Consider the following 453246-nt stretch of genomic DNA (forward strand, 5'->3'; position numbering starts at 1 on the left):
GGCCTCGACCTGCGCCTCGTTCTCGTCATGCAGCAGGGAGCAGGTGGCGTAGATCAGCCGCCCGCCCGGCTTCACCAGACGCGCGGCACTGTCCAGGATATTGGCCTGAAGCGGCAGCAGCTGCTCCAGACCCGGCCCGAGCTGGCGCCAGCGGGCATCCGGGTTGCGGCGCCAGGTACCGGTGCCGGAACAGGGGGCGTCGACCAGAACGCGGTCGAACTTGCGCTTGTGGCGCTTCACCCAGGGGTCGCGCTCGCTGGTCAGCGGGTGGGCCTCGATGTTGTGCAGGCCGGCGCGGCGGAAGCGCTCGGCGGCGCGCTTCAGCCGCTTGTCCAGCACGTCGCAGGCGACGACGCGGCCCTTGTTCTTCATCAGGGCGGCGACCGCCAGCGTCTTGCCGCCGGCGCCGGCGCAGAAATCGACCACCTGATGGCCGGGCTTCGGCGCGACGGCCAGCGCCACCATCTGCGAGCCCTCATCCTGGATCTCGACCAGACCGTCCTTGAAGGCATCGACGCTGCCCAGCGGCGGGCGGCCCTTCACCCGCAGACCCAGCGGCGACCAGCGCGTCACCTCCGCCGTGATCTGCGCCTTGGCCAGCGCCTTGATCGCGCTCTGCTGGTTGGCCTTCAGCGGGTTGATGCGCAGGTCGAGCGGCGCCGCCTCCAGCAGCTTCTCCATCTCCACCCCGAAACGGTCGCCGAGCGAGGCGCGCATCGGCGCCTCGGCCCAGTCCGGGCATTCCACCCGCACCGTCTCCGGCATCTCGGGATGGTCCATGGTGTGGCTTTCCAGCGCGCGGACCAGCGCCAGCTCGTCGTCGGTCAGGCGGGCCGGGGCGAACTTGCCGCCGCTGAACATCTCCAGCACCACGCCGGCGTTGCGGTTCTCCTCCAGCAGCAGATAGGCCAGGACGCGGGCGCGCGGGGTGGCACGCTCGTAGCCGCCGCGCTCGATCCACCAGCCGAGCCGGGCATGGCGGCGCAGGATCGCATAGGCCATCTGGGCGATGGCGGTGCGGTCCTTCGAGCCGATGTAGCGGCGGTTGCGGAAATAGGCGCTCATCACCGCGTCGGCGGGGCGAGGGGTCTCGTCGATCTCGGTCAGCAGATCGATGACCGCCTGGAGGCGGGCGGCGGGTGTCATGGCGTCTGGTCCCTTGGGGTGTCTCATGGCGGCGAACGGGACCGGACGCCCGCCGGTTCCACGGGGCGGGATGCGGGCTTTCGGCGGTCCTTCGCGTATCGGCTGTCGATACAGCGTTTGCCGCCCGCTGTCACGCCTTGCCGCCGCGCGGCTGCCGCGCTCGCGGCCGAGCCATGCCGCGTCCGCCGTGACAAGCGGCCGCGACCCGGTCGAAAGTGCAGGTTGGGGATTGACGACTCGAGGTAACCACCGGCACAAACGATGGGGTGTTGTGACCTTATCGTGACCGGACCGCCAGCGCGGCCGGACGACCTGTGGGTCTTAGACGGACATTCGAATGCTGGTGGCGGAGTGCGCGATGGCGGCTGCGGCGGGGAAGACGTGTGCGCGTGACGGGGCCTGGGTCAAGGGCCTGCGGCTTTCGATGATGGGCGGCCTGCTGGCGACGCTTGCGGCCTGCGCCGGCACCGCGCCGACGGTGGACGGGCAACGCCGGACCGCCCAGCGCCCGACCTGGGATCAGGTGGCGCCCGATTTCCGCCGGCTCGCCGGCTGGATCGACGACGATCATGCCCAGGCGGTCCCGGCGGTGCAGCGCACCTGCGGCTGGGTGGGCAACCAGCCGCCGGGCAAGCCGCTGGGGCCGCTGCGCACCGCCGGCACCACCGACGACTGGCGCGCCATCTGCGCCGCCGCCCGCGACCTGCCCCCCGGCGACAGCGAGGCGGCCCGCCGCTTCTTCGAGACCTTCTTCACCCCGCGCGACGTCGGCAACGGCGAGACCGGCCTGTTCACCGGCTATTACGAGATCGAGCTGCATGGCAGCTGGACGCCGAGCGCGCGCTACACCGTCCCGCTCTATCGCATGCCGCAGCGCGGCAAGAACGGCCTGCCCAGCCGCGCCCGGATCGAAGCCGGCGCGCTGAAGGGCAAGGGGCTGGAACTGATGTGGGTCGATGACCCGATCGACGCCTTCTTCCTGGAGATCCAGGGTTCCGGCCGGGCGATCATGGCCGACGGATCGGTCGTCGGCATCCATTATTCCGGCCAGAACGGTCACAGCTATTACCCGATCGGCCGCCATATCATCGACATCGGCGACGCCACGCCGGAACAGATGTCCTTGCAGACGATCCGGCGCTGGCTGAAGGACCATCCGGCCGAGGCCCAGCGGGTGATGAACCTCAACCCCTCCTACGTCTTCTTCAAGGTCAAGCCCGAGGTCGGCGCGCGCGGCGCCCGCAACATGGAGCTGACGCCCGGCCGCAGCCTAGCGGTCGATGCCGAGCATATCCCGCTGGGTGTGCCGCTGTGGCTGGAGGTGCGCGACGCCCCGGTTCCCGGCGGCGCCATCAACCGGCTGGTGGTGGCGCAGGACACCGGCGGCGCCATCAAGGGGCCGGTACGCGGCGACCTGTTCTGGGGCCATGGCCCGCAGGCGGAGGAAGGGGCCGGCGTGATGAAGGCGCGCGGCCATTACACCATGCTGGCGCCCCGCACCCTGTCGGTCGAGACCGCGCAACGGAAATGACGGCGGACGGCTTACGGCTGGAACGGCTGACCGCGCTGCCGGACCATGGGGCGGCCGATGCCGCCCTGCCCAATAATAACCGGGCGGCCGATGCCGCCCTGCCCGGCCGCGCGGCGGCGCTGGCGGCGCTGGCGGAGATCTTCTTCGCCTCCACCACCCGGACGGAGTTCGCGTCGGCAGCCGACCGCGCCGGCTTCCTCGCCACCTGGACCGGCTGGTTCGTGGCGGAGGCGCCGCGGGACATCTGGCTGGCGCTGGCGGCGGACGGGCAGGTCATCGGCTATCTCACCGGCTGCAAGGACAGTGCCGGATCGGTGGAACTGGCGCGGCGCATCCCGAAATACGAGGTCTTCGCCGATCATTTCGCCGCCTATCCCGCCCATTTCCATGTGAATGTCCGGCCGGGCTGGCGGGAGCATAGGGTGGGGCGGCGGCTGGTCGAGCGCTTCGCCGGGGATTGCCGGGCCGACGGCCTGCCCGGCGTCCATCTGGTGACCGCCGTCTTCGCCCGCAATGTCGCGTTCTACCAGCGCGCCGGCTTCACCGACGCTTGCCAGCGCGGACCGCTGCTGTTCCTCGGCCGGCGCCTGAACACCTGACTTTCGGGATGCCGCTGTGCTAGGCAGGGTCATCCCCTTGCCGGAAAGCCCGCCGCCATGACCCGCCCGCCCCTGCTGATCGAAAGCCCGCAGAACCCGCAGTTCAAGCTGTGGGAATCGGCGCTGGAAAGCCGGGGGCTGAAAAAGAACGGCAAGTTCCTGCTGGCCGGGCTGAAGACGGTGCCGGAGGCCCTGCGCCATCATCCCGAGCGGTTCGAGCGTATCCTGTTCGCCGACCCGGCCCAGGTCGCGGGCTGGCGCCTGCCACCGGGGGTCGAGCCGGTCCAACTCGCCCCCGCCCTGTTCCGCGCGCTCGACCTGTCGGGCACCGGCTTTCCGTTGCTGGTCGGCGCGGTGCCGAAGATGCCGGCCATCGACCTCTCGCGGCCGCCCCAGGGGCTGGAACTGCTCTGCGCGCTGGGCGATCCCAGCAACCTCGGCGCCCTGCTGCGCAGCGCCGCCAGCTTCGGCGTGTCGCGCATCGTGCTGCTGGAGGGGGCGGCGCATCCCTTCCACCCCAAATGCCTGCGGGCGGCGTCGAACGCCCAGTTCGCGCTGACCCTGCTGCGCGGGCCGCGCTGGGCGGCGGTGAATGACGCGGCGGGACCGCTCTATGCGCTGGACGGCGGCGGCGCGGATCTGACGCGCTTCGACTGGCCGGCGGACATGCGGCTGATCCTGGGCGAGGAGGGCCAGGGCGTGCCGGCGGACTGCCCGGCGGCGCGGCTGTCGGTGCCGACCACCGGTGCCGTGGAGTCGCTCAACGCCACGGTGGCGGTCAGCGTGGCGCTGTTCGCGCGCTATGCGGCCGCGCGACGGTAGAGCCGCCCCCCTACCCCATCACCGACGCCAGCACCCGCGCCACCTGATCCGACCCGTAGGGCTTCCTCAGCACCGGCACGTCGGCGAACCGCTCCGGCATCGCGGCGGATTCGTCATAGCCGGTGGCGAACACGAAGGGGATCCCCAGCTCGCGCAGCCGCTCGGCCACCGGGGCCGAGGTTTCGCTGCCGAGATTGACTCCAGCACACCGACGACCGGCGGATCCTCGTCGATCAGGCGCAGGGCCTGGCGGACGCCGGCGGCGGTGTTGACCCGGCTGGCGTCGAGGCTCAGCAGCACATCCTCAGTCGCCATGGCGATGATCATGTTGTCCTCCAGCAACAGCACCGGGCCGCCGATGGAGAAGTCGGTCACGGACGGCGATGCGCCACGCCGGCCGCCGTCCGGCAGGCTGGCGGCGGCGGTGACGTAGCGGGCCGGGATCATGAAGCGCGCCCGCAGACCCGACGGCGCATAGCTCACCTCCGCCTCGCCCTGAAGATCATGGGGGAGCGAACGCTCGATCACCGTGGTGCCGAACCCGATGCGCGACGGCGCCTGGACCGGCGGGCCGCCATTCTCCCGCCAGTCGATCACCAGCCGCCCGTCCCCGTCGATCGACCAGCCGGCCTCGACCCAGCCGCCGCCGTCGCTGAGCGCGCCATATTTGGCCGAGTTGGTGGTCAGCTCATGCACCACCAGCGCGAAGACGGAAAAGGCCTGGGGCGCCAGCAGCACCTCCGGCCCGGACAGCCGTACCCGCTCACCGCCGGCGGACACGCCGCCGGCCGACAGATAGGCGCCGGTCTCCGCCGCGATCAGGGTGCGCAGCGACGCCGGCCCCCAGTTGTCGGCGGTGATCTGGTCATGGGCGCGGGCCAGCGCCTCGATGCGGCCGGCGACGATGGCGGCGAACTGCTGCAACGTCTCCGCCCCGCTCTCGCTCTGCCGCACCAGGGCGCGGACGAGGCCAAGGATGTTGCGGACGCGGTGGTTCAGTTCGGCGATCAGCAGCTCCTGCCGCTCGGTCGCCTCCCGGCGGGTGCGGCCGGCGACGTCGGCCAGCCGAAGCACCACCTCCAGCAGGGTCACCCGCAGGGATTCGGCGTTGCGCTCGTCCAGGTCGGTCCAGGGCTTGGACCGGCCGCGCACCGTCTCCTTCCAGGCCTCGAAGCTCTTGCGCGGAGCCAGGCGCGCGCCGTTGGGACCGGGCCGCGCCGGCTTGGTCGGATCGCCGCCCCAGGTGACGGTGCGGACCAGCTCCTTGCGGAAGAAGACCAGATAATCGCGCGGCGTGCGCGACACCGGAATCGCCAGCAGGCCGCAGGCCCGGTCGGCGAAGGCGCGGGCCGGCGGATGGACGGCCCCCAGCTCGTCGGTCAGATAGACCGTGCTGGGCGGCGTCCGTTGCAGGAAACGCATGATGCCGCGCGTCTCCTCCTCCGTCGGGGTCTCGCCCTCCAGATGCAGCTCGTCGTCGATGCGGCAGGCGAAACCGTCGCAACCGATCAGCGTCCGCAGCTCGGTCGCGACGGTGACCAGGCTGTCCAGCGGAGAATCACTGTCGGCCAGCATCGACATGATGCGGACATGGGTGCGGCGGGCTTGGGCCTCCTGCCGGCTTTCCTGCTCGCGCTCGCGTCCTTCCAGCATCAGGGAGACCATCTGGGCGAACAGCTCGGCGGTGGTCCGCCGCTCGAAGGACAGCGAGCGCGCCTGACGGTGGTGGCAGGCGAACAGGCCCCACAGCTTGCCGTGGCGCAGGATCGACACCGACAGCGAGGCGCCGACCCCCATGTTGCGCAGATATTCGACATGGATCGGCGACACGCTGCGCAGCAGGCTGAGCGACAGGTCCAGCGGCTGCCCGAGGGGATCCAGCGCCGGAATCACCGGAACCGGCGGCGCGTCCACATCGGCGATGCAGCGCAGCCAGTTGCGCTCATACAGGCGCCGGGCCTGCTGCGGAATGTCCGACGCCGGATAGCGCTGGCCGAGAAAGCTGCCGATGCCATGGACCGCCGATTCCGCGATCACCTCCCCCGCCCCGTCGGCGGCGAAGCGGTAGACCATCACCCGGTCGAACCCGGTCAGCACCCGCATCTGGCGCGCCGCCTCGCGGCAGAAGGCGTCGAAGCCGGACGCGCTCTGAACCCGGGCAATCATCGAGCGCAGCAGCGCCCCCGAATCCGCCGATCCCTGGTCCTCGCAGGGCTCCGCCTCGATCACGATGCTCGAACCGGACAGATACACCGCCACATCGCAGACAGGCGCGGCATCGGACAGCCGCAGGCCGAAGGCGCGCTCGACGCCGCCATTGATGTGGGCGACTTGCAGACGGCCCCGGATCAGGTGCAACGCCTCGTCGCGGAACAGGCGGGACAGCGGATGGCCGAGCAGCCCGTCCGGTTCCTGTCCCAGCCAGCCGCCGCTGTTGGCGGAGACATGGACGATGATCCAATCGGCCGTCACGGCGATCAGGAAACCGGTCGGCTGGATATGACCCAGCTGGTGAAGGGGCTCACGGTCGCAATCGGTGAGGTCGACTGACCCCGAAGGAACCGGACCCGTCATCGGGTGAAGACTTCGGACAAACGCGACCTCAAGCGCAAGCTGAACCGGCGGCGTTTTCCACGCTCTGCCAATGAATTTCGACAGAAATTTAGTGAGAGGATCCGATCATCGCAACGCTCCAAAATGGCTATTACTATACTCTTATTAAGGCAGGTTAACTTAACTTAGGATAAGATCGCACCATTTTTGCACATGTTTTGAACATCCAGCCTGTGATTCCACGAAAAATTCTGTGTTTTCCCATCAATCTCCCACAATCCGAAATAAGCGGCTGGACACGGGAATGGCGGCGGTCCTCCAAATCCGCAAGGCGCCCTTTCAATTCCGATGGGCTGCCCCGGACGACGCGATGACGGAGGATGCCGGCCGTTCCATCCACACAAGCGGGTTCCGCCATGACGCCCCCCTCCACCGCCGCCGTCGCCAGCGCTGACGACGCCCCCATCCGCATCCGCGAGGTCACGCTGCTGTCCGACGACTGGTATGTACTGAAGAAGACCGTCTTCGATTATCGCCGCCGCGACGGCAGCTGGCAGACCTTGAGCCGGGAGACCTATGACCGCGGCAATGGCGCCGCCCTGCTGCTGTATGATCCGACCCGCAACACCGTGCTGCTGACCCGGCAGTTCCGGTTTCCCGCCTATGTCAACGGCCATGCCGAACCGCTGCTGGAGGTGTGCGCCGGCCTGCTCGACGACCGCAGCCCGGAGGAGGCGATCCGGGCCGAGGCGGCCGAGGAACTGGGCGTGACCGTGGAGGCGCCGCGCCGGGTGTTCGACGCCTTCATGAGCCCCGGTTCGGTGACGGAGCGGCTGGCCTTCTTCGTCGCCGAATACCGCGCCGCCGACCGCAAGGAGGGTGGCGGCGTCGCCGAGGAGGGCGAGGATATCGAGGTGGTCGAGTTGACCTTCGCCGATGCCCTTGCCATGGTCGCCAGCGGGGCGATCCTGGACGGCAAGACCATCATGCTGTTGCAGCATGCCGCTCTCCACGGGTTGCTGGAGCGGTGACGGCGGCCGCCCGCCCCGCCGCAACGGAGCTGTCGGACGGGGCCTGGATGATCGATGACGGGGATCTGGACTGGGAGGACATCCGCGCCTTCCTGGCCACGGCGCGGAGCGGTAGCCTGACCGCCGCCGCCCAGCGCCTGCGGCTGAGCCCGGCCACCCTGGGCCGCCGGCTGAAACGGCTGGAGGATGCGCTGGGCGGCCCGCTGTTCGACAGGCTGCCCAACCGGCTGGAACCGACGGCGCTGGGCCGCGCCGTCCTGGACAACGCCGCCGCCATGGGCGACGCCGCCGCCGCCTTCGCCCGTTGCGCCGACCGGCTGGCCGCCACGGCGCAGCCGGTGCGGGTGACGGCGACAACCTCCGTCTCCGCCTTCCTCACCCTGCATCTGTCCGATCTGCTGGCGGAGACGGGGGCCGACCTGACCATTCTCAGCACCCGCAGCGCCCTGAACCTCGCCCAACGGGAGGCCGACATCGCCCTGCGGATGGACCGGGTGCCGGACGAGGGCGATCTGGTCACCCGCCGTCTCGGGCGATTCGGCTTCACCCTCTATGCGGCACGGGGGATGGGCGGCGACTGGTCGGGCCGCTGGAACGGCGCCCCCGTGGTCGGGCTGCCCGAGACCAGGCGGCGGCCATCGCAATCGGGATGGGTGGACGACACGGCAAGGGAGCGCGGCGCCCGGATCGTCGCCCGTCTCAGCGAATTGCCGATGCGGCTTGACGCCGTCCGCCGCGGCATCGGGCTGACCCTGCTGCCCTGCGTGCTCGGCGATGCCGACCCGGCCCTGGTCCGCGTCATCGATCCGCCGGCCGCCCTATGTGAGGATGTCCATCTGCTGGTCCACCGCGACCGGCGCGATGCGCCGGCCGTGGCCGCGGTGGTCGATGCCCTGGTGCGGTTGTTCCGCCGCCATGCCGAGGCGCTGGCGGGGGAGTGACCCTCAGCCCCGGCCGGCGATCAGGCTGTCGGCGGCGGCGCGGGCCTCGGCGGTGACGGTGGCGCCGGAGAGCATGCGGGCGATCTCCTCGCGCCGCTCATCGCCGTCCAGTTCGGCGACGCCGGTGGTGACCTGCTCGCCCGTCTGGGATTTCTGCACCTTCAGATGGACGGCGCCGCGCGCCGCCACCTGCGGGCTGTGGGTGACGACCAGCACCTGCAAGCCGTGCCCGAGCGTCTCCAGCCGCTCGCCCACCGCCGCGGCGACGGCGCCGCCGATGCCGGTGTCCACCTCGTCGAACACCAGCGTGCCGACTGTGGAGGTCTGGGCCAGCACCACCTTCAACGCCAGCATGAAGCGCGCCAACTCGCCGCCGGACGCGATCTTGTTCAGGGCGCCGGGCGGGGAGCCGGGGTTGGTCGCCACCTGGAAGGCGACGCGGTCGATGCCGGACGCGGTCCAGCCCGTCTCGTCGAGCGGTTCGACCAGCGTGCGGAACTTCGCCTTTTCCATCTTCAACGGCGCCAGTTCGGCGGCGACCGCCACGTCCAGCCGGCCGGCGGCCTCGCGGCGGGCGGCGCCCAGCGCCTCGGCGGCCTTGTGGAAGGCGGCGCGGGCCTGGTCGGCCTCCTTCGCCAGCTTGGCCAGCAGATCGCCCTGATCCTCGATCAACAGCAGGCGCCCGGCCATCTCCTCGCGCAGACCGGCCAGCGCATCGACGGCGACACCATGCTTGCGGGCTGCGGCGCGGAGCGCGAACAGCCGCTCCTCCAGCTTCTCCAGCGCGCGGGGATCCATGTCGACGCCGCTGGAGGCGGCCTGAAGGGCGGCGATCGCTTCCCCCGCCTCGGTCGCGGCACGGTCGAGGGCGGCGATCACCGGATCCAGCGTGCCGCCGGCCCGGTCGGCGATGCGGCTCAGCGTGCGGATGGCCGACGACAGGGCGCGCTCGACGCCGCGGTCGCCCGACAGTTCGGCATAGGCGGCGTTCATGCCGTCGACCAGCTTCTCCCGGTGCATCAGCACCGCGCGGGTCTCCGACAGTTCCTCCTCCTCGCCGGGCTTGGGGGCGAGCGCGTCCAGCTCGGCCACGGCGTGACGGAGATATTCCTCTTCGGAGCGGGCGCGGGCGATGTCGGCGGCGGCGGAATGGCGCGCATCCTCGACCTGCCTCCAGGCGCGATGGGCGGCGGCGACCTGCGCCGCCTGCGCCGCAAGCCCGGCATAGGCGTCGAGCACGCCGCGATGGGTCTGCGGGTTCAGCAGGCCATGGGTGTCGAACTGGCCATGCACCTCGACCAGTTCGGCGCCCAGACTCTTCAGCAGGCCGACGCCGACCGGTTGGTCGTTCACCCAGGCGCGGCTGCGTCCGTCGGTGTTGACGGTGCGGCGGATGACCAGGGCGCCGTCGCCGGAATCGGCGTCGAGCCCCTGCTCCTTGAGGATGGCGAAGGCCGGATGGTCGCCCGACAGCTCGAATTCCGCAGTGACGGCGGCCTGATCGGCACCATGGCGCACCAGACCGGACTCGGCGCGCGCGCCAAGGGCGAGACCGAGCGCGTCGAGCAGGATCGACTTGCCGGCGCCGGTCTCGCCGGTCAGGGCGCACAGGCCCTTGCGGAAGGACAGGCTCAGCCGCTCGATCAGGACGACGTCCCGGATCGTCAGCGACACGAGCATGGAGCGTCCTAGAACAGGGAGTTCCAGGCTCGGTTGAGCCACGACTTCTCGTTTCGCTCGGGACGCAGATTGGCGTCCACCAGCAGGGCGTAGCTGTCCGTGTACCATTCGCTGCCGGGGAAGTTGTGGCCGAGCACAGCCGCGGCGGCCTTCGCCTCGTCGGTCACGCCCAGCGCCAGATAGCACTCCACCAGCCGGTGCAGCGCCTCAGGCACATGGGACGTGGTCTGGTAATTTTCAACGACGACGCGGAAGCGGTTGATCGCGGCGGTATACTGACGCTGACGCAGGTAGAAGCGCCCGACCTCCATCTCCTTGCCGGCGAGATGGTCGTTGGTCAGGTCGATCTTCAGCTTGGCGTCGCGGGCGTATTTGCTGTCGGGGAAGCGGCGGACCACCTCCTGCAGGGCGTCGAGCGCCTGACGCGTCATCTTCTGATCGCGGCGCACGTCGGTGATCTGCTCATAATAGCTCAGCGCCCGCATATAGTAGGCGTAGTCGACATCCGGGCTGCCCGGATGAAGCTGGATGAAACGGTCGAGCGCCAGGATGGCGTCGTCGTATTTCAGATCCTGGTAATGGGCATAGGCGGCGAGAAGCTGCGCCTTGCTGGCCGAATCCGAATAGGGATGCTGGCGCTCCACCTCGTCGTAGAGCTTGGCGGCCTTCTTGAAAGCCTCATCCCGCATCGCCGCATCGGCTTCCGACAGGAGTTGGTCGGCCGGTCGTTCGACATACGCATCCTCCTTGGTGGAGGAGCAGGCGGACAGGGCGGCGGACAGGAGGATGGCCGTCAGCGGCAGGCGGTACGGGCGAGGAAGCATCGTCGTCTTGGGCGCTTTCGAAGTTGCCCCTGTATAGCACGCCGGGGTAAGGGCGCCGCAAGCGGTAACGCGGGGGTGGGCATGGTGATCGGCCAAGCCCCCTCCCCGGAGCGGGAGAGGGGGCCGACGGCGGAGGCACCCTTACCCGAACAGCGCGTCGATGTCGGCCTGGCTGATGTTGCCGCTCTCGGGGGTGGCTTCGGCCGGACCATGCAGGTCGAGGTTCTCGTCCTTCTTGGTGACGGACGGCGGCAGCGGCATCGCCTCGAACTCGCGCTTGTTCCACAGGCCCATCATCGCGTCGACGCGCTCCTCGATGAAGGACATGGCACGGACGACCTTGGTGATGCGCTGTCCGGTCAGATCCTGGAAGTTGCAGGCCTCGTAGATGCGGACGATGACGTCGACCATGTCGTTGACGCGGTCGTTGTGATAGCCCTCGGGCAGCGAGGACTTCAGCTCCGACACCACCTCTTCCAGTTCCTCGGCGCAGGCCATGATGGTGTTGGTGGCCGCCTCCGTCGCGGCGACGACGGCGCTCAGCTCCTGGCTGGCCTGTTCGAACTTGTCGTCGCCGGCCAGCGGGTGGCGGATGGCCGCCATCTCCACCTTGGTCGCCTTGATGCGACCGGAGATGTCGGCGATCTCCACCTGGATCTGGTCGATCTGCGCCGCGTCCATGGCCAGGAAACGGTCCAGCTTGGAACCGAGTTCGCTGACCGCCCGCAGCACCTCGGTATTGTCGGCCTGGACCACCTGGGTCGGCACCGGAAGGACGGCGGCGGCGGCGGCGGCGGCCCCGTCCTCGATCAGGGATTGAAACGGGTGCCCGGACTTACGGGCCTTCTGAAGCTCGGCCATGAAGGGCTTGGTCATCTGCTTCATCCTCGGTCCCGCCTCTCGGAAACGGCCGGCTCTGGCCTTGTGGTGGTGAGTGTCTGGTCTTGCGCGTGGTCTGTGGCGTCTGATGTGCTGTTGGACCGGCTGACCGCGCCCCATCCCGCCATCGGCGGGCAGGGCGGGTCAATCCGGGGAAACCGTAGCCCTGATCCCTTGGCGCCCCCAATCCTCGGGCGTCCCCGATCCCTGAGCGGTTCGGGCACGGCCGCGGACGGCCGCCTAGCCGAACAGGGCGTCGATGGCGGCCTGATCCAGCGGTGTCGGGGGCTCGGCCGCCGCGGGCGGCGGCGGGGGCGGTGCGGCAGGCTTGGCGGCGGCCTTGGCCTTGGGTGCGGCACCCGGCGGTTTCGGCACCGGCTTTTTGGCCGGCGGCGGCGCGGGCGCGGGGGCATCGAACATGCTGTCGATGTCGGACTGGCTGGCCTGAACCGGCGCGGCCGCCGGTGCCGGACTATCGAACATGCTGTCGATATCCGACTGGCTGGCCGTGACGGGCGCCGCGGGCGCGGGGGCATCGAACATGCTGTCGATGTCGGACTGGCTGGCCTGGACAGGCGCGGCCGGTGGGGGCGGGGGCGGCGGAGGAGGAGCGACCGGAGCCGGGGCCGGGCTGCTGAACATGCTGTCGACATCGGCCTGGCTGACACCGAGACCGTCCAGCTGCGGACCGTTCAGGAGATGGGCGTCGGGACGCTTGTCCGTCTGCTCCTCCTTCACGACGATGCCGGACAGCCCGTCCTCGCCCCAGATGCTGATCATCGCCATCACGCGCTGCTCGATGTAGCGGAGCGCGTTGACCACCTTGCTGGTGCGCTGGCCGGTCAGATCCTGGAAGGAGCAGGCGGTGAAGATGTCGTTCACCTGATTGTCGATGTCGCCGCAGATCGACGGATCGGCACCGCCGGCCCGCAGCTTGCCCGACAGCTCCATCAGCCGCTCGGCGGCGTTCAGGATCTCGAAGGACGCGCGCTCGGTCGAGATGACGATGGCGTCCAGCTCGTTGGTGGCGGACAGGATCTTGTCCCCGCCGCCATCGGGTGGCCGCAACGCCGCCACCTCCCGCCTCGCCTGTTCGATCGAGGCGGCCATCTCCATCAGCTCGCGGCGCAGGACGCCGACATGCTTGCCGGCCTCCACCGCCTCGTTCTGCCGGCTCCAGGAGTCGCGGAACTCCTGGAGCATGGCGCGCACCTCTTCCGTCGCGGCCCCGAGGGACCGCCGGTGTAGCCGCCGCAGGAACGCCCTGCCCTTCGCCGATCGGGCGATGGCGTCCTCGATCTGCTCGAATTCCTCATCGGACAGCTGCGGAAGCTGCTCCAAACCGGTCCACTCCCCAAACTGGATTCGCCAGCCGGCCCCAGAATCCGAACGATTTATCCGAACGCCCTATCCGAACGCCGGGCGGCCACCGCCGCCCTGCCGCCCGGTCCGGTCACCCGGACCCGATCGCCTGGACCGGATCAGCCGCCCCCACCATCAGCCATCCGGAAGATCAGCCGCCGATGACGGCCTGGATCTTCTGCTTCAGCGTGTCGGCGTTGAAGGGCTTGACGATGTAGTTGTTAACGCCGGCCTGCTTGGCGGCGATGACGTTCTCGGTCTTGCTCTCGGCGGTGACCATGATGAAGGGGGTCGCCGCCAGCTTCGCGTCGGCGCGGATTTCCTTCAGGAGCTGCAAGCCGGTCATCGGCTCCATGTTCCAGTCGGAGATGATGAGGCCGAACTTGCTCTCACGCAGCTTCGCCAGCGCCGAAACGCCGTCACCGGCCTCGTCGATGTCGGTGTAGCCGATCTGGGTCAACAGGTTCCGCACGATGCGCCGCATGGTGGCGTAATCATCGACGACGAGGATCTTCATCTAGACGTCTCCGCAATAATCCGTTGCCGGTGTCTGTCCGGCCGTTACGCCCACCCGGCGCGGGGGCTGCGCCGTAATCCGGGAAGTGATGTCGACTGTAGTGCCCTAACTGCCGCCAAAAGTCATCCCCTTGGGTCACATTGCGGCAGCCTGGTAAAGAACGTGTTACTACAATGGCAACATCTTATGAAATCAGGGGCGCTCCCCACCTCCGCCCCCGATCTGATGCGGGCGCCCCCGATCACAGGGAGGCCGTCGCCTTTTCCAGCCAGCGGCGGGCCGGCTCGTCAAGCAGCGGCGCCAGCGACTCGCGTACCCGCGCATGATAGGCGTCGACCCAGGCGGCCTCCGCCTCGCTCAGCAGCGCCCGCTCGATCAGGGAGCGGTCGATCGGAACCAGGGTCAGCGGCTCGAATTCCAGCATCGGGCGTTCGGCGCCGGCCAGTTCGCCCTCCGGCTCCACCGGCTGGACGACGACCAGATTCTCGATGCGGATGCCGTAGGCGCCGGTCTTGTAATAGCCGGGCTCGTTGGACAGGATCATGCCCGGTTGCAGGGCGACGGTGTTGCCGACCTTGGACACCCGCTGCGGCCCCTCATGCACCGACAGGAAGCTGCCGACGCCGTGGCCGGTGCCATGGTCATAGTCCAGCCCCGCCCGCCACAGCGGCAGCCGCGCCAGCGCGTCCAGCTGCGAGCCCGTCGTGCCGCGCGGAAAGCGGACGGTGGACAGCGCGATGTGGCCCTTCAGGACGCGGGTGAAGCGGTCGCGCCTCTCCGCCGCCGTCGCCGGGTCGAGCTCGCCGACCGCCAGCGTGCGGGTGACGTCGGTGGTGCCGTCCAGATACTGGGCGCCGCTGTCGAGCAGGAACAGGCTGCCCGGCTCCAGCCGGCGGTCGGTCTCCGGCGTGACCCGGTAATGGACGATGGCGCCGTTCGGCCCCGCCCCGGCGATGGTGTCGAAGCTGACGCCACGGAACCGCTCATTCTCCCGCCGGAAGGCCAGCAGCCGTTCCACCACCGCCAGCTCGGTCAGGGCGCCCGTCGGCGCCTCCCGCGAGAACCAGTGGAGGAAGCGGACCAGGGCCGCCCCGTCGCGGACATGGGCGGCGCGGGTGCCGGCCAGCTCCGCCGGGTTCTTGCAGGCCTTCGGCAAGGCGCAGGGGTCGCCGTCGCGCTCCACCCGGGCCCCGGCCAGATGCAGCCGGTCGGCGATCCAGGCCGAGGTGCAGGACGGATCGATGAGCACGCGGGCGGAGCCGCGGGCGACGGCGTCCAGCGCCGGGCCGAACTCGGCCACCGGCCGCACCCGCACCCGATCGCCGAGATGGGCGCGGGTCGGCGGCGCCAGCTTGCGCGGGTCGAGGAACAGCTCGACCGAGGCGTCGGCGGACAGGATGGCGAAGGACAGCGGCAGCGGCGTGCAGGGAACGTCGGCGCCACGGATGTTCAGCAGCCAGGCTATGCTGTCGGGCTGGGTCAGCACGGCGGCGGCGATGCCCTTCCTCCCCAGCTCGCCGGCCAGACGGGCCCGCTTGTCGGCGGAGCTTTCGCCGGCGAAGGCCTCGTCCTGCGGCAGCACCGGGGTGAGCGGAGCCGGCGGCTGGCCCCGCCACACCGAATCGAGCGGGTTGTCCTCGCAGGGCACCAGCAGGATGCCGGCGCGTTCCAGCGTGGCGCGGGTCTTCTCCACCCAGCCGATGGTGTGCAGCCAGGGATCGAAGCCGAAGCGCCCGCCTTCGGGCAGCGCCGCGACGATCCAGTCGGTCAGGGGATCCTCGACCAGATGCTTGTAGTCATAGAGGTCGGCCGGCACCTCGGCCCGCACCTGGAGGGTGTAGCGGCCGTCGACGAAGATCACGGCGCGGTCGGATGTCACCACCGCATTGCCGGCGGAGCCGGTGAAACCGGTCAGCCAGCCCAGCCGCTGCGCCCGCGGCGGCACATATTCGCCCTGATGCTCGTCGCCGCGCGGCACGATGAAGCCGTCGAGGTCGCGGCGCTTCAGGGCGGCGCGCAGATCGGCCAGCCGCTGCGCCGGGCCGGGCCGGGCCGGCGGCGCCTCGGCGGCCAGCAGCGCCTTCAGCGCCTGGAGCTGTTCGACAAGGGCGGACGGCAGCGCCTCCCCCACCAGCTCCGTCCAGGCCGCCGGCTCCTCCCCCTCGGGCGCGGCCAGCACGCCGGCCAGCAGGGCACGCACATCGGCGGGGGAGCGGCCGGTTCCGGCCTCGCTCAGCAGGGTCGCAAGGGCATCGTCGCCGCGATAGGCGGCGGTTGGAATCGCGCTGGGCACGGAGCCTGATCCTCGGAAGAGTAGAGCCTGTGGCCCCAGGCTAGGCACCCCGCCGGCTCCGCGCAAGCGGCACGGCGGCGGTTATGCCGGTTGGGGTGGGAGGAGCTTCCTCAAACCGGCAATCCCGCGTCATCCGGCAGCCCGAGCCGGGCCAAAACCCGCTTGCGGGCGGCGCCGCGATCGACATCGGAGATGTGCAGCAAACCGCCGATCCGCCGCAGCAGGCTGGCCTCCAGGTCGTTCAGCACGCCGTCGGCGTAGGCGACCTCCCACAGCATCTCGATGATCCAGAGGCGCTGGCCGGGCGGGCAGCGTTCCAGAATGACGCTGACATAGCGGTGATAGGGCGAGACGTCCTCGGTATCGAAGACGGCGGCGGACAGCAGGTCCTGCGCCTCCTCCTCGCTGAGGCCGAAATGGCGGCGGGCGACGGCCAGGATGCGGTCGCGCTCCGCCTCGGAAATGCTGTCGTCGGTGCGGGCGGCCTCGACCATCAGCGCGGCGGCGGCGGCTTGCAGGGCGTCCTCGCCCGGCTCGGCATCATCGTCGCCAGCCGTGAACAAGGACCGGATGCGGTTCAGCATGGTTGCTCCCCAGGACCGTGTCGGGACATCGTCCCCAGGGGAAGTCGCGATCCGATCCTCCGGTTTCAACGCTTCACCACGAGAGTGGTCCATTCGCCGACCGGAATGCGCGCCACCAGACGCAGGCCCTGGTTGCGGTGGGCCTGGATGACATGGCGCTCCTGGCGGTTCAGCAGCCCGGCCAGCACGGCATAGCCGCCCTTCTTCAGATGGCGGCGCAACTGCGGCGCCATGCGCGACAGCGGACGGGCCAGGATGTTGGCGGTGATCAGGGTGTAGGGCTTGTGCCGGCCGACGATGCGGGTGTGATAGCCGTCGCCGCCCTGGGCGCGGATCATGCCCTTCTGGCCGTTCAGCGCCGCGTTGATGCGGGTGACGCGCACCGCCTCCGGGTCGATGTCGACGGCGGTCACCGGCACGCGCCAGCGCTTGGCCATCGCCAGCGCCAGGATGCCCGAGCCGCAGCCCATGTCGAGCGCGCCGCGCCGGCCGCCGCGCGGCAGCTTCAGATGGCGCGACAACCGGTCGAGCGCCTGGAGGCAGCCGTTGGTCGAGCCATGCTCCCCCGTGCCGAAGGCGGTGGCGGCGTCCACCAGCAGCGGAATGCTGCCGGCCGGCACGATGCCCTCATGGTGGGAGCCATGGACGAAGAAGCGCCCGGCGCGGATCGGCGGAAAGCCCTGATAGCTGTGCGACACCCAATCGATCGGCGGCAGATTCTCGATCGCCAGCCTCGGCTCCTCGATGCCCAGCGCCTTGGCCAGCACGGCGACGCGGGATTGCAGCCGCGCCTCGTCCGGGGCGCCATAAAGGGTCGCCTCCACCAGCCAGTTGCCGCCTTCCTCCAGTTCGAAGGTCGACACCGCATCGGCATGGTCGCCGACCGCCTCGGCGAAGGCCGGCGCGTGGGCTTCGGGAACGACAAGCGCGATGCGCCAGAGCGGGGTTTGCGACATGACAGGGGCTTTCCGACGACGACGCGAGAACAGAAGCCGCGTTTCTAGCATCAAGCCGGAGAGAGACCAAGAGGTCCGGAGAGCGCGAAAACCCCTATCCGCCATCCCCCCGCGTCCGGTCTATCGCCCCGACAGCCGGTCGGCGATGTCGTACATGCCCTGGGCGCGCAGCACCGACTGGCGGTGGCGCAGCAGACGGCGCTCCAGCGCCTTGCCCATCGCCGCCCCGCCGAGAACCGCACCGTCCGCCGCCGTCAGCCGGTCGGCGAGATCGCGGGTCAGCACCGCTTCCGCCTTCACGTCGCGGCGGTCGAGCGGCTGTTCCCCGGCGATGCTCTGGCGCAGCCGCTCCAAGAGGACGGCGCGGCTCTGCGGCGCGCGGCCCTGGCGGGCGAGGCGGCAGACCTGTCGCAGCGACCCGGCCATCGGCGCGTGCAGCGGGTCGGGGTCGCGGTCGAACAGGTGATCGATCAGCACGCAAAGGCCGGCATGCAGGCTGGGCTGCGCGCCCAGCAGCTCCTTCACCGTGTCGGCCGACCCCATGATGTCGGCGACCACCCCGTCCAGCAGGGCCAGATGCCGCGGCTCGGCATCTTCGTGCATCATCTCCAGCAGAAGATCCAGCTTGCCGGCCAGCGGTCCACCCACCTCCAGATGCTGGCACAGCAGGGTCAGGAACAGCGCGTCATGACCGCCCGGCCCGACCGCCTCCCCGACCGCCCCGTCGATGGCGCGACTGGTGCCGGGCAGGTCGGCGGCGTCGAATCGCGGCAGGCGCCGGCGCTCGGCCAGCGCGTCGCGGGCGGCCCCGGTGACCGCCTCGACCAGTTGGCGCAGTTCACGGGCGCGGGCGGAGTGGGACACGCCATGGATATCGGCATGGTGGCGCGCGGCGGCATGGATGGCCGCCCCCAGCAGCCCGCCCTGTTCCTCGAACCGGCGGAACAGCGGCCAGGAATGCAGCAGTTCGGTCGGGGTGATGCGCTGGGCGTCGAGATAGGGCCGCAGCAGCCGGCCGATCACCACCCGGCTTTCGAAGCCGCGCAGGTCGTCGGGCGTGTGGCAGAGCGGCGCCCCCTCGGCCGAGCCGCCCAGGGTCAGGCCCTTGCGCGGGGTCTGGGGAGCGGTCTTGTGCAGGATCACCGTTTCCAGCGACAGGCCGGCGACGGTGCGGAACCTCATCACCTTCGCCTCCTCCACGCCGGAGGCGGCCAGTTGCGAGCGGGCGGCCGACAGGGCCGCCTCCTGGTCGGTGTAGGCCCCCTCGATGCGCCAGCGGCCATCGCGGCGGCTCTGCACCTCGTAACTGACGTTGCCCGTTCCGAACACGGCGGATGGCCCCCGGCTCCATTGCGCTGCCACAACAATGGACCGCCGCCGCCACCGGGGCTGTGACGGCCATCACAGTGCGGCAACCCGTCCGGTTCCGCCCGTCACCCCAGCCCGCCGCGTCGGCGGCCCCCCTGCTTCAGCCGGCCTTGTCGGCGGGCACCCCCTGTTTCAGCCCGCCTTGTCGGCGGGCACGACGAAGCTGTCCATCACCTTCTTGCTGCCGGAATGGTCGAACTCGATCTCCAGCTTGTCCTCGGCCACGGCGACGACGGTGCCATAGCCGAACTTCTGGTGGAAGACGCGCGCGCCCTTGGCGAAGGGCGCGTCGGGCCGGGGCCGCGGCGCCACCGCGTAGGCGCCCTGGTCGAGCGTGATGGTCTTGGGCGCAGGCGCCTGCCGGGTGGAGCCGCGGAACTGGAAGCCGCCGGCCCCGCCCGCGCCGTAGGCCCCGAAGCCGCCGCCAAACCCGCCGGCGCGCCCGCCGCTGCCGGCGAACAGCCCGTTGGCGGCCTCCGCCTCGACATTGGCCTGGGGGATCTCCTCGACGAAGCGCGACGGCACGGCGCTGACCCAGTTGCCGTAGAGCCGGCGGTTGGCGGCATGGCTGACATAGGCGCGGCGGCGCGCCCGGGTCAGCCCGACATAGGCCAGCCGCCGCTCCTCCTCCAGCCCGGCGATGCCGGTCTCGTCCAGCGCGCGCTGGTTGGGGAACACGCCCTCCTCCCAGCCCGGCAGGAAGACATGGTCGAACTCCAGCCCCTTGGCGCCATGCAGGGTCATGACCGTCACCTGCTCGATCCCGGCGGCCTCGGCATTCTCCATCACCAGCGCGACATGCTCCAGGAAGCCCGGCAGATTCTCGAACTCCGCCATGGCGGTGATCAGTTCCTTCAGGTTCTCCAGCCGGCCGGGGGCCTCGGGCGTCTTGTCCTCCTGCCACATGCGGGTGTAGCCGGATTCGTCGAGGATGCTGCGGGCGAGCTCGGTGTGCGGCACCGTCGCCATCAGCGTGCGCCAGCGGAAGAAATCCTGCAACAGCCCGCGCAGGGTGGAGCGCAGCTTCGGCTTCAGCTCGTCCGTCTCGGTCAGCGCCCAACCGGCCTCGGTCAGCGATATGCCGCGGGCGCGGGCGGCGGTGTAGAGGGTCTGCATGGCCGCCGGGCCGACGCCGCGCTTGGGCAGATTGACGATGCGCTCGAAGGCGAGGTCATCGTCGCCGGAATTGACCACGCGGAAATAGGCCAGCGCGTCGCGGATTTCCTGCCGCTCGTAGAAGCGCGGACCGCCCAGCACCTTGTAAGGCAGGCCGAGCGTGATGAAGCGCTCCTCGAACTCGCGGGTCTGGAAGCCGGCGCGGACCAGGACGGCGATCTGCGACAAGGGCGTGCCCTTGCGCTGAAGCCCCTCGATCTCCTCGCCGACCCAGCGCGCCTCCTCCTCGCCGTCCCACACCGCCTTGACCTTGACCGGCTCCCCGCCGTCGGCCTCGGTCCACAGCGTCTTGCCGAGCCGGCCCTGGTTGTTGGCGATCAGCCCGGAGGCCGCCGCCAGGATATGGCCGGTGGAGCGATAGTTCTGCTCCAGCTTGATGATGGTGGCGCCGGGAAAATCGGTCTCGAAGCGCAGGATGTTGCCGATCTCGGCGCCACGCCAAGCATAGATCGACTGGTCCTCATCGCCGACACAACAGATATTCTTGTGTGCTTGAGACAATATTCTAAGCCACAAATATTGTGCGACGTTCGTGTCCTGATACTCGTCCACCAGAATATATTTGAACTTCCGGTGATAGTCCGCCAGCACGTCCGGATTGTTCTGAAGGATGGTCAGGTTGTGCAGCAGAAGGTCGCCGAAATCGCAGGCGTTCAGGCTGCGCAGGCGTTCCTGATAGGCGCGGTAGATCGCCACCACCCGGCCGCCGGCCACATCGCCGCCATCGGCGTCGGCAAGGCGGTCGGGCGTCAGGCCGCGATCCTTCCAGCGTTCGATGGCGCCCAGAATCTGACGGGCCGGCCATTTCTTGGAATCGATGTTCTCGGCTTCCAGAAGCTGCTTGATCAGGCGGACCTGATCATCGGTGTCGAGGATGGTGAAGTTCGACTTCAGCCCGACCAGTTCGGCATGGCGGCGCAGGATGCGGGCGGCCAGCGCGTGGAAGGTGCCGAGCCACCAGCCCTCCGGCTCGATCCCCACCAGATGGGCGACCCGCTCGCGCATCTCGCGGGCCGCCTTGTTGGTGAAGGTCACCGCCAGGATCTGGAAGGCGGCGGCCCGGCGGGTCATCAGCAGATGGGCCAGCCGGGTGGTCAGCACCCGCGTCTTGCCGGTGCCGGCGCCGGCCAGCACCAGGACCGGTCCGTCCAAAGCCTCCACCGCCGCCCGCTGGGTCGGGTTCAGCCCGTCCAGATAGGCGAAGCGTTGCGCCGCGGCGGGAACGCCCGCGGCGGGAGCGGCATGGCTCAACGGATCATCATCGTAAGCGTCTGACATGGGGCCCGGCCTGGGATGGACGAAAGATCGGATGGACGGAAGATCGGCTCAAGCATGCGGATGCTGTCTTGCGGTCGGAACATATACAGCACAGGGCGCGCCGGCACGACCCCCCGTGATTGACGCGCCAGCCCGCCGGAAACCGCATCCCGAAACGGCCGTGCTTATGCCGAAGGGTGGAACGGCACGGCATAGGCCCTCGCCCGACGGGCGGTAATATAGTTCTGCCAGGCCATAACCGGAAACATGGGAAGTCTCTCCGAACTTCATCCCCGCCCATCGGCGGCATCACAGGCCATCGGTTAACGCTTTCCCCTTTTCTGTCACAGACAGTTACTCCGACCGACCAATGCAAGCCTCATTATGTCCGCATCTTGTCTTATGCGGTCTTACGGCATATGCCCATCGCTCGACACGAAATTTACCTAAGCGAAATTTTGCGCGGCGCAAATCGGGGGTATCTATGGGTCACAACGAGGCACCCCCGAGCCCCGAGGGGGGAGCGGACCGGACGCGGCAGCGGATGGTCGGGGATGCCTCCGAAGCGCCATCCGGCGCCCCATCGATCGGAACGGAACAAAGGGCGGGCTGAGACCATGGATGCCATCAACGTTTTCCTCATCGACGCCAACAAGCTTTTCCGCGAGGGCATGAAGCGCCTGTTCGAAGGCACATCCTTCTCCGTCATCGGCGAAGCCGGCAGCCTGCGCGAGGGCCTGTCGACGCTTGGTGCCGGCACGACCCCGGACCTGATCCTGATCGACCTGCCGAGCGGCGCCGATGAAGAGGTCGAGGCGATGCGCAGGCTGCGCGAGGATCATCCGGCGATCCGCGTCGTCATCCTGACCAACGACCTGGAAACCCGCCGCCTGTCGGCCGCTCTCGGCGCCGGGGCCGGCGGCTACCTGCTGAAGGACATCGCCTGCGAGGCGCTGATGCAGTCGCTGAAGCTGGTGATGATGGGCGAGAAGGTGTTCCCGACCCATCTCGCCGAACTGCTGGTCAGCGGCCGGACCGAGGATGTCAGCGCCGAGCTGCCGACCCGCCGCAAGGGTCTGTCCCAGCGCGAGGTGCAGATCCTACGCTGCCTGCTGAGCGGCAACAGCAACAAGATGATCGCCAACCATCTGAACATCACGGAAGCCACCGTGAAGGTTCATCTGAAGAGCCTGCTGCGCAAGATCAACGCCTCCAACCGCACCCAGGCCGCCATCTGGGCGCTCAACAACGGCATCGGCGACCAGGCTGCCGAAACCGGCGTCGCCGCCACCGTCTGACCCCATCCGTCCCGCCCGTCCGCCCTTCCCCCAGCCCGTTCCGGACCGCCCGTCCCCGCCATCCGGGACCGGCGGCCGGCGGGGGGCAGGTGGAACGTCGGCAAACCGGATGGGCGCATGAAGACCGGCGGGCATAGAGGAAGCGGTCTAAGACCAAAAGCCCACTACAGCGACGGAACCGGCGTTCCCATGTGAACTCGCGGCCCGATGACGCCATCCTGGCGTGGGTTCGCCGCAACCTTCTGGAAACGCCCCGCGATGAACGTGCTGATCGCCGACGATCACCTGCTGTTCCGAGACGGTCTGCGCCGCCTGCTGGCGCAATTCGACGCCGACATGACGTTCTTCGAGGCCAGCACCTATGACGAGGTGCGGGCGCTCTGCGATGGCACCAGACCCTTCGACCTGATCCTGCTCGATTTGGGAATGCCGGGCTGGTCCGGCTTCTCGGCGCTCGGCGACATCCACGCCAGCCTGCCGAAGGCGTTGCTGGTGGTGGTGTCGGGGTCTGAGAAGCGGTCCGACCTGCTGGCGGCACTCGAGAATGGCGCCGCCGGCTATATCCCGAAATCGTCGAGCGCCAAGGTGCTGCTGGGCGCCCTGCAACTGGTGCTTGCCGGCGGCATCTATCTCCCGGAACAGGCGATCCGCGGCGGCGACCGTCTTGAACAGACGCACGGCGGCTACGGCTCCAGCGGCTCCGGCGATGCGATGGAGGACTCCGCCGCGTCGGGAGGCGGCAACGGCGACCAGTTGACCCCCCGCCAGCGCGATGTGCTGGTCCGCCTGCGCGACGGCAAATCCAACAAGCAGATCGCCCATGAGCTGGGGCTGACGGAAGGCACCGTGAAGGTCCACGTCACCGCCATCCTGCGCCATCTGGGCGTGCGCAACCGCACCCAGGCCGCCTTGACCGCGCAAAGCCTGTGAGCCGTTAGCCAAGCGCCCTTTCCCCCTTACCGTTGCGCCCGCTCCACGGCGGAGATCAGTGCCAGGAGCGCGCCGCGCAATTCCGCCGCATGGGTGCGCGGACGGATGGCGGCGGCGTCGGGAACCGCGACGACGGTCAGGGTACGGCAGCCGGTCAGGCCGCTTTCAAGCCGTGCGAACATGCCCGCCGGATCGCTGCCCTGCATCAGGGTCACCGGCAGTCGCACCGCCGGCAGGTCGAAGGCGAGACGTCCGAGATCACCGGACAGCATCGCGGGCAGCCGCCAGCCGAAACGGATGGCCAGCGCGTTCCAGTGCCGCCGCAGGGTTGATTCGGCGCCGACGTCATCGATGATCATCACGCCGCCGACCCGCTCCGGAAAATCCAGCACCGTGGCGATGGCGAGCGGCGCGCCGACCGCCCCCGCCACCAGAACCGGCCGGCGCCCGCCACGCTCCACCAGAAGCGGCGAAAGGGCAGCCGCCCCTTCGGCCGCCGGGACGGTCAACCATTCCTGGCCCGCCGGCACATGGTTCAGAAGACGCCACCACGCCCCCTTGCCGGGATGGAGAAAGATCACCCGCCGGCCCGATGGATCGCCGGCCCGGTCGCCGGCCCGATCGGAGACCCGGCCACCCGTCCGCTCTCCGGCCCAGCCTCCCAACCCGTCCGTGGCGACGCCGATGACCGGAAAGCCGGCGGTATCTGCCCGCCCGGCACGGACGGTCGAAGGCTGGGAGTGGAAGAACACGGTCGAAAGCCCCCGGTCTGGCGATCCGCGATGGGACCGTCCCATCGCCGATGCCAACCCTAACGAAGCAGGGACGGCATCGTCCCGTTCGATAAATCGGGCAGAGCCCACAAAACGATCCGAAAGGCGGCCCCGTCCGCAAAAGGTTTCAGACCCCGTCGAAACACGACAAAAGCAAAGAAAATTCCGCGACTTGCCAGGCAGGCGAAGCGAAGGGCCGCGCGCCACCGCCGGGCCAGGCCGCTTGGTCAGGGCGTCCCGATCAATGCAGCGTCACCTCCAAGCCCTCGCCATCCGGCGCCACCGCCAGCGGGCGCCGCAGTTCGCCGGACAGGCTGCGCCACTCGGGCGCTCCACCCAACTGTTGCAGCAACTGCGCGGTGAAGGCGAAGACGGCGCTTTCCAGCGGCCCGTTGTCCTCGGCATGGGCGTTGACGGTCAGGCAGGATTCCGCGGCGCTCTCGAAAATGGCGGCGGCGGCGCTGGCGCCCGGTCCGGGATCCGGCAGCGGCACGGCCGACGGCGTCTCGCCGCTCACCCGCAGGCGGGACAGGTTGTCGGCCAGCAGACGGGTGCGGATGGCATTGTCGACCGCGGCGGCCATGCTATAGCCGGCCTCCTCCTCGACGGTGGCGCGCAGGATGCGCAGGCCGGCGATCAGGCCGCGCACCACGTCGCCGCTGCCGCCCCGCTTGGCCGCCGCCGCGACGGCGGTACCGAGGATGGCGGCGACCACCGGGGACAGCGATTCGCCCCCGCCCGGCCCGTTCGGCGCGTCGGCGCCGGTGTTCAAAGCCTCGTTCATGCCGCCTCCGATCCGTGTGATCCGGAAACGGGCGGCCTGCCGGCGATGCTGCCGGCGACGGGCCCGTCCGGAGTCGTCGTCATGATGCCTGTCCCGGATTTGTGACTCGGGCGGATCCGGTTCAAGCCGTGGATGGGCATGACCTCCTTCTCTTTCGCACCCCTCTTTCGCGCCCCTCTCTCTCGACGCCGGACGGGGTGCTCCGGATGCCGTCGCCGGCGCTTCGAGCGCCCGATCCGCGCTGGCCGATCGGTAATGGCCAATCGGCCATCATCGGTCCGGCCGACCTCTAGCCAGGCGGCGCGGGCATCCCCACATCTGCGTCGAAAGGGAGGGTTCCGCGTCATGCCTCTGCTCAGTCTTCTCCTCAATGTGTTGTGGCTGTTCACCGGCGGCATCTGGATGGCGCTCGGCTGGCTGCTGGCGGCGGTCCTGATGGCCTTGTCCATCATCGGCCTGCCCTGGGCCCGCTCCGCCCTGACCATCGCCCGCTACACCCTGCTGCCCTTTGGACAAACCGCCGTGCGCCGGGATGAGTTCCGCGGACGTGAGGACATGGGCACCGGCTTCCTGGGCTTCATCGGCAATATCATATGGTTCGTGCTGGCCGGCTGGTGGCTGGCGCTCGGCCATCTGCTCTCGGCGGTGGGTCTGGCCGTCACCATCATCGGCCTGCCCTTCGCCTGGGCGCATCTGAAGCTCGCCCTGCTGGCGCTCTGGCCGGTCGGGACCGAGATCGTCTCATCGGACGATTTCGACCGGCGCATGGTCCGCCGCTACTGATGGCTGACCTGTCATCGGCCCGACAGCCTGGCGCGCCTTCATCGCCTTCAGCATGACCGAGGCGCGCCAGAAGCCCAGCCCGGCGCCATCGACGAAATGGACATGGCGGTCGGCGGTCACGTCGCCGACCAGACAGGTCACCGTGGTGGCGTCGGCCCGCGCCGTGCCATAGCGGATGGTGCCGGCCTCCGCCGTCCGCGCCAGCTGAGCCTCGATCGCGTCGGCCTCCTGCTCCGTCACATCCAGCACCAGCCGCGGCCCGCCGGCCGATTTGCGGAAATCGGTGCGCTCGGCCATGTGTCGGCGGTAGCGCCGCGGGTCGAAGCCGCCCAGCCGGGCGCCCAGCGTCAGCAGCAGCGCCAGCAGCCCCGATCCCGCCAGCGCCCGCCCCACCCGCCGGATGCGGGTCGGCCAGCCGGCGCCGTCCCGCCCGCCGCGCGCCTCCATCAGCAGCGAGCGCCAGGACGGCGGCCAGCGCACGTCCAGCCGGTCGCCGTCGCCCAGCGGAGCGGCGCCGGCGGTGGGGACGATGGCCTCGATGGCGCGCTGGACACGGGCCAGCTCAAGCAGCCCCGCCGCCCCCGGATCGACGGCGTCGACAATCACGCACAGCACGGTGCCGCGGCGCGGCGGCACCGGGTTCCAGCGGCAGGACACCGACTCAAGCCCCGGCAACGGCCCCGGCAGCGGCGGCAGACGCCAGCGCGCCTCCTCCTTCACCCAGGCGTCGGCGGCCACCACGCCGGCCCCCAGGAAAAGCCCGAAGCTGTTGCCGTTGCCGACATCATGCAGGGCGGCCATCACCTCCAGCCCCTGGTCGAGCAGGGCCCGCACCGGCACCAGCCCGACGCGCAGCGGCACCTCCATCACCTCCGCCGACCAGTGGGCGAGGGCCGAGAGCGCCGCCCTCGCCCCCTCCTCCCGCCCCGGCGGCACCGCGGCGATGGCGCCGTCGCCGCCGAACTGGCAGGCCACCGGCTCCCCGCCGACCCGCAGCGCATCGGACAGCACGGCGACCACCCCGGCGGCGACGAAATTGACGTCACGGTGGCGGCCTTCCCCAGCCAGCCGCGTGCTGCCGGTCACGTCGGCCACCGCCAGCGACCAGCCGCCGTCGAGCGCCGCATAGAAGCGGGGATCGGACGCCTCCGCGGCGAAATCACGGATGATGGGCAAAAGCGCCATGACAAACCTTTCCCCGACGGCCAGCCGATGGGTGATGAGCAAATGCTAACATGGCAGCGACCTGGACAGATCACCATTCGGAGTCTTCCCCCGCAAGCGTGGGCATGGAAATTACTGCGCCGCAACAGAAGCTTGCGTCATTAACCATTACTAAAGGATATGCGCGGGACTATGGCGGCTCTGTTTCAGGCCTCCGTCCCGAGGAGACATCGCGTTTCATGTCTTGGCTGTCGAAATTTTCCGGAGGCAACAAGGACCAGGCCGCCGCCAAGGCGGCACCGGAGGCGCGGCGGGAACGCCCGTCCACCCCGCCCAAGATCGTGATCGACCATCACGACTATGTGCCGGAGGAGTTCGTGCTCGGCTCCTTCCGCATCCGCCCCTATGAGGGCGACCTGATCGCCAAGCAGAAATTCGATTTCCGCCTGCAATTCGACATCGGCGGCGACCCGGTGGACGTCGCCTGTCTGGGCGTGGTGGTGAAGCTGACCGAGGAGGCCGGCCTCGTCGCCCGCTACCAGCCGCCGCAGCCCTTCTACGAGCGCAAGCTGATCGACTACATGAAGGCGCTGCGCGGCCTGTAAACAGCCGAAGCGGCCCGAAGATGGTGGTGCTTGGCGCCGGCTGACACTATATCTATGGGCATGCCGATCCGTCTCCTGCCCGAAACCCTGGTCAACCGCATCGCCGCCGGCGAGGTGGTCGAACGTCCCGCCGCCGCCGTGAAGGAGCTGGTGGAGAACGCCATCGACGCCGGCGCCACCCGCATCGACGTGGTGGCGCGCGACGGCGGCAAATCGCTGATCGCCGTCACCGACGACGGTTGCGGCATGACCGCCGACGAATTGGTTCTGGCGGTCGAACGCCACGCCACCTCCAAGCTGCCGGGCGACGACCTGCTCGACATCCGCTCGCTGGGATTCCGGGGGGAGGCGCTGCCCTCCATCGGCGCGGTGAGCTGCCTGACCATCACCAGCCGCGCCCGCGGCGCCGACAGCGCCTGGAGCCTGACGGTCGACGCCGGCGCCAAGGGATCGCCGCAGCCGGCGGCGCTGGCCCAGGGCACGCGGATCGAGGTGCGCGACCTGTTCGCCGCCGTGCCGGCCCGGCTGAAATTCCTGAAGGCGTCGCGCACCGAATACGACCACATCGCCGATTGCCTGGAACGGCTGGCGATGGCCCATCCCGCCGTCGCCTTCACCCTGTCCGACGGCGGGCGCGGCGGCTTGCGGCTGAGTGCCGCGCAGGGCGAGCTGCTGGACGCCCGGCTGACCCGGCTGGGCGCCCTGATGGGCCGCGATTTCCAGGAGAACGCCGTTCCGGTGACGGCGGCGCGCGAGGGGGTGACGCTGGCCGGCTGGATCGGCCTGCCGACCCTGCACCGCCCGACCGCCAAGCACCAGCATCTGTTCGTCAACGGCCGCCCGGTGCGCGACAAGCTGATGGTGGGGGCGGTGCGCGCCGCCTATGCCGATTTCCTGCCGCGCGACCGCCACCCGATGCTGGCCCTGTTCCTCGACATCGACCCGCAGGAGGTCGACGTCAACGTCCATCCGGCCAAGGCCGAGGTGCGCTTCCGCGACCAGGGTCTGGTGCGCGGCCTGATCGTCGGCTCGCTGAAACATGCGCTGGCCGAGGCCGGGCACCGCGCCTCCACCACCGTCGGCCTCGCCACGCTGGGCGCCCTGCGGCCCGAGCCGGGCGGCGGGAGCGTTGGCGAAAGCGGCGGCGAAAGCGGCGGCTTCACCCCGTCGCCCCTGCCCTATGGCCGGTCCGGCGGTGGATCGGGAAGCGGTTGGGGCGGGTCCTACGCGCCGGCCGCCCTGCCGCGCGGTCTGGCCGAGCGCTCCGCCGCCTTCCAGGCGCCGGCGCAGGGATTGCCGCCGTTGCAGGGCCGCCTCGGCGGCTTCGGCAACGGCTTCGCCCCGGCGGCCCGCCCGCCGGAATACCGCGCCCCCGATCCCGCCGCGCCGACGCCGGAGCCGCCGCCCGACAGCCACCCGCTGGGGGCGGCGCGGGCGCAGCTCCACACCACCTACATCGTGGCGCAGACCCGCGAGGGCATCGTCATCGTCGACCAGCACGCCGCCCATGAACGGCTGGTCTATGAGCGGATGAAGACCGCCCTGCTGGAGGGCGGGGTGAAGCGTCAGGCCCTGCTGATCCCCGAACTGATCGAGCTGGACGAGCCGTCGGCCAACCGCCTGCTGGCCCGTGGCGCCGAACTGGCCGAGCTTGGTCTGGTGATCGAGGGCTTCGGCCATGGCTGCGTCATGGTGCGCGAGGTTCCGGCCCTGCTCGGCCAATCCGACGTGAAGAACCTGATCCGCGACCTTGCCGAGGAGCTGTCCGAACTGGGCGACGCCCTGTCGCTGAAGGAGCGGCTGGAAGAGGTCTGCGCGACGATGGCCTGTCATGGCAGCGTCCGCGCCGGCCGCACATTGAGCGTGGACGAGATGAACGCCCTGCTGCGCCAGATGGAGGCGACCCCGCACAGCGGCCAATGCAACCACGGACGGCCGACGTACGTGGAGCTGAAGCTGGCGGATATCGAGCGGTTGTTTGGGCGGAGGTAAGTTGCTCCAGCAGGTGCTCGCCAAACTGGCGCCCCTGCTGTCGCTCCGCCTCTGACAGCGGCCACCGCGCGGCAGTTTTAATAAATGGCAAGCCTTGCCACCAAGCCGGGAGCGCCGTAACCTTCAACCAATCAGATTATTTTTACGCTAAACTCTGCGGGAGCGTTGAAAAAAGCCCAGCCTGGGCATTAGCGGGGCGCCGTTGACGAGCTGTTCACCATCCTCCGCACCGTCGATTGACCGGATGCCGCCGCCGTCAAGGCTCGGCTCCAATCGGCCGGCGTCGTGGGCGACCCGGTGGTCTGCCCAAACCCTATGATGACAACGCCGCGACCGAACGAAGGAGCCCTGATCAACGACAGATCGGTGCACAGCCTGGCGCTGATTGCGTCCTTGCTGTTGCATGTGGCGTTGATCGAGCGGCTGCGCTTCGTATCCGTCGCGGATGGTCCGGAGCCGAACTCCGCCCTGCCACCGGTGGTGGAGGTGGTATTTCCCTCCCTTCCCGACTCCATTGCCGAACCAGCCATTCCCCCCTCTCCCGCCGCTGAGCGACCATCCGAGTCCGATATGCTCCCTCGGCCTTCGCCCTCCACAGCGGCGCAAGCGGAGCCCTCGGCCACTCCCGCAACGGCGGAGCCACTGGCGGCGACCCAACCGGCTTCCGACGATGCGAGCCCGGTTCCAGCAGTGCCAGTGCCAGGAGTGAAGCCGAACCCTCCCGCACCGCCTTCGCCTTGCGTGGCGGACAGGCGCTCATCATCAGCAAGGAATGGCATGGTCGATGTACGATGCGGAACCGCGCCAGCCGCCGCCATGCCTCCGATCGATCCGCCATCCGACCCAACGCCGCACATACAGCTGCCGGATGGCTTCAGCCTCGATTATGGCGGTCGGCGGGATCGCACAACGATGCCTCCCTCCCGCCAAGCCGCGCCCACCCCGGCCCAGGAGGCGATCAGCCGTTATGCCGAGGAGCGGGAAAGGGCCGCGAGATGGGGGCGGCCGGATCCCGGACCGCCGCCCCGCGACAGTGGCCCGATCACCGGTCAGCCGACCACCGTGGTGCCAAACGTCATTCCTGACGAGCGCCCACCGGGCATCGATGCCCTTTTCGGAGGCCGCAAATGATGGCCGAACGGGTGGAAGGAACTCCGCTATCCGGTCTAGTACTACAGCCGGTCGCGAAAGACGGAATATGCGGCCGGGCGGCCTGTTGAGCTTGGAACCGACTGGAGGGTCCGAGCATGACCGAGATGACGGAAGCGGCGGAATGGTCCGATGCCCTGGAAGGGCTGGTCGGCGGATTGAGGTCCTTCTACAGCGCGGCCGGTCGCCAACGGGCTCTGCGTTACGTGAGAGGTCTTTTGGCGCCGCTGGATCGCAAGAATGGCTGGCAGTTGGCCGAAGCCGCCGGGGATTGCTCGCCGGCGGCGATGCAGGATTTCCTGGCCCGGACCCGTTGGGATGCCGACGCCGTCCGCGACGACCTCCAGGCCTATGTCATCGAACGGTTGAGCGACGATGAGGCCGTGCTGGTCCTCGATGAAACCGGCTTCGTCAAGAAGGGCACCCGCTCGGTCGGGGTGAAGCGGCAGTATTCCGGCACCGCCGGACGTATCGAAAACTGCCAGATCGGCGTCTTCCTCGGCTACGCCAGCCGACGCGGCCGGGTGCTGGTCGACCGCGCTCTCTATCTGCCCGAGGACTGGGCTGGCAACGACGAACGCCGACGGATGGCCGGCGTCCCCAACGCCGTCGGCTTCGCCACCAAGCCGAAACTGGGGCGGGCGATGCTGGAGCGCGCCGTGGCAGCCGGCCTGCCCTGCCGCTGGGTGACCGCCGACTCCGTCTACGGCGGGGACTACGCGCTGCGGCTATGGCTGGAGCGCCAACCGCTGGGCTACGTGCTGGCGATCACCAGCAAACAGCGCGCGCCCATGGGCTTCGATACGGTCAAGGAGCGGACGACCGGCTTCACCGCCACCGACTGGCAGCGGTTGAGTGCTGGCGACGGAGCCAAGGGGCCACGCCTCTACGACTGGGCGCACAAAACCTACGCTTCCCTGCGCGAGGGCTGGTGCCGCGGTCTGCTGGTGCGCCGCTCCATCGCCGAGCCGGACAAACTCACCTACTATCTGACCTTCGCCCCGGAAGGCACGCCGGTCGCCACATTGGTCCGGGTCGCCGGGTCGCGCTGGACCATCGAGTCCTGCTTCGAGGCGGCGAAGGGCGAGGTCGGGCTCGACCAGTACGAGGTGCGCTCGTGGACCGGCTGGCACCGCCACGTCACCTTGGCCATGCTGGCCCTGGCCTTTCTCACCGTCGTGCGCACGGCGGCCATCGGGGGGAGAGGATCAACTCGACCTGTCCGCCGATCTTCTGCCCTTGACCGTGCCCGAGATCCGCGCCCTCCTGGTCGCCTTGATCGGCCGGCCCCCCGCGCCACCCACCGCCATTATCGATTGGTCCATCTGGCGAAGACGCCACCAACAGCGAGCACGGCGCTCCCATTGGAAACGACGCACCCAAACCGATAAGGACCGGCTGTAGTAATAGCCGGCGGCGCTCTTTCCGAACGCCGCCCGCCCCGCCTCAGTACCCCACCGTGAAGCGCTTGCGCTCATGCGCCGGAGTCTCGATCTCGTCGACCAGCGCCACGGCGAAATCCTCGTAGCTGATCCAGCTGCGGCCATTCGCGTCCGCCAGCAGCCCATCGGCGCCCAGCCGGAAGATGCCGGTGCGCTCGCCCAGCACGAACTCGGCGGACGGCGACAGGAAGGTCCAGTTCAGCGCCGGCTCGGCCTTCAGACGGTCGAGGAACTCGGCGCCCTTGGTGGCTTCCGCCTTGTAGATCTCGGGGAATTCCGGCAGGTCGATCAGACGCACGCCCGGCGCCACCTCCAGGCTGCCGGCGCCGCCGACCACCAGATAGCGCGGCACGCCCGCCGCCTTCGCCGCACTGATCAGGCTGTCGGCGTCGCTGTCCAGGAACATCACGGCGCTGACCACCGCGTCATGACCGGCCAGCAGCGGCGCCAGCGTCTCGGCGTTGTTGGCGTCGCCGGTCTTCACCGTCAGCCCCGGAGCGGCGGCGACCTTGGCCGGGTTGCGGACGATGGCGGTGACGCTGTGGCCGCGGCGGAGCAGTTCGGCCTGGATGCGGCTGCCGGCGCGGCCGGCGGCGCCGATGATGGCGACGTTCATGGCGGGGTCCTCTCCCACTGGGTTTCCAATGGTGACTTGATGCCTTTTTGGAAATCTGGTGTAAAGAAGGCACCTTCGCGTGACATGGTCACCCGCGCGTAACCGCCGGGATTGATCCGACTAGAACCTGGGAGTGGATGCGGATGGACAGGACCCTGCTGGGGCTGGGCGGGAAACGCCTCTCGGAGATGGAGCATCTCCCCGACGCCTATGTGTCCGCCTGCCCGACCCGTCAGGCGCTGGACCGCATCGCCGACAAATGGACGGTGCTGATCCTGGGATTGCTGGAAAGCGGGCCGATGCGCTTCAACCAGTTGCGCCGGGAGATCGAGGGCATCTCGCAGAAAATGCTGTCGCAGACCCTGAAAAGCCTGGAGCGCGACGGGCTGGTCAGCCGCAAGGTGTTCGCCACCGTGCCGGTCACCGTCGAATACGCCATCACCCCGCTGGGCGCCACGCTGGCCGAAACGCTGGTACCGCTGCGGGTGTGGGCCGAAACCCACATCACGCGGGTTCTGGAGGCGCGGGCCGCCTATGACCGCGACGAGGCCGACGGCCCGGCCCGGCTCGACGTCGCCTGAGCCGGGGCCCGACCGGCCGCCGCACCTGCGGCAAAGTCGCAGGTCAGGTATCGGGCATCTGGCATACGAAAATTTTTGCGGTAGCATGCCGTCCTGCTTATGTTGCGGCACAGCATGACCGACTCTTCACCGTGGGGATCCGCCGCCCACGGGAGGTGCCGTTCGCCGTCCCGCGCTGTTGATCCTGTCGAAGCCCTCCCCTCCCGATAAGGACGCCCCTTGAGATGATCGAGACCCAGGCCCTTCTGTTCCTCGCCCTGACCGGCATGATCGGCCATGCCGTCTATCTGGCCAGCGGCCGCGGCGGCTTCACCGTGATCGAGCCGGAGAAGGACGAGGCGGAGGAGGAGCCGGGCATCCTGTTCTCCTCCGACCGCTTCCAGCAGGCGGCCCGGACGGACGGCACATCCAAGGGCAAGGCGAAGGACCGCCCCTTCTGGATCGAATGACCGAAGCGGACCGGGGCGCTTCGCGCATCCCCGGCCCGCATCCGTCAGCCGGCCTTGCGAAAGCCCCCCGGCCGAAGCTCCACACGTTACCCGTTGGCCGTCACCCGCTGGCGGTGCCGGCGGCGACCCCGACCGGAACGCTCCGCGCCGCCTCGCCCTGTTCGGAACGCCGCGCCAGCTCCTCGTTGCGGGCATGGTGGCGGGCCAGCATCGGCTTCAGCACCAGGAGAGCGCAGGCGGCGGCGGTCAGGTCCATGGTGGCGGTGACATACAGCACGGTCGCCCAGGTGCCGGTGGCCTCCATCAGCAGGTTGCCCAGCGGGACCAGCAGGGCGGCGACACCCTTGGCGCAATAGAGGACGCCGTAGATCTTGCCGGCATGCTTGGTGCCGAAGGTGTCGGCCGAGGTGGCGCTGAACAGGCTGTACACTTCGCCCCAGGCCAGGAAGACCATGCCGCTGAGGATCAGGAACATCATCGGGTCGTGGCCGAACTTGCTGAGCATGATGATACCCAGCCCTTCCAGCGTGAAGGCGACGAACATGGTCGCCTCGCGGCCGATATGGTCGGAGATGAAGCCGAACAGCGGGCGCGAGATGCCGTTCATCACGCGGTCCAGCATCAGGGCGAAGGGCAGGGCCGCCATGGTCAGGCCGAAGACGCTGACCGGGGCCTCCTTCACGCCCAGGTCATGGGCGATGACGCCGAGCTGGGCCACCGCCATCAGGCCGCCGGTGACAGTGCCGATGAACATCGCCCACATCACCCAGAACACCGGGGTGCGGATCGCCTCGCCCAGCGTGTAGTCGCGGCGGGTCTGCGCGACCTTGGTCGAGGCCTTGACCTGCTCCTTCTGCGGCATGCGCAGGAACAGCGCGGCGCAGATGATGATGGCGCCCTGAACCAGGCCGAACCAGAAGAAGGCCGCCTGATAGCCGCTGCCATGGATCATCGCAGAGATCGGCAGGATGGTCAGGGCCGAGCCGGCGCCATAGCCGCCCGCCGTCAGGCCGACCGCCAGACCACGCTTCTCCGGGAACCATTTCAGCGCGTTGTTGACGCAGGTGGCATAGACGCAGCCGACGCCGATGCCGCCGACGGCCGAACCGACATACAGCATGCCGAGCGAGCCGGCATAGCTGTCGATGATCCAGGACAGGCCGGTGAAGAAGCCGCCGGCGGCGACGATCACGCGGGGACCGTATTTGTCGATGAAATAACCCTCGATCGGCGTCAGCCAGGTCTGCACGACGACGAAGATGGTGAAGGCGGTCTGGATCGACGCGCGCGTCCAGCCATGGGTCGCCTGGATTTCCGGGACGAACAGCGTCCAGGCATATTGGATGTTGGCCGCCGCCACCATGCAGACGATGCCGACGACGATCTGCGTCCAGCGGACCGCATCGGACACCGGCGCGGCCGATTCCGCCGCCGGTTGTGAATTCATATGAGCCATCGTGCCTCCCGTTCTACTTGCCTGAGCCGGCGGCGCGGCCCCTCTCCCGGAAGCCGGCTCGCCAATCACGATTGCGGAATGACCCGGACGGACCGATCTTCCCGACGGTTCCTTTCCGGAACTCGGCGCGGATGCCGACAATCGCTCGGAGTTCGATTGTCCCGATTTTGGAATGCCAGATATGAAATCTGGTATGCCAAAATCGGGGACAAAAAGACACCGACGGACGGATCGACGCCGTAGGCATACAGACAAGCCAAATAAAACTTGGCGCTTACACCATGTCCGATGACCGGTCCGTTCCGGTTCCTTCATCGGTTCACCCAAACGCTCGCGCATTCTGTAAAAAGAAGCCGTGCCGGTACCTGCACGGCCCCCTCGAACGAGGGTGTGCAGTCTTAGGAGATAGGTGGATGCCGCCGTTTCCATAGAGGAACCGCATCGGCGACACACAATCTTTTGCTCGGATTGTTTTGGAACTCAACAATCAGTTTGGTCTTTCCGCATGATGGAAAAACACAGGCCGCGGCCTTGGAACGCAAGGGTTGCGTCCCCATCGGCCAGCGGACGGCCCCGGAAAAAAATGAAACTCGGGTGATTGAAAGGACGGACCGGCGCCCCAAGGGGGTGGGGTGGAACCGGTCTGCCACCCGGTCCGCCGATCCGGTCAGGCCGGGTGGCGGACCGTCAGGAAGGCGACGCGGGTGTCGCCATAGCGGCGCTCGTCGAGCGCCGAGACGCCATCCGGCAGGGGCAGCGGGTCGCGGTCGGCGACCTCGACCACCGCGAGCGCACCGTCGGCCAGCCAGCCGGCGCGCAGCAGACCCTCCAGCGCGCGCGGCGCCAGCCCCTGGCCATAGGGCGGGTCGAGGAAGGCCAGTTGGCAGGCACGCGGTGCCGGCGGCGGCCTGGTCGCGTCGGCGCGCAGGATCTGGGCGTTCGTCGTCTCGCGCAGCGCCTCGACATTGGCGCGCACCGCGTCCAGCGCCGGCCGCCCCATGTCGAGGAAGCCGCACCAGGATGCCCCGCGCGACAGGGCCTCCAGCCCCAGCGCGCCGGTGCCGCAAAAGGCGTCGACGACGGCAACGCCCTCGAATTCGGGCGCCCAGTCGGCATGGGCCAGGATGTTGAAGATGGCTTGCCGGGTGCGGTCGGTGGTAGGACGGGTGTCGCGCCCGTCCGGCGCCACCAGAGCGCGGCCGCGGTGCTTACCGCCGACGATCCGCACGCGGGCGCTCCGTCCGTCCGCCGGCCCCGCCGTCCGGCTTGGAACCGGCCGGCTTGGAACCGCCCCGCGATGCCGGGCCATCGCCCTTCGGACCAGCCGGCTTGCCGGAACGGACCGGCTTGGCCGACGCGCCGCCCAGCGTCAGGGTGGCACGGCCGGACGCCCCGCCACGCCGGGCCGGCTTGGCCTCCTCGGTACGGGCGGCCTCGGCCTCGTGCCGCTTGGTGGCGGAACGCGGCACGCGCTTCGGCCCGGCCTTCGCCTCGGCGGCCTCCGTCTTGCCGGCCGAACGGGGGCCGGTGGACGCCTTGGCCCCCGGCGCCTTCGCCGGAGCCGTCTTCACCGCCGCCTCGGCCCGCGCCTTGGCGCGCTGCTTGGTGCCGGACTCGGCCGGCTCCGCCCCTTCGGGCGTGCCGAAGAAGGGGGCGATCTGTTCGCGGACGACGCGCTTCGGCACCTCCTCGACGGCGCCCTCCTCCAGCTTGCCGAGCTGGAAGGGGCCATAGGCGACGCGGATCAACCGGTTCACCTGGAGCCCCAGCGACTCCATCACCTTGCGGATCTCGCGGTTCTTGCCTTCCTTCAGGCTGACCGTCAGCCAGGCGTTGCGGCCCTGGATGCGGTCGAGCACCGCCTCGATCGGGCCGTACTTCACGCCCTCGATGGTCGGGCCCTTCTCCAGCGCCGCCAGTTGCTTCTCGTCGACCTCGCCGAACACGCGCACGCGGTAGCGGCGGGTCCAGCCGGTGGCCGGCAGCTCCAGGAAGCGGGCCAGCTCGCCGTCATTGGTCAGCAGCAGCAACCCTTCGGTCGTCAGGTCGAGGCGGCCGATGGAGACCACGCGCGGCAGATCATCCGGCAGACGGTCGAAGACGGTCTCGCGCCCCTTCTCGTCGCGGGCGGTGGTGACCAGCCCGGACGGCTTGTGATAGCGCCACAGGCGGGCCGGCTCCGGCTCCGGAATCACCTTGCCGTCGACCTGGACGATGTCGCCGGGGCGGACCACGCAGGCGGGGCTGCCGAGCACGCGGCTGTTGACCGCGACGCGGCCCTCGGCGATCCAGCGTTCGGCGTCGCGGCGCGAGCAGAGCCCGGCGCGCGCCAGTCGCTTGGCGATGCGTTCGCCGCCACCAGCAGCAGCGGAGGCGGCGGAATCGGATTTCTTGACGATATCGGAGCGGTCCATGGCCGGACCATAGGGCCTGGACGCGCCGCCCGCAACAGCAGTCCGGCGGAACGGGACCGAATCCGGCGGCGGAATTGGGTTGACGGGCCACGTCGGCGGTTGGCACCCTGCCCGGCCATGCCATCCCCCCGCCCTATGGACCTCGCCTTCGCCGCCGCCGAGGCCGCCGCGGCGCGCGGCGAGGTGCCGGTCGGCGCCGTCATCGTCGATGCGGCGACCGGCACCGTGCTCGCCAGCGCCGGCAACCGCACCGAGGAGCTGTGCGACCCCTCGGCCCATGCCGAGTTGCTGGCGATCCGCGCCGCCTGCGCGGAGCGCCGCCAGCCCCGCCTGCCCGGTTGCGACCTGTATGTGACGCTGGAACCCTGCGCGCTCTGCGCCGCCGCGATCAGCTTCGCCCGGATCCGGCGGGTCTATTACGGCGCCTATGACCCCAAGGGCGGCGCCGTTGATCACGGCCCGCGCTTCTTCACGCAGGCCACCTGCCACCATGCGCCCGAAGTCTACAGCGGCATCGGTGAAACACGCGCCAGCTTGCTGCTGCGGGACTTCTTCCGAAAGCGCCGCTGAGGAAATAATAATGTGTCGTCAATTGAGCAATAATATTATCTCGATACCGGAATGAAATATCTCCGCCATCAATTTCCTGGCGAAGATCAAGCTCATCGCTCACTTCCGAGAAAATGCGTTCACGCAAGTAACCATGCGTATATCGGGTGCAACCTCATCATACCCCGTTAATCATTTGTTTATATCAACTGATTGTATGATACGCTGACAATTGCAAGCCGTCAGGAGTTATGAATGTTCTCGTTCCGCAAGCCGCAGGACAATCAGGCCGTCGAAGAGCTGGCTCTGCTGGGGCGCCATGCGGGCGTCGGGCTGTGGGATGCGATGTTCCACAACGGCGATCCGATGCATGCGCAAAGCCGTTGGCACTGGTCGCCGGAATTCCGCCGTCTGCTCGGCTTCGACCGCGACGACAAGACCGGCTTCCCGGATGTTGTGGGTTCCTGGGCCGACCGGCTGCACCCGGACGACGCCAAGCCGACCTTCGACGCCTTCATGGCCTGCCTCAACGACCGCAGCGGCCGCACCGGCTATGACGTGAATTACCGGCTGAAGGTGAAGGATGGCGGTTACCGCTGGTTCCGCGCCATCGGCGGCGTCGCCCGCGACAACAGCGGCCTTGCCCTGCGCGCCTGCGGATCGCTGATCGACATCGATGCCGAGCGCCGGGAGTTGGAGCGCGCCAAGCTGCTCGACCGTCATGCCGGCGTCGGGTTGTGGGACGCCGTGTTCCACAACGGCGATCCGATGCATGCGCAAAGCCGCTGGCACTGGTCGCCGGAATTCCGCCGTCTGCTCGGCTTCGACCGTGACGACAAGACCGGCTTCCCGGATGTGGTGGGCTCCTGGGCCGACCGGCTGCACCGGGACGATGCCCAGCGCACCTTCGACGCCTTCATGGCCTGCCTGAACGACCGCAGTGGCCGCACCGGCTATGATGTCGATTACCGGCTGAAGATGAAGGACGGCGGTTACCGCTGGTTCCGCGCCATCGGCGGCGTCGCCCGCGACAATACCGGGCTGGCGATGCGCGCCTGCGGATCGCTGATCGACATCGACGGGCAGAAAGTCGCCGAACTGCGGCAGGTGGAGATGGACGGCGAGCGCCGCCGGACCGTCGTCACCCTCGCCCAGACCCTGGACAGCGAAGTCGGCACCGCCGCCGACCGCGCCACCGCCAACGCCCAGACCGTCGCCGCCGCGACGGAGGAGCTGTCGGCCTCGATCTCCGACATCAGCACCCGCGCCAACGAGGCGTCCGGCGCCTCGCTGAAGGCGTCGGAGGAGGCGAGCCGCACCAACGCCGCGGTGGAGGCCCTGGTCAGCTCGGCCGAACGCATCGGCGCCATCACCAAGCTGATCAACTCCATCGCCAGCCAGACCAACCTGCTGGCCCTGAACGCGACCATCGAGGCCGCCCGCGCCGGCGAGGCGGGCCGCGGCTTCGCCGTGGTGGCGAACGAGGTGAAGTCGCTGGCCCAGCAGAGCGGCAGCGCCGCCGACGACATCGCGGCCCAGATCGCCTCGGTGCAGCAGGAGGCCCTGCACGCGGTCGACGCCATCCGCCGGATCGGCGCCATCGTGACCAACGTCCAGCAGATCTCCACCACCATCGCCGCCGCAGTGTCGCAGCAGGAATCGGCGACCAAGGAGATCGCCCACAGCGTCGCCCGCGTGGTCCGTGACATCGAGATGGTGTCGCGGAACATCACGACCGCGTCGGAACGGCTGCGGGCCTGACGTCGCCCCTGGCGCAAACTGAAACGCACGGAGACGATCCACCGTCTCCGTGCGCTCTGGATTGCGTGCGGCGTCTCAGGCCGCCTGGATTTTGGCGATGAAGCCTTCGATCTCCTCGCGCAGGGTCTGGGCCTGACGCGACAGCGCCTCCGACGCCCCCAGCACCTGGGTGGCGGCGGCGCCGGTCTCCGACGCCGCCCGCGTCACATGCGCCACCGAATCGCCGACCTCCTCCGTCCCCTGGACGGCCTGCTGGGCATTGCGCGAAATCTCGCCTGTCGTCGCGGTCTGTTCCTCGATGGCGGCGGCGATGATGGAGGCGCCCTCGTTGATGCTGCCGATGGTCCGGCCGATCTCGTCGATGGCGCCGACCGTTCCCTGGGTCGCCCCCTGGATGCCGGCGATCTGGCCGGCGATCTCCTCCGTCGCCTTGGCGGTCTGGTTGGCGAGAGTCTTCACCTCGCCGGCGACGACGGCGAAGCCCTTGCCGGCCTCGCCGGCACGGGCGGCCTCGATGGTGGCGTTCAAGGCCAGCAGATTGGTCTGGCTGGCGATGTCCTGGATCAGCCGGACCACGTCGCCGATCCGCCCCGCCGCTTCGGCCAGGCTGCGCACCGAAACCGTCGTGTCCTCCGCCTGCCGCGCCGCAGTCGATGCGATCCGGTTGGACGAGGCGACCTGCCGGCTGATCTCGCCGATGGAGGCCACCATCTGCTCGGTCGCGACCGCCACCGACTGCACATTGCCCAGGGTCCGCTCGGCCGCCGACGACGAGGCCGATGCCTGGCCCCTGGTCTGCTCCGCCAGCGCCACCATGCCCTTGGCCGTGCGGCCGAACTCCGTCGACGCCCGACCGACATCGGCGAGCAGGTCCGACACGCCGCGCTTGAAATCGGCGACATGCCGCTCGATCAGCCGGCGCCGCCCCTCCCTGTGTTCCGCCTCGGCCAGCTTCTCCGCCTCCAGCCCCCGCTTGGCGATGGCGGCGTCCTTCAAGATCTGCAACGCCTGGGCCATTCGGCCGATCTCGTCGCGCCGGCCATACCCGACGATCTCGACGCCGGTGTCGTCCTTCGCCAGTCGCTGCATGGCGTCGCACAACCGCGCCATCGGCGACGAGACCCCGGTCCTCATCAGGAACAGGGCGATCGCGAAGCAGAACAGCAGCCCGGCGCCGCCGGCCACCACGCTCCACCACCAGGCCGAGGCATAGCGATCCGCCGCATGGTTGACGGCGTCCCTCATCGCCTCGTCCCCCTTGGCGATCAGCGCCCGCACCTGTTCGCGGACATCGGCATAGGCCGGCTCGAAGCGCCGGCGCATCAGGTCGGTGGAGCGCGCGTCGTCATTGGCCTTCGCCGCCTGCATGATCTCCGGCAAAACCTCGCGGATCGCCTGGAACGTCTGACGGACCCGTTGCAGCTCGGGGGCCAGCGCCGGCAGCGCCGCCTCGGTCCGCCCGACACGGTCGAGATAGTTGCGCTCCTCCTCCACGACCGCCTCGGCGATCTTGGCGATCTGCGCCGGATCATTCTCCGTGATCGCCCGGTAGGTGACGCGGCCCAGCGCGTTGAGCGAGGAGTTGGTGCGCGACAGCCATTTCACCGCCTCCGCCTCGTGCATGACGATGCCGCGGTAATGGGTGTCCAGCCCGCCCATCGAGGTGACGGCGTTCATCGTCAACCCGACCGCCAGCAGCCCCATCAGCAACAGAACCAGCAGGACCTTCGATGTGATGGCGAGATCGTCGAAATGCTTCATGCATGCCTCCCCAGTCGCGCCGCCGGAGCCGGCGGCCGGCGGATAGCCTGTCCCCCGAAAGCCGCTCCATTTCCCAAGAATGCGCACATTCAAAAAAACAACACGCAATCATTCCTGAAGAATGATGACATCGTCATTTCAACGCTTCAATCAGGGGCGCCCCCCGTGTCCCCACGATATCACGCGCATCTTGGAAGGTTGTTTTCACACGGCCTTTCGGAACAATAACGCTGGCCGACTCCAATTCCATCACCGCCCCCACGACAAGGAGCATTCATGAAGGTCGCGGGATGGCGGGCAAAAAGAAAGGGCCGCCGGCTTTCGCCGGCGGCCCCCGCAAGATGAGGGCCGGTCCCGCAGGGCCGGCCATTCGAACAATGTCCTGACCTATCGAGCCGTCGCTCAGCGCCCCACCGCCCGCCAGCCGATATCGCGGCGGCAGAAGCCGTCCGGCCAGTCCAGCGCGTCCACCGCCTTGTAGGCCGCCGCCTGAGCCTCGGCCACCGTCGGCGCCAGCGCGGTGACGCCCAGCACCCGGCCGCCGACCGACAGCACCCGGCCATCCTCGGCCCGTTTGGTCCCGGCATGGAACACGGTCACGCCGTCGACGGCGCCGGCCGTGTCCAGCCCGCGGATCTCGGTGTTTTTCGCGTAATCCCCCGGATAGCCGTTGGCCGCCATCACCACGCACAGCGCGGTCTGGTCGTGCCAGCGCAGGTCGATGCCGTCCAGCACGCCATCGGCCGCCGCGACCAGCGCCGCCAGCGCGTCGGACTTCAGCCGCATCATCAGCGTCTGGCATTCCGGGTCGCCGAAGCGGACGTTGAATTCCAGCGTCTTCGGCACCGGGCCGTCCGGCGTCGCCATGATCATCAGGCCGGCGAACAGCACGCCCTTGAACGGCTTGCCTTCCGCCGCCATGCCCTTGACCGTCGGCAGGATGATCTCGCGCATCACGCGCTCTTGCAGATCCGGCGTCAGCACCGGGGCCGGGGAATAGGCGCCCATGCCGCCGGTGTTGGGGCCGGTGTCGCCATCGCCCACCGCCTTGTGGTCCTGGGCCGATGCCAGCGGCAGCGCGTTCTCACCGTCGCACAGCGCGAAGAAGCTGACCTCCTCGCCGTCCAGGAACTCCTCGACCACCACCTCGGCCCCGGCGGCGCCGAAACGGCCGCCGACCAGCGCGTCGTCGATGGCCTCGAACGCCTCCCGCTCGCTGCGGGCGACGGTGACGCCCTTGCCGGCGGCCAGCCCGTCGGTCTTCACCACGATGGGGGCGCCATGCTTGCGGACATAGGCCTTGGCGGCGTCCGGATCCTTGAAGCGCTCGTAGAAGGCGGTGGGCACCCCGTATTTCGCCAGGATGTCCTTCATGAAGCCCTTGGAGCCCTCCAGCTCGGCCGCCGCCGCGTTCGGCCCGAAGGCCTTGACGCCCAGCGCCGTCAGCCGGTCGACCAGCCCCAGCACCAGCGCGCCTTCCGGACCGACCACGACGAAGTCGATGGCGGTTTCCTGGACGAAGCGCACCAGCGCCTCGACATCCTCCGACCCGATGGGGACCAGGGTGGCGACGTCGGCAATGCCGGCGTTGCCGGGCGCGCAATAGAGCGCATCGCACAGCGGCGACCGGGAAATGGCCCAGCAGAGCGCATGCTCACGTCCGCCCGATCCGACGACGAGGACTTTCATGGGATGGCGCTCCTTCCGCCTTGTTGCGATCCGCGCGCCTTGTATCATGGCGGCGCCCCAACTCAAGAGCGCCATGACGTCCGACACCGCACATCTGATCGCCCCGGAACCGCGCCCCGGCTCCAATCTTCCGGAATTCACCGTCGGCGATCTCGCCCGCCGGCTGAAGCGCAGCATCGAGGAGGAATTCGGCTTCGTCCGCGTCCGCGGCGAGATCAGCCAGCCGAAGAAGCACAGCTCCGGCCACTGCTACATGCGCCTGAAGGACGACACCGCGGTGATCGAGGCGGTGTGCTGGCGCGGCACCATGGCGAAGCTGGCCATCCGGCCGGAGGAAGGGCTGGAGGTCATCGTCACCGGGCGGATGACGACCTATCCAGGCCGCTCGCAATACCAGCTGATCGTCGAATCGATGGAGCTGGCCGGCGAAGGCGCCCTGCTGAAGATGCTGGAGGAGCGCAAGCGCCGGCTGACGGCGGAAGGGTTGTTCGATCCCGCCCGCAAGAAGCCCATCCCCTTCCTGCCCGACGTGATCGGCGTCGTCACCTCCCCCACCGGGGCGGTGATCCGCGACATCCTGCACCGGCTGAACGACCGTTTCCCCCGCCATGTCCTGCTGTGGCCGGTCGCGGTGCAGGGCGAGCGGGCGGCGGCCGAGGTGACGGCGGCCATCGAGGGCTTCAACCGCATCCAGCCGGGCGGTCCGCAGGGAAGCCGGGTGCCGCGCCCCGACCTGATCATCGTGGCGCGCGGCGGCGGCTCGCTGGAGGACCTGATGGCCTTCAACGAGGAGAGCGTCGTCCGCGCCGCCGCCGCCAGCGCCATCCCGCTGATCTCCGCCGTCGGGCACGAGACCGACACCACGCTGATCGACTTCGCGTCGGACCTGCGCGCCCCCACTCCGACCGCCGCCGCCGAGATGGCGGTGCCGGTGCGCGGCGAATTGCTGGCCCAGATCCTGGATGACGAGCGCCGCCTCATCGCCTGCGCGTCGCGCGCGGTGGCCGACCGCCGCAACCGGGTGGAGGGGCTGGCGCGCGGCCTCGGCGATCCCCGCGCCCTGCTGGAGGGTCATGCCCAGCGCCTCGACGACCGGGCGGAGCGGTTGAATCTCGCCGCCTCGGCCCTGCTGGAGCGGCGGCGCACCCGCGTCGGCGAGCTGGCCGCCAAACTGCGCCACCCGCGCGAGAAGCTGGCCCAGGCCGGTCAGAGGCTGGCGTCGGAAAGCCGCGCCCTCGACTCAGCGCTGCGCCATGCGGTGACCACCGCCGGCGGCCGGTTCGAGCGTGTCGCCGGCCGGCTGTCGCCGACCCCGGCGCGGGCGATGCTGGCCGAGGGCGAACGCCGCGTCGCCGATCTGGCGCCGCGCCTCGACCGCAGCCATGCCAAGGGAGTCGCCGACAAGGCGGCGGCGCTGGCATCGCTCGGCCAACTGCTGGAGAGCTACAGCTACAAGGGCGTGCTGGCCCGTGGCTTCGCCCTGATCGAGGACCGCGACGGCCGCCCGGTGACCGGCGCCGATCAGGCGACGCCGGGTCTGGCGGTCACCATCGTCTTCGCCGACGACGCCAAGGTCGCGGCAACCATCGACGGCGGGGCGCCGAAGCCGGAGAGCAAGCCCGAGAAGAAGGCGGAACCGAGGAAGCCGCGGCCGATTCCGGTGCAGGGCAGCCTGTTCTGACCGGCCCCGGCGCGGCCGGCTCTATCCGCCCACCGGCCCGCCGACCAGACCGCCCGCCAGCCGGTCGAGCCGTTGCCGCGCCAACCGCAGCGGCTCGCTCCAATCCTTCGGCGCCGGTTGGCGGCACAAGGTGACGGTCGGATACCAGGGGGTATCCGGGCGCTCGCGCAGCCAGCGCCATTCGGCGGCGTGGGGCAGCAGCGCGCAGGTCGGACGCCCCAGCGCCCCGGCCAGATGAACGGTGACATTGTCGATGGTGACGACGAGATCGGTGGCCGCCGCCGCCGCCGCCAGACCGTCGAGATCGTTCCAGCGATCGAGGCCGGGCGGCACGCCGATGTCGACGCCCTCCGCCGCCAGGGCGGCGATCTCCCGGTCCCAGTCGCCATATTGCAGGACGACGAGGCGGACGCCGGGCCGGTGGAGCGCATGCGCCAGCTCGCGCAACGGGATGTTGCGGCTGCGCCCGTATTTGGGATTGCCCGTGTGCCAGGCGATGCCGACGGCCAGGGCGCCGGGCGGGATCGCCGCGCGGAACCCCGCGACCCTGGCCGGATCGGGGACAAGATAAGGGGCGGCGGAGCGCGGGACGCCATCGGCGCCCGCCAGCAGGCGCGGCAGGCTCCCCGCCGGTATTTGCGCCGCGATCGGCGCCGGCGCCGGCGCCAGGGCCGGGTCGACACGCCGGGGCGCGATGTCCGGCTGTGTCAGGCGCGGGTCCGGGGGCCAGTCCCGCGCGACCACCTCCACCTCCGGCAGCGAGCGCGCGAACAGCGGAACCAGCCTCGGTTCGCATTCCAACAGACAACGCACGCCCGCCCGGACCAGCAGCGGCAGCAGAGCGGCGAAATGAATCTCGTCACCCACCCCCTGCTCACCCCAGACGAGCAGCCGGTCCCCGCCGAGCGGCTGGCCCGTCCACAGCGGTTGCGGGAAGCGGCCGGCGGCGAGCGACCAGGGCGGCACCGTCCAGCGCTCCTCCCAGGCCGCCCACCCCTCCGCGAAGCGGCCCAGGCTCAGCAGAGCCAGGGCGCGGATCATCCGGGCATCCCCCAGACCGGGATCGAGCGCCAGCGCCGCCCGCGCATGGCCCAGGGCATCGTCCGACCGGTCCATGAGCAGCAGCGTATCGGCCAGATTGTTGTGGATGCCGGCCTCGTCCGGCTTCAGCGCCGCCGCCCGGTGCTGGCTGGTCAGCGCGGCGTCCAGCTCGCCCAGCCCCTTCAGGACATTCGAGCGGTTGTTCCACAGCTCGGCCACCGCCGGATCGACGGCAAGGCCGGCCTCGTAGGCCCGGCGGGCCTCCACCAGCCGCCCGGCCTCATTGTGCAGTCTGCCGGCCCCATTCCAGACGCCATGATGCAGCGGGTCGAGACGCAGGGCGCGACGGAGCATCCGCCCCGCCTCCTCCCGCGCCGCCCCCTCCCGCCGCGACAGCCATTCCCCCAGCAGCCGCGGCAACTCGGCGTCGCCGGGGTTCAGCAACAGGGCGATGCGACGCTCGGCCTCGGCCTCCGCAAGGCGGCCGTCGGCGCTCAACGCCACCGCCAGATTGCAGCGCAGCGCGATGGCGAGCGGCTGGAACCCGACGGCGAGCCGGAGCGCCCGAACCGCCTCGCCGGGCCAACCCGCCTCCAGGCACCGCGTCGCGAAGCCGTTGAGCTGGACGACGCGGTCGGGATCGAGGCCGACGGCGCGGACCATCGCGTCCAGCGCCTCGCCGCGCCTGCCCAGCGCCTCCAGCAGGCTGGCGAGGTTGACGTGGAAATCGGGCTGCGTCCCATCCCCGGCGATCGCCTGCCGGATCAGCGCGCAGCCCTCCTCCAGCCTGCCGCTCTGCCCCAGCAGGACGCCGCGCAGGTGGAGCGCCATGGCATGACCGGGAACCGCGTCCAGAATCCGGCGATAGATGCCGTCCGCCTCGTCGAGACGCCCATCCTGGTGAAGGTCGAAGGCGATGAGCAGAGCTTCCTGAACCGTCGCCACGACCGTCTCCGTCCCAAATCCGTCCGCCCGCCGCCGCCGGCCGGGTCACACCGACCCGGCGAAGCTCCAGCGCAGGGTCTCCCCGCCGCGGAACGGTAGCACGGCGTCGCCCTCGCTCACCAGGATCAGGTCGGGGGCGACCGCCGGGCGGCGCTCCAGCGCCACCTGCTCCTCGCTGACCGGCAGGTTGTAGAAACGCGGGCCGTTGAGGCTGGCGAAGGCCTCCAGCCTGTCGAGAGCGCCGGCTTCCTCGAAGGCTTCAGCATAGAGTTCCAGCGCGTTGGCGGCGGTGAAGCAGCCGGCGCAGCCGCAGGCCGATTCCTTGGCCGTCACCGTGTGCGGGGCGGTATCGGTGCCGAGGAAGAACGGCCCCTCGCCGCTGGTCGCCGCCTCGAGCAGCGCCAGCCGGTGGGTCTCGCGCTTGGCGATCGGCAGGCAATAGAGATGCGGGCGGATGCCGCCCTGGAAGATGTGGCTGCGGTTGATCAGCAGATGGTGCGCGGTGATGGTGGCGCCGATCCGACCGCTGGCGGCGTGGGCGCGGACGAACCGCACGGCCTCGGCGGTCGTCACATGCTCCAGCACCACGCGCAGGGTGGGATGGCGCTCCAGCAGCGGGGCCAGGACGCGGTCGATGAACACCGCCTCGCGGTCGAAGATGTCGACCGACTGGTCGGTCACCTCGCCATGGATCAGCAGCGGCATGCCGATCTCCGCCATGCGCTCCAGCACCGGGGCGAGGCGGGCGATGTCGGTGACGCCATGGGCGCTGTTGGTGGTGGCGTTGGCGGGATAGAGCTTGGCGGCGGCGAACACCCCGTCCCTGAAGCCCTGGGCCAGATCGGCGGCGTCGGTGCCGTCGGTCAGATAGGCCACCATCAGCGGGGTGAAGGCCACACCGTCCGGCAGGGCGTCCAGGATGCGCCGGCGATAGGCGACGGCATCGGCGGAAGTGGCCACCGGCGGCTTCAGGTTGGGCATGACGATGGCGCGGCCGAACTGGCGGGCGGTGAAGGGCAGGACCGCCTTCAGCATGGCGCCGTCGCGCAGATGGACATGCCAGTCGTCGGGACGGCGGATGACAAGGCGTTCGTTCGGCATGGATCGGGTCCGGCGCTGCTGTCGAGGGGGCGGTGGGCTTGGACGACGTTCTATCGCCATCGCCGCGCCATCTCAACAGAGGCGGTCCCCAAGGATCGAAGGAGCAGGGCGGAACCGGCCGCCCCACCCGCCGGCCGGCGTTGGCGGGCGGGGTGGCCGTTCCGGAGCCGCGTTACTGGATGGTGGTCGAGGTCTTCAGGCCAAGGATGCCATCGATCTTCGCGGCCTGCTCCGCCGTCACCGGCTTGCCGCCGATGCTGGCGAGCTGCTGGCGGGCCTCGGCGACGGCCTTGTCGCGGGCGGCGCCGTCCTTCAGGGCGTGGGCGGCCAGCATCTGCTCGTGATACTTGCCGAGCTGGGCCGACAGCTGCTCCGACGGCTTGGCGCCCAGCTCCTTGGCGACGGCCTCGGCCTGGGTCTTGGTCACTTCGACCTTGGCGGTCGACGCGACCTGCTCATGCTTGGTCTTGCCGGCCTCGGCCTTCACGGCGTCGGGCTTGGCTGCTTCGGTCTTGGTGGCCTCGCTCTTGGTGACGGCCTTCTGGTCGAGCTTCGGGGCCGTGGTGGCGGAGTCGGTCGTCGCGGCGGGGGCCGGCGTGGCCGGGGCGGCCGGAGCGACCGTCGCCGCACCCGCGCTCAGCACGGGGGCCGTCGCCATCAGGGCGACAAACGCAAAGGTCGAAACGGACGAACGGATACGCGACCCAAAGACGGTGCCGGACATTTGTGTTCTCCATTTTGATGAGCGATCCTCGCTGCGGGATCGTGCTTAGATAAACGTGGCTGGCGGCGCTTCATTCCACGCCCTTCCGAAAAAATTCGCGGGGCATCGAAAATTTTTCCGCCGGCTTTTTTGGGCGCAGGTGACGGGGCCGGCGAAAGGGGCTAGAAAACCCACGCTTTTCCTATCCAAGCGCGGACCTTCTCCGATGAGCCTGATCACCCCCCGCACCCCGCCCGGAACGATGGAGCTGCTGCCGCGCCAGCAGGTGGCCTTCCAGCGCATGCTGGACACCATCCGCCGCGGCTATGAGCGGTTCGGCTTCGTCCCCGTCGAAACCCCGGTGTTCGAGACGGTGGACACGCTGCTGACCAAGTCGGGCGGCGAGACGGAGAAGCAGGTCTATTTCGTCCAGTCGACCGGCGCCATCCAGCAGGGCAACAAGCCGGAGCTGGCCCTGCGCTTCGACCTGACCGTGCCGCTGGCCCGCTATGTGGCGGAGCATGAGCGCGACCTCGCCTTCCCCTTCCGCCGCTACCAGATCCAGCGGGTCTATCGCGGCGAGCGGGCGCAGCGCGGGCGCTTCCGCGAATTCTACCAGTGCGACATCGACGTCATCGGCAAGGACGGCCTGTCCGCCCATTACGACGCCGAGATCCCGGCGGTGATCCACCATGTCTTCAGCGAGCTGGATTTCGGCGGCTTCACCATCAACGTGAACAACCGCAAGATCCTGCTGGGCCTGCTCGACGGGCTGGGCGTCGCCGACGCCGACACCCGCGTGCTGGTGCTGCGCGAGATCGACAAGCTGGACAAGATCGGCCAGGACAAGGTGCGCGCCAGCCTGCTCGGCCTCGGCGTGACCGGGCAGGCCGCCGATACCATCCTGTCACTGATCGACATGAAGGGCACCAATGCCGAGACGCTGGCGGCACTCGGCGCGCTCGACATCGAGAACGCGCTCTTCCGCGAGGGTGTCGGCGAGCTGACCACCGTCATCGAGGGGCTGAACGCCTTCCAGGTGCCGGAGGGGACGGTGCGCATCAACCTCGCCATCGCGCGCGGCCTCGACTACTACACCGGCACCGTCTACGAGACCTTCCTGAACGACCATCCCGGCATCGGCTCGGTCTGCTCGGGCGGGCGCTACGAGAATCTCGCCAGCCACTACACCAAGTCGAAGCTGCCGGGTGTGGGCATCTCGATCGGCGCCACCCGCCTGTTCTACCAGTTGATGGAGGCCGGCCTGATCAAGGACGCCGCCCCCACCGCCCAGATTCTGGTGACGCAGATGGACCCGGCCCTGTCCGCCGATTATTTCCGCATGGCCAGCGAGCTGCGCGCCGCCGGCATCAACACGGAAATCCAGCTCGACGGCGGCAAGATCGCCAAGCAGATGAAATACGCCGACCGCGCCGGCATTCCGGTGGTGCTGCTGATGGGCTCCGACGAGAAGGCGCGCGGCACCGCGACGCTGAAGCATCTGGTCAAGGGCGAGCAGGTCGAGGTCCCGCTGGCCGAGCTGGCGGCGCGGGCGAAGGCGCTGCTGGAGGGGTGACGACCGCATGAACGCCTACCCCGCCGCGTCGGACAAGACGGCCGACCTGCTGCGCCATCTCGCCGGCCGCCCCGGCCATGACGAGGTGAAGGCCGGTTTCCGCCAGCTCCTGGTCGAGGAGTTCGGGACGGAGATCGACGCCGTCCGGTTCGAACACCGGGTGCAGGAGGTGCGCGGGCGGCTGGACGCGCTGGTCGGCCATACGATCTTCGAAGCCAAGCGCGACCTCGACGCCGAATGGCGCGATGTCGAACGGCGCATGCCCGAATATCTCGCCGACCGCGAGAGGGCGGAGGGCGAGCGTTTCGTCGGCATCGCCTCCGACGGGCGGCTCTGGGTGGTGACGGAGCTTCAGGACGGCAAGCTGGCGGTGGTCAAGCGCACCATCCTGGACCCGGACAAGGGCGAGCGGTTCCTCGCCTGGCTGGACGGCGCGCTGGCCCTGAAATCGTCGCTGCCGCCCGATCCGCTGACCATCCGGGCGGAGCTGGGCCAGGATTCCCTGGCCTTCCACCGGGTGGACGGCGAGATGCGGGCGCTGTGGGGCCGGCTGAAATCCGACCCGGCGGTGGCGCTGAAGCGCGACCTGTGGGCAGAGCTGCTGAAGCAGGTCTATGGCCGCGAGGTCGAGGGCGACGACCTGTGGTTCCAGCACAGCTTCCTGGTGGTGGTCGCCAAATGCATCGCGCTGGCGGTGATGGGCCTGCCGGAGGACGATCCCACCCGCCTGCTGTCGGGCGAGGCCTTCAAATCCGCCGGCATCCATGGCGCGGTGGAAAGCGATTTCTTCGACTGGGTGGTCGCCGATGCCGACGGCCAGGCGCTGGTCCGCCGCATCATGGCCCATGTCCGCCGCTTCCGCCTGTCGGAGGTGGAAAGCGACGTCCTGAAGATCCTGTATGAATCGCTGATCGACCGCGACGAGCGCCACGGGCTGGGCGAATATTACACGCCCGACTGGCTGGCCGCCAAGGTGGTCCGCCATGCGGTGGACCGGCCGCTTGAACAGCGGGTGATGGATCCGGCCTGCGGGTCGGGCACCTTCCTGTTCCACGCCATCCGCCATTTCCTGGCGGAGGCGGAGGAGGCCGGGCTGGAACCGGACCGCCGGGCGCTGGAGGCCTGCGGCTATGTCGCCGGCACCGACATCCATCCGGTGGCGGTCATCATCGCCCGCGTCACCTATCTGCTGGCGTTGGCCCCGGCGCTGTCGGCGCGCACCGGAGAGCTGTCGATCCCGGTCTATCTCGGCGACGCCATGCAGCTGTCGATCTCCGAATTCATGGCGGGCAAGGAGCTGACCATCCGCGTGCCGCCGCCGCCGGCCGGCGAGGGGCGGAGCGGCGCGCCGCGCGCCGACGGGCGCGAGCAGCTCGATTTCCCCGATACCTTCTGCCGCGATCCCGCCCTGTTCGACAAGGCGATCGAACGGATGCGCACCGGGTCGGAACAGGGGATGACGCGGGCGCAGATCGAAAAGGCGCTGTACCGCATCACCGAACAGCATTACCGCGCCGACGTGACCCGCGAACAGGAGCTGGCGATCCAGGATCTGGGCAAGACCTATGTCACCTTCGACAGGCTGCGGCGCGAGGGGCGCGACACGGTGTGGGCCTATGTCGCCCGCAACCTGTCGCGGCCGCTGGCCTATTCGGCCGGCGGCGGCTGGGCCCAGGTGGTGGTCGGCAACCCGCCCTGGGTCGCCTTCCGCCATATGAATCCGGTTCTGCAAAAGCGCTTCAAAGAACTATCGAAAGGTGAAAAGCTCTATTCTTCCCGGTCTCCATCCCATAATGACCTTTGCGCGTTGTTCAGTGTCAGGGCTGCCCATCTGTATTTGCGCTCAGGTGGGAAATTGGCCTTTGTTCTTCCTATGGCCGCGCTGACCCGAAGTCAGTTTGATACATTCCGTAAAGGGTCTTTTCACTCGGTTCGCATTGCATGGGAAGAGGTCTGGAGTATGGATGAATCCGTCCATCCCCTATTCCCTGTGCCCTCCTGCGTGCTTTTTGGAAGAAAGCGAGCTGTTGGGCAGAAGATTCCGGAGTCCATCAAAGCATTCAAGGGAGCACTCCCCCTACGCGATGCCTCGGAAGAGATTGCGGACCGGTTTCTGCGCGTATCGGTGAACTCAAAAGGACTTTCCGTAGCTCAGGCAACGGGTGGATCCGTATACAGGGAAATGTTCCGGCAAGGCGCTATTCTCGTCCCAAGAATGCTTTGTTTTGTTGAGAGAAAGCAATCCGGTCGCCTCGGCAGCAACCCTTCCGCGCCATTGGTGGTAAGCCGCAGAAGCAACCAGGAGAAAATGCCTTGGAAGGAAGCCGCCGCAATTGAAAACAGGGTGGAACGGGATTTTCTGAGACCAATTCTCCTTGGGGAATCCATCACTCCGTTCAGAGTGATGAGCAAACTTGAAGCTGTTGTTCCCGCGACAGAGTCCGGGATAATTCTCGATTCGGAGGGCGCTGCGAACAGAGGTTTCAGCGATCTTTTCGCATGGCTGAAGAAAGCTGAATACGTCTGGGACACGCATAACAAATCCGAGAGGACACTGACAGATCAACTTAACTATATTGGTCAGTTGTCATCACAATTCCCGGTAAATGCCCTCAGAGTCATTTACGCAAAGGCAGGAAAAAATCCGGCTTGCGCCATAATTCGCGATGATCGGGCCATTATCGACCACAAGCTATATTGGTATGCTCCCGCAAACGAATTAGAGGCCTTTTACCTCACCGCAATCCTCAACAGTGAAGCCTTGCGGCAAAAGGTTGAACACTACCAGTCCCGTGGCCAATGGGGTGCGCGCGATTTCGACAAGGTCGCCTTCAACCTGCCGATTCCGCGTTTCGACCCCGACAGCGCCCTGCATCTCGATCTCGCCGACGCGGCGAAGCGGGCGGAGGATCTGGCGGCGCTGGTGGAGTTGCCCGACGGCATCCCCTTCCAGCGCGCCCGCGCGCAGGTCCGCCGCGCCCTGACCGACGCCGGCATCGCCACCGAGATCGACGGGCTGGTGGAACGGCTGCTCGACGACACGGCTTAAAGTCGCGTTAACCATAACCCCGCTATCCTTCCCGCCGACACCGGCCGGGTGGGCCGGGCGGCAGGGGATGCGCATCCGGTATGGCCAAGGGGTGGAGGCAGGTCGGGCGGTGGGGGCTGCGGACGGCGATCGGCGTCACGCTGGCCATCACGCTCGCCGCCGCCGGCTATGCCGGCTGGCGGGAGATGCGGACCTCCCGCCTCCAGGCCCGGCTGCTGTCCGGCATCGCCCAGTCGATGACCGTCAGCTTGCGCGAAGGCCCCAACCCGCAGGCGCGCTATCCCAGGCAGGGACCGTACAATGAACGGCTCGGCTACATCGCCCTGCCCGGCCAGCTCGACGCGCTGACCCGCGACCTCTATGCGGTGGAACGACAGGCGGTGCTGTCGCCGGCGCTCGACCGCTTCATGGCCGGCGGCGGCTTCCCGATCTACCGCGAGAAGACCCAGGCCGGGCTGACCCTGCTCGACCGCAACGGCGCGGTGATGTATTCGGCGCGCTATCCCGAACGGGTGTTCGACGGTTTCGACGATGTTCCGAAGCTGGTCGCCGACACGCTGCTGTTCATCGAGAACCGCGAGTTGCTGAGAGAGGACGAGCCGCGCCGCAACCCGGCGGTGGAATGGGACCGCTTCGGCGCCGCCGTCGCCATGCTGCCCTTGCAGTTCCTGCGGCCGGGCCAGCGCTCCCCCGGCGGCTCGACGCTGGCGACCCAGATCGAGAAATACCGCCATTCGCCCGACGGCCAGACCACCGGCGGGGTGGAGAAGCTGCGCCAGATGGCCTCGGCCAGCATCCGCGCCTACAGCGACGGCGAGGACACCACCCAGGCCCGCCGCCGCATCCTGGTCGATTACCTCAACTCCACCCCGCTGACCGCCAGGGCCGGCTTCGGCGAGGTGAACGGGCTGGGCGACGGGCTGTGGGCCTGGTTCGGCACCGACCTGTCGATCGCCAAGCGGGTGCTGGCCGAACCGGCACCCGACGGCCTGACGGATCCCCGCGCCCAGCGGCTGAAGGCGCTGGCCTACAAGCAGGTGCTGGCCCTGCTGCTGGCCCAGCGCCGGCCCTCCCATTACCTGATCCAGGACCGCGCCGCGCTCGACCGGCTGGCCGACGCCCATCTGCGGGCGCTCGCCCAGGCTGGCGTCATCGACGCGGGCCTGCGCGACGCGGCGCTGGCCACCCCGCTGGTCTTCCGCGAGGAGGCGCCGGCCACCCCCGCCACCTCCTTCGTCGAGCAGAAGGCGACCAACGCCATCCGCGCCCGGCTGCTCGCCATGCTGGGGGTGCAGAGCCTCTACCAGCTCGACCGCATCGACCTGACCGCGCAATCGACGCTGGACGCCGAAACCCAGGCCCGCGTCGTCGAGGTGCTGGGCAAGCTGAACGACCCCGACTATGCCCGCTCGCTCGGGCTGACCGGCGAACGGCTGCTCGACGCCCGCAACAACGACCTGTCCAAGCTGGTCTATTCGATCACGCTCTACGAACGCGGCCCCGACGCCAATTACCTGCGGGTCCAGGCCGACAATCTCGACCAGCCGCTCGACATCAATGACGGGGCCAAGCTCGACCTGGGCTCCACCGCCAAGCTGCGGACCTTGGCGACCTATCTGGAGATCGTCGCCGAACTGCACAGCCGCTACGCCCATCTGCCCAAGGAGATGCTGGCCGATGTCGAGGACGAGGCGTCGGACAACCTGACCCGCTGGGCCACCTCCTGGCTGGCCTCGGCCCCCGACCGCCGGCTGCCGGCCATGCTGGAGGCGGCGATGGAGCGGCGCTATTCCGCCAATCCCGGCGAGGTCTTCTTCACCGGCGGCGGCCAGCATGCCTTCGTCAACTTCAACAAGGACGACAACGGCCGCATCCTGACCGTGCAGGAGGCGCTGCGGAACAGCGTCAACCTGCCCTTCATCCGGCTGATGCGCGACATCGTCCAGTTCTACACGGACGAGGGGGCGGACGACGGCGCCGACATCCTGCGCACCCCCGACCATCCCGCCCGGCAGGCCTATCTGTCCCGCTTCGCCGACCGCGAGGGGACGGATTTCCTCAACCGCTTCTACAACGACTACCGCAAGCGCACGCCGGACGAGGCGCTGGCCCGGTTGGCGACCCGCTCGCGCCCGGTGCCCTACCGGCTGGCGGTGATCTTCCGCACCGTGCGGCCCCAGGCCGGGCTGGCGGAGTTCTCCGCCTTCCTGCGCGCCCGGCTGCCGGAGATGACGCTGTCCGACGGCGAGCTGTCGGCGCTCTACGGCAAATACGGGCCGGGCCGCTTCCCGCTGAACGACCTGGGCTATCTCGCCCGCGTCCATCCGCTGGAGCTGTGGCTGGTCGCCTATCTCCAGCGCCATCCCGACGCCAAGCGGGCCGAGGTGCTGGCCGCCAGCGCCGACGAGCGTCAGGAAAGCTATCGCTGGCTGTTCAAGAAGGGCATGGCCGCCCAGAACAGCCGAATCCGCATCGCCCTGGAGGAGGAGGCGTTCCAGCGCATCACCGCCCAATGGCGCAGCCTGGGCTATCCGTTCGAAACGCTGGTGCCGTCGCTGGCGACCGCCATCGGCAGTTCGGCCGACCGCCCGGCGGCGCTGGCGGAGTTGATGGGGCTGATCCTGAACGACGGGTTGCGTCAACCGACGGTCAAGATCCGCTCTCTGCATTTCGCCGCCGGCACGCCTTACGAGGCCAGGCTCGGGCTCGGGCCGCTGAAGGCCGAGCGGGTGCTGCGGCCGGAGGTCTGCGCCACCCTGCGCCGCGCCCTGATGGATGTGGCGCGGAACGGCACCGCCAAGCGGGTCTGGGGCTCCTTCAAGGACACGTCCGGGGCGCCGATCCCGATGGGCGGCAAGACCGGCACCGGCGACCACCGGCTGGACCGCTGGGGACCGGGCGGCGTCCTGCTCGAATCGAAGGCGGTCAACCGCACCGCCACCTTCGTCTTCTACATCGGCGACCGCTTCTTCGGCACGATGACCGCCTTCGTCCATGGGCCGGAGGCCGACAATTACCGCTTCACCAGCGCCCTGCCCGCCCAACTGCTGAAAAGCCTGGCCCCGGCGTTGCAGCCGCTCATCGACCAGGGCGCCACCCACACCGCCGACACCCGGACGACGCCGGCCGGGCTGTGAATTTTCCCAGGACGCTCAGGACAGCACCGGAACCATGATAGGATGAGCGCGCTCCGCCTTGCCGGACGGAGTGAACGGTGAACAGGGGCGCGAACCATGTTCCAAACGTTCCAAATGTTCCATTCGCCGCCGGCTCCGCCGATCGCTCCCGCGGAATTCCGCCGTAGCCCTTGACGCATCCCTTGACGCGGCCCCCCGTTTGCCGTAAGCACGCCGCGCACGCGTCGGCACCCCTGGAGGCCGGCGCCCTTTTTGTTTTGGAGCATCGTCATGACCAAGATCATTCCGCTCGGCGCTCAGACGCGCGAACGGGCCGGCAAGGGGACCGCCCGCCAGACCCGCCGTGATGGCCGTATTCCGGCCGTCATCTATGGTGGTAAGCAGGCTCCCGTCACCATTTCGCTCGAGAAGTTCGAGTTCACCCGCGTCCTGCATCAGCCGGGCTTCTTCACCCACCTGTTCGACGTCACCGTCGACGGCACCGCCCATCGCGTCCTGCCGCGCGACGTGCAGTTCCACCCGGTGAGCGACATCCCGCTGCATGTCGACTTCCTGCGCGTCTCCTCCGACACCCGCATCAACGTGCAGGTTCCGGTCGAGTTCGCCGACCAGGAGAAGTCGGCCGGTCTGAAGCGCGGCGGCGTGCTGAACATCGTCCGTCACGAGCTGGAGCTGAGCTGCCCGGCCGACAACATCCCCGAGCACATCACCATCTCGTGCGAGGGCTTCGACGTCGGCGACTCGATCCACATCTCCGCGGTCAAGCTGCCGGAAGGTGTGAGCTCGGCGATCACCGACCGCGATTTCACCATCGCGACCATCGTCGCCCCGTCGGGCCTGAAGTCGGAAGAGGGCGCCGCCTCCTGATCGGGAGCGTCCGGCCTTTGAAGATGGGTACAGTGGGGGGCTTCGGCCCCCCGCTTCGTTTGTGGAGAGTGGTTTCCAAGGGGTGAGGGACATGCTGCTTCTGGTCGGATTGGGCAACCCCGGCAACGAGTATGCCCGCAACCGCCACAATATCGGCTTCATGGCGGTGGAGACCATCGCCCGACGCCACCGCTTCACCCCATGGAAGAAGCGGTTCCAGGGCCAGACCGCCGAAGGCGCCGTCGCCGGCGACAAGGTTCTGGCGCTCGAACCCGCCACCTTCATGAACCTGTCCGGCCAGTCGGTGGTGGCGGCCCTGCAATTCTACAAGCTGAAGCCCGAGAACGTCGTCGTCATCCATGACGAGCTGGACCTGCCGCCCGGCAAGATCCGGGTGAAGAAGGGCGGCGGCCATGGCGGGCATAACGGCCTGCGCTCCATCGACGCCCATATCGGCAAGGAGTACTGGCGCATCCGGCTCGGCATCGGCCATCCCGGCAACAAGGATCTGGTCAGCGGCTATGTCCTGCACGACTTCGCCAAGGCCGACCAGGGCTGGATCGACCCGCTGCTCGACGCCGTCTCGGACAATCTGCCCCTGATCGTCGATGGACAGCCGGAGCTGTTCATGAACAAGGTGACGGTGGCGACCCAAGGCAAGTGAGGCCCCCATGCTCGGTCTGGTGATCATCGATGTCCAGAACGCCATCCTCGCCGGCTGCGGCACGGCGGAGCGGCAGCCGGAGATCGACCGGGCGCTCGACGCCACCGTCGCCCGGCTGGCGGCGGTTAAGCAGCGGGCGCGCGACGCCGGGATCCCCGTCATCCTGGTCCAGCATGACGGAAATTCCGGCCACCGGCTGGCCACCGGAACGGCGGGTTGGGCCCTCCGCCCGGAGATCGCCCCGCAGGAGGGCGACATGGTCGTCCACAAGACGGAGTGCGACAGCTTCTTCGCCACCGACCTGGAGGCGCGGCTGAGGGCCCGCGGCGTCGACCGCATCGTCGTCGGCGGCTGCATGACGCAGTTCTGCGTCGACACCACCGTCCGCCGCGCGGTCTCGCTCGGCTATGACGTGACGCTGATCGCCGACGGGCACGGCACCGCCGACCGCGGCGGCCTGCGCTTCGACCAGATCGTCGCCCATCACAACGCGACGCTGGACGGGTTCGGGGCCGGGAATTGCCGCGTGACCTTGCGGAGGGCGGACGCGACCACCTTCTGACCCGCCCGAACGCTCATGAACAGGCTGGCGATGGCGACGCGGCTGCGGTGAACGGCGCGCTCCTCACTCCGGCGGCGGCCCCTGTGGTCGCAGCCCGTCCGGTCCCGGCTGCGCCGGGGGCCAATTGGCGTCGGGGACATTCTGGAGACGGCGCTCCACCCGCTCCTCGATGACCAGATCCGGGCGTTCCCGATCGATCAGGGCCTGGAAACGGGCGAAATCTGGCAGCGACGGGGCAAACACATAGACAACCTCGCCGAAGCCCTGGCTGATGTAGGGCAACAGCCCGTCGCCGAAAGAATCGCGGATCACCATCAGCTTGCGCGAGGCGGTCGGGCAGTGGCTGCGGTGCAGCCAGGTGCCCTTGCCGAGCCACGTGGGCGACTCCTCGCGGGCGACGGTGAAGGCGCAGAGGACGGAGCCGGATTTGGGCCGCACATCCTCGTCACGCGCGCCATATTGCAGCATTTCGGCAAGGTCGCCCCCACCGATGGCTACCTGGGCGAAATCCTCCATCCCCAAGGTCACGCGCGGCAGGCCGCCGGGCACCCGCCCGGCGAGAGCGTCCATGATCGCCCGATAGCCGACATAGGAACCGTACATGTTCCAATGGGTGTCGGTGCGCAAATAGACCGGCGCCCCCCCGGCCTTCGCCTCCAGCAAGGGGGCGCGGAGGTCGAGGAAGCCGACCTCCGGCGCTTGGCGCATCGCCTCGGCCAGCTGGTCCAACTGCGATCGCGGACGCAGCTTGGTCAGTTCCGGCGGCATCAGGTCGGGATAGATGCTGTGCTTGTCGGGCGCCACCACGAACAGATAGGGGATGCCGCGCTCCGCCGCCCAAGCCTGCCGGCGTTTCAGCGTATCGCGCCAGCGCGCCAGATCCTCCTCGGCGAAGGGCCGGTCGTTACGGTAGAGCGGTACCGACTGGTCACCGCCGAAGAACAGCCAGCCCTCGCGCCCGATCACCACCGTCTGGGTGTTCGATTTCCCGAACAGCCGGCCCATGATGTGTGACTGAAGGCGGATCAGACCACGGCGCAGGCCGAAATGGTCGCTGATATAGGCATCGAGCCGCTCCGGCAGGTTCTGAAGCTCGGCCAGGCTCGCAGGCGGCGGGGGAAGCGGGGCGAGCCGGCGCTTTTCCTTGCCGGGATCATCGCCCCCCACCAGCAGGCCGGCGAGCGGCACCAGGATGGCCGCCACGAAGACAGCGGAGAGCAGCGCGCCATAGCTGGAGACGGCACTCGCCGACCGCCGCCCAGCCTGTTTCACGGTCGCTGAGGTCATGGTCTCTGTTTCCATGGTCGGTGATCTCGAACCGCGCCGGAGTCGGGGTCAGAAACGGAAATAGATGAAGGGGTTGTAGGTCCCGGCCGCGATCGCCGCCGCGGCCATCACCAGCCCGCCCAACAGCACGGTGAGGCGGAGGGCCAGCAGCCAGCCCGCATCCTTGGCGAAGGAAAGCGTCTCGAACGGCGGTTCGATGCGGCCCTGGCTTTGGCGGGCGCGGGCGGCCCAATCGGCGGTCAGCCGCGACAGCAGCGGCGTCGCTCCGATGGCGGCGGCGACCAGCAACACCTGCGCCTGGGTGTCGAGGAACATCGCCACAGGCCAGTGCCCATTGTCGACCGACAACCCCGCCATGGCGCCAAGATAGGACAGCGCGTGATCAAGGCTGGCCGACCGGAAGAACACCCAGGCCACCATCACCACCGCCATCACATAAAGGTGGCGCGCCCAGGCCGGCAGGCCATGGACGACACGGCCGAAGGGACCGCGCTCCAGCGCCAGGAAAGTGCCGTGGATCATCCCCCAGATCACGAAGTTCCAGCTGGCTCCATGCCACAGGCCACAGACGAAGAAGACGAAGATCAGGTTGGCATAGGTCCGCAGCCGCGAGACGCGGTTGCCGCCGAGCGGGATATAGAGATAGTCCCGGAACCAGTTGGACAGCGAGATGTGCCAGCGCCGCCAGAAATCCTGCATCGACCGCGCAATGTAGGGATAGTTGAAATTCTCCAGGAAGCTGAAGCCGAACATGCGGGCCAGCCCGATCGCCATGTCGGAATAGCCGGAGAAATCGAAATAGATCTGCGCCGTATAGCACAGGATGCCAAGCCATGCGGTCGGCGCGCCGATCTGGTCGGTCGGCAGGTTGAAGATGGTGTCGGCGACCGCTCCCAGCGGGTTGGCGATCACCATCTTCTTCGCCAACCCCACGGTGAAGCGCTCGCACCCCATGGCGAAGCCGTTCAGCGTCACCCGGCGCGAGGAGAGCTGGGTGTCGATGTCATGATAGCGGACGATCGGACCGGCGATCAGCTGCGGAAAGAAGGCGATATAGAGCGCGAAATCGACCGGGTTGCGCTGCGCCCGCGCCGTCCGGCGGTAAATGTCGATCACATAGGACAGCGCGTGGAAGGTGAAGAAGGAGATGCCGAGCGGCAGATGCATCGGCTCGAACCTCACCGGCGGCAGCGCCATGCCGGCCAGCAGGATGTTCAGGTTCTCCACCAGGAAGCCGGCATATTTGCAGAAGCCAAGCAGTCCGATGTTCGCGACCACCGCGACCGCCACCACCGATGCGCGGTATCCCTCCTCCCGGCAGCGTTCCAGCGCCAGCCCGAGCAGCCAGTTGACCAGGACCGACAGAAGCATCACCCCGGCGAACAGCTTCTCGCCCCAGGCATAGAAGGCGATGCTGGCGACCAGAAGCCAGCCATTCCGCAGCGGCTTGGGCAAGACGAAGGCAAGCGCGAGCACCAACGGCAGGAAAGCGAACAGAAATGCTGGCGAGGTGAAAACCATCCCGATCCCGGCGTGACGATTGCGGCGGAGAGTTGCGGTTCATAACACGAGCCCGCGCAGGATGTACACGAATTGAACGTGGACAACCCGGCCAAGGGCGGCCCGCGACCGGCCGGCCTCGGCCCGCATACCCTCTACCTCCCACTTCGCGTTTGCGCTTTGTCCCCCGGCGTAGGATAAAGCGCCCCAACTCCAGCTAATTTCCGACGGCGAGCACCCAACCCATGGGCTTCAATTGCGGCATCGTCGGCCTGCCGAACGTCGGCAAGTCGACCCTGTTCAACGCGCTGACCGCCACCCAGGCGGCCGAGGCGGCGAATTTCCCCTTCTGCACCAAGGAGCCGAACGTCGGCCGCGTCGGCGTCCCCGACCCCCGGCAGGACAAGCTGGCCGAGATCGCCAAGTCGCAGAAGGTCGTCCCGACCCAGCTGGAGTTCGTCGACATCGCCGGCCTGATCCGCGGCGCCTCGAAGGGGGAAGGTCTGGGCAACCAGTTCCTCGCCAACATCCGCGAGGTCGATGCCATCGTCCATGTGCTGCGCTGCTTCGAGGATGACGACATCACCCATGTCGAAGGCAATGTCGATCCGCTGCGCGACGCCGAGGTCGTCGAGACCGAGCTGATGCTCGCCGACATGGAAAGCCTGGAACGCCAGTTGACCAGCCTGCAAAAGAAGGCCAAGGGCGGCGACAAGGACAGCAAGATCAAGGCCGACCTGATGGAGCGCGCCCTCAAGGTGCTCCAGGACGGCAAGCCCGCCCGCGTGGTCGAGGTTTCCGACGAGGAGAGGCCGGTGTTCAAGCAGTTCATGCTGCTGACCGCCAAGCCGGTGCTCTATGTCTGCAACGTCGAGGAGGCGTCCGCCGCCACCGGCAACGGCTTCTCCGCCAAGGTGGCCGAGAAGGCCAAGGCGGAGAATGCCGAGATCGTCGTCATCTCCGCCGCCATCGAGTCCGAGGTCGCCCAGCTCTCCGACCCCGCCGAGAAGGCCGAGTTCCTGGAATCGATGGGGCTGGAGGAGACCGGCCTGAACAAGCTGATCCGCGCCGGCTTCAAGCTCTTGGACCTGATCACCTTCTTCACCGTCGGCCCGAAGGAGACGCGGGCCTGGACCGTGCGCCGCAACGCCAAGGCGCCGGAAGCCGCCGGCGTCATCCACACCGATTTCGAACGCGGCTTCATCCGCGCCGAGACCATCGACTACACCAGCTACATCACGCTGGGCGGCGAGCAGGGGGCGAAGGACGCCGGCAAGATGCGCCAGGAAGGCAAGGAATATGTCGTCCAGGACGGCGACATCTTCCATTTCCGCTTCAACGTCTGAGTGTTCCTGGGGGCGGCACCGCCGCCCCTTACCACTCCCGATCGGAAAAAGGCGGGGCCATCCTCCGACTTTTTCTTGTCACCGGCGCAGCATCGTTAACGCTTTTGTAGCCATATAAAATTCGCCAAGCTCTTTCGCGGCATGGTTAACAAATCGCTCCTGTGGTTGTTATGGCAGTGAAGGCCAAGGAACGGTTGCGAGCCAGGGAATGGTTGCCGAGAGGGAGCGGAGGGTGGCGAAGATGCAGGCGACGTCGCACGACCCCGATGCGCCGGAGATATCCGACAACGGCTTCGCCGGTCACGGATTCGCCGGTCACGGATTCGCCGAGCGTGTGCGCGACGCCATCGACCGGCGGGAACTGTCCCTGGTCTTCCAGCCGCAGGCGGACGTCGTCACCAACCGCCTGACCGGCTTCGAAGCGCTCTCGCGCTGGCGCCTGTCCGACGGCACGATGCTGCCGCCGGATGTCTTCGTGCCGATGGCCGAACAGGGCACGGCCATTCATCTCCTCGGCGACTGGACCCTACGGTCGGCCTGCGCCGCCGCGGCCGGCTGGCTGCGCGCCGGCTATCCCGACCTTCCGGTTTCGGTCAACCTGTCGGCCCGGCAGCTCGACGATCCGGAGTTGGTGCGAAGCGTGCTGGGGATCCTGGCCGACACCGGCCTGCCCGCCGCCAACCTGAAGCTGGAATTGACCGAGACCTGCCTGTTCAACCAATCCGCCGACACGCGCGAGACGCTGCTGCAACTGCGTGGTGCCGGCATCAGGCTGGTGCTGGACGATTTCGGCACCGGCTGGTCGTCGCTGGCGACCCTGCGCCGGGTCCCGGTGGAGGCGCTGAAGATCGACAAGCAATTCGTCCAGGCGATGGTCGACGACCGCGGCGCCGCGATCATCGTCCAGGCGGTGGTGGCGCTGGCCCACGCGCTGGAGCTGGGCGTGGTGGCGGAGGGGGTGGAGACGGCGGAACAGCGGCTCTACCTCCAGGCCTACCGCTGCGACACCCTCCAGGGCTATTGGCTGTCGCATCCGGTGAGCGCCGATGGCGTGGCCGAATTCCTGGCGGAGCGCGGCCTGACCGGCGGCCCGCGTCCGGTCATGACCGCCGGCGGCCCTATGGCGTCCGGCGCTGGGCCGCGGACATCAGGATGACCCGTCGGGTCTCGTCCCATTCCGTCAGCTCACCGGCCTCGTCGGCGGTCGCCCAGCGAGCCTCCAGCGCGTCGTCGGCGCCGAGCGGCTCACCCTCCGCGCTCTCCGCCGCCACCTCGACCAGCGTGTAATGGTAATGGACGCGGCCCTGGCCATCGGGGGTGATGGCGTCGACAACGGTGACGATGCCGGTGGGCACCACCTCCAGCCCGGTCTCCTCCCGCACCTCGCGCACCGCGGTTTCGAACACCGTCTCGCCGACCGACTGCGCCCCGCCCGGCAGGCTCCACTGCCCCATCCGCGGCGCCTTGCCCCGGCGGATCAGCAGCACATGCTCCCCCCGCCAGACGACGACCCCGACACCGACCCAGGGGCGATCGGGATATTCACGGCTGGAGCGGTCTGGCTGGATGGCGGACATGAACGGCTCCCTCATCGATGGCTTGACCCCACGTTAACGCGGTCCGACACTGTGACACCAGATGCGAAGACGCCGTGCCGCGTCCTGTCGGCGCGCACTCCCGACCCGACGGCCAGCCATGAAGCTCAACGAGATCCGCACATTCATCGCCGTGGCCGATGCGCAATCGGTGCAGGAGGCCGGCAACCGGCTGGGGCTGACGCAATCGGCGGTGTCCCGGCTGATCCAGCGGCTGGAGGCGGAGCTCGGGGTCACTCTGTTCGACCGGCAGACGAAGCCGCTGGCGCTGACCCGCGACGGGGAGCTGGCGCTCGCCCATGCCCGGCGCACCTTGGCGGCGGCGAGCGATTTCGCCGACGCCTTCGCCGGCTCGGCCGAACCGCGCGGGCTGCTGCGGCTGGGGACGGCGCATGTCCTCACCGCGCTCACCGCCGGACGGCCATTGGACGAATTGCGGGCGGGCTTTCCCGGCCTGACCCTGAGGCTGCATGCGGACTGGAGCAACCCGCTGATCGAACAGGTCCGGGCCGGCACCCTGGACGGCGCGGTGATCCTGCTGTGCGAGGATCAGCCGCCGCCCGACGATCTGCCCGTCCGCCGGATCAGGACCGAACCGGTCAGCGTCATCGCCGCGCCGAACGACGCCACCGCCGACCTGGCCGCCATGAACCGGCGCGGATGGGTTCTGCAACCGAATGGCTGCCGCTATCGCGAGGCGCTTCATCAGGCCCTGTCGCCGCTCGGCCTTCAGCCGAACGTCACCGTCGAGGCCTATGACCAGAGCCTGCTGGTGTCGCTGGTGGCGCGCGGCGTCGGCTTCGGCCTGGCGCCGATGGGGTTGATCGCGCCGATCCCGCAGGCGGCGACGGTGCGGCCGCTCGATCTGCCGGATTTGCGGATGGCGGTGACGATCTGGCTGATCCAGTCGCGGACGACCGGCCGCGTCGCGCCGGCCTTCGACCGGCTGGAAGACTCGCTGCGGCGCGAACTCGTAAACGGGGGGATGCCGGGCCGCGCGCAAGAGGCGCTTCCCCTCCTACATTCCGCAGCGGAATAACCTGATTGCCGATTATGAATTTGCCGAACCACTGACGCCCGCCTATCGTTGGACTCCCAAAGCAGTTCCACAACACCGGCGCGCTCAGCCGCCCGGATTCGGGAGGAAGCCTTGTCCACCGCCCCCCCTGCGCCGGCCTCCTCCTGGAGGACGCCAGCCCTCGTCGTCGTCTGCGGCTGCCTGATCTCGATGCTGGCCTTCGGACCAAGGTCGAGCATGGGCCTGTTCATCGGCCCGCTGTCGGAAACCCGCGGCTGGGGCCGCGACGTCTTCGCTCTGGCGATGGCGATCCAGAACATCCTGTGGGGGGCCGGCGGCCCCTTCGCCGGGGCGCTGACCGATCGCTACGGCCCCGCCCCGGTGCTGGCCGGCGGCGGGCTGCTCTATGCCGCCGGACTGGCGCTGATGCCCTATGCCACCAGCAGCGCCGAGCTGTATCTGACCGCCGGCGTGCTGATCGGGCTGGGCCTGTCCGGCGCCTCCTTCGGCATCATCATCGCCGGCTTCACCCGGCTGCTGCCGCCGGAACAGCGCAGCTGGTCGGTCGGCATCGCCACCGCCGCGGGGTCGATGGGCCAATTCCTGTTCGCGCCGATGGGCCAGGCGTTCATCGCCGGCTTCGGCTGGCAGACCGCCCTGCTGCTGCTGGCCGCCTCGATGATCACGGTGCCGCTGCTGGCCAGCGTCTTCCCCGGTCCGAAGGGCATGACGGCGAGCGGCACCCCGGCGGTGACCGGCGCCAACATCGGCTACATCGCCGCGGTGCGTCAGGCGTTCCAACACCGCAGCTATGTGCTGCTGGTCGCCGGCTTCTTCGTCTGCGGCTTCCAGCTGGCCTTCATCACCACCCATCTGCCGCCCTATCTGACCGCCGCCGGCATCAGCCCGACGCTGGCCGCCTGGGCGCTGGCGCTGATCGGCCTGTTCAACGTGATCGGCTCCTACGCGTCCGGCGTGCTGGCGGGCAAGGTCAGCAAGCGCTACCTGCTGTGCGCCAACTATTTCTCGCGCGGCATCGCGACGGCGGTCTTCATCCTGCTGCCGATCTCCCCGGTGACGGTGATCGCCTATGCCGCGGTGATGGGGCTGCTGTGGCTGTCCACCGTGCCGCCGACCTCCGGCCTCGTAGCATTGATGTTCGGCACCCGCTATATGGGCACACTCTACGGCTTCGCCTTCTTCAGCCATCAGGTCGGCGGCTTCCTGGGCGTCTGGCTCGGCGGGGTGCTCTATGAGCGCACCGGGTCCTATGATGTCGTCTGGTGGCTGGGCGTGGCGCTCGCCATGTTCGCGACCATCGTCCATTGGCCGATCGCCGAGAAGCCCGCCCCGTCGCTGGCGGCGGCCGAGGCGAAGGCGTAGGATCACTGACCATGAGCGACACTCCCTCACCCTGCCCGCCCGCGCTTCCGATCAGCCACGGCCTCGCCGCGGCCCTGCTGGGCGGCATCCTGCTGGTGTGGGCCGGTCTGATGGGGCTGTCGCTGCAACGGGCCGCCTTGCCGGACGCGACCGGCGGCATGATGCTGGCCGTCTTCTCCCCCGGCACCAGCGATGCCGAGGCGATGACGGCGATGGTGCGGGCGGGGGGCGAGCCGGTGCGTTCCACCTGGCTCGGATTCGCCTGGGTCGCCCGCGGGATCGAGCCGGGATTCGTCGGCCGGCTGAAGGCGGAGGGCGCGCTGGCCGCCTTCGGCGAGCTTCCGGTCGGCCCGACGCTGGGTGGCTGCACCGCCACCCCGGTCGATGCGGCGAAGATCGCCGCGACCCGTCTGCAATAGACGCCGCCTTTCCACCCTGCGGACAGCTTGGGCCTCAGCAAAGGTGGACGCGCGTCCCTCGCGGTGTCATAGTGCGGCCCGCATTCGACCGGCCCCGTTTCGGGGCCAGACTCCGGAATTCGTGAGCGACGATGAGCGAGCCGATCTCCCTGTTCACCAAACTGGCGAACATCCACATCCGTTACGTCACGTGGCGTCGGGGCGCCAAGGTCGGCAGCGACCGCTTCGGCAACGTCTATTACCGCAGCAAGGACACCAAGCCCGGCACGCGCGAGCGCCGTTGGGTCCTGTATGCCGGTGAGCCCGACGCCTCGAAGATCCCGCCGGAATGGCATGGGTGGCTGCACCACACCACCAAGGATCCGCTGCCGGAAGGGTCGAGCGCCTTCCACAAGCCGTGGCAGAAGGAGCATCTGCCCAACCTGTCGGGTTCCGTCCAGGCCTATCGCCCGCCCGGCCATGTGCTGGCGGGTGGCCAGCGCGTGCCGGCCACCGGCGATTACGAACCCTGGACTCCGACCTGAGCCCTGCCGGGACCGACCATCGGGTCGGAACGGAAAGCGGAACGGAAAGCCCGGCCCCCCTTCGGGCCGGGTTTCGATTCGGGAACTCGCAGCAGGATAGCTCTATGCGCCGGAATGTGATCGAAACCGTGCTGGGCGGCGTCGTGCTCGCCGTGGCCGCCGTCTTCCTCGCCTTCGCCTACAAAAGCGCGGATCTGCGCAAGGTGCAGGGCTATGACGTCACCGCCAATTTCAACAGCATCACCGGCCTGCAAAGCGGCGCCGATGTGCGCATCAGCGGCGTGAAGGTCGGCACGGTCACCGGGCTGACGCTCGACCCCACCAGCTTCCAGGCGGTCGTCCATCTGTCGGTCGACAATTCGGTGAAGCTGCCCAAGGACACCGCCGCCGTCATCGCGTCGGAAAGCCTGCTGGGCGGCAAGTTCCTGTCGCTGGAGCCGGGCGGCGATCCCGACACCATCAAGCCGAATGGCAAGATCGAATTCACCCAGAGCACGCCGGGCCTGGAACAGCTGCTGGGTCAGGTCATCTTCTCGCTGCAAAGCATGAGCAAGTCGGGTGAGCAGGCCAACGGCCAGCAGGGGCAGGCGCCGGCGCAACCGCCGAAGCTGTAAAGCCCGCCGCCAGTGGCCAAGACGGTGATTTCCACAAGGCACCCCGGCGTCCCCGCCACTGGACGCTGACCCCGCTTCCGGGCTAGAAGGCCCAAGCGCCCCGACGGAGCACCTGCCCGACAGGCCGGTTCTCCCGGCGGGGCGCCGTCCGCAATTACGGAAGCGATCCGACGTGACGAAACCTTGGAAATTGCTTCGGCCGGTGGCCGGTCTGCTGGGTGCGGCCACCTTGCTGGCATCCCTGGCCGGTCAGGCCGCCCCGGTCCCAACCCAGATGATCGAGCGGCCGGCGGCCAAGTTGCAATGGCTGGACAAGGTGACCGCCCGCACCTCCACCTTCACCATGCGGGTCGGAGAGACCAAGGCGATGAGCAGCCTGCGCATCACCCTGCGCGCCTGCCGTGAGAACCCGCCCATCGAGACGCCGGAATCCGCCGCCTTCCTGGAAGTGACGGAGATCAAGCCGGGCGAGCAGGCGGAACAGGTGTTCAGCGGCTGGATGTTCTCCTCCAGCCCCGCCCTGTCGGCGATGGAGAACCCGATCTACGACGTGTGGGTTCTCGGCTGCGACCAGTAAGGGGGACGAGGTAACCGCCCCCTCCCCAACCCTCTCCCGCCATTGGCGGGGAGGGTTGGGGAGGGAGGCACCCGCCGCGGAACTTGTCGCTTACCCCGCCACCGCGGCGATCGGGTTGCCGAGCGCCTTGTCCAAATAATCGTCCACCTGCGTCGCCAGATCGTCGGTACGGTTGACGAAGAAATGGCTGGCGCCGGGGACGACGCGGTGATCGATGCGGATGTCCTTCTGGTGCGACAGCTTGGTCACCAGCTTGGTCACCGCGGCCTGGGGCACCACCTCGTCCTTGTCGCCATGGATGATCAGGCCCGAGGACGGGCACGGCGCCAGGAAGGAGAAGTCGAACAGGTTGGCCGGTGGCGAAACCGAGACGAAACCGTCGATCTCGGGACGGCGCATCAGCAACTGCATGCCGATCCAGGCGCCGAAGGATACCCCGCCGATCCAGCAGAGCGGCGCGTTGGGATTGTAGGTCTGCAACCAGTCCAGCGCCGCCGCCGCGTCGGCCAGCTCCCCTTCCCCCTTGTCATAGGTGCCCTGGCTGCGCCCGACACCGCGGAAGTTGAAGCGGAGCGCCGAGTAGCCGCGCTTGGTGAAGGACTGGAACAGGGTGAAGACCACCTTGTTGTTCATCGTCCCATTGTGCTGCGGGTGCGGGTGCAACAGCAGCGCGACCGGGGCGTTCGGCTGCTTGCCGTGGGTGTAACGGCCTTCCAGGCGACCGGCGGGACCGTTGAAGAGCACTTCAGGCATGGGAACGACGTTCCTGACGCGAACAAAGGGTTGTTGGAACCACCACGGCGACCGGCCGGACTTCATCCGGCAAACCACCCCGGCGCATGGGCCTGCGGACCCGTCACGGATTTTCCCGGCTTGGAGTGGGGTTTTCCGCATACAATTCTTGACCGTTTTGCTTGGTCATCATATATGCGTCGTAACGTCCTCCGGGACAACCCGCCCGACCCGCCCGATCGGCCCCAGCGTTAGCGGAGCCGGCCGGAAGTCCGGGTCCCTGCCGGGCGGATTCGCAAGGGTCCGAACCGGAAGGTCCTGAACCGCATGGGTCCGACAGGCCGAAAACCGGGCGCGGGCGGCCGATGAGAGCGGCGGACTATACCACGGCGGGTGATGGCGTGTTCAAGCATCTTCGCGAAGAGATCGATGGGATCATGGCGCGCGACCCCGCCGCGCGGTCCCGGCTGGAGGTGGCGCTCTGCTATCCCGGCCTGCACGCGATCCTGTTCCACCGCATCGCCCGCCGCGCCCGCGACGCCGGCTGGCACCTGACCGCCCGCCTCGTCTCGCAGATCGCCCGCTCGCTGACCGGCATCGAAATCCACCCCGGCGCCACCATCGGCCGCCGCTTCTTCATCGATCACGGCATGGGGGTGGTGATCGGCGAGACGGCCGAGATCGGCGATGACGTCATGCTCTATCACGGGGTGACGCTGGGCGGCACCTCGCTCAGTCCCGGCAAGCGCCATCCGACGCTGGGCGACGGCGTGATCGTCGGCGCCGGCGCCAAGATCCTGGGCGCCATCACCATCGGCCGCGGCGCCCGCATCGGCGCGAACGCGGTGGTGGTGGCCGACGTGCCGGCCGATACCGCCGTCGTCGGCATCCCGGCCAGACCGGTGGTGCCGCGCGATGGCGCGGAAACCCGGAAATTCATGCCCTACGGCACTCCCCGCGGCGAAATCCCCGACCCGGTGGCGCATGCGCTGAGCGGCCTGCTCGACCAGATGTCGGCGCTGCGGGCCCGCGTCGACGCGTTGGAGGTCACAGGGCCCGCCGGCCGACCCCGCTCAACCCCGACACCGTTCGACGCCTCACCATCATTCGGAACGGTGGCATCCCACACCGTCGGGATGCACGAAACACAAGGAGAAACGCGATGAGACTCAGCACCAAGGGACGCTATGCCGTGATGGCGATGGTCGATCTGGCCGCCACCAGCCAGGGCAGCCCGGTCGCGCTGGCCGACATCGCGGAGCGGCAGGAGATCTCGCTCTCCTACCTGGAACAGCTGTTCGCCAAGCTGCGCAAGGGCGGTCTGGTCAAGAGCGTGCGCGGCCCCGGCGGCGGCTATCTGCTGGCTCATCCGGCCGACGCCACCCGCGTGTCCGACATCATCCTGGCGGTGGACGAACCGATCCGCACCACCCGCTGCGCCAACGGCACGCCGCAGGGCTGCCGCACCAACCGCTCGCGCTGCCTGACCCATGACCTGTGGGAGGAGCTGGGCAACCAGATCCACATGTATCTCAGCTCGGTCACCGTGGCCGACGTGGTGGAACGGCGGATCATCGGCACCAGCGGCCTGGCCCTGCTGCGCCCCGCCCCGGCCGCCGAGACCGTCGCCGCCGAATGAGCATGGCCTTCGCACATGAGCGTGCCTGAAAAGTGACCATCCCCCCCGTCACCCCGTTCCAACGGACCGGCGTCTATCTGGACCACAACGCCACCACTCCCTTGAGGCCGGAAGTCAGGGCGGCGATGGGTCAGGCGATGGATCTGGTCGGCAACCCGTCCTCCGTTCACGCCTTCGGCCGCAGCACCCGCCGGGCGGTGGAGGAGGCGCGCGCCGCCGTCGCGGCCCTGGTGGGCGTCAAACCGGCGCAGGTGCTGTTCACCGGCAGCGGAACCGAGGCCAACAACTTCGCCCTGCGCGGTTTCCCCGGACGCCGCGTGCTGACCTCCGCCATCGAGCATGAGTCGGTGCTGGCCGCCTGTCGGGACGCGGCGCGCTTCGGCGTCAACCGCGACGGTATGGTCGATCTGGACGAGTTGAAACGCCGGCTTGGCGGGCCCGCTTCGGCCCTGGTCTCGCTGATGCTCGTCAACAACGAGACCGGGGTGATCCAGCCGGTGGCGGACGCCGCGCGGATCGCCCACGCCCACGGCGCGCTGATTCATTGCGACGCCGTGCAGGCCGCCGGACGGTTGCCGCTGTCCTTGCGGGACCTCGGCGTCGACCTGATGACGCTGTCGGCCCACAAGCTCGGCGGCCCGACCGGCGTCGGCGCCCTGATCCTGGCGGAAGGGCTGGAGCCGGAGGCGCTGATCCGCGGCGGCGGGCAGGAGCGGCGCAAGCGGGCCGGCACCGAGAATCTGCTGGGCATCGTCGGCTTCGGCGCCGCCGCGCGGCTGGCTCTGGACGGGTTGGCGGAGGCGATGGAGGCCGCCAACCTCGCCTCGCTGCGCAACCGGCTGGAGCGGGAGGCGCTGGCCGCCATGCCGCGCGCCCGGGTGATGGGGGCCGGCGCGCCCCGTGTCGCCAACACCAGCTGCCTGATGCTTCCCGGCCTGCCCGGCGAGACCCAGGTGATGACGCTGGACCTTGCCGGGGTGGCGGTCAGCGCCGGATCGGCCTGTTCCAGCGGCAAGGTCAAGCCCTCCCATGTGCTGGCGGCGATGGGCGAGGACGACGGCTGCGCCGCCAGCGCGATCCGGATCAGCCTGGGCTGGACCAGCGACGACGAGGCGGTCGACCGCTTCCTGACGGCCTGGACCGCGATGGCCCGGCGAAGCACGCCCGCGCATGGCTGAGGTCCCTCCCCACGTCTCAAGGCCGCGCGACCATCTGTCCCCCTATCCGGAAAGCGGGCATTCGCGCATTGCGCCGGATGTGGCTTCTGGGTATGACCCGGCGGAAGGCCCGCCGGCTGGCGGCCCGACGGACATTCCGGATGGGCGCCCCCGATGGCAATGGGAGCATCCTTTCGGGTAAATGCTATCATCGGCCAACCCTTTCGGCGTTTTGACGGACTGCGCGCATGACCCGTTCCACCTCAGGCCCGCCCGGCAACAGCGGCGGCGGCATTTCCGGCGCCATCGCCGGCGATCTGGAGCCTTGCGGCACCTGCGGCCGCTCGGTGGCGCCGCGGGCCCTGTTCTGCCATGCCTGCGGCGCGGCGCAGCCGCCGCGACCGCTCGACCCCTTCACCCGGCTGGGGCTGGAACGCCGCTTCGACATCGATCTGGAGCAGTTGGCCAAGCAGCATGCTGGCTTCACCCGGGCGATGGATCCGGAGCGCTTCGCCGCCCGCGGCCCGCGCCAGCAGGCCAACGCCAAGGCCCAGACCGACGCCCTGCAAAAGGCGTATGAGGTGCTGCGCGACCCCATCCGCCGCGCCCATGCCTTGCTGACCCTGTTGGGCGGGACGCCCGCAGCCGGCGGCGTGGCCGAAAATGGCGACGAGGAGATCGCCGACCTCGCCACCCGGCTGGTCCGCGCCGACGACGCGCTGGAGCTGGACCGCATCGGGCTGGACCTCGGCCAGCGGATCGAGTCCTGCATCAAATATCTCGCCCCCGCCTTCCGTAAGGCGCAGACGGCCTCCGCCCCGGACAGCCCGTCGGCATTCGACGGCGCCGCCCGCATCCTGGCGCGGCTGGAGCGGCTGGAATCCCTGGCCGCCGAGGTCCGCGACCGCCGCGCCGCCCGGACGCCGCCGCGCGCCTGAAGCGGGCGCCGGCCTTGCACCTCCCTTGAAACCGCTAGGCAACCTTAGAAGAACGAGGACCCCATGCCCAAGATGACCTTCATCGAGACCGACGGCACCCGCCGCGAGGTGGACGCTCCGCTCGGCCTGTCCGTGCTGGAGATCGCGCACAAGAACAGCCTGGACCTGGAAGGCGCCTGCGAGGGCTCGCTGGCCTGCTCCACCTGCCATGTCGTGATCGAGCCGGAATGGTTCGACGTCCTGCCGGAAGCGCAGGAGGACGAGGAGGACATGCTGGACCTCGCCTTCGGCCTGACCAAGACCTCGCGCCTGGGCTGCCAGATCATCATGACCGAGGAGCTGGACGGTCTGGTCGTCCGCCTGCCGGGTGGCAGCAACAACGCGATGAAGTGACGGTCCAGGGGAGCCCTGTTCCGGCCGCCGGATGCCGCGTCATGCGATGCGGTTCCGGCGGCTTTCTTGTGACCGCCCCGCTCCCACCGTTGCCCCCCGCGCTGATTTCCTCCTTTCCCGGGCGCCTGCCCGTACCATATAGGGCGCCATGAACTCCCTCGGCCTTTCCAAGCGCCCCCAGGACACCCGCGTCGTCGTCGCGATGTCCGGCGGGGTGGATTCCTCCGTCACCGCCGCCGTGCTGCGGGAGGAGGGCTATGACGTCGTCGGCATCACGCTGCAACTCTATGACCACGGCCTCGCCTTGCAGAAGCCGGGAGCCTGTTGTGCCGGCCAGGACATCTACGACGCCCGTCAGGTCGCCGACCGCATCGGCATTCCGCATTACGTCCTGGATTACGAGGGCCGCTTCAGCCAGGACGTGATGGATGATTTCGCCGACAGCTATCTGCGCGGCGAGACGCCGATCCCCTGCGTGCGCTGCAACCAGCGGGTCAAATTCCGCGACCTGCTGAATACCGCCCGTGACCTCGGCGCCGACGCGCTGGCCACCGGCCATTACGTCCGCCGCATCGCCGGGCCGCGGGGCGCCGAGTTGCACCGCGCCGTCGATCCGGCCAAGGACCAGAGCTATTTCCTGTTCGCCACCACGCGCGAACAGTTGGAGTTCCTACGCTTCCCGCTCGGCGGCCTGACCAAGCCGGAGACCCGGGCGCTGGCCGGGCGCCACGGGCTGGAAGTGGCGGCCAAGCCCGACAGCCAGGACATCTGCTTCGTCCCCAACGGCAATTATGCCGAGGTGGTGGCGAAGCTGCGCCCCGGTTCGGTCGAGCCCGGCGACATCGTCCATGTCGACGGCCGGGTGCTGGGCCGGCACAAGGGCGTCGTCCATTACACGGTTGGCCAGCGCAAGGGGCTGGGCATCGGCGGCATCCGCGGCCAGGAGGAGGAGGCGCTCTATGTCGTCCGCCTGGAACCCGCCCGCCGCCGCGTCGTCGTCGGTCCGCGCCGCGACCTCGCCCGGTCGCTGGTGATGGTGCGCGACGTGAACTGGCTGGGCTCCGATCCGGCCCCCGATCAGGCGGACGGCGCCGGCCTCGAAGTGTCGGTGAAGCTGCGCTCGGCCCAGCCCGCCGCCCCCGCCCTGTGGCATGCCGGCCCGGACGGCACCGCGCGGGTGGAGTTGCGGGAGCCCCAGCACGGCATCGCCCCCGGCCAGGCCTGCGTCGTCTATCAGGGCGACCGGGTGCTGGGCGGCGGCTGGATTTCCGGCACCGCCGGGACTGTGGCCGAAGGGGTGGAGAGCGGCGAAACGGCGTCCTGAATCAGAGGGTTATGCGGCTTCCCGGCGGCCGGCCGGAAAAAAACGCATCCCCCGAAAATTCCGCGTTGACAGGCCAAGTCGCCCTATCCTATATAGCGGCTCCCGGCGGCGACGACGGGACAGGATGGTAGCCGACGGCGGCGGAAACGTCGACAAAGGCGCTCTCGATGGCAGCGTAGCTCAGTGGTAGAGCAGGGGAATCATAATCCCTTGGTCGGGGGTTCAAATCCCTCCGCTGCTACCATCTGGACAGTAATATGTCCCTGCAAAACCTCTCCAGGCTTGCGCCTGGGGAGGTTTAGCATTTCTGCGATCAGCCCGACCAGACGCAGCTCGTATTTCCCCCGCCCGTTTAGCGGGTGCACCTCTACCCGGTCGACGATCCGGCGCAGCAGCGTGATCGCCTCCATGCGCTCCGACTCCACCCCGCCCAGCGCCCGCTCCAAGATCTCGACTTCCTGCCGATAGCCGTTCGCGGCCGACGGATGGAGGGTGACAACCGTGTCCTCCTGCTCGCACTGCGCAATGTCGCGTTCGAGCCGAACGCGCTCCGACTCCAGCTCGGCCAGTCGCGTCTTGAGCTTCGGCGTCACCAGGCCCTCGGTGATGGCGTCGACGATCCGCTCTATCTGCTTGGTCACGTCCGCAAGGCGCGTGGTCGCCTCCGTGCGCTTCCGGCGGCTGGCCGCCTCCAGCTGCTGGCGCTCGGCGTGGTAGAGGCGCACGAACTCCGCGATGGAGGCGGGCGACATCAGCTTCTCCTTGATGCCCGCCAGCACGCGCTGCTCCAGCGCCTCGATCTTGACGGTGCGGTTGTTCGAGCAGGCGCCGGCTCCCGACTCGCGATGTGTGCTGCATCCCATATAGTCCTGGGTCTTCACCACATAGGAGCCGCCACAGACGGCGCAGCGCACCAGACCCGACAGCAGATGCTTTGCCCGCGGCCGGGCGGTCAGAGGAAGCCGGGCGTGCTCCTCCTTCACGGCCTGGACGGCGTGCCACACCTCGTCCGTGACGATGCGCAGATCCGGCACCTCCACCACCGTCCATTTTTCCGGCGGGTTCAGGCGCGGGACGCGCTTACCTGTCTCCGGGTCCTTGACGAACGTCTGCCGGTTATAGACCAGCCTCCCGATATACAGGGCGTTCCAGAGGATGCCGTTCCCCCGTGCCTTGTTCCCGTTGATGGCGCTGGCGAGCCACGCCTTGCCGGTCGGCGACGGTATGCCCTCGCGGTTGAGGTCGGACACGATGGACCGCGGCCCCCTGCCGGCGGCGTACTCCCGGAAGATGCGGCGCACCACCTCCGCCTGTGCCTCGTTGATGACGCGCTTCCCGCGGATCGGCTCGCCCTTCGCGTCGAACTCGCGCACGACCTCGTAGCCGTAGGAGAGGCCGCCGGCCATCTCCCCCTGTAGCGCCCTTCCCTGCTGGCCGCGTCGCACCTTCTGCGCCAGATCGCGGAGGAAGAGGGCGTTCATCGTGCCCTTGAGGCCGACGTGCAACTCGCTGATGGCGCCTTCCGAGACGGTGATAAGCTGGACGCCAGCGAACGACAGGCGCTTGTGAATGCCGGCGATGTCTTCTTGGTCGCGCGACAGGCGGTCCAGGGCTTCCGCCACGATGGCGTCGCACAGCCCGGCGCGGGCGTCTTCAAGCAGCCGCATCGCGTTGGGGCGGGATTTCAGGTGCGCGCCACTGATGGCGTAATCGGCGTAGACCTCCACCACCGAGCCGCCGAGTCGGGCGGCATGCTCCCGGCACAGCCGGATCTGATCGTCGATGCTCCGCTCGTGCTGGTTCTCGCTGCTGTACCGAGCGTAGATCGCGATCCGCATGTCTAACTCCGTTGCGCCTGTGCGCGAGCCTGCTGGGCTGCCTCGTGGTCACGGCGCGCCAGCTTGCGCGCCAATATCCGGATGAGGCCGTTGATCGTTTCTTGCACCACCGCCTCCGGATCGGTTGCGGCGCTGGTCGAAGTGGGGATGTGGGCCATGCTTTGCGCTCCCGTGATGATGCTCACGGGGGCGACGATAAGTTTTGCTTAGCGCTGCGTCAACACTGCTTAGCAACGCTTAGCGATCCGCTTAGCGTTGATCGCGTCGATCACGCGCCGCCAAGGAGCTCCGGGTGCCGGCGGTAAACCCGGAGCACCGTCTCCATATTCGTCAGCTTTTCATGGCCCGTCCGCGCGCCCGTGGCAGCGTCGGTATAGACGGCCCTGACCACCTCCGTGATGGTCCAAGTGGGGGCGATCCCCATCTCGCGGCACAGATCGGTCACGGCGCGCTGGCATTCCATCAAAAAATTTGTGTCCAGCGCTTCGTCTTCGCCGCTGCCCACCAAAGTAACGCCAACACCTTCAGGGATGCTGTATTCGGGTTCATCAACGACTCGCACGCCTTCCATAAGCCACCGCAAAGACACGCCTCCCAGCCGCGCAATATCACGCATCAGCGCAGGCTTTGGGTGTGTGCGGTTTGCTTCCCATTGGGCAACGGAAGGCCCAGTAACACCAAGAGACTTCCCAAAAGCTACTTGGGAAAGTTCCATCTTTTCGCGAAGTTGCTTGATGCGAGAACCGACAGTCATTTGAGCCACCACTAAGAAACGCTTAGTTAAGCTAAGTCGTGGAGGGCTTGACGTCAATGCTAAGTTTCGCTTAGCGTGGCGTGCATGAAAGACGAAGCACTTAGTATGGCAATAAGCAAAGCGGGCGGCGTGACGCGGCTCGCGGAAGCTCTCGGGATCACCACCGAGGCCGTCTACCAATGGGAGCGGTGCCCACAGCGGCGAGTGCTCGCTGTGGTCGCTGCGACCGGTGGAAAGGTGAAAGCCTACCAACTGCGGCCGGACCTGTACCCGGCCCCGGCCCCGCGCAAGCGCCGGGCGCCGCTCGACACCCCCAAACAGCAAAGCGCCCAGCCGTAGCAGCGGCCGGGCGCTTCCCCTGAATGCAGCGGTAGCAGCCGCTGGCATCAACTAACGCATGGGACGGAAATCCATGGTGTCTAAACACTCTACCACAGCAGGGACGGAGGGCAAGCCGCTCGTCCAGCCCTGTGGGGGCACCCCGACGGGGGCACCCGAGGGGTTGGCGGCAATGTGCGACGAGTTCGCCGCCGCCAACCTGACCGACTCGCCGCGGATCACCACCGCGGCCACGCTCGCCACCATGGCGCGCATTCTGACCGAGCGGGGCTGGATCGCCCCGTCGACCACCGAATATGAACCGGGCTGCGCCCCCTGGTGGACACCTGGGTCTGTGGTGCCGGTCAGCATCCACGGGGCCTATGAGCTGGCCTTGCGCGAGTTGCACGGCGCCGACGCTCTGCCGCTGGCTGCCTACGGCCAGCAGGCGGCGCTCCACTGCATCTCCTGCGCCGCCGGCGAGCCGATCATCATGTGGGAGTGCGTGCCGAAGCGCGCCGCCTATGAGCTGACGAAGCTGATGGGCCAAGCCCAGCAGGTGGCGGCCGGCGAGCCGATGGACGGCATGAAGCCTCTGTCCCACGGACTGCATCTGCGCTCGGTCAAGCGGCGCCTGGACCTTGATATCTGGAACAAGGTGGTCAGCCTCGACGGCCAGCCCATCGGCACGGTGTCCATGGAGGTGGGGCAGACCCGCAAGCGCGGCTTCAATACCGCGATGCGCTACTACGGCGTCACCGTCGAGGTGGAAGGCGAGAAGCTGGAGGTGGAGGGGACGGATTACACCTCCACGCGCCACTGGCTCGGGGTGAAGGTTCTGGGCGCGATCCGTGCCGCCCTGCATCGGAAGGGGCGCTAACCATGGCCCCTCAACGACGTTACCCCCTCAACGACGTTACCCCGTTCGACCTGACCGAGTTCGACGCCGCCGCCGCTCGCATTCTCGGCGCTGGCGGGGTGACCCCGGACATTGCCGGCCCGGTTGCCGCGCTGATGGAGGTCACCGAACGCTGCGGCGACATCAAGCCCGAGCGGATCATCAACGTGGTTCTGCTGACGGCCTATGTGCTGGGCATGTCCGCGCTGGAGAACGCCCACCGGCTGGAGGCGCTGCAACTCACGCAGAAGATCGCCGATGGCATGGGCAAGGTGCTCGCCGAGCTGAACCGGGCCGCCTCCGGCAACATGGGGGGCGGCAGAGCATGAGCCTCCCGGCCCAGATCATGGCGGAGTTTGCCGCCGCCGAGGCCCGTACGCTGGCCGCCCGCTTCATGACCACCACGCCCCGCACCGTCGGTGACGTGGCGGCCGAGATGATGCGGCTGCTCGGGCACAAGCCCCGGAAGTGTGCGTCCGGCCTGATCTGGTCCGACGTGCTCGCGCTGGTGGCTACGCTTGCCGCCGAGTCGCCCACCTATGCCGCCGCACTGCGCCGCGCTGTAGCCGCCGCAGAACAGGCCGCCCTCCCCCCCGAAGAAACCGCGCCCGCCGCGCTGGCCGCAAACAGCGGGCGCCGCTGACCCTGGAGACCGACTCCATGTCGACCATGATGCTGCCCCTCCCCGAGGGGCTGACCCCCGAAGACGTTACCGCGCTGCAATCCGTGGCCGCCGAAGTGGCTCGCCAGCGGAAGGCCGAGCAGTTCTGCGCCTCCCATGACGATCACCACATCGACGGCTCTCTGGCCGCCGCCGGTGGCTGCTACCTGCTCCACGCGGGCGCCACCAAGGAAGGGCGCGACCTCTACCCGGTCGGCACGCCGTGCAACCTGTGGCCCTGGGCTGACCCGTGGTGGAAGCCGCGGACCCCGCAGCGTGACGCGGTGCGTGGCGCGGCGCTCGGAGTCGCCGAAATCTCCCGCCGCCTCCGGGCCGGCGAGAAGGTGGAGGGCTGACCCGATGATTGTTGAAGGAAATTGCTCCTGCTGCGGCGAGGCCGCCCTGCTCGATCCGCGCATCGGCGTCTGCGACGACTGCCAGGGCCGCGAGGCGGAAGAGGCGTCGACCTCGTTCATGCTCGCCGAACTGGCGGCCACCTCCCCCGCCCTGTCCATGGCGCTCGGCGCCTCGCGGGAGGGCTGATCGTGAGCATGGATTTTCGCGAGATCCGGCATTTTCATGTCTGCTGCGGCATCGGCGGCGGTGTGAAGGGGTTCAACCGGGGCGGTGCCCGCGTGGGCAACATGGTGGCCGCGCCGCGGTGCATCGGCGGTGTCGATGTCGATCCGGTGGCCCTTGCCAGCCTGGAAATGGTGACCGGCACCAAGGGCACGCTGCTCGATCTGTTCGACCGAGGGCAGTACGTCGCCTTCCATGGCCAGGAGCCGCCGGCCGGCTGGCGTGAGGCGACCGGCGAGGACTTCCGCCGGGCTGCCGGCGGCGAGCGCCCACACGTCGTCTTCATGTCGACGCCGTGCAAGGGCAACAGCGGCCTGATCAGCACGAAGACCAGCGAGGCGCCCAAGTACGTGGCTCTCAACGAGCTGGCTCTCCGCGCGGTCTTCCTGACCATGGAGGCTTGGGCGGACGATCCGCCCGAGATACTGCTGTTCGAGAACGTGCCGCGCATCGCGCAGCGGTCCCGCCGGCTGCTGGACCGGATCGGCGGGATGCTCCGGGCCTATGGCTATGCCATTGCGGAGACCGCGCACGACTGCGGAGAAATTGGCGGGTTGGCCCAGAGCCGCAAGCGCTTCCTCATGGTCGCCCGGCACATCGCCAAGGTACCGCCCTTCCTCTATGAACCACCGAAGCGCCCGCTCCGCAGCGTGGGCGAGGTGTTGGAGCGCCTGCCGCTGCCGGGCGATCAGCTGGGCGGGCCGATGCACCGCGTCCCACGCCTCCAGATGAAGACCTGGATACGGCTGGCGTTCGTGGAGGCCGGGTCCGACTGGCGCTCGCTGAACAAGCTGAACGTCGCAAATGGGGTGCTGACCGATTACGGCCTCGTGCCGGAACACCCGCTTCGCGGTGGCGCCCTCGGCGTCTGCCAGTGGGGTGAGGCGACGGGAACGGTGGCTGGTGAGTCTCTGCCCTCCAACGGCAAGTTCACCGTGGCGGACGTCCGGACGTTCAGCGCCTGCCACAACGGCATCCTCGGCGTGAACGCCTGGGGCGATACCCCTGGCACCGTCACCGGCAATGCGCGCCCGATGACCGGCTCCTTCAGCGTCGCCGATCCTCGCATGCGCCAGGGGCATGCCGATTACCAGCAGTATGGCGTCCGCCGGTGGGGTCAGTCGACCGGTTCCGTCATCAATGTCAAGGCGCCGGGCCAGGGCGGGTTCTCGATTGCCGACCCCCGCTATGGGGACAAGCCTCGGTTCGCGAATGTCTACCGGGTGGTCAGCACGCGCGAGGCTGCTCCCACCATATCCGCCGGCCAAGGTCCGACCTCTGGCGGGTTGGCTGTGGCCGACCCGCGCTGCTCCTGGAATCCGCGCGCTCATACCAGCAAGCTGCGGGTGATTGGGTACGACCAGACCTCTCTGACCATCACCGGTAGTTCGTCCTCCAGCCACGGCTTTACCTCGGGCGCTTTGGCGGTCGCCGACCCGCGACCGGAGGCTTTCCGCGACGGTCGCGAAAGCTATGTGACGGGCGGTCACTATGGCGTGCTGAACATGCGGGATACCGCTGGCGCCGTGACCGGCTCCGGCCAGCACGACAACGGGCGCTGGTCCGTCGCCGATCCCCGGCCGGCCACGGGTGACGAGGCGGAGGAACTGCCCGCCCCGAACCAGCAGCTCGTCGCCGTGATCCGCGCCATGGATGGGACGTGGCATCGCCCCTTCACGACCTTGGAACTGGCGGCCCTCCAGTCGCTGGTCGACTTCGACCGGCCGGGCCTGGAGTTGGCTGGCGCCTCGGACAGCCTGTGGCGCGAGCACATCGGCAACATGGTCCCTCCCGACGCCGCACAGGCGATGATGGGCGTGATCGCCCGGACCCTGCTGTTGGCCTGGGCCGGCGAGAGCTTCCTGCTCAGTTCCGATCCGATCTGGGTCCAGCCCGTCACCGTGGCGCTGGCCGTCGACACCTCTTGCCAGCTTCCCACCCCCCAGGCCGCGGAGTGATTCCCATGACGAGCAAGAGCACCCTGCCGGTCATCACCGACGAAATGTGCCGTACCGCCATCCAGGCCGGCAAGACCGACCGCATCCAGGGCTTCAGCTACGGCCCGGATTTCACGGCTCCGCACGTCCTCCGCGACGTCACCCGTCACCCGGAGGAGCAGGTGCTGTGGAGCGGCGCCAGCCACGACGAAATGATGGAGCGGCACGCCATCGAGCGGATGCGCCTGCAACTGGCCGCCGCGCTCGCCGCCCTTCCCTCGAACGAGGGAGCGGGGGTGGCCCATGGCTGAACGCTCCGTCATTGAATGGACCGATCACACCTGGACGCCCATCGTCGGGTGTACGGCGAAGTCCCCCGCGTGCGCCAACTGCTACGCCGCGCCCATGGCCGCCCGGTTGGAGGCTATGGGGATGGCGAAGTATGCCGGTCTCGCCACCCGCTCGGGCGGCAGGGGGAAGTGGACCGGCAAGGTGAACCTGTCGGAGGCCGATGTTCTGGCCCCGCTCAACAAGCGGCGCCCGGCGCGCTGGTTCTTGACCAGCATGGGCGATGTCTTCCACGAGGCCGTGCCCGACGAGTTCCTTGATCGCCTGTTCGCCGTGATGGCGCTGGGCAGCCGCCACACCTTCCAAGTGCTGACCAAGAGGCCAGAACGGGCAGCGCAGTACCTCAACACGCCTGACCGGGTGTGGAAGCTGTTCGGCTCCGTCCGCAAGCACATTGACGATGAATACCGTGAGGGATCGCGCTGGGAGGAGGATGAAACGCCCTTCCCCTGGCCGCTTCCGAACGTGCTGATCGGCTGCACCGCCGAAGACCAAGCACGCGCGAACGAGCGCCACCCGCACATGCTCCGGATCGCCGCCGCCGGCTGGAACACCTTCGTCAGCTACGAACCCGCTTTGGGGCTGGTGGACTGGACCGGTTGGCAGTTCCTGAAGTGGCTGATTTCTGGTGGTGAGAGCGGGCACGGTGCGCGGCCGAGCCATCCAGATTGGCACCGGGCCGCCCGCGATTTCTGCGCCGCCCATGGCATCCCGTACATGTTCAAGCAGTGGGGGGAGTGGGCGCCGCGCCGGCAAGCCGAGCGGGATGATCTGCTTGATGCGCGCCGGTCGGTCATCGTGAAACCGGATGGCGGGATCACGTCAGGGCTTATGGCCTATGGCTCCGATGCTTGGGTGCTGGATCGCCTCGGTAAGAAGGCCGCCGGCCGGCTGCTGGACGGCCAGCTTTGGGACGGGGTTCCGGTTCTGAAGGGGGGCGCGTGATGGCCTCCATTCAGCAACTGGAGGCCGAGAATGCCCGCCTCATGCGGACCTTCGGCGACGAACTCCGGACCATGCCGAAGCTGTGGCGCACCTACACCAACAACGCCCTGACGATCAAAACGCTCCAGGCGGCCGAGTCCGCGCGTCGCCGCGCGCCGGCCAATGAACAGGAGGGCTGACTGTGGCCCGGAAGAAGAAAATCCAGAAGGTGGACGAGCTGATGGAGCCGCCGGTTGTCGGCCGGTTCTACCTCGTCCCGACCATCGAATACCCGCTTTCCGGCAAGGTCGGGCACTGGCCGGTGCTCGGCCCCAAGCACACGGACGCAGAACACTTCGGGTTCCCGTGGGAGCACTACCACATCGACACGCGCTTCTGGTCGGGCGCGATGCAGCGGACTTTCGGAGCGAAGAAGACCGAGATCCGTCCGGGCATGGCGACGAACTATCCGCTTTGCACCATCGACTTCGGGCTGACGCGGCGCGCGGTGCCACACCCGCCCATCGAGTACCGCCGCCTCCGGTGCGTGGCGGCAACGATCACCTACCAGTTCGCGGGGCTGGAGCCGGTGCTGTCCTTGCGCCGGCACATGGGAGAGGCCGCGATGGTCGACACCGACCACGGCCCGATCTGCCCGCACCGCGGGTTCCGCCTGGGTTCCGTGCCGGCCGACGGGATCATCACCTGCCCCCTGCACGGCCTTCGCTTCTGCGCCAAGAGCCGCAAAGCGGTCCCCCCGGCCACAACCGAGGTGCCCCATGCCGCGTGACATTCCCATCATTTTCAGCGCGCCGATGATCCAGGCGCTGCTCGCCGGCCGAAAGACGCAGACGAGGAGGATCATCACCAAGCCCGCGGCACTGGACGCCTTGGGCGTATTCGGGCCGTCATTTCTCCTGAAGCCCGGCAACATCGACCTGATCCGCTATGCGGTCGGCGACCGGCTGTGGGTGCGGGAAAACTGGCAGACGGGCATGACCGGCGACGGCCCGCAGATCGCCTATGCCGCCACTCCCGATTTTGTCGAGATCAATGCATGGGACGGGCCTGATGAGGGGCGGGGGCCGTCCTTCAACTATGACCGGTGCCCAGGGGCAACGTGGCATCACTGGCTCGGTGACGTGCTCGGCGCAGATGGCCCCTGGCGGCCTTCGATCCACATGCCCAGGTGGGCAAGTCGTCTGACCCTGGTGGTGGAGGATGTGCGGGTTCAGCGCCTCCAGGACATCAGCGAGGAGGACGCGCTCGCCGAAGGGTGCCCGGCGCAGACTTACGAGGAACTTTCCGGCATGGACCCGCGCGGCTGGTTCCGCGACCTATGGAACAGCATCAACGGCGCAACTGCCTGGGATGCAAACCCGTTCGTCGTCGCGCTGACCTGCAAGGTCCACCACTGCAACATTGACCGGCTGCCCGCCGAGGGGGCGCGGTCATGATCGAGGCGAAGGGAACCGAGCTGATCCGCAAGGGATCGGCCGACGAAATCGTGGCGAAGCGCAACCGGGCGCTCGACCTCTATACCCGTGGCGTCCAGATGCTGGCCGAAGCTGTGCGAGTTCACAAGGAGGTGGGCGGCACCGATTACCCCTGCCTCAGAAGCGCGCTGAATAATGGCGGCTACGATATTGAGCAGGGCCGAACCGACAAGGTGGTCGAAGAAATACGCCGAAACCTCGACGGCGCGGTTTGGAACCACATCATGGGAGCGCTGGGCCTACTGAACCTTATGGACGCCAAGGAGGTTGCGGCGTTCAGGGACCAGAACCGCACCGATCCGGCGGAAGTGACGCGCGACAACCTCGTCGCCACCTTCGCCCGCCTGACGGCTGAGTCGGATGCCATCTTCAAGCGCGGCGTCATCAACCTGTTCATGCGCCTGGACCGGAAGTTCGCCAGCAACCCGGCCTATCGCCTGGGCGACAAGCTGATTTTCAACCGCGCCCTGTCCGAGTATGGCGGCTGGAACCACCATGGTGGCAGCCGTGAGGAAATGCGGGACCTGGACCGCATCTTCCACATCGTGGACGAGAAGCCACCCAAGGATCACTGCGGCGACGCTGCGGCGATGGTGTCGGAGGTGTCCCGCCAGCAGCTCGGCGGCACCGTCGAAACCGAATACTTCCTGATCCGCACCTTCAAGAACTGCAACGTCCATGTGCTGTTCCGCCGGCCGGACCTCGTGGTGAAGGTTAACCAGATCATCGCCGACCACTTCGGCGCTGCGCTGGCGCACGAGACCCGGGTGCGCGGCGCTGGCCGGCGGAGGGCGGCATGATCCAGCCCCCGTACAATGTGGATCCGGCTTTGCCGCCGCCCGAGTGGAAGCCGCCTCAGGCGCCCGTCTGGTGCGATGTCAACGGGCCGAATGAAGATCCAACGCTCCGCTTGGTCAAAGCAATCGGCCCGGTACGGCTGCGCCATGCTGGTCCGCGGAACCTGGATGGAGACGCTGGAGCGCTTCAACCTGTTCCAGCAGCACCCGCCCGCCCTGATCGCACAGTTCGCCGAGCGCCTGCCGATGGTTGCCGGCTATGTGGCGCAAGAAGCATCCACCGCGACCTCCTATGCGTGGGTGGTGTTCATCCGCGGCTTCTCGGATACCCGCTGGCGCCACATTCCCCCGTGCCGCCGCGCCCTGGAGCAGCCCGGCGATTACCCAGCTTGGGAAGACCAGGCACGGCTGATGTCCGACATGCAGCTCCTCCGGCTGCTCGATCGGTACGAGACCGATGGCGCCCGCCCGCCCATGCCGGAGGCGACGATCCGCGCGGCGCTGGCCGCTCGTGCCCAGCAGGCCGAAGAGGTGCCGGCATGATCCGCCCGATGCGCCAAGATGAGGCGTCGACACTGGCGCCGCAATTCGCTCCGCTTCTGCCGTGGCTACCGCAAGGCACGCTCTACGCCATGATGCGGTTTCGCTACGAGCGGCGCTGGTTTTTCGTTGCTGAACGGGACGGCGAAGTTGTCGGGATCGGCGCCTATGGGCCGTTGGGGGACTCCCGCCGACATTGGTTGCTCGGGCCGGCTGCGACGTTGCCGACGCACCGCGGTAAAGGCGTCGGGACCGAACTGATCAAAGCCCGGATGGACGTCATTCGGGTGGCTGTGGCCGCGCTCGGAATGGTCGCGGACGGAATGCCTGATGCTTTGATCTACGTCTCCAGCAAGCGCCCGCTTACGTGGGTTCGGTTCGGCTTCGCCGTCGTCGCAGAGAGGGACGGTTCCTCCATTCTGCGCCGCGACCTCTCGCTTGCCTTGGAGGTCGGACGATGACCGGAACCCGCCGCACCATAGAGACGCCGTGGGGCACGGACGTGGAGGTGGATGTCGTCCCCGACGGTGCTGGCGGCGAGCGGCTGGTGTGGAGCCATGCCGCAACCGCGCTCCACCATGGCATCTACGGGGCGGAGAAGCGCGCGGCGTTCGTGCTGGACGCCGAAGACGCCGAACGGGCCGGCGGCACGCCTTCCATTGGCGAGCTGCTGGTGCGCTACCACTGGATCCCGAATACCCCCCGGCCGCTGCCGGCTGCCCTACCGCCGGTTTACCCGGCGCTGGTGGCCCGCCTGCCGAAGCCTGACTCCCAGGCGCTGGATAGCTGGTGCGCCCGCGTGTCGGGCCTCCCTGGCTGGCGCCAGCGGGCACCCGCGCTGCTGTCCATGATCGACGGGGTTATTCGTGCTGGCAGTCGGCCGGGGCCGGGCTACTGCGACGAACCGTCGGAAATGGGCGCCCGCATCACGCGGACCCTGACGGCGGTGCTGGAGCACCTCAACGACCCGGCCGTCGACCGGATCGAGGTGGCCGCCTTCTACGCGCTGTCGGAACACCCGGAATGGCGCCGTCCAGCGCTGCACTGGATCATGGACTGCCGCCAATCTTGGTGGCGTGACTGGATCCGCGAGCGGCCGGACTATCGGCTCGCGGCCAAGCTGGCGGCGCTGCACATGCCGTTCCTCCCGACTTACCTCTGGAGGTGGTGATGGCCCGCCGCGGTGGTCGCAGCAAGGGGCAGGGCGTGCATGTGCCGTCGCATGTGCCGTCGCTCGGCCCGTCGGCGCAACGGCAGATCGAGGCGTTCTTGATCGCCCAGCGCGAGCAGCGGCTTCTGCGGGCCGCAGGCGTCGGCCAGCAGCCGGCGGAGCCGAAAAGCAAGTATCGCGCCCGCCGCACGGTGGTCGACGGGATCAGCTTCGCGAGCGCGTTGGAGGCCAACCGCTGGTCTGTGCTTCGCCAGCGGGAGCGGCTTGGGCTGATCCGGGAACTGGTGCGACAGCCAAAGTTTCCGCTCCACGTCAACGGCGTGTTGGTCTGCACATACATCGGCGATTTCAGTTACCGCACAAGTCAAGGCGTTTTCGTCCTTGAGGATGCCAAAGGCTACTTGACGGACGTCTACAAGCTGAAGAAGCGCCTCTTGGAGGCGCTGCATCCCAACCTGAGAATTACTGAGGTGAAGTCATGTCAGACGTAGGGGGGACTGCGGCCGAGCGGCTGCGGGCTTTGGTTACCCGCATTAGAAATCTGCGGGCCGAAATCAAGGCTATTCAGGAAGACATCAAGGCCATTTTCGCCGAGGCAAAGGCGGTCGGCTTCAGCACGAAGGTGATGCGAAAGATCATCACTTGGATGGACGAGCGCGAGAGAGACGCGGCCAGTCAACAGGAAGCGGAAGCGATCTTCGATCTTTACAAGGAAGCGTTGGGGTACGGCGAAGGCTCCAACCGCGATATCCCGCTCAACCCGAAACCGCCCAAAGGGAAGAAGAAGGACGAGGCGGAAGCCGATCCCGATCAAACGGACCTGGAGGACCATCTGGACCAGTCGAAGCCGGATGACGACGGTTCGAGCGACGATGCCGGATCGGACCAGGGCGGCGCTGCCCAGCCGGCGGCGATGACCCCGGAAGAGGCGAAAGCGAAGGGGCACGAGGACGGACTGGCCGGCGTGCCGATGACGGCCAATCCCTTCGCTGCATCGGACCCGAACCGCGCCCATTGGGAGTTGGGATGGTGCGAAGCCACCGGCTCCGACGGGATGGACATTCCGCCCGAGCTTCAGCCACCCGCGCCCGAACCCACGCCCGCCCCCAACAAGAAGGGCAAGGGCGGCCGGAAGGGGGCCGGATCGCGCAAGCCGCCCGAGCCGCAGGCCGATGACGCCGAGCCGGCCGAAGAAGACTGGCAGCACTTAGACGACGACTTCTCGAAGCGGGGTTGATGATGTCCAAAGCCTTTGTTCCGAACACCGCCATCCGCCGCTTTGCGGAGGTGTTGATGCCCAGCGAGGCCGAGGCGCCCATCCTCAGCCGGCCGATCCGGGCCGCTGTTCACCAGTGGCGCGTCGAGTTGGGGTCCGTGAAGGAGTTGCAGGCGGTGGGCCTCAAGCCCAGGCGTTCCGCCTTGCTGTTCGGCCCGCCCGGCTGCGGGAAAACCACGCTGGCGCACCACCTCGCCGCCCGCCTCGGCCTGCCGCTGGTGGTTGTCAATATGGCCTCGCTGACGAGTTGCTACCTCGGTGAGACGGGGAAGAACATCAATGCGCTGTTCGACGCCGTGATTGAGCAGGCGGATAGCTGTGTGCTGTTCCTGGACGAGTTCGACTCGGTTTGCTCCAAGCGCCGCGCCGCCGAAAGCAGCGCTGGACAGGAACGCAACGCCATCGTGATCGCGCTGCTTCAGAAGATCGACCAGTTCCCAGGCACCATGTTGGCGGCAACGAACCGGGCCGACGATGTGGATCCGGCGATCTGGCGCCGCTTCGGCCTTCATCTCGACATCGTGGAGCCGGATGACGAATGCCGGCAGGCGATCCTCGTTCGATACCTCCAGCCCTATTCGCTGTCACCGGCGGGGCTGAAGGAGCTTTGCAACGCCACGGCTGGAGCTTCCCCCGCGCTGCTGCGGCAGCTCATGGAGGGGCTGAAGCGGGACATGGTGATAAGCCCGAAGCTCTCCTCTCAGAAGCAGCCGATGGACCTGAGCGCGGCCGGCGTCTTCGCTCGCGTGCTCGCCTCCGTCAGACCCCATTCCGATACCCAGCAGCCGCCCCTCTGGACAGTGGATGATGCGCTGAAGCGCGTGGAGTCCATCACATGGCCGCCCACGCTTCCCAGCGCTGGCGGGGAGGGCTGACGCCATGGAACAGCACCGCACGCGCTGGCAGCGCCTGACAGCGGCGTTGCGCCGGCTGTGGGCGCGGGGCCGTACCGCCCTTGGGTGGGGCTTCGTCTTGGTGTGCATGTGGGGCTGGCAGGGCCTGCCGCCCGCCCAGCAGATCAGCTGCGCCATCATCGTGGGTTGCTTCGTCATCGCCATGTCGATCCCCGAGAAGGTGGAGATCGTGCATCGCGTGAAGCTGGAGCAGCGGCCCGGCAAGGGCGGGGAGGTGTAGATGCCCGTCCCGCTGGACATAGCGCAGGGCGTGACATTCAGCGTGGAGTTCCTTCAGCGCCTCTCTCGGGAGGCGCTGGTGGAGTCCCCCACCTGCCGGGCGCGTTCTCTCTGCCTGTCCGATGCGGCCGAGCGGCTGCAACGGGAGGCGAAAGTGAGCGCCCCATCCCGCCCGCGGCGTGCGCCGGTGAAAGCCCCGGCTCCCCCGCCTGCCCCGCAGCTCCTTTTCGCCCTTCACGGCGAAACGTGGATCGAGGTGAAGGACGGCGATCCGGCCGGCCTTGCCCTCTTCCAACGCCACTATTCCCGTTATGTCTACGCCGATGGCAGAGATCCGAAGCTCTACGTCGGGCCGGGCTACAAGATGGTGTTGCTGACGCCGTGCGCCCGCGCCCTGTTCGCTTGGCGGAAGTTCGAGAGCCGCGACGGGCAACAGGGCGTGAATTGCGCGATCTTCCGCAACGAAGGGGCTGGGGTGGCAAGCGAATTGATTCTCGCCGCTGAAGAACTGGCCTGGAAGCGCTGGCCGGGAGAACGCCTCTACACCTATGTCAACCCGCGCAAGGTGAAGGGCAATCCCCCCGGCAACTGCTTCCTCCGTGCCGGCTGGCGCCCGTGCGGGATCACGAAGCGCCGGAGCCTCACCATCCTGGAGAAACTGCCGGTTTCCTCCGCCGCCTCCCTGGACCCGCACGGCGATGCATAGAGCCGAGCGGCCGACACACAGGAGCGATCCATGAGCCAACCAGTCGAAGATATGGTCTGGGCGGCCGACATCAGAAGCACGCCGAAATTCGTCTTGCTGCGGCTGGCACGCTACGCCGCCGACGATGGCACCCGCGTGTATCCGAGCATCGGATCCGTGGCCGCCGCCGTCGGTATGTCCGAGGTGGCGACGCGGAAGGCCGTTCAGGAACTGGTCACGCTCGGCGTGCTGTCGTTGGTTGCGCTGGAGGACCAGAGCACCCACCGGCCGCGCGAATACCGGATCATGCTCGACGCCCTCTCCGCACGCCGCGCGCCCGGCACCCCCCTAACGACGTTACCCCCTACCCCCTCAACGACGTTGGGGGGAGGGAGCAACGTCATACCCCTACCCCCTAAACCACGTTTACCCCCTACCCCCTCAACGACGTTGGGGGGAGGGCCAAACGCCGTTACCCCCTCCCCTCAACGTGGTTGCCCTGTCCCCTCAACGTCGTTGCCCCCTCCCCTCAACGTCGTTGCCCCGAATATAGCTGCTATAGCTGCTGCTTCTGCTGCTACAGCAGACGCGGGAAATGGAGATAGGACGGTTCTCAGCCCGACAGCGATCATCGACGCTTTCGACGCTGCCCTGGTGGAGGCATTCGGCCCGCAGCACGCCCGCCGCCGGCCGGCCGAGACCGATCAGGAAATGGCCGCCGCCTGGATCGACCAGGGTGTGGATCTGGCGCTATGCGAGGGCCTGTTCATCAGCGTCCAAGCCCGCCGCAAGAAGCTGAAGCAAGAGCCGGTCGGCTCCCTTGCGTGGTTCAACAGCCGGATTGCAGCCCAGCTTGACGCCCGCTCGGCGCCATTCCCCGAACTGACCGCCTCCCGCAGCGGCCTTGCGCTGTCCGAACCAACGGCTCCGGCCGGCCAGCGGGAGCCGATGTTCGGCCGGTCCTCGCCGGCTACCCGTCCGGTCTGGCGGCTGCGGCTGACCGAATGGCGCGACAAATCGGTCTGGCTGCCCGCCTGGGGCGCAAAGCCCGACGAACGCGGCTGCGAAGCGCCGACCGACCTGATCGCAGAGATTTTCCCCCAACGCGAGTTGCTGTGACCGGTGGCCCCGCCCAGCCCCTCCAGTAGCCCCTGATTACCAAGGTGCCCCCATGAAGCCCGCCACGAAGACCCCCGCCCCTGCCGACGACGCCCCCGCCAGCCTGCCCGTCGTCCTCACGCTGACCGCGCCGGCCCAGCGCCGGACGGACCTCCCCGACGTCTACACGGCCGAGGTGGAGCAGCGCGGCCGGGTGCTCCTCCGCCGCCATTACCGCCGGGCTGAAGGCGGCGTGGAAGACGTGACCGAACTGGTCACCGAGATCCTGCTGGCGAAAGCCAAGGGCGTGAAGGACGCCGAGCAGGTGGTGCAGGCCGAGCAGGTGGCGCGCGTCGGCTCCACCACGCCGAACCAGCACCGCGCGGCACGCGGCCGGGTGGTGGAGCAGACGGCGGTCGCCGGCAAGACGCGCGCCCGCGCCCTGTCCGCGCTCGGTGTGATCCGGCAGCGCGATCTGTTGACCACCCGCCAGTGGGAGGCAGGGGACCGCATGGCGCAGGACGCCAAGGTGGTAGCCGGCGCCCGCGAGCCGAAGGACGAGGCGGTGGTGGTCGACGATAGCGCGGGCCGCTCATGGGAAGACTTCGCCATCGACGCGGGTAGCCGGCTGAACCTTGCCCGCGAAACCTGCCAAGCCATGCCCTCCTACGAGGGGACCAGCCCGTGGACCATGGTGGAGGGGGTGGTGCTGCTGGACCGGGCGATCACCGATATTGTCGCCAGCACGAACCAGAACATCCTCCGCCGCGCGAAGATCGCTCTGCGGATCGGGCTGGACGCCGTGGGTGATGTCTACCGGCTGCCCAGCGCGGTCACCCGCACCCATGTGCTGGGTGCAGACGGGATCCCGGTGCCTATGACCGTGACCGAAGACCTTGACGGGCTGGATCGGCAGGAGCAGCAGCGGCGCATGTGGCGCTCGATCAAGCTGGGCGACCGGCTATATGTAGCCGTTGGGGATACGATGTCAGACCTATATGCGGTAGCCAAAACGGAGCTAAAGCGCCGCGCCAACCCGAAATAGTTGACGCGGATACGACTTCGTGCTTCTTTCGATATGCCCCCGAAAGGGGGGCGTGAAAATCAGCCCTGCAACTCGGATACGAGATGCGGGGCTTTTTCATGCCCAGCCGGTGGAGACCGGAGACGGGGGTTACACGGGTGGTGACGCACCCTTTCACCGCGAGCGCTAGACCCGCACGTCCGACCAGAGCCGGTTGATCGTCCATCCCGTCATCGCTCGCGAGGCGACGGGGCGCATACGGACGCAGTAACCCGTTCAGGTCAAGACCGACTCGGACACCGCAACTGCTTTTCACCGGGCGATGGAGTCGCGCCGGTCTTTTTCGCGTGTCCGCGTCTTGGCGCGGAGTTCACTGTGAAGCCTGGGATCAGGATTGATTACCTTCCGCTCGAAGGGCTGAAGCCCTACGACCGGAACCCGAAGACGCATTCCCCCGAACAGATCGAACGGCTGGTCGCCAGCCTGACCGAGTTCGGGTGGACCCGGCCGCTGCTGATCGGCGACGATGGCACGCTGGTGGCCGGGCATGGCACCTGGACGGCGGCCAAGCTGGTGCGAGACCGCGGCCTGTCCATCCCGAACCATCCCGACGCCGCGACCGCCCCCACGGTGGCGCTGGCCCACCTTTCGGCAGAACAGCGACGCGCCTACGTCATCGCCGACAACCGCCTGTCCGAACTCGGCCGGTGGGACGACGCGCTGCTGGGCGCAGAACTGGCAGACCTACAGGGCCTCGGTGTCGACATGGACGCCATCGGCTTCGACGCGGCGGACCTTGAAGCGCTCTGCGCCGATGGGGCCGGCGCTGACACGAAGGCGGGGGCGAGCGGCAAGTCGCTGGTGGAGCGGTTCGGCGTGCCGCCCTTCACCGTTCTGGACGCCAAGCAAGGCTACTGGCGCGACCGCAAGGCCGCCTGGACCGCGCTTGGCGTGCATGCGGAGGAAGGGCGGGAACACCTCCCCGACACCAACGTCGCCACCGACTGGATGCGGCGTGGAAGCGCCGTGGGCGGCTCAGCCTTCGACCCGGTGCTGGCCGAGCTGGTGTTCCGGTGGTTCACCCCCGGCGCTGGTGCGGCCATCCTGGATCCGTTCGGTGGGGAGGCCACCAAGGGCGTCATCGCCGCGACGCTGGGCTATGCCTATACCGGCGTGGAACTGCGCGGCGAACAGGTGCAGGCGAACCGGGCGCAGTGGCTGAAGGTTCGCGACAGGCTGCCGCCCGAACGGCTGGCGCAGGTTCGGCATGAGCCGGTGTGGATCGAAGGCGACAGCGCCAAGATCGACAGCCTGTTGCCCGCCGGCCGCCTCTACGATCTGGTGTTCACCAGCCCGCCCTATTACGATCTGGAGATTTACTCCAAGGGCGAGAAGGACGGCTCGGCGTTCGAAAGTTACGACCGCTTCATCAGCTGGTATCGGGACATCTTCCGACAGGCGTGCGGCCGGCTGAAGCCCAACCGCTTCGCCGTGGTGAAGATCGGCGATGTCCGGGACGAGCGGGGCTTCTACCGCAACTTCCTCGGCGACAACATCGCCTGTTTCCTCGACGCCGGCCTCGGCTTCTACAACGAGGCTGTGCTGGCGACACCGATCGGTAGCCTGGCGCTCCGAGCCGGCCGGCAGTTCACCGCCTCCCGAAAGCTCGGACGCGGTCACCAGAACGTGTTGTGCTTCTTCGGTGGAGACCCGGGGCGGATCAAGGCGGAGTTCCCGCAGGAGATTGAGGTGGGCGATGTCGCCCCTGACGATCCCGCACCGTAAGGCGCTCCGCGCCGCGGTGATCGCCCAGCATGTCCGCGAGGCGGGCCTGCCGGGTGTCGTGTGCTTCTCCTGCGGCAACGCCAGCCGGGCGCTGAAGGAGGCGGGCCTCTTCGTGGTCGAGATCGCGCCCGGCGGTGATCTGTCGGCCGGGCGCTGGTGGACGGCGCCGGAGATCGCGCGGGCGTGGCCGCACCTGTTCGACGCGACAAGCGGTCATCTGGCCTTCCCGGTCATGGCCTCGGTGGCGGAGGCGCTGCGGGCCGACCTGGGCGATCTGCCGGCCGGCACCTTCGATGTTCCGACCGGATCCGGCGAAACGCTGGTGTGCCTCTCCATGGCCTATCCCGCCTGCCGGTTCCGGCCGGTCTACGGAGTCGGCCGTGGGACGGAGTTCGAGCCGCGCGCCCCGCTGAACGGTCTGGTCCAGGCGCTGGCCGCCGGTGGGGATGCCGCGAAGGTTTCGTAGACCTACGGGAGGGGTCCGGGGGTCTGATTTTCGTTTCGTAGACCTACGGGGGCCTCTTGCGCGAACGAACGAGAGCCCCCGTCCTCAAGGGAGGTTATGCGCATGAAGAACGAGAAGATCGAGGCGGCCATTGAAGACCGCGCCTCCCGCGATGGGGCATTTGCGGTCGCCTATGCGATCACCCGGCTCGCAGACGCGCAACTCGAAACCGCGCAAGCTCTGCGCAAGCTCGGATTGAACGACGCGACCACCCGCATGGGTGCTGTGGAATTGCTGGCGCGGGAAGCCTCGCGCATTGCCGATGCTCTCGGTTCCGCCCCTTGGCCTCAAGACTGACAATTCCCACGCATCAGGGAAGCGCAGACGCCGAAAGGCCGCGTCCCCGGAGGAACGCGGCTCGGTGCGGCAACCCGACGAAATCGGGTTGCTCGGTGATGCGGGTGGGCTATGCCGCCTTGCGCGGCCTCCCTCGCTTCGGGGTGGGCTTATAGTGCGCCTCGAACAGAACCGGGTCCTTCGCAATCGCTCGGCAGGCGATCTTGATGGACGGCGGGATCGTGGTGGAGCCGTTCTTGTAGGTGTGGAAGGTGCTGACCCCCACGCCCAGCAGAGCGGCCGCGCCTTGGTTGGACAGGTTCAAGCTCGACTGCCACACCGAAAGCTCTGACGGGCCGAAGGGCTTTTGCTCTGCGGCGATAAGCCGGAGGTGGTGGTGGTCGATGCCGACATCCCCGGACTCGTCCCACGCCACCACGGTTCCCCAATGGGCGACGTGCGGGTTCGCCAGCACGGCAGGATCGTTCAGGATGTCGGCCTCCGGCGGAGCCGGGGTTGCAAGCCAACCGGCGATGTCGATGTCATCGACGGTGCCGTCCTGCCATCCGACGGTTAGGACGGTGCCCTTCATGGACACCGTTTCGATCCGGGGCGGGTTATTCATTGGGTTCCTCCTTCGTCTTGAGGGTGTAGTGGCGCGCCGGGTTGCACTTGTTCCATTCGGCGACGACCGTTTGGCGGTTCTCCTCAGCCCATTTCCGAACCTCCTTCGCCACGGCGCGGGGCATGGTGCCGACGATGGGTTCCAAGGTCTCGACGTCGATCTGCGCCTCGAAGTCCTTGCCGATCACATGGAAGTGGCAGGGGAAATGCTCCCGAATGCGCACCTCCAGAAACCAGTTTGAACCCGTCAGCAGCTTGCCCATCGTCGCCCCCGTTGTGAATGAAGAATTTATATCCAGTTTTTGGATACAGCGCAACAGAAAAAGCGTCCTGTTTCTGGACGGAATATCAGGACAGCAGAAAGGGGCGGGAAAGCCCGCCCCTTCGCGTGGTGCCGTGGGTGTGGCGTCAAGCGGCAGCCTGTTCCGGTTCAGCGCTGGCCGGGGCGTAGGCCGCCGGGAAGGTGCCGTAATAGCGACCTTCCTTGCCCTTCTTCCGGTATTCGAGTTCGAGGCCGAAGGTCTCATCCAACTCGTTGAGGGTGCCGCTGCACTTTTTCCAACCGACAGCATCCTCCAGTTCCTTCATGGTCGTGCCACCCTCGCGGCACACCATGTCGATCAGGATTCGCTTTTTCGTTCCGGGGGCGGGAAAGGCGGGACCGGAGCCCGCCGCGCGCGGGGCGGAGCCGGCGGCCTCGTATTTCTCCCCCTCCGCCAAGGGGCGGAACAGGAACCCGCCCAGCACCGGCTCCACCTTGATGCGGTTCTTCGCGAACCCGTCGCACTTCGCCCAGGCGATGGCGTGGTCCACCGTGGGGAAGGCCGAGCCGGTGAAGGTCACCTTGGGCGCCGCCTTCAGCGCGTCACCCTGCGGCGCGGGGGTGGGCTGCTCGTCGGCCTGCCCGCCGGTCGCGGTGTCGTCCTGCGGCGGCTGCTCGGTGCCCTGCTCGCCAGCGGGCGGCACCAGCGCCAGCGTGGGGGGAGTCTCGGTGCCCTGGTAGGTCCAACCGCCCTCGGTCTGGACCGTGGTGAAGGTGCCATCCTCGAAACCGGCAGCACGGGCGGCCTTGGAAGCGGCGGTCTTGCTGGTGAACGTGGCGGTCATGGCTTTCTCCTTGGTTCGCTATCAGGGGTTCAATTCGTGGCGGCTTGTTCGCTCGCCTTGGTTGCACCCTACGGAGAGCGCGGCGGAGGAGCGAGAGGGAAAATCGCTACCTCGGAGAGATTTTCCGGCCAACCGCCGCATGTGTCGCTGACGCGCGACACACCCGGTCACAACCCCTGACACAGGGCATGCCGCAACGGCTGTCGCAATGTCTGTCACAGACTTTGTGACTGCATCCAAGAGAGAGGGAGAGGGAGAGAGAGATCTAACCCCTACCCCTTTCACCCCACAGAACCCGCCCCGAAGGACGCCGCCCATGGAAAACATCCCCCTGCCCGATGTCGGCTCCACGCTGACCCACATTGCCGGGCTTTCCCCAACCGCCCAGCTTGCCGCCATCGCCGCCCTGACCGTGGTGTTCGGGCTGCTGGTCTGGACCCGCCGACCGATCCCCGGCCCGGATGCGGGGACCGTGGTGAAGGCGCTGGAACTCACGGCGCAATCCCAGGCGGAGACGGCGGCCTCGATGGCGACCATCGCCCGCACCGTGGAAGGCGTGGCCGAAGACGTGCGGGCTGTGGCCGAAGACCTCCGCAGCCTCACCCACGCCGTCCTCACCGAGCGCAAGGAAGTGGCGTGATCATGAGAGGCAAGCCCCTTTCCCAGAGCATCGCCGATGTGGCGGACGCGGTGGAGCGGCAAGCCGTCGCCGAAGGGTACGCCGACGCCTCCCGGTTCGTTCGGCCCCTGTTGCGGGGCGTTACCGACGGGTGCCTTGCCGTGGGTGCCGTGGGCGGTTTCGCTGCGCCGGCGCCAGCCCCCACCACCACGGCTGAACGGGAAGGCCGCGTCGGCGCGACAGAAGCCCGGACAGCGGCCTGAAGCGCTTGGCCGGCTACAGCGGGGGCGGAACCATGGCGAAACGCACCACAGGGAAAACCACGGGCGCGGCAGTGGCGCAGGTTGCCCATCCCATTCCGGCCAGCGTCGCAGCGAACAGCCGGGCAAGCGCCGTGTGGCAGGAGATGGCCGCAGCTCTGGGTCAGCGGCTCACGCCGTTCAACCTGCCGATCCTTGCCACCTACTGCCTCGCAGTGGCGCGGAAGGAGGACGCGGAGACCAAGCTCGGCACCGTCGGCCCGCTGGTGAAGCGGAAGGATCAGGCGGACGTGAACCCGCTGCTGGAGGTGGTGGAGCGCGAGCTGCGGATCATCCAGAACGCCGCGAAGGAACTGGATGCGGCGACATCGCCTTGGAGGAGGAAGTAACCGCATGCCCACACGCCCCCCGATGTTCCGCTCCCCCGGTTGGAAGACACCGCAGCAGAAGCGCAAGGCTCACGATCAGGCGCGAGGCTCCGCCTCCAGCCGTGGCTATGACAGCGATTGGCGGAAGCTCAGGGCGCGGTTCCTGAAGGCGCACCCCTTGTGCTGCGTCACCGGATGCGGGGAGCGAGCCACGGACGTGGACCACATCCAGGGCGTCAGGGAACGCCCGGACCTGCGGCTGGAATGGTCGAACCTCCGCTCCATGTGCCACCCCCACCACAGCAAACGGACGGCTCGGGATCAGGCTTTCGGGCGGGTTCGCGGCTGATCCGCAGGGGGTAGGGGGGAGGGGGTGAAATCTCCACCAGGGCGGGGCCGGGGAACCGGTGGGGGGCCAAATTTCTGCGCATGCGATTTAAATTTCCGGCCCCCTGGAAAATTCGAGGCCGCCGATGAAGCGTGGACCCAAGCCCGAGCTGCCGTCGACGAAGGCGGCCCGCGGGACCATCCAGCCATGCCGCGACGCGGGCAAGGTGGAGGTGATCGAACCCGACGTCTTGCCGTCGAAGCCGGACTGGCTGACCGCGGCCGGCGAGGAAGTTTGGATCGACGACATCGGCCGGGTAACGACCGGCCGGCTGGCGACCGAGCGCGACAGCACGATGTTCGCGCAATACTGCAACCTCCAGGGCGCCATCGTGGAGGCGTGGCGCTCGGGCGGCGTCCCGCCTGCCGCGCACCTGATGGAGGCCCGGAAGATGGCCGAACAGTTCGGGATCTTCGGTGCGAAGAGCCGGCTGAAGGTGGGTGGCGATGGCGGCAAAACGACAAACCCGTTCGCGCGCAACGGCATCGGAACCCGTCGATAAGGAGTCCAGCACCGGCCACGCCCGCGACTATGCCGGCATCGCCGACCGTTACGCCCGCGATGTGGTGGCCCGGCGGATCGTCGCCTGCCGGTGGGTGCGGCTGGCATGCAAGCGGCACCTGGACGACAAGAAGCGGAAGGGTTGGCCCTATCGCTGGGATGTCTGGCACGCCAACGACGTGTGCGACTTCATCGAGAAGCTGCCGCACGTCGAAGGCACATGGCACAGCAGCACGATCACCCTGGAGCCGCCGCAGATTTTCATCCTGGCGGCGATCTTCGGGTGGCGGCGGAAGGCTGACGGCTACCGGCGCTTTTCGAGCGTCTACATCGAGATGGCCCGCAAGGGTGCGAAGTCGACGCTGACCGCCGGGGTGGCGCTGTACTGCCTGTGCTGCGAGGGGGAGGTCGGGCCGCAGATCATCATCGGCGCCACGACCGGCGAACAGGCCCGCAAGGTCTTCAACCCGGCCAAGAAGATGGTGGAGCGGACGCCGGCCCTGCAGGAAGCCTATGGGGTGACGCCCTGGGCACGGTCGGTCACTTGCTCGGAGAACGACGGGTATATCCAGACGATCAACGCCAAGGGGTCGACGCAGGACGGACATAACCCGCACGTCGGCATTCTGGACGAGCTTCACGCCCACAAGGACCGGGCGCTTTACGATGTGGTGCGGTCTGCGGACGGCGCCCGCAAGAACCCGATGATCTGGGCGATCACCACCGCCGGCTACAACATGGCCGGCGTCTGCTACGAGCAGCGGACCTTCGTCTGCAAGGTGCTGGAGGGGGTGTTTGAAGCCGACCACTACTTCGGCATCATCTTCACCCTGGACGAGGGGGACGACCCCTTCGACGAGCGGGTGTGGATCAAGGCGAACCCGATGCTGGGCGTCACGCCGACGCTGGACAGCATGCGGCGCTACTCGAAGGAGGCGAAGGCCAGCCCCGCCAGCGAGGGCGAGTTCAAGACCAAGCGCCTGAACGTCTGGCTCAACGCCGCCTCGGCCTGGCTGAACATGGCGCAGTGGTCGGCATGCGGCGACGACTCGCTCGATTGGAAGGACTTCGACGGGCTGGAGTGCTGGATCGGCGGCGACCTCGCCGACAAGGACGACATCACCGCCCTGGCGCTGATCGCATTCGACAAGGCCGGGCGGCTGCTCATCAAGACGCGGTTCTGGTTGCCGGAGGCGGTGCTTCTGCATCCCGACCATGCCGAGGGCAAGGGGCCGGCTCCATACCGGACCTGGGCGAAGCAGGGCCACCTGATCCTGACGCCCGGCGATTGGGTCGACCACGCCGAGGTGGAGAAGACGGTTCGCGAGTGGCGCAGCCGCTACGGTGCCCGCAAGGCGATCTTCGACCAGTTCGCGGCGGCGCTGATGATGGCAAGCCGGCTGAACGACGGCGGCGAGGCTTTCGCCGAGGTGCTGCACAAGAACGCCACCAACGTCACCGATCCGGCGAAGGAACTGGAGGCGCGGGTGAAGGCTGGGCCGTCGAAGCTGCGGCACGACAACAACCCGGTGATGAACTGGATGGCCTCCAACGCCGTGGTCAGCCGGCGGGTGGACGGAACGATCCTGCCGAAGAAGGAAGCCGAGATGTCGCCGAACAAAATCGACGGCGTCGACGCGGTGGTGAATGCGCTCAAGCCGAGCACGGTCGGCCAGCCGGCCAAACCTCGCTCCGTGTGGGACACGGACGAGTTCGACGATGCGGACGAGGAATAGGGGTGGCGCATGGGCATGATGAACTGGATCACCGCGCACCTCCGCCCCCAGCCGAAGGCGGCTTCGGCCGAAGAGGTTTCCCAGCGGAACGCGGCGGCGTTCGCGGAAGAGTTCTGGCGCGATTTGGTCGGGGGTGGCCCGACGTCGGCCGGCGTCCATGTGAACTGGCAGACGGCGCTGGAGACCCCGACCTCGCTGCGCTGCGGCCTGTTGATCGCGGACGGCGTGTCCACGGTCCCCTGCAAGCTGATGCGGAAGGACCCCGTTACCGGCAATCGGGCGGAGGCCGTCGACCATCCCCTCTACGACCTGATGCAGTTCAAGCCGTGTAGCTGGATGAACACGCAGCAGTTCCGCGAGACGCTGATGCTGCATGCCGCCTTCCAGGGCGGCGGGTTCGGCTTCATCAACAGGGTCGGCCGCGGTCGCATCCACGAAATGTTCCCCTTCGAGGCCGGCGAGGTGTCCGTCGAGAAGCGCTCCGATCCATACGATCGATCACCGCTCTACCGGGTGAACGGCGAGGAGGTGCCGAACGACCGGATCCTGCATATCCGCGGGCCGAGCTGGGACGGGCGGAACGGCCTCAACATGGTGAAACTGGCCCGCGAGGTGATCGGGCTGGCCGATGCGGCGCAGGATGCCCACGCCAAGCGGTTCGGCCAAGGCGTCCAGACGACGGGGGTCTACAGCGTTACCGACGATCTGGACGAGACGAAACACAACCGCCTGACGAATTGGATCAAGACCCATTACGCCGGTGGGAAGAACAGCGGCAAGCCGCTGGTTTTAGGGAGCAACGGCAAGTTCATTCCTATGGATATGACGGGGGTGGACGCGGAGCACCTTGCGACCCGGCTGTATCAAGACATGCTGATCTGCCGACAGTGGGGTGTTCTGCCGATCATGGTCGGGATCGCCGACAAGACGGCGACCTATGCCTCTTCGGAGCAGATGTTCCTGGCCCACAACGTCCACACCGTCCGTCCATGGCACCGCCGAGTCGGGACGACGCTGACGTGCGATCTGCTGACCCCCGAGGAGCGGCGGCAGGGCCTGTATTTCAAGTTCTTCGACACGGAGCTGCTGCGCGGCGCGGCGAAGGACCGGGCGGATTTCTACGCCAAGATGTTCGGGGTTGCCGGCCTGACCGCGAACCAGATCCTCGGAATGGAGGACATGGACGGGTTCAAGGGGGGCGACGCCCACTATGTGCCCAGCAACTACGCGCGGGTGCGCGACGACGGATCGCTGGAGGCCGCCAGCAAGCCGGACGAAGGCGGCGCCGCGCCTCCACCACCGCCCGGCCCACCGCCCCGGCAGAACGCCGGCCGGGTGCTGTCCGGCGAGAACGAGAGCCTGATCCGGGGCGCCTCCGACAACCTGAACACCGTCCTGTCCAAGCTGGACGGCCAGCCCGAGGACTGACCATGCCGAAACCGCTGATCGACACCGCCCTGCTGACTGCCGGGCAAGCGATGAACCGCGCGCCGATGGCGCTTGGACCGGGGCACGCCCGCGTTTCCGCCACTGCCGACGCCACCGAGGCCGACATCTACGTCTATGGGGACATCGGCGGCTGGTGGGACGGCATTCAGGCCGAGGAGTTCGCCAAGGAGATCGACGCCCTGTCGGTCGACACGATCAACGTCCGGCTCAACAGCCCCGGCGGCGTCGTCTTCGACGGGGTGGCGATCTATCAGGCGCTCGCCCGCCACAAGGCGAACATCGTGATCCACATCGACGGGATCGCGGCCAGCATCGCCAGCGTGATCGCCATGGCCGGCGACGAGATCCGCATCGCCGAAGGCGCTCACGTCATGATCCACAAGCCGTGGAGCTTCGCCATCGGCGACGCCGAGGTGATGCGCAAGGAAGCGGACATCCTGGATCAGCTGGAGTCCGGCATCGTCGACATCTATGCCGCGCGCACCGGCCAGGAGCGGAAGGCCCTGGTCGATTGGGTGGCGGCCGAGACGTGGTTCGGCGCCCAGGCGGCGAAGGATGCCGGGTTCGCCGATACGGTGGTGCCGGCCAAGGGCAAGAAGGACGCGAAGGCCGCACACGCCCGGTCGGCGATGCTGCCCCTGTTCCAGCGCACCCCGAAAGACCTCATGCCGAACGCCGCTGAGGGCGGCCCGGCGATCCGTGAGTTCGAGCGCCTTCTCCGCGACGGGGAAGGCTTCTCGCATGCCCAGGCCAAGCGCGTTGCCGCGATGGCTCGGGCCTTCTCCGCCGGTCATCGCGACGATGACCAGCACCAGCCCCCGCCGGCCCCTCGCGACGAGGACGGACAGGCTGCCGCGGTCGCGGCGCTCACGCGGGCGACCAACACCCTGAAAACTCTTTCACGCTGAGGATTGCCATCATGGCCGACAACGCCGTCGAAAAGGTCGTCAACGACCTGATGAACGCCTGGACCGAGTTCAAGGACACGAGCGAGGAGAACGAAAAGCGGCGCGACACGCTGCTGGAAGACAAGATGACCCGCCTGAATGCGGCAATGGACAGGGCCGAGGGGCTCAACCAGAAGCTGACCCTGTCCGAGCAGACCGCCAAGGCGCAGCAGGAGCAGCTGGACCGCATCGAGGCGGCGATGAACCGCGCCAGCCTTGGCAGCCCCAAGGGCGACAAGGAGGCGACCGAGCACCGCGAGGCGTTCGACCGGGTGATGCGCACCCATGTGAACGACCGCCGCCGCGACGACATGGATCTGCTGAACAAGCGCAAGGCTGCGCTGGTGAAGTCCGACGACACCGGCGCCGGCTACCTGCTGGCGCCGCCTGACCTCCAGGCGGACATCCTGAAGGACGTGGTGGAGCAGACGCCCGCCCGCGTCCTGTCCACCGTCCGCACCATCGGCGTCGAGGCATGGAAGCAGCCGAAGCGCACCGGCACCGCCGGGGCAACGCGCGTCGGGGAGAAGGGCGGTCGAGGCAACACGGGCGACCCCGAGTACGGCATGATCGAGATCCTGGCGCCCGAGATGATCGCCCGGTTCGAAATCTCCCAGCAGATGCTGGAGGACAGCGGGTATGACCTGCTGGCCGAGCTGCGGTCTGAGTCGTCCGAGCAGTTCTCGGTCAAGCAGGGGCAGGAGTGGGTCGGCGGGGCCGGCTCGAACAACCAGGCGGAAGGCATCCTCGTCAACCCGGATGTCGCCTTCACCGTGTCGGGCAACGCCACCGGCCTGACCGGCGACGGCCTGATCGACCTGTACCACGACCTGAAGACGGCCTATGCCCGCAACGGCATCTGGACGCTGAACCGCCGGACGCTGGGCAAGGTGCGCAAGCTGAAGGACGGCGAGGGCAACTTTCTCTGGCTGCCCGGTCTGGCGAACGGGGTGCCGAACACGATCCTCGGCGCCACCTATGCCGAATGCCCGGACATGCCCGACGTCGCGGCCGGCTCCTTCCCCATCGCCTTCGGCGACTACAAGCGCGGCTACATCATCGTGGACCGCATCGCCGTCAGCTTCATGACCGACTACACGACCGGCGCCGACGACGGGTTGGTGGTGTTCCGCGGCCGGATGCGCACCGGCGGCGGTGTCCGTCAGCCCGAGGCGATCCGCAAGCTGAAGATCGCCGCGTAACGATCCACAAAATCCCCGACACCGCGAGAAGGGCGCCCGCTGGGCGCCTTTCGCGCATCTGAACCCGGAGATCATCGCCATGCGCGACCTTCACAACAACCTCGCCCCCCTGGTGGCGCTGAACATCGGCGCCATCGCCTCCAACACCACCACGAACGGCGCGATCATCGACACGAGGGGCTTCAACAGCCTGGAGTTCGTGATCCAGTCCGGCACCCTGACCGACGGCACCTATACCCCGGCTCTGATCGAGGGGAACGCTTCCGACCTGTCCGACGGCTCCCCCGTCGCGGCCGACGATCTGCTGGGCACCGTTGCGGCCGCCACCTTCGCGGCGACCGACGACAACAAGGTCAAGAAGCTCGGCTATCGCGGCAACAAGCGGTTCGTACGCCTCTCTCTGGTCTCGGCCGGCGCCTCCACCGGCGGGACCATCGGCGCTACCGCGATCCTCGGCCATCCGCGCAACGCGCCGGTCGCCTGATATCCGGGGCGGCATCTGCCGCCCCGCCACTCCTGAACAAGGACACGAGCATGCACAAGGTTCTGAAGCCCTTCCCCTACTCCCACGACGGCATCAAGACCGAGCAACTGGCGGAAGGCGTCCAGCGCGACTTTCGCCCCGATCTGGTGGAGGGGCTGGAAAAGGCCGGCCTGATCGGTCCGCCCGATGCCAAGGGCGCTGCGAAGGGCAGCAAGCCGGCCGGCGAAGGCTGATCCATGCCGCCCGCGCCTCCGCCCATCAGCTTGACCGGCTCCGCCCCACGGTTCTGCTGGGTTTGGCCCATTGCCCTGCTGATGGTCGCGGTGATCGGGGCGGTCACCGTCAAGGAGGCCCGCAAATGCCCATCGTCACTGTCACCACCCCCGCGGCAGACCGCCGCCTGTGCTCCACAGGAGCCCTGAAGACCGAACTCGGCATCGACGCTGACGACACCCTGTTCGACGCATGGTTGGAGGCAGAGGCGCTGTCTGCCTCCGACCTCGTGGCCGCCGCCTGCGGGGTGCGGGGTGACGATGCCGGCGATGCACCGCCGACCTTCCGCGAGGAAATAGCGATCGTCACCTTCAGCGTCGACGAAGCAGGTGGCGCCGAGGCTCTGTTCCTGCCGTGGCGCCGCCCCGCCCGGGTCTCCGTGGTTTCGGTCAGCGGTTCCACGCTGGACCCCGCCAGCTATCGCGCGATGAGCAAGGCCGGACTGATCGAGCGATTGAGTGCCGCCGGCTGCGTCGTCCCCTGGCGCCGATCTGCCGCCGCTGTGACCATCTCGTCCGGCTGGGCCTTGGGCAAGGTGCCCACCGAGCTTCAGGACGCCGTGAAGCGGCTGGTCCGCCTGCGCTGGGAGTCCAGGGACCGGGATCTGGCGGTGAAGGCCGAAGAGACCGACGGCACCGGCCGCACGGAATATTGGGTCGGCAGCATGGGGGCCGGCGGCTCCGCGCTTCCGGCCGATGTGCTGGCGGCGCTCCGGGCCGGCGGCTTCGTCGACTGCATCCGTTGAGGCGCCCATGGCCCGCTCCCGTGAAGCCCGCATGATCGGCAAGCGCGGCAAGCCGGTTGTGCTGCGCCGCCTGCAACCCGTCTTCACCGAAGTGATCGTACAAGCGTTCTGGCGGGAGACCGGCAGCGACACCCTGAACGGCAGCGCCGCGCAACGGACCTTCTCGGTCATCGTCGCGGCCGACGCCCTGGCGGAAACCGCTTTCCCGGCCGGCGGGCCGCAGAAGGGCGATCTGGTCATTATCAAGCCCACCATCGCGAACGGCGCCTGGACCGGCGGCGGCCAGACGCTGACGGTCTCCACCCCCGGCGAGCGCATCGGCGGCTGGTGGATGGAAGCGAAGGGTTGACCCCATGGCGACGATCCAAGCCTTCAACGCGATCCGCGCGTTCATCCGGGCCAATTGGCCGGACGTCGCGCCGCGCGACTGCCCTCTGGAATGGGACAACGAGCCGATCACGCCGCCGCAGCCCTACGGCCCGATAGACCCCAGCACCAACCAGCCGGTGGTCAACGCCTGGGGGCGGGTGCTGATCGACGGCGACCTGTGGGGGCAGGCCAGCATCGGCACCGGCAGCCCGGACACCGATCGGTGGGAGGAAACCGGCTCGCTGATGCTGTTCGTGTTCGCGCCGGTCGGCACCGGCTCCGAGCTGACCCGCGAGCTGCTGACCGCCTTCGCCGAAATGTGCCGGGGGCAGGACATCGGCGCCGTCGAGTTTCAGGACATCCGTTTCGACCCCATCGGCGTCAAGGACGACACCGGCAGCTGGTGGGGCATGCACATCGTCATCGACTGGAAGAGAGGATAGCCACCATGGCCCGATACATCGTCACCAAGCCCTTCAACACCGCAACCCGCCGGTTCGCCGTCGGCCAGGAGGTCACCGATGCCGACCTGGGCGACGTGCTGACCCTGGGGGACCGCGTCAATCTCGGCCAGATCGCCGAGACGGAGGAGCCCGAGGACAGCCACCACACGGAGCCGCCGGCCACGGAAGAAGACGCGGCCGGCGAAGAACCCGATCACTTCACCGCCTGACGCGCCCCCAATCCACCTGACGATCACCCCGCCGCCGGCACCGCCCGAGCGGCTTTTTTCATGCCCGGCTGAAAGGAGCCGCCCATGTCCAGTTCCAACCGTGTCCGCCTTGCCGGCGTCGCCGAGACGACGTACGGCACCACCCCCACCACCCCGCGCATGCGCAAGCAGCGCGTGACCTCCATCGGCCTGTCGAACAAGACGGTCACCATCGACTCCGGCGACATCCGCGACGACCGGATGAACTCCGACCCGACGCTGGTCGGGCAGACCAACGACGGGCAGATCGGCATCGAATGGCACTACCCGGTCGATGGCTGCCTCCTGTCGAGTGAGATGGAGAGCGCCTTCGGCAATTACTGGGTCAACACGCCCAGCCGCGACAACGACGGCGTCGCCGGGAGCGTGATCCAGAGCGTCACGAACTCATCCCAGGTGGTGGCGGTCGCCGCCGGCCCCGCCTTCGTTGCGGGCCATCTGGTCTACTTCTCGGGCTTCGGCGTCGCTGGTAACCGCGGCAAGCTGGCGAAGGTCACCACCGGCAGCACCACCGCCCCAGCCTTCGCCGCCGCCGGCCTCGTGGATGAAAACACTGCGGCAGCCACGGCGCGCATGAAGGTCTGCGGCTTCGAGGGGGCTGCCGGCGACATTCAGGCGGTCGCCGACGGCCTCCAGAGCACCGCCCTGGATTTCACGACGCTGGGCCTTCAGATCGGCCAATGGGCGAAGGTCGGGGACACCGGTGGCGCCTACCATTTCGTCGCCGACACCATGAACCGCTGGTGGGGTCGCATCATCGGCATCTCCGCCCACAAGCTGACGCTGGACAACCTGCCGGCGGGCTGGGCCGTCGACAACGGCAGCAGCAAGACGATCCGGGTCTTCTTCGGCGATGTCCTGATGAACGGCGTGCTGAAGCTGGGTGTGACTTTGGAACGTGGTTTCATGGACCACACGCCGCCGACCTTCCTGCCGCAGAGCGGCATGCGGGTGGGCAGCATGGAGTTCGGCGGGCAGGCCAAGGAAAAGGCCACCGGGGGCATCAGCTTCATGGGCATGAAGGCCGGAACGCCCGGCACGACCACCCTGGACGCGCTGCCGGACGAGGCGCCGGACAGCGGGCTCTATCCGGTCCTGGCCTTCTCCGCCAATTGCGGGAGGATCGGCGAGGGCGGTGTCGCCCTCGGCAAGCCCAATTGGGCCAAGGGCCTGAAGTTCACAATCGCCAACAACCTGCGCGCCATCGACGCCGCAGCCGACGGCGAGGACTTCGCTCCGGCGTCCGTCGACGTGGTGGACGGCTCCTGCGACGTGACGGTGGAGTTGGATACCCATTTCGGCAACGCAGATCTGCTCGCCAAGGTGTCGCAGGCAACCCCCACCGCCATCAACACCCGCCTCCAGAAGGGCACCCAGGCGCTGGTTTGGGATGCGCCCAGGCTGATCCCGAAGGAAGGCGACCCCAACGTCAGCGGCAAGAACACGGACGTCATGCTGCCGGTCAAACTGACCGCCTCCAAGGATGCCGTGACCGGGGCGCAGCTGATCGTGAACCGGTTCGAGTTCGTTCGGTAAGGGGGCGGCGATGCACATAAAGGCAGGCGACCCCGGCGCCAAGTTCGTGTCCGTGTTCGACGGCGAGACGGGCGAGAAGCTCCAGCGCGTGGTGGAGGTCAACGACACCGAGGGCTGGTATCGCGCCTATGCGGCCGGTCCTGATGGGCGCGTGCTGCGAGACGGCGAGGAAGCCGTGATCGAGCGCGTGGACCGGCCGATCCGCATCGAGGTTCCGGAGCAGTACCGGCACCTCTTCCAAGCCTGACGAGACCCCGACGACCACGGGAAAGAGGCTGCCGGCCCTGCCGGCGGCATGACGGCACGCGCGGGCCGTGGGCGGGCGTTTGGTCGGCGCCCGCCCTTTCATCGCGCACCCATCCGACCAACGACCAGATCAAGGACTTACCGCCATGGCGAACCTCGCCTCCCTGAAGCGCAGCTCCACCGCCCTCACCACCGGCGCCTGGAAGCGCCCCGACCCCGATCTCGATCTCCAGATCCTCACCCGCGGCTTCACCGACGAGTACCAGGACGCCCAGGCGTCCAAGCAGCGCAAGGCCGCCAAGGGCTTCGGCGGCGATCCGGAGAAGCTGCCGGTGGCGATGAAGCGCTCGATCAACATCGAGTGCCTGATCAAGCACTGCCTGATCGACGTCAAGATGACGGACGACGACGGCAACCCGGTCTCCTTCGAGGAGTTCTGCGACACCATCCGCGATCCGGATTTCTCCGAACTCGCAACCGCGGCCTTCACCGCCGCCGGCATGGTTTCTGCCGACCGCGAGGCCGACGCGAAGGAAGCCGAGGGAAACTGACGGCGGCCCTACGGGACCATCTCAACCGCAAGGCGGACAGCAACGATCTGCTGGCCGACCTTGCGGAGGATGACCCCGACGCGGCCGAGATGGTGGCCGCCCGCCTGGATGACGAGGGCGAGGCGGTCGAACCCCTGCCGTGGTGCCGGTGGGCATGGCGTGCCTGGCACGCGCTCTCCGACGACCGGCAATGGCGGGGCGGAGGCATGGGGCCTCCAAGCCCCTGCAACATCCCGTGGTCGGTGGCCCGCGCCTATGCGGCCGACCACGGGCACGACCTCCCCCTCCTTCTCCGCCTGCTCCGCGCCATGGACGGCGTCTATGCCGAGTGGTGGGCGGAGAAGGTGAAGGAGGCGAACAAGAAGCCGACGACGGAGTGACCCATGGCGAAAGCGGCAGCCTTCAACGCCCGGCTTCGGGTCTTCGTGGATCGGGCGCTCTCTCCGGAAGCGCAGTCCCGCCGGCTGGCGGAAATCGCCATCACCGAGCGGGACCGGCTGATTGCCGCCGGCCGGGCTTCCCGCCGGTACCGGCGCTGGGTCGATGGGGTGGAGGGTGCGCCCGAGACCGCGGTCCGGCCGGCAGATGGCGGTCGCATCGTCTACCGGTTCTCGATCATGGAAGCGGTCTGCACCTTCGCCCTGTCGTTCCTCATCAACCGTAGCCCGCCCCGATCCTCCGCACCGCTGAACCCCGCCACGGGCAAGACGGCGCATTACCGGGACGGCTTCTATTTCGGCATCAAGGACAGCGCCTCCGCCTATGCGGGCAAGGGTGACTCCGCCGGCCGGTTCGTCCCGGCGGCGCAGTTCAACCCGGCGGCGCTGTCCCCCACCATCACCGAAATCATCATCGGCAACGTGCTGCCCTACAGCCGCAAGGTCGACGTGCAGCTGATCGGGGGGCAGTCGCTATCCTTCCCGGTGCCGCCCGGCCTGTTCGATGGCGCCGTGAAGGCGATCCGTTCCCGCTTTGGCGACCTCGTGGAGGTCAAGCGGGTCTACACGATGGATTTCCCCAACCAGTACCGGCTGAAGCGTCGGCAGGTCTGGGCCACCGGCAAGAAGCAGGGGCTCTCGCGTGGACGTCAAGGAACGCGCGTTGAGAGCCCCGCCATCATCATCCTACCGAGGCGCTAACTGCTCTTCGCTACCTTTGAAATCATGTCCTGCGCCTGACGAAGCATTTTGATAGTGTTTACAAGTAATGGATCTGCGTTTCCGAACGACGATGCGGATAAGTTGGCGTCCCGATTAACGTCAGAATTATATATCTGCACACCAAACCCTAACGATCCTTTATATCCATCCATGAGTGAAAACCTAATAAACGGAGTTGCGTTGAAGAACGCATGACGCAGCACAAAGCTTTGCTGCGCTGTAATTACCCCACTGAAGCCGCCGAGGGCAGCAAGTATTTCTGGAATATCACTCTCTGGAATTGATGAAAGAGCTGACGCTTTTTTGTCCTCGATAATGGAAATATCAACGTAGAAGCTTCTAAGTGGAGCCTTTTCATCAGGCGAATAAACAATACTCTCCCGAACTCCAATGGAAATCGGTTGCGTATTGTTTATCGTTCCAATCGTTTGGGTCGAATGAAGATGTAGAGGCTTGTGCCTCTGAGCGAATTTAATCGCCGGTATCTCCGCCATAGCATTCCTCCAAGCTGTAGGGCGCTTAGTTTGCTCTCCGCTTTTTGGAGAGTCTAACCCTAGAATTCTCTGAAAAAGCGCCCATCAAGTCCGATGGGTCGCTTTTTATGCGAGGCACGCCCATGACTGATCAGATCGAGAGCCTGGACGTAGGCTTCCAAGACGGTGTGTCGGCTGGCGCCAAGAAGGCGACCGACGCGGTCACGGGCCTGGGCGACGCCTTCAGCGCCACCGAGGCGAAGGCGGAGCGTGCTGGACAGGGCACGAAGAAGGCGACCGACGAGGTTGCAGCCGGCGCCGCAGCCGCCGGGAAAGCCATCGACTCCTACGCCGGCACCGTGGAGCGTGCCGACGAGCGGGTAAGGCGCCACGCCCAGACGTACGACCAGCTCGCCAACAAGTTCGACCGGACCAAGCGGGAGGCTGCCGCCGTCGCGCGGGCCATCGCGCCGTATCAGCGGGCGCTGGATGACCTGGAGGCGAGCAGCGCCAAGGCGGGCGAGAAGGAGGAGCTTCGCGCCACCATCACGGCCAAGATGGAGGCCGCCGCCGAAAAGGCGCGGGTAGCGGTGGCGCGCTATTTCAAGGACGTGGAAGCCGGCGCGGCAGCGGCGAACGCAGCGGCCGGCGGGCTGTCGGCTGGCATGGCCGCCGCCACGGCCTCGGCCGGCTCTTGGGCTGGCGCGCTGGACAAGGTGTATGCCACCGCCGGCAGCATGTCCGACGGGCTGAACCGCGCCGCCCGCGCCCTCCGGGATCTGAACACCTCTTTCGACGCCGGGCACACCAGCTTTGCCGAGTGGGCGGCCGGGGCGAAGGGGCTGGAGGCCAGCTTGCGCGGCGTGTCCGCAGCGCAGAAGGCCATCAACGACTCGGTCGGCCTGTCGCGCCAGACGGCGAACACCGCAACCATCGGCGCCACCCGCTACGCCACCACCGGACGGGGATCGAGCGGGACCGGCTCCATCACCTTCGGGGACGACGGCAGCGTGCAGCGCCTGGACGACATCACCGCGGCGTTCGCGGCGGCGGACGCTGAACTGGACGCCTACCGCGTCTCGCTCGGGCTGACCGACGCCGCCCAGCAGAAGTATGTGGCCGGACTGGCGAAGTTGCAGGCCACCATCCGCCGGGCTGGTGTGGAGGAGGCCGAGGCAACCCGCCTGCTCAACGCCTATGCCGCCGCCCACGATCCTGCCGCGCGCTCCGCCGGCCAAGCCACAAAGGCGGCGGAGGCCACCGCCTCCGAATGGCAGGCCATCCTCGTTCAGGAGGAGTTTGCCGCCCGAGAGCGCATCGCCCAGACCAAGACCAACGTCGCGGCCAATTGGGAAGCGCAATTGGCGATGGACGAGTGGGGGGCACGCGAAGCCAAGGCGAAGCTCGCCACCGAATGGGAAGGGCTGCTGGCGCTCGAAGAGTTCCAGCAGCGCGAGCGGATCGCCCAGACGAAGGCGCAGGTTGCCGCCGCCTGGGAAGCGCAGATCGCCATGGACCAATGGGGAGCGCGCGAAGCCAAGGCGAAGCTGGCGACCGAGTGGGAGGCCAGCCTTGCGATGGAGCAGTTCGACGCTCCCGTCACCTATCGCAAGACGGTTGCCTCCTTCGACAAGGAGGCCGGCGACGCGCTGAAATACACGGAGGCCCTGGACCGGCTCCGAAGCACTGCGGCGGCGGCTGGCGTGTCGCTGGACCAACTGGCCGCCGATGAAGCCAAGCTCGCGGCCTCCCTCTCCCCCGCGGCCATCGCGGCGAAGAAGGAGGAGGAGGCGCTCCAGCGGCTGGTGGGCACCCTGGATCGCACTTTCGGCGCCACTGAGAAGCTGACCGAGCGGCAGGCGCTGCTCGACAAGGCGCTGACGGATGGCGTCGGCGGGATCAGGCTGACTGCCGATCAGCACGCCGCCCTGTCGGCGAAGCTACGGGAGCAGCACGATCTTGCGACCCGCAGCGCGACCAGCACAAAGCTGGCCGCGCACGAGACGCTGAACCTCGGCTACCAGATCCAGGATTTCGTCGTCCAGGTCGGTTCCGGCCAGTCCGCGGTGGTCGCCATGCTCCAGCAGGCGCCGCAGGCTGTGGGTGCGGTCGGCGGCCTGTCCCGGGCGATGGCGCTTCTCACCTCCACCACCGCGCTGACGGTGATGGGGGTGGGATCGCTGGCTGTCGGCTTTGGCCTGGTGCTCGGCCGGGCGAACACGATCTCCGCCGAACTGCGCGAGTTCACCGTCCTGCTGAAGGCGACCGGCGATCAGGCCGGCATGACGGCCGAGCAAATGCGCAGCGTTGCGGACGGTATGATGGGTGGCGGCGCCTCGCGTGAGGAGGCGAACACCGTCGTCAAGAATATCGTCAACACCCGCAAGCTGGCCGGCGAGCAGATCGCCCGCGACATCGGCTCGCTGTCGATCGATATGGGCAGCGTCTTCGGCGGCACCTCCGATGCCGGCCGAATGCTGACCGGTTGGTTGACCACCGGCGTCAAGGGACTGCGCGAGATGGCGGCGGAGACCGGCGCCCTCTCGGTGGCGCAGTACGAAGCCGCCCGCGCCGCCCTGGAGCATGGCGACCGGGAGAAAGCGCTCGCCATCGCCGTCGGTGCACTGAAAGATCGGTTCTCTGGCCTGCATCGCGAGTCGCTCAGCCCGGCCGGGCAGGCGATGGAAGACCTGTCCCACGCCTACAACGAGCTGCTGAACGCCGCCGCGGAACACCCCATCGTGGTTACGGTGCAGATCGTCGGGGCCGACCTGCTGAAGGAGGTTTCGAATTTCATCAAGGACCCGGCGAACTTCCAGTTCCCGACCTTCTCCAGAGAGACGGAGTTCCCGAACCCCTTCGGGTGGTTCATCGGCTTGGCGAAGGCCCGGCCCAACCCCACCCTTTCCGAGGGAGCGTTGACCGGCAGGGCGCCATTGCTCCCGCCGGCTCCCGCGGGCACCCCGATCCCCGGCCGCAAGCCGACGCAGCGGGACGGCCTGCCGCTGGACGAGGCACTGACCATCTCCGACCTGACCGCGGCCAACGACAGGTTGTTGGCGGTCATGCAGAAAGTCGGTGCCGAGCGCGTCATCGAAACCGCCAGGGTGCAGGCGGAGATGGCGGCGACCAATGCCGGCAAGAGCGCGAAAGCGGCCGAACTGGAGGGCATCCAGGCCGCCCGCATGGCGCGTGCCCAACTCGTCCAGGCGGTGGACGACAGCAACCGGGCCGCCGCCGCAGAGGTGGCCGGCGCCGATCTGGTGGCCCGTGCCTACGGCCAGTCCACCGCCGCGGTGCGCGAGGCCGAGATCCACCAGAATGCCTTGGCAGAGGTGGCGCGCGGCACAATCGAGCCCTATGACGCCATCGTGAGCCGCCTGCGGGCGGTGGACGATGCCCAGCGCAAGGTCCAAGCGGCACAGTTCGACGCCACGCTGAAGCAGCAAACCGACGACGCTCTGCGACTGGCCGACGCCTGGGGCCGTGGCGCCAATGCCGCGCGGGAAGCAGGGCTCGCCAACGAGGCCCTGGCCGAGGCGCGCAAGCGCGGGCTGGCACCGACCAAGGATGCTGGCCAGATCCAGGACATCGGTCGCGGCATCCTGGCGCGCGATGCGGCGCGGCGGTCGCAGGAATTCGCGCAGATGGCGGCCGAGCAGCGCAGGGCGGTGGAGTTGGCCAACGCTGAATTCGGCATGCTGGGCCAATCCAACGCCGAACGCGCCAAGGCGGTGGCGATCCTGCAAACCACCAACACGCTGCGCGACAAAGGTGTTGACCTGACCGACGCCGGCACACAGGCGTATATCCGTCAGGCGGGCGAGCTGGCGCGCGTCAACAGTCAGTTGCAGGACGCCGCCCAGAACGCCGCCAATCTGGCGCAGCCGATCACCACGGCTTTCGAGGATGTGGTCGTCGGCGCGAAGAAGGCGGGCGATGCCGGCAAAGCCCTGGCCGAGGACCTGAAGCGGGTCTTTTTCCGCGCGACAGTGACGAAACCAGCCGAGACGTGGCTGACCGGCACGCTGACCAAGCTGATGTCCGGGCCGATCGGCGCGGCGAACGACAATGCCCCGCGACCGGCCAACGATCCGGGCAGCCTCAGCCGGATCGTGACCAGCGTGTCCGGCGGCCTCGGCTCGTCGCCGTCCAACGCGATGTGGGTGCAGCAGGCCGGCTCCGCTGCTGCCGTGGCGCTCGATCCGCAGGCGCTGACCGGCAGAGCCCCCCTGCCGGTGGCGATCAGGGATGGCGGTCAGGTGGAGGATCTGCTCCGATCCGAGGCCCGCGCACAGGGCGTGCCAGAGGCAGTCGCGCTCGCCATCGGAAAGCTCGAAAGCGGATTTCGCCAGCACCGCGACGACGGCCGGCTGCTGACCTCCAGCGCCGGGGCGCAGGGCGTCATGCAGCTCATGCCGGCGACGGCGAAATGGCTCGGCGTCGATGCGACCGACACCCGAGAGAATGTGCGAGGCGGCATCAAGTACCTGGCGATGCTCGGCCGGCAGTTCGGCGGCGATTGGAACATGGTCGCCGCTGCCTACAACGCCGGCCCGACACGGGTGCAGCAGTACCTGACTCAAGGCCGCGCCCTGCCGACCGAAACGGTGACCTATGTCGAGCGGTTCGGGAAGTCCGTCCAGACCGCCAATACCGCTGTCGAGGGTATGGCCGCTCGCGCTGAAGGCGCAGCCACGTCTCAGGCTGCGACCACCCAGAACCTGACCACCGCGCAGCGCGACGCCGTATCGGCGGCTTTGTCGACCGTCAAGTCGATGGATAGCGTATCTACCGCTGCCGACGACATTGACGCGCGGCTTGGCATGGCATCGGACGGCGTGTCCACCGCTGCCGAGAAGCTGACCGCCGCACAGAAGGAGGCGGCGCAGGGAGCCGTCACCTTTGCGCAGTCGTCACAGCAAGCCGGCGACTTCATGGTGGATGGCACCCAGCAGGCGCTCGGCGCGCTGCTGAGCGTCATTGGCGCGGCCAGTGGAATCAAGGGCGCGGGCATCCCCGGTCAGGTTGTCCAGGCCGGCGGCCCGCAAGGGATCGCCAACAGCTTCTCCCAACTCGGAAGCCTGCTGAAGACGGACGGCATCTTCGGTTCGAACAGCGCGATCAGCAGCGTCAAGGGCTTCCTGAACACGCCGATCCCTGGGCTGTCAAACATCGGATACACGGCGCCGCAGGCGGCTGCGGTCGCCAAGACCTCCACCGGCACGCTGGCCGGCGGCGAGGGTGCCAGCACCGGCACGGGAGCTCAGGCGGCTGGCGGTCCAACCTGGGGCAATGCGCTCGGGGCGGTCGGCTACGGCTTCAACGCCTTCCAGAACTTCCGGTCGGGGAACGTGATCGGAGGCATCGGTAACACCGCCGCCACCGCCATGATGTTCATCCCCGGTGCCCAGCCCTTCGCGCCGCTGGTCGCCATCGGCAGCCAGTTGCTGGGTGGTCTTTTTGGAAAGGACCGTGGGAAGCCGGCGGCCGGCGCCGGGGTGCAATATGTTGACGGCAGGCAGACCTTCGCCGGCGCCGCCACCGATAACAATGGCAGCGCCGAACAGGCGCAGCAACTGCTCCAGAGCATCGATGCCGCGACAAAGCAATTCATCGCCCTGGTTGGGGGAAAGACGAATGGCGGCTTTGGCATCGCCGTGGAATCCAAGGATGGCAAGTTTCGCTCCAGGGACGGCGGACCGTCGGGGCAACTGGGCGCCTCCTACGACACGCTGGACGAAGCGGTCATTGCCGGTATCCGCCACAACGTCAGCCAGGGGCTGATCTCTGCGTCGGAAGACGTGCTGAAAGCCGTCAAGAACAGCACCAAGACCGACATCAACGAGTTCATGGCGGATGTGAGTTTCGGAAAGAATTTCCGAGCGCAGATTGATGCCATGAATTCGGCGCTTGATCCAACCTCGAACCAGATCAAGGCATGGACCGAAGCCTCCCAGCAGCTTGGAGATCAGGTCAAGGTCAGCGTCACGGACTGGAAGGACACAGCGTCGCGGCTCGGACTGGCAACCGAGACCGAGCTGACCGCCGCCGCCCGCAAGGGCATCACCGCGATGATGGGGCTGGGACCGGCGGTGGAGCCGCTGCGGGGCGTCTCCGCCGTCACCAAGCAGGCGGAGATCCAGTTCGAGGCATTCCGGCCAGCTCTGTCTGCGCTTGGCTATACCGCCGCCGAAGTAGCGGACATGGCGGGAAAATACACGGCGAAGCTGAAGGACGACTATCTGACGTCGGTCGGCTACCAGACCAGGGCCGGCGATCTCTCCATTACGCAACTGGTCGATCCAGGCGCGCGGGCGACGTCGACCGACCGAGTGAAGGCGCTCGGGCTCGACCCCAAGTTCGCCGGGGTGTCCGCGCTCGGTAACGTGCTCGATCAGGTCGACGCATCCGCGACATCCGGCACCCTGCGTTTCGGCGACCTGCGTTCAGCGATGGAGGCGCTGAACGCAGCCCTTCGCGACGGGGTGCTGACGGGCGACCAGTACGGCACCGCCGTGTCCGGATTCACTGCGGCTTGGCAGCGCAACATTGGCGTCTTGTCGGCGCTGCGCGATGGTAGCGCGGCGGTCGAAACGGCCATCAACCCTTCCTGGCGGGCAAGCGCCGATGCCCAGCTGTCAGAGGCCGGGATGTATGGCCCGCAGGTGCTGGCTCTGCGGGATGTATGGCAAGGAGTGTCTGACGCGGCGGCGGTTGGTACGTTGACTGGCGACCAGCTGCGGGCTGCGCTCGCTGATCTGAATGGCCAGTTGACAGCAGGCACCATCAGCGCCGAACAGCAAAAGGCGGCGGTGGCGCAGCTGACCAAGGCGTGGCAGGACAACGAGACTGCGGCGACGCGTCTCCAAGCGGCCGAAGACCTAAATGTCCGCGCTCTGCGCGCGGAGGGTAAGGGGGGCGCCGCCGACGCTCAGGAATTGCAGCTGCGCCAGCAGCGTGAATTCCAGCAGGCGGTGAAGGACGGCCAAGACGCCGCCTATCTCGGTGGTCTGAAATATGTTCAGGGCCTGGAGGCACAAACAGCGGCCCTGGAGCAACAAAACAAGGTCACCCAAGCCGCCCAAGACCTGCACGTCCGTGCGCTGCGCGCTGAAAATCGTGGCGGAGACGCTGACACGCTGGAGTTGGCGTTGCGCCAGCAGCGTGAATTCCAGCAGGCGGTGAAGGACGGCCAAGACGCCGCCTATCTCGGTGGTCTGAAATATGTCCAGGGGCTGGAGGCCGAGGCAGCGAAAAAGGAGAAGCTGGCGGCGCTTACAGCCTATACCGCCGACATCAACAGCCGGACGTATGGGGTAATCGGTCGCGACCGCGACTCTGGTTTGCTGGCGCTCCAACAGCAGCAAAAAGTCGAACTGTCGCAGGCAGAAGACAAGGGCTATGACACCACGCAGCTGAAGCAGCTACAGGCCGCCGAATATGCGGCGCGAGCCTTTTCTCTAGCGCAGGCCGATGTTCTTGGTTGGTACGATCAGGAAATCACCGCAAGGCAGACCTTCATTTCCACTCTTCAGGACGGCGCGCTGAAGGTTGCCCAGGCGGCCAAGCAATTCGCCGCCGCCCGTGATGCCCTCGCCATCAGCCAGGACGCGCCGATCAGCCCGCAGGAGCGGCTGACGGAGACCAAACGGCAATGGGATGCCGCGTTGGAGATCATTCGTTCGACCAAAAAGAGTGATGAAGAAAAGGACACCGCCCGCACCAACCTGATCAGCCTCGGCCAGACCTTGACGACGATCGAAAAGGAGAACTCGGCCGGAACCGCCCGAGCGCTCTACGACATGGTGATGGCGGCCGAAAAGGAGCTTGGCACCGTCACGCCATCCTCCACCGCGGCGACGGCCGAGGCCGACCTGAAAGTCGCCCAGGATCAGCTGAAGGAACTTCAGCGGGCGCGAACGGAGGCGGCAGCGCTGGGGCAAAAGAACTACGGCAAGCTGGAAGACATCACCGGCATCATGGCCCAGAGCTACGTCGTGATGCAGGGCTTCAGGGCGCCGCTGGAACAGCTGACGGGCACCAAATCCAGCGCGACCCTGCCGCAGATGCTCGCTGGCCTGACGACTGGCACCCTACCGGGGATCATGACTTGGGCGCGCGCGCAGGGACCGGACGCCACCTATCAGGTTCTTAGGGCGGCGGATGAGAAGCTTGGCTGGGCCAATAATCCATACAGATACACCGCGAGCCCGGATATTGCGTCGCTGGGCGACAAGGTGTCGACCGATGCCTGGATGTCGATCCTGCGGTCGGTCGGCTACACCGGCGAGGCCAACGCCTGGGCGATCAACTCCTGGCTCGCCGCCTACGGCAAGGCCGACCAATACGAGGGCGCTATGCGGGCTTGGGCGCACGAGCGCGGCATCCCAGGCTTTGCGACCGGCACCCTGGCCACCCCGCCCGGCGCGGTGTGGGTGGGCGAGCAGGGGCCAGAGCTGCTGTGGCAGGGGGGCGGCGCGGCGGTCGCGTCGAGCGCTGACTCGATCCGGATCGCCGGCATATATCAAACGGCCGCCAATGACCGCTACCCCGCCGGCATCGCCAGCTATCAGCCGGCCGCCCCGGTGCCGCCGGTGCGGGGCGGCGACGGAAACGCCGCCATCCTGGCCGAGCTGCGGCGGCTCAACGCCCAGATCGTTGAGATCAAGCAAGCCCTGCACGACGAAGAGGGTGCCGCACAGGACCAGCGCGGCGTGCTGCTGACCAGGCTGATCAGGACAGTCGAAGCGCTCAAATCCGAAATCGCGGATCAGAAGCCGCGGCGGGCAGCATAAGGGAGATCCACATGGATGTGCATCTGTACGATCTCGTGGCCTACCACAAGACCACGGGACACCAACACCGCTGGCCGCTCTGCGCCGGCTCCGTCGCCTACCAATCCCGCAGCGATGATGATCCGGCATGCGTGACCTGGCTGCCTCTGGTCAGCCAGTGGGCATCGGTGGCTGTGCGGGCGGCTGCCGATGGTGCGCGGGCCGAGATCGACGACATGGGCCTGGCGAACGTCCGGAAGGACGCGGCCGATGATCTGCCGCGCTACGCCTCGGTCTACGACATCACCGCCGGGGCATGGCTGCGCGTCCCGCTGACGGCTCGCCCGCTCAACGTGTTGCTGACCGACTACTTGATCCAGTCGGTCACCGAACGGGTGGTGGCGACCGGCGCGCCGCTGTCCACCGCGGTGACGGTCTGGCGGGCGAAGGCCGGAATGATCGGTCCGGACGTCACCACGCTGAAGCTTCCGGTCTATGACCGGCAGCTGGATTTCGATACGCCGATCCAGCCCGACACCGCGAAGTATGCCGGCACCGGCGGGTATGAGGGGCCGGCGGAGCTGAAGAACACGTTGCGGGAACGTTGCTTTGGTCACTGCCCATTTGCGGCGCCAACCTACCTTGGCGTGATCGACCTCGGATCGGATCGGGGGGGCTTGCTTCATGTCTGGTCTGTCAACGGCGGTCTGCCAATCGAGGACGTGCCGCGCGGGTGGTCTGGCGGTGTGGCCGTGACCAAGACCGCCGGCAATCCCGGCTCCGACCAGTTCCGGGTCGACACCGCCACCGGCTATATCCACACCTCGGTCCACTACGACGACTTTCGGGTCGAGTGCAAAGGCGACAAGACCGGCGGGGTCTGGCGCCGCTACATCGGCGAGCTGATCGCCTTCCTGGCGATAACGCATGGTGCGATCGTCAGCGCGGCCGACGTCAGCGGCATGGATGCGATTCCGCGCACCGTCGGGCTATATCTGCCAGCCGGCGACGGCCGCACCCACCGGGACGCCTATGGTAAGCTCGTCGGCAGCGTGCCACGCGGCCGATGGTTCATCGACTTGGCCGACCGGCTGGTGGTAACGCGCCTGCCGCGCGCGACGGCGGCCGTGCCGACCCGAACCTACAGCAAGACGAGCGGGGCGACAGATGGGCTGAAACCCGTCGCCGGCAACAGCGTCACGCCCACCAAGAAGGTGACGGTCCTCTACGCAGAGAACCCCGGCGCCAACGGCAAGGCTGCGGCCGATGCCACCGCAGCGGACGCCGCGTTGTGGACCCAGCAATGGCGGGAGTCGGACAGCGCGACCGATCCAGTGATCGCCGCCGCCTATGGCGTGTCGGCCAAGACCGACCGCGTTGAAACCGCATTGACCCTGAAGGCCGACGCCGACGCCGAGGCGCCGCTGTGGCTGGCCGAGAAGGCTTGGCCGCCGCAGGCCTACCAGCTGAAGGTTAGGGACGGCGCCCCCGGCCTCTGGATCGGTGGCGCCGTGACCGTAGTGGACGACATCGCGGGCTTCGAGGCCGGTGGACCGCTGGTCATCACCGGCCGGACAAATCGGGACCGCGGCGGCGGAGCCACCCTGTTCGTGGAGCGCTGACATGGCTGGCACGACACTCGCCTATGTGGCCGACCGGAACGAGGTGCAAAACCCGTCCACAGACAACCCCTGCACCGTCACCAGCAACGTGCCATGGACCGCCACATCCCCCCTATCCAATATCCTGACCACCCCGCTCTCCAACCGGGCGATCTGCACACAGCTCGGTACTGGACACCCGGTGACCGGCGCGCCGATCGCGCCTGTGGTGATCGAGCTTGCTTGGGTCAACCCCATCCTTCTGACGCACGCCGGCCTCTACGACACCAACCTGCGCCAGGACGCCTATTTCCGCATGGAGGGCTTTCTCGACGGCGAACTGGTGGCGACCACAGTTGTCGACGGTCTCGACCTCAACGTCGTACCGTCGCTGACCGATCCGGAGGACATGCCGGCCGGCGCGCCGAACCAGATGCGCGGCGACCTCGATCCGAGGGACATCGCGCTCCTGCCCACCAATCTGCGAGCCATCGTCCCGTTGGTTCCAGTCACCGTGATCCGGTGGACCCTGTGGGGTGGCGCATACCGGCCCGACGGCAGCGACGATACCGGTTACCGGGTCGGAATGGCTTGGGCCGGCGACGGTCTGACGTTTAGCCGTCACGTCGGTGCGAGCGGTGAAGGCGTGAAGGATAATGATGACGTGATCGCTGGGGCCGGCGGGTCTGTTTGGGTGGAACCTGGGATCGTGAAGCGCACGATCACGATCGACCGCGGCGTCAACGACCGCAAACTCCGTAATGAGCTGTTCAAGATGGCGCTCCGCACAGGCAAGCGGAAACCTCTGGTTTACATCCCGAACATTGCAGACGCCGCTGAAAACACACTCTACGGCGGCCTCTACCGTCGCGCGAACGACCACAGTCAAGTCTATGTCTCGCCTCGCCACACCAACTACCGGGGCGAAATGGAGGAGTTCAAGGAATGAATCTGCCTCAAGCTTTCTGGGATGCCATCGACCGTCTCAAACAATACAATCTCGGCGTCTACAACTCGGTCTCCAACAAATTCGGCCTGTCGGGTGTCGGCGGGATGGCGGCCAATTGGCGTCGGCACTCCAGCGACTTGGCCACCGCCAGCGAGACCGTGGCAGGGATTGCCGACACCGTTGTGTCCAGCCAAGCGGCAGCCGCCGCTGCCGCGACAGCCGCCGCAGGCAGTGCCACAGCGGCCAACGCCTCAAAGACGGCGGCGGCCACCAGCGAGGGCAACGCCGCCGCCGCCGCCGTTGCCGCCGCTGCTGACCGTCAGGCTGTGGCCACCGACAAGACCGCGGTGCATACCGACCGGCTGGCGGCCGACGCCGCGGCCACCGCCACCGCTGCCGACCGTCAGGCTGTTGCGACGGACAAGGCGGCCACGCACACGGATAGGCTGGCCGCCGATGCGGACGCCCAGGCCACGGCTGCCGATCGGATCGCTGTGGCGGCTGATCGCTCGGCCGTGGAGACGGACAAGGACGCCGCTCACGCCGATCGCCTTGCGGCTGACGCCTCCGCAGTTGCTGCTGCCGCTGCTGCCGCTGGCGTCAACCTTCCGGCCATTAGCTCATCCGACGCCGGCAAGGCCTTGATCGTCAACCCGGCCGGGACCGGCTATCAAGTAGGCTCGGCTGCTGCCACCGTCTCGCAGTCGCCCGTCGTCTACATGAGCAGCGGCGGCACCACCACCCTGACCGGCAAGTCGGTGCTGGCGGCATACGAGCAGATCGCGGGCCAGACATTCGGAGTGCCGTATACCAATGCCACCGACTACGTCCGCGACCCGAGCAACAGCACGACCATTACCAGCGGCGTGGTGTCGATGACGAACACGGCTGGTGCCGTCATCGACAGCGCGACCAAGCTGTTGATCCACGGTGACGGAGTCAACGGCTCCACCGAGATCCTCGACGAGCGCGGCGTCACGCTGTTCGGCACGCACTGTGGTTGGTTCGATGGGGCGAGCTACTGGCGGGTTCCGGCCAGCTACAAGATCGCTTTTGGCAGCACACAGAACATCACCTACGAGACATTCGTCCGTTTCTCCAGCATTTCGTCGCAGGCGTATCACGTCCTCTTGGATGGTAACACCGGCGGCTCGGCTGGCATCCAGATTGGCGTCAACGGTACGTCCAAGCAGTTTTACTACTATGACGGTGCCACCCGGACCCATGCCACTGTCGCACAACCTGACGTTTCCTATCATGTGGCGTGGGTCCGCTATAACGGCGTCTCCAAACTCTATATCAACGGAGTTGGCAGCGCCGGGGTCGGAGACGCCATCAGCTATGCCGCGATGCCGCTTGGTATCGGCGCCATGAACAACGGCAACAATCCGATTTCCGGCTGGCAGGATCAGGTCCGCATTTCGAAGGTCGCCCGCTACACCTCCGACTTCACTCCGCCTGCCGCCGCCTTCGTTCCCGACGCCGACACCGTTCACCTGTTCACCTTCGATGACGGCCACGGCGGACAGGTTCTGAAGGATCGGGCGAACAGCGGCCGACCGATCCTACTCGGCGGTACCGGCGCGACGATCTCCAACGAGCAGGCCAAATTCGGCACCACCAGTTTTAAGCTGGGCGCCGGCGGCAGCTGCGTCATCGGTTGGGCCAGCACGCCGCACGCCGATCTGGCGCTGGGCGACAACAACTTCACCACCGATCTGTGGTTCTACAAGACCAATACCGCCGACGGCTGCCTGTGGTGCGCCGGCAACAACGCCTACGGCATGCAAATCCGTACCAACGGCGCCGGCGGAGCGATCACCGCCTACATCAGTACCGACAACTCCAGCTGGAACGTCGCCAACGGCGTCGGCACCGGCGTCGTGCCGGCGGTCAACAGCTGGAACCATTTGGCCGTGGTGCGCAACGGCGGCACGCTTTACATTTTCCTCAACGGCACGCAGATCGGCAGCCACACCGTCGGCACCGGCTCAATCACCATGGGCGGCCCCTATCATTACTTCGGCGGAGTTGGCGACAACTCCTCGATCATGGCCGGCTATATCGACGAGGTGCGGATAAAGCGGGGCGAGGCCGTCTGGATTTCCAACTTCACCCCGCCGACCGCTCCCTACACCGCCGATGACCGCACCGTAGTCCTTCTGCATTTCGAAGGCGCGAACGGCGATGTGGTGACGCTGGACTCGTCGGGCAGCAGCTACGGCACTAGTGCCTTCAGTACGACTACCACGACCCTCGCCTTCACCAACGCCGCGGCTCTTTCCAGCGCGCAGGCCCGCGGCGGGCATAGTACCAGTCTATATACGGGCGGGTCTCAGTTCGCGCAATGGCTGCTTCCCGACAATCCGGCAGCGGGTCACCCTCTGTATTTCGGCAACTATACCAAATGGTGCGTAGAAGCCTGGGCGTACATTCCTGCGGGTGGTTCCCTCGCAATCTTCCAGATTGGTCAGAACCCGGATTCCGGGTCTATGCGGGGCGGCGCAGGCCCTTCCGGCACGACCTTCTACGTCAATGGAAGCGCAATCGCGACTGGACCCGCTCCGGCAACCGGATGGAACCATTTCGCCTTTGTTCGGGAAGGCCGGGGATGGTGTGTCTATGTCAATGGTATCGCTGGTGCCATAGCAGCGCCTTCTACACAATTCACCACGCCGGGCAGCGTCGGCAACTTGTGGGTAGGTGCCTGGAACAATCCCCCCGCTATCGGTGACGGTTACTTCGACGCTATTCGCATTACCAACGGAAACCCGCGCTACATCGCCAACTTCACGCCCGGCAACTTGACCAACGATGACATGACCACGCTGCTGTGGGTGTTCGATGGGTCAGTTGGTCAGAAGTGGGTGAAGGAGCTTTCCCAAAACACAGCGATGGTCGCCGCCAACGGAAACGCTCGGACGGTGAAAGATGGCCGGTGGATTGCTCCGACGACCGCGAAGATTAACGCATCCACCTACCAGTTTGGGGGTGGGGCGCTTCAGTTTTTCGGACAAGCCTCCGATGTCCTCAGCCTTGATGCAAAGATAGTGGCGTTCGGTACCGGGGATTTTTGCATCGACCTACAACTGTACGTCGATGGCGCCCCATACACCCAACAGGGGTTGGTCTGTGCGGGGGAGTATCTTGTCGCGAACCAGGACTTTCTGTTCTATAGAGAGGGGGCAGCACTTCGGGTGTCGTCCTCCGCCGGTGTGGTGATGGAGGTTAGCTGGTCGCCGTCTATCGGATGGCACCATTTGCTCGCCAATCGCATTAGTGGCACAACGCGCATTTTTGCGGACGGCGTGCTTCTGGGCTCGGTCAGCGACACCAGCAACTACGTTGCAAGCGGAAATTACCAGACGTGGATTGGCGGGTTCAAACCCACAAGCGCGAATGGGGCAAAAGCCCTTACAGGTCTCATTGATGAACTGCGCATCAGCATCGGCAACGGGAGAGGCTACACCGCCAATTTCACGCCGCCGACCATCGCCTACGGCCAGCAGTATGTCACCACGCCCGGCTGGATCGCCACACGGCCCGGTGTGACCTCTCTGGACCTGTCTGCCTTCTCCAGCATCGACACGGTAACGCCGACCTACAGCACGCCACCCAACACCTCGTTGACCTTCCTCATCAGCACTGACGGGTACGCTACTCCGTTGAGGCGTTGGACCGGCTCGGCTTGGGTGGCGACGGCCTACTCCATGGCGTGGAATGCCGGCGCCGGCACGCTGACCACCTCCGCCACGCCGGCGCAACTTCAGGCGGTTGGCAACACCATGGCGGAGCTTCAGGCCGGTCTGTTGGCCATGGACGTGGGGGCGGTCAACTCATTGAACGTCGTCGCGATCCTGTCCACGACCAACCCTCAGTTCACGCCGACGCTCGACGCACTCAACATCGGCATGGACGAATACACCATGGTCCGCCCGGTGACCGATTATACTGTGCAAAAAAAGAAGGCCAGCGGTGACCAGGCACTGAAGATTACCCGCGTGGCCGCCGGCAACGCCAACATGGTGTTCGATTACATCCCGGTGGCCTGACCATCGAGCGCGACAACACTCCAAACCCCACCCGTCCGGCGCCCGCGTGGCGCCTTTTTCATGCCTGCCTGGAGGTTCCCGTGCCTGACGCCCCATCCCCCGCAGAGACCGAGGTGCAGCAGGCGCTGGATGCCTGCGGCGGCGACAAGGACGCCGCGCTCCTTTTGCTCGGCCAACTCCTCTCGACCGCCCGCCGCGCGATGTGCGGCGGGTTCCTCCGTCTCGGCCAACCGACCGAACCCACAAACAGAAGGACTTGAACCATGCCGCCGGAAGTTATCACCGTGACCCCGCTGACCCATCCCGAGGCAGTCGACATGATCGTCTTCGCCGAGGTGACTAGCCGCCGGACCTACGAGGCCCGCTACGTCCACCCGACATGGCCGGGCGGCGAGAGCGGCGTAACCATCGGCATCGGCTACGATCTCGCCCACCACGACGCCGACGACCTGGCGCTGGACTGGCCTACGCTGCCCCCGGCCGCCCGCGCGGCGCTGGGGCGGTCCTGCGGCGTCTCGGGCATGCCGGCTAAGGATCTCGCCGCCAAGCTGGGCGCCGTCGTCGTGCCCTGGGATGCGGCTTACACCTGCTTCCGGGACCGCACCCTGCCGAAGTTCGAGCGGATGACCGCCGATGCCTTCCCCGGATCGGTCGCCGTGCCGCCCCTGTGCTTCGGCGCGCTGGTCAGCCTCGTCTACAACCGCGGCGCCAGCATGGGCGAGCGCGGGCAACCATCCTGGGACAGCCGGCGCGAGATGCGGTCCATCCGCGACCTGATCGCCGCCGGGAAGCTGTCCGAGGTGCCGGAGCAGTTCCGGCTGATGAAGCGGCTCTGGCCGGGCGTGGGCGGGCTGCTGACCCGCCGCGACACCGAGGCCGCTTTGTGGGAGAGGGGGCTGGGCGCCCCCAAGTGATCGTGCCCGCGTCGATTTTCTCGGCCACGTCCTTGGTCCGAAAAATCGACGCATCCAGAAGAGTTGACCACTGACCGCCCGCGCCATCCCGGCCGCGGGCTTTTTCATGCCCAGAAGGAGGCAACTATGGCTGTCGCTATCCCCCTCATCACCGCCCTGACGCCGCTGCTGGCCGATCTGCTCGACAAGATCCCGGACCCGGACGCGAAGGCGAAAGCCGCCGCGTCGGCGAATGCACAGCTCGTCGCCATGCTCCAGGCCGGCGACGCCTCGCAGCTCCAGGTGAACGCCGCGGAGGCCAGCAACCCGTCGCTGTTCGTCTCCGGCTGGCGCCCGGCCGCCGGCTGGGTCTGCGTCATCGGCCTGCTGGTCCAGACCGTCGGCTATCCGCTGATGGGTTGGGGGCTGTCGATCTGGTCGCCCGGCACGCCCATGCCGCAGATCGACACCGACACGCTGATGGGGCTGCTGGTGCCGTTGCTCGGCCTTGGCGCATACCGCAGCTATGAGAAGACAAAGGGGATTGCGCGCTGATGGCGCCAAAGCGAGCACCGTAGGCGCGACAAAGTGATCGCATACCGGGGCGCTCCCTTATTGGGGCACGCCCCGGTATGCACTAGAGTGCTGTCAGGAGGTCGGCGCCAAATGTCAGCATTGATGTCACGGAACCTTGTTGTGAACGGCAGAAGAACGAGCATGAAGCTCGAACCCTCTGTCTGGAACTATCTGGGCGAAATTGCCCAACTTCGGGGAAAGACCGTAGGTGGCCTTGTTTCAGATATTGAAAGCGGGCTTCCCGATGGCGCAGACAATCTTTCTGCTGAAGTGCGAATGTTCATCCTGAATTACTATAAGAAAATTGCCGATGGAAACAATCTCGGCGTAAGACTTGTAGAGCTGCGGCGCGAACATCAAGAAACCGTTGCCGAGTTGATGCGCGAGATTACGGAGCTTCAGGACCAAGTTAGGCATCACCAGAAGGCAAGGAACGACCGCCACTCCGCTCTCGCTAGAGACATCATGGACGTTCTTATAAAGCACTCTGGACCAACGGCACTCAACGAATAGGCGCAACCAAAAACGGAGCCTGCATGTTCGACCAGAACACTCTGGCCGGAGCCTTTGGCATGGCCGGATTTATCTTGATTGCGCTGTGGCCTCTGGCTCGCACGCGCCGCGTTCTGCTGGCTGGACAGGCCGCAAGCGCCCTCGCCTTCGCTGCCCATTACCTTCTGATTGGCGCCACCACCGGCGCGGCGGCCACCTTCCTGTCGCTGCTACAAGCCGCGACAGCGTGGCCGGCTGGCGCCCGCCCCCTGTGGTGCCGCGCCGCGTTCGCGGCCACCATGCCCGCCCTGGCGGCGCTGGCGTGGGCCAGTTGGGCGGGCTGGCCTTCGGCATGGGCCACCATCGGCACCGTGGCGGCGTCCGCCGCCCGCTGGAGCGCCCAACCCGCAACGATGCGCTTCTTGTTCGCCATTTCCGCGCTGGCATGGCTCGCGCATGACGTATCAACCAACAGCGTGCCCGGCATGCTCGCTGATTTGGCGTGCTGCGCAACGCTGTTCTATGGCTGGATGCGAGATAGGGCGGGCAAGCATACTCCTGAATGATGGCCCTACGGCCAGCAACACCCAAAAAGGAGCTTCGACATGCCCGCTGCAAACTTCGCCGCCGCTCTCCCGGAGACCGAGGCGGCGGACCTCAGCTATTTACGCGACAGCCTGTCGCAAATCGCCGCCGCGCAAGGTCTGCGTCCAGTGGTGTCGGATGACTGGCAGGCGCTGGAGGCGCTGAACGCGCGCCACCGCGACAGTTGGTTTGAGCTGCTGCCAAAGCCGTCCGCCGTCCCGTGCTTCTGGGTCGGGCTGACGACGGCCGAGGACGAGGTGGTGGCCGTCCAAGCGTCCATCCTGCTCGATTGCCGCGCCCGGCCCTATGCTGCCCGCCTCACCGACCTGACAGCCTTCTATGACGCCGGCAACGCCCCGCCCGACGCCTATTGCTTCGCCGCCAGCCCGGAGGCCCGCGAGACGCGCGGCGCGGTGGCGATGATGTCCAGCGGGTGGGTGCATCCGGACTGGCGCGGCGGGCATCGTGACCTGTTCCACATGTCGGGCCGGATCAACCGGCTGGAGGCGGTCGACCGGTGGCAGCCGGACTATTTGGCCGCCCTGGTCGAAACCAATGTCTCCCGTATCTGGACGGAGCGGGCGGTAGGCGAGCGCCACCTCGACCGCCACCCGACCATCATGTTTCACCAGCCCGGCGAGGGCAGGATCACGCTGCATCTGATGCGGTTCCGACCGGCCGCAGTGATCTCGGACCTTGCACGTCGTGCATCTTCACCGCCGACAGAATGGCCCGGTGACGCCCGCTCTGCCAGCCGATCAGCGCATGGCTGAAGCTGAACGGCTTCCCAATCCCGACCACCGCCACCTCGTTGACGACCGGTTCGCCGCTCTCGATTGCCTCGGCATACTCGCGCGCGATGGCCGCCGAGAACTCGCAATGGGGGTCCTCCACCTCCGGCTTGCCCAGCACCATCCGGCCCCAGGCTTCGCCAAGCGTGTCCAACGCCGGCCTGCCGATGAACCGGAACAGTAGCGGCCCGCCCTCCCGCTCGGAGGAGAGGAAACTGCAACGGGGCAGCAACCCGGAGTCCTTCAGGTAGCGGACGAGATCCGGGCTACCGTGCGGGTAGCGCCGGGCCTCGGCAACGATGGCCTGCTGCCAGTCCAGCGCCTGCCCTACCGCGCGGCGCTGGACGACCACCTCGCAGGCCGGCGGCTGGATCGCCGCGGGCCGGAACTGGAGGATCTTGGTCACGCGGCCCTCCCTAAGAAAGGGGCCATCATCGCGTCATAGACCAGCCGCGCCTGCTCGGTGGTGATGCCAGCCTGGACGGCGGCAGCCTCCAACAGGCGGTCGGCCGGCACTGCCGGGACGTTCAGCATGGCGGGCGCTTCGGCGGCAAAGGCCGCCTCCATGCACGGGATGCCCGCCGCCTCCCGGATCTGGTGCGAGACCTGAATGCCGGCGAGGAACGCCCGAACGCTGGACAAGGCTGTGACGTCCGCTTTCCCGGCGGCGGTGGTGTAGGACGGCAGGCCAGTTTCGGGGCACAGCAGCTGATCGAGGATCGCCATCGTGTCGCCGACCGTGTGCGGCGTGGTGGCAAGGATCGCGTCGATCATCGGCATCCACCGAGTCGCCACGGTTTCATCCGTCTCGTGCTCTGCGAAAAGCCGCCGTACAGCCTCAACCGCCTCACGCACGGTCATTCCGAGCGCGGGGATCAGGCTGGTATCGGCTCCGAGCCTGCCGTCACCGGCCGCCATTTCGTTGCCGGCGCCGCCGGTGGTATCGTCGCCCTTGTTGGTTCTCATCGGTGTTTGCTCTCCATGGGAACGAATTGCCGGACGATCTGCCGTCGTCCGGTATCGGGCGCCCGGCCTCGCCAAAGGCCGGGCGCCTCCTCACGGCTACCGAACGGAAACGTCGTAGCCGAACCATTGCGCCGACAGACGCGAGGCGGTGCCATCCTCTCCAGCGCTGGCGATAGCTTGGGTGAAGCGTGCGGCCAACGGGTTGCCCTTGCGCACGGCAACGCCCACCCCGGCGCCCAGCGCGCCACGGCTGAACGTCGGCCCAGCCACAGCCACCCGCCCGTCAGCCTTCATGATGGCCTCCAGCGCCGAACGGTTGCCCAGCAGCGCGTCGACGCGGCCGGCGGCCAGATCGAGCGCCGCATAATCGAGCTTCTCGTAAGCGCGGACGCGAGCAGCGGGGAACAACGCTTCAACCATTCGCTCATGAATGGTGTTCACCTGGACGGCCACCGTCTTGCCCTCCAGCGCCTTCGCCATCGCCGCGACGCCCGGCTGGCCATCACCAGCCGCAAGGTCGATCCGCGCGATAACCGGGAAGGCGCCGCCGAGCGGCGAACCGTGCTGGACGGCGAACATGGCCGGATCGGCGGCATAGGCGGCGCTGAAGTCGACCACTCGCTCGCGCTCGGGGGTGATGCTGACGCCCGCGATCACCGCGTCATATCGGCCCTGCTGGAGGCCGGGCAGGATGCCGTCCCAATCCTGAGCAACGACCTCGCATTCCGCCTCCATCCGGCGGCACAGGTCATGCACGAGATCGACCTCGAAGCCGACGATCTTGCCGTCAGCGGTGGTGGCGTTCCACGGGGCGAAGGCGCCCTCAGTGGCAATGCGGAGTTTCAGGCTATCGGCGGCAACCGGCCCGCTGAACAGGGAAAGCGCGGCAGCAGCGAGAAGGAGCGAGCGGCGGGTCAAAGCTATCTCCATTGGCTTTATGGCCTATCCATTGGCTAATTAGTTAACTCGGCAGATCTTGGCGGTCAAGCTATTTAGTGCTAGTTTTAGCCAAACAGCTAATTTGGGGATTGACGTGACTGTGTTGGAGCTAAAGGGGGAGCAACTCCGGGCCGCTCGGGCGCTGCTGCGCTGGCCGCAGCAGAAGCTGGCGGAGGAGGCTTCTCAGTTCAGCCCGGTATCGGCGAACACCATCAAGCGCTGGGAAGCGATAGACGGGCCGATCAACGCAACGACCACGGCCATAAATGCCGTGCTGCGCGCGCTGCTGAACGAGGGGATCGAGCTGCTGAACGACGGCGCCCCTGGTGCGCGGCTGCGGCGCGGCAAGTAGGGACGATCCTGAGAAAAAGCGGACACACTTAGGCACTCCAATTGCTACACAAGCGGCGTCGGGCCGACAGTGGGCGGCGTCCGTCCTCGCGTACGAGGGGGCAGACAATGGTTGGTGCCTGGGTCCAATCCAGGGACTCGCGAGCCGGGGGAACTCCCACTCCCCCGGCCCCACTCTTAGGAGCAGGGCCGCACTCGCGAATACACAATAGCGCGATCAAAAATATCCTCAAAGGGGGTAATTGATTTCGCGCCAGTAATGATTGCATAACTTAGTATGCAAATTGCGAGGCAATCGGCGGTTCCGGCCGATTTCGTGACAAATTGTGACGCAAGATGCGACGGAGTGCCGCGCGACGGCATGGATCAAAGAAATACTTAGGTACAGAAGTATCTGCCGATCTACGGCGCTCATTCACGGTCTATGGATCACGCGCTCCAGCACTCCACCATTGCCGATTAACTACAGGCGATGACTGTGAGACTGCATGAGGAAAATCGTTAGGTTCCGAAGTTTCGGCTCTCCGGAAAAGCGGGTTGGCGCGATCCGCTCGCAAGAATGATTTTCCTGCGTTGGTTGCGCTTTTCCCTCTTGCGCGAACAACCAATGTCCGCTTTAATACGGACACAGAAACGGCGACGACGGCAATAGGCTGTAGGCGCCCCGGCAAAGAAAGGCTGGCCCATCATGATCACCACCACCTGGATCGTCGCTGAATCGGCTCGCGGCACCGACGCCATCGTCGCCGAGGCCTGCGCCGCCAGCACCGTCGACCGCTTCTTCGCCCGCGCCGATGCGCGCGGCATGATCGTCGATACCGTCAAGACCGCGTTTGGCTGCCACTGGGACGGCAGCCGCCTCGACGCCGCCGAGCGCCGCCGCATCGCCGCCGGCATCCGCCGCAACGCCTGACCATCCCCTCACCGCCCGGCCAGTTCTGGCGTCTCCCCAAGCTTCCCCCTGGTGGGGGTTTTGGACACCGAATAGCAGCCGGCAGAGCCGGCAGGAGAAGATGGATGGAACAGTATTACTGGATCGTCCCCGCTATAGGGGCAATCGTTGGCGCAGCGGCCGGCGCCCTTGCCGGTTGGGGCCACCTCACCCCCGATGATCGCGGGTTGGGGCCCGCCCAACAGACCCTCATGCGGGCGGTCTATGCCGCTTGGCTGGGAGTCGCCTGTGCGGGCATAGGCGCAGCTGCGGCGGCCTTTTGGCCCATCGTTGTTCCTGGTGCGGCGATCTGGTGGGCCGCCGGAAAGGCGGATAAGGCGCGCGGAGCGTAACCATCACCCCCTCACCGGCCGCCTGGATCACTCCGGGCGGCAGAGCGAGAGGGCGGCAAGAGGCAGCCCGAAAGAACGGAGAGAAAAATGAGCAGCAGGACCGCATTGATCGCCAAGAACAGCATGCATCCTCTTCGCGCGCGTAGGCGCAACCTTCGGCGCGGCGCTCGTCCCGACAGTGTTTTGAGACGGGGCGGCACCATTGGCGAGGTGGCGCGGGTGGTGAGCTGGATATCCCGCGCCGGCTGTGGCGCGGTCAAGAAGGCGAGATTTGCCGCCGCGTGGGGTTGCGGCGAAGAGTGGACGGCTCGGCGCATCGCGCTGGTCGAGACGGCGCGCCGCGTGGTGGACGCTCCTGAGCGCGTCACGCGCGGGACCTTCCTGCGCTACTGTCAGACGATGCGCGACCGCATCGTCTGACACCTACGCGCCCCGCACTAGTCCATCGTCCAGATCCTGGCCGGTAACGGCCGGGCCTCATTGCGGCGCTGCCCTGCGTCGCGCCAACCGGGAGACTGACCATGCGCGCCATTTCCATGTTCCCCGATATTGTCGCCCGCCATGAGCAATACGTGGCTGAATTCTACGAGACATTTTACGACCGAACAGTCCCCTCGAAAGAAGTGATCCGCGCCATCGCCGTGCGCGCGGCACGCGAAGAAATCCGCACGTTGGCGGGCCGGAAGTCCAGAGAAAACATCACCCCCGTGTTCCGCATGTACGGAAACCAAAATGTCCGCGTCAGCATCGACGGTGGTCAGATTGTCGCCATCGGCCATGCCGATACAGAAACTTTGAGGAGTTGGCTGCACGCGACAAGGGCTTCTCCGAAGCGCTATTACCCCGTCACATTGGTGACCGAGATAAATGGAAAACCGTGGTCAACCCGATTGGTTTGGCTTGCGGACTCCCAGGGCATCACGCAGGTGGCGCGAACGGCCCCAGGGCCGCGCGCGACCTGGGAGAAGAAGGTCACGCCTGCCGACATTGGGCCGCGCAAGCGGTATTATGAAAACGGCAGTTTCGCCAACTGGATAAACAAGCCTGATCTCGGGTACGTCGAGAAAAAATATGGATATCCCGTCTCCCTGCGCGTGAAGTACGAGCAGGATACCCCCGCGCTGCGAGAGCTGCGAGATAAGTCAGATGGTCGTGGATGATACCGGGGCTGCGATGATCAGCCTGTCCCGGACTCAGCGTCACGCCGCCGACCGTGCCGGCGGCGTCGACCTCATCCTGCCCTGGCCGGACGGCCTGGCGGTGCCCGACCTGGATCTGAACGAGATGCGCCCGGCCTCCCCGCCGCAGACAGCCGCGGCGGTGGCCGCGCTCGATCTTCCGCGCGACATCACGCTGTGGCGCGTCCGTGTCATCCGCCTGCGCCAGCAGGGCACCGCGCCGGAGGAGGAGCGGCCGGTGCGGTGTTACCTACTGGCAGGTCTGGTCGGCGCCCGCTGGCTCGACGCGCTGCGGCGGATCCCGCCGCGCGACGTCCGCCGCATGTGGAGCGCCGCCGCCCTGGTGGTGGACGCCTCGCCCGCTCCCGATCCGCTACCGGCGTCGGTCCCTCCTCCGACCCCAGCCCCGCCGAAGGCGGCACGCAAGCCGCGGGCGCCGGGCTACGTTCGGACCCGCGCCAATCCGGACCGGGTCGCCCAGCGTCTGTGGGCGGCGCTGCGCTGCGGCGAAGCCATGACGTGCGCCGAGCTGGCCGAGCGGGCCGGCGCCAGCCCCAACACCGCCAAGAACTACGCCCGCCGTTGGCAGCGCGAGGATCTGGTGGAGGTGGCGGGCGAGACCGGCGGCGACGCCGGCATCGGGACGGCCTATCTCTACCGCCTCTCCCGTGATCTTGGCCCGACGGCCCCGGTGCTGCGCGGCCGGGTCGACACCGGCACCGGCTACACCGATCCCAACGAGGAGGAGGCCACCGATGACGTGGCAGGATGATGCGGAGGCCCTGTGGGGCAGCGAGTGGCGCCAGCCGCTGTCGGAGGTGGCGGGCGTGGCGTCGAAGACGGCGATCCGCTGGGGCAAGGCTGGGGCCTGCCCGCCGCAGATCGAGCGGTGGCTTGCCGAGACCGTGGCCAGCCTGCCGGCCGGTCAGCATCGTGCCTACGGGGGCGCCCTTCGGGCTGCTCTGTGGGCGCACGATGGGGCTCTGGATGTGCTGGGCCGGGTGCAGGAGGACCTGGAGGCCGCCCGCCTGCCGTGACGGGAGAGTGGGCGAGTATGCTGCCTGGACGCCGGCCGACGCGCACGAAGGCGCTTAACCTAAGCGAGCGCGATCAACCCGCTTTTCCGCAGAGCCGAAGTTTCCTTGGTAACCCTGGCAGCCCGACAGTTGCCCGCCCGTCAGCAGGCCACCGTTATGGTCAGCCGATCATTACTGTCCCGTCGGTAGCGGGCCGCTGCTACCATCATCGCAGTCATATCGGCTGCACTGCAAGCCCCGCTCAGGCGATCCTGAGCGGGGCTTTTCAGTTTATGGCGCGGCCGCAAAGCCTCCGGTTGGAAGCTGGCCTCACCACCCCACCCGCTATCTGTCAAGGATGACGGGCGGATTCGGATGCCCGCCGTCACCTCCCCCTGTGGACCGTCGCGATCGCTCAAGCCCTGCGGAAGGCCCGCAGGACGAAGTCGGCCCCCTCCCGCGCCAGCCGGTCCGGTTCCCCGATCGGCTTCTGCTCCGCATATTCCAGATGCGCGATGGTGATGCTCGCGACCATCAGGCGGCCGAGGGTCGGGTCGATATCGACGAACTCGCCGCTGCGGATTCCCTGCGCAATCAGATCCTCCAGCGACCGGTAGAAGGATTTGAGCTTGTCGGCGAGGTCGGCCAGTTCCGGTGACTTCAGCGCGTCGCCGGTGTAGATCGCCGACATGGCGATGGGCATGCGGTGCAGCGTCGACAGATCCCAGACCAGATACTGATGAAGCCGCTCCGACGCGGATCCCTCCTGACGGCAAGCCTTGTCGATCTGGATCGCCGCCTCGTTGAGGCTGAGGGAGAAGATCTCCTCGACGATCGCCTTCTTGCTCGGGAAGTGATGGAAGAGCGAAGGCTGCTTGATGTTCACCGCCTTCGCGATCTCCCGCGTCGTCGTGGCGCGATAGCCGAGCGTCTTGAACAGCCGGGATGCCTGGATCAGGATCTCCTGTCGGGTATCGGCTGCCTCCACGGGGACTCTCCTGCGTTAAGGATCGCCGCCGATCTCCCTCCGCCGGTTGACGGTCAGCTGGAAGACGTCCCGGCGATCATAGTGACCAACCACATCGAGATCGTGTTTAAAGCGAATCGTGTCGGCAAGATCAATGGTCGCCACGACTGTTTCCCCACCGAACACCGGGCCGACAAGATATTCCCCGTCCGGCCCGACGACGCCCGAACCGCCCTGAAGGCCGTCCTGACCGCCAAGCCCGGTGATGAAGGCCTGCCTGAGCGCCTCGGGAACGCGCTCGACCGGCAGGTAGGTCCCAGCGCTGACGACGAAGCACCGCCCCTCGAACGCGTAGGAACGGCAGGCGAGCTGATGGGATGACGGCATGTCCGGCCAGACCGCGACATGGATCTGCTCGTCGTCGGCATGCAGGGCCTGGCGGGCGAGCGGATGCCAGTGCTCCCAACAGACAAGGCCGCCGATGCGTCCCGCCGGCGTCGCCACCGCGCGCAGCCCGGCGCCATCGCCCGGTGCCCAGACGATCCGCTCGGTGTGGGTCGGCAACAGCTTGCGGTGGACGTTGAGGATGCGGCCATCCGGGCCGATGGTGACCAGGCTGTTGAAGATGGTGGCCGATGACGCCCGCGCCCGCTCATTGACGCCCATCACCACGGTGATGCCGGCGTCGCGGGCCGCCTCGCACAAGACCGCCCCTTGCGGGCTGTCGAGAACGAGGCTGGCCTCCACCAGCCTGCCGAACCAGCTCCGCGCCTCGGCGCTGTCCCAGCCCGCCATGCCGAAGACCCAGGAGGGATAACCGCCCAGCCAGGTTTCCGGGAAGACGATCAGGTCGGCGCCATCCTCGGCGGCGTCGCGGATGGCTGTCCGCGCCATGGCGATGCCGGCGGCGAGGTCGAGCAGCGGCGGCGTGTCCTGAACGATGTGCAGTTTTGTCATGGATGCCCTCAGACGGTGACGAAGGAGGAAATGGTGGCGGCGACGAGGCCGAGGGCGAAGCTCGACAGCGCACTGAAATCCAGCCACCAGACGAGGCGCGTGCGGGTCGGCCAGTCCGGCCACCAGGCGAGCGCGCCGGTCGCTAGCGAGGTGTAATAGCCGCTGGCGGCGAGCAGCCAGCCGATCCACGCCGGCAACGCGGCCAGGGAGCCGAGCGCCAGCAGGATGGTGCCGATGACGAGCGCGTCGACATGGCCTTGCCGGAGACGGGAGATCTGCTGAATGGCGAGCCAGCCCTTGGGCTTGTCGAGCGCCACATAGAGCAGCATGCCGGACAGACCGCCGATCGACAGCAGGACGAGTCCCGCCTGTGTCAGAGACGTCATGCTGGGTCCTTGCGGTGTATGCGGGAGACGGCGATCACGGCGAACAGCGCGACGAGGATGAAGATGCCGAGCGGCGCCCAGACCAGGAGTTCGGAAGCTCCGGGCGGGGAGAGTTCGGCCCGCGGCCACGCGATGTTCACGGTCTCGAAGGTGAGCCAGACGAAGGCGACGACATTGAGGGCATCGCCGATCTTGCCGGTGCGGAAGGCGCCGTCGGGCCGCCAGCGGCCGGTGAAGCGGGCGTAGAGCGCCGCCGCGACGACGAGGAAGAAGGTCGCGTAGAGGCCCAGGGTGCCGAAGGAGATCATCGTGCCGATCGCCTTGTCGTCCAGCCCGAGCAGCAGGGCCAGCCCGGCCGCCACCGTCACCAGCGTCATCGCCGCGACGGGAACCTTGCTGGCCCCGCTGACCCCGGCAAGCCGGCGCGAGGCCGGCAGCACCCCGTCCCGCGCCAGCCCGAAGACGATGCGCCCGGTATAGGCCTGCATGGAAACGATGCAGGCGATGAAGGTGGTGACGACGATGGCGTAGAACGGCCGCTCGGACCAGGAGCCGAGGCTGCCGGTCACGACCGCCGTCACCGGGTCGGCGATCCCGCCGGAGACGACGGAGGCGAGATCGGTGCTGGCCAGCGTGATCGCGCCGGCGACCAGCACGACCAGCGCGCCGACCGCCGTCGTCGCGCCGATGATGGCCTTGGGAATGTTGCTGCGGGCGCCGGTCGTCTCCTCGGCCACCGACGCGCTGGCGTCGAAGCCGACAAAGGCCCAGCCGCTGACCGCCAGCGCCGTCAGGAAGGTGGCGAATGTCGGCGCGGTGCCCATCGTGTCGAACAGGATGGTGAAAGGCTGGTTCTTGAAGAACAGGATCAGCACGACGCCGATGCCGAGCGACCCGATGACCTCGGCGGCGATGCCGATATTCACCAGCACCGCGACGACCCGGATGCCGCAGCTGTTGACGATCAGCGCCGCCAGCAGCAGCCCCATGGCGATGAGGGCGCGGTTGATGCCCTGCGGCTCGGCTCCGGTGACCAGCAGGCAGACCCAGGGTGCGGCCAGATAGGCGACGGTCGCCAGGGCCGCAGTGACCGCCAGCGCATAGATGATGCCGGTGACCATGCCGAAGCGTTGCCCGGCCAGCCGGCTGGTCCAGTGGTAAGGGCCGCCGGCGATCGGAAATTCCGAGGCGAGTTCCGAATAGACGAACGCCACGGTGAGCTGGCCAGCCAGCGACAGCAGCAGCATGAGGATCCAGGCCGGACCCGTCAGCTGAATTCCAAGCGAGAAGATGGCGTAAAGCCCGACAACCGGCGCCACGGTGGCGACGCCGATCGAGAAGACGGAAAACAGGCCGATGTCACGCTTGAGTTCCTGATCATAACCCAGTTCCGCCAGTTGTCCGGCGTCACCCTGAGACGGTGTCGACATGCCATGTGCTCCCTGTTTCGCATGTTACCTATCGTTTGATAGGCACGCTAAGTGAGAGTCCGTATGGCTGTCAATTCGCCTCGCGAAGGAATTCGGGAAAGACATCGATGACGGTTGCCTCAAGAATCGGAGGGGCTCCATCTTCGATTTCAAATTCAGGAAGAGCCGCAGGAAAGAGAGGTGCAAACACCAGAGTCTGAACGGGAAACATGCGCCATCAATCCATTCGGCCCGCCATGCGGGTGTCGTGCCGCATGCGTTCGTCAGGCTTGGATGATGCGCAAGGAAGGGTGGCATGCTCCGCCACGACGAGACGCGCCCGCAGCGCACACGCCCCCCGTTCCGCAGCGAAGAGCCCGGAAATGGCCAACGCGTTCACATGATCATGAGCGATCGAAAAAGATCGGAGCCCTTCTTGCCCCGCTCTTCCCTACCCCACCAGCGACTTCGGCAGGGCGATCTGCGGTTCGACCTCGACACGGTTGCGCCCGGCGTTCTTGGCGCGGTAGAGGGCGGCGTCGGCACGGGCCAGCAGCGGCTCGATGCCGGAGTCGCTGGCATTCATCCAGCTCAGTCCCAGGCTGACGGTCACATGCATCTCGCCGCCCTCCTCAAGCCTCACCGGCTTGGCGGCGATCGCCTGACGCAGGCGCTGGGCGGCGGCGAAGGCGTTCACCGGCGGGGTCTCCGGCATCACCACGGCGAACTCCTCGCCGCCCAGGCGGCCGATGATGTCGCAGGACCGCAGGGTCTCCTTGCAGGCGCGCACCGTGCCGCGGATGGCCTCGTCGCCGGTGGCGTGGCCATGGGTGTCATTGACCCGCTTGAAATGGTCGATGTCCAGCATCACCACCGACAAAGGGCGATCATATCGTCGCGAGCGGGTGAACTCTTCAGCCCCCCTTTCAAGAAAGCGGCGGCGGTTCATCGCGCCGGTCAGCGGATCGGTGGTCGCCAGCCTTTCCAGATCGCGCTGCATCGCCACGACGCGCGAAGCCGCCAGCAGACGCGCCGCCGTCCATTTCCAATCCAGCGGCTTGCGCAGGAATTCGTCGGCGCCGGCCTCCACCAGTTCGTGGAACTGATCGGTCATGCTGCCGGGGATCATCAGGATCAGATACAGGTGACGCAGCCCCTGGGCGGTGCGCAGGTGCCAGCACAGCTCCAGCCCCGTCATGTCGGCCAGGCGGATATCCGCCATCACAACGTCGAAATGACCATTCGCCACCGCCTCCATGGCGGCGGCGCCGGTTTCGGCCACGCTGGTCGCATAGCCGAGCCTGGTCAGCTCATACACCATCATCGTCAGATGGTGTGGCGAATCATCGACGATCAGAATCCGCAACTCGGGTGCTCCCGGCGATCACGTCCTGCTTATGCAGCATGAAGCCGGACGTGTGCAAATCTCCTTAACATCATGTCGCCGGCGGATAACGAAATTCCGATGCGCATACATATTCATGCCCGCAACCGGACCGATCGATGCGCCACACGGGATGCGCCGCGGGCCCGGCCTCATGCTTTTGCACATGTTGCCCAGGCGGGTGCCGGATTGCTATGGTGTGGCTAAAATTGTTCGCACGCCAAGCGGACGATCCATACGGGAGGCACGACCATGGACAGCGCGCGCGCGGCCCACATCGACGAACTCGTCCGGGTCTCCGCCGGGGTGCCGTCGGCCCGCGATCCGATCATCGAGAACTCGTGGCGCCGCTGCGTCGCCGATCACAAGCTGGATCCCACCGTCGGGCGCGAGGCGCACATCCTGCCGCAGGAGCGGCTGCGCGAGCATCGCGACGCGATGGACGAGTTCCTGCGCATGGCCCGCTTCGGGCTGGAGGCGCTCTACCGGCAGGTCGCCGGCATGGGCTATGTCCTGCTGCTGACCGACAGCAACGGCGTCACGGTTGATTTCATCGGGGACCCGACCTTCGACAACCACCTGCGCCGGGCCGGCCTGTATCTGGGCTCCGACTGGAACGAGGGGCATGCCGGCACCTGCGCGGTCGGCACCTGCATCGCCACCGCCCAGGCGCTGACCGTGCACCAGACCGACCATTTCGATTCCACCCACATCCCGCTGACCTGCACGGCCGCCCCGGTCTTCGACAGCGGCGGCGAACTGGCCGCCGTGCTGGACATCTCCGCCCTGCGCTCGCCGGAACCGAAGATCAGCCAGTATCTGGCGCTGCAGATGGTGCGCGCCTATGTCCACAAGATCGAGACCGCCAACCTCTACAACAATTTCCGCCGCGACTGGGTGGTGAAGCTGTCCGCCTCGCAGGAGTTCGCGGAGGTCGATCCCGATTTCGTCCTGGCGCTCGACGGCGGCGGGCGGGTGGTCGGCTTCAACCACAAGGCCCATGACCTGCTGGCGGAGGATGGCGTGTCGCCGCTCGGCCGCTCCTTCGCCGAGCTGTTCGACTGCGAGGTCGATGATCTTGTCCATTTCGTCCGCTCGCTGCCGACCGAACAGCGCACGCTGCGCCTGCGGCGCAGCGGCCTGCCCCTGTTCGCCCAGGCGATGCCGCCGCCCGCCGTCTCCCTGCCCCGCAGCCAGGCGCCGGACCGTGGCGGCGACGCCCTTCCCGAACCCCTGCGGGTGGTATCCGGCGGCGATCCGGCGCTGAAGGCGGTGCTGGCGCGGGCGGCCAAGCTGGTCAACACCCGCATGAGCCTGCTGATCCATGGCGAGACCGGCACCGGAAAGGAACATCTGGCCAAGGCCCTGCACCGGGCCAGCATCCGCCGCAACAAGCCCTTCGTCGCCGTCAACTGCGCGGCATTGCCGGAGAACCTGATCGAAAGCGAGCTGTTCGGCTACGAGCCCGGCTCCTTCACCGGAGCGACGGCACGCGGCAAGAAAGGGCTGATCCTGGAGGCCGACGGCGGCACCCTGTTCCTCGACGAGATCGGCGACATGCCGCTGTCATCGCAGACCCGCCTGCTGCGCGTGCTGGCGGAGCGCGAGGTGACGCCGATCGGCCGGACCAAGGCGGTCTCGGTCGATGTCCGCGTCATCGGCGCCACCCACCGCGATCTGGTCGAACTGGTCAAAGCCGGGCGCTTCCGCGACGACTTGTATTTTCGTCTCAACGGCGCGGTGTTCACCGTCCCGCCGCTGCGCCAGCGCGGCGACCTCGACTGGCTGATCGAACGGCTGCTGGCCGAACGGGCCGAGCGCGACGGCGTCGCCTACCGGCTGACCCCGGCGGCGCTGGCGGCGCTGCGCGGTCACAGTTGGCCGGGCAATGTGCGGGAACTGGTGAACGCGCTGGATTACGCCTGCGCGGTCGGCGACGGCGGGCTGATCGACCTCGACGACATTCCGGAGCCGGTCCAGCACAGCGGCCTGTTCCAGGCCTGGCCGGCGGAGGCTCCGGAAAAGCCGGCGGCACGGGATGAGGATCCCGCGGCACGGCTGCGCGAGACGCTGCGGCGGCATCATTGGAACGTGTCGGCGACCGCGCGGGCGCTGGATGTCGACCGCTCGACCATCCACCGTCAGATGCATCGCTTCGGCATCGTGGCGCCGCACCGGGCGGAGTGACGGGGCAATACTTACCCCGCCGCCCCGAACCCACCGCCGCCCGGCGTTTCCACCACCAGGGCGTCACCCGGCCGCATCGCCGTGCGGTCCTGCGCGGCCAACTCCTGGACGCTGCCGTCGCCGCGCTGGACCCAGGTCCGGCCGACCGCCCCATCGGCGCCGCCCTTCAGGCCGAAGGGAGCGATCTTGCGATGGTTGGCGAGGATGGCGGCCGTCATCGGCTCCAGGAAGCGCAGGCGGCGGATCACGCCGTCGCCGCCACGCCAGCGCCCCGCCCCGCCCGAACCGCGGCGGATGCGGAAGCTCTCCACCAGCACCGGGAAGCGCCATTCCAGCACCTCCGGATCGGTCAGGCGCGAGTTGGTCATGTGGGTCTGCACCGCGTCGGTGCCGCTGAAACCATCGCCGGCGCCGGAGCCGCCACAGACCGTCTCGTAATACTGGTGACGCTCGTTGCCGAAGGTGGTGTTGTTCATCGTCCCCTGGGCCGACGCCATCACGCCCAGCGCGCCGAACAGCGCATCGACGATGCACTGGCTGGTCTCGACATTGCCGGCGACCACCGCGGCCGGCGGATTGGGCGCCAGCATGGACCCCGGCGGGATGACGATCTCGATCGGGCGCAGGCAGCCCTCGTTCATCGGGATCTCGTCATCCACCAGACAGCGGAAGACATAAAGCACCGCCGCCCGGCAGACCGCCGAGGGGGCGTTGAAGTTGTTGGCCAGTTGCGAGCTGGTGCCGGAGAAATCGACGATCGCCGAGCGCGCGCCCGCATCGATCGTCACCCGCAGCTTGATGACCGCGCCATTGTCGAGCGTCACCGCGAAATCCCCATCGCGCAGGACACCGATGGCGCGGCGGACCTGCTCCTCGGCATTGTCCTGGACATGGCGCATGTAGGCGGTGACGGTCGGCAGACCATGCAGACGGACGACACGGTGCAGTTCGCGGCCGCCCTGCTCGTTGGCCGCGATCTGCGCCTTGAGGTCGCCGATATTCTGCGCCGGGTTGCGGGCCGGCTGCGGGCCGGAGCGCAGAAGCTCCAGCACGGCCTCCTCGCGGAACCGGCCGTTCTCGACCAACGGCACGCAATCCAGCAGCACGCCCTCGTCGGCGATCGTCCGGCTGTCCGGCGGCATGGAACCGGGGGTGATGCCGCCGACATCGGCATGGTGCCCGCGCGAGGCGACGAAGAACAGAAGCTCCCTGCCCGCCTCGTCGAATACCGGGGAGACGACGGTGATGTCGGGCAGATGGGTACCGCCATGATAGGGGTCGTTCAGCGCGAAGCACTCGCCGGCGGTGAATGCGCCGCCGCGACGCTGGATGACCGCCCGCACGCTCTCGCCCATCGAGCCCAGATGCACCGGCATGTGCGGCGCGTTGGCGATCAGCCCGCCGTCGCGGTCGAACAGGGCGCAGGAGAAATCCAGCCGCTCCTTGATGTTCACCGAGCGGGCGGTCTTCTCCAGCGTCACGCCCATCCGCTCGGCGATGGACATGAACAGGTTGTTGAAGACCTCCAGCATCACCGGATCGACCTTCACCCCGCCCTTGATGCCGGCGGCCTGACGCTGGGCCGCCGGTTCCAGCCGGGTCAGCACCAGATGGTTCTTGCGGGTGACCTCCGCCATCCAGCCGGGCTCGATCACGGTGGTGGAGACCGCCTCGGCCAGGATCGCCGGACCGACGACGCGGTTGCCGGGCTGAAGCTGGCGGCGATCATAGAGCGGCGCCTCCCGGCGCTGGCCGCCGCTATGGACGGCGACGGTGGCGAGCCGGCGCGGCAGCACCGCGCTGGTGGCGGGAAGCTCCGGATCCTCCAGCACGTCGGTCAGGCCGACCGCCTCCAGCGTCACCGACTCCACCTCCAGCGCCGTGCCGGGGGTGAGGAAGCCGTAGCGCAGGCGGTGCGCCTCCTCGAACGCCTTGGCCATGGCGATCCTGGAGCCGAAGGCGACGGTCAGCGTGGTGTCCGACCCGGCGGCCTTCAGATGGACGCGGCGGTTGATCGCCTGCCGGCCGGCGTCCACCCCCTGGCGGGTCAGTTCCGCCCGCCCCTCGGTCTCCAGGTCGGTGAACAGCATGGTCAGCCGGTCGACGACGGCGTCGCTCAACGGCCCCTCGACCGCGCGTTCCCGGATGGCGACGGTGTCGGCCAGCCCGATGCCGTAGGCCGACAGCACGCCGGCCTGGGGATGGAGGAACACCCGCGTCATGCCGAGAGCGTCGGCGACGGCGCAGACATGCTGCCCCGCCGCCCCGCCGAAGCCGTTCAGCGTATAGCCGGTGACGTCATAGCCGCGCTCGACGGAGATCTTCTTGATGGCGTTGGCCATGTTGTCGACGGCGATGCGCAGGAAACCCTCGGCGACCTCCTGCGGGGTCATCGCCGTGCCGAGCTTGGCATTGACGGTGGCGGCCAATTCGGTGAAGCGGGCCTTCACCACCTCGGCGTCCAGCGGCTGGTCGCCGTTCGGACCGAAGACCTGCGGGAAGAAGCGCGGCTGGATCTTGCCGACCATCACGTTGCAGTCGGTGACGGTCAGCGGCCCGCCTCGGCGGTAGCAGGCGGGTCCCGGATTGGCCCCGGCGCTGTCCGGCCCGACGCGGAAGCGGGTGCCGTCGAAAACGCAGAGCGACCCGCCACCGGCCGCCACCGTGTGGATGTGCATCATCGGCGCGCGCACCCGCACCCCGGCGACCACCGCGTCGAAGGCCCGCTCATACTCGCCGGCATAATGCGACACGTCGGTCGAGGTGCCGCCCATGTCGAAGCCGATGACCCGGTCGAAACCGGCCATGCCGGCGGTGCGCACCGCCCCGACCACGCCGCCGGCCGGACCCGACAGGATGGCGTCCTTGCCCTGGAAGCGGCGGGCGTCGGTCAGGCCGCCGTTGGACTGCATGAACATCAGCGGCACCGGCGCGCCGTCGACGCTGAGATCGCCGGCGACCCGGTCGACATAGCGGCGCAGCACCGGCGAGAGATAGGCGTCGGCGACGGTGGTGTCGCCGCGCCCGACCAGCTTCATCAGCGGGCTGACCAGATGGCTGACCGAGACCTGGGTAAAGCCGACGGCGCGGGCGAGCGAGGCGACCTGCCGTTCATGTTCGGGATAGCGGTAGCCATGCATCAGCACGATGGCGGCGGCGCGGAAGCCCTGGCGATAGGCCTCCTCCAGCCCGCGGCGGACGGCATGCAGATCGACCGGCTTCAGCACCCGGCCATCGGCCATCACCCGTTCCGGAGCCTCGACCACATGGGAATAGAGCTGGTCGGGCAACTGGATGTGGCGGGCGAAGATCTTCGGACGGGCCTGATGGCCGATGCGCAGCTGGTCGCCCAGCCCTTCGGTGATCACGAGGACGGTCGGCTCGCCCTTGCGTTCCAGCAGGGCGTTGGTGGCGACGGTGGTGCCCATCTTGACCACCTCCACCGTGTCCGGTGGAATCGGCTGGCCGGGCTTCAGCCCCAGAAGCTCGCGGATGCCTTGGACCGCGGCGTCGGCGTAGCGCTCCGGATTCTCCGACAACAGCTTGTGGGTCACGACCGCCCCGTCGGGCCGGCGGCCGACGATGTCGGTGAAGGTGCCGCCGCGATCCACCCAGAATTGCCACCGGGCCGGCTTGGGTTTTCCCGCCCCGACCACCGCCGCGCTCTCCGTCTCACCCATCGTCGCACCCGCCGAATTCCAGGCGCGGCAACCGCGCCGCGCGTAATCCGGAGTTTCGCGATCCAGCGACGGATTTCAACCGCCAGCATGCCTCGCGCCCGACAAGACGGTCATGGCATCGCCGGCCGCGGCGGAAAGAACACAGGATCACCAAAGACGGATTCGGCGCCTCCCCCTCTCGGCCGCCCTTTCGACAGCCCTCAGGCGGCCAGCCGCTGTCGCGGCGGGGTCGACAAGCGGGGCGCGACGGTGTTGCCGGACAGGATGCTGTTGAAGGCGCCGCTTCCCTCCTCCAACGCCTCCAGCGCGATGGAGAACTGGTCGGGTGGCGGCAATTCGAACAGCGCGATGGTCTCGTCACCCTCCGGCGCCAGCCGGCCGCCATAGCGGCGGGCGAGCGCGCGCATGCGGATATTCTCCGACAGACAGATCATGTGGATATGGCGGATGCCGCGGTTGCGGGCGACGATCAGGATGCGGCGGACCAGCGTGCTGCCAACCCCCTTTCCCTGCATCCCCGATTCGATGCTGATGCCGAACTCGGCCTGTTCCGGCCAGAGGGCGCGGTCGCCGCACAGCTCCACGGCACCGCGCAGCGCTCCGTCCTCGAAAGCGCCCAGGATGACCGTGCGCCCCCAATCGATGGCCGCGCAATGCCGCTCCACCGCCTCGTCCGACAGGGTGCCGGCGAAACGGGCATGGCGGTCCGCACGGTCGAGGCGGAGAAGATGCGCCCGATACAGGGGCAGCTCGGTCGGCATGATCTTGCGGATGACAGGCATGGCTCTGCTCGCGGTTCCCGATTTCCGAAAACGCATTTGCGCAGAACGTTTTTCCCCAGGCCCCGGTCCCGCGCTGACGGATCCCGGCCTTATCGAAACCGGCGCTCTCTCCGGCGCCCTTTGTTGCATTGCAACATGACGCAACGGGCAGGTTCCGCCAAGCGCTTATTAGAACTTCGCGATACGAACAATACCGATCCGTTGCAAGAAAGCCACAGTTGGCCGCTTTCTCATCGGCCGCTATGCTGCCCGAGGCTGGGGGGCCGGACAAAAGGGCGAAGCATGAGCATTTGGGGCAAGATCCTGGGCGGCGCGGCCGGCCTGTTCACCGGCGGGCCGCTGGGGGCGCTCCTGGGCGGGCTGGCCGGCCATGCGGTGGATTTGTGGTCGCCCTGCGGCGCCGGGACATGCGGCACCGACGGCCAGCCGCGCCGGGGCATGAGCGACGAGGAGGCGGAGGCGGCCAAGCAGACCGTCGCCTTCACCATCGGCGTGATCGCGCTGGCCGCCAAGATGGCGCGGGCCGACGGGGTGGTGAAGCGGGTGGAGGTCGATACCTTCAAGCGCCTGTTCCGCGTGCCGCCGGACGAGTTGGACAATGTCGGCCGCGTCTTCGACCTCGCCCGCCGCGACACGCGCGGATTCGAGGATTACGCCCGCCAGATCGCCAAGCTGTTCGAGGACAGGCACGCGGTGCTGGAGGAGCTGCTCGACAGCCTGCTGATGATCGCCGAGGCCGATGACGAGCTGCACGAGACGGAGGTCGAGTATCTGCGCGCCGTCGCCGTGATCTTCGGCTTCGACGAGACCGATTTCCGCCGCATCGTCGCCGGCCATCATCTGGCCGGCAGCCCGACGGAGACCGATCCCTATGCCGTGCTCGGCGTGCCTCGTCATGCCGGCGACGACGTGGTCAAGACAGCCCACCGGGCCCTGGTGCGCGAACACCATCCAGATCGGCTGATCGCCCAGGGCATGCCGCAGGAATTCATCGACCTGGCGACCCAGAAGCTCGCGCTTATCAATGCCGCCTACGATCGTATTCGCCGGGAACGGGAATCCACGGCCGCTTTGTCCTGATTGTCGCGATCCGCCACATCCGCTGATGATTTGAAATTGCTTTCCTTTGTCCTTTATCGCGTTTTCTGACATATCGTCTCCAAACGGGACGGGCGAGCGGTCGCCCGCAGGTTTCGGGACGATATGACGATGCGACGCACGATCATCCGGACGGTCTTCGCCGCAGCACTGGGAATGACGGCGGCGGGTTGCGGCGCCCAAGCCCAGACAGCGACGGCATCCGCCGGCGCGCCGGTGGTTTTGGGCCAGCCGCTGACACTGAACCTGGGAGTGCCGGCGGGCACCGACTGCGCCACCCTGGCGACGGCGCTGAACGCGCAGGGGCTCGTTCTGGTGGCCAACGGCCAGACGATTCCGGGGCCCCGTGCCAGCTTTGGCTGTTCCGCCAAGGGCGAGCTGACGGGCACCGTCTCTACCTCCATCGCCGGCAACGGCGATGACGCCGCCCAACGGCGGACGGCCTGGCAGGCCGCCTTCAACGGCTTCTTCAGCCTCGCCGGCTTCAAGACCCTGCCCGTCGCCTTCGGCCCGGCCACCGGCGGCATCGCCACCGCGCCGCAGATGGTCGCCATCCAGGGTGCCAGCGACCGCGACCTGAAGCTGGCCGCCCTCTGGTTCGCGCTGGTGGCTGCGCTGTTCCTGTTCGCCTTCTTCCGCCATTTCGGCCGCACCGACGCCATCACCCCCATCGCCGGCGTGCCGATGCCGCCCGGTTACCGGGCGCCCTACAGCCTCGCCCGGTTCCAGCTGCTGTGGTGGAGCGGGATCGTCACCGCCTCCTACGTCGCCATCCTGACCATCACCGGATCGATGGACACCATCACCACCGGGACGATGACGCTGATGGGAATCGTCGGCGGCACCTCGGTGCTGGCCGCCTTCCAGGATCGCCGGCCGGGCGACGACGACAGCCGGCGCCGGCAGCACGCCGCCGCCTATGTCGCCGCCGCGGGGGCGAGCCCGCCCGACCGGACGATGATGGACGCCAGCCTGGCCGAGGTCTATCCGCCCTCGCAAGGGCTGCTGCCCGACCTGCTGAGCGATGCCGGCGGCTACAACATCCATCGTCTGCAACTGCTGGCCTGGACCGGCGTTCTGGGCATCACCTTCCTCTACGAGGTCACCCGCACGCTGGGCATGCCGGAGCTGTCGGCCAACCTGCTGGCCCTGACCGGCATCAGCAACGGCACCTATTTCGGCTTCAAGATGCAGGAACAGCAGGTGGCGACGCCGACCGGCATCACGCAACCGGCCGGCTGAGGCGGGAAGCGCTTCCGCCCGGCGCAACCCGCCCAACCGTTTTTCCCGGTCGCGGCGGAGGGGGATGGCGCGCTATAACCCATCCCCTTCCCTTGATTTTCCGGCGCACGAACGGTCCATGGCTCCTCCCGCACCCATCACGGCGCTCCAGGGCGTCTCCGTCACCTTCGGCGGCCGTCCGCTGTTCGACGGCATCGACCTGTCCATCGGCCGCGGCGACCGCGCCTGTCTGGTCGGGCGCAACGGGTCGGGCAAGTCGACGCTGATGAAGGTGCTGGCCGGGATGATCCATCCCGACGGCGGCACCGTCTTCGTCCAGCCCGGCGCCCGCATCGCCTATCTGCCGCAGGAGCCGGACTTCACCGGCTGCGCCACCGTCCATGACTATGTCGTGCAGGGCCTGCCCGCCGACGAGCAGGACGAGGCGCACCGGGTCGATGCGGTGCTGGACCGGTTGCAGGTGGACGGCGGTCTCGACCCCCGCAGCCTGTCGGGCGGCGAGTCGCGCCGCACGGCGCTGGCCCGCACGCTGGTCGGCAACCCCGACGTCATGCTGCTGGACGAGCCGACCAACCATCTCGACCTTCCCACCATCGAGTGGCTGGAGGAGGAGCTGCTGTCCTTCCGCGGCGGGCTGCTGCTGATCAGCCACGACCGCGCCTTCCTGAACCGGCTGGCCAAGCGGACGCTGTGGCTCGACCGCGGCACGGTGCGCGCCACCGACCGCGGCTTCGCCGAGTTCGAGAGCTGGCAGGCCGAGGTGTTCGAGGCGGAGGACGCCGCGGCCCACAAGCTGGACCGCAAGATCGAAAGCGAGATGAAGTGGCTGCGCGAGGGCATCTCCGCCCGCCGCACCCGCAACATGGGCCGTGTGCGCAACCTGCTCGACCTGCGCGCCGGGCGCGCCGAGCAGATCAAGGGCGGCCAGCAGGCCAAGCTCGCCATCGCCGAGGCCGAGCGCGGCGGCCGGCTGGTGATCGAGGCGACCGGCATCGCCAAGGGCTTCGACACGCCCGAGGGCCGCAAGACCATCGTGAAGAACTTCTCCACCCGCATCCTGCGCGGCGACCGGGTCGGGCTGATCGGGCCGAACGGCGCCGGCAAATCCACCCTGCTGAAGATGCTGACCGGTCAGCTGGCGCCCGACGAGGGCACGGTGAAGCTGGGCACCAGCCTCGACACCGCCTATTTCGACCAGCGGCGCGAGGGGCTGGACCCGGAGGACACCATCCGCAAGGTGCTGTGTCCCTTCGGCGGCGACGCGGTGGTCGTCAATGGCGTGTCGCGCCATGTCGCCGGCTATATGAAGGACTTCCTGTTCGACACCCGGCAGCTGGACAGCCCGGTCAAGGCGCTGTCGGGCGGCGAGCGCAACCGGCTGCTGCTGGCCCGGCTGTTCGCCAAGCCCAGCAACCTGATGATCCTCGACGAGCCGACCAACGACCTCGACATGGACACGCTGGATCTGCTGGAGGATGTGCTCGGCGATTATCAGGGCACGCTGCTGCTGGTCAGCCACGACCGCGACTTCCTCGACCGGCTGGTGACCGGCACCATCGCGCTGGAGGGCGACGGCACCGCCACCGAATATGCCGGCGGCTATTCCGACTATCTGGTGCAGCGCCCGGCCAGGACGGCGCCCGCCCCGGTCGCCGCCAAGCCGAAACCGGCGGCGGGCGCGCCCGCCGCCGCCAAGCCGCGCGGCAAGCTGAGCTACAAGGACCAGCGCGAGCTGGACGAGCTGCCGGCGCGCATGGACACGCTGAGCGCGGAGATCGCCAAGCTGGAAAAGCTCCTGGCCGACCCCGACCTGTTCACCCGCGATGCCGCCAAATTCCAGAAGACCAGCGAGCAGCTGCATGCCAGGCAGGCGGCGCTCGCGACGGCGGAGGAGCGCTGGCTGGAGCTGGAGGCGATGCGCGAGGAGCTGGAGGGCGGACGGACATGAGCGTCGCCCACACGCTCCAGGCGCTGGTGGTGATGGCGCTGTGGGGGCTGAATTTCGTCGTGGCGAAATGGGCGCTGGCCGAATTCCCGCCGCTGTTCGTCATGTTCCTGCGCTTCGCCCTGGTGGCGGTGCTGATCATCCCATTCTTCCGCGTGCCGCGTGACAAGCTGTGGAAGATCGCGCTCTTGTCGGTGACACTGGGCAGCATCCATTTCCCGATCATGTTCACCGGGCTGAAGGGGATCGACGCCGCCACCGCGTCGCTGGCGGCCCAGGCCCAGGTGCCCTTCTCCTCCCTGCTGGCGGCGGTGGTGTTCAAGGACAAGCTGGGATGGCGGCGCGCCGTCGGCATGGCCGCCGCCTTCGCCGGGGTGGCGGTGATCGCCGGCGAGCCGCGGCTCGGCGACCAGATGGCCTCGCTGCTGATGATCCTGGGAGCCAGCCTCGCCTTCGCGGTGGCGAGCGTGCAGATGAAGCTGCTCGGCTCGGTGAACGGCTTCGCCGTCAATGGCTGGATGGCGCTGTTCGCCATGCCGCAGCTGCTGGGGTTGTCGCTGCTGCTGGAGCATGGGCAGATGGAGGCGCTCGCCAACTCCAGCTGGGTCGGCTGGGCGTCCATCCTCTATATGGCGGTCGGCGTCACCATCGTCGCCTATGGGCTGTGGTATCCGCTGATCGGGCGCTATGATGTCAACCAGACCATGCCCTATCTGCTGACCGTCCCGGTCTTCGGCGTCGCCAGCGGCGCGCTGCTGATGGGCGATCCGCTGACGATCAACCTCGCCGTCGGCGGGCTGTTGACCATCGGCGGCGTCGCGGTGATCGTGAAGCGGCGCCCGCGCACCGTCAGCGAGACCGTCACCAACCCGACCTGATGCCGAGATGAGCCGCTTCCGCCGGATCGACCTTCCCTCCCCCAACCACGGCCCGCGGGCCGACGGCGCGCGGGTGGAACTGCTGATCCTGCACTATACCGGCATGCCCACCGCCGCCCACGCGCTGGAGCGGCTGTGCGATCCGGCGGCCCAGGTCAGCGCCCATTACACGGTGGACGAGGACGGCACCATCTACGCCCATGTCCCGGAGGATCGCCGCGCCTGGCATGCCGGCCGGGCGAGCTGGCGTGGGCTGGAGGATGTCAACAGCCGCTCCATCGGCGTCGAGATCGTCAATCCCGGCCATGAGTTCGGCTACCGCCCCTTCCCATCCGTTCAGATGGCGGCGGTGGCGGAACTGTGCCGGGGGATCCTGGACCGTCATGCCATCGCACCCGCCGACGTGCTCGGCCACAGCGACGTGGCGCCGGCCCGCAAGGAGGATCCGGGCGAACTGTTCGACTGGTCCGGCCTGGCCGCCCAGGGGATCGGGCTGTGGCCCACGCCGTCCCATGAGGATGACGGCCCCGTCACCGGGGCGGAGGTCGCCGCCCTGCTGGGACGCTATGGGTACGACCCGGCCGAGCCGCGGGCGCTGCTGGCCTTCCAACGCCATTTCCATCCCGGCGGCCTGACCGGCAGCCCCGACGCGGAGACGGTGCGGCGGCTGCGCGCGCTGCTGCGGCAGACCGGGCACTGATCGACCTTGCTGATCGATCCTCTCAATTGCGGCATGTCCTGATTTGGGATTTGCCCCCGCGGCCGCTTGTCTATATGAACGACCGCGCCAGATGGCCGGATGGCCGCCTTCGGTTTCGGCCGGGGGAGGAAAGTCCGGGCTCCACGGAAACACGGTGCCGGCTAACGGCCGGCGGGGGCGACCCTAGGGACAGTGCCACAGAAAGCAAACCGCCGGCGTTTCGACGCAGGTAAGGGTGAAAGGGTGCGGTAAGAGCGCACCGCGGACCCGGCAACGGGGACGGCACGGTAAACCCCACCGGGAGCAAGACCGAATAGGAGCGGCCCGACCACCATCCCCGCAACGGGATGGGCGTGGGTCAAGCGCGTTTCCGCGCCGCCGCTCGGGTTGGTCGCGCGAGGCGTCCGGGCAACCGGCGTCCCAGACGAATGGCCATCGCCCGCCCTTCGGGGCGGGATACAGAACCCGGCTTACAGGCCATCTGGCGCTTTTCCCCTCTCCTTTGCCCATCTCATCCCAGATCGGTGGTCCGGTCGGGGCGCATGATCCCATGCCGCCCCATGGCGGCACTCCTTCGCGTCCGCTCCGCCCGATCGGATGGTCCATCCTGGGACAGCATGGGCGACCTTTCGTCTCACCCCACGGGCCGAACGCCACGATCCTCCGTCCATCGTCCGCGATCCGCCCGCGATCCCAGGGGCTTTTCCCGGCCCATCCCCAGCTTCTCCACGCTCCCATCCACATTTTCCCCAGACTAATCCACAGCCGGTGGATAACTGTGGGGCGCTTTCCCATGCCGTCCCATGCCGGACCGGCCTTTCCCACCCAAGGTTCTATGCCCTACGGAGGGATCGATTCGGCTCATAAACAAACCATGCATCCGCAACATTTTCTTAAAATTTCCGAACATACGCAGAACGCGTGTGGATAACTTTATCCACACCGACGGAGTCCAGCATAATACTGCGATGATTCAGGAATTTCGTACACCAACTTGCCCGGATGCAACGGCTCACCCCAAAAGTCTTGACACCCCCATCTGAATACTCTGGGGGGCGTTGACGCCCATGCCATCCCATGCTATCCCAAGAACGCCCATTTAAGGGGGGCTGTTGCCCATTCTGGTTAACACCGGGGGCGGGAGCTGAATGGGCCAAGCGGGGCTAGCGCGGAGCACCCGACCGCGCATGGGGGATAGCAGGGGGGATCGCCGGGCCTATGGCCGTTTTCCTGTCCACATACGTCAACAAGGTTGACAGGAAAGGGCGTGTGTCCATCCCGGCACAGTTCAGGCAGTCGCTTGCCAAGACGTCGGCCCCCAACACCGTCTATCTCTGGCCCTCGCTGAACCACCAGGCGCTGGAAGGCGCCGACCAGGACTATCTCGACGTCCTCTCCGAAAGCCTCGAATCCCCCGACCTCGATGCCGACGAGCGCGACATGATCGAGACCTTCATCTTCGGAAAGCTGATCCCCGTCTCCTCCGACGCCGAAGGCCGCATCGTCCTGCCCAGGGAGCTGGCGGAGTTCGCCGGCATCACCGAGGAGGCCGCCTTCATCGGCCGCCGCAAGACCTTCCAGATCTGGGAACCCGAAGCCCTCAAGGCCCATGAGGCGGCCCTGCGCGAGCAGGTCGTGCGCAAGGACATCTCGCTGAGCCAGATCGTCGCCAAGGCGTCCCGCGGCGCCGCCAGCCGGAGCGGGGAGGGCGCCTGATGACCGACCCCCGCATCCATATCCCCGTCCTGCTGGACGAGGTGATCGCCGCGCTCGCCCCGCGTGACGGCGCCCTTTACGTCGATGGCACCTTCGGCGCCGGCGGCTACAGCCGCGCCCTGCTGCGATCGGCGTCCTGCCGGGTGATCGGCATCGACCGCGACCCCGCCGCGATCGAACGCGGCCGCGTCCTCGCCCAGGAGTTTCCGGGCCGCCTCGACGTGATCGAAGGCCGCTTCGGCGACATGGACCAACTGCTGGCCCGGCATGGCGTCGACAGGGTGGATGGCGTGGCGCTCGACGTCGGCGTCTCCTCTCCGCAGATCGACGAGCCGGAACGCGGTTTCTCCTTCCGTTTCGACGGCCCGCTCGACATGCGGATGGGACGGGATGGGCCGACCGCCGCCGACGTGGTCAACGGCGCCGATGAGGGCGAACTGGCCGACATCCTCTACCACCTGGGCGAGGAGCGGATGGCGCGCCGGGTCGCCCGCGCCATCGTCGCCGCCCGCCGCGAGGCGCCGATCGAGCGCACGGCGCGGCTGGCCGACATCATCCGTTCGGTGGTGCCGAAGGGGAAGGGCGACGGGATCGATCCCGCCACCCGCAGCTTCCAGGCGTTGCGCATCCATGTGAACGACGAGCTGGGCGAATTGCGGCGCGGCCTGTCCGCCGCCGAATCGCTGCTGGCGCCCGGCGGGCGTCTCGCCGTCGTCTCCTTCCATTCGCTGGAGGACCGCGAGGTCAAGGCGTTCCTGCGGGAACGCTCCTCGCCGCCGCCCTCCCCGTCCCGCCATACGCCCGTGACCGCGGTCGCGGCGCACCACCCCTCCTTCCGCCTGCTCTCCCGGAAACCCGTGGACCCGAGCGAGGCCGAAGCCCGCAACAACCCCCGCGCCCGGTCCGCCCGGTTGCGCGCGGCTGAACGTACCGAGGCGCCAGCGTTCCCGGCGCCCGGCAAGGAGGCAGCATGAAAGGCAAGACCTGGCTGTTCTGGGGCGGCCTGATCGCGGTCGCCGGAGGCGTGCTGTTCCAGACCAGCTACGACGTCCAGGATCTCGAGGAGAAGCTTGCCGGGCTGAACCGCAAGATCATCCAGGAACAGGAGTCCATCCAGGTCCTGAAGGCCGAATGGAGCTACCTGAACGACCCGACCAAGCTGGAACAGATGGCCCAGGCCTATCTGGCGTTGCAGCCGACCGAGCCGCGCCAGTATCTGGCGATGGACGTGATTCCGATGCGTCCGGCCGACGCCGTCCCGCCGCCGGCCCCCGCCCTGCCCGGCGTCGCCCCGCCGCCGCCGATGGCGCGCGCGCCGGGCACCGGCGCGGCGCAGGTCGCCGCCGCCCGCGCCCCGGCCAACAACAAGGCCGCGGCCGGACTTGTTCCGGTCAGCGCCCCGGCCGGACTCCCCGGCGGGCTCCCGCCCGGCGCGGCGAAGCCGCTGCCGATGGACAAGGCGCTGGAACGCGCGCCCGTCATCGTGCCGGCGTCGCTGCCCGCCTCCGGGTCGCTCTCCGACCCGTCCCGCGCCAGCCGGATCAAGCCCGACGCCCTGATGCCCGGCTCCGCCCGCGCGCCGGCCGACAAGCCCGCCGACCGCGCCGCCGGCAAGCTGGCTCCCAACGTCCCGACCTCGCCCAACCGCCCGACCGAACTGGCCGCCCGACCGACCCCGTCAGCCCCAGCACCGGCGAAGGCCGGCACCGTGACCGCCCAGCAGCCCTACCAGCCCAAGCCGACCGACAGCCTCGGGCTGCTCGTCGCGCGCCTGGGGGCCAATCGATGAACGGTCCCGACCACGCCGGCCCCGCTGGCTACGGCCAGCCCGGCGCCAGCACCGGCAGCACCTATGTGCCGCCGCCGGCGCCGTCGCCCTTTCCCCCGCCGCCCCAGCAGCCGTCCGCCAAGCCGCGGACCTCGCTGGCGGTCGCGCTGGAACAGAGCCGTTACCGCCTGATGGTGACGGCCGCCGTGGTCACGACCGTCTTCACCGCCATCAGCGTCAAGCTGGCGATGGCGACGCTGCTGGCCGGCGGCGGCGGTGAAGCGCGCCAGCATGTGGCGCTGGAACTGGACAACACCCCCACCAACCGCGCCGACATCCTCGACCGCAACGGCAACCTGCTGGCGACCTCCCTGGTCACCCAGTCGCTCTACGCCGATCCCAAGCTGGTGTCGCGCCCGGAAGAGGCGGCGCAGAAGCTGGTCAGCGCCCTGCCCGACCTGGATTACAAGGATGTGCTGGGAAAGCTGAGCGGCGATCGCCGCTTCGTCTGGCTGAAGCGCAACCTGACGCCGAAGCAGCAGGCCGCCGTCCACCGGCTGGGGATTCCCGGCGTCTCCTTCGAGCGGGAGGAGCGCCGCTTCTACCCCGCCGGCCCGCTGACCGCCCACATCGTCGGCTTCACCGGCATCGACAACAACGGCCTTGCCGGCATGGAGCAGGGCTTCAACAAGCGGCTGACCGAGGAGCCCGGAACGCCGGTGCAGTTGTCGATCGACCTGCGCCTTCAGCATGTCCTGAAGAAGGAACTGACCGCGACGGTGCAGGAATTCAGCGCCATCGGCGCCGCCGGCATCGTCTTCGACGTGCGCAACGGCGAAGTGCTGGCGATGGTGTCGCTGCCCGATTTCGACCCGCAGGATCCGACCGGCCTGAACCCGGAGACGCTGTTCAACCGGGCGACGCTCGGCGTCTACGAAATGGGTTCCACCTTCAAGATCTTCAACTCCGCATTGGCCTTCGACAGCGGCAAGATCCGTGTGTCCGACATGTTCGACGCGGCCCACCCGGTGAAGATCGGCCGCTTCACCATCAACGACTATCACAATCTGCATCGCGCGCTGACGGTGGCGGAGGTGTTCCAACACTCGTCCAACCTCGGCTCCGTCCGCATGATCCAGCTGATCGGCGTGGCGGCGCAGAAGGCCTTCATGACCAAGATGGGCTTCACCAGGCCCACTGGGCTGGAATTGCCGGAAAGCGGCTGGCCGCTGGTGCCCAACCCGTGGCGCGAGGTCAACAGCTACACCATCTCCTTCGGCCATGGCATCTCGGTCAGCCCGATGCACACGGTCGCCGCCGCCGCGTCGGTCATCAATGGCGGCTTCTTCCACAAGCCGACCCTGCTGAAGCGCAAAGCAGGCGAGGAAATCCCGACGGAACAGGTGGTGTCGCGCCAGACCTCGGACATGATGCGGCGCATGTTCCGCTTCGTGGTCACCGACGGCACCGGCAAGACCGCGGCCGTCAAGGGATATGTCGTCGGTGGCAAGACCGGCACCGCAGACAAGCAGAAGGGCAAGCATTACGAGAAGAACTCGCGCATGTCGTCGTTCCTGGGCGCCTTCCCGATGAATGATCCGCGCTACATCGTCTATGTGCTGGTCGATGAACCCAAGGGCATCGCCAGGACCGGCGGATTCGCCACCGGCGGCACCGTCGGCGCCCCCACCGTCGGCCGCATCGTCAAACAGATCGGCCCCCTGCTGAATGTGCCGATCGTCGACGAGAACACGCCGGACATCCTGAACTCCACCTACCTCAACGCCGCCGGTTCCACCAACTGGCAGCAATCCCTTCCCTCCGTCACCGCCCCACTCCCGCAGAAGGGAAGCACCGTTGCGTCTTTCCCAACTCAGACCAAGCCGCGCTGAGGCCGATCCGGGCGCAGCCGATCAGGCCCGGCCCGCCGGCGCCGATCCCGATATCGCCGGGCTGACCGCCGACAGCCGCGCGGTCAGGCCCGGCTTCGTCTTTGCCGCCCTGCCGGGCGTGAAGGCCGATGGCCGCGCCTTCATCGCCGACGCCCTCGCCAAGGGTGCCGTCGCCGTGCTGGCGCCCGAAGGCACCGAGTTGCCCGCCGGCTCCACCGCCCTGCTGCTGACCGACCCGCAGCCCCGCCTCGCCTTCGCGCGGATGGCCGCCGCCTTCCATGGCGGGCGCCAACCGGAGACGGTGGTGGCGGTGACCGGCACCAACGGCAAGACCTCCACCGTCCAGTTCGCCGCCCAGATCTGGGCGCGCATGGGCCTGCCCGCCGGCAGCCTCGGCACCCTGGGCCTGCTCGGCCCCGGCCTGCACGGCTATGGCGGGATGACGACTCCGGACCCGGTGTCGCTTCACCGCGACCTCGCCGCCGCCAAGGACGCCGGCATCGACCATCTGGCGATGGAGGCGTCGAGCCACGGGCTGGAGCAGTTCCGGCTGGACGGTGTCGCGATCAAGGCCGCCGGCTTCACCAATCTCACCCTCGACCACCTCGACTATCACGGTACGATGGAAGCCTATCGCGACGCGAAGGCTCTACTCTTCCAGCGTGTACTCCCCGCAGGATGCATCGCCGTGCTGAATGCGGACAGTGATGACTTTCACTTTTTTGCCACAATTTGTGACGAACGTGGCCAGCGTGTCCTGTCCTATGGCTTGGCCGGCGCCGAGCTTCGGGTGACCGGGGTGGAGCCGCTGGCCCATGGGCAACGGCTTTCCCTGACGGTGCTTGGCCGCGATGTGACGGTCGACCTGCCGCTGGCGGGGCGTTTCCAGGCCTGGAACGTGCTCTGCGCGCTGGGTCTGGTCATCGGTTCCGGTGGCGACGCGACACGGGCGCTCGCCACCCTCCCCGCCCTGGAGGGCGTGCCGGGCCGGCTTCAGCATGTCGCCACCCACCCCAACGGGGCGACGGTCTATGTCGATTTCGCCCACACGCCCGACGCGCTGGAAACCGTGCTGCTGGCGTTGCGCTCGCACGCCGCGCGCGATCTGGTGACGGTGTTCGGCTGCGGCGGCGACCGCGACCGGACCAAGCGGCCGGTGATGGGGGCGCTGGCGGCCCGGCTGGCCGACCGCGCCATCGTCACCGACGACAACCCGCGGACCGAGGATCCCGCCTTCGTGCGGAGCGAGGTCCTGGCGGGCGCCACCGGGGAGCTGGCCGGACGGTTGGAGGAGATCGGCGACCGGGCCGAGGCGATCCGCACCGCGGTGCGGCGGCTTCAGCCCGGCGACGTGCTGGTCATCGCCGGCAAGGGGCACGAGCAGGGACAGACCATCGGCACCGAGGTGCGTCCGTTCGACGATGCGGACGAGGCCCGGAAAGCCGTAGCGGAGGTTGGAGCATGAGCGACAAGACCGTCCTCTGGACCGCACGCGATGCGGCCGCCGCCACCGGCGGGCACCTGACCGGCCCGTCCGCCTGGGCCGCCACCGGCGTCGCCATCGACAGCCGCAAGGTGGCGCCGGGCGACCTGTTCGTCGCCATCCGCGGCCCGAATTTCGACGGGCATGCCTTCGTCGGCGCGGCGCTGGCCGCCGGAGCGGTCGCGGCGCTGGTCGATCATCCGCCGGACGGCCTGCCCGCCGACGCTCCGTTGCTGATCGCCCCGGTCGACCCGCTGGAGGCGATGGCGGCGATGGGCGTCGTGGCGCGGGCGAACTGCGGCGCCCGCATCATCGGCGTCACCGGATCGGTCGGCAAGACCGGCACCAAGGAGACGCTGCGTCATGTGCTGTCGGCGCAAGGCGCCACCTACGCCACCGAAGGCAGCCTGAACAACCATTGGGGCGTGCCGCTGTCGCTGGCCCGCCTGCCGGCCGACAGCGCCTATGGCGTGTTCGAGCTGGGGATGAACCATGCCGGCGAGATCGGCCCGCTGTCGCGGCAGGTCAAGCCGCATGTCGCCATCATCACCACGGTGGAGGCGGCGCATCTGGAATTCTTCTCCGGCGTCGAGGCCATCGCCGACGCCAAGGCCGAGATCTTCGAGGGGCTCGATCCCAACGGCGTCGCCGTGCTGAACCGCGACAACGGGCAATATGCCCGGTTGGCCGCCGCCGCGCGCCGCCATGGCCTGAGCCATGTCTGGGGCTTCGGCACCGACGAGAAGGCCGACGCCCGGCTGCTCGACTGCTCGCTGCACGCCACCTGCAGCGCGGTGACCGCGGTCATCCGCGGCGAGCGGCTGCAATATTGCCTGTCGCAGCCCGGCAGGCACTGGGTGATGAACAGCCTGTCGGTGCTGCTGGCGGTGAAGGCGCTGGGGGGTGACGTCGCCACCGCGGCGCGCGCCCTGTCCAGCCTGCCGTCGGTCAAGGGCCGCGGCACCCGCAGGCGCATTCAACTGCCGCAGGGCGCCTTCACCCTGATCGACGAGAGCTACAACGCCAGCCCGGCCGCCATGGCGGCGACGCTGGAGGTGCTGGGCAAGATCGACCCCGGCGCCGGCGGCCGGCGCGTCGCCGTGCTGGGCGACATGCGCGAGCTGGGCGACCGCGCCGACGCGCTGCACATCGCGCTGGCCGAGCCGCTGCGCGCCGCCCAGGTCGACACCGTCCATGCCTGCGGGCCGCATATGAGGGCGCTGTTCGACCGGCTGCCGGAGGCCATGCGCGGCGTCTGGACCGAGACCAGCGTGGAGCTGGCCCCCATCGTGGCCGCCGGCGTAAAAGGCGGCGACGTTATCATGGTCAAAGGGTCCTTGGGCAGTCGCACAGGTCTGATCGTCGATGCGCTCACCGCACTCGACAGCGGACGCGAAAGCGAGGACAAAGCCGCCTCCCGAACCACCAACCAGCCACAGGCGGCCGCGCAGTCGGCGCATGTGCCGCGAGGCTGACGGACCCAAATGCTCTACAATCTCCTCTTCGGTCTGGCGGACATCTTCTCGCCCTTCAACCTGTTCCGGTACCTGACCTTCCGGACCGGCGGCGCCGTCATCACGTCGCTGATCATCAGCTTCGTCTTCTTTCCCCGTCTGATCGCCTGGCTGAAGCACAAGCAGGGCGAGGGTCAGCCCATCCGCGCCGACGGCCCGGAAAGCCATTTCAAGAAGAAGGGCACGCCCACCATGGGCGGCCTGATGATCCTGATCGCCATGACGGTCAGCACCATCCTGTGGGCCGACGTCACCAACGCCTATATCTGGATCGTCCTGCTGGTGACCATCGGCTATGGGCTGATCGGCTTCGGCGACGATTACCTGAAGCTGACCAAGCGCAACACCAAGGGGCTGTCGGGCCGCTTCCGCCTGGGCTGGGAGATCGCCATCGGCCTGACCGCCTCCGCGCTCATCATGTGGGTGTCGGCGCCGCCGCTGTCGGGCGGCGTGGCGGTTCCCTTCGTCAAGGATTTCCTGATCCAGCTGTCCTGGTTCTTCGTTCCCTTCGGCGCCTTCATCATGGTCGGCGCCTCGAACTCGGTGAACCTGACCGACGGGCTGGACGGGCTGGCCATCGTGCCGACGATGATCGCCGCCGGCTGCTTCGGCCTGATCTCCTACCTGTCGGGCAACGCGATCTTCGCCAACTACCTTCAGATCCACCATGTGCCGGGATCCGGCGAGCTGGCGGTGTTCTGCGGCGCGCTGGTCGGCGCCGGGCTGGGCTTCCTCTGGTACAACGCGCCGCCCGCCATGGTCTTCATGGGCGATACCGGCTCGCTGTCGCTGGGCGGCGCGCTGGGCGCCGTCAGCGTGGTCACCAAGCACGAGATCGTGCTGGCGATCATCGGCGGCCTGTTCGTGCTGGAGACGGTGTCGGTGATCGTGCAGGTCGCCTCCTTCAAGCTGACCGGCAAGCGGGTCTTCCGCATGGCGCCGCTGCACCATCATTTCGAGAAGAAGGGCTGGGCCGAACCGACGGTGGTGATCCGCTTCTGGATCATCGCCTCGATCCTGGCGCTGGTCGGCCTGTCCACGCTGAAGCTGCGCTGAGGGGGGACCGGCGATGATCGACCTGTTCTACATGCGGGAACTGCCGGTGGCGGTGATGGGGCTGGGCAAGTCCGGCCTCGCCACCGCCCGCGCGCTGCGCGACAGCGGGGCCGAGGTCCGGGTGTGGGACGACAACCCCGCCTCCCGCGCCGCGGCGGAGGCCGAGGGCTTTTCCGTGGTCGATCTCGCCACCGCCGACCTGTCGGACCTGACCACCATCGTCTGGTCGCCCGGCATTCCCCATACCTTCCCCAAGCCGCACCCGGTGGCCGAGCGCGCCCGCGCGCTGGGGATCGAGCTGATATGCGACATCGAGCTGCTGGGCCGGGCGGAGCGCGACTGCGCCTTCATCGGCATCACCGGCACCAACGGCAAATCGACCACCACCACCCTGATCGGCCATATCCTGGCCGCCGCCGGGCGCAAGGCCGCGGTGGGCGGCAATCTCGGCACGCCGGTGCTGACCTTCGACCCGATCGGCGCCGGCAACGCTTGCGTCCTGGAGATGTCGAGCTATCAGCTGGAGCTGACCCACTCCATCACCTTCGACATCGCGGTGCTGCTGAACATCACGCCCGACCATCTCGCCCGCCATGGCGGGATGGACGGCTACATCGCCGCCAAGACGCTGATCTTCCACCGCCAGACCCGGCCGCGCACCGCGGTGATCGGCGTGGATGACGAGCATTGCCGCAAAATCCACGCCGGCCTCGTGGCCGCCGGCGACCAGCGCATCTGGCCGGTCTCCGCCCACGGGCCGGTGGCGGGCGGCGTCTATGCCGCCGACGGCTGGCTGGTCGACGACACCGAGGGCGAGGCGGTGCGCGTGGTGGAGCTGTCCACCCTGCCCACCCTGCTGGGCGCCCACAATTGGCAGAACGCCGCCGCCGCCTTCGCCGCCTGCAAGGCCGCCGGCATTCCGGCACCGGCCATCGTCGCGGCGATGGCGAGCTTCCCCGGCCTCGCCCACCGCCAGCAGTTGGTGGGAACGCTGGACGGCGTGCGCTTCGTCAACGACAGCAAGGCGACCAACGCCGACGCCACGGAGAAGGCGCTGGCGACCTTCGACCCGATCTACTGGATCCTCGGCGGACAGGCCAAGGACACCGGGCTGAACGGGCTGGAGCCTTACATGGGCCGGGTGCGCCACGCCTTCCTGATCGGCGAGGCGCAGGAGCAATTCGCCGCATGGCTCGACACGCAATCCGTTGCTTATACGCGCTGCGGAACGTTAGATATCGCAACCGCGAAGGCGGCGGAGATGGCGGTGGCGGAGCGGCTGACGGACGCCTGCGTGCTGTTGTCCCCAGCTTGCGCGTCGTGGGACCAGTTCGCCAATTTCGAGAAGCGCGGCGAGGCTTTCGCGGCCTGCGTCGTGTCCATCATCGGTGAGCATCGGCACACCGGGACCGGCAGCAGCGGAGGCGTTGCATGATCACCTTCGACCGCACCGACCAGTCGATCTTCGGCCGCTGGTGGTGGACCGTCGACCGCTGGCAGCTCGGCGCCGTCGCCCTGCTGATGTTCCTCGGCACCGTCCTGATCACCGCGGCCAGCCCGCCGGTGGCGGAGCGCATCGGCATCCAGGACACCTTCTATTTCGTCGAACGCCACGTGATGATGCTGATCCCGGCGATCATCATCATGGTCGGCGTCTCGCTGCTCAGCCCGCGCGGGGTGCGGCGGGTGGCGCTCGGTGTTTTCCTGATCGCGCTTGTGCTGGTCTACGCCACCCTGGTCGTGGGCGTGGAGATCAAGGGCGCGCGCCGCTGGATCCATGTGCCCGGCCTGTCGATCCAGCCATCGGAATTCATCAAGCCGGCCTTCGCCGTGGTCGCCGCCTGGCTGTTCTCGCTGTCGCGCACCAATCCGGGCTTCCCCGGCGCCCTGGTGTCGATGGTTCTCTATGGCGTCACCATGGCCGGCCTGATCCTGCAACCCGACCTCGGCATGACCTTCGTCGTCTCCGCCGTCTGGTTCACCCAGTTCTTCCTGGCCGGGCTGAATCTGGTGCTGGTGATGGGGCTCGGCGGGCTGGGGGTGGTCGGTCTCATCGGCGCCTATTACACGCTGCCGCACGTCACCAGCCGCATCAACCGCTTCCTCGATCCGCATGCCGGCGACAATTATCAGGTCAACCGCTCGCTGGAGGCCTTCGCCAACGGCGGGCTGATGGGCACCGGCCCCGGCCAGGGCACGGTGAAGTTCTATCTGCCCGACAGCCATGCCGACTTCATCTTCGCCGTCGCCGGGGAGGAGCTGGGCCTGATCTTCTGCCTTGGGTTGGTCGTGCTGTTCGCCTTTGTCGTCCTGCGCGGGTTCGCTCGTGTCTTCAATGACAATAATTATTTCGTTTTGCTGGCCGCCGCTGGTCTTCTGATCCAGTTCGGGCTTCAGGCGGCGATCAACATGGGTTCCTCCTTGCATCTTATGCCGACCAAGGGCATGACCCTGCCGTTCATCTCATACGGCGGCTCCTCGCTGCTGGCACTCGGGTTCGGCATGGGTATGGTTCTGGCTTTGACACGCAAACGCTTCGGCCCTTCGGAATGAGGAGGCCGACGGACTTGAACGCGACGGATTTGGACGCGCGCGCCCACAGGGTGATCGTTCTGGCCGCTGGCGGCACCGGCGGGCACATGTTCCCGGCCGAGGCGCTGGCGCGCGAGCTGCTGGCGCGCGGCCGCGCCGTGACGCTGGTCACCGACAAGCGCGGCCACGCCTTCGGCGACTCCCTGCCGGAGGTGCCGGTCCACCGCATCCGCGCCGCCTCCCCCGGCGCCGGCATCGCCGGCAAGTTGAAGGCCGCCTTGCAGATGGGCCTCGGCCTGCTGGAGGCGCGTTCCCTGATGCGCCGGCTGACCCCCGCCGCCGTGGTCGGCTTCGGCGGCTATCCGTCCGTCCCCACCGTCTATGCCGCGATCCAGTCGAAGCTGCCGGCGCTGCTGCACGAACAGAACGCCGTGCTGGGCCGCGCCAACCGGATGCTGATCGCCGGAAGCAGCCGCCTCGCCGTCGCCTTCCCCGCCATCGAGAAGCTGGGCGAGGCGCAGCGCGCCAAGATCGTCCGCACCGGCAACCCGGTCCGCCCGGCGGTCGCCGCCCGCCGCCTCACCCCCTATGAGGCGCCGCAGCCCGGTGGTGCCATCCGCCTGCTGGTGATGGGCGGCAGCCAGGGCGCCCGAATCTTCTCCGAGGTGATCCCCGCGGCGCTGGCGTTGTTGCCCGAGGCGACGCGCGCCCGCATCCATCTGGCCCAGCAATGCCGCCCGGAGGATCTGGAGGCCGCCCGCGACGCGCTGGAGCCGCTCGGCCTCGCCCGGTTGGAATTGCAGACCTTCTTCCGCGACGTGCCGGAGCGGCTGGCCGCCTGCCACCTCGCCGTGACCCGTGCCGGCGCCTCGACCATCGCCGAGCTGACCTGCGTCGGCCGCCCGGCGATCCTGGTCCCCTACCCGCACGCCACCGACGACCACCAGACCGCCAACGCCCGCCATCTGGCCGGGGCCGGGGCCGCCTGGCTGGTGCCGCAGCCCGCCTTCACCGCGACGGCGCTGGCGGAGCGCTTGTCCGCCCTGCTGTCCGATCCGCAGGCGCTCGCCGACGCCGCACGGGCCGCCCATGGCTGGGGCACCGCCGAAGCCGCCGGCGCGCTGGCCGACGCCGTGCTGGCGATGCTGGGCGCGCCCTCCGGTCACACCGACGCTCACTCCGACCACGACCAATCCCACCACGCCCGGCGCTCCGCCGCCGGTGCCAGCGCCAAGGGGGCCGCGGAATGATCAAAGCCATGCGGAATCTGACCCGGCGGACGCCGCGGCCACTGCGGGACTGGCCGGCGGACATGACGCGGACCGAGGGCGGCTGGTACAACCGTCCGGGCTGCCCGCTGGTGCCGCGCTTCCTCGCCGAAGGCGGCTTCCTGCGCGACCGCCTGTCGATGATCCACGGATCGCAACCCCTTCCCCCCGACCTGTCCGACCAAGCGGTCGACGCCACCCTCAGCCTGATGCTTCGCCGCGGAAAGTAAGCCCGACATGCGCGCCCTCCCCCTCTCGATCGGCACCATCCACTTCGTCGGCATCGGCGGCATCGGCATGAGCGGCATCGCCGAGGTGCTGCGGAACCTGGGCTATACCGTCCAGGGCTCCGACCTCGCCGAGAACGCCAACGTCAAGCGCCTGCGCGAGCTGGGCATCTCCGTGTTCGTCGGCCACCGCGCCGAGAACATCGCCGGTGCCGCCGTCATCGTCGTCTCCTCCGCAGTCAAGCGCGACAATCCGGAGGTCGTCGCCGCCCGCGCCGCCCTGGTTCCGGTGGTCCGCCGCGCCGAGATGCTGGGCGAGCTGATGCGGCTGAAATGGGCCATCGCCATCGGCGGCACCCATGGCAAGACCACGACCACCTCGATGGTCGGCCATATGCTGGAGCACGCCAACCTCGACCCCACCGTGATCAACGGCGGCATCATCAACGCCTACGGCTCCAACACCCGGCTCGGCACCGGCGACTGGATGGTCGTCGAGGCGGACGAGAGCGACGGCACCTTCGTCAAGCTGCCGGCCTGCATCGCCGTCGTCACCAACATGGATCCGGAGCATCTCGACTTCTACGGCACCTTCGACAACGCGCGGGCCGCCTTCGACAGCTTCGTCCAGAACATCCCCTTCTACGGCTTCGCCGCGCTCTGCATCGACCATCCCGAAGTACAGGCGATGATCCCCCGCGTCTCGGACCGCCGCATCGTCACCTACGGCTTCTCGCCGCAAGCCGACATCCGCGCGGTGAATGTGGAGCTGGGGCCCGACGGCGCCAAATACGACGTGCTGATCTATGACCGCCACACCGGCGAGAGCCGCGCCATCGCCGGCGTCCGCCTGCCGATGTACGGGCCGCACAATGTCCAGAACTCTCTCGCCTGCTTCGCCGTCGGCAACGAGATGGGGCTGCCCGACGTGGTGATGCGCGACAGCATGGCCAAGTTCCAGGGCGTGAAGCGCCGCTTCACCAAGACCGGCGAGGCCAACGGCATCACCGTCATCGATGATTACGGCCATCACCCGGTGGAGATCGCCGCCGTGCTGAAGGCGGCGCGCACCGCCGGCACCGGCCGCACCATCGCCGTGGTCCAGCCGCACCGCTATTCCCGCCTCGCCAACCTGTTCGAGGAATTCTGCACCTGCTTCAACGACGCCGACGCCGTGATCGTCGCCGACGTCTATGCCGCCGGCGAGGCTCCCATCGAGGGCGTCAGCCGCGACAGCCTGGTCGAGGGGCTGCGCATGCACGGCCATCGCCATGTCGTCGCCTTGCAGAACCAGCAGGAGCTGGCGCAGGTGGTGCGCGAGATGGCGCGGCCCGGCGACTTCGTCGTCTGCCTGGGCGCCGGCAACATCACCCAATGGGCGAACGCCCTGCCGGGCGAGTTGACCGCCCTGTATGGCGTGGCGCGATGACGGCGGCGCCCGGCATGACGCTGCCTGACGGCCACCTGATCCAACGGATGCCCGCCGTGCGCGGCCGGCTGACCGCCGACGCCGCCCTGGCGCCGGTGACGTGGTTCCGCGTCGGCGGCCCGGCGGAGGTGATGTTCCGCCCGGCCGATGCCGACGATCTGGCCGATTTCCTGGCGGCATTGCCGGCCGAGGTCCCGGTGACGGTGATCGGTGTCGCCTCCAACCTGCTGGTGCGGGATGGCGGCGTGCCGGGCGTCACCATCCGGCTCGGCCGCGGCTTCACCGATATCACGGCGGCCGGAACCGGAGACGGGATGACGCTGGCCGCCGGCGCCGCGGCGCTCGACCTGAACGTCGCCATGGTCGCGCGCGACGCCGGCATCGCCGGGCTGGAGTTCCTGTCCGGCATTCCCGGTACCATCGGCGGCGCCCTGCGCATGAATGGCGGCGCCTATGGCCGCGAGCTGGCCGACGTGCTGGTCGGCGCCAGCGCCGTGGCCCGCGACGGCCGCCGGCTGGAATTCAACCATGCCGCCATGGGCTTCACCTACCGCCACAGCGCGGCTCCGGAGGATTGCATCTTCACCGGCGCGGTTCTGCGTGGCGAGCCCGGCAACCCGCTGGAGATCGCGCGGCGCATGGCGGAAATCTCCGACAAGCGCGCCGACAGCCAGCCGGTCCGCTCGCGCACCGGCGGCTCGACCTTCAAGAACCCCGCCCCTGAAATCTCCGGCGGCCTCAAGGCGTGGGAGCTGATCGACAAGGCCGGCTGCCGCGGCCTGTCGATCGGCGATGCCCAGGTTTCGGAAAAGCACTGCAACTTCCTGATCAACAACGGCGCCGCCACCGCCGCCCAGCTGGAAGCGCTGGGCGAGGAGGTCCGCCGCCGCGTGTTCGAGGCCAGCGGCGTGACGCTGGAATGGGAAATCAAGCGGATCGGCATCGCCGCCGCCCAAGGAACCGACCAATGACCGAAGCCCTGCTCCACGCCCATAAGAAGCATGTCGCCGTCCTGATGGGCGGCTGGTCAGCCGAGCGCGAGGTATCGCTGGTCAGCGGGGCCGGCGTCGCCAAGGCGCTGGAGGAGGAAGGCTACCGCGTCACCGCCATCGACGTGCAGCGCGACCTGGGCGGGCTGATGCAGGCCCTGACCAACCCGCGGCCCGACGTGGTGTTCAACGCCCTGCACGGCCGTGGCGGCGAGGACGGGACGATCCAGGGCGTGCTGGAGTTCCTCGGCCTGCCCTACACCCATTCCGGCGTCCAGGCCGCCGCCATCGCCATGGACAAGGCGATGACCAAGCGGCTTCTCGACACCGTGGGCATCCGCTCGCCCAAGGGGATGGTGCTGTCCCGTGGGGAGATCGCCGGCGGCGTACACCCCATGCCGGCGCCCTATATCGTCAAGCCGGTGGACGAGGGCTCGACCGTTGGCGTAACCCTGGTCCGCGAGGGGCAGAACAGCCCGGTCGGCGACGACGGGTCGTTCGGAGCGACCTTCGGCGAGCGCGTGCTGGTCGAGGAGTTCATCCCCGGTCGCGAACTGACCGTGGGCGTCATGGGTGACCGCGCCTTGACGGTGACCGAGATCGTCTTCCAGGCTCAGGTCTACGACTACACCGCGAAATACAGCGCCGGCCACGCCGTCCACACCCTCCCCGCCGCGATCCCCGAGGCCGTGGCCGAGGAGGCGAAGCGGGTGGCGGTGCTGGCGCACCAGACCCTGGGCTGCCGGGGTGTGTCGCGCAGCGACTTCCGCTGGGATGACAGCCGGCCGGGAACCGACGGGCTGTATTTCCTGGAGATCAACAACCAGCCGGGCATGACGCCCCTGTCGCTGGTGCCCGAGCAGGCCGCGCATGTGGGGATCACCTACGGCGCGCTGGTCGGCTGGCTGGTGGAGAATGCCGCATGTCAGCTCGCCTGATGGCCAACCCGGACTTCCGCGCCGCCGCCGCCGGCGCGCGGGCCCGGGAGGAGATGCCGACCCCGCCGCGCGCCATGGCCGCCTCGGCGGAGAAAGGCAAGCGGCGCCGCGCCTGGCCGCGCTGGACCCGCTCCGCCGTCAAGACGGCGCTGCTGCTGGTGCCGGTGCTCGGGCTGACCGCCGCCGCCGGCTCCGCCTGGAAGCGCGGCAGCCTCGCCGACACGATGGAGGCGGCGCGGGAAAGCGTCATCCGGCTGACCGGCGACATGGGCTTCCGCCTGTCGGAGATCCTGGTGGTCGGCCGCAGCGAGACCGAGCGCGACGTCGTGCTGGACGCGCTGGGCGTGCGCCGGGGCGAGCCGATCCTGTCCATCGACCTCGCCGACGCCAAGCAGCGTCTGGAGGAGCTGCCCTGGGTCTCGTCGGCCTCGATCGAGCGGCGGCTGCCCGGCTTCCTCTACATCCGCCTGTCCGAACGCCAGCCGATGGCGATCTGGCAGCATGACCGCCAGTTCACCGTCATCGACCGCGCCGGCCGGCCACTGGCCGACGCGGCGGAGCTGGCGCGCCGCGGCAACCAGCGGATCGAGACGCTGCCGCAGGTGATCGGCGCCAACGCGCCACAGCAGGTCCACACCCTGCTGTCGGCGCTGGACAGCGCCCCGACCATCGCGCCGATGCTGTCCTCGGCCAGCTGGATCAGCGACCGCCGCTGGAACCTGCAACTCGGCAACGGCGTGACGGTGAAGCTGCCGGAGGGCACGGAGGAGATGCGCCGGGCGCTGCGTCAGCTGGAGCAGATGCACACGGCCAGCCATGTGCTCGACCGCGACATCGTCGCCATCGACCTGCGGCTGCCCGACCGCGCCGCGATCCAGACCTCCGCCACCGCCCAGCTTCCGGGCTGGGAGGAAGACGCCAAGAAGAAGAACGGCAAGAAATCGTAAGGGACGCGTGCCGCCGACCCGCTTTCGGGGAAGCGGGCGTCTCCGGCGGACAGAGGAGCAGAGGGAAGTCTTGGGGGGCATGTTCGGGATGGGATTCAACGGCGCCAAGAAGCCGAAGCGGCCGACCCGTGGCGGGATCGTCACGGCGCTGGACGTCGGCTCGACGAAGGTGTGCTGCGTCATCGCGCGGATGGAGGAGCCCGGCTCCCTCCGCGTGATCGGCGTCGGCCACCAGATCGCCACGGGCATCCGCGCCGGCACCATCATCGACATGGAGGCGGCGGAGACCTCGATCGGCGCCGCCGTGCATGCCGCAGAACAGATGGCCGGCGAGACGGTGCATGACGTCGTCGTCAATCTGTCGATGGGCCATCCGCGCTCCCACCCCTTCACCGCCACCGTCCCGGTCTCCGGCCAGGAGGTGACGGAAGGCGACATCCGCCGCGCCATGGCCCATGCCCGCACCCTGCAGGCCGGTCCCGATCAGGCGCTGATCCACACGATCCCGCTGGGCTTCACGCTCGACGGCAGCCGCGGCATCCGCGATCCCAAGGGGATGAGCGGCCATACGCTGGGCGCCCAGCTGCATGTCGTCACCGCCGCGGCCGGCGCCATCCGCACGCTGCATGCCTGTATCGCCCGCTGCCATCTGAACATCGAGTCGATCGTCGTCAGCCCCTTCGCCTCCGGCCTCGCCTGTCTGGTCGAGGACGAGATGGAGATGGGAGCGGCCTGCGTCGACATCGGCGGCGGCGGCACCACCATCTCGATCTTCGCCGAAGGCAATCTGGTCTGGACCGGCTTCGTGCCCTTGGGCGGCCGGCATGTCACCAACGACATCGCCCATGGCCTCGCCACGCCGCTCGCCCATGCCGAGCGGCTGAAGGTGCTCTACGGCAGCGCCCGGGTGAACCCGGCCGACGAGCGCGAGATGATCGAGGTGCCGCAGATCGGCGAGGACGAGCGCAGCGGCAGCGGCAGCGCCAGCCACCCGCGCTCCTTCCTGGTCAGCATCATCCAGGCGCGGATGGAGGAGATCTTCGAGGAGGTGCGCGGCGCCATCGAGCAGTCGGGCCACTCCCAGCTGGTCGGCCGCCGCGTCGTGCTGACCGGCGGCGCCAGCCAGATGCCGAACACGCGCGAAATGGCCGCCCCCATCCTGGACAAGCAGGTCCGCGTCGCCCGTCCCACCCGGATCGCCGGCCTCAACGAGGCGCATGGCGGACCGGCCTTCTCGACGGTGGCGGGCCTTCTCCTACATGCCGTCCGCAACCCGACGGAGCTCATGGTGACCGGCCAAGAGGCGGTCGCGTCAACCGGGCTCCTCGGCCGCGTCGGCCTGTGGCTGCGGGAGAATCTCTAGATGATCCTTCCCGCCGCCGCCATTCACCGATTCCCGAACGGACAGACACCGGACACAACCGGGCGCCGGTCGCGGCATATCAAACATGAAACCCAACGAAAACAGGTTGTGGAGGCCTGGTAACATGATCAACGTGACCATTCCCCAGATCGAGCCCGAGCTGAAGCCGCGCATCACCGTGTTCGGCGTCGGCGGCGCCGGCGGCAACGCCGTCAACAACATGATCAAGTCGAACCTGGAAGGCGTGGACTTCGTCGTCGGCAACACCGACGCCCAGGCGCTGAAGGGTTCGCTCTGCGAAAAGCGCATCCAGCTCGGCACCGGCACCACCCGCGGCCTCGGCGCCGGCTCCAAGCCGGATGTAGGCCGCGCGTCCGCCGAGGAGCAGATCGACGAGATCGTCCAGTATCTCGAAGGCTCCAACATGGTGTTCATCACCGCCGGCATGGGCGGCGGCACCGGCACCGGCGCCGCCCCGGTCATCGCGCGCGCGGCCCGCGAGCGCGGCATCCTGACCGTCGGCGTCGTCACCAAGCCCTTCCATTTCGAGGGCGGCCACCGCATGCGGCTGGCGGAAGGCGGTATCGCCGAACTCCAGCAATATGTCGACACCCTGATCATCATCCCGAACCAGAACCTGTTCCGCATCGCCAACGAGAAGACGACCTTCGCGGACGCCTTCAAGATGGCCGACGACGTTCTGCATTCGGGCGTGCGCGGCGTCACCGACCTGATGGTGATGCCCGGCCTGATCAACCTGGATTTCGCCGACATCCGCTCGGTCATGACCGAGATGGGCAAGGCGATGATGGGCACCGGCGAGGCCGGAGGCGAGCGCCGCGCCATCGAGGCCGCCGAGGCCGCCATCTCCAACCCGCTGCTGGACGACGTGTCGATGAAGGGGGCCCGCGGCGTCCTCATCAACATCACCGGCGGCTACGACATGACCCTGTTCGAGGTCGACGAGGCGGCCAACCGCGTCCGTGACGAGGTCGATCCCGACGCCAACATCATCTTCGGCTCGACCTTCGACAGTTCACTGGACGGCGTGATGCGCGTGTCGGTCGTCGCCACCGGCATCGACGCCGCGGCGATGAGCAACCCGCGCACCCTGCATCCGGTCAACCTGTCGCTGGTTCCCGGCGACCGCGCCAAGAAGCCGGCCGCCCCCGGCAACCTGACCGGCGCTCCGACCCCGGCCGCCGCCCAGGCCGCGGCGATTCCCAGCGCCGCCGCCGGCCTGCGCACGCCGCAGCCGGTCACCGCCGGCGCCGCCGCCATCCAGCATGATCCGGCCCAGCAACAGCCGGTCCATCAACATGCGGAAGCGCCGAGGCCGTCGGCCGGCCCGCTGCATGGCGAGAACCAGGGTGGCCACTTCTTCGCGCCGAAGCCGGCCGACGCCGGCCCGCGCCAACCGGTGACCGTCGGCGCCGCCCCGCTGTCGACCCCGCAGCAGCCGATCCACCCGCAGCAAGTCCCCCAGATGCCGCAGATGCAGGGCCATCCGCAACATCAGCCGCAGCAGCAGGCCCCGATGCCGCAGCCGCAACCGCATCACGCCGCTCCGCCGGTCCACCAGCAGCATCCCGGCGGTCTGACCGTGGCACCGGCGGCTCCGGCCCCCGCGCCGGAACCGGCGCCGGCCCGCAAGGGTAACTTCCTGTTCGGTCTGGTGACCGGGCTCGGCCGCAAGTCCGAACCGGCCCATCCGCAGGCTCCCCAGCCGATGCCGCAGCCGGCCCCCCAGGCCTACCAGCCGCCGCCGGCTCCGCAGCAGGCCTATCAGCCCGCTCCGCAGACCTACCCGCCGCAGCAGCCGGCCTATCCGCAGCAGCCGCCGCAGCCGCAGCAGGCTCCCCACCAGGGCTACCCGGCGGGCCAGCAATATCCGGCCCCGCAGCAGCAGCCGGTCTATCCGCAGCAGCCGACCGCTCCGCAGCAGGCCGCCGGCTACCCGGCCGCCCCGCAGCCGCAGGCGCCGGCCCCGCGGCTCGACGCCAAGCCGGGCGAACAGGAGGAACTGGACATTCCGGCCTTCCTGCGCCGTCAGGCCAACTGAGCCGGCGTGAACCGATCTTGGCCGCCATCCCTCCGATGACGGCCGGCCATCCCGGCGAAAGCCGGAGATAACCGCCGTCGCCGCAGCCTCCTAATCGCGGCGCCGGCGGCTCCACAACCTGACCGAACCTTTCGGACCCCGGTGACGCCCCCGTGCGTCTCCGGGGATTTTTTATTGCGGCCCGAATGCGCGGAACAGCTGATTGCTTGTGAAGGCCACCACTTTTGCCCTGCAACAAACGGTAACAATGAGTGATTTGCCGATTTCCAAGCCCCGGTGTTACCTATCAGCATGGTCGAAAGCGAAAGCCGCCGACGCGATGATCTTCCAAGATCAAGCGACGCGGTGACGCCGGAAACCTCTCGTTCACGACCAAGATGGAAAAGACATCGTGGCCAACAATCGCAGCAACGCGGGCGGCATGTTCCAGCAGACCCTGAAGAAGTCGGCGACCATCGCCGGCGTCGGTCTGCATTCGGGCGTCATCGTCACGCTGACGATTTCGCCGGCCGATGCGAATTCCGGAATCACCTTCCTGCGCACCGACCTCAAGGGCGCCGCCGCCGTCATTCCGGCGCGTTGGGACACCGTGGTCGATACGCGCATGTGCACCGTGATCGGCAACGACCATGGCACCACCGTCGGCACCATCGAGCATCTGATGTCGGCGCTGGCCGGCTGTGGCATCGACAACGCCATCGTGTCGCTGGACGGCATCGAGGTGCCGATCATGGACGGCAGCGCCGCCCCCTTCGTCGCCGCCATCGAACAGGCCGGCATCTCCGTGCAGAAGGCGCCGCGCCGGCTCATCCGCATCCTGAAGCCGGTCAGCATCGGCGACGGCATCAAGAGCGCGTCCTTCACCCCCGACGACGCCACCAGCTACAGCTTCGAGATCGACTTCGACAGCGCCGCCATCGCCCGCCAGTCGCGCGCGCTGGAGATCGATCCGGACAGCTTCAAGGACGAGATCAGCAGCGCCCGCACCTTCGGCTTCCTGCACGAGGTCGAAGGGCTGCGCAAGATGGGCCTCGCCCGTGGCGGTTCGCTCGACAACGCGGTCGTCATCTCCGGCGACACCGTGATGAACGCCGAAGGGTTGCGCTTCTCCGACGAGTTCGTGCGCCACAAGATCCTGGACGCCGTCGGCGACCTCTATCTGGCCGGCGCGCCGATCGTCGGCCATTTCCACGGCGTGCGCTCCGGCCACGCGCTGAACAACCAGCTCCTGCGCGCCCTGTTCGCCGACCGCGGCGCCTGGCGCTACGAGACGGCGGTGTCGCTGCCGGTCGCGCGCCGCGGTCTGGAGCATATGGTGGTCGCCTGATCACCAGCGCTTTCCTGACATTTCCATAGGTGTCTGCCCCTGCCCTCCCCCACCGGGGAGGGCATTTTCTTTGCGCGCTCCCCTCCCCTGCCGGGATGACCGATCACGCAAAAGAAAAAGCGCCCTCCCCTTCCGGAGCGGGCGCTGCACGGGAATTTGAAGCGGTTTCCCAGAATTCTTAGTCATTACAGCGTTTTAGATAATTTTCCTTAGATGCGGCTTACGGTTCTGCGGGCATCCCCTTCCAGCGGTCGAGAGGGAACATCCTCCTCCCTACTCCACCGCCGCCATCTCCGCACCGTTGCCGGCATATTCGCCGAAGCGGGTATCCTCCTTCAGGATGTGCTTGCCCAGCCAGTCGGAGCAGAACAGGAACACCTCCTCGCCGCTGATCCCGCCACCGTTGCTGCGGAACTCGTCGCGATACTGTTCGACCTGTCGGGTCAGCCTGTCATGCAAGGCCTTGTGCGCGGCGAAGGTCGGGTAGTTGAGGCGCGCCATCTGCGCCTCCTCCTCCGCGAAATGATGGCGGGTGTAGGCGATCAGCTCGTCCAGAATGGCTTCGATCAGCGCGGGGTTCCGCCGGCTGGGCTCGTCATACAGCTTGTTCACGATGGCGATCAGAACGCGGTGATCCTCGTCCAGCGCATCATTGCCCACGCTCATCCAGCGCGACCATTGAATCGGTTCCATGGCGTTTCCTTCGTCCCCCGTCGTTGGGTGCCGGCGGACGGACGCGGGCGTTGACCGCCCGTCGATACCGCCCCGGTCCGGGGCCGGTCCGCCTGTCCGGCATTGTTTCACTGCTGCCTATAAGCCTTTTCTGATTCCACTCTTCCCATCTCCGTCCGTCAACCAGAGCGGACGGGGATGCGACATTTTGGCAAGCTGCGGCGGCACGGCCGGGTCAGCCGCCGATCTTGGCCAGCCATTCCTCCTCGGTCAGAATCTCGACACCAAGATCCTTGGCCTTCGCCGCCTTGCTGCCGGCATCGGCCCCGGCGACGAGATAATCGGTCTTGCCGGAAACCGAACCGGCGACCTTGGCGCCCAGCGATTCCGCCCGCGCCTTGGCCTCCGACCGCGTCATCCGCTCCAGCGTGCCGGTGAAGACCACCGTCTTGCCGGCGATGGGGGAGTTGCCGGCCTTCGGCACCGCCGCCTCCAGCACGATCAGCCGCCCGGCCAACGCCTCGACGATCAGGCGGTTGCGCTCCTCGGCGAAGAAGCCGGCCAACTCCTCCGCCGCCACCTCGCCGACGTCCGGCGTGGCGACGAGGTCGAGCCAGGGCTGCCCCGGTGCCTGCGCCACCGCCCGCTCCATCGCCGCCCGCCAGTCGGAGAGATTGCCATAGCGGGTGGCCAGCGCCTGGGCGGCGCGCGTGTTCAGCCGCTTGATGCCGAGAGAGCCGATGATCGTCTCCAGCCGCAGCGCCTCGCTGCCGGCATAGAAATCCAGCTTGGCGGCACTCTCCGGATCGGCGAACCAGGCGAGGATGGTGTCGGCGGTGACCGGGCCGACCCCGTTCAACGCGTGCAGATCGCGCCATTCCTGGCCGGGCATCGCCCGCTCCGCCGCCCGCATGCCATCGACCCAACCCCGCATCGTCCTGTAATGGCGGGCCAGCGACTTCGCCGTCACCTCGCCGACATGGCGGATGCCGAGCGCGAAGATCACCCGGTGCAGTTCGATGCCGTCGCGGCGCTGGTTGATCGCCTTGAACAGATTCTCGACCGACTTCTCCTTCCAGCCCGGCCGTCCGATCAGCTCGACCCGGTCTTCAAGGGTGAAGATGTCGACCGGCGACTTGATGAAACCCTCGTCCCAGAACTCCTCGATGATCTTCTCGCCCAGCCCCTCGATGTCGAAGGCGTCGCGCGACACGAAATGACGCAGCCGTTCCTTGGCCTGGGCGGCACAGATCAACCCGCCGGTGCAGCGGCGCACCACCTCGCCGGCTTCGCGGATGGCGAGGCTGCCGCAGACCGGGCAGGTCTCCACCGGGACATAGGGCACCGAGTCGGCCGGGCGCTGCGACAGCACCACCTCCACCACCTGCGGGATGACGTCGCCGGCCCGCTGGACGACCACGAGGTCGCCGACGCGGATGTCCTTGCGGGCGATCTCATCCTCATTGTGCAGGGTGGCGCGGCTGACGACGACGCCGCCGACGGTGATGTCGTCCAGTTCCGCCACCGGGGTCAGGGCGCCGGTGCGGCCGACCTGGATGGTGATCGCCTTCAGCCGGGTCTGCGCCTGCTCCGCCGGGAATTTGTGGGCGATGGCCCAGCGCGGCGCCCGGCTGACGAAGCCCAGCCGCTGCTGAAGCTCCAGGCTGTCGACCTTGTAGACGACGCCGTCGATGTCGAAGGGCAGGCCGGCGCGCAGCCGGCCGATGCCCTCGTAATAGGCCAGCAGCTTGTCCTTGCCGTCGCACAGCTCCGCCGGACGGTTCAGCTGGAAGCCCCAGCCCTTCAGCCGCTCGCGGATGCCCCATTGGGTCTCGGCGATCGGCTCCGACGCCTCGCCCAGCGCATAACCGAAGAAGCAGAGCGGCCGGGACGCCGTGATGGCCGAATCGAGCTGGCGCAGACTGCCGGCCGCCGCGTTGCGCGGGTTGGCGAACAGTTGCTCGCCCTTCTCCGCGCGGGCGGCGTTCATCGCCAGAAAGTCGTCGCGGCTCATATAGACTTCGCCGCGGACCTCCAGCACCTCGGGGAAGGGCGCCGGCAGGCGGTGCGGCACGTCGCGGATGGTACGGACATTGGCGGTGACATTCTCGCCCTCCGCCCCGTCGCCGCGGGTGGCGGCCAGCACCAGTTCGCCCTTCTGGTAACGAAGCGAGCAGGACAGCCCGTCGATCTTCGGTTCCGCCACGAAGGTCAGCGGGGCATCGTCGGCGAGGCCGAGGAAGCGGCGGACGCGGGCGTCGAACTCCGCCACGTCCTCCGGTGCGAAGGCATTGCCCAACGACAGCATCGGGATGGCGTGCCGCACCTTGCCGAATCCGGCGGCCGGCGCGGCGCCGACCCGCAGGCTGGGCGAATCGGCGCGGCGCAGCTCGGGGAAGCGCGCCTCGATGGCAAGGTTGCGGCGGACCAGCGCGTCATAGTCGGCGTCGGTGATCTCCGGCTGGTCCTGCTGGTGATAGAGCCGGTCATGATGGGCGATCTCGGCGGCCAGCGCCGCAAGATCGGCGGCGGCCTGCTCCGGCGTCAGGGCATCGACGGCGATGCTGCGGGGATCGGGCGGCGTGTCGAACAGGTCCTGCATGGCGCGTCTCGTGACGAATCGGGGGCTTCCGAGGAATGGCCGGGCAGAATAGCGCCTGAACCCCGGTTTCGGGAGTCCGTCGGGGCCGGACATTCGTCCTCCCCCCATCCGCGCGACGGCTGGAGGAAGTCCCTATATACTGGGCGCATCCCATTCGGAGTCCGCCCGCCTGATGAGCAAAGCACAAGCACGGGACCTGCGCATCGACGACCGCATGGTCATCGCCGCCGCGCTGGACCGCATCCTCTACGACGATCCCGACCATTTCGCGGCGGACGACGCCCGGGCCGTGCGCCGGCTGATCCCGCACAGCCGTTCGGCATGGCTGCGGCTGGGCTTCCGCGCCGAACGGCAGGGCCCTTCGATGAAGGGCGAGGCGGCCGGGGTCGGCGACGTGCGGATGGAGGGTGACAAGAAGGTGGTGGAAGGCAGCGTCGGCGAATCGGCGACCTGGCGCTGCGGCCAGTACAAGATCGCCAACCATGGCGGCGATCTCGAAATCTGGCAGGTGATGAGCGACGAATACGCCCCCGAACCGAAGGGCGCCCGGCTGGAATTCGACGAGCGCGGCGAACCGGAACGGCTGACCTTCTTCCAGCCGCGCGACATCGAGCTGCGGATTCCCTTCACCAGCCTCGCCGTCGGCGTCAGGCTGGGCGGCTGGCTGCCGTGGAAAGAGGTGGCGGGTTAGCCCCCACCCTGATCCTCCCGCGCTCTCGCGGGGGAGGATCAGGGTGGGGGCGATCGAAGACGATGACTATCCGCGAATGCCCCCGAACTCGCATCACCCCTGCCGGTAGTTCGGCGACTCGTTGGTGATGGTGATGTCGTGGACGTGGCTTTCGCGCAGGCCCGCGTTGGTGATGCGGACGAACTGGCACTTCTCGCGCATCTCGGCGATGGAGGCGCTGCCGGTGTAGCCCATGGCCGCGCGCAGGCCGCCGACCAGTTGGTGGATGACCGCCGAGACCGGGCCCTTGTAGGGGACGCGGCCCTCGACGCCTTCCGGCACCAGCTTCATGGTCGAGACCTCCTGCTGGAAGTAACGATCCGCCGAGCCGCGCGCCATGGCGCCAACCGAGCCCATGCCGCGATAGCTCTTGTAGGAGCGGCCCTGGAACAGGATGACCTCGCCCGGGCTCTCGTCGGTACCGGCGAACAGGCTGCCCAACATGGCGACGCTGGCGCCGCCGGCGATCGCCTTGGCCAGATCGCCCGAATATTTGATGCCGCCGTCGGCGATCACCGGAATGCCGTGCTTCTCGCACTCCTCCACCACATCCATGACGGCGGTCAACTGCGGCACGCCGACACCGGCAATGATGCGGGTGGTGCAGATGGACCCCGGACCGATGCCGACCTTGATCGCGTCGGCACCGGCGTCGATCAGCGCCTTGGCCGCCTCGGCGGTGGCGACGTTGCCGGCGATCACCTGGGTGTAGCTGGACATGGCGCGGGCGGCGCGGACCTGATCGAGCACCTTCAGCGAATGGCCATGGGCGGTGTCGACGACCAGGACATCGACGCCGGCGTCGAACAGCGCCTCCGCACGGGCCAGACCGTCATTGCCGGTGCCGGTGGCGGCGGCGACGCGCAGGCGGCCCTTGCTGTCCTTGCAGGCGTTCGGATAGGCCTGCGCCTTCTCGATGTCCTTGACGGTGACGAGGCCGATGCAGCGGTAATCCTCGTCGACGACCAGCAGCTTCTCGATGCGGTGCTGATGGAGCAGGCGCTTGCCTTCCTCCTGGCTGACGCCCTCGCGGACGGTCACCAGATCCTTGGTCATCAGCTCGCTGACCGGCTGCTTGGGATCGGTGGCGAAGCGGACGTCGCGGTTGGTCAGCATGCCGACCAGCTTGCCGCTGCCGAGCTGGTCGCGGCTCGCCACCACCGGAATGCCGGAGATGCGGTGGTCGGCCATCAGTTGCAGCGCGTCGGCCAGCGTGGCGTCGGGGGTGATGGTGATCGGGTTGACCACCATGCCCGATTCGAAGCGCTTGACCTTGCGGACCTCTTCGGCCTGCTGCTCGATGGTCAGGTTGCGGTGGACGACGCCGATGCCGCCGGCCTGGGCCATGGCGATGGCGAGACGGCTCTCGGTCACCGTGTCCATCGCCGAGGACATCAGCGGGATGCCCAGCTCGATGGTCTTGGTCAATCTCGTCCGGGTGTCCACGTCGTTCGGCAGGACCGAGCTTTCGGCCGGAACCAGCAGGACGTCGTCGAAGGTCAGGGCCTCGCGGATTTTGGTGTCGCGCGCCATGTGTGGATCTCCCGGAAGATAAACGTGGCGCACTTATACACAAGACCATGGGCTTGTGAACCCGTGCGCACACAGCATCTGTTATGCAAGTGCGAATAGAGTCGCGGTCAGTCGTTGACGTTGCCGCCGCGGAAGCCGGTGGCGACCACATAGGTCTCCGACGATTCGGCGCGGCTGGCCGGCGGCTTGGCATGCTTGACCACGGCGAAGTCGCGCCGCAGCCGGTCGAGCAGCGAGCGTTCCGCCCCGCCCTGGAACAGCTTGGCGACAAAGGCGCCGCCGGGGGCCAGCACCTCCTCGGCGAAGTCATAGGCCGCCTCGGCCAGCCCCATGATGCGCAGATGGTCGGTCTGCTGATGGCCGGTGGTGGGTGCCGCCATATCGCTCAGCACCAGATCGGCCGGGCCGCCCAGCGCCTCCTTCAACCGGTCGGCGGCGCCCTCCTCCAGGAAGTCGGCCTGCATGGTGGTGGCGCCGGGAACCGGGTCCATCGGCAGGATGTCCAGCCCGACGACCTTCCAGCCCTCGCGCGCCACCTGCACCTTCTCCACCGCGATCTGGGTCCAGCCGCCGGGGGCGGCGCCGAGATCGACCACGCGCTTGCCGGGGCCGAGCAGGCGGAACTTCTCGTCCAGCTGCAACAGCTTGAAGGCGGCGCGCGAGCGGTAGCCGCGCTTGGTCGCCTCGGCGACATAGGGGTCGTTGAGATGGCGCTCCAGCCAGCGCTTGGAGGATTCCGTACGCTTGCCGGCGGTCTTCACACGGACCGTGGCACGGCGCCCGCCCGGGCGCGTCGACGGAGTCTTTTCGGTCATGATCGCTTACAGTTCCTCGGTCATCCGGCGCAGGCGGGAAACCATCCCCCCTGCCCGATCATACTATATCAGCTCGATGGCCGTTTCAGGTCGATGGCCATTTCGGTTCGCCGGCCGCATTCATTCGCCGGCCGCCCCGATCAGGTCCACCAGAATCCCTTCGCGCAGGCCGCGGTCGGCGATGCGCAGCCGCTCCACCGGCCAGGCGTCGCACAGGGCGTCCAGCACCGCGCAGCCGGCGACCACCAGATCGGCGCGGTCCTGGCCGATGCAGGGATGCCGGGCGCGTCCGTCGAAATCCTGGGCGACCAGATGGTCGATCACCGCGCGGGCATGGTCGACGCGCAGATAGCTGCCGTCCACCGCCCGCCGGTCATAGCGGCACAGCCCGAGATGCACGCCGGCCAGCGTCGTCACCGTGCCCGACGTGCCGAGCATCTGCACCTTGCCGGCGGCGATGCGGTCCTGGATGCGGTTGCGCGCCTCGAACGGGGCGATGGCGTCGGCCACCGCCTCCACCATGCGGTCATAATTGGCGCGGGTGACGTTGGGGCCGCCATATTCCTCGGTCAGGCCGATGACGCCGCAGCGGATGGAGGTCTGGTCGAGCAGGCGCGGCGCGCGGCCCTTCTCCACCGCCAGCCACATCAGCTCGGTGGAACCGCCGCCGATGTCGAACACGATGGCGTAGGGATGGGTCGGCTCCAGCAGGGCGGCGCAGCCGGCCAGCGCCAGCCGCCCCTCCTCCTGGCTGGAGATGATCTCCAGCGGGATGCCGGTCTCGCGCCCGACCGCCTCGACGAAGGCGGCGCTGTTGCTGGCGCGGCGGCAGGCCTCGGTCCCGACGGCGCGGACGGAGGTGCAGCCCCGGCGCTCGATCTTGGAGCCGCAGACCCGCAGGGCGGCGATGGTCCGCTCCATCGCCGGTTCCGACAGATGATCACTGCGGCTCAGCCCCTCGCCGAGACGGACGATGCGGGAAAAGGCGTCGATCACGCGGAAACCGCCCGGCGTAGCTTTGGCGATCAGCAGGCGGCAATTGTTGGTCCCGAGATCCAGCGCGGCGAAGACCGGGCGCACCAGCGCCGACGAACGCAACCGTCCGGTGTCGTTCTGCCGCCCGCTTTGCACCTGTAAATCCACGTACCGACCCCGCTATGCCTATAGCGTTGTGCGTTTAATATGAAACGCACAACGCTATAGCTTTATGTCTAACGATCGGATTCACGCTTCAAATCGATTCCGATTTTACGCGATCCGATCTAAAGAGCGGAGTGTAACCCGGATCACAGTCCGGCGGAAACCCCTCTCAACCCCGATTCGATTGGGGATAACCCGCAGGGCACATCCGCGCCGGTCACCGGGCTTTCACGAAGCGGCCGCTGCTGGTCTCGATGGGCAGGAAGGCTTCCGATACCGGAATGCCGCGGACCCGCTTGCACCGCCCCCGCCAGATCTTGCTCCCGAAAAAAGTGACTGTCTTTCAGTCATAACAAAAACCCTCGCTCCGCTAAGGAGCGAGGGTTTTCGCAGCGGGCATGAACAGCCCGGATGATGTCGCCAATCAGGCGAATGAAATTGGAATTGTCTCGGCCGAGCAGATCGGCCTGATCACGTAAGCGCCGGTGGAGTCATGATCTTACTCACCCTCCCTGGTATCGGTTTCTACTGTTCCGCCCAAGCCATATGCTTGAACGGTAGGGCGTTTCCGATAATCGCTCACTGCACCTCGGTGTCGATTACTGTAAGACGAAGCCTGCTCCTCTTTCCGGGGCCTGTCAAGAAAATCACACATTGCGATGCGGCGGCATTTCGGGGGCCTTCCATCGACGGTCTCCGATCGGGGAAGGGCTGGCCTTTTGCCGGGGGCGAACCCACCTTGTGGGCATGGCGGAACACGATGAGAACACATGGGGCGGACGGGTCGCGCGCTATGCGCGGGTCGGCACCGCCGTGGGCGGGCTGGCCGCGCGGCTGGCGGGCGAGCGCGTGCTGGGCATCCGCATGGAGCGGGAACGCCATGCGGCGGAACTGCGCGCGGCGCTCGGCGGGCTGAAAGGGCCGCTGATGAAGGTGGCGCAGATCCTGTCCACCATCCCCGACGCCTTGCCGAAGGAATATACCCAGGAACTGGCCCAGCTTCAGGCCGACGCGCCGTCGATGGGCTGGCCCTTCGTCAAGCGGCGGATGGCGAGCGAACTCGGCCCCAGCTGGCAGTCGCGCTTCCAAAGCTTCGAGCATACGGCGGCCGCAGCCGCGTCGCTCGGGCAGGTGCACAAGGCGATCGGGCCGGACGGGCGGGAGCTCGCCTGCAAGCTGCAATATCCCGACATGGCCTCCGCCGTCGAGGCCGACCTGCGCCAGCTCGGCCTGATCTTCGCCATCTTCGAGCGCACCGACAGCGCCATCTCCACCCGCCAGATCCAGGCGGAGATCGGCGCCCGCCTGCGCGAGGAGCTGGATTACGAACGCGAAGCCAAGCACGCCCGCCTCTATCAGGCGATGCTGGCCGGCACGCCGGGCGTCCATGTGCCGGAGGTGGTGCCGGAGCTGTCGACCAAACGGTTGCTGACCATGGGCTGGGTGCATGGCCGCAGAATCCTCGACTTCGTCGCCGAGCATCCCGCATCCCGCGACGAGCTGGCGATGAACATGTTCAGGGCGTGGTATGTGCCCTTCTACAATTACGGCGTCATCCACGGCGACCCGCATCTGGGCAATTACACGGTCCGGCCCGACCGCGCGATCAATCTGCTGGATTTCGGCTGCATCCGCGTCTTCAAACCCAGCTTCGTCAAGGGCGTGATCGACCTCTACAACGCGCTGCGCACCGACAACCGCGAACTGGCGGTGGAGGCCTACCGCACCTGGGGCTTCGCCAACCCGTCGAACGAGCTGGTCGAGGTGCTGAACATCTGGGCGCGCTTCGTCTACGCCCCGATCATGGAAGACCGCCAGCGCCGGATCGAGGAGACCAACGGCGGCCATTACGGCCGCGAGACCGCCGGCAAGGTCCATGCCGAACTGCGCCGCGTCGGCGGCGTGGAGATCCCGCGCGAGTTCGTCTTCATGGACCGCGCCGCGATCGGGCTCGGCTCGGTCTTCCTGCATCTGAAGGCGGAGTTGAACTGGTATCAGCTGTTCCAGGGGCTGATCCGCGATTTCGACGTCGACGCGCTCACGGCACGGCAGAGCGCGGCGCTGACGGCGCAGGGGTTGCCACAGGCGGAGTGAGGGGGGCATGGGTTCGCACCGCCCAACCCCTTCCAATCCGCCGGCACTTCAGTCTATAGCTTGCCCCTCCCATGAAGACCGCCGATTTCGACTTCGACCTGCCGCCCGACCGGATCGCCGAGCATCCCGTCCGGCCGCGTGACGCCGCCCGCCTGCTGGAGGTGGGTTCCTCCCTGCGCGACCTCATCGTGCGGGACCTGCCGGCCTTGTTGCAGCCGGGCGACCTGATGGTCGTCAACGACACCCGCGTGATTCCCGCCCGGCTCGACGGCCGGCGCGGCGAGGTGGCGGTGGAGATCACGCTGCACAAGCGGCTGGGCGAGCGCGACTGGGCGACCTTCTCAAAACCCGGCAAGCGGCTGAAACCCGGCGACACCATCGTCATCGCCGAAGACTTCAGCGCCGAGGTGACCGCCAAGGACGGCATGGAGGTGCGGCTGCGCTTCTCCGCCGGCGGGGCCGATCTGATGGAGGCGCTGCACCGCCACGGCCGGATGCCGCTGCCGCCCTACATCCGCCGCAAGGCCGACGCGGGCGACAACGCCGATTACCAGACCGTCTTCGCCGCCCGCGAGGGCGCCGTCGCCGCCCCCACCGCCGGGCTGCACTTCACGGCCGACCTGCTGGCGGCGCTGGACGCGCGCGGCGTGCGGCGGGTTCCGGTCACCCTGCATGTCGGCGCCGGCACCTTCCTGCCGGTGAAGGTCGACGACATCGCCGACCACAAGATGCACAGCGAATGGGGCGAGATCTCGCCCGAAACCGCCGCCGCGGTGAACGAGACGCGCAAGGCCGGCGGCCGCATCGTCTCGGTCGGCACCACGGCGCTGCGCATCCTGGAGACGGCGGGCCGGCCGGACGGGACGCTGGTCCCCTTCAGCGGCGACACCGACATCTTCATCACCCCCGGCTACCGCTTCCGCATCGTCGATCTTCTGTGGACCAACTTCCACCTGCCGAAATCGACCCTGTTCATGCTGGTCTGCGCCTTCGCCGGCTATGACCGCATGCGGGCGGCCTATGCCCACGCCATCGACCACGACTATCGCTTCTTCAGCTACGGCGACGCCTCGCTGCTGCACAGGACGGACCCATCATGACCGGCATCGGCTTTGACCTTCTGGCGACCGACGGGCGGGCGCGGCGCGGCCGCGTGACCACCGCCCACGGCAGCATCGAGACGCCGGCCTTCATGCCGGTCGGCACCGCGGCGACGGTGAAGGCGATGACCACCGGCGCGGTGGCCTCGACCGGGGCGGAGATCCTGCTGGGCAACACCTACCACCTGATGCTTCGCCCGACGGCGGAGCGGGTGGCGCAGCTGGGCGGCCTGCACCGCTTCATGAACTGGGACAAGCCGATCCTGACCGACAGCGGCGGCTTCCAGGTGATGAGCCTGTCCGACCTGCGCACGATGTCGGAGGAGGGCGTCACCTTCAAATCCCACCTGGACGGCAGCCGCCATCACCTGACGCCGGAACGCTCGATCCAGATCCAGCACATGCTGGACAGCAACATCACCATGTGCCTGGACGAGTGCACGCCCTTCCCCGCCACGGAGGCGCAGGCCGAGTCCTCCATGCGCCTGTCGATGCGCTGGGCCCGGCGCAGCAAGGACGCCTTCGTCGAACGGCCGGGCTACGGCCTGTTCGGCATCGTCCAGGGCAGCGTCTATCCGGAGCAACGGGCGGAGAGCGTCGCCGCCCTGACCGACATCGGCTTCGACGGCTACGCGATCGGCGGGCTGGCGGTCGGCGAGGGCCAGGAGACGATGTTCCGCGTGCTCGACTTCACCGAGCCGCTGATGGTCAAGGACCGCCCGCGTTACCTGATGGGCGTCGGCCGGCCGAGCGACCTGATCGGCGCCGTGCGGCGCGGCGTCGACATGTTCGACTGCGTGATGCCGACCCGCTCGGGCCGTACCGGCCAGGCCTTCGTCCGGCGCGGCACCATCAACATCCGCAACGCCCGCCATGCCCATGACGAGCGTCCGCTCGACGCGGAGTGCGGCTGTCCGACTTGCCGCAGCTACAGCCGGGGCTATCTGCATCATCTGTTCAAGGCGGAGGAGATGCTGGGGCCGATGCTGCTGACCTGGCACAACCTGCATTACTACCAGGACGTGATGCGGACGATGCGGCAGGCCATCGCCGACGGCAATTTCGAGGAGGTCGCCGGCGCGATGGAGGCCCGCCTGACCGAAGGCGACGTCGAGGCGACCATCGACCCCATCGCCAAGCCCGGCAAGCCGCCGAAACAGGGCCGCCCGCCCAAAGCCGAGCGGGTGGCGGAGGAAAAGACCGATGAGTGAAAACATCTATGCCGGCCTGACCCAGCTCGGCGGCTCCACCGTCCAGCCGAAGACCCCCGAGGAGGCGGTGCTGGAGCGGGTGCCGAACCCGAACCCCGGCACGCCCTATTGCGTGCGCTTCACCGCACCCGAATTCACCTCGCTCTGTCCGATCACCGGCCAGCCCGACTTCGCCCATCTGGTCATCGACTATGTGCCAGGCGACTGGCTGGTCGAATCGAAGTCGCTGAAGCTGTTCCTGACCAGCTTCCGCAACCATGGCGCCTTCCACGAGGCCTGCACCGTCGGCATCGGCAAGCGGCTGGTGGACGAGCTGTCGCCGGTCTGGCTGCGCATCGGCGGCTACTGGTATCCGCGCGGCGGCATCCCCATCGACGTCTTCTTCCAGACCGGCGAGCCGCCGAAAGGCGTCTGGATCCCGTCGCAGGACGTCCCGACCTATCGTGGCCGCGGCTAAAGCCGGCCCGCCGCCCTCCGCCGACCCGGCGCGGCTGCGGGACGCCATCCGCGCCCGCGCCCTGGCGGCGGGCTTCGACGCGGTGGGCTTCGCACCCGCCGCGTTGGGACCGGAGGCGCGGGAGCGTCTCGCCCGCTTCGTCGCCGAGGGGCGGCATGGCGACATGGGCTGGATGGCGGAGCGCGCCGACCAGCGCAGCCACCCGCAAGCCCTGTGGGACGAGGCGCGCACGGTCATAGCGCTCGGCACCAGCTACGCCCCCCACGAGGATCCGCGCCGGCTGCTGGACCATCCGGAGCGCGGCATCGTCTCCGTCTATGCCCGCAACCGCGACTATCACGACCTGATCAAGGGGCGGCTGAAGACGCTGGCGCAATGGCTGGCCCACCAGACCAAGGCCGGCGTGAAGGTGTTCGTCGACACCGCCCCGGTGATGGAGAAGCCGCTGGCGGCCCAGGCCGGGCTGGGCTGGCAGGGCAAGCACACCAATCTGGTATCGCGCGATCACGGCTCCTGGCTGTTCCTCGGCGAGATCTACACGACGCTGGAGTTGCCGCCCGACCCGCCGGGCCGCGACCGCTGCGGCTCCTGCGACCGCTGCCGGACCGCCTGCCCGACCGCCGCCTTCCCGGCGCCCTACCAGCTCGATGCGCGGCGCTGCATCAGTTACCTGACCATCGAGCACAAGGGGGCGATCCCCGACGATCTCAAGCCGCTGATGGGCAACCGCATCTATGGTTGCGACGATTGTCTGGCCGCCTGCCCCTGGAACAAGTTCGCCCGCGCGACCCGTGAGCCCGCCTTCCTGCCCCGCGCCGAACTGACGGCACCCCGACTTGCCGATCTGGCGCAGCTGGACGATGCCGGTTTCCGCCAACTGTTCAGCGGCTCGCCGATCAAGCGCATCGGCCGCGACCGCTTCGTCCGCAACGTGCTGGTCGCCATCGGCAACAGCGGCGATCCGATGCTGAAACCCGTGGCGGAGTCCCTGATCGACGACGGCAGTGAGATCGTGCGCGAGGCGGCCGGATGGGCGGCGGTTCGGTTGGGCGGATGACTGGCCCGGACAGGACCGGCGACATCCTCCGCCTGCCTTGTGGCATGATGCGCAGGCGCGTTATCATCCCGGCGAAGGCGCGAACCCGACGAGGCCGGAGACCTGGGAAGGGCCCCCGGCCCCGGCTTCCCACCGAACAAGCGGAGACCGGACGTACCCTTCCTCCCTCCATACGATGATTACGGGCCGGTCCAGCCGGACGAACTGAGCGCCGTCGCCCGGCTGGCGCGGCTTGGCTTCGGGCTGTCCCGCGACCTGTTCGACCGCTATGCCGAGCTGTTCGGCATCGACAGCATCCGTGTGTCGCGGGTTCCGCGCGCCACCGGCACCATGCTGGCCGGCTGCGCCGCGCATTGGATGATGCCCCAGTGGTTCGGCGGACGCCCGGTTCCGGTCCAGGCCATCGCCATGGTGGCGGTCGATCCGGCCCTGCGCGGCGCCGGCCATGGCGGGGCGCTGATGCGGGCCATGCTGAGGGAGGGGCGCCAGTCCGGGGCCGCTCTGTCGATCCTCTGCCCCGCGACAATCCCCTTCTATCGGCGGCTCGGCTTCGGCCGCGGCGGCGTCACCTGCCAATGGAGCGCCCCGCCGGCGGCCTTCACCCAAGCCGGGGCCGCCGCGAGCGACCTGTGGCCGTCCGATCCGCTCGACGCGGTGCCGCTGGCGCGGCTCCGCCGGCCTTTGCTGGCCGAGCGGAACGGGCTGCCGGAACGGACCGAGGCGCTGTGGACGCTGGCCCTCTGCCCCGATGGCGAACCGTCCCATCTCTACCGCAACGATGATGGCTATATCGCGCTGACACCGCCGCAGGACAGGCGTCTCGCCATCGCCGATGCCTGTCTGACCTCGGAGCGGGCGTTGCGCCCGGCCATGGCTCTGCTGGCCGGCTTTCGCGCCCAGGTCGACCATGTGACCTGGCGCGGCGGCCCCGACGATCCGCTGGCACTTCTGGCTGGCGATGGCGTCGCGCTGGACGCCCGTGAGGAGTGGCTGGCCCGGCCGCTCGATGTGACGACGGCGCTTGAGACCCGCGGATACCCCGATTGGTTGTCGGAGACCGTTGCGTTCGAAGTGGATGATGGGTTGTTTTCGGGCAATCGCGGCCAGTACCACCTTACAGTTGCCCAATCCAAGGGCACCGTCACCAGATCAGGGCAAGTCATCGAACCGCCTGCGAGAATCGGCATCGCCGCCTTCGCCAGTCTGTTCACCGGGCATGCAAACGCTCGTGCCCTATGGCGGGCAGGTTTGCTTCATGGTGATGAAAAGATGATCAGTCGCTTGCAGCGCCTATTTTGCAGCGCAGCATGCTGGATGCCTGACCGCTTCTGAAATAAGTGGCTGACCTGACTTGAATCAAACCCGACGTTAACCGTCCTGTGGTTCAATAGACGCCGTTGATCGGCAGAAAAGCGTCGCGACAATGGCGACGCCATCGGGGAGTCCACCATTCATGACGATCGGAACGCGGATCGCGCTTGGCTTTGCCGCCGTCCTTCTCCTGACGGTCGGCGTGGCGTTCGTCGGCTGGAACAGCCTGAGCACCTATGCCGAGCGGGTCGATCTGGCATCCCACACCGCCGACCTCGACACCCGGCTGAAGTCGGTGCGGCTGGAGGAGGCGCGCTTCGTCACCGAGCGTGACGCCAAGGCCGCCGCCAATGTCCCGGGCATGCTGGACTCCTTGCAGACCGAAGCGCAGCGGACACGCGCCGCCCTGACCGACGGCGAGGGCCGTCGCCTGCTGGACGACGTGCTGTCGGGCATCGGCGGCTACCGCGCCGCCTTCGCCAATTTCGTCGCCCAGGACGGCGACGCCCATGCCCGCACCGCGAGCATGGAGACGCGCGCCCGCGCGCTGCGCGAGATCGCCGAGAAGATCGGCAAGCAGCAATCGGAGCGCTATGACCTGAACATGGCCAGCAAGCGCGACGCCGACACCGAGCTGCGCCACAGCATGGATACGGCCGAGCGCGCCAATCGCGTCATCGAGCGCGTGCTGGAGGTCCGCCGGCAGCAGAGCGAGCTGCGCCGCGGCCCGGAGGAGGCGCTGGCCGATCAGATCCTCGCCGCGCTGAACGAGCTGGTGGAAACCACCGACACCGTTGCGAAGGATCTCGCCGGCACGAACAACGAGGAGCTCGCCACCCAGATCGCCGGCGACGCCCGCGCCTACCGCGACACCGTTCTGGCCTTGCGCGGCAAGGGAAGCGCCGCCCTCGCCGAGGTTGGCGTGGCGTCCGGTCTGGACGAGGCGGCGCGCGGCGTGCAGCAGCGCGCCGTCGAGCTGCAACAGAATCAGGCCATGGTGACCGAGGCCCTGACCGAAGCCTCCAAATTCGCCCAGAGCGAAGTGAACGAGGCGGTGATGCTGCGCGGGCTGGCGATGCGGCTGGTGCAGGACGCCCAGGCGGCGATGCTGGCGCAGCGCGATTTCCTGCTGACCGGCTCGGCCGACGCCAAGACGACGGCCGCCGGCGCGGTGAAGGAGATCCTCGACCTTGCCGGGCAGGCCGGCGCCGTTCTGGTCGACCGCGAGGGCCGCGCCTTGATCGCCGCCATCACCGAAGCGGCGCGTGCCTTCGACCAGGAATTCGCGGCGCTATCCACCACGGTCGCCAAGCAGCACGAAGCGTCGGTGGCGATGGCCAAGGCATCGGCCACGGTCAGCGGTCAGGTCGGCCAATTGGTCAATCTGCAGCGCGAGGATCGCGAGTCGGGGCGCGCCCGGTCCGGGCTGGTGATCGCGGTGGGCGCCGTGGTCGCGCTGATCCTCGGCGGATTGATGGCCTGGATCATCGACCGCGCCATCACCCACCCGCTGCATGCCATGACCGCCGCCATGGGTCGGCTGGCCGAAGGCGACCTGACAGTCGATATCCCCGGACGCGACCGCAAGGACGAGATGCACCACATGGCCGCCGCCATGACCATCTTCAAGGACAACGCCCTGGAGATGCAGCGGATGGAGCGCGAGCGCGAGGAGATGCGGGTCCAGATCGACGCCGACCGCCGGCACACGATGAACGAGTTCGCCAACAGCTTCGAACAGGCGGTGTCGGGCGTGGTCATGTCGCTGACCGAATCGGCCGGCTCGCTCGGGCGCGACGCGCAGGAGATGTCGTCGGACGCGGCACTGACCACCGCGAAATCCACCGCCGTCGCCACCGCCTCGCAGCAGGCGACCGCCAATGTGCAGACCGTCGCGGCGGCGGCGGAGGAACTGTCGACCTCCATCGCCGAAATCTCGCGCCAGTTGAACGCCAGCTCCGCCACCGCGTCGGGGGCAGCCGACAAGGCGGTGCAGACCAACAGCATCGTCGAAGGGCTGTCGCTGGCCGCCGAGCGGATCGGGCAGGTCGTCGGCCTGATCGGTGAGATCGCCGAGCAGACCAACCTGCTGGCGCTGAACGCCACCATCGAAGCCGCCCGCGCCGGCGAAGCCGGCAAGGGCTTCGCCGTGGTGGCGACCGAGGTGAAGAATCTCGCCGGCCAGACCGCCAAGGCGACCGAGGAGATTTCCGCCCAGGTCGCGGAAATGCAGAACGCCACCACCAGCGCCGTCGAGGCCATCCGCACCATCTCCGACGCGGTGACGGCGATCAGCGGCACCGTCACCGACATCGCCCAGGAAATGGAACAGCAGGGCACCGCCACCCGCGAGATCGCCCAGAATGTCCAGCAGGCGGCCGAAGGGACCCAGGAGGTGATGCGCAACATCGCCGAGGTGACCACCGCCGCCACCAAGACCGGCGGTGCCGCCGATGCGGTCCTCAACGCCAGCCGTACGCTGGCCACCCAGGCCGACCGGCTGCGCGGCGAGGTTCAGGGCTTCCTGAACAAGGTGCGGACGGCATGATCCAGCGCTTGATTCCGCTGGGGGCGGGACGCAGACCGCCCCGCCCGCCTGGAGGCCTCACCTCAGCGCATCAGGCGGCGGCGGCCGACCAGCGCCGGATCGGCGCGCGCGACAGGGCGGAGTTGCCATAGGCCCGCAGCGTGGTGACCTCCGCACCGATCCAATCCGGCAGAGGCACCGTCTGGTCGGGGGTGTCCAGTTCGACCTCGGCGATGACGAGACCGGCATTCTCGCCGTGGAAAACGTCGATCTCCCAGCACAGGCCGTCCTGGCAATGCCGGTAGCGGGTCTTCTCGATCACCCGCCCCTCGCAGCTGTGGCGAAGGATCCGGCGGGCGTAATCGAGCGCCAGAGGATATTCCAGCTCCTCCCGGCAGGCGCCGCGTTTCAACGACTTGATGGTCAGGGTGGCGCGCTCTTCGGCGATGCGGACACGGACCGTGCTGACGCCGTCTGAAGGCAGATAGCCCTGGAGAATGCGGACACCGGCCCGGCAGAGATGCCGGACATCCTTTCGCACAAGGAAGCGCCGCTCGATTTCCAGTGCCATGGTCAGGCCCTTCGGACGAACTCGGCCATGACCCTATCCCAAGCGATAACCGGCTTCAACCTCGCCGCTCTGCTCAAAATGCAACCGAGGCCGCATGCACCCGCACTCCACCGTGACGATCGGTCGCGACCGGACGGGGAGTGATGCTATCGTCCGACGATGTCCGATCCGTCCTTCCTCACGGTCTCGGCCGCCATTCCCTGGCTGGTCCTGGTCGCCGTCTATGGGCTGCCGCTGCTGCATGTGGCGCTGTCGCGCCGTGGCGGCGGCTGGCGTCCGCCGGCCGGCTCGCGCTGCCCGTTCGGACCACGGGCCGGGTGGCTGGTGATGGTGCTGATGCTGGGGCCGGTCGGTTGGCTGTTGTTCGTGCTCCGCCGGCCCCGTCGCGGATCGGGCCGATAAGCCGCGGATCAGATCCGGCCCATCAGCAGCAGGACGATCAGGACGATCAACAGCACGCCGAGGAGCCCGCTGGGTCCATACCCCCAGGCGCGGCTGTGCGGCCAGGCCGGTACCGCGCCGAGCAGCATCAGAATCAGGATGATGAGCAGAATCGTGCCGAGCATGGGCCTTCTCCCTTCCGGTGGAGCCTTTGTGACGGACAAGCGGAACCGGAACGGGATCCCCCGCGCTTTGTTCCTGTCCGGCACGAAGGGGGACGCTCGCCCACACCAAGGAGGGATGTCCCGCGACCTTTCGGCGGAGCCGCCCTGTTGACTGCCGGCCCGTGGCCGCATAGGCTCGGTTCCATGAGCGTGCATCATGGCAACGGCATTCTGCGAATTAGCGGCCCGGTTCTCCTTTGAGAGCCGGGGATTTCGCTCGTCCATTTCGCAGAACCGTCTGAAAGCCCGATCTCGCCATGTCCAGCACCGTGAACACCGATATGCCGCCTGTCGCCGCCCCGGATGTCCGCCTTGTCGCGCCCGGCCGGCAAGTCGTCTTTTCCCTGGTCGCCGACGCCGATCCCGGCACCCTGCCCCGCATCCTTGAATATGTCGCCAAGCGCGGTCTGGTCCCGCTCGCCCTGCGCAGTCACCTGATCGGCGAGACTCTCGACATCACGCTGGAAGTCGGCGACCTGCCGCAGGCGGAGACCGACCATATCGGCCGCTGCCTGGGGCAAATCCCGATGGTGGCGCGCGTCACGGTGAGTGAATTGGCCGCCACGGCTCCGCTCGCCGATTCGCTGCCTGAACTGGTCGCCGCGGAATAGCGAAACGGGAAGCCGGTCAGACCGGCTTCCGCGACTCGTCCCCCACCGGCGCGGCTTCGGCGGCTGGTGCGGAGTCCGGCGGCTCGGATGCCGGCTCGCCGATCTCCGTGCGCATCAGTTCGGCGGCACGTTGCAGCTTGCGGAACTGGGCGACGGAAAACGGCAGCATCGCCAGATAGGCCAGCCCGACGATGGACAGGGTCCACCAGGGCTGGCTGACCATCATCGCCGCCAGCAGGCCGACGCCGGCCAGCGCCGGCACCACCCAATGGGCGGGAACCCGCGCGCCCTTGAAGGAGAAGGTCGGCAGAGTGCTGACCATCAGCCCGCCGATCAGCAGGGTCCAGGGCACGATGACGACCGGATGGCCGGGATATTGCGGCCCGGTCTCGAAGCCCAGGATCATCGGCAGCAGGACCAGACCGGCCCCGGCCGGCGCCGGCACGCCGGTGAAATAATTGTAGGCCCAGGGCGGCAGATCGACCACGCCCAGGCGCGAGTTGAAGCGGGCCAGCCGCAGGGCGCAGCAGACGGCATAGGCCATGGCGGCGATCCAGCCCAGGCTGCCCGCCACGTTCAACCCCCACAGATACATCATGAAGGCCGGGGCGACGCCGAAGCTGATGGCGTCGGACAGGCTGTCCAGCTCCGCCCCGAACTTGCTCTGTCCGTTCAGCAACCGGGCGATCCGGCCGTCGAGCGCATCGAGGATGGCGGCGATGACGATGGCGATGACCGCCTGCTCCCACCGCTCCTGCATGGCGAATCGGATCGCGGTCAGGCCGGAGCAGAGCGCCAGCACCGTCAGGACGTTCGGCAGCAGGTGGTTGATCGACAGCCCCTTCAGCCGCGGGTGCGGCCGGCCGGGACGGCGCGGCCGGTGCGGGCGGAAGATCTGCTGGCGGAAGACAGGCGGGCGTTTCATCGACGCACGTCCCCTTGCCGTTGCGGCTCGGTCCCGTTCAGGTCGGCCAGGATGGTCTCGCCGCCGATGGCGGTCTGGCCGACGCAGACCAGCGGGGCGACGCCGTCGGGCAGATAGATGTCGGTGCGGCTGCCGAAGCGGATCAGGCCGAAGCGCTCGCCCGCCTTCACCTCCTGCCCGGCCTTGACCCACCACAGGATGCGGCGCGCCACCAGACCGGCGATCTGGACATAGGCGATCTCGCGCCCGTCGGGCAGGCGCTGGCGGAAGGCCATCCGCTCATTCTCCTCGCTCGCCTTGTCCAATGCCGCGTTGACGAAGGTGCCCTTGTGGTATTCGGCCGCCAGGATGGTGCCGTCGGCCGGCACCCGGTTGACATGGACGTTGAAGACGTTGAGGAAGACGCTGATGCGGGTCAGCGGCTTGTCGCCCATGCCCAGCTCCTTCGGCGGCACCGCCTGGACGATCATGGTGACACGGCCGTCGGCCGGGCTGACCAGCAGGCCGGGCCGGGTCGGCGTCACCCGGTCGGGATCGCGGAAGAAATAGGCGCACCACAGGGTGAGGACCAGACCGATCCAGCCGAGCGGCGCCCAGACGGCGAGACCGAGGATCAGGGAGACCACGGCGAAACCGGCGATGAAGGGCAAGCCGGCACGGTGGATGGGAACGACGACGGTATCGATGGCGGACATCGCCTGCTTTCTTTTCAGACCACTGCGAGGCGCCATTCTAGACGCCCCATGCAAGCCTTTACAGAATTTTAGCGGGCAGCGACCATGCTGTCCTCTCCGCCGCCCCTGAAGACGAGCGTGCCGCCTTGTCCGTTCCAAATCTGAAGACCATCCAGTCGCTGGCCGAAGTTCCGGATGGCGCCCTGCCGATCAACCCCGGCTCGATCGAGATGACGCCGGAAGGCGTGCTGGGCATCGCCAAGCCGCCGCGGCCCTGCAAGCTGACCTTCATGGCCGACGGCCTGCCCTTCAACGTCGCCGTCCGGCACGAGAGCGAAGAGGATGGCGGCGGCTCGATCTGCCAAATCTGGGCCGATGTCGGCCATGTGCCCTACACCGCCCAGGCGCCGGAACGCCGCCGCGCCCTGCTGGCGGTGCTGCGCGGGATCGAGGGGCTGCCCACCGTCCGCTTCATCGTCCAGGGCGGGCAGAAGATCATCCTGTTCTCGGAGGTTCGCCTGGAACATCATGCCGCACCGGAGGATCTGTTCCACCAGACCATGCTGGTGCTTCAGGAGGCCCGTCCGTTCCTGCGGCTGCTGGGCGAGTATCTGTAGGAAACGACGCGGCGGGCCGGAGGCTTCCACCCCCGGCCCGCCGCATCGCGAGGCGCTTACTTCGGAACCTTGCCCTGCACGCCTTCGACGTACCAGTCCATCTTCAGGATCTGCTCGTCGGTGGCGGTCTTGCCTTCCGGAATCACGATTTTGCCGGACTGGTCCTTGACCGGGCCCTGGAAGGAATGGCGCTTGCCCGACACGATGTCGGCCTTGATCTGCTCGGCCAGCGTCACGACCTCGGCCGGAATCGCCGGGTTGTAGGGGGCCAGCTCGACCATGCCGGTCTTGATGCCGCCCCAGGTGTCGATCGGCTTCCAGCTGCCGTCCAGCACCGCCTTGACCCGGTCGACGTAATAGCCGTTCCAATCCTCGACGATGGCGGTCAGGTGCGATTTCGGACCGAAGCGGGTCATGTCCGACGACTGGCCGACCGACCACAGCCCACGCTCCTGCGCGGTCTGGATCGGGGCCGGGCTGTCGGTGTGCTGGACGATGATGTCGGCGCCCTGGTCGATCAGCGCCTTGGCCGCCTCGGCCTCCTTGCCGGGATCGTACCAGCTGTTGACCCAGACCACGCGGACCTCGGCCTTCGGGTTCTGCTCGCGCAGCGCGATGGTGAAGGCGTTGATGCCGCCGACGACCTCGGGAATCGGGTAGGAGCCGATATAGCCGATGATGTTCGACTTGGTCATCTTGCCGGCGATGGCGCCGACGACCGTGCGGCCCTCATAGAAGCGGCCGGAGTAGGTCGCGACATTGGCGGCGCGCTTGTAGCCGGTGGCATGCTCGAACTTCACGTCGGGATGGCGCTGGGCCACCTTCAGCGTCGGGTTCATGAAACCGAAGGAGGTGGTGAAGATCAGCTTGTGGCCGCTGGCGGCCAACTGCTCGATCACGCGCTCGGCGTCGGCGCCTTCCGGCACATTCTCGACGAAGGTGGTGGTGACCTTGTCGCCCAGAGCCTTCTCCACGGCCAGACGGCCCTGGTCATGCTGATAGCTGTAGCCATGGTCGCTGACCGGGCCGACATAGACGAAGCCGACCTTCAGCTTCTCCTGCGCCAGGACCGAGCCCATGCCCGTGCTCAGCGCGATCGCGGCGCCGGCCAGACCCAACACCGTCTTGCCCATCGTCCTTCTGTTCACGTCCACGCTCCTTAGTCTTGATGTCTTTTGATATGGGCTTTGTTTCGTTTTCAAAACGACGCGTCAAGCATCGGGATGAAACAGTTTTCCCAGACAGGCCGGCGCGTTCAGGCGGATGCGGGCGACGTCCCGCGAAATCAGCACCAGAACCAGAACGGTAGCCAGATACGGCAGCATCGACAAGAGCTGCGACGGCACGTCGATGCCCAGCCCCTGGACATGCAGTTGCAGGATGGTCACGCCGCCGAACAGCCAGGCGCCCAGCATCGCCCGCACCGGCTTCCAGGTGGCGAAGACCACCAGCGCCAGCGCGATCCAGCCGCGGCCCGAGGTCATGTTCTCCGCCCACATCGGCGTATAGTCCATCGACAGGAAGGCGCCACCCAGCCCGGCCATGGCGCCGCCGAACAGCACCGCGAAAAAGCGGATGCGCAGCACCTTGTAGCCCAGCGCGTGCGCCGCCGTGTGGTTCTCCCCCACCGCGCGCAGCACGAGGCCGGCGCGGGTGCGGTAGAGGAAGAGGTGGACCAGCGGCACGGCGGCGACCGCCAGATAGACCATGATGTCCTGGCCGAACAGCGCCTGCCCAACCACCGGCAGGTCGGTCAGGCCGGGGATGTGCAGCTTCGGCAGCCCCTCCAGCGGGATGCCGACGAAGCCCTGGCCGATCAGCGCCGACAGGCCGACGCCGAACAGGGTCAGCGCAAGGCCGGTCGCCACCTGGTTGGCCAGCAGGAAGAGGGTCAGCACGGCGAACAGCGAGGCGGTGGCGGCACCGGCCAGCGCGGCGACGACGAAGCCGGTGATCGGGCTGCCGGTCCGCACCGTCACCGCGAAGCCGCAGACGGCGCCGACCAGCATCATGCCCTCGACCCCCAGGTTGAGGACGCCCGACTTCTCCACCACCAGTTCGCCGAGGGCGGCGAACAGCAGCGGCGTCGCCGCGGCGAACATGGCGGCCAGGATCGGGCCGATCAGGGCGAGGTCGTTCATGCCGCGGCCCTCCGCGCCCCGAAGCGGACCCGGTAGCGGATCAGCACGTCGCTCGCCAGCAGGAAGAACAGAAGCATGCCCTGGAACACTCCGGTGATGGCCTTGGGCAGACCCATGGCGATCTGCGCCGCCTCGCCGCCGATGAAGGACAGCGCCATCAGCAACGCCGCCAGCAGGATGCCGACCGGATGCAGCCGGCCGAGGAAGGCGACGATGATGGCGGTATAGCCGTAGCCGGGCGAGATGCTGGCGGTGATCTGGCCGATGGGGCCGGCGACCTCGCCCATGCCGGCGATGCCGGCCAGCGCCCCCGACAGCAGCAGCGTCAGCCAGACGATGCGCTTCTGGTCGAAGCCGGCATAGCCTGCGGCGGCCGGGGTCAGACCGATCACCTTGATCTGGAAACCGATGAAGGTGCGCGCGATCAGCAGCCAGCCGCCGGCCACCGCCGCCAGGGCGAACAGCGCGCCCAGATGGACGCGGGTTCCCGCCCACAGGATCGGCAGCGTGGCGTCGGCCTCGAACAGCCGCGATTCGGGAAAGGCGAAGCCATCGGGATCGCGGTAGGGGCCATGGACCAGATAGCTCAGCAGCAGCAGCGCCACATAGTTCAGCATCAGGCTGGTCAGGATCTCGCTGGCGTTGAAGCGCAGCCGCAGGAAGGCCGGCACCGCCGCCCAGGCGGCGCCACCGATGGCGCCGCCGATCACCATCAGCGGCAGCAGCCACCAGCCGCCCTCGCCATAGAAGGCCAGCGCCAGCCCGCCGCCGGCGATGGCGCCCAGCGTCAGTTGCCCCTCGGCGCCGATGTTCCAGACATTGGCGCGGAAGCCGATGGCGAGCCCGACGGCGCAGAGCGTCAGCGGCGTCGCCTTCACCACCAGCTCGCCGACGCCGCGGACCGAGGTCACCGGAGCGACGAAGAAGGAATAGAGCGCCTTCAACGGGTCGAAGCCCATCGCCATGAACAGGATGAAGCCGCTGAGCAAGGTCAGCGCCACCGCCAGCAGCGGCGTCACATAGACCATGGTCTTCGACGCCTGCCCGCGCGGTTCAAGACGGATGAGGCTCATGCGGCGTCTCCGGTGCTCAAGAAACCATCAGACCGCACGCGTGATCTCCCCGTCTTCGTCCGGCGGCGTGCCGAACAGGCCACCCATCAGCAGGCCGATGCGTTCCACACTCGTCTCGTGCGTCGGCCGGCTGTCGGACAGGCGGCCATGGAACAGCACGGAAATCCGGTCGCTCAGCACGAACAGCTCATCCAGATCCTGGCTGATCACCAGCACCGCCGCCCCCGACCGCGCCAAATCGATCAACGCCTTGTGGATCGCGGCGGCGGCACCGGCATCGACCCCCCAGGTCGGCTGTCCGACCACCAGAAGCTTGGGCTTCTGGAGAATCTCGCGGCCGATGATGAATTTCTGAAGGTTGCCGCCCGACAGCGACCGCGCCTCCGCCCGGTGGCCATGGGCGACGACGTTGAAACCACGGATGATCGTCTCGGCATAGGCGCGGGCGCGGGCGAAATGGACCATGCCGCCACGCACCAGCGGTTCCCGGGCATAGCCCGACAGCAGCGCGTTCTCCGACAGGCTCAGTTCCGGCACGGCGCCACGGCCCAGCCGCTCCTCCGGCACGAAGGCGAGGCCGAGCGCGCGGCGCGCCCGTGGCCCGAGATGTCCGGCGGCGGTTCCCTCGATCACCACCGCGTCGGCATCGGCCAGCAGCGCCTCGCCGCTCAGGGCCGCCATCAGCTCCGCCTGCCCGTTGCCGGCCACACCGGCGATGCCGAGGATCTCGCCGGCCCGCACCTCGAAATTGACGTCCTTCAGGTTGGTGGCGAAGGGGTTGTCGGAGGTGGTGGACAGGTGGCGCACGGTCAGCCGCGCGGCCCCGGCGGCACCCTGCGGCGGCCGTTCGGGGGGGGACAGCTCCGCCCCCATCATCATCTCGGCGAGGCTGCGCGCGGTCTCCCGCCGCGGGTCGGTGGCCCCCACCACCTTGCCGGCCCGCAGCACGGTGGCGCGGCCGCACAGCGCGCGGATTTCCTCCAGCTTGTGCGAGATATAGAGGATGGTGCAGCCCTCCGCCGCCAGGACGCGCAGCGTCTCGAACAGCTTGGCCGCCTCCTGCGGCGTCAGGACCGAGGTCGGCTCGTCCATGATCAGCAGCTTGGGGTCCTGCAACAGGCAGCGCACGATCTCCACCCGCTGCCGCTCGCCCACCGACAGGTGAAAGACATGGCGGCCGGGATCGAGCGCCAGCCCGTAGCGTTCCGACACCTCGCGGATGCGGACGGCGAGCTGGTCCATCGGCCCGGCGTCATCGAGGCCGAGCGCGATGTTCTCCGTCACCGTCAGCGTGTCGAACAGCGAGAAATGCTGGAACACCATGCCGATGCCGAGCCGGCGGGCGCCGGCCGGGTCGGGCACGGCCGTCTCCGCCCCCTGCCACAGCATGGTGCCGGAATCGGGGTGAAGCACCCCGTAGATCATCTTGACCAGGGTCGACTTGCCGGCCCCATTCTCCCCCAGCAACGCATGGATCTCGCCCGGCCGCAGGACGAGGTCGACATGGTCGTTGGCCAGACAGCCGGGGAATCGCTTGGTGATGCCGCGCAACTCCAAACGGGGCGGCGGAGCGTCCGGGGGATAGGTCTCGGCGTGCGATGGCAAGGAGGGGGAATCCGGGAAAAGGTCAAACCTGCATGGCATTGCCAAAGCCGTGCCAGCGCTGCCGACAGAGTAATCAGGCGGCACCACCGGCCGTCAACAGCCGATCCTCTGCCCAATGGCGATGCATCTGCCCTTTTGGTCATCATGTCACATCGGGATGCCGGCGCCACAACCTTGTCTGCGGCCACGACCCAGCCCTTTACTCGGCCTTTCGCGATGCGGCATACCCTTGCCAGCCGGACCATTCGGTCCAACACTCCATGGACCGGGCAACGAGGAGGCGAGGATGTCGGCGGGTTACACAGTGCTGGACCGGCGGAGCGTGGTGGCGGTGACGGGCGAGGACCGCAAGGCCTTTCTGCAAGGGCTGGTCTCCAACGACGTGCTGCGGGTCACGCCGGACCATGCCGCCTATGCCCTGTTCCTGACCCCGCAGGGCAAGTTCCTGCATGATTTCATGATGGTCGAGTCGGAGGATGACGCCGGCCCCGCCCTGCTCCTCGATCCGGAAACCGACCGCCGGGCCGACCTGCTGCGCCGGCTGAAGATGTACAAGCTGCGCTCGAAGATCGCGCTGGAGGATCGGGCGGAGCGGTTGCGCGTCGTGATCGCCTTCGGAGAGGGAGCCTTGGCGGCCTTGGGCCTGCCGGCCGAACCAGGGGCGGCACGGCCCTTCGCCGGCGGAGTCGCCTTCACCGACCCGCGTCTGCCGGGGCTGGGCGCCCGCCTGTTCCTACCGGTGAATGGGCCGGTGAATGGGCTGGCGGCGCTGGAGGCGGCCGGACTGGGCGGGCGGGACGCCGCCGAGTATGATCGGCTGCGGCTGTCGCTCGGCGTTCCCGACGGCACGCTGGACCTGATCCCGGAAAAATCGATTCCCCTGGAAAGCCGGATGGACGCGCTGAACGCCATCTCCTGGGACAAGGGCTGCTACATGGGGCAGGAACTGACCGCCCGCACCAAATACCGCGCCCTCATCAAGAAGAAGCTGTTCCCGGTCACGTTCGACGGCCCGATTCCGGAGGCCGGCACCCCGGTGACGCTGGATGGCAAGGAGGTCGGCGAGATCCGCAGCGGCCGCGACGCCGCCGCGCTGGCCCTGCTGCGGTTGGAGGATGTGCAACTCGCCGCCGCGAACGGATCGGTGCTCCAGGCCGGTTCGGCGACGCTGACGCCGTGTGACCCGGAGTGGGATCCGGTCACGAAGGGGTAGCGCCCCACCGAAAGAATTCCCGAACGGCGAGATCAAATGGGCCGCGCTCCTGTTGTCCTGGTGTGTTTCGACACATGATACCACGACAAAGGAGCCACCCCATGCGTCGCACCCTGATCGTCACCGCCGCCACGCTGGCTTTGCTCTCCGGTGCCGCCGTCGCGCAGACCACCTCGCCGACCGTGGGCAATCCGTCCTCCTCCACCCCCGGCCTGTCGAACAGCGCGTCGCCCGACAGCAGCACGGCCGGCGGCACGGCGGCCGGCGGCATGACCAAAACCGGTCCGACCGGCGGGCAGCTCGCCAGCGCCGACGAACTGATCGGCAAGAATGTCTATGGCCGCGACAACAACAAGATCGGCGAGGTCGATGACGTGATCCTCGACGCCAGCGGCCAGGCCAAGCAGCTGGTCATCAGCTCCGGCGGCTTCCTCGGCATCGGCGAGAAGCAGGTCGCCGTCGATTTCAACGCCGCCAACTGGGACGCCCAGAACAACCGCCTGAACCTCGCCGGCATGAGCCGCGACGACGTGAAGGCGATGCCGGACTTCAAATACGACGACACCATGACGTCGCTGAACAAGACCCGCAAGCCGGCGGGCAATGAAACGGTCGCTCCGGGCGCCGCCCCGGCCGGCGGCGGCAGCAGCACGGTGAAGTAAGACGATGCCGCCCCCTCCCATTCGGGAGGGGGCGGCATCCTCACCCCCGCAGCAGATCGACGAACCGCCGGCAGGCGGCGATCTCCGCGCGGACATTGGCGCGGCGCTTCGTCGCCTCGGCATCCTCGCCCCATTGCTCGATCTGGTAGGTCTCGTCCAACTGCGAGACCTCGAAGGCCTCCTCGGCGCCGAGGCGGCCTTCCAGCAGCGCCAACGCGACGATGATCGAGCCGCAGACGCCGGTCGCCGTCTGCAACGCCGCCAATGTCCAATCGTCCGTCCGCTCCACCACCCGGCGCAGGGCGGCCAGCGCCTCCTCCGGCTGGGGTTTCGGCATCAGCCCGATACAGACATGCAGCGGCGCGTCATAGGCCAGCGCCGCCCAATCCAGCAGCGGTTGCCACAGCCGCGCCTGCCGCTCCACCAGCGGCTGGGGATGCTCGGCGCGGTAGCACAGCAGGTCGGTGCCGGCATAGGCGCTCACCGCCCCGACGATGTCCGGCCGCTTGGCCGGGATCAGGTCGATGGCGGTGCTCGACAGCTGCATCAGCGGCATGGAATGGGCGTCGATCCGCTCGCCCTGCGCCGCCCATTCGTCGGCCACGCCCTGGGCCAGCGGCCGGCTGGGGAGGACAAGCGGCGCCTTGGCCGGGCTGCGCACCGGACGCCCGTCCAGCTCGACCTGGAAACCGCCTTCGGTCTCGCCGACCCCCGCCGCCTTGTAGAAACGCTTCATCGCTTACCCTTCCAAAAGCTCCAGCACCGCGCCGGCGACATCGCGCCCGCGATGGACGATGCGGTCGGCCCCGGCCCGCTCCAGGTCAGGCACCGCGTGATAACCCCAGGAGACGCCAACCGACCGCACCCGCGCGTTGCGCGCCATCTGGATGTCGTAGGTGGTGTCGCCGATCATCACCGTCGTCGCCTCTTCCGCCCCGGTCTCGGCCAGCGCCCGCTGGACCATGTGCGGATTCGGCTTTCCGGGGCCGGCGTCGGCGGTCTGCAAGGTGACGAAACGCCCGCTCAGGCCATGGAGCTTGAGCACGGCGTCGAGCCCGCGCCGCGACTTGCCGGTCGCGACACCCAGCAGCACGCCGGCCTCCTCCAGCAGCGCCAGCGTGTCGAGGATTCCGGGGAACAGCGGCTCGTCCACCTCGCCACGGCCGCGGGCGCTGGAGAAGGCATGCTTGTAGCTTTCCGCCACCGCGACATGCAGCGCGGCATCGCGGCCCGGCAACAGCAGGGCCACCGCCTCGACCAGCGACAGCCCGACCATGCGGCGGACGTCCGCCGGGTCGGGCTCGCCCAGCCCATGCTCGGCCCAGGCCCGGTTCATCGCGTCGATGATGGCGAACTGGCTGTCGACCAGCGTGCCGTCGCAGTCGAACAGGGCGAGCCGCAACGGCGGTTTCCCAGACACCGCCATCACTCGAAATCCTCGAACGGATCGTCGCGCAGGTTGGGGCTGAAGCCGAAATATTTCCAGGTCGCCTGCATGTGGTCGGGCAGCGGCGCCGTCACGTCGATGGTCTTGCCGCCGCGCGGATGCGGCAGGATCAGCCGGCGGGCATGCAGGTGCAGCTTCTTCGCCACCTCCGCCCCGGCCAGGAAGGCGCCCTGCCCGGCATATTTGCCGTCGCCCAGGATCGGCGTGCCGACGGCGGCCATATGGACGCGCAGCTGGTGGGTGCGGCCGGTCAGCGGCCACATGGCGACGAAGGCCGCCTGCTTGCCGACATTCTCCTGCACCGAATAGACGGTGACGGCCCGCTTGCCCTCCTCCTTGTTCTCGGCCACCCGCTCGCCATGCGGGCCGCCTTCCTTGGCCAGCGCCAGATCGATCTTGCCCTGATAGGGTGTCGGCACGCCGACGGTGACGGCCCAGTAGATCTTGCGCACGGCACTGCCGCGGAACAGCTCGGTCAGCTTGCTGGCGGCGAAGGTGGTGCGGGCGAGCAGCAGCACCCCCGAGGTGTCCTTGTCCAGCCGGTGGACCAGCTTGGGCCGCTCGTTGCCGTCGAAACGCAGGGCGTCCAGCATGGCGTCGAGATGCTTGGAGGTGCCGGTGCCGCCCTGCACCGCCAGACCGGCGGGCTTGTTGATGGCGATCACGTCGGCGTCACGATAGAGCACCAGCGCCTGAAGCTCGGCGATCTGCTTGTCGGACATGCCCTTGGGCTTGCCGGCCCCCTGGTTCGAACCGTGGTTCGGCCCCTTGACCGGCGCCGCCCAGGCCGCCAGCGGCGGGATGCGCACGCCCTGCCCCGCCGCCAGCCGCGACGACGTCTCCGCCCGCTTGCCGTCGATGCGGACCTGGCCGGTGCGCAGCAGCTTCTGGAGATAGCTGTGGTTCACGTCGGGGAAATGCCGCTTGAACCAGCGGTCGAGCCGCATGTCGGCCTCGTCGGCCGTCACGGTGCGGATTTCGACCTTGCTGTCGCCCTTGGCTTCGGTCGAGGCGTTGTCGGGGGAATCAGGAGAGTCAGTCATCAGAGGGACACCGAAACAAGAGAACGCACGGCCCACAGGCCGGCAAAGAAGCCCACCACGCTGAACAGCGTCGAGGCGAGGAAATAGCCCGCCGCCGCCGCGATCTCGTCACGGGCGACGAGAAGGCCGATGTCCAGCGTGAAGGAGGAGAAGGTGGTGAAGCCGCCGAGAATGCCGACCAGCAGAAAGGCGCGCAGCTCCGGCGACGGCGACCAGGCCAGCGCCGCCAGTTCGGACAACACCCCCATCACCGTGCAGCCGATCACATTGACGATGACCGTCCCTACCGGAAAGCGGGTGCCGACCCATTGCGTGATCGCCAGCAACATCACATAGCGCGCGACCGAACCGGCGGCGCCGCCGACGGCCACGGCCAACAGGGACAAGGGGGATGCGAGCACGACGCCTCCGGACGGGCACAAGAGCGGGGAACGGGGGTGGAGCGCCGGATTAGAGCCAGAAACCGACGCGCTTGTCACGCGATGGACGGTCGTGACAGGATCGTCGGCATGGAAACCCTCCCCGCCAACACGGCATTGCTGATCATCGATGTGCAAAAGGCCATCGACGATCCGCGCTGGCACCGCGTTGGCCCGCGCAACAACCCGCAGGCCGAAGCGAACATCTCCACATTGCTCACCGCTTGGCGGGCGGCCTCCCGGCCGATCGTCCACATTCGCCACGAATCGCCCAATCCCGCCTCCTCGTACAGCGCCATCGGCCCGGGGCATGCCTTCAAAGCGGAAGCCATGCCGCTGCCCGGAGAGACGGTGATCGCCAAGCAGGTGCACAGCGCCTTCATCGGCACCGGGCTTGACGAGTGGCTGCGCGGCCGCGGCATCGCCACACTGGTGGTGGCCGGCGTCATCACCAACAACAGCGTCGAGGCGACCGTGCGGATGGCCGGCAACCTCGGCTATGACGTGCGACTGGTGGCCGACGCCTGCTTCACCTTCGCCCGGCTCGACCGCTCGGGAAGGCTGCGGACGGCCGACGAGGTCCACGACCTGTCGCTCGCCAACATGGACGGCGAATATGCGACGGTCGTGGACATGGCGGAGGTGTTGGGAGAGGCGTCGCGCTGATAGCCCCCCGTTACCCCAGCTTGGCCTTCAGGAACTCCACCGTCCGCTTCCAGGCGAGGTCGGCGGCGTCCTTGTTGTAGCGCTCGGCCGAGGTGTCGTTGTGGAAGGCGTGGTTGACGCCGTCATAGACGTAGATCTGATGCTCGACCCCGGCCTTCTTCAGCGCCTCGTCATAAGCCGGGATGCCGGCATTGATGCGCTGGTCGAGCCCGGCGTAATGCAGCAGCAGCGGCGATTTCACCGTGCCGACCAGCGCCGGATCGGGGATCGGGCCATAGAAGGCGACACCGGCCTTGAGGTCGGGCGCCTTGATCGCCAGCCGGTTGACCATGCCGCCACCCCAGCAGAAGCCGACGGCGCCGACCCTGGCCGAGGAATAGCGGTAGGCCATCAGATAGCTCATGGCCGCGATCAGGTTGTTGACCGTCTTGTCGCCATCGAGCTGGCCGATCATGTCGCGCGCCTTGTCGGCGTCCTGCGGCGTGCCGCCCAGCGGCGACAGCAGGTCCGGCGCCATCGCGACGAAGCCTTCGGTGGCGAGCCGGCGGGTGACGTCCTCGACATAGGCGTTCAGGCCGCGATTCTCGTGGATGACGACCACCGCCGGCGCCTTGTCCGCCAGCTTCGGCCGGGCGAGATAGCCGGTCACGTCGCCGGTCGCCCCCTGGAAGCTGATCTTCTCCGCCGCCAGACGGCTGTCATCGTCGCCGACGATGGCGGCACGGGCATAGTTGGGCTCGATCGCCGCCAGGATCGCCGGGATCGCCGCAGCCCCACCGGCCAGCGCCGCCAGCCGCTCCAGGAAGACCCGGCGCGGCAGCGGCGCATGGGTGTATTCGTCGTAAAGGTCGATGATCCGCTGGTCCATCCCCGGTGCCCCTGTCTTGCCTTTTGCCGCAGCTCAGCCGATGCGGTCGCGGATGACAGTGGTGGCACCGCACCGGCTTGGCAACTGGGGAGTGGAGCCGCTTTCGGCCTATGACGCTTCCGGAACCACCTCGCTCAGCGGAACCAGTTCCGACGGCTGATACTCGACCAGATGACCGTCGCGCATCTCCAGCACCCGGTCCATGCGGCGGGCGAGGTCGAGATTATGCGTCGCGACCAGGGCGCCGACCCTGGCCTGCCGGACGATGGCCGACAGCATGGCGAAGACATGCTCCGCCGTATGGGGGTCGAGGTTGCCGGTCGGCTCGTCGGCGATCAGCAGCGACGGGGCGTTGGCCAGCGCGCGGGCGATGGCGACGCGCTGCTGCTCGCCACCGGACAGCCGGGCCGGGCGGTGGGTACCGCGCTGCTCCAGCCCGACCATGCGCAGAAGCTCGTCGGCGCGCTGCCGGGCGACCGACTTGGGCACGCCGGCGATCATCTGCGGCAGCACGATGTTCTCGCGCGCCGAGAATTCCGGCAGCAGATGATGGAACTGATAGACGAAGCCGATGGAGCGGCGGCGCACCTCGGTCCGCTTGCCGTCATCCAGGTTCGACACGTCGGCACCGGCGATGCGCACGACGCCGTCGGTCGGCCGCTCCAGCAGGCCGGCGATGTGCAGCAGCGTCGATTTGCCGGCGCCCGACGGGCCGACCAGCGCCACCAGTTCCCCGGCGCCGACGGTCAGGTCGACCCCGCGCAGCACCTCCAGCGTCGAGCCCGCCTGTTCGAAGCGGCGGACGATGCCCTTCAGGTCCAGCATCGGTTCCATGACGGCGTCACTCATAGCGCAGGGCCTCCACCGGATCGAGCCGGGCGGCGCGCCAGGACGGGTAGATGGTGGCGGCGAAGGACAGGCCGAGCGCCATCACCGTCACCTGCGCCACCTCGCCCCAGTCGATCTTGGCCGGCAGATGCGAGAGGAAATAGATCTCGGCGTTGAACAGGTTGGTGCCGGTCAGGCCCTGGATCACCTGGCGGATGCTCTCGATGTTCAACGCGAAGGACACGCCGAGCACCAGCCCCAGCAACGTTCCCGTCACCCCGATGCTGGCGCCGGACAGGAAGAAGATGCGCATGACCATGCCGCGCGTCGCCCCCATCGTCCGCAGGATGGCGATGTCGCGCCCCTTGTCCTTCACCAGCATGATCAGGCTGGAGATGATGTTGAAGGCGGCGACCATGATGATCAGCGACAGGATCAGGAACATCACGTTGCGTTCGACCTGAAGCGCCGTGAAGAAGCTGGCGTTCGACTGCTGCCAATCGACCACCCTGCCCTCTCCCGCCACCACCGACTGGACGGCGGCGCGGGCCGCGGCGATCTGCATCGGATCGCTGACGAAGACCTCCAGCGAGGTCACGGCGTCGCCGGTGCGGAAGAAGGCCTGAGCCTCCTCCAGCGGCAGGAAGATGAAGCTGTTGTCGTATTCGAACATGCCGACATCGAAGATCGCGCCGATGGGATAGCTGCGCATCCGCGGCACGGTGCCGAAGGCGGTGACGTTGCCCTGGGGTGCGATCAGCGTGATCTGGTCGCCGACGGTGAGGCCGAGCCGCTGTGCCATGCGCACACCGATGGCGACGCGGTCCTCGCCGAACTCGTCGGCCGAACCGCGGACGATGTTGCTGGCCAGCGTCGGCCGCACCTTGAAATCTTCGGCCCGCACGCCGCGGATGACGGCGCCCGATGCCACGCCGCGCACCGAGACCAGCGCCTGGCCCTCGACCGTCGGGGTGACGTTGACCACGCCCGGCGTGTCGCGCAGCTTGCCGGCCAGTATGTCGAAGTCCGGCAGCGGCCCGCCACGCGAGCTGTAGACGTTGAGATGGCCGTTGAGGCCGAGCACCCGGCCCAGCAGTTCCGCCCGGAAACCGTTCATCACCGCCATCACGATGATGAGCGTCGCCACGCCGAGCGCGATGCCCAGCAGCGAAAACCCCGCGATGACCGAGATGAACCCTTCCTGGCGGCGCGCCCGAAGGTAACGCATCGCGACCATGCGTTCGAAGGCGTTGAAGATCATGAGGAAATCCGGCCTGCCGGTGGGGAGGACAAAAAAGTGGCGAACCTTGGGGGTCGCCACCGGAAGATAGGACACCTTGCGAAGCCGCGCAAAGGCTGCCTGATGGAGCTGCCTTGTGATATCGTCCGGTCGTTCAGCGGATCTCCGTCACCTCGGCAAAGGAAAAGGCCGCGAACACGCCGCTCGGGCTGCTGGCGGCCGAGATGCGGAGCTGAACCGACCGCGCGCCGCCGACGGTGCTGACCACCGCATGGGCGACTGGCTGCTGTGACCATGGCGTGGTGTTGGTCGGCGGACTGTGCAGTGACGTGACACCGACGAAACGACCGGCGGTCATGTCGTACCAACAGGTCTGAACCGAACCGTTGTTGTTGGAAAAGCTGAAGGACAAGCCCGACGTCAGCCGAAACTCCCGATTCTCCGGCAACTGTATGGCATAGCCGGACAGCGTCAGTGTTCCAGCGGAGAGCGTGTCGAAACGAATGGGGCTGTTGACCGTCAGACCGGTTGTCTGGTTGGCGGAAAGGCGGAACATTCCCCATCGCGTCGCCGCAGCGGGTGCGACCGCTCGCAGCGCCATGTCATTGCCCCTCGCCCGTCGTGACGTCCAGCACGGTACCGCCGTTCACGCCGATCCCTGTGATGAAGCCATTGGCCTGACGGTCGAAAATCTCCACGGTACGGGCCATGATCGTCAGCGTGTTCACGGTCGACGACGTGAAGGTCGCGGTGAATTTGATCAACGCGTCCGAAGGTCCCAGATTCGCCACCCGGACATTCCGACCGACCGCAGGCAAGGCGAAGGTTCCCGTGCTGGTGGGGGTCAGGCTGAAACGCGTGTTCTCAATCGGAGAAAAGGCGAAGGTCATCGATCGATCTCCCGTTGCGAGTTCAGGTTCCATTCCCGACAATCGGTAATTTCCGGAAAGCCGGCCGGACGGAAACGGTTGCCGCCCGATCCTCGCCCACCCCATCGACGCAATCAAACAATAGTTGAAAAATCCAATATATTCACAGCGTTAGCTATCTCCATCACCAATCCCCGCAATCCTTTCGGGCCAATCCGCAATGCGTCGCACCGTGATGCTCGCGAAAATCAGCCCGCGACTCGGCAAAAAAAAGGCGCCGGACAGCGCCGGCGCCTTTCGCTTAAAAAACGGCGGTGTCAGCCCAGCAGCTTCGCCAGCGCCGCCTCGACCGGCAGTTCCTCCTTCTCGCCCGTCGCGCGGCGCTTCAGCTCGACGACACCGCTCTTCAGGCCGCGCGGGCCGACCACCAGCTGCCAGGGAACGCCGATCAGGTCCATGTCGGCGAACTTGGCGCCGGGACGCTCGTCGCGGTCGTCATAGGCGACCTCCAGGCCGGCGGCCTCCAGCTTGGCATACAGTTCGGCGCAGACACGGTCGGTCTCGGCGTCGCCGGACTTCAGGTTGATCAGGCCGACATTGAAGGGGGCCACCGCGTCCGGCCAGATGATGCCATTGTCGTCGTGGCTGGCCTCGATGATGGCGCCCATCAGGCGCGACACGCCGATGCCGTAGCTGCCCATCTCCACCGGGATCGACTCGCCGTTCGGACCGGCGACCACGGCGTTCATCGGCTTGGAGTATTTGGTGCCGAAATTGAAGATGTGGCCGACCTCGATGCCGCGGGCCGACACCAGATCGGCGTCCGGAACCGGGCTGTTGGCCGGGTCGTGCTTCTCGTCGGTCGCGGCATAGATGCCGGTGACGCGATCGAAGAAGGGTTGCAGGTCGTCCTCCATGCCGGGGGCGTCCTTCAGCACGTCCAGGGTCATCCAGTCCTTGTGGCAGAAGACGCCGCTTTCGCCGGTCTCGGCCAGGATGATGAACTCGTGGCTCAGGTCGCCGCCGATCGGGCCGGTGTCGGCGCGCATCGGGATCGCCTTCAGCCCGATGCGGGCGAAGGTGCGCAGATAGGCCAGGAACATCTTCTGGTAGGAGCGGCGGGCGCCGGCCGGATCGATGTCGAAGGAATAGGCATCCTTCATCAGGAACTCACGGCCGCGCATCACGCCGAAGCGCGGGCGGATCTCGTCCCGGAACTTCCACTGGATGTGGTAGAGGTTCAGCGGCAACTGGCGGTAGCTCTTGACGAAGGAGCGGAAGATGTCGGTGATCATCTCCTCGTTCGTCGGACCGAACAGCATCTCGCGGTCATGACGGTCGGTGATGCGCAGCATCTCCTTGCCGTAATCGTCGTAACGGCCGCTCTCGCGCCACAGGTCGGCCGACTGGATGGTCGGCATCAGCAGTTCCTGCGCGCCGGCGGCGTCCTGCTCCTCGCGGACGATCTGCTCGATCTTGCGCAGCACCCGATAGCCCAGCGGCAGCCAGGCATAGATGCCGGCGCTGGTCTGGCGGATCATCCCGGCCCGCAGCATCAGGCGGTGCGAGACGATCTGCGCCTCGGTCGGGGTCTCCTTGAGGGTCGGCATGAAGAAGCTGGACAGCCGCATGGCTCTGCTCTCGTGTGCGAGGTGTTCGACAAGGCCGCGCCGACATGGCTCTTGCGAACAGGAGCGGATGCGGGCGGCGGGTGAGCGACTTTAGGAAGGTCGCCCGCACTTGTCCACTGTAAGCCCCCCGCCCAGAGGTCCGCCCAGGGCTCCGAATCCGTGTTAACGGATATTAACGTCGAGGATAGCGTTGAGGTAATCGGTGTCCCAGCCTGCCAGCTTCCTGCGGAGCTTGATGCTGGTGGGTCTGGGAGTGGCGGCCGGCTTTTTGGTGGCGCGCCGTAATCCGGAGCGCGGCCGGGCGGGTTCGGCGGCCTTGCGGACGAGGTTGATGGCGAAGTGGCGGACGACGGCCATGTTCAGGGCGCCGTGGCCTTTGCGCAAGCGGGACTGGTCCTCGTTGAAGACGACGTCGAGCAGCCAGTGCAGTTGGTTCTCGATGCGCCAATGGCCGCGCACGGCCTCGGCCGCCGCCTGGGCGGCGAGCGGGGCGGAGGTGATGTAATAGCGCGTGTCGGTGCGGCAACGATCCTTCAGCTCGGTCTTGCTGACCACCCGAACGATGGCGGCGACGGCGGGCAGGCGGACTTCGCCGGGAAAACGCCGCGCGCCGCTCAACCAATCGACCTGGCGCGCGACCGTGACCGCGCGCTGCTCGATCCGGCCATGGCCCTTGTCGATATCGGCGGCGTGATCGAGCGTCTCCGGCGGTGCGCTGGTGAAGAAACTCTCGATCTCGTCGCGCAGGGTGGGCTGGTTGGCTTTGACCGCCAGCAGATAGTCGGCCCCGGCGTCGCGAACGGCCTGGGCGATGGTGGCGTTGCAGGCGATGGCGTCGATGGTGACGATCGCGCCCTTGAGCCCGCCCTCGGTCGCCAAGCGCTCCAGCAGAACCGGAATGGCCGCCAGTTCGCTGGCTTTGTCCTCGACGGCCTCCTGGCCGAGGACCAGGCGGCTGGTGGTGGCGAAGGCCGAGACCAAGTGCAAAGGGGCCTGTCCGAGGACGCGGTCATGGCTGCGTCGCGAGGTCTTGCCGTCGATGGCGACCAGTTCCGGCCGGTCGGGCCACGCCTCGCGCACCCAGGACAGGAAGCAGTCCTGGAACAGGCCGGACGGGATCCGGTTCATGAACACGGTCAGCCAGCGTCCGCTCGGCACCCCATGGTGATAGGGCTGGAAGCGCCGCAGAAAGTCGAGCCGCGCTTCACCCCAGGCGGCGATCGCCTCGTAATCCTCGCAATCCGCGATCGTCCCGCACACCGCCAGAAGCAGGATCTCCGGTAACGGATAGGCGACCCGCCAGGGAGCACGCGGGTCGTCGATCCGCGAAAAATGTTCCAGCAGCGCCTTCAGCCGCGATTTCTCACCAAAGCCGGCTTCGATCGAACTCATGGGAGGACCTTCCAAGACGAGAGCCTCCACCGAATCAGAAACTTCCCAATTCGTAAACCGCTGTTAACCCGACTTCGGAGCCCTGGAGGTCCGCCCACCACCCTACCGGCCGCGGCAATAGACATAGAGGCGCTCCTCCGCCCCCGGATCGATCGGCTGGCCGTTCAGATAGAGGCGGTCGCCGACGACGCTCAGCCACACCGCCGTGACATCGTTCGGCAGGAAGGGAACGGACGGCACGGGGATGCCCATCCGCCGGGCCAGATCGATCGACAGCGGCAGGTCGATCGGGATCGGCGGCTGCGTGCCGGCGGACCCCGGCAGGTCGGCCGGCGCCACCGGACGCCCCTTCACATCCACGCCCGGCTTGTATTCGACATCGGCGGCCGGAACATGCCGGGTCAGCCGCTGGCACAGCGACAGATCGACGACCTGCCGGTCACCGGCCGGACGCTCGCGAGGGGCGTCCGGTGCCAGCGGGATCGGACCGGGAAGCGGCGTCGCCGATTGCGCCGATGCCGGCGGCGCCATCACCACGGCGATCGCCACGGCCGTCCCGGAGAGGGACAGCACCGCCAGGCCGGCGCGCAGGGACTGACGGACCGTCACAGCGTGTGCCGTTCGGCCACCGGGGCCGCTTTGCGCATCGTTTTCCAGTAAAGCGACAGGTAGGGCATTCCTTTCTCCGCCTCCTCCTGGGTCCGCGCCGACTGGCGGATATATTTGCCGATGAAGGGCTTGTTCACATGCTCCAGGTCGATCGCGGCCTTCAGCACAAGGAATTCGCCGATCCTGTCCGGCAGATTATAGTGCCATTTCTGCAGACAGTCGGAGGTGACGCCGGGCTTCGCCTGTTCCTGTTCGGGCAGATAAAATTCCTGGTGGTGATACTGCGAGATTTCCTTCCACGCTTGCAGCACCCTGCCCGGCTTCACCCGCGGCAATGCCTTGAGCGTGCGGACATCGTCATGGAACAACGGCAGGAATCCCCGCCTTTCCCCCAGTTCGGTCAGCATGGTGTGAAGGCCGGCCATCACGCCGCCCTCGCTCCCCTCGCTGCGGCCGCCATCCGCCTTCTCCTCGCGCCGGCGACCGAACAGGGCGCTGAAGAAACCCTTCTTCGGCTTGGCATGGTTCCCGCCGCCGCCGTCCTGTCCCACCTTGCGCTCATCCCACAGCGAGTCCCAGGCGAATTCCCAGGCGGTGAAGATGGCGTTGGAGCGGTCGTCAAGCACGGTCAACAGATATTCACGCCCCTCCCGCGCCCAATCGACGTCGCCGATGATGGCGCGCACCGGACGGCGGCTCAGCACCACCGGCAAAATGCCAACGCGCACCAACTCCTGGTAGAATTCGACGAAGGACGGGGTCTGAATAAAGGGCAGGATCGAGCATGGCTGCTGCTCCGGCGCCAGCAACTCCATGCTTTTCCGTGTCCGCTCCAGCAGTTCGGTCGACAGAACCGCGGCGAACTGATCGAATCGTTCGTTTTCATTCGCGGCCATCGGAGCCTCGACCGTCTTCCTTTCCTGCCGCCCGTCTAAACGGGCGAAAGCCACGCTGAAAAACCAGCAAAACCGGAAGGCCCCCGGGACGGCATGGGTCCCAGTGGCGATTTCATAACCGGGCTGACAGCCCCAATCAGAGGAATCATGATATAGGAGCTAAGCGAGGCAACGCTACCAAGTAAACCGTTAACGTTTTCTGGAGCGGTCGCGGAAATTTTCTGTCCGCGCCACCGGACGCCTGCCGGAAAAAAGAAAGGCCGCGCGGCACGAAGCGGCGCGGCCTGTCGAGTTTAGGGAGGAATCGCCACCAGGCGTCGGAAAGGGAGGAATATCCTCCCTCGTCACACAGAAAGAGTGGACCCGGACCACGGCGATGGCAAGCCCAAAACAGAGGCAGAAGCCCTTCATGCCCAAAGTTTTTGCAATTTTGCCTAGGCTTTCAGCGATTGCCTTCATTCTGACCGGTATTTTGCCTAATCTACGATCAGATGCCCCCGATAACCGGCATCCGCAGCGATCCTCCATGGCGGACTCTGGGCCAGTACGGCGGCCTGGATCGGGCAATCGGCCTGATGGGCGCCCGGCAGATAGCCCAGGCTCATCAGGAATTCGCCGACGATCTCGCCGCCGGTGAAGCGGAAGGTTCGGCCGAACAGCTTGACCCATTCCGCCTTGGTCAACGGGTGATGGGCGCGCAGCCAAGCGTCGAACGACCCGTGGCTTTCGCGCAGCGCCACGATTCGGCGGGCATTCTCGATCACCGCATCGACCTTCAGGCGGTTGCGGATTATCCCCGCATCGGCCAGCAGCCGTGCCCGCTCCGTCTCGCCATAGGCGGCGACGCGGTCGATGTCGAAATTATCGAAGGCGGCGCGGAAGGCCTCGCGCTTCTTCAGGATGGTCAGCCAGGACAAGCCGGCCTGGTTGATCTCCAGCACCAGGCGCTCGAACAGCACCCGGTCGTCGTTGCTGGGAAAGCCGTACTCGCCGTCATGGTACGGACCATGATGGGGATGGCCGGGCGCGGCCGCGCAATAGGTCAGACTCACCCGATCCTCTCCCTTGTTTCCTGGTCGGTGGTTCGCTCAGAACATGTCGCGCGCCATGTCGCGGAACGAGACGAGTCCCGACCGTTCGACACCGAAGATCACCAGCCACACCAGGAAGGCGACCAGCGTCGTGATCATGAACTTGCGCAGAATGCGCGGTTCGACCGGCGCGGAGGAGGCCATGCCGGGTTCCGGCGTCTCGGGCGTCCGTACCCCCCAGGGCAGCACCGCGAACAGCACCACCCACCACACGACGATGTAGACGAAGGCCCCGGTCACCCAATTGTCCATCCCGCCCTCCGCGCGTCACCCTGCCGAGGCCGGATCAGGCCTGTTCCAGCTCCACCAGCGTCCCGCAGAAATCCTTCGGATGCAGGAACAGCACCGGCTTGTCATGGGCGCCGATCTTGGGCTCGCCATCGCCCAGCACGCGGGCCCCCTGCGCCTTCAGCCGGTCGCGGGCGGCCAGGATGTCGTCGACCTCGTAACAGATGTGGTGGATGCCGCCGGACGGGTTCTTTTCCAGGAAACCGGCGACGGGCGACGTCTCGCCGAAGGGATGCAGCAGCTCGATCTTGGTGTTGGGCAGGGTGACGAAGACCACGGTGACGCCGTGCGGCGGCAGATCCACCGGCTGCGACACCGCCGCTCCGAGGGTATCGCGGTAGAGCGCGGTCGCCGCCGGCAGGTCCGGAACGACGATGGCGACATGGTTGAGCTTCCCGATCATGCGTGTCCTCTCTCGCTCTTTGCTCGGCCCTTCAACGGGCTCTGATATGACCCTTATACACCGCTTTCCCCCAGGCGCGGCTTTCCTCAGACGCGGACCAGATGAACCTCCGTCACCGGCTTCTTGCCATGGGACGCGTTGAAGCAGCGGCGGACGGCGATCCGCGCCGCCTCCTTGACCTGGGCATCGTCGGCGCGCGCCGATTTCGGCAGCATCGCCACCGATTCCCGCACCGCATCGACGACGTCCAGCAGCAGGTCGCGGTCGGTCGCCTCGTCGACCAGCCCCATCACCGCCAGCTGGGGCGCGGTGAGCAGCTCGCCCGTCGCGGTCATCACCAGCGTCACCACGGCGGCGCCATTGTTCACCATGCGGTTGCGCGCCCGCATCATGCCGGTGTCGAGCGGCACCAGCCGCTTGCCGTCGACCGCCATGCGGCCGGCCCGCACGGTCGCCACCACCCGGGCCCCCTCCGGCCCGTCGAGCCGCAGCAGCTCGCCATTGGCCGGCACGATGCTGTGGGCGACCTGGCAATCCTCCGCCAGGGCGGCATGGGCCTGCTGGTGGCGCTGCTCGCCATGGACCGGGACGGCGATGCGCGGCCGCACCCACTGGTACATGCGCACCAGCTCGTCACGCGCCGGATGGCCGGAGACATGGACCGCCGCCTCGTCCGCCGTCACCAGCTCGACCCCCTGGGCGACCAGCTGGTTCTGCATGCGGCCGATGGCGCGCTCGTTGCCGGGAATCTCGCGCGAGGAGAAGATCACGACGTCGCCGCGCGACAGCGTCACCTGCGGATGGTCGTTGGCGGCGATGCGGGCGAGGGCCGATCGCGGCTCCCCCTGGCTGCCGGTGCAGATCAGCACCAGCTTCTCCCGCGGCAGATAGCTGGCGTCATGCTCCGACAGGAATTTCGGCACATCCGCCAAATAGCCGGTCGCCCGCGCCGCCTCATTGATGCGCCACAGCGAGCGGCCGACCAGGGCGACATGGCGGTCATGGGCGGCGGCGGCGGCGGCGATGCTCTCCAGCCGCGCCACATTGGTGGCGAAGCAGCTGACGGCGATGCGGCGGTCGCGGTAACGCCCGAACAACTCCATCAGGGTGGCGCGGACGGTCGCCTCCGACCCGGCGGCCCCCGGCACCAGGGCGTTGGTGCTGTCGCCGACCAGCGCCAGCACCCCCTCGTCGCCGATGGCGCGCAGCCGCGCCTCGTCGGCCGTCTCGCCGACCAGCGGATCGGGGTCCAGCTTCCAGTCGCCGGTGTGCAGCACCGTGCCGGCCGACGTGCGGATGGCGAGCGCGTTCGGCTCCGGGATCGAATGCGTCATGGTGACATATTCGACGGAGAAGGGACCGACCTCCACCGTGCCGCCCAGCGGGATCTCGTGGATCGGCACCGTGCTGCTCAAGCCCTTCTCATGCAGCTTGGCGCGCAGGAAGGCGGCGGTGAAGGGCGTGCAATAGACCGGACAGCGCAGCTCCGGCCACAGATACTGCACGGCGCCCAGATGGTCCTCATGGGCGTGGGTCAGCACCAGCCCGACCAGATCCGCCCGCCGTTCGGCGATGAAGGCCGGGTCCGGCATGATGACGTCCAGGCCGGGCATGGTGTCGTCGGCGAAGGAGATGCCGAGATCCACCATCAGCCATTTGCCGCGGTGGCCATAGAGGTTGAGGTTCATCCCGATCTCGCCGGAACCGCCGAGCGGGAGGAAATACAGCGCATCCTCCTCCGGAACGAAGCTGTCCGCCGGGGCTTCGGACATTCCGGCGGCTGTCTTGGAGGATTGTGTCATTGGACCGTGTTGCGCTTGTGGATCAGGAGAAGACCGCGGAGCGTCAGCTCGTTGTCGGTGTGTTCGATCACATGGGTCGCCTTGGCGAAAAGAACAGCCAACCCACCGGTGGCGACCACCCGCATCGGTTCGCCGTATTCCGCCCGGATACGGGCGACCAGCCCTTCGATCAGGCCGACATAGCCCCAGAAGATGCCGGACTGCATACAGGCGATGGTGTTGCGGCCGATCACCTCGGCGGGCTGCTGGATTTCGACGCGCGGCAGCTTTGAGGCCGCCATCTGCAACGCCTCCAGCGACAGGTTCAGCCCCGGCGCGATGACGCCGCCGCGGTAATTGCCCTCGGCGTCGACCACGTCGAAGGTGGTCGCCGTGCCGAAATCGATGACGATCAGCGGGGTCTTGTAGGTCGCGGCGGCGGCCACCGTGTTGACCAGACGGTCGGCCCCCACCTCCTCCGGCCGGTCGACCAGCGCCTTGGCGCCGAGTTCCACGCCGGGCTGGCCGACGATCACCGGCTCGCAGCCGAAATGATCCTTGCTCAGCCGCTTCAGGTTGAAAGTCGCGCCGGGCACCACGCTGGCGATGATGGCGCCATGGATGTCCACCGGCTTCAGCCCCTTCAACGCCATCAGATGCGTCAGCCACACCATGTATTCGTCGGAGGTGCGCTTGGGGTCGGTCGCCGTGCGCCAGATGCCGCGCTGGCGGTCGCCGTCATAGATGGCGAACACCACATTCGTGTTTCCGGCGTCGATGGCGAGCAGCATGGGCGGGATCCTGACGGCGATGGATGGTCAAACTCTACTTGCGGAGGGCGGGGCGAAGAACACGTCGCCGGCGGCGATCCGCTGGCGCGGCCCCCCGTCCGTTGGATCAAGCAACAGAACGCCGTCGCTGTCCAGATCGGCGAAGATGCCGGGGATCGTCCGGTCGGCCAGCCTGACCAGGATCGGCCCGCCCAGCCCCTTGGCCCGCGCCATCCAGGCGTCGCGCACCGGGCCGAAGCCGTGGGCGCGCCAGAGGCCGTACCAGTTGGCCAGATGCCCGGCGTAGACCTCCAGCAGCGCCGCGGGGCCCATGGCCGGCGCGCCTTCGGCGATCAGCGAGGTGGCGCCGTAATCGGCGGTTGCGGGAAAATGCCGCAGGTTGATGCCGACCCCCAGCACCACCCAGGCGACGGTGCCATCGGCGGCCGGCTCCGACTCGAGGAGGATGCCGGACAGCTTGCGGTCATGCACCAGCACGTCGTTCGGCCATTTGCAGCGCACGCCGCTGGGATCGGGCAGCACGGATTCGGCCGTCTCGGCGATGGCGAGCGCCGCGACGAAGGAGATTTGGGCGGCCTCCGCCGGGGCCAGGCCGGGACGCAGGATGGTCGTGCTGTAGAGATTGCCCTCGGGCGAGGTCCAGGCCCGGCCGCGCCGTCCCCGGCCGCTTTCCTGGCGGCGGGCCCAGACGATGGTGCCTTCCGGGGCTCCGGAACGCGACAAGGCCTTCGCTTCGTCGTTCGTGCTGCCGACGGAGTCGAAGGCCTTGACCTGGAAGCCCGGAGGCAGGCGCAGACGCGCCGCCTCCGCTTCGAAAGATAAGCTCATCGGTCGGATGTCACCCGGCGAACAGGGCCGCCGCGGCGGCCGCCGCACCGTTCAGGATCGGCGCCGGAGCGACGAAGAACAGCAGGGTGAACAGGCTGGTCAGCACCAGGACGCCGGTCATGCCGTCATCATCGACCTTGTCGACCACCAGCGCGGGCTCATCGAAATACATGATCTTGATGATGCGCAGGTAATAGAAGGCGCCCACCACGCTGGTCAACACGCCGACGACGGCCAGCGTGTATTCCTGGGCGGCGATGGCCGCCAGGAAGACGTACAGCTTGCCGAAGAAACCCGCCATCGGCGGGATGCCGGCCATGGAGAACATGAAGATCGCCATGGTCGCCGCCAGCATCGGGTTGGTCTTGGACAGGCCGGAGAAATCCTTGATCTCCTCCAGCATCTTGCCCTTGGCCTTCATGCTCAGGATGACCGCGAAGGCGCCGATGTTCATGGCGATGTAGAGCGCCATGTAGATCAGCACGCCGCGCACGCCGTCCTGGGTGCCGGTGGTCAGGCCGACCAGCGCGTAGCCGACATGGCCGATCGAGCTGTAGGCCATCAGGCGCTTGATGTTGGTCTGCATGATGGCGACGAAGGAGCCGATCGCCATCGACAGGATGGCGGCGGCGACCAGAACCTGATGCCACTGGGCGGCGAGATGGCCGAAAGGCTCCATCACCACGCGGGTCAGCAGGGCGATGGCCGCCACCTTCGGCGCCGCCGCGAAGAAGGCGGTCACCGGGGTCGGCGCCCCCTCATAGACGTCGGGCGTCCACATGTGGAACGGAGCGGCCGAGATCTTGAAGGCCAGACCGGCCATCACGAAGACCAGACCGATCACCAGACCCGGCGACACATGGGCGCCGCCGGCGAACAGGGCGGCGACCTTGTCGAAGGAGGTCGTGCCGGCGAAGCCGTAGACCATCGACGCGCCATACAGCAGCATGCCCGAGGAAAGCGAGCCGAGGACGAAATACTTCAGCCCGGCTTCCGAGGACTTGCCGCTGTCGCGGCGGAAGGCGGCGATGACGTAGAGCGCCAGGCTCTGGGTCTCCAGCCCGACATACAGAGAGATGAAATCGTTGGCCGAGATCATCATCAGCATGCCGAGGGTGGCGAAGAGCATCAGCACCGGGAACTCGAAGCGCGCCATCTGCTCCCGCTCGTTGAAGCCGAGCGAGAGGACGACCGCGAAGGCCGCCGACACCAGCACCAGCGCCTTCATGAAGACGCCGAAGGCGTCCATCACGAACATACCGTTGAAGGTGACGACGCGGCCGCTGCCATAGCCCATCGCCAGGATGGCGGCGAACAGCATGCAGACGATCGACAGGTAGGAGACGGGACGGGTGAAACCGTCGCCGCGGAACACGCCCAGCATCAGCAGGGCGATGCCCGAAAGCGCCAGGAAGATCTCCGGCAGGGCCGGCCAGATGTCGGGAAACACTGCGGTCATGTCGAAGAACCCCTTACCGAGCGGCGACCGAGACACCGGACGCGGCGTGCGACGCGGCCAGCTTGGTCTGGTAGGTCTGGATCAGCTGCTCGACCGATGCCGAGGTGACGTTCAGGAAGCTGCTGGGATAGATGCCCATCCACAGGACGACGGCGATCAGCGGCAGGAACACCGCGATCTCACGCGGGGTCATGTCGAACATCGCCTTGAGGTCCGGCTTGGTCAGCTTGCCGTAGACGATGCGGCGGTACAGCCAAAGCGCGTAGGCGGCGCCCAGCACCATGCCGGTGGCGGCGAGCGCCGCGACCCAGGTGTTGTCGCGGAACACGCCCATCAGCACCAGGAATTCGCCGACGAAACCGGCGGTGCCGGGCAGACCGACCGAGGCCATGGTCATGAACAGGAAGACGACGGCGTATTTCGGCATGTTCTTCACGAGGCCGCCGTAGCGGGCGATCTCGCGGGTGTGCAGCCGGTCATAGACGACGCCGACGCACAGGAACAGCGCACCCGACACGACGCCGTGCGACAGCATCTGGAACACCGAGCCCTCGATGCCCTGCTGGTTCAGCGCGAACATGCCGATGGTGACGAAGCCCATATGGGCGACCGACGAGTAGGCGATCAGCTTCTTCATGTCCTCCTGGGCCAGCGCGACCAGCGAGGTGTAGATCACGGCGACGACCGACAGGGTGTAGATCAGCGGCGCGAAATACTCGGTCGCTTCCGGCAGGATCGGGATGTTGAAGCGCAGGAAACCGTAACCGCCCATCTTCAGCAGCACGCCGGCCAGGATGACCGAACCGGCGGTCGGCGCCTCGACGTGGGCGTCCGGCAGCCAGGTATGGACCGGCCACATCGGCACCTTCACCGCGAAGGAGGCGAAGAAGGCCAGCCACAGCCACAGCTGCATGCCGCGCGGGAACTGGGTGGCGGTGATGGTCGGGATGTCGGTGGTGCCGGCCACATAATACATGGCCAGGATCGCCAGCAGCATCAGGACCGAGCCGAGCAGCGTGTAGAGAAAGAACTTGAAGGCGGCATAGACGCGGCGCGGACCGCCCCAGACACCGATGATCAGGAACATCGGGATCAGGACGCCTTCGAAGAACATGTAGAACAGCACGAAGTCCAGGGCGCAGAACATCCCGATCATCAGGGTTTCCAGCGCCAGGAAGGCGATCATGTATTCCTTGAGGCGGACCTGCACCGACTCCCAGCTCGCCAGGATGCACAGCGGCATCAGGAAGCCGGACAGGACGACGAACAGCACCGAGATGCCGTCGACGCCCATGTGATAGTTGATGCCGAACTCGGGGATCCAGCCCGCCTTCTCGACCATCTGGTAGCCGGGATTGCGCGGGTCGAAATTGGCCCAGATCAGCAGGGTCAGGACGAAGGTGACGAGCGTCGTCCACAGCGCGATATACCGCACGTTCCGCCGAACGTCCGGGCTGTCGCCCCGGCAGAACAGCAGGATCAGCGCGACGCCCACGAGCGGCAGGAAGGTCGCGAACGACAGGATCGGCCAGCTAGCCATTGTTGTTGTTCTCCTTCGAAACCGCTCAGCCGAAGACCGAGAGCCAGGCGATGAGCAGGACGACCCCGATCACCATGGCAAAGGCGTAGTGGTAGACATAGCCCGACTGCAACCGGCTGGCGCGGGCGGCGACGTCGCGGGTGGCGGCGGCGACACCGTCCGGACCCACGCCGTCGATCACCGCCCCGTCGCCCGACTTCCACAGGCCATAGCCGAGCGCCTTGGCCGGACGGGTGAACAGCGCGTCATACAGCTCGTCGAAGTACCATTTGTTGTAGAGGAACTGATGGATGCCGCGGAAGGTGGCGGCGATCCGGCCCGGCAGGCCCGGCATCATCACATAGCCGATATAGGCCATGGCGATACCGATCAGACCGACGACCAGCGGAGCCAGCGAGACCCAGCCCGGCGTGTGGTGGTGCGCGGCTTCGACCGAGTCATGGCCGTGCAGGACGGCGATGGCCTTGCCCCAGAACTCCGCCCGGTCATGACCGATGAAATAGTCGTGGAAACCGACACCGGCGAACAGCGCGCCCAGCGTCAGGACGCCCAGCGGGATCAGCATGACAACCGGCGATTCATGGGCGTGGTCGTAGACGTCCTTGTCCATCCGCGGCGTGCCGTGGAAGGTCATGAACAACAGGCGCCAGGAGTAGAAGGCGGTCAGCAGCGCCGCGGCGATGCCGAGGGCGAAGGCGAAGCGTCCGACCCCGCTGCCCGAGGCGAAGGCCGCCTCCAGGATCATGTCCTTGGAGTAGTAACCGGCGAAGAAGGGCAGACCGGCGAGCGCCAGATTGCCGATCCACATCACCGCGTAGGTGAAGGGGATCTTGCGCCAGACGCCGCCCATCTTGCGCATGTCCTGCTCATGGTGCAGGGCGTGGATGACCGAGCCGGCGCCAAGGAACAGCAGCGCCTTGAAGAAGGCGTGGGTGAACAGGTGGAACATCGCCGCGCCGTAGGCGGAGACGCCGGCGGCGAAGAACATGTAGCCGAGCTGCGACATCGTCGAATAGGCGATGACGCGCTTGATGTCGAACTGGGTGAACCCGATGGTCGCCGCGACGAAGGCGGTCAGGCCACCGACCACCGTCACCACCTCCAGCGCCGTCGGAGCGTATTCGAAGACCGGCGACAGGCGGCAGACCATGAAGACGCCGGCGGTGACCATGGTGGCGGCATGGATCAGCGCCGACACCGGGGTCGGGCCCTCCATCGCGTCCGGCAGCCAGGTGTGCAGGCCGAGCTGGGCCGACTTGCCCATCGCGCCCATGAACAGCAGCAGACAGGCGACGGTCAGGCCGTTGAAGTTCCAGCTGAGGAAATGCAGCGTCTCGCCGGTCAGCGTCGGGGCCTTGGCGAAGATCGCGTCGAACTGGACCGAGCCGGTCAGAACGAAGATGGCGAAGATGCCGAGCGCGAAGCCGAAGTCGCCGACGCGGTTGACCAGGAAGGCCTTCATGGCGGCGGCGTTGGCCGACGGCTTCTCGTACCAGAAGTTGATCAGCAGGTAGGAGGCCAGACCGACGCCCTCCCAGCCGAAGAACAGCTGGACCAGATTGTCCGCCGTCACCAGCATCAGCATGGCGAAGGTGAACAGCGACAGATAGCCCATGAAGCGCGGCTTCTGCGGGTCCTCGGCCATGTAGCCGATCGAGTAGACATGCACGCAGGCCGACACGGTGTTGACGACGATCAGCATCACCGCGGTGAGCTGGTCGACGCGCAGCGCCCACTTCACGTCGAGCGTGCCGCTCTGGATCCAGGTCATCAACTCGATCGTGCGCGGATGGGCGTGCACGGCGACGTCGTAGAACAGGATCCAGGACAGGACCGCCGAGACGATCACAGCGCCCGCCGTCACGAACTGGGCGATGCGGTCGCCCACAGTCGGCGGCGGGGCGGCGGCATGATGGTCGTCATGGCCGTCGTCATGGGCATGATCATCATGGGCATGGTCGTCATGGTGGGCGATCCGGGCATGCCCGTGATCGTCCCCATGACCGTCATGGCCATGACCGTGGCTTCCGTGACCCGCTGCGGTCGGCTGGACCTTCGGCCCGCCGAACAGCGCGATCGATCCGGCGACGAGGAACGCCAGGAGCGGAAGGAATACGACTAGCACTTCCATGGCGCCGCCTCAGCCCTTCATCATGTTGATGTCTTCGACTCGGATCGAGCCGCGGTTGCGGAAGTAGACCACCAGGATGGCGAGGCCGATGGCCGCCTCGGCGGCGGCGACGGTCAGGATGATCATGGCGAAGACCTGGCCGACCAGGTCGTGCAGGAAGGTCGAGAAGGCGACGAGGTTCAGGTTCACCGCCAGCAGCATCATCTCGATCGACATCATGATGATGATGACGTTCTTCCGGTTCAGGAAGATGCCAAGCACACCGAGCGTGAAGATGATGGCCGAGACCGTCAGGTAATGTCCGAGACCGATCTCCATGATCACACGCCCTCCCCGGTCGTGACCTTGCGGATGGCGACCACGTCTTCCCGGCGACGGGCGATCTGGACGCCGACATTCTGTTTGCGCACGCCGGCCCGGTGGCGCAGCGTCAGCACGATGGCGCCGATCATGGCGATCAGCAGGATGATGCCCGACGCCTGGAACAGATAGACATACTGGGTGTAGATCAGCCGGCCCAGCGCATGGGTGTTGGTCACCTGATCGAGCGCCGGGGTCGGAGCGCCGATGGTGGCGGCCACGTTCGGGGCGACGATCCAGCCGCCGAGCACCGCGGCCAGTTCGGCCAGCAGGATCAGACCGACCAGCGCGCCCAGCGGCAGCGCTTCCATCGCGCCCTGGCGCAGTTCGCGGAAGTTGATGTCGAGCATCATCACCACGAACAGGAACAGCACGGCCACGGCGCCGACATAGACGATGACGAGGATCATCGCGATGAACTCCGCCCCCATCAGGACGCAGAGACCGGCGGCCTGGAAGAAGGCGAGGATCAGATAGAGGACGGAATGAACGGGGTTCCGCGCCGAGATGACCATCACACCGGAGGCCACCAGCAGCGCGGCGAACACGTAGAAGGCGATGCCTTGGACTATCATCGTATTTCTCGCTTCCGCTTACCGGTAAGGAGCCTCGGCCGCGAGGTTCTGGGCGATTTCCGCCTCCCAGCGGTCGCCGTTCGCCAGCAGCTTCTGCTTGTTGTAGAAGAGCTCTTCACGGTTTTCGGTGGAGAACTCGAAGTTCGGCCCCATGACCACCGCGTCGACCGGGCAGGCCTCCTGGCACAGGCCGCAGTAGATGCACTTGGTCATGTCGATGTCGTAGCGCGTGGTGCGGCGGCTGCCGTCGTCACGCGGTTCGGCCTCGATGGTGATGGCGAGAGCCGGGCACACCGCCTCGCACAGCTTGCACGCGATGCAGCGCTCCTCGCCGCTCGCATAGCGGCGGAGCACATGCTCACCACGGAAGCGCGAGCTGATGGGCCCCTTCTCATAGGGGTAGTTGATCGTGACCTTCGGCTTGAACATGTAGCGAAAGGTCAGCGCCATACCACAGACCAGCTCGGTCAGGAACAGGCTGCGCGCCGCGCGGTCGAGGAACGCCATGGCCTCTTCGTCTCCTTCCTCGCCGGTGGGTCCCCCTGATCGGGGCGGCCCGCCGGCACTCAAATCGACAGTCAGTATCGGGTTCGGTGCGGATGGCTTTCGCCGCCGCTCACTTCGGCAGCCAGCCGAAGGTCACCAGCACGCCGGCGGTCAGCACGACCCAGAACAGCGAGAAGGGCAGGAAGACCTTCCAACCCAGCCGCATCAGCTGGTCGTAGCGGTAGCGCGGCATCGTGCCGCGAACCCAGATGAAGGTGAACAGGCAGAACGCGATCTTCAGCAGGAACCACACGATGCCCGGCACCCAGGTGAAGGGCGCGAAGGGCAACGGGGGCAGCCAGCCGCCGAGGAACAGGATGCTCGTCATCGCGCTCATCAGGATCATGTTGGCGTATTCGCCAAGGAAGAAGAGCACGAAGGGGCCGGAGCTGTATTCGACCATGAAGCCGGCGACCAGTTCCGACTCGCCTTCCGGCAGGTCGAAGGGCGAACGGTTGGTCTCGGCCAGCGCCGAGATGAAGAACATGATGAACATCGGGAAGAGCGGGATGGCGAACCACACCGTCTCCTGGGCCTTGACGATCGCCGTCAGGTTCAGCGACCCGGTGCACAGCAGGACGGTGACGAGGATGAGGCCCATCGAGACCTCGTAGGACACCATCTGCGCCGCCGAGCGCAGGCCGCCGAGGAAGGCGTAGCGCGAGTTCGACGCCCAACCCGCCATCACGATGCCGTACACGCCCAGCGAGGAGATCGCGAACAGGTAGAGCACCCCGACATTGATGTTGGAAATCACCATCCCGTAATCGAAGGGGATGACCGCCCAGGCGACCAGCGCCAGGAACATGGTCAGCATCGGCGCCACGTAGAACACCACGCGGTTGGCGCCCTCCGGCAGGATGTGCTCCTTGCTCAACAGCTTCAGCGCGTCGGCGAAGGTCTGCAACAGGCCGAACGGCCCGACGATCGTCGGGCCCTGGCGCAGCTGCATGGCGCCCAACACCTTGCGCTCGGCATAGACCAGATAGGCCACCGAGATCAGCAGCGGCAGGACGATCGCCAGGATCTGCAGAACGATGATGATCAGCGGCAGGAGAAAGCCGCTCCAGAACTCAGCCATGGGTGCCAGTCCTCTCCTGAGCAGGGCCCACCAGCGCTTCCGTGCAGTTGGCCATCGTCACCGACGCCCGGCTGATCGGGTCGGTCATGTAGAAGTTGCCGATCGGCGTCACGAACGGGGCGGCGTCGACCGGGCCCTGGGCGCCGAAGGGCGCCCAGCTGGCCGGGGTCATCTCGCCGACTGCGCCGAAGACCGGGTTGGCCGCCATCAGCCGCTGACGCAGCTGGCCATGGGTGTCGAAGGGCAGCGTGGCACCCAGCGTTTCCGACAGGGCGCGGACGATCTTCCAGTCCTCGCGGGCCTCGCCCGGCGGGAAGACCGCCAGACGGGTGAGCTGCGGCCGGCCTTCGGTGTTGACGTAGACGGCGTTCTTCTCGGTGTAGGCGGCACCCGGCAGGATGACGTCGGCGCGATGGGCGCCGGCATCGCCATGGTGGCCCTGATAGACGACGAAGGCGTTGCCGAGCTTGGCCATGTCGATCTCGTCGGCGCCCAGCAGGTAGACGAAATCGATCTCGCCCTTCGAGGCGCCGTCGAGGATGCCGTGGATGTCGCGGCCGCCCTCGCCCGGCAGGAAGCCGGCCTCGATGCCGCCGACCCGCGCGGCGGCGGTATGCAGCACGTTGAAGCCGCTCCAGTCGTCGCGGAACATGCCATAGACCTCGCCGACCAGACGGGCGGCGGCCTGGACCGCGAGACCGTCGGCGCGCTGGAAGGCGCCCATGCCGACGATGATCATCGGGTTCTTGGCGGTGCGCAGCGTCTCGGAGAAGGGATGGCTGCCGTCGATCAGCTGCTGAAGCGTCTCCGGACCGGAACCGATCACGCTGTAGGGATAGGTCAGGTCACGCTGCTCGCCGATCGAGGCGATGGTGACGCCGCCGGCCAGATAGCGCTTGCGGATGCGGGCGTTGACCAGCGTGCCTTCCCAGCGCGGGTTGGTGCCGACCAGCAGGATGACGTCGGCCTTCTCGATGCCGGCGATGCCCGAGTTGAACAGGTAGCCGGCGCGCACCGAGCTGTCGAAGCGGGCACCGTCCTGGCGGCAATCCAGATTGGCCGAGCCGAGCCGCGACAGCAGCTCCTTCAGCGCGAACTGCGCCTCGACATCGACCAGGTCGCCGGCGATGGCGGCGACGCGGTTGCCGGGCAGGCCCTTCAGGCGCGCCGCGACGGCGGTGAAGGCCTCGGCCCAGCTGGCCGGAACCAGCTTGCCGTTCTGGCGGATGTAGGGGCGGTCCAGCCGCTGGCGCTTCAGCCCATCATAGGAGTAGCGGCTCTTGTCGTTCAGCCACTCCTCGTTGATGTCGTCGTTGACGCGCGGCAGGACGCGCATCACTTCGGCGCCACGGGAATCGACGCGGATGTTCGAGCCGACGGCGTCGAGGACGTCAATGGTCTCGGTCTTGCGCAGCTCCCACGGGCGCGCCGTGAAGGCATAGGGCTTGTGGGTCAGGGCGCCGACCGGGCAGACGTCGGCGAGATTGCCCGACAGCTCCGACCCGATGGCCTTCTCGACGAAGGTGGTGATCTCCATATGCTCGCCGCGATAGACGGCGCCGACATCGGGAACACCGGCCACTTCGTTGATGAAGCGGACGCAGCGGGTGCAATGGATGCAACGGGTCATGATGGTCTTGATGACCGGACCCATATACTTGTCCTTGACCGCGCGCTTGTTCTCGCCATAGCGGCCGCGGTCGAAACCGTAGGCCATGGCCTGGTCCTGCAGGTCGCACTCGCCGCCCTGGTCGCAGATCGGGCAATCCAGCGGGTGGTTGATCAGCAGGAACTCCATCACGCCCTTGCGGGCCTTCAGGACGGTCTCGCTGTTGGTCTTGACGACCATTCCGTCGCCGCAGGGCATGGCGCAGGACGCGACCGGCTTGGGCGCGCGCTCCATCTCCACCAGGCACATGCGGCAGTTGGCCGGCACGCTGAGGCGCTCGTGGTAGCAGAAGCGCGGAATCTCGATCCCCAGCTGCTCGCAAGCCTGGAGGATCGAGGTGCCCGGCTCGACCTCGATCTCGATCCCGTCGATGGTCAGTTTCGGCATGGGAACGGGAACTCCTTACTCGGCCGCCAGCGGGGCGCTGTTGCGGTAGGCCTGGATGCGCCGCTCGACCTCCGGACGGAAGTGGCGGAACAGGCCCTGGATCGGCCAGGCGGCAGCGTCGCCGAGCGCGCAGATGGTGTGGCCTTCGACCTGCTTGGTGACCTGCAACAGCATGTCGATCTCTTCCAGCCGCGCGTTGCCGGTGACCATGCGCTGCATGACCCGGCTCATCCAACCGGTGCCCTCGCGGCAGGGCGTGCACTGGCCGCAGGACTCATGGGCGTAGAAGGACGACAGGCGGGCGATGGCCTTCACGATGTCGGTGGACTTGTCCATCACGATCACCGCAGCGGTGCCGAGGCCGGACTGCACTTCGCGCAGGCTGTCGAAGTCCATCAGGACGGTGTCGCAGATCGATTTCGGCAGCACCGGAACCGACGAGCCGCCGGGGATGATGCCCAGCAGATTGTCCCAGCCGCCGCGGACGCCGCCGGCATGCTTCTCGATCAGCTCCTTCAGCGGGATGCCCATCTCCTCTTCCACGTTGCACGGATTGTTGACGTGCCCGGAGATGCAGAAGAGCTTGGTGCCCGAATTCTTCGGACGGCCGAGGCCGGCGAACCAGGAGGCGCCGCGACGCAGGATGGTCGGGACCACCGCGATCGATTCGACGTTGTTCACCGTGGTCGGGCAGGAATAGAGACCGGCCTGGGCCGGGAAGGGCGGCTTGTTGCGCGGCTGGCCCTTCTTGCCCTCGATCGACTCGATGAGCGCGGTTTCCTCGCCGCAGATGTAGGCGCCGGCACCGCGGTGGATGTAGACGTCGTAATCATAACCGGTGCCGCAGGCGTTCTTGCCGATCAGCCCCGCCGCATACGCCTCGTCGATGGCGCGCTGGACATTGGAGCCCTCGTTGTAGAACTCGCCGCGGATGTAGATGTAGCAGGCGCTGGCGCCGATGGCGAAACCGGCGATCAGGCAGCCTTCGATCAGCTTGTGCGGATCGTGGCGCAGGATGTCGCGGTCCTTGCAGGTGCCGGGCTCGCCCTCGTCGGCGTTGATGACGAGATAGACGGGCTTGTCGGTCACGTTCTTCGGCATGAAGGACCACTTCATGCCGGTCGAGAAGCCGGCGCCGCCACGGCCGCGCAGCCCAGATTGCTTCACCTGCTCGATGATCCACTCCCGGCCATTGGCCAGGATGGACGCCGTGTTGTCCCAGTCACCGCGCTTGCGGGCCCCGTCCAGACCGAAGTCCTGGAAGCCGTAGAGGTTGGTGAAGATGCGGTCCTCGTCGCGAAGCATCGCTGTCCCCTCCCCCTCAATCGTCCGCTTGCGCGGTGGTGGCGTCCGCTTGCGCGGTGGTGAAAGCCTTCAGAGTCGTCGGGCCGCCGACCGGCTCCGAGGATTGACGGCCGATCTGCGAACCGGGCTTCGGCGTCTCGCCGCGCGCCAGCGCGTCGAGGATGCGCTCGATATGTTCCGGGGCCACGTCTTCGTAGTAATCGTCACCGATCTGCACAACCGGCGCGTTGACGCAGGCGCCCGAGCATTCGACCTCGCCCAGCGTGAACTGGCCGTCGGCCGTGGTCTCGCCCATGCCGATGCCGAGCTTCCTCTTGCAGGCGTGGACGACGTCGTCCGACCCGCGCAGCCAGCACGGCGTGGTGGTGCAGACCTGGATGTGATGCCGGCCGACCGGGTTCTTGTTGTACATCGTGTAGAAGGTCGCGACCTCGTACACGCGGATGCGCGGCATGCCGAGCAGGTCGGCCACGGCGTCCATGGCGACGCGCGGCAGCCAGCCGCCGTTCTGGCGCTGGGCGACGTCCAGCAGCGGCATGCAGGCGCTGGCCTGCTTGCCGGCCGGATATTTGGCGATGATGCGCTTCGCCAGCTCCAGATTGTCCGGAGTGAAGGTGAAGCTGGTCGGCTCGGCGTGGCCGTGATCGGAAGCGGGCGCGCTCATCGATCGATTTCTCCGAAAACGATGTCCATCGAGGCGATGTTGGCGACGGCGTCGGCCAGCATGTGCCCCTTCGACATGAAGTCCAGGCCCTGAAGATGGGCGAAGCCCGGCGCGCGGATCTTGCAGCGGTAGGGCTTGTTGGTGCCGTCGGACACCAGATACACGCCGAACTCGCCCTTGGGCGCCTCGATGGCGGTGTAGGTCTCGCCGGCGGGAACGTGGAAGCCCTCGGTGAAGAGCTTGAAATGGTGGATCAGCGCTTCCATCGAGCGCTTCATCTCGCCGCGCGGCGGCGGCGACACCTTGCGGTCCTGAACCTTGTAGGGACCGGCCGGCATCTCCTTGCAGCACTGGCGGATGATGCGCAGCGACTGCTTCATCTCCTCCATGCGGACCAGATAGCGCGCCCAGCAGTCGCCGGTCAGGCCGACCGGGACGTCGAACTCCATGCGGTCATAGACCTCGTAGGGCTGCGACTTGCGCAGGTCCCAGGCGACGCCGGAGCCGCGCAGCATCGGGCCGGTGAAGGCCCAGTCGAGCGCCTGCTCCTTGGTGACGATGCCGATGTCGACCGTGCGCTGCTTGAAGATGCGGTTCTCGGTCAGCAGGCTTTCGAGGTCGTCCATGAATTTGGGAAAACGCTCGGTGAAGGCCCAGATGTCGTCAAGCAGCCCGTCCGGAATGTCCCAGGCGACGCCGCCCGGCCGGAAATAGTTGGCGTGCAGGCGGGCACCTGACACCCGCTCGTAGAACTCCATGAGGATTTCGCGTTCCTCGAAGCCCCACAGCGCCGGCGTGAGGGCGCCGACGTCGAGCGCACCGGTCGTGATCGACAGGATATGGTTCAGGATGCGCGTGATTTCCGAGAACAGCACGCGGATATACTGGGCGCGCAGCGGCGCCTTGATTTGCAGCAGATTCTCGATGCCGAGCACATAGGCGTGCTCCATGCACATCGGGCTGACATAGTCCAGCCGGTCGAAATACGGCACGGCCTGGACATAGGTCTTGTACTCGATCAGCTTCTCGGTGCCGCGGTGCAGCAGGCCGATATGCGGGTCGCAACGCTCCACCACCTCGCCGTTCAGCTCCATCACCAGACGGAGCACGCCGTGGGCGGCCGGATGCTGCGGCCCGAAATTCATCGTGTAGGGCTTGATCTGCGTCTTGCTCTCCGGACCGGAGGCGCTGATGGCCGCACCCGGCCCCGTCGAGACGACGCCGGTCGCCGATTCGGTCGAAACGGTCATGCTCACGGCTTCTTGCTCCCGTCCTGGAGGGCCGCCTTCTCATCGCCGGGCAGCATGACGTTGGTCATGCCTTCCCACGGGCTGAGGAAGTCGAAGGCGCGGAAATCCTGGGTCAGACGGACCGGCTCATAGACCACGCGCTTCTGGTCCTCGTCATAGCGGGCCTCGACATAGCCGGTCAGCGGGAAGTCCTTGCGGAAGGGGTGCCCCTCGAAACCGTAGTCGGTGAGGATGCGGCGCAGGTCCGGATGATTCTCGAAGAAAATGCCGAACAGGTCCCACACCTCGCGCTCGAACCAGTTCGCGGCGCTGAAGACGGAAACGGCCGACGGGACGGGCGTGTCCTCGTCGGTGGCCAGCTTCACGCGCATGCGCCGGTTGTGGCTGTAGCTGAGCAGCTGGTAGACGACCTCGAACCGCTCCGCGCGGTCCGGGTAATCGACCGCGGTGATGTCGGTCAGCTGCTCGAACCGGGTGGCCGGGTCGTCGCGCAGCGTGGTCAGCACCGCCAGGATGGCCGGCCGTTTGACCGTCACCATCAGTTCGCCGAGCCTCACCTCGACCTTCAGGACGTCGCCGCCGATCTTGGCGGCGATGACGTCCCCGAGTTCCTTCAACGCCTGTTCGGACATGGGTGGGACCCTGCCTTCCTACTTGTCTTCAGCGCGCTTCTCTGTCCGGTCCCGGCCCCCGGAGCCCTGTCGGCTCCGGCCGGGTCCGGTCGCTGGGATCAGCGGGCGATGCGGTTGCCGCGCTTGATCTTCTTCTGGAGCTGGAGGATGCCGTAAACCAGCGCCTCCGCCGTCGGCGGGCAGCCGGGCACATAGATGTCCACCGGCACGATCCGGTCGCAGCCACGCACCACCGCGTAGGAATAGTGGTAGTAGCCGCCGCCATTGGCGCAGGACCCCATCGAGATCACCCAGCGCGGCTCCGGCATCTGGTCATAGACCTTGCGGAGCGCCGGGGCCATCTTGTTGGTCAGGGTGCCGGCGACGATCATGCAGTCGGACTGGCGCGGGCTGGGACGCGGAATCACGCCGAAACGGTCCAGGTCGTACCGGCTCATATAGGCGTGGATCATCTCCACCGCACAGCAGGCCAGACCGAAGGTCATCGGCCACAGCGAGCCGGTCCGGGCCCAGGCCAGCAGATCCTCGTACTTCGCCAGCACGAAGCCCTTGTCCTGGATCTCGTCGGAGACCGCGCGGATGTAGGCGTCCTGTTCCGGTCCGGGCGGAATCGGCGCCAGCGGCTTGGCGACCTCTACTCCCATTCCAGAGCTCCTTTCTTCCACTCATAGATGAAGCCGATGGTCAGGATGCCGAGGAACAGCATCATCGACCAGAAGCCGAACAGCCCGATGTCACCGAGCGCGATCGCCCACGGGAACAGGAAGGCGACCTCGAGGTCGAAGATGATGAACAGGATCGAGACCAGATAGAACCGCACGTCGAACTTGGTGCGCGCGTCCTCGAACGGCTCGAAGCCGCATTCGTAGGGGGAGAGCTTCTCGGCGTCCGGGTTCTTCGGGCTGATGACGTAGGATGCCCCCACCATCACCGCGGCCAGCGCGATGCCGATCAGCAGAAACACCAGGATCGGAAGATACTCAATGATCAGCGGAGTCGACACCGCGTTCCTCCCATAAGCCCACGACCACGGGCGCCGTTCCAGCCGGGAAATCGGCGGAAGCGCAAAGCCGTGGCAGCCATGCCTTGGATTAGCCCATCAGACGGGCCGGAATATATGCCGAGACCGTGGGCAAGGAAAGCGCTTTGAATCGCTTTTCACCACGCGGAAGGACAAGCTTGGCCTCGCGGGAGAGCTTGGTAATACCACGTTTTTAAAATTCACAAAAGAAAAGACAATACGCATACGAAAAAGGACCCGCGAATCGCGAGTCCTTCAAAACTATTGGCGCTTTACGCCGAATTTCAAAGAGGAAGTGGCGCGAGTGACGGGACTTGAACCCGCGGCCTCCGGCGTGACAGGCCGGCGCTCTAACCAACTGAGCTACACCCGCGCAGAGCGACTTGTTCGAAACAGCGGACCAACACATTGCCAACGGCTTGTATTTTCTGCTGTTTTTCACCGGGACCGTTGAAGGCCCCCGTCGTTCGGTGCGCGGTTTGTAGTCGTCCGGGCCGGCGCCTGTCAATCACCAAATTGCAAAAAATCACCTCGGAGGGAACCGCCTGGGCCGCCCCCTCCGCTCAAGGCATGCGGTGGGCGGCCCGGCGCAAAGCCTCCAACCGGTCGAACGCCTGCAACATGCCGGCCGACAGTTCGCGGTGGTCGACGGCATCGGGTCCACCAAATCGCGTCAGCGTCTCCTCCAACGCGCGGACGAGATGTTCGGCCACATCGAGATGCTTCTGTTCCAGCGCCAATTCCAGCGCGGCAAGGATACGGTCGCCGAGCCGCCGTTCATTCAAGGTCATGCGTTTCCCCACCAAAGTCCGAGTGCCGTCGGCAAGCTGCCGCCACGGCCGCGTTGTTCATCGAGAATAGCAGTTTCATCACGGAACGGCGGCGGGATTTGCAAGCCCGCGCCATTTCGAAGGCCGCACTTCCGCACCCACCCCGCTCCATGCGATAGTCCGGCCATGCCGCTCCGCACTCCGCTCCTTTTCCGATTCGGCGCTGCTCTGCCAGCCCTCGCGCTTCTGGCCGCCGGCCCCGCCACCGCTGCGGCCAACGTGTCAGCCGCCCAGGCCGAGGCGAAGGAGATCGCCAAATCGATGGGAAACTGCACGCCGGCGAAGGTCGACGTGTTGAGCTACACGGTCGGGCGGGAGAGCTCGACGACCTTCAAGGTCGGCTGCACCGAGGACAAGGACGCCTTCGTCATCGTGCAATGCCGGTCGCGCATCTGCACTCTCCTTCGCTGAGGCCCGCCCCAGCGGTAAATTCATCGCTTGTTAACCGCGTTCGCGTGCACTGTCCGAGACTCGATCATGGCGCGTGCGTAGCACTGGAAATGGCAGGATGATGGGCGCGACGCGAATTGTTACGACGCCAAGCTGGCTCGGTCTTGCCCTGGCGATCGCCACCACGGCCTTGGCCGGCTGCACGTCTCCGCTCGGGCTGGCGGCGGCGGGCGCCGATGTCGTGACCCTGAACGCCACCAAGAAGACCATCGGCGACCATATCGTATCGGCGGCCACCGGGCGCGACTGCTCGATTCTCAGCTTCGAGAAGGACGGCGATTACTGTCCGGACAAGGTGGAGGTCGACCGCTCGCGCCTTTACTGCTACCGCACGCTGGCCGACGTCGAATGCCACCATATTCCGGACCCCTACCGCAACGGCAACACCGCGCTGGCCAGCCCGCCGCCGGACATCAGAACCGTGCCGCGCGGGAAGGGCTGGTTCGACGACGCGCCCCCCTACAGCCCGAACAGCGGGTCCTAGGTCGGACCGCCCGAAGACGGTTCAGCGCACCTTCTTGGCGACGAAGGCCTTGGCGATCGCCATCATCGCCTTTTCATGGTTCGGCCCACCCGCCGGGGCGTTGTGGACGGTGGCGCCCTTCCCCGTCGGCGCCGCCTTGCCGACCGGCGCCGCGCGCTGGGGAGCCGCCTCGTCAGGCTCGCGGCCCAACTGGTTCAGCAGATTTTCCAGCGCATCACGGCTGAGACCGGAAGCGGAGGGACGCCCTCCCCCGGCTCCTGCCGCGGCCGGGCGCGCAGCCGGCCTGCCGCTGGCCGGACGGCCGGCGCGCTCGATGGCGGCGGCGGCGATCGCCTTCAGGAAGGGCTGGGCGATGCCGCGCAGCAAATCGGGGTCCTCGACAGCCCAGGCCATCAGGAGCTTCTGCGCGGTCATCCGGCTGCCCTTGGCCGCCAGGATCGCTTCGCGCACCTTGCCATCGACATAGGAATTGCTCATCGGGAACCGCCCACCGGGATATGTCCGCCGGCCGCATCGATGGGCGGCTGGACCATCCGCGACTGTCGGGCCAACTCGGTTAACAAACGGTTGCGGGGCGCTCCGGCGAGCCCCCCTCGGGCAGGTCCCCCGTGAACGGAAGAAGCGGTTGCTCCGGGTCGGCGGCTCGCCGATAGTGGGGGGATGCTGATCGAATCCTTCGCCGACCTGATCTGCCCCTGGTGCTACATCGGCAAGCGCCGGCTCGATCGGGCGTTGGCGCAGCGGCCCAGCCTGCGGCCGGAACTCCGCTGGCAACCGTTCCAGTTGAATCCGGATATGCCGCATGGCGGGATGGCGCGCGACGATTATCTGGCCGCCAAGTTCGGCGGGGCGGAGCGGGCGCGGCAGATTCACCGGGTGGTCGAGGATACGGCGGCGCGCGACGGGCTGCCGCTGGCGCTCGACCGCATCCGGCGCACGCCCAACAGCTTCGACGCCCACCGCCTCGTCCGCATCGCCGGCCGCCTGGGGCTGGGCAACGCGATGGCCGACAGGCTGTTCGCCGCCTATTTCGTCGAAGGGGAGGACATCGGCGACCCGGACGCGCTCGCCACCCTCGCCGCCGGGCTGGGGATGGATTTCACCGAGACCCGGCGGCAGCTGGCTTCCGACGCCGAGTCGGCCGCGGTGTTCGCCGCCGACACGCTGGCCCGCCAGATGGGGTTGCAGGCGGTGCCCTGCTACATCTTCAACCGCCGCTATGCGCTGTCGGGCGCCCAGGAGCCGGCAAGCTTCCTGCCGCTGCTCGATCTCGGCAGCGAGGAGCCGGAAAACCTGTCGGTCGTCGCTGGCTGATCGCCATCAATACGGGAAGACCGGCGGCGGTCCGAAGGCCGCCCCTTGTCCCCGTAAGGTGCATCAGCCCGGCGTGCCGCTGGACTTGGCGTAGCCCAGCGTCTTCAGCGCGTCGGCGATCTCCGGCAGAATGCCCGGATCGTCGATGGTGGCCGGCATCCTGTAATCCTGGCTGTCGGCGATCTTCTGCATGGTGCCGCGCAGGATCTTGCCCGACCGCGTCTTCGGCAGGCGGTCGACCACCAGGGCGCGCTTGAAGTCGGCCACCGGGCCGATCCGCTCGCGGACCAGCTGGACCACCTCCTTGACGATCTCCTCATGCGGGCGGGTGACGCCGGCCTTCAGGCAGACGAAACCGAGCGGCACCTGCCCCTTGAGGTCGTCGGCCACGCCGATCACCGCGCATTCGGCGACGTCCTTGTGGCTCGACAGCACCTCCTCCATGGCGCCGGTCGACAGGCGGTGGCCGGCGACGTTGATGATGTCGTCGGTGCGGGCCATGACATAGACATAGCCGTCATCATCGACGAAGCCGGCGTCGCCGGTCTGGTAATAGCCGGGATAGTCGGCAAGGTAGGATTTCTTGAAGCGCTCGTCGGCGTTCCACAGCGTCGGCAGCGTTCCCGGAGGCAGCGGAAGCTTGACGCAGATGGCGCCGATGTCGCCACGCGGAACCTCCTTCAGCTCGGCGTTCAGCACCCGCACGTCCCAGCCCGGCATCGGGCGGGTGGCGGAGCCGTACTTGATCGGGAACAGATGGACGCCGAGCGGGTTGCCGGAAATCGCCCAGCCGGTCTCGGTCTGCCACCAATGGTCGATCACCGGAACCTTCAGATTGTCCTCGGCCCAATGCAGCGTGTCGGGATCCGACCGCTCGCCGGCCAGGAACAGGGCGCGGAACCGCGACAGGTCGTATTTCTTCAGGTGGTTGGCGTCCGGATCCTCGCGCTTGATGGCGCGGAAGGCGGTCGGGGCGGTGAACAGCGTGCCGACCTTGTGCTGCTCGATCACCCGCCAGAAGGTGCCCGGATCGGGGGTGCCGACCGGCTTGCCTTCGAAGACGACGGTGGTGCAGCCGGTCAGCAGCGGCGCATAGACGATGTAGGAATGGCCGACGACCCAGCCCACGTCGGACGCCGCCCAATAGACCTCGCCCGGCTTGACGTTGTAGATGTTGGTCATGGTCCAACGCAGCGCCACCGCATGGCCGCCATTGTCGCGCACCACGCCCTTGGGCTGGCCGGTCGTGCCGGAGGTGTAGAGGATGTAGAGCGGGTCGGTCGCCTTCACCGCCACGCACTCCGCCGGTTCGGCGCTCGCCACCGCCTCGGCCCAATCGAGGTCGCGGCCCTCGATCAGGGTCGCGGTTTCCTGCGGGCGCTGCCAGACGATGACGCTGGTCGGCTTGTGCGCCGACTGCTCGATGGCGGAGTCCAGCATCGGCTTGTACTTGACGACGCGGTTCGGCTCGATGCCGCAGGAGGCGGAGACGATGGCCTTCGGCTTGGCGTCATCGATGCGGGTCGCCAGCTCATGCGGGGCGAAGCCGCCGAACACCACCGAATGCACCGCCCCCAGCCGGGCGCAGGCCAGCATGGCGACCAGCGACTGCGGGATCATCGGCATATAGAGAAGGACGCGGTCGCCCTTCTCCACCCCCTGGGCGCGCAGCACGCCGGCGAAACGGGCGACCTGATCCTGCAACTCGGCATAGGTGATGGTCTGGACGGTCCGGGTGACCGGGCTGTCATAGATGATCGCCGGCTGGGCGCCGCGCCCGCCTTCGACATGGCGGTCGACCGCGTTGTAGCAGGTGTTCAGCTCCCCGCCGGTGAACCAGCGGTAGAAGGGGGCGTTGCTGTCGTCCAGCACCTTGTCCCACGGCTTGTACCAGGAGATGTCCTTCGCCGCCTCGCCCCAGAACCCGGCGGGGTCCGACAGGGAACGGGCATGCATCTGGTCGAAAAGCTCGGCGGTGGTGGCGCTGGCGGTCGGGCTCATGGCAGGGCGTCCCTCATTCTATTTTGGTACTATTCGGTGCGCGTTTCCTCTCGGCCGCGAAACGATCCGTTCCGCTGCCTCCACAATCTGCGACAAAAGCATAAGCGCAGGCAAATGTCAGAAGGTCGGGGGTGCGACGGGCTGTCGCATTCCCCATTGGTGAAAGGCGGTTCCGAACCCTGGAACTCGGCGCCGATTTCAAAAGGAGACGCAGACCGGCCGGATCGCCAGCGCGACCGACTGCTGATGGAAGCGCGCCTTGTACAGATCGATGATCTCACGGATCAGCCGCAGCGTCGCCGGATCGCCATCGGCCAGCAGGGTCAGGACTTTGCTGGGTTCCCGGAGCAGACGCCCGGTCTCGATGTCGCGCCAATGACCCGACGCGTCGCTGACCGTCAGGCCGTTGGGAAAGCGCGGCGTCACCTCGCCAGTCAGGAAATCGCTCCAGTCGCGCTCGCTGACGCCAAGCTCGTTGCCGATGTTGCGGCCGAAGAACAGCTGCGCCTCGATCATCGCACCGGCCGCATAGGCCTCGCAGGCCAGCGGCGCCACCGCCGGAGCCGCCACCGGAGCCGCCGGGCCGGATGCCGGTTGCTGGGCCGCGGCGGGACAGAGCGACGGGCCGGCGAGCAGAAGAAGCGACAGGACGGCGGACGGCAGGCTTGGAAAGGGGCGCATCGGCGTTTCTCCGGTCGGAAGGGAGAGGGAGCATGCGGCACCGCGTCAGCGACGCTCTGGTCAGGACGCTCCCGGACCGTTATGCATGGATCATGGCCGTCGATCCACCCATCACCGGGATTCGCCCGATCCTGACCGTCGTTCACGGCAACGGCGAGCGGCTGATCGTCGCCCGCCTGACCAATCTGGGCGGTGGCAGCCAGTCCAACCGCTTCGTCCTCCGCCGCGCCGATTTCCGCCCGCCCTGGGAACAGCCGGATAAGGGCTATTTCGGCTATGCCGAGGTCGCCCGCGCCCTGGACGCCAATGGCTGGCGCGGCTGCGCCATCGAAGCGATGGCGACCACCGACCTGGAGGAGCGCCGCGCCCGCCAGCTCGCCCGCAAGAAGCTGCATCTGCAATGCGTCGAGGCGGCGATCCGTCGGGCGCAGGAAGAGGCGTAGAGTGCGATCGGTTCAAACGGAATCGCCTGAACCGTGAATCGCACGAAAATCAAAAGATTGACGTCTGTACCCGCTGACATAAGGCCGCTCAGGCCCCCGCCTCCGCCGTCAGCAGCCCGGCGGCGATCGCCCACATCACCAGGGCGATGAGACCGTCCATCACACGCCAGGCCGCCGGCCGGGCGAACAGCGGGCGCAGCAGGCGAGCGCCATAGCCGAGCGCGAAGAAGAACAGGCAGGACGCCGTCATCGCTCCCAGCGCGAAGACGCCCCGCGCCTCGGCGAAGCGGGCGGAGACGGAGCCGACCAGGACCACCGTGTCGAGATAGACATGCGGGTTCAGCCAAGTCAGCGCCAGACAGGTCAACAGAACCGGCAGAAGCCCACTCCCGTTCCGGTTGGCGGCGTCGCGGTCGGCGGGCGTCAGGCCGCCGCCGCCCTGCCATGCCGACCGGGCGCTGCGCAGGCCATAGACCAGCAGGAAGGCGGCACCGCCATAGCGCATCAGCGGCTCCAGCCACGGCCAGCGCATCCCGGCACTGGCGAATCCGCTCACGCCGATCGCGATCAGCGCCGCATCGGACAGGGCGCAGGTGGCGCAGATCGCCAGCACATGCTCGCCCCGCAATCCCTGACGCAGCACGAAGGCGTTCTGCGCCCCGATGGCGACGATCAGGCTGAAGCCGAGAAACAGGCCCGGCAGGAAGGCGGCGAAGAGGACATTGGGAAGAAGGTCGGTCATCGCGATGGTCCCGGAGTCGGTGGATGTCCTTCCGCTATCACCCCACACTCCTTTGCTGTACTTAATCCTTCTTGCCCTGATGAAGTTTTCCTAATCCATGCTAGACTATCCGCTGCTGGCGGCCCTGGCCGCCGTGATCCGCACCGGCAGTTTCGAACGCGCCGCCCGCCAGTTGCACGTCACCCCGTCGGCGGTGTCGCAACGGGTCAAGCTGCTGGAGGAACGGCTCGGCACCGTCCTGGTCGTGCGCGGCCAGCCTTGCGGCGGCACCGCCGCCGGCCAGCGCCTGTGCCAGCATGTCGAGCGGGTGGCCCTGCTGGAAAGCGAACTGCGCGGCGCCCTACCCGGCCTGAACCCGGAGGACGGGCCGGTCACGCTGAGGGTCGCGGTGAACGCCGACAGCCTCGCGACATGGTTCGTCGCGGCGATGGCCGAGGCCACGGGCGGGGCGGCGGCGGGAGAGCCCGGCTGTCTGTTCGATCTGGTTCTGGACGATCAGGACCACAGCGCCGAGTGGCTGCGGAAGGGCGAGGTGCTGGCCGCCGTCACCGCCAGCGCGGCGCCGGTTCCCGGCTGCGACAGCCACCCGCTGGGCGCGCTGCGCTATCGGGCCACCGCCAGCCCGGACTGCGTGCGCCGCCATTTCGCCGATGGCGTGACGGCCGAGGCTCTCGCCCGTGCGCCCTGCCTGACCTTCAACCGCAAGGACCGGTTGCAGGCGCGATGGCTGCGTCTGGTGCTGGACGGTCGGGACCAGGAGCGACTGCCGCTCCCGCCCATCCACTGGCTGCCCTCGACGCACGCCTTCGTCGATGGCGCGCTGGCCGGGCTGGGATGGGGGATGAACCCCGAGCCGCTGGTGGCCGACCATCTGGCGGCGGGGCGTCTGGTCGAGCTGCTGCCCGGCCGGCCGCTGGACGTGCCGCTGAACTGGCAGCGGAGCCGGATCGCCGGTGCGGCGCTGACCACGCTGTCGCGCGCGGTTCTGCGGGTCGGACGGCAGGCGCTGCATCCCGTCGCCGGGGATGGCGTCGACGGACGCCGGGCGGGCGGATGAGGACTTTGCCGGCGCCGCGTGCGCGCTTATATGGATTCGACAAATCTCTGGAGGGACTCGATGACCAGCAGCGCCGCCACGGCCGCAAACGACACCCCCGATCTGGGCGCGCTTCCCACCTGGGACCTGAGCGACCTCTATCCCGGCACCGAGTCGCCGGAGCTGAAGGCCGACCTCGACCGGATGGAGGCCGAGTGCAAGGCCTTCCGCGAGCGCCATGCCGGAAAGCTGGGGACACTGACCGGCGACGAGCTCGCCACGGCGATCCGCCAGTATGAACAGATCGACGAGACGCTCTCCCGCGTCATGTCCTATGCCGGGCTGGTCTACAACGGCGACATGGTCGATCCGACCGTCGCCAAATTCTACCAGTCGGCACAGGAGCGGGTGAACGACATCTCCGCCCACCTGATCTTCTTCACGCTGGAGATCAACCGGCTGGACGAGGCCGATCTGACCGCCAAGCAGGTGGCGTCGGCGGCGCTGCGCCAGTATGGGCCGTGGCTGCGCGACGTCCGCCTGTACCGCGACCACCAGCTGTCCGACGAGATCGAGCGGCTGCTGCACGAAAAGCATGTGGTCGGCCGCGCCGCCTGGAACCGCCTGTTCGACGAGACCATCGCCAGCCTGCGCTTCCCGATGGGCGGCAAGGATCTGACCTGTGCGGAGGCGCTGAACCGCCTGTCCGACCGCAACCCCGCCGTCCGCCGCGAGGCCGGCGAGGTGGTGGGCAAGGTGCTGGGCGACAACGCCCGGCTGTTCGCGCTGGTCACCAACACGCTGGCCAAGGACAAGGAGATCGAGGACGACTGGCGCAACTACCCGATGCCGACCTCCGCCCGCAACCTGTCCAACCGGGTCGAGGATGAAGTCGTCGACGCGCTGGTCTCCGCCGTCAAGGGCGCCTATCCGGACCTGTCACACCGCTATTACGCGATGAAGGCCAAATGGTTCGGCCAGGACCATCTCGATTACTGGGACCGCAACGCCCCGCTGCCGGAGGATGCCGACCGCAGCATCCCCTGGGACGAGGCGCGTGACATCGTGCTGGGCGCCTATGGCCGCTTCTCCCCCGACCTCGCCAGCCTGGGCAAGCGCTTCTTCGACAATCCATGGATCGACGCGCCGGTCCGTCCCGGCAAGGCGCCGGGCGCCTTCGCCCACCCGACGGTGCCCAGCGTCCACCCCTATCTTTTGGTGAATTACCAGGGCAAGACGCGCGACGTGATGACGCTCGCCCATGAGCTGGGGCATGGCGTCCACCAGATCCTGGCCGGCCGCCAAGGCCATTTCCTGTCCGATACCCCGTTGACCCTGGCGGAAACCGCCTCGGTGTTCGGCGAGATGCTGACCTTCCGCGCCCTGCTGGCGGCGGAGACCGACCCGAAACGCCGCCGCATCATGCTGGCCGGCAAGGTCGAGGACATGCTGAACACGGTGGTGCGCCAGATCGCCTTCTTCGACTTCGAGCGGCGGGTCCACACCGAACGGCGCGAGGGCGAACTGACCTCGGACCGCATCGGCGAAATCTGGATGGCGGTACAGACCGAAAGCCTCGGCCCGGCGCTGCGTTTCGACGAGGGATACCGGCATTACTGGTCCTACATCCCCCACTTCATCCACTCGCCCTTCTACGTCTACGCCTATGCCTTCGGCGACTGCCTGGTGAACTCGCTCTACGCGGTCTACCAGGATGCGGAACTGGGCTTCGCCGAGAAGTATCTGGCGATGCTCTCGGCCGGCGGCACGCTGCGCCACAAGGAGTTGCTGGCTCCCTTCGGCCTCGACGCCTCCGACCCGGCCTTCTGGCAGAAGGGGCTCGGCGTCATCCGCGGTTTCATCGACGAACTGGAGGCCGGCGAGGCGAAGGCCTGACGATGGGGGTGTCTTGACCACCGTCAAGAGACCATGGCCAGAGTGCGGGTATGGTGGCCTTCGGAGCATCGTCTCCGGAGGCCATCTTTTTTGGAAGCGACCATCATGTTTGCGACCACCACGCCCGCCGCCGTCTGCACCCCCGCCACCGCGACAGAGGTCCCTCTCCTCGGCTACGCGGTCATGGACCGTGACCATGCCGATTCGGTCGCCCTGCTGCGGGCGGCCTGCGACGCGCCGTCCGGAGGGCTTCAAGCCCCCTTCGCCGCCTTCGCCAAGCATCTGCGCGAGCATTTCGCCCGCGAGAACGCGCTGATGACCCAACACGGCTTCTTCGCCCTGCATTGCCACATGGACGAGCATGCCCGCGTCCTGATGGTGGTCGCCGCCATGGAAGCCGATCTGGAGAATGGCAGGGAGGACCGCGCCCGCCTGTATGTGACCGAGCATTTCCCCGACTGGTTCCACACCCATCTGGCGACGATGGACCGGGTCACCGCGGATTTCCTGGCCCAGGCGGAGGGGTGAGAGTTCGGCAGCGGATCGCCCCCTCCCCATTCCGCCCCCGCTTCGCGGGAGAGGGGGCATCTTGCGGACACCCCGGCCCCCGGACAAAACCCCCGAAATGGAAAGGGGCCGGAACCTGCTCGGTTCCAGCCCCTTATGGATGGTGGGCGCACAAGGACTCGAACCTTGGACCCGCTGATTAAGAGTCAGCTGCTCTACCAACTGAGCTATGCGCCCATCCGTAGGAAGGTTTCAAGAGATGGTGGGCGCACAAGGACTCGAACCTTGGACCCGCTGATTAAGAGTCAGCTGCTCTACCAACTGAGCTATGCGCCCATCTCTTGATACGATGAACTTGGCTGAAGGCTTCAAGGAAATCAGCCGACTGTTCATCGCGCCGGCCAAGCCGTTGTCCCGGCCGGTGTGGCGCGGTTTATAGCGAAGGGGATCTGGCCTGTCGATAGCAAAATCGCACCCCATGTGAATTTTTTGACGCGCGCTTTTCGGTGGCCGATCTCCGCTCTCGGCGGCTAAACCGGCTCTGACGAAACGGGGCATCGGAACGGGAGATCGGGGATGGGCGGCTGGACCGAGGGCTATGTCGGCGGCATCGACTATATCCGCGCCGTCTATCGCGACTGGTCGCCGGCCCTGCTCCGCTTCGCCCTGACGCTGCGCGGCTGGCGTCCGCCCGAGGCCCTGCGCCTTGGCCGCTTCACCATGGCGGAGCCCGGCTGCGGCCATGGGCTGACCAGCGCGCTGCTGGCCGGCGCCCATCCGGCGGCGCGGTTCGAGGCGATGGACTTCAACCCCTCCCACATCGCCGGGGCTCGCCGGCTGGCCGCCGATGCCGGTCTCGGCAACGCCGACTTCCTGGAGGAGAGCTTCGCCGACTATGCCCGGCGCGACGGGCCGATGCTGGATGCCGTCGCCCTGCATGGGGTCTGGTCCTGGGTCAGCGCGGAGAACCGCGCCATCCTGCTGGACCTGCTGCGCCGCCGGCTGGCGCCCGGCGGTGTGGTGTTCGTCAGCTACAACGCCCTTCCCGGCACGCTGGCCCACATGCCGTTGCGCCGAATGCTGGTTGAACGCTGCGCCGAGGGTGACGGCGCCCTGCCCGACCGCATCGCCCGCGCGGTGGAGTTCGCCGCCCGGCTGGCGGCCCAGGGCGGTGGCTGGTTCGCCGGCACCGAAGGGGTGGTCGAACGGATCGAGCAGCTTCGCCGCAAATCGCCGAACTACATCGCCCACGAATATCTGAACGGCGACTGGACCGCCTTCTACCATGCCGACGTGGTGCGGGAACTCGCGGCGGCGAAGCTGGAGTTCGCCGGCGCCGCGGTACCGATGGAGCAGTTGCACGAGCTTGCCCTCTCCCCCGCCCAGCAGGCGCTGGCGGACGAGGCGCGCGATCCCGCCCAGGCGGAGACCCTGCGCGACCTGATGACCAACCGCAGCTTCCGCCGCGACCTGTTCATCAAGGGCGGCGAGCGGCTGGGCCCGGCCGAACGGCGCGCCCTGCTGGGCGAGACCCGCTTCACCCTGCTGGTGGATGTGGATGATTTGCCGGAGGTCGCCTCCACCCCGGTCGGCCGTCTGCCCTTCCCACGGGCGCTCCACGTCCCGCTGGCGGCGGCATTGGCCGGACCACCGCAAAGCCTGGACGCCTTGCTGGCCCGGCCGGCGCTGGCGGCACAGGGGGAGGAGGCGGTGTTGCGGGCGCTGATCCTGCTGACCAGCCTGTCGCTGGCCGCGCCGGTGATGCCGGAGGTGATGTCCGAGGGCGGGTTTGCCGAACGGAAGGCATCCTGCGACCGTTTCAACGGCGCGGTGCTGGAGCGCCACCGCTTCGGCGACACGCCGGGTCAACTCGCGTCGCCGCTGTTGGGAGCGGGCGTGCCGGTGTCACGGGTCGAGGCGCTGTTCCTGCTGGCCGCCCGGCTGGGCGAGGAGCCCGCCGCCTTCGCCTGGCGGCATCTGTCGGCCGACGGCATCGTGCTGGGGCGGGATGGCGAGCGCTGCGACGGGGACGACGCCAACCGGGCGGAACTCGCCCGCCGGCACGCCGTCTTCAGCCAACGGAGGCTGCCGCTGCTGCGGAGATTGGCGGTGGCTTAGGGAGGGATGCGGGGATGGCGCCCCGTCGCCGGCCGACCCCGGTGCTAGGCGGCGGTCTTCGGCAGCTTCTCGGCGATGCCGTACAACGCCTCGCGCCGGCGGATCTCGGCGAAGACCTCGTCGGGATGGATCTTCAGCGTCGCCCACAGGACCGACAGGTTGTAGAGCAGGTCGGCACTCTCGTTGATGACGCCCTCGCGATCCTCGTTCATCGCGTCCAACGCCACCTCGACCGCCTCCTCGCCGACCTTCTTGGCGATCTTCTTCGGGCCGGCAGCGATCAGCCGCGCGGTCTTGGACTGCGCGGGGTCCATCCGCTTGCGGTCGAGGATGGCGGCATAGAGGCGGATCAGGTCGTCAGTCATCAGACAGGTATGTCTCGCTTGCGGGCTACGGACTCATCGTTTCGATAAGACTCACGATAAGATGGAGGCTTCGCAACGAAATTACCATCCCCTATAGGCGCGGTCGCGCGCAGCGCATTGGCCTTATGCCTGCGCCGCGGGGCCTTATGCCCCGCGGCGGCGGCCGCTTCAGTCCGCCGGATCGTAGGAATGATCGGCCTTCGGGCGCTGGTCCGTCAGGGCCTGGCCGGTGCTGACGAAATAGACGACCTCGGCGATGTTGGTGGCATGGTCGCCGATGCGCTCCAGATTCTTGGCGATCATCATCAGGTGCATATGCGCGGCGAATTGGTCCGGCGCCGCCAGGGCGGAGCGTTCCACCTCCGCAACGAGGCTGGTGTAGAGCGCATCCACCTCGTCATCCGTGCTCCAGATGCGCAAGGCCGCCTCGCCGTCGGTGTCGACATAGGCGTCGATCACGGCGCTGAGCCGTTCGCGCACCAGCCGGCCGAGCTGGGGCAATCCCGCCAGCGACGCGGAGTCGGCCAGGCTGAAGATGGCGACGGCGCGCTTGGCGGTGTTGGCGGCATGGTCGCCGATGCGCTCCAGGTTGCCGGCGATCTTCAGCGCCGCGATCACCTCGCGCAGGTCGTCGGCCACCGGCTGGCGCAGGGCCAGCAGGCGCATGCAGTGGGCTTCGATGTCATGCTCGAAGGAGTCGAGCCGGGCATCCGACTCGACGATCTCGCGCGCAAGCTCGGGGTTGCGCTGGGCCAGGCAGGTCAGCGCCTGATCGATCTGCGTCTCCGCAGAGCCGGCCATCTGCACGATGGCGGATTTCAACCGCTTCAGCGCGTCCTCGAACGCGGACACGATATGCGGAGCGGAGGTCTTCATGGTCGCCAAACCCTTCCCGGCGGTCTCATCCGAAGACAAGACATATAGCGCCTCGGCGTTACGGTACGATGACAACCCCTATGACCAATGGCCAGTTCGCCCGCCTCCGGGTCGCCACCGGAAGGCCGCGGGCGAACTGCCCGATTGATTTTGCGGCGCAGCATTGCGACACATGATCCCCATCCCTTCCCACCCGAAGACGTGCCGACCCCATCATGATCGAACGCCGCTTTGAACAGATCATCTTCGCCAGCCGCTGGCTGCTCGCCCCCTTCTATCTCGGGCTGGTCATTTCGCTGGGCGCCCTGCTGGTGAAGTTCACCCAGGAGGTCCTGCACATCCTCCCCAATGTGCTGGAGATGAGCGAGAAGGACGTGCTTCTGGCCGTGCTGACCCTCATCGACCTGTCCTTCGCCGGCAATCTCCTGCTGATGGTGATCTTCGCCGGCTATGAGAATTTCGTCTCCAAGATCGACGTCGCCGACCATGAGGACCGGCCGGACTGGATGGGCAAGGTCGATTTCGGCGGGCTGAAACTCAAGCTGATCGCCTCGATCGTCGCCATCTCGGGCATCCATCTGCTGAAGGCCTTCATGAACCTGGCGCAGACCTCGCGCGATGAACTGATGTGGCTGGTCATCATCCATATGACCTTCGTCATTTCCGGCGTGCTGCTGGCCTGCATGGACCGGCTGGAGGGCCATCGCGCCCCGACGCCCAAAGCGGCCGGCAAATCCGGGGCGGACCACCACTGATCCCCGGCCACTGATCCCCGGCCGGGCAGGCGCCGGGCGACCGGCAGAAGGCTATTGCGGCGCAGCATGGACCGGGATAGACAGCGTGTCGTCACTCCGGCCAGCGGGGCTTTCGGCGGATCGCAACGGGCTTGACCGTCAGGCTTTGTCCGTTGACGGAAATTTAACCCTGACCCGCCACTGTCCCGGTCACCAGACACCATGCCGCGGCGGTCACCGGTCCAACCGGAACCCGCTTTCGTTGCAGGGATCAGGGCGGCCGGGCGCACTCTCCGCTTGAGCGTGCGGGCGCATTCGACTATGGAACCGGGGGCGGGCGTGCTATGCCAGTCCGTCGGCTCGGCCGTCTCAACCGCTTTGATAGAGTTCGTCAGCTCCATGCTCTCCAAACTGCTCGGCGTGCTGTCCGCCGACATGGCGATCGATCTGGGGACGGCCAACACCCTGGTCTATGTCAAGGGCCGCGGCATCGTCCTGAACGAACCGTCCGTCGTCGCCATCGCCAACGTGCGCGGCAAAAAGCAGGTTCTCGCCGTCGGTGACGAGGCGAAGATGATGCTTGGCCGCACCCCCGGCAACATCCAGGCCATCCGGCCGCTTCGCGACGGCGTCATCGCCGATTTCGAAGTCGCGGAGGAAATGATCAAGCATTTCATCCGCAAGGTTCACAACCGCCGCAGCTTCGCCAGCCCGCAGGTCATCATCTGCGTCCCGTCGGGCTCGACCGCGGTGGAACGCCGGGCGATCCAGGAATCGGCGGAGGCCGCCGGCGCCCGCCGTGTCTTCCTGATCGAAGAGCCGATGGCCGCCGCGATCGGCGCCGGGCTGCCGGTGACCGAACCGACCGGATCGATGGTCGTCGACATCGGCGGCGGCACCACCGAGGTGGCCGTGCTCTCGCTGGGCGGCATCGTCTATTCGCGCTCCGTCCGCGTCGGCGGCGACAAGATGGACGAGGCCATCATCGGCTACATCCGCCGCAGCCACAATCTGCTGGTCGGCGAAGGCTCCGCCGAGCGGATCAAGAAGGAGATCGGTTCCGCCTGTCCGCCCGAGGACGGCGAGGGCCGCATCCTGGAGATCAAGGGCCGCGACCTGATGAACGGCGTGCCGAAGGAGCTGATCATCTCCGAACGGCAGATCGCCGAGTCGCTGGCCGAACCGGTATCGGCCATCGTCGAGGCGGTGAAGGTGGCGCTGGAGCACACCGCTCCGGAACTGGCCGCCGACATCGTCGACAAGGGCATCGTGCTGACCGGCGGCGGCGCCCTGCTGGGCAATCTGGACTTCGTGCTGCGTCACGCCACCGGCCTTCCGGTGTCGATCGCCGACGATCCCCTCTCCTGCGTGGCGCTCGGCACCGGCCGTGCGCTGGAGGAGATGAAGACGCTGCGAAACGTCTTGGTCAGCGCCTACTGATTGGTGTATCCCTGGTTGGAAGGCCTCCGGTCCCCCGCTCATCCCTCGCGGTGAGGACCGGAGACGGACCGCGTATCTGGACGGGAATTTCCTGTGAAGCCACGCTCATCCGGCTCCGTCATCCGCCTTGCCGCCCCCTTGCGGGCTCTCGCGCAACGCTTCTCCTTCCTCCTTCTGGTGCTGGCCTCCGTCGCCCTGATGATGGTCGGCAAGATCGAGTCCGTCTCGGTGGACAGCGCGCGCGCCAGGGTGACCGATGCCTTCGCCCCCATCCTGGACGCCATCTCACGCCCGGCGGCGACCGCGGCGCGCGTCGTCGAATCGGCGGTGGAGCTCGAGAACGCCTTCGACGAGAACCAGCGGCTGAAGGCGGAGAACGCCCGTCTGCTGCAATGGAAGCAGGCGGCCCTGCGGCTGGAGGCCGAGAACAACAGCCTGCGCAGCCTGCTGCGGGTCCACCCCGAACCGGCGGTCAACTACATCGCCGCCCGCGTGATCGCCACCCCCGGCAGTTCCTTCGTCCGCACGCTGGTGGTGACCGCCGGCAAGCGCGACGGGGTGCGCAAGGGACAGGCCGCCCTGGCGGGCGCCGGTCTGGTCGGCCGGGTGATCGAGGTCGGCGAATGGTCGTCACGCGTGCTGCTGCTGACCGACATCAACGCCCGTATTCCGGTGATCCTGTCGAACACGCGCCAGCGCTCGATCCTGGCCGGCGACAATTCCGACCAGGCCAAGCTTCTCTATCTGCCGCCGGATTCGCCGATCCAGGTGGGCGAGCGGGTGGTGACCTCGGGCGATGGCGGGCTGTTTCCTCCCGGGCTGCCGGTGGGCGTGGTGACCGCGGTGAGCGAGCGCGGCGTGCGGGTCCTGCCCAGCGCCGACTTGTCGCGCATCGAGCATCTGCGTCTGGTCGATTTCGGCCTGCCCAGCACCGATCTGGAGTCGTCGCCGGAGTGGAAGTAAACCCGACGGACCGTCGACCGGCCTGGGGATTGCCGACATGACGGCGACATTCTGGCAGAAGATCGACAAGACCGGGCGCAATCTGGCGCCCTTCGCCGTCACGGTGATGATGGTGCTGATCGGCATGATCCCGGTGCCGGCCCCCGGCTATGCGCCGGTGGCGCCGAACCTGACGCTGGTCTCGGTCTATTACTGGACGATCCACAGGCCTGACCTGATGCGTCCGGGGGTGGCCTTTCTGATCGGGCTGCTGCAGGATTTCCTGGTCGGCGGGCCGCTGGGCGTCAATGCGCTGCTGATGGTCGTCGCGCAATGGGCGGTGCTGAACCAGCGCCGGGTGTTCCTGGCCAGCACCTTCTCCCTGCTGTGGTTCGGCTTCACGCTGGTGATGGCGGGCGCCGTGCTGCTGCAATGGCTGGCCTTCTCGGTGCTAGACGCCGCCGCGCTGTCGATCCTGCCGGCGCTGTTCCAGGGACTGCTGACGGTGGCGGCGTTTCCTGCGGTGGGGTGGCTGCTGATCCGCGTCCATCGCGCGTTCTTGAATGGGTAAAGGGTCCCGACGGGTCTCATGAGTTCGATCGATCGCGACACCGACCGTTCCCGCCTGCTGGCGCGCCGCGCCCTGGTTCTGGGCGGGATCAAGCTGGCCGGGCTGTCCGCGCTGGTCGGCCGTCTCTATTATCTTCAGGTCGTCGAGTCGGCGCGCTACACCATGCTGGCGGAGGAGAACCGCATCAGCCTGCGGCTGATCGCCCCCTCGCGCGGCACCATCGTCGACCGTTTCGGCGTGCCGCTGGCGGTCAATCAGCAGAATTACCGCGTCGTCGTCGTGTCGGAACGGACCCACAACATCCAGGAGACGCTCGACAAGATCTCCCGCATCGTGCCGCTGACCGATGGCGACCGCCGCCGGGTCCTGCGCGAGCTGCACCGCAAGCGCCGTTTCGTGCCCGTCACGGTGCGGGAGAATCTGAGCTGGGAGCAGGTGGCGACGCTGGAGACCAACACCCCCGACCTGCCCGGCGTGGCGATCGAGGTCGGCGAGCTGCGCTACTACCCGCAAGCGGACGCCACCGCCCATATCCTGGGCTATGTCGGCGCCGTGTCGGAGTCGGAGCTGAGCGGCAACAGCGATCCGGTGCTGTCGCTGCCCGGCTTCCGCATCGGCAAGGCCGGCATCGAGAAGTTTCACGAGAAGGTTCTGCGCGGCACCGCCGGCACCAGCCAGTTGGAGGTCAACGCCGTCGGCCGCGTCATCCGCGAGCTGTCGCGCGACGAGGGGCAGCCGGGCCGTGAAATCCAGCTGACCATGGACATGGCGCTTCAGCGCTTCGTGCAGGAGCGGCTGTCGCAGGAGACCAGCGCCTCGGCCGTGGTGATGGATGTCCACACCGGCGGCATCTACGCGCTGTGCTCCCACCCCAGCTACGACCCCAACCAGTTCACCATGGGCATCAGCGCCGAGTTGTGGGAGGAGCTGCTGTCCAACCCGGCGACGCCACTGAACAACAAGGCGGTGGTCGGCCAATATCCGCCCGGCTCCACCTTCAAGATCGCGGCGGCGCTGGCCGCTCTGGAATCCGGCATCGTCAGCAACCGCCACACCGTGTTCTGTCCCGGCTATCTTGAACTGGGCGACCACCGCTTCCACTGCTGGAAGCGCGGCGGTCACGGCACGGTCGATTTCGTCGGCGCGCTGCGCCATTCCTGCGACGTGTTCTTCTATGACGTGTCGCGCCGCATCGGCATCGACCGCATCGCCGAGATGTCGAACCGGCTGGGTCTGGGCAGCCGCACCGGCATCGACCTGCCGCATGAGCGCGCCGGCCTGATCCCCTCCATCGCCTGGAAAAAGGCGACGCTGGGCAAGGGCTGGGACATGGGCGAGACGCTGGTCGCCTCCATCGGCCAGGGCTATGTGCTGACGACGCCGCTGCAACTGGCGGTCATGACCTGCCGGGTCGCCAATGGCGGCTACGCGGTCAAGCCGCACCTGACCAAGCAGATCAAGGCGGTCAGCGGCGAACAGACCGCCTGGCCCGGCATCGGCGTGAAAAAGGAGAATCTCGACATCGTGCTGCGCGGCATGACCGAGGTGGTGAACGCCCCCAACGGCACCGCCTACAAGTCGCGCATCACCGAGGTCGGCTATGAGATGGCCGGCAAGACCGGGTCGGCCCAGGTCCGGCGCATCACCATGGCCCAGCGCGCCGCCGGCCTGAAGAAGCAGGACGAGATCCCCTGGCGCGAGCGCGACCATGCCCTGTTCGTCGCCTTCGCCCCGATCCAGGCGCCGCGCTATGCCTGCGCCGTCTTCGTCGAGCATGGCGGCGGCGGCTCCACCGCGGCGGCGCCGATCGCCCGCGACATCCTGCTGGAAACCCAGAAGCGCGACCCCGGCCGCGCCGCCGTCGCCGAAACCCCGCCACCGCCGGATGCCGGAGAGCCGCGGGGCTGACCCGGCCCCATCCTCTCCCCAACAGGCTCAACCCGCCACGCTCAACCGCGCCGGCCGGCCGGAATCGTCATAGCCGCCACCCCCAGCACCACCGCGGCGCAGCCGGCGAGAACGGCGGGCTCGGGGGTTTCGCCGAGCAGCAGCACGCCGATGCCGACGCCGATCGGCACCCGCAGATAGGCCTGCGCGGTAGTGGGCACCGATCAGAGGCTGTCGACCAGACGGAAATAAAGAACAAACGCCAGCGCCGTCGAGAAGACCGACAGACCGGCGAGCGCCAGCAGCGAGGGACCGGACGGCGCCAGGGTCCAAGGGCGGTCGACCACCACGCTGATCGGCAGCAGAAGCGCAGCCCCGCACAGCAGCGACCCGGCGGCCGGCATGATCGGATCCAGGCCCTTGAACGCCCGGCCATAGATGGCCGCTCCGGCATAGCAGACGGTGGCGAGGATGATGGCGCCCTGGGCCGGCAGATCACGGCCGATTTCGTCCACCGCCCCCACCCCAACCGCCTTCCCGACGGTCAGCTCCTCGTGCCGGGTGAGCAGAAGCGTGATCAGGAACGCGAAGATCGGCGTGGTGACGTTGAGGATGACGGCCGTCCCGGCCTCCACCGTCCGTTCGGCCCAAGCGATCAGGGTGAAGGGCAGGACGCTGTTCAGGCAGGCCTGGACCAGGAAGCGGCGCCATACCGCCGGATCCCGCGGCAGGGACAGGCCGCGCCAGCGGATGATCCCGCCCGCCCGGCCCGAAGGACCAGGCGCTGCGGACGGCGCGCACCTGCTACGATCATCTGGCCGGACGGCTGGGTGCGGCGCTGCTGACCTGTTCGCTGGACCGCGGCTGGATCGCCCGCATCCCCGACAGCCGCGCGGTCATGATCACCGACGCCGGCACCCTGGCCTTCTCGACGATTTTCGCCATCGCCCCGGACCAGTTGACCCCCAAATGAAAAGCGCGCCCCCGAAGGGACGCGCTTTCCCGCGAACCGGCAGGCTGTCGCCGGATCAGTTCTTCGACTTGTCGACCAGACGGCGCTCGGCGATCCACGGCATCATGGCGCGCAGCTTCTCGCCGACCTTCTCGATCTCGTGCTCGGCGTTGCGGCGGCGGATCGCCTTGAAGGACGGCTGGCCGGCCTTGCATTCCAGCATCCAGTCGCGGACGAAGCGGCCTTCCTGGATGTCGGTCAGCACGCGCTTCATCTCGGCCTTGGTCTCAGGCGTGATGATGCGCGGGCCGGTGCGGTAGTCGCCATATTCGGCCGTGTTGGAGATCGAGTAGCGCATGTTGGCCATGCCGCCCTCATACATGAGGTCGACGATCAGCTTCACCTCGTGCAGGCACTCGAAATAGGCCATCTCGGGGGCGTAGCCCGCCTCGACCAGCGTCTCGTAGCCGGCGCGGATCAGCTCGGTCAGGCCGCCGCAGAGCACGGCCTGCTCGCCGAACAGGTCGGTCTCGCACTCTTCCTTGAAGGTGGTCTCGATGATGCCGGCGCGGCCGCCGCCGTTGGCCGAGGCGTAGGACAGGGCGATGTCCAGCGCGTTGCCCGAGGCGTTCTGGTGCACGGCGACCAGCGACGGCACGCCGCCGCCACGCTGGTATTCGCTGCGCACGGTGTGGCCGGGGCCCTTCGGCGCGATCATGAACACATCGAGGTCGGCGCGCGGCTCGATCAGGTTGAAATGGACGTTCAGGCCGTGGGCGAAGGCCAGGGCGGCGCCCTGCTTCATGTTCGGGGCCAGATCGTCCTTGTACAGGTCGGCCTGCAACTCGTCCGGGGTCAGAACCATCACGACGTCGGCCCAGGCGGCGGCTTCGGCCGGGGTCATCACGGTGAAGCCGGCGGTCTCGGCCTTCTTGATGGTGGCCGAACCGGGGCGGAGCGCGATCCGCACGTCCTTCACGCCGCTGTCACGCAGGTTGTGGGCGTGGGCGTGGCCCTGGCTGCCGTAGCCGACGATGACGACCTTCTTGCCCTTGATCAGGTTGACGTCGGCATCACGATCGTAATAGACGCGCATGGAGATGGTTCCTTAAATTTCACTAGCCGGGTGTTGAACGAAGCGATTAGTGCGCGGGGCGGATTACTCCATCGGCGGCAAGGCCGCGTCAAGCAAAAGCCGTCCGTCCACGGTGAAGGGGTTCAGGAAAGTGACGCCGCCAAGCCGCCGTCCGCCCTGAAAATCTTCGGACACAAGATACTTACAGCCATACGCATCGGCGTTCGCCCATAAGACCGCATCCCAGATTTGCAAGCCATGCGCGGCTACGGCTTCGAAGGCGCGCCGGAAGGCGTCACTGGCGACAGGAAGACGTTCGAAGGTCTGCTCATAGTCGCGAACCAGGTCCAAGGCTTCGGCCGGCGGCAGGATTCGCTTGCGGGCCAGCGACGCGTAAAGCTCACACAGCACCTGCCCAGCGATCAGCACAGGGGAACCCGCTGTCGCCGCCCTCTCCAGCAAGTCCAATGCAACCGCATATTTATCCGGATCACGCTGGTCGGCCGCATAGAACAGGATGTTCGTGTCAAAGCTGACAAAGGACGGCCTCATGGCAGGGAACCGCGCTCATGCAGATCGTCACGGGTCCAGTCACGGCCACCCAGGTCATAGCCTTTGCGCAGCTTCTTCAGCAGCCGCTCGCCTGCCAGCCTCCGGCGCTCCTGATCGGAAACCGCTTCGGTCGCCGAAAGCCGCGCCACCGGCGTGCCGTTCTCGGTCAGGACGATCTCCTCGCCGCGCTTCGCGGCTTCGATCAGCGCGCCAAGCTGGTCCTTGGCCTCTTCCACCGACAGCATCTTCATGACCGTTCCCCGCCGCTCGCCGTCCGGCCTGCGCCGGCCAGGACATCCTAACCCAGAACGGGCCGGACGGCGATGGAGCCCGAAGAGAGCCTCCGGGGAGCGTCAGAACGCCGCCGGCCCCTTCGACATGGCGACCACGCCGGTGCGGCTGGCCTCGACGAGACCGAGCTGGGTCATCAGGCCGACGAAATCATCGACCTGCTCGGTGGTGCCGGTCAGCTCGAAGATGAAACTGGTCAGCGTCGCGTCCACCACCTTGGCCTTGAAGATGTCAGCCAGGCGCAGCGCCTCGATCCGCTTGTCGCCGGTGCCGGCGACCTTGACCAGCGCCAGCTCGCGCTCCACCGACGGCCCCTCGTCGGTCAGGTCATGGACGCGGTGGACCGGAACCAGCCGGCCGAGCTGCGCCTTGATCTGCTCGATGATCATCCGGGTGCCGGAGGTGACCAGCGTGATGCGCGACAGATGGTCGGCGTTGTTCACCTCCGCCACCGTCAGGCTTTCGATGTTGTAGCCGCGGCCGGAGAACAGCCCGATGACGCGGGCGAGCACGCCCGGCTCATTGTCCACCAGCACGGCGATGGTGTGCTTTTCGATCACGTTTTCCATGAGACCCGTCTCCCCGTTCGTTCGTCGTCAGCCGATCAGACCAGCACCATGCCGTCTTCCGGCGTGGCGTCGGACGGGCTGTCTTCCGGACCGAACAGGATCTCGTTGTGGGCCTTGCCGCCCGGAATCATCGGGAAGCAGTTCTCCTTCGGATCGACGGCGATGTCGATGATGCAGGGGCGGTCGGTGACGGCTAGCATCTTCTCGATCACCTCGTCGACCTCGGCCACCGTGGTGGCGCGCAGGCCGACGCAGCCCCAGGATTCCGCCAGCTTCACGAAGTCCGGCAGGGCTTCCGAGTAGCTCTGGGAATAGCGCGAGCCGTGCAGCAGTTCCTGCCACTGGCGCACCATGCCCATATATTGGTTGTTCAGGATGAAGATCTTGACCGGCGCGCGGTACTGCACGGCGGTGCCGATCTCCTGCATGTTCATCAGGAAGCTGGCCTCGCCCGACACGTCGACGACGATGGCGTCGGGGTGGGCGAGCTGGGCGCCGATGGCGGCCGGCAGGCCGTAGCCCATGGTCCCCAGCCCGCCCGAGGTCATCCAGCGGTTGGGCTGGTCGAAGGGCAGGAACTGGGCGGCCCACATCTGGTGCTGGCCGACCTCCGTCGTGATGTAATGGTCCTTGCCGCGCAGGGCCTCGCGCAGCCGCTCCAGCGCGTATTGCGGCTTGATGACCGATTCGGTGCGGTTGTAGTTCAGGCAGTTGCGGGCGCGCCAGCCTTCGATCTTGCTCCACCATCCCTTCAGCGCGGCCTTGTCCGGCGACTTGGCCCGCGCCTTCCAGATGCGCAGCATGTCCTCCAGCACGGCTCCGCAATCGCCGACGATCGGGATGTCGACCGCGACGTTCTTGTTGATCGAGCTGGGGTCGATGTCGACATGGATCTTCTTGGACCCCGGCGAGAAGGCCGACAGCTTGCCGGTGACGCGGTCGTCGAAGCGGGCGCCGATGTTGATCATGACGTCGCATTCGTACATGGCGAGATTCGCCTCGTACGTGCCGTGCATGCCGAGCATCCCCAGCCACTGGCTTTCGGACGCCGGGAAGGCGCCCAGCCCCATCAGGGTCGAGGTGATCGGATAGCCGGTGGCCTTGACGAACTGGGTCAGCAGCTTGGCGGCGAAGGGGCCGGCGTTGATGACGCCGCCGCCGGTGTAGAACACCGGCCGCTTGGCGTTGGCGATCAGTTCCACCGCCTCCTCGACGCGGGCGATCTCCGGCTTCACCTGCGGCCGGTAGGTCTTGTGTTTGACCTCCGCCGGCGGGACATAGGTGCCGTCGGCGAACTGCACGTCCTTGGGCACGTCGATCAGCACCGGGCCGGGACGGCCGCTGCGCGCGACATAGAAGGCCTCGTGCAGGGTACGGGCCAGATTGTCGACATCCTTCACCAGATAATTGTGCTTGGTGCAGGGACGGGTAATGCCGGTGGTGTCGGCCTCCTGGAAGGCGTCGTTGCCGATCAGGTGGGTCGGCACCTGGCCCGACAGGCAGACGATCGGAATGCTGTCGCACAGGGCGTCCAGCAGGCCGGTCACCGCGTTGGTGGCGCCGGGGCCGGAGGTCACCAGCACGCAGCCGACCTTGCCGGTCGAGCGCGCGTAGCCCTCCGCCGCGTGAACCGCGGCCTGCTCGTGGCGTACAAGGACATGCTTCAGGTCGTTCTGCTGGAACAGCGCGTCGTAGATGGGAAGTACGGCGCCGCCGGGATAGCCGAAGATGATGTCAACGCCCTGATCCTTCAGGGCCTTGATGATGATCTGGGCGCCGGTCAGCTTCTGTTCGGACATCGGTCACGACCTTCTCATGTGGGCGCCTCCTCTAGGGCGCCCGGTTCCTTGGGAACACCAACCCCGCCGGGAGAGGATGCCGTTCAGAACAACGGCTTAGCCCCGATGGCGTGTGCTGGGACGGGCAAATTAGTCAAATCATCCGTCATAGGTCAACCCCAATCGCGAATGTTCGCAAAGTTTTTTTGCCGCAGTTTTTCCAAATGTTGCGCACCTGTCGCAATCCACGTCCCACGCCCCGCCCTCCGCCGCACACGCGAACGGCGGCCGCACCGAAGCGCGGCCGCCGTTGCGATTTGACGACGAACCGACGGCGGGGGGGCGTCAGGCGGCGGTCTTCAGCAGCCCGCAGAGCCGGCGGATGCCTTCGCGGATCTGCTCCGGCTTGGTGACCGAGAAGGCGAGGCGCAGCGTGTTCCTGCCCGAGCGGTCGGCATGGAAGGCCGAGCCGGGAACGAAGGCGACGTTGGCCTCCTTGATGGCGCGGGCCAGCAGTTCGGTGCCGTCGACACCCTCCGGCGCCTCGATCCAGACGAACAGGCCGCCTTCCGGCCGGGTCCAGGTCACCCCCGGCGGGGCGTACTCCTCCAGCGCCGCCAGCATGGCGTCGCGGCGCTCCTTGTACTGCGAGCGCAGAAGCTTCAGGTGGCTGTCGAAGATTTGCGAAACGACGTCATGCATGACGATCTGGTTGATCGTGCTGGCATGCAGGTCGGCGGCCTGCTTCATCAGCACCAGCCGGTTGACCACCTCGGGTGCCGCGTTGACCCAGCCGACGCGCATCGCCGGCACCATGGTCTTGGAGAAGGTGCCGCCGAAGATGACGTTGGTCAGCTTGCCGCCATTGCGCTCGCAATCCAGCGCCGCCAGCAGCGGCAGCTGTTCGCCGTCATAGCGCAGCTCGCAATAGGCGGTGTCCTCGATCACCGGCACGCCGGCCGCCTCGCAGGCGTCCAGGATGGCGTGGCGACGGGCCAGCGTCACCGTGGTGCCGTTGGGGTTCTGGAAATCGGGGACGATGTAGAAGAATTTCGGCTTCTGCGCCAGCGCCTCGGTCAGCGCCGTCATCTCCGGCCCCTCCTCATCCATCGGAATGGAGAGATAGGTCGGCTCATAGGGCGAGAAGGCCTGAAGCGCGCCGAGATAGGTCGGGCGGGTCACCGCCACCTTGTCGCCGGGGCCGATCAGCAGCTTGCCGACGAACTCCAGCACCTGCTGCGAGCCATTGGTGATCAGAACACCGTCCAAACCGATGTTGACGCCCTTGCCGCCCATATAATCGCAGATCCATTCCCGCAGCGGCGTATAGCCCTCGGTGATGGAATATTGCAGGGCGGCGCCGGCACCGGAATTCGACTGGAAGATCTTCTCATAGGCGCGCGCGATGGCGGCGTTGGGGAACAGATCCGGATCGGGAATGCCACCGGCGAAGGAGATGATCTCCGGGCGATCGATCAGCTTCAGCAACTCCCGGATTTCGGACGCCGTCATGCCGCCCACGCGGCCCGCGAACACATGGCCCCAATCAACCGACACGGTGCTTCTCCTTCGGATCAGTAATTTAGTATCGTTCTCAGGCGGTCGAGCATTGCATTTCGTACCGCAGGCGAACAAGGCAGCTCGATGGTATGGCAGCTATGCTGTCCTGTATGACTTACCAGCAAATCGGGTGTTTTGCCAACAATCTGATGCCGGAACCACGTCACCTGCCGTTTGGCATAGCGGCGGGTTGATTGCCGGGCCAGGGTGACCGCTTCATCCAGCGGGATTTCGCCGTGCAGGAAGCGGCGCAGTTCCGGCACGCCCAACGCCTTCAGCACCGGCAGGTCGGGAGCGAGCGCTCGCTCGCGCGCCAGGCTGTCCAGTCGCCGTACCTCCTCCAGCGCCCCCTGCTCCATCATCAGGCCGAAGCGCTCGTCGCATTGGGCATAAAGGTCGGTTCGCGGCGGATCGAGCACCAGAATGGTGAAGCGCAAATCCTCCGGCGCGCCCTGGGCGGTCCGGCCCTGCCAATGCGACAGGGCATGGCCGGTCGCCTCCAGCACCTCCCAGGCGCGGGTCAGGCGGGTGGTGTCGCCGGGGTTGAGCCTGGCCGAGGCCGGATCGCGGGCGACCAGCTCGGCGCGGAAGGCCTCGCCGCCGAGGACCGCCAGCCGGGCATGGGCGGCGGCGCGCACCGCGTCCGGGATGGGCGGCACCTCGCTCAGCCCCTGCATCAGCGCCCGCAGATAGAGGCCGGTGCCGCCGACCACCACCGGCAAGCGCCCGGCGGCCTTGGCGGCGGCGATCTCCGCCAACGCCATCCCGCGCCAGCGCGCCGCAGACCCGCGCTCCGCCGCCGGCAGCACGCCATAGAGCCGGTGCGGCGCCCGCGCCAGATCCTCGGCCGGCGGCCGGGCGGTGAGCAAATCCAGCTCGGCATAGAGCTGCATGCTGTCGGCATTGATGACGGTGCCGTCGAACGCCTCGGCGATGGCGAGCGCCAGTCCCGACTTGCCCGAGGCGGTCGGGCCACCGATGACGACGACGTCGGTGAGATGGGCGGTATGATGGGGGATGAGGTCGCTCATCCCCCTTCCATGGCGCCCCGGCGCCCGCATTGCAACATCCAAGCGCGCCGACACCGAAGCTTCGTTGGACCCGGCCCCCCGCCTGTGCTAGGCAGCGCGCAAAGGCCCTCTTTTCCTCGGGACACCCGCCGATGAACGCCGTCGCCACGCTGATCGCCCCCCGCACCGCCACCCTCGACGAGGCCGCCGTCCAGACCGCCAAGGCGGCGCTGGTCGGGCTGGGCGCCGATGCCGGGCTGCCGGACTGGCTGGCGCCGGGCGGCGCCTGCGACCTGCCCTTCGGCAATCTGGCGCCGGAGCAGGCGGAGGCGGCGATCCGCCACGCGCTCGGCGGCGCCACGCTGGACATCATCGCCCAGCCGGCGGCGACGCGGCGCAAGCGGCTGCTGGTCGCCGACATGGAATCGACGATCATCGAGCAGGAGATGCTTGACGAGCTGGGCGATTATGTCGGGCTGAAGGACCACATCGCCGCCATCACCGCCCGCGCCATGAATGGCGAGATCGACTTCAAGGACGCGGTGCGCGAGCGGGTCGCCCTGCTGAAGGGCCTGAAGGAGACGGTCATCGACGAGGTGTGGCGCCGCGCTACCCTGATGCCCGGCGCGGCGCAACTGGTCGGCACCATGCGCGCCAACGGCGCCGTCTGCGTCCTGGTCTCGGGCGGCTTCCGCTGCTTCACCGGCCGGGTGCGCGGCTGGATCGGCTTCGACGACGACCGCGGCAACGAGCTGGAGGTGAAGGGCGGCGTGATGACCGGCAAGGTGATCGAACCGATCCTCGATAAGGACAGCAAGCTCCAGGCGCTGATGGCCTATGCCGGCGAGCATCGCGTGCCGGTCGCCGAGACCATGGCCGTCGGCGACGGCGCCAACGACCTGCCGATGCTGCTGGCCGCCGGCCTGGGCGTCGCCTTCCACGCCAAGGCGGTGGTCGCCGCCGAGGCCCGCGCCCGCGTCGACCATGGCGACCTGACCGCCCTGCTCTACGCCCAGGGTTACCGGGTGACGGAATTCGTCGGGTAAGCGGGACTCCGCCTCCTCACGCCCACATCCCCTTACGCCCACACGCCCCGCACATAGGGCGTCAGCTGCGTGTCCATCAGGATGATGTGGCGCACCAGCCAGTCGGCGGTGAATTTATAGAGTTTCTCGGCGTTCTCATGGGTGGGATCGCTGGAAAACTGGTTGGACAGCTCGCTGACCTTCTGCACCGCGGCGCGGTGCATGGCGACATGCTCCTGGAATTTCGGATAATGCACGATCTGCATGATCCGTTCTTCGCGGGCGAAATGCTCCTTGGTGTATTCCAGCAGCTTGATCAGGATCTTGGCGACACGCGCCGGCTGGAAGCGCGGCGCCGCCAGCGCCGCGTCGAGTTCGTTCAGATACTCGATCAGATGCTTGTGATCGTCATCGATGGCCGGCTGGCCGACGCTCAACTGCCGTCGCCATGTGATGGCGCCCATGACCTTGCCGCCTCCCCCGTACCGGCACCCCGTTTTGGCGGAGTATGGCTGGTGTTACCACCGCACCAGAACAGCCGGCAGCGTCACACGGCAATTTGACGCACCCGAGGGATGCGGACCTCCATGGAAAGGGGCGGATGCGTCGCCGCACCCGCCCCTTTCCGCAACCGGAAATCCGCCGATCTCAGCCGTCGATCTCAGCCGATGATGGAATAGCCGCAATCGACATAGGTGGTGTCGCCGGTGATGCCCTTGGCGCCGTCGGTGGCGAGGAAGGCGGTGGTGTAGCCGACCTCCTCGATGGTCACCAGACGGCCTTCCGGGGCGCGATCGGCGGCCTTGTCCAGCAGCTCGTCGAAATGCGCGATGCCGGAGGCGGCGCGGGTCTTGATCGGGCCGGGGGAGATGGCGTGGACGCGGATGCCCTTCGGGCCGAGCTCGGCCGCCAGATAACGCACGCTGGCCTCCAGCGCCGCCTTCACCGGTCCCATGACGCCGTAATTGTCGATGACGCGGTTGGCGCCGAAATAGGACATGGTGAACAGCGACCCGCCATCCTTCATCAGCGGCTCGGCATATTTCGCCATGCGGATGAAGGAGTGGCAGGAGACGTCCATCGCCTGCTGGAAGCCTTCGCGCGAGCAATCGACGACACGGCCGTGCAAATCCTCCTTCGGCGCGAAGGCGATGCTGTGCAGCGCGAAGTCGAGCTTGCCCCACTTCTCGCCGATCTTGTCGAAGATCGCCTTCAGCTCGCCCTCGCCGGTGACGTCCACCGGTTCGAAGATCTCGGCCTCGAGCTGCTGGGCCAGCGGTTCGACGAACTTCTTGGCCTTGTCGTTCAGATAGCTGACCGCAAGGTCGGCACCCAGCGCGCGGAAGGCGCGGGCGCAGCCCCAGGCGATCGACTGGTCGTTGGCGATGCCGAGGACGAGCCCCTTCTTGCCTTCGAGCGTGGCGGCGGCGGGAATGATCGTGGTCATGCGAACTGTCCTGCGGTCGATGTGACGGGGGGAGCGGCCGCAAGCATAGGCAAGCACGGCGCCGTTCCTTGTGCAGCGCACCATAGACCAGACAACACGTCTCCGCAATGATAAACAGATGCGTTCCGCTTATGCATGCCAGTCAACCCACAACATTTCTCCCATCATTCGCAGTAAATGGCAACAGACCTCCAATATTGACTTTCATTGATCCATATCAAAGACGGCTTGCCCGCGACAGGATGACAGGCCGCTTCTTAATGACAGTTCCGTTATGGTGCGGGCCGCTTGCCAAGCCCGACATCCCTAGCGCGTGACGCCCGGCGAGAAGGAGGGTGGGTCGCTGGCCGGAAAGGATTCCTGCGAGGCCTCGTCGACGATCTCCTCCTCGCACTCATGGGTGTAGATATCACCGGGATGGCGGGAATAGGGATCGGTGCCATGCTCGACATCCTGGGCCGGGATCGCCGTCCGGTCACCCCGGTCACGGCCATGAGGCTCCCGCGCCGACAGCATCGCCTTGGCGGGACAATGGCCGGTCAGTCCACGCGCCACCAAGGCGCCGCCCGCCAGGGCCAGGGCGGCACCGCTCCAACCGGGCCGGCGCAGTCCGAAAGCCGCCAGCAGCACGCCGCCGGCCAGCGACGCCAGCCGCTCGCCATGCCCGACATTGATGCCGTAGCCATTACCGGACTTGTCCATGCGGTCGCCAACGTCGCGCAGGGTGCGCCGGGCGCCGTCCGTGATGGAAGAGAGTTCCATGTCGGTCCTCCTGAATGCGGGTTCCGGTCGGGGATCGTCCGCCATCGGATGGGTATCACGTCACTGTTGGGAAACCGGCGGCTGGGGGGGAGCGTTCCCGGCCGGTGTTTGCGAAGCGGCGTTCGGTGCGGCCGGCGAACCACTCCCCTGCCCGCTTCCCGTGTCGGCGGGCGCCCCGCTGGAACCGGCGGCGCCACGCGCCTGCTGCAATTCCTGGTTCAGCCGGGCGACCTCCTGCGACAGGCGCTGAACCTCCTGGCGCAGCGGTGCCGCCGCCACGTCCCCGCTCCCGCCCGATGCGCCGGCGATGGCGGCCAGCGTCGCCGAATCGCGCATCCAATAGGGCGACACGCCGTAATAGGTGTGCACCGCCATCGCCCATTGACGGTCGTTCATGTTCGGGCGGTTCCTGTCGTCGAAGCGCGGCGCGTTGGTCAGCTTTTCCTTCGGAACATTCAGGACGTAGCCATCGCCCGACGGGGAGAACAACGCCCAGGGAACGGCGAAGTCGGCATCGCCGATGCCGAGAAAGCCGCCCAGCTCGACAACAGCATAGGCGACGCGGCCGGTGCCCGGATCGATGATCAGTTCGGAGATGCTGCCCAGATCCTTGCCGTCCGGGCTGCGCAACTTGGCGTTTTCCAGATCGTCGGCGGCGATCGCGCGGGGATGGGCGATCGAATCCCGCAATGCCGCCGCGTCGCCAAGGATGGCTTGGCAGGCGGGCGCGTCGCCCTTCCGCGCGGCGGCCTGGGCCGCCTGTTGCAAGGCGCGGAGCTGCGCGGTTTCCTGCTGGGTCACCGGGGCCGGCGTGCCGGGGCCAGCCGCCTCAAGCGCCGCTGCCTGTTGCCCCAGCCGGTCCAGACCGGCGGCGCACTCATCGGTCGCCAGCGCCGGCGCCGCGATTGACAGGGAGCCGAGCACGGCGAGCAACAGGGCATTGCCCAACACAGTGCCCAACACGGGCGCGGCAGGGGGCGCGGTGGTAGTCGGGCGCGTCATCGGGGCATCCTCCGGCTTCGGTCGTCGCATGCCGGATGAACAGCATGGCCAAGCCGGAGGTTCCCGGACCCCGTTCGCGGACGGAGATCAGCCCGGCAGGGGCAGGCCGCCGCGCTGGACGATGAAGGACTGGATGGCGTCCAGCCCCTGGCCCGCCTTGACGTTGGCGAAGACGAAGGGACGGTCGCCACGCATCTTGCGGGCGTCGCGGTCCATCACCTCCAGGCTGGCGCCGACCATCGGGGCGAGGTCGGTCTTGTTGATGACCAGCAGGTCCGACCGGGTGATGCCCGGCCCGCCCTTGCGCGGGATCTTGTCGCCGGCCGACACGTCGATGACGTAGATGGTGAGGTCCGCCAGTTCCGGCGAGAAGGTCGCCGCGAGGTTGTCGCCGCCCGATTCGATGAAGATCAGGTCGAGGTTGGGAAATTTCGCGTTCATCTGGTCGACGGCGGCGAGGTTGATCGAGGCATCCTCGCGGATCGCGGTGTGCGGACAGCCGCCGGTCTCCACCCCCATGATCCGTTCCGGCTTCAAGGCGCCGGAGCGCGTGAGGAACTCCGCATCCTCCTTGGTGTAGATGTCGTTGGTGATCGCCGCGACCTCCCAATCGTCGCGCATGCGCTTGCACAGCGCGTCGGTCAGTGCGGTCTTGCCGGACCCGACGGGACCGCCGATGCCGACGCGAAGCGGACCGGCGTGGCTCTTTTCGATAGCGGGGAGAGCGCTCATGAGCGGAACAGCCTCGTATATTGGGTTTCGTGGATCATCGAGGTCCAGTCGACGGCCATCGCCCGGCCGCCGAGATCGTCGAGCGGAGCCGACAGCGCCGCCTCGGCCGCCCGGTGGGTGATGGGGTCGAGGGCGGCCAGCGCCCGCTGCCCGTCGGTCTGGCCGAGCGGCACCAGCCGGACGCCGGCCGACACCAGATTGGCGGCGAAGGCATGCAGATAGGCGGTCAACGCCGGCCCCTCCGCCACGCCGATCAGCGCGGCGGCCAGCGCCACCGCCACCGCATAGGCGACCGGCCGTCCGCTGGCGGTGATCACCGCGTCCCAGCGCGCCAGCCCGTCGAGCGGCCAGGCGGCGCGGATGGCCAGCAGGAAGGCCTGTCCCTGCGCCCGCGATTCGAGCGCCGTCTCGGCCGAGGCGCGCAGGATGTCGGCCCGCTCCACCGCCCAGGCGAAACCGGCCTCGTCGCCCGTCAGCACGGCGCGGTGGGCGGCGGCGAACAGCATGCCGTCGGTCCGCCCGGCACCGTGGCGCAGGATGCCGTCGAGCCAGGCGATCAGCGTCGCCCGGTCGCGCACCAGCCCCTGTTCCACCGCCGCCTCGATGCCATGGCTGTAGGAGAAGCCGCCGACCGGAAAGCTCGGCGACAGCCACGCCAGCAGCCGCGTCAGGGCGTGGGTGGAAACCCCATCCAACTCAGTGCGAATGCCCATGTCCGCCGCCATGCGAATGCCCGCCATAGGCGCCGCCTTCCGGCATGAAGGGTGCCGTCACGTCACGTACCTCGGCGCCAAGCCCGCGCAGCATATCCTCGATCACATGGTCGCGGCGCAGCCGGATGGTGTCGCCGGCAATCTGCACCGGCAGGTGGCGGTTGCCGAGATGCCAGGCGACCCGCGCGAAGGCCTCGACCGGGCCGGGCACACGGACCTCCATCAACGCCTCGGGTGCCGCGACCACACGCAGGAAGCTGCCGTCGCCCAGTTCCAGCCCGTCGCCGTCGTCCAGCGCCACCGCGCGCGGCAGGTCGAGCAGGAAGGCGCCGCCGGCATCGTCGGTCATCGCCATGCGGCGGCGGAAGCGGTCGTCAAAGGCCAGCGTCACGGTGCCGGCGGCCCGCTCGGCCGGCCAATGGCCGCGGGCATGGACTCGGGTGGCGCGGCGGGTGGGGTCGGTCATCAGCGAAGCCGTTCGAAGGGGGTCGGGTGGCCGAAGAAGCGGCCGGCCAGTTCGCTGACCAGCGCCGCGTCCCCGGTGGTGAAGAATTTCAGGTCGTGCTCGGCCGGATCGGGCCGGTATTCGGGGTGACGCCCGAAATACTGCTCCAGCGAGCGGGCGGTCAGCGTCGGCTGGGACAGGATCTCCACCCCCGGCGGCAGGGCGCGGGCGAACAGGTGCCGGACCAGCGGATAATGGGTGCAGCCCAGCACCACGGCGTCGAGCGGCTGCCGGCCCAGCTTGTCGAGCAGCACGCGGACATAGCCCGCCACCGCCGGTTCGATCTCCCCATCCGCGGCACCGCGCTCGATCAGCGGCACGAGGTCGGGACAGGCCTGCTGCACGACGCGGACGGAGGGGGCGCGCTTGCCGATCTCCCGCGGGAAGGAGCCGGAATTGACCGTCGCCAGGGTGGCGAAGATGCCGACGGTGCGCGGCTCGGCGAGATGGTCGGGCGGGACGGTGTCGATCATCCACGGCACGCGGGTGATCGCCTCCACCATCGGCACCAGCACGCCCAGCACATTGCGGCCGGGATGGGCCGACGGCAGCCATTCCTGCTGCAACCGACGCAACGCGACGGCCGCCGCCGTGTTGCAGGCGATGACGACCAGCCGGCAGCCCTGGGCGAAGAGACGGTCCATCCCGGCGATGGTCAGCCGGTAGATGTCGTCCTCGCTGCGCGGGCCATAGGGAGCGGCGGCATGGTCGCCGAGATAGACGAAGGGCCGACCGGGTGCGGCGTCCACCAGGGCGCGCAGCACCGTCAACCCGCCATGTCCTGAATCGAATACACCGATCAACTGTTTGAGCCTTCGCCACCATTGCCCTCTCCCGCCCCGGGAGAGGGAGCCTACCATCAGAACAGGAAATAGCGCTGGGCCATCGGCAGGATTTCCGCCGGTTCGCAGGTCAGCAGCTGCCCGTCCGCCCGCACCTCGTAGGTCTCGGGATCCACCTCGATGTGCGGCATCGCGTCATTGTGGATCATGTCCGCCTTGCCGACGCCGCGGGTGCCCCGGACGGCGATCAGCTCGCGGTGCAGGCCCAGATGGCGGCCGACCTCCCGCTCCAGCGCCTTGGCGCTGACGAAGGTCACGCTGCTGGCCTGCATCGCCCGGCCGAAGGCCCCGAACATCGGACGGTAATGCACCGGCTGCGGCGTCGGGATCGACGCGTTGGGATCGCCCATCAGCGCCGCGGCGATGGTGCCGCATTTGATCACCATGTCGGGCTTGACCCCGAAGAAGGCCGGCGACCACAGCACCAGATCGGCCAGCTTGCCGACCTCGACCGAGCCGACGACATGGCCGATGCCGTGCGACAGCGCCGGGTTGATGGTGTATTTGGCGATGTAGCGCTTGACCCGGAAATTGTCGTTGTCGCCGGTCTCCTGCGGCAGCCGGCCGCGCTGGAGCTTCATCTTGTGCGCGGTCTGCCAGGTGCGGATCACCACCTCGCCCAGCCGGCCCATCGCCTGGCTGTCCGACGAGATCATGGAGAAGACGCCCAGGTCATGCAGGATGTCCTCCGCCGCGATGGTCTCGCGCCGGATGCGGCTTTCGGCGAAGGCCACGTCCTCCGGGATGCGCGGGCTGAGGTGGTGGCACACCATCAGCATGTCGAGATGCTCGTCCACCGTGTTGATGGTGAAGGGCCGCGTCGGGTTGGTCGAGCTGGGCAGCACATTGGCGAGGCTGGCCACCCGGATGATGTCCGGCGCATGGCCGCCGCCCGCCCCTTCGGTGTGGAAGGTGTGGATGGTCCGGCCCTTGAAGGCGGCGATGGTGTCCTCGACGAAGCCCGATTCGTTCAGCGTGTCGGTGTGGATCGCCACCTGGACGTCGAGCTGGTCGGCGACGGTCAGGCAGGTGTCGATGGCGTCGGGCGTGGTGCCCCAATCCTCGTGCAGCTTCAGGCCGCAGGCGCCGGCGGCGATCTGCTCCAAGAGCGCATCGGGACGGCTGCTGTTGCCCTTGCCGAAAAAGCCGAGATTGATCGGCAGCCCCTCGGCGGCCTGGAGCATCCGCTCCATGTGCCACGGCCCCGGCGTGCAGGTGGTGGCGGAGGTGCCGGCGGCCGGGCCGGTGCCGCCGCCCAGCATGGTGGTGACGCCGCTGTTCAGCGCCTCGTCCACCTGCTGCGGACAGATGAAATGGATGTGGGCGTCGATGCCGCCGGCGGTGACGATCTTGCCCTCGCCGGCGATCACCTCGGTGCCCGGCCCGATGATGATGTCGACGCCGGGCTGGATGTCGGGGTTGCCGGCCTTGCCGATGGCGGCGATGCGCCCGCCGGTGATGCCGATGTCGGCCTTGACGATGCCCCAATGGTCGATGATCAGGGCGTTGGTGATGACGGTGTCGACCGCTCCCTGGTGGCGCGAGCGCTGGGATTGCCCCATGCCGTCGCGGATCACCTTGCCGCCGCCGAACTTCACCTCCTCGCCATAGACGGTGTGGTCCCGTTCAACCTCGACGATCAGGTCGGTGTCGGCCAGCCGGATGCGGTCGCCGGTGGTCGGGCCGTAGAGGGCCGCGTATTCGGCCCGGTCGATGCGGTGTGCCATGGTCCTTCGCCCTTCCTGTCGGCCCGTCAGAGGGCGCCGTTGACCTTGCGGTTGAAGCCGATCACCACGCGGTCGCCGCCATAGGCGACCAGCGTAACCCGGCGGGTCTGGCCGGGCTCGAAGCGCACCGCCGTCCCGGCCGGAATGTCGAGCCGGAAGCCGCGCGCCTTCTCGCGGTCGAAGGTCAGCGCGCCGTTGGTCTCGTGGAAATGGAAGTGCGAGCCGACCTGGATCGGCCGGTCACCGGCATTGGCGACGTCGAGTTCGACGGTTTCGCGGCCGTCGTTGAGTATGATCTCGCCGGCCGCCGGGAGGATTTCACCGGGTTTCATGGGCTTGCCCCCTCAACGGATCGGCTGGTGGACGGTGACGAGCTTGGTGCCGTCGGGGAAGGTCGCCTCGACCTGGATGTCGTGGATCATCTCGGGGATGCCGTCCATCACCTGATCGCGGGTCAGCACGGTGGCGCCGTCGCGCATCAGCTCGGCCACCGTGCGGCCGTCGCGGGCACCTTCCACCACATAGTCGGTGATGAGGGCGACCGCCTCGGGATGGTTCAGCTTGACGCCACGCTCCAGCCGCCGACGCGCCACCATCGCCGCCATCGCGACGAGCAGCTTGTCCTTCTCGCGCCCTGTCAGGTTCATCGGGGGAATGCCCTTTCGCCACCCTGTTGTCGGCGGCGATTATGCCACGATGGCGCGGCGCGCCAAGTGCGTCGTATGACGTAGGGGATTGAAAAGGCTGGCGGCGGAACTTGAACGCCGCCGTCACACCTCCCACAGCCGCGGCAGGCGGGTCGGCAGGCCGGCGGCCTCGGCGCGCAGGCCGGACCACAGCGCGGCATAGGCCCGGCGCACCGCGCGGGCCTCGCCGCCGAGGATGCGGACGACCAGCAGCCCGTCCAGCGCGGTGGCGCCGATGCGGACACCCTCCAGCGGTTTGGCCGACGGCTCGGCCAGCGACTGGGCCAGCGCGCGGACCGCGTCGAGACGGCCGGCGGCGTCCGGAGCGGCGTGCAGCAGGGTGGCGCAGGCGGCGGCCCCACCGAAGCCGGCGGGATGGGCCAGCGCCTCGGCGATGTCGCTGTCCAGATGCAGGGCGTCGGCCCAGACCGCGCGGCCGTCGCGGACGACCTCCCAGGCGTCGCGGATCAGGCCGCGGCTCACCGTCTCGCCGAAGGCGGCGCGGCCGAAGACCAGCATCTCGCCGGCGATGAGGCGGCCGGTCCCGGCGAGATCGATGCGGGTCAGCCGGCGCAGGCGGGAGCCTTCGAAGACGATGGCCTCCTGCGGCATCCATTCCAGCCAGCCGCCATCCTCCACCGCCAGCACCGTATCGATGCGGCAATCGGCGCCGGTGGAGCGGTAGACCTTCTCCGCCGCCTGGGTGGTGATCAGCGCCCTGGCGCCCGGCCCGACGGACAGCGCGATGTCCAGACGGTCGCCGCCGACCATCCCGCCCGAGGTGGTGGCCAGCACGGCGATGGGCAAATCGTCGCGGCGCGGCGCCGGCATCAGCACCCGCAACGGGTCATGGTGATAGAGCGTCGCCAGCCGGGTCTCGCCGTGGCGATGCTCGAACCGGACGGTCGCGGCGCCATGGACGGCGACCTTCTTGTCCTCGCGCGTCGAATTTCCCGGCCTGCCGGCCACCGCCACCTGAACCAAGCGCCCGCTCCCCACTGGATCATAGGGGCGCCAGTCTGCCGGAAGCGGAACCGTTCAAGCAATGCGGACGAAGCCCGGCCGTCAGCCCTCGCCGGTGAAACAGCCGTTGCGGGCGGCGACCACGGCGACCTGGGTGCGGTTGCGCACCCCCAACTTCTGCATGATGGCGCGCACATGCACCTTCACGGTGCCTTCGAGCACGCCCAGGCCACGGGCGATCTCCTTGTTGGAATGGCCGGCCAGCAGCAGCTCGAACACGTCGCGCTGCCGGTCGGTCAGCCGGTCCAGGATATCGTCGCCGCCCTGCGGTCCCTCGGCCAACGCCCCGTTCAGCACCGCGCGCGGCAGCGGCAGGAAGATGTCGCCGCTGAGCGCCAGCGAGATGGCATGCTCCAGCACCTCCGGCGGACTGGTCTTCAGCACATAGCCGCGGGCGCCCATGCGGACGCTGTCGACGATGTCGGCGACCTCGTCGGAGTTGGTGAGGATCAGGACGGGCACGTCGCCCAGCGTCTCCTTCAACCGGCGCAATCCGGGGATGGCCCCGCCACCGGCGTCATCCACCGTGCCGCCCGTTTCCCCGCGCGGCTGGCCGGGATCGTAGAGGACCAGGGCCAGGTCCGGAGTCCGGCGGCCGATCTCCAACGCCTCATTCAACGACCCGGCCTCCAGCACGCGCGTTCCGGGACAGATCTCGCCGATGGACAAGGCGAAGCCATGGCGAACCATCGGCTGCTCGTCGACCACCAGAAAAATCCGCGCTGGATTGCCCGCGCTGCGCGAACCGGCGCGCGCCTGAAGCTCGAACTCCATCATGTCCCCTTACATCTCAGCGGACCGCTTCCCAGTAGGGCCAAGAACACCAAAAAGCCCGGATGGGAAAGCGGTTCATTCGCGCCACTCGATGACGCGGCTACCCCTAAATATCGAATTGACGGATCCACATTCACTTTCACGGCAAATGCGATCATTGGCTGTGACTTTCCTGGTCCCACCTTGCGCCATTGGTTAATGAACCGTATAAATCATCCCGACACCAAGCGTAAAGCCCGCTGTTCCGAACAATATCTGTCTAATTTTTCATGTTCGGATTCCGCGGCCGATAGACCGGTTCCGGTCCCCAGGTCGGGATCCGGCACCGGGCTTTCGGGAGCGGACCAAAAGGGGGGATCGCCGCCACCCGGCGACGGGCGGCCCAGCGGAGGATCATCGATGACGACATGGACTGTGATGCTGGTCGACCATGACCGGCTGTTTTCAGCGGCCCTGGCAACCCTGATCGGCGGCGGCCCCTTCCGGGTCACCACCCACGCCGCCAGCGCCGACGACGCGCTCGACCTCATCGCCGACGGCGAGGAACCGGACCTGATCGTGCTGGCGCTTCAGGACGGCATGCCGGAAGAGATCGCCGGCATCCGCCGCCTGCGCGACGGCACCTCGGCACGGATCGCCGTGCTGGCCGATACCATCGCCGACCGCAGCCTGTCCCAATCGTTGAAGGCCGGGGCGGACGCCTATCTGAACAAGAGCATGTCGAGCGAGAGCCTGCTGCGCTCGCTGCGGCTGGTGATGCTGGGCGAGGTGGTCTATCCCACCCATGTCGCCGGTCTGCTGATGGCCGCCGTCAACGAACGCCCACAGCACGGCTCCGCCTACGGTCCCATGCCCGGCCCCATCGGCATGCCGACCAGCGGCGAATTGTCGAAACGCGAGGTTCAGATCCTGCGCTGCCTGCTGGCCGGCCAGTCGAACAAGGCGATCGCCCGCAACCTGCACATCACGGAATCGACCGTGAAGATGCATTTCAAGAACGTGATGCGGAAGATCAACGCCCAGAACCGCACCCAGGCCGCGGTGTGGGCGATCCAGAACGGGTTGTCCCCGCTGGTGACGGCATAAGGGCCGTCACCGCGGGGCCCCTACCCTCCCGCCCCTACGCCGCGGCGTGGCGATGGCCGGCGTGCCGGCCTTCAGCGAACTCCTCGATCATCTTGCGGCAGAAGGCCGGGATGTCGTCGGGCTTGCGCGAGGTGACCAGACCATGGTCGGTCACCACCTCCTCATCGACCCAGGCCGCCCCCGCGTTGCCGAGATCGGTCCGCAGCGACGGCCAGGAGGTCATGCGCTTGCCGCGCACGCCGCCGGCGTCGATCAAGGTCCAGGGACCGTGGCAGATGGCGGCGATGGGACGGTCCGACGCGACGAAACTCTTCACGAAGGCGATCGCCGCCGGCTCCAGCCGCAGTGAATCCGGGTTCATCACACCGCCCGGCAGCAGCAGCGCGTCATAACGGTCGGCATCCGTCTGGTCGAGCGTCACATCGACATCGACCATGTCGCCGCGGTCATGGTGGTTCCAGCCCTGGATCCGCCCGCCCTTGGGGGCGACCACATGGACGGTGGCGCCGGCCTCGCGCAGGGCCTTCACCGGTTCCGTCAGTTCCACCTGTTCGAAGCCGTCGGTGGCGAGCACGGCCACGGTCTTGCCATTGAGTGTCTGGCCATTGAGTGTCCGGCCGTCGAGTGTCTGGGCCATGAAAAGGGCTCCTCGGCTGTTGGGGCTGATGGTCTTGAAGACCAGTGCGCCTGGGGGCGGCGCGCCGGCCTATGCCCCCGACAACCGGATTACCTCTGGATGGTTCCCTGGGAACCGCTCCACAATTCCTATGTTGATTGTGACATACGAGACACACATCAGCGATAGGAGCCCGAATCATGAGGTTCCAGACCCTGTTGGCCGGCCTTGCGCTGGCGGTGACCCTGCCCATCCTGACCGCCCTGCCCATCGAGTCGGCGCGGGCCGAGGATCGAAGCGCCGGCAATGACCTCGTCGGCCGCGAGGTGACCGGCCTGCGTGGCGAGGAGTTGGGACAGATCGTGTCGGTTTCGCCGAGCGCCGACGGCAGGGATCTCAGCATCCTGGTCGAGGCCAGCGGCATGCTGGATGTCGGCCACCGCTTCTTCACCGTCCGCCGCTCGCAACTGTCGCCCGGCGAGGATGAGGACACGGTCACCTACAGGAAAACGGCACGGGAGGTGATCCGCCGGCTGCATACCGGCACCCAGGTGGCGGAGCGCTGATCCGGATCGCCGATGCGGACGGCCGACCCTGACGGGGCTGCGGTCGCTCAGACCGCCTCGTCGGGATGGCAGGGCTTGCAGCCGGTCGGCCAGGGCTCGCCCAGATCCTCGACCACCATGCGCCAGGCGGCTGCGTCCAGCCGGACGCAGCCGCCGCCGGCGAAATGCAGGGCGATGCCGCCCTCCACCGTCTCCATCGACAGCAGTTCGAGGATCAGGCCCCGGTCCTTGAGATCGAAACCGCGCAGCTTGGCGCCGGTCACCCCGTCCACCCGCAGGCCGCAATGGACCCGCTCATAGGGGGCGAGATCGTCGTCGTCGGCGCTGGGACCGGGACGCCGACCGTCGGCGGCCTCCCAGCGGAAGCGGCTGACGACCATGACGAAGCGCTTGTCGTCGGGCTGGAAGCACATGTCGCCGACCGGCAGGATGGCGTCCTGCAGGCAGGCGGAGACGACCTTCAGGTCCTCCGCGTCTTCGGCGCGCAGGCGGATCGGGCTCAGGACCGTCATGCTCGGGGACACCTCTCGGGAAAGGCCAACCTGATCAGGATGGCGGGAGGGATGCCCCCGCCGCTTACTCCTCGCCGCCGTGGATGCGTTCGATCTCCGCACCGCAGGCGGCCAGCTTCTCCTCCACCCGCTCATAGCCGCGGTCGAGGTGATAGACGCGGTTGACCGTCGTCTCCCCCTCCGCCGCCAGTCCGGCGAGCACCAGCGACACCGAGGCGCGCAGGTCCGTCGCCATCACGGGCGCGCCGGTCAGCCGCTCCACGCCGCGCACCAGGGCCGACGAGCCGTGGACCGTGATCCGCGCGCCCATCCGGGTCAGCTCCGGCGCGTGCATGAAGCGGTTCTCGAAGATCGTCTCCGTGATCATCGCCGCCCCCTTGGCCGTGCACATCAGGGCCATCATCTGGGCCTGAAGGTCGGTGGGGAAGCCGGGGAACGGCTCGGTCATCACGTCGACGCCGTGCAGTTCACCATTGGCCCGCGACACGCGGATCCCGTTCTCGATCTCCTCGAAGGCGACGCCGGCCGGGGCCAGCGCCTTGACCGCCGCCTTGATCAGATCGAGCCGCGTGTTGAGGATGTCAAGACGGCCACCGGTGATCGCCGCGGCCATGGCGTAGGTGCCGGTCTCGATGCGGTCGGCCACCACCATGTGGCGGGCGGCATGCAGCCGGTCGACCCCCTCGATCACCAGCCGGTCGCTGCCGATGCCGGTGATCCTCGCCCCCATCTTGACCAGGCATTCGGCGAGGTCGGTCACCTCCGGCTCGCGCGCGGCGTTGACCAGGATGGTGGTGCCCTTGGCCAGCGTGGCGGCCATCAGCAGATTCTCGGTCGCACCGACTGACACCTTGGGGAAGACATACTCGGCGCCGCGCAGGCCGCCGGCCGGCGCCTTGGCGACGATATAGCCGGCATCGATACGGATGTCGGCGCCCATCGCCTCCAGGCCCTTGATGTGCAGATCCACCGGACGGGCGCCGATGGCGCAGCCGCCGGGCAGCGACACCTTGGCCTCGCCGCAGCGGGCCACCAGCGGACCCAGCACCAGCACGCTGGCCCGCATCTTGCGGACCAGATCATAGGGGGCGGTGGTGTTGGTGATGTCGCGCGCGGTGAATTCCACGGCGCGGCCGGCGCAATCGCCGCCGGCCCCGGCCATATGGATCGCGACGCCATGCTGCAACAACAGATTGCACAGCGTGTTGATGTCGGCCAGGATCGGCAGGTTGGTCAGCGTCAGCGTCTCGTCGGTGAGCAGCGACGCCGTCATCAGCGGCAGGGCGGCGTTCTTGGCGCCACCAACGGTGATGGTGCCGTTCAGCGGTCGGCCGCCGCGGATGCGGATCTTGTCCATGGACCTGTTTCTTTCGCGGATGCGCTTCAGAAGACGTTCAGAGGAAGAGGCTCACAGCCGGGGCAGCGTGACGCCCTTCTGCCCCATGTATTTGCCCGCCTTGTCGGCGTAGGACACGTCGCACACGCTGTCGCCCTTCAGGAACAGGAACTGGCACAGCCCCTCGTTCGCATAGACCTTGGCGGGCAGCGGGGTGGTGTTGGAGATCTCCAGCGTGACATGGCCCTCCCATTCCGGCTCCAGCGGCGTCACGTTCACGATCAGGCCGCAGCGGGCATAGGTGCTCTTGCCAAGGCAGATGACCAGGACGTCGCGCGGGATGCGGAAATACTCCACCGTGCGGGCCAGCGCGAAGCTATTGGGCGGGATGATGCAGACGTCTGTCTTGCGGTCGACGAAGCTCGAATCGTCGAAGCGCTTGGGATCGACGATGGCGTTGTCGACGTTGGTGAAGATCTTGAACTCGTCGGCGACCCGGGCGTCGTAGCCGTAGGACGACACGCCGTAGGAAATCACGCCTTCGCGCTTCTGGGTCTCGACGAAGGGTTCGATCATGCCCTTGGTCTCGGCCATCTCGCGGATCCAGCTGTCCGGCATGATGCCCATCGCGGGGGTACTCCTTGGCGTATCGATTGGAGGAGGAAGCGTGAAGGCTGGTTTGTAGCCGAGCACGCGGCGGGGCTCAAGAAAACGACGACTGTCCCACGCGCATGGACGGCTCTTTATCACCGCGCTGGTCTTGCCCGCCGCCATGGCTAAGCTCCGGGGCATGACCCAAAAATACATCCTGTCCGTGACGGACACCCCCGCCCCGGCCGATCTGGCCGGAGTCTTCGAGGGCCTGCGCGCCTACAACGAGGCGTCGCTCGGACGCGGTTACGACCGCCGCGATCTGGTGGTCGCGGCGCGCGACGCGGACGGCGCGCTGAAGGGCGGGCTGGTCGGCTACACCAACTGGGAGTGGTTGTATGTCGACCTGCTGTGGGTGGACGAGTCCACACGCGGCACCGGTCTCGGCGGCCGGCTGCTGGCGGCGGCGGAGAGCGAGGCGACGGCGCGCGGCTGCCGCTGGTCGCGGCTCTACACCTATGATTTCCAGGCGCCGGGCTTCTACCCCAAGCAGGGTTACGAGCTGTGGGCGGAGATGGAGGGCTATCCGCCGGGCCACAAGCAGATCTGGTTCAGGAAGGATTTGGCCTGAACGAAAGCGCCCTCTCCCGGAGCGGGAGAGGGGCCTATTCCCCCCGCTGGCGCGCCTGCTCCTTGCGCCTGCGCAGATTTTCGCGCAGGCGGGCGGCGAGGCGCTCATCGCGGGCCGATACCGCCGGCTTCGGCTTCACCGGAACCGGCGGCGTCGGAACATCCTCGGCGGTGTCGTCCATCGGCGCGGCTCCGCCCCGGATGTCAGTGGTCGGAATGATGCAGGATCTGGTCGCGCAGACCGGTGTCGTAACCGACGCCGGCGGCGGTCAGGACGGCGGCACCGGGGGTGCGCTTCAGGACGCCCTTGCGCTCCAGGATGGTCCAGACGGCCTCGTTCTGGAGGCCGGTGGCGTCCTTGGCCGCGACCACGGCATGGCCGAGATGGAAGTGGTTGCCGTGCGCGTGCGGCAGCGAGGTGATCTGGAAACCACCCTCCTCGCCCTCGGCCGGCGCGTTCTCCAGGCGGGCGATCTCCTGCAGCAGGGTCAGGGTGCGCAGCTGGAGCGGGTTCAGATTCAGCGGATTCTTCTTCGGGGGCATCGATGGTCCCATCGGTCCTGGTGTGTCGCGGTCGCGCAGTAGACCGGCAGGGCGGATCGGCTGTCAAGCATGCGAACCGGTCACGGGGCAGCTGCGGATGGAGGCTGGCGCGCCAGGCGCCGCTGGGGCATAAGACCGGCGGACCATAGTCATATAGGGTGTCGGACCATGACCATCCTCGTCACCGGGGCGGCCGGCTTCATCGGATCGCATGTCGCGGCCGCGCTGCTGGATCGCGGGGAACAGGTGCTCGGCATCGACAATCTCAACGATTATTACGCCGTGCCCCTGAAGGAGGCGCGTCTGGCCCGGCTGACCGGCCGCCCCGGCTTCCGCTTCCTCAAGGCCGACGTCGCCGACCGGGCGACGGTGGAGGGGCTGTGGCCGCGGTTCGATGACGTGACCGGCGTGGTCCATCTGGCGGCGCAACCGGGCGTGCGCTACTCCATCGAAAATCCCTATGCCTATGTCGACGCCAACGTCACCGGACAGGTGACCCTGCTGGAGGCGGCGCGGCGCATGCCGGGCCTGCGGCATTTCGTCTATGCCTCGACCTCCTCGGTCTATGGCGCCAACCGCAAGATGCCGTTCTCGGTGGAGGATCGGGTGGACAGCCCGGTCTCGGTCTATGCCGCCACCAAGAAGGCGGCGGAGATGCTGGCCTTCACCTACAGCCATCTCTACCAGCTGCCGATGACCGGCCTGCGCTTCTTCACGGTCTATGGTCCGTGGAGCCGGCCCGACATGGCGACCTGGCTGTTCGCCGACGCCATCGCCGCCGGGCGGCCGATCCGCGTCTTCAACGGCGGCAAGATGAAGCGCGACTTCACCTATATCGACGACATCGTCGCCGGCGTGCTGGCGGCGCTCGACCGTCCCGCTCCCGTCGATGCGGAGACCGGCGCCCCGCACCGGGTGTTCAATCTCGGCAACAACCGGTGCGAGGAGCTGATGCGCTTCATCACCGTGCTGGAACAGGCGTTCGGCCGCGAGGCGGTGAAGGTGATGGAGCCGATGCAGGCCGGCGACGTGCAGGAGACCGCCGCCGACATCGAACTGAGCCGGCAGGTGCTGGGCTTCGAGCCGAAGACCCCGATCGAGACCGGCCTGCCCCGCTTCGTGGAGTGGTACAAGGGCTATCACGGTATTGAGTGAACACCGTTATTTTTCAAGTACTTAGCGCATGGCGTTGACGCAGTTTTGACGCATCTTTGACGCATGGACCGCTGCAAAAACACCCCGCCAGCCGGGCGGGGTGTTCTTTGTTTGGGTCTCCTCTGACCACGTTGTGCCCGATCAACCGGGTTTGCCTGTCAATGCCAAGCGGAGCGCGCGAGAAAATGGACTGTTCCCGCGAAAACGTCTTGGCTTCCAGTGGCAAGCGAATGTCAAAAGAGCTCTGACGTCATCATGTGTAGCAACATCGGAAGAAAGCGCCAATTTCAGATGCTTTAAAGCAAGTCCATCAATGTCACGCGACGCATCACTATCCTTTCCCTCTAGATCGGAAGACAGCTGTCTAAGTGAAAAGTATTTCTCTATATGGAAAGAAATCCCTAATTTTGACATGGAACCCCTCCATCTTTGAATGAAGGCAGCACTATCGCATAACACAGCATGCGGTTGTCAAAGAGGATAATATTTGTCACACAGGCAATTCAAATAGTCCCTGAGATCGCGACAAATAGTCCCGTTTGTACTTAAGACACACCTTATTCAATTGATCTGGCGTTGTCTTCGCATCACGATTGCTCAACCGCTCGCAACCGGGCACCAGGGGCACCGTGATTGAGCAACTCGACTCCGGCTTCATCGAAGGCGCGCACCACGGCGTTGGCCCGAGCGGTCGTGGCGTTGATCACGCCGTCGATCCCCTCCCAATCTCGGATGGTCTCCTCAGAAACCGGGTGGAAGCGGCTGGCCTCCTGCGCCAGCTGTTTGCGGCTCCACCGCTTCAGCGCCCGTCCGGCCCGGATCTGCTCACCTCGCAACGCAAACATGTCGGTCCCGCCTCTGTATGATTTTGGGGTCAGACTACCCTTTTTTGGTTGACCGTCAAGAACGAGCGAGTTACCATTTTCTAACATTGAAACCCCATTTTCATACAGTCATGGCGCAAGGAAGCAGACACCTGCCCTTGGCGTTGCAACCCTGTAACGAGTAGAGGAAGAAAATGACAACCGACGCGAAAATCACCGCCGTCCTCTCCCAGCTCGCGGCGAACGAGCGCCGCCACGAGGAGCTGGTCGCCAGCGGTCAGCCCTACGAGCACCTTGAAGAGGATCGCAACGACAAGCGTGCGGATCTGGAAGCGGAGTTGTTTAGCATCCCGGCGGCTGGCATGCGCGGCATTGCGGCGAAGCTTGCAGCCCTGTGGCCGGACGTGGCGGTGAACCGGTCGTACGACCAGCCGCCCGGCGAGCATCACGATCTCGCCGTGCACCGGTTCTGGGAGGTGATCCATGAGGCGGAACGGCTGGCAGATGCTGCCGAGGCTACTGCCGCGCCTCTTCCTCGGTAGCGAAAGGACCCGAAGGGGGGCAACAGCGGGGGTCACAGACTGGAAAGCGCCACCACCCATCGGATGGCGCTTTCCAGTCACCCACCGACTCTCCAGATTTCAGGAAAAGGCAGGACGGAGCAAAATCGATGTCTGCGGGGTCACCCGGCCCGAGCATCCCGAAAACGTCGAACAGGTCGCTCATGGAGTTCAGCCTCCAACAACTCTGGCCAATCAGTGCCAGAAGACCTACAATCAATTATTGTTGGGTAACGGTTCGGACGTATGAGAGAGGCCGCACAGGCATCCGCTCCCCCAGCATGCTATCTATCCCAGGGCGTGCCTGTCCATGACCACTCGGCACATCGACCAAGCTATTGCCCAGTTGCGCACCATCAAGTGGATGATGGCCGCCACACTCGTTATGACGTATGCGGCACTCTTAATCGAAATTATGCGCTAAATTTCGCGGCTACACCGTTTCCAGGCAATCAACGCTGAACGGTATCTCGACATCCCCGACGATCCACCCCCCATCTCCATCGGCCGGCAACACGCGGCCAAATCGCGGGGCGCCCAGGAACCGCGCGTCCCCGATGCCTCCTCCGGTTGGGAACAGTGCGGCAAGCCGCTCCACGGCCTCCCGGATCAAACCGGCGGCACCGACAGGGGCGAACACCGACAGCACCAAGGTGCCCTCGGTGCGGGTCGTCACGCCGTTGCCAAATCCAGCAATGCGTCCCGCCCCGTCTCCGAACTCGAAGGTGACGAAAGCCGCCGGCGGATTCGGCCGCTCAAACGTATCGCCTTCACCGACAATAGCCGTCTCCGTCCACCTGTCGCGGAGACGTGCTTCCAGGGCGTTCAGTGTCGAGGCATAGCTCATGCTTCAGGTCCCCGCGATGAGGCGCCATACGGCGGCCATGCCGTCGCGGGTGGCGATCTTGATGGTGAAGGTCCGGCCGCCGGACACGATGAAGTCGCCGGCGCGCGGGTCGATGGGCAGCCCGGCTGTCAGCACGCACAGGCTCGTGTCGGTCGCGCCGATGAGCGTGTTCTGGACGCGCACCAGATCCAGCCCCTCCTCCCACCCCAGGCAGGGATAGGCCGCAGTCCGGTTCACCTGGATCAGGGCACCGGCGGGAAGGGCGGCGGTCAGCGAGGGCGCGAAGGTGACGGTGCAGGTTGCGCCGGTGGCGGGCGCATCGGCCGCAACGGTCTTGAGCGCCGTGCCGCCGGCGGTGAAGCTGTCGCCGGTCAGCAACCCGGCCGTACCGGCCGGAACGGTCAACTGCAACATGGTGGCACCGGCGGCGGCTGGCGTCGCCACGACGCAACGGATCGTCTCCGTCCGGCGGATCGTCAGCGGGGAAGCCAGGGGGCGCAACGCCCCCTGGACTCGCGCCGCCAGATCGGACAGCAGTTGGTTCACTGGCGCAGCTTGAAGCGCTGGGTGTCGCCGGTCAGAGTGATCCCGGCCAGGACGGTGGCGGTCTCGGCCTGATTCAGCGCCACATGCGCGCCCTTGCCGACGCTGTCGATGATCGAACGCAGATCGCGAATGCCGGTCAGCAGGGCGTGGGTCACGGCGCGGCGGACTTCCGGCGTGGCGGCTTCGATGCCCGACAGCAGCGTGTCCATATCGGCGGACAGGGCGGGATGCTTGTCGAGCGTGGCGACGCGCTCCAGCACCGTGGTCAGGGACGCCCGGTGCGACTCGACGGCATCCATGGTCTCATAGAGCGCCGCGTGCGCGGGATTGGCGGGGGTCTTGGTGGTCTCGATCATGCCCATGCTGGCCGTCCTTTCATGACGGTTGTTGCGGGAGGGGTTCCCTCCGTTAACAGCCCATCTTTGAGGTTTTCCGTCAGACAGGGAAAAGTGGCGGGGCGCCCGGCTCCCAGCGGTGTAGCGATCGCATGGTGACGGCGTTGCGGCTGACGTGGGTCAGCATGACTTCGCCGCCGATACATCCGTTCAGATGGCGAATTGCCAATTGCCGTTGGCGATCCATAATGAGAGTTCCGATTGCAGGAACTCCGTCATTCCCAAAATCACCAAATCTTCGCATGTCAATCTCGAACTCTGTACCTTCTGTCTTTGGGCATTCGATAAAGCCATATCGTCCAAGCTCACGCATGCCACTGACAAATTTCTTCTCAGTCCCTTCTTGTATGAATTCGCAATTCTCATCCAAATCATCGCGATTGTAGACAACGCTCCCTTTCATCCTCTGCTCCCTGTCTGACCACCCGACAAAAAATAGCTCCGACTTAACTGAATGCGGACCCTGAATGGTTGGTTCAATGATCATGAAGGCTTGATCAAATACACTTTCAAGCCGATCGGTCAGCGCATCGAATGTTTCACCGGCCGGCGTGCTGGTCTCGATTACCAGCAATACCGCAGCTTTCAACGCCACCGCGCCACGTCCGCCAAATGCAGCGCGATGGATCGGAAGAGGGTAAGCTTTGCTGGCATGGCTATTCGGCTTGCCATCGTGTGAATAGACCATGGTATCGGAGAACAGAAACGCTTCTTGATCGTCGATAAAAATATTGAACGCGCTCATTTCTTGCTCTCCGCCGGTTTCATTCTCTGTTTGACGCTGTAGTCAGACTTTCCGCACATCGATTCGACAAGCGGCGCAGCAATCGCCAGACCCATCCCGATCGGCCCGAAGGAGGGAGCTATCCAACCCAGCGACGACGCCAGAGACATGCCGGCGCCGACGGTGCCGATCCCCGAACCAATGCTCGGCTTTCGGATGAAGTTCGCCGCGGACGCTGCGAAGCCGAGACCGCTGGCGATTTGCCCGTAACTCGGGTTGAAGCCGTCCGCGGCCGGCATCGGTCCGACGAAATCTGCGGACGGCCGGTCAGCCAGGCCGAACACAGGGTCGTTCCACCACGACGGCATCATTCCGGCCAGGCCGAACCCGCCGCCAAATCCGCTCGTGCCGCCGCCGGTGCGCCCGGTCTCCGCGTACCCGCCCCCGCCGCTCCGGTTGCCCTCTGCGATCCCACCCCCGCCGAAGAACGGGATGTCGGCAATGATCGGCAGGTTCGTGCCCAACACGGCGTTCTTGACCGGGTTGACGAACAGCAGCTTGGCCGCCAGTTGCTCGAACTCGACACCAACGGCACGCACAGCGTCCGCCCAGCTGGTCGTGCTATCGCCGGCCGCCACGATCTTGTTCAACACCGCGTCGAAGGAGCGGTCGCCGAAATCTTGCAGATCGCGGTATGCCTCGTTCACGCGGTCCATTTCGAGGCCTTGCCGCGCCAGCGACTCCGCACCGGTGATGTACTCACGCCCCTCTCGGCTCAGTTTGTCGATATTGCGGTCGCGAAGATCGATCTCGGCGCGCTGGCGGGCAAGCGCCGTTGCCCGCTGGTCAGCGCTGGCGCCCAGCATGTCAATCTGCCGCTGGCCGATATCCAACTGGTCACGCTGTTGCCGGATGGATAGCTCCACCGCATCGCGTTGTTTGTCATCCAGCGCGCGTTTCGAGACTTTGTCATAGGCGCCGGCCAGATCGCGGAGCTTTCCGGCAAGCTGGGTGGCGCCCTCCTCTTCGGCGACCATGGCAGCGGCGCGGATGCCCGCCGTCTGCTGCGCCACGCTGGCCTGTCGCTCCACCTCGGCACGGGCGCCCATGCCGTCGCGGGTGGCGGCGGTGATCTTTTCCTGCCACTCCACCTGCCGCTTCAGGTCGGCAAGTCCCTTCGCGCCATCGGCCGCTGTCTGCGCCGCGCCGCTCAGCAGGTTCTTGCGCGTCAGCTCCGCCACGTTGACCGCGGCATTGCCGGCGGCGGTGGCAAGCGCATCGTTGGCCGCCTTCTGCCGCAGCGCGGCGGCCTCGCTGACCCCGTATGCGTTTGCCAGGGCAAGATTCCCCTTGGCCGCCAGCGACAGGGCGTTGCTCTCGTCCGCGTAGCTGGCGGCCATCTGGGCACGAGCCATCCGCGCAGCCTGTAGACCTTCCAGCTCCGCCGCCCGTGCCGACCTGCCCGCCTGAAGTGCCGAGATCTCGGCTTGCACCTGCGCGACGGCAATCTGCCGCTCCGCACCGGTCTTCTTCATGGCGTCGACAAGCCGATCGTTCGCATGAGTCAGGTCGGACAGCTGCAGCGCCTCGTCGATCGACAACCCGTCGATCGACGTCGGTTTCCGGCCGGGCACCGGCGTGCCGGCCGGCGCGGGGACGATCACGGGCTCCCGCCCAGTGATGGCTCCTTCGGACAGCGTCGATGTGCGCGGCTTGTCCTTCAGCAGGTTGCCGACACCGAACGGCGTTGGGAACTCCGTATCCTTGGTGAAGAACGTCGGAAATTGAAAGTTAATCGGGTCCTTGATGAAGGCGGAAATACCCTTCAGGACGTCCGCGCCTGCCACCTCGATTTGGATCGTGATGGGATGGTCGGCCGCTGTGTTCAGCAGGTCGTTATAGGCGTTCTTTACGTCCTGCATCGCCTGTCCGGCCGGGTTGAGCGAGTCCTTGCGCAACCCGTCGAAGCGATCCTTAAGGGCACCGATGGCGATGTTCAGCCCGCGCGCCTTGTCGCCGTGCTCCAGCGCCGCGCGGGCTGCCTCGTACTGGGATACCGATAGCGCGCCGGTCTCGCGCGCCATGTCGCGGATCCCTGGAAGCCCAGACGAAAGCCAATCGGTCAGCTTCTTCCCGGCTTCTGCGGTCCCGCCCATTGTCGTGCCCATGTCGACGGCCAGCCCGCCGATGTCCTTGGCGATTGCCTCGTTGGCAAGCTTGCGGGAATTGAGCACCGAGGAAATGACGGCGTTGGCATCCTCCTTGGATGCGCCCTTACGGACCATTCCTTCGGCAACGCCGCGGACTTGTGAAGCGGTCAGTTCCGCTTGCTGGCCGGTCGCCTTCAGGATCGTGTTGAACTCGCGCAATTCGTCCTGGATCGACACGGCACGGGCCGCCACCACGCCGAACCCGACGGCCAGGGCACCCACGCCCATGGTTGCGAGCGCGGTGGGGGTGGTCAGCAGCGACACCGCGCGCCCCACACCACCCACAGCACCCACCGCTTGCGGCGCCTGTTGGATGAACGGCCGGAAGATGCCTTGACCGCTCCCGGCTTGCACAAGGAAGTCTTGCGCCTGGAAGCTCAGGTTGTTCAGCTCATGGGCGGCCAGTCGGGTGGAAGTCGCGGCTTGTTCGCCGGTCTCCTTGTATCGCTGGCCAAGCCGCTGGATCGCGACGGCGTGCTGGTCAGCATTGATGCGCCCGGCAGCAAGCGCCCTATCCGCTTCTCCAGACAGTCGATTGTACTTTTCCATCGCGGCGGTACTGCCGCCGATGCTTTCCTCAAGACGCTTCCATTCACGTGAGACTTCGGCCAGTCGGCGTGATTCACGAACGGTTTCTTCAACCTCTTTGTTAATCCGTGCTTGCGTGCGCTCAACAGCAAGACCAAGCGCATCGAAATCACGTTCCAGACCAGTTATGCTATTGCTGGCCGGGCGCGCGTCGATGGTCAAAGAACCAAGCGAATCCTCGTACATCGTCAGCGCGCCTCTATGGAAAGTCCAGGGTATCTATTCTTAGAAACAGTTGAGCCGGTCTCGTTTCCTGCCTCGAATCCGAACCACCCGAACTTGATCAAGGCGACGTTCCCGAACCGACGGCGCAGCGCCTTCTCAGCATGGCTATAGACACCTTCGGCCGGCACCTGCGGTTGCTTTGACCATGGGACGTGACGGCCGATACCCCGTTCAATCACGCGGGCATAAGGAACGTGGTTCGTGATGACGACGCGCTGTGCCATGCCGATGTTGTTCAGGTCATCGACTTGAACACCGTTTACGAACACCGAATGCGCCTCGACATATGCGCCGCTATCGACTGGACTTGTGCTTTCAAGCTGCTCAAGTGCAGCCTGCACCACCGCGCGCATATAGCTGAAATCGAAATGCACCACTTCCTTGGCGCCGGTCAGCGGTACGCCCTCCACCCCGTCGACCACTTGGCGGTGCGCGGTGGGATGGTATTTCTCAACGGCGCGGTCAAGTTCGCGCTGCGCCACTTCGGCCAGCCGCCGGCCAACGATCTCCCGCGCGCGGTCAAGTTTCAGCTGGACGACGCGATCGAATAGTGCGGATCGGGCCATGTCGTCGCTCCGGTGTAGGGCGCGGCCTTACCTCATTGAACCCCAAGGGATAATCGGCGCGCGGGGCATGAGGCTTTTCGGTGTTGGACGGGCCGCGGGCGCCCGCAGACGGCTGCGCGCCGAAACTGGTCAGGCGGCGGGCGCCGTGGTGACGCCGTTCAACCGCACGCGTACCGCGCTGGCGCCGTTGGCCGCGGGCTCGATCGCCGCACCGATGGGATAGCGGCCGGCGCCGGGGGTGTCGCAGCGGCGGGCGGAGACGTCGAAGGACACCATGCCGCCGCTGGCGAACGTCGCCGTGATGCGTTTGGGAAGCTCGTAGACTCCACCGGTGGCCAGCGTCACGGGCGCGCCGTTTTCGGCACTGGTGACGGCGACACCGGCCAGGGCGCCAGCAATCACCAGTTCACCACTCGCCACATCGGACGGGGCCGGCAGGGTGACGTTGTTGCCGGTCGAAATGTAATTCTTCATGGCTCACACTCCTTTCGAGGGAGAGACGTAGATGACGGATGATCTGGGATTGGACTGGGCAGCAATCTGCCGATCGAGTGCAGCAAGGGCGGACTGCATTTCGGCATCGCTCTTGAACTCGATTTCGGTTTGACCCGTTTTCACCCGACGGTTTCCGGAGAACCGCGCCGTTTCCAGCGCGGTTTTCATGGCCTGCATCTCGGCGAGCGTCGCCATATCAGCCCGGATTGAAAGCGGCGCCGCGGAAGTCGATCGCGCCGTATCCGAAATCCAGCCCAACAGCGATCTTCAGCGCTCTGGTGTCGAAATCGATCTCAGATCGCACCGTCGGTCCTGTCGTGCCCGCCACGTAACCATGCACGAAAGTCGGATACATGCCCGGATCGGCGAACACGATCCATCGATCGTCCGCGATGTTCGCGTCGACGATAAGTTCCAGCAGACCGGACCACGGATTGACGTTGCCGACCTGCGCCGCGGTGATGGCGGCCAGCAGCCGGCGGGCCGCCAGTTCGCTGTCCGGGCCGATCAGGAGGAAGCGTGGCGCGATGTTCAGCGGCACACCGTCGCGGCTTTTCTGCTTTCGCATTGTGGCAACCACGGCAGCCACCGACTCCACAGTGATACCGGCGCTGGGCATCAGATTCTCGTGCGTCGCGTGGAACACACCGTGCCCATCGGACAGCACGGGGTTGGACAGCAAGTGGTCATAAGCGAGGCGGTTCTCTTCGGCCGCCACACGAACGCCGATAAGCCCAGTCAACGACGCGAGCGCCCCGAGATCGTCATTCAGCAGCGCTCGACGGTCGATGGATACCCCGGTACCGAATTCCTTGGGAGAAACTGTCTCCCGGTTCTCGGAAAGGGTTCCGTACTCGGGTTCTCCACCTTCGGCGCCGATCTCCTTCAGTCCCGGAAAATCACCCAGGCGAAGGAAGCGGTGCGGTCGGAAGTCGTTGAAGGAGCGGGCGGCGCTCCACTGCCGATAAGTTGGCGCCGCCGAATTGTAGCTGGGCAGTAGCGCCTTATTGGTAGCATCCTGCAACAGCAAGGGGAAATCGCTTGTGGAGTGCGCGGCGCGGCTAAACAGAGCCTCCACCACAGCAGCGCGATTCCGATGATCGAAGGTGGCGCCGCGGGCGCGGGCCAACTCGCCGGCCATGTCGACCACGGTCCAACTGGTGAACTCCCGCGCCCGGCCCTCGGGCTTCACATGGGCGGGCGCCAGCCTGGCGGCCAGGGCGTCCGCCATCGCGGTGCGGACCTGGATCGGGTCGCCGTGGTCCTGGATTACCTGGATCTGTGCCGTGTTCAGCGCCGGGCCGCTGCGCTTCTGCATTTCCGAGAAAGCAGCCGCACGGACCGCATCCAGCTCGGCGTCTCCATCAATCTGGGCATCAACCCACGTCTGCGGCAACCCGGACACGCGCGCGATGCTCCGGATCTCGGCATTCCGTTGGGCACGGTTCAGCACCGGGCCGTCGGTGCGGGTGGTTTCGGTCTCGGTGGTGATTTCCGCCATGAATTCCTCGCTGCGAACGGTGGCACCGGCATCCGCCGGAAGGGGTACGAACGAAAGCTCGAGCGGCTTCCACTGGACCGCGGTAAAGACGTCGCCTTCCCTTGAGAACTTCGAGACCCTGTATCCGAGACTCACGCCCCGAATAATTCCGGCCTCAATATCGGAGAGAAGCTCTTGCGCCGCGGGCTTTTCACTAAATCTAACAACTGCGGAAGCGGCTTTTCCTTCGAGACGGGCACTTTCGATCACGCCGACCGTCGAATCAGTGGTCGGGTTGTGATCCTTGAGCACCGGCGCACCAGCGAAAGCACCCCAATCCACCGCAGTGGCGTCGAGTTGCTCGATCCATCGCCGCATTGTGCCGTCGGGCGCTCGGCCGGTGCGGGTGACGGGGGCGGGACCGGAAATAGCCGTCACTTCGACGGTTCGGGCGTCACGGTTCAGCGTGCCCGGCACGAATGCCGCAGCGCGGACGAAGATGTCGCTCATGGAAGCCTCAGGGGGCGGTGGTGGGGGCGGCTTGCGCCGGCGGCTTGGCGCCGAAGGTCAGACCGAATTGCTTTTCACGAGCACGATCAGCGGCGATTTGGGCGTCGAGATCCTCGATCCGAATCCCACGCTCCGCGGCAGACTGCGAGCGGGAGCGGAGACCGGCATCCAGCTCCGCGACCTCTGTTTCGACGGCGGTTTTCGGATCGGCGTGCTCAAATCGGGGCGTCAACCAATCGGCGCCGGGCTCATCCAGCGCAGCGGCCGGCACCTCCCCCGTCAGAACGGCGACCGTGACGAACCTGGACCACACCGGGCGCAGAAACTGGAACGCCAGAACGGAATGCTGGAATTGCTCCACCTTCCGCCGGTGTTCCACCTGCGCCGCACGGGCGGAAGAATAGTTGGTCGATGAAAAATCGGCCGATATCTGCTCGTAAGTCGTGCCGAGACCGCTGGCCAGCGCGCGGAGGTGCGCGCGGACGTAATCGGCGTATGAAGCGCCCGCGTCGGGCGGATCGCTGAAGGTGACTTCGGCACCCGGCGGCAGCCGGACCACGGCGCCGGGCAGCATTTCGGCCGGAACCAACTCACTGGCGGTATCATCTGGATCGGATACGAACCCAGTCAGCAGGTTGCTGATTCGCATCCGAAGGAGCGCCGCGTCCTCATAGCCATCCAGATCCAGGGCGCGGAGCATCACCGCGGCAATGCGCGATAGACCCCGCACCTGCCCCGGCACGAGCGGCTCGAAGATGTGCAGGAGTTCCGACGCGGCGATCCGGATCGGTTCCAGGCTCAGCAGTTGGAGCGGATCGGATGGGGCGGAGCGGTAAACATGAAACGCCACCACCCGGCCATCGGCATCGAACTCCACACCGGCCCGGATCACGCCGCCGCCCGACAGATTGCGGTGGAGATCGATCGGCACCATCTCCGCCGGCACCAGTTCCAGGCGCAGCCCTTCGGGCAGCACGCGCAAGCGGACGAAGGCCTCTCCTGCCTCGAAGATTGAGCGGGCAACCAACGCCTGAAGGCCCTGGAAGTCTTGTCGGCCGGAGATATCGGCGACGTCGGTCCACCGTAACCAAGCGGCAGACAGGGCGTCACGAACCACCGGATCGGCATGGCGGGGTGTCGGCACGATTCCGGTCCCGACAGTCGACCCGACAAGAGCCGCCACACCCGCGGCAACCCATGGGTTGTTGCGGGCCATGTGCGCGGCGCGCTGGCGAATGGTTGCCGCCCCGTGGAACAGGTCGGTATTGAGGTTGGCAATACGGCCGGCGGACTGGAGTCGTCGTCCGACCGACGCGGCATCGAGGGAACGCTTGCCGTCGAGGCCTAGTACCCGCTTCAAGGCATCGATCATCGCGGCGACTCCGGGAACTGGCACGAATAAAACCTCGCGGTTCGGGCGCGAGGCTCTCTTGACCTAAACAGTTCGCGGGTAGCGTTTTCGGTCAGCCCAGGTATGAGGAGCGCACCACGGCCGGTTGCCGCGGGCGCGCGGGCGCCGGGGCGGATGGCGCTGGATCGCGCCGGCGGGCGGGCGCCGGGCGCGTTGGCGCGGCCAGGGCGTTCTCCAGATCCAACCATGCCGCATCGCTGAGACGGTCAACGCCGTGCCGGGCCGCCGCGGCGCGAGCGTAAACTCGGCAGTCCAAAGCCTCGTTGCGATCTCGCAGCTTTTCCCAGCTCGTAACGCGGGCGCGCCCCTTCCCGCCGCGGGTGATGCGATGCTCGGCAACCAACTGCTTTACGGTCTCCTCCCCGGCATGCTCCGGCAGATGGACATATCCCGCTGGGGTCGACTCCCCGCTCTCCGCCGTCGGGAGATCCAGCTGGAGGAATCCGTAGAATTCCGACTTGGCCGCGGAGGCGCCCACAGGCCACAACTTCACACCCCCGACGATCTTCTTACCGCGCCGATTCACATCCGCCGCCGTCGGCTGCCCCAGGATCGGCGCCAGCGGCAGGGACGAGCCCTTAATCGCCATCACCCGCGGGCCGGCCGTCCGCACCCATGCCTTGACGGTCTCCATCGTCACGCCGTCGCCGGCGTCAATGGCGGTCATGGTGATGCCCAACTCGGCACCATGCTCGTATCGCCAAGTCTCCGCCAGCATGGCGGACAGGTCACGCCACACCGCCGCCTGGAACGGATCGCCCATCAGGACGCGATGTTCGATGAGCCAGGACTCTTTGCCCCTGCCCCAAGCCCAGACGGACACCTCCACCCGGTCGCGCTGGACGTCGGCACCGGCGGTCAGGAATAACCCGCCAGCCGGAACGGTTCCCGGCTCCCAGGACTCCCGCCGGTCATACAGACGCCGCCAGTCCGGAGCTTCGCCACGGTCGACCCAGCATTCGCCAAGGACGGTGTTGCAGAAGACCTGCAATTTCTCCCGATCCTTCTTGGCGGCCAGGAACTCCGCCACGAGCTTTGGCCAAGCTGCGCCGGGCAGGGGGCAATACGCGGACCACACATGGAAGGAGCGGTGCCCACGGAACGGCGCTTCAGCGACCCACCGGCCGGCCTCCAGCATGTCGAGTTTGTGGCCCTCGTCGATGGGGCAGCCGTTCACACAGCAATAGAAGGCGGTTGCCGGATCGTCGTCGCGCCAGCGCATCCCGGCCCCGGTCCCATCACCCCAAACGAGCGGTTGGAACTCGCCGCAGTGGGGGCACGGCAGATGGTACCGCTCCATGGTCCCGGCCGCGAAGGCGTCGGCAATCTTCGAGTCGCCCTCGATAAGCGGCGTGCTTCCCATCACGGCCAGCGGCTGCAGCGATTGCGTCAGCCGCTTGATGCCCAGGGCGATTTGATCACCCTCCTTACCGGCAACCGGTGGGTACCCGTCCACTTCGTCGAACAGCAGGACATCTAGGTCGATGCGGCGGAATGCGCGCGGGCTGTTGGCACCCGTGATCTTGAGCGACCCACCGGGGAAGGACTTCCGCTTGATCGTCTCGCCCTTCCGGCGCGTCCCGCCGTCCGACAGCAGCCCGGCCAGCACCGGCCAATCGCTCAGCGGCTCAATGGTATCCTTTGAATAGTCCTCTGCATCTTCAAGAGTCGGCTGAACAATCATGATCTTTGATGGACGCTGTGCGATGAAATAGCCCAGCGCAGCGGACAGCATTTGCGTGTAACCGACGCGGGCAGACTTCATGAGAGTAATGCGCTCTACCACCGGGTCGGTCATAGCGTCGAGAATTTCACGCTGGTATGGGTACGGGTGGAATACAGACCCATCATAGAGTCGCGCGTGCCGCTCCGCCCATTGCGCCAGAGACAGGCGCGGCGGTGGGCGCAGCGCGGCAAACCATCCGGTCGCGGTCCGTGCCGTCAACTCTGAAACTGGAAGCTCAATCGGCATCGGCCGGTTCCTCGATGGAGACGATTCGCTCTTCGGCCAACTCGTCCAACACGGTCGCGACGGCGTCACTCAGCCGCGCCCGCACCGCCGCCGGATCGGAACACCCGGCCAGCGGCGCCGCCAGCCGGGCGGGCAGTGCCGTCAGCCGGTCCCGGACGATCTTGAACGCAGCAGCAACGGCTTGGGTGATCTCCGTCCGCGGCAGCAGTTCCAGGCGGAGCGAGGCATTCTTCAGCGCGAAGTGGTCGGCTTGCTCCCGCGCCAGCCGGGCACGCTCCGCCGTCAGGTCGTCTGCGCCGGGGCCCTCAGCCCGGCCGGCGGCGGTCGCGCGCAAATGCCTGACGTAGGCGATCCGGCATGCGTCGATATCCAAGTCGCCGCGACGGGCGGCGGGCAGGATTCCGCGGTCGATAAGCGCGCGGATTGCACGGTCGGACAGGTCAAGATGGGCGCCCACCTCTGTCTGTGTCGCCATCGTCGGACCTCGATTTTAGGATTGATAACCTAGGGGAAACCGGAAGCGGATCCCCCTTTGCACCGTCGCACCCAGCGGAATGCCGCGGCAGGGGCGACCCCCAGGCCTTTGGCCGGGGAAGGACCCGAAAGAAAATTACTCGAAATTTCTTGGTAATTTTGTTGCGCGCCGCAGGTCAGCCCCCGGCGCCCTGCCCCTCGTCCCTCAGCGGGCGCACCGGCGGCATCAGCACGCGGAGCGCGGGCTGCCTCTCGACCATATAACAGCCCGCGCGCCGGTTCAGGTGGACTATGCAGCTTCGGCCCCGTGCCGTAACGATCCGCGCTGGAAGTAGACGTTACGGCACGGACCACAGCCCTAAGCGCTCAAGCAGGGGGCGGTATGTGTATGCCTCTGAAAGCCAGACGAATCGTTCCAGTGGCCTAATACCTGCCACCATTTGGCGCGCTGCTCTTCCGAGTAGCGCATTAAGTTCATCCTTGGGCAGTTTAGCTGCCTGGAATGTATCGTGGAACTGCCGCCACGTCAGCTTGCGCACAGGGTCAATGTTGAGGCCGAACATGTCTGAAATCTCTCTTGCCTGTAGCGGATGTTTGTCTATCAAGACTTCTACCATATTGATAACGTTCGGCTGCATCGCGGCCATGATGCCTCTTGCGAATGACTGGGGCGAATCGTCGTAGTCATCGCCTGAGTTGTCGATCGACGGGCCGGGCAGTTCCGCAATGATAACCGGCAGGGTGCGACAGCCGTTTACGGGGGCAGATGTGTCACTAGCATCTCCAGCGTTACGTAACAGCGCCTTAATCCTCTCCCGGTGCTTCTTCTGCCGTTCAGCGTTAGTCATTACCATTATCCACCCCTCGTTACGTAACGAAGTCGATGACACCAACGTTACGTAACGCTCTCTCGGTTCGTTACGTAACGGAGCTAATCTTGCGTCGTTACGTAACGGAGTCAAGTACCACCTTGGATAAAACGCCTCGCGACGCTGGATCGGCAAAGTGGAGAAACAATGAGGTTTATGCCATGAAAGGCAGAGATACCACCCTTTGGAGCCTCCTATGGTTTTCCCGATCATCCCCGTTGCGCTATGGGCAGTGCTTGCGGCGTCTGGCAGTGGACTCGCTTGGTACTATGGACTATCGGACAAAGAAAAAGATGAAGCAAACCGTAAGGTGATTGCGGCGACGGGGCGCGGTATCGAGTGGTGGTCCGCCCTACCAGATGATGAAAAGGAACGTATCATCGCTATCATCATCAACATTGTTAGTGAGCTTTTCGGGAAAAGCATCAAAACCACCGACGACCCCACCGTTCTAAATGAGGATGAGTGGTCATTGGTGGGCGTAACCATCAGAGACAGGGGTTTGATATAGCAGCGGCGGCCTAACCACCCTGCGCCATAACACCAACAGGCACCAACAAACGCCAACACCCATGTTGGCGTTTGGTTTGGAGAGAATATCAAAGCAATCTCAATAGTTTAGTTCTCTTTATACCCTTCCTAAACACCCTAACAGGCCGCGGAAAAAGGGCTGTGCACGGCTGTCGTGTCGTGATTCCCTCCAGTGAGGGCAAAGGCGACCGTTGAGGGAATGATGCGGGGCTCGGACGAACGCAGCGAGGGTCTTTTCAGCTACGTGAGCTGCGAGGCACGGGTTCCGGCGACCCATCCATTGCGGCCGATCCGGGCCATCGTGGACGAAGCGCTGGAGGTGATGTCACCGGCGTTCGAGGGGCTGTACTCCAAGATCGGCCGGCCGTCGATCCCGCCGGAAAAGCTGCTGCGGGCGCTGCTGCTCCAGGCCTTCTACTCGGTGCGCTCGGAACGCCAGCTGATGGAACAGCTCGACTATAACCTGCTGTTCCGCTGGTTCGTCGGCTTGTCGATGGACGCTCCGGTGTGGGACGTGACGGTGTTCACCAAGAACCGGGAGCGTCTGCTGGCCGGGGATGTGGCGGCCAAGTTCCTGGCCACCGTGCTGGGCCAGCCGAAGGTGAAAGCGCTGCTGTCGGACGAGCACTTCTCGGTGGACGGGACGCTGATCGAAGCCTGAGCCAGCGTGAAGAGCTTCCGGCCCAAAGATGGCAGCGGTGAGCCGCCGGGGCCGGGACGCAACGGCGAACGCGACTTTCACGGCGAGAAGCGGTCCAACGAGACCCATGCCTCGACCAGCGACCCCGAGGCGCGGCTGTACCGCAAGGGCAACGGGCAGCCGGCGAAGCTGGCCTTCATGGGTCATGCGTTGATGGAGAACCGGAACGCCCTGGTGGTCAATGTCCGGCTCACCGCGGCGACCGGCTTGGCCGAGCGCGAGGCGGCGGTGTCCATGGTCGAGGCCATCCCCGGCCGCCACCGCATCACGGTGGGCGCCGACAAGGCCTACGACACCAAGGATTTCGTGGCGAACATGCGCGAGTTGGGCGCCGCCCCGCACGTCGCCCAGAACACCCGCAACCGCCGCTCGGCCATCGACGGCCGAACCACCCGCCACCCCGGCTATGCAGTCAGCCTACGAATCCGCAAGCGCATCGAGGAGGTGTTCGGCTGGATCAAAGGGGCCGGGCTACGCAAGACCCGCCATCGCGGCACGGCCCGTGTCGGCTGGATGTTCACCCTGACCGCCGCCGCCTACAACCTGATCCGCCTGCCAAAGCTACTGGCGGCGGCATAATCACGCCCGGAGTCCGCCCAAAAGGCGGCCTTGGGCGCTCCAGGCCGGGGGTGCACCCGCTGATTTCGACCAAAGCGGGTGCAAAAGGCCCAAATTTCGAGCCTCCGCAGAGGCAAGGACGCCATACACGAGCCTTTTTCCGCGTCCTGTTAACACCAACAGCCAACACCACCCCGCACCTCCTCCAAATCACTCCCGAGCACCCCACCCCCTGTTGGTGCGTTGGTGTTGTTGGCGTTTCCTCTCTCCACCCCATCAACCCGTTGCGCTGCAAAGAAAAAACGCCAACCGGAACGCCAACGCAGCATGTTGGCGTTCCGGTTGGCGTTGGCGTCTGGGCTACTTGCCGGTTGCGCGGTAACGCATCCTTGGGCGAGCGTTAGGTACGCGCTCCTGCGTCTCTGTGATGCTTCCAGCCTCGACCAGATCATCGATGATTTCACGGCGTCGGCGCCGGTCAATCCGATGAAGGTTCTTCGACAGCTCAGCAGCGGTGCGCCCGCCCGGCCCGCCTCCTTGAATGAAGCGCAGCATCAGCTTAACGTCTGCCTCGATGGCATTGTCCGCGACGTACCGCTGCACCTCGACGGCAAGGTCCCCGATTGCCCGCCCGACCAAGTCGACGCCGAATCGCACGTCGTCATCATCCACCGTCGGGTGCTCCGGATCTCGGGAGATAGCCCGGATCATCGCCACTTTTGTGGAGTTCTCCGCCAGCCGCGACCACAGCTTGCCGGTCACACGATCACCTGAGATCTTCGCATCCTGAATCCCACCCACCCCACGAAGCAGCGCCATAGCCGCCGGGGTCCGATGCACCACCATGAGCGACGGCTTCACACTGGTGTCTGCCATGTGCACCCCCGACAGGTTACACCCGGACGGGAGCACCATCGCGTGCCGGACGAACTCCGCGACCAAGCCGGCCGGCGGCTCAATGTCGGTCCCGTCCCGCTCGTCTGGAAGGTTGTCGCAAGCGTGCAAGATGATGAAACGGTTCAACAGCCCGTTGTGAACCGCATCGCTCGATAAGGCGGAATAAAATTCTTCCGGCGTGCTGGTGCAGTAGAGCGAAAGAGACGGCTCGTTGATGTCGATGCGGACTTTCGTGGCTTCCGCATATTCATCACCACGCATGACCGATCCAGAGGAGCTATACAGCTCCATGAGCTTGTCCTTGATCCCGCTCCCAGGATTCGAGCTGATTTCCTTCAGCTTCAACCCGAACTCATCCAGCATGCCCAGGCGCCGGGGGTATTTGGCCAGCGCGGTCATGATGCCCGCGCCGCTGAAGGCTTTGCCACCCATCATCAAAGAGCCTTGCTTGGCGGCCTCCACCAGCTTGTTCAGCCCCTTGCGGGCGTGGTCCTTTCCGCCGCCAGTGTCGCAGATCCCGGCAGTGTACAGGTTCGGCCGCGTGCCCCGCTCGTCCCGATATCGGCGGCCATACAGGGTCGACAGCAGCGACAGCGCGGCCAGCAGCGACAGCTCCGGCTGCGGCCGGATCGCGGTGGCGTTCAGCCAATCGGCGATGGCTCCACCCAGTCCACCCAGGTCGTACCGCGCCAGTGGCGGGCGCGTTACCTTGGGTACCGGCGGCGGAAGCGCCGACAGCAACGATGACAGAGGGACGGACGGGTCGAACGCCAGCGCGGCAACTGGTGCCGGCGCGTCGATCCGCTGGGCTTCCGACGGAAGCGGATCGGGCATCCACCAATCCTCGTCTTCGGCCTGTGCCGGGCAAACCAGCACAGGCCTATTGGCGTTCGCGGCGGCCTTCATCCTAGAGTTCGCCAAAATCCTGTCCGGATAGGCCTTCGCACCGCTCCATGCGTACGTGTCGTATCCACTCTCCACAGCCCTGAAAAACAAACCGTATTCTCCGCCCCTCCCCTCCAGAGAACGGTATTTCAGCCGCGCCGTACGGTCGTCGTGCTTCTTCGACCGCGCTGACCATTCGACAAATGCGTCCTCTCCCGCCCCGCCAGCGGCACCTTTCACCTTCGCAGCAATCGAAAGCCACTCGTCGTAATGCATGTCGTCGTTCGGAATGGCGGCCAGCATGGCAGCCAACTCTGCCGAGGCGCAGTTTCCTGCCTTGTGTGCAAGCCGCTGCGTCCACTCGCGGGCGGCCATCTCCTCGCGCTCCGGCAGGCGCAGCGATACGGCGTCCGTCTCGCCGCGGTAGACGCCCGAACGGCGGGGCAGCGGGTCGCGCACGCCCGGCCCCAGGATCGGCGCGGCGATGTAGTGGGGTTCGGCGGCGTTGTAGAGCGCGGCGTCGATGTGCTCCCGCTCGCGCGCCCAGGTGCGCAGCTGCACGTCGTTCAGCGGCCTGTCCAGCCAGAACCACAGCCGCGCGTTCAATGTATCGCCCTTGAAGCCCTGGCCGCTGGTGAACTGCCACCAGCAGCTCGCTTCCTGGAACTCGTCGGGCAACAGGCCGCGCAGGTACTCGATCGCGTCGTCCGGATCGGTGACCGGGTCCGTGCCGGCGGGAATCGGCACTTTGTCCATATCGATCGCCAGCCACCGGCGCGGCTGCGGGCGGAACGCGGCCGGCTGCATGGGCTTGCTGATGCTGGTGCGCCTCACCGGAAACTCCAAGCTCCAGGCACCGCTCGACGCCCCGCGGATCACGAACGCCTTCGGGTTGGCGCTGTGCTGTTCCAACAGCGCCGCCAAGTCGTCGAAGCTGTTGACCGGCATTTCCGCCGCCATGAACCACGTCCCGGCGTCATAGCCGTCGATCACCGTGCCCGTGGCGCCCGGCCCCAGCCGGATCCGCTTGGTGGCGCGGTGATCTTCCGTGCATTCGAGAATGGTGACGGTGTCGGCGGGGGCCACAGCGACACTTGATGCCAATTGAGACACTACGCGCACTCCTCATGGATGCGCATCTTGATTTACGCCCGGACAGGCGTTAATATCATGACGCTGATTTGGACAATAAAACCCCGCACGCGGCGGCAACCGCAGCGGGGTTTTCTCTTTGCTGTCACTGCTGATTTCCCGCAGAAGCAGTGAACAGGCCATCAATATCCGATGGTCTCCAGATACGGCTTGATCCAACTTTTGCGCCGGGAGGGAACCTTCCATCTTTTATCAGGCGATATAGCGTAGCTTCAGAGCCAACCACGCCCATCTCAATCAAATCTTTCTTCCTGAAGAACTTGACCATTTCTGCACCTATCGTGCGGTTGACATGACTTGAATATGGTTCCGACAAGTTGATGAGTCATGAGAATAATTTTAACTCTGTTGCAAAATATATGTTGATAGTCTTTTACGTCATAACGGAAAAACGAAACAGCCGCGCACGATGTTCAATATCGTGCGCGGCTGTTTCGGCCCATTAATCTCATTGTCGAAACGACTCAATGGCAATTAGGTATTATCTGCCACTTTTGGGAACTTCAACTTCGCCACCGCGTCGGCCAGCACGCGCAGCGGCGGGCGCCCGCCGTACCGTCGGCCGACTCCGCCACCGCTGTGCCCGGTCAGGCTGTCGTGGACCTCTTCGGGTATCTGTGCCTCTCGGCACAGATTCTTGAAGGTATGCCGCAAGCTATGGAAGCAAACGCCTTCCCGACGCACACCGGACGCAGTGATTTCGAGCCCCATAGGCGCAGACGCATCACCTTCAGCCCAGAACAAGCGGCCCTCCCGGTCTTTGACAAACGCCCGGAGCTTGTCGGCAACGTCTGCATGGATCGGCACCGTCCGCCAGCTGCCCTTGTTCTTGATCGTCTTTCCGTTCTTCCCATTGATGTCGATTGCGAGGATCTCGCCATCGTCGACGATGTCAGCGTGCGTCAGCTGGGCAATTTCATGCAGGCGGGCGCCGGTGTAGGCACCCAGGCGGATCAGCCATGCCGCCCCTTGGTCGGGCATGCCATCGGCGTGCTTCAGCAGCTTGGCGACCTCATCGGCGGTGAAGGCGTCGCGCCCGGTTCCGGTGGGTGTCAGCGCGCGTAGGCGGTGTGCCGGGTTCGTCTCGATCATCCCGGCCGCTTCCGCGGCGGCCAGGACTGCGCCAGCGAATCCCACGATCACATTGATCCGCTGCGGCGAAACGTCACCGGCCGCCTGCATCGACTGGCGCCATGCCAGAACGTCCCTCTTCGCGATCTCGGTCAAGCACCGGCTGCCAAAATAGGCAGCCCAGCGCTTCGCCACCCCAGCCACCTGCGCGACGGATCCGGCGGACGGCGATCGATCCGCTTTCCACCGCTTCACCGCTGCGTCGAAGGTCACCAGTTCAGCGCTTGGCCGCTCTCTCGGCGCCGGCCCTCCCACGGGCTCAAGCGCCTCGAAGATGCGCGCATTGCGCTCTTCGATCTCTGCCCTCATCGGCGCCAGCGCCCCGTCGAAGTCAACTCGCATGCCAGGCGGCAGGGACCGCAACAGCTCCTCTCGCGCCCGCTCATACTGCAGCCAAGCCGTCCGGGCGAAGGCGTTGGCGGTGAACGCCGCGTGGTTGATCTGCGGCACCGCGTCCAGTCCCTCCTCGACCTCCACCGGCCGGGCGGGGCTGAGGGTAACACCCAGGTGCGCAAGTTCCTCTCGGGCCTTCGACCACGCCGACGCGCCCGCCTCCAGTTCGGCCAGCCGCTCCGTCCACAGGGTGATCAATGGCGCAGCGCGGCGCGCGGCCTCCCGCGGATCGCTGGTGCCCAGCGCTCTGCGGATGGTAGTTGCCCCCGTGAATTCTTTGGGCCACCTTGCGCGCACCGTCGGACGGTGCCGCTCCGGGATCCCGATCGCGAAGTGATAGCGTCCGCGGCTCATCGTGAGGTAGGTCGGCATGGTATAGCCCTTTGACGCAGTTTTGACGCAACGTTGACGCACAAACGCGAGTGTTTCAATGGAAGCCTTGGTATCCCTAGGTTTTTGCGTCAAGAAACATGGTACAAGGGCTACCACAAGCTGTAAGCGCCTTTCCCATCCCCGTTCATCCGAGCCGTCATGACCCCTACCGCCTATTCTTCCGCGCTGGTCGCCGTCTTCCTGCTCTGTCTTGCCGCCGGCTGGTATCTGTCCACCCGCGTGCTGCGCTATCTGCTGGCAAGCAGCATCCTGGACATCCCCAACGAGCGGTCTAGCCATCAGGCCCCCACCCCGCGCGGCGGCGGCTGGGCGGTGATGCTGACGGTGGTGCCGGTCTTCGCCCTCGCGGGTCTCGCCTTCGGCCGACCGCTGGAAACGGCGGCGATGCTGCTGGGCACGCTGGCGCTGATGGGGGTGTCGTGGATGGACGACCGGCGGACCCTGTCGCCGCTGCTGCGGCTGGCGGTGCAACTGCTGGCGGTGGCCTTCGGACTGCTGGCGCTGCCGGCGGACCAGCTGGTCTGGCAGGGCTGGCTGCCCTTCGGGCTGGACCGGGCGGCGACCGCCTTCCTGTGGCTGTGGTTCATCAACCTCTACAATTTCATGGACGGGATCGACGGGCTGGCCGGCAGCGAGACCATCCTGATCGGCGGCGGCGTGGCGCTGGTGTCGCTGGTCATCGGCGATTTCGGACTGACCGGGGTCGCCGGGGCGGCGCTGGCCGGGGCGGCGGCCGGGTTCCTGACCCACAACTGGCGCCCCGCCCGCATGTTCATGGGCGATGTCGGCAGCATCCCGCTCGGCCATATCCTGGCCTTCCTGCTGACCTCGCTGGCGGCGCGCGGCGATTGGGCGGCCGCCCTGATCCTGCCCGCCTATTACCTGACCGACGCCACCATCACGCTGCTGCGCCGGCTGCTGCGCGGCGAGAGGATCTGGCAGGCCCACCGCGAGCATTTCTACCAGAAGGCCGCCAAGGGCGTCGGCCGGCATGACCGCGTGGTGCTGACCATCATCGCCTACAGCCTCGTCCTGGTCCTGGCGGCACTCGCCGCCGTCAGCTTCGGCGCCTGGACGCTGGTGCCCGGTGCTGTGACCGTCGCGCTGCTGCTGGCGACGCTGACCCGCATGGCGAGGGCCTGATCGCGATGGCCACCACCGTCCTCGGCCTGTCCCTCGACCTGTCGGTCGTCCTCTATCATCCCGATGCGGATCTGCTGGCCCGCTCGCTCGACACCATCGGCGCCGCCGCCGACCGGCTGGCACGGGAGACCGGAGTGCGGACCCGGCTGTGGATCGTCGACAATGGCGCGCCAAAGGACGACCAGGCGGGCGGCCACGCCGCGTCCCACCCGTTCCGATCGCTGCTCGACCGCTACGCTTCCGCCGGACGGCCGCCGGCGACGCTGATCGCCGGGCACGGCAATATCGGCTATGGCGCCGGGCACAATCTGGCGATCCGCCAGGGCGACGCGCCCTATCACCTGATCCTGAACTACGACATCCTGCTGGAACCGGAGGCGCTGCTGGCCGCTTGGCGCTATATGGAGTCGCATCCCCGAACGGTGCTGCTGACGCCCAAGGTGTTCGGCCCGGCGGGGGAACAGGAATTCCTGTGCAAGCGCCGCCCCACCGTGCTGGATCTCGGCCTGCGCGCCTTCGCGCCCGCTGCGATCAAGCGGATGTTCGCAAGGCGGCTCGAGCGCTACGAGATGCGCGACGTGACCCGCGATGCGGTGGTCACCGGGCTGGAGCAGGTCAGCGGCGCCTTCATGTTCTTCCGGCGTGATGCACTGAGACGGCTGGGCGGCTTCGACGACGGCTATTTCCTGTATTTCGAGGATTTCGACCTGTCGCGGCGGGCGATGGCTCTGGGCGAGATCGCCTATGTGCCGGACGTGCGCCTGGTGCATTTCGGCGGCAAGGCGGCGCGCAAGGGCGGCGCGCACATCCGCATGTTCGCCCGCTCCGCCCTACGCTTTTTCAACACCCACGGATGGCGGCTGGTCTGAGCGGCGCGACAGCGGACAGCCGGGCCGGCCGCGGGTCTTCAGCAGCAGCGGATTCCAGGCGATCATCCGGGCGACCTCGCCGAGAGTTGCCTTGCGGTCGCGCTGGATGGCGCGGCGCTTGGCGATCATGCGCGGCAAACCGCGGAACGCGTCGCGGATGCCGCGGCCGATGGCACCGGTGCGTCCGCTGCCCAGGCTGCGCAGCACGAGATAAAACACCAGCAGCGCATGGCCGGCGAAGGCCAGCGGCAGCAGCGGCAGCGGCATGTTCTTCACCATCGTCCACACCAGATTGCGGACACCGTGATACTGGGCGAAGGTGCCATACTGCTTCGACACGCCGCTGCTGACATGCTCGACCACCGCGTCGCCGACCTGGGCGGCCGGGCCGCCGGCAAGCCGGATGCGGAAACCGAGATCGACATCCTCGCAGTAGCAGAAGAAATCCTCGTCGAAGCCGCCGACAGCCTCGAAATGGCCGCGCCGGTACATCGCGGCGGCGGCGCAGGGCGAGAAGACGTCTCCGCTGTAATAGGGCGGCTTCAGCATGCGGCGGTAATTGACCCGCCAGGCGAAGCCGAAAATGGAATATTGATCGCCCTCGCCATCGATCATGCTCGGGTCGTGCGAAAAGAGCTGGGTGGACCCGAACATCGCCACGTCGGGCTGGACCCGCGCGGCGGCCTGCAACCGCTCCATCCAATCGCGGCGCGGGAAGGCGTCGGGGTTCAGCGTCACGATCCAGGGGACGGTGGCGCCGGCGGCGCCGATGTTGTTGGCCTTGGCGAAGCCGCAATTCGTGTCGAGCCGGACCATGCGGAAGCGCGGATCGGCGGGCAGGACGATGCCATCGACGTCCTTCGAGGCATTGTCGACGATCACCACCTCGAAGGCGGAATCGGTCTGGTCGAGCAGACAGCCAATGACGCGATTGACGAAGTCCGCACAATTAAAGCTGACGATAATGATTCGGCTGTGCCGATCATTCGCATCGTCCACAAGATGTGACATGTGTTGGTAGCGTCCCTGTTCACGCGTCCCTCTAAAGCTTATAGCCATTCTCCTCACCGACCGAAAGCCGGAAAAGGGATGTGGGACTTTGCGCCATGGCGCCTCCCTGCCAAACCGGATACCAAGTCATGCCTCCCTCCCCTCCCACGCAGTCAGCCCGGATGGTCCCTCCCATGCGCGTTCTCCTGACCGGCGCGACCGGCTTCGTCGGCCGCCACACCGTCCCGCTGCTGGCCGCCGGCGGCCATCAGGTGCGCGCCGCCCTTCGCCAGCCGCTCGGCGGAGCGGGGAGCGGCCCATGGGACGGCCCATGGGACACCGCGATCGTCGGCGACATCGGTCCCGGCACCGACTGGACGGCGGCGCTCGCCGGCATCGACGCGGTGATCCATATGGCCGCCCGCGTCCATGTCATGCGCGACACCGCCGCCGATCCGCTGGCGGAGTTCTGCCGGGTCAACAGCGCCGGCACCGTCCGGCTGGCGGAACAGGCGGCGGCGGCCGGGGTCAAGCGCTTCGTATTCCTCAGCAGCATCAAGGCGATGGTGGACGAAAGCCGCCCCACCCCGCTGGACGCGGCGGAGACGCCCGGTCCCCACAGCCCCTACGGCATCTCCAAACTGGAGGCCGAGCGGGCGCTTGCGGCGATCTCCGCCCGCAGCGGAATGGAGGTGGCGGTGATCCGTCCGCCGCTGGTCTATGGCCCTGGTGCCGCCGGCAACATGCGGGCGCTGGTGAGGCTGGTGGCGACCGGCCTGCCGCTGCCGCTGGGCGGCATCCACAACCGGCGCAGCCTGATCTATGTCGGCAACCTCGCCGACGCGGTGGTGACGGTGCTGGAGCATCCCGCCGCCGCCGGACAGACCTTCCTGGTCCAGGATGGGGAGCCGCTGTCCACCGCCGATCTGGTGCGCGCCATCGCCATCGCCCTGGACCGACCGGCAAGGCTGATCCCGGTGCCGCGCGGCCTGATGGCGCTGGCGGCGCGGCTGACCGGCACGCGGGCTGTGTTCGACCGGCTGGCCGGTACGCTGATGGTGGATGACCGCCCCATCCGCGACCGACTCGGCTGGCGTCCGCCCCATGATCTTGCGTCCGGGTTGCGCGTCACCGCGGAATGGTTCAAAGCTTGCCGCGGCCGATGATGCGGTCGATGACAAGGCGCGGACCCGCCATGACCGGCTCCCGCGGCCGAACGAAAGAACAAGGTGCAGCGGCATGCGTATCCCGTCCGCACGGGCATTTGTGGTGTTCCTGCATGATCTGGTGATGACCGGGGCCGCCCTGGTCGTCGCCCTTTATCTGCGGGTGGGCGGTTCCGCCTTCGGCCTCTATTCCGACGCGCTGACCATCGCGCTGCCGGTGCTGGTCGGCGTTTCGGCGGCGGTCTTCCTGCTGTTCGGGCTGTATCGCGGCATCTGGCGCTACGCCTCCATCCCCGACCTGATGCAGGTGGTGCGCGCCGTCACGGTGGCGGTGCTGTGCTTCGTGCTGGTGATGTTCCTGCTGACCCGGGCCGAACTGCTGCCCCGCTCGCTGCCGCCGATCCTGTGGCTGGTGCAGATGCTGCTGCTCGGCGGCCCGCGCTTCGCCTACCGCTTCCTGAAGGACCGCCGCTTCAGCTGGGCCGAGGCGGTGGAGGGCGTGCCGCGCATTCCCGTGCTGCTGCTGGGCGTCGGCGACGCGGCGGAGCTGTTCATCCGCTCGCTCGACCAGCCGGGCCAGTCGGCCTACCGCGTCGTCGGCATCCTGGACGACAAGGGCCGGCGCATCGGCCATGCCGTGCGCGGCGTGCCGGTGCTGGGCGGAGCGGATGATCTGGAACAGGTGGTCCAGACGCTGGAGCGCAAGGGCGAACGGCCGCAGCGGCTGATCGTCACCAAGGGCGACGCCGAGCTGAAGGGATCGACCCTGCGCAGCCTGCTCGACCGGGCGGAGGCGCTGGGGCTGGTCCTGTCGCGCCTGCCCAGCCTGACCGAGTTCAAATCGGCGCTGGGCGAAGGCAAGGGCATCGAGGTGCGCCCGATCGCGCTGGAGGATCTGCTGGGCCGGCCGCAGGCGGTGCTGGACCGCGGGGCGATCGCCGGGCTGGTCGGCGGGCGGCGGGTGATCGTCACCGGCGCCGGCGGCACCATCGGCAGCGAGCTGGTCCGCCAGATCGCCGCGCTGGGACCGGAACGGCTGATCCTGCTCGATGCCGGTGAATTCAACCTCTACAGCATCGAGATGGAGGTGCGGGAGAAGTTCCCCGGCCTGGACCCTCGCCCGGTGATCGCCGACGTGCGCGACCGCGACCGGGTCATGCGCCTGTTCCAGGACGAGCGTCCGGCCCTGGTCTTCCACGCCGCGGCGCTGAAGCATGTGCCGCTGGTGGAGGCCAACCCGTGCGAGGGCGCGCTGACCAACGTCGTCGGCACCCGCAATGTCGCCGATGCGGCGCGCGCCGCCGGCTGCCTCGCCATGGTGCTGATCTCCACCGACAAGGCGATCCGCCCGACCAGCGTGATGGGCGCGGCCAAGCGCTTCGCCGAGACCTATTGCCAGGCGCTCGACGTGCTGCCGCCGCGCGACGGCGGCGAGCAGGCCACCCGCTACATGACCGTGCGCTTCGGCAATGTGCTGGGTTCCTCGGGCTCGGTGGTGCCGCTGTTCACCCGGCAGCTCGCCAAGGGCGGCCCGCTGACCGTCACCCATCCCGACATGCGCCGCTATTTCATGACGGTGCGCGAGGCGGTGGAGCTGGTGCTGCAAGCCTCCGCCCATGGCGCCACCCGCGCCGAGGACCGCGGCAAGATCCTGGTGCTGGACATGGGAGAGCCGGTGAAGATCGCCGACCTCGCCCGCCAGATGATCCGGCTGGCCGGCTACCGCCCCGGCGTCGACATCCAGATCGCCTATACCGGCCTGCGTCCGGGCGAGAAGCTGTTCGAGGAAATCCTGACCGCGGCGGAGGCGCCGAGCCGGACCGAGGCCGACGGCGTCTTCCTCGCATCCCCCCGGCTGATCGATTACGCGCTGATCAACCGCGCGGTGGGCGAGCTGGAGGCGGCGGCGCGCGGCGGCGACGGCGAGCGGGTTCTGTCCATCCTCGGCACCATCGTCCCCGATTTCCGCGCCGAGGCGGTGCTTCCGTCCGCCGCGACACAGGCGTGATCGGGATCCGATCGGGGGGCTCGTTCCGGCTGCGGAAAAAAGTGGGACACGGGGTGATTTTAAGCGCTTGCATCCCCAAAAGGCCTGTGGCATAACCCGCGCCACTTCGGGGGGCGGTCAAGCCTGAACGCCTCGCCCGGAGGCATCGCCTCTGCGATGATCGGTTATCGGGGCTGCCGTAGCTCAGTGGTAGAGCACTCCCTTGGTAAGGGAGAGGTCGAGAGTTCAATCCTCTCTGGCAGCACCATTCCTCCGATCCCGCGATCAGGCGCCTGCATCTGGCGCTGCCGTAGCTCAGTGGTAGAGCACTCCCTTGGTAAGGGAGAGGTCGAGAGTTCAATCCTCTCTGGCAGCACCATTCCTCCTTTTAAAATATCCCCTGAAAAATCCCCGCATCGCTTCCTTGACCTTGCCGCCGAAAGGCCGCAAGACATCCGCGCGTTTCCATGGTTCGGGAAACCATGGGCGCGGGTTCGTTTCGGGAGGATGTCACCATGGCCGGCAACAGCTTCGGCACGCTTTTCCGCTTCACCACCTGGGGCGAGAGCCACGGTCCGGCCATCGGCGTCGTCGTCGACGGCTGCCCGTCGCTGCTCGACCTTGTCGCGGAAACCGACATCCAGCCCTGGATGGACAAGCGCCGGCCCGGCCAATCGCGCTACACCACCCAGCGCCAGGAGCCCGATCAGGTCAGGATCCTGTCCGGCGTGTTCGAGGGCAAGACCACCGGCACGCCGATCTCCCTGCTGATCGAGAACACCGACCAGCGCTCCAAGGATTACAGCGACATCGCCGGCAAATTCCGCCCCGGCCATGCCGACTACACCTATTGGCAGAAATACGGCATCCGCGACTACCGCGGCGGCGGCCGCTCCTCGGCGCGGGAAACCGCCTGCCGGGTCGCCGCCGGCGCTGTGGCGCGCAAGGTGCTGGGCTCCGCCATCCAGGTGCGCGGCGCCCTGGTGCAGGTCGGCCCGCACAGGATCGACCACAGCCGCTGGGACTGGGCGGAGATCGACAACAATCCCTTCTTCTGCCCCGACCCGGTCGCCGCCGCCCAATGGGCCGATTATCTCGACGGCATCCGCAAGAGCGGCTCCTCGGCCGGCGCGGTGGTGGAGCTGGTGGCGTCGGGCGTGCCGGTGGGGCTGGGCGACCCGCTCTATGACAAGCTGGACAGCGACCTCGCCCGCGCGATGATGACGATCAACGCGGTCAAGGGGGTGGAGATCGGCAACGGCTTCGCCGCCGCCGCGCTGACCGGCGAGGAGAACGCCGACCAGATGCGCATGGGGCAGGACGGGCGGCCGCAATTCCTGTCCAACCACGCCGGCGGCATCCTGGGCGGCATCTCCACCGGGCAGGACATCGTCGTCCGCTTCGCGGTGAAGCCGACCAGTTCGATCCTGACGCCGCGCCAGACGGTGGACACCGCCGGCAACGATACCGACATCCTGACCAAGGGCCGCCACGACCCCTGCGTCGGCATCCGCGCCGTACCGGTGGGCGAGGCGATGATGGCCTGCGTGCTGGCCGACCATCTGCTGCGTCGGCGGGCCGAACGGCGGGAGTAAGGGCGTCGGACGCCCCCTCCCCTGTTCAACGCACATCACAGGATCACCCGATGCCAGCCCCCCGCCACGGACAGCGCCTCCCGATCCTCGCCTTGGCGATGCTCGCCGCCCTTTCCACCGGCGCGGCCAAGGCCGACGACAGGCCGTTCCGGGAGTTCGACGAGACCTTCAAAAGCTGGAGGCTCTACTGCCAGCTCTGGAGCGAAACCCGGCAGGTGGAGTGCGAGCTGTCCACCCGCGGCATCAACGACCGCACCGCCCGGCTGGTCTGGCTGCGCTCGACCGACCGCTGGCGCGAGGGGCTGCGCTTCCGGGTCGCCGCCGAGTCCCTCGATCTGGACAAGCTGGTGCGGGTCTGGGCCGACCGGGCGGTGTTCAAGCCCGATTCCCCCTGCAAGCCCTACCGGTTCGAGACCAACACCTGCGCCGTGACCGACCCCGACATCAACCGCCGCATGGTGGAGAAGATCGCCCCGGCGCCGGAGGCCTCGATCGTCGGCCAGTCGCCGGCCGGCGGCAAGACCGAGGTGCGCTTCCCGCTTTCCGGCTTCCGCGAGGCATTGGAACGGAGCGACGCCATCCGCGCGATGGCGGGCCGCCCCTGGGCGACCAGCCCCGGCGCCGACTGATCCCCCTATGGCGAACGCCACGACAAGAACCGACGGACCCGCCATCCAGTGACCGACAGCCAGTTCCCCGCCAAGGACGCCATCCTCGCCTTCATCCGGTCCAGCACCACCCCCGTCGGCAAGCGCGAGATCGCCCGCGCCTTCAAGCTGTCGGGGTCGGCCGACCGCGAGATGCTGAAGGAGCTGCTGCGGGATCTGGAGGCCGACGGCGCGGTCGAGCGCGGGCGCAACAAGCGCATGGCCCCGCCGCGATCCCTGCCCGCCGTCGCCGTGCTGCTGGTCACCGGCGTCGATGCGGACGGCGAACTGTCGGCCCGGCCGCTGACCTGGACCGGCGACGGCACCCCGCCGCGCATCTTCCTGCTGCCGGAGAAGCGGTCGCGCGGCGAGGACAAGCCGCTGGCGGTCGGCGATACGCTGCTGGCGAAGCTCGCCCGCATCAACGACCGCCTCTATGAGGGCCGCATCATCCGCCGCATCGACGGCGAGCGCGAGGGGCGCATCCTCGGCGTCTACCGGCCGAGCGCCGATGGTGGGCGCATCCACCCGACCGACCGCCGCCACAAGACCGAATTCCTTGTGCTTCCACCCAACCGCGGCGAGGCCGAGCCGGGCGACCTCGTCTTCGCCGACATCCTGCCGGCGGGCCGCGCCGGCCAGCCCCAGGCCCGCGTGGTCGAGCGGCTGGGCTCGACCGACGAGCCGCGCGCCTTCAGCCTGATCGCCATCCACGCCCATGGCATCCCCACCGTCTTCCCCCATCCGGCCCTGCGCGAGGCCGAGCTGGCGGCGGTGCCGGCGCTGATGCAGCGGGAGGATCTGCGCGACCTCCCGCTGGTGACGATCGACGGCGCCGACGCCCGCGACTTCGACGACGCGGTGTGGGCCGAGCCGGACGGCGACCCGGAGAATCCGGAGGGCTGGCATCTGCTGGTCGCCATCGCCGACGTGTCCTATTACGTGCGGCCGGGATCGGCGCTCGACCGCGTGGCGTACGAGCGCGGCAACTCGGTGTACTTCCCCGACCGCGTCGTGCCGATGCTGCCCGAAGCCCTGTCGAACGGGCTGTGCTCGCTGCGGCCGGGGGAGGACCGCGCCTGCCTCGCCTTCCATCTGTGGATCGACCGCAACGGTGTGCTGATCCGGCATCGGCTGGTCCGCGGACTCATGCGGTCGGCGGCGCGGCTGACCTATGAACAGGTGCAGGAATGCCACGACGGTCGGATGGACGAGGCGACGGCACCGCTCGCCGACACGGTGATCGCCCCGCTGTTCGGCGCGTACGCCCGGCTCGCCGCCGCCCGCGCCCGGCGCGGTACGCTGGAGCTGGACCTGCCGGAGCGCCGCGTCCGCATCGACGAACGCGGCCGGGTCGCGGAGATCGCCCGGCGCGAGCGCCATGACAGCCATCGGCTGATCGAGGAGTTCATGATCGCCGCCAACGTCGCGGCGGCGGAGGTGCTGGAACGGCGCGCCATGCCCGGTCTCTTCCGCATCCACGACCGCCCGTCGATGGAGAAGATGGAGGCGCTGCGCGGTTTCCTCGCCGGCCTCGGCCATCCGCTGGTCAAGAGCGCCGACCTGACGCCGGACCATTTCACCCGCATCCTGCGCAAGGTGGAGGGCACCTCGCACGCGCCGCTGGTCAGCGAGGTGATCCTGCGCGCCCAGGCCCAGGCCAGCTACAGCCCGGACAATATCGGCCATTTCGGGCTGGCTCTGCACCGCTACGCCCATTTCACCTCGCCGATCCGCCGCTATGCCGACCTGATCGTCCACCGGGCGCTGATCCGCACGCTGGGGCTCGGCGTCGGCGGGCTTGACGACGAAACGCTGGGCCGGCTGGCGGAGATCGGCGAGCATCTGTCCGGCACCGAACGCCGCGCCGCCACCGCCGAACGCGACGCCATCGACCGCTACACCGCCGCCTTCCTCGCCGACCGGGTGGGGGAGCGTTTCAGCGGCCGCATCTCCGGCGTCAGCCGCTTCGGACTGTTCGTCCGGCTGGACGAGAGCGGCGCCGACGGGCTGGTTCCCGCCAGCAGCCTGCCCGACGACAGGTACGACCATGACGAGGCGGTACACGCTCTGGTCGGCCAGCGTACGGGGCGGACCTACCGCCTCGGCGGCCCGGTCAAGCTGGTGCTGGTCGAGGCCGATCCGGTCAGCGGCAGCACGCTGTTCCGGCTGGCCGACTCGGCGTGACGGACAGGCGGCCGCCGGCGGCGTTGCATAATGGCAACGCTTGAGCTTCGACGCCGACTCGTGACTCCGCCACGGTTTGGCCACGGCGCTGTCATATCAGCGTGACCTTGGCGACACAGGGCTGGACAATCCGCAACATTGTGGTGGGGCCCACAATTTTGTCCCGCCCGCCCCGCCGAACGAAGGTGTATCTATTATCCATCCGGGATCGGGAACATCCTCGTCCGGTCCGGCTGCTGGAAAGGGAGGCCGCGGTTCGCTCCATGGCCCAGTTCGATCACAAGTTGCGCGATCACGGTCCGTGCGATCACGGCAAGCCGTCCCAACTGCCTCCTTTCCGGATCCGGGCGATCTCAGGCATGACGCGCCGCCCGCTCCGCCGTCTGGCCATTCAGCTTTCGACCGCGGCCCTTCTCGCCACCGCCTTTCTCGCCACCGGCGCGCTCGCCGCGCCGTCGCAGGGCGGAGGGGTCGCGGCGCCGACGGTGAGCGAGCAGGTCTTCGCGGTCGGCTTCGCCAAGATCGCCGAGGTCTATATCGAAACGGTGTCCTTCAACCGTCTGGGGATGGACGGGCTGAAGGGCTTGAACGGCATCGACCCGTCGGTAACGGTCGAACATGCCGGCAGCACCATCCGCCTCTACGTGTCGGGTGCGCTGGCCGCGGAATACGGCACTCCGGCGGACGGCGACGCCGGCGGCTGGGCGGTTCTGACCACCCGCATCATCGACCGCGCCCGCGCCTACTCCCCGGTCCTGGCGAAGGCGACGCCGGAGCGGTTGTATCAGGTGGTGTTCGACGGCGTCACCGCCGATCTCGACGGCTATTCCCGCTACACCGGCGTCCAGCGCGCGAGCAACGAACGCGCGCAGCGCGAGGGCTATGGCGGCGTCGGCCTTTCCCTGGACAGCCTGCCCAATGGCCGCGTCACCGTGCATGACGTCATGCCGCACAGCCCGGCCGAGCGCGCCGGCATCATCGACGGCGACCAGTTGCTGGCGATCGACGGCGACCTGACCGTGAGGATGAGCGCCGCCGACATGCGCGACCGCCTGCGCGGTCCAAGCGGCACGCTGGTCACCCTGACCGTCGCCCGCGACGCCGGCGCGCCCCGGCGGCTGCCGCTGCGCCGCGAACGGGTGGTGCCGACCACCGTGACCTACTCGATGGCGGGCGACGTCGGCATCGTCAAGCTCGACCGCTTCAACGCCACCACCGCCTCCAGCCTGCGATCGGCGATCACCGCCATCCGGCAGGCGACCGGCCCGACCCTGCAAGGGATGGTCCTCGACCTGCGCGGCAATCCGGGCGGGCTGCTGGACCAGGCGGTGGCGGTCGCCGACCTGTTCATCCGCCGCGGCCGGATCCTCTCCACCGAAGGGCGCAACCCGGACAGCCGGCAGCGCTTCGACGCCAACAACGACGATCTGCTCGACGGGCTGCCGCTCGTGGTCCTGGTCGACGGCCGCTCCGCCTCCTCGGCGGAAGTGGTGGCGGCGGCGTTGCAGGACTCGGGCCGCGCGGTCGTGGTGGGGGCGTCCAGCTACGGCAAGGGCAGCGTCCAGACGGTCAACCGGCTGCCGAACGACGGCGAACTGTTTCTGACCTGGAGCCGCATCTACACCCCGGCCGGCTATACCCTGCACCGCCAGGGCGTCCAGCCCACCGTCTGCACCAGCCGCGCCGGCCAGACCGATCCGGACGCCCTGCTGTCCGACCTGCGCGAGGGGCGGCTGCGCCCGGCGCAGATCGCCAGTTGGCGGTCCAAGGCGGCCGACGACGAAAAGGCGCTGAGCGCCCTGCGCGAAGCCTGCCCCTGGAAGGAACATGAGCCGGAGCTGGACCTGAAGGTGGCCATGCGGCTGCTGGCCGAGCCGGCGCTCTACCAGCGCGCGGTCGCCACCGCCCTGGTCAACACGGTGGCGGAGCGCTGAGCGGGATTCGGGCGGGCATCCTGTGGCGATCGCCATGGGATGCCGATTTCACCGCCCATAACGCTTGACATTGCGGCGTCAGACGGTATTTTCCGCCGCTACGACGCCGCCCCGCCGGGCCGGCGGGGCACGGATTTTTTGTCGGGATCGAGATCATGGCCAAGCAGAACACCGTCCTCATCAAGCTGGTGAGCACGGCTGACACCGGTTTCTTCTACGTGAAGAAGAAGAACCCCAAGAAGACCACCGAGAAGCTGTCGTTCCGCAAGTACGACCCGGTGGCGCGCAAGCACGTCGAGTTCAAGGAAGCCAAGATCAAGTAAGTCTTGTCCGACACTGAGCTGTGCTTCGAATGAACAAGGCCGCCTTCCTGGCGGCCTTTTCGTTTTCGGGTCATCGCCTTCAGCTTGACGGCATCATGCCGGTGGAGGCTTCGTAACGGCGGGCGGCACGCCCGCACCGGCGATCAGCGCCCGCACCTGCCCCTGGGTGACCACCCCGCGCGCCGTCAGACGGGACAGCAACGCCACGGCAAGCTCGGCCTGGGCAAGCGCCTGCCCTTGGGGACCGGTGTGCCGGTGCCGCGGCAGGCCGAACGACTCGGCCAGCCTTTCGGGCGGGGCGCCGGCCAACGCCGGGTCCAGGGCTCCGGCAAGGGCGCCAAGATCCAGTCCGGACGGCAGGTCCGGATCGGCGATGCCCGCCTGTGCCGCTGAACGGGCCAGAGCGGCGAGCGCGGCATCGATGCCGACTCCGACGGCGATGCAGTTGTGCAGGGCGTCCCGGATCGCCGGCCAGACGGCGGCGAAGGGCCGTTCGCCGGCAACCATGGCGGTGCCGATGCCATGGCGGGCCGTCGCCTCGGGCGGAACCGGATCGATGGGGTCGATCAGAAGGGCGAGCGACACGGTGCGGAAGATGCGCGCGCCCACCAGCCGCAAGGTGCCGACCGCGATCACCGGGCCGCTGTCAGGCTCCGTTCCCGCCGTCGCCACCCACAGCGAGACGAAGGGCAGCGCCGCCAGCGGCTCCTCATCGCCGAGCGCGGCGGCGGATTGGGCCGGACGCAGGCTGAGCGTGCGCTTGCCGCTGAGCCCGGCGGCATGGGCCATGCCGCGGGCGGGAAAGGACAGGATCACCCCGGCGCCCAGACCGAGATCGGCGAGCCGCGCCGACAGCTCGCCCTCTTCCGTGCGGCGCAGCATGGCGGAGATCGGGGCGGCGGCGCCGCGCGCCCGTTCCATGGCCCGGGCCAGATCGTCCCGAACCAGAGCCTTCCCGATATCGCTCCCCTCCTCCACCGCCAGCAGCCGGGCGGCGGCGGGGTTCAACTGCTCCACCCGCCCCTGTTCATCGAGAAGCAGCAGGGGATCATCGGCGAACGCCAGAGCCGCCCGCAATGCCCGATCCACGCGTGCGCCGCCGAAGGGGCCGCTCGCCAGCAACCCGTCACCCGGTCCGCCTTCGCCACCTCGGGCCCGGCTCGCCGCCTCGGCCAGACGCGCCAACTCGCCGCCGCGCCCGCCGGACAAGGGCTCGAGATCGATCCGGCCGCGGACGCCCGACAACCGGTCGGACAACCGGTCGAGGTCGCGAAAATGGCGCGACAGGCGGGAAAAGACAAACCAGACCGCCAACAGGCCGAGTCCGCAGATCGCCAGACCGCGGGTGAAGGCGGTGCGATCCTCCGCCGCCAGCTGCGTGATCTCCACGCCCAGAAAGACCAGCGCGGCGGCAGCCACCGCCAGGCCCAGCATCACCACGCGCCAAACGCCGCCCCTCATCGGGCCGCCTCCCCGTCGTTGCATCCCGACTCTAGCGGGCTGAAAGGAAACGGAGAAGCGGCGCGCGTGCTCATCATGCCATGATCACCGCCAGGACATGGCCGAGACCGGGAGGACCGGCGGGTTGCCTGCGGACGCGATCGATTGTTCCAATTCTGTCCTGTCCGCACCATCGATGCTTGGGGTCTCAAAGTCGAAACGGCGCGGGCTGCGCGCCCGTCATGGCCTTACCCATTGTTGCCCTGCGCGCGAATTTGGATTACCGCCTTTGCGTAAAATACATAGCAAACTGCGATCTGCGTTTTGCTGTGTCTTTGCTGCATTTCCTGGTTTGCCTGCTTGTCGGATGGTGCTAAGAGTAACACATCCAATGAAAACACTCCTTTCCGCATAGGAAATTGCTTGGGAGGCCGGCAATGACTTTGGTCTATCGTCCCCTGCCATATGGCGGGCACGAAGACCGGCGGACAGGCCGCCACCTGCTTCTGGTGGCCGCCCTGATCCTTGCCATTCCAACCGCGTTGGGTGCCGGCTGCACGGTCGATGCCCTGCGCAGTTACGCGGTGGAGGCGCGTCTGTCGCAGGCGGTCGATGCCGCCGCGTTGGCCGGCGGGCGCGTGATGTTCGATTCGCAACGCGATGGCCATATCCGCAGCTTCTTCGACAAGGCCTTCCCCAACGGCTTCCTGGGATCGCACCTGTCGCCCCTGACGATCGCCGAGGATGCGGCGGCCGGCACGCTGACGGTCAGCGCCCATGCCTCCGTCAACGCCATCTTCCTGCGCCTGTTCGGCAAGAAGGAGGTGACGGTGGAAGCGCAATCCATCGTCCGCCGCGGGCAGCATGTCCGCAGCAAGTTGCAGTAACGCCCTTTGCTCGTCCGATAGGCTTCGCAGCCAACAGTCTTGTCACCGGCCAACCTCATGGCCGATTCGCGACGCTCGCATTCGCGGAACGCAGCCCGGTGATTTCGCGGCTGCGGTAGAAGGGGGACACGGCGCCCCCTCCACCGGAGTCCGCGATGCTCGGAACCCTGACTCTTCTGCTCTTCTGCCAATTGGCCGGTGAACTGGCCGCCCGTCTGCTTCACCTGCCGGTCCCCGGCCCGGTGCTGGGCATGCTGCTGTTGTTCGGCGGGCTGCTGCTGCGCGGCGGCGTGCCGACGGCCGTCGAGGAGACCGCCAGCGGGCTGCTGCGTCATCTCTCCCTGTTGTTCGTGCCGGCCGGCGTCGGCGTGATGGTCCATGTCGGCCGGCTTGAGACGGAGGCGCTGCCGATCATCGTCGCGCTGTGCGGCAGCACGCTGATCGGCATCGCGGTGACGGCGAAGCTGATGGCCTTCCTGCTGAGCCGGACCGACCCGCGGCTGGAGGAGGAACCGGCGGACGGAGCACAGGGGAAGGGAGGCCGGGCATGAGCGCCGATCTGCACCAGATCTGGGTTTATCTGTCGGCCAGTCCGCTGGCCGGGCTGACGCTGACCCTCGTCGCCTATCAGGCCGGACTGTGGATCTTCGAAAGGCTGGGGCGGCGCCCGCTGTTCAATCCGGTGCTGATCGCGGTCGTTCTGATCGCCGTCGTGCTGAGCCTGTCGGGCATTGATTACCGTACCTATTTCGACGGCGCGCAGTTCGTCCATTTCCTGCTGGGCCCGGCCACCGTGGCGCTGGCGGTCCCGCTCTACAACCAGTTCGAGGAGATCCGCCGCACGGCGCTGGCGCTCGTGGTGGCGTTGCTGGTCGGATCGACGGCCGCGGCGCTGAGCGCCGTGGCGCTGGCCTGGGCGCTCGGCGGATCGAGTGTGACGCTGCTGTCGATCGCACCGAAATCGGTCACCTCCCCCATCGCCATGGGCGTGTCGGAACAGATCGGCGGCCTGCCGTCGCTGACGGCGGTGTTCGTCATCATCACCGGCATCGTCGCCGCCAGTCTCGGCAGCTGGGTGCTGAATCTGGTAGGGGTGAAGGACTGGCGCGCCCGCGGCTTCGGCATGGGGGTGGCAGCCCACGGCATCGGCACCGCCCGCGCCTTGCAGGTCAACGAGGTGGCCGGCGCCTTCGCCGGGTTGGGCATGGGGCTGAACGGGCTGGCGACGGCGCTGCTGCTGCCGACGCTCTACCACCTGATCTGGGGCTGAGCCGCGCCGGAAGACGGACGAGAGCGGACGGGACGACGATCGTTGGCGCCTCCCGCAGTCCGTTTTCCGCCAATCCGGGCTTGACAGTCCTGCCGCACCTGCGCACAGTGCCGGCCATGACCACGATCGACCGCAAGAACGCCCTTCTTCGACTTCTCGGCCCGGCGCTGTAAGCGTCCGGGCTTGTCGCGTTCTCACTCCCCGTCCATCGGTCGAAGTGTCTGTTCCATGAGCGATGTTTGCAAAGGCGCCGGTCTCGGCGTCGCCCGGCAGGGGCCGGGACTGCGACTTACCGACGGTCGCTGAGCCACATCCGGCGGCTCCGCGGCCGTACCCCTCGCCGGCCCCCCCTTTCAAATTTTCGATCCGCCGCCCCGTCCGTTCAAGAAGACCGGACACGGGGCCGCCACTGGAGCCGAACGACGCCATGAGCACCAATATCCCGACCCTGCCGAAGTCCCCGTCCAAATACGCCCCCTTCCCCCAGGTGACGCTGGCCAACCGCCAATGGCCGTCCCGCACCCTGGACAAGGCGCCGATCTGGTGCTCGGTCGATTTGCGCGACGGCAACCAGGCGCTGATCGAGCCGATGGGTCAGGACCGCAAGCGCGCGATGTTCGACCTGCTGCTGCGCATGGGCTTCAAGGAGATCGAGGTCGGCTTCCCCGCCGCCTCGCAGACCGATTTCGATTTCTGCCGCGAGGTGATCGACGAGGGCAAGATCCCGGACGGCGTCACCATCCAGGTGCTGACCCAGTCGCGTGAGGAACTGATCCGCCGCACCTTCGAGGGCATCAAGGGCGCCAAGCGCGCCATCGTCCACCTGTACAACTCCACCTCGGAGTTGCAGCGCCGCGTCGTCTTCGGTCTGGACCGCCAGGGCATCATCGACATCGCCGTCGCCGGCACCAAGCTGATCCGGCGACTGGCGGACGAGACGCCGGAGACCGAGATCGTCCTGCAATATTCGCCGGAGAGCTTCACCGGCACCGAGTTGGACTTCGCCGTCGAGATCTGCGAGGCGGTGATGGAGACCTGGGGCGCCTCGCCCACCAACAAGGTCATCCTGAACCTGCCGGCCACCGTCGAGATGTCGATGCCCAACGTGCATGCCGACCAGATCGAATGGTTCTGCGCCAACCTGAAGAACCGCCAGTCGGCGATCATCTCGCTGCACCCGCACAACGACCGCGGCACCGGCGTCGCCGCCGCCGAGCTGGGCCTGCTGGCCGGCGCCGACCGCGTCGAGGGCACCCTGTTCGGCAATGGCGAGCGCACCGGCAACGTCGATGTCGTCACGCTGGCGCTGAACATGTTCACCCAGGGCGTCGACCCGGAACTGAACATCGACGACATCAACGAGATCGTCCGCGTCTCCGAATACTGCACCCAGCTGCCGGTGCATCCGCGCCATCCCTATGCCGGCGAGCTGGTGTTCACCGCCTTCTCCGGCTCGCACCAGGACGCCATCAACAAGGGCCTGAAGGCGCTGACCAAGTCCAACACCGGCAAGTGGGAGGTCCCCTATCTGCCGATCGACCCGCAGGATCTGGGCCGCAGCTATGAGGCGGTGATCCGCATCAACAGCCAGTCCGGCAAGGGCGGCATCGCCTATGTGCTGGAGAAGGACTACGGCTTGCAGATCCCGCGCCGGTTGCAGATCGAATTCTCCAAGGTGGTGCAGCGCGTCGCCGACGAGACCGGCAAGGAGCTGTCGCCCGCCAACATCCATGCCGCCTTCAAGGCCGAATATCTGGACGCCGACAGCCCCTTGGAACTGGTCGAGCATTCGACCGAGCCGCGCGGCCCGAACTCCGGCGCCCGTGCCATGAGCGTGGTGATGCGCCACAACGGCGAGATCGTCACCACCAAGGGCAAGGGCAACGGCCCGATCGACGCCTTCCTGGACGCGCTGCGCCAGGGCTGCGGTACCGACCTGCATGTCGTCGACTACCGCGAGCACGCCATCGGATCCGGCGAGGACGCCCAGGCCTGCGCCTATGTCGAGGTGAAGACCGGCGACCGCACCCTGTTCGGCGTCGGCATCGACGCCGACATCGTCACCGCCTCGCTGCGGGCGCTGGTGAGCGCCGCCAACCGCGCGGCGCGGTAAGGGGCAGGCTGACGATACCCCCACCCTGACCCTCCCCCGCTGGGCGGGGGAGGTTAGGTGGCGGCAACCGGCGGCCCGCACGCCCCCAACCTTGCCCCGCCCGCCCCGCCCGCCTATAAGTCCCACGAAACGCGTCGAGCAACAGCGGACAGCGCTATGATCGTGGTCACCGGCGGGGCCGGCTTCATCGGGTCCAATCTTGTCGCGGCGCTCGCCGCGCGTGGCATCACCGACGTGGCGGTGATCGACCGCTTCCGTGACGGCGAGAAATGGCAGAACCTCGCCAAGCGCGAGGTGGCGACGCTGGTGCCGCCCGAGCAGACGCTCGCTTTCCTCGACCAGCATGCCGCCGAGATCGACGCGATCTTCCATCTCGGCGCCATCTCCGCCACCACCGAGCGGGACGTCGACAAGATCGTCGCCAACAATGTGGCGCTGACTCTCGAGCTTTGGCGCTGGTGTTCCTGGCGCGGCTGCCGGCTGATCTACGCCTCCTCCGCCGCCACCTATGGCGACGGCTCGGCCGGTTTCGACGATGATGGTTCCTGCGACGGGCTGGCGCGGCTGCGGCCGCTGAACGCCTATGGCTGGTCCAAGCATCTGGTCGACCGCCGCATCGCCCGCGCCGCCGCCACCGGCGACCTGCTGCCGCCGCAATGGGCCGGGCTGAAATTCTTCAACGTCTACGGCCCCAATGAAGCCCACAAGGGCGACATGATGAGCGTGGTCGCCAAGCTGCATCCGCAGTTGACCGCCGGCCAGCCGGCGCGCCTGTTCAAGTCGCACAAGGACGGCTTCGAGGATGGCGGCCAGCTGCGCGACTTCATCCATGTCGACGATTGCGTCGCGGTGATGCTGTGGCTGTACGACCATCCCGCGGTCAGCGGCCTGTTCAATGTCGGCACCGGCAAGGCCCGCAGCTTCAAGGATCTGGCGCTGGCGACCTTCGCCGCGCTGGGGCTGCCCCCGCGGATCGAGTATTTCGACATGCCGGAGCATCTGCGCGGCAAATACCAGTATTTCACGCAGGCGACGACGGATCGCCTGCGCGCCGCCGGATTCGACCAGCCCTTCACCGAGCTGGAGGAGGGCGTCCGGCGCTATGTGCAGGATTTCCTGTCGCAGCCCGACCCGTATCGCTGACCGGAGCCCCCATGCTCGCCACCTTGCCAGTCGTCGCCTTTCCCATCATCGATCCGGTCGCCTTCCCCTTAGGTCCCGTGGTCGTCCGCTGGTACGCGCTGGCCTATCTGGCCGGCTTCGTGCTGGGCTGGCGCTACTGCATGGGGCTGGCCCGGCTCGATCCCGGCCGGCGGCCGAACCCCGAGGAGTTCGACGACTTCCTGACCTGGGCGGTGATCGGCACCATCCTGGGCGGGCGGCTCGGCTATGTGCTGTTCTACAACCTGCCCTATTATCTGGAAAATCCGCTGGACGCGCTCCAGGTCTGGCATGGCGGCATGTCCTTCCATGGCGGCATGGCCGGCGTGCTGACGGCGATCGCGCTGTTCTGCTGGCGTCGCGGCATCTCGCCCTTCGTCTTCGGCGACATCATCTCCGCCTGCGCGCCGATCGGGCTGTTCTTCGGCCGCATCGCCAACTTCATCAATGGCGAACTCTATGGCCGCCCGGCCCCGGACTTCGCCTATGCCATGGTGTTCCCGCGCGACCCGTTGCAGGTGCCGCGCCATCCCAGCCAGCTTTACGAAGCGGCGCTGGAGGGCGTCGTCCTGTTCCTCCTGCTGGCGGTCGCCATCCGCACCCCGGCGCTGCGCAACCGGCCCGGCACGGTCGGCGGCCTGTTCCTGATCGGCTACGGCCTGGCCCGCATCACCGTGGAGTTCTTCCGCGAGCCCGACCCGCAGCTCGGCTTCCTGTTCGCCGGCGCGACGATGGGGCAACTGCTGTCGCTGCCGATGCTGGCCATCGGCCTGTGGCTGGTCCTGCGCGGCCGGCGCCATGCCATCCCGGCCTGACATCATGGCGGACGAGAGTGCCGGGGGAGAGTCGCTGGCCCGCCTGCTGGCCCGCCGCATCCTGATGGACGGCCCGATCAGCGTCGCCACCTTCATGGCGGAGGCGCTGGGCCATCCGCGCTTCGGCTATTACATGCGGCGCGACCCGTTCGGCAGCGGCGGCGACTTCACCACCGCGCCGGAAATCAGCCAGATGTTCGGCGAGCTGGTCGGACTCTGGTGCGTCGACAGCTGGGCGCGGCTCGGCGGCCCCGGTCCCTTCCATCTGGTCGAGCTCGGCCCCGGCCGCGGCACGCTGATGGCCGATGTGCTGCGGGCGGCGGCGGTGCTACCGCTGTTCCGCGACAGCGCCACAATCCATCTGGTGGAGACCAGCCCGGCCCTGCGCGAGCGCCAGCGCGAGACGCTGCGCCCCATCCTGGGCGAGGCCGTCCGCTGGCATGACCGGCTGGAGGATGTGCCGGACGGCCCGACCATCCTGATCGCCAACGAGTTCTTCGACGCCCTGCCGATCCGCCAGGTGCAGAAGACCAACCATGGCTGGTTCGAGCGGCTGGTCGATGTCGATCCCGACAGCCTGGAGGACGATCCGCGCTTCCGCTTCGTGCTGGAGGCCTTCGGTAGCTCCGGCAACCGGCTGGTGCCGGACAGCCTGCGCGACGCCCCGGAGGGCTGCGTGGTCGAGGTCTCCCCGGCCTCGCAGGCGGTGGCGCGGCTGATCGGCGCCCGGCTGGCCGCCGCCCCCGGTGCAGCACTGGTGATCGACTATGGCTACGGCCGCGGTCCGGCGGTGGGCGACAGCTTGCAGGCCATGCGCCGCCACGCCTACGCCCCGGTGCTGGAGGCGCCGGGCGAGGCCGACCTGACCGCCCATGTCGATTTCGCCACCATCGCCGTGGCGGCGCGCGAAGGCGGCGCCCAGCCCTTCGGCCCGGTCGAGCAGGGGGACTGGCTGACCCGGCTGGGCATCCGCCAACGCGCCTCCGCCCTCGCGGCGAAGGCCAGCCCGGCCCAGGCGCGGGACATCGGCGCAGCACTCGACCGCTTGATCGATCCGGCGCAAATGGGCAGGCTGTTCAAACTGGTCGCGCTCGCCACACCGGGAGCCTTCGCCGACGCCACCCCGCCGGCGGGCTTCTGACCGGGGCGCACAAGCCGGTTGGAGACACCGCACCGCAACCGCCGCAAGAACAATCCCGGCGGACGGCGCTTCGCCCTCCTGCCTTGCCGGGCGCCCCCGGCCGGGCATGGGGGAGACCACAGAACAGGGAAGGACGGCGTTCGTGATCACACTCGGCGCGCTGAACGATATCACCCACATCCGCCACGCTTTTTTCACCCGCACCGGCGGGGTGTCCACCGGGCTCTACGCGTCGCTCAACTGCGGGCTTGGCTCCAACGACTCCACCGCGGCGGTGCATGAGAACCGCGCCCGCGCCGCGGCCCGGATGGAGGTGCCGCCCGGCAACCTCATCACCTGCTACCAGCACCACAGCCCGACCTGCGTGGTGGTCGAGGAGCCCTGGACGCCGGAGACGGCACCGAAGGCCGACGCCATGGCGACCCGGCAGCCCGGCATCGCGCTGGGCATCCTGACCGCCGACTGCGCGCCCGTCCTGTTCGCCGACAGCAAGGCGCGGGTGATCGGCGCCGCCCATGCCGGCTGGAAAGGAGCCAAAGGCGGCGTCATCGAGGCGACCGTCGCCCGCATGGTCGAGCTGGGGGCCAAGCCGAACCGGATCGTCGCCTGCATCGGCCCCTGCATCGCCCAGCGCTCCTACGAGGTCGGGCCGGAATTCCCCGCCCCCTTCGAGGAGGAGGATGCCCGCAACCGCGATTATTTCGCCCCCGCCCGCAAGCCCGGCCATTTCCTGTTCGATCTGGCCGCCTATGTCACCCGCCGGCTGGGCGATGCCGGCGTCAGCGTGATCCAGCGCTGCCCCAACGACACGGTGGCGGAGGAGGACCGCTTCTTCAGCTACCGCCGCTCCCGCCTGCGGGGAGAAGCGGATTACGGGCGCGGCCTTTCGGCCATCGTCCTGCAAAGCTGAGCCCGAGCGAGCGAGCGCTCGCTTTATCGATGGCCATGCCGGACGATGATCATGCCGGCCAATCGTCATGCCGCCCGCGCGGGGGCGGCATTCCCCAATGGGGAAAGGCCTGACCGTCATGGAACGTTTACACGGACCCGACCCTTTGTTATGGTCCGCCCCGTTTTCAAGGGGCGCCGGCGCGCAAGCGGCGAACGTGCCTTGAGCCGTTTCCCTGCAAAGAGAGCCGACCCCGATGAAGGTGCTTGCCGGCAACAGCAACCGTCCGCTGGCCGAGGCGATCTCCACCTGTCTCGGCGTGCCGCTGACGAAAGCGAGCGTGCGCCGTTTCTCCGACATGGAGGTGTTCGTCGAGATCCTGGAGAACGTGCGCGGCGAGGACGTGTTCGTCGTCCAGTCGACCTCGGCTCCGGCCAACGACAACCTGATGGAACTGCTGGTGACGATCGACGCCCTTCGGCGCGGATCGGCCCGGCGCATCACGGCGGTCATTCCCTATTACGGCTATGCCCGGCAGGATCGCAAGACCGGCCCGCGCACGCCGATCTCGGCCAAGCTGGTCGCCAACCTGATCACCCAGGCCGGCGCCAACCGGGTACTGACGATGGACCTGCATGCGGGTCAGATCCAGGGCTTCTTCGACATCCCCACCGACAACCTGATGGCCGCCCCGGTCTTCGAGAAGGACATCCGCCAGTCCTTCGAGAGGATCGACGAGGTGACCATCGTGTCGCCGGACGTCGGCGGCGTGGTGCGCGCCCGCGCGCTGGCCAAGCGGCTGGATGCCGATCTCGCCATCATCGACAAGCGTCGCGAGCGCGCCGGCGTGTCGGAGGTGATGAACATCATCGGCGACGCCAACGGCCGACGCTGCATCCTGCTGGACGACATCGTCGATTCGGGCGGTACCCTGTGCAATGCCGCCGTCGCGCTGATGGAGGCCGGCGCCAAGTCGGTCCACGCCTTCTGCACCCATGGCGTGCTGTCCGGCGGTGCGGTCGCCCGCGTCGCCGTGTCGCCGCTGGAGCAGCTTGTCACCACCGACAGCATCCAGGCGACCGAGGCGGTGCGCGTGTCCCGCAACATCCGCCAGTTGACCATCGCCCCGCTGCTCGCCGAAGCCATCATGCGCATCAGCGAGGAACGTTCGGTGTCGAGCCTGTTCGCGTAACGGCGGCAGCTTCCCGGAAAAAAGGCCCTTTCCCGATGGGAAGGGCCTTTTTGCTGGCCGCGCTTTGTCGAGCATGCCCCCTACCTCTGCGCCGGCAGCCCGTGGAAGTCATTGGCCGTCACCTGCCCGCCGGTGGCGGCGGCGATACGCGCCATCACGGCCGGGCGGGGAACCCGGCGGCCATGCCGGTAACGGTTGACCGTGGCCTGGCTCGTCCCGATCAGGGCGGCGAAGGCCTCTTCCTTGGTTGCGGTCCGGGCGAGCCAGTCATCGAGCGTCATACCGCAATGGTTTAAACCGAAAGGGCTTGTGCGCGCAACCGGATTTATTCCGGAACAATGGACTTTCCAAAGCCGTTTTGGTATGAACGGGTCCATGACCACCATGCGCGAACTGCGGCAGGCCGCCGGACTGAGCCAGGAGAAGCTGGCCGATCTGGCCGGCACCTCCCAGCCACAGATCAACAAGCTGGAGACCGGCCAGCGCAAGATGACCGTCGATTGGGCGGTCAAGCTCGCGGGCCCTCTGGGCATTGAACCGGCGGTTCTGCTTGGCCTCGACGTGCCGGCGGCCCCGGCTCCCACGCGCCCCGCCCGGCCGGCGCTGCCGCCACTGCTCCGCACGACCCCGGCCCAGCAGGCTCAGGCCGCCGCATCGATGCCGGTCCGCGCGGCGGCACGCGGTGGCGGCGACCAGGAAATGTTCCTGGAGGATGGTCCGATCGACTGGATCGCCCGTCCCGACTACCTGAAGAACGCCCGCGATCCCTACGCCATGTATGTGGTCGGCGAATCGATGATGCCGCGCTTCCGCCCGGCCCAGCTTCTGCACGTCAACCCGCACAAGCCGCCGGCGCCGGGAGCCGGGGTGGTGGTGGTCAAGCGCAACAAGGCGGTTCTGGTGAAGGAGTTCGTGCGCCGCGCCAGCGACTCCGTGATCCTGCGGGAATACCGGCCGGCCGAGCGTGAATTCTCCGTGGCGCTCGAAGAGCTCGACACGCTCCACACCGTGGTCGGGTTGCAGGAGCCCTGACTCCAGCTTTGTGATTTTCCGTGCGATTCACGCTTCGGACAATTCCGTCCGAAGCGATCGCATCCCATACCGTTTCGGCATCGGTTTTGTGTGGCTAGGATAATCCAAAATGGACTATTCCTTGTTCAGCGGACGACCGGATGGTCCCGGCTTCCGCGGACGACCAAGGAGGCACGCCATGCACCAGCCCTACCCCCGCTTCCACCCCGGCCCGTCGGCCGGCCGCCTGGACAGCTTCAGCGAGCGCGGCGCCCGCGAGCTGGCCCGCCGCATCCGCACCGCCTGGGCCAGGATCGGCTGGGACGTCGAGGTGCGGGTGGAACGCATCTCCAGCGAGGAGTTGGACGACGGCCGCAGCCTGGCGCATTTCACCGTCCGCAGCGATCTGGTCAACGGCCTGCCGCATCGTCGCCTGGAGGAAAAAAAGCAGGCGCCGCCGCTGCGACGCGCCGCCTGACCAGGATCACGTCAGCCGCATCACTTCAGCCGCTCGTCCAGTTCGACCTGATAGCCGACGGCCAGCCGGTTGGTCTCGTTCGCCATGCCCACCACCGCCATCAGTTCGCCGAACTGCGCGTCGGTCATGCCCAGCCGGCGCGCCGCCGCCTCGTGCGAGCGGATGCAGTATTGGCAATTGTTGGTCACGCTGACCGCGACGAAGACCATCTCCTTCACCAGCGGGTCGAGGGCGCCGGGCGCCATCACCTCCTTCAGGCTTTCCCAGGTCCGCGCCAGGGTCGGCGGGTGGTGAGCGATCATCTTCCAGAAGTTATTGACGTCGGGAACGCCGCGCGTCGTCTTGATGTCGTCATAGACGGCCGACACCTCGGATGCGGCATCGGCCTGCTCGATCGGGGGAAGCGGCATGGCGGCGACTCCTGTCTTGAAGGGGATAGGGCCATAAGGCCGGACATCTTGTCGCAAGGCAACCTCCGGCCTATGCCCCTCCCCGATCGATCGGCCACATTGACCACCACGCGCCCCTCTGGTAGTAGAACCCCGCAGCGGATCGCGCAAACGTTCCAGCGGGAAGCCTTCCGGAACGCCGCGTTGCGGAGAGTTCTCCAGAAGACCGACAGCATTCGTGCAGCGTTCCCATGCGGCCCGGTTCCGGCAACTGTCCGATCCGGTCCGAATGCCGGGAGGAACAGCGTGGAGAGCACGGTTCCAGAGATGGACTTGCCACCGTCCCATCAGGACGGATCCTTCATCACGGACACCCCCGCACCGGGCTCCACCGAGCCGGACCTGGCCGGAACCATCCAGGGCGTGCGCCTCCTCGCGGAGTTCCATTCGGCTGAACCCACCCCGGCATTGCTGGAGAGACTGCGCCGCACCCCCGCCGGACGGGGTCCGCTGGCGCTCGACCGTGACGATGCCCTGCAGGCCGCCGCCCTGGTGGACGAGGTGGTGAGCGACCTGCCGGAACGGATCACCCGCCGCTGTCTTGCGCCGTTCGTCGCCGATTTCAGCGCCATCCACCGCACCGGCGCTTTGCGCGCCTGCCCGACCGAAGGGCCTTGGCTGGAGGAGAAGGCCCGGGCCGACGCCTCCGCCTCCCTGCTGCGCTGGCGCAGCGGGCTGGAGGCGGAGTTGGATGCCCCACCCTTGCACCTGCTGCCCAACGACCATATCGCCGTGGAACTGATGCTGCTCGCCGCCCTGCTCGACCGGGGCCGCAACAGCGACGCCGTCCGCTTCCTCGACCGTCATCTGCTGCGTTGGGCTCCCGATTTCTGTAGCAGTGTCGCCACGCGCTGCCGGGAGCCCTTCTTCGCCGGCATCGCCATCCTGACGAACGCCCTCATAGACAACCTGCGGGACCAGCTTGGTGCGGCCTGCGGATTGCCGCGTCCGGTCGACGATGGCTGCGATTGTGGTTCCGGCGGGGGCTCCGACGCCCGTCGCCGCAGGCGCTGGACCGAAGGCCGCTTCCCCCGCGCCTGCGCCTGCGATCCGTGAGGCCTCAATGGCGCGGCGCCGATCGTCCCCTCGACCGGCCGCCCCCAGCCTGCCCCCTGCATAGTCCTTACGCCATGTGGTCGCCGACCCTGCCACAAAGTCGGAGTTGCCCGAGCTCGAATGCTTCCGCCATGGTGCCACACATGGTGCCGTACACGGCCCTTCTCCTCCGCGACGTTTGCTGATGCCTTTCCGCAGCCTCGATGGCCGGATCGACCGCAAGGGGGCTCTGCGCCTCCTGCGTTTGCTGCTGGCCGTGTCGGTCGCCCTGCCCCTTGTGCTGTTCGCCGGCATGGGGTGGCGCGAGCGGTGGGAGGCGCAGGATGAAGCCGAACGGAACAGCCGCAAGAACGCGCTGATCCTGCACGAGCATATGCTGAAGGTGTTCGACACCATGGCCCAGGCTCTGGACCGGGTGGATGAACGCATCCAGGGTCTCGGCTGGCGCGAGATCGCCGAATCGGAGACGCTGCACCGCTACCTGAAGAGGCTGGATGGCGAGTTGGAACAGATCGGCGCCATCGGGCTGACCGATCCGGACGGAATCGTCCGCAATTCCAACCTGTTCTTCCCCGCCCACAACAGCTATGTCGGCGACCGGCCGGACTTCCGCGAACAGCGGCGGCGCGAATCCGGTCTGCTGATCGCCGGTCCGCTCGCCGATCCGGCCACCGGCAAGCCCAGCTTCGGCATCAGCCGGCGCCGCACAGGTCCAGGCGACAGCTTCGACGGCATGATCGCCACCATCGTCAATCCCGACTATTTCGCGAATTTCTACCGGCAGGTCAGCGGCGGCCAGGGGGAGTCCGTCGCCTTGATCCGCGATGACGGCGCGATGCTGATGCGCTTTCCAGCCCTGGATCCGGAGCGGCCGAACCTGACGCTGCCCACCCTGCCGGCCGACCGCGGCCTGCGGGCCGAAATCACCCGCCAGCCCGACGAGGGGGTCTTCCGCACCGCCAACAGCCATGTGCAGGGGCTGGACCGCGTTTTCGCCTACAAACGGGTCGGCGCCTTCCCGGTCTATGTCGTCTATGGGCTGGACCAGGCGCAGGTCACCCGCTCCTGGTGGCGGAACATGGCGTTGGACGCCGCCTTCGTCGCGCCGGCGACATTGGCGCTGGCTCTGCTCGCCTGGCTGGCCTACGGCCGCGCCGCGTCGGAAAGAGCAGTGATCCAGCGCTGGGCGGACGAGGTGCGCAATCGCGAGAGGCTGGAGGAGGCGCTGCGCCAGAGCCAGAAGATGGAGGCGCTTGGCCAGTTGACCGGCGGCGTGGCGCATGACTTCAACAATCTGCTGACCGCCGCGCTGGCCAACCTGCATCTGCTCGGCCGGCATCTGCCGGCCGACGGGCAGCGCTTCCTGGCCGGGGCGCGTGGCGCGCTGGAACGGGCGGAGAAGCTGACCCGGCAACTGTTATCCTTCTCCCGCCAGGACGCCGTCAACCCGACCGTGGTCGATCTCGGCGACAGCCTGCGCCGGATGGCCGATCTGCTGGAACGCTCCATCCGCGCCGACATCGCCCTGGATTGGGACATCGCCCCGGCACCGATGGCGGTCGCCGTCGATCCGGTCCAGTTGGAAATGGCGGTGTTGAACCTTGTGCTGAACGCCCGCGACGCCATGCCAGGGGGCGGCCGCATCCGCATCGCCGCCGCGCCCGGGCCGGAACCCCGCAGCGCCCGCATCGAGGTTTCCGACACCGGCGCCGGCATGCGACCCGACGTGATCGCCCGCGCCTTCGACCCCTTCTTCACCACCAAGGGTGTGGGCAAGGGAACCGGGCTCGGCCTGTCGATGGTCTATGGCTTCGCCCGCCAGTCCGGGGGCGGCGCCGCCATCGACAGCCGGCCTGGGGAGGGCACCCGCGTCCGCATCGACCTGCCGCTGAGCGACGAGCCGCCGGCCGAACCGCCCGCCTCCCCGGCGGAACCGGCGGCGGACCTCCGCCCGCTGCGCATCCTGGTGGTCGAGGACAACCCGCTGGTGCGGATGGCGATGGTCGAAGGCTTGACCGAGGACGGGTTCACCGTCGAGACCGCCGAGGACGGCGTCTCGGCGCTGGCCCTGCTGGAGACCGACCGCGCGTTCGATCTGGTGGTGTCGGACGTCGTCATGCCCGGCGGGGTTTCCGGCATCGACCTTGCCCGGCACATCCGCGGGCATTGGCCGCACTTGCGCGTACTGCTCGCCTCCGGCTACAGCCCGGAGTCGCTGGCCACCATGGGGGCCGATACCGCGTCGGTGCTGGCGAAGCCCTTCACCCCCGACCAGTTGGCGGCACGCATCCGCTCGCTGGCGCGGGCGAGCTCGGCCCCATAGGCGGTGACAGCCCCGCCAGGCGGCGCGATCAGGTCAGGGCGCTGACGAACATCGGCGCCCACAGCGCCATGCACCACAGCAGGCCAAGGCACAAACCGCGGGTCAGATCATCGAAGGTGGGCTGCTCCAGACGGTTCAGCGCCCACATCGCATTCAGCTCTCCCGGAGTCGGTGCCCGGTCGTCGCATTTGGATGGGGAGGTTGCGGCTGCGCGCCGGTCGGGGTCGCATGACGGCATGGCGGGGGCCTCGCATCGATGGCGTGATGTCCAAGGAGTTTGTGGCCGCCACCGCCGCCGGCCACCCTGTCTTCGGTCTGCACCGGAATTTTGTCGGCATACGAAAAAGGCCGCATCCGTCCTGCGGATGCGGCCCTTTCGCCAAGCGTCCGGCCGGTGCGGCCGGAAACGGTCACTTGCCGGGGCGGATCACCGGGGTGAGCTGGTCGCCCCAGTTGCCGGTCTCGTTGTGATAGCGGGCGGTGCGCATCAGCTCGACCGTCACGCCGGCCTCGACCGCCTTGACGACGGCGTCGTTCAGGCGATGCAGGTTGTTGGCGACGATGCGGATGGCGCTTTCCTGCTCCGGCGTCAGTTCCGACCGGTCATCCGGCGGCGCGTCCTTGAAACCCGACATGCGTTGTTCCTTCCCCTGGATTGGGACCGCCCGGGCGGGACCGGCCGCGGTCCAGAACTTGGTCATGCTCTTGACCGGCCTCGTCAGCCGGTTTCCATCATGTAGCACATTGTGTGCGCCGCGACAAAGATCGTGACGCGTCAAGCGATTGCGACCATCGACCTGTTGCAACCGGCTTGACAGGGCCGGCTTGACAGGGCCGGCTTGCGATGGCCGACCCGGCGACGACCCGGACAGGTCGAAAGCGCGGCGCGGTGTCGAAGGCGCCCGTGCCGGGTCTTATTCTTGCAAACGAAAGAAATAATGCTTCAGGGTCGTAATCAAATATTGGGGTAACTCCACAGTTGACGCCTTTCGATTGCAATGCGCAGATTTCACCACGAAGCAATTTGCCCCTCACGGAGATGATCTTGAAGAACGTCGCCACCAAGGCCCTTCTGGTCGCGTCCTCGCTGTTCCTGATGCAGGGCGCGGCGCTCGCCGGGCAGCAGGACTTCACCATCGTGAACAAGACCGGCTATCCGCTCAAGCACATCTACGTTTCCGAGAACAACAACAACAGCTGGGACGAGGATATTCTCGGCCGTGACGTTCTGAACGACGGCGAGTATTTCGAGGTCGCCTTCGGCAAGGCCGACAAGACCTGCAAGTGGGACATGAAGGTCGTTTATGACGACGGCGAATCGGCCGTCTGGCAGGGCCTGAACCTGTGCCAGATCTCCAAGCTGACGCTCAAGTGGAACAAGAACACCGGCGTCACCTCGGCCCAGAGCGAGTAAGTCCTCAGCGGAAATTGTCGGTGCTGCGGTTCATCAGATGGATGAAGACGTCTTCCAGCGTCGGATCCGTCGCGGTGATCCGCAGCACCGGCTGTCCGTCCCAAGGAGCGAGCGCCCGGTCCAGAGCGACGGCGTCGATGCCGCTGACATGCAGGCGGCTGCCGAAGACCGCGACCATCTCGACCCCCTGCCGCCCCTCCAGCGCCGCAGCGATGCGGTGCAGGCCCTCACCCGTGACAAGGCGGGTGTGCAGACCTGAAGCGGCGATGACCTGATCGACCGTTCCATGGGTCATCAGCGTCCCATAGGCGATGTAGGCGATGCGGTGGCAGCGTTCCGCCTCGTCCATGTAATGGGTGCTGACCAGAACCGTCAGTCCCTCGCCGGCCAGCCGGTGGATCTCGTCCCAGAATTCGCGCCGCGCCTTGGGGTCGACACCCGCCGTCGGCTCGTCGAGCAACAGCAGCTTGGGCTCATGCAGGATGCAGGCGGCCAGCGCCAGACGCTGCTTCCAACCGCCCGACAACTCCCCCGCCAACTGCGACCGCCGCTTGGACAGCCCCAGCCGGTCCAGCGCCTCGGCCACCCGCCGCCGCCGGTCGGGCAGGCCATACATGCGGGCGACGAAATCCAGATTCTCGGCGATGCTCAGATCCTCCCAGAAGCTGAACTTCTGGGTCATGTAGCCGACCTGCCGCTTGATCGCGTCGCTCTGCCGCCGGATGTCGAGGCCGAGACAGGTGCCCTCCCCGGCATCGGGAGTCAGCAGGCCGCACAACAGGCGGATGGTGGTGGTCTTGCCCGACCCGTTGGGTCCGAGGAAACCATAGATTTCACCGGCCTCCACCCGGATCGACACATCATCGACCACGGTCTTGCCGCCGAAGCGCTTGACCAGCCCCCGCACGTCGATGGCAGGCCCGCCGGCGGCGGGAACCCGGTCCATCGTCATCGTCCGCGCTCCGCCGGCACGGCGTCCGCCGGCGGAATGGCCGGTGGCCAGGCATCCACCGGCACCCCTGGATTCAGCGGCCGGTCGGGAAGCGCCTCCACCCGGAAGACCAGCTTTTCCCGGCTGCCGACGCTGTAGATCACCGGCGGCGTATATTCGGCCTGCGAGGCGATGCGCGTGACCCGTGCCGACAATCCGGACGGACAGCCGTCACAGCGCACCGACAGGGCAGTTCCCGGCGCCAAGCCGGCAATGGCGGTTTCCGGCACGAACAGCACCAGCTTCACCCGCTCCGGCGGCAGAAGCGACACGACGGGGGAACCGGCCGGCACCCATTCGCCGGGATTGTAGAGCGTGTCGTCCACCAGGGCCGCAACGGGAGCGACGGGCGCCAGATCGGCCAGCCGGCGCTCCGCCTGGACCAGCGCCGCGTCGGCCTGCGCGACCGCCTCGTCGGCGGCCCGCAGTTGGTCCGGACGGGCCGGCAGGGCCGCGACCGACAGTTGCGCCTCGGCCTCCGCCATCTGGCCACGGTCGCGCTCGAAGGCGGCGCGGGCCTGATCGAGCTTGTCGGGTGAAGAGACCCTGCGCTCCACCAGTTCCCGCTGCCGGCTCAGTTCCGCGGTGGAATAGCGCAACGCCGCCTCCGCCCGCGCCTTCTGCGCCATCAGCACCGCGACCTCCTCCGCCCGCTTGCCGGTGGCGAGGTCGGCGCGCTGGGCCCGCGCCTGGGCCGCCGCCGCGGCGAGCCGGTCGCGCTCCGCCCGGGCGGTGGCCCGGTCGACGGCGAACAAGGGCGCACCGGCCGCGACACGGCCGCCACGGACGACCGACAGGCTTTCCAGCATGCCGGCGCCGGGAGCGGCGATGCGCAGATACTCCCCCTCGACATAGCCATGGGCGAGCGGCGGCGGCCCGCCGGCCGTGACGGGTAGACCGACCGCCAGCGCCAGCGCCGCCAGCCCGGTCAGGATGCCGTCGACAAAGCCGCTCATGGCCCCGCCCGGTCGGGGTCACAAGGCGAAGGTGCGACGAAATGGCGCATGCGGGGATCAGAGGAACATGAGGGCAAGGCGTACCGCCTCTTCGCGACTGGCTGATCCGTTATAGACGTGGATTGGCTTTCCCCCAACGGCCAAGACCATTGTGCGGCGCAGCGAAATCCATGCGAAAGCTCTTGCCTTTCCGCGAGCAGTCGCCGAGACTTTTGATCGGCCGGCGGCGTACGAACGGACTCGCCGCCGCGCCCGGCCCGGCCAACGGGCTCCAAATACAGGGCATGAACAGGGCGGCCGGACCAACGGCCGCGACGGTACGGGGGAGGTACGGATCAAGGCGCTGACGCCGGGACCCGTTGATGCGTAGTGCCGGGACCAAGCCGTCCGGCATATGCCCGGGTCCCCAGCCGAGCGAGGGGATCGATCATGCCGAGTGCTGCCCATTCCGCGTCATCCTCCAGCCTTGAGCTGCTGACGATCTACGAGGTCAGCAAGATCCTGGGCTCGTCGCTGGATCTGGAACAGACCCTGCGCGAGGTCCTGCGGGCGCTGTCCTACCAGTTGCAGATGCACCGGGGCCGAGTTTACCTGCAAGGCGAGGATGGGGCGCTGCGGCTCGTCGCCGCGCAGGGGCTGCCGAAGGGGTCGCCGGCGCAGGAGATCGACTACAACCAGGGCGAAGGCATCAGCGGCCGCATCCTGAAGACCGGCATGCCGGCGGTCGTCCCCAATCTGGCCGAGGAACCGCTGTTCAACAACCGCTCGGGCGGGCGTGATGATCTGGACGAGCAGGTGGCCTCGCTGGTCGGCGTGCCGATCAAGGCGGCCGGCGCGGTGATCGGCGTGCTGACCATCGACCGCATCTCCGACGACGGCCCGAGAGGCCATTTCGGCTCCGACGTCCGCTTCCTGACCATGGTCGCCAACCTGATCGGCCAGACCGTGCGCCTGCACCGGACGGTGGCGGAGGAGCGGCGCTTCATGATGCGCGAGACCTTCCGCGTCCAGAAGGAGCTGCGGCCGGTGGTGGCCCCGGTCAACGACGTGGTCTGCACCAGCCCCAACATGGTCGATGTGCTGGCCCAGGTGCACCGGGTGGCGCCCTTCAAGTCCACCGTGCTGATCCGCGGCGAGAGCGGCACCGGCAAGGAGCTGATCGCGCGGGCCATCCACAACCTGTCGCCGCGCAAGGACGCCCCCTTCATCCGGGTCAACTGCGCCGCCCTGCCCGAATCGCTGCTGGAATCGGAATTGTTCGGGCACGAGAAGGGCTCCTTCACCGGCGCCCAGAAGGATCACAAGGGCCGCTTCGAGCTGGCGTCCGGCGGCACGCTGTTCCTGGACGAGATCGGCGACATCTCCTCCAACTTCCAGGCCAAGCTGCTGCGCGTGCTTCAGGAGCAGGAGTTCGAACGGGTCGGCGGGTCGAAGACGATCAAGACCGACGTGCGGCTGATCTGCGCCACCAACCTCAATCTGGAGGAGGCGGTCGGCCACGGCAAATTCCGCGCCGACCTGTATTTCCGCATCAACGTGGTGACGATCCACCTGCCGCCGCTGCGCGAGCGGCGCGGCGACATCGCCATGCTGGCCAAGCATTTCGTCACCAAGTTCGGCCGCGACAACGGCCTGAACCTGGACATCGACCATGACGCGCTGGAGGTGCTGAACCGCTGCACCTGGCCCGGCAATGTGCGCGAGCTGGAGAACTGCATCGAGCGCGCGGCGACCCAGTGCCGCAACGGCACCATCCGCGTGCCCGACCTGTCCTGTAGTATGAATCTCTGCAATTCCTCCGTGCTGTTCCAGTACCGCAACATGGGGGCCGCCGTCGGCGGGCTGGCCCCGTCGATGAGCGGCACCGCGATCAATCCGGCGCAGCCGGGCCCAACGCCGGCGCGCCCGCAGTTGCCCACCATTCCGCCAGCCATGCCCGTCCCGGCCAATGGCGCCGCCGGGGGAACGGTCGACGGAACCTTCAACGGAACCGCCAACGGAACCCCCGGCGGTGCACAGTGGCCCGCCTGCGCGTCCGGCTGCGGCGCCGGGCCGCTGCCGGTCTGCGGCGCCTCGAAACCGCTGCCACCCTCGGCGATCGTTCCGCTGCCCGCCCCACAGCCCACCACGGTCGCCACCCCGGCCGTCCCCTCGGCACCGGCGCCACAGCCCGTCGCCGCCGGCCCCGACCTGCCGCTGGACGAGCCGGAGTCGGGTCCGCTGCGCGACCGCCTCGTCTGGGCGATGGAGCGGACCGGCTGGGTCCAGGCCAAGGCCGCCCGCCTGCTGGGAATGACGACCCGTCAGGTGAGCTACGCGCTCCGCAAGTACAACATCGAGATCAAGAGGTTCTGAGGATATCGGCGGATACCCTCCGCCGTCGCGCGCCGCCGGACTTTCATGCTACCTTACCGGGCCTTCGGTTCGATGGCGTTCCCCGGTCGAACGGATTTGCGTCTTGCCTTCGCTTGAAAAGCCCCTCGCTCTGCTGTTCGTCGACATCGCCGACAGCACGATGCTGTACGAGCGCATCGGCAACGCCACCGCGGCGGCGCTGACGCAACGGGTGCTGGCCCATCTGCGGCGTCTGGTGATGGACCATCACGGCGGTGTCATCAAAAGCCTGGGCGACGGTCTGCTGGCGGCCTTCCCGGCCTGTGACGACAGCGTCCGCACCGCCTGCGCCATGATGGGCATCCAGGGCGAGCACGGGCTGGGGCTGCGCATCGGCATCCATTTCGGCGCGGTGATCGAAGGGATCGGCGACCTGTATGGCGACGCCTGCAACGTGGCGGCGCGGGTGCAGCAGATCGCCCGGCCGGACGAGATCCTGGCGACCCAGGCGCTGGTGGATGGCCTGTCGCCCGACCTGCGCGCCCGGACCAAGCCGTTGAGCAACGTCACCATGAAGGGCAAGGCGGCACCGATCCGCGTCCACCAGATCCGGGTCGGCGACGACGGGGGCGACGACGCCATCGACAGCACCACGCTCGGCTTTTCCCTACCGACCGGGACTGGTGGCGTGATGGTGACGCTGCACCTCTCCTATCGCGGGCAGCACATCACGCTGAGCCGGGCGCTGCCCCGTGTCACCATCGGTCGCGAGGACAGCAGCGGCCTGCGCATCGCCTCGCGCCAGACCTCGCGCCAGCATGCGGTGATCGACTTCACCCGTGAAAGCTTCCTTTTGACCGATCATTCCACCAACGGCACCTTCATCCGCAGCGGCGGGTCGCCGCCGGTGGTGCTGCGCCGCGATTCGACCAAGCTGGTCGGCGACGGCCTGATCGGCTTCGGAGCGGAGGCGCTGGACGAGAGCCAGGACCATGTCGTCGCCTTCCGCGGCGAGCTGGCCTGAGCGGCCGACATCACCGGCCGTTTGTCGGCACCCCGACAAAGCCCCCTGCCCCCGCCTCCCCCGCACCGTCCATTGTCACAATGACGACAGCGTCCGCGATGCCGACAATCCTCCGCAAGCCATTGTAAATACGTCATTCCTTCATCTGGCCCCGAACTTGCTTTTCATCCCTTCATCCAACGGTGTCGTCGGGAACGGCAGGGAAGGAGTGGATGATGGGCAACGTGGTATCGCTCGACAGCATCTTCGGGCTTGGGGAACTCGCCCCGCCCGCCGTGATGCCGGCAGCACCCGAGGCGGCGTCCGGCTGTTCGTCGTCGTCCTGCGGATCGTCGGATGGTCCGGCCGACATGGACCCGGCGGTGTGGGAGAAGGTGAAGAACCATCCCTGCTATTCGGAAGAGGCGCATCATTATTTCGCCCGCATGCATGTCGCGGTCGCGCCGGCCTGCAACATCCAATGCAACTACTGCAACCGCAAATATGATTGCTCGAACGAGAGCCGGCCGGGCGTGGTCTCCGAAAAGCTGACCCCCGACCAGGCGCTCAAGAAAATCCTCGCCGTCGCCCAGGAAATTCCGCAACTGTCGGTGATCGGCATCGCCGGCCCCGGCGACAGTCTGGCGGCCGCCGGCAAGAACACCTTCGCCACCTTCGAAATGTTGCAGAAGAAGGCGCCGGACCTGAAGCTTTGCCTGTCCACCAACGGCCTGGCCCTGCCCGACCATGTGGACACCATCGCCCAATACAATATCGACCACGTCACCATCACCATCAACATGGTCGATCCCGAGGTCGGCGCGCGGATCTATCCCTGGATCTTCTACAAGCACAAACGCTGGACCGGGCTGGACGCCGCCAAGATCCTCCATGAACAGCAGATGCTGGGGCTGGAGATGCTGACCTCGCGCGGCATCCTGGTGAAGGTGAACTCCGTCATGATCCCGGGGGTCAACGACGAGCACCTGCTGGAGGTGAACAAGGCGGTGAAGAGCTGCGGCGCCTTCCTGCACAACATCATGCCGCTGATCTCTGACCCCGCCCATGGAACCTATTTCGGCCTGAACGGCCAGCGCGGCCCGACCGCGCAGGAGCTGAAGCTGGTGCAGGACGCCTGCGAGGGCGGAGCCAAGCTGATGCGCCATTGCCGCCAATGCCGCGCCGACGCCGTCGGCCTGCTGGGCGAGGATCGCGGCGAGGAGTTCACCGCCGACAAGATCGAGGCGATGGGCTTCGTCGAGTATGACGACGAAGCCCGCCGCAGCTACCGCGACCATGTCGAGGCCGAACGCGCCGGCCGGCATGCCTCCAAGGCCGCCGCCCAAGCCGATGTGCGCGACAGCGTCGGCGCCGGTGTCGATCCGATCCTGATCGCCGTCGCCACCAAGGGCGGCGAGCGCATCAACGAGCATTTCGGCCACGCCAAGGAATTCCAGATCTACGAGGTCGGCCCGGACGGCGCCAAGTTCGTCGGCCATCGCCGCGTCGACCAGTATTGCGAAGGCGGCTCCGGCGACATCGACACGCTGGACGGCGTGCTGGCGGCGATCAACGACTGCACCGCCGTGTTCGTCGCCAAGATCGGCGGCTGCCCGTCCAAGTCGCTGGCCGATGCCGGGATCGAACCGGTCGACCGCTTCGCCTTCGACTACATCGAGGAATCGGCGCTGGCCTACTTCAAGGACTACGCCGAGCGGCTCGGCCAGGGCGTCGTCCAGTCCCGCGCCGGCCAGGACGCGGTGATCCGCACCGGGGCGCTGACCGCGCGCCGCGCCTGACCCCTTTTCCCCTCCACAGCCATCCCACACCGAAGGAGAGAGCCATGGCCTACAAGATCAAGTCCGCCGAATGCACCGTCTGCGGCGCCTGCGAGGCCGAGTGCCCGAACATCGCCATCAGCCTGAAGAAGGGCACCTACGTCATCGACCCGGCCAAATGCACCGAATGCAAGGGGCACTTCGACAGCCCGCAATGCGCCGCCGTCTGCCCGGCCGACTGCTGCGTCCCGGCATGATGTGAATGCTCCCTGGTATCCCCCCTCTCCCGCAGTGGAGAGGGGGAAGATGTCGGATGAAGGCTTGACCCAGGAGCACCGCGCCATGCTGGACGAGGTGGATGAGGACTGGCTCGCCCGCCGCTATTACGGCGGGGATCTTCCGCCCGAGGCGGAACGCTGCCTGCATCTGGCCGCCGCCAGCCATGCCGACAGCGCGGCGGCCCTCGCCCATCTCGCCCGCGCGGCGGAAATCGCCCCTGGCCATCGCCTCGTCGATCTCGGCCATTACAAATTCCACTTCTACAAGGCCAACCTCGATCAGGCGCTGGTCTATGGCGAGCGCATGCTCGGCCACGCCATGGCCGCCATCGGTGTCAATCACACCGACTGGCGCGCCGTGACCCCGGCCACCGCCGATTTCCGCGGGCTGGAGCCGGCGCCCCGCCTGTTCCTGTTCGCCCTGGTCGCCATCGGCTATCTGCTGCTGCGCACCGGAAATCTCGAGGCCGGACGCGAGGCGCTCGCCAAGGTCCACAGCTTCGACCCCGACGACCGTTTCGGCGCCGCCCGCCTGATCGCCGTCGCCGACCGCCGCGCCCATGAGGACGAGTTCGAGGAGGCCGGCGCATGAGCGACGACATCGTCGAAGCCCTGGACTGGTGCGGTGAACCGGTGGATTGCTCCGCCTGCGCCCATCAGGACCGCCGGCTCGACCAGGATGCCGCCGCCCCTCCCCCCGGCGGCACTCTGCCCGGCCAGTGCCTGCCGCTGAAGGCCTGCGTCCAGGACCGTTACGCCAAGCGCATCCAGCGCTTCTTCGAATGGAACCCGGATCTCGCCGCCGGTCATCTCGACCATCCCTATTTCGAGGTGCGGGCGAATGCCGCGCGCTTCGCCCCGATCTTCCAGCTTCCCCGCCTTATGGCCGACCCGGACGAGACGGTCCGCTCCGTCCTGGCCCGGCGGCTGCCGCGCCGGCTGCTGCTGAAGCTGCGCGACGACCCCGACCGCGAGGTGCGGATCGCCGTCGCCAGCCGGCTGGAGGATGCCGACCTCGCCCCGCTGATGCGCGACGCCGACTGTTCGGTGCGGCTGCGCGTGGTGCGGCGGATTCCCGACGGCATGCTGCCGGCGATGATGCATGACGAGGATCCGGAGGTGCGGGTGGAGGTCGCCCGCCGCCTCGCGATGGATTGGCTGCCCAGCCTCGCCTGGGACGACAGCCCGCGGGTGCGGCTGGTGGTGGCGCAACGGCTGCCGACGTCGAAGCTGCATGTCCTGGTGCCGGATCCCGACTGGATGGTCCGCCTCGCCGTCGCCGGGCGGATCGACTGCGGTCAGCTCGGCCCGTTGCTCGACGATCCGGAAGAGGAGGTGCGCGCCGTCGCCCGCCAGCGCGCCGCCGGCCTCACGATCGCCAACGACCTTCCACCCCTGTAGCGGCCCCTCGATGGACGGAGCACCAAGGCCATGACACAGACAGCCGCCCCCTACCGCCGCGAACGCGCCCGCAGCGCCGAGGACGCCAACGAGCTGGTCGGCCCGCCGGTGCTGGAGCAGGGCTTCAAGGTCAAGGCGCTGCGCGACGTGCGCAATGACGGGACCTATCCCGGCCGCCCGGTCGGCGATTTCCTGATCCGCGAGGGCGATGTCGGCTATGTCATCTCCGTCGGGACCTATCTTCAGATGTACTACATCTATGCCGTTGATTTTTATGAGAAACGGGTGGTCGTCGGCATGCGTGCGCGCGAGCTGCGAGTGGTCGACGCCCATTGCAACGACCCTCAATAACCAGCTGATCCCCCACCGATAAGGAGCCTCGCGATGTCCGACGTCGAAGCCGCCGCCAAGCCCGGTTTCATCCCGCCGCGCGAACCGCTGTATGACTGGGGCCTGCGGGTCACGGTGCGGGAGGATCTGTTCAACGACGGCAGCCATCCGCAGGTGCCGGACGGCGCGCTGCTGGCGCCCAGGGGTACGCCCGGCACCATCGTCCGCGTCGGCCGCACCGAGGAGGGCAATCTGCCGGTCTATCTGGTGGAGTTCCCCGGCGGCACCGTCGTCGGCTGCCTGGAGGAGGAGATCGCCCCGGCCGACGGCTCGCGGCGCGGCGTGCCCGGAATGATGTGATTGGGGGGTGATGCGATGACCATCTATCTCGACAACAACGCCACCACCGCCCTGGCCGCGGAAGTGCGCGAGGCGATGCTGCCGCTTCTGTTCGGGGAGTTCGCCAACCCGTCCAGCCCGCATTCCGCCGGCATGGCCGCCCGCCGCGCGGTGGGCGAGGCCAAGGCCCAGGTCGCCGCCTTGATCGGCGCCAAGCCGGCCGATCTGGTGATGACCGGCAGCGCCACCGAAGCGACCCACGCCGCCATCCTGGGCGCCCTGCGCGTGATCGAGGAGACCGACCACCGCCGCGACCATATCGTCACCACGGCGGTGGAGCATCCGGCGACGCTGGCCCTGTTCGACGATCTGCGCCAGCGCGGCTGGCGCGTCTCCATCCTGCCGGTGAACCGCGACGGCCTGCCCTCGCTGGTCGATCTGGCGGCGGAGGTGGCGGAGGACACCGCCCTGGTCTCCATGATGTGGGCCAACAACGAGACCGGCGTGCTGATGCCGGTGGAGGGAGCGTCGGCGATCGCCCATGCCCATGGCGCGCTGTTCCACAGCGACGCGGTGCAGGCGGCGGGCCGGGTGCCGGTCGATTGCGGCATCGCCGATTACCTGACGCTGTCCGCCCACAAGATGCATGGACCGAAGGGCATCGGCGCGCTCTATCTCCGCAAGGGCGCCCCCTTCCACCCCCTGATCCACGGCCATCAGGAACGCCGCCGCCGTGGCGGGACGGAAAATGTTCCGGGCATCGTCGGCTTCGGCGCCGCAGCCTCGCTGGCATCGCTGTGGCTCGACGAGGCCGACCTGACCGCCTTCCTGCGCGACCGGCTGGAACAGGGCATCCTCGCCCGCTGGCCCGGCGCGGTGGTGAATGGCGGCGGTGCCCCCCGGCTGCCCAACACCAGCAACATCCGCTTCGCCGACAGCCGGGGACATCCGGTCGATGCGGAGGAACTGCTGATGCGGCTGGACCGCGCCGGCATCGCCGTGTCGATGGGGGCGGCCTGCTCCTCCGGCGGCAACGAGCCGAGCCATGTGCTGACCGCCATGGGGCTGACCGGCGCCCAGGCTTCGGCCAGCCTGCGTTTCTCGCTGAGCCGCTACACCACCGCGGCGGAGGTGGACGCCGTCCTGTCGGAGCTGCCGGCCCTGCACGCCCGGCTGGTCGCCGCCTAAAAAATACAATCAAAACAAAAGGATGGAGTGTCAGCGATGAAGGTGATGATCCGCAAGGCGTCCGAGCGATACACGATCTACGTCGCCAAGAAGGACCTGGAGGAGCCCATCGTCGAGATGGAACATCCGGGCCTGTGGGGCGGCTGGGTCAAGGTCGCCAATGGCTGGACGCTCGACCTGCCGGAAATGCCGGCGGACACCCGCCTGCCGATCACCGTCGAAGCGAAGAAACGCGGAACGGAGTGACGCCCATGCCCCTGTCGCCCGAACGCATCGACGGCATCGCCACGCTCGCCGGCCGGCTGTTCGCCGGCGGCGGCGGGCTCGACGCCGTGGTCCGCGCTGTCCGCGAGGCCAACCCGGACCTGAAGACCGTCACCGGCGCCATGGCCGCGGTGATGGCCGAGGATCCCTTCCGGGAGGAGGCGGGTTTCGACCTGCATCTGGTCGACGGCAACAACCACTGCTGGCTCATCACCGACAAGCCGGAACTTGCCACCGGCGTCGTGATCGCCCAACGGGACGAGGACGAATGAATGAGCGAGGCCGCCGCGGTTCTGCATCAGCCCTCCCCCGCCGATGAGGAGGAGATCGACGACTATATCCCCCTGACCGACCCCGACCTGTCCGCCGCCGAGGTCGAGATGCTGGGCCGGCTGCTGTCCTCCGGCTCCTTGAGCGACGGGCGGATGGTGCGGGCGTTCGAGGACGCCTTCGCCGCCTATGTCGGGCGCGAGCATGCGGTGGCGGTCTCCAGCGGCACGATGGCGACGCTGCTGATGCTGAAGGGCGCCGGCATCGGCGAGGGGGACGAGGTGCTGTGCAGCCCCTTCGGCTGGCATCAGGTCCAGCATGCGGTGGCGCTGTCCGGCGCCACGCCGGTGCTGGTCGACATCGATTACTGGCAGCACACCATCAATCCGGAGAAGGCGGCGGCGCTGGTCACGCCGAAGACGAAGGCGATCCTGGCCGCCAACGTCAACGGCCACCCGGCCCATTGGGACGAGCTGCGCGCCCTGGCCGACGCCGAGGGACTGATCCTGCTGGAGGATTCGACGGAGGCCATCGGCTCCACCTACAAGGGACGGATGGTCGGCACCTTCGGCGACGCCGCGGTCTTCGATTTCTCCGAACCCGGCGTGCTGCTGGCCGGCGAGGGCGGCATGATCGTCACCGACGACCGCGACCTCGCCCACCGGCTGCGCTACATGCGCCGGCGCGAGACCGCGCACCGCAACACCGTGGTCATCACCCGCACCCTGCCCTGGCAGGCGGGGATGAGCGACCTGAACGCGGCGCTCGCCCTGGTGCAGTTGAAACGCCTGCCGGAAATCCTGACCCGCCGCAACCTGGTCATCGCCTATTACGACGCGGCGATGGCGAGCTTCGAGGGGATCAAGCCGCCCTATCGCGGGCCGGGGGCCGAGGTCGTCAACCCGATGGTCTATTGCGTCCATCTCGGCACCCGCTTCAGCGCGTCGGGGCGACGGTCGATCATCGAGGATCTGGACACCCACGACATCGACGCCAGCGACTACGGCCAGCCGCTGCACACCCAGCAATATTACATCGAGGCGCTCGGCGAGGCCCTGGGCGAACGGCGGGCCGGGCGCGGCAGCTGCCCGGTCTGCACCAAGACGGCGGACCGCGTGCTGGCCCTGCCGCTGCACCGCAAGATCACCCGCGATCAGGTCGCCTTCATCGTCGAAACGCTGAAGGACGCCAGCGTCAACACCGGCGCCGGCGCCGCGATCTATCTGTGAAGCCCCGAAGGGAAGAGGCCCCCATGACCGTCACCACACTCGCACCCGAGTCCGACTCCGTCACGGTGACGGACGCCGCCGCGGCATTGGCCGACATCGCCACGGCGCTGGCGGCCCGGCAGGTGGTGCCCTATCTCGGCCCCGGCGCCTTCGACCTGCTGCCGCCCGACCAGTGCCCGATCCCGCGCAACTCGGCGGAGCTGGTACAGCGCCTGAACGCCAAGGTCGCCGCCCCCGGCCGCATCCGCGCCAACCTGACTGCCGTCGCCCAGTTCATCGAGACCCGCAAGCACCGCAAGACGCTGGAGATCCTCCTCAACGAGATCTTCCGGCAGACGGTGCCGCCGACCCCGGCGCATGCCCTGCTGGCGGCGATCCCGGCTCCGCCGCTGTTGGTCGATGTCTGGTACGACGCCGTACTGGACGGCCTGCTGAGCGCCGACGCCGGCCGGAGCTGGGGCCAGATCCAGGGGGTGTCGCACCCGCAATCGACCGGCGAATGGGTGCGCTACTACGCCCCCGACGGCAGCGAGGCGACGGCGGAGGCGGCGGCCGCCTGGGACAGCGTGCTGTACAAACCGTCTGGCGCGGTGACGCCGGCCGGAAACTATCTGATCTCCGACAGCGACTATGTCGAGATCCTGACGGAGATCGACATCCAGACCCCGATCCCCGCCATCGTCCAGGAGCGCCGCGCCGGCCGCCATTTCCTGTTCCTGGGCTGCCGCTTCGACCATGAGATCCAGCGCACCTTCGCCCGGCAGATCGCCAAGCGCTCCTCCGGCAGCCATTGGGCGGTGATCCCCGGCGAGTTGTCGAAGAACGAGGCGCGCTTCCTGGCGCTGCACGGGATCAGGCGGATCGACATGCCGCTGGACCAGGCGGTGGAGGAACTGCGGGCGCGGGTGTGAGGGGGGCCTGACGCCGACAGGCTCCCGGTTGCGGTCCTCAGAGGAAGGGCAGCGGCAGGATCAGGGTGAAACCGTCCGCCGCCATCAGCACGCCGGCCGCCGCCAGCCCGCGGCTGACCCACAGGATGAAGCCCTTGTTGGTGATGGCGAAGACCGACGCCAGCACGATGGCGAGCTGGAGCATGCCCTCGGCGAAGTCGAAATAGGGATCCTGCGCCGCAGCATGGTCGCGCCGCAGCTCCGCCGCCTTGGCCTTGGCCAGCAGATCCTTGCGGCTGTTCTTGCCCTCGTCGGACTCCATGCGGTCGGCCATCAGGCGGTATTCGGCGGAGCGCTGCACCGCCTTGGCCTGCGCCTCGGGCGGCATGCCGGCCGACAGCAGCTCGATCTCGTCGGCGGCGACCCGCAGGCTGATCTGGCGCTGGGTCTTGGCCTGGTAATAGGCGAAGCTGTCCGACGCCTCGATGGCGCTGGCCATCAGCTCCTTGCCGGCGTTGGAACCGGCGACGCTGACGATGGCGAGCACCGCCGCCAGAACGGAGATGTAGATGGCGGTCGAGGTCTTCAGCCCGATCCCGCCCTCCTCGCCATCGGGATGTTGGGCATGCTCGGATCCATGCCGGGCCTTGTGCTTGGCCCGCTCGCGCTCGTGGGTTTCGTCGATCAGGTCCTTGACCTCGGCCGCGTCCATGCTTCGCTCATCCTCCGCTCTACCCTCCGCCGAAGGGCGGATGACGGAAGAGGTAGCGAAACACGCGGCGTTGGAAAAGCCCCCCATAGGTCCAAAGCGGCGCTGCGCGCCCGAATGTCCCGCATGCCGACATTCGCCCCTTTCAAGGGCGCCCGGTTCGGGCTATGTCAGGGAGCATGAACCAGTTCGCACGTCTGGCGATCGAGGCTGGCCCGCTCGCCGCCTTCTTCGTCGCCAATTCGCAGGCCGGCATCATGACCGGCACCGCGGTCTTCATGGTCGCCATCACCATCGCGCTGGCGGTGTCCTGGCGGCTGGAGCGCCGGATCCCGATCATGCCGGTGGTCGGCGCCGGCTTCGTGCTGCTGTTCGGCGGCCTGACCCTGTGGTTGCAGGACGACCTGTTCATCAAGATCAAGCCGACCCTGGTGAACCTGCTCTTCGCCGTCGTGCTGTTCGTCGCCCACGCGACGCGGCGCAATGTGATGAAGCGCCTGCTGGGCACGGTGCTGAACCTGTCGGAGGACGGGTGGCGCACGCTGAGCATCCGCTGGGCCTGGTTCTTCCTGCTGCTGGCGGTGCTGAACGAGCTGGTGTGGCGGAATGTCTCCACCGACATGTGGGTCAACTTCAAGGTGTTCGGCATCATGCCGCTGACCCTGGTCTTCAGCGCCTTCCAGGCCCCCCTGATCATGCGCCATCAGGTGCCGGAGGAGCCGGCGCGGAGCGGCCCGGCCGCCTGAAGGCGGTGGCTTTGTCACAGCCCTCCGACCGCGCCCACTTGTGCGGCGCGGAAGAGGCACTCACATTGGTGGCGGCCGCGACGTCGTCCGCTCCGACCGAATCTCAGAGGTATTGATCGATGGGCAGTTTCAGCATCTGGCACTGGTTGATCGTTCTGGTCATCGTGCTTCTCCTGTTCGGCGCCGGCAAGCTGCCCAGTGTGATGGGCGACATCGCCAAGGGCGTGAAGGCGTTCAAGGCCGGCCTGAAGGACGAGGAGGCGGCCCAAGCGCCACCCCAGGCTCCGGCCCAGACCGCGGCCCAGCCCTCCCCTGCCGCGATCGACCCGGCGCCGACCCAGCCCGTCGCGGCTCAGTCCACCCCGGCCCACCCCACCGCCCAGCCGGGCGACCCGGCCAAGCCCACCCAGGGCTGACCTTCCTTCCCTTGCGCCGCCCGCCGGCCGGATGTGACCCGCATGGCGGTTTGATGGGGCGGCGAAATACGATAAGGAGAAGGGGCTTTCCGCGTCCGGTCCGTTTCCCGCGGTCCCGGTGACCGGAAGGCCCCTTTTCCGCATCCAGCCGGCCCGCATGACGGGCAAGCGCAGGTCGATCGTGACGCTCCAGCCACCGCCCCGGCGGGTCCCCTCCCTGACGACACCGACATCCAAGGACGAGATGAAGGCCAACGGCTCATCCCCCGAGACTCCGCCGCCGGAGAACGAGGACATCGCCAAGCTGCTTCGCGCCTTGAACGAGGATCTGCGGGCGGACCCGCAGGATGACGACGCGGAGTATGAGGAGGAGGAGCCGGCGAGAAGCGGCCTGCCGCTTGGCAAGATCGCGCTCGCCCTGCTGGCCGCCGGCGGCATCGCCGTCGCCGTGGTGTATTTCGGATCGGGTGACTCCGCCCCGGTGACCACCGCCTCCAACGGCGCCGCCAACAGCGCGGCACCGATGGTGCCGGCGCCGGCCATCACCCGCGCCCCCTCCGCTTCGGCGCCCGCCAATCAGGCGGCGACCCCGGCTCCCGCCACCGGGAGCCTGCCGGCGCCGGTCACCACGTCGCCGGCCACCACCTCCGGGACCGCCGCGTCACAGCCGGTTCAAACCTCACCGTCCACGGCCCCCCCGGCGCCGCCGCCTCCGGTCGCCGCCGTGCCGCCAAGCCCGCCGCCGGTCCTGAAGATGCCGGAACCGCCGGCCGTGCCGGCAACCGCCCCCGCCGCGGCACCCAAGCCGCGCGTCACCGCCCAGCCCGAAAGCGGCGCTTCCGCCGGAGCGGCCGTTCAGAAGCCGGAGGCCCCCAAGGCCGAAGCCGCCAAGCCGGAACAGCCGACAACGGGCACGGCGGCGGACACCGGATCGCTGCAAGCGATGCTGGCCCCGCCCAAGGACGCCGCCCGGGAGACCGCCAAACGCCCGCCCGCCACGACACCCCCGGCCGCCTCCGGCACCGGCGAGTCGAAGCCCGCCGCGAAGGCCGCCACTTCGACGCCGGCCCCGGCGCCGTCGGCCCCGGCGCCGGCCGGACGCTATACCGTGCAGGTCGGCAGCTTCTCGGTGACGGCGAACGCCGATTCGCTGCTGCAACGGTTGCAGGGCAACGGTTTCCAGGCCTACACGGTGGATTGGACGGACGGTTCCAACCGGTCCTGGCGCGCCGTGCGCGTCGGCGGTTTCACCGATGCGGCCGCGGCCAAGCGCGAAGCGGAGCAATTGAAATCCAAGATGGGTCTCAGCCCCGTCGTCGTGACCACGCGCTGACCGCCGCGGGACCGGCGCCGGCATAGGGCCGGTCCCGATCCCTGCGACATCGTGTCATCCGAACGAAAGCCCGGCGGCGACATTTGGTCGCGGCCGGGCTTTTTCTTTCGGCCCATACCCCCATTCTTTGGTCGGGGGAGCCGGGAGTGCCGCTTGATCCCCGCTTCTCTTTGCTCGTAGCATGGACATTCCAGGGCACGGACGCATCGGCAGACGCATTGCCCAGGCCACGAATTTGGGAAGCCGGCACCAGACCGGCGCACCGGAGGACGCCCCGCCATGAAGCCGACCATCCTGGTTGTCGACGACGAGCCCAGCATCGTCCTGTCGCTTCAGGTCCTCATGCAGCGCGCCGGCTTCGACGTGCGCATCGCCCGCGACGGGGACGAGGCGCTGCGCTCGGTGGAGACATTCACGCCCGACCTGATCCTGCTGGACGCGATGATGCCGAAGCGCGACGGCTTCGACGTCTGCCAGACGCTGCGGACCAACCCGGCCTGGAAGACGCTGCCGATCATCATGCTGACGGCCCGCAGCCGCGACGTCGAACGGCAGAAGGGGCTGGCGCTGGGGGCCACCGACTACATCACCAAGCCCTTCTCGACCCGCGACCTGCTGGCGACCGTCCGCCGCCATCTGGGCCTGACGGCTGCGGCCGGCATCGCCGAGCCGGCCGCGTCATGAGCGTTCCCGCCCCAGGCGCCCTCCCTCGGCCCCTCTCCCGGTCCCAGCCCCGGCGCATCATCCCCCTCGCCTTCCGCGCCGCCGGAGCCGGTCTGGTGGCTCTGGCGGTCGGGCTGGCGGTGGCGGTGCGCGGGTCGGACGCCTCGGATCCGCTGCTGACTTATGCCGTGCTGATGACCACGGCCTGCGCCGCCGCGGTGTGGGGGCTGTGGCTGGCGGTCGACCGTTACCTGCTGCGCGCCGCCGAAACGCTCAGCCGCGAGGCCGGGCTGATCGCCCATGGCAATGCCGAGGGCGCCGTCGGCGGCCGGGTGCCGCTGTCGCGCTATGGCGACCTTCAGCCGATCGCGCGGGCGGTGAACGAACTGTCGGACAAGCTGGCCCAGGTCCGCCGCGACATCGCCCGCACCGTCGCCGAGTCCACCGCCAGGGCGGAGGAGCAGAAGACCCGGCTCGCCGCCGTGCTGCGCGACCTGCATGAGGGCGTTCTGGTCTGCAACACCCGGCATCAGATCCTTCTCTACAACCAGACCGCCCTCGACATCCTGCATCTGACCGGCGAGCTGGGGCTCGGCCGCTCGCTTCTGCATTTCGTGGTGGCGGAGCCGGTGGCCCACACGCTGGAACGGCTTTCCCTGCGCGTCCGCGAGGGACGGCACCTCAACCATGAACACGGCACCACCGCCCAGTTCGTCGGCGCCACCACCGACGGCCGCATCCTGCTGGAAGGCCGGATGAGCGCCATCCTCCAGGATCCCGACCCGGCGTCGGACGAGCCGCCGACCATCACCGGATATGTGCTGACCCTGTCCGACGCCACCAGCGAACTGGCGGCGCTCGGCCAGCGCGACGCCCTGCTGCGCGAGGCGACGGAGGGATTCCGCGCGCCCATCGCCAATTTGCGGGCGGCGGTGGAAACGCTGTATGACGCCCCCGACCTCGGCCCCGCCGACCGCGCCGCCTTCGAATATGCCATGATGGAATCCTGCGACAGCCTGTCGCGGCGGCTTGAGCGGGTGACCGCCGCCTACCGCGATGTCGTCACCGGCAGCTGGCCGATGAGCGACATCCATTCGAGCAACCTCATCACCCTGGTCGCCCATCGCGTCGGGGCGATGTCCACCGCCACGGTGACGCTGACCGGCCTGCCGCACTGGCTGCATGGCGACAGCCACAGCCTGGTCCTGCTGTTCGCCTTTCTGGTCGGGCGGGTGCAAAGGCTGACCGGCGCCACCGTCTTCGATCTGGCCGCCGCCGGCCCGCAGGACGGCGACCGCTGGGTTTATCTCGACCTCGTCTGGACCGGCCCGCCGGTGTCCAGCGCCACGCTGGACGGCTGGCTGGACCAGGCTCTGCCCGACGGGTTGGGCGGTCTCAGCGCCGGCGACGTGCTGCAACATCACCGCAGCACGGCCTGGAGCGAAGCGCTGCCCACGGATCAGCATCAGGCTCAGTCAGAAGGGGATCAGCCGCAAGGCGCCGGCCGCGCCCGGCTGCGCGTGCCGTTGCCGCCGGCCCAGTCGCCACGCACCGCCCAGCCCCGCGCCCGGACCGGAGCCCGGCCGGAATTCTTCGATTTCGGACTGCTGCACCAACCGCTGGCGACCAGCGGGCTGGGCGGAACGCCGTTGGACCGGCTGCATTACGTGGTGTTCGATACGGAAACCACCGGCCTCTCGCCCAGCGCCGGCGACGAGATCGTCCAGATCGCCGCGGTCCGCATCGTCGGCGGACGCATCCTGACCGGCGAGACCTTCAACATGCTGGTCGATCCCAAACGGCCGATCCCGCCGGAGTCGATCCCCTTCCACGGCATCACCGACGCCATGGTCGCGGGCAAGCCGACCATCGACACCGTGCTGCCCCAGTTCCGCAGCTTCGTCTCCGGCGCGGTGCTGGTGGCGCATAACGCCGCCTTCGACCTGAAATTCCTGAAGATGAAGGAACGGGCGGCGGGAGTGACCTTCGACTGCCCGGTGCTCGACACCATGCTGCTGTCGCGCATGCTGCTGGGCAATGACGGCGACCACACGCTGGACGGCATCGCCCAGCGGCTGGGCATCGCGGTGGTCGACCGCCACACCGCGCTGGGCGACAGTCTGGTCACCGCCGCCGTGTTCCTGAGGATGATCGAGATGCTGCGCGACCAGGGCGTCAGAACGTTGGACGACGCCATCCGCGGCGCCAACATCCTGGTCGAACTCGCCGCTAGGGAACGCGCCTTTTGAGCGCCCCCCGGCATGGTCCGGGACAAAAGCCGGACCAACGCGCGCTGGAACGCAGGGTCGCCGAGCTGGAACGCGCCAACGCCACCCTGCGCGCCGACAATGAACGGCTGACCGAACGGGATCGGCTGAAGGATGAAATCCTGCCGACCGTCGCCCATGAACTGCGGGCGCCGCTGACCTCGATCCGGGCGCTGGGCGAGGTTCTGCATGACGATCCCGGTCTGGCCCCTGACCGGCGGCAAGAACTCCTGGCCGTCATCATCAAGGAAAGCGAGAGGCTGACCCGTCTGGTCAATCAGCTGCTGGACAGGGCGCGGTTGGACGGCGTGGAGATCGAGGCCGGCGCGTCGGACCGGCGGATCGCGATCATCGACGTCGGCCCGGCGCTGGCCGAGGCGGCCGCCGCGACGGCGCCGCTGTTCCTGGAACGCGACATCGCCCTGTCGGTCGATAGTCCCGCGACCCTGCCGCCGGTGCGCGGCGATGTCGACCGGGTGGTCCAGGTCATCGTCAACCTGCTGTCCAACGCCGCGAAATTCACGCCCGTCGGCGGCCGCGTCCGGCTCGAAGCCCAGCGGGACGGCGGCGTCCTGCGGGTGAGGGTGACCGACAGCGGCCCCGGTGTGGCGGCGGAGGAGCGCGAACTGGTGTTCCAGCGCTTCCACCGCTCCGCCACCGCCGTGGCGGGGGATTCCGACGGCACGGGCCTTGGTCTGGCGATCTCAAGGCGGATCGTCGAGCGTCTGGGCGGCCGGATCGGGGTGGAGGATGCGTCCACGGCAGGGCCCCCCGAGTCGGGCCATGGCGCCTCCTTCTGGTTCACTCTTCCACTTGCCGAGGCCGGGGCCGGGGCGATGCCACCGGAGCGCGACGACTGATCGGACTCGAAACACTTACAATCGTCTGGCAGGACCATGATCCCGTGTTATCCTCGCGCCGCTTTGCAATCCGGCTGACCGGGAGTTCTCCCGCTTGTGGTAGGGCCCACGCCCGCATCACAAAGGGTATACAACCGATGGGGCGCTCCATGCCGCGGCCCTTCCCGTTCGGACGATGCGCGCTTATGGTGGGGAACACGGAACCATGTGCGATATGGATCGGGCAGGACGGGCCGCCCGTCGAGCGGGCGGGTGGTAGGAAGGCTGGATGGGCAAGATACTGGTTGTCGACGACGAGCGGGACGTCCAGACGCTGCTCCTGCAACGTTTCCGCCGCGCCGTCCGCGCCGGCGAGTTGGAATTCCTGTTCGCCCATGATGGGCGGGAGGCGCTGGAGACCCTGCGCGCCCAGCCCGACATCGACATGGTTCTGAGCGACATCAACATGCCCGGCATGGATGGGCTGACCCTGCTCGACCACCTGCCGCAGGTGAATTCGGACATCCGGGCGGTGATGGTGTCGGCCTATGGCGACCTGAGCAACGTGCGCGCGGCGATGAACCGTGGCGCCTTCGACTTCATCATCAAGCCCATCGACTTCGCCGACCTGGAAGCCACCATCCACAAGACGCTGGAAGCCTGCCGCGCCATGCGCCGCCTGCGCGACGCGCTACAGGAAACCCGGACGGCGGAGGCGGCATCGCGTGCCCAGGCCGCCCGCATGCGCCGGGTTCTGGACGGCAGCCCGATCGGCGTGGCGATCCTCACCGAAGCCGGAGAGCTGGTCTATTGCAACCAGCGCTGCACCGACCTGTTCGGTTTGCCCGCGGACAGGCTTCAGCACCAATGCGCCCCCACCTTGTTCCGCCATGTCCAGGACCGGCTGCCGGAACGGGAAGCCGAAACCGTGACCCTGTCGGCGTCGGACGAGATCCATTATGTGCGCGAGGACGGGCGCACGGTGTGGATGGCGATGTCGGTCGACCGCACCAGTTACGAGGATCAGCCGGTCTTCATCGTCTGGCTCTACGACATCACCGAACGAAAGGTCCAGGCCGAGGCCCTGCGCAGCGCCAAGGACTCGGCGGAACAGGCGCTGGCCGATCTGGAACGCATGCAGGCCGACCTGATCCGGGCGGAAAAAATGGCGGTGATCGCTCAACTGATCGCCGCGGTCGCGCACGAGATCAATACCCCCGTCGGCACCGCGCTGACCGCCGCCACCCATCTGCAAACCGCATCGGAAGCGATCATCCTGACCTTCAAGGGTGGCCAGCTGCGCAAGAGGGATTTCCAGGATTACGTCGCCACCGCCAGCGAGGTGTCGACCTTGCTGGTCGCCAACATCGAACGCGCCGCGGCCCTGATCCAGAGCCTGAAGCTGGTGACCGAGGGCAAGGCCAGCTCGCCGCGCAGCCGTTTCGACCTGCGCGACTATCTGTCCGACATCGTGCTGGCGGTGCAGGTGCAGCCGGCGGCATCCAGACACCAGCTGGAGCTGGAGTGTCCGCATGGGCTTGCGCTCGACACCTATCCCGGCGCGCTGACCGAAGTGCTTCTGGCGCTGTTGACCAACGCCTTCGCCCACGCCTTCGAGACGGAGCCGACGACCGCCGCCATCGGCTCGCAAGACGCCGCGGAAGACCTCGCACCCCTCGTCCGCCGCCCCGGTGGCAAGGTGACGGTTTCGGTGCGGATGCTGCCTGACGACCGGGTGGAACTGCGCGTTTCCGACAACGGACGCGGCATCCCGCCAGCCATCCTGCCGCGGCTGTTCCAGCCCTTCACCACCACGCGCCGCGGCACCGGCAGCATGGGGCTCGGGCTCTATGCCGTGTTCAATCTGGTCACCGGGAAGCTCGGCGGCGAGGTCGATGTCGAAAGCACTGTCGGAAGCGGAACCAGCATGATCCTGCGGCTGCCGCTGGACGCCCCCTGACCCCCTCTGTCATGGTGGTGCCGCACCCGGTTCCGACCGAGGGCGCATACGGATGGCTGTGACTTCGGGCTGGTTGAGCGGGAACAGACAGGATGGACAAGCTTACCGAGCAGCCGATTCCTCCCCCCCAGTCGGTCGAAGAGGCGCTGGAGAACGCCCACCGTTACAGGGCGTCGCTGATCGAGACGATGCCCGGGCTGATCGTCCATCGTGGCGGCCGCGTGCTCTACTGCAACACCGCGCTGGCCAATCTTCTCGGCTATCCGACGACGCGCGAAATCTCCGCCCTGACCCATGTGCTGTCCCTCGTGCCGGAGGATGCGCTCCAGGCCGAGGAGAAGGCCTATGCCCGTTGCCTCAACGGCGAATTGCGGCTGGAGGCCAGGCGGGTGAAGCGATATCGCGCCGACTCCAGCCTGCAATGGTTCGACCAGTTGCTGGAAACGGTGGATTGGGTCGACGGCCCGGCGATCATGGAGATGCTGACCCGGATGCGACACCATCCGGCGAACGCCGATCTGCCGCGCCAGGGGCAATTGCTTCAGGCCGCCATCGACGCCATGCCCAACGGCGTGTTGATGCTGGACAAGGATTTGCACCTGGAGGGCGCGAACAGCGAATATTTCCGGCTGTGGGATTATCCGCCCGGCATGTTCCCACCAGGCACCCCCGTCTCGGCAACCCTGGATTACAATCACAGCCGAGGCGACTATGGCGACGTCCCCCGGAAGGAGACGGTCGAAGCGCTCAGCGCCAGGCTGCGCGTCAAGGGGGTCGCCAACGCCGAGCGGGAAGTGCCGAACGGCCGCATCCTGGACATCAGGACCGCCCCTCGGGCCGATGGCGGCTACGTCATCACCCAATATGACATCACGGACAGGAAGCGGATCGAGACCGAGCTGCGCGAAGCCAAGGAGCGAGCCGAGTCGATCTTGCAGGAATTGCGGGAAACGCAACAGCAATTGATCGTTCAGGAAAAAATGGCCTCTCTCGGCCAACTGACCGCCGGCATTGCCCATGAACTGAAAAATCCACTGAATTTCGTCAATAATTTCTCGGATCTGAGCGAGGAGCTTTTCGACGAGCTTTTGGAGTTCCTCAACCCGGTCAAGAGCGGGCTTCCCTCCGACGCGGTGGAGGAAGTCGATTCCCTCATCAAGGACTTGCAGAGCAATCTGCGCAAGATCGGCGAGCATGGCCGACGGGCCGACCGCATCGTCAAGAGCATGCTGGATCATTCGCGCGGCGGCGGTGGAGAATGGCAATCGGTCGATCTGAATGGCTTGGTCGAGGAAGCACTCGTACTGTCCTATCAGGCGAGCAGAACACAGGATTCCGGTTTCAACGCCACGCTTGAGCGCAAGCTTGATCCGGAACTGGGCGAACTGGACTTGGTGCCGCAGGATATTTCCCGCGTCCTCGTCAATTTGTTCACCAATGCTTTCTATGCGCTGCGGCGCCGCCAGATCGTCGGCGCCGACCCCGCCTATCGCCCCACCCTGACCGTCACCACGAGAGGCTGTAACGACGATGTAGAAATTAGAATAACCGACAATGGGACCGGTGTCCCACCCGCTTTGATCGAGAAGATATTCACCCCTTTCTTCACCACGAAGCCTGCCGGCGAGGGAACCGGTTTGGGCCTTTCCCTCAGTTATGACATCGTGGTACACCAACACAGGGGTCGTTTTGACGTGTCAAGCGTCGAAAACGAGTTCAGCGAGTTTGTGATTTCGCTGCCACGCAAAGCGGTGGCTGTCGATTCAGGGGAGCGGCGGAAAAGATGACATTGGGGATTCTCGTTGTAGACGATGAGCCGGATGTCGAAGATCTGTTTCGTCAACGTTTCCGTGCGGAACTGCGCCGGGGTGAGCTGGCGCTGCATTTCGCGGTCTCGGCGGAAGAGGCGCTGCGCAACCTGGAAGAAGGCCTCCAACCCGAAGCGGTGCTCGTTCTCAGCGATATCAACATGCCCGGGATGAGCGGGCTCGAGTTCCTTGAACATGTGAAGGCCAGCCTGCCACAGGTTCCCGTGATCGTGGTGACGGCCTACGGGGACGCGGAAAACCGCCGCCGCGCCCTCGACATCGGGGCGACCGAACTGGTCACCAAGCCCGTGGATTTCGTTGCCCTGAAGAAACTGGTCAGCAGCGTGATCGAACAGAAGACGGCGGCTTGAGGCCGCGCCGGGACTTGCCCGGCCGCCCTCATCATCCTTGCGGGCCGCAGATCACGGCGAGATCCCGCAACTCGGCCGCCTCGCCGGAGCAGCATGAACAAGCGGGATCGACCGGCACCGCAAGCTCGTTGAACTCGCCGCGCAAGCCGTCATACATCAGCAGACGCCCGGTCAGCGGATCGCCAAGGTCGAGCAGAAGCTTGATCGTCTCCGCGGCCATGATGGTTCCGATGACGCCGGGCAGAACCCCCAGCACCCCCGCCTCGGCACAGGACGGCGCATATTCGGACGGCGGCGGTTCCGGAAACAGGCAGCGGTAACAGGGGCGTTCGCCCGGAGCGGCCCCGCCGAACACCGAAACCTGGCCCTCGAACCGGAAAATCGCCCCGTAAACGACGGGGATGCGCAGACGCAGGCAAGCATCGTTCACCAGATAGCGCGTGGGCAGATTGTCCGACCCGTCGACCACCACATCATGCCCCGCCAGCAGATCGAGCACATTGGCGGCTTCGACGCGCAGCTTCCGCGTCTCCACCGTGATGGTCGGATTGAGATCGAGCAGAGCCGCGCGTCCGCTCTCCACCTTATCCTGGCCAAGCCGGCTTTCGGCATGAAGGATCTGGCGTTGCAGGTTGCTGCGCTCCACCCGGTCATCATCGATCAGGGTCAGACGCCCGACGCCGGCGGCGGCGAGATACAGGGCGATCGGCGACCCCAACCCACCGGCGCCGATCAAGGCGACGCTGCTGTTCAACAGACGATGCTGTCCGGCTTCCCCGACCTCCGGCATGGTCAGATGACGGCGGTAGCGCTCGCGCTGGCCGGCATCCAGACGGGGCGGCACCTCAACCGGCAGACCGGCGGCCTTCCAGGCGGAAAAACCGCCGCGAACGGAGCGGACATCGCCATACCCCATCCGCAACAGATCTTCCGCCGCCAGCAGGGACCGCGTTCCCCCGGCGCACATCAGCAGAAGCGGGCTCGCCGGATCGGGCACGCCGTCCTCGATGCGCAGCTCCAGAAAACCGCGCGGCACGCGCAGCGCCCCCGCCGGGGCGCCCGCCGCCGTTTCCTCGTCATCGCGGACATCGACGAGAATGGCGCCGCCGCGCTGCATGGCGAGCGCCTCCGAAACCGCGATCTCCGGGATCCGGGCACGCAACTCGCTCAGCCGCCGATCCTTCAAGCTCATGCCACGGCTCCTCAACCGCCCGCCAGGGCGACCATCAGCGTCAGGGTGGCACCGCCCGGCAAGGCCGCATCGAGCCCGCCCAGCCTGCGCACATCGTCACGGCCCAGATAGACATTCACGAAACGCCGCAATTCACCATCGGTCGTGAACAGGCGATCCCGGAAAATATCCTGGCCGGCGGTGAGCGCCAACAGCGCCTCGCGCACCGTACCACCGGACACCGTCACCTGATCCCGCCCGCCAACGAAACCGCGCAGCGGGGTCGGCAGCCGGATTGTCACGTCGCTCACGCCTGCATCTCCTCTTCGCACCCGGCCCGGTCGTCCGAAACCGCCTGCAACGCCTGCTCGGCTTCCGCGGCGAGTTGGCGGACAAGGTCGCGCACCTTCTTCGTCCGCACCAGATCGATCCTCAGATCGAGAATATCCTTGAACCCATATTCATAAGCCCAGACATCGGGTGGCGCATCGATGCGGCAGGAGGTGTGGGCGAGATGATCGAGGATCAACTCCTCGGTCGTTTCCTGCGACTGCTGGGCGGTGCCGCCGAAATGCAGCTCCGACACACGCTGCACGAAGGCGGCCTCCTCGGCTATCGCCTCATAGAGCCCACGCAAGCGCAGTTCGTTGAGGACCGGCCTGGTCGTCCGCGCAAGGAAGCGCCGCGAGATCATCCAGTGCCGCATCGCCCGCTCGGTGGCGAGTTCGGCCATCAGGGCGTCGAACTCCTCTCCCGTCAGATCATTGCTGCGGCACCATCGCAACAGCGCCTCCGGCGACTCGATGCCGCGCCCCATGCAGAATCGCCGCGCCTCGGCGGTGACCGCTTCGGCATCCACCTTGACGCCGACGGCTTCGGCCAATTGGCCGGCCAGCAGCCGGCCGAGCGCCGCATTGTTGATCTCGGCGAAATCCGGTCGATGCAGGGCGGCATGCAGAGCGATATCCGACAGCGGAACGGCGTTGCCGCCATGCTCCACCCGGCGGTCCCGCTCATACAGCACGTCGAAATAATGCGACGCGTTGAAGGCGAAGGGTGCCGGACGCGGCGGGGTGATCAGACTGGCGAGGTGGTTGAGCAGCGCCTCCGCATCGCGGCGCTTCTGGTCGACCGCGCCCGCGTCGAGAAAGCGTTCAAGACGCTCGATCTCCGCATCGGTCAGCGCGGCTTCGGCCCAAATCCGATCCCGCGTCCGTTCAGGGAAATAGCAGCGCTTGGCGGCGGTGACCACGCGGTCGCGCAGATCACCGTCGATCGCTCCGGCGGCCACCGCCGCCTCCAGGCTGGCACGCAAATTCACCAGCGGCTCGGACAAGGGGAGATAGCCGTCTTCGGGACCGGCATGGGCCAGGGCGACCTCGTCGTCTCCGGTCAGACGGCCGTCGATATACTGCCGCGCCACCTCACCGATCGGAATCATGCCGAAGCCATGGCACTCCGCGGCCCTCAGGGCTCCCATGCTCGATGCGCCATAGACCGCGATGCCCCTGGAGAGCGCGAACAGGATCTCCTTGTGCCAGACGGACAGGGACTGGCCGAAGACACCGTCGATCAGGGCGATCACATCCGGCTGGTGGATGGTCATCGCGCTCAGGATATCGGCCTGGGCGGCCGGAGGCAGATACACCGCATCCGACAGGATCGTCCTGGCATCCTCGACGGCCATCGTCGGACCAAGGAAAACACAGATCTTCATTCGTCCGCCCCCACCCGAAGCGCCCGTCACGCCACGCCTGCCCCGGCGGCCATCCGCGTCCTGACCATTTCGGTGAAGCCGTGCGCACGCGATCCGGCCGCGTAGAAATCGAAACGATAGCCCTCCAGGCCGGGAACCAGAACCCTGACCACCGGAATTCCCATCTCGGGCTGGGTCAGATCGAAGACCAGGACCTGCGACAGGCCCACCCGCTGCAACAGGCCGAGCAGGACGGTGATGTCGCCCTCGAAGGTCGGCGTGGACAGGTCGGCATGCCGGCGCCCATCGACCGTTGCCGGCTGCGCCTCCAGCGCGGCGATTCCGGCGCTGCCATCGGCGTTCTGGTTGCGGATCATGTCCCTGCGGAAGAAATCGTCGCGGGAACCGGCGATCATCACCAGACGGGCCTGGACCGCCTCGGTCAGGGCGCGGCACATGGCGACGGCCGGCTCCAGATGGCTGCCGTAACCACGGCTCATTCCCATGTTCCGCACATCGCGATCGTAAACCATCGCCATGTAGCTGGGCAGGCCGAGATCATTGGTGACGTCGAACAGCAGGGGGCGGACGCCCGCGGCCTCGAAACGGTTCAGCAGATCGCGGACCGTGGGATGATCGATGCTGGTCAGATCGACCCGCGGCGTCGGGATCTGGAGCTGGTCGCAGGCACTGCCCCAGCAGGACACCGCATCGCGCTCCATCACCTCGCACAGCCCGGAGACGACGGCCTCAAGAATGTGATTGCCGCTGGCCAGACCGTTGGTGCCGGCGGCGTAGAAGCTCCGCGGGCCGGGCCGGGCGCCGGGGACGCTGTGGAGACCGACCGCGGTCCAGGGCGCGGCGATGCGGCGGCCACCGATCAGATCCCATCCCCAGGTCCAATATTCCGGCCTGTCGGGCTGGAAGGCGCTGTCCTTGCTGCCCGGCATGCGGTCCAGCGGGATGCGCCCATCCTCGGGCAGATCGTTCCAGGCGGCCTCGACATGGGGCAGACGCATCGTCTCGGCGTGATAGCACTCGATCCCCTCCATCGCCGCCGACACCGTCGCCGCCACCAGGCTGAAGCCCTTTCCAGCGCTTCCCGCCAGGGTCGAGCTGTTCGGGCGGTGCCCAAGAACGGTGTGGATACCGACACGATCCAGGCCGGTCACGTCCGCCAGCCTGGTGATGCCGCAGCGGGCCAAATGAGGGGTGATGCGGGCCAGTGTCTCTTCCGGGGTGGCCGTCCGGTGGGTGCCGGTAAAGAAACGCTTCGCCGCCGTGTATACACCGTCCCCCAACCTTATGCCGGCGGTTGGATGCGGCTGATTGTCAGGAAGAGGGGAGGCATGACCGGGCGTTGCCGGATTTGTCGAAGCTCGCATCTACAGCTTCCGGAAATTTGCGAAGGGGCCGGCTTCGTGGGAAGCCGGCCCTGCCACATCTCAGGCGATGGTGTCCTTGCCGGCGGTGTCCTTGCCGGCATCATCCGCCGTCGCGGCTTGCGTCTCCGTCGACGGCGTCACCTGAGCCGGCGCGGAGGCCGGAACCCCGAACAGCGACGACAGGCTGGCGACCGCGGCGGGAACCGAGAACAGCGATGCCGCCTGGGCGGTCGCCGGAACGGCGAACAGCGACGACAGGCTGGCGACGGCCGCCGGATGCGCCTGCAACGACGCGCAAGCCGCAGGCGCGGACGGCGCCGACGTGGCGGCGGGCGCCGTGAACAGCGACGCCGTCTGGGCGGTCGCCGGAACGGCGAACAGCGACGACAGGCTGGCGACGGCCGCCGGATGCGCCTGCAACGACGCGCAAGCCGCAGGCGCGGACGGCGCCGACGTGGCGGCGGGCGCCGTGAACAGCGACGCCGTCTGGGCGGTCGCCGGAACGGCGAACAGCGACGACAGGCTGGCGACGGCCGCCGGATGCGCCTGCAACGACGCGCAAGCCGCAGGCGCGGACGGCGCCGACGTGGCGGCGGGCGCCGTGAACAGCGACGCCGTCTGGGCGGTCGCCGGAACGGCGAACAGCGACGACAGGCTGGCGACGGCCGCCGGATGCGCCTGCAACGACGCGCAAGCCGCAGGCGCGGACGGCGCCGACGTGGCGGCGGGCGCCGTGAACAGCGACGCCGCCTGGGCGGTCGCCGGAACGGCGAACAGCGACGACAGGCTGGCGACAGCCGCCGGATGCGCCTGCAACGACGCGCAAGCCGCAGGCGCGGACGGCGCCGACGTGGCGGCGGGCGCCGTGAACAGCGACGCCGCCTGGGCGATCGCCGGAACGGCGAACAGCGACGACAGGCTGGCGACAGCCGCCGGATGCGCCTGGAGGGACACGCAGGCCGCAGGGGCCGCCGCCACCGAGGAAGCGGCCGTCGCGATGGATTCAGCCGCGAGGCCGGAATTCACCTCGCCGCCCTCCGCCAGGGCGCCGAAAGCTTGGGCGGCAACCGAGCGCACATCATCCGCGGTGATGTCGCCGAAGCCGTTCTGAGCGAGAATCGCTTGCTTCCCGGCGGCGTCCGCACCGTTAAGCTGGTCTCGGAAGCCACCATCGGTAGCAAGGCGCTTAATGAGGTCGAGCGCCTTCTCGTTGGCCATTTTGCCCCTCCTACACCGTCTGCAAATGCGATTGGGTCGGAATCATATGACTGACCGGACCAATAACATAGGCAATCAGGAAAAATGCTACCTAAAAATTGTATCAAACGGCATTTAAGCTGATTATTTAATTTCCATTACAATGCCGGCTGGCCAGCCGGAAAGAGTTCTGGAAAGACGTCGGCACGGAAATTCATGCGTTGAAGGATTCACCGAAATATGGGAAGTCCTTCAACGCATGAAATCATAAAACCCAACGATCCAATCGCTTCCTCAAAGAGGAATGATCGAATATCTCAGAGAATATGTGGGGCGTAAGGATTGGGGTTTCACATCTTCTCCCTCAATTCCGCCCCCTGCCCCTCATCAGGTGGGTGAGGAGTATGCAGCCGAACCAAAAGCTGACGAGCCATATGCCGCAGACCCAAAACCGGCCGCCGCGAAGCCAGCTGACGCGAAGCCAGCCGCCGCAAAATAGGCCTCGACGGACTGACCGGACGACTCGCCAGTACCGCTGGCGGCGCTCGGAGAGGTCGCCGCAAGGTCGCCGCGGCCGGCAACCGCGGATGGCTGCGCCATCGCCCGAAGGTCCGCCGCCTCAACCTTGGCAAAGCCGTGACGGGCAAGCGTGTCGCGCTTCGCCTTCATGTCCCCGCCGCCAAGAACCGCACGAAAGGATGAGTCGGTAGCAAGGCGCTTGATAAGATCAACCGCGGTCATCGTAGCCATACGCGATCCTCCACCATCGAGAGAGCCAATGGGACACCACCCATGCGATCCCATCATATTTGCTATGCGAATATAGGATCAAGGGTATTGTTTCCATCAAAACAACCGATACGGATCCTGGTGACGGGCGATATGACACGGCGGAAGAGTCTAGCAGGCCGAAATTCGCGGGCGGGCGTACCAGCGTTCCCGGCTTTGCCGCCAGAATTCCGCCATCGGCTGGGCCATCGGCTCGGGCAATGGCGCAAGACCGCTCAGGTGGCCGCCAAGACGCCGGGCAACCGCCTTGGATGCGAAATTCTGCGGATTGATGGTGTGCAGCACATCGTCCCAGCCAAGCGTTTCAAAGGCCCAATCGACGGCGGCCGTCGCGGCTTCCACGGCATAGCCACGCCCCCAATGACTGCGCATGATCGCCCAACCGACCTCGTTTCCGGGCCAGCCTTCCGGAACCCAGGGACCGACCCGACCGACCCAAAGGCCTGTGGACTTCTCGATCACGGAAAACATGGAAAAGCCTTGGATCATCCAGGCTCCGGCCACCGCGACGAACCCGCGCCAGGCGATGGGGCGGGGCTGGACGCCGCCGATATGCCTCGTCACCTCCTCATCGGCCATCATGGCGGCCCAAGGCTCGAAATCTTCGGCCCTGGTCGGACGCAGGAGCAACCGACGGGTCTCCAGGATCGGCTCCGCGACCGACCGAATGTTCTGCTGAACCCTTGACAACACCATCGCCCTTCCACGTTCGGATGCGCCGTACGCGCCTACCGCACTGCAAACGGATGGACCCCGATATACCGGGATAATGACGGATCGCCTATCGTGGAAAAATGCTCCATCGTGTGGCGAGCGACATAATGGGGAATACCCAGCCATTCCCCTCGCGAAAAGGGAGACTCCGTCGGGAAATGCCCGCCCCTTCCCGGGAAGGGCGTATCGTCCACCCGTTTCGTCCGATGCCGTTTAGCGCGAATTCCCTAGCCGCCTTTATTCACCAGGGTGGCGAGCGGTCTGGTCGCCGCGTTGAGATGATCAACGTTGGGCTGTATGGGCGCGCGTCGTCGGCCGCCGCGCTGACGGCGGCGTGACGGTGTCGGAGTTGGTGGTGGAGGGGATTGGGTGACGGCTGGGGCACGCTGCCCCGGTGCTCAGCAGATGAGCCGGGGCATGCGGCCGAGGGCGAGGTGGATGATCGCCTGATCAGGCGCGCTGGTCGGCAGGTGCACCTTGATCTGCGTCTTCATCTCCACGATACGCGCGGCGGTCTTCACCAAGCGCAGCCGCAAGGTGTCGAATTGCACCGTGCGCCAGCGGGAGCGTTTCGGCATCAGCGAGCGCAGGCTCCACAGCAGCCAGTACGCCCCGGCGTGCAGGAACAGGCGGAACTGGTTGGCCGTCGCCTTGGTGCAGGAGGTCCGGTCTGCGGCAAGGTGGGATTTCCAGGCTTTTATATGATTTTCCGCCTGTCCCCTCGCGCAATACAGGCCGGCATACAGCCAGCGACCCGTGCCGTGGCGTAGGTTGGTGACGATGAAGCGGCTGTCGGTGCCCTGGTCTCCTGCCTCGACGCGCGCGACGATGCGGCGGACCCGGCTCCAGGTGCTGGCCCCGTCATAGAATTCCTTGAAGCGGCGCACCTTGTCGGCTCCGGGCATGGCCTGGAAGCGCGCCGCGGTGCTGGCCTCCAGCGTGGTGACGTGACGGCGCAGTGTGCTGCTGGTCGGCAGACCGAGCACGTAGTCGAGCCCCTCCGCCTCGCACCAGTCCAGCACCTCCGGGCAGGCGTAATGGCCGTCGGCGCGCAGCAGGATCTCGGTCTTGGGCCAGTTTGCCCGAATGGCGCGGAGCAGGCGACGCAGGAAGGTCCGGATCTCCGTCCCCTTGGGCCGCTTGGCTGGGCGCAGCACAGCGGTGACAAAGCGGCCGTTGCCGTCGAAGACAACGATGGGCTGGAAGCCGTACTCGTCGTAATGGGCGTTGAACAGGCGCAACTGCTGACCGCCATGCACCGTGTCGAAGGTGTCGTCTACATCCAGCACGATGCGCTTGGGCACCTGGCGAAAGGACGCGCAGTAGAGATCGACCATGGCTCGGCCCATGCGCAGCAGTGCGCGGGTATCCGGCAGGTTCTCCAGGCGCGAGATGGTGGCTTGCGAGCAAAGGTCACGCTCGGACGGCAGGCGTTCCAGGGCCATCTTGAACAGCGGGTCGGAGCGTAGGCTGCCGGCGTCGTTGCCGTCCTCGTAGCCCGCCGCGATGGCCAGCAGGCGAAAGCCGATGATGTCGGCCAGCGAATGCACGGTGCGCGTTGGATCGCGCGGGTCCTCAATACAGGCGGCCAGCCGATCGGCAATCCGCAGCCGCTTCGCCACCTCCCGCAGCACCAGCAGCCCGCCATCGGAGGACAGGCGGCCGCCATCAAAGCGCCCGATCACCGGCTTTCCAGCAACGGGTGACAGGCCGGGCAGCGGCAGGGTATGATCAACCATGGCGGGTGGGCGCTCCGGAAACGGCAGGAGTTGGCGTCAGCACCCAAATCCTACGGCCGCTCAACGGATGCCGCTACACCCGCCAACCCTCATGAATTTTCCCGGCTAGCCGGTCTGGCCTAAGGCGGCGCGGCCCGCTAGACACTATATGGCTTGAACGCGAGTGGAGCGATCGATTGCGGCGGAAGGACGGACACGAGGCCCTTTCCCCGGCCTCGCTCGCCGACCAAGCGCCCGAACAACAAGCCACAAGAACGGAGTATGACGATGTTGCGGTTTCGGATGGCGATCATGGCCCTGGCGGCGGTAAGCGTCGCGACCCTGGCCGGCGCCGGCTTCAGCGGCGGTGCCGCGGCCCAGTCCAAGCTGGACGCCTCGGGCCAGCCCGTGTGGGACGAAAGCCACAACCAGCGCCCGACGGCGGCCAACGACCGCGCCCTGCCCGCCGGCGTGGTCACCCTGAGCACGGCGACCTCCGCCCCCGGCCTGCTCGGCGTCTACGCCCGCAACGGCCTGCCCTTCGACATCGTGCTGAACCGTGTCGACGCCACCCAGTGCGTCAACATCGCGCCCGAGGATTGCGGCCTGCTCGGCACCGACATCCGCGTCGCCACCGGCGCCGAGATACTGGTGCGCAGCGTGCGGCAGGCCGACATGACCCGCACCTACGGCCTGGTCCCGGTCTACAGCTGGCGTCCGGCCGTCGCCGCCAAGTAAGGCGGCCGATCGAGCGGGACCGCGGCCCTTCGCGGCGGTCCCGCCTCCTTCTATTCCCTTGACATCCCGTCGCCTGCGGGCTGAATGCCCGGACGATCAGACGGGTTGCCGGCGATGATGTCCTTGTCCAAGATTCTCCTCCTTGCGCTGGTGATCGGCGCGGTGTGGTTCGGCTGGCGCTGGGTCAACCGCGTGCAGAAGGTCGGCCGCGCCCGCACCGCCGCCCGCCGGCAGGACGCCCGCCATCAGGACGCCCACCGCCAGGATGGGCGGCGCGATGCCGCAGGCGGCCCCGCCTACCGGGACGCCGGGGTCCGGCCCGCGGCGATGGAGGCGGAGGACATGGAGAAATGTCCGGAATGCGGCGCCTATGTCGCCCCCCGCTCCGCCGTGTCCTGCGGCCGCGCCGCCTGCCCCTACGGGCGCTGACGGCGACGGCGCCGTTGCCGCGCTGCGGCTTGATTTGGCGGTGGCACCCGCCTATCGTGCGGCGCGTTTTCAACATTTCTCATTGTGGACCGTCCATGGCCTCCCAGATCGGGACTTCCGACGGCGGAAACTCCGCCGACCGCCGCGGCCTGTCGTTCCAGGCCCTGATCCTCAAGCTCCACCAATATTGGTCGGAGCAGGGGTGCGTCATCCTGCAACCCTACGACATGGAGGTCGGCGCCGGCACCTTCCACCCCGCGACCACGCTGCGGGCGCTCGGCCCCGATCCCTGGAAGGCGGCCTATGTCCAGCCGTCGCGCCGGCCGAAGGACGGCCGCTATGGCGAGAATCCGAACCGGCTTCAGCATTATTACCAGTATCAGGTGATCATGAAGCCGTCGCCGGCCAACCCGCAGGAGCTGTATCTGAACAGCCTGCGCGCCATCGGCATCGACCCGGCCCTGCACGACATCCGCTTCGTCGAGGATGACTGGGAAAGCCCGACGCTGGGCGCCTGGGGCCTGGGCTGGGAGGTGTGGTGCGACGGCATGGAGGTGACGCAGTACACCTATTTCCAGCAGGTCGGCGGTATCGAATGCGACCCCGTCGCGGTCGAGCTGACCTATGGCCTGGAACGCCTCGCCATGTATGTGCAGGGTGTCGAGAATGTCTATGACCTGGACTTCAACGGCCAGGGGGTGAAATACGGCGACGTGTTCAAGCGCGCCGAGGTCGAATATTCGAAGCATAATTTCGAGTTCGCCAACACCGACATGCTACTCCAGCATTTCAAGGACGCCGAGGCCGAGTGCCAGGCGCTGGTCGCGCGGAACCTTGCGCTGCCCGCTTATGACCAGTGCATCAAGGCGTCGCATCTGTTCAACCTGCTGGACGCCCGCGGCGTGATCAGCGTTGTCGAGCGCGCCGCCTATATCGGCCGCGTGCGCGCGCTGGCCAAGGCCTGCTGCGAAGCCTGGACGGGGGCGAAGTAAGAACATGGCTCAGATCCTGAATAACGAACTTCTCGTCGAGGTGTTCTCGGAAGAAATTCCGGCGCGCATGCAAGCGAAAGCTGCGCTGGATTTTCGCCGTCTGATCGTTGAGAAGCTTGCGGCCGCTGGTTTGGGCTTCCAAGCTGCCGTAGAGCAGTCCACCCCTCGTCGGATTGCGCTGGTGGTCAATGGACTTCCGGATCGCACCGAAGACATCAAGGAAGAGAAGAAGGGTCCGCGCGTCGGCTCGCCGGAACAGGCGGTCGCCGGCTTCCTGAAGTCGGCCGGGCTCGACAGCCTCGACCAGTGCGAGCAGCGTGACACCGGCAAGGGCGTGTTCTACTTCGCGGTGACCGAGAAGAAGGGCCGCGAGACCGCCGAGGTGCTCGCGGAGATCATCCCCGCCGCCATGGCCGAGCTGCCCTGGCCGAAGTCGATGCGCTGGGGAACCGGCACCGCGCGCTGGGTCCGTCCGCTGCATTCGATCATCGCACTGTTCGGCGGGCGCGTGCTCGACGGCGGCTATGACATCGGCGGCGCCCAGGGCCGCATCGCCTTCGGCGACAGCACCCGCGGCCACCGTTTCCTGGCTCCCGACGCCTTCACGGTGGAGAGCTTCGCCGATTACCGGGAGAAGCTGCTGGCCGCCAAGGTCGTGCTCGACCGCGAGGAGCGCAAGGCCAAGATCAAGGCCGACGCCGAGGCGCTGGCCGCCAGCCAGGGCCTGACCCTGTCGCCCGACGACGCACTGCTGGAGGAGGTCGCCGGCCTCGTCGAGTGGCCGGTCGTGCTGATGGGTTCCATCGACGAGAGCTTCATGGACGTGCCGTCGGAGGTGCTGATCACTTCCATGCGCACCCACCAGAAATATTTCGCCGTGCTGGACGCCGAGGGCCGGATGGCGCCGTGCTTCATCGTCGTCGCCAACACCGAGACGCTGGACGGCGGCAAGGCGGTGGTCGCCGGCAACGAGCGCGTGCTGCGCGCCCGCCTGTCCGACGCCAAGTTCTTCTGGGACCAGGACCACAAGACCAAGCTGGAAGACCGTAAGTCGTCCCTGGAGAAGATCACCTTCCACGCCAATTTGGGCACAGTGGCGGAAAAGGTAACCCGCATCCAACTGTTGGCCGCAGAGATCGCCCGCATCATCGGCGCCGACGTAAAGGCAGCCAATCGCGCAGCTGAACTCTGCAAGGCTGATCTTGTAACCGAAGTGGTCGGTGAGTTCCCCGAGGTTCAGGGGATCATGGGCCGCTACTATGCTAAGGATCAGGGTGAGAGCGACGATGTCGCCGACGCCATTGCCGACCATTACAAGCCGGTCGGTCCGTCCGATTCCTGCCCGACAGTGCCGGTTTCGGTCGCGGTGGCGCTGGCCGACAAGATCGACACGCTTGTTGGCTTCTTCGCCATCGACGAAAAGCCGACGGGCTCGAAGGACCCCTACGCGCTGCGCCGTGCGGCGTTGGGCGTTATCCGACTTATCCTCACAAACGATTTGCGCCTCCGCCTGACTGATATTACTGGCTTCGCCTTCAATTCTCACTATGCCCAAGGGAGAATCATTGAGCATGAGCCGGAGGCGACTGGAAGCAAGTCGCTTCAGAAGTTTGGAAAGGCGTTAGAGAGCATTCCTTCACGTAGAGAAGTCTGGTCCGATTGGACGACGGACGGCCTGATGTCCTTCTTCGCCGATCGCCTGAAGGTGGTGCTGCGCGAGCAGGGCGTGCGTCACGATCTGGTGGATGCCGTCTTCGCGCTCGGCGGCGAGGATGATCTGGTGCGCTTGCTGGCCCGCGTGAAGGCTTTGCAGGCCTTCGTCGGCTCCGAGGAGGGCGCCAATCTGCTGGCGGCCTACAAGCGCGCCTCCAACATCGTCCGCATCGAGGAGAAGAAGGACGGCATCAGCTTCGACCAGCCGGTCGATGCCGCCCGTCTGGCCCAGGACGAGGAGACGGCGCTGTCCGCCGCGCTGAACGGGGCCTCGGCCACCGCCAAGCCGCTGCTGGACGCGGAGGACTTCACCGGCACCATGGCGGCGCTGGCGAATCTGCGCGGCCCGGTGGACGCCTTCTTCGACAAGGTCACGGTGAACGCGGAGGACAAGGACCTGCGCGCCAACCGCCTGCGCCTGCTGACGCAGATCCGCACGACGCTGAACGCGGTGGCCGACTTCTCGAAGATCGAGGGGTGAGGCTTGGAGGTGGGACGTTAGACCCCCACCTAACCTCTCCCGCTCTCGCGGGGGAGGGTTAGGGAGGGGGCAAAAGCCTCAACCCTCCCTTGAGCTTCTCTGTCACAACCCCGCCATCGCCCGGCGGATCGCCTCGCGGAAGGCGTCGAGCGAGGCGATGTCCATCAGGAACAGCGCATGCCCGCGGGCGTCGCCCGCCGCCAGCGCCATGTCGATGCGCACGAACAGCACCGGATCGGTGGCGGAGCCGATGACCGCCGCCGGTGCGCCGGCACCATAGCCCGGCACCGCGCCGACGATCTCCCCGCCGATCAGGTTGGACAGGCTGGCGAGACAGCCGTTCAGGATGATGTTGCCGATCTCGGTCAGCACATCCTGCTCCATCTCGCCCGGCGCCTCGGCGGCGGGATCGACGGGAACCAGGCGGCCGGCCAGGGCCAGCGTGCCGCGTTCGGGAAAGATCAGCAGCGCCTCCCCGGTGAAGGGGCCGGTGAAGGACCCGCGCACGGCGCAGACCGGCCGCACATCGTCCGGATCGCCGCCCTCCAGGTCGCCGCCGACCTCGCTGGTGATGCGGGCGCGGGTCGACACCGCGAAGGACGGCACCGACAGATGCACCTCCTCCCCCAGCATGGCGCTGAGGGCGGCGGCCGGCTCGCCCATGCCGATATTGAACAGCTCGGCGATGGCATCGGCCTCGTCGGCGTCGAGACGGAAGGGCTCCCGCGCCGCCGGCCCGGTGGCGGATTTGGGGGATTCGGGCGCGGCCATCGGCGTCACTGCCCCGACGCGGCGAGGAAATCGCGGATCTTGTCCGAAGTGATCGGCTTGGCGATGAAGCGGACGCCCAGCGCCTCGGCCTTGCGCCGCAGCGCATCCTGCACATTGGCGGTCAGCAGGCCGATGGGCAGGCCGGCGAAGCGTTCCGTCAGCCGCTCGGCCAGGGTCAACCCGTCCAGGCCCGGCATGTTGTAATCGACGATGGCGGCCACGGGGGGAATCTCGCCGATGATCTCCAAGGCCTCCTCGCCGCTCGACGCGGTGATGATCGTCCAGTCGGGGCGCAACGAGGCGATGACGCTGGAGACCATGTTGCGCGCCAGTCGGCTGTCGTCGACGACGAGGATGCTGGTCATGCCGATACTTCCGTCCTAAAAGTTCCAATCACACCTTGCAGGCTTGTTACCTCAAAGCGCCCCCGCCCACAACAGATGCATGGTGATATGCCCAACAACTTCAACCGATATGGCTGTGCGATCCATCAATGTTTGGCCGTGACATCGCCGCATCCGCTACGGCTTCCGGGTCGCGCCCGCCACCGCTCCGGGCCGTGCTCGACACCAACATCCTGGTGGCCTATGCGCTGATGGGAAGCGCCGTGGCGCGGCGTCACGACGCGATCCGCCGTTGCGTCGAGCGGGTGCGCGCGGACCGCGGTCTGGTCGGCAGCGTCGAGACGCTGGCCGAATTGGAGGAGGTGCTGATGCGCCCGACCTTCGACCGCTATGCCGCCGCGGCCGATCGCCGCGCCTTTCTGGAACGGATCAGGGCGGAGACGGAGCTGGTCACCCCGGCCGAGGTCGGCCGGCTGTGCCGCGATCCCGAGGACGACATGTTCCTGGCCGCCGCCGTCGGCGGCTCGGCACCCTGGCTGGTGACGGTCGACCGTCAGCTCCTGTCGGTGCGCCGGGCCGGGGAGACGCGGGTGCTGCGCCCCGAACGCTTCCTGGAAACGGTGGGCGGCGACCCTGCACCCCAACCCTAGCCCTCAGAATCCGCTCGACAAACCGGACGCTCTTCCTAGAATGAAAAGGGAACACATCGCAAACCGCGAGTGAACGGAAACGGCCGCAGCTGTGACAGCGGCGGCTAATGCGGAGCGCAGGGGGCATCTGCAACGATGAGCGTCCAACGGCTTCTGTTCGACGACCTGCCGGCGACGGAACCGGCGCGCAAGCCGCGCCGGTCACGGGCCGCCGCACCAGGAAGCGCGCCCTCGACCATGGCCGCCCAGGTCGCGGTGGACATGGTGCGGGAAGCCGTCCCGTCATCCAGGGCGGCGACGGCGCCCCATGTCGCGACGCTGCTGCCGCTCGTCCCACCAGCCCCGCCCCCACCACCGCCGGCCTTCGATCCGGCAGCACTGTCCAACCCGGAACTGCGGGCGCTGGTGCAGGCCCTGCCCGACCAGCGGCTGGCCCATCTGCTGATCGAGGCCGCGCGCGAGCTGAAACGACGCGCCGCCCCCGACCAGGGTGATACCGATGGCGGGGATGGCGATATGCCGCAGGAGCCGAACCCGACGCTTCTGCGGGCCGCGCGGCAGGCCGTCGGCGAGCTGTCCGGCGAAGATTTCTGACCCGCGTCTCACGACTGGGGTGACTCCTTAGTGAATAAAGTTTCCGAGACAAAAGGTTCGGCTTTATGTCATGATCGGCGCCAGCCTATGCCGTGGATGCCGCATCGCACAATAAAGCGGTCGCAAAATGCCACGGGGTGCGACGAACCCACAAGCGACGTCTCCCGGAGGGAGCTTTGGACTGGATCACGTGGTTGCAGGAATGGGGGAACGCCTTTTACCCGCTGGCCTTTATCTGGGCCTTTTTTGAAGGTGAAACATTTGTAATCTTCGGCGGGATGGGCGCCAAGCTCGGTATCGTCAACCTGTACTGGCTGGTCGGGTCGGTGTGGATCGGCAGCTTCATGGGCGACCAGCTCTGGTTCTGGTTGGGACGTCGCTGGGGTAAAAGAGCGCTCGCCCGGTTCCCCTCGGCCGACGCCCATGCCAGCCGGATCCTGGGCTGGCTGGAGAAATACGGCGTGGCCTTCATCATGGTGTTCCGTTTCCTCTATGGCGTTCGCAACATCGCGTCGGTCGCCATCGGCACCTCCGGCATGCCATGGTCGCGCTTCCTGTTCTGGAATTTCATCGCCGCCGGCATCTGGGCCTGGAGCTTCGCCGGCGCGGGCTACCTGTTCGGCGAGGCCGCCGCCGCCATCGGCGAGGATGGCCCGAAGATCCTGCTGCTGTCCGGCCTCGCCATCGGTGGCCTGTGGCTCGCCATCAAGAGCGTCTGCTGGGTCCGCCGCCGCGCGCTCGCCGCGACCACTCCGGCGGAGTGAGGCGGCTTTCCTGACGCTGCGGACGCGTGACGCCCAGAGCGGACGTCACGCGTCCGCCGCCGCCTCGATCTTCTCGTGATCCTTCAGCCGCTCCCAGATCGCGTCGAACTCCGCGTGACGGCTGGCGAACAGCGACAGCAGATGCGGGTCGAAATGGATCTTGGGGTCCAGGCGGTCGTCGCCGTCGAGCAGGATGCCGACCGTCTTCTCATGGCTGAATGACGGCTTGTAGGGCCGGGCGCTGCGCAGGGCATCGTAACAGTCGGCGATGGCGACGATGCGGGCGGCCAGGGGAATCTCCTCCCCCCGCAGTCCGCGGGGATAGCCGGTACCGGCCCATTGCTCGTGATGGCACAGCGCGATCTCGGCGGCCATCTTCAAGCGGTCCGACGCGACCAGGATGTCGTGACCATAGATCGGATGGCGCTTCATTTCCGCCAATTCACGCTCGTCGAGCCGGCCCTTCTTGTGCAAAACCGCCTGATCCACGCTCATCTTGCCGACATCATGCAGGGCGGCGGAAAAGTGGATCTCGTCGCAGAAGGCTCGGCTGCAACCGGCCCAGGTCGCCAGCGCGTGGGAATATTCGTTGACGCGCAGGATGTGGTTGCCGGTCTCCTCGTCATGCACCTCGGCGGCACGGGCCAGCAGGTTGACCGACACCATGAAGGCACGCTCCGTCTCCACCTGGAGCTCGGCGACGCGGCGACGCTCCTTGGTCAGGGCGCGGTTGCGCTCGGTCAGCCGCTCCAGCGTCGCCGCGCGTTCCAGCGCACGGCCGACGATGTGGTTGACCGGGGCGATCACCTGCTCATGGTCCGGCAGGAAGACCGGCGGCCCCTCCGCCGGGTGGCGGTTGATCAGCTGCACCACGCCGATCGGCCGGTCACGGAAGCCCTTGAGGGCGAAGGCCATGATGGAGCGGGTGCGGAAGCCGGTGCGCTGGTCGAAGGCGGGGTTGAAGCTGTAAGGCCGGTCCGCCGGGATGGCGTAGGCATCCTCCAGCAGCAGCGTCTCCCCGGTCGCCGCGACATAGCCGACGATCGAGGATTGGTTGACCGGCACGGAAAACAGGGTCGGCTTGGCGCGGATGACGTCGTTCTGGGCGCTGACCGCCTCCAGCGTCCGGGAACGCCCCTGCCCACGCAGCATGAAGACCGTGCCGGCCTCCGCCCCCGTCAGTTCCCGGCATTTGCGCAGCACCCGGTCGCTGATCGCGCGCAGCGACTGATCCGGGGCACTTTCGATAAATTCAAGGAATTGGCCGACAAGACTCACAGCGCTCTCCCGACCCCGGCGCCCCGTCCGGCGCACCAATGGCAGCACCGCGACAGCGGCACCTAATCAGATTACCCTATTTGCCGCACCCGGCAGAAGAGGCTTGCGGAGCCTCTCCCGCCGTTGGTCCACCTCCGCTGGCCGCGCTCAGAATCCCATCCAGCCTCCGGCCCAAAGCCAGACGGCGGCGACCGCCATCGACAGCAACGCCATCGGCACGCCGCAGCGGGCATGCTCGACGAACCCCAGCCGGACACCGGCCACCGCCGCCCGCTCGGCCACGATGATGTTGGCGAGACTGCCCGGCAGCAGCAGATTGCCGGCCAGGGTCGACAGCAGCGCCAGCCCATAGAGCGCGCCCTCCGGCGGCGACGGCCAGGCGGCCAGCAGCAGGATCACCGCCGGGACGTTGCCGATGCTGTTGCTGCCGGCCAGCGACAGCGGCAGCATCACCGCCAGCCGGTCGGGCAGCCACCCCGCGGCCTGAAGGTCGCCGACCAGGGCCGCCGGCAGGCCGGTCAGCCCCAGCGCATGGTTGATGGCGAACAGCGCCCCGAACAGCACCAGCAGATGCCAGTCGACCATGCCCAGCATGTCGCGGCTGGCCATGCGCCGGCTGATCATCATCACGCCGGCCACCAGCAGCACCGCATGCTCCTGGGGGATGGCGCGGGTGAACAGCACCAGCAGCACCAGCGTCGCCGCCACCGCCTTGCCAAGCTGCCAGCGGTCGAGCCGCGGGGCCGCCCGCCCCGCTTCCTCATGCCCGACCTCCTCCGGCATACCGAAACGGCCGCGCCAGACCAGCCAGACGGTGGCATAGGCGATGGCCATCGCCGCCAGCGCCGGCACGCCGCACACCGCCAGGAAGCGCCAGAAATCGAGATGCCCGACCTGCCCGATCAGGATGTTCTGCGGATTGCCGATCATCGTCGCCGCCGATCCGGCATTGGCGGCCCCCGCCAGCCCGATCAGATAGGGCCGGGGGTCGAGCTTGCGCGCCTGCAACCCCAGGCACAGCATCGGCGTCATGGCGAAGACGACCACGTCGTTGGCCAGCACCGCCGACAGCCCGCCGGCGACCAGCACGATCACCGCCAGCAGCCGCGCCGGCGACCGCGCCGCCTGCGCCACCTTCAGCGCGCACCAGTCGTAGAAACCGCTGCCGGCATATTGCGCCGACAGGATCATCAGCCCCAGCAGGATGAAGATCGTCGGGAAATCGATCGCCGCCACGGCGGCGGCGGTGTCGAGCGCCCCGGTCGCCAGCAGCAGGATGGCGGCGACCAGCGCGATGCCGGTGCGGTCGATGCGCAGGCCGGGAAAGCCGCCGAGCGCCATGCCCAGATAGGTGGCGGTGAACAGAATCAGGATGGTTGCCGTCATGATGCCCGATGCGCAGGAAATGTCAGTCGAGGGAGATGGTGGTTCCCTCGCGCGCGGCAAAGCAGTTTTGGAACTCCAGCTTGGCCGCCGCTTCGATCCGTTCCATGGCGGCGTCGTCATGGTCGGGGTCGTGGTGGAACAGGCCCAGCCTCTTCACATGGGCGGCGCGGGCGATCCGCACCGCCTCCATCCAGGTGGAATGGCCCCAGCCGATCCGCTGCCCCCACTCCTCGTCGGTGTAGGTCGAGTCGTAGAGCAGCAGATCCACACCGTCCACGAGGTTCAGGATGTTGCGGTCGGGCCGGTCCGGCACATGTTCGGTGTCGGTGACATAGGCTATCGACCGGCCCTGATATTCGATCCGGTAGCCGGTGGCGCCATCGGGATGGTTCAGCGCCGCGGTGTGGATGCGCACCCCGCCCTCCAGCTTGAAGCTGTGGCCGGGCGGCACCTCGATGAAGCTCAGGTCGCCGCCCATCGTGCGCAGCGGCACCGGAAACAGCGGCCGCTCCATCTGCCGCGCCATCACCGATTCGATGTCGGGGCTGCCGGTGAGATGGCCCGAGATCACCCGGAGGCCGAAGCCCTTGGTATAGGCCGGCGCGAAGAAGGGAAAGCCGCTGATATGATCGAGATGGGTATGGCTCAGCAACAGCGTGGCGCTGGTCACCCCCTCCGCCAGCAGCTTGCGGCCCAGCATCCGCAGCCCCGTTCCGGCGTCGATGATGATGCGCTGCCTGCCGGCCTGCACCTCGACGCAGGAGGTGTTGCCGCCGAACCCCAGATGTGACGCCATCGGACAGGGAATCGTGCCGCGCACGCCCCAGAAGGTGACTGAAAACCCCATTCCCCCGCCCTGCGCCGATTCAACCCCTTTGAGGGGAGTTTAGCGCGATTCACCGCTATGTACACGATAACGGATGTTCCGCATCCCCCCGCAAGGACTGGAGGCCACGGTTCGGCGAAAAAACGGACGGGGCCGCCTCATGCGAAGCGGCCCCGCCGGTCTCTGGACAACCTGGTCTTAAGACGGCCCCGCCGTCTTACAGCTCGGCCGCCATATAGTCCGGCAGCCAGTTCTCGTTGGCGTCGCGCAGACGCTTCAGCGAGACGATGTCGCCGCCACGGTCCGACAGCGCGGTGCCGCGGGTCTCGCCGAGCACGCTGACCGGCACGCCTGCCGCCTTGGCCTTCTCCTGCACCGCCGCGACGGCATCGGCCCGGACGGCCAGGACGTAACGGCCCTGGTCCTCGCCGAACAGCACGCGCGGCGAAGCGCCGTCGAAGCCGGTCAGGTGGGCGCCAATGCCGCCGGCCAGCGCCATCTCGGCGATGGTGACGATCAGGCCGCCGTCGGCGACGTCGTGGCTCGACACCACCAGACCCTCGCGGATCAGGCCGCGGACGAAGTCGCCGTTGCGGCGCTCCACCGCCAGATCGACCGGCGGGGGAGCCCCCTCCTCACGGCCGAGGATCTCGCGCAGGAAGATCGACTGGCCGATGTGGCCCTTCGTCTCACCCACCGCGAGGATCACGTCGCCCTCGCCACGGAAGGCGATGCCGACGGCGATCATCGCGTCCGGCATGATGCCGACGCCGCCGATCGCCGGGGTCGGCAGGATCGCCTCGCCGTTGGTCTCGTTGTAGAGCGAGACGTTGCCCGACACGACCGGGAAGTCCAGCGCCTTGCAGGCCTCGCCGATGCCTTGGACGGCGCCGACGAACTGGCCCATGATCCGCGGCTTCTCGGGGTTGCCGAAGTTCATATTGTCGGTGATGGCGAGCGGCAGGGCGCCGACCGCCGACAGGTTGCGCCACGCCTCGGCCACCGCCTGCTTGCCGCCCTCGACCGGGTCGGCCAGGCAATAGCGCGGGGTGCAATCGGTGGTGATGGCGACCGCCTTGGTCTGGCCCGGCACGCGGACGACCGCGGCGTCGGCCTGCCCCGACATGAAGCGGGTGTCGCCGCCGACAAGGCTGTCATACTGCTCCCAGATCCAGCGCTTGGAGGCCAGATCGGGGCAGCCGAACAGCTTGGTCAGCGTGTCGCCGAGGTCGGCGGAGTAGCCGGCCAGCACGCCGTCGTCGACATCGGACGCCTTCGGCGTCGGCTCCCACGGGCGGTCGTATTCCGGGGCGGCGTTGGACACCGGGGCGATCGGCATGTCGCACCAGGTCTCGCCATACATCTTGATGACGAGGTTGCCGGTGTCGGTCAGATGGCCGATGACGGCGAAATCCAGCTCCCACTTGTCGAAGATGGCCTTCGCCACCTCCTCGCGGCCGGGCTTCAGGATGATCAGCATGCGCTCCTGGCTTTCGGAGAGCATGATCTCATAGGGCGTCATCGCCTGTTCGCGCATCGGCAGGCTGTCGAGCGTCAGCTCGATGCCAAGCCCGCCCTTGCCGGCCATCTCGACCGACGACGAGGTCAGGCCGGCGGCACCCATGTCCTGGATGGCGACGATGGCGTCGGTCTCCATCAGCTCCAGGCAGGCCTCGATCAGCAGCTTCTCGGTAAAGGGGTCACCGACCTGCACGGTCGGGCGCTTCTCCTCCGAATCCTCGGTGAACTCGGCCGAGGCCATGGTGGCGCCGTGGATGCCGTCGCGGCCGGTCTTGGACCCGACATAGACGACCGGGTTGCCGATGCCGGCGGCGGCCGAATAGAAGATCCTGTCGGTCTTGGCGACACCCACGGTCATGGCGTTGACCAGGATGTTGCCGTTGTAGGCCGGGTGGAAGTTGGTCTCGCCGCCCACGGTCGGCACGCCGACGCAGTTGCCGTAGCCGCCGATGCCGGCGACCACGCCCGACACCAGATGGCGGGTCTTGGGATGGGAGGGATCGCCGAAGCGCAGCGCGTTCATGTTGGCGATGGGACGCGCGCCCATGGTGAACACGTCGCGCAGGATGCCGCCGACGCCCGTCGCCGCACCCTGGTAGGGCTCGATGAAGGACGGGTGGTTGTGGCTCTCCATCTTGAAGATGACGGCGTCGCCGTCACCGATATCGACCACGCCGGCATTCTCGCCGGGGCCGCAGATCACCTGCGGGCCGGTGGTCGGCAGGGTCTTCAGCCACAGCTTGGACGACTTGTAGGAGCAATGCTCCGACCACATGACCGAGATGATGCCCAGCTCGGTGAAGGTCGGGGTGCGGCCCAGGATGTCCAGGGCGTTCCGGTACTCCTCGGCGGACAGGCCGAACTCCTTGGCAAGTTCGGCGGTGACCGGACGCTCCTGCGCCTTGGTAGCTTCAGCGCTCACGACAGGGCCTCCACCAGACCTTCGAACATGGGCTTGCCGTCGGTGTTGCCGTGCAGGGCCTCCACCGCGTCCTCGGGATGCGGCATCAGGCCGAGCACGGTGCGCTTGGCGTTGAAGATGCCGGCGATGTCGGACACCGAGCCGTTGGGGTTGCCGCGCGGATCGGCCCGCGCCTCGTCGCCGACATAGCGGAAGGCGACCTGGCCTTCACCGTCCAGCCGCTTCACCGTCTCGGCGTCGGTCCAGTAATTGCCGTCGCCATGGGCGACCGGGTAACGGACGATCTGGCCCTTCGCGTATTTCCTCGTGAAGGGGCTGTCGGTGTTCTCCACCCGCAGATGCTGGACGCGGCAGACGAACTTCAAGGCACCGTTGCGCATCAGCGCGCCGGGCAGCAGCCCGGCCTCGGTGATGATCTGGAAGCCGTTGCAGACGCCGAGGACGCGCACGCCCTGATCGGCCCGCGCCTTCACCTCGCGCATGATCGGCGAATGCGCCGCCATGGCGCCGGAGCGCAGGTAATCGCCATAGGAGAAGCCGCCGGGCACGACGATCAGGTCGACCTTGGGCAGTTCGGTGTCGCGGTGCCAGACCAGATGCGGCTTGGTCCCGCTGACGGCCTCCAGCGCGGCGACGGCGTCGCGTTCGCGGTTGGAGCCGGGGAAAACGACGATGGCGGCCTTCATGGGGCGGTCAAAATCCGGCGTCGTGAGGGGGAGGAGTTCGCGCCGGACACTAAAGCCGCCGCCCCGGCAAAGCAAGAGTCGCCCAGGGGCGGCGGACTTGTGCGCGGCGCATTACAGGGTCGGCGCGTCCTCTTCCGGGTAGGCGGTGATGTGGTGCAGCGACAGGTCGGCGCCCTTGTATTCCTGTTCGGGGTCGAGGCGGATGCCGACGGTGACGCGCAGCAGGCCATAGACCGCCAGACCGGCGGCGAAACCGAAGCCGGCGCCACCCAGCGTGCCGACGGCCTGGCTGACGATCGACACGCCACCGAGCCCGCCCAGCGCCTCCTGCCCGAACACGCCGGCCAGCAGGCCGCCGGTCAGGCCGCACAGCCCGTGCAGCGGCCACACGCCCAGCACGTCGTCGATCCTCCAGTCGATCTGGCACTTGTTGAAGGCCCAGACGAACAGCAGCCCGGCGATGCCGCCGGTGACCAGCGCGCCCAGCGGATGCATGACGTCGGACCCGGCGCAGACCGCCACCAGACCAGCCAGCGCGCCGTTGTGGACGAAGCCGGGGTCGGTGCGGCTGATGACCAGCGAGGTGACGATGCCGCCGACCATCGCCATCAGCGAGTTCAGCGCGACCAGCCCGGTCACGCCGTCCAGCACCTGCGCGCTCATCACGTTGAAGCCGAACCAGCCGACGCACAGCACCCAGGCGCCCAACGCCAGGAAGGGAATGTTCGACGGCGGGATGGCGATCAGCGAGCCGTTGGACCGGTAGCGACCCCGGCGGTTGCCCAGGTTCAGCACCGCGCCCAGCGCCACCCAGCCGCCGAAGGCATGCACCACCACCGACCCGGCGAAATCATGGAAGGGCTGGCCGAAACTCGCCGCCATCCAGTTTTGCAGGCCGAAGCGGGTGCCCCACACCGTGCCTTCCAGCAGCGGATAGAACAGCGCGATCAGCGCCAGGGTGGCACCGGCCTGCGGCCAGAACCTGGCGCGCTCGGCGATGCCGCCCGACACGATGGCCGGCACCGCGGCGGCGAAGGTCGCCAGGAAGAAGAACTTCACCAGATCATAGCCATAGGCCGCGAAGCCGCCGCTTCCCTTGCCGACCAGCGTGTGGGCGTCGGCGAAGAAATCGATGCCGTAAGCCACGGCATAGCCAACGAAGAAATAGGCGATGGTCGACATGGCGAAGTCCGACAGGATCTTCACCAGCGCGTTGACCTGATTCTTGCGCCGGACCGTCCCGACCTCCAGCAGGGCGAAGCCGCAATGCATCGCCAGCACCATCACCGCGCCCATCAGCACGAAAAGGACGTCGCCACCTGTCTTTGCCGCATCCATTTGCACAAACCTTCAGCATTTCGCCTAAAAAAGCGGCGAACTGCTAACAGGTCAGGCAGATTTGCGCAAGGGCCTGGCTGACGTTTGGACAGGCAGAGTGGCGGAAATGCAGCACAAAAAGCGGGCGAACCCGCTTCGGGTTGCCCGCTCTCCGCGCAAGAACGATGCCAAGTGATGAAGGGGTGGGCGGAGATGCCTCCGCCCTGTGCAGCCTACATGCCGGCGATGGTCATGCCGTCGATGCGCACGGTCGGCGCATCCATGCCAAAGCGCAGCTCCAGGTCGTCGGCGGCCTCCATGTTCAGGAACATGTCCTTGAGGTTGCCGGCGATGGTGATCTCATTGACGGGATAGGTGATCTGGCCGTTCTCGATCCAGAAGCCGCCGGCTCCGCGGCTGTAATCGCCGGTGACACCGTTGACGCCCATGCCCATCAGGTCGGTGACGTAGAAACCGTCCTTGATCTCCGCCAGGATGTCGGCGCGGCTGCGCTTGCCGGCGGCCATATAGACATTGGCGGGCGCCGGGCCGGGCGGGCCGGAGGTGCCACGGGCGGCATGGCCGGTGGTCGTCAGGCCGAGCTGCCGGGCGGAGCGCAGGTCGAGCAGCCAGGTGGTCAGCACGCCATCCTCGATCAGCGTGCGGCGCTTCACCTCGACGCCCTCGGCGTCGAAGGGGCGGGAGCGCAGGCCGCGCTTCACATGCGGATCATCGACGATGGTGATGGAGGAGGCGAAGATCCGCTGCCCCATCCTGTCCTTCAGGAAGCTGGTGCCCCGCGCGATGCTGGGGCCGCTGATCGAGCCGGTCAGGTGGCCGAGCAGGCCGCGCGACACCCTGGGATCGAACACCACCGGCACCTTGCAGCTCTTGACCCGGCGTGGATTCAGGCGGCGCACCGCGCGCTCGCCGGCCTCGCGGCCGATCTCGGCGGGATCGCGCAGGTCGGCGCCATAAACCTTGCTGTCATAATCATAGTCGCGCTCCATCCCCGTGCCGGTTCCGGCCAGGACGGAGGCCGACAGCGACTGGCGCGACACGCCATAGCTGCCGGCGAAGCCGTTGGACGCGGCGATGGCGATGGTCGAGCGGCTCCAGCCGGCGTCGCCGCCCTCGGAATTGGTGACGCCTTCGACCGCCAGCGCCGCCTCCTCGGCGATGCGGGCGCGCTCGATCAGCGTTTCCGCCGACGGCTCGTCGCTGTCGCAGATGTCGAGGTCGGGCCAGGCGCGGGCGAGTTGCTCGGGATCGGCGATGCCGGCGAAGCCGTCCTCCGGCACCACGCGGGCCATGGCGATGGCGCGCTCGACCAGTTCGCCCAGCGCCTTGGCGCTGCGGTCGGTGGAGGAGACGATGGCCTGGCGCTTGCCGATGAACACCCTGAGGCCGAGATCGCCGGATTCGGAGCGTTCCAGCTTCTCGGTCTGGCCCAGCCGGTGGGCGAGGGAGACGGACGCGCTGTCGAACAGCACGGCATCGGCGGCATCCGCCCCGGCGGCGCGCGCCTTGGCGATCAGGTCGTCCAGCAAATTCAGGACCCCGGAGGACTCCGTCTTGTGCTGGTCGTTCGGCGAAACGGTCATCAGGCTCTCCGGTTGGTCTCCATCCTGTCTACCAAATGGGACGGCGACGCGGAACGGGGAAGAGGCGAAATGCCCCTCCCCCGCGCCGCATCACCGTCGAATTCCGTCTTCGGTTGCGGATCAGGCCAGTTCGCGGCGCCCGGCCGGGGCGGTCAGCGCCGGAATTTTCAGGGCGAAGGCCCCGTCCCCCAGCAGCGACTGCACGACCAGCAGCAGCGTCCAGAAGGCCGGGAACTCCCAACCGCCGCCCGGCGCATTGAAGACCCAGCCATTGCCGACATGCTGGAGCGTGGCGCCGATCAGGATCGGCAGCAGGGCGAGCGCGACCCAGCGGGTGTGGACACCGGCGATCAGCAGCAGGCCGCCACCGATTTCGCCCAGGATCACGAGATAGGCGAAGAAGCCGGGATAGCCGATGCTCTCGAAATAGCCGACGGTGCCGGGAATGGTGAAGGTCAGCACCTTCAGCACCAGACCATGGGCCAGGAACAGCATGCCGAGCGCGACACGGAGCAGGAAGACGGCATAAAGCGCGGTGCGGAGGTCGATCATGGTCAGGGTCTCCTCAAATCAGGGGGGCCGGGAAGGGCCAGGTTTTGTCTGAGGAGAAGAGTAGGCCGGATCGAACTATGGGATAATCCGCAGAGTTGACGAAGATTTGTTGTGGATTGAAGGACAATGGATGGGGGAGATGCGCCCTCTCCCGCCCCTGTGCCCCTCTCCCTGGGGGGAGAGGGGGTCCTCACCAGCTCACCCCCGCTTCCAGCTCGTGCCCTGCGGGCCATCCTCCAGGACGATGCCCTTGTCGGCCAGCTCCTTGCGGATGCGGTCGGCCTCGGCGAAGTTCTTGGCGGCGCGGGCGGTCTTGCGATCGATGATCAACCGCTCGACCTCGGCATCGCTCAGGCCTTCCACCCCGCCGGTCGGCGCCCAGCGGAACCACGCCTCCGGGTCCTGCCGCAACAGGCCGAGCTGCTGCCCGGCCGCCAGCAAGGCGCCCTTGGCGGCCGCCTTCTCGGCGTCGCTCCTCGCCTTGTTCACCGCGGTCGCCAGCTCATGCAGATGGGCGATGGCGAGCGGGCTGTTCAGGTCATCCTCCAGCGCCGCCAGAACATCGAACGGCACCGCCGCCGCCGCCGGCGCGGGATCGCCGCGCAGGGCCTGATACCAGCGGTCGAGCGCGCCCTTGGCCTGCCGGATGCCCTCGCGGGTGAAGTCCAGCGGCTGGCGGTAATGGGCGCTCAGCAAGGTCAGGCGGATCGCCTCGCCGGGGAATTCGTCCAGCAGATCGTGCACGGTGAAGAAGTTGCCGAGCGACTTCGACATCTTCTCGCCTTCGACCGTGACGAAGCCGTTGTGGACCCAGGTGCGGGCCAGCCGGTCGGTGCCGTTGGCGCAGCAGCTCTGCGCGATCTCGTTCTCATGATGCGGGAAGATCAGGTCCAGCCCGCCGCCATGGATATCGAAGGTGACGCCCAGATGCTCCTTCGCCATGGCGGAGCATTCGATGTGCCAGCCCGGACGGCCGCGGCCCCAGGGGCTGTCCCAGCCGGGCTGGTCGGGGCTGCTGGGCTTCCACAGCACGAAGTCGGAGGCGTCGCGCTTGTAGGGCGCCACCTCCACCCGCGCGCCGGCGATCATGTCCTCCAGCGAGCGGCGCGACAGCTGGCCGTAGCTCGGCATCGACGGCACCGAGAACAGCACATGTCCTTCCGCCGCATAGGCGTTGCCGCGTTCGATCAGCGTGGCGATCAGCGCGATCATCTGGCCGATATGCTGGGTCGCCCGCGGCTCGATGGTCGGGCGCAGCGCGTTCAGCGCGTCCATGTCGGCATGGAACAGGTCGGTGGTGCGCGCGGTCAGCGCGTCGATCGGCTCGCCGCTGTCGCGCGCGCGGTCGATGATCTTGTCGTCGACATCGGTGATGTTGCGGACATAGGTCACCGCCGGATAGAGCCGCGACAACAGCCGGAACAGCAGGTCGAACACCACCACCGGCCGGGCGTTGCCGATATGGGCGGTGTCATAGACGGTCGGACCACAGACATACATGCCGACATGGTCCGGGCGAAGCGGCTCGAAGCGCTCCTTGCGGCGGGTCAGCGTGTTGTAGAGGTCCAACGGCACGGTCCGAACTCCCAGAAAATATGATGTTTCAGGCGGTTTCGCCGGCTAGGCGCCGCAGGCTGCGCGCCCGTCCGATCAGGGGTAGCAGGTTCTTCAATTCCGGTCCATGGTCGCGCCCGGTCAGCGCCCGGCGCAAGGGAAGGAACAGCTCCTTGCCCTTGCGCCCGGTGGCGCCCTTCACCGCATTGGTCCAGGCGCCCCAGGTGCCGAGGTCCCACGGCTCGTCGGGCAGCAGCGCCGCCGCCTGGGCCAGGAAGCCGGCATCCTCGACGAGCGGCGCCACCGGCGCATGGGTCACCGCCCACCAGTCGCGCGCATCGTCCAGCCGGGCCAGGTTAGGCCGCACCGCCTCCCAGAAGGCGGCGTCGGCGCCGGTCAGGCCCAACGCCTCCAGCCGCGACGCCACCGCCTCGAACGGCGTCAGGTGCAGGATTCGGGCGTTCAGCCGGCCAAGCTCCTCCGGATCGAATTTCGGCGTGCCGCGCGCGACCTTCGACAGGTCGAACTCGGCGGCCAGCTCGTCCAGCGTCAGCCGCGCCTCGATCGGGTCGGAGGTGCCGAGCTTGGCCAGCAGGCTGTTGACCGCCATCGGCTCGATGCCGTCCTCGTCGCGCAGGCTGCCGACCGACAGGCTGCCCAGCCGCTTCGACAGCCCCTGCCCGCCGGCATCGGTCAGCAGCGGCAGATGGGCGAAGACCGGCACCGCGGCGCCCATGGCCTCGAAGATCTGGATCTGCACCGCGGTGTTGGCGACATGGTCCTCGCCGCGGATGACGTGGGTGATGGCGAAATCGACGTCGTCGACCACGCTGGTCAGGGTGTAGAGCGGCCGGCCATCCTCGCGGATCAGCACGGGATCGCTCAGCGCCGTGCCCTCGAACCGCACCGGCCCACGGACCAGATCGGTCCATTCCACCGGAGTCGGGGTCAGCTTGAAGCGCCAATGGGCCTTGCGCCCCTCCCCTTCCAGCCGGGCGCGGTCCTCGTCGGTGAGGCGCAACGCCGCACGGTCGTAGATCGGCGGGCGGCCCTGCGACACCAGGCTGGCGCGCTTGAGGTTCAGTTCCTCCGGCGTCTCGTAGCAGGGATAGAGCCGGCCGGCGGCCTTCAGCGCGGCCGTCGCCTCGTCATAGCGCGGATAGCGGTCGCTCTCGCGGGCGAAGCGGTCCCAGGTCAGGCCGAGCCAGGTCAGGTCGGCGGCGATGGCGTCGGCGAATTCCCGGGTGGAGCGTTCCTCGTCGGTGTCGTCGAGCCGGAAAAGGAAGCTGCCGCCGGTCTTGCGCGCGAACAGCCAGTTGACGAGCGCCTGGCGCACATTGCCGACATGGATGCGGCCGGTCGGGCTGGGGGCGAAACGGACGGCGGTGGACATGGCTGGACTCGATCTGCGGACGGAACAGGCGCGCAGTCCTAGCACGGCGGACGCGCCTTCCGAAAGCGCTCCGCGACCGATGCATCCGTGCAACAGATCGGACGGCGGCGGCGTTGACGAGATAGGCGGCGGCGGCGCCGTGAGTTAGCTTGGCGGCAAATCCAAACCCTGGAGAGATCCTATGGCGGACAAGAGCTTGCGCATCGGCGTCGTGCTGTCGGGCTGCGGCGTGTATGACGGCACGGAAATCCACGAGGCGGTCTGCACCCTGCTGGCCATCGCCAAGGTCGGCGCGGTGGCGGTGTGCTATGCACCCGACATCCCGCAGGCCCATGTCGTCAACCATCTGACCGGCGAGGAGACCGGCGAGAGCCGCAACGTGCTGGTCGAATCGGCCCGCATCGCCCGCGGCAAGATCGCGGCGCTCAGCGACTTCTCGGCCGGCGACGTCGATGCCCTGATCTTCCCCGGCGGTTTCGGCGCCGCCAAGAATCTCAGCGATTTCGCCTTCAAGGGCGCCGACTGCTCGGTCAATCCGCTGGTGGTGGCCGCCGTCGCCGCCATGCGCGCCGCCGACAAGCCGATCGGCGCGCTGTGCATCGCGCCGGCCATCCTCGCCAAGATCCTGGGTCAGCAGGGAGTGGAACTGACCATCGGCAATGATCCCGGTACCGCCGCGGCGCTGGAGTCGATGGGGGCCGTCCACCGCGTCACCGGCCATGGCGAGATCGTGGTCGATCCAGGGCTGAAGATCGTCACCTCGCCCTGTTACATGCTGGAGGCCACATTGATCCAGATCGCGGAGGGGGCGGAGAATACCGTCAAGGCTCTGGTCGAACTGGCAAGGTGACCAAATGAAACGGGACGAAAGGGGGATGAGCTCATCCCCTTTTCACCCCCTGAATGTCACACAGGCGCGAAATAATTCATTAACCGACTCCCCACACCCTTGACCTCGGTTTCATTCTGATGCGGCGAGGGGTGGCGATGACCTGCATTGTTGGATTGGTGGACGGCGACCGCGTGTGGATGGGGGGCGACAGCGCCGGGGTCAACGGGCTGGACATCACGGTGCGCGCCGACACCAAGGTGTTCCGCAACGGCGACTGCCTGATCGGCTTCACCAGTTCCTTCCGCATGGGCCAGCTGCTGCATTACCGGCTGGAGGTTCCGCCACGCGATCATGACGCCGACCTGTTCCGCTATTTGGTGGTCGATTTCGTCGATGCCGTCCGCAGCTGTCTGAAGGATGGCGGCTACGCCCACCGGTCCAACGATGTCGAGACCGGCGGCACCTTCATGGTCGGGCTGGAGGGGCGGCTGTTCACCGTGCAGTCGGACTATCAGGTCGGCGAGGCGGGGCGCGGCTATCACGCCATCGGCTGCGGATCGGATTATGCGCTGGGCTCGCTGGCCTCCACCGTCGGACAGCCGCCGGAGGAGCGCGTGCTGAAGGCCCTGGAATGCGCCGAACTGTTCAACGGCGGCGTCCGCGCCCCTTTCACCATCCAGTCCTGCCTGCGCCGCCCGCAACTGGCCCTGAGCGAGGCCGCGTAAGCGGAGTTGTCATCCCCCTGTACCAAAGTCGGAAACGTCGGCCAAGGCCGCGCTCTGGTCATCCGAAGCATCGTGGCGTATCAACCCTTGTCCTGCCGCACCGCATGACAAGGGAATAACCACAAAAATCTTCGGGTGATAGAGATGACGGACCAAGCTGTTACCGCGGATGCCTATTTCGGTGAAGACGAGAATCCGGCAAGCCTGCTGAGCAATTGGGGCAACTCGCCTCTCTTCGTCTTCCCCGCCATGCTGCTGATCTTCATCATGCCGCTGGCGATCGTCTTCCACCCGACCTGGGTGGTGCTGCCGGCCGTGCTGTGGACCTTCGGCATGATCGCCACGATCATCAGGCTGACGCGCGGCTGAGATCGCAAGACGGCGATCAAAGGACTGCGATCAAAGGACTGCGATCAAAAGACGGCGGACGGGCGCGGGGGACGCGGACTCCCCCCGCGCCCGCATGTCTCACACCAGATCGGCAAGGCCGCCGGTGATCGGAAAACGCCGCAGCCGCGCCGCCGTCGGGCGCGAGATCCGCGGCCCCGGCGGTGCCTTGCGCCGCCCCGCCTCGGCCTGGACCACCAGGCGCCAGACCGTCGCCACACTCTCCGCCGCATGCCCGCGGCCAGCGAGGTCCGCCACCGACAACCCGCTGTCGAGCATCCCCGCCAGCAGGTCGTCGAGCGCCTCGACCGGGGGCAGCCCGGCCGGGGTTTCCGCCTTCAGCCTGCGCGCCAGCACCCGCTCCGGCACCAGCAACCCGGCCGGTCCCCGTGATCCCGCCGGCTGGTTGGCGTTACGCCAACGCGCCAGATCGAGCACCGCCGTCTTGGGCACATCGGCCAGCACGGCATACCCACAACCGGCCTCCTCCGTCCCGAGGCCGAGCAGCCGGTCGGTCCGGTCCACGCTCGACAACAGAAGGGCACCCATCCGGTCAGCCAGCGCCGCCAGGGTGGCGGCACGCAGGCGGGCATGGAACTGGTTCACCAGCACGGTCGACTCGCGCCCGGCAAAGGCCGGCGCCAGCAACGAGTCGGCCGCCTTCAGCACCGGCGCCAACACCACATTGTCCAAGCGGCAGCCCAGCAGTTCCACGATCTCCGCCGCATCTTCCAGACTGTCGGCCAGATTGTCGGCCAGAAGATCGGCCTCGCCCGCCGGCAGCGGTGCGCGAACGGCCAGCACCCGCTCCGGCCCCAGCGCATCGACGGCGATGGCGGCGACCAGCGCCGAGTCCAGCCCGCCGGTCAGCCCAACCACCACGCCCGGCACGCCACCTTTCGTTACGGCATCGTGCAGACCCAGCAGCAGCGCGCAGTATAGCGCCTCCACCCCCTCGGCGGGAGCGATCATTTCGGCTTCGTCACCATCCCAGCCGTCATCGGCCCCGCGCTCCCACCGGGTCAGCAGCAGATGCTCGGCGAACAGCGGAGCCTGGGCGACCAGCCGGCCGCCGGAGGCGAGCGCGAAGCTGCCGCCATCGAACACCCGCTCCTCCTGTCCGCCAACGAGATTCACCGCGACCAGCGGCAGACCGCAGTCCACGACCCGCGCGACGCCGGCCTGAATCCGCGCATCGACACGGCCGGGGGCGAAGGGGCTGGCCAGCATCCCGACCAGCAGTTCCGCCCCGCTTTCCACCAGAGTCTCCGCGACGTCGCCGGTCACCAGATCGCCGCCGATCAGAAGACCGACACGGACTCCACGGACATTCACCGGCCCAGGCATCGGACCGGGATCGAAACAGTCCTCCTCCGCTGCGCCGGCCTCATCGGACTCCATTACGCACTGGAAACGAGCCGCGGAAATCTTTCCGTCATCGAGCAGCAGGGCGGCATTGTGACGTCTGGGACCATCGCGCCAGGGCGCGCCGACCAGCAGGGCCGGACCGCCATCGCCGGTGTCATCCGCCAACCCCCGCACCGCCCGTTCCACCGCATCGAGAAAGGCGGGAAAGGCGGCGAGATCCGACAGCGGGCTGCCGGACACGGCACCCGCGGGACAGAGGAGGAGGTCGGCGCCGCGGGCGGCGGCCTCCGCCCGGATGGCGCGGATCCGGTCGGCGTTCGCGACGGGATCCCCGGCCAGCGGATTGAACTGGGCGAGCGCGATGGACAGGCGGTCGGTCATGATGGCTGGCTCCCTCTTCCGGGTCCTTTTGCCACAAGGGTAGCAGCGCCTCCCACCCGGCGAAAGCCGCGCCTCGTCGCAGGTCATCACGCAAACGGAACAAGGAATCATAAGATATCTTATGAAGTTCCACAGTCCTTGGCGATTACTTAGGAAGCGAAGCTATTTCAATTTCTGAAAGAAGATCGCGAAATTAAGAAATGGTAAAGGTTGCTGATTCCATGCTTCCTCTCGCGATCAAACAACGCGATGCGGGGGCATCCATGTACTACGCGGAGCTCAGCGGCCCGAACGGCAAACCGTCGGTGCTGTCCACGGCTGTGCAGAACGGCTCGTCAAAGACGGTCGGCACGGCGAAGGACGCGCTGGCCAAATCGGACGCGAAACAGCTGGACGGCGGCAAGGCGGACAAGACGGCCCAGTCGCCGGCCTACACCATCAGCCAGTCGATGGAATCGCTGCTGGACAGCATGACCGGCAAGGGCGGCGCCCAGGGCGCCGGGGGCGGGGGCGCCCAGGCGGCCGGCGGCAACGGCGGGGTGGACCGCGCCAAGCAGGCCCAGTCGCTGATGCAGTCGGCGCTGGATCATGGCAAGGATCTGGCCGGCGCGTTCGGCAAGGGCATCGACGCGTTGAAACAGGGGCTGGGCGACGCGCTCAGCGTGCTGGGTGTTCCGCAGAACCGCATCGACGACGCCGTGAAGGGTTTTGGCGACGGGCTGAAGTCCAAGCTGGACGGCATGAATCTCGGCAATCTGTCGGTGGACATGCAGGCCACCCAGTCGCAATGGTCGATCGAATCGCACGGCATCGACCTGGAAATCCAGGATGGCGACCGCAGCGTCAAGATTTCCTTCGCGAAATCGACCCTGGACTTCCGGCGGGACGATCAGCGTTTGCAGGCGTCGCTGGGCAAGGGCAGCGACATGGCGCTGAGCGCCACCGGCATGACCACCACCGCCACCGGCAAATCCACCGGCATGATCGTCCGTTCCGAGGGGTTCAGCGAGGACGAGATCAAGGACATCCTCGGCAAGCTGAACGACATGGCCGCCAAGGGCGGCGGCGGCGACGGGATGAAGGGGCTGGCTGTGCTGAAGCCGACCACCTCCAAGGATGGCGTCACCCGCCTGACACTCGACCTGTCCACCCCGATCGCCGGGCTGTCGGCCGGGAAGGCCTCCACGGCGACGGCCGGAGCGGCGGCCACTCCGACAACCACGGCGGCCACCGCCGCGGCGGCAGGCACGGCGACGACGGCGGCGGCGACCCCCGCCAAGCAGCAGAGCGTCAATCTGACCGCCTGACGCTAATCGATGCGCGCGTTGTCACAGCGCCGGTCCGGATCCGTCCGGACCGGCGCTTGCCCTTGCGGAATGGCTTCTTTACAAGCGGTTCCGGTGCCGGCTGCCGGGCCGCGCCCCGCCAATCCCCCGGAACCTCGCCCGGATGAACGCCATGACTGACCGCGACACGCTGCTGGCCCTGAACCAAGCCTTCTACCGGGCCTTCACCAACCGTGACGCCGCCGCGATGGAAGCCCTGTGGGCGGAAACCCTGCCCGTCTCCTGCATCCATCCCGGCTGGACCGCCCTGTTCGGACGCGACGCGGTGCTGACCAGCTGGCGGGATGTTCTGCGGGCGCCGAGCGGCATCGCCGTGCAGGCCCGCAACGAGCGCGTGACCCTGCACGGCGACACCGCGCTTGTGGTCTGCGAGGAAATGCTGGGTGACGCCGTCCTGGCCGCCACCAATCTGTTCGCCCGCGAAAAGGGCAGCTGGCGCCTCGCCCATCATCAGGCCGGCCCCATCGCGCCCCCCCGCGCCGATGTCGAAATCCCGGCCAAGATGCCACGGCGCCTGCACTGACAGACGGCACGCCTCAGGGGAGACTCGCCACCTCCGGCAGCGCCTCCAGACGGCGGACAAGGTCGATCGCCACATGATCGGCGATGACCTGATCGGGGTCGCTGTTGGTCAACGCCACCACACCCCAGCGGTGCGCCCTGGAAAAGGCGATGTAGGCATTGAAGCCGCCGGTCGCCCCGGAATGCCAATGGATCGGCGTCCCGTCCGCGGCCCAGGCGACGAACCAACCCAGCGCCATCGCCCCGGTCCCCAGGCTGCCGGGATCGGCCAGCGCCCGACCCTCCACCTGCACCGACTGGGCCAGGGCGAGGGTCGCGGCCACCGCCGGAGCGCAGCCATGGCCACCGTTATCGGCACCGGCTGAAGAGGAGGCCGGACAGTCGCCGAGATTTGCGGAAAGCCAGCGCAACAGATCATCGGCGGAGGAATAGAGACCGAAGGCCGGCAGCATCGCCGGCGCCTCCCAATCCGGCACGATACGGCCCCGGGCATGGCCGATCGCCTTGCGCGCCAACTGCTCCGCCGTCGGATGCAGGGTGGTGTCGGACAGGCCGAAACGCTCGGTCACCACCCGTTTCAGCAACGCGTCATAGGATTGGCCGGCGGCGGCGGACAGCGCCTCCCCCAACAGCGCCATGCCGGCATTGGAGTAGCTGAAGCGCACACCCGACGGCACCGGCGGACGGTAACCGGACAGCCACCGCGCCAGTTCCGCCCGCGACAGCGTCTTGTAGGGATTGCGTGGGTCCTCCAGCCGGCTCCAGGAAAAGCGGGGCGTTTCCGGCACGTTGGGCAGGCCGGCGGTGTGGGTGGCGAGGTCGCGGAGCCGGATCGGACGACCGTCGAATTCCGGCATATGGGCGAGCGGAACCGGACCAACCCGGCGCAGATGGCGTTGCAGCGGATCATCGGGGGCGACGCGGCCCTCCCGCATCAGCTCCGCCATGATGGTGCCGGTGAAGGGCTTGGTCAGGGAGGCGATCTGGAACAGGGTGCGCCCATCGGGCGGACCGCCGTCCGGCCATCCGGCATCGCCGCGCCCGACCACGAGGGTCCGGCCATCGCGGATCACCCCGACCACCAGACCGCCGGCACCGGGGGGAGGCTGCCGCTCCTCCACGGCGCGGGTCATCGCGGCGGCCAAGGAATCCGGCGGCGCTTCCGGCGGCCTGCCCGAGAGCGGACCGGGAAGGGGATCCAGGCCGATCGCCCCGATCTGGCCAAGCGGAATGCTCCACAGCAGCAGACACAGAACGCCACAGAGCAGCCGCCGCCGCATTCCCGCTCCTCCCCGGTCCAAGCGCCGGACCCGAGAATGGGCGGAGGTCCGGCAAGCGGACAGGGCCGCGAAGGGCGATCCGGCGAAAGACGGAGCGGGAACCGCCGGGGTACTCCCCGGCCACCCGGTACCTGACCGACCGGTCAGGCCGAAGCGACTATTCCGTCGGGATGTCCGCCCGCGGCGGGCGGCGGTCCTTGACGATGGACAGCGGCACGTCGTCCGCCGCGATCTCCAGGATGGGATGGCCGTCGAGCAGCGACGGACACCGCTTCACCTGGGTGAAGGCCAGGAAGAAATCGGCCTTGCGCCAGTCCGGCTCGATCCCGTTGACCAGACGCAGCCAGGGTGGCAGTTCGAACCGCACCGCCAGCGTGTTGCCGCAAACGGTCAGCGTGTACTGACGCGGCGGGGGGCGGCCGTCATTCTCCCGCTCGACATAGTCGATCAGCTCCTGCAACGCCTCGTGCAGGGAATTTCCCCAGTAATCCAGCTCGAACCGGCCATCGGCGCCCCGCACGCCACCGACGAACTGGTTGTAATAGACATACTGGTTCGGGTGCATGGCGCCCAGCTGCCAGGCATAGAGCACCGCGACGGTGGTCATCACCGCGGCGAAGCCCTGCCCCAGCGCCCGGCCGCCCCGCTGGCACAGCGACCACAGACGGTCGGCGGCGATGGCCGCCATCACCACCATGGGCGGCACCAGGAAGAGGAAATGGCGGATGCCGTTATAGACCGACGGCCGCATCAGCACGAACAGCAGGATCGGCAGGAAGCCGGCCAGCGCCAGGGGCGTATAGCGCACGACCGTGAAGGCGCCGGACCGCCGCCAGCCGCCGCGCGCCAGCCAGATCGCCGCCATCACCACCGCCGCCCCGACCCCGATGACCACCGCTTCCGGCACCTTCACCGCCAGATAGACCGGCAGGTAGAGGGCGGGCGGGTCGTTGGAATGGACCAGTTCGCCCATGAACAGTGTCTGGATGTCGATCGGGAAATGCGAAACGACGCGCAGCGCCTCCAGCGGATTGCGGAGCGGCCGCTGCACCACCCAGGGCCAGAACACCGCCATGATCGCATAGGCGACCGGGATCGCCGGCCACAGCGACAGGAAGGCGCGCCGCGCATCGACCAGCGCCCAGCGCCGCCCCTCCTGCTGGGTCACCAGCGCGAAATGCAGCGCCATGGCGACCGCCAGATAGAAGCCGGCCAGCACCGCGCCGACACGGATCGCCAGCGTCATGCCCAGAACCAGCCCGAACTTCAACACCGCGCTGCGGCTGGGCCGCGGCATCTGTTTCAGGATGCGGGTGGCGAAATACAGCGTCCACACCATGCCGGCCGCGAAAGGCACGTCCTTGGTGTTGTTGAACATGGCGCCGTAATAGACACCGCTCAACGACAACAGGGCCGCCGCGATGAAGCCGGCGCGCGGTCCGGCCAGCAGCCGGGTATAGCGCCAGGTACCGGCGATGCCCAGCACGCCGACCAGCGCGCAGAGCAGGTGCCGCGTCTCATACTCCTCGAAGGGGGAGAAGGGCACGATCACCGCGGTGACGAGGTCGAACAGCCCGCCGTAATAGGCCAGATCCTTGAAATGGAAGGCGGACCGGTCCTGAAAGCCGCTGAGGTAATAGGACAGCAGCTTCTTGCCGTAGATGTGCTGAACCTCCTCGTCCGTGCTGATGCCATAGCTGAGGAAGGTCAGGGCGGCGAGAATCAGCACCCCCAGCAGGAGCGCGCGCGAAAGCCCGTCCCACAGGGTGGCCTCGCCGCGCGGCAGGACGTGGCCGGTCGCCGTGGCGGTTGACGGTGCGGCCGTCACCACGACCGGCCGGTCGGCAGCGGGCGTTCCGTCACCGGAAGCGCCGCCATCGGGGCCGCCTCCGTCACCGCGCAGCCGGGTCAGAATGCTCATCGATTCGGCTCCCGCCCGGCCCGCTCCCGGTCCACCATCCCGCCTCCGGCCGCCGCATCGACCGGGTCGAGCCCGTGCTCCCCCGGTCCGTCGGCCGGACCGAAGCCATGGGCGGAGCGGACGATGAACAGCGGCCGTCCCTTCACCTCGGCGAAGACGCGGCCCAGATAGTCGCCGATGATGCCGAGCGTGATCAGCTGGATGCCGCCCAGGAACAGCACGGCGACCAGCAGCGACTCGTAGCCCGGCACATCAATGCCGTGGACCAGGGTGCGGATCAGGCGGATCAGGATATAGACGAAGGCGACGCCCGACACCGCCATGCCGACCAGGCTCCACACCCGCAGCGGAAAGGTGGAAAAGGCGGTCAGCCCGTCGAAGGACAGGCGCAGCAGCTTGACGAAGCCCCATTTGGTATCGCCGCCGGCGCGCTCCCCCTGTTCATAGGGGATCGCGGCCTGACGGAAGCCGACCCAGGCGAAGATGCCCTTCATGAAGCGCGTGCGCTCGGGCATCCGGTTGATGACCTCGACGACCCGGCGGTCCATCAGGCGGAAATCGCCGACCTCGCGCGGCAGCTTGATCTCCGACAGATGGTCGAAGACCCAGTAGAACAGCCGGGCGAACAGCCGGTGCTTCAGGCTCTGCCCGACGCGGGCATGACGCACCGCGACGACCACGTCGAAGCCCTCCCGCCATTTGGCGATGAACTCCGGCAACAGCTCCGGCGGATGCTGCAGGTCGGCGTCCATCGGCACCACCGCGTCGCCGGTGGTGTGGCTGAGCCCGGCGGACAGCGCCAGCTCCTTGCCAAAGTTGCGCGACAGGTCGACCACCTTGACCCGGGCTTCGCGATCATGGACGTCCAGCAGCCGGTCGATGGTGTCGTCGCGGCTGCCGTCGTTGACGCAGACCACCTCCCAATCCATGCCGAGCCCATCCAGCACCGGGACCAGCCGGGCAAACAGGGCGTCGATGTTGGGCCCCTCGTTGTAGAAGGGAATGACGACCGACAGGCAGCCGCGCCGTGGCCGGCAGGACCGGTTGGCCGGCGGACGGGCGGATGGGGTGCGGGCATCCGGGGAGGCCGCGGAAAAGGGCGCGTCGGGAATGGACATGGCCAGCCGTCAGGTCAAAGCGTCAGGGACCGGGAGATGAAGGGATCGGCGACGACCCCGGACGGCCGCTGCGCCCTTCGGCATATATCACGATATCGTGGGATGTTCAAAATGCCTCTCCTGTGACCGCCGCGGCACAAAAAATAGCCTGTTCGACCGAGAAAGCGTCGAGAGTCCGTCCATCCGCGGTCAAGAGAAACAGATCAACGTCCGGCGTCGGCTTTTATTCCAGCATGGCGGAACCCCGCCATTCCCCAAGGTCGCGTCACCGACTTCACGATTACCCACTGGCATATCCGAGCGATCGGAAGTCATATGGCATGCTTCCTGTATCAGCGGAACCAGACGGGTCACGAGGATTGACCTGTTTCGGTCGTTCCCGACCAGGCGCCGCGCAGCCACCCCGTCGATGGAGGCCAAACCCATGAGCCTTTTCAGTCGCTTTTCCGTTGGAGCCAAGATCACGGCGGCCAGCGCCGGCATCCTGGTGTTCCTGGTGCTGGTCGGCGGCATCGGCGTGGCTGCCCTGTCGGAGGCGGGCGGAGCCGTGGACACCTACCGGCGGCTCGGCCGGCAGACCAACGAGCTGGGACGCGTCCAGGCGCTGATGCTGGAGATGCGGCAGAAGGCAACCCGGTTCCTGCTGACGGGTGATCCCGATGTCGGCGCTTCCGTCCGCCGCACCGCGGAGGAGGCGGCCCGGACCATCGGCAGGGCTCGCACCCTGTTCACCGATGCCGCGATGCTCAAGACCGCGGACCATATGGCGCAGGAGATCGCCCAGTATCAGGAAGCCTTCACCGCGATCATGGAGTTGCAGGCCCAGCGGAGCAAGGCGATCGCCGAACTGGACGAGATCGGGCCGCGACTGGAAAGCGCGCTCGACGGCATCATGGACAGCGCCAGCGCCGCCGGCGACACCGATGCCGCCTATCTGGCGGGCATGGCGCTGCGCCACATGCTGTCGGCCCGCATCTCGGCGACGCGCTACAATATCGACGGTTCCCCGGCGCTCGCCAGCCAGACCCGCTCGCAATTCACCGACGCCGCCAGCCGCGGCGGCGCGATGATGGCGAAGCTGACCGACATGGACCGCCGCAAGATGGCGATGTCCTACACCGCGATGCTGCGCGTCTACATCTCCGGCTTCAACGCCGTGGTCAAGGCGACGGCCGAACGCGATCGGCTGGTCAACGAGGTGCTGATCCCGGTCGGCGATTCCATCGCCAAGGAGGCCGAACAGCTGACGGAAGCCAGCGTCGACAGCCAAAAGAGCCTGGGCCTGGAAACGACCGGCTTCATCGACACGGCGCGCGGCGGGATGATGGTCGCCTCGCTGGTGGCGGTGGTGATGGGGCTGGCGACGGCTTTGCTGATCGGCCGCGGACTGTCGCGCCCGGTGGTGGCGATGACCGACCGCATGACCCGGCTGGCCGGCGGCGACCGCGGCGTCGACATCCCCGGGCTGGAGCGTGCCGACGAGATCGGCGGCATGGCGAAGGCTCTGCTGGTCTTCAAGGACAGACTGATCGAAAGCGACCGGCTGGCCGAACTCCAGCGCGCCGACCATGAGGCGCGGCGCAGCCGCGGCGAGCGTATCGACCGGCTGACCCAGGAGTTCGACCGGCTGGTGCTGGACGCGCTCGGCCGGGTGTCGGCGGCGGCGACCCAGCTTCAGGCCACGGCGCAGACGATGTCGGCCAACGCGGAGCAGACCACCCGCCAGGCCGACGCCGTCGCCAGCGCCTCCCATGAGGCGACCGGCAATGTGGAGACGGTGGCCGCCGCGACCGAGGAGCTGACCGCGTCGATCTCCGGAATCGGCCGGCAGGTGGCGGAAAGCACCCGCATCGCCGGGCAGGCGGTGGCCACGGCCGAGAAGACCGACGGCACAGTGCGCGGGCTGGTCGATGCCGCCCAGCGCATCGGCGAGGTCGTCCAGCTGATCACCGACATCGCCAGCCAGACCAACCTGCTGGCCTTGAACGCCACCATCGAAGCCGCCCGTGCGGGGGAGGCGGGCAAGGGCTTCGCCGTGGTGGCGTCGGAGGTGAAGAACCTCGCCAACCAGACCGCCAAGGCGACGGAGGAGATCGGCAACCAGATCGGCGGCATCCAGGAGATCAGCCGGCAGGCCGCCGGCGCCATCGCCGAGATCGGCCGGGTGATCGCGGAGATCAACCATATCTCGACCACCATCGCCGCGGCGGTCGAGGAGCAGGGAGCGGCCACCAGGGAGATCAGCCGCAACGTCCAGCAGGCGGCGCGCGGAACGCAGCAGGTATCCGGCACTATCGCCGGCGTGACGGAGGCCGCCGCCTCCGCCGGCGACGCCTCGCGCGAGGTGCTGACCGCCGCGGACGGGCTGAACCACGAGGCGACCGACCTGCGCGGCTTCGTGTCGCGCTTCCTGGCCGATATGCGGGCGGCGTAAGAAACGGCATCGATTCCGGATGCTGTAACACCAGTTGCGGCGCTGGCGGGATCCAAACGGACCGGATCTTGCCGGTGCCGGTTCAACGCCGGCTTTGTCGCCGGACAGCCCCACCCCTTCGCATGGCTACATTCCCCTTGCGCCGGGCCGCCCCCTTGGGCACATAGGCGCCATGATCCTGACCCCCATCGCCATTGACGACATGCCGAAGGCCATCGCCGCCTTCGACGCCCATCTGGACGGCCATGCCCAGGCGCGGGCCGCCTTCCGCCGGATCGCCGCGACCTGGCCGGTACGGCCGGAGGATGAGCCCGGCGGCGGCGTCGATACCGCGGCCCATCGGGCCGAGGCGGTGCGGCTGGCCCATGCCCATGGCATCGACACGCTGGACGAGCCGCCCAGCCGTTCCTTCATGTGGGACGGCAGGGTGATCCGCACCGATGTCGAGGCGACGGTGATCGTGCATGAGGTGGCGCACTGGCTGTGCGCGGCGCCGGAACGGCGGCCCCTGATCGACTACGGCCTCGGCCCCGGCCCGGAGACCACCGCGCGCAAGGAGGCCCGCGCCGACAAGCGCCTGTGCTTCGAGGACTGCATGCATGAGGAACAGCAGACCTCGCTGCTCGGCGTGCTGTGGGAGGTCGAACTGGGCCAGCCGGGAATCCTGGCCTTCCTGGAACAGAACTGGATGGAGCATTGGGAACGGCCGAGCACCGCCGCCTTCTTCATCCGCCATGCCGAGGAGCTGTTCAGCCGCGGCCTGATCGACGCCGACGGCCGCCCGACGACCGCGCGGCCCTGGGCGGATGCACGGCACCGGGTGCTCGCGGCGTGATAGGCGGTGAGAGGGCGGCGTTCATGCCCCCTCCCGGCGGATCTTCCGTCCGATGAATGGAAACGCCCGTCCCTGCACCGCACGGGGACGGGCGTTTTTCCTTCAGCCCGCCTTTCGGCCCGCCCTCACGCCGCGGTGATGCGGGCGATGAAGGCTTCGATCTCGTCGTCGAGGCGGTTGAAACTGCGCGACAGCTCCTCCGTCGTGGTCTGAACCGAACCGGCGGAATGGCCGGTGGTCTCGGCGGCCTGCTGGACCAGACGCATCTCCTGCATCACCGCCATGGTGTCGACGGCGGCGCGCTGCGACCGTTCGCTGATGTCGCGGGTGGCGGCATCCTGCTCCTCCACCGCGGCGGCGACGGTGCCCAGCGACTCGTCGACCTGACGGATGGTGCCGACGATGGCGCGGATGGCGCCGACCGCCGCATGGGTGGCGGCCTGAACGGCGGCGATCTCGGTGCCGATCTCCTCCGTCGCCTTGGCGGTCTGGTTGGCCAGGCTCTTCACCTCCTGCGCCACCACGGCGAAGCCCTTGCCCGCCTCACCCGCGCGGGCGGCTTCGATGGTGGCGTTCAGCGCCAGCAGATTGGTCTGTCCGGCGATCGACTGGATCAGCCCGACGACCTCCTCGATCTTGCGGCTGGCCTCGCTCAACCCCTGGACGATGCCGTCGGTGCGGCCGGCCTCCTCCACCGCGCCGCGGGCGAGCTGCGCCGACTGGCTGATGGAGCGGGTGATCTCGTCGATCGAGGCGCGGAGCTGTTCAGCGCCGGCCGCCACGCTTTCGACCTCGCTGGTCGCCTCCTGCACGGAATGGGCGACGCTGTCGCTGTGGTGGCTGGTCTGCTTGGCATTGTCGAGCATCGAGTTGGCTTCGTTGCGCATCGAACTCGCCGACCGCACCACCTCGCCGACCATCGCCTTGACCGAAGCCTCCAGGTCGGTGGCGAGCGCCGCCATCGCTTGGCGCCGCTCCTGTTCGTTGCGCAGGCGCATCGCCTCCTGCTCGCGCGACAGTTCCTGCACGCGGACGGCGTTTTCCTTGAAGACCAGCACCGCACGGGCCATCTGGCCGATCTCGTCGCCACGGTCGGCCGCCGGGATGTCCATCTCCAGATTGCCGCGCGCCAGCCGCTCCATCATATCGGTCAGACGCACGATCGGGCGGGCGATGTTCATGCCGATGAACAGGGCGACGCCGACCGTCACCAGCAGCGCGGCGCCCGCCACGACCATGAAGGCCTCGGTCGTGCGGTCGACCGACTGGTTGACCGTGGCGTAGGCATCGGTCGAGACCTTGCGCTTGTAGGTCAGATAATCGCGGCTGGTGCCCTGCAACCGGGTATAGGCGGACTGGACCTCCTGCAGGAAATCGAGCGGGTCGACGCCCATCTTCAGCAGGTCGAGGAAACTTCCCACCTTGGCCAGATATGTCGCGGCATCGCCGCCGAACCGTTCGAAGAATTTCGCCTCCTCGTCGGTGTCGGCCGGGGCGCCCTTCAGCGCGTCCGACTGCGTCTTCAGCTTGTCGAGCTGGCCGGTGAGCGCCTTCATCTCCTCTTCCACCGCCTTCGGCGAGGCGTTGGCGCCACTGAGGATCACGGTCCGGTACATGCCGGCATGGGCCACCGTCAGGGTATCGGTCAGTCCCTGGATTTCCGCCTCACGGGTGAAGGAGCGGTTGAACAGGGCGTCGAGCAGGCCCGATTGCTGGGTGATCGCCGACCACCCGAGCCCCGCGATCACCAGCATGCCGATGATCGCCGTCGTCGCCGGAATGGCCATCTTGACGGGAATGTGGAAGTTGTTGAGGAGGGTCATGGGGCACCTGCGTTGGCCGGCGGTCCGTGGCGCGGGCCATCCGGTATGGCATTGGGGCGGTGGGCAAGGAGGCGAAGGAACTTGCGGGCGCCGCTCCCCGGATCGTCTTCGGGGCGGAACAGCCTGCCCTGCCAGCGGCCCGCTTCGAAACGGCTGGGCGATCGCCGCCCCCCTTCGAACGGAAAGCCCATCGCAATGATGGATTGTCGCATTTCTTCAAGGCACTTCGATCCGACCCACTCCCGTCGGAATTTCTTCATAGACGAAGGGTAAGGACTCTTTGTCATACTATGATATGTCGCTTCTGATACCGTCACGGAGCTTCCGGAAGCATGACCGGCCACCCCCCGCCATGATGGCGACAACCACTCTATTTTCGCGCTTATCCCTTCCAAGGAACACCTTTAGAGACACAAAGATGCTTTATCCTTCATATAATTAGAGGCTAACAAAAATATATTCCCCCATCAATGGCGGTCTGGCCAGACATACTGCCGCATAAGATTGTTGCGGCCCCAGCTACTCCCGCAACCCAGCGGGTGGTGACGACAAATAAATTCTCCGCAGTTTCAAGACTATATGTGGGAGCGCCCCGGAATTCCGGCCGAGTCTCATCCGGCGGACGACACCATGAAGGCTATGGAGATCGATACCGGGGACAGCAGGGTGGAGATCAGCAGCGACATCGACACCACCTCCCTCCCGGCATTGTATCGCTCGGCGAACACATAGGCGTTGATGCCGATGGGCAGGGCGGCGGCGGTCACCGCCGGGGCCACCCACAGCGGCGGCAGGCCGAAGACCTGGGTCGCCAGCAGCCAGGTCAGCAGCGGGTGCAGCCCCGTCTTCAGCAAGGCCACCACCGTTGCCGGCAGCACCGCCCCCGACGCCGGGCTAAGCGCCAGCGACGCGCCAAGGGTGAAACAGGCGCAGGGAAGCACCGTCTGCGCCATCAAGGTGAAACTCTTCATCACCATCGGCGCTATCGGCAGATGGGTGAGGTTGGCGGCAAGCCCCAGAATGACCGACACCACCAGCGGGCTGCTCAGGGTCGCCTTGGCCGCCCCCAGGGTCGCCCGCAGCGGGGTCGCCTGCGTGGAACGCCCGGACCGTCCGCCGCGCGCCGACCGCTGGGTTTCCGCCAGCATGGTCGCCGAGGTGAACAGCAGGGGCGACTGGAAGACGATCAGCAGCATCACCGGCACGGCCACGGTCGGCCCGTAAGCCTCCATGATGATGGGCGAGCCGAGCAGCGCGATGTTGGAAAAGGAGCTGGCGAGACCGATGGGGGCGATCTGCTCCCGCCGGCCCGCCATCCGCATCCACAGCCCGGCTACCAGGAAGACCCCGACGGCGGCGATGTAGAAGGACCCCAGCACCGCCCATTCCAACGGGTCTGGAATATCCGCCCGCGCCATGTTGGAGAACAGCAGCGCCGGCAATGCATAGATGCCGAGGAAACGGGAAAGCCCCTGGACCATCGCGGTGCTGAATCCGCGGTAGCGCGCCGCCCAGAAGCCGAGGGCGATCAGGCCGAACATCGGCAGGACGATCTGGAAAATCAGCGACATGGACGCGGTACCATGGAAGCGGGACGGCCGGCGATGCGGAGGATTTCCTCGACACCGTCCCGCTCAATCGACGGGAACGATCTCCAGCGGGGGAACACCCAGCACCTCGACCAGAGTGGCGCCGGCTTCGATCCGCTCGGTCCACTGGCGCTCGCGCTCCAACAGGGCCAGGCTCTGCGCCAGGGCGGCCTCGGCGAAGGCCAGCGGCACGACCACCACGCCATCCTCGTCGCCCAGGATCAGATCGCCCGGATTGACCGGCACGCCGCCGATGGCGGCGGTGACGTCCATCTTGCCACCGAAATTCTTGTGCGGACCACGGGCCACGGCACCCTTGGCGAAGACCGGCATGCCCAACCCGCGGATCTCGTGCAGGTCGCGAACGGAGCCATCGACCACCAATCCGCCCAGCGCGCGCCGCTTGCAGCAACGCACCACCCATTCGCCGGCCAGCGCCACATCATCGAGGCCACCGCCCGCCACGACCACGACGTCACCCGGCTCCGCCAGGCTGACGGCGTGATGAACCATGCTGTTGTCGCCGGGCATGGTGACCACGGTGCGGGCCTGACCGCACAGACGCATGCCCGGCACCATCGGCTTGATGCGCGAATCCATGCTCTGGCACCGGTTCAGCGCGTCGGAGGCGACGCTGCTGGGTACCGACGACCATTTGGCGAGGGTGTCGGTCGAGAGCCGCGGATAGGTGACGAGATAGCGCTGCATGGCCATGGCAGGTTCCTTTCTTCATATCCGGATCGAGGTGGCGGATGGCGGGTATGGCGGTCGTCTATCCCTTCCTGCGAGGCGGGCGGATGCGGTGCCGGCGCGGAACCGGGGAGGCGTCCCGCGTCCAGCCCCCGATCGCCCGCTCCCCCGATCGCCTGCCCGGAGATCGACGAGATGCATGCGGATGCCGACGTCGGAACGTCCAAACCCGAGAATGTGCACCGAAGCTTCATCGCTCTTCCGGCGCCATGCGGCGTCAATCACAACCGTTGGAGACTTCTTCCTTACTTATTTAGAGTTTGAAGTGTACCCGCTTGGGTTGGGAGACGCAAGGAGGTTGACAATCTGTAAATACCGCACAGAAAATTTCCCGCTCCCTTGCGGGTTGTCACAAAGACATCCATCAATAAGCTTGGAAATTACAGGAAGCCGTGAATTGCCTTTAAAGCCGGCTGGAACTGTGGCACCGCTTGATTGACAGCGTTAAAATCCGATTAAATCAAAAGATCATTCAACCGGATTCATCACCCACATTTGTATGGCGCCTGGGGATCGGCCCATTAAAACGCAAAGATGCGTGCATAAATTGCAGAGGTCATTTTGACGCCCCCCGGACCCGATCCGGCAGAGATCGAACGATAAGGCCAGGCGGCGAGACGTAAGCGGAGTGACCGGAGCGAAGACGCTTGAAATGCGAAAGGCCGGCACCCGAAGGTCCGGCCTTTTGAGATCGCATTCTCCAGCGCCAGCGCTGGACCAAATTGGAGCGGGCGAAGGGATTCGAACCCTCGACCCCAACCTTGGCAAGGTTGTGCTCTACCCCTGAGCTACGCCCGCGCTCCGCACCATCGATCGGCAGCTTGTCGGTGCCGTCCGGCGGTGTGCGGCGGACTATACTCATCGATCGACGCAATGCAAGCGCCTTGTTTCAGTTTTTTTCGCCGACCGGACGATTTTCCCCGCGCCCGGGAAAAGGGCTCCCGCTACAAGGGCTGACATGACCATCGGATCCCCCTCCCGTCCCGACCCTTCCCTTCCGGCCCCTGACGCGCCGCTGCCGACCGCGCCGGACCAGCTGCTGGCACGGCTCGACGCGCTCGGCATCCGGGCGGTCACGCACAGCCATCCGCCGCTCCACACGGTGGAGGAAAGCAAGGCCCTGCGGGGCGCGCTGCCGGGCGGCCATTGTAAGAACCTGTTCCTGAAGGACAAGAAGGACCAGCATTGGCTGGTGGTGGCGCTGGAGGATGCCAGGGTCGACCTGAACCGGCTGGACAAGCTGATCGGATCGGCGCGGCTGTCCTTCGCCTCGGCGGAGCGGCTGTGGCGCTTTCTCGGCATCCGGCCGGGATCGGTCACGCCCTTCGCGCTGGTCAATGACAGCGAACTCAAGGTGCGCGTCGTCCTGCAAAAGGCGATGATGGAGCATGAGCTGCTGAACTATCATCCGTTGCTGAACGACCGGACGACGGCGATCGGGCGCGACGATCTGCTGCGGTTCATCCGCGCCTGCGGCCATGAGCCGGCGGTTGTCGAGTTCGGCCGGGAGGGATCCGGCTGACGCGGAGCCCGGCCGCCCCGCGGCAGGTCCACGCAATGCTTGCTTGAGCGGCCTGGCGCGCTCACATATGACGGCAACGAACGGATCCGGGCCCGGCAACGGCCGGATCGGCAACTCCGTGACCCGCCGGGACGTCCGGACGGGTCAGGCATCACCAACGGGACCGAAACACGCCATGTTCTCCATGCCCCCCGCCAAAGGGTCCAAGCCCGCCGCTCCCGCCACCGCCGGCGCCGCGGACGTCGTCAAGGACAGCAGCGACCGCGACTTCATGGCCGACGTGATCGAGGCATCGCGCGACGTGCCGGTGATCGTCGATTTCTGGGCGCCCTGGTGCGGCCCCTGCAAGCAGCTGGGTCCGATCATCGAGAAGGTGGTGCGCGCCACCAAGGGCATGGTCCGGCTGGTGAAGATCGACACCGACGCCAACCCGATGATCGCCTCGCAGCTCCGCGTCCAGTCGATCCCGGCGGTCTACGCCTTCTTCCAGGGCCGTCCGGTCGACGGCTTCATGGGCGCCCTGCCCGAATCGCAGGTGAAATCCTTCGTCGACAAGCTGGTGGCGCTGGCCAAGCAGGCCGGTGTCGGCGGCGGCGCCGGCGAGTTGCTGGAGGAGGCCTTCGCCCAGGCCAAGGAGATGATGGAGGGTGGCGACCTTCAGGGCGCGCTCGACCTCTACAGCCAGATCCTACAGGCCGAGCCGGAGAACGCCCAGGCCTATGCCGGCATCGTCCGTTGCCTGATCGCCGCCGGCGACCTGGAGAACGCCAAGCAGATGCTGGCCCAGGCCCCGGAATCCATCGCCAAGGACAAGGAGCTGGCCAACGTCCGCGCCGCGCTCGACGTGGCGGAGCAGGCGTCCAACGCCGGCCCGATCCCCGAGCTGATGGAGAAGGTCGCCCACGATCCGAACGACCATGCGTCGCGCTTCGACCTCGCCATGGCGCTGTTCGCCGCCGGCAAGCGCGAGGCCGCGGTGGACGAGCTGCTGGAGATCTTCAAGCGCGACCGGACCTGGAACGACGACGGCGCCCGCAAGCAGCTGGTGAAGTTCTTCGAGGCGTTCGGCCAGACCGACCCGCTGACGGTGAAGACCCGCCGCCGCCTGTCGACCATGATGTTCAGCTGAGGCTTTTTCCGAAAGCGGGACGGCTGTTCCACCGGCGAAGGGGTTCTATCTGATTGGCATGACCAGAAACGCCGCCAGAAACCCCTTCGACCCCGACCCCGACCAGTTGCCGGCGATGCTGCCGGTCTTCCCCTTGGCCGGCGTGCTGCTGCTGCCGCGGGCTCGGTTGCCGCTCAACATCTTCGAGCCGCGCTATCTGGCCATGGTCGAGGATGCCATGGCCAGCGGCCGCATGATCGGCATGATCCAGCCGCTCGATCCGGCCGGACGGGAACGCGACCCGGCGGTCTACCACTGCGGCTGCGCCGGACGTGTCACCAGCTTCGCCGAGACCGACGACGGCCGCTTCCACATCACCCTGACCGGCGTCGCCCGTTTCGAGATCGGGCGGGAGGTCGAGGGGATCCACGGCTACCGCCGGGTGGTGCCCGACTGGCGCCCCTTCCACGCAGATCTGGAACCCGAGGCCTGCGGCGACATCGACCGCAACCGGCTGGTCGGCGCACTGAAGACCTATTTCCGGGTCCAGCGCCTGTCGGTCGATTGGAAGTCCATCGAAACGACGCTGGACGAGCGGCTGGTCAATTCCCTGGCGATGATCTGCCCGTTCACCCCCGGCGAGAAACAGGCGCTGCTGGAGGCGCCGACCCTGGCGGAACGTGGGAAGCTCTTGATCGGGCTGGTCGAGATGGCCATTCTCGACAGCCATGACGGGGACGGCCCGCCGCCCAAGCATTGACCCTTTTCCAATCACCGCGAGACACGAGATGGCGACGCCCGAGGACAAGAGCAGCGAAGCGAAAACCAACGCCCGCGTCGACCCGAAGCTGCTGGAGATCCTGGTCTGCCCGCTGACCAAGGGTCCGCTGCGCTACGACGCCGACCGCGGCGAACTGGTCAGCGAACGCGCCGGTCTGGCCTATCCGATTCGCGACGGCATTCCGATCATGCTGATCGACGAGGCCCGCAGCCTGGACAAGGCGGGGGCGTCACGATGAGCGACAGCGTCGGGGACGGATTCGGCACGGTCCACTGGCCGACCGAGATCCGCCTGAAAAGGGAGGAGAAACGGCTGGAGGTCGATTTCGACGATGGCCGCAGCTTCTCCTACCCGGCGGAGTTCCTGCGTGTCGTCAGCCCGTCCGCCGAGGTGCAGGGCCACAATCCCAGCCAGAAGCAGACGGTCGCCGGCCGTCGCCATGTCGGCATCATGCGGCTGGAGCCGGTCGGCAATTACGCCATCCGCATCGTCTTCGATGATCTGCATGACAGCGGCATCTACACGTGGAAATACCTGCACGAGATCGGCAGCGACCAGGAAAGCCTGTGGTCCGGCTATCTCGAGGAGTTGCAGGCCAAGGGTCTGAGCCGCGACCCGCGGCGGTGAGCAACAGCCACGGAAAGCCCCTCCTCCAAGCGGAGGAGGGGCTTTTTCCTCACTTCCAGATCGGCTTGCCGCTGCCCGGCAGGCCATAGAGATCCCATTTGCGGCTGACCGTCTCCACCACCTCCCCGGTCATGTGGAGCTTTTCGCCCCACTCCCGCTTGGTCTCCGGCGGCCATTTGTTGGTGGCGTCCAGCCCGACCTTGCCGCCCAGTCCCGACTCCGGGCTGGCGAAGTCGAGATAATCGATCGGCGTACCCTCGATCACCGTGATGTCACGCGCCGGATCCATGCGGGTTGAGATCGCCCACATCACATCCTTCCAGTTCCGCGCGTCGATGTCGTCGTCCACGACGATCACCCATTTCGTGTACATGAACTGGCGCAGAAAGGACCAGACCCCCATCATCACCCGCTTGGCGTGGCCGGGATAGGCCTTCTTCATGCTGACCACGGCGATGCGGTAGGAACAGCCTTCCGGCGGCAGCCAGAAATCGACGATCTCCGGAAACTGCTGGATCAGCAGCGGGATGAACACCTCGTTCAGCGCCTCGCCTAGCACCGACGGCTCGTCGGGCGGGCGGCCGGTGAAGGTCGACAGGTAGATCGGCTTGCGCCGCATCGTCATGGCGGTGACGGTGAAGACCGGGAAGGGCTCGACCGAGTTGTAATAGCCGGTGTGGTCGCCGTAGGGCCCTTCGTCGGCGTATTCGTCCAGGCTGACATGGCCTTCAAGCACGATTTCGGCCTGGGCCGGCACCTTCAGCGGCACCGTTTTGCACTCCACCAGCTCCACCTTCTTGCCGCGCAGCAGGCCGGCGAACTGGTATTCCGACAGGGTGTCCGGCACCGGCGTCACCGCCGCCAGGATGGTGCCGGGATCGGCCCCCAGCACGACGGCGCAGGGCAGCGGCTCGCGCTTGCCGCTCGCGGCCCAGCGGTGATGGTGCTGGGCGCCGCCGCGGTGCTTCAGCCAGCGCATGATGGTCTTGTTCTTCCCCAGCACCTGCATGCGGTAGATGCCGAGGTTGAAGTCGTCCTCGCGCTTCCCCGTCGGCCCCTTGGTCACCACCAGCGGCCAGGTGATCAGCGGTGCCGGCTCTCCCGGCCAGCAGCTCTGCACCGGCAGGCGGCCGAGGTCGATGTCGTCGCCGGTCAGCACCACCTCCTGGCAGGGCGCCGAGCCGACGGTCTTCGGCTTCATCGACAGCACCGTCTTGGCCAGCGGGATCAGTTCCAGCGCCTCGCGGAAGCCACCCGGCGGCTCCGGCTGCTTGAGGAAGGCCAGCGTCTCGCCGATGGCGCGCAACTGGTACGGCTCGCGGTCCATGCCCCAGGCGACCCGCTCCACCGTGCCGAACAGGTTGACCAGCACCGGCATCTCGGAGCGCGTGCCGTCGGCCTTGATGACGTTCTCGAACAGCACCGCCGGGCCGTTCTCGGCCAAGAGGCGGGTCTGGATCTCGGTCATCTCCAGCACGGTCGACACCGGCTCCTTCACCACCACCAGCCGCCCCGCCTTCTCCAGCCGGTCGATGAAGTCGCGCAACGAGGTGTAGGGCATCGCAGGGTGTCCAGTGTGTGGGTGGCAGGTCCGAAACGGACGATAACCTTCAACCCGACGGCCGCTCCGTCAAGTGCGGTGGAGACTGGTTCCAAAAGAAAACCCCTTCCCCACCCCCGGTAGACCAAGGGTCCGACCGGGCGCGGGAAAGGGGCTTCGTCACAGCTCGGGAGCCGGGGTGCGAGATCCGGCTGCCGGATCAGTACATGTGCTGGCCGCCGTTGATCGACAGGGTCGAGCCGGTCATGAAGCCGTTGTCGTCATTGACCAGGAACAGGACGGCGTTGGCGATCTCCGAGGCGCGGCCGAGACGGCCGACCGGGATGCGGGCCACGATCTTCTCCAGCACGTTGGCCGGCACCGCGCGCACCATGTCGGTGTCGATATAGCCGGGAGCGATGGCGTTGACGGTGATGCCCTTGGCGGCACTCTCCTGGGCCAGCGCCTTGGTGAAGCCGTGGATGCCCGACTTGGCCGCGGCATAGTTGACCTGGCCGTACTGGCCGGCCTGGCCGTTGATCGAGCCGATGTTGACGATGCGGCCGAAGCCGCGCTCGCGCATGCCGTCGATGACGTTGCGGCACATGTTGAAGCAGGAGGACAGGTTGGTGTGGATCACCGCCTCCCACTGCTGATAGGTCATGCGGTGCATCACGCCGTCACGGGTGATGCCGGCGTTGTTGATCAGCACATCGACCGGGCCGAGATCGGACTCGATCGCGGCGATCCCCTTCTTGCAGGCGTCGAAATCGGCGACATCGAACTTGTAGGTCGGGATGCCGGTGCGGGCGGTGAATTCCTCGGCCGCCTGATCGTTGCCGGCATAGTTGGCGGCGACCTTGTAGCCGGCATTCTTCAGGGCGATGGCAACCGCCTCGCCGATGCCGCGGGTGCCACCAGTGACGACTGCAACACGAGCCATGGTTCTTCTCCCCAGAATTGGTTGTGATTGGTTGGTTTCTTTAAAATTCTTGTTTTTGGGTATGGGAACCCCTCCGCAGGTCCGGCGGATTCCTCATGCCTTGAGGGAAGCGGGCCGTTTCCGTGTGGAAAACGGCCCGTCCGATCCTCAGTCGCGCTGGACGCAGAGGGCGATGCCCATGCCGCCGCCGATGCACAGGGTGGCGAGGCCCTTCTTGGCGTCGCGCTTCTGCATTTCGAACAGCAGGGTGGTCAGCACGCGGGCACCCGAGGCGCCGACCGGATGGCCGAGCGCGATGGCGCCGCCATTGACGTTGACCTTGCCGGTGTCCCAGCCCAGATCCTTGTTGACGGCCAGCGCCTGGGCGGCGAACGCCTCGTTCGCCTCGATCAGGTCGAGATCGTCGACGGTCCAGCCGGCCTTCTCCAGCGCCTTGCGCGAGGCCGGGATCGGGCCGGTGCCCATGATCGCCGGATCGACGCCGGCCGTCGCCCAGGAGACGATGCGGGCCAGCGGGGTGACGCCGCGCTTGGCCGCGTTCTCCGCCGTCATCAGCACCAGGGCGGCGGCGCCGTCATTGATGCCCGAGGCGTTGCCGGCGGTCACCGTGCCGTCCTTCGAGAAGGCCGGGCGCAGCTTGGCCAGCGATTCCGCGGTGGTGCCGTGCTTCGGGTACTCGTCTTCCGACACGACGACGTCACCCTTGCGGCCCTTGATGGTGACCGGGACGATCTCGTCCTTGAAGCGGCCGGCCTTCTGGGCGGCCTCGGCCTTCTGCTGGCTTGCGGCGGCGAAGGCGTCCTGCTCCTGGCGGGTCAGCTGCCACTTCTGGGCGACATTCTCGGCGGTCGTGCCCATGTGGTAGCCATGAAAGGCGTCGGTCAGGCCGTCGCGCAGCATGGTGTCGAGCAGCTCGGCCGAGCCCATCTTGGTGCCGTTGCGCAGATGCATGACGTGCGGCGCCATGCTCATGCTTTCCTGGCCGCCGACGACCAGGATGTCGGCGTCGCCGTTCTTGATCGCCTGATAGCCGAGCGCCACGGTGCGCAGGCCGGACCCGCAGAGCTGGTTGACGCCGATGGCGGTGGCCTCCACCGGAATGCCGGCGTTCACGGCGGCCTGGCGGGCCGGGTTCTGCCCCTGGCCGGCGGTCAGGATCTGGCCAAAGATGACTTCGTTCACTTCCGCCGCATCGGTCTTCGCGCGGGCCAGCGCCTCGCGGATGGCGACCTCACCCAGAACATGGGCGGGAACGGCGCTGAGGGCGCCGTTGAAGCTGCCGATGGGCGTACGGGCGGCACCGGCGATGACAACCTCGGTCATTGAACGCTCCTCGAATTGGGACAGTTTTATTATAGCGCTGGTGGGACGCTCGGATTGCTTTTTACCTTACGGCGTGTAGCGGGACGGGTGCAAGCGGGCTGAAGGTCGCGGAGCTAACCTGTCGCAGCAAGCCATTCGGCCAGCGGGGCCCACACCCCGCTTTCGGCGCCGGCGCTGACGACCATGCCGATATGACCCAGCGGCGGACGCAGGATCCGGGCGCCGGGAACGGCATGGCCCAGCGCCAGGGCGGAGGCCGGCGGAACGATGCGGTCGCGCTCAGGAATCAGCGCCAGGGTCGGCACGCGGATGGCGCCGGGGTCGACCGGCAGCCCGGCGACCATCCAGGCGCCGGCCATCGTGTCGTTGCGGCCGTACCAGCCAGCCAGCGCGTCGCGCGCCACCCCCGCCACCAGCGGCACCCCGTCGTTCAGCCAATCCTCCAGCGCGACGAAGGCGGTCGCGGCGCGGGACGCCGGCGCCATGCGGGCGAAGCCGGAGAATTTCTTCAAGGCCAGCAACGGGTCGAGCTGGGCGAAGAGCGCCTGCAGGGCGTCGGTCGGCAATTCGCCCCAGCGCTCCAGCGCCGGTCCCCAGGGCTGGATGAAGGTCGCGACCCGGCGCGCGGTCGCCGCATCCTCGGCATGGAAATCCCAGGGCGTCGCCATCAGCACCAGCCCGGCGAGCGAGCGCGGCCGGCGTTGGGCCAGCGCCGCCGCCAGCAAGCCGCCCATGCAATAGCCGACCACCGGCACCGGCCCGCCCACCGCCTCCACGACGACATCCAGGGCGCGCTCCAGCCGGCCGGCGATATAGTCGGTCAGGGTGAACCGGCGCTCCAGCGGTCCGGGCCTGCCCCAATCCAGCAGGAAGGGTCGGAGTCCGCGCGCCGCCAGCCAGCGCAGCAGGCTCCTGTCCCGCGACAGATCCAGGATATAGCCGCGGTTCACCAGCGACGGCACGAACAGCACCGGCCTGCCCCCGGCCGCCGCCCCATAATCCAGCAGGCGCGATCCACCCTCCGTCCAAACCGTCGGCGGATCGGGCAGGTCGCGTCGGTAGGGGTGATGACGGTAACGCTCGATCCCGCTCAGGACGGCATCGACGCGCCGGCGGATCTCGCGGTCAACCTCCCGGCCCAGGGGGTCGGCGGCGCCTGCCCGCGCGCGCTCCCCCCCGGCCGGATGCCGGCGATCCAACAGCGTCCGATCCGCCAGCGCCATGTCCGCCCTGAGCGCCGCCGCCCGCTCCCGCAGGGCCGGCGACCAGGGAAGCAAGCCGCTCCTCAAGAGCGGCAATGCGGTCGAGGAGCTGAGCAAGCTGCCCAGAGCCGCCGTCAGATGCAGGGCCAGCGGACGCGGCCCCTGCCGCATCGGCTGGCGGGGCGGAGTCCCGTCCGCCCGGCTGTCGTCCGCCAGACGCTCGCTCATCGGAAGGCCGTCCGTGTTGAGGGGTGCCGGTGTTCGGGAAGGGACCGGGCCGGGGATCCCAGCCGGTGCCGGCCATAGAGCCGCCAGCGAAGCCGAATCCCGCCGGCCCCGGTCCGAACGGAGCCACCCCCTGCCCCATCATCTGGAACAGGCGGGTCATCATGTCCGCCATCTCCGGATCGGCGGCGCAGGCCGTCCATTGGTCCTGCCACAGGTCCAGATAGCGGCGGGCCAGCGATTCGTATGAAGGCGGATCGCCGGGCGACGGATCGGGGGAGCGGTCTGGAGTCGACGGGTCGGCCATGGCGGGAGTATAGGGATGACAGGGTCGGATTGACCAGTCCGGGATGGCTCCCCACCTGTCCTTTCGGATATCGGCCGATGCCTCCGGCGCCGCCCCGCCCCTCCGCTCACGCCGGCAGGCCCGACGGGGGCGCGGCGCTATGCCGCGGCGCAAGGCTGGACAAATTGCTATTCCTTCGAGTAGTCCTAATGACGGAACAATTTCCGCTGCTTGACCCGCGTGTTCCGGAACAGCATGGGCTTGCCTACCGCCCGTTCGCGCATGGCCCGGAACGCGTCCCTTCTTGAAAGAGTCCGCGATGGCCGACAAGGAAGACCAGAAGTCCGCTCCGATCACGATCAAGAAGTACGCCAACCGGCGGCTCTACAACACCGCGACCAGCAGCTATGTCACGCTGGACCACCTCTGCCAGATGGTGAAGGACGGGCTAGATTTCGTGGTCTATGACGCGAAGACGGGCGAGGACATCACCCGCTCCGTGCTGACCCAGATCATCGTGGAGGAGGAAAGCAAGGGCCAGAACCTGCTGCCGATCAGCTTCCTGCGCCAGTTGATCGGCTTCTACGGCGACAACATGCAGTCGGTGGTCCCGCGCTATCTGGAATATTCGATGCAGGCCTTCTCGCGCAATCAGGAGCAGATGCGCGATTATTTCCAGAACACGCTGGGCGGCATGTTCCCATTCGGCCGGCTGGACGAGGTCAGCAAGCAGAACATGGCGATGTTCGAACGCGCCATGCGCATCTTCACGCCCTTCGGCGCCGCCGGCGCCACGGACGAGGCCCCCGGCGGACAACGCCCGGCCAACCCGGCGACCGCCCCGACGCCCGCCGCCACGGCCGGCGCCACCTTCGACGAATTGCAGAAGCAGATCGACGAGTTGCAGAAGCAGATCGCCAGCATCGCCAGCCCGGGCGGCAAGTCGGATACGAAGTGACCGGAAATCTTAGCCCATCCGGCGGAAAACAGCCCGCCGGAAAAGGTTCCAGACAGAGAACGGCACAGAAGGCGGGGTCATACCCCGCCTTTTTCATTGCGCCGGTCAGGACGGGCGCGCAGCCTCGAGGGGGTGCGGGGTGCCGATCGGGCCGGTCCGCCACTCATCGGCCCGCGTTCATCAGCCCGCCCAACCGTCAGGCCCGCCCAACCGTCAGGAGGGAACCGACCATGACCACCGAGCTCACCACCTCGATCACGCTGACCAGCGACGACCCGCGCGAGGTCGCGCGTTTCGAGAATTTGCTGCGCGACTGGCTCAGCCATCAGCCGGGCGTGGCCGGCATGGCCGTCGCCGCCCGCGGCACCGACGCGGCGGCGGAAAGCATCTGGCGCGCCGCCCGCAAGGCGACCTTCGGCCCGGCGCTCAAGAACCCGTTCGCTCCTTGAGAACCGCACTCCCAGCAGCCGGGATCAGCTCCTGAACAGGTGCGGGATCATCGCCGAGTCCGGACCGACACCGGCCCCCAGGCGCGGATCGGCCGATTCCCGCACCGCCATGCCCAGGCATTTGTCGCCGACGATCCAGGCGTGCAGGATCGCGCGCGTGTCCTCCTCGCGGAAACAGGGTGGGGTTTCCAGCCAGACCGCGCCATGGGTGGCGACATCCTGTCCCATGTCCGGGCCGTCGTCGGCAATCACCGTCCCATGCTCCAGGATGCGGGTCGGCGCGGCATCCAGCCCATACAGGGCGCGGACGCTCACCAGATCGGCACCGGCCACACCGCTGGGGTCGAGCGCGGCACGGCACAGGTTGGGGTGGCGCGGATACAGATGGGAGAGAACCGCCAGCAGCCCATGGTTGGACCACAGCCAGCACCACAAGGGTGACAGCACGCTCATGCCGCTGCTGCGCAGCCGCTGAAGGAAGCCGTCATCGGCCAGCCCGTCCCAGGGATAAAGCTTGGCCAGCCAGGAGATCGGCTGCCCCTCGTCGTCGAGGAATCGGCGGCCGTCCCAGGCGATGGCGTGGAGCGGCAGCAGACGGGTGTCGATGCCGGCCTCCGCCGCGGTGGCGGCGAGATAGACCAGTTCGCCCTCGCGCACCGGGTCGGGGGTGGCGCAGGTCGCATGCATGCGCCCACGGCCGGGCAGGTCGGACGCCAACTCCTCCCAGCGCTCGACCAACGCCTCATGCAGACCGTTGAACTGGCTGGCGTCGGGCGCCATCGCCTCGCGCCAGTTGCGCTGAATCATCGAGGCGGCGAACAAGCCTTCGCAGGTGTCGTAGTTGCAGCCCAGCAACTTGACGCTGTCGCGCCCGTCATAGGCCAGCGTCAGCCGCCCGGCCAGGCCGCCCGCGCGCTCGTTGCGCCGCCCGCCAGCCCAGTAATCGGCCCAGGACGCCTCCAGGATGCGGGCCAGATCACCACGGATGCCGAGCGGGGCGAACAGCTTGTGATCCATCACATGACGCACGGCGACGGCGATCATGCTGTGCAGTTCGTCGGCCACGCTCTCGATCAGATCGATCTGCGAGGCGGTGAACTCATAGAGGGCGTCCTCGCGCCAACCGGCCCCGGCCGACATGGCACGCACCCCATAGGGATATTTGCGGAGACCCGGGCGCCAGTCGGCCCGCGGCTTGGTCGTCGTCCTGCGCATGCCCGCTCCTTCCGATCCGCGAAAATCAGCGCCGACGGATCAACGCCGACAGGCCGGACGGGCCGTCGCGGCGATGCGCCGGAACACGGAAAGCGGGATGGGCGGCAGGCAGGTCAACGGTCCACTGGTCAACGGTCAACTCCGGGAGGCCAATCCTCAGACAGACGCGGATGCTCGCGACGCAATCGCTGCGACGCAAGAACAGCCTTGCGTATGTACCCCGCTCCGCGGCCGCATGCCAGCGCGCATCCGCGATGGCTCACCCGCCGGCCGAATCCGGCAGGACGCGAGCCGAGGCCCCGGACGGCATCGGATGCCGAAAAACACCGGGCCGCTGCGGCGAAAGGCGGCAGCGGCCCGAGCCGGCCATTGGTCGTCAACCGGTGGTCGGCCGGCGCGCGTCAGATCAAGGGGGCCGACGGAAGACGCGCCAGCGACCTCATCGCCCACAAGGCCAGACGGCCACGGCGAGGCTTCATCCCGGCCACCGCCCGATGCATTGGAACAACCGCGGTCAGGGCCGGGACCAGGACCGGCCTGTCATCGCGCATGCCACCCAGGCGCTGGAGCCGGCGGGCGGACAGCACGATGCGCAGCACCTCCTCCTCCGACACCGGCCGGCGGGCCGGAACGGAGGCGAGGCTCGCCACCTCGCACAAGGCCGCCCGTTCGGCCAGCAGCCCTGTCAGGCCCTTGGCCGCCGCCGTCAATGCGGCTTCATCGTACAGGGCGAGGACAAGCGTCCTCAACCCGCGTTCCATCCGTGTGGACATGGCGGGCGCTCCGGAAAAATCGGAATTGCGTGTGGATCTCGCATGTGCCGAAGCGCGCAGGTAGGGATCCAGCACTTCGGCAGACCTGATTATCCTTTACGCGGCACCCGTTGGGCCATGCGCCCCAAGGTGGTAACACCCCGACCGCGCCTTCCTGATGCTGGAAAGCCACAGTATCCGTAGCGATAAATTTCTCTGGAATTTCCGGTGATTATCCGTCCCGGCGGACGGGAGAAATGGTGGAGCCAAGGAGGATCGAACTCCTGACCTCTACAATGCCATTGTAGCGCTCTCCCAGCTGAGCTATGGCCCCACTGTATTTCTCTTGCTCTTCACCAACACAGGAGGTGTTGGTGCGCTTGGAGGGACTCGAACCCCCACGGCCTTTCAGCCACTAGGACCTGAACCTAGCGCGTCTACCAATTCCGCCACAAGCGCATCCGCGTTTCTTGGGGTCACGCGGGGCGCTCTATGTACCCAGACCGACCGCCCCGCTCAAGGGAAAAATGCGCCTGCACGAAAGTTTTTCCTCCGCATGCGGGCCGGTCATCGCCGGTGGGACAGGGCGGATGGGACAGGGCCCGCTATTCCGCCGGCTTGATCGCATAGAAACGATAGACCCGCACGCCGGCCTCGATGGCGGCGACGCGGCGGGCCCACAACTCGACCTCCTCCATCACCGCCAGCTTGGTCGGCATGTCGAGCTGGAATTTCTCCAGATGATCGACCAGCCCCTGGATGGCGGACAGGATCAGGCCGCGATGGGTGTCGGTGATGTCCTCGGCGATGCGCAGGTCCAGATTGCGCTGGGCAAAGGCGTTGGCCATGCGCTCCTTGGGCCACAGGTTCGGCGTCAGCGGCTCCTTTTCGCACCAGATCTGGATCGCCTTGGCGTCCATCACCTCGGTTTCGGCGATGTAGTCGGTGATCAGCAGATGTCCGCGCGGCTTCAGCGCCAGTTCCATCCCGTCGAACATCTGCTCCTTGTCGCGGACGAAGAACAGGCCTTCCTTGTAGACGATGGCGTCGACACGCTTGGGATAGCCGAAATGCTCGGGATTGAAGGTTTCGATCGGCGCCTTCTTCTCCAGCCCCATCTTGAAGGAGCGGACCATGCCCTCCTTCGCCAGCAGTTCCGACGCCTCCAGCCCGGTGACCCAACAGCCGTATTTGCCGGCCATGGTGCGGCTGGTGCCCCCCAGCCCGGCCGCCAGATCCAGCACGCTCATCGCCGGGTTGAGGCCCAGCGGCTTGACCAGATAGGGGATGTGATCGGCACCGCCGGGAGTGTTGAAGCCCTCGCCCCACATCTTCTCGGCCACTTCGATGCGGGTGGCGGTCCATAGCGGCTTGCCCCAGCGGTTCATGCCGGGGCCCGGGCCGCCCGAAGGCTGCGGCTGCTCCGGCTGAGGCGTCGCCCCATCACCCTTCTTCGCCTTCAGGCCGGACAGATCGTAGCCTTCCCACCACGCGTAAAGGCGTGTCTTCAGGCTCGGTCCATGCCCGGAGGTTCCGTCCTTGTCGGTCATCGCCGCCCTCATCCCATCCGCCGATCGACAGCCCGCACGCCGCCAAATCCCGGTCGGTGGCGCACGGCACGGCATCCTCAAGGTTGTTCAGCGCAACTCACACACACCGCACACAAGAAAACCCCGGCCCCAGGTTAGACGGGCGTTGTTCGCATGCAAGCGGAAAAATTTCCCCGTGGAAACATAAGAGCGGTCACCGCGCCGTCTTGTCGGCCGCCGCCCCCGTCCCCGGCAGGGAGGCCATGCGCGTGCCCGCCGCGTTCAGCACGGCGGCGCAGGCCGCCGGCATCTTGCGGACCACCCGCGGTTCGGGCTTGTAACCCGGCGGATGTTCGATCGCGGGAGAGGCGCTGTCCAGCCACGAAGCCAGCTCGTCGCCGCAGCCGTCGCCTTCGGGCTGGGCGTCCTGCTGCTCGCACAGCGGGCTGCCGGCCGGACAGTTCAGGCGGATATGCATGTGGCTGTCATGGCCATGCCAGGGCCGCAGCTTGTTCAGAAAGCCGCGGTCGGACCAGTTGCGCTGACACATCGCCAGCTTGATCGCCGGATTGACGAAGATGCGGGCGACGCGGGCGTCGCTGGCGGCGATCTGGATCAGCCTGGCCTGCCGGTCCGACCAGTCGTCGGTCACCCGCATGCGGTCGTAATCGACATATTTGATCTCCTCCAGCCGCTCGCGCCCGGCGCGGCCCATCGGCGGCAGGTCCAGCCGCAGCCAGACATCGGCGTCCAGCCCGATCTGGTGGCTGGCATGACCGGACGGCATCGGGCCGCCGCGCGCCTGCCCCATGTCGCCGATCAGCGCGGTGCCCAGCCCGGCGAGCGCCACCCGCTGGCCGAAATCGCGGAGCATGTCGACCAGAACCGGATGGCCATAGTTGCGCTGGCGCGACAGGCGGATCACCTGATAGCCCACGCCTTCCGGCGCCAGGGCGCGGGCCCCGGCGATGCAGCCGGCGGCGTAACCGCCGATGGATCGCGGCGCCCCCAGCGAGGGGCCGGTGACCGCACCCCAGGCGACGCTGGTGGCATAGGCCGGGATCGGCGTCGGCTTCTTCTTGCGCGACTTGGCGTCGGCCCCGCCAGAGGTCAGCAAAGCAACGGCCAGCCCGATGCAAGCGACCGACTTCCAAGCGACCGTCTTGCGGGCGAACCCGCCAAAAGCGCGCAACCCCATGACCGTCCCCCGCACAGCCGCCAGCACCGCCCCGGTTACGGCTATAGCGGATCGCGGTTAAGGAATGATGGAGGAGCCGTTCCAGCCGCACAACCGGACGAACAGGGGCGGGCACGGCCCATCGGTGGTGCGCCGCATGGCGGGACGGACGGCCGCTCAATCCAGCGTCTGGCGATAGCGTTTCAGCGCCACCACCGTGACCACCGCCAGGAACAGGGCCAGCGCCAGCACCTCCGACGCGATCTCCGTCATCCCGTTGCCCTTCAGCAGGATGCCGCGGACGATGCGCAGGAAATGGGTCAGCGGCAGCAGTTCGCCCACCGCCTGGGCCCAGCCGGGCATGCCGCGGAACGGAAACATGAAGCCGGACAGCAGCATCGACGGCAGGAAGAAGAAGAAGGACATCTGCATCGCCTGCAACTGGTTGCGCGCCAGCGTCGAGAAGGTGAAGCCGACGGCGAGGTTGGCGGCGATGAACAGGATCAGCACCGCCGACAACAGTCCCAGGCTGCCGACGATGGGCACGTCGAACAGCAGCCGCGCCGCCAGCACGATCAGCAGCACCTGGACATAGCCGACGGCGACGAAGGGCACGATCTTGCCCAGCATCACCTCGAAGGGGCGGACCGGCATGGCCAGCAGGGTTTCCATGGTCCCGCGTTCCCGCTCGCGGGTGACGGCGAGCGCCGTCATCATCACCATGGTCATGGTCAGCACCACCCCCATCAGGCCGGGCACGACATTGTATTGGGTGATGCCCTCCGGGTTGTAGCGGCGGTGAACGCGCAGCTCCACCGGATCGGGCCCGGCGCGCAGGCCCGCCAACGGCCCGGTCAGGTCGGGGTTCAGCGCCTGACGGGCGATGGCGGTCAGCGCCGACAGGGCGTTGCTGGTCGCCGCCGGGTCGGTGGCGTCGGCCTCCACCAGCAGCACCGGGCGGGTGCCGCGCTGGAGGTCGCGGGCGAAGCCGGCGGGAATGGTGATGGCGAACTGCACCTCCCCCTCCGCCAGCAGCCGGTCGATCTCGGCCTCCGACGCGGCGGATCGGGTGACGGCGAAATAGCGGGAATTCCCCATCGCCGCGACCAGCGTCCGGGCGAAGGGGCTGGAATCGGCGGCCAGCACCGCGGTCGGCAGGGATTTGGGGTCGGCGTTGATGGCGAAGCCGAACAGGATCAGTTGCAGGATCGGCACCCCCACCATCATGGCGAAGGTCAGCCGGTCACGCCGCATCTGGATGAATTCCTTCACCATCACCGCCATCAGGCGGCCCGCCGATATCCGCGCCATCGCACCGCCTCGCCGGTTGGGGGGAGGAGGACTCTACGCCACCCCGTCCGCCCGGTCGAACTGCAACGCCGCCAGCCTGGCATAGAGCCCGCCCTGCGCCACCAGCTCGCCATGGGTGCCGGTCTCCACCACGCAGCCCTGGTCCATCACGACGATGCGGTCGGCGGTCAGCACCGTCGCCAGCCGGTGGGCGACGATCAGCGTGGTGCGGCCATGCATCAGCCGGTCGAGCGCGTCCTGCACCATCCGCTCGCTCTCGGCGTCGAGCGCGCTGGTCGCCTCGTCCAGCAGCAGGACCGGCGGGTCGCGCAGGATGGCGCGGGCGATGGCCAGACGCTGGCGCTGGCCGCCCGACAACCGCACGCCCTTTTCGCCGAGGAAGGTGCCGAACCCCTCCGGCAGCGCATCGAGGAAGTCCAGCGCATGGGCGGCCTCGGCGGCGGCGCGCACCTCGGCATCCGATGCCTCGGGACGGCCGTAACGGATATTCTCCCAGGCGTTGGCGGAGAAGACCACCGGGTCCTGGGCGACGAGGCCGAGGCGGCGGCGCACCTCCACCGGGTCGGCCTCGCGCACATCGACCCCGTCGAGCCGCACCCAGCCGGCCTGCGGGTCGTAATAGCGCAGCAGCAGTTGGAACACCGTCGATTTGCCGGCGCCGGACGGGCCGACCAGCGCCACCCGCTCACCCGGTTTCACCTCCAGCGAGAAGTCTTCCAGCGCCGCCCAGTCGGGACGCGACGGGTAATGGAAGCGGACGCCGTCGAAGGACAGCGCCCCCGCCGCCGGGCGGGGCAACGGCTTCGGCACCGCCGGGGGGCGGATCTCCGACAAGACGGCGAGCAGGCCGAACAGACGCTCGGTAGCACCAGCGGCGCGTTGCAGGTCGCCGATCACCTCGCTGATGGCGCCGACCGATCCGGCGACCACCACCGAATAGATGACGAAGGCCGACAGTTGACCCGGCGTCAGACGTCCGGCGACCACGTCATGCCCGCCGATCCACAGGATGATGCCGACGGCGCCGAACACCAGCACGATGACGATCACCGTCATCACCGCCCGCACCCGCACCCGGTCGATGGCGACACCGAACGCCTGCTCCACCCGCTCGCCGAACAGCCTCCGGTCGATGGCCTCATGGGTGAAGGCCTGGACGGTGCGGATGGCGGCCAGCGTCTCCTCGACGAAGGAGCCGACATCGGCGATGCGGTCCTGGCTGTCGCGCGACAGCTTGCGTACCCGCCGGCCGAAGAAGACGATGGGCGCCACCACCAGCGGAACCACCAGCGCCACCAGCCCGGTCAGCTTGGGCGAGGTGACCAGCAGCATGCCGGTGCCGCCCAGGAACAGCAGCGCGTTGCGCAGCGCGATGGAGGCCGACGACCCGACCACCACCTGCAACAGCGTGGTGTCGGTGGTCAGGCGCGACAGGATCTCGCCGGTCTTGGTCGTCTCGAAGAAGCCGGGCGACAGGGTCAGCACATGGTCGTAGACGGCGCGGCGGATGTCGGCCACCACCCGCTCGCCGATCCAGCTGACCAGATAGAAGCGGCCATAGGTGGAGGCCGCCATCAGCGCGATCACCGCCAGCAACACCAGCAGCGCCCGGTCGAGCAGCGAGGTGTCGCCGCCGGCGAAACCCTGGTCGATCAGCACCCGCATCCCCTGCCCCATGCCCAGCACGGTGCCGGCGGCCACGGTCAGCGCCACCATGGCACCCAGGATGCGCCATTTGTAGGGAAGCAGGAACGGCACCAGCCGGCGCAGGGGACCGAGGTCGCGGCGGCGGGCATCCGCCTCGCCGCGGGCGGAGGCGGCGATCAGGTCGGGGGAGGGTTGGCGAGCCACGCTGTTCCCGCTTGTCTGTTGGGGGTATTCGCTGCGAACCGCTGGCATATAGCGCGGTCCGGGAACACCAACAAGACGGCAAGAGGCAAGACGCACGGCTATCGCATTTGACACCCTCTCCCGGGACGGGAGAGGGTGTCAAATGCGATGACCCTGAGGCAGGACGGCGACGGGACGACAGCGGAACGGCGGAACGGTGACGATGCCGGCACCCGCCGCGCCGGGCGAGATTCCGGGGTTGCGCCGGGGAAGGTGTTTTGGTATAGACGCCGCTCGCTTTGCAGGAACCCCGGCCATGAAGACTGACATCCATCCCGACTATCACGAGATCACCGTGGTCATGACCGACGGCAGCTCGTTCACGACCCGCTCCACCATGGGCAAGCCGGGCGACACGCTGCGCCTCGACATCGACCCGAAGTCGCACCCGGCCTGGACCGGCGTGCAGAAGCTGCTGGACACCGGCGGGCAGATCGCCAAGTTCAACAAGCGCTTCGCGAACTTCGGCCTCAAGAAGTAAGCGTTTCCGCACTTCTATCCTGCCGATGCGAAAAGGGCGTCCGACACGGTTCGGACGCCCTTTTCGTTTTCGCGCGGCTCCAATCGGACCGCGTCAGCCCGGCTGCCCTGCCCGGTCAGCCAACCGCCGCGTCAGCCAACCGCCACGTCAGCCAACCGCCGCCGCCTCGCGCTCCACATCGGCGCGGACCATGGCGTCGAGCCGGTCGACCCGCATATAAAGGCTGTGGCTGCGCTCCAGCAGGCTGCGCAGGCCGGACGGCAGTTCCTCGTTGTCGGGACCGCTGGGATCGGAACAGATCTCGCCGCCGGACAGGGCGAAATCGTCGCTCGCCGCCTGTTCCTTTGTCATCTCGCCGGCATGGACCGCCTTCTGCGCCAGCAGCCACGCCATCACCTGGGTCAGACGGCTGGTCACCCGCATGGATTCATAGGAAATCTGCAAACGGACCTGCGGAGGCAGCTTCCGATGTTCGGACGCATCATGATAGGCGATGTAATTGCGCGCCTCGATCAAGAGCGCCATCGTCTCGTCATAGGGACCGTTGAAGAAGAAGGTATGCGAAGTCATTGTTATCGGTCCCCTCCAGCGGACTTGCAGCCCTAGCGTGAGCCTTGCCGCAACTGATTAACAATTGGTGACCGGGCGGTATCCGGCAACCCCAAGCGGGGTTTGACCAGCCTTCACGGCGCCGCCCTCTTGAACGGGGAAAAGCGCCGATTATCTCTCGCTCGTCCGGCGGATGCCCATCCGGGGTCCGCCACCAACCCACGCCTCGAGAGGACCGACCCAAGCCGTGGTCCTCGACGGCCGTATCGCTCTTTCGGAGGATATGTCATGCGCAGCTACGACCTTTCGCCGCTGTTCCGTTCCACCGTCGGTTTCGACAGCCTGTCGCGTCTGCTGGAGACCGCGACCACCGGTGACGAGGCGGCGTCCTATCCGCCCTACAACATCGAGAAGCTGAGCGGGGATTCGTATCGGATCACCATGGCCGTCGCCGGCTTCGGTCAGGATGATCTCGACATCACCGCCCACCAGAACTCTTTGACCGTCACGGGTAAAGCTAGGAAGGACGGGCCGACCGGCCAATTCCTCTACCGGGGTATCGCCGGCCGCGCGTTCGAGCGCCGCTTTCAGCTCGCCGATTTCATCAAGGTGACGGGTGCCGCTCTTCAGAATGGCCTCCTGCACATCGAGCTGGCGCGCGAGGTACCCGAAGCGATGAAGCCGCGGAGCATTCCGATCGTCAGCGCCGCCGGCAATGGCGCGGTCGAGGTCGAGACCCCCGCCCCGGCTCCCGCCCTGACCCAGCGGGCGGCCTGACGCCCTGAAACGGCCCGTCCGCGGCCTATGCGGGCATGGCGGAACGACAGGGAGAAACGGCGCCCCGGACCATGCGGGGCGCCGTTTCCATTCTCTGTTTCCATTCCATGTCCTCATGACGGCGGGTCGCGATCAGGCGCGGGGAAAGCCGTCCGGCGGCGCCAGCACCCATTCCGCATAGCTGGCGCGCAGCAGTTCGAAGGCGGCGACCAGTCCGGCCGCCCCGGCATAGGCGGTGACCAGCACCTGCTCCGGCGACGTCAGCGCCCCGAGTCCGAGCAGGAGCGCGCCCAGGAACGGCCCGCCCGTCTTGGCGTCGAGCGCGTCGAGGCTGCCCGCCCGCAATTCGGCCAGCCGCCGGCCATCGGCGTCGATGAAGACGACCCCCACCCTCAAGCCGTGGCGCCGGACCGAAGCCCGCACCGAGTCGCCGAGCCGGCATCCGGGCATGAAAAAAGCGCCTAGCCGGTTCGGCTGGCGCTTCGTAACCTGGTCTTTCCGAAGAAAGAATGGCGGATGGGGGGAGATTCGAACTCCCGATACCCGTGAGGGTATGCCGCATTTCGAGTGCGGTGCATTCAACCGCTCTGCCACCCATCCGCTGCCCCGTTTGGCGGGGTGCGCGGAACCTATATAAAGGCTTTCGGCCGTGCAAGCCTTTTTTGCGGAAAAATGCATCGGCCTTACCCCGCATCCCTGTTGACTCTCGGCCCCCCTTGAGTATAGATCGTCGCTCCCATGAACGGGCTTGCGCATCGAACGGTGGGCGAGAAGCCCGCCGTTTGTTTTGACATAGGCAGTGACGACAATGTTTGCAGTGATCCGCACCGGCGGCAAGCAGTACAAGGTCGCCAATGGCGACGTGATCCGTGTTGAGAAGCTCGAGGCCGATGCTGGCGCCTCCATCACGCTCGATGACGTGCTGATGGTCGGCGACGCAGGCAACACCACCATTGGCACCCCGACCGTGGCCGGCGCCTCGGTCGTCGCCGAGGTCGTCGCCCAGGATCGCGGCCCGAAGATCATCGTCTTCAAGAAGAAGCGCCGCCAGAACTACCGCCGTAAGAACGGCCACCGCCAGGACCTGACCGTCCTGCGCATCACCGGCATCAACGGCGCGGCCTGATCCGGATCTTCCGGTCGGGCTTCCAGGCGCATCTTCAGTTTTAGGAGCAAAACCCCATGGCACACAAAAAGGCAGGCGGCTCGTCCCGCAACGGCCGTGACTCCGCCGGTCGCCGTCTCGGCGTGAAGCGTTTCGGCGGCGAGACCGTCGTCTCCGGCAACATCATCGTCCGTCAGCGTGGCACCAAGTTCCACCCGGGCGAGAATGTCGGCCTCGGCCGCGACCACACCATCTTCGCGATGGCCGATGGTCAGGTCTACTTCAAGCACAGCTCGAACGGCCGCACCTTCGTGAACGTCGTTCCGGCCAACGACCAGGTTCCGGCCGTCGCTGCCGAGTAACCTGTCGGGTCGTTGCGCGGCCTGTGTCGCAGGCCTGCACGCTTGTGGGATAAAGTCGGGGGGCCGGGCGACCGGCCCCCGATTTTCGTTTTGATTCCGGTGCTGTCCCGCTGCCGGTTTTCCTTCCGTTTACGGGCAGGGTTCCCCGATGAAGTTTCTCGATCAGGCCAAGGTGTTCTTGAAGAGCGGTGACGGCGGCCCCGGCGCCGTGGCGTTCCGCCGCGAGAAATTCATCGAGTTCGGCGGCCCGGACGGCGGCGACGGCGGCCGCGGCGGCGATGTGATCATCGAGGCGGCGGACGGGCTGAACACGCTGATCGACTATCGCTACAAGCAGCATTTCAAGGCGCAGCGCGGCCATCACGGCATGGGCAGCAACCGCAACGGCGCGCGCGGCGAGGATGTCGTGCTGCGCGTGCCGGTGGGCACCCAGATCCTCGACGAGACCCAGGAAACCGTGCTGTGCGACCTGACCGAGGCCGGGCAGCGCCGGGTCTTCCTGCGCGGCGGCGACGGCGGGCACGGCAACGCCCACTTCAAGACGCCGACCAACCGGGCGCCCCGCAAGTTCCATCCCGGCTGGCCGGGCCAGGAGCAGTGGGTGTGGCTGCGGCTGAAACTGATCGCCGACGCCGGCCTGCTGGGCTTGCCCAACGCCGGCAAATCGACCTTCCTGGCGGCGACCACCGCGGCCAAGCCGAAGATCGCCGACTATCCCTTCACCACGCTGGCCCCCAATCTGGGCGTCGTCCGCGCCGGTGACGAGGAATTCGTCATCGCCGACATCCCCGGCCTGATCGAGGGCGCGCACGAGGGTCATGGGCTGGGCGACCGCTTCCTCGGCCATGTCGAACGCTCGCGCATCCTGCTGCACCTGATCGACGGCACCGCCGACGACGTCGTCGCCTCCTACCGGACGATCCGCAACGAGCTGGAAGCCTATGGCGGCAATCTTGCCGACAAGCTGGAGGTGATCGGTCTGAACAAGGCCGACGCCCTGCTCGACGAGGAGATCGAGGAGAAGAAGGCGGCGCTGGAGGAGGCGTCGGGCGCCGAGGTCATGGTGCTGTCCGGCGCCACCGGCCAGGGCGTGAAGCAGGTGCTGTACCGGCTGCTGACGGTCATCAAGGACTCCAAGGCGGAGGAGCCCGACGTCATCCACGCCCCCGCCACCCGCTCCATCCCGCGCCCGCCGGTGGGCCAGAAGCTGCCCGACGACGGCGAGATGCAATGGGACGACGAGACCGGCGAGTGGGTCGGCGGCGAAGACGAGGGGTTCGAGGACGAGGAGTTCGAGGAAGACGACCTTGAAGAGGGCGCCCTTGAAGAGGGTGAGGAGCTGGCGGGCGAAGAGGCCGAGGGCCTTGAGGAGGATCTTGACGGCGACGGGGCGGAGGGCGAAGAGGACGGCTCGGACGACGATACGGACGGAACCTCCCGCCATGGCGCTTGACGCCCCCACCCTTCTCGAATCCCGCCGGCTGGTCGTGAAGATCGGCTCGGCTCTTCTGGTCGACGGGGAAACCCGGCAAATCCGCCGGGACTGGCTCGACGCGCTGGCCGATGACGTCGCCGCCTGCCGCAAGCGCGGGCAGGAGGTGGTCATCGTCACCTCCGGCGCCGTCGCCTGCGGACGCGAGCATCTTGGTCTCGTCGGCCGGGCGCTGAAGCTGGAGGAGAAGCAGGCGGCCGCCGCCACCGGCCAGATCCGCCTCGCCCACGCCTATCAGGAGACCCTGGCCCGCCACGACGTCACCGTCGCCCAGGTGCTGGTGACGCTGGAGGACACCGAGGAGCGGCGGCGCCACCTCAACGCCCGCAACACCATCGACACGCTGCTGAAGCTGGGTGCCGTTCCCGTCATCAACGAGAACGACACGGTCGCCACCGCGGAAATCCGCTTCGGCGACAATGACCGGCTCGCCGCCCGCGTGGCGCAGATGGTCAGCGCCGACACGCTGGTCCTGCTGTCGGACATCGACGGCCTCTACACCGCCGACCCGCGCAAGGCCCCGGACGCCCGCCACATCCCCACGGTGCGCGAACTGACGCCGGAGATCGAGGGCATGGCCGGCGAGCCGCCCCCCGGCTACAGCAGCGGCGGCATGGTGACCAAGATCGCCGCCGCCCGCGTCGCCCTGTCAGCCGGCTGCCGCATGGTCATCGCCAAGGGCAAGCGCATGAACCCGCTGACGGCGCTGGAGAAGCGGCCGGAGGATGGCGGCGCTCTCTGCACCTGGTTCCTGCCCTCGGCCGAGCCGACCAGCGCCCGCAAGGCCTGGATCGCCGGCCATGTCAACGCCGCCGGCGTGCTGGTGGTCGATGACGGCGCCATGCGCGCCCTGTCCCATGGCGCCAGCCTGCTGCCGGCCGGCGTCGCCGCCGTGCAGGGCGAGTTCGACCGCGGCGACGTGGTGATCGTCCGCACCCAGGAGGGGCGCGAGGTCGCGCGCGGCCTCGTCGCCTACAGCGCCGACGACGCCCGCAAGATCCTGCGCCACAAGAGCACGGAGATCCCGGAGATCCTGGGCTATCAGGGGCGCGACGAGATGATCCACCGCGACGATCTGGTGGTGCGATGACCGGCCCCCGGAGCCCGATCCGCGCCATCCTGTGGGATATCGACGGCACGCTGATGGACAGCGAGCCCTGGCATCAGCGGATCACCGTCGAGGTCTGTCGCGGCTATGGTCATGAATTGAGCGAGGAGGATTGCCGGCGGATGCACGGCGTCGCCTTCCGCGAGATCTATGCCGCCCTGCATGCCCGCCGCCCCTTCCCCATCGACCTGCATGCCTGGGCCGACGAGATCAACGCGCAGTATGTCGCCCGCGTCGATCAGGTGCGTCCGCGCGAAGGCGCCTTCGCCCTGGTCGAGGCCTTCGCCGCCCGCGGATTGGCCCAGGCCTGCGTGTCCAATGGTGGGCGCATGATCGTCGACGCGAACATGCGCGCGATGTCGATCCCGCATTTCCGCTTCAGCATCGCCCGCGAGGATGTCGCCAACGGCAAGCCCCATCCGGAGCCCTACCTGTTGGCGGCGAAGATGCTGGGCCTGCCCCCGGAATCCTGCGCGGTGATCGAGGACAGCCCGACCGGCGCCCGCAGCGCCAAGGCCGCCGGCATGCTGACCATCGCCTGGCCCCAGCACCCCGCCGTGGTCTTCGACGCGGTCGACCATCTGGTCGAGGACCCTGGCACGCTGGATTGGGATGCGCTTTGCGGCTGAGCGCGGCGGGGACGCGGCGGCGACCGCTCCCCGCAATCGTCATTTCTGGATATTGACCACCGCCGATACCGGAGCGAGCGCGATTCCACGGTCGGCCAGCGCGGTCAGCCACAGATTGAGCCGCTCGATCGTCGTCGGATAGGGCGAGGCGAAGCCGACGGCGGCTCCATTCGTCCTGGCCAGCTCCTCCAGTTCGCGCAACTGGTCGTCGATGGCGCCGCGCGACAGGTCGCGGTCGATGACACGGTCGCCCAGCGCCCGCGGCACACCGGCCAGCATGGCGAGCGGTCCGGCCACGCTCTTGGGATTGACGCGGGAATCGACCAGCAGCAGGCCGCGCGCCTTCAGCGCGTCGATCACCGGCTGCATCGCCGTCGGGTTGGCGGTGAATTTGCCGCCGGTGGTGCTGGTGACGCCGACATAGCCGACCGCCTTGCCCAGCGACCATTCCAGCCGTTCGATGTTGCGGTCGGGCCCGAGCATGGTCAGCAGGGCGTTGGGGCCGGGATCGTCGCGCGGGTAGGTCAGCGGCTCCATCGGCAGGGACAGCATGACCTCATGCCCCTTGGTGCGGGCGCGCTCCACCCAGTCATCCAGCCGTTCGGCGTAGGGAAGAAAGGCCAGCGTGATGCCGGGCGGCAGCTTGGCCAGGGCGTTGCCGGTGGTGACGCCGCTCAGCCCCAGGTCCGACATGACGATGGCGACGCGCGGCCGCTTGTCGGTGGCCGGGAAAGGCCGGGCATAGACCTGCCAGGGCTTGCGCCCATCCTGGGCGATGCGCGGCAACGGGCCGTTGCGGCTGTCCTCCACCAATCCCGGCACCGGGGCCGGGACCAGCGTCACCGCGGCGGCGGGGGCGCCGGGCAGAGGCAGCGGGGCGGCGTCGGTCGGCAGCGGCGGCGGCACCGCCGGCGCGGCGGCCTTGGGTTCCGGCGCCGGCGGTGGCGGCAGCGGAGCGATCGCCACCGTCGTCGACGGAATGGACGCCCGCCAGGCCTCCCGAGTCGCGTCGCCATTCAACGCCAGCCAGCCGCCAAGCCCGGCATAGATGGCGGCCACCAGCGCGACGGCCGCCAGCAGCGGTTTCGACGGCGGCTTGCGCGGCACGCCCGCCGCCCCGTCTCCGCTGCGGCGGAAACGGCTGAGCCAGCCCGATCCGGGGCGCAGGCCCCGGACATCGAACCGCAGACGAGCGAGCGGGGCGGGAAGCTTCACCGTCCGTCGCTCCGGTCAGCGCGCCGAGGCGCGCTGTTGCTGGAACAGGGCGACGCCGCGCAGCAGATCCAGCGCGCGGGCTAGCTGGAAGTCGAAGGGCGGCTCCGCCGTCCCCTCGGCCGCGGTACCATCCGCCGGAGCCGCGGCCGGGGTCGATCCCGGAGCGGTTCCGGGAGCGGCCGGGGCCGCGCCGGCGCCCGGAGCGGGGGCCGGCGCCGCCGGATTAGGCGCGGCCGGCGTGCCGGGAGCCGCCGGGCTGGTGGTGGCCGGACGCGGCGCCTTGTTGCCCGTATCGGGGTTGACCAGAGCCCCCTTCAGGTCGGCCTCGCGGCGGCGGACGATGTTCCTGTCCAGATCCTCCACCTTGGCGACATGCACCTCGATGTCCGGGGTGATGCCAAGCTGCTGGATTGAACGGCCCGACGGCGTGTAGTAGCGCGCCGTGGTCAGCCGCATGGCGCCATGGCCGGGCAGCGGGATGATGGTCTGCACCGATCCCTTGCCGAAGCTCTGGGTGCCCATGATGATCGCGCGCTTGTGGTCCTGCAACGCGCCGGCGACGATTTCCGAGGCCGAGGCCGAACCGCCATTGATCAGCACCACCATCGGCTGGCCCTTGATCAGGTCGCCCGGCTTGGCGTTGAAGCGGGTGCCCTCCTCCGCCCGGCGGCCACGGGTCGACACGATCTCGCCCTTCTCCAGGAAGGTGTCGGAGACCGAGACCGCCTGGTCGAGCAGGCCGCCCGGATTGTTGCGCAGATCCAGGACATAGCCCTGCACCTTGTCGCCCAACTGCTGCTGGATGCTGGCGATCGCCTTTTCGAGCCCGCTCTGGGTCTGCTCGTTGAAGCTGGTGATGCGGATGTAGCCGACATTGCCCTCGGTGCGGAAACGGACCGACTGCACCTTGATGACGGCGCGGGTCAACGACACGGTGAAGGGCTCTCCCGCCTCGCCGCGGCGGACGGTGACCTTCAGCTCGCTGCCGACGGGCCCGCGCATCTTCTCGACCGCCTCGTTCAGGCTGAGGCCCATCACCGCCTCGCCGTTCAGCTGGACGATCAGGTCGCCCGGCTGCAAACCGGCGCGGAAGGCCGGGGTGTCGTCGATGGGGGAGACGACCTTCACCAGGCCGTTCTCCATCGTCACCTCGATGCCAAGCCCGCCGAACTCGCCGCGGGTCTGGACCTGCATATCCTGGAAGCTTTTCTTGTTCAGATAGCTGGAATGCGGGTCGAGCGAGGTCAGCATCCCGTTGATCGCCGCCTCGATCAGCTGCTCGTCGGTCACCGGCTCGACATATTCGGCGCGAACGCGCTCGAAGACGTCGCCGAACAGGTTCAGCTGCCGGTAGGTATCCGACGAATTGCTGGACTGCGCGGTGACGGTGGCGACGCCGGCGCCCAGAAACACCAGAGCTGCCGCCGTGGCGGCACGCTTGATCATCCTCATCTACCCTTGTCCTTTCCCCTCCGGGGCGCCGAACCCGCGTTGCGGGTTGATCGGCTGACCGTTTCGTCGCAGCTCGAAATAGAGATCCGGATTGCCGTCCGGCGGCATGACCGCCAGCGGTTCCCCGCTGGCCACCTTACGCCCGACGGCCGTGTCGATCCGGCCCAAACCCGCAATCAAACTATGATATCCGTTGCCATGTTCCACGATCAAGATGAGGCCATAGCCCTTGAAGGGGCCGGCGAACACGATCGTGCCGCCGCGCGGCGCCACCACGGCGGCCCCGGCACGGGTCTGCACCGTCACGCCGCGGCTGGTGGCGCCAAAGCGGTCGGCCTCGCCGAAGCGGCTGGTCACCTTGCCGGCGGCCGGCAGCACCATGCCGGCGACAGCCGGAGGACCATCGGGGGAGCGGGCGGCCAGTTCGCGCTCGCGCGCCGCTTCCTTCGCCGCCTCGTCCTTCGCCCGCTTTTCCTCGGCGGCCTTCTGTTCGGCGATCTTCTGTTCGGCGGCGCGCAGCTCGGCCAGCTTGCGTTCGGCCTCCTTGCGCTCGGCTTCCTTCTGAGCGGCGAGGCGGCGTTCGGCCTCCCGCTTCTCCGCCTCGCGCTTGGCGGCCTCCCGGCGTTCCGCCTCGCGCCGTTCGGCTTCGCGGCGGGCGGCGGCCTCGATGGCGGCGCGGCGCTCCGCCTCGATCCGGTCCATCAATTGGCGCAGGTCGGTCGCCTGGCCGGACAGATCCGCCATGCGCTGGCCGACCTGGACGCGCTCCTCCTCCGTCTGGCGCGACAGCTCCTCGCGCCGGGCGATCAGGCGGTTCATCTCCTCCTGCTTCTCGCTCAACGCCACCCGCGCCGCCAGCGCCTTCGACCGCTGCTCCACCAGCTTGCCGCGGGTGTCGGCCAGCCCGGTCAGCGCCTGGGCCAGCGCATCGGCCCGCGCCTTCAGCGCCGGCACCGCGTCGCGCAGCAGCAGGGCGGAGCGCAGCGTATCCACCGGGCTTTCCGGCCGGGCCAGCGCCGCTTCCGGCGGGATGCGGGCCAGCCGTTGCAGGGCGGCCAGCAGGGTGGCGATCTGCTGGCGCTCGGCGTCGAGCCCGGCGGAACGGTCGCGCTCCTCGGCCTCGAGCGCGGTGAGCGAGTCCTCCAGCTGGTCGAGCGTCTGTTCCTGCCCGCGCGCCTGATCGGCCAGCGTGATCAGCCGGCCGCGCAGGGTATCCAGTTCGGTCTGGAGAGCCTGGGACTGGCGTTCCAGCTGCTGCTGGCGCTGTTTGCCGGTCTGGAGCTGCTGCTCCACCCGCTTCAGCGTGTCCTTGGGGGCCTCGCTTTGGGCCGCCACCGGCTGGGCGAGAAGCAGGCCGGCGATCAGGATGAAGCCGGCGAGCGATCCCTCTCCCGCCCCGGGAGAGGGAGGGGCCCGCCGAAAGCGGGAGGGTGAGGGGGAGAGCAAGAATCCCGAACCGCATGGGTCCTTGGAATCCCCCTCACCCTCCCCATGCTTCGCATGGGGCCCCCCCCTCTCCCGGGGCGGGAGAGGGTATGACTGACGGGGACCCCACGCCATCCGTTATTCCGCCGCGGCGCGGGCGGCGTCGCGGACCAGCAGGTTGCGGCCGGTCATCTCCACCGGCTTCGGCAGGCCCAGCAGATCCAGCAGCGTCGGAGCGATGTCGGCCAGACGGCCGCTCCCGATCCGGGCGCCGGCCGGGCCGTTGATCATGATCAGCGGAACCTTGTCCAGCGTGTGGGCGGTATGCGGGCCGCCGGTCTCCGGGTCCTTCATCAGCTCGCAATTGCCATGGTCGGCGGTGACCAGCATGGTGCCGCCGGCGCGGCGCACCGCCGCCTCGACCTTGCCGACGCTGACATCGACCGCCTGGACCGCCTTGATGGCGGCGTCCAGCATGCCGCTGTGGCCGACCATGTCCGGGTTGGCGAAGTTGACGACGATCAGGTCGTATTTGCCCGAATCGATGGCGCCGACCAGCTTGTCGGTCACCTCGGAAGCCGACATCTCCGGCTGGAGATCATAGGTGGCGACCTTCGGCGACGGCACCAGGATGCGGTCCTCGCCGTCATAGACCCGCTCCTCGCCGCCATTGAAGAAGAAGGTGACGTGCGGATACTTCTCGGTCTCGGCGATGCGCAGCTGCTTCATTCCGGCCTCGGAAACCACCTCGCCAAGCACCTTGGTCAGGGATTTCGGCGGAAAGATGGTGGTCATCAGCTTGGCCAGCGCCGACGAATATTCGACCATGCCGACCACGGCGGCCAGCGTCGGCGCGCCGGCCACCGGGAAGCCGTCGAAATCCTTCTCGACATAGGCCGCCAGGATCTCGCGGGCGCGGTCGGCGCGGAAATTGGCCATCAGGATGGCGTCGCCGTCCTTCATGCCGGCGTAATCGCCGATCACCGTCGGCAGGATGAACTCGTCATGCTTGTCGGCGGCATAGCTCCGCTCGATCGCCTGGATCGGGTCGGCGGCATGCTCGCCCTCCGCCTTGGTCATCGCCGCATAGGCCTTGGCGACGCGGTCCCAGCGCTTGTCGCGGTCCATGGCGTAGTAGCGGCCGATGACGGTCGCCACCTCGACGCCCGGCATCTCGAAGACGTCGGCCATGAACTCGGCGACCTGATCCTTGGCGCTCTGCGGCGGAACGTCGCGGCCGTCGGTGAAGGCATGGACCGCCACCGGAACGCCCTCGCGCGACAGCACGCCGGCCAGCGCCGCGATGTGGTCCTGGTGCGAGTGGACGCCGCCCGGCGACAGCAGGCCCATCAGATGGACGCGCCCGCCGGTCCTGTGCATGGTCTTGACCAGATCGTTCAGCGCGGCGTTGCGCTCCAGATCGCCCTCGACGATGGCATGGTCGATCATGACGAGGTCCTGCATGACGACCCGGCCGGCGCCGAGATTCATGTGGCCGACCTCGGAGTTGCCCATCTGGCCCTTGGGCAGGCCGACCTCCTCCTCGCTGGCGTCGAGGAAGGCCGTCGGTTCGGCCGACCACAGGCGGTCCCAGTTCGGGGTCTCGCCCAGCGCGATCGCGTTGTCGGACCGCTCCTCGCGATAGCCCCAACCGTCCAGGATGCAGAGGACGACGGGGCGGGGTCGGTTGGTCTCGGTCATCGCGCTTACCTTTCTCGAAAGGTTGTGGTCTCGGAGTTTCGTGTTTGTTGGCTTTTCAGGCTCCGGCGCCGTTCTTGCTTTCGCATCGGGCGCCGGATGCGACGCTCGGTATCAGGATCTGTGATAGGGGTGGCCGGCAAGAATTTGTTGAGCGCGATAGAGTTGCTCCGCAAGCATGCCGCGCACCAGCATGTGGGGCCAGGTCATCGGCCCGAAGGCGAGCAGGAAGTCGGCCCGCGCCCGCACCGCGTCGCCATGGCCGTCGGCACCGCCGATCAGGAAGGCGAGGTCGCCGGCGCCGCGGTCGCGCCAATCGCCGATCTTGGCGGCGAAGCTCTCGCTGGGCAGCGCCTTGCCGCGCTCATCCAGCGCCACGATGACGGCGCCGCTCGGCACGGCGGCGAGCAGCAACTCGGCCTCCTGCCGTTTCAATTCGTCGGAGGAGAGGCGCTTCTTCACCTCGACCTCCTTCAGGGCGAACGGCCAGACGAGCCGTCCGACATACTCGTCGAACAGGTCGCGGGTCGGTCCGCCCCGCGACCGCCCGACGGCGGCGAGCCACAGACGCATGATGCGGCCCTCCGCCCCCGTTTCCGTCCTCGTTCCGCTCTCGGCCCGTCAGGCGCTCAGCCGCGCCGTGCCCGACGGCGTCGGCAGCTCCAGACCCCACATCTTCTCGATGTTGTAGAAGGTCCGGACTTCCGGCTTGAACAGGTGGACGATCACGTCGCCGGCATCGACCAGCACCCAGTCGCACTGGGTCATGCCTTCCATCTCGACGCCGCGGACGCCGGCCTGCTTCAGCTTCTCGGCCAGCTTCATCGCCATGGCGGCGATGTGCCGCGTGTTGCGGCCCGACGCCACGATCATGTAATCGGCGAAGGTGGTTTTCCCGGCGAGATCGATGACGGTCACGTCATCCGCCTGGTCGGCGTCGAGCGACGCCTGGATGAGCGCCTTCAGGTCCTGCGGTTCCAGGATCTGGGGAACGGCGGCTGGCCGCGGAGCGGTCGCGGCCGTTTCGGTGTGCGTGGTGATGGCTCCAACCTCTTGCAACGGTTTCACGACCCGGCGGCCCGTGCCTGCCGGATCGCCGTCGCCGAGGCCGGGTGCAGGGGGTTGCGTAAGAACGCCCAGGCCGGCCGCCTGTGGCGCGCCAGCCCTTTGACCCCGGACACCGACACCCGCCGACGGGTGTAACGCTGGGCGGCCTTGCCGCTCAGCGCTCCAAGAGAATAGGTGGGACGGGCGAAAACCGCAACGGCCACCGAGTCGAAGATTCGCATCCAGTGCTTCCAGCGCGGAATTTGCCGCAGATTGTCCGCCCCCATCAGCCAGACGAAGCGGGTTTTCGGGAAGCGGCGCTGAAGCTTGGCCAGCGTGTCGGCGGTGAAGCGGGTGCCGAGCGCCGTCTCGATCGCCGTCACCTCGATCCGCGGATGGGCGGCGACGGCCCGCGCCTCCGCCAGCCGTTCGGCGAGCGAGGCCATGCCGGAGGTGGATTTGAGCGGGTTCTGCGGACTGACCATCCACCACACCCGGTCGAGCCCCAGCGCCTTCAGCGCGAACAGGCTGATGTGCCGGTGCCCCTCATGGGCCGGGTTGAACGACCCGCCGAGGATGCCGACGGTGAGGCCGGCGTAAGAAGGACCGGAATAGAGGTGGGGGGCGCCCTTCAGCCCCGAACGGACTCCCTCTCCCGACCCGGGAGAGGGAAGGGGCCCATGGCGCAAGACATGGGAAGGGTGAGGGGTGACGCAAGAATCGCGGGATCCATGTACGGATCGCCCCTCCCCCTGCCCTCTCCCCGAGAGGGAGAGGGTGCCGATAGGACGGGAGAGGGCACTCACCTCAGGGCCGCGTCTGGCCATCGCCGCGCACGACATACTTGTAGCTGGTCAGCTGCTCCGCACCCACCGGGCCGCGGGCGTGGAACTTGTCGGTGGAGATGCCGATCTCCGCCCCCATGCCGAACTCGCCGCCGTCGGCGAACTGGGTCGAGGCGTTCCACAGCACGATGCCGCTGTCCACCCGCGACAGGAAGCGCTCCGCCACCGCCGGATCCTCGGTCAGGATCGATTCGGTGTGGTGGGAGCTGTGGGCGTTGATGTGGTCGATCGCCGCATCCACCCCGTCCACCACGCCACAGGCGATGATGGCGTCGAGATACTCGGTGTCCCAATCCTCCGGCGCCACCGCCGTGACGCGGGGGTCGACCGCCTGGGCCGCCGCGTCGCCGCGCACGGCGCAGCCGGCGTCCAGCAGGTCCTTGACCAGAACAGGCAGAGCCGTGTCGGCGATGGCGCGGTCGACCAGCAGCGTCTCGGCGGCGCCACAGATCGAGGTGCGGCGCATCTTGGCGTTCAGCACCACCTTGCGCGCCGTCTCCAGATCGGCGGCGGCACCGACATAGACATGGCAGTTGCCGTCGAGATGCTTGATCACCGGCACCCGGCTCTCGTCGGCGATGCGCTGGATCAGCGACTTGCCGCCGCGCGGGATGATGACGTCGATGTGATCGCGCATCGTCAGCATATGGCCGACGGCGGCGCGGTCGGTGGTCGGGACCAGCTGGATCGCCGCCTCCGGCAGTCCGGCCTCGCGCAGGCCCTGGGCCAGACAGGCGGCGATGGCGCGCGACGAGCGGATGCTCTCCGACCCGCCGCGCAGGATGGCGGCGTTGCCCGACTTCAGACAGATGCCGCCGGCGTCCGCCGTCACGTTGGGCCGGCTTTCATAGATGATGCCGACGACGCCGAGCGGCACGCGGACGCGCTGGATGCGCAGGCCGTTGGGCCGCGTCCAGTCGGCCAGCACGCCGCCGATGGGGTCGGGGAAATCGGCGATGTCCTCCAGCCCCTTGGCCATCGCCTCGATGCGCTTGTCGTCCAGCATCAGCCGTTCGCGCAGAGGGCCGGACAGGTCGCGGGCGCTGGCCATGTCCTCGGCGTTGGCGGCCTTGATCCCGGCGGCGCGGGCGCGGATGGCCGCCGCCGCCGCCCGCAGCGCCCGGTCCTTCGACGGTCCTGGCGCGGTCGCCAGCGCGGCCGCGGCGGCGCGGGCGGCGCGGCCGATGGTCAGCATCTGGTCATGCAGGGCGTCGGTGGTCTCGAGCAGGGCGGACATGGAGGTCTCCGGACACTCTATCCGTTGAAGGGACATCGACCTTAACGAATTGTTCGGGGTTGCGAAAGCCGCCTGGTTGTGGGACTTCGGCGTTGCGGTATGGGCGGGCGTGTGCGGAACGCAACGCGCGCCCCGTGGCCGGACGGGGTTTTCGGGTGGGGTGACATGCTGACGCTGCTGCTGATCGTTTCCGCCTTCTTCGCCGGCGTGCTGAACGCCGTGGCCGGGGGCGGCAGCTTCCTGACCTTCCCGGCCCTGATCCTGGCCGGGGTGCCGCCGCTGAACGCCAACGCCACCAGCACCGTCGCGGTGTCGCCGGGCGCGCTGGCCAGCGCCTATGGCTACCGGCGGGAGCTGGGACGGATCCGCGACATCCACCTGCCCTCGTTCCTCGGCGTCAGCCTGGTCGGCGGGCTGCTGGGCGCGCTGCTTCTGCTGTGGACGCCACAGCGGACCTTCGAGGCCATCGTCCCCTGGCTGCTGCTGTTCGCGACGCTGCTGTTCGCCGTCGGACCCAAGGCGTCGGCCTGGATCCGCCGCAATTTCACCATCGGCCACGGCACGGTGCTGGCGGTGCAGTTCCTGATCGCCGTCTATGGCGGCTATTTCGGCGGCGGCATCGGCATTCTGATCCTGGCCACGCTCGGCGTCTTCGGCCTGACCGACCTGCATGCGATGAACGGGCTGAAGTCGCTGGTCGCCGGCTGTCTGAACGCGGTCGCGGTGGCCGCCTTCGTCGCCGGCGGCGCCGTCTATTGGACGGAGGCGCTGGTCATGCTGGTCGCCGCCATGGCCGGCGGCTATGCCGGCGCCTCGGTCGCCCGCCGCGTCCCGCCGCCGTTGCTGCGCAAGGCGGTGATCCTGGTGGGTGCGGCGATGACCGTCTATTTCTTCGTCACCAAAACCTGAATCCTGGACCTGACCCGAACGGAGTTCCCCGGCATGACCGCCCCCATCGACCGCAACAGCCTGCCCTACCGCCCCTGCGTCGGCATCATGCTGCTGAACGGGCGCGGCGAGGTCTTCGTCGCCAAGCGCTGCGGGTCGGAGGCCGACTGGCAGATGCCCCAGGGCGGCATCGACAAAGGCGAGGACGCCCGCACCGCCGCCTTCCGCGAGTTGGAGGAGGAGATCGGCACCGCCAAGGCCGACTTCATCGCCATGACCGCCGCCCCCCACCGCTACGACCTGCCCGACGATCTGCTTGGCAAGGCGTGGAAGGGCCGCTGGCGCGGGCAGGAGCAGATGTGGATGCTGGCGCGCTTCACCGGAACCGAGGCCGACATCCGGCTCGACACCGAGCATCCCGAATTCGACGCCTGGAAATGGGTCGACGCGGAGGAGTTGCCGGGCCTGATCGTCGCCTTCAAGCGTCCGGTCTATGAGTCCGTCCTGGCGGAGTTCCGCCCGTTGATCGCGCCGGCGAGAGGCTGACCAGCCACGCCGGGGCGCCGCTCCCCCCTCATGTCCCATTATTGATTGCGGTTATCCCCAACTTCCTGCCGCCGCCGCCACCGTCCGAAACTTGCGGCTTAACGAATCCTTGAGACGCCTTCTGGCAACGTCGGTGCTGCAACCGTAATGCGCAAGAATGCGCCTGCCGTGGACGGAGGGGTGGCGTGTCTCTGATCAAATGGACGGAGGAGGAGGATGGGCGGCTCCGCCTGGGCCTGCCCAGCGACCTGGACCTGCCCATGGCGCAACCTCTGCTCGACAGCCTGCGCGCGGCCTTGAAGGCGTCGGCGGACGTCACCGTCCAGGCGGACGCGGTGGAACGCGTCAGCGCCGCCTGCGTCCAGGTTCTGGTGGTCGCCGCCCGCGACTCCGCCGAACGCGGGACGGCCTTCGCCGTCGCCGCCCCGTCCGAGATCCTGTCCGAAGCGTGCGAGGATCTGGGACTCGCCGCCTGGCTGAAGCAATGGAGCCGAGCGTGAAGAAGAAAGTGATGACGGTGGATGACTCGCGCACCATGCGCGACATGGTGTCCTTCACCCTCAAGGGCGCCGGTTATGACGTGGTGGAGGCCGCCGACGGCCAGCAGGCGATGAGCGCCATCGCCACCACCAAGGTCGATCTGGTCATCACCGACCTGAACATGCCAGTGATGGACGGGCTGACGCTGATCCGCAGGCTGCGCGCCATCCCGGCCCACCGCACCCTGCCGATCCTGATGCTGACCACCGAGGCGGACGACGCCAAGAAGGCCGAAGGCCGCGCCGCCGGGGCCACCGGCTGGATCGTGAAGCCCTTCAACCCCGACAAGCTGGTGTCGGTGGTGCAGAAGGTCTGCGGCTGACCGCGGCCGTCAGCGAGGAAGGGGAACAGCCGTGGACGATCTCAGCCGCTTCAAGCAGACCTACTTCGACGAGAGCGCCGAACTGCTGGCCGTCGCCGAAGCCGGACTGCTGCGCCTCGCCCCCGGCGAAATCGACATGGACGAGGTCAACGCGATCTTCCGCGCCGTCCATTCGATCAAGGGCGGCGGCGGCGCCTTCGGATTCGGCGATCTGGTCGCCTTCGCCCATGAATTCGAAACGGTGATGGACGGCGTGCGCAACGCCGAGATCCCGGTCACCACCGAGCTGGTCGACACGCTGATCCGCGCCAACGACGTGCTGGCCCGCCTGCTGGCCCACGCCGCCGACGAAACGCAAGCGCCGGAGGGCACCACCGGCGACACCGTCGCGGCCCTGCGCCGCTTCCTCGGCACGGGCGGCGCGCCCGCCACCGGGCCGGCCGCCGGGCCGGTCGCGGCGACGCCTGCCGTCTCCGCCCCTGCGGATGAGGAGGATGACGAGGCCGGCATCTTCGGCGACGCGCTGGCCGCCATCCAGGCCGCCCGCGACGATCCGCCGCTATCCGCCGGCCAGACGGCCGGAGGCCCGATCGCCGGAAGCCCGGTTCCGGACGGAAAGGTCCGCTGGACCATCCAGTTCCGCCCGAAGGCCGAACTGCTGCTGTCGGGCAACGAGCCGACCTTCATGCTGCGCGCCCTGCGCCGGCTGGGCGACGCCGGGATCGTCTGCCATCTGGACGGCCTGCCCGCCCTGCGCGACCTCGACGCCGAGCTGCTGCACCTGTCCTGGACGGTGACGCTGCTGGCCGATCCGCGGATCGACCGCGCCCGCATCGACGACGTGTTCGAATTCGTCGCCGACGATTGCGACATCCGCATCAGCGCCGAGGCGCCGCCGCCCGCGGTCATCCCGCCGACCCAGGCCGCGACGGCCGACCCGCTCCCCACCCCCCTGTCCACAACCCTGCCCACTCCCTTGCCCACGCCCTTGCCCGCCATCCAGCCGGCCGCCACCGTTCCGGAACCGGCGGAAGCCCAGGCGGCCTCGACAGCCGCGGCCGTTCCGGCGACCCCGGCGGCGACCACCTCCGGCACGGCGAAGCCGGGGGACGGGGCCAGGCGGGCGAATGGCGGCGCCACCGGTGGCGACCATGCCGGGCCGACCACCCACACCATCCGCGTCGATCTCGACAAGATCGACCGGCTGGTCAACATGGTCGGCGAGATGGTCATCACCCAGGCGATGATCGCCGAGCATCTGCGCGACCTTCCGCCCGGCCAGTTCCAGGAGTTGCTGGAGGGGCTGGAGGGGCTGGCGCAGCACACCCGCGAGTTGCGCGAGAGCGTGATGTCGATCCGCGCCCAGCCGGTCTCCAGCGTCTTTTCGCGCATGCCCCGGCTGGTGCGCGAATGTGCCGCGGCCACCGGCAAGGAGGTGATGCTGGTCACCTCGGGCGAGACGACGGAGGTCGACAAGACGGTCGTCGAGAATCTCGTCGACCCGCTGACCCACATGATCCGCAACTCCATCGACCATGGGCTGGAGGGGCCGGAGGAGCGGGAGCGCGTCGGCAAGCCGCGCGCCGGCACCGTCCATCTCTCGGCCGCCCACCGCTCCGGCCGCATCGTGATCGAGGTGACCGACGACGGCCGTGGCATCAACCGCGCCAAGGTGCTGTCCAAGGCGATCGAAAAGGGGCTGCTCCAGCCCGGTGCCAGCCTGTCGGACGAGGAGATCGACAATCTGATCTTCCTGCCCGGCTTCTCCACGGCCGATCAGGTGTCGAACCTGTCCGGCCGTGGTGTCGGCATGGATGTGGTGCGGCGGAACATCTCCAGCCTGGGCGGACGCATCGGCGTCTATTCGACGCCGGGCGAGGGCTCGCGCTTCGTCCTGTCGCTGCCGCTGACGCTGGCGGTGCTGGACGGCATGGTGATCTCGGTCGGCGACGAGCGCTTCGTCCTGCCGCTGACCAACATCGTGGAAAGCCTGCGCCCGAAGCCGGCCGACCTGCATGGGCTGGTCAACAAGTGCGACGTCATGATGGCGCGCGGCGAATATGTGCGGCTGGTGCATCTGCACCGGCTGTTCGGCATTCCCAAGGCCATCGACGACGCCACCAAGGGGCTGGTCGTGCTGGTGGAGACCGAGGACGGCTCCCGCCTCGGGCTGGTGGTGGATGAGGTGCTGGGCCAGCAGCAGGTCGTCATCAAGAGCCTGGAGGCCAATTTCCGCCGGCTGGACGGCGTGGCCGCCGCGACCATCCTGGGCGACGGCCGGGTCGCGCTGATTCTCGACGTCGCCGGCTTGCGCGAAATGAGCCGCCATGGCGGCGACTCCCCGTCCATTCCCGCGTCCCCATCCCTGTCCGCCCCGGCGGGCAGGTTCGACCAGCATCAACGCCAAATGGTTTGAGGCACAGCGATGAGCAGCTCCACCGCGATCGCCCCCGTCAGCTCCCGCGGCGACATCCAATCCGCCGGCGCCGGCGCCAACGGGATCGAAGAGCAATACGTCACCTTCACGGTCGGCAGCGAGGAATATGGTGTCAACATCCTCGCGGTCAGGGAAATCCGCGGCTGGACACCGGAAAGCCGCCTGCCCAATCTCCCCGATTATGTGCGCGGGGTCATCAACCTGCGCGGCATCATCATCCCGATCTTCGACCTGCGCGCCCGCTTCGGCGGCGGACCGACCGATGTGACGAAACGCCATGTGGTGGTGGTGATCCAGGTTGGCGAGCGCACGCGCGGCATCCTCGTCGACGCCATCTCCGACATCCTGACCATTGGCCATGAGGCGATCAAACCGCCCCCGGACGTCGACAGCGGTCTGGTGGATGCCGAATATCTCAGCGGCCTCTACACCGCCGAGAACCGGATGGTGACCCTGCTCAATGTCGAGAAGCTGTTCGCGGGGGAACATGTCGATCACGACACCCAAGCGCGCGCGACGGCGGAGCGGCACTGACGGCGGACCCGACCTCGACCGCAACCGCGGACGGCGGCGGACAGGTGAAGGAGAGCGGCGCTCCGCTGTCGGAGATCGCGCGGGCGACGGCCGAACAGGCCGCCGGCCCGGACGAGGTGAACATCGCCATTTCCCGGAAGGGCGAAATGACGCAGAGGGACGCGGCGCCGGCCGAGGAAAGCCTTGCCGCGCCCGGTCACTGGAGGAGCAGGCCGATGAGATGCGGCAACGGATGACTTTCTTCACCCTGGACCACGACGCCCGGCGCGTTGTCCAATCACCTTGACGCCCCTCCCCCCGACACCGATGCCCGTATCGCGATGACAGCCCACCCGCCAGCCCTGTCGACCGATCCTGCGACGCCGCAGCGCGCTCCGGCCGCGGTCTTCGGCAGCGTGCGCGAGTTCCGTTTCGAGCGGCGGCATTTCGACCTGATCGTCGGGCTGCTCCATCAATTGGCCGGCATCGCGCTGGCCCCGCACAAGGCCGAGATGGTCTATGCCCGGCTGGCGCGCCGCCTGCGCGAGCTGCGGCTGCCCGACTTCGATGCCTATTGCGCCCTGTTGCGGGACGAGGGCGGCGCGCGCGAGATCGGTTTCCTGGTCAATGCGCTGACCACCAACCTGACCAGCTTCTACCGTGAATCGCACCATTTCGACTTCCTCGCCGCCACGGTCCTGCCGGAGGTCCGGGCGCTGAACGCCGGCCGGCCGAAGCCCCGGCTGCGGCTGTGGTCAGCCGGCTGCTCGTCGGGGCCGGAACCCTACACCATGGCGATGGTGCTGGTTTCCACCATGGGGACGGAGCTGCGCCGCTGGAACGCCCGCATCCTCGCCACCGACATCGATACCCACATGGTGGACACCGCCCGGCGGGGCATCTACCCGCTGTCGGGCGCCACCGGCATTCCGCCCGCCATCCGTCAGCGCTTCACCCAGGACATCCGCCTGAACGGCGAGCCGGCGGTGGCGATGGGCGAGGATCTGAAACGCCTCGTCACCGTCAAACCACTGAATTTGTTGGAACATTGGCCGATGACGGGCCCGTTCGACGCCATCTTCTGCCGCAATGTCCTGATTTACTTCGACCGCCGTGGCCGGACCCAGGTGATCGAGAATTTCGCCCGGATGCTCCGACCCGGCGGCTATCTGTTCCTCGGCCACTCGGAAAGCCTCTATGGCGTGTCGAGCCTGTTCCGTCAGGCCGGGCCGACGATCTACCGGAGGGATTGAGCGATGACCTCCTTTCCCCCCGGCACCCCTGGTTCCGAGCCCGCGGACCTGCTCCACCGCCTGGGCAGCGGGCGCTATTTCAATCACGAGTTCAACGTCGAGACGATCAAGATCGCGCTGGGGGAGCAGGCGGTCAGCGACCGCCCGGATCTGATGATCGCGACGACTCTGGGCTCCTGCGTGGCCGCCTGCATCCATGATCCGGTACGGGGCATCGGCGGCATGAACCATTTCATGCTGCCGGATGTTCCGGCGAGCGAGTTGGAGGGCGAGGGGCTTGCCGCGCATTACGGCTCGGTCGCGATGGCACGGCTGATCAAAAGCCTGCTGACCGCCGGCGCCGAGCATGGGCGCCTACAGGTCAAGCTGTTCGGCGGCGGCCGCGTGATCGACTCGAGCTATGACATCGGCGGGCTGAACAGCCGCTTCGCGCTGGAGTATGTGCGGGCGGAAAGGCTGATCCTGGCGGGTCATGATCTGGGGGGCGATTCCGCCCGCCGGCTGCATTATTTCCCGCACAGCGGCCGGGCGCTGCGCCGTCTGCTTCGACCGGAGGCGGCGGCCGACACCGTCATCCACGAACGGCGGCTCTTCACCCGCCTGAGCCGCCCCACCGGGGCGGGCGGGGGGAAGGGTGCGATCGATCCGGGCGCGCCTTCCGAGCCGGGAGGGATCTGACCGATGTCCAGACCGATCCGTGTCGTCATCGTCGACGACAGCGCGCTGATGCGCGAGATGCTGAAGGACATCCTCACCCGCGAACCGGGGATGGAGGTGGCCGGCGTCGCCCGCGACGCCTTCGAAGCGCGCGAGGTCATCAAGGCCACCAATCCCGATGTCATCACGCTGGATGTCGAGATGCCCAAGATGGACGGGCTGTCCTTCCTGGAGAAGATCATGACCCTGCGGCCGACGCCGGTCATCATGGTCTCCTCCCTGACCAGCGAGGGGTCCGACGCCGCCATCCGCGCGCTGGAACTGGGGGCGGTCGACTGCGTCGCCAAGCCCGGCGGCCCCGACGGGCATGGCTTCGAGGCGACGGCGCTGGAACTGGTCTCCAAGATCCGCGTCGCCGCCACCGCCCGGCTGACCATGCGCCGCCCGTCACCCGCCCATGGCGTTCTGCCGACACCGCGGCGCGCGGGATCGGGCAAGCGGCTGATCGCCATCGGCGCCTCGACCGGCGGGGTGGAGCGCATCCGCGACGTGCTGGCCACCATGCCGGCCGACTGCCCCCCCATCGTCATCACCCAGCATATGGGCCCCAGCTATGTGCCGAGCTTCGCCGCCCGGCTGGACCGGCTGTCGGCCCCGGCCGTGCGGGTCGCCGCCCATGGCGACCGCCCTGCCCAGGGGCTGGTGCTGATCGCCCCCGGAGACCGCCATCTCGCCATCCTCCGCGACACCGCCGGCTTCGTCTGCCACATCCAGGACACCCCGCCCGTCAGCGGCCACCGCCCATCGGTCGATGTGCTGTTCGCCTCCGTCGCCAAGGCGGCCGGCGGCAACGCGGTCGGCGTCATCCTGTCCGGCATGGGCCGCGACGGCGCCATCGGCATGAAGGCGATGCTCGATGCCGGCGCCTTCACCATCGGCGAGCAGGAATCGAGCTGCGTCGTCTACGGAATGCCGCGCGCCGCCAGGGAGGCCGGCGCGGTCATGGTCGAGTTGCCGCTTGCCCAAATCCCCGCCGAGATGCTGCGCGCCTTCGACGCTGTCGGCGAACGGCCCCGCCCCGCCTGATCCGATCCATTCCGACCCGATCCGATCTGGCGGGCATCGGGGCCGAGTTTCCAAGGAGCACCAGTATGTTCAGCCGCGCTTCCCATGATGCCGCCCGGACCGGCCTGCCCGAAGCCGCGCCGGCGCTGCCGGACCCTCCCCCCGATGGCGGCGGGGGCAAGGTCGCCGTCACCGCGGAGCTTCTGTCGACCTGGCTCGGCTTCGCCGACGTCCAGCGCCGCACGCTCGACATCGTCCAGGGCGAGCTGACCCGCACCTCGAACCATGTCGAGACCTCCACCCTCGACCTGTCCGAGCGTTTCCGCGAACTGGCGGAGAAGGCGCTTCAGCAGTCCGAGCGGGTGGCCCAGATCGTCGCCATGGCCGGCACGGTCGAGGTCGACGGCGAACGGGTGCCGCTCGACACGCTGGTTGTCGGGATGCAGGACATCATCACCGACATGGTGACCAACATCGTCACCCTGTCGCGCCATGCCATGAGCATGGTCTATCTGCTGGACGACGTGCAGAAGGACGTCGCCGAGCTGGAGAAATCGATCGGCGACATCGACGGCATCAACCGCCAGACCAACTTCCTGGCGCTGAACGCCACCATCGAGGCCAGCCGCGCCGGCGAGGCCGGGCGCACCTTCGCCGTGGTGGCGCAGGAGGTCCGGCACCTCTCGCGTTCCACCGCCGATCTGGCGGACCGGATGCGCGGCACGGTCACCGCCGTGGTCAAGGGCGTGCGCAACGGCCATGACATCCTGCGCCAGATCGCCAACACCGACATGTCGCCGCAGATGCTGGCGAAGGAACGCGTCGACAAGACGATGGACAGCCTGGTCGCCCAGACCAGCCATTTCCAGTCGGTCCTGGAGACGGCGGCCTCGGTGTCGTCCGACATGTCCGCCACCATCGCCCATGTCATCACCGGCATGCAGTTCCAGGATCTGACCAAGCAGCGGATCGAGGCGATCAATGACAGCCTCGCCATCATGAGCGCCGGGCTGGGCGAGTTGGAGAACCGCATCCGCGATCAGGTCCCTCCGGGCATCGGCGGGCGGGAGCCGCAGGAATGGCTGAACCAGCTGATGGGCCGTTTCACCCTGAGCGAAATGCGCGAGCGCTTCGTCCGCAAGCTGCTGCTGGAAGGCACGGCGCTGGACGAGAATGGCGTGCTGGACGTCGATGCCGCAGGGGGCGGAGGGGGGGGGGATATCGAACTCTTCTAGCCCGCCATCCCGGCCATCTGTACAGTGGGCCATCATTCCGGAAAGACGGACGCATGGATTACGGCATCGAAGTGCGCGACCTGGAGGCGGTTGTCAGCATGCGCGGCCGCCTGACCTTCAATGACCACTCGAAGTTGCGGTCCCTGATCGGCGAAATGGGGGAGAACGCGCGCAAACGTCAGGTGCTCGACCTCTCGGCGCTCGAATTCGTCGATTCCGCGGGCATCGGCATGCTGCTGATCGCGCGGGAGGAGATGGAGCGCGCCGCCAAGCAGTTCGTCCTGCGCGGCGCCGCCGGACAGGTGAAGCGGGTGCTGACGGTGGCGCAGCTCGCCAAGATCGTCCCGATCGAGGACTGATCCCAGTGATCGACGGGACGGCCCAGGCCTCTGGACTCCGCACCCGCTTCGCCGGTCTTCTCGCGCCGGGGCTGCCGGCGGATCGGCTGCGCGCGCTGGCGAAGGCGCTCGGCCTCACCCCGATGGCGGAGCCCGCCGGAGTGGCGCCACTGGTCGCCCTGCTGGGTGGAAGGGGGTGGGCCGGACCGGATGCGGGTGATTCGGCCGATATGGACAAGGCGGCGCTGTGGCTGCCTCCGGTCGCCGCCTGGATCGAACCGCCGGCCGCCGCCGACGCTGCCGCTCTGACCTGGCTGCTGCCCCCTCTCCTGGCCGAGGCGGCGGGCAGCGACCTCCATCTCTCCCTGACCACCGGCACCGCGTACGACCTCCAGCTTGGCGGGAAACTGACGGCCGCGCTGGGCGCCCGCCATCCGCTGGCGGAAGAGCGCCGGGATGACATCGAGCTGGCGCTGCACGAGGCCGTCAGCAACGCGCTGGTCCACGGCAACCTGGGCGTCGTCGCCATGCGGGAGCCGAGCAGCCGGGAGCTCGACCGCTTTTCCCACGACCTGGACGACCGGCTGGCCGATCCGGTGCTGGCGGCGCGACGCGTCGCCGTCGCCATCCGAACCGCCCCGGCGGAGGATGGCCGGACGTTGGCGACCATGGATATCATCGACGAAGGCGCGGGCTTCACCCCGGCCCCCCGCCACGGCAGCGGAGCCTCGGGCCGCGGGCTGGACCTGATCGGCTCCGTCGCCGATGAGCTGGAGATCGGCGACGGCGGCCGCCGCATCCGCCTGAGGTTCCGGCTGTGACCGCCGTGGACTGGCAGGGCCCCGGCGATCGGGCCGGGTCCGCGACGGCGGTCGGGCCTGCCGGCAGGCCCGCTTCCGACCATCGGAATTCCGGAAACCCGGCACCGGATTGCACGGTCCCGGACGCCGCCGTTCTGGATTGCCCGATCCTGGTGGTGGACGACACCGCCTACAACCGAACCCTGATCGGCATGCTGCTGGCCGAGGCCGGCTTCCGCAACGTCGCCTTCGCCGCCGGCGGGGCCGAGGCGCTGGCGTTGATCGAGGCCGCCATCCCCGATCTGCTGATCCTGGACATCATGATGCCGGGCATGGACGGCTTCGAGGTCTGCCGCCGCCTGCGCGCCAGACCGGAAACGGCGGATCTGCCGATCCTGGTGCAGACCGCGCTGTCGGCGGTGGAGGAACGCAACCGCGCCTTCGCCGCCGGCACCACCGATCTGGTGACGAAGCCGCTGGAGCGCACCGAGCTGCTGGCCCGCGTGCGCATCCATCTGGAGGATCGGGTGCTGATCCGCCGCCTGCAAGCCTATCGCGCACGGGTGGAGGCGGAGCTGTCCCTTGCCCGGTCGATGCAGGAGCATCTGCTGCCGACCCCGGGGCAATGCGCCATGCTGGCCGCCAGCGGCTGGCGCCTGCGCGCCCACAGCGTCATCTCCCCCCATCTCGGCGGCGACCTGTGGGGGCTGCTGCCGCTCGGCCGGCACCGGTTCGGCGTCTATCTGCTGAATGTCGGCGGCAGCGGCGTTTCGGCGGCGCTGAACGCCGTCCGCCTGCATGCGCTGGTACAGGAGCTGGGTCCCGTCCATGGCGACGATGCCGCCGCCCTGCTGACCGCGCTGAACGACCGGGCCGCGAGCCTGCTGGCGGATGGGGCGCGGGCGACCATAAGGGCGACCATGACCTATGGGGTGGTGGAGGCCGAGACCGGGCGCTTCACCTATGCCTCGGCCGATGGGGCGCCGCCGATGGTCCTCAACGGCGCCGGAACCGGCGGCGACGGCCGGCCGGAGAGCGGCAGGATCGGCGGCCTGCCGATCGGCCTCGCGCCGGGCACCCGCTATCGCTGCGAGACGATGACGGTGCCGCATGGCGGTGTGCTGGCGCTCTACTCGGTCGCCATGCTGGAAGCGCTGGCGGCGCAGGAGGCCGGCGGCACCGGGATCGGGCTCGGCTGGATGATCGCCCGCGCGGAGGAGGAGGAGGAGGGTTTCGACGCTGTCGTCCGCTCCCTGGGCAGCGCGTTTGGCGAGGTCAGCGGCGATGACCACACCCTGCTGTGGATCGAGCGGGAGGCCGGCGCATGACAACGCCACCGCCTCCCCCGCAGCCCGGCCCGCATCCGGTCGGGACGGCCGGCGTCTTCGAGGACCTGTGCGACGCCCGCGTGCTGATCGTCGACGACAACCGGATGAACCGGAACCTGCTGACGGCCCTGCTGGAACGCGGCGGCATCACCCTGATCGATCAGGCGGAGGATGGGCAGGACGCGCTGACCCGGATGGAGCGCTGCAAACCGGACCTGATTCTGCTCGACCTGATGATGCCGCGGATGGACGGGTTCGAGATGTGCCGGCATCTGCGGGCCGATCCGCGCTGGAAATCGCTGCCGGTCCTGGTCCAGTCCAGCCTGGATCGGCCGGAGGACCGCGCCCGCGCCTTCATCGCCGGTGCCACCGACTATATCACCAAGCCCGTCAGCGCGGTGGAGTTGCTGGCGCGCGTGCGCATCCAGCTACGCAAGCGCGCCATGCTGCGCGACCTGGAGCGCTATCACAGCCGGACGGAAAGCGAGCTTGCGCTGGCCCGTGCCATGCAGACCCGGATGCTGCCCGGCCCCGACCGGCTGGCGGCGCTGGAGGAGGCGACCGGCATCGCCATCCAGGCCCATTTCGCCCCTTCCTCCGAATTGGGCGGCGATTTCTGGGGCGTCTCGCGGCTGCCCGACGGAGGGGTGGGCGTCTATCTGGTCGATTTTTCCGGCCATGGCGTCGGGGCCTCGCTGAACACCTTCCGGCTGGACGCGATCTGCCGGCAGATCGGCGGCACGGGCTTGAGCCCGGCGGAGTTTCTGGCGGCGGTGAACCGCCGGCTGTGCGGGCTGCTGCCCAGCGGCCAGTTCGCCACCATGCTGAGCGGGGTGATCGATCCGGCGGCCGGGCTGTTCACCTATGCCTCCGCCGGATCGACGGCGCCGATGATGTGGCATCCCGGCGACGGGGGGCCGCGGCTGGGCGACGGCAGCGGCCTGCCGCTCGGCCTGCTGCCGTCGGCTGATTACGAGAATCGCCGGTTGGCGATGCCGCCGGGCGCCCGCCTGTTCCTCTATTCCGATGCCGCCATCGAAATCCCGACCCGGAGTGGTGAAGGCCACGGCATTTTGGGCGAGGACGGCCTCGCCGCCCTGTTCGCGCGGCGTTTGCGCGAGACCCCCGACGGCGACCTTCTGTCCGGCCTGCTCGACGATCTGGCCGCCACCGGTCCCATCGACGACGACCTGACGGCGCTGCTGCTGACACGACGACGGTAAGAGCCTGACCCGAAAAGAATTGAGTGATTTCAGTCTCTTGTGATTCGATCGATGTTGCGAAGCATGACGAATGACAAGACAATGTGGACTGAAATCACCCGAGCGCAGTATCAGCGAAAAGGATTGAGGTATTCAAGCGACACGACGGACGCGGAGTGGGCGGTGCTCGAACCACTCCTCCCGGCGGCTCGACGCTTGGGACGGCCGCGAACGGTCAACGTGCGCGAGATCGTGAACGGCATCCTCTTTCTGGCGACCTCCGGGTGCCAGTGGCGGCAACTGCCGAAGGATTTCCCGCCGATGACGACGGTCCAGCGCTATTTCTACCGCTGGCGCGACGATGGGACCTGGGAGACGATCAATCACGCCTTGGTGGCGATGGTTCGGGAAAGCATGGGACGGGAGGCCAGCCCGACAGCGGGGGTGATCGACAGCCAGTCGGTCAAGACGACGGAAGCAGGTGGCCCCCGTGGCTACGACGCGGGCAAGTGCATCAAGGGGCGCAAGCGGCATGTGTTGACCGACACCAATGGCTTGCTGGTCGCCGCCATCGTTCATGCCGCCGACATCCAGGACCGTGATGGCGCCCCGGCGCTCCTCGCCTCCGTTCGCACGCTCTTCCCCTGGCTTCGCCACGTCTTCGCGGACGGCGGCTACGCTGGACCCAAGCTGGAAACCGCTTTGGCTCAGATCGGGACATGGACTCTGGAGATCGTCAAGCGGTCCGACGCCGCCAAAGGCTTTGAACTGCTGCCTCGGCGGTGGGTCGTTGAGCGTACAATCGCTTGGCTTAACCGCAATCGCCGCCTCGCCAAGGACTTCGAGGCCACCGTCGAGAGTGCCGTCGCATGGGTCTTCATCGCCAGCGTCAAACTGCTCTCAAGACGGGTGGCTCGAACATAGACACAGCTTTGCCGATTCCGAGTCGGACTCTAAGGCACGCCCGCCCGTCCAAGACAACGCCAAAGCAAAAAGGCCGCTCCCGAAGGAGCGGCCTTTCGCGTTCGGCGGGAGCCGACCGATCAGCGCGAGTAGAACTCGATGACCAGGTTCGGTTCCATCTGGACCGGATACGGGACGTCGGCCAGCAGCGGGGCGCGGACGAAACGGCCCTTCAGCGCGCTGCTGTCGACTTCCAGGTAATCGGGGATGTCACGCTCGCCGGAAGCGGCGGCTTCCAGGACCAGCGCCATCTGCTTGGACTTGGCGCGCACCTCGACGGTGTCGTTGTCCTTGATGCGGGCCGAGGCGATGTTCAGGCGACGGCCGTTGACCAGGATGTGGCCGTGGTTGATCAGCTGGCGCGCGGCGAACGGGGTCGGCGCGAACTTCATGCGGTAGACCACGGCGTCCAGACGGCGCTCCAGCAGGCCGATCAGGTTTTCGCCGGTGTCGCCCTTGCGGCGGACGGCCTCGGCATAGATGCGGCGGAACTGCTTCTCGCCGATGTTGCCGTAATAGCCCTTCAGCTTCTGCTTGGCCATCAGCTGCAGACCGTAGTCCGACGGCTTCTTGCGGCGCTGGCCGTGCTGGCCCGGGCCATACTCGCGCTTGTTCAGCGGGCTCTTGGCACGGCCCCACAGGTTGACGCCAAGGCGGCGGTCGATCTTATACTTGGACTCTTGACGCTTGCTCATGTTTCTCACGCCTCGTTGGACACGAGTTGATGTTGTCCCGGTAGTTCCGACCGCCTTGTCCAGGCGGCGGACGGGGCGCCAAAGATTGCGCGCGCCCGCTTTCCCAGGAGGTGAAGGCGCGCACAATACCCACTGGCGCGGCCGAGTCAAGTCCGACCGAGTCAAGTCAGGGCAATCGCTTGAAGCGGCGCTTGACGCATCGAGTTTAAACGCGGTTGTGGATTCCCTCTGAAGGGCGGGCATGATTCATAGGAGCCTCCATTGATGGGAGGCAGGTATGGCGGAAGGGGCTGGCAAGTCGCTGTTGGATCACTTCTCGGCGCTGGAGGATCCGCGTCAGGCATGGAAGGTCGTATATCCGCTGCCGGAAATCCTGCTCCTGGTGCTGTGTGCCACCCTGGGTGGGGCGGAGAACTTTGTCGAGATCGAGGAGTGGGGCGAGGATCGCCTGGACTTTCTGCGTCGTTTCCTGCCCTACCGGCGAGGCATCGCCAGCCATGACACGCTCAACGACGTGATGAACGCGCTTGATGGCGAGCTGTTTTCGTCCTGCTTCACGGCGTGGGTGGACGGGTTGCGCGAGGGCGAGCCGGACATCGTCGCCATTGACGGCAAGACCTCCCGGCGCGCTCACGCTCGG

The 453246-nt window shown here is 67.6% G+C and carries 443 protein-coding genes, 10 tRNA genes, 1 other RNA gene and 1 pseudogene (2 of these 455 running past the window's edge); 247 read left to right on the plus strand and 208 right to left on the minus strand.

The genetic code is table 11. The annotated features are described in order from the left end of the window. Positions 1 to 1146, minus strand: partial view of an RsmB/NOP family class I SAM-dependent RNA methyltransferase gene (locus tag AZL_RS10290; protein ID WP_042442951.1) — the 5' portion only. 252 nt of this gene lie to the left of the window's left edge; the window shows 1146 of its 1398 coding nt (coding positions 1-1146); its start codon is at positions 1144 to 1146; its stop codon lies off the left edge, out of view. A 337-nt stretch (positions 1147 to 1483) separates the two neighbouring features. Between AZL_RS10290 and AZL_RS10295 the strand changes: the two genes are divergently transcribed. The 3 genes from AZL_RS10295 to AZL_RS10305 are packed head-to-tail and all read left to right on the plus strand — an operon-like array spanning position 1484 to position 4098. Next, the gene (locus AZL_RS10295; protein ID WP_012974561.1) at positions 1484 to 2677 is read left to right on the plus strand and encodes a murein transglycosylase A; all 1194 of its coding nucleotides are present in this window, start codon (positions 1484 to 1486) and stop codon (positions 2675 to 2677) included. Next, positions 2674 to 3276 carry a GNAT family N-acetyltransferase gene (locus AZL_RS10300; RefSeq protein WP_086935359.1) on the plus strand — a complete coding sequence of 201 codons (603 nt, stop codon included), beginning with the start codon at positions 2674 to 2676 and terminating at the stop codon, positions 3274 to 3276. The genes AZL_RS10295 and AZL_RS10300 overlap by 4 nt, the downstream gene beginning before the upstream one ends. A 57-nt stretch (positions 3277 to 3333) precedes the next feature. Further along, positions 3334 to 4098 (plus strand): TrmH family RNA methyltransferase, encoded by a 765-nt coding sequence (locus tag AZL_RS10305; RefSeq protein WP_012974563.1) that lies wholly within the window; start codon positions 3334 to 3336, stop codon positions 4096 to 4098. A 66-nt stretch (positions 4099 to 4164) separates the two neighbouring features. Here the strand turns inward: AZL_RS10305 and AZL_RS10310 are convergent, their stop codons facing one another. Next, positions 4165 to 6672, minus strand: coding sequence for an HWE histidine kinase domain-containing protein (locus tag AZL_RS10310; protein WP_012974565.1), 2508 nt, complete (start codon positions 6670 to 6672; stop codon positions 4165 to 4167). Positions 6673 to 7067: 395 nt separating this feature from the next. Between AZL_RS10310 and AZL_RS10315 the strand changes: the two genes are divergently transcribed. Together AZL_RS10315 and AZL_RS10320 are read left to right on the plus strand one after the other, a co-directional pair. Continuing rightward, a complete protein-coding gene (locus tag AZL_RS10315; protein WP_042442953.1) occupies positions 7068 to 7682 on the plus strand; it encodes an NUDIX domain-containing protein in 615 nt (204 codons plus the stop codon). After that, positions 7679 to 8623, plus strand: a complete 945-nt coding sequence (locus AZL_RS10320) for a LysR family transcriptional regulator (protein ID WP_063828224.1) — start codon at positions 7679 to 7681, stop codon at positions 8621 to 8623. The genes AZL_RS10315 and AZL_RS10320 overlap by 4 nt, the downstream gene beginning before the upstream one ends. Positions 8624 to 8626: 3 nt before the next feature. Here AZL_RS10320 and recN read toward each other — a convergent pair whose 3' ends face one another. From recN to AZL_RS10370, 10 genes are all read right to left on the minus strand, one after another. Continuing rightward, the gene (recN, locus tag AZL_RS10325) at positions 8627 to 10303 is read right to left on the minus strand and encodes a DNA repair protein RecN (RefSeq protein ID WP_012974568.1); all 1677 of its coding nucleotides are present in this window, start codon (positions 10301 to 10303) and stop codon (positions 8627 to 8629) included. Positions 10304 to 10311: 8 nt separating this feature from the next. Then, complete coding sequence (locus AZL_RS10330) at positions 10312 to 11127, minus strand: outer membrane protein assembly factor BamD (RefSeq protein WP_012974569.1); 816 nt, start codon at positions 11125 to 11127, stop codon at positions 10312 to 10314. A gap of 141 nt (positions 11128 to 11268) precedes the next feature. After that, entirely contained in the window at positions 11269 to 12003 is a 735-nt protein-coding gene (locus tag AZL_RS10335; protein ID WP_012974570.1) for a protein phosphatase CheZ, read from the minus strand. 243 nt (positions 12004 to 12246) lie between these two features. Continuing rightward, positions 12247 to 13347 (minus strand): protein phosphatase CheZ, encoded by a 1101-nt coding sequence (locus AZL_RS10340; protein ID WP_042442958.1) that lies wholly within the window; start codon positions 13345 to 13347, stop codon positions 12247 to 12249. 172 nt (positions 13348 to 13519) lie between these two features. Beyond that, positions 13520 to 13885, minus strand: a complete 366-nt coding sequence (locus tag AZL_RS10345) for a chemotaxis response regulator CheY (RefSeq protein ID WP_012974572.1) — start codon at positions 13883 to 13885, stop codon at positions 13520 to 13522. 241 nt (positions 13886 to 14126) lie between these two features. After that, positions 14127 to 16178, minus strand: a complete 2052-nt coding sequence (locus AZL_RS10350) for an aminopeptidase P family protein (RefSeq protein WP_052293658.1) — start codon at positions 16176 to 16178, stop codon at positions 14127 to 14129. 110 nt (positions 16179 to 16288) lie between these two features. Further along, complete coding sequence (locus AZL_RS10355) at positions 16289 to 16762, minus strand: TerB family tellurite resistance protein (RefSeq protein WP_012974574.1); 474 nt, start codon at positions 16760 to 16762, stop codon at positions 16289 to 16291. 65 nt (positions 16763 to 16827) lie between these two features. After that, positions 16828 to 17718: a 50S ribosomal protein L11 methyltransferase gene (locus AZL_RS10360; protein ID WP_012974575.1), complete on the minus strand. Its 891-nt coding sequence runs from the start codon at positions 17716 to 17718 to the stop codon at positions 16828 to 16830. Positions 17719 to 17838: 120 nt separating this feature from the next. Continuing rightward, a complete protein-coding gene (locus tag AZL_RS10365) occupies positions 17839 to 19047 on the minus strand; it encodes a hypothetical protein (RefSeq protein WP_042442960.1) in 1209 nt (402 codons plus the stop codon). Positions 19048 to 19218: 171 nt separating this feature from the next. Then, positions 19219 to 21540 (minus strand): ATP-dependent helicase, encoded by a 2322-nt coding sequence (locus AZL_RS10370; protein ID WP_012974577.1) that lies wholly within the window; start codon positions 21538 to 21540, stop codon positions 19219 to 19221. A 596-nt stretch (positions 21541 to 22136) separates the two neighbouring features. Between AZL_RS10370 and AZL_RS10375 the strand changes: the two genes are divergently transcribed. Continuing rightward, the gene (locus AZL_RS10375) at positions 22137 to 22817 is read left to right on the plus strand and encodes a LuxR C-terminal-related transcriptional regulator (protein ID WP_012974578.1); all 681 of its coding nucleotides are present in this window, start codon (positions 22137 to 22139) and stop codon (positions 22815 to 22817) included. 258 nt (positions 22818 to 23075) lie between these two features. Continuing rightward, positions 23076 to 23747: a LuxR C-terminal-related transcriptional regulator gene (locus AZL_RS10380; RefSeq protein ID WP_012974579.1), complete on the plus strand. Its 672-nt coding sequence runs from the start codon at positions 23076 to 23078 to the stop codon at positions 23745 to 23747. A gap of 26 nt (positions 23748 to 23773) precedes the next feature. Here AZL_RS10380 and AZL_RS10385 read toward each other — a convergent pair whose 3' ends face one another. Further along, a complete protein-coding gene (locus tag AZL_RS10385) occupies positions 23774 to 24499 on the minus strand; it encodes an alpha/beta fold hydrolase (protein ID WP_148219287.1) in 726 nt (241 codons plus the stop codon). 262 nt (positions 24500 to 24761) lie between these two features. After that, positions 24762 to 25304: a hypothetical protein gene (locus AZL_RS10390; RefSeq protein WP_012974581.1), complete on the minus strand. Its 543-nt coding sequence runs from the start codon at positions 25302 to 25304 to the stop codon at positions 24762 to 24764. Between the two features lie 345 nt (positions 25305 to 25649). On the opposite strand from AZL_RS10390, the gene AZL_RS10395 reads away from it, so the two are divergent. Beyond that, complete coding sequence (locus AZL_RS10395; protein WP_012974582.1) at positions 25650 to 26087, plus strand: YccF domain-containing protein; 438 nt, start codon at positions 25650 to 25652, stop codon at positions 26085 to 26087. Here AZL_RS10395 and AZL_RS10400 read toward each other — a convergent pair. Then, positions 26046 to 27272, minus strand: a complete 1227-nt coding sequence (locus AZL_RS10400) for a DUF3095 family protein (RefSeq protein WP_012974583.1) — start codon at positions 27270 to 27272, stop codon at positions 26046 to 26048. The two genes, AZL_RS10395 and AZL_RS10400, sit on opposite strands and share 42 nt — an antisense overlap. A 218-nt stretch (positions 27273 to 27490) precedes the next feature. Between AZL_RS10400 and AZL_RS10405 the strand changes: the two genes are divergently transcribed. From AZL_RS10405 to AZL_RS10415, 3 genes are all read left to right on the plus strand, one after another. Further along, the gene (locus AZL_RS10405; RefSeq protein WP_042442962.1) at positions 27491 to 27856 is read left to right on the plus strand and encodes a hypothetical protein; all 366 of its coding nucleotides are present in this window, start codon (positions 27491 to 27493) and stop codon (positions 27854 to 27856) included. A gap of 60 nt (positions 27857 to 27916) precedes the next feature. Further along, on the plus strand, positions 27917 to 29848 hold the full coding sequence (gene mutL, locus AZL_RS10410) for a DNA mismatch repair endonuclease MutL (protein ID WP_012974585.1): 1932 nt from the start codon (positions 27917 to 27919) through the stop codon (positions 29846 to 29848). 1247 nt (positions 29849 to 31095) lie between these two features. After that, entirely contained in the window at positions 31096 to 32388 is a 1293-nt protein-coding gene (locus AZL_RS10415) for an IS701-like element ISAzs6 family transposase (RefSeq protein WP_012973655.1), read from the plus strand. A gap of 55 nt (positions 32389 to 32443) precedes the next feature. On the opposite strand, the gene AZL_RS10420 is transcribed toward AZL_RS10415, so the two are convergent. After that, positions 32444 to 33055, minus strand: coding sequence for an NAD(P)-dependent oxidoreductase (locus AZL_RS10420; RefSeq protein WP_012974586.1), 612 nt, complete (start codon positions 33053 to 33055; stop codon positions 32444 to 32446). Positions 33056 to 33198: 143 nt separating this feature from the next. On the opposite strand from AZL_RS10420, the gene AZL_RS10425 reads away from it, so the two are divergent. Both AZL_RS10425 and AZL_RS10430 read left to right on the plus strand, forming a co-directional pair. After that, the gene (locus tag AZL_RS10425; protein ID WP_042442965.1) at positions 33199 to 33636 is read left to right on the plus strand and encodes a winged helix-turn-helix transcriptional regulator; all 438 of its coding nucleotides are present in this window, start codon (positions 33199 to 33201) and stop codon (positions 33634 to 33636) included. Positions 33637 to 33860: 224 nt separating this feature from the next. Further along, positions 33861 to 34085 (plus strand): hypothetical protein, encoded by a 225-nt coding sequence (locus tag AZL_RS10430; protein ID WP_042442966.1) that lies wholly within the window; start codon positions 33861 to 33863, stop codon positions 34083 to 34085. Positions 34086 to 34185: 100 nt separating this feature from the next. On the opposite strand, the gene oxlT is transcribed toward AZL_RS10430, so the two are convergent. The 3 genes from oxlT to AZL_RS10445 form a co-directional block, all read right to left on the minus strand. Next, positions 34186 to 35532, minus strand: coding sequence for an oxalate/formate MFS antiporter (gene oxlT / locus AZL_RS10435; RefSeq protein WP_012974588.1), 1347 nt, complete (start codon positions 35530 to 35532; stop codon positions 34186 to 34188). A gap of 676 nt (positions 35533 to 36208) precedes the next feature. Next, on the minus strand, positions 36209 to 36769 hold the full coding sequence (rsmD, locus tag AZL_RS10440) for a 16S rRNA (guanine(966)-N(2))-methyltransferase RsmD (protein WP_012974589.1): 561 nt from the start codon (positions 36767 to 36769) through the stop codon (positions 36209 to 36211). Beyond that, on the minus strand, positions 36750 to 37955 hold the full coding sequence (locus AZL_RS10445) for a pseudouridine synthase (protein ID WP_012974590.1): 1206 nt from the start codon (positions 37953 to 37955) through the stop codon (positions 36750 to 36752). Before AZL_RS10445 ends, rsmD begins: the two co-directional genes overlap by 20 nt. A gap of 117 nt (positions 37956 to 38072) precedes the next feature. Between AZL_RS10445 and AZL_RS10450 the strand changes: the two genes are divergently transcribed. Together AZL_RS10450 and AZL_RS10455 are read left to right on the plus strand one after the other, a co-directional pair. Further along, positions 38073 to 38525 (plus strand): nucleoside deaminase, encoded by a 453-nt coding sequence (locus AZL_RS10450; RefSeq protein ID WP_012974591.1) that lies wholly within the window; start codon positions 38073 to 38075, stop codon positions 38523 to 38525. Positions 38526 to 38759: 234 nt separating this feature from the next. Continuing rightward, positions 38760 to 40265, plus strand: coding sequence for a methyl-accepting chemotaxis protein (locus AZL_RS10455; RefSeq protein WP_012974592.1), 1506 nt, complete (start codon positions 38760 to 38762; stop codon positions 40263 to 40265). A gap of 75 nt (positions 40266 to 40340) precedes the next feature. Here AZL_RS10455 and AZL_RS10460 read toward each other — a convergent pair whose 3' ends face one another. Together AZL_RS10460 and purD are read right to left on the minus strand one after the other, a co-directional pair. Further along, positions 40341 to 42026 (minus strand): methyl-accepting chemotaxis protein, encoded by a 1686-nt coding sequence (locus tag AZL_RS10460; protein WP_012974593.1) that lies wholly within the window; start codon positions 42024 to 42026, stop codon positions 40341 to 40343. Positions 42027 to 42428: 402 nt separating this feature from the next. Next, on the minus strand, positions 42429 to 43715 hold the full coding sequence (gene purD, locus AZL_RS10465) for a phosphoribosylamine--glycine ligase (protein ID WP_012974594.1): 1287 nt from the start codon (positions 43713 to 43715) through the stop codon (positions 42429 to 42431). A 73-nt stretch (positions 43716 to 43788) separates the two neighbouring features. Here purD and xseA point away from each other — a divergent pair, with 73 nt between their 5' ends. Next, entirely contained in the window at positions 43789 to 45396 is a 1608-nt protein-coding gene (gene xseA, locus AZL_RS10470; protein WP_148219289.1) for an exodeoxyribonuclease VII large subunit, read from the plus strand. A gap of 21 nt (positions 45397 to 45417) precedes the next feature. Here the strand turns inward: xseA and AZL_RS10475 are convergent, their stop codons facing one another. From AZL_RS10475 to AZL_RS10485, 3 genes are all read right to left on the minus strand, one after another. Then, positions 45418 to 47382, minus strand: a complete 1965-nt coding sequence (locus tag AZL_RS10475; protein WP_012974596.1) for a tetratricopeptide repeat protein — start codon at positions 47380 to 47382, stop codon at positions 45418 to 45420. A gap of 45 nt (positions 47383 to 47427) precedes the next feature. Further along, positions 47428 to 48483: a dihydroorotase gene (pyrC, locus tag AZL_RS10480; RefSeq protein ID WP_042442968.1), complete on the minus strand. Its 1056-nt coding sequence runs from the start codon at positions 48481 to 48483 to the stop codon at positions 47428 to 47430. Between the two features lie 172 nt (positions 48484 to 48655). Then, a complete protein-coding gene (locus AZL_RS10485; RefSeq protein WP_247894191.1) occupies positions 48656 to 49141 on the minus strand; it encodes a hypothetical protein in 486 nt (161 codons plus the stop codon). Positions 49142 to 49412: 271 nt separating this feature from the next. On the opposite strand from AZL_RS10485, the gene hisS reads away from it, so the two are divergent. The 6 genes from hisS to AZL_RS10515 all read left to right on the plus strand — a co-directional run bounded on the left by hisS (position 49413) and on the right by AZL_RS10515 (position 59041). After that, entirely contained in the window at positions 49413 to 50762 is a 1350-nt protein-coding gene (gene hisS, locus AZL_RS10490; RefSeq protein WP_012974599.1) for a histidine--tRNA ligase, read from the plus strand. 85 nt (positions 50763 to 50847) lie between these two features. After that, on the plus strand, positions 50848 to 53811 hold the full coding sequence (locus AZL_RS10495; protein WP_158305973.1) for an N-6 DNA methylase: 2964 nt from the start codon (positions 50848 to 50850) through the stop codon (positions 53809 to 53811). A gap of 80 nt (positions 53812 to 53891) precedes the next feature. Next, positions 53892 to 56948, plus strand: a complete 3057-nt coding sequence (locus tag AZL_RS10500) for a transglycosylase domain-containing protein (protein WP_012974601.1) — start codon at positions 53892 to 53894, stop codon at positions 56946 to 56948. Positions 56949 to 57218: 270 nt separating this feature from the next. Next, a complete protein-coding gene (locus tag AZL_RS10505; protein WP_012974602.1) occupies positions 57219 to 57815 on the plus strand; it encodes a 50S ribosomal protein L25/general stress protein Ctc in 597 nt (198 codons plus the stop codon). 91 nt (positions 57816 to 57906) lie between these two features. Beyond that, entirely contained in the window at positions 57907 to 58479 is a 573-nt protein-coding gene (gene pth / locus AZL_RS10510) for an aminoacyl-tRNA hydrolase (protein WP_012974603.1), read from the plus strand. 7 nt (positions 58480 to 58486) lie between these two features. After that, positions 58487 to 59041 (plus strand): cysteine hydrolase family protein, encoded by a 555-nt coding sequence (locus AZL_RS10515; protein WP_012974604.1) that lies wholly within the window; start codon positions 58487 to 58489, stop codon positions 59039 to 59041. 63 nt (positions 59042 to 59104) lie between these two features. Here AZL_RS10515 and AZL_RS10520 read toward each other — a convergent pair whose 3' ends face one another. After that, complete coding sequence (locus AZL_RS10520) at positions 59105 to 60328, minus strand: alginate O-acetyltransferase AlgX-related protein (protein ID WP_052293659.1); 1224 nt, start codon at positions 60326 to 60328, stop codon at positions 59105 to 59107. Between the two features lie 48 nt (positions 60329 to 60376). After that, positions 60377 to 61849 carry an MBOAT family O-acyltransferase gene (locus AZL_RS10525; RefSeq protein ID WP_012974606.1) on the minus strand — a complete coding sequence of 491 codons (1473 nt, stop codon included), beginning with the start codon at positions 61847 to 61849 and terminating at the stop codon, positions 60377 to 60379. A 224-nt stretch (positions 61850 to 62073) separates the two neighbouring features. Here AZL_RS10525 and ychF point away from each other — a divergent pair, with 224 nt between their 5' ends. Then, positions 62074 to 63174 (plus strand): redox-regulated ATPase YchF, encoded by a 1101-nt coding sequence (gene ychF, locus AZL_RS10530; protein ID WP_012974607.1) that lies wholly within the window; start codon positions 62074 to 62076, stop codon positions 63172 to 63174. A 241-nt stretch (positions 63175 to 63415) separates the two neighbouring features. Continuing rightward, positions 63416 to 64330: a putative bifunctional diguanylate cyclase/phosphodiesterase gene (locus AZL_RS10535; protein WP_148219399.1), complete on the plus strand. Its 915-nt coding sequence runs from the start codon at positions 63416 to 63418 to the stop codon at positions 64328 to 64330. Here the strand turns inward: AZL_RS10535 and AZL_RS10540 are convergent. After that, on the minus strand, positions 64293 to 64751 hold the full coding sequence (locus tag AZL_RS10540; RefSeq protein WP_042442970.1) for an NUDIX hydrolase: 459 nt from the start codon (positions 64749 to 64751) through the stop codon (positions 64293 to 64295). The two genes, AZL_RS10535 and AZL_RS10540, sit on opposite strands and share 38 nt — an antisense overlap. Positions 64752 to 64869: 118 nt before the next feature. Here AZL_RS10540 and AZL_RS10545 point away from each other — a divergent pair, with 118 nt between their 5' ends. The 6 genes from AZL_RS10545 (at position 64870) to AZL_RS10570 (ending at position 69304) form a co-directional block, all read left to right on the plus strand. Next, positions 64870 to 65808 carry a LysR family transcriptional regulator gene (locus AZL_RS10545; RefSeq protein ID WP_012974610.1) on the plus strand — a complete coding sequence of 313 codons (939 nt, stop codon included), beginning with the start codon at positions 64870 to 64872 and terminating at the stop codon, positions 65806 to 65808. Between the two features lie 111 nt (positions 65809 to 65919). Next, a complete protein-coding gene (locus tag AZL_RS10550) occupies positions 65920 to 67170 on the plus strand; it encodes an MFS transporter (RefSeq protein WP_012974611.1) in 1251 nt (416 codons plus the stop codon). 11 nt (positions 67171 to 67181) lie between these two features. Then, positions 67182 to 67589, plus strand: a complete 408-nt coding sequence (locus AZL_RS10555) for a hypothetical protein (RefSeq protein WP_042442972.1) — start codon at positions 67182 to 67184, stop codon at positions 67587 to 67589. A gap of 131 nt (positions 67590 to 67720) precedes the next feature. Continuing rightward, the gene (locus tag AZL_RS10560) at positions 67721 to 68113 is read left to right on the plus strand and encodes an NADH:ubiquinone oxidoreductase subunit NDUFA12 (RefSeq protein ID WP_012974612.1); all 393 of its coding nucleotides are present in this window, start codon (positions 67721 to 67723) and stop codon (positions 68111 to 68113) included. 104 nt (positions 68114 to 68217) lie between these two features. Beyond that, positions 68218 to 68727 (plus strand): outer membrane lipid asymmetry maintenance protein MlaD, encoded by a 510-nt coding sequence (gene mlaD, locus AZL_RS10565; protein WP_012974613.1) that lies wholly within the window; start codon positions 68218 to 68220, stop codon positions 68725 to 68727. Between the two features lie 172 nt (positions 68728 to 68899). Continuing rightward, the gene (locus tag AZL_RS10570) at positions 68900 to 69304 is read left to right on the plus strand and encodes a DUF2155 domain-containing protein (protein ID WP_012974614.1); all 405 of its coding nucleotides are present in this window, start codon (positions 68900 to 68902) and stop codon (positions 69302 to 69304) included. A gap of 90 nt (positions 69305 to 69394) precedes the next feature. Here the strand turns inward: AZL_RS10570 and AZL_RS10575 are convergent, their stop codons facing one another. Then, positions 69395 to 70057 (minus strand): alpha/beta hydrolase, encoded by a 663-nt coding sequence (locus AZL_RS10575; RefSeq protein WP_012974615.1) that lies wholly within the window; start codon positions 70055 to 70057, stop codon positions 69395 to 69397. Between the two features lie 344 nt (positions 70058 to 70401). On the opposite strand from AZL_RS10575, the gene epsC reads away from it, so the two are divergent. The 7 genes from epsC to AZL_RS10610 all read left to right on the plus strand — a co-directional run bounded on the left by epsC (position 70402) and on the right by AZL_RS10610 (position 75731). After that, positions 70402 to 71202, plus strand: a complete 801-nt coding sequence (gene epsC / locus AZL_RS10580; RefSeq protein WP_012974616.1) for a serine O-acetyltransferase EpsC — start codon at positions 70402 to 70404, stop codon at positions 71200 to 71202. Further along, a complete protein-coding gene (locus tag AZL_RS10585) occupies positions 71199 to 71675 on the plus strand; it encodes an Rrf2 family transcriptional regulator (protein ID WP_012974617.1) in 477 nt (158 codons plus the stop codon). The genes epsC and AZL_RS10585 overlap by 4 nt, the downstream gene beginning before the upstream one ends. 32 nt (positions 71676 to 71707) lie before the next feature. After that, positions 71708 to 72853, plus strand: coding sequence for a cysteine desulfurase family protein (locus AZL_RS10590; RefSeq protein WP_012974618.1), 1146 nt, complete (start codon positions 71708 to 71710; stop codon positions 72851 to 72853). A 227-nt stretch (positions 72854 to 73080) separates the two neighbouring features. Further along, entirely contained in the window at positions 73081 to 73770 is a 690-nt protein-coding gene (locus tag AZL_RS10595; RefSeq protein ID WP_012974619.1) for a molecular chaperone DnaJ, read from the plus strand. A gap of 63 nt (positions 73771 to 73833) precedes the next feature. Then, positions 73834 to 74163: a ferredoxin family 2Fe-2S iron-sulfur cluster binding protein gene (locus AZL_RS10600; protein WP_012974620.1), complete on the plus strand. Its 330-nt coding sequence runs from the start codon at positions 73834 to 73836 to the stop codon at positions 74161 to 74163. A 148-nt stretch (positions 74164 to 74311) separates the two neighbouring features. Then, entirely contained in the window at positions 74312 to 75487 is a 1176-nt protein-coding gene (mnmA, locus tag AZL_RS10605) for a tRNA 2-thiouridine(34) synthase MnmA (RefSeq protein ID WP_012974621.1), read from the plus strand. 169 nt (positions 75488 to 75656) lie between these two features. After that, positions 75657 to 75731: transfer RNA gene (locus AZL_RS10610), tRNA-Met, on the plus strand. On the opposite strand, the gene AZL_RS33855 is transcribed toward AZL_RS10610, so the two are convergent. The 3 genes from AZL_RS33855 to AZL_RS10630 form a co-directional block, all read right to left on the minus strand. After that, positions 75688 to 77325, minus strand: a complete 1638-nt coding sequence (locus AZL_RS33855) for a recombinase family protein (protein WP_012973490.1) — start codon at positions 77323 to 77325, stop codon at positions 75688 to 75690. The genes AZL_RS10610 and AZL_RS33855 overlap by 44 nt on opposite strands. Before the next feature lie 2 nt (positions 77326 to 77327). Beyond that, positions 77328 to 77483, minus strand: coding sequence for a hypothetical protein (locus AZL_RS36285; protein WP_158305963.1), 156 nt, complete (start codon positions 77481 to 77483; stop codon positions 77328 to 77330). Between the two features lie 110 nt (positions 77484 to 77593). After that, positions 77594 to 78079: a helix-turn-helix domain-containing protein gene (locus AZL_RS10630; RefSeq protein WP_086935334.1), complete on the minus strand. Its 486-nt coding sequence runs from the start codon at positions 78077 to 78079 to the stop codon at positions 77594 to 77596. 105 nt (positions 78080 to 78184) lie between these two features. Here AZL_RS10630 and AZL_RS10635 point away from each other — a divergent pair, with 105 nt between their 5' ends. The 26 genes from AZL_RS10635 to AZL_RS10760 all read left to right on the plus strand — a co-directional run bounded on the left by AZL_RS10635 (position 78185) and on the right by AZL_RS10760 (position 95551). Continuing rightward, entirely contained in the window at positions 78185 to 78418 is a 234-nt protein-coding gene (locus AZL_RS10635; RefSeq protein WP_042675103.1) for a transcriptional regulator, read from the plus strand. A 172-nt stretch (positions 78419 to 78590) separates the two neighbouring features. Continuing rightward, entirely contained in the window at positions 78591 to 79277 is a 687-nt protein-coding gene (locus AZL_RS10640) for a hypothetical protein (RefSeq protein WP_042442549.1), read from the plus strand. 2 nt (positions 79278 to 79279) lie between these two features. After that, entirely contained in the window at positions 79280 to 79624 is a 345-nt protein-coding gene (locus AZL_RS10645) for a hypothetical protein (protein WP_012973488.1), read from the plus strand. After that, positions 79621 to 79938: a hypothetical protein gene (locus tag AZL_RS10650; RefSeq protein ID WP_042442548.1), complete on the plus strand. Its 318-nt coding sequence runs from the start codon at positions 79621 to 79623 to the stop codon at positions 79936 to 79938. Before AZL_RS10645 ends, AZL_RS10650 begins: the two co-directional genes overlap by 4 nt. Before the next feature lie 17 nt (positions 79939 to 79955). Continuing rightward, positions 79956 to 80312: a hypothetical protein gene (locus AZL_RS10655; RefSeq protein ID WP_052293628.1), complete on the plus strand. Its 357-nt coding sequence runs from the start codon at positions 79956 to 79958 to the stop codon at positions 80310 to 80312. 4 nt (positions 80313 to 80316) lie between these two features. Continuing rightward, positions 80317 to 80499: a hypothetical protein gene (locus AZL_RS10660; protein ID WP_042442547.1), complete on the plus strand. Its 183-nt coding sequence runs from the start codon at positions 80317 to 80319 to the stop codon at positions 80497 to 80499. Positions 80500 to 80507: 8 nt separating this feature from the next. Then, positions 80508 to 82493 (plus strand): DNA cytosine methyltransferase, encoded by a 1986-nt coding sequence (locus AZL_RS10665; protein WP_012973486.1) that lies wholly within the window; start codon positions 80508 to 80510, stop codon positions 82491 to 82493. Positions 82494 to 82498: 5 nt separating this feature from the next. Then, positions 82499 to 82783 (plus strand): hypothetical protein, encoded by a 285-nt coding sequence (locus tag AZL_RS10670; RefSeq protein ID WP_042442546.1) that lies wholly within the window; start codon positions 82499 to 82501, stop codon positions 82781 to 82783. Beyond that, complete coding sequence (locus AZL_RS10675; protein WP_012973485.1) at positions 82776 to 83765, plus strand: phage Gp37/Gp68 family protein; 990 nt, start codon at positions 82776 to 82778, stop codon at positions 83763 to 83765. The genes AZL_RS10670 and AZL_RS10675 overlap by 8 nt, the downstream gene beginning before the upstream one ends. After that, positions 83765 to 83944, plus strand: coding sequence for a hypothetical protein (locus AZL_RS10680; protein WP_042442545.1), 180 nt, complete (start codon positions 83765 to 83767; stop codon positions 83942 to 83944). Before AZL_RS10675 ends, AZL_RS10680 begins: the two co-directional genes overlap by 1 nt. Before the next feature lie 2 nt (positions 83945 to 83946). Next, positions 83947 to 84534 (plus strand): Rieske 2Fe-2S domain-containing protein, encoded by a 588-nt coding sequence (locus AZL_RS10685; protein ID WP_012973484.1) that lies wholly within the window; start codon positions 83947 to 83949, stop codon positions 84532 to 84534. After that, complete coding sequence (locus AZL_RS10690; protein WP_012973483.1) at positions 84524 to 85201, plus strand: hypothetical protein; 678 nt, start codon at positions 84524 to 84526, stop codon at positions 85199 to 85201. The genes AZL_RS10685 and AZL_RS10690 overlap by 11 nt, the downstream gene beginning before the upstream one ends. Further along, positions 85198 to 86040, plus strand: a complete 843-nt coding sequence (locus AZL_RS10695; RefSeq protein WP_012973482.1) for a DUF4942 domain-containing protein — start codon at positions 85198 to 85200, stop codon at positions 86038 to 86040. Before AZL_RS10690 ends, AZL_RS10695 begins: the two co-directional genes overlap by 4 nt. Before the next feature lie 144 nt (positions 86041 to 86184). Further along, positions 86185 to 86580 carry a hypothetical protein gene (locus AZL_RS36290; RefSeq protein ID WP_158305962.1) on the plus strand — a complete coding sequence of 132 codons (396 nt, stop codon included), beginning with the start codon at positions 86185 to 86187 and terminating at the stop codon, positions 86578 to 86580. Beyond that, positions 86577 to 87038 (plus strand): GNAT family N-acetyltransferase, encoded by a 462-nt coding sequence (locus tag AZL_RS36295; protein ID WP_042442543.1) that lies wholly within the window; start codon positions 86577 to 86579, stop codon positions 87036 to 87038. Before AZL_RS36290 ends, AZL_RS36295 begins: the two co-directional genes overlap by 4 nt. Further along, positions 87035 to 87748 (plus strand): hypothetical protein, encoded by a 714-nt coding sequence (locus AZL_RS10710; protein WP_042442541.1) that lies wholly within the window; start codon positions 87035 to 87037, stop codon positions 87746 to 87748. The genes AZL_RS36295 and AZL_RS10710 overlap by 4 nt, the downstream gene beginning before the upstream one ends. Further along, the gene (locus AZL_RS10715) at positions 87748 to 88239 is read left to right on the plus strand and encodes a DUF1064 domain-containing protein (RefSeq protein ID WP_052293625.1); all 492 of its coding nucleotides are present in this window, start codon (positions 87748 to 87750) and stop codon (positions 88237 to 88239) included. Before AZL_RS10710 ends, AZL_RS10715 begins: the two co-directional genes overlap by 1 nt. Beyond that, positions 88227 to 88985: a DUF2312 domain-containing protein gene (locus tag AZL_RS33860; RefSeq protein WP_012973478.1), complete on the plus strand. Its 759-nt coding sequence runs from the start codon at positions 88227 to 88229 to the stop codon at positions 88983 to 88985. The genes AZL_RS10715 and AZL_RS33860 overlap by 13 nt, the downstream gene beginning before the upstream one ends. Continuing rightward, on the plus strand, positions 88985 to 89899 hold the full coding sequence (locus AZL_RS10725; RefSeq protein WP_012973477.1) for an AAA family ATPase: 915 nt from the start codon (positions 88985 to 88987) through the stop codon (positions 89897 to 89899). Before AZL_RS33860 ends, AZL_RS10725 begins: the two co-directional genes overlap by 1 nt. A gap of 4 nt (positions 89900 to 89903) precedes the next feature. After that, positions 89904 to 90158 (plus strand): hypothetical protein, encoded by a 255-nt coding sequence (locus AZL_RS10730; RefSeq protein WP_042442539.1) that lies wholly within the window; start codon positions 89904 to 89906, stop codon positions 90156 to 90158. Then, positions 90159 to 90863 carry a hypothetical protein gene (locus tag AZL_RS35440; RefSeq protein WP_012973476.1) on the plus strand — a complete coding sequence of 235 codons (705 nt, stop codon included), beginning with the start codon at positions 90159 to 90161 and terminating at the stop codon, positions 90861 to 90863. Positions 90864 to 90893: 30 nt separating this feature from the next. Next, positions 90894 to 91961, plus strand: a complete 1068-nt coding sequence (locus tag AZL_RS34185; protein ID WP_012973475.1) for a helix-turn-helix domain-containing protein — start codon at positions 90894 to 90896, stop codon at positions 91959 to 91961. Between the two features lie 52 nt (positions 91962 to 92013). Beyond that, on the plus strand, positions 92014 to 92985 hold the full coding sequence (locus AZL_RS10745) for a hypothetical protein (RefSeq protein WP_012973474.1): 972 nt from the start codon (positions 92014 to 92016) through the stop codon (positions 92983 to 92985). A 354-nt stretch (positions 92986 to 93339) separates the two neighbouring features. Next, positions 93340 to 94749 carry a site-specific DNA-methyltransferase gene (locus tag AZL_RS10750; RefSeq protein WP_012973473.1) on the plus strand — a complete coding sequence of 470 codons (1410 nt, stop codon included), beginning with the start codon at positions 93340 to 93342 and terminating at the stop codon, positions 94747 to 94749. Continuing rightward, positions 94721 to 95215 (plus strand): hypothetical protein, encoded by a 495-nt coding sequence (locus AZL_RS10755; protein ID WP_012973472.1) that lies wholly within the window; start codon positions 94721 to 94723, stop codon positions 95213 to 95215. Before AZL_RS10750 ends, AZL_RS10755 begins: the two co-directional genes overlap by 29 nt. Positions 95216 to 95317: 102 nt before the next feature. Continuing rightward, positions 95318 to 95551, plus strand: coding sequence for a hypothetical protein (locus AZL_RS10760; protein WP_148219197.1), 234 nt, complete (start codon positions 95318 to 95320; stop codon positions 95549 to 95551). A 109-nt stretch (positions 95552 to 95660) separates the two neighbouring features. On the opposite strand, the gene AZL_RS10765 is transcribed toward AZL_RS10760, so the two are convergent. The 3 genes from AZL_RS10765 to AZL_RS33375 all read right to left on the minus strand — a co-directional run bounded on the left by AZL_RS10765 (position 95661) and on the right by AZL_RS33375 (position 97261). Further along, positions 95661 to 96122: a hypothetical protein gene (locus AZL_RS10765; RefSeq protein WP_148219196.1), complete on the minus strand. Its 462-nt coding sequence runs from the start codon at positions 96120 to 96122 to the stop codon at positions 95661 to 95663. 25 nt (positions 96123 to 96147) lie between these two features. Then, positions 96148 to 96417 (minus strand): DUF4160 domain-containing protein, encoded by a 270-nt coding sequence (locus AZL_RS36300; RefSeq protein ID WP_042442533.1) that lies wholly within the window; start codon positions 96415 to 96417, stop codon positions 96148 to 96150. A 145-nt stretch (positions 96418 to 96562) separates the two neighbouring features. Further along, on the minus strand, positions 96563 to 97261 hold the full coding sequence (locus AZL_RS33375) for a DUF3489 domain-containing protein (RefSeq protein WP_012973469.1): 699 nt from the start codon (positions 97259 to 97261) through the stop codon (positions 96563 to 96565). A gap of 316 nt (positions 97262 to 97577) precedes the next feature. On the opposite strand from AZL_RS33375, the gene AZL_RS10780 reads away from it, so the two are divergent. The 16 genes from AZL_RS10780 (at position 97578) to AZL_RS10865 (ending at position 109647) form a co-directional block, all read left to right on the plus strand. Further along, positions 97578 to 97901, plus strand: coding sequence for a hypothetical protein (locus AZL_RS10780; protein WP_042442532.1), 324 nt, complete (start codon positions 97578 to 97580; stop codon positions 97899 to 97901). A 274-nt stretch (positions 97902 to 98175) separates the two neighbouring features. Further along, positions 98176 to 98529, plus strand: a complete 354-nt coding sequence (locus tag AZL_RS10790) for a P27 family phage terminase small subunit (RefSeq protein WP_148219194.1) — start codon at positions 98176 to 98178, stop codon at positions 98527 to 98529. Positions 98530 to 98981: 452 nt separating this feature from the next. Continuing rightward, positions 98982 to 99398, plus strand: a complete 417-nt coding sequence (locus AZL_RS10800; RefSeq protein WP_042442528.1) for a hypothetical protein — start codon at positions 98982 to 98984, stop codon at positions 99396 to 99398. Continuing rightward, positions 99343 to 101133: a terminase large subunit gene (locus AZL_RS10805; RefSeq protein ID WP_148219193.1), complete on the plus strand. Its 1791-nt coding sequence runs from the start codon at positions 99343 to 99345 to the stop codon at positions 101131 to 101133. The genes AZL_RS10800 and AZL_RS10805 overlap by 56 nt, the downstream gene beginning before the upstream one ends. A gap of 9 nt (positions 101134 to 101142) precedes the next feature. Continuing rightward, positions 101143 to 102561 carry a phage portal protein gene (locus AZL_RS10810; RefSeq protein WP_012973465.1) on the plus strand — a complete coding sequence of 473 codons (1419 nt, stop codon included), beginning with the start codon at positions 101143 to 101145 and terminating at the stop codon, positions 102559 to 102561. Positions 102562 to 102563: 2 nt separating this feature from the next. Further along, on the plus strand, positions 102564 to 103490 hold the full coding sequence (locus AZL_RS33380) for a head maturation protease, ClpP-related (protein WP_052293624.1): 927 nt from the start codon (positions 102564 to 102566) through the stop codon (positions 103488 to 103490). 11 nt (positions 103491 to 103501) lie between these two features. Beyond that, complete coding sequence (locus AZL_RS10820) at positions 103502 to 104731, plus strand: phage major capsid protein (RefSeq protein WP_012973463.1); 1230 nt, start codon at positions 103502 to 103504, stop codon at positions 104729 to 104731. A gap of 79 nt (positions 104732 to 104810) precedes the next feature. Continuing rightward, entirely contained in the window at positions 104811 to 105215 is a 405-nt protein-coding gene (locus AZL_RS10825; RefSeq protein ID WP_012973462.1) for a hypothetical protein, read from the plus strand. Between the two features lie 50 nt (positions 105216 to 105265). After that, positions 105266 to 105448 carry a hypothetical protein gene (locus tag AZL_RS10830; protein ID WP_012973461.1) on the plus strand — a complete coding sequence of 61 codons (183 nt, stop codon included), beginning with the start codon at positions 105266 to 105268 and terminating at the stop codon, positions 105446 to 105448. A 125-nt stretch (positions 105449 to 105573) separates the two neighbouring features. Continuing rightward, a complete protein-coding gene (locus AZL_RS10835; protein ID WP_012973460.1) occupies positions 105574 to 106233 on the plus strand; it encodes a hypothetical protein in 660 nt (219 codons plus the stop codon). A 7-nt stretch (positions 106234 to 106240) separates the two neighbouring features. Next, positions 106241 to 106582: a hypothetical protein gene (locus tag AZL_RS10840; protein ID WP_148219192.1), complete on the plus strand. Its 342-nt coding sequence runs from the start codon at positions 106241 to 106243 to the stop codon at positions 106580 to 106582. A gap of 4 nt (positions 106583 to 106586) precedes the next feature. Then, the gene (locus AZL_RS10845) at positions 106587 to 107045 is read left to right on the plus strand and encodes a hypothetical protein (protein ID WP_012973459.1); all 459 of its coding nucleotides are present in this window, start codon (positions 106587 to 106589) and stop codon (positions 107043 to 107045) included. Between the two features lie 5 nt (positions 107046 to 107050). Further along, positions 107051 to 107275, plus strand: a complete 225-nt coding sequence (locus tag AZL_RS10850) for a hypothetical protein (protein ID WP_042442524.1) — start codon at positions 107051 to 107053, stop codon at positions 107273 to 107275. 84 nt (positions 107276 to 107359) lie between these two features. Then, positions 107360 to 108850 (plus strand): phage tail tube protein, encoded by a 1491-nt coding sequence (locus AZL_RS10855; RefSeq protein ID WP_012973458.1) that lies wholly within the window; start codon positions 107360 to 107362, stop codon positions 108848 to 108850. A gap of 10 nt (positions 108851 to 108860) precedes the next feature. After that, positions 108861 to 109097 carry a hypothetical protein gene (locus AZL_RS10860; protein ID WP_042442522.1) on the plus strand — a complete coding sequence of 79 codons (237 nt, stop codon included), beginning with the start codon at positions 108861 to 108863 and terminating at the stop codon, positions 109095 to 109097. A gap of 145 nt (positions 109098 to 109242) precedes the next feature. Further along, positions 109243 to 109647 (plus strand): hypothetical protein, encoded by a 405-nt coding sequence (locus AZL_RS10865; RefSeq protein WP_042442520.1) that lies wholly within the window; start codon positions 109243 to 109245, stop codon positions 109645 to 109647. An 8-nt stretch (positions 109648 to 109655) separates the two neighbouring features. Here AZL_RS10865 and AZL_RS36510 read toward each other — a convergent pair whose 3' ends face one another. Next, positions 109656 to 109817, minus strand: coding sequence for a hypothetical protein (locus AZL_RS36510; RefSeq protein WP_162470990.1), 162 nt, complete (start codon positions 109815 to 109817; stop codon positions 109656 to 109658). A 36-nt stretch (positions 109818 to 109853) separates the two neighbouring features. Here AZL_RS36510 and AZL_RS36915 point away from each other — a divergent pair, with 36 nt between their 5' ends. After that, the gene (locus AZL_RS36915) at positions 109854 to 110027 is read left to right on the plus strand and encodes a hypothetical protein (protein ID WP_247894192.1); all 174 of its coding nucleotides are present in this window, start codon (positions 109854 to 109856) and stop codon (positions 110025 to 110027) included. 3 nt (positions 110028 to 110030) lie between these two features. Beyond that, complete coding sequence (locus AZL_RS10875) at positions 110031 to 110786, plus strand: hypothetical protein (protein ID WP_012973456.1); 756 nt, start codon at positions 110031 to 110033, stop codon at positions 110784 to 110786. Here the strand turns inward: AZL_RS10875 and AZL_RS35450 are convergent. Further along, complete coding sequence (locus AZL_RS35450) at positions 110783 to 111301, minus strand: hypothetical protein (protein WP_148219191.1); 519 nt, start codon at positions 111299 to 111301, stop codon at positions 110783 to 110785. The genes AZL_RS10875 and AZL_RS35450 overlap by 4 nt on opposite strands. 122 nt (positions 111302 to 111423) lie before the next feature. Between AZL_RS35450 and AZL_RS33385 the strand changes: the two genes are divergently transcribed. The 9 genes from AZL_RS33385 (at position 111424) to AZL_RS10925 (ending at position 129978) form a co-directional block, all read left to right on the plus strand. Next, positions 111424 to 120078, plus strand: coding sequence for a transglycosylase SLT domain-containing protein (locus AZL_RS33385; RefSeq protein ID WP_052293623.1), 8655 nt, complete (start codon positions 111424 to 111426; stop codon positions 120076 to 120078). An 11-nt stretch (positions 120079 to 120089) separates the two neighbouring features. Continuing rightward, entirely contained in the window at positions 120090 to 121679 is a 1590-nt protein-coding gene (locus AZL_RS10885) for a hypothetical protein (protein WP_012973454.1), read from the plus strand. 1 nt (position 121680) lies between these two features. After that, positions 121681 to 122607 carry a hypothetical protein gene (locus AZL_RS10890; RefSeq protein ID WP_012973453.1) on the plus strand — a complete coding sequence of 309 codons (927 nt, stop codon included), beginning with the start codon at positions 121681 to 121683 and terminating at the stop codon, positions 122605 to 122607. Further along, positions 122604 to 126659 carry a LamG-like jellyroll fold domain-containing protein gene (locus tag AZL_RS33390; RefSeq protein ID WP_012973452.1) on the plus strand — a complete coding sequence of 1352 codons (4056 nt, stop codon included), beginning with the start codon at positions 122604 to 122606 and terminating at the stop codon, positions 126657 to 126659. The genes AZL_RS10890 and AZL_RS33390 overlap by 4 nt, the downstream gene beginning before the upstream one ends. Positions 126660 to 126922: 263 nt before the next feature. Next, positions 126923 to 127573, plus strand: a complete 651-nt coding sequence (locus AZL_RS33395; protein WP_012973451.1) for a hypothetical protein — start codon at positions 126923 to 126925, stop codon at positions 127571 to 127573. 126 nt (positions 127574 to 127699) lie between these two features. Further along, entirely contained in the window at positions 127700 to 128107 is a 408-nt protein-coding gene (locus AZL_RS10910) for a 3TM-type holin (protein ID WP_012973450.1), read from the plus strand. Between the two features lie 162 nt (positions 128108 to 128269). After that, positions 128270 to 128641 (plus strand): ribbon-helix-helix domain-containing protein, encoded by a 372-nt coding sequence (locus AZL_RS34190; protein WP_158305961.1) that lies wholly within the window; start codon positions 128270 to 128272, stop codon positions 128639 to 128641. A gap of 23 nt (positions 128642 to 128664) precedes the next feature. Further along, positions 128665 to 129186 (plus strand): YgjV family protein, encoded by a 522-nt coding sequence (locus tag AZL_RS10920; RefSeq protein ID WP_012973448.1) that lies wholly within the window; start codon positions 128665 to 128667, stop codon positions 129184 to 129186. A gap of 39 nt (positions 129187 to 129225) precedes the next feature. Continuing rightward, the gene (locus AZL_RS10925) at positions 129226 to 129978 is read left to right on the plus strand and encodes a hypothetical protein (protein WP_012973447.1); all 753 of its coding nucleotides are present in this window, start codon (positions 129226 to 129228) and stop codon (positions 129976 to 129978) included. Between the two features lie 420 nt (positions 129979 to 130398). On the opposite strand, the gene AZL_RS10930 is transcribed toward AZL_RS10925, so the two are convergent. Both AZL_RS10930 and AZL_RS10935 read right to left on the minus strand, forming a co-directional pair. Then, on the minus strand, positions 130399 to 130962 hold the full coding sequence (locus tag AZL_RS10930; protein WP_012973445.1) for a hypothetical protein: 564 nt from the start codon (positions 130960 to 130962) through the stop codon (positions 130399 to 130401). 96 nt (positions 130963 to 131058) lie between these two features. Continuing rightward, the gene (locus AZL_RS10935; RefSeq protein WP_148219190.1) at positions 131059 to 131880 is read right to left on the minus strand and encodes a transporter substrate-binding domain-containing protein; all 822 of its coding nucleotides are present in this window, start codon (positions 131878 to 131880) and stop codon (positions 131059 to 131061) included. A gap of 121 nt (positions 131881 to 132001) precedes the next feature. Between AZL_RS10935 and AZL_RS10940 the strand changes: the two genes are divergently transcribed. The 6 genes from AZL_RS10940 (at position 132002) to AZL_RS10970 (ending at position 135751) form a co-directional block, all read left to right on the plus strand. Beyond that, on the plus strand, positions 132002 to 132253 hold the full coding sequence (locus AZL_RS10940) for a hypothetical protein (RefSeq protein ID WP_042442512.1): 252 nt from the start codon (positions 132002 to 132004) through the stop codon (positions 132251 to 132253). 687 nt (positions 132254 to 132940) lie between these two features. Continuing rightward, positions 132941 to 133165, plus strand: coding sequence for a hypothetical protein (locus AZL_RS10945; protein ID WP_042442510.1), 225 nt, complete (start codon positions 132941 to 132943; stop codon positions 133163 to 133165). Positions 133166 to 133623: 458 nt separating this feature from the next. Beyond that, the gene (locus AZL_RS10955; RefSeq protein ID WP_042442506.1) at positions 133624 to 133956 is read left to right on the plus strand and encodes a hypothetical protein; all 333 of its coding nucleotides are present in this window, start codon (positions 133624 to 133626) and stop codon (positions 133954 to 133956) included. A 101-nt stretch (positions 133957 to 134057) separates the two neighbouring features. Continuing rightward, complete coding sequence (locus tag AZL_RS10960) at positions 134058 to 134696, plus strand: hypothetical protein (protein ID WP_012973442.1); 639 nt, start codon at positions 134058 to 134060, stop codon at positions 134694 to 134696. Further along, positions 134683 to 135486: a helix-turn-helix domain-containing protein gene (locus AZL_RS10965; protein WP_012973441.1), complete on the plus strand. Its 804-nt coding sequence runs from the start codon at positions 134683 to 134685 to the stop codon at positions 135484 to 135486. The genes AZL_RS10960 and AZL_RS10965 overlap by 14 nt, the downstream gene beginning before the upstream one ends. Next, positions 135470 to 135751 carry a hypothetical protein gene (locus tag AZL_RS10970; protein WP_042442503.1) on the plus strand — a complete coding sequence of 94 codons (282 nt, stop codon included), beginning with the start codon at positions 135470 to 135472 and terminating at the stop codon, positions 135749 to 135751. Before AZL_RS10965 ends, AZL_RS10970 begins: the two co-directional genes overlap by 17 nt. Positions 135752 to 136145: 394 nt before the next feature. On the opposite strand, the gene AZL_RS33400 is transcribed toward AZL_RS10970, so the two are convergent. From AZL_RS33400 to AZL_RS10995, 6 genes are all read right to left on the minus strand, one after another. After that, a complete protein-coding gene (locus AZL_RS33400) occupies positions 136146 to 136718 on the minus strand; it encodes a TetR/AcrR family transcriptional regulator (protein ID WP_012974624.1) in 573 nt (190 codons plus the stop codon). Between the two features lie 15 nt (positions 136719 to 136733). Next, entirely contained in the window at positions 136734 to 137654 is a 921-nt protein-coding gene (locus tag AZL_RS10980) for a carbon-nitrogen hydrolase family protein (protein WP_012974625.1), read from the minus strand. A gap of 8 nt (positions 137655 to 137662) precedes the next feature. After that, complete coding sequence (locus AZL_RS10985) at positions 137663 to 138040, minus strand: hypothetical protein (protein WP_012974626.1); 378 nt, start codon at positions 138038 to 138040, stop codon at positions 137663 to 137665. Then, positions 138037 to 139470 (minus strand): APC family permease, encoded by a 1434-nt coding sequence (locus tag AZL_RS10990; RefSeq protein WP_012974627.1) that lies wholly within the window; start codon positions 139468 to 139470, stop codon positions 138037 to 138039. The genes AZL_RS10985 and AZL_RS10990 overlap by 4 nt, the downstream gene beginning before the upstream one ends. A 70-nt stretch (positions 139471 to 139540) precedes the next feature. After that, complete coding sequence (locus AZL_RS36305; protein ID WP_158305974.1) at positions 139541 to 139681, minus strand: hypothetical protein; 141 nt, start codon at positions 139679 to 139681, stop codon at positions 139541 to 139543. 219 nt (positions 139682 to 139900) lie between these two features. Further along, entirely contained in the window at positions 139901 to 140815 is a 915-nt protein-coding gene (locus AZL_RS10995; RefSeq protein ID WP_042442983.1) for a GGDEF domain-containing protein, read from the minus strand. Between the two features lie 270 nt (positions 140816 to 141085). Between AZL_RS10995 and AZL_RS11000 the strand changes: the two genes are divergently transcribed. Further along, positions 141086 to 143020, plus strand: coding sequence for a sigma-54-dependent Fis family transcriptional regulator (locus AZL_RS11000; RefSeq protein ID WP_012974629.1), 1935 nt, complete (start codon positions 141086 to 141088; stop codon positions 143018 to 143020). 11 nt (positions 143021 to 143031) lie between these two features. Here the strand turns inward: AZL_RS11000 and AZL_RS11005 are convergent, their stop codons facing one another. Together AZL_RS11005 and AZL_RS11010 are read right to left on the minus strand one after the other, a co-directional pair. Next, positions 143032 to 146700, minus strand: coding sequence for a hydantoinase B/oxoprolinase family protein (locus AZL_RS11005; protein WP_012974630.1), 3669 nt, complete (start codon positions 146698 to 146700; stop codon positions 143032 to 143034). A gap of 200 nt (positions 146701 to 146900) precedes the next feature. Further along, on the minus strand, positions 146901 to 147482 hold the full coding sequence (locus AZL_RS11010; RefSeq protein ID WP_042442985.1) for a GNAT family N-acetyltransferase: 582 nt from the start codon (positions 147480 to 147482) through the stop codon (positions 146901 to 146903). 282 nt (positions 147483 to 147764) lie between these two features. On the opposite strand from AZL_RS11010, the gene AZL_RS11015 reads away from it, so the two are divergent. From AZL_RS11015 to lpxC, 24 genes are all read left to right on the plus strand, one after another. Next, a complete protein-coding gene (locus AZL_RS11015) occupies positions 147765 to 148562 on the plus strand; it encodes a TerB family tellurite resistance protein (RefSeq protein ID WP_012974632.1) in 798 nt (265 codons plus the stop codon). 129 nt (positions 148563 to 148691) lie between these two features. Beyond that, positions 148692 to 149822 (plus strand): hypothetical protein, encoded by a 1131-nt coding sequence (locus AZL_RS11020; RefSeq protein WP_148219290.1) that lies wholly within the window; start codon positions 148692 to 148694, stop codon positions 149820 to 149822. Positions 149823 to 149940: 118 nt separating this feature from the next. Continuing rightward, on the plus strand, positions 149941 to 151770 hold the full coding sequence (locus AZL_RS11025) for an ATP-binding cassette domain-containing protein (RefSeq protein WP_012974634.1): 1830 nt from the start codon (positions 149941 to 149943) through the stop codon (positions 151768 to 151770). Further along, complete coding sequence (locus AZL_RS11030; RefSeq protein WP_012974635.1) at positions 151767 to 152645, plus strand: DMT family transporter; 879 nt, start codon at positions 151767 to 151769, stop codon at positions 152643 to 152645. The genes AZL_RS11025 and AZL_RS11030 overlap by 4 nt, the downstream gene beginning before the upstream one ends. Positions 152646 to 152652: 7 nt before the next feature. Further along, on the plus strand, positions 152653 to 153345 hold the full coding sequence (locus AZL_RS11035) for an N-acetylmuramoyl-L-alanine amidase (RefSeq protein WP_012974636.1): 693 nt from the start codon (positions 152653 to 152655) through the stop codon (positions 153343 to 153345). 87 nt (positions 153346 to 153432) lie between these two features. Next, positions 153433 to 153834: RNase P RNA component class A (rnpB, locus tag AZL_RS33475), an RNA gene on the plus strand. A 780-nt stretch (positions 153835 to 154614) separates the two neighbouring features. Next, positions 154615 to 155061: a division/cell wall cluster transcriptional repressor MraZ gene (locus tag AZL_RS11040; protein ID WP_371304209.1), complete on the plus strand. Its 447-nt coding sequence runs from the start codon at positions 154615 to 154617 to the stop codon at positions 155059 to 155061. After that, the gene (rsmH, locus tag AZL_RS11045; protein WP_012974639.1) at positions 155061 to 156035 is read left to right on the plus strand and encodes a 16S rRNA (cytosine(1402)-N(4))-methyltransferase RsmH; all 975 of its coding nucleotides are present in this window, start codon (positions 155061 to 155063) and stop codon (positions 156033 to 156035) included. The genes AZL_RS11040 and rsmH overlap by 1 nt, the downstream gene beginning before the upstream one ends. Next, positions 156032 to 156850: a cell division protein FtsL gene (locus tag AZL_RS11050; protein WP_012974640.1), complete on the plus strand. Its 819-nt coding sequence runs from the start codon at positions 156032 to 156034 to the stop codon at positions 156848 to 156850. The genes rsmH and AZL_RS11050 overlap by 4 nt, the downstream gene beginning before the upstream one ends. Continuing rightward, a complete protein-coding gene (locus AZL_RS11055) occupies positions 156847 to 158721 on the plus strand; it encodes a peptidoglycan D,D-transpeptidase FtsI family protein (protein ID WP_012974641.1) in 1875 nt (624 codons plus the stop codon). Before AZL_RS11050 ends, AZL_RS11055 begins: the two co-directional genes overlap by 4 nt. Next, positions 158687 to 160186: a UDP-N-acetylmuramoyl-L-alanyl-D-glutamate--2,6-diaminopimelate ligase gene (locus AZL_RS11060; RefSeq protein WP_012974642.1), complete on the plus strand. Its 1500-nt coding sequence runs from the start codon at positions 158687 to 158689 to the stop codon at positions 160184 to 160186. Before AZL_RS11055 ends, AZL_RS11060 begins: the two co-directional genes overlap by 35 nt. Continuing rightward, the gene (locus AZL_RS11065; RefSeq protein ID WP_012974643.1) at positions 160183 to 161679 is read left to right on the plus strand and encodes a UDP-N-acetylmuramoylalanyl-D-glutamyl-2,6-diaminopimelate--D-alanyl-D-alanine ligase; all 1497 of its coding nucleotides are present in this window, start codon (positions 160183 to 160185) and stop codon (positions 161677 to 161679) included. The genes AZL_RS11060 and AZL_RS11065 overlap by 4 nt, the downstream gene beginning before the upstream one ends. Positions 161680 to 161688: 9 nt before the next feature. After that, positions 161689 to 162774 carry a phospho-N-acetylmuramoyl-pentapeptide-transferase gene (gene mraY / locus AZL_RS11070; protein WP_012974644.1) on the plus strand — a complete coding sequence of 362 codons (1086 nt, stop codon included), beginning with the start codon at positions 161689 to 161691 and terminating at the stop codon, positions 162772 to 162774. 13 nt (positions 162775 to 162787) lie between these two features. Continuing rightward, the gene (murD, locus tag AZL_RS11075) at positions 162788 to 164209 is read left to right on the plus strand and encodes a UDP-N-acetylmuramoyl-L-alanine--D-glutamate ligase (protein WP_012974645.1); all 1422 of its coding nucleotides are present in this window, start codon (positions 162788 to 162790) and stop codon (positions 164207 to 164209) included. Then, complete coding sequence (gene ftsW, locus AZL_RS11080; protein WP_012974646.1) at positions 164206 to 165327, plus strand: putative lipid II flippase FtsW; 1122 nt, start codon at positions 164206 to 164208, stop codon at positions 165325 to 165327. Before murD ends, ftsW begins: the two co-directional genes overlap by 4 nt. Beyond that, positions 165324 to 166556 (plus strand): undecaprenyldiphospho-muramoylpentapeptide beta-N-acetylglucosaminyltransferase, encoded by a 1233-nt coding sequence (murG, locus tag AZL_RS11085; protein WP_012974647.1) that lies wholly within the window; start codon positions 165324 to 165326, stop codon positions 166554 to 166556. Before ftsW ends, murG begins: the two co-directional genes overlap by 4 nt. A 62-nt stretch (positions 166557 to 166618) precedes the next feature. Then, positions 166619 to 166804 carry a hypothetical protein gene (locus AZL_RS11090; protein WP_247894193.1) on the plus strand — a complete coding sequence of 62 codons (186 nt, stop codon included), beginning with the start codon at positions 166619 to 166621 and terminating at the stop codon, positions 166802 to 166804. 7 nt (positions 166805 to 166811) lie between these two features. Then, positions 166812 to 168230 (plus strand): UDP-N-acetylmuramate--L-alanine ligase, encoded by a 1419-nt coding sequence (gene murC / locus AZL_RS11095; RefSeq protein WP_012974648.1) that lies wholly within the window; start codon positions 166812 to 166814, stop codon positions 168228 to 168230. 14 nt (positions 168231 to 168244) lie between these two features. Beyond that, positions 168245 to 169201: a UDP-N-acetylmuramate dehydrogenase gene (murB, locus tag AZL_RS11100; protein ID WP_042443743.1), complete on the plus strand. Its 957-nt coding sequence runs from the start codon at positions 168245 to 168247 to the stop codon at positions 169199 to 169201. After that, entirely contained in the window at positions 169198 to 170157 is a 960-nt protein-coding gene (locus AZL_RS11105) for a D-alanine--D-alanine ligase (RefSeq protein WP_042442990.1), read from the plus strand. Before murB ends, AZL_RS11105 begins: the two co-directional genes overlap by 4 nt. After that, positions 170142 to 171104: a cell division protein FtsQ/DivIB gene (locus tag AZL_RS11110; RefSeq protein WP_012974651.1), complete on the plus strand. Its 963-nt coding sequence runs from the start codon at positions 170142 to 170144 to the stop codon at positions 171102 to 171104. The genes AZL_RS11105 and AZL_RS11110 overlap by 16 nt, the downstream gene beginning before the upstream one ends. An 88-nt stretch (positions 171105 to 171192) precedes the next feature. Further along, the gene (gene ftsA / locus AZL_RS11115; RefSeq protein ID WP_012974652.1) at positions 171193 to 172467 is read left to right on the plus strand and encodes a cell division protein FtsA; all 1275 of its coding nucleotides are present in this window, start codon (positions 171193 to 171195) and stop codon (positions 172465 to 172467) included. Positions 172468 to 172591: 124 nt separating this feature from the next. Then, entirely contained in the window at positions 172592 to 174529 is a 1938-nt protein-coding gene (gene ftsZ, locus AZL_RS11120; protein ID WP_012974653.1) for a cell division protein FtsZ, read from the plus strand. 391 nt (positions 174530 to 174920) lie between these two features. Then, a complete protein-coding gene (gene lpxC, locus AZL_RS11125; RefSeq protein ID WP_012974654.1) occupies positions 174921 to 175856 on the plus strand; it encodes a UDP-3-O-acyl-N-acetylglucosamine deacetylase in 936 nt (311 codons plus the stop codon). A gap of 273 nt (positions 175857 to 176129) precedes the next feature. Here the strand turns inward: lpxC and AZL_RS11130 are convergent, their stop codons facing one another. After that, positions 176130 to 176549: a bacteriohemerythrin gene (locus AZL_RS11130; RefSeq protein WP_012974655.1), complete on the minus strand. Its 420-nt coding sequence runs from the start codon at positions 176547 to 176549 to the stop codon at positions 176130 to 176132. Between the two features lie 214 nt (positions 176550 to 176763). Further along, a complete protein-coding gene (ligA, locus tag AZL_RS11135) occupies positions 176764 to 179130 on the minus strand; it encodes an NAD-dependent DNA ligase LigA (RefSeq protein WP_012974656.1) in 2367 nt (788 codons plus the stop codon). Positions 179131 to 179302: 172 nt separating this feature from the next. On the opposite strand from ligA, the gene AZL_RS11140 reads away from it, so the two are divergent. Further along, entirely contained in the window at positions 179303 to 179821 is a 519-nt protein-coding gene (locus tag AZL_RS11140) for a hypothetical protein (RefSeq protein WP_012974657.1), read from the plus strand. Between the two features lie 93 nt (positions 179822 to 179914). Here AZL_RS11140 and guaB read toward each other — a convergent pair whose 3' ends face one another. The 3 genes from guaB to AZL_RS11155 form a co-directional block, all read right to left on the minus strand. Further along, positions 179915 to 181393 carry an IMP dehydrogenase gene (gene guaB / locus AZL_RS11145; RefSeq protein WP_012974658.1) on the minus strand — a complete coding sequence of 493 codons (1479 nt, stop codon included), beginning with the start codon at positions 181391 to 181393 and terminating at the stop codon, positions 179915 to 179917. Between the two features lie 107 nt (positions 181394 to 181500). Beyond that, a complete protein-coding gene (locus AZL_RS11150) occupies positions 181501 to 182208 on the minus strand; it encodes an RlmE family RNA methyltransferase (protein WP_012974659.1) in 708 nt (235 codons plus the stop codon). 120 nt (positions 182209 to 182328) lie between these two features. Next, on the minus strand, positions 182329 to 183339 hold the full coding sequence (locus tag AZL_RS11155) for a Ppx/GppA phosphatase family protein (protein WP_247894194.1): 1011 nt from the start codon (positions 183337 to 183339) through the stop codon (positions 182329 to 182331). Positions 183340 to 184095: 756 nt separating this feature from the next. On the opposite strand from AZL_RS11155, the gene AZL_RS11160 reads away from it, so the two are divergent. The 7 genes from AZL_RS11160 (at position 184096) to AZL_RS11190 (ending at position 193126) form a co-directional block, all read left to right on the plus strand. Continuing rightward, positions 184096 to 185442 carry an ABC1 kinase family protein gene (locus AZL_RS11160; RefSeq protein ID WP_042443748.1) on the plus strand — a complete coding sequence of 449 codons (1347 nt, stop codon included), beginning with the start codon at positions 184096 to 184098 and terminating at the stop codon, positions 185440 to 185442. Between the two features lie 71 nt (positions 185443 to 185513). After that, the gene (gene queA / locus AZL_RS11165; protein ID WP_012974662.1) at positions 185514 to 186542 is read left to right on the plus strand and encodes a tRNA preQ1(34) S-adenosylmethionine ribosyltransferase-isomerase QueA; all 1029 of its coding nucleotides are present in this window, start codon (positions 185514 to 185516) and stop codon (positions 186540 to 186542) included. Beyond that, a complete protein-coding gene (gene tgt / locus AZL_RS11170) occupies positions 186539 to 187753 on the plus strand; it encodes a tRNA guanosine(34) transglycosylase Tgt (RefSeq protein WP_012974663.1) in 1215 nt (404 codons plus the stop codon). The genes queA and tgt overlap by 4 nt, the downstream gene beginning before the upstream one ends. Beyond that, the gene (gene queF, locus AZL_RS11175; protein ID WP_012974664.1) at positions 187746 to 188210 is read left to right on the plus strand and encodes a preQ(1) synthase; all 465 of its coding nucleotides are present in this window, start codon (positions 187746 to 187748) and stop codon (positions 188208 to 188210) included. The genes tgt and queF overlap by 8 nt, the downstream gene beginning before the upstream one ends. Beyond that, positions 188197 to 189267: a tRNA epoxyqueuosine(34) reductase QueG gene (gene queG / locus AZL_RS11180; protein WP_012974665.1), complete on the plus strand. Its 1071-nt coding sequence runs from the start codon at positions 188197 to 188199 to the stop codon at positions 189265 to 189267. The genes queF and queG overlap by 14 nt, the downstream gene beginning before the upstream one ends. 243 nt (positions 189268 to 189510) lie before the next feature. Beyond that, a complete protein-coding gene (eis, locus tag AZL_RS11185) occupies positions 189511 to 190599 on the plus strand; it encodes a GNAT family N-acetyltransferase (RefSeq protein WP_247894332.1) in 1089 nt (362 codons plus the stop codon). Positions 190600 to 190720: 121 nt separating this feature from the next. Further along, entirely contained in the window at positions 190721 to 193126 is a 2406-nt protein-coding gene (locus tag AZL_RS11190) for a methyl-accepting chemotaxis protein (protein ID WP_042442995.1), read from the plus strand. Between the two features lie 70 nt (positions 193127 to 193196). Here the strand turns inward: AZL_RS11190 and AZL_RS11195 are convergent, their stop codons facing one another. Further along, positions 193197 to 193676, minus strand: coding sequence for a CYTH domain-containing protein (locus AZL_RS11195; RefSeq protein WP_012974668.1), 480 nt, complete (start codon positions 193674 to 193676; stop codon positions 193197 to 193199). 159 nt (positions 193677 to 193835) lie between these two features. Here AZL_RS11195 and AZL_RS11200 point away from each other — a divergent pair, with 159 nt between their 5' ends. Beyond that, positions 193836 to 194078, plus strand: a complete 243-nt coding sequence (locus AZL_RS11200; protein ID WP_042442997.1) for a hypothetical protein — start codon at positions 193836 to 193838, stop codon at positions 194076 to 194078. A gap of 8 nt (positions 194079 to 194086) precedes the next feature. Here AZL_RS11200 and AZL_RS34195 read toward each other — a convergent pair whose 3' ends face one another. Then, positions 194087 to 194242 (minus strand): DUF3309 family protein, encoded by a 156-nt coding sequence (locus AZL_RS34195; RefSeq protein ID WP_012974669.1) that lies wholly within the window; start codon positions 194240 to 194242, stop codon positions 194087 to 194089. A gap of 296 nt (positions 194243 to 194538) precedes the next feature. On the opposite strand from AZL_RS34195, the gene AZL_RS11210 reads away from it, so the two are divergent. Beyond that, positions 194539 to 194892 (plus strand): hypothetical protein, encoded by a 354-nt coding sequence (locus AZL_RS11210; RefSeq protein ID WP_012974670.1) that lies wholly within the window; start codon positions 194539 to 194541, stop codon positions 194890 to 194892. 16 nt (positions 194893 to 194908) lie between these two features. Here the strand turns inward: AZL_RS11210 and pssA are convergent, their stop codons facing one another. Both pssA and AZL_RS11220 read right to left on the minus strand, forming a co-directional pair. Then, entirely contained in the window at positions 194909 to 195817 is a 909-nt protein-coding gene (gene pssA / locus AZL_RS11215) for a CDP-diacylglycerol--serine O-phosphatidyltransferase (protein ID WP_012974671.1), read from the minus strand. Beyond that, positions 195814 to 196512, minus strand: a complete 699-nt coding sequence (locus tag AZL_RS11220; protein WP_042442999.1) for a phosphatidylserine decarboxylase — start codon at positions 196510 to 196512, stop codon at positions 195814 to 195816. Before AZL_RS11220 ends, pssA begins: the two co-directional genes overlap by 4 nt. Positions 196513 to 196637: 125 nt before the next feature. On the opposite strand from AZL_RS11220, the gene AZL_RS11225 reads away from it, so the two are divergent. Beyond that, positions 196638 to 197108 (plus strand): hypothetical protein, encoded by a 471-nt coding sequence (locus AZL_RS11225; RefSeq protein WP_042443001.1) that lies wholly within the window; start codon positions 196638 to 196640, stop codon positions 197106 to 197108. A gap of 56 nt (positions 197109 to 197164) precedes the next feature. Here the strand turns inward: AZL_RS11225 and AZL_RS11230 are convergent, their stop codons facing one another. The 4 genes from AZL_RS11230 to AZL_RS11245 all read right to left on the minus strand — a co-directional run bounded on the left by AZL_RS11230 (position 197165) and on the right by AZL_RS11245 (position 201966). After that, positions 197165 to 198241, minus strand: coding sequence for a BMP family ABC transporter substrate-binding protein (locus AZL_RS11230; RefSeq protein WP_042443003.1), 1077 nt, complete (start codon positions 198239 to 198241; stop codon positions 197165 to 197167). Between the two features lie 78 nt (positions 198242 to 198319). Continuing rightward, entirely contained in the window at positions 198320 to 199249 is a 930-nt protein-coding gene (locus AZL_RS11235) for an ABC transporter permease (protein ID WP_012974675.1), read from the minus strand. Beyond that, positions 199246 to 200322, minus strand: a complete 1077-nt coding sequence (locus tag AZL_RS11240; RefSeq protein WP_012974676.1) for an ABC transporter permease — start codon at positions 200320 to 200322, stop codon at positions 199246 to 199248. The genes AZL_RS11235 and AZL_RS11240 overlap by 4 nt, the downstream gene beginning before the upstream one ends. Positions 200323 to 200349: 27 nt before the next feature. Further along, complete coding sequence (locus tag AZL_RS11245; RefSeq protein WP_371304210.1) at positions 200350 to 201966, minus strand: ABC transporter ATP-binding protein; 1617 nt, start codon at positions 201964 to 201966, stop codon at positions 200350 to 200352. A gap of 247 nt (positions 201967 to 202213) precedes the next feature. On the opposite strand from AZL_RS11245, the gene AZL_RS11250 reads away from it, so the two are divergent. Both AZL_RS11250 and AZL_RS11255 read left to right on the plus strand, forming a co-directional pair. Then, positions 202214 to 203140, plus strand: a complete 927-nt coding sequence (locus tag AZL_RS11250) for a YgfZ/GcvT domain-containing protein (protein ID WP_012974678.1) — start codon at positions 202214 to 202216, stop codon at positions 203138 to 203140. A 101-nt stretch (positions 203141 to 203241) separates the two neighbouring features. Next, complete coding sequence (locus tag AZL_RS11255; RefSeq protein ID WP_012974679.1) at positions 203242 to 203802, plus strand: PRC-barrel domain-containing protein; 561 nt, start codon at positions 203242 to 203244, stop codon at positions 203800 to 203802. Positions 203803 to 203842: 40 nt separating this feature from the next. On the opposite strand, the gene AZL_RS11260 is transcribed toward AZL_RS11255, so the two are convergent. Genes AZL_RS11260 through crcB form a run of 4 tightly spaced genes read right to left on the minus strand, consistent with a single transcriptional unit; the run spans position 203843 to position 206693 of the window. Further along, positions 203843 to 204538 carry an ATP12 family chaperone protein gene (locus tag AZL_RS11260; RefSeq protein ID WP_012974680.1) on the minus strand — a complete coding sequence of 232 codons (696 nt, stop codon included), beginning with the start codon at positions 204536 to 204538 and terminating at the stop codon, positions 203843 to 203845. A gap of 3 nt (positions 204539 to 204541) precedes the next feature. Continuing rightward, positions 204542 to 205228 carry an HAD-IA family hydrolase gene (locus AZL_RS11265; RefSeq protein WP_012974681.1) on the minus strand — a complete coding sequence of 229 codons (687 nt, stop codon included), beginning with the start codon at positions 205226 to 205228 and terminating at the stop codon, positions 204542 to 204544. Then, positions 205228 to 206292, minus strand: coding sequence for an RluA family pseudouridine synthase (locus AZL_RS11270; RefSeq protein ID WP_012974682.1), 1065 nt, complete (start codon positions 206290 to 206292; stop codon positions 205228 to 205230). The genes AZL_RS11265 and AZL_RS11270 overlap by 1 nt, the downstream gene beginning before the upstream one ends. Further along, the gene (crcB, locus tag AZL_RS11275; RefSeq protein ID WP_012974683.1) at positions 206292 to 206693 is read right to left on the minus strand and encodes a fluoride efflux transporter CrcB; all 402 of its coding nucleotides are present in this window, start codon (positions 206691 to 206693) and stop codon (positions 206292 to 206294) included. The genes AZL_RS11270 and crcB overlap by 1 nt, the downstream gene beginning before the upstream one ends. A 108-nt stretch (positions 206694 to 206801) precedes the next feature. Here crcB and AZL_RS11280 point away from each other — a divergent pair, with 108 nt between their 5' ends. Beyond that, positions 206802 to 207377, plus strand: a complete 576-nt coding sequence (locus tag AZL_RS11280) for a cysteine hydrolase family protein (RefSeq protein ID WP_042443007.1) — start codon at positions 206802 to 206804, stop codon at positions 207375 to 207377. A 10-nt stretch (positions 207378 to 207387) separates the two neighbouring features. Here AZL_RS11280 and AZL_RS11285 read toward each other — a convergent pair whose 3' ends face one another. The 31 genes from AZL_RS11285 to AZL_RS11435 all read right to left on the minus strand — a co-directional run bounded on the left by AZL_RS11285 (position 207388) and on the right by AZL_RS11435 (position 236303). After that, positions 207388 to 208245 carry a dienelactone hydrolase family protein gene (locus AZL_RS11285; RefSeq protein ID WP_012974685.1) on the minus strand — a complete coding sequence of 286 codons (858 nt, stop codon included), beginning with the start codon at positions 208243 to 208245 and terminating at the stop codon, positions 207388 to 207390. 108 nt (positions 208246 to 208353) lie between these two features. Next, positions 208354 to 209094 carry an ABC transporter ATP-binding protein gene (locus AZL_RS11290; protein ID WP_012974686.1) on the minus strand — a complete coding sequence of 247 codons (741 nt, stop codon included), beginning with the start codon at positions 209092 to 209094 and terminating at the stop codon, positions 208354 to 208356. Next, the gene (locus tag AZL_RS11295) at positions 209087 to 210334 is read right to left on the minus strand and encodes a lipoprotein-releasing ABC transporter permease subunit (protein WP_012974687.1); all 1248 of its coding nucleotides are present in this window, start codon (positions 210332 to 210334) and stop codon (positions 209087 to 209089) included. The genes AZL_RS11290 and AZL_RS11295 overlap by 8 nt, the downstream gene beginning before the upstream one ends. Before the next feature lie 133 nt (positions 210335 to 210467). Next, positions 210468 to 210914, minus strand: coding sequence for a hypothetical protein (locus AZL_RS11300; protein WP_012974688.1), 447 nt, complete (start codon positions 210912 to 210914; stop codon positions 210468 to 210470). A 1-nt stretch (position 210915) separates the two neighbouring features. After that, entirely contained in the window at positions 210916 to 211203 is a 288-nt protein-coding gene (locus AZL_RS11305) for a hypothetical protein (RefSeq protein WP_042443011.1), read from the minus strand. A 296-nt stretch (positions 211204 to 211499) separates the two neighbouring features. Then, positions 211500 to 212813 carry a proline--tRNA ligase gene (gene proS / locus AZL_RS11310; RefSeq protein ID WP_012974690.1) on the minus strand — a complete coding sequence of 438 codons (1314 nt, stop codon included), beginning with the start codon at positions 212811 to 212813 and terminating at the stop codon, positions 211500 to 211502. Between the two features lie 162 nt (positions 212814 to 212975). Beyond that, positions 212976 to 214205 carry an ISAs1-like element ISAzs5 family transposase gene (locus AZL_RS11315; RefSeq protein ID WP_012974691.1) on the minus strand — a complete coding sequence of 410 codons (1230 nt, stop codon included), beginning with the start codon at positions 214203 to 214205 and terminating at the stop codon, positions 212976 to 212978. Positions 214206 to 214307: 102 nt separating this feature from the next. Next, positions 214308 to 214814 (minus strand): hypothetical protein, encoded by a 507-nt coding sequence (locus tag AZL_RS11320; protein ID WP_012974692.1) that lies wholly within the window; start codon positions 214812 to 214814, stop codon positions 214308 to 214310. After that, entirely contained in the window at positions 214811 to 215710 is a 900-nt protein-coding gene (locus tag AZL_RS11325) for a hypothetical protein (RefSeq protein ID WP_042443013.1), read from the minus strand. Before AZL_RS11325 ends, AZL_RS11320 begins: the two co-directional genes overlap by 4 nt. Before the next feature lie 476 nt (positions 215711 to 216186). After that, positions 216187 to 216762, minus strand: a complete 576-nt coding sequence (locus AZL_RS11330) for a DNA-3-methyladenine glycosylase I (RefSeq protein ID WP_012974694.1) — start codon at positions 216760 to 216762, stop codon at positions 216187 to 216189. Between the two features lie 36 nt (positions 216763 to 216798). Beyond that, a complete protein-coding gene (locus tag AZL_RS11335) occupies positions 216799 to 217053 on the minus strand; it encodes a DUF1467 family protein (protein ID WP_012974695.1) in 255 nt (84 codons plus the stop codon). Positions 217054 to 217087: 34 nt separating this feature from the next. Beyond that, positions 217088 to 217492 carry a methylmalonyl-CoA epimerase gene (mce, locus tag AZL_RS11340; protein ID WP_012974696.1) on the minus strand — a complete coding sequence of 135 codons (405 nt, stop codon included), beginning with the start codon at positions 217490 to 217492 and terminating at the stop codon, positions 217088 to 217090. An 86-nt stretch (positions 217493 to 217578) separates the two neighbouring features. Then, positions 217579 to 219264 (minus strand): ribonuclease J, encoded by a 1686-nt coding sequence (locus AZL_RS11345; protein ID WP_012974697.1) that lies wholly within the window; start codon positions 219262 to 219264, stop codon positions 217579 to 217581. A 26-nt stretch (positions 219265 to 219290) separates the two neighbouring features. Beyond that, positions 219291 to 220064 (minus strand): type III pantothenate kinase, encoded by a 774-nt coding sequence (locus AZL_RS11350; RefSeq protein WP_012974698.1) that lies wholly within the window; start codon positions 220062 to 220064, stop codon positions 219291 to 219293. A gap of 27 nt (positions 220065 to 220091) precedes the next feature. Then, positions 220092 to 220892: a biotin--[acetyl-CoA-carboxylase] ligase gene (locus tag AZL_RS11355; RefSeq protein ID WP_012974699.1), complete on the minus strand. Its 801-nt coding sequence runs from the start codon at positions 220890 to 220892 to the stop codon at positions 220092 to 220094. A gap of 10 nt (positions 220893 to 220902) precedes the next feature. Beyond that, on the minus strand, positions 220903 to 222351 hold the full coding sequence (nuoN, locus tag AZL_RS11360; RefSeq protein WP_012974700.1) for an NADH-quinone oxidoreductase subunit NuoN: 1449 nt from the start codon (positions 222349 to 222351) through the stop codon (positions 220903 to 220905). Positions 222352 to 222364: 13 nt separating this feature from the next. Next, positions 222365 to 223891: an NADH-quinone oxidoreductase subunit M gene (locus AZL_RS11365; RefSeq protein WP_012974701.1), complete on the minus strand. Its 1527-nt coding sequence runs from the start codon at positions 223889 to 223891 to the stop codon at positions 222365 to 222367. Between the two features lie 25 nt (positions 223892 to 223916). After that, complete coding sequence (gene nuoL / locus AZL_RS11370; RefSeq protein WP_012974702.1) at positions 223917 to 226022, minus strand: NADH-quinone oxidoreductase subunit L; 2106 nt, start codon at positions 226020 to 226022, stop codon at positions 223917 to 223919. Positions 226023 to 226031: 9 nt separating this feature from the next. Next, complete coding sequence (gene nuoK / locus AZL_RS11375) at positions 226032 to 226340, minus strand: NADH-quinone oxidoreductase subunit NuoK (RefSeq protein ID WP_012974703.1); 309 nt, start codon at positions 226338 to 226340, stop codon at positions 226032 to 226034. Positions 226341 to 226342: 2 nt separating this feature from the next. Next, positions 226343 to 226957 carry an NADH-quinone oxidoreductase subunit J gene (locus tag AZL_RS11380; RefSeq protein ID WP_012974704.1) on the minus strand — a complete coding sequence of 205 codons (615 nt, stop codon included), beginning with the start codon at positions 226955 to 226957 and terminating at the stop codon, positions 226343 to 226345. A gap of 18 nt (positions 226958 to 226975) precedes the next feature. Next, a complete protein-coding gene (nuoI, locus tag AZL_RS11385) occupies positions 226976 to 227464 on the minus strand; it encodes an NADH-quinone oxidoreductase subunit NuoI (RefSeq protein WP_012974705.1) in 489 nt (162 codons plus the stop codon). A 109-nt stretch (positions 227465 to 227573) separates the two neighbouring features. Beyond that, positions 227574 to 228584 (minus strand): NADH-quinone oxidoreductase subunit NuoH, encoded by a 1011-nt coding sequence (nuoH, locus tag AZL_RS11390; RefSeq protein ID WP_012974706.1) that lies wholly within the window; start codon positions 228582 to 228584, stop codon positions 227574 to 227576. Then, complete coding sequence (gene nuoG / locus AZL_RS11395) at positions 228577 to 230640, minus strand: NADH-quinone oxidoreductase subunit NuoG (RefSeq protein WP_012974707.1); 2064 nt, start codon at positions 230638 to 230640, stop codon at positions 228577 to 228579. The genes nuoH and nuoG overlap by 8 nt, the downstream gene beginning before the upstream one ends. 15 nt (positions 230641 to 230655) lie before the next feature. Further along, a complete protein-coding gene (gene nuoF, locus AZL_RS11400; protein ID WP_012974708.1) occupies positions 230656 to 231945 on the minus strand; it encodes an NADH-quinone oxidoreductase subunit NuoF in 1290 nt (429 codons plus the stop codon). A 16-nt stretch (positions 231946 to 231961) separates the two neighbouring features. Continuing rightward, complete coding sequence (gene nuoE / locus AZL_RS11405; RefSeq protein WP_012974709.1) at positions 231962 to 232609, minus strand: NADH-quinone oxidoreductase subunit NuoE; 648 nt, start codon at positions 232607 to 232609, stop codon at positions 231962 to 231964. Then, positions 232606 to 233754: an NADH-quinone oxidoreductase subunit D gene (locus AZL_RS11410; protein ID WP_042443752.1), complete on the minus strand. Its 1149-nt coding sequence runs from the start codon at positions 233752 to 233754 to the stop codon at positions 232606 to 232608. The genes nuoE and AZL_RS11410 overlap by 4 nt, the downstream gene beginning before the upstream one ends. A gap of 107 nt (positions 233755 to 233861) precedes the next feature. Next, positions 233862 to 234491 (minus strand): NADH-quinone oxidoreductase subunit C, encoded by a 630-nt coding sequence (locus AZL_RS11415; RefSeq protein WP_012974711.1) that lies wholly within the window; start codon positions 234489 to 234491, stop codon positions 233862 to 233864. 98 nt (positions 234492 to 234589) lie between these two features. After that, the gene (locus AZL_RS11420) at positions 234590 to 235135 is read right to left on the minus strand and encodes a NuoB/complex I 20 kDa subunit family protein (protein ID WP_173380480.1); all 546 of its coding nucleotides are present in this window, start codon (positions 235133 to 235135) and stop codon (positions 234590 to 234592) included. Beyond that, on the minus strand, positions 235126 to 235494 hold the full coding sequence (locus tag AZL_RS11425; protein ID WP_012974713.1) for an NADH-quinone oxidoreductase subunit A: 369 nt from the start codon (positions 235492 to 235494) through the stop codon (positions 235126 to 235128). The genes AZL_RS11420 and AZL_RS11425 overlap by 10 nt, the downstream gene beginning before the upstream one ends. A gap of 314 nt (positions 235495 to 235808) precedes the next feature. After that, positions 235809 to 235885 (minus strand) — tRNA-Asp (locus tag AZL_RS11430). 190 nt (positions 235886 to 236075) lie between these two features. Next, on the minus strand, positions 236076 to 236303 hold the full coding sequence (locus AZL_RS11435) for a hypothetical protein (protein ID WP_042443016.1): 228 nt from the start codon (positions 236301 to 236303) through the stop codon (positions 236076 to 236078). A gap of 165 nt (positions 236304 to 236468) precedes the next feature. Between AZL_RS11435 and AZL_RS11440 the strand changes: the two genes are divergently transcribed. Together AZL_RS11440 and AZL_RS11445 are read left to right on the plus strand one after the other, a co-directional pair. Then, the gene (locus AZL_RS11440; RefSeq protein WP_247894195.1) at positions 236469 to 236753 is read left to right on the plus strand and encodes a hypothetical protein; all 285 of its coding nucleotides are present in this window, start codon (positions 236469 to 236471) and stop codon (positions 236751 to 236753) included. A gap of 97 nt (positions 236754 to 236850) precedes the next feature. Continuing rightward, entirely contained in the window at positions 236851 to 237276 is a 426-nt protein-coding gene (locus AZL_RS11445) for a hypothetical protein (RefSeq protein ID WP_247894196.1), read from the plus strand. A 21-nt stretch (positions 237277 to 237297) separates the two neighbouring features. Here AZL_RS11445 and AZL_RS11450 read toward each other — a convergent pair whose 3' ends face one another. Beyond that, positions 237298 to 237753 carry a hypothetical protein gene (locus AZL_RS11450; protein ID WP_012974716.1) on the minus strand — a complete coding sequence of 152 codons (456 nt, stop codon included), beginning with the start codon at positions 237751 to 237753 and terminating at the stop codon, positions 237298 to 237300. A 183-nt stretch (positions 237754 to 237936) separates the two neighbouring features. On the opposite strand from AZL_RS11450, the gene AZL_RS11455 reads away from it, so the two are divergent. Then, the gene (locus AZL_RS11455; protein ID WP_012974717.1) at positions 237937 to 238590 is read left to right on the plus strand and encodes a DsbA family oxidoreductase; all 654 of its coding nucleotides are present in this window, start codon (positions 237937 to 237939) and stop codon (positions 238588 to 238590) included. A 63-nt stretch (positions 238591 to 238653) separates the two neighbouring features. Here AZL_RS11455 and AZL_RS11460 read toward each other — a convergent pair whose 3' ends face one another. Beyond that, positions 238654 to 240591, minus strand: coding sequence for a propionyl-CoA synthetase (locus AZL_RS11460; protein WP_012974718.1), 1938 nt, complete (start codon positions 240589 to 240591; stop codon positions 238654 to 238656). 198 nt (positions 240592 to 240789) lie between these two features. Continuing rightward, positions 240790 to 241272 carry a DUF3574 domain-containing protein gene (locus AZL_RS11465; RefSeq protein WP_052293661.1) on the minus strand — a complete coding sequence of 161 codons (483 nt, stop codon included), beginning with the start codon at positions 241270 to 241272 and terminating at the stop codon, positions 240790 to 240792. A 32-nt stretch (positions 241273 to 241304) separates the two neighbouring features. On the opposite strand from AZL_RS11465, the gene AZL_RS11470 reads away from it, so the two are divergent. Continuing rightward, positions 241305 to 241715 carry a hypothetical protein gene (locus AZL_RS11470; RefSeq protein ID WP_247894197.1) on the plus strand — a complete coding sequence of 137 codons (411 nt, stop codon included), beginning with the start codon at positions 241305 to 241307 and terminating at the stop codon, positions 241713 to 241715. A gap of 88 nt (positions 241716 to 241803) precedes the next feature. On the opposite strand, the gene AZL_RS11475 is transcribed toward AZL_RS11470, so the two are convergent. Beyond that, entirely contained in the window at positions 241804 to 242457 is a 654-nt protein-coding gene (locus tag AZL_RS11475) for a LysE/ArgO family amino acid transporter (RefSeq protein ID WP_012974721.1), read from the minus strand. A gap of 97 nt (positions 242458 to 242554) precedes the next feature. Between AZL_RS11475 and AZL_RS11480 the strand changes: the two genes are divergently transcribed. The 3 genes from AZL_RS11480 (at position 242555) to AZL_RS11490 (ending at position 245917) form a co-directional block, all read left to right on the plus strand. Then, positions 242555 to 243514 (plus strand): LysR family transcriptional regulator ArgP, encoded by a 960-nt coding sequence (locus AZL_RS11480; protein WP_012974722.1) that lies wholly within the window; start codon positions 242555 to 242557, stop codon positions 243512 to 243514. Between the two features lie 60 nt (positions 243515 to 243574). Continuing rightward, complete coding sequence (locus AZL_RS11485) at positions 243575 to 245389, plus strand: M3 family oligoendopeptidase (RefSeq protein ID WP_012974723.1); 1815 nt, start codon at positions 243575 to 243577, stop codon at positions 245387 to 245389. Between the two features lie 105 nt (positions 245390 to 245494). Further along, a complete protein-coding gene (locus AZL_RS11490) occupies positions 245495 to 245917 on the plus strand; it encodes a bacteriohemerythrin (protein ID WP_012974724.1) in 423 nt (140 codons plus the stop codon). A gap of 140 nt (positions 245918 to 246057) precedes the next feature. On the opposite strand, the gene AZL_RS11495 is transcribed toward AZL_RS11490, so the two are convergent. Further along, positions 246058 to 246133 (minus strand) — tRNA-Lys (locus AZL_RS11495). A gap of 23 nt (positions 246134 to 246156) precedes the next feature. Continuing rightward, positions 246157 to 246232 (minus strand) — tRNA-Lys (locus AZL_RS11500). Between the two features lie 240 nt (positions 246233 to 246472). Here AZL_RS11500 and AZL_RS37505 point away from each other — a divergent pair. Then, positions 246473 to 248014, plus strand: a complete 1542-nt coding sequence (locus AZL_RS37505; protein WP_012974725.1) for a class I SAM-dependent methyltransferase — start codon at positions 246473 to 246475, stop codon at positions 248012 to 248014. Between the two features lie 44 nt (positions 248015 to 248058). Here AZL_RS37505 and hisE read toward each other — a convergent pair whose 3' ends face one another. Beyond that, the gene (gene hisE, locus AZL_RS11510) at positions 248059 to 248379 is read right to left on the minus strand and encodes a phosphoribosyl-ATP diphosphatase (RefSeq protein ID WP_012974726.1); all 321 of its coding nucleotides are present in this window, start codon (positions 248377 to 248379) and stop codon (positions 248059 to 248061) included. 168 nt (positions 248380 to 248547) lie between these two features. Beyond that, complete coding sequence (gene phoU, locus AZL_RS11515) at positions 248548 to 249255, minus strand: phosphate signaling complex protein PhoU (RefSeq protein WP_012974727.1); 708 nt, start codon at positions 249253 to 249255, stop codon at positions 248548 to 248550. A 218-nt stretch (positions 249256 to 249473) separates the two neighbouring features. On the opposite strand from phoU, the gene AZL_RS11520 reads away from it, so the two are divergent. The 5 genes from AZL_RS11520 (at position 249474) to mrdA (ending at position 254850) form a co-directional block, all read left to right on the plus strand. Further along, complete coding sequence (locus tag AZL_RS11520) at positions 249474 to 250010, plus strand: TIGR00645 family protein (protein ID WP_371304233.1); 537 nt, start codon at positions 249474 to 249476, stop codon at positions 250008 to 250010. 378 nt (positions 250011 to 250388) lie between these two features. Further along, positions 250389 to 251429, plus strand: a complete 1041-nt coding sequence (locus AZL_RS11525) for a rod shape-determining protein (protein ID WP_012974729.1) — start codon at positions 250389 to 250391, stop codon at positions 251427 to 251429. A 93-nt stretch (positions 251430 to 251522) separates the two neighbouring features. Next, complete coding sequence (gene mreC, locus AZL_RS11530) at positions 251523 to 252392, plus strand: rod shape-determining protein MreC (protein WP_012974730.1); 870 nt, start codon at positions 251523 to 251525, stop codon at positions 252390 to 252392. Between the two features lie 37 nt (positions 252393 to 252429). Next, complete coding sequence (mreD, locus tag AZL_RS11535; RefSeq protein WP_012974731.1) at positions 252430 to 252942, plus strand: rod shape-determining protein MreD; 513 nt, start codon at positions 252430 to 252432, stop codon at positions 252940 to 252942. A gap of 18 nt (positions 252943 to 252960) precedes the next feature. Further along, a complete protein-coding gene (gene mrdA / locus AZL_RS11540) occupies positions 252961 to 254850 on the plus strand; it encodes a penicillin-binding protein 2 (protein WP_012974732.1) in 1890 nt (629 codons plus the stop codon). A 41-nt stretch (positions 254851 to 254891) separates the two neighbouring features. Here the strand turns inward: mrdA and AZL_RS36930 are convergent, their stop codons facing one another. The 10 genes from AZL_RS36930 to miaA all read right to left on the minus strand — a co-directional run bounded on the left by AZL_RS36930 (position 254892) and on the right by miaA (position 262637). Next, positions 254892 to 255050, minus strand: coding sequence for a hypothetical protein (locus AZL_RS36930; RefSeq protein WP_012974733.1), 159 nt, complete (start codon positions 255048 to 255050; stop codon positions 254892 to 254894). 3 nt (positions 255051 to 255053) lie between these two features. Further along, a complete protein-coding gene (locus AZL_RS36935; protein ID WP_371304234.1) occupies positions 255054 to 255584 on the minus strand; it encodes a DMT family transporter in 531 nt (176 codons plus the stop codon). Between the two features lie 55 nt (positions 255585 to 255639). Then, complete coding sequence (locus tag AZL_RS37405) at positions 255640 to 255774, minus strand: hypothetical protein (protein ID WP_256373222.1); 135 nt, start codon at positions 255772 to 255774, stop codon at positions 255640 to 255642. Between the two features lie 83 nt (positions 255775 to 255857). Then, positions 255858 to 256877 carry a ketol-acid reductoisomerase gene (ilvC, locus tag AZL_RS11550; RefSeq protein ID WP_012974735.1) on the minus strand — a complete coding sequence of 340 codons (1020 nt, stop codon included), beginning with the start codon at positions 256875 to 256877 and terminating at the stop codon, positions 255858 to 255860. Positions 256878 to 256940: 63 nt separating this feature from the next. Next, positions 256941 to 257408, minus strand: coding sequence for a PIN domain-containing protein (locus tag AZL_RS11555; protein ID WP_012974736.1), 468 nt, complete (start codon positions 257406 to 257408; stop codon positions 256941 to 256943). Further along, complete coding sequence (locus tag AZL_RS11560) at positions 257405 to 257659, minus strand: type II toxin-antitoxin system Phd/YefM family antitoxin (protein WP_012974737.1); 255 nt, start codon at positions 257657 to 257659, stop codon at positions 257405 to 257407. Before AZL_RS11560 ends, AZL_RS11555 begins: the two co-directional genes overlap by 4 nt. Before the next feature lie 102 nt (positions 257660 to 257761). Next, a complete protein-coding gene (gene ilvN, locus AZL_RS11565) occupies positions 257762 to 258268 on the minus strand; it encodes an acetolactate synthase small subunit (RefSeq protein ID WP_012974738.1) in 507 nt (168 codons plus the stop codon). Between the two features lie 35 nt (positions 258269 to 258303). Then, entirely contained in the window at positions 258304 to 260067 is a 1764-nt protein-coding gene (locus tag AZL_RS11570; protein WP_012974739.1) for an acetolactate synthase 3 large subunit, read from the minus strand. A gap of 324 nt (positions 260068 to 260391) precedes the next feature. Beyond that, positions 260392 to 261603: a PLP-dependent aminotransferase family protein gene (locus tag AZL_RS11575; protein WP_012974740.1), complete on the minus strand. Its 1212-nt coding sequence runs from the start codon at positions 261601 to 261603 to the stop codon at positions 260392 to 260394. Positions 261604 to 261620: 17 nt separating this feature from the next. Next, positions 261621 to 262637, minus strand: a complete 1017-nt coding sequence (gene miaA / locus AZL_RS11580) for a tRNA (adenosine(37)-N6)-dimethylallyltransferase MiaA (RefSeq protein WP_012974741.1) — start codon at positions 262635 to 262637, stop codon at positions 261621 to 261623. A gap of 131 nt (positions 262638 to 262768) precedes the next feature. Between miaA and serB the strand changes: the two genes are divergently transcribed. After that, the gene (gene serB, locus AZL_RS11585) at positions 262769 to 263662 is read left to right on the plus strand and encodes a phosphoserine phosphatase SerB (RefSeq protein ID WP_012974742.1); all 894 of its coding nucleotides are present in this window, start codon (positions 262769 to 262771) and stop codon (positions 263660 to 263662) included. A 32-nt stretch (positions 263663 to 263694) separates the two neighbouring features. On the opposite strand, the gene AZL_RS11590 is transcribed toward serB, so the two are convergent. The 13 genes from AZL_RS11590 to AZL_RS36685 all read right to left on the minus strand — a co-directional run bounded on the left by AZL_RS11590 (position 263695) and on the right by AZL_RS36685 (position 273857). Beyond that, positions 263695 to 264105, minus strand: coding sequence for a bacteriohemerythrin (locus AZL_RS11590; RefSeq protein WP_012974743.1), 411 nt, complete (start codon positions 264103 to 264105; stop codon positions 263695 to 263697). Positions 264106 to 264302: 197 nt separating this feature from the next. After that, a complete protein-coding gene (gene fabI / locus AZL_RS11595; protein ID WP_012974744.1) occupies positions 264303 to 265088 on the minus strand; it encodes an enoyl-ACP reductase FabI in 786 nt (261 codons plus the stop codon). A gap of 306 nt (positions 265089 to 265394) precedes the next feature. Then, positions 265395 to 265850, minus strand: coding sequence for a YgaP family membrane protein (locus AZL_RS11600; protein ID WP_042443019.1), 456 nt, complete (start codon positions 265848 to 265850; stop codon positions 265395 to 265397). Between the two features lie 60 nt (positions 265851 to 265910). After that, entirely contained in the window at positions 265911 to 266852 is a 942-nt protein-coding gene (locus AZL_RS11605) for a PRC-barrel domain-containing protein (protein WP_148219294.1), read from the minus strand. A gap of 87 nt (positions 266853 to 266939) precedes the next feature. Next, a complete protein-coding gene (gene ureG / locus AZL_RS11610) occupies positions 266940 to 267584 on the minus strand; it encodes an urease accessory protein UreG (protein ID WP_012974747.1) in 645 nt (214 codons plus the stop codon). After that, positions 267581 to 268324, minus strand: coding sequence for an urease accessory protein UreF (locus AZL_RS11615; protein ID WP_012974748.1), 744 nt, complete (start codon positions 268322 to 268324; stop codon positions 267581 to 267583). The genes ureG and AZL_RS11615 overlap by 4 nt, the downstream gene beginning before the upstream one ends. Next, complete coding sequence (locus AZL_RS11620) at positions 268281 to 268763, minus strand: urease accessory protein UreE (protein ID WP_012974749.1); 483 nt, start codon at positions 268761 to 268763, stop codon at positions 268281 to 268283. Before AZL_RS11620 ends, AZL_RS11615 begins: the two co-directional genes overlap by 44 nt. Next, entirely contained in the window at positions 268763 to 269566 is an 804-nt protein-coding gene (locus AZL_RS11625; RefSeq protein ID WP_247894336.1) for a glutamate racemase, read from the minus strand. Before AZL_RS11625 ends, AZL_RS11620 begins: the two co-directional genes overlap by 1 nt. A 95-nt stretch (positions 269567 to 269661) precedes the next feature. Then, positions 269662 to 271371 carry an urease subunit alpha gene (gene ureC / locus AZL_RS11630; protein ID WP_012974751.1) on the minus strand — a complete coding sequence of 570 codons (1710 nt, stop codon included), beginning with the start codon at positions 271369 to 271371 and terminating at the stop codon, positions 269662 to 269664. 26 nt (positions 271372 to 271397) lie between these two features. Continuing rightward, positions 271398 to 271703, minus strand: a complete 306-nt coding sequence (locus tag AZL_RS11635; protein ID WP_012974752.1) for an urease subunit beta — start codon at positions 271701 to 271703, stop codon at positions 271398 to 271400. 12 nt (positions 271704 to 271715) lie between these two features. Then, a complete protein-coding gene (locus AZL_RS11640) occupies positions 271716 to 272018 on the minus strand; it encodes an urease subunit gamma (protein ID WP_012974753.1) in 303 nt (100 codons plus the stop codon). Between the two features lie 123 nt (positions 272019 to 272141). After that, positions 272142 to 273032: an urease accessory protein UreD gene (locus tag AZL_RS11645; RefSeq protein WP_042443763.1), complete on the minus strand. Its 891-nt coding sequence runs from the start codon at positions 273030 to 273032 to the stop codon at positions 272142 to 272144. Between the two features lie 90 nt (positions 273033 to 273122). Further along, positions 273123 to 273857, minus strand: a complete 735-nt coding sequence (locus tag AZL_RS36685; protein WP_012974755.1) for a LuxR C-terminal-related transcriptional regulator — start codon at positions 273855 to 273857, stop codon at positions 273123 to 273125. 396 nt (positions 273858 to 274253) lie between these two features. On the opposite strand from AZL_RS36685, the gene AZL_RS11655 reads away from it, so the two are divergent. Further along, entirely contained in the window at positions 274254 to 274940 is a 687-nt protein-coding gene (locus tag AZL_RS11655) for a LuxR C-terminal-related transcriptional regulator (protein WP_012974756.1), read from the plus strand. A 34-nt stretch (positions 274941 to 274974) separates the two neighbouring features. On the opposite strand, the gene AZL_RS11660 is transcribed toward AZL_RS11655, so the two are convergent. Continuing rightward, on the minus strand, positions 274975 to 275577 hold the full coding sequence (locus tag AZL_RS11660; protein WP_012974757.1) for a type 1 glutamine amidotransferase domain-containing protein: 603 nt from the start codon (positions 275575 to 275577) through the stop codon (positions 274975 to 274977). 179 nt (positions 275578 to 275756) lie between these two features. Between AZL_RS11660 and AZL_RS11665 the strand changes: the two genes are divergently transcribed. After that, positions 275757 to 276122, plus strand: a complete 366-nt coding sequence (locus tag AZL_RS11665; protein WP_012974758.1) for a hypothetical protein — start codon at positions 275757 to 275759, stop codon at positions 276120 to 276122. Positions 276123 to 276169: 47 nt separating this feature from the next. On the opposite strand, the gene AZL_RS11670 is transcribed toward AZL_RS11665, so the two are convergent. From AZL_RS11670 to dcd, 3 genes are all read right to left on the minus strand, one after another. After that, complete coding sequence (locus tag AZL_RS11670; RefSeq protein ID WP_042443026.1) at positions 276170 to 276634, minus strand: DUF2948 family protein; 465 nt, start codon at positions 276632 to 276634, stop codon at positions 276170 to 276172. A 64-nt stretch (positions 276635 to 276698) separates the two neighbouring features. Next, complete coding sequence (murA, locus tag AZL_RS11675) at positions 276699 to 277991, minus strand: UDP-N-acetylglucosamine 1-carboxyvinyltransferase (RefSeq protein ID WP_012974760.1); 1293 nt, start codon at positions 277989 to 277991, stop codon at positions 276699 to 276701. A gap of 51 nt (positions 277992 to 278042) precedes the next feature. Continuing rightward, positions 278043 to 278597: a dCTP deaminase gene (dcd, locus tag AZL_RS11680; protein ID WP_012974761.1), complete on the minus strand. Its 555-nt coding sequence runs from the start codon at positions 278595 to 278597 to the stop codon at positions 278043 to 278045. Positions 278598 to 278742: 145 nt separating this feature from the next. Between dcd and AZL_RS11685 the strand changes: the two genes are divergently transcribed. Beyond that, complete coding sequence (locus AZL_RS11685; RefSeq protein ID WP_012974762.1) at positions 278743 to 279192, plus strand: GNAT family N-acetyltransferase; 450 nt, start codon at positions 278743 to 278745, stop codon at positions 279190 to 279192. Positions 279193 to 279226: 34 nt separating this feature from the next. Here the strand turns inward: AZL_RS11685 and AZL_RS36580 are convergent, their stop codons facing one another. Together AZL_RS36580 and AZL_RS11690 are read right to left on the minus strand one after the other, a co-directional pair. Further along, positions 279227 to 279373: a hypothetical protein gene (locus AZL_RS36580; protein ID WP_173380481.1), complete on the minus strand. Its 147-nt coding sequence runs from the start codon at positions 279371 to 279373 to the stop codon at positions 279227 to 279229. Between the two features lie 22 nt (positions 279374 to 279395). Beyond that, positions 279396 to 279734, minus strand: a complete 339-nt coding sequence (locus AZL_RS11690; RefSeq protein ID WP_042443029.1) for a hypothetical protein — start codon at positions 279732 to 279734, stop codon at positions 279396 to 279398. A 168-nt stretch (positions 279735 to 279902) separates the two neighbouring features. On the opposite strand from AZL_RS11690, the gene AZL_RS11695 reads away from it, so the two are divergent. Beyond that, entirely contained in the window at positions 279903 to 280889 is a 987-nt protein-coding gene (locus AZL_RS11695) for an NAD-dependent epimerase/dehydratase family protein (RefSeq protein WP_012974764.1), read from the plus strand. Between the two features lie 587 nt (positions 280890 to 281476). Here the strand turns inward: AZL_RS11695 and AZL_RS11700 are convergent. Beyond that, positions 281477 to 281734, minus strand: coding sequence for a helix-turn-helix domain-containing protein (locus AZL_RS11700; RefSeq protein ID WP_042443031.1), 258 nt, complete (start codon positions 281732 to 281734; stop codon positions 281477 to 281479). 173 nt (positions 281735 to 281907) lie between these two features. Here AZL_RS11700 and AZL_RS11705 point away from each other — a divergent pair, with 173 nt between their 5' ends. Beyond that, positions 281908 to 282255, plus strand: a complete 348-nt coding sequence (locus tag AZL_RS11705; protein WP_012974766.1) for a hypothetical protein — start codon at positions 281908 to 281910, stop codon at positions 282253 to 282255. Positions 282256 to 282706: 451 nt separating this feature from the next. Here AZL_RS11705 and AZL_RS11710 read toward each other — a convergent pair whose 3' ends face one another. The 13 genes from AZL_RS11710 to AZL_RS35470 form a co-directional block, all read right to left on the minus strand. Then, positions 282707 to 283120, minus strand: a complete 414-nt coding sequence (locus AZL_RS11710; RefSeq protein ID WP_012974767.1) for a hypothetical protein — start codon at positions 283118 to 283120, stop codon at positions 282707 to 282709. 3 nt (positions 283121 to 283123) lie between these two features. Beyond that, on the minus strand, positions 283124 to 283666 hold the full coding sequence (locus AZL_RS11715; protein ID WP_012974768.1) for a hypothetical protein: 543 nt from the start codon (positions 283664 to 283666) through the stop codon (positions 283124 to 283126). Further along, positions 283663 to 284028, minus strand: a complete 366-nt coding sequence (locus AZL_RS11720; RefSeq protein WP_012974769.1) for a hypothetical protein — start codon at positions 284026 to 284028, stop codon at positions 283663 to 283665. The genes AZL_RS11715 and AZL_RS11720 overlap by 4 nt, the downstream gene beginning before the upstream one ends. 73 nt (positions 284029 to 284101) lie before the next feature. Beyond that, complete coding sequence (locus tag AZL_RS35460) at positions 284102 to 284806, minus strand: hypothetical protein (RefSeq protein ID WP_148219295.1); 705 nt, start codon at positions 284804 to 284806, stop codon at positions 284102 to 284104. Beyond that, positions 284803 to 287769, minus strand: a complete 2967-nt coding sequence (locus tag AZL_RS11725; protein ID WP_012974770.1) for a phage tail length tape measure family protein — start codon at positions 287767 to 287769, stop codon at positions 284803 to 284805. The genes AZL_RS35460 and AZL_RS11725 overlap by 4 nt, the downstream gene beginning before the upstream one ends. Before the next feature lie 2 nt (positions 287770 to 287771). Next, positions 287772 to 288374 (minus strand): hypothetical protein, encoded by a 603-nt coding sequence (locus AZL_RS35465; RefSeq protein ID WP_012974771.1) that lies wholly within the window; start codon positions 288372 to 288374, stop codon positions 287772 to 287774. Between the two features lie 129 nt (positions 288375 to 288503). Then, positions 288504 to 288848 (minus strand): DUF2190 family protein, encoded by a 345-nt coding sequence (locus AZL_RS11740; RefSeq protein ID WP_012974772.1) that lies wholly within the window; start codon positions 288846 to 288848, stop codon positions 288504 to 288506. Between the two features lie 3 nt (positions 288849 to 288851). Then, positions 288852 to 289064 (minus strand): phage head-tail joining protein, encoded by a 213-nt coding sequence (locus AZL_RS11745; protein ID WP_012974773.1) that lies wholly within the window; start codon positions 289062 to 289064, stop codon positions 288852 to 288854. Between the two features lies 1 nt (position 289065). Further along, on the minus strand, positions 289066 to 290859 hold the full coding sequence (locus AZL_RS11750) for a prohead protease/major capsid protein fusion protein (protein ID WP_012974774.1): 1794 nt from the start codon (positions 290857 to 290859) through the stop codon (positions 289066 to 289068). 7 nt (positions 290860 to 290866) lie between these two features. Next, a complete protein-coding gene (locus AZL_RS11755) occupies positions 290867 to 292231 on the minus strand; it encodes a phage portal protein (protein WP_042443039.1) in 1365 nt (454 codons plus the stop codon). Positions 292232 to 292322: 91 nt separating this feature from the next. After that, complete coding sequence (locus AZL_RS11760) at positions 292323 to 294242, minus strand: phage terminase large subunit family protein (RefSeq protein ID WP_042443042.1); 1920 nt, start codon at positions 294240 to 294242, stop codon at positions 292323 to 292325. Then, the gene (locus tag AZL_RS11765) at positions 294232 to 294717 is read right to left on the minus strand and encodes a hypothetical protein (RefSeq protein WP_012974777.1); all 486 of its coding nucleotides are present in this window, start codon (positions 294715 to 294717) and stop codon (positions 294232 to 294234) included. Before AZL_RS11765 ends, AZL_RS11760 begins: the two co-directional genes overlap by 11 nt. A 337-nt stretch (positions 294718 to 295054) precedes the next feature. Next, positions 295055 to 295564: a hypothetical protein gene (locus AZL_RS35470; RefSeq protein WP_148219296.1), complete on the minus strand. Its 510-nt coding sequence runs from the start codon at positions 295562 to 295564 to the stop codon at positions 295055 to 295057. Between the two features lie 217 nt (positions 295565 to 295781). Between AZL_RS35470 and AZL_RS11770 the strand changes: the two genes are divergently transcribed. Beyond that, positions 295782 to 296096, plus strand: coding sequence for a hypothetical protein (locus tag AZL_RS11770; protein WP_042443044.1), 315 nt, complete (start codon positions 295782 to 295784; stop codon positions 296094 to 296096). A gap of 222 nt (positions 296097 to 296318) precedes the next feature. Further along, positions 296319 to 297395: pseudogene (locus tag AZL_RS11775) on the plus strand (IS5-like element ISAzs10 family transposase). A gap of 339 nt (positions 297396 to 297734) precedes the next feature. On the opposite strand, the gene AZL_RS11780 reads toward AZL_RS11775, so the two are convergent. From AZL_RS11780 to AZL_RS11785, 3 genes are all read right to left on the minus strand, one after another. Beyond that, positions 297735 to 300242 carry a PriCT-2 domain-containing protein gene (locus AZL_RS11780; protein ID WP_042443046.1) on the minus strand — a complete coding sequence of 836 codons (2508 nt, stop codon included), beginning with the start codon at positions 300240 to 300242 and terminating at the stop codon, positions 297735 to 297737. 151 nt (positions 300243 to 300393) lie between these two features. Further along, positions 300394 to 300576 (minus strand): helix-turn-helix transcriptional regulator, encoded by a 183-nt coding sequence (locus tag AZL_RS34205; RefSeq protein ID WP_086935360.1) that lies wholly within the window; start codon positions 300574 to 300576, stop codon positions 300394 to 300396. A 206-nt stretch (positions 300577 to 300782) separates the two neighbouring features. Then, complete coding sequence (locus AZL_RS11785) at positions 300783 to 302204, minus strand: DUF6538 domain-containing protein (RefSeq protein WP_042443048.1); 1422 nt, start codon at positions 302202 to 302204, stop codon at positions 300783 to 300785. Positions 302205 to 302363: 159 nt separating this feature from the next. Here AZL_RS11785 and AZL_RS11790 point away from each other — a divergent pair, with 159 nt between their 5' ends. Both AZL_RS11790 and AZL_RS11795 read left to right on the plus strand, forming a co-directional pair. Beyond that, entirely contained in the window at positions 302364 to 303368 is a 1005-nt protein-coding gene (locus AZL_RS11790; RefSeq protein WP_012974782.1) for an MraY family glycosyltransferase, read from the plus strand. Positions 303369 to 303373: 5 nt separating this feature from the next. Continuing rightward, positions 303374 to 304237 carry a glycosyltransferase family 2 protein gene (locus AZL_RS11795; RefSeq protein ID WP_012974783.1) on the plus strand — a complete coding sequence of 288 codons (864 nt, stop codon included), beginning with the start codon at positions 303374 to 303376 and terminating at the stop codon, positions 304235 to 304237. On the opposite strand, the gene AZL_RS11800 is transcribed toward AZL_RS11795, so the two are convergent. Next, positions 304199 to 305248, minus strand: coding sequence for a glycosyltransferase family 2 protein (locus AZL_RS11800; RefSeq protein ID WP_042443050.1), 1050 nt, complete (start codon positions 305246 to 305248; stop codon positions 304199 to 304201). The two genes, AZL_RS11795 and AZL_RS11800, sit on opposite strands and share 39 nt — an antisense overlap. 173 nt (positions 305249 to 305421) lie before the next feature. Between AZL_RS11800 and AZL_RS11805 the strand changes: the two genes are divergently transcribed. The 9 genes from AZL_RS11805 (at position 305422) to rpmG (ending at position 315066) form a co-directional block, all read left to right on the plus strand. After that, on the plus strand, positions 305422 to 306393 hold the full coding sequence (locus AZL_RS11805) for a UDP-glucose 4-epimerase family protein (protein ID WP_012974785.1): 972 nt from the start codon (positions 305422 to 305424) through the stop codon (positions 306391 to 306393). 73 nt (positions 306394 to 306466) lie between these two features. After that, positions 306467 to 308401, plus strand: a complete 1935-nt coding sequence (locus AZL_RS11810; RefSeq protein WP_012974786.1) for a polysaccharide biosynthesis protein — start codon at positions 306467 to 306469, stop codon at positions 308399 to 308401. A gap of 172 nt (positions 308402 to 308573) precedes the next feature. Continuing rightward, positions 308574 to 308648 (plus strand) — tRNA-Thr (locus AZL_RS11815). Positions 308649 to 308684: 36 nt separating this feature from the next. Continuing rightward, a tRNA-Thr gene (locus AZL_RS11820) sits at positions 308685 to 308759 on the plus strand. Between the two features lie 136 nt (positions 308760 to 308895). Next, complete coding sequence (aroC, locus tag AZL_RS11825; protein ID WP_012974787.1) at positions 308896 to 309975, plus strand: chorismate synthase; 1080 nt, start codon at positions 308896 to 308898, stop codon at positions 309973 to 309975. Positions 309976 to 310025: 50 nt separating this feature from the next. After that, positions 310026 to 310604 (plus strand): hypothetical protein, encoded by a 579-nt coding sequence (locus AZL_RS11830; RefSeq protein ID WP_042443052.1) that lies wholly within the window; start codon positions 310026 to 310028, stop codon positions 310602 to 310604. A gap of 48 nt (positions 310605 to 310652) precedes the next feature. Continuing rightward, complete coding sequence (gene rnr, locus AZL_RS11835) at positions 310653 to 312809, plus strand: ribonuclease R (RefSeq protein ID WP_012974788.1); 2157 nt, start codon at positions 310653 to 310655, stop codon at positions 312807 to 312809. Positions 312810 to 313168: 359 nt separating this feature from the next. After that, positions 313169 to 314743, plus strand: a complete 1575-nt coding sequence (locus AZL_RS11840) for a S41 family peptidase (RefSeq protein ID WP_012974789.1) — start codon at positions 313169 to 313171, stop codon at positions 314741 to 314743. A gap of 155 nt (positions 314744 to 314898) precedes the next feature. Continuing rightward, a complete protein-coding gene (gene rpmG / locus AZL_RS11845; RefSeq protein WP_012974790.1) occupies positions 314899 to 315066 on the plus strand; it encodes a 50S ribosomal protein L33 in 168 nt (55 codons plus the stop codon). A gap of 93 nt (positions 315067 to 315159) precedes the next feature. On the opposite strand, the gene AZL_RS11850 is transcribed toward rpmG, so the two are convergent. After that, on the minus strand, positions 315160 to 316527 hold the full coding sequence (locus tag AZL_RS11850) for a PAS domain-containing protein (RefSeq protein WP_148219297.1): 1368 nt from the start codon (positions 316525 to 316527) through the stop codon (positions 315160 to 315162). Between the two features lie 416 nt (positions 316528 to 316943). Between AZL_RS11850 and AZL_RS11855 the strand changes: the two genes are divergently transcribed. From AZL_RS11855 to AZL_RS11895, 9 genes are all read left to right on the plus strand, one after another. Then, a complete protein-coding gene (locus AZL_RS11855; RefSeq protein WP_012974792.1) occupies positions 316944 to 317393 on the plus strand; it encodes a hypothetical protein in 450 nt (149 codons plus the stop codon). A 155-nt stretch (positions 317394 to 317548) separates the two neighbouring features. Further along, the gene (locus AZL_RS11860; RefSeq protein ID WP_012974793.1) at positions 317549 to 317944 is read left to right on the plus strand and encodes a CidA/LrgA family protein; all 396 of its coding nucleotides are present in this window, start codon (positions 317549 to 317551) and stop codon (positions 317942 to 317944) included. Then, positions 317941 to 318663, plus strand: coding sequence for an LrgB family protein (locus tag AZL_RS11865; protein ID WP_012974794.1), 723 nt, complete (start codon positions 317941 to 317943; stop codon positions 318661 to 318663). The genes AZL_RS11860 and AZL_RS11865 overlap by 4 nt, the downstream gene beginning before the upstream one ends. Before the next feature lie 427 nt (positions 318664 to 319090). Continuing rightward, entirely contained in the window at positions 319091 to 320776 is a 1686-nt protein-coding gene (leuA, locus tag AZL_RS11870; protein ID WP_012974795.1) for a 2-isopropylmalate synthase, read from the plus strand. Positions 320777 to 320932: 156 nt separating this feature from the next. Beyond that, positions 320933 to 321919, plus strand: coding sequence for an ADP-glyceromanno-heptose 6-epimerase (gene rfaD, locus AZL_RS11875; RefSeq protein ID WP_012974796.1), 987 nt, complete (start codon positions 320933 to 320935; stop codon positions 321917 to 321919). Between the two features lie 11 nt (positions 321920 to 321930). Continuing rightward, a complete protein-coding gene (lgt, locus tag AZL_RS11880) occupies positions 321931 to 322752 on the plus strand; it encodes a prolipoprotein diacylglyceryl transferase (RefSeq protein WP_012974797.1) in 822 nt (273 codons plus the stop codon). Continuing rightward, positions 322736 to 323893, plus strand: coding sequence for a class I SAM-dependent methyltransferase (locus tag AZL_RS11885; protein ID WP_012974798.1), 1158 nt, complete (start codon positions 322736 to 322738; stop codon positions 323891 to 323893). The genes lgt and AZL_RS11885 overlap by 17 nt, the downstream gene beginning before the upstream one ends. Before the next feature lie 142 nt (positions 323894 to 324035). After that, positions 324036 to 324803 (plus strand): peptidoglycan editing factor PgeF, encoded by a 768-nt coding sequence (gene pgeF, locus AZL_RS11890; RefSeq protein ID WP_012974799.1) that lies wholly within the window; start codon positions 324036 to 324038, stop codon positions 324801 to 324803. 235 nt (positions 324804 to 325038) lie between these two features. Then, positions 325039 to 325974, plus strand: a complete 936-nt coding sequence (locus AZL_RS11895) for a ribose-phosphate pyrophosphokinase (protein ID WP_012974800.1) — start codon at positions 325039 to 325041, stop codon at positions 325972 to 325974. 80 nt (positions 325975 to 326054) lie between these two features. Here the strand turns inward: AZL_RS11895 and AZL_RS11900 are convergent, their stop codons facing one another. After that, positions 326055 to 326255, minus strand: a complete 201-nt coding sequence (locus tag AZL_RS11900; RefSeq protein WP_012974801.1) for a helix-turn-helix domain-containing protein — start codon at positions 326253 to 326255, stop codon at positions 326055 to 326057. A 94-nt stretch (positions 326256 to 326349) separates the two neighbouring features. Here AZL_RS11900 and AZL_RS11905 point away from each other — a divergent pair, with 94 nt between their 5' ends. Together AZL_RS11905 and AZL_RS11910 are read left to right on the plus strand one after the other, a co-directional pair. Further along, the gene (locus AZL_RS11905) at positions 326350 to 327006 is read left to right on the plus strand and encodes an XRE family transcriptional regulator (RefSeq protein ID WP_148219298.1); all 657 of its coding nucleotides are present in this window, start codon (positions 326350 to 326352) and stop codon (positions 327004 to 327006) included. Positions 327007 to 327184: 178 nt separating this feature from the next. Beyond that, positions 327185 to 327463, plus strand: coding sequence for a hypothetical protein (locus AZL_RS11910; protein WP_042443057.1), 279 nt, complete (start codon positions 327185 to 327187; stop codon positions 327461 to 327463). 20 nt (positions 327464 to 327483) lie between these two features. On the opposite strand, the gene AZL_RS11915 is transcribed toward AZL_RS11910, so the two are convergent. Next, positions 327484 to 327873 (minus strand): carboxymuconolactone decarboxylase family protein, encoded by a 390-nt coding sequence (locus AZL_RS11915; RefSeq protein ID WP_012974803.1) that lies wholly within the window; start codon positions 327871 to 327873, stop codon positions 327484 to 327486. A 306-nt stretch (positions 327874 to 328179) separates the two neighbouring features. On the opposite strand from AZL_RS11915, the gene AZL_RS11920 reads away from it, so the two are divergent. Further along, entirely contained in the window at positions 328180 to 328968 is a 789-nt protein-coding gene (locus tag AZL_RS11920; protein ID WP_042443060.1) for a TorD/DmsD family molecular chaperone, read from the plus strand. Between the two features lie 184 nt (positions 328969 to 329152). After that, positions 329153 to 331291 (plus strand): ATP-binding protein, encoded by a 2139-nt coding sequence (locus AZL_RS11925; RefSeq protein WP_148219299.1) that lies wholly within the window; start codon positions 329153 to 329155, stop codon positions 331289 to 331291. Positions 331292 to 331701: 410 nt separating this feature from the next. On the opposite strand, the gene AZL_RS11930 is transcribed toward AZL_RS11925, so the two are convergent. Then, positions 331702 to 331926 (minus strand): SMc00767 family acetate metabolism repressor, encoded by a 225-nt coding sequence (locus AZL_RS11930; protein WP_042443767.1) that lies wholly within the window; start codon positions 331924 to 331926, stop codon positions 331702 to 331704. A gap of 404 nt (positions 331927 to 332330) precedes the next feature. Between AZL_RS11930 and AZL_RS11935 the strand changes: the two genes are divergently transcribed. Then, positions 332331 to 332705, plus strand: a complete 375-nt coding sequence (locus AZL_RS11935; RefSeq protein ID WP_012974807.1) for a hypothetical protein — start codon at positions 332331 to 332333, stop codon at positions 332703 to 332705. 4 nt (positions 332706 to 332709) lie between these two features. Here the strand turns inward: AZL_RS11935 and AZL_RS11940 are convergent, their stop codons facing one another. Continuing rightward, positions 332710 to 333657, minus strand: coding sequence for an ABC transporter ATP-binding protein (locus AZL_RS11940; RefSeq protein WP_012974808.1), 948 nt, complete (start codon positions 333655 to 333657; stop codon positions 332710 to 332712). Further along, positions 333654 to 334652: an HlyD family secretion protein gene (locus AZL_RS11945; protein ID WP_012974809.1), complete on the minus strand. Its 999-nt coding sequence runs from the start codon at positions 334650 to 334652 to the stop codon at positions 333654 to 333656. The genes AZL_RS11940 and AZL_RS11945 overlap by 4 nt, the downstream gene beginning before the upstream one ends. A 429-nt stretch (positions 334653 to 335081) precedes the next feature. Between AZL_RS11945 and nifA the strand changes: the two genes are divergently transcribed. The 13 genes from nifA to AZL_RS12010 all read left to right on the plus strand — a co-directional run bounded on the left by nifA (position 335082) and on the right by AZL_RS12010 (position 345977). Beyond that, positions 335082 to 337007 (plus strand): nif-specific transcriptional activator NifA, encoded by a 1926-nt coding sequence (nifA, locus tag AZL_RS11950; RefSeq protein WP_012974810.1) that lies wholly within the window; start codon positions 335082 to 335084, stop codon positions 337005 to 337007. A 103-nt stretch (positions 337008 to 337110) separates the two neighbouring features. Then, positions 337111 to 338010: an adenylate/guanylate cyclase domain-containing protein gene (locus AZL_RS11955; RefSeq protein ID WP_247894199.1), complete on the plus strand. Its 900-nt coding sequence runs from the start codon at positions 337111 to 337113 to the stop codon at positions 338008 to 338010. A gap of 212 nt (positions 338011 to 338222) precedes the next feature. Beyond that, complete coding sequence (nifB, locus tag AZL_RS11960; protein WP_012974812.1) at positions 338223 to 339788, plus strand: nitrogenase cofactor biosynthesis protein NifB; 1566 nt, start codon at positions 338223 to 338225, stop codon at positions 339786 to 339788. Between the two features lie 44 nt (positions 339789 to 339832). Further along, complete coding sequence (locus tag AZL_RS11965) at positions 339833 to 340024, plus strand: 4Fe-4S dicluster domain-containing protein (RefSeq protein ID WP_012974813.1); 192 nt, start codon at positions 339833 to 339835, stop codon at positions 340022 to 340024. Positions 340025 to 340073: 49 nt separating this feature from the next. Continuing rightward, the gene (locus tag AZL_RS11970; protein ID WP_247894200.1) at positions 340074 to 340637 is read left to right on the plus strand and encodes a hypothetical protein; all 564 of its coding nucleotides are present in this window, start codon (positions 340074 to 340076) and stop codon (positions 340635 to 340637) included. Beyond that, on the plus strand, positions 340634 to 341446 hold the full coding sequence (locus tag AZL_RS11975) for a 4Fe4S-binding leucine-rich repeat protein (protein WP_012974815.1): 813 nt from the start codon (positions 340634 to 340636) through the stop codon (positions 341444 to 341446). The genes AZL_RS11970 and AZL_RS11975 overlap by 4 nt, the downstream gene beginning before the upstream one ends. 30 nt (positions 341447 to 341476) lie before the next feature. Next, entirely contained in the window at positions 341477 to 341797 is a 321-nt protein-coding gene (locus AZL_RS11980; protein ID WP_012974816.1) for a nitrogen fixation protein NifZ, read from the plus strand. A gap of 33 nt (positions 341798 to 341830) precedes the next feature. Next, positions 341831 to 342136, plus strand: a complete 306-nt coding sequence (locus AZL_RS11985) for a nitrogen fixation protein NifZ (RefSeq protein WP_012974817.1) — start codon at positions 341831 to 341833, stop codon at positions 342134 to 342136. A gap of 15 nt (positions 342137 to 342151) precedes the next feature. Next, complete coding sequence (locus tag AZL_RS11990) at positions 342152 to 343303, plus strand: cysteine desulfurase family protein (RefSeq protein ID WP_012974818.1); 1152 nt, start codon at positions 342152 to 342154, stop codon at positions 343301 to 343303. 36 nt (positions 343304 to 343339) lie between these two features. Then, positions 343340 to 343549: a putative nitrogen fixation protein NifT gene (nifT, locus tag AZL_RS11995; protein WP_012974819.1), complete on the plus strand. Its 210-nt coding sequence runs from the start codon at positions 343340 to 343342 to the stop codon at positions 343547 to 343549. Positions 343550 to 343554: 5 nt separating this feature from the next. Further along, on the plus strand, positions 343555 to 343839 hold the full coding sequence (locus AZL_RS12000; protein WP_012974820.1) for a hypothetical protein: 285 nt from the start codon (positions 343555 to 343557) through the stop codon (positions 343837 to 343839). Beyond that, a complete protein-coding gene (locus AZL_RS12005; protein WP_148219301.1) occupies positions 343840 to 345066 on the plus strand; it encodes a DegT/DnrJ/EryC1/StrS family aminotransferase in 1227 nt (408 codons plus the stop codon). Positions 345067 to 345089: 23 nt separating this feature from the next. Further along, entirely contained in the window at positions 345090 to 345977 is an 888-nt protein-coding gene (locus tag AZL_RS12010; protein ID WP_012974822.1) for an SIR2 family protein, read from the plus strand. Between the two features lie 37 nt (positions 345978 to 346014). Here the strand turns inward: AZL_RS12010 and AZL_RS12015 are convergent, their stop codons facing one another. Further along, the gene (locus tag AZL_RS12015) at positions 346015 to 346668 is read right to left on the minus strand and encodes a DUF4337 domain-containing protein (protein ID WP_052293663.1); all 654 of its coding nucleotides are present in this window, start codon (positions 346666 to 346668) and stop codon (positions 346015 to 346017) included. Positions 346669 to 346844: 176 nt separating this feature from the next. On the opposite strand from AZL_RS12015, the gene AZL_RS12020 reads away from it, so the two are divergent. The 9 genes from AZL_RS12020 (at position 346845) to AZL_RS12060 (ending at position 357068) form a co-directional block, all read left to right on the plus strand. Then, on the plus strand, positions 346845 to 347411 hold the full coding sequence (locus AZL_RS12020) for a septation protein A (protein WP_063828225.1): 567 nt from the start codon (positions 346845 to 346847) through the stop codon (positions 347409 to 347411). 119 nt (positions 347412 to 347530) lie between these two features. Further along, entirely contained in the window at positions 347531 to 347827 is a 297-nt protein-coding gene (locus AZL_RS12025) for a twin-arginine translocase TatA/TatE family subunit (RefSeq protein WP_012974825.1), read from the plus strand. Between the two features lie 118 nt (positions 347828 to 347945). Continuing rightward, entirely contained in the window at positions 347946 to 349160 is a 1215-nt protein-coding gene (locus tag AZL_RS12030) for an SPOR domain-containing protein (RefSeq protein WP_012974826.1), read from the plus strand. Positions 349161 to 349439: 279 nt separating this feature from the next. Further along, positions 349440 to 349844 (plus strand): response regulator transcription factor, encoded by a 405-nt coding sequence (locus AZL_RS12035; RefSeq protein ID WP_012974827.1) that lies wholly within the window; start codon positions 349440 to 349442, stop codon positions 349842 to 349844. Positions 349845 to 349939: 95 nt separating this feature from the next. Further along, positions 349940 to 352072: a 3'-5' exonuclease gene (locus AZL_RS12040; RefSeq protein ID WP_247894201.1), complete on the plus strand. Its 2133-nt coding sequence runs from the start codon at positions 349940 to 349942 to the stop codon at positions 352070 to 352072. Further along, entirely contained in the window at positions 352069 to 352950 is an 882-nt protein-coding gene (locus tag AZL_RS12045; RefSeq protein ID WP_042443064.1) for a sensor histidine kinase, read from the plus strand. The genes AZL_RS12040 and AZL_RS12045 overlap by 4 nt, the downstream gene beginning before the upstream one ends. Positions 352951 to 353218: 268 nt before the next feature. Continuing rightward, positions 353219 to 354889 (plus strand): response regulator, encoded by a 1671-nt coding sequence (locus AZL_RS12050; protein WP_012974830.1) that lies wholly within the window; start codon positions 353219 to 353221, stop codon positions 354887 to 354889. Positions 354890 to 354981: 92 nt separating this feature from the next. Further along, positions 354982 to 356676: a PAS domain-containing sensor histidine kinase gene (locus AZL_RS12055; RefSeq protein ID WP_012974831.1), complete on the plus strand. Its 1695-nt coding sequence runs from the start codon at positions 354982 to 354984 to the stop codon at positions 356674 to 356676. Continuing rightward, positions 356673 to 357068, plus strand: a complete 396-nt coding sequence (locus AZL_RS12060; protein WP_012974832.1) for a response regulator — start codon at positions 356673 to 356675, stop codon at positions 357066 to 357068. The genes AZL_RS12055 and AZL_RS12060 overlap by 4 nt, the downstream gene beginning before the upstream one ends. A 31-nt stretch (positions 357069 to 357099) precedes the next feature. On the opposite strand, the gene moeB is transcribed toward AZL_RS12060, so the two are convergent. The 8 genes from moeB to AZL_RS12105 form a co-directional block, all read right to left on the minus strand. Next, positions 357100 to 358260: a molybdopterin-synthase adenylyltransferase MoeB gene (gene moeB, locus AZL_RS12065; protein ID WP_012974833.1), complete on the minus strand. Its 1161-nt coding sequence runs from the start codon at positions 358258 to 358260 to the stop codon at positions 357100 to 357102. A gap of 11 nt (positions 358261 to 358271) precedes the next feature. Further along, positions 358272 to 358550 carry a MoaD/ThiS family protein gene (locus AZL_RS36585; RefSeq protein WP_042443065.1) on the minus strand — a complete coding sequence of 93 codons (279 nt, stop codon included), beginning with the start codon at positions 358548 to 358550 and terminating at the stop codon, positions 358272 to 358274. Further along, positions 358547 to 359956 (minus strand): TfuA-like protein, encoded by a 1410-nt coding sequence (locus tag AZL_RS12075; protein WP_012974835.1) that lies wholly within the window; start codon positions 359954 to 359956, stop codon positions 358547 to 358549. Before AZL_RS12075 ends, AZL_RS36585 begins: the two co-directional genes overlap by 4 nt. Positions 359957 to 359982: 26 nt before the next feature. Next, positions 359983 to 361236 (minus strand): YcaO-like family protein, encoded by a 1254-nt coding sequence (locus AZL_RS12080; protein ID WP_247894202.1) that lies wholly within the window; start codon positions 361234 to 361236, stop codon positions 359983 to 359985. A gap of 144 nt (positions 361237 to 361380) precedes the next feature. Continuing rightward, positions 361381 to 362538: a hypothetical protein gene (locus AZL_RS12085; protein ID WP_012974837.1), complete on the minus strand. Its 1158-nt coding sequence runs from the start codon at positions 362536 to 362538 to the stop codon at positions 361381 to 361383. A 366-nt stretch (positions 362539 to 362904) separates the two neighbouring features. Beyond that, entirely contained in the window at positions 362905 to 363267 is a 363-nt protein-coding gene (locus AZL_RS36310) for a hypothetical protein (RefSeq protein WP_042443067.1), read from the minus strand. 150 nt (positions 363268 to 363417) lie between these two features. Continuing rightward, positions 363418 to 363888, minus strand: coding sequence for a GNAT family N-acetyltransferase (locus tag AZL_RS12100; protein ID WP_247894203.1), 471 nt, complete (start codon positions 363886 to 363888; stop codon positions 363418 to 363420). A gap of 530 nt (positions 363889 to 364418) precedes the next feature. After that, complete coding sequence (locus tag AZL_RS12105) at positions 364419 to 365759, minus strand: IS1380-like element ISAzs3 family transposase (protein ID WP_012973088.1); 1341 nt, start codon at positions 365757 to 365759, stop codon at positions 364419 to 364421. Between the two features lie 267 nt (positions 365760 to 366026). On the opposite strand from AZL_RS12105, the gene AZL_RS12110 reads away from it, so the two are divergent. The 4 genes from AZL_RS12110 to glyS all read left to right on the plus strand — a co-directional run bounded on the left by AZL_RS12110 (position 366027) and on the right by glyS (position 370091). After that, the gene (locus tag AZL_RS12110) at positions 366027 to 366476 is read left to right on the plus strand and encodes a hypothetical protein (RefSeq protein ID WP_148219302.1); all 450 of its coding nucleotides are present in this window, start codon (positions 366027 to 366029) and stop codon (positions 366474 to 366476) included. 117 nt (positions 366477 to 366593) lie between these two features. Further along, entirely contained in the window at positions 366594 to 366905 is a 312-nt protein-coding gene (locus tag AZL_RS12115) for a hypothetical protein (protein ID WP_247894337.1), read from the plus strand. Between the two features lie 95 nt (positions 366906 to 367000). After that, positions 367001 to 367897 (plus strand): glycine--tRNA ligase subunit alpha, encoded by an 897-nt coding sequence (locus tag AZL_RS12120; RefSeq protein ID WP_012974840.1) that lies wholly within the window; start codon positions 367001 to 367003, stop codon positions 367895 to 367897. A 4-nt stretch (positions 367898 to 367901) separates the two neighbouring features. Then, the gene (gene glyS / locus AZL_RS12125; protein WP_012974841.1) at positions 367902 to 370091 is read left to right on the plus strand and encodes a glycine--tRNA ligase subunit beta; all 2190 of its coding nucleotides are present in this window, start codon (positions 367902 to 367904) and stop codon (positions 370089 to 370091) included. 102 nt (positions 370092 to 370193) lie between these two features. On the opposite strand, the gene AZL_RS12130 is transcribed toward glyS, so the two are convergent. Then, positions 370194 to 370862: a chemotaxis protein gene (locus tag AZL_RS12130; RefSeq protein ID WP_148219303.1), complete on the minus strand. Its 669-nt coding sequence runs from the start codon at positions 370860 to 370862 to the stop codon at positions 370194 to 370196. A gap of 5 nt (positions 370863 to 370867) precedes the next feature. Then, the gene (locus AZL_RS12135) at positions 370868 to 371227 is read right to left on the minus strand and encodes a response regulator (RefSeq protein ID WP_012974843.1); all 360 of its coding nucleotides are present in this window, start codon (positions 371225 to 371227) and stop codon (positions 370868 to 370870) included. 194 nt (positions 371228 to 371421) lie between these two features. On the opposite strand from AZL_RS12135, the gene AZL_RS12140 reads away from it, so the two are divergent. The 3 genes from AZL_RS12140 to AZL_RS12150 all read left to right on the plus strand — a co-directional run bounded on the left by AZL_RS12140 (position 371422) and on the right by AZL_RS12150 (position 373214). After that, positions 371422 to 371856, plus strand: coding sequence for a putative toxin-antitoxin system toxin component, PIN family (locus tag AZL_RS12140; protein ID WP_247894204.1), 435 nt, complete (start codon positions 371422 to 371424; stop codon positions 371854 to 371856). A 135-nt stretch (positions 371857 to 371991) separates the two neighbouring features. After that, a complete protein-coding gene (locus AZL_RS12145; protein WP_012974845.1) occupies positions 371992 to 372450 on the plus strand; it encodes a hypothetical protein in 459 nt (152 codons plus the stop codon). 278 nt (positions 372451 to 372728) lie between these two features. Then, the gene (locus AZL_RS12150; protein WP_247894205.1) at positions 372729 to 373214 is read left to right on the plus strand and encodes a DedA family protein; all 486 of its coding nucleotides are present in this window, start codon (positions 372729 to 372731) and stop codon (positions 373212 to 373214) included. A gap of 45 nt (positions 373215 to 373259) precedes the next feature. Here the strand turns inward: AZL_RS12150 and AZL_RS12155 are convergent, their stop codons facing one another. The 10 genes from AZL_RS12155 to gltX form a co-directional block, all read right to left on the minus strand. After that, entirely contained in the window at positions 373260 to 374492 is a 1233-nt protein-coding gene (locus AZL_RS12155; protein ID WP_148219304.1) for a GAF and HD-GYP domain-containing protein, read from the minus strand. Between the two features lie 147 nt (positions 374493 to 374639). Further along, positions 374640 to 375878: an SLC13 family permease gene (locus AZL_RS12160; RefSeq protein WP_012974848.1), complete on the minus strand. Its 1239-nt coding sequence runs from the start codon at positions 375876 to 375878 to the stop codon at positions 374640 to 374642. Positions 375879 to 375900: 22 nt separating this feature from the next. Next, complete coding sequence (locus AZL_RS12165; RefSeq protein ID WP_012974849.1) at positions 375901 to 376725, minus strand: MBL fold metallo-hydrolase; 825 nt, start codon at positions 376723 to 376725, stop codon at positions 375901 to 375903. A gap of 196 nt (positions 376726 to 376921) precedes the next feature. Then, complete coding sequence (purL, locus tag AZL_RS12170) at positions 376922 to 379147, minus strand: phosphoribosylformylglycinamidine synthase subunit PurL (protein ID WP_012974850.1); 2226 nt, start codon at positions 379145 to 379147, stop codon at positions 376922 to 376924. Then, entirely contained in the window at positions 379144 to 379833 is a 690-nt protein-coding gene (gene purQ / locus AZL_RS12175) for a phosphoribosylformylglycinamidine synthase subunit PurQ (protein ID WP_012974851.1), read from the minus strand. The genes purL and purQ overlap by 4 nt, the downstream gene beginning before the upstream one ends. 111 nt (positions 379834 to 379944) lie before the next feature. Next, entirely contained in the window at positions 379945 to 381171 is a 1227-nt protein-coding gene (locus AZL_RS12180) for an ammonium transporter (protein ID WP_012974852.1), read from the minus strand. Positions 381172 to 381383: 212 nt separating this feature from the next. After that, positions 381384 to 382754, minus strand: coding sequence for a TldD/PmbA family protein (locus AZL_RS12185; RefSeq protein WP_012974853.1), 1371 nt, complete (start codon positions 382752 to 382754; stop codon positions 381384 to 381386). A gap of 120 nt (positions 382755 to 382874) precedes the next feature. Continuing rightward, positions 382875 to 383306, minus strand: coding sequence for a DoxX family protein (locus AZL_RS12190; RefSeq protein ID WP_012974854.1), 432 nt, complete (start codon positions 383304 to 383306; stop codon positions 382875 to 382877). Positions 383307 to 383504: 198 nt separating this feature from the next. Next, a complete protein-coding gene (cysS, locus tag AZL_RS12195) occupies positions 383505 to 384881 on the minus strand; it encodes a cysteine--tRNA ligase (RefSeq protein ID WP_012974855.1) in 1377 nt (458 codons plus the stop codon). Positions 384882 to 384909: 28 nt separating this feature from the next. After that, the gene (gene gltX / locus AZL_RS12200; protein ID WP_012974856.1) at positions 384910 to 386253 is read right to left on the minus strand and encodes a glutamate--tRNA ligase; all 1344 of its coding nucleotides are present in this window, start codon (positions 386251 to 386253) and stop codon (positions 384910 to 384912) included. A gap of 181 nt (positions 386254 to 386434) precedes the next feature. Here gltX and elbB point away from each other — a divergent pair, with 181 nt between their 5' ends. The 3 genes from elbB (at position 386435) to AZL_RS12215 (ending at position 388179) form a co-directional block, all read left to right on the plus strand. Next, positions 386435 to 387103, plus strand: a complete 669-nt coding sequence (gene elbB, locus AZL_RS12205; protein ID WP_012974857.1) for an isoprenoid biosynthesis glyoxalase ElbB — start codon at positions 386435 to 386437, stop codon at positions 387101 to 387103. 137 nt (positions 387104 to 387240) lie between these two features. Then, complete coding sequence (locus tag AZL_RS12210) at positions 387241 to 387810, plus strand: hypothetical protein (protein ID WP_012974858.1); 570 nt, start codon at positions 387241 to 387243, stop codon at positions 387808 to 387810. A gap of 144 nt (positions 387811 to 387954) precedes the next feature. Beyond that, positions 387955 to 388179 (plus strand): hypothetical protein, encoded by a 225-nt coding sequence (locus AZL_RS12215; RefSeq protein WP_042443068.1) that lies wholly within the window; start codon positions 387955 to 387957, stop codon positions 388177 to 388179. A gap of 99 nt (positions 388180 to 388278) precedes the next feature. Here the strand turns inward: AZL_RS12215 and nadE are convergent, their stop codons facing one another. After that, on the minus strand, positions 388279 to 389946 hold the full coding sequence (gene nadE, locus AZL_RS12220) for an NAD(+) synthase (RefSeq protein WP_012974859.1): 1668 nt from the start codon (positions 389944 to 389946) through the stop codon (positions 388279 to 388281). Between the two features lie 263 nt (positions 389947 to 390209). Here nadE and AZL_RS12225 point away from each other — a divergent pair, with 263 nt between their 5' ends. Continuing rightward, on the plus strand, positions 390210 to 391253 hold the full coding sequence (locus tag AZL_RS12225; protein WP_148219305.1) for a hypothetical protein: 1044 nt from the start codon (positions 390210 to 390212) through the stop codon (positions 391251 to 391253). A 151-nt stretch (positions 391254 to 391404) separates the two neighbouring features. After that, complete coding sequence (locus AZL_RS12230; protein ID WP_042443780.1) at positions 391405 to 391815, plus strand: nuclear transport factor 2 family protein; 411 nt, start codon at positions 391405 to 391407, stop codon at positions 391813 to 391815. Positions 391816 to 391828: 13 nt separating this feature from the next. Here the strand turns inward: AZL_RS12230 and AZL_RS12235 are convergent, their stop codons facing one another. The 3 genes from AZL_RS12235 to AZL_RS12245 form a co-directional block, all read right to left on the minus strand. Continuing rightward, a complete protein-coding gene (locus AZL_RS12235) occupies positions 391829 to 393094 on the minus strand; it encodes a serine hydrolase domain-containing protein (protein WP_012974862.1) in 1266 nt (421 codons plus the stop codon). Positions 393095 to 393251: 157 nt separating this feature from the next. Further along, entirely contained in the window at positions 393252 to 395015 is a 1764-nt protein-coding gene (locus AZL_RS12240) for a glycosyltransferase family 39 protein (protein WP_012974863.1), read from the minus strand. Further along, positions 395012 to 396133, minus strand: coding sequence for a glycosyltransferase family 2 protein (locus tag AZL_RS12245; protein ID WP_012974864.1), 1122 nt, complete (start codon positions 396131 to 396133; stop codon positions 395012 to 395014). Before AZL_RS12245 ends, AZL_RS12240 begins: the two co-directional genes overlap by 4 nt. A 424-nt stretch (positions 396134 to 396557) precedes the next feature. Here AZL_RS12245 and AZL_RS12250 point away from each other — a divergent pair, with 424 nt between their 5' ends. Then, a complete protein-coding gene (locus tag AZL_RS12250) occupies positions 396558 to 398567 on the plus strand; it encodes a methyl-accepting chemotaxis protein (RefSeq protein ID WP_042443070.1) in 2010 nt (669 codons plus the stop codon). A 172-nt stretch (positions 398568 to 398739) separates the two neighbouring features. Next, positions 398740 to 399402 (plus strand): hypothetical protein, encoded by a 663-nt coding sequence (locus AZL_RS12255; RefSeq protein ID WP_012974866.1) that lies wholly within the window; start codon positions 398740 to 398742, stop codon positions 399400 to 399402. A 125-nt stretch (positions 399403 to 399527) separates the two neighbouring features. Here the strand turns inward: AZL_RS12255 and AZL_RS12260 are convergent, their stop codons facing one another. From AZL_RS12260 to AZL_RS12275, 4 genes are all read right to left on the minus strand, one after another. After that, positions 399528 to 401225 carry a methyl-accepting chemotaxis protein gene (locus tag AZL_RS12260; RefSeq protein ID WP_012974867.1) on the minus strand — a complete coding sequence of 566 codons (1698 nt, stop codon included), beginning with the start codon at positions 401223 to 401225 and terminating at the stop codon, positions 399528 to 399530. 611 nt (positions 401226 to 401836) lie between these two features. Continuing rightward, on the minus strand, positions 401837 to 402796 hold the full coding sequence (locus tag AZL_RS12265; RefSeq protein WP_012974868.1) for an AEC family transporter: 960 nt from the start codon (positions 402794 to 402796) through the stop codon (positions 401837 to 401839). Between the two features lie 63 nt (positions 402797 to 402859). Beyond that, positions 402860 to 403528, minus strand: a complete 669-nt coding sequence (locus AZL_RS12270) for an RraA family protein (RefSeq protein WP_012974869.1) — start codon at positions 403526 to 403528, stop codon at positions 402860 to 402862. 759 nt (positions 403529 to 404287) lie between these two features. Beyond that, positions 404288 to 404362 (minus strand) — tRNA-Gly (locus AZL_RS12275). A 160-nt stretch (positions 404363 to 404522) separates the two neighbouring features. On the opposite strand from AZL_RS12275, the gene AZL_RS12280 reads away from it, so the two are divergent. From AZL_RS12280 to AZL_RS12300, 5 genes are all read left to right on the plus strand, one after another. Next, positions 404523 to 405086: a prolyl-tRNA synthetase associated domain-containing protein gene (locus tag AZL_RS12280; RefSeq protein WP_012974870.1), complete on the plus strand. Its 564-nt coding sequence runs from the start codon at positions 404523 to 404525 to the stop codon at positions 405084 to 405086. 175 nt (positions 405087 to 405261) lie between these two features. Then, positions 405262 to 406215, plus strand: a complete 954-nt coding sequence (locus tag AZL_RS12285) for a thioredoxin family protein (protein ID WP_086935361.1) — start codon at positions 405262 to 405264, stop codon at positions 406213 to 406215. 58 nt (positions 406216 to 406273) lie between these two features. Further along, positions 406274 to 406954, plus strand: coding sequence for an LON peptidase substrate-binding domain-containing protein (locus tag AZL_RS12290; RefSeq protein WP_012974872.1), 681 nt, complete (start codon positions 406274 to 406276; stop codon positions 406952 to 406954). 28 nt (positions 406955 to 406982) lie between these two features. Further along, positions 406983 to 407213 (plus strand): Trm112 family protein, encoded by a 231-nt coding sequence (locus AZL_RS12295; protein ID WP_012974873.1) that lies wholly within the window; start codon positions 406983 to 406985, stop codon positions 407211 to 407213. After that, the gene (locus AZL_RS12300; RefSeq protein WP_012974874.1) at positions 407210 to 407602 is read left to right on the plus strand and encodes a gamma-butyrobetaine hydroxylase-like domain-containing protein; all 393 of its coding nucleotides are present in this window, start codon (positions 407210 to 407212) and stop codon (positions 407600 to 407602) included. The genes AZL_RS12295 and AZL_RS12300 overlap by 4 nt, the downstream gene beginning before the upstream one ends. 49 nt (positions 407603 to 407651) lie before the next feature. Here AZL_RS12300 and AZL_RS12305 read toward each other — a convergent pair whose 3' ends face one another. The 4 genes from AZL_RS12305 to AZL_RS12320 all read right to left on the minus strand — a co-directional run bounded on the left by AZL_RS12305 (position 407652) and on the right by AZL_RS12320 (position 412838). Further along, on the minus strand, positions 407652 to 409163 hold the full coding sequence (locus tag AZL_RS12305) for a UbiD family decarboxylase (RefSeq protein WP_012974875.1): 1512 nt from the start codon (positions 409161 to 409163) through the stop codon (positions 407652 to 407654). A gap of 199 nt (positions 409164 to 409362) precedes the next feature. After that, positions 409363 to 410085 carry an acetoacetyl-CoA reductase gene (gene phbB / locus AZL_RS12310; protein ID WP_012974876.1) on the minus strand — a complete coding sequence of 241 codons (723 nt, stop codon included), beginning with the start codon at positions 410083 to 410085 and terminating at the stop codon, positions 409363 to 409365. A gap of 147 nt (positions 410086 to 410232) precedes the next feature. Continuing rightward, positions 410233 to 411408 carry an acetyl-CoA C-acetyltransferase gene (locus AZL_RS12315; RefSeq protein ID WP_012974877.1) on the minus strand — a complete coding sequence of 392 codons (1176 nt, stop codon included), beginning with the start codon at positions 411406 to 411408 and terminating at the stop codon, positions 410233 to 410235. Positions 411409 to 411521: 113 nt separating this feature from the next. After that, the gene (locus tag AZL_RS12320) at positions 411522 to 412838 is read right to left on the minus strand and encodes an alpha/beta fold hydrolase (RefSeq protein WP_042443073.1); all 1317 of its coding nucleotides are present in this window, start codon (positions 412836 to 412838) and stop codon (positions 411522 to 411524) included. A gap of 602 nt (positions 412839 to 413440) precedes the next feature. Between AZL_RS12320 and phaR the strand changes: the two genes are divergently transcribed. Next, positions 413441 to 414079, plus strand: a complete 639-nt coding sequence (phaR, locus tag AZL_RS12325; RefSeq protein ID WP_012974880.1) for a polyhydroxyalkanoate synthesis repressor PhaR — start codon at positions 413441 to 413443, stop codon at positions 414077 to 414079. Positions 414080 to 414309: 230 nt separating this feature from the next. Further along, the gene (locus AZL_RS12330; protein WP_042443076.1) at positions 414310 to 414528 is read left to right on the plus strand and encodes a hypothetical protein; all 219 of its coding nucleotides are present in this window, start codon (positions 414310 to 414312) and stop codon (positions 414526 to 414528) included. Between the two features lie 24 nt (positions 414529 to 414552). Here AZL_RS12330 and AZL_RS12335 read toward each other — a convergent pair whose 3' ends face one another. The 8 genes from AZL_RS12335 to AZL_RS12370 form a co-directional block, all read right to left on the minus strand. After that, a complete protein-coding gene (locus AZL_RS12335) occupies positions 414553 to 415743 on the minus strand; it encodes a glutathionylspermidine synthase family protein (RefSeq protein WP_012974881.1) in 1191 nt (396 codons plus the stop codon). 401 nt (positions 415744 to 416144) lie between these two features. Beyond that, positions 416145 to 416516, minus strand: a complete 372-nt coding sequence (locus AZL_RS12340; protein WP_148219306.1) for a hypothetical protein — start codon at positions 416514 to 416516, stop codon at positions 416145 to 416147. A gap of 237 nt (positions 416517 to 416753) precedes the next feature. After that, positions 416754 to 416829 (minus strand) — tRNA-Ala (locus tag AZL_RS12345). 38 nt (positions 416830 to 416867) lie between these two features. Beyond that, positions 416868 to 416954, minus strand: a tRNA-Leu gene (locus AZL_RS12350). A 146-nt stretch (positions 416955 to 417100) separates the two neighbouring features. Further along, on the minus strand, positions 417101 to 418045 hold the full coding sequence (locus AZL_RS12355) for a methyltransferase domain-containing protein (RefSeq protein WP_042443078.1): 945 nt from the start codon (positions 418043 to 418045) through the stop codon (positions 417101 to 417103). A gap of 193 nt (positions 418046 to 418238) precedes the next feature. Then, complete coding sequence (gene mepA, locus AZL_RS12360) at positions 418239 to 419222, minus strand: penicillin-insensitive murein endopeptidase (RefSeq protein ID WP_052293664.1); 984 nt, start codon at positions 419220 to 419222, stop codon at positions 418239 to 418241. Between the two features lie 156 nt (positions 419223 to 419378). Next, positions 419379 to 420512, minus strand: coding sequence for an ABC transporter permease (locus tag AZL_RS12365; protein ID WP_012974885.1), 1134 nt, complete (start codon positions 420510 to 420512; stop codon positions 419379 to 419381). A gap of 33 nt (positions 420513 to 420545) precedes the next feature. After that, positions 420546 to 422363, minus strand: a complete 1818-nt coding sequence (locus AZL_RS12370) for an ABC transporter transmembrane domain-containing protein (RefSeq protein ID WP_012974886.1) — start codon at positions 422361 to 422363, stop codon at positions 420546 to 420548. Between the two features lie 295 nt (positions 422364 to 422658). On the opposite strand from AZL_RS12370, the gene rpmE reads away from it, so the two are divergent. Then, positions 422659 to 422883, plus strand: coding sequence for a 50S ribosomal protein L31 (gene rpmE, locus AZL_RS12375; protein WP_012974887.1), 225 nt, complete (start codon positions 422659 to 422661; stop codon positions 422881 to 422883). A gap of 147 nt (positions 422884 to 423030) precedes the next feature. Here the strand turns inward: rpmE and AZL_RS12380 are convergent, their stop codons facing one another. Continuing rightward, positions 423031 to 423453 (minus strand): DUF1465 family protein, encoded by a 423-nt coding sequence (locus AZL_RS12380; protein ID WP_012974888.1) that lies wholly within the window; start codon positions 423451 to 423453, stop codon positions 423031 to 423033. A 267-nt stretch (positions 423454 to 423720) separates the two neighbouring features. On the opposite strand from AZL_RS12380, the gene AZL_RS12385 reads away from it, so the two are divergent. Further along, a complete protein-coding gene (locus AZL_RS12385; protein WP_012974889.1) occupies positions 423721 to 424209 on the plus strand; it encodes an Hsp20 family protein in 489 nt (162 codons plus the stop codon). 132 nt (positions 424210 to 424341) lie between these two features. Here the strand turns inward: AZL_RS12385 and AZL_RS12390 are convergent, their stop codons facing one another. Together AZL_RS12390 and AZL_RS12395 are read right to left on the minus strand one after the other, a co-directional pair. After that, positions 424342 to 424659: a hypothetical protein gene (locus AZL_RS12390; RefSeq protein WP_042443081.1), complete on the minus strand. Its 318-nt coding sequence runs from the start codon at positions 424657 to 424659 to the stop codon at positions 424342 to 424344. Between the two features lie 60 nt (positions 424660 to 424719). After that, a tRNA-Ser gene (locus AZL_RS12395) sits at positions 424720 to 424809 on the minus strand. A gap of 208 nt (positions 424810 to 425017) precedes the next feature. Between AZL_RS12395 and rplU the strand changes: the two genes are divergently transcribed. The 5 genes from rplU to AZL_RS12420 all read left to right on the plus strand — a co-directional run bounded on the left by rplU (position 425018) and on the right by AZL_RS12420 (position 428905). After that, a complete protein-coding gene (rplU, locus tag AZL_RS12400) occupies positions 425018 to 425335 on the plus strand; it encodes a 50S ribosomal protein L21 (protein WP_012974890.1) in 318 nt (105 codons plus the stop codon). 56 nt (positions 425336 to 425391) lie between these two features. Next, positions 425392 to 425676 (plus strand): 50S ribosomal protein L27, encoded by a 285-nt coding sequence (gene rpmA / locus AZL_RS12405; protein ID WP_012974891.1) that lies wholly within the window; start codon positions 425392 to 425394, stop codon positions 425674 to 425676. A gap of 148 nt (positions 425677 to 425824) precedes the next feature. Further along, on the plus strand, positions 425825 to 427129 hold the full coding sequence (gene obgE, locus AZL_RS12410; RefSeq protein WP_012974892.1) for a GTPase ObgE: 1305 nt from the start codon (positions 425825 to 425827) through the stop codon (positions 427127 to 427129). After that, entirely contained in the window at positions 427119 to 428258 is a 1140-nt protein-coding gene (proB, locus tag AZL_RS12415; RefSeq protein WP_012974893.1) for a glutamate 5-kinase, read from the plus strand. The genes obgE and proB overlap by 11 nt, the downstream gene beginning before the upstream one ends. Further along, positions 428255 to 428905 (plus strand): HAD family hydrolase, encoded by a 651-nt coding sequence (locus AZL_RS12420; protein ID WP_012974894.1) that lies wholly within the window; start codon positions 428255 to 428257, stop codon positions 428903 to 428905. Before proB ends, AZL_RS12420 begins: the two co-directional genes overlap by 4 nt. 39 nt (positions 428906 to 428944) lie before the next feature. On the opposite strand, the gene AZL_RS12425 is transcribed toward AZL_RS12420, so the two are convergent. The 8 genes from AZL_RS12425 to AZL_RS12460 all read right to left on the minus strand — a co-directional run bounded on the left by AZL_RS12425 (position 428945) and on the right by AZL_RS12460 (position 437824). Further along, positions 428945 to 430120 (minus strand): divergent polysaccharide deacetylase family protein, encoded by a 1176-nt coding sequence (locus tag AZL_RS12425; RefSeq protein WP_012974895.1) that lies wholly within the window; start codon positions 430118 to 430120, stop codon positions 428945 to 428947. Between the two features lie 15 nt (positions 430121 to 430135). Beyond that, positions 430136 to 431572 (minus strand): S41 family peptidase, encoded by a 1437-nt coding sequence (locus AZL_RS12430; RefSeq protein ID WP_012974896.1) that lies wholly within the window; start codon positions 431570 to 431572, stop codon positions 430136 to 430138. Continuing rightward, entirely contained in the window at positions 431573 to 433018 is a 1446-nt protein-coding gene (locus AZL_RS12435; protein WP_247894206.1) for a murein hydrolase activator EnvC family protein, read from the minus strand. 117 nt (positions 433019 to 433135) lie between these two features. After that, entirely contained in the window at positions 433136 to 434698 is a 1563-nt protein-coding gene (gene gpmI, locus AZL_RS12440; RefSeq protein ID WP_012974898.1) for a 2,3-bisphosphoglycerate-independent phosphoglycerate mutase, read from the minus strand. Between the two features lie 111 nt (positions 434699 to 434809). After that, positions 434810 to 435268 carry a 23S rRNA (pseudouridine(1915)-N(3))-methyltransferase RlmH gene (gene rlmH, locus AZL_RS12445; RefSeq protein WP_012974899.1) on the minus strand — a complete coding sequence of 153 codons (459 nt, stop codon included), beginning with the start codon at positions 435266 to 435268 and terminating at the stop codon, positions 434810 to 434812. Between the two features lie 48 nt (positions 435269 to 435316). Next, positions 435317 to 435763, minus strand: a complete 447-nt coding sequence (gene rsfS / locus AZL_RS12450; RefSeq protein WP_012974900.1) for a ribosome silencing factor — start codon at positions 435761 to 435763, stop codon at positions 435317 to 435319. Next, positions 435760 to 436431, minus strand: coding sequence for a nicotinate-nucleotide adenylyltransferase (locus AZL_RS12455; protein ID WP_012974901.1), 672 nt, complete (start codon positions 436429 to 436431; stop codon positions 435760 to 435762). The genes rsfS and AZL_RS12455 overlap by 4 nt, the downstream gene beginning before the upstream one ends. Positions 436432 to 436549: 118 nt before the next feature. Beyond that, complete coding sequence (locus AZL_RS12460; protein WP_012974902.1) at positions 436550 to 437824, minus strand: glutamate-5-semialdehyde dehydrogenase; 1275 nt, start codon at positions 437822 to 437824, stop codon at positions 436550 to 436552. 165 nt (positions 437825 to 437989) lie between these two features. On the opposite strand from AZL_RS12460, the gene AZL_RS12465 reads away from it, so the two are divergent. The 15 genes from AZL_RS12465 (at position 437990) to AZL_RS12540 (ending at position 451872) form a co-directional block, all read left to right on the plus strand. Further along, positions 437990 to 438733, plus strand: coding sequence for a sulfite exporter TauE/SafE family protein (locus AZL_RS12465; RefSeq protein ID WP_012974903.1), 744 nt, complete (start codon positions 437990 to 437992; stop codon positions 438731 to 438733). A gap of 33 nt (positions 438734 to 438766) precedes the next feature. Beyond that, positions 438767 to 439258 carry an RNA pyrophosphohydrolase gene (locus AZL_RS12470; protein WP_012974904.1) on the plus strand — a complete coding sequence of 164 codons (492 nt, stop codon included), beginning with the start codon at positions 438767 to 438769 and terminating at the stop codon, positions 439256 to 439258. Between the two features lie 185 nt (positions 439259 to 439443). Then, positions 439444 to 439758 carry an STAS domain-containing protein gene (locus tag AZL_RS12475; RefSeq protein ID WP_042443084.1) on the plus strand — a complete coding sequence of 105 codons (315 nt, stop codon included), beginning with the start codon at positions 439444 to 439446 and terminating at the stop codon, positions 439756 to 439758. Further along, positions 439743 to 440120: a response regulator gene (locus AZL_RS12480; RefSeq protein WP_012974905.1), complete on the plus strand. Its 378-nt coding sequence runs from the start codon at positions 439743 to 439745 to the stop codon at positions 440118 to 440120. The genes AZL_RS12475 and AZL_RS12480 overlap by 16 nt, the downstream gene beginning before the upstream one ends. Positions 440121 to 440151: 31 nt before the next feature. Continuing rightward, on the plus strand, positions 440152 to 442536 hold the full coding sequence (locus AZL_RS12485) for a chemotaxis protein CheA (RefSeq protein WP_012974906.1): 2385 nt from the start codon (positions 440152 to 440154) through the stop codon (positions 442534 to 442536). Between the two features lie 9 nt (positions 442537 to 442545). Then, positions 442546 to 443091: a chemotaxis protein CheW gene (locus AZL_RS12490; protein WP_012974907.1), complete on the plus strand. Its 546-nt coding sequence runs from the start codon at positions 442546 to 442548 to the stop codon at positions 443089 to 443091. A gap of 269 nt (positions 443092 to 443360) precedes the next feature. Further along, positions 443361 to 444323, plus strand: a complete 963-nt coding sequence (locus AZL_RS12500; RefSeq protein WP_247894207.1) for a CheR family methyltransferase — start codon at positions 443361 to 443363, stop codon at positions 444321 to 444323. A 3-nt stretch (positions 444324 to 444326) separates the two neighbouring features. Further along, positions 444327 to 445001 carry a chemotaxis protein gene (locus AZL_RS12505; RefSeq protein WP_012974910.1) on the plus strand — a complete coding sequence of 225 codons (675 nt, stop codon included), beginning with the start codon at positions 444327 to 444329 and terminating at the stop codon, positions 444999 to 445001. A gap of 3 nt (positions 445002 to 445004) precedes the next feature. Next, the gene (locus AZL_RS12510; RefSeq protein WP_012974911.1) at positions 445005 to 446066 is read left to right on the plus strand and encodes a protein-glutamate methylesterase/protein-glutamine glutaminase; all 1062 of its coding nucleotides are present in this window, start codon (positions 445005 to 445007) and stop codon (positions 446064 to 446066) included. A 65-nt stretch (positions 446067 to 446131) separates the two neighbouring features. Further along, positions 446132 to 447280, plus strand: coding sequence for a methyl-accepting chemotaxis protein (locus tag AZL_RS12515; RefSeq protein WP_012974912.1), 1149 nt, complete (start codon positions 446132 to 446134; stop codon positions 447278 to 447280). A gap of 53 nt (positions 447281 to 447333) precedes the next feature. Continuing rightward, a complete protein-coding gene (locus tag AZL_RS12520) occupies positions 447334 to 447639 on the plus strand; it encodes an STAS domain-containing protein (protein ID WP_012974913.1) in 306 nt (101 codons plus the stop codon). A 5-nt stretch (positions 447640 to 447644) separates the two neighbouring features. Then, positions 447645 to 448439: an ATP-binding protein gene (locus AZL_RS12525; protein ID WP_012974914.1), complete on the plus strand. Its 795-nt coding sequence runs from the start codon at positions 447645 to 447647 to the stop codon at positions 448437 to 448439. Positions 448440 to 448591: 152 nt separating this feature from the next. Then, positions 448592 to 449746 carry a fused response regulator/phosphatase gene (locus AZL_RS12530; protein WP_247894208.1) on the plus strand — a complete coding sequence of 385 codons (1155 nt, stop codon included), beginning with the start codon at positions 448592 to 448594 and terminating at the stop codon, positions 449744 to 449746. Next, complete coding sequence (locus tag AZL_RS12535; RefSeq protein ID WP_148219308.1) at positions 449743 to 450969, plus strand: SpoIIE family protein phosphatase; 1227 nt, start codon at positions 449743 to 449745, stop codon at positions 450967 to 450969. The genes AZL_RS12530 and AZL_RS12535 overlap by 4 nt, the downstream gene beginning before the upstream one ends. A gap of 81 nt (positions 450970 to 451050) precedes the next feature. Continuing rightward, a complete protein-coding gene (locus AZL_RS12540) occupies positions 451051 to 451872 on the plus strand; it encodes an IS5-like element ISAli1 family transposase (RefSeq protein ID WP_012976163.1) in 822 nt (273 codons plus the stop codon). Positions 451873 to 451991: 119 nt separating this feature from the next. Here AZL_RS12540 and rpsD read toward each other — a convergent pair whose 3' ends face one another. Next, positions 451992 to 452606, minus strand: coding sequence for a 30S ribosomal protein S4 (rpsD, locus tag AZL_RS12545; protein WP_012974917.1), 615 nt, complete (start codon positions 452604 to 452606; stop codon positions 451992 to 451994). A 277-nt stretch (positions 452607 to 452883) separates the two neighbouring features. Here rpsD and AZL_RS12550 point away from each other — a divergent pair, with 277 nt between their 5' ends. Next, on the plus strand, positions 452884 to 453246 hold the 5' end (the start) of the coding sequence (locus AZL_RS12550) for an ISAs1-like element ISAzs15 family transposase (protein WP_012974918.1). Its footprint extends 768 nt past the window's final position; the window shows 363 of its 1131 coding nt (coding positions 1-363); the start codon lies at positions 452884 to 452886; its stop codon lies beyond the right edge, outside the window.

The organism is Azospirillum sp. B510 (genome assembly GCF_000010725.1).
GTDB lineage: Bacteria > Pseudomonadota > Alphaproteobacteria > Azospirillales > Azospirillaceae > Azospirillum > Azospirillum lipoferum_B.

Coding starts and splice junctions, on each gene's coding strand:
- AZL_RS10295 (WP_012974561.1), top strand. CDS start 1,484: ATGCTGGTGGCGGAGTGCGCGATGGCGGCTGCGGCGGGGAAGACGTGT.
- AZL_RS10300 (WP_086935359.1), top strand. CDS start 2,674: ATGACGGCGGACGGCTTACGGCTGGAACGGCTGACCGCGCTGCCGGAC.
- AZL_RS10305 (WP_012974563.1), top strand. CDS start 3,334: ATGACCCGCCCGCCCCTGCTGATCGAAAGCCCGCAGAACCCGCAGTTC.
- AZL_RS10310 (WP_012974565.1), bottom strand. CDS start 6,672: ATGACGGGTCCGGTTCCTTCGGGGTCAGTCGACCTCACCGATTGCGAC.
- AZL_RS10315 (WP_042442953.1), top strand. CDS start 7,068: ATGACGCCCCCCTCCACCGCCGCCGTCGCCAGCGCTGACGACGCCCCC.
- recN (WP_012974568.1), bottom strand. CDS start 10,303: ATGCTCGTGTCGCTGACGATCCGGGACGTCGTCCTGATCGAGCGGCTG.
- AZL_RS10330 (WP_012974569.1), bottom strand. CDS start 11,127: ATGCTTCCTCGCCCGTACCGCCTGCCGCTGACGGCCATCCTCCTGTCC.
- AZL_RS10335 (WP_012974570.1), bottom strand. CDS start 12,003: ATGACCAAGCCCTTCATGGCCGAGCTTCAGAAGGCCCGTAAGTCCGGG.
- AZL_RS10345 (WP_012974572.1), bottom strand. CDS start 13,885: ATGAAGATCCTCGTCGTCGATGATTACGCCACCATGCGGCGCATCGTG.
- AZL_RS10355 (WP_012974574.1), bottom strand. CDS start 16,762: ATGCTGAACCGCATCCGGTCCTTGTTCACGGCTGGCGACGATGATGCC.
- AZL_RS10360 (WP_012974575.1), bottom strand. CDS start 17,718: ATGTCGCAAACCCCGCTCTGGCGCATCGCGCTTGTCGTTCCCGAAGCC.
- AZL_RS10370 (WP_012974577.1), bottom strand. CDS start 21,540: ATGTCAGACGCTTACGATGATGATCCGTTGAGCCATGCCGCTCCCGCC.
- AZL_RS10375 (WP_012974578.1), top strand. CDS start 22,137: ATGGATGCCATCAACGTTTTCCTCATCGACGCCAACAAGCTTTTCCGC.
- AZL_RS10380 (WP_012974579.1), top strand. CDS start 23,076: ATGAACGTGCTGATCGCCGACGATCACCTGCTGTTCCGAGACGGTCTG.
- AZL_RS10390 (WP_012974581.1), bottom strand. CDS start 25,304: ATGAACGAGGCTTTGAACACCGGCGCCGACGCGCCGAACGGGCCGGGC.
- AZL_RS10395 (WP_012974582.1), top strand. CDS start 25,650: ATGCCTCTGCTCAGTCTTCTCCTCAATGTGTTGTGGCTGTTCACCGGC.
- AZL_RS10400 (WP_012974583.1), bottom strand. CDS start 27,272: ATGGCGCTTTTGCCCATCATCCGTGATTTCGCCGCGGAGGCGTCCGAT.
- AZL_RS10405 (WP_042442962.1), top strand. CDS start 27,491: ATGTCTTGGCTGTCGAAATTTTCCGGAGGCAACAAGGACCAGGCCGCC.
- mutL (WP_012974585.1), top strand. CDS start 27,917: ATGCCGATCCGTCTCCTGCCCGAAACCCTGGTCAACCGCATCGCCGCC.
- AZL_RS10415 (WP_012973655.1), top strand. CDS start 31,096: ATGACCGAGATGACGGAAGCGGCGGAATGGTCCGATGCCCTGGAAGGG.
- AZL_RS10420 (WP_012974586.1), bottom strand. CDS start 33,055: ATGAACGTCGCCATCATCGGCGCCGCCGGCCGCGCCGGCAGCCGCATC.
- AZL_RS10425 (WP_042442965.1), top strand. CDS start 33,199: ATGGACAGGACCCTGCTGGGGCTGGGCGGGAAACGCCTCTCGGAGATG.
- AZL_RS10430 (WP_042442966.1), top strand. CDS start 33,861: ATGATCGAGACCCAGGCCCTTCTGTTCCTCGCCCTGACCGGCATGATC.
- oxlT (WP_012974588.1), bottom strand. CDS start 35,532: ATGAATTCACAACCGGCGGCGGAATCGGCCGCGCCGGTGTCCGATGCG.
- AZL_RS10445 (WP_012974590.1), bottom strand. CDS start 37,955: ATGGACCGCTCCGATATCGTCAAGAAATCCGATTCCGCCGCCTCCGCT.
- AZL_RS10450 (WP_012974591.1), top strand. CDS start 38,073: ATGCCATCCCCCCGCCCTATGGACCTCGCCTTCGCCGCCGCCGAGGCC.
- AZL_RS10455 (WP_012974592.1), top strand. CDS start 38,760: ATGTTCTCGTTCCGCAAGCCGCAGGACAATCAGGCCGTCGAAGAGCTG.
- AZL_RS10460 (WP_012974593.1), bottom strand. CDS start 42,026: ATGAAGCATTTCGACGATCTCGCCATCACATCGAAGGTCCTGCTGGTT.
- purD (WP_012974594.1), bottom strand. CDS start 43,715: ATGAAAGTCCTCGTCGTCGGATCGGGCGGACGTGAGCATGCGCTCTGC.
- xseA (WP_148219289.1), top strand. CDS start 43,789: ATGACGTCCGACACCGCACATCTGATCGCCCCGGAACCGCGCCCCGGC.
- pyrC (WP_042442968.1), bottom strand. CDS start 48,483: ATGCCGAACGAACGCCTTGTCATCCGCCGTCCCGACGACTGGCATGTC.
- AZL_RS10485 (WP_247894191.1), bottom strand. CDS start 49,141: ATGGCGACGGCCCCCGTGCTGAGCGCGGGTGCGGCGACGGTCGCTCCG.
- hisS (WP_012974599.1), top strand. CDS start 49,413: ATGAGCCTGATCACCCCCCGCACCCCGCCCGGAACGATGGAGCTGCTG.
- AZL_RS10500 (WP_012974601.1), top strand. CDS start 53,892: ATGGCCAAGGGGTGGAGGCAGGTCGGGCGGTGGGGGCTGCGGACGGCG.
- AZL_RS10505 (WP_012974602.1), top strand. CDS start 57,219: ATGACCAAGATCATTCCGCTCGGCGCTCAGACGCGCGAACGGGCCGGC.
- pth (WP_012974603.1), top strand. CDS start 57,907: ATGCTGCTTCTGGTCGGATTGGGCAACCCCGGCAACGAGTATGCCCGC.
- AZL_RS10515 (WP_012974604.1), top strand. CDS start 58,487: ATGCTCGGTCTGGTGATCATCGATGTCCAGAACGCCATCCTCGCCGGC.
- AZL_RS10520 (WP_052293659.1), bottom strand. CDS start 60,328: ATGACCTCAGCGACCGTGAAACAGGCTGGGCGGCGGTCGGCGAGTGCC.
- AZL_RS10525 (WP_012974606.1), bottom strand. CDS start 61,849: ATGGTTTTCACCTCGCCAGCATTTCTGTTCGCTTTCCTGCCGTTGGTG.
- ychF (WP_012974607.1), top strand. CDS start 62,074: ATGGGCTTCAATTGCGGCATCGTCGGCCTGCCGAACGTCGGCAAGTCG.
- AZL_RS10535 (WP_148219399.1), top strand. CDS start 63,416: ATGCAGGCGACGTCGCACGACCCCGATGCGCCGGAGATATCCGACAAC.
- AZL_RS10540 (WP_042442970.1), bottom strand. CDS start 64,751: ATGTCCGCCATCCAGCCAGACCGCTCCAGCCGTGAATATCCCGATCGC.
- AZL_RS10545 (WP_012974610.1), top strand. CDS start 64,870: ATGAAGCTCAACGAGATCCGCACATTCATCGCCGTGGCCGATGCGCAA.
- AZL_RS10555 (WP_042442972.1), top strand. CDS start 67,182: ATGAGCGACACTCCCTCACCCTGCCCGCCCGCGCTTCCGATCAGCCAC.
- AZL_RS10560 (WP_012974612.1), top strand. CDS start 67,721: ATGAGCGAGCCGATCTCCCTGTTCACCAAACTGGCGAACATCCACATC.
- mlaD (WP_012974613.1), top strand. CDS start 68,218: ATGCGCCGGAATGTGATCGAAACCGTGCTGGGCGGCGTCGTGCTCGCC.
- AZL_RS10575 (WP_012974615.1), bottom strand. CDS start 70,057: ATGCCTGAAGTGCTCTTCAACGGTCCCGCCGGTCGCCTGGAAGGCCGT.
- epsC (WP_012974616.1), top strand. CDS start 70,402: ATGAGAGCGGCGGACTATACCACGGCGGGTGATGGCGTGTTCAAGCAT.
- AZL_RS10585 (WP_012974617.1), top strand. CDS start 71,199: ATGAGACTCAGCACCAAGGGACGCTATGCCGTGATGGCGATGGTCGAT.
- AZL_RS10595 (WP_012974619.1), top strand. CDS start 73,081: ATGACCCGTTCCACCTCAGGCCCGCCCGGCAACAGCGGCGGCGGCATT.
- AZL_RS10600 (WP_012974620.1), top strand. CDS start 73,834: ATGCCCAAGATGACCTTCATCGAGACCGACGGCACCCGCCGCGAGGTG.
- mnmA (WP_012974621.1), top strand. CDS start 74,312: ATGAACTCCCTCGGCCTTTCCAAGCGCCCCCAGGACACCCGCGTCGTC.
- AZL_RS33855 (WP_012973490.1), bottom strand. CDS start 77,325: ATGCGGATCGCGATCTACGCTCGGTACAGCAGCGAGAACCAGCACGAG.
- AZL_RS36285 (WP_158305963.1), bottom strand. CDS start 77,483: ATGGCCCACATCCCCACTTCGACCAGCGCCGCAACCGATCCGGAGGCG.
- AZL_RS10630 (WP_086935334.1), bottom strand. CDS start 78,079: ATGACTGTCGGTTCTCGCATCAAGCAACTTCGCGAAAAGATGGAACTT.
- AZL_RS10635 (WP_042675103.1), top strand. CDS start 78,185: ATGGCAATAAGCAAAGCGGGCGGCGTGACGCGGCTCGCGGAAGCTCTC.
- AZL_RS10640 (WP_042442549.1), top strand. CDS start 78,591: ATGTGCGACGAGTTCGCCGCCGCCAACCTGACCGACTCGCCGCGGATC.
- AZL_RS10645 (WP_012973488.1), top strand. CDS start 79,280: ATGGCCCCTCAACGACGTTACCCCCTCAACGACGTTACCCCGTTCGAC.
- AZL_RS10650 (WP_042442548.1), top strand. CDS start 79,621: ATGAGCCTCCCGGCCCAGATCATGGCGGAGTTTGCCGCCGCCGAGGCC.
- AZL_RS10655 (WP_052293628.1), top strand. CDS start 79,956: ATGTCGACCATGATGCTGCCCCTCCCCGAGGGGCTGACCCCCGAAGAC.
- AZL_RS10660 (WP_042442547.1), top strand. CDS start 80,317: ATGATTGTTGAAGGAAATTGCTCCTGCTGCGGCGAGGCCGCCCTGCTC.
- AZL_RS10665 (WP_012973486.1), top strand. CDS start 80,508: ATGGATTTTCGCGAGATCCGGCATTTTCATGTCTGCTGCGGCATCGGC.
- AZL_RS10670 (WP_042442546.1), top strand. CDS start 82,499: ATGACGAGCAAGAGCACCCTGCCGGTCATCACCGACGAAATGTGCCGT.
- AZL_RS10675 (WP_012973485.1), top strand. CDS start 82,776: ATGGCTGAACGCTCCGTCATTGAATGGACCGATCACACCTGGACGCCC.
- AZL_RS10680 (WP_042442545.1), top strand. CDS start 83,765: ATGGCCTCCATTCAGCAACTGGAGGCCGAGAATGCCCGCCTCATGCGG.
- AZL_RS10690 (WP_012973483.1), top strand. CDS start 84,524: ATGCCGCGTGACATTCCCATCATTTTCAGCGCGCCGATGATCCAGGCG.
- AZL_RS10695 (WP_012973482.1), top strand. CDS start 85,198: ATGATCGAGGCGAAGGGAACCGAGCTGATCCGCAAGGGATCGGCCGAC.
- AZL_RS36290 (WP_158305962.1), top strand. CDS start 86,185: ATGCTGGTCCGCGGAACCTGGATGGAGACGCTGGAGCGCTTCAACCTG.
- AZL_RS36295 (WP_042442543.1), top strand. CDS start 86,577: ATGATCCGCCCGATGCGCCAAGATGAGGCGTCGACACTGGCGCCGCAA.
- AZL_RS10710 (WP_042442541.1), top strand. CDS start 87,035: ATGACCGGAACCCGCCGCACCATAGAGACGCCGTGGGGCACGGACGTG.
- AZL_RS10715 (WP_052293625.1), top strand. CDS start 87,748: ATGGCCCGCCGCGGTGGTCGCAGCAAGGGGCAGGGCGTGCATGTGCCG.
- AZL_RS33860 (WP_012973478.1), top strand. CDS start 88,227: ATGTCAGACGTAGGGGGGACTGCGGCCGAGCGGCTGCGGGCTTTGGTT.
- AZL_RS10725 (WP_012973477.1), top strand. CDS start 88,985: ATGATGTCCAAAGCCTTTGTTCCGAACACCGCCATCCGCCGCTTTGCG.
- AZL_RS10730 (WP_042442539.1), top strand. CDS start 89,904: ATGGAACAGCACCGCACGCGCTGGCAGCGCCTGACAGCGGCGTTGCGC.
- AZL_RS35440 (WP_012973476.1), top strand. CDS start 90,159: ATGCCCGTCCCGCTGGACATAGCGCAGGGCGTGACATTCAGCGTGGAG.
- AZL_RS34185 (WP_012973475.1), top strand. CDS start 90,894: ATGAGCCAACCAGTCGAAGATATGGTCTGGGCGGCCGACATCAGAAGC.
- AZL_RS10745 (WP_012973474.1), top strand. CDS start 92,014: ATGAAGCCCGCCACGAAGACCCCCGCCCCTGCCGACGACGCCCCCGCC.
- AZL_RS10755 (WP_012973472.1), top strand. CDS start 94,721: ATGTCGCCCCTGACGATCCCGCACCGTAAGGCGCTCCGCGCCGCGGTG.
- AZL_RS10760 (WP_148219197.1), top strand. CDS start 95,318: ATGAAGAACGAGAAGATCGAGGCGGCCATTGAAGACCGCGCCTCCCGC.
- AZL_RS10765 (WP_148219196.1), bottom strand. CDS start 96,122: ATGAAGGGCACCGTCCTAACCGTCGGATGGCAGGACGGCACCGTCGAT.
- AZL_RS36300 (WP_042442533.1), bottom strand. CDS start 96,417: ATGGGCAAGCTGCTGACGGGTTCAAACTGGTTTCTGGAGGTGCGCATT.
- AZL_RS33375 (WP_012973469.1), bottom strand. CDS start 97,261: ATGACCGCCACGTTCACCAGCAAGACCGCCGCTTCCAAGGCCGCCCGT.
- AZL_RS10780 (WP_042442532.1), top strand. CDS start 97,578: ATGGAAAACATCCCCCTGCCCGATGTCGGCTCCACGCTGACCCACATT.
- AZL_RS10790 (WP_148219194.1), top strand. CDS start 98,176: ATGGCGAAACGCACCACAGGGAAAACCACGGGCGCGGCAGTGGCGCAG.
- AZL_RS10800 (WP_042442528.1), top strand. CDS start 98,982: ATGAAGCGTGGACCCAAGCCCGAGCTGCCGTCGACGAAGGCGGCCCGC.
- AZL_RS10805 (WP_148219193.1), top strand. CDS start 99,343: ATGGCGGCAAAACGACAAACCCGTTCGCGCGCAACGGCATCGGAACCC.
- AZL_RS10810 (WP_012973465.1), top strand. CDS start 101,143: ATGGGCATGATGAACTGGATCACCGCGCACCTCCGCCCCCAGCCGAAG.
- AZL_RS33380 (WP_052293624.1), top strand. CDS start 102,564: ATGCCGAAACCGCTGATCGACACCGCCCTGCTGACTGCCGGGCAAGCG.
- AZL_RS10820 (WP_012973463.1), top strand. CDS start 103,502: ATGGCCGACAACGCCGTCGAAAAGGTCGTCAACGACCTGATGAACGCC.
- AZL_RS10825 (WP_012973462.1), top strand. CDS start 104,811: ATGCGCGACCTTCACAACAACCTCGCCCCCCTGGTGGCGCTGAACATC.
- AZL_RS10830 (WP_012973461.1), top strand. CDS start 105,266: ATGCACAAGGTTCTGAAGCCCTTCCCCTACTCCCACGACGGCATCAAG.
- AZL_RS10835 (WP_012973460.1), top strand. CDS start 105,574: ATGCCCATCGTCACTGTCACCACCCCCGCGGCAGACCGCCGCCTGTGC.
- AZL_RS10840 (WP_148219192.1), top strand. CDS start 106,241: ATGGCCCGCTCCCGTGAAGCCCGCATGATCGGCAAGCGCGGCAAGCCG.
- AZL_RS10845 (WP_012973459.1), top strand. CDS start 106,587: ATGGCGACGATCCAAGCCTTCAACGCGATCCGCGCGTTCATCCGGGCC.
- AZL_RS10850 (WP_042442524.1), top strand. CDS start 107,051: ATGGCCCGATACATCGTCACCAAGCCCTTCAACACCGCAACCCGCCGG.
- AZL_RS10855 (WP_012973458.1), top strand. CDS start 107,360: ATGTCCAGTTCCAACCGTGTCCGCCTTGCCGGCGTCGCCGAGACGACG.
- AZL_RS10860 (WP_042442522.1), top strand. CDS start 108,861: ATGCACATAAAGGCAGGCGACCCCGGCGCCAAGTTCGTGTCCGTGTTC.
- AZL_RS10865 (WP_042442520.1), top strand. CDS start 109,243: ATGGCGAACCTCGCCTCCCTGAAGCGCAGCTCCACCGCCCTCACCACC.
- AZL_RS36915 (WP_247894192.1), top strand. CDS start 109,854: ATGGGGCCTCCAAGCCCCTGCAACATCCCGTGGTCGGTGGCCCGCGCC.
- AZL_RS10875 (WP_012973456.1), top strand. CDS start 110,031: ATGGCGAAAGCGGCAGCCTTCAACGCCCGGCTTCGGGTCTTCGTGGAT.
- AZL_RS35450 (WP_148219191.1), bottom strand. CDS start 111,301: ATGGCGGAGATACCGGCGATTAAATTCGCTCAGAGGCACAAGCCTCTA.
- AZL_RS33385 (WP_052293623.1), top strand. CDS start 111,424: ATGACTGATCAGATCGAGAGCCTGGACGTAGGCTTCCAAGACGGTGTG.
- AZL_RS10885 (WP_012973454.1), top strand. CDS start 120,090: ATGGATGTGCATCTGTACGATCTCGTGGCCTACCACAAGACCACGGGA.
- AZL_RS10890 (WP_012973453.1), top strand. CDS start 121,681: ATGGCTGGCACGACACTCGCCTATGTGGCCGACCGGAACGAGGTGCAA.
- AZL_RS33390 (WP_012973452.1), top strand. CDS start 122,604: ATGAATCTGCCTCAAGCTTTCTGGGATGCCATCGACCGTCTCAAACAA.
- AZL_RS33395 (WP_012973451.1), top strand. CDS start 126,923: ATGCCGCCGGAAGTTATCACCGTGACCCCGCTGACCCATCCCGAGGCA.
- AZL_RS10910 (WP_012973450.1), top strand. CDS start 127,700: ATGGCTGTCGCTATCCCCCTCATCACCGCCCTGACGCCGCTGCTGGCC.
- AZL_RS34190 (WP_158305961.1), top strand. CDS start 128,270: ATGAAGCTCGAACCCTCTGTCTGGAACTATCTGGGCGAAATTGCCCAA.
- AZL_RS10920 (WP_012973448.1), top strand. CDS start 128,665: ATGTTCGACCAGAACACTCTGGCCGGAGCCTTTGGCATGGCCGGATTT.
- AZL_RS10925 (WP_012973447.1), top strand. CDS start 129,226: ATGCCCGCTGCAAACTTCGCCGCCGCTCTCCCGGAGACCGAGGCGGCG.
- AZL_RS10930 (WP_012973445.1), bottom strand. CDS start 130,962: ATGAGAACCAACAAGGGCGACGATACCACCGGCGGCGCCGGCAACGAA.
- AZL_RS10945 (WP_042442510.1), top strand. CDS start 132,941: ATGATCACCACCACCTGGATCGTCGCTGAATCGGCTCGCGGCACCGAC.
- AZL_RS10955 (WP_042442506.1), top strand. CDS start 133,624: ATGAGCAGCAGGACCGCATTGATCGCCAAGAACAGCATGCATCCTCTT.
- AZL_RS10960 (WP_012973442.1), top strand. CDS start 134,058: ATGCGCGCCATTTCCATGTTCCCCGATATTGTCGCCCGCCATGAGCAA.
- AZL_RS10965 (WP_012973441.1), top strand. CDS start 134,683: ATGGTCGTGGATGATACCGGGGCTGCGATGATCAGCCTGTCCCGGACT.
- AZL_RS10970 (WP_042442503.1), top strand. CDS start 135,470: ATGACGTGGCAGGATGATGCGGAGGCCCTGTGGGGCAGCGAGTGGCGC.
- AZL_RS10980 (WP_012974625.1), bottom strand. CDS start 137,654: ATGACAAAACTGCACATCGTTCAGGACACGCCGCCGCTGCTCGACCTC.
- AZL_RS10985 (WP_012974626.1), bottom strand. CDS start 138,040: ATGACGTCTCTGACACAGGCGGGACTCGTCCTGCTGTCGATCGGCGGT.
- AZL_RS10990 (WP_012974627.1), bottom strand. CDS start 139,470: ATGTCGACACCGTCTCAGGGTGACGCCGGACAACTGGCGGAACTGGGT.
- AZL_RS36305 (WP_158305974.1), bottom strand. CDS start 139,681: ATGTTTCCCGTTCAGACTCTGGTGTTTGCACCTCTCTTTCCTGCGGCT.
- AZL_RS11000 (WP_012974629.1), top strand. CDS start 141,086: ATGGACAGCGCGCGCGCGGCCCACATCGACGAACTCGTCCGGGTCTCC.
- AZL_RS11005 (WP_012974630.1), bottom strand. CDS start 146,700: ATGGGTGAGACGGAGAGCGCGGCGGTGGTCGGGGCGGGAAAACCCAAG.
- AZL_RS11010 (WP_042442985.1), bottom strand. CDS start 147,482: ATGCCTGTCATCCGCAAGATCATGCCGACCGAGCTGCCCCTGTATCGG.
- AZL_RS11015 (WP_012974632.1), top strand. CDS start 147,765: ATGAGCATTTGGGGCAAGATCCTGGGCGGCGCGGCCGGCCTGTTCACC.
- AZL_RS11020 (WP_148219290.1), top strand. CDS start 148,692: ATGCGACGCACGATCATCCGGACGGTCTTCGCCGCAGCACTGGGAATG.
- AZL_RS11025 (WP_012974634.1), top strand. CDS start 149,941: ATGGCTCCTCCCGCACCCATCACGGCGCTCCAGGGCGTCTCCGTCACC.
- AZL_RS11030 (WP_012974635.1), top strand. CDS start 151,767: ATGAGCGTCGCCCACACGCTCCAGGCGCTGGTGGTGATGGCGCTGTGG.
- AZL_RS11035 (WP_012974636.1), top strand. CDS start 152,653: ATGAGCCGCTTCCGCCGGATCGACCTTCCCTCCCCCAACCACGGCCCG.
- rsmH (WP_012974639.1), top strand. CDS start 155,061: ATGACCGACCCCCGCATCCATATCCCCGTCCTGCTGGACGAGGTGATC.
- AZL_RS11050 (WP_012974640.1), top strand. CDS start 156,032: ATGAAAGGCAAGACCTGGCTGTTCTGGGGCGGCCTGATCGCGGTCGCC.
- AZL_RS11055 (WP_012974641.1), top strand. CDS start 156,847: ATGAACGGTCCCGACCACGCCGGCCCCGCTGGCTACGGCCAGCCCGGC.
- AZL_RS11065 (WP_012974643.1), top strand. CDS start 160,183: ATGAGCGACAAGACCGTCCTCTGGACCGCACGCGATGCGGCCGCCGCC.
- mraY (WP_012974644.1), top strand. CDS start 161,689: ATGCTCTACAATCTCCTCTTCGGTCTGGCGGACATCTTCTCGCCCTTC.
- murD (WP_012974645.1), top strand. CDS start 162,788: ATGATCGACCTGTTCTACATGCGGGAACTGCCGGTGGCGGTGATGGGG.
- ftsW (WP_012974646.1), top strand. CDS start 164,206: ATGATCACCTTCGACCGCACCGACCAGTCGATCTTCGGCCGCTGGTGG.
- murG (WP_012974647.1), top strand. CDS start 165,324: ATGAGGAGGCCGACGGACTTGAACGCGACGGATTTGGACGCGCGCGCC.
- AZL_RS11090 (WP_247894193.1), top strand. CDS start 166,619: ATGACGCGGACCGAGGGCGGCTGGTACAACCGTCCGGGCTGCCCGCTG.
- murC (WP_012974648.1), top strand. CDS start 166,812: ATGCGCGCCCTCCCCCTCTCGATCGGCACCATCCACTTCGTCGGCATC.
- murB (WP_042443743.1), top strand. CDS start 168,245: ATGACGCTGCCTGACGGCCACCTGATCCAACGGATGCCCGCCGTGCGC.
- AZL_RS11105 (WP_042442990.1), top strand. CDS start 169,198: ATGACCGAAGCCCTGCTCCACGCCCATAAGAAGCATGTCGCCGTCCTG.
- AZL_RS11110 (WP_012974651.1), top strand. CDS start 170,142: ATGTCAGCTCGCCTGATGGCCAACCCGGACTTCCGCGCCGCCGCCGCC.
- ftsA (WP_012974652.1), top strand. CDS start 171,193: ATGGGATTCAACGGCGCCAAGAAGCCGAAGCGGCCGACCCGTGGCGGG.
- ftsZ (WP_012974653.1), top strand. CDS start 172,592: ATGATCAACGTGACCATTCCCCAGATCGAGCCCGAGCTGAAGCCGCGC.
- AZL_RS11130 (WP_012974655.1), bottom strand. CDS start 176,549: ATGGAACCGATTCAATGGTCGCGCTGGATGAGCGTGGGCAATGATGCG.
- ligA (WP_012974656.1), bottom strand. CDS start 179,130: ATGCAGGACCTGTTCGACACGCCGCCCGATCCCCGCAGCATCGCCGTC.
- AZL_RS11140 (WP_012974657.1), top strand. CDS start 179,303: ATGAGCAAAGCACAAGCACGGGACCTGCGCATCGACGACCGCATGGTC.
- guaB (WP_012974658.1), bottom strand. CDS start 181,393: ATGGCGCGCGACACCAAAATCCGCGAGGCCCTGACCTTCGACGACGTC.
- AZL_RS11150 (WP_012974659.1), bottom strand. CDS start 182,208: ATGACCGAAAAGACTCCGTCGACGCGCCCGGGCGGGCGCCGTGCCACG.
- AZL_RS11160 (WP_042443748.1), top strand. CDS start 184,096: ATGGCGGAACACGATGAGAACACATGGGGCGGACGGGTCGCGCGCTAT.
- queA (WP_012974662.1), top strand. CDS start 185,514: ATGAAGACCGCCGATTTCGACTTCGACCTGCCGCCCGACCGGATCGCC.
- tgt (WP_012974663.1), top strand. CDS start 186,539: ATGACCGGCATCGGCTTTGACCTTCTGGCGACCGACGGGCGGGCGCGG.
- queF (WP_012974664.1), top strand. CDS start 187,746: ATGAGTGAAAACATCTATGCCGGCCTGACCCAGCTCGGCGGCTCCACC.
- AZL_RS11190 (WP_042442995.1), top strand. CDS start 190,721: ATGACGATCGGAACGCGGATCGCGCTTGGCTTTGCCGCCGTCCTTCTC.
- AZL_RS11195 (WP_012974668.1), bottom strand. CDS start 193,676: ATGGCACTGGAAATCGAGCGGCGCTTCCTTGTGCGAAAGGATGTCCGG.
- AZL_RS11200 (WP_042442997.1), top strand. CDS start 193,836: ATGTCCGATCCGTCCTTCCTCACGGTCTCGGCCGCCATTCCCTGGCTG.
- AZL_RS34195 (WP_012974669.1), bottom strand. CDS start 194,242: ATGCTCGGCACGATTCTGCTCATCATCCTGATTCTGATGCTGCTCGGC.
- AZL_RS11210 (WP_012974670.1), top strand. CDS start 194,539: ATGTCCAGCACCGTGAACACCGATATGCCGCCTGTCGCCGCCCCGGAT.
- pssA (WP_012974671.1), bottom strand. CDS start 195,817: ATGAAACGCCCGCCTGTCTTCCGCCAGCAGATCTTCCGCCCGCACCGG.
- AZL_RS11220 (WP_042442999.1), bottom strand. CDS start 196,512: ATGTCCGCCATCGATACCGTCGTCGTTCCCATCCACCGTGCCGGCTTG.
- AZL_RS11230 (WP_042443003.1), bottom strand. CDS start 198,241: ATGGGCAAGACGGTGTTGGGTCTGGCCGGCGCCGCGATCGCGCTGAGC.
- AZL_RS11235 (WP_012974675.1), bottom strand. CDS start 199,249: ATGAACGACCTCGCCCTGATCGGCCCGATCCTGGCCGCCATGTTCGCC.
- AZL_RS11240 (WP_012974676.1), bottom strand. CDS start 200,322: ATGAGCCTCATCCGTCTTGAACCGCGCGGGCAGGCGTCGAAGACCATG.
- AZL_RS11245 (WP_371304210.1), bottom strand. CDS start 201,966: ATGCCATGCAGGTTTGACCTTTTCCCGGATTCCCCCTCCTTGCCATCG.
- AZL_RS11250 (WP_012974678.1), top strand. CDS start 202,214: ATGTCGGCGGGTTACACAGTGCTGGACCGGCGGAGCGTGGTGGCGGTG.
- AZL_RS11255 (WP_012974679.1), top strand. CDS start 203,242: ATGCGTCGCACCCTGATCGTCACCGCCGCCACGCTGGCTTTGCTCTCC.
- AZL_RS11260 (WP_012974680.1), bottom strand. CDS start 204,538: ATGAAGCGTTTCTACAAGGCGGCGGGGGTCGGCGAGACCGAAGGCGGT.
- AZL_RS11265 (WP_012974681.1), bottom strand. CDS start 205,228: ATGGCGGTGTCTGGGAAACCGCCGTTGCGGCTCGCCCTGTTCGACTGC.
- AZL_RS11270 (WP_012974682.1), bottom strand. CDS start 206,292: ATGACTGACTCTCCTGATTCCCCCGACAACGCCTCGACCGAAGCCAAG.
- AZL_RS11280 (WP_042443007.1), top strand. CDS start 206,802: ATGGAAACCCTCCCCGCCAACACGGCATTGCTGATCATCGATGTGCAA.
- AZL_RS11285 (WP_012974685.1), bottom strand. CDS start 208,245: ATGGACCAGCGGATCATCGACCTTTACGACGAATACACCCATGCGCCG.
- AZL_RS11290 (WP_012974686.1), bottom strand. CDS start 209,094: ATGAGTGACGCCGTCATGGAACCGATGCTGGACCTGAAGGGCATCGTC.
- AZL_RS11295 (WP_012974687.1), bottom strand. CDS start 210,334: ATGATCTTCAACGCCTTCGAACGCATGGTCGCGATGCGTTACCTTCGG.
- AZL_RS11300 (WP_012974688.1), bottom strand. CDS start 210,914: ATGGCGCTGCGAGCGGTCGCACCCGCTGCGGCGACGCGATGGGGAATG.
- AZL_RS11305 (WP_042443011.1), bottom strand. CDS start 211,203: ATGACCTTCGCCTTTTCTCCGATTGAGAACACGCGTTTCAGCCTGACC.
- proS (WP_012974690.1), bottom strand. CDS start 212,813: ATGCGGCTGTCCAGCTTCTTCATGCCGACCCTCAAGGAGACCCCGACC.
- AZL_RS11315 (WP_012974691.1), bottom strand. CDS start 214,205: ATGAGTTCGATCGAAGCCGGCTTTGGTGAGAAATCGCGGCTGAAGGCG.
- AZL_RS11325 (WP_042443013.1), bottom strand. CDS start 215,710: ATGGCCGCGAATGAAAACGAACGATTCGATCAGTTCGCCGCGGTTCTG.
- AZL_RS11335 (WP_012974695.1), bottom strand. CDS start 217,053: ATGGACAATTGGGTGACCGGGGCCTTCGTCTACATCGTCGTGTGGTGG.
- mce (WP_012974696.1), bottom strand. CDS start 217,492: ATGATCGGGAAGCTCAACCATGTCGCCATCGTCGTTCCGGACCTGCCG.
- AZL_RS11345 (WP_012974697.1), bottom strand. CDS start 219,264: ATGTCCGAAGCCCCGGCGGACAGCTTCGTTCCGGAGGAGGATGCGCTG.
- AZL_RS11350 (WP_012974698.1), bottom strand. CDS start 220,064: ATGCTGCTCGCCATCGACGCCGGAAACACGAATGTGGTGTTCGCCATC.
- AZL_RS11355 (WP_012974699.1), bottom strand. CDS start 220,892: ATGAGCTTATCTTTCGAAGCGGAGGCGGCGCGTCTGCGCCTGCCTCCG.
- nuoN (WP_012974700.1), bottom strand. CDS start 222,351: ATGACCGCAGTGTTTCCCGACATCTGGCCGGCCCTGCCGGAGATCTTC.
- AZL_RS11365 (WP_012974701.1), bottom strand. CDS start 223,891: ATGGCTAGCTGGCCGATCCTGTCGTTCGCGACCTTCCTGCCGCTCGTG.
- nuoL (WP_012974702.1), bottom strand. CDS start 226,022: ATGGAAGTGCTAGTCGTATTCCTTCCGCTCCTGGCGTTCCTCGTCGCC.
- nuoK (WP_012974703.1), bottom strand. CDS start 226,340: ATGGAGATCGGTCTCGGACATTACCTGACGGTCTCGGCCATCATCTTC.
- AZL_RS11380 (WP_012974704.1), bottom strand. CDS start 226,957: ATGATAGTCCAAGGCATCGCCTTCTACGTGTTCGCCGCGCTGCTGGTG.
- nuoI (WP_012974705.1), bottom strand. CDS start 227,464: ATGGCGTTCCTCGACCGCGCGGCGCGCAGCCTGTTCCTGACCGAGCTG.
- nuoH (WP_012974706.1), bottom strand. CDS start 228,584: ATGGCTGAGTTCTGGAGCGGCTTTCTCCTGCCGCTGATCATCATCGTT.
- nuoG (WP_012974707.1), bottom strand. CDS start 230,640: ATGCCGAAACTGACCATCGACGGGATCGAGATCGAGGTCGAGCCGGGC.
- nuoF (WP_012974708.1), bottom strand. CDS start 231,945: ATGCTTCGCGACGAGGACCGCATCTTCACCAACCTCTACGGCTTCCAG.
- nuoE (WP_012974709.1), bottom strand. CDS start 232,609: ATGAGCGCGCCCGCTTCCGATCACGGCCACGCCGAGCCGACCAGCTTC.
- AZL_RS11410 (WP_042443752.1), bottom strand. CDS start 233,754: ATGAATTTCGGGCCGCAGCATCCGGCCGCCCACGGCGTGCTCCGTCTG.
- AZL_RS11415 (WP_012974711.1), bottom strand. CDS start 234,491: ATGTCCGAACAGGCGTTGAAGGAACTCGGGGACGTCATCGCCGCCAAG.
- AZL_RS11420 (WP_173380480.1), bottom strand. CDS start 235,135: ATGGGAGTAGAGGTCGCCAAGCCGCTGGCGCCGATTCCGCCCGGACCG.
- AZL_RS11435 (WP_042443016.1), bottom strand. CDS start 236,303: ATGACCTTGAATGAACGGCGGCTCGGCGACCGTATCCTTGCCGCGCTG.
- AZL_RS11440 (WP_247894195.1), top strand. CDS start 236,469: ATGCCGCTCCGCACTCCGCTCCTTTTCCGATTCGGCGCTGCTCTGCCA.
- AZL_RS11445 (WP_247894196.1), top strand. CDS start 236,851: ATGATGGGCGCGACGCGAATTGTTACGACGCCAAGCTGGCTCGGTCTT.
- AZL_RS11450 (WP_012974716.1), bottom strand. CDS start 237,753: ATGAGCAATTCCTATGTCGATGGCAAGGTGCGCGAAGCGATCCTGGCG.
- AZL_RS11455 (WP_012974717.1), top strand. CDS start 237,937: ATGCTGATCGAATCCTTCGCCGACCTGATCTGCCCCTGGTGCTACATC.
- AZL_RS11460 (WP_012974718.1), bottom strand. CDS start 240,591: ATGAGCCCGACCGCCAGCGCCACCACCGCCGAGCTTTTCGACCAGATG.
- AZL_RS11465 (WP_052293661.1), bottom strand. CDS start 241,272: ATGCGCCCCTTTCCAAGCCTGCCGTCCGCCGTCCTGTCGCTTCTTCTG.
- AZL_RS11470 (WP_247894197.1), top strand. CDS start 241,305: ATGCGGCACCGCGTCAGCGACGCTCTGGTCAGGACGCTCCCGGACCGT.
- AZL_RS11475 (WP_012974721.1), bottom strand. CDS start 242,457: ATGACCGACCTTCTTCCCAATGTCCTCTTCGCCGCCTTCCTGCCGGGC.
- AZL_RS11480 (WP_012974722.1), top strand. CDS start 242,555: ATGCTAGACTATCCGCTGCTGGCGGCCCTGGCCGCCGTGATCCGCACC.
- AZL_RS11485 (WP_012974723.1), top strand. CDS start 243,575: ATGACCAGCAGCGCCGCCACGGCCGCAAACGACACCCCCGATCTGGGC.
- AZL_RS11490 (WP_012974724.1), top strand. CDS start 245,495: ATGTTTGCGACCACCACGCCCGCCGCCGTCTGCACCCCCGCCACCGCG.
- AZL_RS37505 (WP_012974725.1), top strand. CDS start 246,473: ATGGGCGGCTGGACCGAGGGCTATGTCGGCGGCATCGACTATATCCGC.
- hisE (WP_012974726.1), bottom strand. CDS start 248,379: ATGACTGACGACCTGATCCGCCTCTATGCCGCCATCCTCGACCGCAAG.
- phoU (WP_012974727.1), bottom strand. CDS start 249,255: ATGAAGACCTCCGCTCCGCATATCGTGTCCGCGTTCGAGGACGCGCTG.
- AZL_RS11525 (WP_012974729.1), top strand. CDS start 250,389: ATGCTCTCCAAACTGCTCGGCGTGCTGTCCGCCGACATGGCGATCGAT.
- mreD (WP_012974731.1), top strand. CDS start 252,430: ATGACGGCGACATTCTGGCAGAAGATCGACAAGACCGGGCGCAATCTG.
- mrdA (WP_012974732.1), top strand. CDS start 252,961: ATGAGTTCGATCGATCGCGACACCGACCGTTCCCGCCTGCTGGCGCGC.
- AZL_RS37405 (WP_256373222.1), bottom strand. CDS start 255,774: ATGGCGAAAATCGTCGAGAAGGCCAGGGTGCCGGCGTCGGTGATCATG.
- ilvC (WP_012974735.1), bottom strand. CDS start 256,877: ATGCGCGTCTATTACGATCGTGATGCCGACGTCAACCTGATCAAGGGC.
- AZL_RS11555 (WP_012974736.1), bottom strand. CDS start 257,408: ATGAGGCCGTCCTTTGTCAGCTTTGACACGAACATCCTGTTCTATGCG.
- AZL_RS11560 (WP_012974737.1), bottom strand. CDS start 257,659: ATGAAGATGCTGTCGGTGGAAGAGGCCAAGGACCAGCTTGGCGCGCTG.
- ilvN (WP_012974738.1), bottom strand. CDS start 258,268: ATGGAAAACGTGATCGAAAAGCACACCATCGCCGTGCTGGTGGACAAT.
- AZL_RS11570 (WP_012974739.1), bottom strand. CDS start 260,067: ATGTCCGAACAGAAGCTGACCGGCGCCCAGATCATCATCAAGGCCCTG.
- miaA (WP_012974741.1), bottom strand. CDS start 262,637: ATGAGCGACCTCATCCCCCATCATACCGCCCATCTCACCGACGTCGTC.
- serB (WP_012974742.1), top strand. CDS start 262,769: ATGAACGCCGTCGCCACGCTGATCGCCCCCCGCACCGCCACCCTCGAC.
- AZL_RS11590 (WP_012974743.1), bottom strand. CDS start 264,105: ATGGGCGCCATCACATGGCGACGGCAGTTGAGCGTCGGCCAGCCGGCC.
- fabI (WP_012974744.1), bottom strand. CDS start 265,088: ATGACCACGATCATTCCCGCCGCCGCCACGCTCGAAGGCAAGAAGGGG.
- AZL_RS11600 (WP_042443019.1), bottom strand. CDS start 265,850: ATGGAACTCTCTTCCATCACGGACGGCGCCCGGCGCACCCTGCGCGAC.
- AZL_RS11605 (WP_148219294.1), bottom strand. CDS start 266,852: ATGACGCGCCCGACTACCACCGCGCCCCCTGCCGCGCCCGTGTTGGGC.
- ureG (WP_012974747.1), bottom strand. CDS start 267,584: ATGAGCGCTCTCCCCGCTATCGAAAAGAGCCACGCCGGTCCGCTTCGC.
- AZL_RS11615 (WP_012974748.1), bottom strand. CDS start 268,324: ATGGCGGGCATTCGCATGGCGGCGGACATGGGCATTCGCACTGAGTTG.
- AZL_RS11620 (WP_012974749.1), bottom strand. CDS start 268,763: ATGACCGACCCCACCCGCCGCGCCACCCGAGTCCATGCCCGCGGCCAT.
- ureC (WP_012974751.1), bottom strand. CDS start 271,371: ATGGCACACCGCATCGACCGGGCCGAATACGCGGCCCTCTACGGCCCG.
- AZL_RS11635 (WP_012974752.1), bottom strand. CDS start 271,703: ATGAAACCCGGTGAAATCCTCCCGGCGGCCGGCGAGATCATACTCAAC.
- AZL_RS11640 (WP_012974753.1), bottom strand. CDS start 272,018: ATGAACCTGACAGGGCGCGAGAAGGACAAGCTGCTCGTCGCGATGGCG.
- AZL_RS36685 (WP_012974755.1), bottom strand. CDS start 273,857: ATGATGGAGTTCGAGCTTCAGGCGCGCGCCGGTTCGCGCAGCGCGGGC.
- AZL_RS11655 (WP_012974756.1), top strand. CDS start 274,254: ATGACGACATGGACTGTGATGCTGGTCGACCATGACCGGCTGTTTTCA.
- AZL_RS11660 (WP_012974757.1), bottom strand. CDS start 275,577: ATGGCCCAGACACTCGACGGCCGGACACTCAATGGCCAGACACTCAAT.
- AZL_RS11665 (WP_012974758.1), top strand. CDS start 275,757: ATGAGGTTCCAGACCCTGTTGGCCGGCCTTGCGCTGGCGGTGACCCTG.
- AZL_RS11670 (WP_042443026.1), bottom strand. CDS start 276,634: ATGACGGTCCTGAGCCCGATCCGCCTGCGCGCCGAAGACGCGGAGGAC.
- murA (WP_012974760.1), bottom strand. CDS start 277,991: ATGGACAAGATCCGCATCCGCGGCGGCCGACCGCTGAACGGCACCATC.
- dcd (WP_012974761.1), bottom strand. CDS start 278,597: ATGGGCATCATGCCGGACAGCTGGATCCGCGAGATGGCCGAGACCAAG.
- AZL_RS11685 (WP_012974762.1), top strand. CDS start 278,743: ATGGCTAAGCTCCGGGGCATGACCCAAAAATACATCCTGTCCGTGACG.
- AZL_RS36580 (WP_173380481.1), bottom strand. CDS start 279,373: ATGGACGACACCGCCGAGGATGTTCCGACGCCGCCGGTTCCGGTGAAG.
- AZL_RS11690 (WP_042443029.1), bottom strand. CDS start 279,734: ATGCCCCCGAAGAAGAATCCGCTGAATCTGAACCCGCTCCAGCTGCGC.
- AZL_RS11695 (WP_012974764.1), top strand. CDS start 279,903: ATGACCATCCTCGTCACCGGGGCGGCCGGCTTCATCGGATCGCATGTC.
- AZL_RS11700 (WP_042443031.1), bottom strand. CDS start 281,734: ATGTTTGCGTTGCGAGGTGAGCAGATCCGGGCCGGACGGGCGCTGAAG.
- AZL_RS11705 (WP_012974766.1), top strand. CDS start 281,908: ATGACAACCGACGCGAAAATCACCGCCGTCCTCTCCCAGCTCGCGGCG.
- AZL_RS11710 (WP_012974767.1), bottom strand. CDS start 283,120: ATGAGCTATGCCTCGACACTGAACGCCCTGGAAGCACGTCTCCGCGAC.
- AZL_RS11720 (WP_012974769.1), bottom strand. CDS start 284,028: ATGGGCATGATCGAGACCACCAAGACCCCCGCCAATCCCGCGCACGCG.
- AZL_RS35460 (WP_148219295.1), bottom strand. CDS start 284,806: ATGAGCGCGTTCAATATTTTTATCGACGATCAAGAAGCGTTTCTGTTC.
- AZL_RS11725 (WP_012974770.1), bottom strand. CDS start 287,769: ATGTACGAGGATTCGCTTGGTTCTTTGACCATCGACGCGCGCCCGGCC.
- AZL_RS35465 (WP_012974771.1), bottom strand. CDS start 288,374: ATGGCCCGATCCGCACTATTCGATCGCGTCGTCCAGCTGAAACTTGAC.
- AZL_RS11740 (WP_012974772.1), bottom strand. CDS start 288,848: ATGAAGAATTACATTTCGACCGGCAACAACGTCACCCTGCCGGCCCCG.
- AZL_RS11745 (WP_012974773.1), bottom strand. CDS start 289,064: ATGGCGACGCTCGCCGAGATGCAGGCCATGAAAACCGCGCTGGAAACG.
- AZL_RS11750 (WP_012974774.1), bottom strand. CDS start 290,859: ATGAGCGACATCTTCGTCCGCGCTGCGGCATTCGTGCCGGGCACGCTG.
- AZL_RS11755 (WP_042443039.1), bottom strand. CDS start 292,231: ATGATCGATGCCTTGAAGCGGGTACTAGGCCTCGACGGCAAGCGTTCC.
- AZL_RS11760 (WP_042443042.1), bottom strand. CDS start 294,242: ATGCCGATTGAGCTTCCAGTTTCAGAGTTGACGGCACGGACCGCGACC.
- AZL_RS11765 (WP_012974777.1), bottom strand. CDS start 294,717: ATGGCGACACAGACAGAGGTGGGCGCCCATCTTGACCTGTCCGACCGT.
- AZL_RS35470 (WP_148219296.1), bottom strand. CDS start 295,564: ATGACTAACGCTGAACGGCAGAAGAAGCACCGGGAGAGGATTAAGGCG.
- AZL_RS11770 (WP_042443044.1), top strand. CDS start 295,782: ATGGTTTTCCCGATCATCCCCGTTGCGCTATGGGCAGTGCTTGCGGCG.
- AZL_RS34205 (WP_086935360.1), bottom strand. CDS start 300,576: ATGGTCAAGTTCTTCAGGAAGAAAGATTTGATTGAGATGGGCGTGGTT.
- AZL_RS11785 (WP_042443048.1), bottom strand. CDS start 302,204: ATGCCGACCTACCTCACGATGAGCCGCGGACGCTATCACTTCGCGATC.
- AZL_RS11790 (WP_012974782.1), top strand. CDS start 302,364: ATGACCCCTACCGCCTATTCTTCCGCGCTGGTCGCCGTCTTCCTGCTC.
- AZL_RS11795 (WP_012974783.1), top strand. CDS start 303,374: ATGGCCACCACCGTCCTCGGCCTGTCCCTCGACCTGTCGGTCGTCCTC.
- AZL_RS11800 (WP_042443050.1), bottom strand. CDS start 305,248: ATGTCACATCTTGTGGACGATGCGAATGATCGGCACAGCCGAATCATT.
- AZL_RS11805 (WP_012974785.1), top strand. CDS start 305,422: ATGCGCGTTCTCCTGACCGGCGCGACCGGCTTCGTCGGCCGCCACACC.
- AZL_RS11810 (WP_012974786.1), top strand. CDS start 306,467: ATGCGTATCCCGTCCGCACGGGCATTTGTGGTGTTCCTGCATGATCTG.
- aroC (WP_012974787.1), top strand. CDS start 308,896: ATGGCCGGCAACAGCTTCGGCACGCTTTTCCGCTTCACCACCTGGGGC.
- AZL_RS11830 (WP_042443052.1), top strand. CDS start 310,026: ATGCCAGCCCCCCGCCACGGACAGCGCCTCCCGATCCTCGCCTTGGCG.
- AZL_RS11840 (WP_012974789.1), top strand. CDS start 313,169: ATGACGCGCCGCCCGCTCCGCCGTCTGGCCATTCAGCTTTCGACCGCG.
- rpmG (WP_012974790.1), top strand. CDS start 314,899: ATGGCCAAGCAGAACACCGTCCTCATCAAGCTGGTGAGCACGGCTGAC.
- AZL_RS11850 (WP_148219297.1), bottom strand. CDS start 316,527: ATGAGGGGCGGCGTTTGGCGCGTGGTGATGCTGGGCCTGGCGGTGGCT.
- AZL_RS11855 (WP_012974792.1), top strand. CDS start 316,944: ATGACTTTGGTCTATCGTCCCCTGCCATATGGCGGGCACGAAGACCGG.
- AZL_RS11860 (WP_012974793.1), top strand. CDS start 317,549: ATGCTCGGAACCCTGACTCTTCTGCTCTTCTGCCAATTGGCCGGTGAA.
- AZL_RS11865 (WP_012974794.1), top strand. CDS start 317,941: ATGAGCGCCGATCTGCACCAGATCTGGGTTTATCTGTCGGCCAGTCCG.
- leuA (WP_012974795.1), top strand. CDS start 319,091: ATGAGCACCAATATCCCGACCCTGCCGAAGTCCCCGTCCAAATACGCC.
- rfaD (WP_012974796.1), top strand. CDS start 320,933: ATGATCGTGGTCACCGGCGGGGCCGGCTTCATCGGGTCCAATCTTGTC.
- lgt (WP_012974797.1), top strand. CDS start 321,931: ATGCTCGCCACCTTGCCAGTCGTCGCCTTTCCCATCATCGATCCGGTC.
- AZL_RS11885 (WP_012974798.1), top strand. CDS start 322,736: ATGCCATCCCGGCCTGACATCATGGCGGACGAGAGTGCCGGGGGAGAG.
- AZL_RS11895 (WP_012974800.1), top strand. CDS start 325,039: ATGAAGGTGCTTGCCGGCAACAGCAACCGTCCGCTGGCCGAGGCGATC.
- AZL_RS11900 (WP_012974801.1), bottom strand. CDS start 326,255: ATGACGCTCGATGACTGGCTCGCCCGGACCGCAACCAAGGAAGAGGCC.
- AZL_RS11905 (WP_148219298.1), top strand. CDS start 326,350: ATGACCACCATGCGCGAACTGCGGCAGGCCGCCGGACTGAGCCAGGAG.
- AZL_RS11910 (WP_042443057.1), top strand. CDS start 327,185: ATGCACCAGCCCTACCCCCGCTTCCACCCCGGCCCGTCGGCCGGCCGC.
- AZL_RS11915 (WP_012974803.1), bottom strand. CDS start 327,873: ATGCCGCTTCCCCCGATCGAGCAGGCCGATGCCGCATCCGAGGTGTCG.
- AZL_RS11920 (WP_042443060.1), top strand. CDS start 328,180: ATGGACTTGCCACCGTCCCATCAGGACGGATCCTTCATCACGGACACC.
- AZL_RS11925 (WP_148219299.1), top strand. CDS start 329,153: ATGCCTTTCCGCAGCCTCGATGGCCGGATCGACCGCAAGGGGGCTCTG.
- AZL_RS11930 (WP_042443767.1), bottom strand. CDS start 331,926: ATGTCGGGTTTCAAGGACGCGCCGCCGGATGACCGGTCGGAACTGACG.
- AZL_RS11935 (WP_012974807.1), top strand. CDS start 332,331: ATGATCTTGAAGAACGTCGCCACCAAGGCCCTTCTGGTCGCGTCCTCG.
- AZL_RS11940 (WP_012974808.1), bottom strand. CDS start 333,657: ATGACGATGGACCGGGTTCCCGCCGCCGGCGGGCCTGCCATCGACGTG.
- AZL_RS11945 (WP_012974809.1), bottom strand. CDS start 334,652: ATGAGCGGCTTTGTCGACGGCATCCTGACCGGGCTGGCGGCGCTGGCG.
- nifA (WP_012974810.1), top strand. CDS start 335,082: ATGCCGAGTGCTGCCCATTCCGCGTCATCCTCCAGCCTTGAGCTGCTG.
- nifB (WP_012974812.1), top strand. CDS start 338,223: ATGATGGGCAACGTGGTATCGCTCGACAGCATCTTCGGGCTTGGGGAA.
- AZL_RS11965 (WP_012974813.1), top strand. CDS start 339,833: ATGGCCTACAAGATCAAGTCCGCCGAATGCACCGTCTGCGGCGCCTGC.
- AZL_RS11970 (WP_247894200.1), top strand. CDS start 340,074: ATGTCGGATGAAGGCTTGACCCAGGAGCACCGCGCCATGCTGGACGAG.
- AZL_RS11975 (WP_012974815.1), top strand. CDS start 340,634: ATGAGCGACGACATCGTCGAAGCCCTGGACTGGTGCGGTGAACCGGTG.
- AZL_RS11980 (WP_012974816.1), top strand. CDS start 341,477: ATGACACAGACAGCCGCCCCCTACCGCCGCGAACGCGCCCGCAGCGCC.
- AZL_RS11985 (WP_012974817.1), top strand. CDS start 341,831: ATGTCCGACGTCGAAGCCGCCGCCAAGCCCGGTTTCATCCCGCCGCGC.
- AZL_RS11990 (WP_012974818.1), top strand. CDS start 342,152: ATGACCATCTATCTCGACAACAACGCCACCACCGCCCTGGCCGCGGAA.
- nifT (WP_012974819.1), top strand. CDS start 343,340: ATGAAGGTGATGATCCGCAAGGCGTCCGAGCGATACACGATCTACGTC.
- AZL_RS12000 (WP_012974820.1), top strand. CDS start 343,555: ATGCCCCTGTCGCCCGAACGCATCGACGGCATCGCCACGCTCGCCGGC.
- AZL_RS12005 (WP_148219301.1), top strand. CDS start 343,840: ATGAGCGAGGCCGCCGCGGTTCTGCATCAGCCCTCCCCCGCCGATGAG.
- AZL_RS12010 (WP_012974822.1), top strand. CDS start 345,090: ATGACCGTCACCACACTCGCACCCGAGTCCGACTCCGTCACGGTGACG.
- AZL_RS12015 (WP_052293663.1), bottom strand. CDS start 346,668: ATGGACGCGGCCGAGGTCAAGGACCTGATCGACGAAACCCACGAGCGC.
- AZL_RS12020 (WP_063828225.1), top strand. CDS start 346,845: ATGAACCAGTTCGCACGTCTGGCGATCGAGGCTGGCCCGCTCGCCGCC.
- AZL_RS12025 (WP_012974825.1), top strand. CDS start 347,531: ATGGGCAGTTTCAGCATCTGGCACTGGTTGATCGTTCTGGTCATCGTG.
- AZL_RS12035 (WP_012974827.1), top strand. CDS start 349,440: ATGAAGCCGACCATCCTGGTTGTCGACGACGAGCCCAGCATCGTCCTG.
- AZL_RS12050 (WP_012974830.1), top strand. CDS start 353,219: ATGGGCAAGATACTGGTTGTCGACGACGAGCGGGACGTCCAGACGCTG.
- AZL_RS12055 (WP_012974831.1), top strand. CDS start 354,982: ATGGACAAGCTTACCGAGCAGCCGATTCCTCCCCCCCAGTCGGTCGAA.
- AZL_RS12060 (WP_012974832.1), top strand. CDS start 356,673: ATGACATTGGGGATTCTCGTTGTAGACGATGAGCCGGATGTCGAAGAT.
- moeB (WP_012974833.1), bottom strand. CDS start 358,260: ATGAGCTTGAAGGATCGGCGGCTGAGCGAGTTGCGTGCCCGGATCCCG.
- AZL_RS12075 (WP_012974835.1), bottom strand. CDS start 359,956: ATGAAGATCTGTGTTTTCCTTGGTCCGACGATGGCCGTCGAGGATGCC.
- AZL_RS12085 (WP_012974837.1), bottom strand. CDS start 362,538: ATGGCCAACGAGAAGGCGCTCGACCTCATTAAGCGCCTTGCTACCGAT.
- AZL_RS36310 (WP_042443067.1), bottom strand. CDS start 363,267: ATGGCTACGATGACCGCGGTTGATCTTATCAAGCGCCTTGCTACCGAC.
- AZL_RS12100 (WP_247894203.1), bottom strand. CDS start 363,888: ATGATGGCCGATGAGGAGGTGACGAGGCATATCGGCGGCGTCCAGCCC.
- AZL_RS12105 (WP_012973088.1), bottom strand. CDS start 365,759: ATGGTTGATCATACCCTGCCGCTGCCCGGCCTGTCACCCGTTGCTGGA.
- AZL_RS12110 (WP_148219302.1), top strand. CDS start 366,027: ATGTTGCGGTTTCGGATGGCGATCATGGCCCTGGCGGCGGTAAGCGTC.
- AZL_RS12115 (WP_247894337.1), top strand. CDS start 366,594: ATGTCCTTGTCCAAGATTCTCCTCCTTGCGCTGGTGATCGGCGCGGTG.
- AZL_RS12120 (WP_012974840.1), top strand. CDS start 367,001: ATGGCCTCCCAGATCGGGACTTCCGACGGCGGAAACTCCGCCGACCGC.
- glyS (WP_012974841.1), top strand. CDS start 367,902: ATGGCTCAGATCCTGAATAACGAACTTCTCGTCGAGGTGTTCTCGGAA.
- AZL_RS12130 (WP_148219303.1), bottom strand. CDS start 370,862: ATGGCCGCGCCCGAATCCCCCAAATCCGCCACCGGGCCGGCGGCGCGG.
- AZL_RS12135 (WP_012974843.1), bottom strand. CDS start 371,227: ATGACCAGCATCCTCGTCGTCGACGACAGCCGACTGGCGCGCAACATG.
- AZL_RS12145 (WP_012974845.1), top strand. CDS start 371,992: ATGAGCGTCCAACGGCTTCTGTTCGACGACCTGCCGGCGACGGAACCG.
- AZL_RS12150 (WP_247894205.1), top strand. CDS start 372,729: ATGGGCGCCAAGCTCGGTATCGTCAACCTGTACTGGCTGGTCGGGTCG.
- AZL_RS12160 (WP_012974848.1), bottom strand. CDS start 375,878: ATGACGGCAACCATCCTGATTCTGTTCACCGCCACCTATCTGGGCATG.
- AZL_RS12165 (WP_012974849.1), bottom strand. CDS start 376,725: ATGGGGTTTTCAGTCACCTTCTGGGGCGTGCGCGGCACGATTCCCTGT.
- purQ (WP_012974851.1), bottom strand. CDS start 379,833: ATGAAGGCCGCCATCGTCGTTTTCCCCGGCTCCAACCGCGAACGCGAC.
- AZL_RS12180 (WP_012974852.1), bottom strand. CDS start 381,171: ATGGATGCGGCAAAGACAGGTGGCGACGTCCTTTTCGTGCTGATGGGC.
- AZL_RS12185 (WP_012974853.1), bottom strand. CDS start 382,754: ATGACCGTTTCGCCGAACGACCAGCACAAGACGGAGTCCTCCGGGGTC.
- AZL_RS12190 (WP_012974854.1), bottom strand. CDS start 383,306: ATGATCGACCTCCGCACCGCGCTTTATGCCGTCTTCCTGCTCCGTGTC.
- gltX (WP_012974856.1), bottom strand. CDS start 386,253: ATGTCCACCGCCGTCCGTTTCGCCCCCAGCCCGACCGGCCGCATCCAT.
- elbB (WP_012974857.1), top strand. CDS start 386,435: ATGGCGGACAAGAGCTTGCGCATCGGCGTCGTGCTGTCGGGCTGCGGC.
- AZL_RS12210 (WP_012974858.1), top strand. CDS start 387,241: ATGACCTGCATTGTTGGATTGGTGGACGGCGACCGCGTGTGGATGGGG.
- AZL_RS12215 (WP_042443068.1), top strand. CDS start 387,955: ATGACGGACCAAGCTGTTACCGCGGATGCCTATTTCGGTGAAGACGAG.
- nadE (WP_012974859.1), bottom strand. CDS start 389,946: ATGACCGACCGCCTGTCCATCGCGCTCGCCCAGTTCAATCCGCTGGCC.
- AZL_RS12225 (WP_148219305.1), top strand. CDS start 390,210: ATGTACTACGCGGAGCTCAGCGGCCCGAACGGCAAACCGTCGGTGCTG.
- AZL_RS12230 (WP_042443780.1), top strand. CDS start 391,405: ATGACTGACCGCGACACGCTGCTGGCCCTGAACCAAGCCTTCTACCGG.
- AZL_RS12235 (WP_012974862.1), bottom strand. CDS start 393,094: ATGCGGCGGCGGCTGCTCTGTGGCGTTCTGTGTCTGCTGCTGTGGAGC.
- AZL_RS12240 (WP_012974863.1), bottom strand. CDS start 395,015: ATGAGCATTCTGACCCGGCTGCGCGGTGACGGAGGCGGCCCCGATGGC.
- AZL_RS12245 (WP_012974864.1), bottom strand. CDS start 396,133: ATGTCCATTCCCGACGCGCCCTTTTCCGCGGCCTCCCCGGATGCCCGC.
- AZL_RS12250 (WP_042443070.1), top strand. CDS start 396,558: ATGAGCCTTTTCAGTCGCTTTTCCGTTGGAGCCAAGATCACGGCGGCC.
- AZL_RS12255 (WP_012974866.1), top strand. CDS start 398,740: ATGATCCTGACCCCCATCGCCATTGACGACATGCCGAAGGCCATCGCC.
- AZL_RS12260 (WP_012974867.1), bottom strand. CDS start 401,225: ATGACCCTCCTCAACAACTTCCACATTCCCGTCAAGATGGCCATTCCG.
- AZL_RS12265 (WP_012974868.1), bottom strand. CDS start 402,796: ATGTCGCTGATTTTCCAGATCGTCCTGCCGATGTTCGGCCTGATCGCC.
- AZL_RS12270 (WP_012974869.1), bottom strand. CDS start 403,528: ATGGCCATGCAGCGCTATCTCGTCACCTATCCGCGGCTCTCGACCGAC.
- AZL_RS12280 (WP_012974870.1), top strand. CDS start 404,523: ATGACCATCGGATCCCCCTCCCGTCCCGACCCTTCCCTTCCGGCCCCT.
- AZL_RS12285 (WP_086935361.1), top strand. CDS start 405,262: ATGTTCTCCATGCCCCCCGCCAAAGGGTCCAAGCCCGCCGCTCCCGCC.
- AZL_RS12290 (WP_012974872.1), top strand. CDS start 406,274: ATGACCAGAAACGCCGCCAGAAACCCCTTCGACCCCGACCCCGACCAG.
- AZL_RS12295 (WP_012974873.1), top strand. CDS start 406,983: ATGGCGACGCCCGAGGACAAGAGCAGCGAAGCGAAAACCAACGCCCGC.
- AZL_RS12300 (WP_012974874.1), top strand. CDS start 407,210: ATGAGCGACAGCGTCGGGGACGGATTCGGCACGGTCCACTGGCCGACC.
- AZL_RS12305 (WP_012974875.1), bottom strand. CDS start 409,163: ATGCCCTACACCTCGTTGCGCGACTTCATCGACCGGCTGGAGAAGGCG.
- phbB (WP_012974876.1), bottom strand. CDS start 410,085: ATGGCTCGTGTTGCAGTCGTCACTGGTGGCACCCGCGGCATCGGCGAG.
- AZL_RS12315 (WP_012974877.1), bottom strand. CDS start 411,408: ATGACCGAGGTTGTCATCGCCGGTGCCGCCCGTACGCCCATCGGCAGC.
- AZL_RS12320 (WP_042443073.1), bottom strand. CDS start 412,838: ATGAGCGAGCGTCTGGCGGACGACAGCCGGGCGGACGGGACTCCGCCC.
- phaR (WP_012974880.1), top strand. CDS start 413,441: ATGGCCGACAAGGAAGACCAGAAGTCCGCTCCGATCACGATCAAGAAG.
- AZL_RS12330 (WP_042443076.1), top strand. CDS start 414,310: ATGACCACCGAGCTCACCACCTCGATCACGCTGACCAGCGACGACCCG.
- AZL_RS12335 (WP_012974881.1), bottom strand. CDS start 415,743: ATGCGCAGGACGACGACCAAGCCGCGGGCCGACTGGCGCCCGGGTCTC.
- AZL_RS12340 (WP_148219306.1), bottom strand. CDS start 416,516: ATGTCCACACGGATGGAACGCGGGTTGAGGACGCTTGTCCTCGCCCTG.
- AZL_RS12355 (WP_042443078.1), bottom strand. CDS start 418,045: ATGACCGACAAGGACGGAACCTCCGGGCATGGACCGAGCCTGAAGACA.
- mepA (WP_052293664.1), bottom strand. CDS start 419,222: ATGGGGTTGCGCGCTTTTGGCGGGTTCGCCCGCAAGACGGTCGCTTGG.
- AZL_RS12365 (WP_012974885.1), bottom strand. CDS start 420,512: ATGGCGCGGATATCGGCGGGCCGCCTGATGGCGGTGATGGTGAAGGAA.
- rpmE (WP_012974887.1), top strand. CDS start 422,659: ATGAAGACTGACATCCATCCCGACTATCACGAGATCACCGTGGTCATG.
- AZL_RS12380 (WP_012974888.1), bottom strand. CDS start 423,453: ATGACTTCGCATACCTTCTTCTTCAACGGTCCCTATGACGAGACGATG.
- AZL_RS12385 (WP_012974889.1), top strand. CDS start 423,721: ATGCGCAGCTACGACCTTTCGCCGCTGTTCCGTTCCACCGTCGGTTTC.
- AZL_RS12390 (WP_042443081.1), bottom strand. CDS start 424,659: ATGCCCGGATGCCGGCTCGGCGACTCGGTGCGGGCTTCGGTCCGGCGC.
- rplU (WP_012974890.1), top strand. CDS start 425,018: ATGTTTGCAGTGATCCGCACCGGCGGCAAGCAGTACAAGGTCGCCAAT.
- rpmA (WP_012974891.1), top strand. CDS start 425,392: ATGGCACACAAAAAGGCAGGCGGCTCGTCCCGCAACGGCCGTGACTCC.
- obgE (WP_012974892.1), top strand. CDS start 425,825: ATGAAGTTTCTCGATCAGGCCAAGGTGTTCTTGAAGAGCGGTGACGGC.
- proB (WP_012974893.1), top strand. CDS start 427,119: ATGGCGCTTGACGCCCCCACCCTTCTCGAATCCCGCCGGCTGGTCGTG.
- AZL_RS12420 (WP_012974894.1), top strand. CDS start 428,255: ATGACCGGCCCCCGGAGCCCGATCCGCGCCATCCTGTGGGATATCGAC.
- AZL_RS12430 (WP_012974896.1), bottom strand. CDS start 431,572: ATGAGGATGATCAAGCGTGCCGCCACGGCGGCAGCTCTGGTGTTTCTG.
- gpmI (WP_012974898.1), bottom strand. CDS start 434,698: ATGACCGAGACCAACCGACCCCGCCCCGTCGTCCTCTGCATCCTGGAC.
- rlmH (WP_012974899.1), bottom strand. CDS start 435,268: ATGCGTCTGTGGCTCGCCGCCGTCGGGCGGTCGCGGGGCGGACCGACC.
- AZL_RS12460 (WP_012974902.1), bottom strand. CDS start 437,824: ATGTCCGCCCTGCTCGAGACCACCGACGCCCTGCATGACCAGATGCTG.
- AZL_RS12465 (WP_012974903.1), top strand. CDS start 437,990: ATGCTGACGCTGCTGCTGATCGTTTCCGCCTTCTTCGCCGGCGTGCTG.
- AZL_RS12470 (WP_012974904.1), top strand. CDS start 438,767: ATGACCGCCCCCATCGACCGCAACAGCCTGCCCTACCGCCCCTGCGTC.
- AZL_RS12480 (WP_012974905.1), top strand. CDS start 439,743: ATGGAGCCGAGCGTGAAGAAGAAAGTGATGACGGTGGATGACTCGCGC.
- AZL_RS12490 (WP_012974907.1), top strand. CDS start 442,546: ATGAGCAGCTCCACCGCGATCGCCCCCGTCAGCTCCCGCGGCGACATC.
- AZL_RS12505 (WP_012974910.1), top strand. CDS start 444,327: ATGACCTCCTTTCCCCCCGGCACCCCTGGTTCCGAGCCCGCGGACCTG.
- AZL_RS12510 (WP_012974911.1), top strand. CDS start 445,005: ATGTCCAGACCGATCCGTGTCGTCATCGTCGACGACAGCGCGCTGATG.
- AZL_RS12515 (WP_012974912.1), top strand. CDS start 446,132: ATGTTCAGCCGCGCTTCCCATGATGCCGCCCGGACCGGCCTGCCCGAA.
- AZL_RS12520 (WP_012974913.1), top strand. CDS start 447,334: ATGGATTACGGCATCGAAGTGCGCGACCTGGAGGCGGTTGTCAGCATG.
- AZL_RS12535 (WP_148219308.1), top strand. CDS start 449,743: ATGACAACGCCACCGCCTCCCCCGCAGCCCGGCCCGCATCCGGTCGGG.
- AZL_RS12540 (WP_012976163.1), top strand. CDS start 451,051: ATGTGGACTGAAATCACCCGAGCGCAGTATCAGCGAAAAGGATTGAGG.
- rpsD (WP_012974917.1), bottom strand. CDS start 452,606: ATGAGCAAGCGTCAAGAGTCCAAGTATAAGATCGACCGCCGCCTTGGC.